400 protein-coding genes, 2 tRNA genes and 2 riboswitches (1 of these 404 cut by a window edge) are annotated in these 448279 nt (G+C 69.4%); of the genes, 211 read left to right on the top strand and 191 right to left on the bottom strand.

All coding sequences use genetic code 11. The features are described 5' to 3' along the window. A protein-coding gene (locus I7X39_RS02015) for a helix-turn-helix domain-containing protein (protein WP_198109271.1) crosses the window boundary here: on the bottom strand, positions 1-59 show its 5' end (the start). 514 nt of this gene lie to the left of the window's left edge; the window shows 59 of its 573 coding nt (coding positions 1-59); it begins with the start codon at positions 57-59; its stop codon lies beyond the left edge, outside the window. An 83-nt stretch (positions 60-142) separates the two neighbouring features. Here I7X39_RS02015 and kbl point away from each other — a divergent pair, with 83 nt between their 5' ends. The 3 genes from kbl to I7X39_RS02000 are packed head-to-tail and all read left to right on the top strand — an operon-like array spanning position 143 to position 3120. Continuing rightward, positions 143-1348, top strand: coding sequence for a glycine C-acetyltransferase (gene kbl, locus I7X39_RS02010; RefSeq protein WP_198109270.1), 1206 nt, complete (start codon positions 143-145; stop codon positions 1346-1348). A 3-nt stretch (positions 1349-1351) separates the two neighbouring features. Then, positions 1352-2293, top strand: a complete 942-nt coding sequence (locus I7X39_RS02005; protein ID WP_198109269.1) for an NAD-dependent epimerase/dehydratase family protein — start codon at positions 1352-1354, stop codon at positions 2291-2293. A 50-nt stretch (positions 2294-2343) separates the two neighbouring features. Beyond that, positions 2344-3120 carry a MipA/OmpV family protein gene (locus tag I7X39_RS02000; protein WP_198109268.1) on the top strand — a complete coding sequence of 259 codons (777 nt, stop codon included), beginning with the start codon at positions 2344-2346 and terminating at the stop codon, positions 3118-3120. On the opposite strand, the gene I7X39_RS01995 is transcribed toward I7X39_RS02000, so the two are convergent. Together I7X39_RS01995 and I7X39_RS01990 are read right to left on the bottom strand one after the other, a co-directional pair. Next, positions 3121-3924, bottom strand: coding sequence for an alpha/beta fold hydrolase (locus I7X39_RS01995; protein ID WP_198109267.1), 804 nt, complete (start codon positions 3922-3924; stop codon positions 3121-3123). Continuing rightward, positions 3924-5216 (bottom strand): O-acetylhomoserine aminocarboxypropyltransferase, encoded by a 1293-nt coding sequence (locus I7X39_RS01990; RefSeq protein ID WP_198109266.1) that lies wholly within the window; start codon positions 5214-5216, stop codon positions 3924-3926. Before I7X39_RS01990 ends, I7X39_RS01995 begins: the two co-directional genes overlap by 1 nt. A 91-nt stretch (positions 5217-5307) precedes the next feature. Here I7X39_RS01990 and I7X39_RS01985 point away from each other — a divergent pair, with 91 nt between their 5' ends. After that, complete coding sequence (locus I7X39_RS01985; protein WP_198109265.1) at positions 5308-5775, top strand: CBS domain-containing protein; 468 nt, start codon at positions 5308-5310, stop codon at positions 5773-5775. A 64-nt stretch (positions 5776-5839) separates the two neighbouring features. Here I7X39_RS01985 and I7X39_RS01980 read toward each other — a convergent pair whose 3' ends face one another. Further along, positions 5840-6580 carry a hypothetical protein gene (locus I7X39_RS01980; RefSeq protein WP_198109264.1) on the bottom strand — a complete coding sequence of 247 codons (741 nt, stop codon included), beginning with the start codon at positions 6578-6580 and terminating at the stop codon, positions 5840-5842. Between the two features lie 98 nt (positions 6581-6678). Between I7X39_RS01980 and aroC the strand changes: the two genes are divergently transcribed. From aroC to I7X39_RS01955, 5 genes are all read left to right on the top strand, one after another. Further along, complete coding sequence (aroC, locus tag I7X39_RS01975) at positions 6679-7779, top strand: chorismate synthase (RefSeq protein WP_198109263.1); 1101 nt, start codon at positions 6679-6681, stop codon at positions 7777-7779. A gap of 22 nt (positions 7780-7801) precedes the next feature. Continuing rightward, complete coding sequence (locus I7X39_RS01970; protein WP_198109262.1) at positions 7802-8869, top strand: aspartate-semialdehyde dehydrogenase; 1068 nt, start codon at positions 7802-7804, stop codon at positions 8867-8869. 159 nt (positions 8870-9028) lie between these two features. Continuing rightward, positions 9029-10216: an efflux RND transporter periplasmic adaptor subunit gene (locus I7X39_RS01965; RefSeq protein ID WP_198109261.1), complete on the top strand. Its 1188-nt coding sequence runs from the start codon at positions 9029-9031 to the stop codon at positions 10214-10216. 11 nt (positions 10217-10227) lie between these two features. Then, positions 10228-13455, top strand: coding sequence for an efflux RND transporter permease subunit (locus I7X39_RS01960; RefSeq protein ID WP_198109260.1), 3228 nt, complete (start codon positions 10228-10230; stop codon positions 13453-13455). Between the two features lie 75 nt (positions 13456-13530). Then, positions 13531-15387: a serine/threonine-protein kinase gene (locus I7X39_RS01955; RefSeq protein ID WP_198109259.1), complete on the top strand. Its 1857-nt coding sequence runs from the start codon at positions 13531-13533 to the stop codon at positions 15385-15387. A 36-nt stretch (positions 15388-15423) separates the two neighbouring features. Here the strand turns inward: I7X39_RS01955 and I7X39_RS01950 are convergent, their stop codons facing one another. The 6 genes from I7X39_RS01950 to gcvT form a co-directional block, all read right to left on the bottom strand. Next, positions 15424-16983, bottom strand: a complete 1560-nt coding sequence (locus I7X39_RS01950; protein WP_198109258.1) for a response regulator — start codon at positions 16981-16983, stop codon at positions 15424-15426. Between the two features lie 62 nt (positions 16984-17045). After that, the gene (locus tag I7X39_RS23565; protein WP_310739831.1) at positions 17046-19808 is read right to left on the bottom strand and encodes a reprolysin-like metallopeptidase; all 2763 of its coding nucleotides are present in this window, start codon (positions 19806-19808) and stop codon (positions 17046-17048) included. Positions 19809-19953: 145 nt separating this feature from the next. Continuing rightward, positions 19954-21342, bottom strand: a complete 1389-nt coding sequence (locus tag I7X39_RS01930) for an L-serine ammonia-lyase (RefSeq protein ID WP_198109257.1) — start codon at positions 21340-21342, stop codon at positions 19954-19956. Positions 21343-21347: 5 nt separating this feature from the next. After that, entirely contained in the window at positions 21348-24248 is a 2901-nt protein-coding gene (gene gcvP, locus I7X39_RS01925; protein ID WP_198109256.1) for an aminomethyl-transferring glycine dehydrogenase, read from the bottom strand. Positions 24249-24315: 67 nt separating this feature from the next. Further along, positions 24316-24690, bottom strand: coding sequence for a glycine cleavage system protein GcvH (gene gcvH, locus I7X39_RS01920; protein WP_198109255.1), 375 nt, complete (start codon positions 24688-24690; stop codon positions 24316-24318). 29 nt (positions 24691-24719) lie between these two features. Continuing rightward, complete coding sequence (gcvT, locus tag I7X39_RS01915; RefSeq protein ID WP_198109254.1) at positions 24720-25856, bottom strand: glycine cleavage system aminomethyltransferase GcvT; 1137 nt, start codon at positions 25854-25856, stop codon at positions 24720-24722. Positions 25857-25914: 58 nt separating this feature from the next. Next, positions 25915-26029, bottom strand: a riboswitch (glycine riboswitch). A gap of 15 nt (positions 26030-26044) precedes the next feature. Continuing rightward, a riboswitch (glycine riboswitch) is annotated at positions 26045-26145 on the bottom strand. Between the two features lie 30 nt (positions 26146-26175). Here gcvT and I7X39_RS01910 point away from each other — a divergent pair. Both I7X39_RS01910 and fdhF read left to right on the top strand, forming a co-directional pair. Then, positions 26176-26796, top strand: a complete 621-nt coding sequence (locus I7X39_RS01910) for a GNAT family N-acetyltransferase (protein WP_198109253.1) — start codon at positions 26176-26178, stop codon at positions 26794-26796. 73 nt (positions 26797-26869) lie between these two features. After that, positions 26870-29539: a formate dehydrogenase subunit alpha gene (fdhF, locus tag I7X39_RS01905; RefSeq protein ID WP_198109252.1), complete on the top strand. Its 2670-nt coding sequence runs from the start codon at positions 26870-26872 to the stop codon at positions 29537-29539. 174 nt (positions 29540-29713) lie between these two features. Here the strand turns inward: fdhF and I7X39_RS01900 are convergent, their stop codons facing one another. From I7X39_RS01900 to mltG, 7 genes are all read right to left on the bottom strand, one after another. After that, the gene (locus tag I7X39_RS01900; RefSeq protein WP_198109251.1) at positions 29714-29938 is read right to left on the bottom strand and encodes a hypothetical protein; all 225 of its coding nucleotides are present in this window, start codon (positions 29936-29938) and stop codon (positions 29714-29716) included. A 76-nt stretch (positions 29939-30014) separates the two neighbouring features. Continuing rightward, the gene (locus I7X39_RS01895; protein ID WP_198109250.1) at positions 30015-30680 is read right to left on the bottom strand and encodes an ankyrin repeat domain-containing protein; all 666 of its coding nucleotides are present in this window, start codon (positions 30678-30680) and stop codon (positions 30015-30017) included. Next, positions 30674-31468, bottom strand: coding sequence for a TatD family hydrolase (locus I7X39_RS01890; protein WP_198109249.1), 795 nt, complete (start codon positions 31466-31468; stop codon positions 30674-30676). The genes I7X39_RS01895 and I7X39_RS01890 overlap by 7 nt, the downstream gene beginning before the upstream one ends. Positions 31469-31498: 30 nt before the next feature. Further along, positions 31499-31888, bottom strand: a complete 390-nt coding sequence (locus I7X39_RS01885; protein WP_375140729.1) for a PilZ domain-containing protein — start codon at positions 31886-31888, stop codon at positions 31499-31501. A gap of 5 nt (positions 31889-31893) precedes the next feature. After that, positions 31894-32922 carry a DNA polymerase III subunit delta' gene (gene holB / locus I7X39_RS01880; RefSeq protein WP_198109248.1) on the bottom strand — a complete coding sequence of 343 codons (1029 nt, stop codon included), beginning with the start codon at positions 32920-32922 and terminating at the stop codon, positions 31894-31896. A 2-nt stretch (positions 32923-32924) separates the two neighbouring features. Then, positions 32925-33539, bottom strand: a complete 615-nt coding sequence (gene tmk, locus I7X39_RS01875; RefSeq protein ID WP_198109247.1) for a dTMP kinase — start codon at positions 33537-33539, stop codon at positions 32925-32927. Beyond that, positions 33536-34531, bottom strand: coding sequence for an endolytic transglycosylase MltG (gene mltG, locus I7X39_RS01870; RefSeq protein ID WP_198109246.1), 996 nt, complete (start codon positions 34529-34531; stop codon positions 33536-33538). The genes tmk and mltG overlap by 4 nt, the downstream gene beginning before the upstream one ends. Before the next feature lie 66 nt (positions 34532-34597). On the opposite strand from mltG, the gene ygfZ reads away from it, so the two are divergent. Further along, positions 34598-35467 carry a CAF17-like 4Fe-4S cluster assembly/insertion protein YgfZ gene (gene ygfZ, locus I7X39_RS01865; protein WP_198109245.1) on the top strand — a complete coding sequence of 290 codons (870 nt, stop codon included), beginning with the start codon at positions 34598-34600 and terminating at the stop codon, positions 35465-35467. Continuing rightward, positions 35464-35769, top strand: coding sequence for a DUF4936 family protein (locus I7X39_RS01860; RefSeq protein ID WP_198109244.1), 306 nt, complete (start codon positions 35464-35466; stop codon positions 35767-35769). The genes ygfZ and I7X39_RS01860 overlap by 4 nt, the downstream gene beginning before the upstream one ends. 5 nt (positions 35770-35774) lie before the next feature. Here the strand turns inward: I7X39_RS01860 and I7X39_RS01855 are convergent, their stop codons facing one another. The 9 genes from I7X39_RS01855 to I7X39_RS01815 all read right to left on the bottom strand — a co-directional run bounded on the left by I7X39_RS01855 (position 35775) and on the right by I7X39_RS01815 (position 51917). After that, positions 35775-36632: a GNAT family N-acetyltransferase gene (locus tag I7X39_RS01855; RefSeq protein WP_198109243.1), complete on the bottom strand. Its 858-nt coding sequence runs from the start codon at positions 36630-36632 to the stop codon at positions 35775-35777. Then, a complete protein-coding gene (locus tag I7X39_RS01850) occupies positions 36629-37543 on the bottom strand; it encodes an alpha/beta hydrolase (protein ID WP_198109407.1) in 915 nt (304 codons plus the stop codon). The genes I7X39_RS01855 and I7X39_RS01850 overlap by 4 nt, the downstream gene beginning before the upstream one ends. Positions 37544-37617: 74 nt before the next feature. Next, positions 37618-38517, bottom strand: coding sequence for a TIGR02285 family protein (locus tag I7X39_RS01845; RefSeq protein ID WP_198109242.1), 900 nt, complete (start codon positions 38515-38517; stop codon positions 37618-37620). 44 nt (positions 38518-38561) lie between these two features. Continuing rightward, a complete protein-coding gene (gene pbpC / locus I7X39_RS01840) occupies positions 38562-40808 on the bottom strand; it encodes a penicillin-binding protein 1C (protein WP_198109241.1) in 2247 nt (748 codons plus the stop codon). Positions 40809-40815: 7 nt separating this feature from the next. Continuing rightward, a complete protein-coding gene (locus tag I7X39_RS01835; protein WP_198109240.1) occupies positions 40816-42537 on the bottom strand; it encodes an MFS transporter in 1722 nt (573 codons plus the stop codon). Between the two features lie 138 nt (positions 42538-42675). Continuing rightward, positions 42676-47805, bottom strand: coding sequence for an alpha-2-macroglobulin family protein (locus I7X39_RS01830; RefSeq protein WP_198109239.1), 5130 nt, complete (start codon positions 47803-47805; stop codon positions 42676-42678). A 160-nt stretch (positions 47806-47965) separates the two neighbouring features. Then, positions 47966-49264, bottom strand: a complete 1299-nt coding sequence (aceA, locus tag I7X39_RS01825) for an isocitrate lyase (protein WP_375140726.1) — start codon at positions 49262-49264, stop codon at positions 47966-47968. A 236-nt stretch (positions 49265-49500) separates the two neighbouring features. After that, positions 49501-51318, bottom strand: a complete 1818-nt coding sequence (locus I7X39_RS23560) for a diguanylate cyclase domain-containing protein (RefSeq protein ID WP_198109238.1) — start codon at positions 51316-51318, stop codon at positions 49501-49503. Beyond that, entirely contained in the window at positions 51315-51917 is a 603-nt protein-coding gene (locus I7X39_RS01815; RefSeq protein ID WP_198109237.1) for a MarC family protein, read from the bottom strand. Before I7X39_RS01815 ends, I7X39_RS23560 begins: the two co-directional genes overlap by 4 nt. A gap of 113 nt (positions 51918-52030) precedes the next feature. Between I7X39_RS01815 and I7X39_RS01810 the strand changes: the two genes are divergently transcribed. Continuing rightward, a complete protein-coding gene (locus I7X39_RS01810) occupies positions 52031-52501 on the top strand; it encodes an Lrp/AsnC family transcriptional regulator (protein ID WP_198109236.1) in 471 nt (156 codons plus the stop codon). A 2-nt stretch (positions 52502-52503) separates the two neighbouring features. Continuing rightward, positions 52504-53586 (top strand): ABC transporter substrate-binding protein, encoded by a 1083-nt coding sequence (locus tag I7X39_RS01805; protein WP_198109235.1) that lies wholly within the window; start codon positions 52504-52506, stop codon positions 53584-53586. Positions 53587-53595: 9 nt separating this feature from the next. On the opposite strand, the gene xerD is transcribed toward I7X39_RS01805, so the two are convergent. Genes xerD through queG form a run of 3 tightly spaced genes read right to left on the bottom strand, consistent with a single transcriptional unit; the run spans position 53596 to position 56598 of the window. Continuing rightward, positions 53596-54483, bottom strand: a complete 888-nt coding sequence (gene xerD / locus I7X39_RS01800) for a site-specific tyrosine recombinase XerD (protein ID WP_198109234.1) — start codon at positions 54481-54483, stop codon at positions 53596-53598. Then, a complete protein-coding gene (locus I7X39_RS01795; RefSeq protein WP_198109233.1) occupies positions 54480-55448 on the bottom strand; it encodes a tripartite tricarboxylate transporter substrate binding protein BugE in 969 nt (322 codons plus the stop codon). Before I7X39_RS01795 ends, xerD begins: the two co-directional genes overlap by 4 nt. A gap of 28 nt (positions 55449-55476) precedes the next feature. Continuing rightward, the gene (queG, locus tag I7X39_RS01790) at positions 55477-56598 is read right to left on the bottom strand and encodes a tRNA epoxyqueuosine(34) reductase QueG (RefSeq protein ID WP_232351636.1); all 1122 of its coding nucleotides are present in this window, start codon (positions 56596-56598) and stop codon (positions 55477-55479) included. On the opposite strand from queG, the gene tsaE reads away from it, so the two are divergent. Continuing rightward, entirely contained in the window at positions 56597-57088 is a 492-nt protein-coding gene (gene tsaE, locus I7X39_RS01785) for a tRNA (adenosine(37)-N6)-threonylcarbamoyltransferase complex ATPase subunit type 1 TsaE (RefSeq protein WP_232351635.1), read from the top strand. The genes queG and tsaE overlap by 2 nt on opposite strands. Beyond that, the gene (locus I7X39_RS01780) at positions 57085-58458 is read left to right on the top strand and encodes an N-acetylmuramoyl-L-alanine amidase (RefSeq protein ID WP_198109231.1); all 1374 of its coding nucleotides are present in this window, start codon (positions 57085-57087) and stop codon (positions 58456-58458) included. The genes tsaE and I7X39_RS01780 overlap by 4 nt, the downstream gene beginning before the upstream one ends. Position 58459: 1 nt before the next feature. On the opposite strand, the gene I7X39_RS01775 is transcribed toward I7X39_RS01780, so the two are convergent. Then, the gene (locus I7X39_RS01775) at positions 58460-59110 is read right to left on the bottom strand and encodes a DedA family protein (RefSeq protein ID WP_198109230.1); all 651 of its coding nucleotides are present in this window, start codon (positions 59108-59110) and stop codon (positions 58460-58462) included. Between the two features lie 93 nt (positions 59111-59203). Between I7X39_RS01775 and mutL the strand changes: the two genes are divergently transcribed. The 3 genes from mutL (at position 59204) to miaA (ending at position 63856) form a co-directional block, all read left to right on the top strand. Then, complete coding sequence (mutL, locus tag I7X39_RS01770; RefSeq protein WP_198109229.1) at positions 59204-61078, top strand: DNA mismatch repair endonuclease MutL; 1875 nt, start codon at positions 59204-59206, stop codon at positions 61076-61078. A gap of 1060 nt (positions 61079-62138) precedes the next feature. Continuing rightward, positions 62139-62936 carry a pseudouridine synthase gene (locus I7X39_RS23555; RefSeq protein WP_310739829.1) on the top strand — a complete coding sequence of 266 codons (798 nt, stop codon included), beginning with the start codon at positions 62139-62141 and terminating at the stop codon, positions 62934-62936. Further along, positions 62930-63856: a tRNA (adenosine(37)-N6)-dimethylallyltransferase MiaA gene (gene miaA / locus I7X39_RS01760; protein WP_198109404.1), complete on the top strand. Its 927-nt coding sequence runs from the start codon at positions 62930-62932 to the stop codon at positions 63854-63856. Before I7X39_RS23555 ends, miaA begins: the two co-directional genes overlap by 7 nt. On the opposite strand, the gene I7X39_RS01755 is transcribed toward miaA, so the two are convergent. Then, the gene (locus I7X39_RS01755; RefSeq protein ID WP_198109227.1) at positions 63844-64677 is read right to left on the bottom strand and encodes a substrate-binding periplasmic protein; all 834 of its coding nucleotides are present in this window, start codon (positions 64675-64677) and stop codon (positions 63844-63846) included. The two genes, miaA and I7X39_RS01755, sit on opposite strands and share 13 nt — an antisense overlap. A 154-nt stretch (positions 64678-64831) precedes the next feature. Between I7X39_RS01755 and I7X39_RS01750 the strand changes: the two genes are divergently transcribed. The 7 genes from I7X39_RS01750 to I7X39_RS01720 are packed head-to-tail and all read left to right on the top strand — an operon-like array spanning position 64832 to position 70186. Continuing rightward, a complete protein-coding gene (locus I7X39_RS01750) occupies positions 64832-65698 on the top strand; it encodes an SPFH domain-containing protein (protein ID WP_198109226.1) in 867 nt (288 codons plus the stop codon). A gap of 6 nt (positions 65699-65704) precedes the next feature. Beyond that, positions 65705-65917 (top strand): type II toxin-antitoxin system antitoxin, encoded by a 213-nt coding sequence (locus I7X39_RS01745; RefSeq protein ID WP_198109225.1) that lies wholly within the window; start codon positions 65705-65707, stop codon positions 65915-65917. After that, on the top strand, positions 65914-66444 hold the full coding sequence (locus I7X39_RS01740) for a histidine phosphatase family protein (protein ID WP_198109224.1): 531 nt from the start codon (positions 65914-65916) through the stop codon (positions 66442-66444). The genes I7X39_RS01745 and I7X39_RS01740 overlap by 4 nt, the downstream gene beginning before the upstream one ends. 34 nt (positions 66445-66478) lie before the next feature. Next, complete coding sequence (locus I7X39_RS01735; protein ID WP_198109223.1) at positions 66479-68269, top strand: ABC transporter transmembrane domain-containing protein; 1791 nt, start codon at positions 66479-66481, stop codon at positions 68267-68269. A 37-nt stretch (positions 68270-68306) separates the two neighbouring features. After that, positions 68307-69113, top strand: a complete 807-nt coding sequence (locus tag I7X39_RS01730; RefSeq protein ID WP_198109222.1) for a thymidylate synthase — start codon at positions 68307-68309, stop codon at positions 69111-69113. Next, entirely contained in the window at positions 69110-69592 is a 483-nt protein-coding gene (locus I7X39_RS01725; RefSeq protein ID WP_198109221.1) for a dihydrofolate reductase, read from the top strand. Before I7X39_RS01730 ends, I7X39_RS01725 begins: the two co-directional genes overlap by 4 nt. Before the next feature lie 6 nt (positions 69593-69598). Continuing rightward, complete coding sequence (locus I7X39_RS01720) at positions 69599-70186, top strand: DUF4337 domain-containing protein (RefSeq protein WP_198109220.1); 588 nt, start codon at positions 69599-69601, stop codon at positions 70184-70186. Between the two features lie 24 nt (positions 70187-70210). On the opposite strand, the gene I7X39_RS01715 is transcribed toward I7X39_RS01720, so the two are convergent. Next, positions 70211-70420: a putative motility protein gene (locus I7X39_RS01715; protein ID WP_198109219.1), complete on the bottom strand. Its 210-nt coding sequence runs from the start codon at positions 70418-70420 to the stop codon at positions 70211-70213. Positions 70421-70523: 103 nt separating this feature from the next. Beyond that, positions 70524-71738 carry a 6-phosphofructokinase gene (locus tag I7X39_RS01710; protein ID WP_198109218.1) on the bottom strand — a complete coding sequence of 405 codons (1215 nt, stop codon included), beginning with the start codon at positions 71736-71738 and terminating at the stop codon, positions 70524-70526. Between the two features lie 100 nt (positions 71739-71838). Between I7X39_RS01710 and I7X39_RS01705 the strand changes: the two genes are divergently transcribed. Beyond that, positions 71839-72459, top strand: a complete 621-nt coding sequence (locus I7X39_RS01705) for a superoxide dismutase family protein (RefSeq protein WP_232351633.1) — start codon at positions 71839-71841, stop codon at positions 72457-72459. 10 nt (positions 72460-72469) lie between these two features. Here I7X39_RS01705 and I7X39_RS01700 read toward each other — a convergent pair whose 3' ends face one another. Continuing rightward, the gene (locus I7X39_RS01700) at positions 72470-73600 is read right to left on the bottom strand and encodes a hypothetical protein (RefSeq protein ID WP_198109217.1); all 1131 of its coding nucleotides are present in this window, start codon (positions 73598-73600) and stop codon (positions 72470-72472) included. A gap of 133 nt (positions 73601-73733) precedes the next feature. Between I7X39_RS01700 and I7X39_RS01695 the strand changes: the two genes are divergently transcribed. Both I7X39_RS01695 and I7X39_RS01690 read left to right on the top strand, forming a co-directional pair. After that, positions 73734-74501 (top strand): exodeoxyribonuclease III, encoded by a 768-nt coding sequence (locus I7X39_RS01695; RefSeq protein ID WP_198109216.1) that lies wholly within the window; start codon positions 73734-73736, stop codon positions 74499-74501. A gap of 1 nt (position 74502) precedes the next feature. Beyond that, complete coding sequence (locus I7X39_RS01690) at positions 74503-75051, top strand: PaaI family thioesterase (RefSeq protein ID WP_198109215.1); 549 nt, start codon at positions 74503-74505, stop codon at positions 75049-75051. Here I7X39_RS01690 and I7X39_RS01685 read toward each other — a convergent pair. From I7X39_RS01685 to I7X39_RS01670, 4 genes are read right to left on the bottom strand one after another with little or no spacing between them, the layout of a single operon-like run. Then, entirely contained in the window at positions 75041-76321 is a 1281-nt protein-coding gene (locus I7X39_RS01685) for an NAD(P)/FAD-dependent oxidoreductase (protein ID WP_198109214.1), read from the bottom strand. The two genes, I7X39_RS01690 and I7X39_RS01685, sit on opposite strands and share 11 nt — an antisense overlap. 7 nt (positions 76322-76328) lie before the next feature. Further along, positions 76329-76955, bottom strand: a complete 627-nt coding sequence (gene eda / locus I7X39_RS01680) for a bifunctional 4-hydroxy-2-oxoglutarate aldolase/2-dehydro-3-deoxy-phosphogluconate aldolase (RefSeq protein ID WP_198109213.1) — start codon at positions 76953-76955, stop codon at positions 76329-76331. A gap of 4 nt (positions 76956-76959) precedes the next feature. Then, on the bottom strand, positions 76960-78765 hold the full coding sequence (edd, locus tag I7X39_RS01675; protein ID WP_198109212.1) for a phosphogluconate dehydratase: 1806 nt from the start codon (positions 78763-78765) through the stop codon (positions 76960-76962). Positions 78766-78824: 59 nt separating this feature from the next. Next, entirely contained in the window at positions 78825-79454 is a 630-nt protein-coding gene (locus tag I7X39_RS01670) for a nucleotidyltransferase family protein (RefSeq protein WP_198109211.1), read from the bottom strand. 109 nt (positions 79455-79563) lie between these two features. Between I7X39_RS01670 and pdxH the strand changes: the two genes are divergently transcribed. After that, positions 79564-80202, top strand: a complete 639-nt coding sequence (pdxH, locus tag I7X39_RS01665; protein WP_198109210.1) for a pyridoxamine 5'-phosphate oxidase — start codon at positions 79564-79566, stop codon at positions 80200-80202. On the opposite strand, the gene I7X39_RS01660 is transcribed toward pdxH, so the two are convergent. Genes I7X39_RS01660 through msrA form a run of 5 tightly spaced genes read right to left on the bottom strand, consistent with a single transcriptional unit; the run spans position 80203 to position 83372 of the window. Continuing rightward, the gene (locus tag I7X39_RS01660) at positions 80203-80727 is read right to left on the bottom strand and encodes a DUF3299 domain-containing protein (protein ID WP_198109209.1); all 525 of its coding nucleotides are present in this window, start codon (positions 80725-80727) and stop codon (positions 80203-80205) included. Further along, the gene (locus I7X39_RS01655; protein WP_198109208.1) at positions 80717-80965 is read right to left on the bottom strand and encodes a hypothetical protein; all 249 of its coding nucleotides are present in this window, start codon (positions 80963-80965) and stop codon (positions 80717-80719) included. Before I7X39_RS01655 ends, I7X39_RS01660 begins: the two co-directional genes overlap by 11 nt. Positions 80966-80972: 7 nt before the next feature. Continuing rightward, the gene (locus I7X39_RS01650) at positions 80973-82181 is read right to left on the bottom strand and encodes an ABC transporter permease (protein ID WP_198109207.1); all 1209 of its coding nucleotides are present in this window, start codon (positions 82179-82181) and stop codon (positions 80973-80975) included. After that, positions 82175-82840, bottom strand: a complete 666-nt coding sequence (locus tag I7X39_RS01645; RefSeq protein WP_310739827.1) for an ABC transporter ATP-binding protein — start codon at positions 82838-82840, stop codon at positions 82175-82177. Before I7X39_RS01645 ends, I7X39_RS01650 begins: the two co-directional genes overlap by 7 nt. Continuing rightward, positions 82833-83372: a peptide-methionine (S)-S-oxide reductase MsrA gene (msrA, locus tag I7X39_RS01640; RefSeq protein WP_198109206.1), complete on the bottom strand. Its 540-nt coding sequence runs from the start codon at positions 83370-83372 to the stop codon at positions 82833-82835. The genes I7X39_RS01645 and msrA overlap by 8 nt, the downstream gene beginning before the upstream one ends. 98 nt (positions 83373-83470) lie before the next feature. Between msrA and I7X39_RS01635 the strand changes: the two genes are divergently transcribed. Next, positions 83471-84226, top strand: coding sequence for a YdcF family protein (locus I7X39_RS01635; protein ID WP_198109205.1), 756 nt, complete (start codon positions 83471-83473; stop codon positions 84224-84226). A gap of 178 nt (positions 84227-84404) precedes the next feature. On the opposite strand, the gene I7X39_RS01630 is transcribed toward I7X39_RS01635, so the two are convergent. Beyond that, the gene (locus I7X39_RS01630; RefSeq protein ID WP_198109204.1) at positions 84405-85979 is read right to left on the bottom strand and encodes a UbiD family decarboxylase; all 1575 of its coding nucleotides are present in this window, start codon (positions 85977-85979) and stop codon (positions 84405-84407) included. 196 nt (positions 85980-86175) lie between these two features. On the opposite strand from I7X39_RS01630, the gene I7X39_RS01625 reads away from it, so the two are divergent. The 17 genes from I7X39_RS01625 to tolA all read left to right on the top strand — a co-directional run bounded on the left by I7X39_RS01625 (position 86176) and on the right by tolA (position 99557). Further along, positions 86176-86982, top strand: a complete 807-nt coding sequence (locus I7X39_RS01625; RefSeq protein WP_232351632.1) for a lytic transglycosylase domain-containing protein — start codon at positions 86176-86178, stop codon at positions 86980-86982. Between the two features lie 205 nt (positions 86983-87187). Then, on the top strand, positions 87188-88432 hold the full coding sequence (gene glyA / locus I7X39_RS01620; protein WP_198109401.1) for a serine hydroxymethyltransferase: 1245 nt from the start codon (positions 87188-87190) through the stop codon (positions 88430-88432). A gap of 6 nt (positions 88433-88438) precedes the next feature. After that, the gene (gene nrdR / locus I7X39_RS01615; protein ID WP_198109202.1) at positions 88439-88882 is read left to right on the top strand and encodes a transcriptional regulator NrdR; all 444 of its coding nucleotides are present in this window, start codon (positions 88439-88441) and stop codon (positions 88880-88882) included. 85 nt (positions 88883-88967) lie between these two features. Next, positions 88968-89507 (top strand): GspH/FimT family pseudopilin, encoded by a 540-nt coding sequence (locus I7X39_RS01610; RefSeq protein ID WP_198109201.1) that lies wholly within the window; start codon positions 88968-88970, stop codon positions 89505-89507. 40 nt (positions 89508-89547) lie between these two features. Next, positions 89548-90081, top strand: coding sequence for a type IV pilin protein (locus tag I7X39_RS01605; protein WP_198109200.1), 534 nt, complete (start codon positions 89548-89550; stop codon positions 90079-90081). Positions 90082-90089: 8 nt separating this feature from the next. Next, positions 90090-90701 (top strand): prepilin-type N-terminal cleavage/methylation domain-containing protein, encoded by a 612-nt coding sequence (locus I7X39_RS01600; RefSeq protein WP_198109199.1) that lies wholly within the window; start codon positions 90090-90092, stop codon positions 90699-90701. Between the two features lie 9 nt (positions 90702-90710). Then, on the top strand, positions 90711-91406 hold the full coding sequence (locus tag I7X39_RS01595) for a PilW family protein (protein WP_198109198.1): 696 nt from the start codon (positions 90711-90713) through the stop codon (positions 91404-91406). Then, a complete protein-coding gene (locus tag I7X39_RS01590) occupies positions 91403-92683 on the top strand; it encodes a hypothetical protein (RefSeq protein ID WP_198109197.1) in 1281 nt (426 codons plus the stop codon). The genes I7X39_RS01595 and I7X39_RS01590 overlap by 4 nt, the downstream gene beginning before the upstream one ends. After that, positions 92680-93897: a prepilin-type N-terminal cleavage/methylation domain-containing protein gene (locus I7X39_RS01585; RefSeq protein WP_198109196.1), complete on the top strand. Its 1218-nt coding sequence runs from the start codon at positions 92680-92682 to the stop codon at positions 93895-93897. Before I7X39_RS01590 ends, I7X39_RS01585 begins: the two co-directional genes overlap by 4 nt. A 34-nt stretch (positions 93898-93931) precedes the next feature. Further along, positions 93932-95065: a bifunctional diaminohydroxyphosphoribosylaminopyrimidine deaminase/5-amino-6-(5-phosphoribosylamino)uracil reductase RibD gene (gene ribD / locus I7X39_RS01580; protein ID WP_310739826.1), complete on the top strand. Its 1134-nt coding sequence runs from the start codon at positions 93932-93934 to the stop codon at positions 95063-95065. A 34-nt stretch (positions 95066-95099) separates the two neighbouring features. Continuing rightward, entirely contained in the window at positions 95100-96212 is a 1113-nt protein-coding gene (gene ribBA / locus I7X39_RS01575; protein WP_198109195.1) for a bifunctional 3,4-dihydroxy-2-butanone-4-phosphate synthase/GTP cyclohydrolase II, read from the top strand. Further along, entirely contained in the window at positions 96199-96684 is a 486-nt protein-coding gene (ribH, locus tag I7X39_RS01570) for a 6,7-dimethyl-8-ribityllumazine synthase (RefSeq protein ID WP_198109194.1), read from the top strand. Before ribBA ends, ribH begins: the two co-directional genes overlap by 14 nt. Next, complete coding sequence (gene nusB / locus I7X39_RS01565; RefSeq protein ID WP_198109193.1) at positions 96681-97163, top strand: transcription antitermination factor NusB; 483 nt, start codon at positions 96681-96683, stop codon at positions 97161-97163. Before ribH ends, nusB begins: the two co-directional genes overlap by 4 nt. Next, on the top strand, positions 97160-97579 hold the full coding sequence (gene ybgC / locus I7X39_RS01560; protein ID WP_198109192.1) for a tol-pal system-associated acyl-CoA thioesterase: 420 nt from the start codon (positions 97160-97162) through the stop codon (positions 97577-97579). Before nusB ends, ybgC begins: the two co-directional genes overlap by 4 nt. 25 nt (positions 97580-97604) lie before the next feature. Next, a complete protein-coding gene (gene tolQ, locus I7X39_RS01555) occupies positions 97605-98291 on the top strand; it encodes a protein TolQ (RefSeq protein WP_198109191.1) in 687 nt (228 codons plus the stop codon). A 3-nt stretch (positions 98292-98294) separates the two neighbouring features. After that, positions 98295-98726: an ExbD/TolR family protein gene (locus I7X39_RS01550; protein WP_198109190.1), complete on the top strand. Its 432-nt coding sequence runs from the start codon at positions 98295-98297 to the stop codon at positions 98724-98726. Between the two features lie 3 nt (positions 98727-98729). Then, on the top strand, positions 98730-99557 hold the full coding sequence (gene tolA / locus I7X39_RS01545) for a cell envelope integrity protein TolA (RefSeq protein ID WP_198109189.1): 828 nt from the start codon (positions 98730-98732) through the stop codon (positions 99555-99557). On the opposite strand, the gene I7X39_RS01540 is transcribed toward tolA, so the two are convergent. The 4 genes from I7X39_RS01540 to I7X39_RS01525 are packed head-to-tail and all read right to left on the bottom strand — an operon-like array spanning position 99541 to position 101976. Continuing rightward, the gene (locus tag I7X39_RS01540) at positions 99541-100038 is read right to left on the bottom strand and encodes a DoxX family protein (protein WP_198109188.1); all 498 of its coding nucleotides are present in this window, start codon (positions 100036-100038) and stop codon (positions 99541-99543) included. The two genes, tolA and I7X39_RS01540, sit on opposite strands and share 17 nt — an antisense overlap. 52 nt (positions 100039-100090) lie before the next feature. Continuing rightward, the gene (locus I7X39_RS01535) at positions 100091-100849 is read right to left on the bottom strand and encodes an HvfC/BufC N-terminal domain-containing protein (RefSeq protein ID WP_198109187.1); all 759 of its coding nucleotides are present in this window, start codon (positions 100847-100849) and stop codon (positions 100091-100093) included. Then, the gene (locus I7X39_RS01530; protein ID WP_198109186.1) at positions 100846-101694 is read right to left on the bottom strand and encodes an MbnB/TglH/ChrH family RiPP precursor modification enzyme; all 849 of its coding nucleotides are present in this window, start codon (positions 101692-101694) and stop codon (positions 100846-100848) included. The genes I7X39_RS01535 and I7X39_RS01530 overlap by 4 nt, the downstream gene beginning before the upstream one ends. 3 nt (positions 101695-101697) lie before the next feature. Next, positions 101698-101976: a BufA1 family periplasmic bufferin-type metallophore gene (locus tag I7X39_RS01525; RefSeq protein WP_198109185.1), complete on the bottom strand. Its 279-nt coding sequence runs from the start codon at positions 101974-101976 to the stop codon at positions 101698-101700. Positions 101977-102088: 112 nt separating this feature from the next. On the opposite strand from I7X39_RS01525, the gene I7X39_RS01520 reads away from it, so the two are divergent. From I7X39_RS01520 to I7X39_RS01505, 4 genes are all read left to right on the top strand, one after another. Beyond that, positions 102089-102655 (top strand): sigma-70 family RNA polymerase sigma factor, encoded by a 567-nt coding sequence (locus I7X39_RS01520; RefSeq protein ID WP_198109184.1) that lies wholly within the window; start codon positions 102089-102091, stop codon positions 102653-102655. Beyond that, positions 102655-102858: an anti-sigma factor family protein gene (locus tag I7X39_RS01515; protein WP_198109183.1), complete on the top strand. Its 204-nt coding sequence runs from the start codon at positions 102655-102657 to the stop codon at positions 102856-102858. Before I7X39_RS01520 ends, I7X39_RS01515 begins: the two co-directional genes overlap by 1 nt. Before the next feature lie 164 nt (positions 102859-103022). Further along, positions 103023-104573, top strand: coding sequence for a methyl-accepting chemotaxis protein (locus tag I7X39_RS01510; protein ID WP_198109182.1), 1551 nt, complete (start codon positions 103023-103025; stop codon positions 104571-104573). Positions 104574-104600: 27 nt separating this feature from the next. Further along, complete coding sequence (locus I7X39_RS01505) at positions 104601-104918, top strand: energy transducer TonB (protein WP_198109181.1); 318 nt, start codon at positions 104601-104603, stop codon at positions 104916-104918. 5 nt (positions 104919-104923) lie between these two features. Here I7X39_RS01505 and I7X39_RS01500 read toward each other — a convergent pair whose 3' ends face one another. Genes I7X39_RS01500 through I7X39_RS01490 form a run of 3 tightly spaced genes read right to left on the bottom strand, consistent with a single transcriptional unit; the run spans position 104924 to position 111491 of the window. After that, positions 104924-106171: a 3-deoxy-D-manno-octulosonic acid transferase gene (locus I7X39_RS01500; protein WP_198109180.1), complete on the bottom strand. Its 1248-nt coding sequence runs from the start codon at positions 106169-106171 to the stop codon at positions 104924-104926. A 4-nt stretch (positions 106172-106175) separates the two neighbouring features. After that, a complete protein-coding gene (locus I7X39_RS01495; protein ID WP_198109179.1) occupies positions 106176-107564 on the bottom strand; it encodes a phosphomannomutase/phosphoglucomutase in 1389 nt (462 codons plus the stop codon). A 60-nt stretch (positions 107565-107624) separates the two neighbouring features. Beyond that, entirely contained in the window at positions 107625-111491 is a 3867-nt protein-coding gene (locus I7X39_RS01490; RefSeq protein WP_198109178.1) for a beta strand repeat-containing protein, read from the bottom strand. 126 nt (positions 111492-111617) lie between these two features. On the opposite strand from I7X39_RS01490, the gene I7X39_RS01485 reads away from it, so the two are divergent. Then, positions 111618-112739, top strand: coding sequence for a sensor histidine kinase (locus tag I7X39_RS01485; RefSeq protein WP_198109177.1), 1122 nt, complete (start codon positions 111618-111620; stop codon positions 112737-112739). Beyond that, positions 112736-113494, top strand: a complete 759-nt coding sequence (locus I7X39_RS01480) for a LytR/AlgR family response regulator transcription factor (RefSeq protein ID WP_198109176.1) — start codon at positions 112736-112738, stop codon at positions 113492-113494. The genes I7X39_RS01485 and I7X39_RS01480 overlap by 4 nt, the downstream gene beginning before the upstream one ends. On the opposite strand, the gene I7X39_RS01475 is transcribed toward I7X39_RS01480, so the two are convergent. Beyond that, positions 113481-113924 carry a TerB family tellurite resistance protein gene (locus I7X39_RS01475; protein WP_198109175.1) on the bottom strand — a complete coding sequence of 148 codons (444 nt, stop codon included), beginning with the start codon at positions 113922-113924 and terminating at the stop codon, positions 113481-113483. The genes I7X39_RS01480 and I7X39_RS01475 overlap by 14 nt on opposite strands. 14 nt (positions 113925-113938) lie before the next feature. Next, on the bottom strand, positions 113939-114307 hold the full coding sequence (locus I7X39_RS01470) for an HPF/RaiA family ribosome-associated protein (RefSeq protein WP_198109174.1): 369 nt from the start codon (positions 114305-114307) through the stop codon (positions 113939-113941). A 101-nt stretch (positions 114308-114408) separates the two neighbouring features. On the opposite strand from I7X39_RS01470, the gene I7X39_RS01465 reads away from it, so the two are divergent. Genes I7X39_RS01465 through I7X39_RS01450 form a run of 4 tightly spaced genes read left to right on the top strand, consistent with a single transcriptional unit; the run spans position 114409 to position 118145 of the window. Next, positions 114409-115296, top strand: a complete 888-nt coding sequence (locus I7X39_RS01465) for a LysR family transcriptional regulator (protein WP_198109173.1) — start codon at positions 114409-114411, stop codon at positions 115294-115296. A gap of 25 nt (positions 115297-115321) precedes the next feature. Next, positions 115322-116740, top strand: coding sequence for a DNA-3-methyladenine glycosylase 2 family protein (locus I7X39_RS23550; protein WP_198109172.1), 1419 nt, complete (start codon positions 115322-115324; stop codon positions 116738-116740). Beyond that, positions 116737-117273 carry a methylated-DNA--[protein]-cysteine S-methyltransferase gene (locus I7X39_RS01455; RefSeq protein ID WP_198109171.1) on the top strand — a complete coding sequence of 179 codons (537 nt, stop codon included), beginning with the start codon at positions 116737-116739 and terminating at the stop codon, positions 117271-117273. Before I7X39_RS23550 ends, I7X39_RS01455 begins: the two co-directional genes overlap by 4 nt. A gap of 2 nt (positions 117274-117275) precedes the next feature. Then, positions 117276-118145, top strand: coding sequence for a DMT family transporter (locus I7X39_RS01450; RefSeq protein ID WP_198109170.1), 870 nt, complete (start codon positions 117276-117278; stop codon positions 118143-118145). On the opposite strand, the gene I7X39_RS01445 is transcribed toward I7X39_RS01450, so the two are convergent. The 4 genes from I7X39_RS01445 to smc all read right to left on the bottom strand — a co-directional run bounded on the left by I7X39_RS01445 (position 118138) and on the right by smc (position 125380). Next, positions 118138-118584 carry an OsmC family protein gene (locus tag I7X39_RS01445; protein WP_198109169.1) on the bottom strand — a complete coding sequence of 149 codons (447 nt, stop codon included), beginning with the start codon at positions 118582-118584 and terminating at the stop codon, positions 118138-118140. The two genes, I7X39_RS01450 and I7X39_RS01445, sit on opposite strands and share 8 nt — an antisense overlap. After that, positions 118577-120634 (bottom strand): NAD-dependent DNA ligase LigA, encoded by a 2058-nt coding sequence (gene ligA, locus I7X39_RS01440; protein WP_198109168.1) that lies wholly within the window; start codon positions 120632-120634, stop codon positions 118577-118579. The genes I7X39_RS01445 and ligA overlap by 8 nt, the downstream gene beginning before the upstream one ends. 86 nt (positions 120635-120720) lie before the next feature. After that, positions 120721-121839 (bottom strand): cell division protein ZipA C-terminal FtsZ-binding domain-containing protein, encoded by a 1119-nt coding sequence (locus tag I7X39_RS01435; RefSeq protein WP_198109167.1) that lies wholly within the window; start codon positions 121837-121839, stop codon positions 120721-120723. A gap of 28 nt (positions 121840-121867) precedes the next feature. Further along, positions 121868-125380: a chromosome segregation protein SMC gene (smc, locus tag I7X39_RS01430; RefSeq protein ID WP_198109166.1), complete on the bottom strand. Its 3513-nt coding sequence runs from the start codon at positions 125378-125380 to the stop codon at positions 121868-121870. A 98-nt stretch (positions 125381-125478) separates the two neighbouring features. Here smc and queF point away from each other — a divergent pair, with 98 nt between their 5' ends. From queF to I7X39_RS01380, 10 genes are all read left to right on the top strand, one after another. Next, positions 125479-125961 carry a preQ(1) synthase gene (gene queF, locus I7X39_RS01425; RefSeq protein ID WP_198109165.1) on the top strand — a complete coding sequence of 161 codons (483 nt, stop codon included), beginning with the start codon at positions 125479-125481 and terminating at the stop codon, positions 125959-125961. A gap of 49 nt (positions 125962-126010) precedes the next feature. After that, on the top strand, positions 126011-126292 hold the full coding sequence (locus I7X39_RS01420) for a hypothetical protein (protein ID WP_198109164.1): 282 nt from the start codon (positions 126011-126013) through the stop codon (positions 126290-126292). Beyond that, complete coding sequence (dapC, locus tag I7X39_RS01415) at positions 126289-127494, top strand: succinyldiaminopimelate transaminase (RefSeq protein ID WP_198109163.1); 1206 nt, start codon at positions 126289-126291, stop codon at positions 127492-127494. The genes I7X39_RS01420 and dapC overlap by 4 nt, the downstream gene beginning before the upstream one ends. Further along, positions 127491-128321, top strand: coding sequence for a 2,3,4,5-tetrahydropyridine-2,6-dicarboxylate N-succinyltransferase (gene dapD / locus I7X39_RS01410; RefSeq protein WP_198109162.1), 831 nt, complete (start codon positions 127491-127493; stop codon positions 128319-128321). Before dapC ends, dapD begins: the two co-directional genes overlap by 4 nt. 130 nt (positions 128322-128451) lie before the next feature. After that, positions 128452-129612: a PilT/PilU family type 4a pilus ATPase gene (locus tag I7X39_RS01405; RefSeq protein WP_198109161.1), complete on the top strand. Its 1161-nt coding sequence runs from the start codon at positions 128452-128454 to the stop codon at positions 129610-129612. 25 nt (positions 129613-129637) lie between these two features. Next, on the top strand, positions 129638-130501 hold the full coding sequence (gene prmB / locus I7X39_RS01400; protein WP_198109160.1) for a 50S ribosomal protein L3 N(5)-glutamine methyltransferase: 864 nt from the start codon (positions 129638-129640) through the stop codon (positions 130499-130501). Positions 130502-130613: 112 nt separating this feature from the next. Beyond that, entirely contained in the window at positions 130614-131075 is a 462-nt protein-coding gene (locus I7X39_RS23780) for a hypothetical protein (RefSeq protein WP_375140723.1), read from the top strand. A 46-nt stretch (positions 131076-131121) separates the two neighbouring features. Next, complete coding sequence (locus tag I7X39_RS01390) at positions 131122-131259, top strand: hypothetical protein (RefSeq protein WP_198109158.1); 138 nt, start codon at positions 131122-131124, stop codon at positions 131257-131259. A 164-nt stretch (positions 131260-131423) separates the two neighbouring features. Then, complete coding sequence (locus I7X39_RS01385) at positions 131424-131843, top strand: hypothetical protein (protein WP_198109157.1); 420 nt, start codon at positions 131424-131426, stop codon at positions 131841-131843. Beyond that, positions 131825-132727, top strand: a complete 903-nt coding sequence (locus I7X39_RS01380; RefSeq protein WP_198109156.1) for a hypothetical protein — start codon at positions 131825-131827, stop codon at positions 132725-132727. The genes I7X39_RS01385 and I7X39_RS01380 overlap by 19 nt, the downstream gene beginning before the upstream one ends. 62 nt (positions 132728-132789) lie before the next feature. Here the strand turns inward: I7X39_RS01380 and I7X39_RS01375 are convergent, their stop codons facing one another. The 3 genes from I7X39_RS01375 to I7X39_RS23545 all read right to left on the bottom strand — a co-directional run bounded on the left by I7X39_RS01375 (position 132790) and on the right by I7X39_RS23545 (position 136891). Continuing rightward, the gene (locus tag I7X39_RS01375; protein WP_198109155.1) at positions 132790-134112 is read right to left on the bottom strand and encodes a DUF1501 domain-containing protein; all 1323 of its coding nucleotides are present in this window, start codon (positions 134110-134112) and stop codon (positions 132790-132792) included. Between the two features lie 10 nt (positions 134113-134122). Then, complete coding sequence (locus I7X39_RS01370) at positions 134123-135943, bottom strand: DUF1800 domain-containing protein (RefSeq protein ID WP_198109154.1); 1821 nt, start codon at positions 135941-135943, stop codon at positions 134123-134125. Positions 135944-136099: 156 nt separating this feature from the next. After that, the gene (locus I7X39_RS23545; RefSeq protein ID WP_198109153.1) at positions 136100-136891 is read right to left on the bottom strand and encodes a substrate-binding periplasmic protein; all 792 of its coding nucleotides are present in this window, start codon (positions 136889-136891) and stop codon (positions 136100-136102) included. A gap of 98 nt (positions 136892-136989) precedes the next feature. On the opposite strand from I7X39_RS23545, the gene I7X39_RS01360 reads away from it, so the two are divergent. From I7X39_RS01360 to I7X39_RS01340, 5 genes are all read left to right on the top strand, one after another. Next, positions 136990-138927 carry an ABC-F family ATP-binding cassette domain-containing protein gene (locus I7X39_RS01360; RefSeq protein WP_198109399.1) on the top strand — a complete coding sequence of 646 codons (1938 nt, stop codon included), beginning with the start codon at positions 136990-136992 and terminating at the stop codon, positions 138925-138927. 85 nt (positions 138928-139012) lie between these two features. Continuing rightward, on the top strand, positions 139013-139498 hold the full coding sequence (locus I7X39_RS01355) for a MarR family winged helix-turn-helix transcriptional regulator (RefSeq protein ID WP_198109152.1): 486 nt from the start codon (positions 139013-139015) through the stop codon (positions 139496-139498). 29 nt (positions 139499-139527) lie between these two features. Next, entirely contained in the window at positions 139528-139944 is a 417-nt protein-coding gene (locus I7X39_RS01350; protein ID WP_198109151.1) for an organic hydroperoxide resistance protein, read from the top strand. A 120-nt stretch (positions 139945-140064) separates the two neighbouring features. Then, entirely contained in the window at positions 140065-143337 is a 3273-nt protein-coding gene (locus tag I7X39_RS01345) for an amidohydrolase family protein (RefSeq protein WP_198109150.1), read from the top strand. Next, the gene (locus I7X39_RS01340; RefSeq protein WP_198109149.1) at positions 143321-145081 is read left to right on the top strand and encodes a S10 family peptidase; all 1761 of its coding nucleotides are present in this window, start codon (positions 143321-143323) and stop codon (positions 145079-145081) included. Before I7X39_RS01345 ends, I7X39_RS01340 begins: the two co-directional genes overlap by 17 nt. Here the strand turns inward: I7X39_RS01340 and glpK are convergent. Continuing rightward, positions 145065-146522 carry a glycerol kinase GlpK gene (gene glpK / locus I7X39_RS01335; protein ID WP_198109148.1) on the bottom strand — a complete coding sequence of 486 codons (1458 nt, stop codon included), beginning with the start codon at positions 146520-146522 and terminating at the stop codon, positions 145065-145067. The two genes, I7X39_RS01340 and glpK, sit on opposite strands and share 17 nt — an antisense overlap. Positions 146523-146532: 10 nt before the next feature. Then, entirely contained in the window at positions 146533-147543 is a 1011-nt protein-coding gene (gene galE / locus I7X39_RS01330; protein ID WP_198109147.1) for a UDP-glucose 4-epimerase GalE, read from the bottom strand. Positions 147544-147628: 85 nt separating this feature from the next. Between galE and I7X39_RS01325 the strand changes: the two genes are divergently transcribed. Genes I7X39_RS01325 through I7X39_RS01315 form a run of 3 tightly spaced genes read left to right on the top strand, consistent with a single transcriptional unit; the run spans position 147629 to position 149720 of the window. After that, on the top strand, positions 147629-148642 hold the full coding sequence (locus tag I7X39_RS01325; RefSeq protein ID WP_198109146.1) for a D-2-hydroxyacid dehydrogenase family protein: 1014 nt from the start codon (positions 147629-147631) through the stop codon (positions 148640-148642). Further along, positions 148639-149193: a chromate transporter gene (locus I7X39_RS01320; protein WP_198109145.1), complete on the top strand. Its 555-nt coding sequence runs from the start codon at positions 148639-148641 to the stop codon at positions 149191-149193. Before I7X39_RS01325 ends, I7X39_RS01320 begins: the two co-directional genes overlap by 4 nt. Next, positions 149190-149720, top strand: coding sequence for a chromate transporter (locus I7X39_RS01315; RefSeq protein WP_198109144.1), 531 nt, complete (start codon positions 149190-149192; stop codon positions 149718-149720). Before I7X39_RS01320 ends, I7X39_RS01315 begins: the two co-directional genes overlap by 4 nt. Before the next feature lie 12 nt (positions 149721-149732). On the opposite strand, the gene I7X39_RS01310 is transcribed toward I7X39_RS01315, so the two are convergent. The 4 genes from I7X39_RS01310 to I7X39_RS01295 are packed head-to-tail and all read right to left on the bottom strand — an operon-like array spanning position 149733 to position 154118. After that, entirely contained in the window at positions 149733-152009 is a 2277-nt protein-coding gene (locus I7X39_RS01310; RefSeq protein ID WP_198109143.1) for a penicillin acylase family protein, read from the bottom strand. Beyond that, positions 152006-152635 carry a uracil phosphoribosyltransferase gene (gene upp / locus I7X39_RS01305; protein ID WP_198109142.1) on the bottom strand — a complete coding sequence of 210 codons (630 nt, stop codon included), beginning with the start codon at positions 152633-152635 and terminating at the stop codon, positions 152006-152008. The genes I7X39_RS01310 and upp overlap by 4 nt, the downstream gene beginning before the upstream one ends. 4 nt (positions 152636-152639) lie before the next feature. Beyond that, positions 152640-153389 carry a 23S rRNA (guanosine(2251)-2'-O)-methyltransferase RlmB gene (gene rlmB / locus I7X39_RS01300; RefSeq protein WP_198109141.1) on the bottom strand — a complete coding sequence of 250 codons (750 nt, stop codon included), beginning with the start codon at positions 153387-153389 and terminating at the stop codon, positions 152640-152642. 9 nt (positions 153390-153398) lie between these two features. Next, entirely contained in the window at positions 153399-154118 is a 720-nt protein-coding gene (locus I7X39_RS01295) for an acetyltransferase domain-containing protein (RefSeq protein ID WP_232351629.1), read from the bottom strand. A gap of 50 nt (positions 154119-154168) precedes the next feature. Here I7X39_RS01295 and I7X39_RS01290 point away from each other — a divergent pair, with 50 nt between their 5' ends. The 5 genes from I7X39_RS01290 to I7X39_RS01270 all read left to right on the top strand — a co-directional run bounded on the left by I7X39_RS01290 (position 154169) and on the right by I7X39_RS01270 (position 161998). Next, the gene (locus I7X39_RS01290; protein WP_198109139.1) at positions 154169-156007 is read left to right on the top strand and encodes a M48 family metallopeptidase; all 1839 of its coding nucleotides are present in this window, start codon (positions 154169-154171) and stop codon (positions 156005-156007) included. A 275-nt stretch (positions 156008-156282) separates the two neighbouring features. Further along, complete coding sequence (locus I7X39_RS01285) at positions 156283-157065, top strand: DUF2189 domain-containing protein (RefSeq protein ID WP_198109138.1); 783 nt, start codon at positions 156283-156285, stop codon at positions 157063-157065. After that, the gene (locus tag I7X39_RS01280; protein WP_198109137.1) at positions 157065-157277 is read left to right on the top strand and encodes a DUF2788 domain-containing protein; all 213 of its coding nucleotides are present in this window, start codon (positions 157065-157067) and stop codon (positions 157275-157277) included. The genes I7X39_RS01285 and I7X39_RS01280 overlap by 1 nt, the downstream gene beginning before the upstream one ends. A gap of 58 nt (positions 157278-157335) precedes the next feature. After that, the gene (locus I7X39_RS01275) at positions 157336-158472 is read left to right on the top strand and encodes a S1C family serine protease (protein WP_198109136.1); all 1137 of its coding nucleotides are present in this window, start codon (positions 157336-157338) and stop codon (positions 158470-158472) included. 37 nt (positions 158473-158509) lie between these two features. After that, the gene (locus tag I7X39_RS01270) at positions 158510-161998 is read left to right on the top strand and encodes a PAS domain S-box protein (protein ID WP_232351655.1); all 3489 of its coding nucleotides are present in this window, start codon (positions 158510-158512) and stop codon (positions 161996-161998) included. A 178-nt stretch (positions 161999-162176) separates the two neighbouring features. Here I7X39_RS01270 and purL read toward each other — a convergent pair whose 3' ends face one another. Both purL and I7X39_RS01260 read right to left on the bottom strand, forming a co-directional pair. Further along, positions 162177-166166 carry a phosphoribosylformylglycinamidine synthase gene (gene purL / locus I7X39_RS01265; RefSeq protein WP_198109134.1) on the bottom strand — a complete coding sequence of 1330 codons (3990 nt, stop codon included), beginning with the start codon at positions 166164-166166 and terminating at the stop codon, positions 162177-162179. Positions 166167-166430: 264 nt separating this feature from the next. Next, positions 166431-166673, bottom strand: coding sequence for a hypothetical protein (locus I7X39_RS01260; protein ID WP_198109133.1), 243 nt, complete (start codon positions 166671-166673; stop codon positions 166431-166433). Positions 166674-166792: 119 nt separating this feature from the next. Here I7X39_RS01260 and I7X39_RS01255 point away from each other — a divergent pair, with 119 nt between their 5' ends. Beyond that, positions 166793-168688, top strand: a complete 1896-nt coding sequence (locus I7X39_RS01255) for a hypothetical protein (RefSeq protein ID WP_198109132.1) — start codon at positions 166793-166795, stop codon at positions 168686-168688. Here I7X39_RS01255 and I7X39_RS01250 read toward each other — a convergent pair whose 3' ends face one another. From I7X39_RS01250 to sdhC, 9 genes are all read right to left on the bottom strand, one after another. Further along, positions 168689-170014 (bottom strand): TRZ/ATZ family hydrolase, encoded by a 1326-nt coding sequence (locus I7X39_RS01250; RefSeq protein ID WP_198109131.1) that lies wholly within the window; start codon positions 170012-170014, stop codon positions 168689-168691. A 31-nt stretch (positions 170015-170045) separates the two neighbouring features. Further along, on the bottom strand, positions 170046-170999 hold the full coding sequence (locus I7X39_RS01245) for a nucleoside hydrolase (RefSeq protein ID WP_198109130.1): 954 nt from the start codon (positions 170997-170999) through the stop codon (positions 170046-170048). Continuing rightward, positions 170996-171904, bottom strand: coding sequence for a ribokinase (locus I7X39_RS01240; RefSeq protein WP_198109129.1), 909 nt, complete (start codon positions 171902-171904; stop codon positions 170996-170998). Before I7X39_RS01240 ends, I7X39_RS01245 begins: the two co-directional genes overlap by 4 nt. Before the next feature lie 73 nt (positions 171905-171977). After that, a complete protein-coding gene (gene gltA / locus I7X39_RS01235) occupies positions 171978-173288 on the bottom strand; it encodes a citrate synthase (protein ID WP_198109398.1) in 1311 nt (436 codons plus the stop codon). A 20-nt stretch (positions 173289-173308) separates the two neighbouring features. Continuing rightward, positions 173309-173590, bottom strand: a complete 282-nt coding sequence (locus I7X39_RS01230) for an FAD assembly factor SdhE (RefSeq protein WP_198109128.1) — start codon at positions 173588-173590, stop codon at positions 173309-173311. Between the two features lie 2 nt (positions 173591-173592). Further along, positions 173593-174300: a succinate dehydrogenase iron-sulfur subunit gene (locus tag I7X39_RS01225; protein ID WP_198109127.1), complete on the bottom strand. Its 708-nt coding sequence runs from the start codon at positions 174298-174300 to the stop codon at positions 173593-173595. Positions 174301-174315: 15 nt separating this feature from the next. Further along, complete coding sequence (gene sdhA, locus I7X39_RS01220; RefSeq protein ID WP_198109126.1) at positions 174316-176088, bottom strand: succinate dehydrogenase flavoprotein subunit; 1773 nt, start codon at positions 176086-176088, stop codon at positions 174316-174318. A gap of 3 nt (positions 176089-176091) precedes the next feature. Continuing rightward, positions 176092-176451, bottom strand: a complete 360-nt coding sequence (gene sdhD, locus I7X39_RS01215; protein WP_198109125.1) for a succinate dehydrogenase, hydrophobic membrane anchor protein — start codon at positions 176449-176451, stop codon at positions 176092-176094. 9 nt (positions 176452-176460) lie between these two features. Then, positions 176461-176886, bottom strand: a complete 426-nt coding sequence (gene sdhC / locus I7X39_RS01210; RefSeq protein ID WP_198109124.1) for a succinate dehydrogenase, cytochrome b556 subunit — start codon at positions 176884-176886, stop codon at positions 176461-176463. 197 nt (positions 176887-177083) lie between these two features. Here sdhC and I7X39_RS01205 point away from each other — a divergent pair, with 197 nt between their 5' ends. The 8 genes from I7X39_RS01205 (at position 177084) to I7X39_RS01170 (ending at position 183306) form a co-directional block, all read left to right on the top strand. Further along, a complete protein-coding gene (locus I7X39_RS01205; RefSeq protein ID WP_198109123.1) occupies positions 177084-178073 on the top strand; it encodes a malate dehydrogenase in 990 nt (329 codons plus the stop codon). A gap of 59 nt (positions 178074-178132) precedes the next feature. Continuing rightward, positions 178133-179116 (top strand): HpcH/HpaI aldolase/citrate lyase family protein, encoded by a 984-nt coding sequence (locus I7X39_RS01200; protein ID WP_198109122.1) that lies wholly within the window; start codon positions 178133-178135, stop codon positions 179114-179116. A gap of 17 nt (positions 179117-179133) precedes the next feature. Next, positions 179134-179631, top strand: a complete 498-nt coding sequence (locus I7X39_RS01195) for a hypothetical protein (protein ID WP_198109121.1) — start codon at positions 179134-179136, stop codon at positions 179629-179631. Between the two features lie 200 nt (positions 179632-179831). Further along, on the top strand, positions 179832-180044 hold the full coding sequence (rpsU, locus tag I7X39_RS01190) for a 30S ribosomal protein S21 (protein WP_198100531.1): 213 nt from the start codon (positions 179832-179834) through the stop codon (positions 180042-180044). Positions 180045-180150: 106 nt separating this feature from the next. Beyond that, the gene (locus tag I7X39_RS01185) at positions 180151-180597 is read left to right on the top strand and encodes a GatB/YqeY domain-containing protein (protein WP_198109120.1); all 447 of its coding nucleotides are present in this window, start codon (positions 180151-180153) and stop codon (positions 180595-180597) included. Positions 180598-180602: 5 nt separating this feature from the next. Beyond that, positions 180603-180947 (top strand): protein tyrosine phosphatase family protein, encoded by a 345-nt coding sequence (locus I7X39_RS01180; RefSeq protein WP_198109119.1) that lies wholly within the window; start codon positions 180603-180605, stop codon positions 180945-180947. A gap of 80 nt (positions 180948-181027) precedes the next feature. Then, positions 181028-181618, top strand: a complete 591-nt coding sequence (locus tag I7X39_RS01175) for a TRAP transporter small permease subunit (protein WP_198109118.1) — start codon at positions 181028-181030, stop codon at positions 181616-181618. Beyond that, positions 181615-183306, top strand: a complete 1692-nt coding sequence (locus tag I7X39_RS01170) for a TRAP transporter large permease (protein ID WP_198109117.1) — start codon at positions 181615-181617, stop codon at positions 183304-183306. The genes I7X39_RS01175 and I7X39_RS01170 overlap by 4 nt, the downstream gene beginning before the upstream one ends. Positions 183307-183376: 70 nt before the next feature. On the opposite strand, the gene I7X39_RS01165 is transcribed toward I7X39_RS01170, so the two are convergent. Beyond that, positions 183377-184462 carry a TRAP transporter substrate-binding protein gene (locus tag I7X39_RS01165; protein ID WP_198109116.1) on the bottom strand — a complete coding sequence of 362 codons (1086 nt, stop codon included), beginning with the start codon at positions 184460-184462 and terminating at the stop codon, positions 183377-183379. Positions 184463-184564: 102 nt separating this feature from the next. Continuing rightward, positions 184565-185926 carry a metalloprotease PmbA gene (gene pmbA / locus I7X39_RS01160; RefSeq protein ID WP_198109115.1) on the bottom strand — a complete coding sequence of 454 codons (1362 nt, stop codon included), beginning with the start codon at positions 185924-185926 and terminating at the stop codon, positions 184565-184567. 52 nt (positions 185927-185978) lie between these two features. Between pmbA and yjgA the strand changes: the two genes are divergently transcribed. Then, on the top strand, positions 185979-186551 hold the full coding sequence (gene yjgA, locus I7X39_RS01155; protein ID WP_198109114.1) for a ribosome biogenesis factor YjgA: 573 nt from the start codon (positions 185979-185981) through the stop codon (positions 186549-186551). Beyond that, the gene (gene mog / locus I7X39_RS01150) at positions 186551-187135 is read left to right on the top strand and encodes a molybdopterin adenylyltransferase (RefSeq protein WP_198109113.1); all 585 of its coding nucleotides are present in this window, start codon (positions 186551-186553) and stop codon (positions 187133-187135) included. The genes yjgA and mog overlap by 1 nt, the downstream gene beginning before the upstream one ends. Here mog and I7X39_RS01145 read toward each other — a convergent pair. From I7X39_RS01145 to I7X39_RS01135, 3 genes are all read right to left on the bottom strand, one after another. Then, positions 187132-187824: a GlyGly-CTERM sorting domain-containing protein gene (locus tag I7X39_RS01145; RefSeq protein ID WP_198109112.1), complete on the bottom strand. Its 693-nt coding sequence runs from the start codon at positions 187822-187824 to the stop codon at positions 187132-187134. The two genes, mog and I7X39_RS01145, sit on opposite strands and share 4 nt — an antisense overlap. Positions 187825-187985: 161 nt before the next feature. Next, entirely contained in the window at positions 187986-188750 is a 765-nt protein-coding gene (gene cysE, locus I7X39_RS01140) for a serine O-acetyltransferase (protein WP_198109111.1), read from the bottom strand. 75 nt (positions 188751-188825) lie between these two features. Beyond that, positions 188826-189566: an RNA methyltransferase gene (locus I7X39_RS01135; protein ID WP_310739825.1), complete on the bottom strand. Its 741-nt coding sequence runs from the start codon at positions 189564-189566 to the stop codon at positions 188826-188828. Between the two features lie 104 nt (positions 189567-189670). Here I7X39_RS01135 and I7X39_RS01130 point away from each other — a divergent pair, with 104 nt between their 5' ends. The 3 genes from I7X39_RS01130 (at position 189671) to mutS (ending at position 194265) form a co-directional block, all read left to right on the top strand. Beyond that, positions 189671-190603, top strand: coding sequence for an inositol monophosphatase family protein (locus I7X39_RS01130; protein ID WP_198109109.1), 933 nt, complete (start codon positions 189671-189673; stop codon positions 190601-190603). A gap of 291 nt (positions 190604-190894) precedes the next feature. Further along, positions 190895-191605: a PEP-CTERM sorting domain-containing protein gene (locus tag I7X39_RS01125; RefSeq protein WP_198109108.1), complete on the top strand. Its 711-nt coding sequence runs from the start codon at positions 190895-190897 to the stop codon at positions 191603-191605. Between the two features lie 110 nt (positions 191606-191715). Further along, positions 191716-194265 (top strand): DNA mismatch repair protein MutS, encoded by a 2550-nt coding sequence (gene mutS, locus I7X39_RS01120; RefSeq protein WP_198109107.1) that lies wholly within the window; start codon positions 191716-191718, stop codon positions 194263-194265. Position 194266: 1 nt separating this feature from the next. Here the strand turns inward: mutS and I7X39_RS01115 are convergent, their stop codons facing one another. Beyond that, positions 194267-194488 (bottom strand): DUF1161 domain-containing protein, encoded by a 222-nt coding sequence (locus I7X39_RS01115; RefSeq protein ID WP_198109106.1) that lies wholly within the window; start codon positions 194486-194488, stop codon positions 194267-194269. A gap of 71 nt (positions 194489-194559) precedes the next feature. Here I7X39_RS01115 and I7X39_RS01110 point away from each other — a divergent pair, with 71 nt between their 5' ends. The 9 genes from I7X39_RS01110 to I7X39_RS01070 all read left to right on the top strand — a co-directional run bounded on the left by I7X39_RS01110 (position 194560) and on the right by I7X39_RS01070 (position 202912). Continuing rightward, positions 194560-195378, top strand: coding sequence for an alpha/beta hydrolase (locus I7X39_RS01110; RefSeq protein ID WP_198109105.1), 819 nt, complete (start codon positions 194560-194562; stop codon positions 195376-195378). Positions 195379-195538: 160 nt separating this feature from the next. After that, on the top strand, positions 195539-197185 hold the full coding sequence (gene pyrG / locus I7X39_RS01105; RefSeq protein WP_198109104.1) for a CTP synthase: 1647 nt from the start codon (positions 195539-195541) through the stop codon (positions 197183-197185). Beyond that, positions 197182-198039 (top strand): 3-deoxy-8-phosphooctulonate synthase, encoded by an 858-nt coding sequence (gene kdsA, locus I7X39_RS01100; protein ID WP_198109103.1) that lies wholly within the window; start codon positions 197182-197184, stop codon positions 198037-198039. Before pyrG ends, kdsA begins: the two co-directional genes overlap by 4 nt. Then, positions 198039-198344, top strand: a complete 306-nt coding sequence (locus tag I7X39_RS01095; RefSeq protein ID WP_198109102.1) for a DUF1330 domain-containing protein — start codon at positions 198039-198041, stop codon at positions 198342-198344. The genes kdsA and I7X39_RS01095 overlap by 1 nt, the downstream gene beginning before the upstream one ends. A gap of 58 nt (positions 198345-198402) precedes the next feature. Next, positions 198403-199689: a phosphopyruvate hydratase gene (gene eno, locus I7X39_RS01090; RefSeq protein ID WP_198109101.1), complete on the top strand. Its 1287-nt coding sequence runs from the start codon at positions 198403-198405 to the stop codon at positions 199687-199689. 4 nt (positions 199690-199693) lie between these two features. Then, positions 199694-199999 carry a septum formation initiator family protein gene (locus I7X39_RS01085; RefSeq protein WP_198109100.1) on the top strand — a complete coding sequence of 102 codons (306 nt, stop codon included), beginning with the start codon at positions 199694-199696 and terminating at the stop codon, positions 199997-199999. Continuing rightward, entirely contained in the window at positions 199996-200610 is a 615-nt protein-coding gene (gene pnuC, locus I7X39_RS01080) for a nicotinamide riboside transporter PnuC (protein ID WP_310739823.1), read from the top strand. Before I7X39_RS01085 ends, pnuC begins: the two co-directional genes overlap by 4 nt. Continuing rightward, a complete protein-coding gene (locus tag I7X39_RS01075; RefSeq protein WP_198109099.1) occupies positions 200607-201185 on the top strand; it encodes an AAA family ATPase in 579 nt (192 codons plus the stop codon). Before pnuC ends, I7X39_RS01075 begins: the two co-directional genes overlap by 4 nt. Before the next feature lie 44 nt (positions 201186-201229). Then, positions 201230-202912 carry a bifunctional metallophosphatase/5'-nucleotidase gene (locus I7X39_RS01070; RefSeq protein WP_198109098.1) on the top strand — a complete coding sequence of 561 codons (1683 nt, stop codon included), beginning with the start codon at positions 201230-201232 and terminating at the stop codon, positions 202910-202912. 4 nt (positions 202913-202916) lie between these two features. On the opposite strand, the gene hslO is transcribed toward I7X39_RS01070, so the two are convergent. Beyond that, entirely contained in the window at positions 202917-203885 is a 969-nt protein-coding gene (gene hslO, locus I7X39_RS01065; protein WP_198109097.1) for an Hsp33 family molecular chaperone HslO, read from the bottom strand. A 106-nt stretch (positions 203886-203991) separates the two neighbouring features. Beyond that, positions 203992-204516, bottom strand: a complete 525-nt coding sequence (locus I7X39_RS01060) for a gamma carbonic anhydrase family protein (protein WP_198109096.1) — start codon at positions 204514-204516, stop codon at positions 203992-203994. Between the two features lie 56 nt (positions 204517-204572). On the opposite strand from I7X39_RS01060, the gene I7X39_RS01055 reads away from it, so the two are divergent. The 3 genes from I7X39_RS01055 to I7X39_RS01045 are packed head-to-tail and all read left to right on the top strand — an operon-like array spanning position 204573 to position 207144. Further along, positions 204573-205379, top strand: coding sequence for a ferritin-like domain-containing protein (locus I7X39_RS01055; RefSeq protein WP_198109095.1), 807 nt, complete (start codon positions 204573-204575; stop codon positions 205377-205379). Positions 205380-205387: 8 nt separating this feature from the next. Further along, positions 205388-206287, top strand: coding sequence for a DMT family transporter (locus tag I7X39_RS01050; protein WP_198109094.1), 900 nt, complete (start codon positions 205388-205390; stop codon positions 206285-206287). Next, positions 206284-207144: a DMT family transporter gene (locus tag I7X39_RS01045; RefSeq protein ID WP_259376406.1), complete on the top strand. Its 861-nt coding sequence runs from the start codon at positions 206284-206286 to the stop codon at positions 207142-207144. The genes I7X39_RS01050 and I7X39_RS01045 overlap by 4 nt, the downstream gene beginning before the upstream one ends. Here I7X39_RS01045 and I7X39_RS01040 read toward each other — a convergent pair. Genes I7X39_RS01040 through I7X39_RS01030 form a run of 3 tightly spaced genes read right to left on the bottom strand, consistent with a single transcriptional unit; the run spans position 207141 to position 210780 of the window. Continuing rightward, on the bottom strand, positions 207141-208439 hold the full coding sequence (locus tag I7X39_RS01040; RefSeq protein WP_198109093.1) for an NAD(P)/FAD-dependent oxidoreductase: 1299 nt from the start codon (positions 208437-208439) through the stop codon (positions 207141-207143). The genes I7X39_RS01045 and I7X39_RS01040 overlap by 4 nt on opposite strands. A 10-nt stretch (positions 208440-208449) precedes the next feature. Continuing rightward, a complete protein-coding gene (locus I7X39_RS01035; RefSeq protein ID WP_198109092.1) occupies positions 208450-209883 on the bottom strand; it encodes an aldehyde dehydrogenase family protein in 1434 nt (477 codons plus the stop codon). A gap of 3 nt (positions 209884-209886) precedes the next feature. Next, positions 209887-210780 carry a dihydrodipicolinate synthase family protein gene (locus tag I7X39_RS01030; RefSeq protein ID WP_198109091.1) on the bottom strand — a complete coding sequence of 298 codons (894 nt, stop codon included), beginning with the start codon at positions 210778-210780 and terminating at the stop codon, positions 209887-209889. Between the two features lie 144 nt (positions 210781-210924). Between I7X39_RS01030 and I7X39_RS01025 the strand changes: the two genes are divergently transcribed. Continuing rightward, positions 210925-211635 carry a GntR family transcriptional regulator gene (locus I7X39_RS01025; protein WP_198109090.1) on the top strand — a complete coding sequence of 237 codons (711 nt, stop codon included), beginning with the start codon at positions 210925-210927 and terminating at the stop codon, positions 211633-211635. Here I7X39_RS01025 and I7X39_RS01020 read toward each other — a convergent pair. From I7X39_RS01020 to I7X39_RS01005, 4 genes are all read right to left on the bottom strand, one after another. After that, positions 211592-214075, bottom strand: a complete 2484-nt coding sequence (locus I7X39_RS01020) for a cache domain-containing sensor histidine kinase (protein ID WP_198109089.1) — start codon at positions 214073-214075, stop codon at positions 211592-211594. The genes I7X39_RS01025 and I7X39_RS01020 overlap by 44 nt on opposite strands. Continuing rightward, positions 214072-214860, bottom strand: a complete 789-nt coding sequence (locus tag I7X39_RS01015) for a substrate-binding periplasmic protein (protein ID WP_310739820.1) — start codon at positions 214858-214860, stop codon at positions 214072-214074. The genes I7X39_RS01020 and I7X39_RS01015 overlap by 4 nt, the downstream gene beginning before the upstream one ends. Positions 214861-214979: 119 nt before the next feature. Next, entirely contained in the window at positions 214980-215717 is a 738-nt protein-coding gene (locus I7X39_RS01010) for an HD-GYP domain-containing protein (RefSeq protein ID WP_198109395.1), read from the bottom strand. Positions 215718-215761: 44 nt separating this feature from the next. Continuing rightward, on the bottom strand, positions 215762-216160 hold the full coding sequence (locus I7X39_RS01005; RefSeq protein WP_310739818.1) for a response regulator transcription factor: 399 nt from the start codon (positions 216158-216160) through the stop codon (positions 215762-215764). A 93-nt stretch (positions 216161-216253) separates the two neighbouring features. On the opposite strand from I7X39_RS01005, the gene I7X39_RS01000 reads away from it, so the two are divergent. From I7X39_RS01000 to I7X39_RS23540, 4 genes are all read left to right on the top strand, one after another. After that, entirely contained in the window at positions 216254-216931 is a 678-nt protein-coding gene (locus tag I7X39_RS01000) for a response regulator (RefSeq protein ID WP_310739817.1), read from the top strand. A 43-nt stretch (positions 216932-216974) separates the two neighbouring features. After that, positions 216975-217364: an Hpt domain-containing protein gene (locus I7X39_RS00995; protein ID WP_198109087.1), complete on the top strand. Its 390-nt coding sequence runs from the start codon at positions 216975-216977 to the stop codon at positions 217362-217364. Between the two features lie 110 nt (positions 217365-217474). Continuing rightward, the gene (locus I7X39_RS00990) at positions 217475-217939 is read left to right on the top strand and encodes a chemotaxis protein CheW (RefSeq protein ID WP_198109086.1); all 465 of its coding nucleotides are present in this window, start codon (positions 217475-217477) and stop codon (positions 217937-217939) included. A 16-nt stretch (positions 217940-217955) separates the two neighbouring features. Then, the gene (locus I7X39_RS23540) at positions 217956-219674 is read left to right on the top strand and encodes a methyl-accepting chemotaxis protein (protein ID WP_310739816.1); all 1719 of its coding nucleotides are present in this window, start codon (positions 217956-217958) and stop codon (positions 219672-219674) included. 58 nt (positions 219675-219732) lie between these two features. Here the strand turns inward: I7X39_RS23540 and I7X39_RS00980 are convergent, their stop codons facing one another. From I7X39_RS00980 to I7X39_RS00950, 7 genes are read right to left on the bottom strand one after another with little or no spacing between them, the layout of a single operon-like run. Next, a complete protein-coding gene (locus I7X39_RS00980) occupies positions 219733-220683 on the bottom strand; it encodes a 4-hydroxyproline epimerase (protein WP_198109085.1) in 951 nt (316 codons plus the stop codon). Beyond that, entirely contained in the window at positions 220680-221642 is a 963-nt protein-coding gene (locus I7X39_RS00975) for a DUF2145 domain-containing protein (RefSeq protein ID WP_198109084.1), read from the bottom strand. Before I7X39_RS00975 ends, I7X39_RS00980 begins: the two co-directional genes overlap by 4 nt. Continuing rightward, complete coding sequence (locus tag I7X39_RS00970; protein WP_198109083.1) at positions 221639-222076, bottom strand: hypothetical protein; 438 nt, start codon at positions 222074-222076, stop codon at positions 221639-221641. Before I7X39_RS00970 ends, I7X39_RS00975 begins: the two co-directional genes overlap by 4 nt. Before the next feature lie 41 nt (positions 222077-222117). Next, the gene (locus I7X39_RS00965) at positions 222118-222678 is read right to left on the bottom strand and encodes a DUF924 family protein (protein ID WP_198109082.1); all 561 of its coding nucleotides are present in this window, start codon (positions 222676-222678) and stop codon (positions 222118-222120) included. Further along, positions 222679-223002: a quaternary ammonium compound efflux SMR transporter SugE gene (gene sugE, locus I7X39_RS00960; RefSeq protein WP_198109081.1), complete on the bottom strand. Its 324-nt coding sequence runs from the start codon at positions 223000-223002 to the stop codon at positions 222679-222681. Positions 223003-223017: 15 nt separating this feature from the next. Beyond that, on the bottom strand, positions 223018-223575 hold the full coding sequence (locus I7X39_RS00955) for a hypothetical protein (RefSeq protein WP_198109080.1): 558 nt from the start codon (positions 223573-223575) through the stop codon (positions 223018-223020). 8 nt (positions 223576-223583) lie between these two features. Then, complete coding sequence (locus I7X39_RS00950) at positions 223584-224195, bottom strand: LysE family translocator (protein WP_198109079.1); 612 nt, start codon at positions 224193-224195, stop codon at positions 223584-223586. A gap of 82 nt (positions 224196-224277) precedes the next feature. On the opposite strand from I7X39_RS00950, the gene I7X39_RS00945 reads away from it, so the two are divergent. The 3 genes from I7X39_RS00945 to I7X39_RS00935 are packed head-to-tail and all read left to right on the top strand — an operon-like array spanning position 224278 to position 226599. Then, positions 224278-225105, top strand: coding sequence for a class I SAM-dependent methyltransferase (locus I7X39_RS00945; protein WP_198109078.1), 828 nt, complete (start codon positions 224278-224280; stop codon positions 225103-225105). Beyond that, positions 225102-225878, top strand: coding sequence for a thiamine pyrophosphate-binding protein (locus I7X39_RS23535; RefSeq protein ID WP_198109077.1), 777 nt, complete (start codon positions 225102-225104; stop codon positions 225876-225878). The genes I7X39_RS00945 and I7X39_RS23535 overlap by 4 nt, the downstream gene beginning before the upstream one ends. After that, positions 225871-226599, top strand: a complete 729-nt coding sequence (locus I7X39_RS00935; protein WP_198109076.1) for a hypothetical protein — start codon at positions 225871-225873, stop codon at positions 226597-226599. The genes I7X39_RS23535 and I7X39_RS00935 overlap by 8 nt, the downstream gene beginning before the upstream one ends. On the opposite strand, the gene I7X39_RS00930 is transcribed toward I7X39_RS00935, so the two are convergent. Then, positions 226587-227597, bottom strand: a complete 1011-nt coding sequence (locus tag I7X39_RS00930) for an NAD-dependent epimerase/dehydratase family protein (protein WP_198109075.1) — start codon at positions 227595-227597, stop codon at positions 226587-226589. The two genes, I7X39_RS00935 and I7X39_RS00930, sit on opposite strands and share 13 nt — an antisense overlap. A gap of 144 nt (positions 227598-227741) precedes the next feature. Here I7X39_RS00930 and I7X39_RS00925 point away from each other — a divergent pair, with 144 nt between their 5' ends. The 3 genes from I7X39_RS00925 to I7X39_RS00915 all read left to right on the top strand — a co-directional run bounded on the left by I7X39_RS00925 (position 227742) and on the right by I7X39_RS00915 (position 232939). Next, on the top strand, positions 227742-228662 hold the full coding sequence (locus I7X39_RS00925) for an AraC family transcriptional regulator (protein WP_198109074.1): 921 nt from the start codon (positions 227742-227744) through the stop codon (positions 228660-228662). Positions 228663-228800: 138 nt separating this feature from the next. Continuing rightward, positions 228801-231506: a TonB-dependent receptor plug domain-containing protein gene (locus tag I7X39_RS00920; protein ID WP_198109073.1), complete on the top strand. Its 2706-nt coding sequence runs from the start codon at positions 228801-228803 to the stop codon at positions 231504-231506. 584 nt (positions 231507-232090) lie between these two features. After that, positions 232091-232939: a zinc-binding metallopeptidase gene (locus I7X39_RS00915; protein ID WP_198109072.1), complete on the top strand. Its 849-nt coding sequence runs from the start codon at positions 232091-232093 to the stop codon at positions 232937-232939. Here the strand turns inward: I7X39_RS00915 and I7X39_RS00910 are convergent. Together I7X39_RS00910 and I7X39_RS00905 are read right to left on the bottom strand one after the other, a co-directional pair. Then, positions 232897-233652, bottom strand: a complete 756-nt coding sequence (locus I7X39_RS00910) for an SDR family oxidoreductase (protein ID WP_198109071.1) — start codon at positions 233650-233652, stop codon at positions 232897-232899. The genes I7X39_RS00915 and I7X39_RS00910 overlap by 43 nt on opposite strands. A gap of 18 nt (positions 233653-233670) precedes the next feature. Then, a complete protein-coding gene (locus I7X39_RS00905; protein WP_198109070.1) occupies positions 233671-234606 on the bottom strand; it encodes an asparaginase in 936 nt (311 codons plus the stop codon). Positions 234607-234685: 79 nt separating this feature from the next. On the opposite strand from I7X39_RS00905, the gene lexA reads away from it, so the two are divergent. From lexA to I7X39_RS00885, 4 genes are all read left to right on the top strand, one after another. Further along, positions 234686-235369 (top strand): transcriptional repressor LexA, encoded by a 684-nt coding sequence (lexA, locus tag I7X39_RS00900; RefSeq protein WP_310739815.1) that lies wholly within the window; start codon positions 234686-234688, stop codon positions 235367-235369. A 4-nt stretch (positions 235370-235373) separates the two neighbouring features. Beyond that, positions 235374-235664 (top strand): helix-hairpin-helix domain-containing protein, encoded by a 291-nt coding sequence (locus tag I7X39_RS00895; RefSeq protein WP_198109069.1) that lies wholly within the window; start codon positions 235374-235376, stop codon positions 235662-235664. Between the two features lie 66 nt (positions 235665-235730). Then, the gene (locus tag I7X39_RS00890; RefSeq protein WP_198109068.1) at positions 235731-236201 is read left to right on the top strand and encodes a nuclear transport factor 2 family protein; all 471 of its coding nucleotides are present in this window, start codon (positions 235731-235733) and stop codon (positions 236199-236201) included. Between the two features lie 165 nt (positions 236202-236366). Continuing rightward, positions 236367-236690 carry a hypothetical protein gene (locus I7X39_RS00885; RefSeq protein WP_198109067.1) on the top strand — a complete coding sequence of 108 codons (324 nt, stop codon included), beginning with the start codon at positions 236367-236369 and terminating at the stop codon, positions 236688-236690. Positions 236691-236758: 68 nt separating this feature from the next. Here the strand turns inward: I7X39_RS00885 and I7X39_RS00880 are convergent, their stop codons facing one another. Genes I7X39_RS00880 through I7X39_RS00865 form a run of 4 tightly spaced genes read right to left on the bottom strand, consistent with a single transcriptional unit; the run spans position 236759 to position 244728 of the window. Further along, entirely contained in the window at positions 236759-237838 is a 1080-nt protein-coding gene (locus I7X39_RS00880) for a response regulator (protein WP_198109066.1), read from the bottom strand. Then, complete coding sequence (locus tag I7X39_RS00875) at positions 237804-239405, bottom strand: GAF domain-containing protein (RefSeq protein WP_198109065.1); 1602 nt, start codon at positions 239403-239405, stop codon at positions 237804-237806. Before I7X39_RS00875 ends, I7X39_RS00880 begins: the two co-directional genes overlap by 35 nt. Then, positions 239402-243691 (bottom strand): response regulator, encoded by a 4290-nt coding sequence (locus tag I7X39_RS00870; protein ID WP_198109064.1) that lies wholly within the window; start codon positions 243689-243691, stop codon positions 239402-239404. Before I7X39_RS00870 ends, I7X39_RS00875 begins: the two co-directional genes overlap by 4 nt. Further along, positions 243682-244728: a GAF domain-containing protein gene (locus I7X39_RS00865; protein ID WP_198109063.1), complete on the bottom strand. Its 1047-nt coding sequence runs from the start codon at positions 244726-244728 to the stop codon at positions 243682-243684. The genes I7X39_RS00870 and I7X39_RS00865 overlap by 10 nt, the downstream gene beginning before the upstream one ends. A gap of 154 nt (positions 244729-244882) precedes the next feature. On the opposite strand from I7X39_RS00865, the gene acnA reads away from it, so the two are divergent. The 3 genes from acnA to I7X39_RS00850 all read left to right on the top strand — a co-directional run bounded on the left by acnA (position 244883) and on the right by I7X39_RS00850 (position 252587). Beyond that, entirely contained in the window at positions 244883-247603 is a 2721-nt protein-coding gene (gene acnA, locus I7X39_RS00860; protein ID WP_198109062.1) for an aconitate hydratase AcnA, read from the top strand. Positions 247604-247823: 220 nt separating this feature from the next. Next, positions 247824-249521 carry a sensor histidine kinase gene (locus tag I7X39_RS00855; RefSeq protein ID WP_198109061.1) on the top strand — a complete coding sequence of 566 codons (1698 nt, stop codon included), beginning with the start codon at positions 247824-247826 and terminating at the stop codon, positions 249519-249521. A gap of 90 nt (positions 249522-249611) precedes the next feature. Continuing rightward, on the top strand, positions 249612-252587 hold the full coding sequence (locus I7X39_RS00850; protein ID WP_198109060.1) for a bifunctional diguanylate cyclase/phosphodiesterase: 2976 nt from the start codon (positions 249612-249614) through the stop codon (positions 252585-252587). On the opposite strand, the gene I7X39_RS00845 is transcribed toward I7X39_RS00850, so the two are convergent. From I7X39_RS00845 to I7X39_RS00835, 3 genes are read right to left on the bottom strand one after another with little or no spacing between them, the layout of a single operon-like run. Beyond that, positions 252565-253497, bottom strand: coding sequence for a hypothetical protein (locus I7X39_RS00845; protein WP_198109059.1), 933 nt, complete (start codon positions 253495-253497; stop codon positions 252565-252567). The two genes, I7X39_RS00850 and I7X39_RS00845, sit on opposite strands and share 23 nt — an antisense overlap. Continuing rightward, entirely contained in the window at positions 253494-254192 is a 699-nt protein-coding gene (locus I7X39_RS00840) for a riboflavin synthase subunit alpha (RefSeq protein ID WP_198109058.1), read from the bottom strand. Before I7X39_RS00840 ends, I7X39_RS00845 begins: the two co-directional genes overlap by 4 nt. Next, positions 254192-254548 carry an arsenate reductase gene (locus I7X39_RS00835; protein WP_198109057.1) on the bottom strand — a complete coding sequence of 119 codons (357 nt, stop codon included), beginning with the start codon at positions 254546-254548 and terminating at the stop codon, positions 254192-254194. The genes I7X39_RS00840 and I7X39_RS00835 overlap by 1 nt, the downstream gene beginning before the upstream one ends. Before the next feature lie 23 nt (positions 254549-254571). Between I7X39_RS00835 and aat the strand changes: the two genes are divergently transcribed. From aat to I7X39_RS00800, 7 genes are all read left to right on the top strand, one after another. Continuing rightward, positions 254572-255312: a leucyl/phenylalanyl-tRNA--protein transferase gene (aat, locus tag I7X39_RS00830; RefSeq protein ID WP_198109056.1), complete on the top strand. Its 741-nt coding sequence runs from the start codon at positions 254572-254574 to the stop codon at positions 255310-255312. Then, the gene (locus I7X39_RS00825; RefSeq protein ID WP_198109055.1) at positions 255309-256025 is read left to right on the top strand and encodes an arginyltransferase; all 717 of its coding nucleotides are present in this window, start codon (positions 255309-255311) and stop codon (positions 256023-256025) included. Before aat ends, I7X39_RS00825 begins: the two co-directional genes overlap by 4 nt. A 117-nt stretch (positions 256026-256142) precedes the next feature. After that, entirely contained in the window at positions 256143-257153 is a 1011-nt protein-coding gene (locus I7X39_RS00820) for a sulfate ABC transporter substrate-binding protein (RefSeq protein ID WP_198109054.1), read from the top strand. A gap of 6 nt (positions 257154-257159) precedes the next feature. Continuing rightward, the gene (gene cysT, locus I7X39_RS00815; RefSeq protein ID WP_198109053.1) at positions 257160-257999 is read left to right on the top strand and encodes a sulfate ABC transporter permease subunit CysT; all 840 of its coding nucleotides are present in this window, start codon (positions 257160-257162) and stop codon (positions 257997-257999) included. Continuing rightward, the gene (gene cysW, locus I7X39_RS00810; RefSeq protein WP_198109052.1) at positions 257996-258895 is read left to right on the top strand and encodes a sulfate ABC transporter permease subunit CysW; all 900 of its coding nucleotides are present in this window, start codon (positions 257996-257998) and stop codon (positions 258893-258895) included. Before cysT ends, cysW begins: the two co-directional genes overlap by 4 nt. Further along, positions 258885-259916, top strand: a complete 1032-nt coding sequence (locus I7X39_RS00805) for a sulfate/molybdate ABC transporter ATP-binding protein (protein WP_198109051.1) — start codon at positions 258885-258887, stop codon at positions 259914-259916. The genes cysW and I7X39_RS00805 overlap by 11 nt, the downstream gene beginning before the upstream one ends. Before the next feature lie 73 nt (positions 259917-259989). Continuing rightward, positions 259990-261111, top strand: a complete 1122-nt coding sequence (locus I7X39_RS00800) for a hypothetical protein (protein ID WP_198109050.1) — start codon at positions 259990-259992, stop codon at positions 261109-261111. 3 nt (positions 261112-261114) lie between these two features. Here I7X39_RS00800 and I7X39_RS00795 read toward each other — a convergent pair whose 3' ends face one another. The 7 genes from I7X39_RS00795 to I7X39_RS00765 form a co-directional block, all read right to left on the bottom strand. After that, complete coding sequence (locus tag I7X39_RS00795) at positions 261115-262062, bottom strand: CysB family HTH-type transcriptional regulator (protein ID WP_198109049.1); 948 nt, start codon at positions 262060-262062, stop codon at positions 261115-261117. 149 nt (positions 262063-262211) lie between these two features. Next, positions 262212-262286 (bottom strand) — tRNA-Val (locus I7X39_RS00790). 23 nt (positions 262287-262309) lie between these two features. Beyond that, positions 262310-262384: transfer RNA gene (locus tag I7X39_RS00785), tRNA-Val, on the bottom strand. Positions 262385-262426: 42 nt separating this feature from the next. Beyond that, positions 262427-263155 (bottom strand): DNA polymerase III subunit epsilon, encoded by a 729-nt coding sequence (gene dnaQ / locus I7X39_RS00780; RefSeq protein ID WP_198109048.1) that lies wholly within the window; start codon positions 263153-263155, stop codon positions 262427-262429. Further along, the gene (lgt, locus tag I7X39_RS00775; RefSeq protein WP_198109047.1) at positions 263152-263952 is read right to left on the bottom strand and encodes a prolipoprotein diacylglyceryl transferase; all 801 of its coding nucleotides are present in this window, start codon (positions 263950-263952) and stop codon (positions 263152-263154) included. The genes dnaQ and lgt overlap by 4 nt, the downstream gene beginning before the upstream one ends. A 51-nt stretch (positions 263953-264003) precedes the next feature. Next, entirely contained in the window at positions 264004-264978 is a 975-nt protein-coding gene (locus I7X39_RS00770) for a tetratricopeptide repeat protein (protein WP_198109046.1), read from the bottom strand. Between the two features lie 80 nt (positions 264979-265058). Beyond that, on the bottom strand, positions 265059-265949 hold the full coding sequence (locus I7X39_RS00765; protein WP_198109045.1) for a LysR family transcriptional regulator: 891 nt from the start codon (positions 265947-265949) through the stop codon (positions 265059-265061). 89 nt (positions 265950-266038) lie between these two features. Here I7X39_RS00765 and ilvD point away from each other — a divergent pair, with 89 nt between their 5' ends. Then, positions 266039-267721 (top strand): dihydroxy-acid dehydratase, encoded by a 1683-nt coding sequence (ilvD, locus tag I7X39_RS00760; RefSeq protein ID WP_198109044.1) that lies wholly within the window; start codon positions 266039-266041, stop codon positions 267719-267721. 22 nt (positions 267722-267743) lie between these two features. On the opposite strand, the gene I7X39_RS00755 is transcribed toward ilvD, so the two are convergent. After that, positions 267744-267992, bottom strand: coding sequence for a TIGR04438 family Trp-rich protein (locus tag I7X39_RS00755; RefSeq protein WP_198109043.1), 249 nt, complete (start codon positions 267990-267992; stop codon positions 267744-267746). Positions 267993-268098: 106 nt separating this feature from the next. Here I7X39_RS00755 and I7X39_RS00750 point away from each other — a divergent pair, with 106 nt between their 5' ends. After that, positions 268099-268410, top strand: a complete 312-nt coding sequence (locus I7X39_RS00750; protein WP_198109042.1) for a c-type cytochrome — start codon at positions 268099-268101, stop codon at positions 268408-268410. A gap of 192 nt (positions 268411-268602) precedes the next feature. On the opposite strand, the gene acs is transcribed toward I7X39_RS00750, so the two are convergent. Continuing rightward, positions 268603-270546: an acetate--CoA ligase gene (gene acs / locus I7X39_RS00745; protein ID WP_198109041.1), complete on the bottom strand. Its 1944-nt coding sequence runs from the start codon at positions 270544-270546 to the stop codon at positions 268603-268605. A 133-nt stretch (positions 270547-270679) separates the two neighbouring features. On the opposite strand from acs, the gene I7X39_RS00740 reads away from it, so the two are divergent. From I7X39_RS00740 to I7X39_RS00730, 3 genes are all read left to right on the top strand, one after another. After that, complete coding sequence (locus I7X39_RS00740; RefSeq protein WP_198109040.1) at positions 270680-271282, top strand: TIGR00645 family protein; 603 nt, start codon at positions 270680-270682, stop codon at positions 271280-271282. 146 nt (positions 271283-271428) lie between these two features. Then, a complete protein-coding gene (locus I7X39_RS00735) occupies positions 271429-271737 on the top strand; it encodes a DUF485 domain-containing protein (RefSeq protein WP_198109039.1) in 309 nt (102 codons plus the stop codon). Continuing rightward, positions 271734-273452: a cation acetate symporter gene (locus I7X39_RS00730; protein ID WP_198109038.1), complete on the top strand. Its 1719-nt coding sequence runs from the start codon at positions 271734-271736 to the stop codon at positions 273450-273452. Before I7X39_RS00735 ends, I7X39_RS00730 begins: the two co-directional genes overlap by 4 nt. A 57-nt stretch (positions 273453-273509) precedes the next feature. Here I7X39_RS00730 and I7X39_RS00725 read toward each other — a convergent pair whose 3' ends face one another. Genes I7X39_RS00725 through I7X39_RS00710 form a run of 4 tightly spaced genes read right to left on the bottom strand, consistent with a single transcriptional unit; the run spans position 273510 to position 276881 of the window. Continuing rightward, a complete protein-coding gene (locus tag I7X39_RS00725) occupies positions 273510-275510 on the bottom strand; it encodes a S9 family peptidase (RefSeq protein ID WP_198109037.1) in 2001 nt (666 codons plus the stop codon). A gap of 36 nt (positions 275511-275546) precedes the next feature. Then, positions 275547-276185, bottom strand: coding sequence for a 2-hydroxychromene-2-carboxylate isomerase (locus I7X39_RS00720; protein WP_198109036.1), 639 nt, complete (start codon positions 276183-276185; stop codon positions 275547-275549). Beyond that, a complete protein-coding gene (locus I7X39_RS00715) occupies positions 276185-276379 on the bottom strand; it encodes a DUF1289 domain-containing protein (RefSeq protein WP_232351628.1) in 195 nt (64 codons plus the stop codon). The genes I7X39_RS00720 and I7X39_RS00715 overlap by 1 nt, the downstream gene beginning before the upstream one ends. 4 nt (positions 276380-276383) lie before the next feature. Next, entirely contained in the window at positions 276384-276881 is a 498-nt protein-coding gene (locus tag I7X39_RS00710) for a YbaK/EbsC family protein (protein ID WP_198109034.1), read from the bottom strand. A gap of 35 nt (positions 276882-276916) precedes the next feature. Here I7X39_RS00710 and I7X39_RS00705 point away from each other — a divergent pair, with 35 nt between their 5' ends. From I7X39_RS00705 to I7X39_RS00690, 4 genes are all read left to right on the top strand, one after another. Further along, entirely contained in the window at positions 276917-277390 is a 474-nt protein-coding gene (locus I7X39_RS00705; protein WP_198109033.1) for a protein-tyrosine phosphatase family protein, read from the top strand. Continuing rightward, entirely contained in the window at positions 277380-277985 is a 606-nt protein-coding gene (locus I7X39_RS00700; RefSeq protein ID WP_198109032.1) for a pseudouridine synthase, read from the top strand. The genes I7X39_RS00705 and I7X39_RS00700 overlap by 11 nt, the downstream gene beginning before the upstream one ends. A 145-nt stretch (positions 277986-278130) precedes the next feature. Beyond that, positions 278131-280959 carry a zinc-dependent metalloprotease gene (locus I7X39_RS00695; protein WP_198109031.1) on the top strand — a complete coding sequence of 943 codons (2829 nt, stop codon included), beginning with the start codon at positions 278131-278133 and terminating at the stop codon, positions 280957-280959. 11 nt (positions 280960-280970) lie between these two features. Further along, on the top strand, positions 280971-283718 hold the full coding sequence (locus tag I7X39_RS00690; RefSeq protein ID WP_232351627.1) for a zinc-dependent metalloprotease: 2748 nt from the start codon (positions 280971-280973) through the stop codon (positions 283716-283718). A 48-nt stretch (positions 283719-283766) separates the two neighbouring features. Here I7X39_RS00690 and I7X39_RS00685 read toward each other — a convergent pair whose 3' ends face one another. The 6 genes from I7X39_RS00685 to rpsP form a co-directional block, all read right to left on the bottom strand. After that, the gene (locus tag I7X39_RS00685; protein ID WP_198109029.1) at positions 283767-284756 is read right to left on the bottom strand and encodes a CobD/CbiB family protein; all 990 of its coding nucleotides are present in this window, start codon (positions 284754-284756) and stop codon (positions 283767-283769) included. Positions 284757-284780: 24 nt separating this feature from the next. After that, complete coding sequence (locus I7X39_RS00680) at positions 284781-285464, bottom strand: CoA pyrophosphatase (protein WP_232351626.1); 684 nt, start codon at positions 285462-285464, stop codon at positions 284781-284783. Between the two features lie 194 nt (positions 285465-285658). Next, on the bottom strand, positions 285659-286012 hold the full coding sequence (gene rplS, locus I7X39_RS00675; protein ID WP_198109027.1) for a 50S ribosomal protein L19: 354 nt from the start codon (positions 286010-286012) through the stop codon (positions 285659-285661). 100 nt (positions 286013-286112) lie between these two features. Continuing rightward, positions 286113-286886: a tRNA (guanosine(37)-N1)-methyltransferase TrmD gene (gene trmD / locus I7X39_RS00670; RefSeq protein ID WP_198109026.1), complete on the bottom strand. Its 774-nt coding sequence runs from the start codon at positions 286884-286886 to the stop codon at positions 286113-286115. Positions 286887-286894: 8 nt separating this feature from the next. Beyond that, complete coding sequence (gene rimM / locus I7X39_RS00665; RefSeq protein WP_198109025.1) at positions 286895-287461, bottom strand: ribosome maturation factor RimM; 567 nt, start codon at positions 287459-287461, stop codon at positions 286895-286897. A gap of 8 nt (positions 287462-287469) precedes the next feature. Beyond that, positions 287470-287736 carry a 30S ribosomal protein S16 gene (gene rpsP / locus I7X39_RS00660; RefSeq protein ID WP_198109024.1) on the bottom strand — a complete coding sequence of 89 codons (267 nt, stop codon included), beginning with the start codon at positions 287734-287736 and terminating at the stop codon, positions 287470-287472. Positions 287737-287943: 207 nt separating this feature from the next. Between rpsP and I7X39_RS00655 the strand changes: the two genes are divergently transcribed. Both I7X39_RS00655 and I7X39_RS00650 read left to right on the top strand, forming a co-directional pair. Next, positions 287944-288501: a GNAT family N-acetyltransferase gene (locus I7X39_RS00655; protein WP_310739813.1), complete on the top strand. Its 558-nt coding sequence runs from the start codon at positions 287944-287946 to the stop codon at positions 288499-288501. Continuing rightward, entirely contained in the window at positions 288498-288929 is a 432-nt protein-coding gene (locus I7X39_RS00650) for a TM2 domain-containing protein (RefSeq protein WP_232351625.1), read from the top strand. Before I7X39_RS00655 ends, I7X39_RS00650 begins: the two co-directional genes overlap by 4 nt. Here the strand turns inward: I7X39_RS00650 and folK are convergent. Genes folK through murJ form a run of 6 tightly spaced genes read right to left on the bottom strand, consistent with a single transcriptional unit; the run spans position 288904 to position 294895 of the window. Next, positions 288904-289410, bottom strand: coding sequence for a 2-amino-4-hydroxy-6-hydroxymethyldihydropteridine diphosphokinase (gene folK, locus I7X39_RS00645; protein WP_198109023.1), 507 nt, complete (start codon positions 289408-289410; stop codon positions 288904-288906). The two genes, I7X39_RS00650 and folK, sit on opposite strands and share 26 nt — an antisense overlap. After that, entirely contained in the window at positions 289407-290915 is a 1509-nt protein-coding gene (gene pcnB / locus I7X39_RS00640; RefSeq protein ID WP_198109022.1) for a polynucleotide adenylyltransferase PcnB, read from the bottom strand. Before pcnB ends, folK begins: the two co-directional genes overlap by 4 nt. Then, on the bottom strand, positions 290912-291580 hold the full coding sequence (locus I7X39_RS00635) for a histidinol-phosphatase (RefSeq protein WP_198109021.1): 669 nt from the start codon (positions 291578-291580) through the stop codon (positions 290912-290914). Before I7X39_RS00635 ends, pcnB begins: the two co-directional genes overlap by 4 nt. Further along, a complete protein-coding gene (locus I7X39_RS00630; RefSeq protein ID WP_198109020.1) occupies positions 291561-292232 on the bottom strand; it encodes an HdaA/DnaA family protein in 672 nt (223 codons plus the stop codon). Before I7X39_RS00630 ends, I7X39_RS00635 begins: the two co-directional genes overlap by 20 nt. Further along, positions 292229-293302 (bottom strand): AI-2E family transporter, encoded by a 1074-nt coding sequence (locus tag I7X39_RS00625; RefSeq protein WP_198109019.1) that lies wholly within the window; start codon positions 293300-293302, stop codon positions 292229-292231. Before I7X39_RS00625 ends, I7X39_RS00630 begins: the two co-directional genes overlap by 4 nt. A gap of 27 nt (positions 293303-293329) precedes the next feature. Further along, the gene (gene murJ / locus I7X39_RS00620; RefSeq protein ID WP_198109018.1) at positions 293330-294895 is read right to left on the bottom strand and encodes a murein biosynthesis integral membrane protein MurJ; all 1566 of its coding nucleotides are present in this window, start codon (positions 294893-294895) and stop codon (positions 293330-293332) included. Between the two features lie 148 nt (positions 294896-295043). Between murJ and rpsT the strand changes: the two genes are divergently transcribed. Then, positions 295044-295340 carry a 30S ribosomal protein S20 gene (gene rpsT, locus I7X39_RS00615; protein WP_198109389.1) on the top strand — a complete coding sequence of 99 codons (297 nt, stop codon included), beginning with the start codon at positions 295044-295046 and terminating at the stop codon, positions 295338-295340. Positions 295341-295410: 70 nt separating this feature from the next. Here rpsT and I7X39_RS00610 read toward each other — a convergent pair whose 3' ends face one another. Then, positions 295411-296250 (bottom strand): alpha/beta fold hydrolase, encoded by an 840-nt coding sequence (locus I7X39_RS00610; protein WP_198109017.1) that lies wholly within the window; start codon positions 296248-296250, stop codon positions 295411-295413. Between the two features lie 13 nt (positions 296251-296263). Further along, the gene (locus I7X39_RS00605) at positions 296264-296590 is read right to left on the bottom strand and encodes a DUF3579 domain-containing protein (protein ID WP_198109016.1); all 327 of its coding nucleotides are present in this window, start codon (positions 296588-296590) and stop codon (positions 296264-296266) included. A gap of 119 nt (positions 296591-296709) precedes the next feature. Between I7X39_RS00605 and I7X39_RS00600 the strand changes: the two genes are divergently transcribed. Both I7X39_RS00600 and argF read left to right on the top strand, forming a co-directional pair. After that, positions 296710-297903, top strand: a complete 1194-nt coding sequence (locus I7X39_RS00600) for an aspartate aminotransferase family protein (protein ID WP_198109015.1) — start codon at positions 296710-296712, stop codon at positions 297901-297903. After that, positions 297900-298856 carry an ornithine carbamoyltransferase gene (gene argF / locus I7X39_RS00595; protein WP_198109014.1) on the top strand — a complete coding sequence of 319 codons (957 nt, stop codon included), beginning with the start codon at positions 297900-297902 and terminating at the stop codon, positions 298854-298856. The genes I7X39_RS00600 and argF overlap by 4 nt, the downstream gene beginning before the upstream one ends. 33 nt (positions 298857-298889) lie before the next feature. Here the strand turns inward: argF and I7X39_RS00590 are convergent, their stop codons facing one another. From I7X39_RS00590 to I7X39_RS00580, 3 genes are all read right to left on the bottom strand, one after another. After that, positions 298890-299561: a cupredoxin domain-containing protein gene (locus tag I7X39_RS00590; RefSeq protein ID WP_198109013.1), complete on the bottom strand. Its 672-nt coding sequence runs from the start codon at positions 299559-299561 to the stop codon at positions 298890-298892. A gap of 29 nt (positions 299562-299590) precedes the next feature. Then, entirely contained in the window at positions 299591-300775 is a 1185-nt protein-coding gene (locus I7X39_RS00585; RefSeq protein WP_198109012.1) for a tetratricopeptide repeat protein, read from the bottom strand. Between the two features lie 71 nt (positions 300776-300846). Further along, positions 300847-303450 (bottom strand): alpha-1,6-glucosidase domain-containing protein, encoded by a 2604-nt coding sequence (locus tag I7X39_RS00580; RefSeq protein WP_232351624.1) that lies wholly within the window; start codon positions 303448-303450, stop codon positions 300847-300849. 217 nt (positions 303451-303667) lie between these two features. On the opposite strand from I7X39_RS00580, the gene I7X39_RS00575 reads away from it, so the two are divergent. From I7X39_RS00575 to yfiB, 8 genes are all read left to right on the top strand, one after another. After that, the gene (locus tag I7X39_RS00575) at positions 303668-305311 is read left to right on the top strand and encodes an alpha-amylase family glycosyl hydrolase (RefSeq protein WP_232351623.1); all 1644 of its coding nucleotides are present in this window, start codon (positions 303668-303670) and stop codon (positions 305309-305311) included. Further along, positions 305308-306948, top strand: a complete 1641-nt coding sequence (locus tag I7X39_RS00570) for an alpha-amylase family glycosyl hydrolase (RefSeq protein ID WP_198109009.1) — start codon at positions 305308-305310, stop codon at positions 306946-306948. The genes I7X39_RS00575 and I7X39_RS00570 overlap by 4 nt, the downstream gene beginning before the upstream one ends. 16 nt (positions 306949-306964) lie before the next feature. Next, a complete protein-coding gene (locus tag I7X39_RS00565) occupies positions 306965-307867 on the top strand; it encodes a DMT family transporter (RefSeq protein WP_198109008.1) in 903 nt (300 codons plus the stop codon). A 38-nt stretch (positions 307868-307905) separates the two neighbouring features. Continuing rightward, on the top strand, positions 307906-309477 hold the full coding sequence (locus I7X39_RS00560) for a sensor histidine kinase (RefSeq protein WP_198109007.1): 1572 nt from the start codon (positions 307906-307908) through the stop codon (positions 309475-309477). Positions 309478-309653: 176 nt separating this feature from the next. Further along, positions 309654-311195, top strand: coding sequence for a fumarate hydratase (locus I7X39_RS00555; protein ID WP_198109006.1), 1542 nt, complete (start codon positions 309654-309656; stop codon positions 311193-311195). 23 nt (positions 311196-311218) lie between these two features. Further along, a complete protein-coding gene (yfiR, locus tag I7X39_RS00550; protein WP_198109005.1) occupies positions 311219-311755 on the top strand; it encodes a regulatory sequestration protein YfiR in 537 nt (178 codons plus the stop codon). Then, the gene (gene dgcN, locus I7X39_RS00545; protein ID WP_198109004.1) at positions 311752-312990 is read left to right on the top strand and encodes a diguanylate cyclase DgcN/YfiN; all 1239 of its coding nucleotides are present in this window, start codon (positions 311752-311754) and stop codon (positions 312988-312990) included. Before yfiR ends, dgcN begins: the two co-directional genes overlap by 4 nt. Further along, the gene (yfiB, locus tag I7X39_RS00540) at positions 312974-313504 is read left to right on the top strand and encodes an outer membrane lipoprotein YfiB (RefSeq protein ID WP_198109003.1); all 531 of its coding nucleotides are present in this window, start codon (positions 312974-312976) and stop codon (positions 313502-313504) included. The genes dgcN and yfiB overlap by 17 nt, the downstream gene beginning before the upstream one ends. Before the next feature lie 4 nt (positions 313505-313508). Here yfiB and I7X39_RS00535 read toward each other — a convergent pair whose 3' ends face one another. From I7X39_RS00535 to I7X39_RS00520, 4 genes are all read right to left on the bottom strand, one after another. Beyond that, the gene (locus I7X39_RS00535; protein WP_198109002.1) at positions 313509-314339 is read right to left on the bottom strand and encodes a glutathione S-transferase family protein; all 831 of its coding nucleotides are present in this window, start codon (positions 314337-314339) and stop codon (positions 313509-313511) included. A gap of 16 nt (positions 314340-314355) precedes the next feature. Then, positions 314356-315210, bottom strand: coding sequence for a TIGR02285 family protein (locus I7X39_RS00530; protein ID WP_198109001.1), 855 nt, complete (start codon positions 315208-315210; stop codon positions 314356-314358). Between the two features lie 130 nt (positions 315211-315340). After that, entirely contained in the window at positions 315341-316570 is a 1230-nt protein-coding gene (locus tag I7X39_RS00525) for a mechanosensitive ion channel family protein (RefSeq protein WP_232351621.1), read from the bottom strand. Between the two features lie 10 nt (positions 316571-316580). Next, positions 316581-317522 carry a histone deacetylase family protein gene (locus I7X39_RS00520; RefSeq protein ID WP_232351620.1) on the bottom strand — a complete coding sequence of 314 codons (942 nt, stop codon included), beginning with the start codon at positions 317520-317522 and terminating at the stop codon, positions 316581-316583. Positions 317523-317543: 21 nt separating this feature from the next. Here I7X39_RS00520 and I7X39_RS00515 point away from each other — a divergent pair, with 21 nt between their 5' ends. The 5 genes from I7X39_RS00515 to I7X39_RS23470 are packed head-to-tail and all read left to right on the top strand — an operon-like array spanning position 317544 to position 322744. Further along, positions 317544-318476 carry an AAA family ATPase gene (locus tag I7X39_RS00515; protein ID WP_198109000.1) on the top strand — a complete coding sequence of 311 codons (933 nt, stop codon included), beginning with the start codon at positions 317544-317546 and terminating at the stop codon, positions 318474-318476. Next, complete coding sequence (locus I7X39_RS00510; protein WP_198108999.1) at positions 318473-319435, top strand: DUF58 domain-containing protein; 963 nt, start codon at positions 318473-318475, stop codon at positions 319433-319435. The genes I7X39_RS00515 and I7X39_RS00510 overlap by 4 nt, the downstream gene beginning before the upstream one ends. Positions 319436-319438: 3 nt before the next feature. Next, the gene (locus I7X39_RS00505) at positions 319439-321487 is read left to right on the top strand and encodes a transglutaminase TgpA family protein (protein WP_198108998.1); all 2049 of its coding nucleotides are present in this window, start codon (positions 319439-319441) and stop codon (positions 321485-321487) included. Positions 321488-321513: 26 nt separating this feature from the next. Continuing rightward, positions 321514-322608, top strand: a complete 1095-nt coding sequence (mltB, locus tag I7X39_RS00500) for a lytic murein transglycosylase B (protein WP_198108997.1) — start codon at positions 321514-321516, stop codon at positions 322606-322608. Position 322609: 1 nt separating this feature from the next. Further along, positions 322610-322744: a hypothetical protein gene (locus tag I7X39_RS23470; RefSeq protein ID WP_259376405.1), complete on the top strand. Its 135-nt coding sequence runs from the start codon at positions 322610-322612 to the stop codon at positions 322742-322744. Positions 322745-322835: 91 nt separating this feature from the next. Here I7X39_RS23470 and I7X39_RS00495 read toward each other — a convergent pair whose 3' ends face one another. Beyond that, on the bottom strand, positions 322836-323972 hold the full coding sequence (locus I7X39_RS00495; RefSeq protein WP_198108996.1) for a sugar-transfer associated ATP-grasp domain-containing protein: 1137 nt from the start codon (positions 323970-323972) through the stop codon (positions 322836-322838). A gap of 569 nt (positions 323973-324541) precedes the next feature. Between I7X39_RS00495 and I7X39_RS00490 the strand changes: the two genes are divergently transcribed. Continuing rightward, a complete protein-coding gene (locus tag I7X39_RS00490; RefSeq protein ID WP_198108995.1) occupies positions 324542-325387 on the top strand; it encodes an SMI1/KNR4 family protein in 846 nt (281 codons plus the stop codon). 31 nt (positions 325388-325418) lie between these two features. Here I7X39_RS00490 and I7X39_RS00485 read toward each other — a convergent pair whose 3' ends face one another. The 6 genes from I7X39_RS00485 to I7X39_RS00460 all read right to left on the bottom strand — a co-directional run bounded on the left by I7X39_RS00485 (position 325419) and on the right by I7X39_RS00460 (position 333208). Then, entirely contained in the window at positions 325419-327566 is a 2148-nt protein-coding gene (locus I7X39_RS00485; protein WP_198108994.1) for a peptidase domain-containing ABC transporter, read from the bottom strand. A 173-nt stretch (positions 327567-327739) separates the two neighbouring features. Continuing rightward, positions 327740-328555: a hypothetical protein gene (locus tag I7X39_RS00480; protein ID WP_198108993.1), complete on the bottom strand. Its 816-nt coding sequence runs from the start codon at positions 328553-328555 to the stop codon at positions 327740-327742. Between the two features lie 154 nt (positions 328556-328709). After that, complete coding sequence (locus I7X39_RS00475; protein ID WP_198108992.1) at positions 328710-328895, bottom strand: hypothetical protein; 186 nt, start codon at positions 328893-328895, stop codon at positions 328710-328712. Positions 328896-328976: 81 nt separating this feature from the next. Continuing rightward, the gene (locus I7X39_RS00470) at positions 328977-330263 is read right to left on the bottom strand and encodes an HlyD family secretion protein (protein WP_198108991.1); all 1287 of its coding nucleotides are present in this window, start codon (positions 330261-330263) and stop codon (positions 328977-328979) included. A 370-nt stretch (positions 330264-330633) separates the two neighbouring features. After that, entirely contained in the window at positions 330634-331860 is a 1227-nt protein-coding gene (locus I7X39_RS00465; RefSeq protein WP_198108990.1) for an MgtC/SapB family protein, read from the bottom strand. After that, on the bottom strand, positions 331853-333208 hold the full coding sequence (locus tag I7X39_RS00460) for an MBL fold metallo-hydrolase RNA specificity domain-containing protein (protein ID WP_198108989.1): 1356 nt from the start codon (positions 333206-333208) through the stop codon (positions 331853-331855). The genes I7X39_RS00465 and I7X39_RS00460 overlap by 8 nt, the downstream gene beginning before the upstream one ends. A 133-nt stretch (positions 333209-333341) precedes the next feature. On the opposite strand from I7X39_RS00460, the gene I7X39_RS00455 reads away from it, so the two are divergent. Genes I7X39_RS00455 through I7X39_RS00440 form a run of 4 tightly spaced genes read left to right on the top strand, consistent with a single transcriptional unit; the run spans position 333342 to position 340155 of the window. Beyond that, positions 333342-334331, top strand: a complete 990-nt coding sequence (locus I7X39_RS00455) for an ABC transporter substrate binding protein (RefSeq protein ID WP_198108988.1) — start codon at positions 333342-333344, stop codon at positions 334329-334331. After that, the gene (locus I7X39_RS00450) at positions 334328-336007 is read left to right on the top strand and encodes a sensor histidine kinase (RefSeq protein WP_198108987.1); all 1680 of its coding nucleotides are present in this window, start codon (positions 334328-334330) and stop codon (positions 336005-336007) included. Before I7X39_RS00455 ends, I7X39_RS00450 begins: the two co-directional genes overlap by 4 nt. Then, complete coding sequence (locus I7X39_RS00445) at positions 336007-338064, top strand: TonB-dependent receptor plug domain-containing protein (protein ID WP_198108986.1); 2058 nt, start codon at positions 336007-336009, stop codon at positions 338062-338064. Before I7X39_RS00450 ends, I7X39_RS00445 begins: the two co-directional genes overlap by 1 nt. Beyond that, positions 338065-340155, top strand: a complete 2091-nt coding sequence (locus I7X39_RS00440) for a TonB-dependent receptor plug domain-containing protein (RefSeq protein ID WP_198108985.1) — start codon at positions 338065-338067, stop codon at positions 340153-340155. Between the two features lie 12 nt (positions 340156-340167). Here I7X39_RS00440 and I7X39_RS00435 read toward each other — a convergent pair whose 3' ends face one another. Next, a complete protein-coding gene (locus I7X39_RS00435; RefSeq protein ID WP_198108984.1) occupies positions 340168-341268 on the bottom strand; it encodes a phosphotransferase in 1101 nt (366 codons plus the stop codon). A gap of 106 nt (positions 341269-341374) precedes the next feature. Between I7X39_RS00435 and I7X39_RS00430 the strand changes: the two genes are divergently transcribed. Both I7X39_RS00430 and I7X39_RS00425 read left to right on the top strand, forming a co-directional pair. After that, positions 341375-342757 (top strand): LuxR C-terminal-related transcriptional regulator, encoded by a 1383-nt coding sequence (locus I7X39_RS00430; protein WP_198108983.1) that lies wholly within the window; start codon positions 341375-341377, stop codon positions 342755-342757. A gap of 24 nt (positions 342758-342781) precedes the next feature. Beyond that, on the top strand, positions 342782-344857 hold the full coding sequence (locus tag I7X39_RS00425; protein ID WP_198108982.1) for a S9 family peptidase: 2076 nt from the start codon (positions 342782-342784) through the stop codon (positions 344855-344857). Here I7X39_RS00425 and I7X39_RS00420 read toward each other — a convergent pair. Together I7X39_RS00420 and I7X39_RS00415 are read right to left on the bottom strand one after the other, a co-directional pair. After that, on the bottom strand, positions 344806-347181 hold the full coding sequence (locus tag I7X39_RS00420; RefSeq protein WP_198108981.1) for a DNA internalization-related competence protein ComEC/Rec2: 2376 nt from the start codon (positions 347179-347181) through the stop codon (positions 344806-344808). The genes I7X39_RS00425 and I7X39_RS00420 overlap by 52 nt on opposite strands. Beyond that, on the bottom strand, positions 347178-347540 hold the full coding sequence (locus I7X39_RS00415; protein ID WP_198108980.1) for a winged helix-turn-helix transcriptional regulator: 363 nt from the start codon (positions 347538-347540) through the stop codon (positions 347178-347180). Before I7X39_RS00415 ends, I7X39_RS00420 begins: the two co-directional genes overlap by 4 nt. Positions 347541-347642: 102 nt before the next feature. Between I7X39_RS00415 and I7X39_RS00410 the strand changes: the two genes are divergently transcribed. The 4 genes from I7X39_RS00410 to I7X39_RS00395 are packed head-to-tail and all read left to right on the top strand — an operon-like array spanning position 347643 to position 350077. After that, complete coding sequence (locus tag I7X39_RS00410; protein WP_198108979.1) at positions 347643-348068, top strand: nuclear transport factor 2 family protein; 426 nt, start codon at positions 347643-347645, stop codon at positions 348066-348068. Then, positions 348065-349045, top strand: a complete 981-nt coding sequence (locus I7X39_RS00405) for an NADPH:quinone reductase (RefSeq protein WP_198108978.1) — start codon at positions 348065-348067, stop codon at positions 349043-349045. The genes I7X39_RS00410 and I7X39_RS00405 overlap by 4 nt, the downstream gene beginning before the upstream one ends. A 40-nt stretch (positions 349046-349085) precedes the next feature. Next, positions 349086-349556, top strand: a complete 471-nt coding sequence (locus I7X39_RS00400; protein WP_198108977.1) for a RidA family protein — start codon at positions 349086-349088, stop codon at positions 349554-349556. Continuing rightward, complete coding sequence (locus I7X39_RS00395) at positions 349556-350077, top strand: disulfide bond formation protein B (protein ID WP_198108976.1); 522 nt, start codon at positions 349556-349558, stop codon at positions 350075-350077. Before I7X39_RS00400 ends, I7X39_RS00395 begins: the two co-directional genes overlap by 1 nt. Here the strand turns inward: I7X39_RS00395 and soxR are convergent. Beyond that, positions 350058-350534, bottom strand: a complete 477-nt coding sequence (soxR, locus tag I7X39_RS00390; RefSeq protein WP_198108975.1) for a redox-sensitive transcriptional activator SoxR — start codon at positions 350532-350534, stop codon at positions 350058-350060. The genes I7X39_RS00395 and soxR overlap by 20 nt on opposite strands. Before the next feature lie 98 nt (positions 350535-350632). On the opposite strand from soxR, the gene I7X39_RS00385 reads away from it, so the two are divergent. Beyond that, a complete protein-coding gene (locus tag I7X39_RS00385) occupies positions 350633-351691 on the top strand; it encodes a questin oxidase family protein (protein ID WP_198108974.1) in 1059 nt (352 codons plus the stop codon). A 38-nt stretch (positions 351692-351729) separates the two neighbouring features. After that, entirely contained in the window at positions 351730-351924 is a 195-nt protein-coding gene (locus tag I7X39_RS00380; RefSeq protein WP_198108973.1) for a hypothetical protein, read from the top strand. Positions 351925-351927: 3 nt separating this feature from the next. On the opposite strand, the gene I7X39_RS00375 is transcribed toward I7X39_RS00380, so the two are convergent. From I7X39_RS00375 to I7X39_RS00335, 9 genes are all read right to left on the bottom strand, one after another. Continuing rightward, positions 351928-352692: an ABC transporter ATP-binding protein gene (locus tag I7X39_RS00375; RefSeq protein ID WP_198108972.1), complete on the bottom strand. Its 765-nt coding sequence runs from the start codon at positions 352690-352692 to the stop codon at positions 351928-351930. A gap of 95 nt (positions 352693-352787) precedes the next feature. After that, on the bottom strand, positions 352788-353897 hold the full coding sequence (locus tag I7X39_RS00370) for a succinylglutamate desuccinylase/aspartoacylase family protein (protein ID WP_198108971.1): 1110 nt from the start codon (positions 353895-353897) through the stop codon (positions 352788-352790). Between the two features lie 4 nt (positions 353898-353901). Continuing rightward, positions 353902-355200, bottom strand: coding sequence for a cyanophycinase (locus I7X39_RS00365; RefSeq protein WP_198108970.1), 1299 nt, complete (start codon positions 355198-355200; stop codon positions 353902-353904). Positions 355201-355289: 89 nt separating this feature from the next. Next, positions 355290-356066, bottom strand: a complete 777-nt coding sequence (locus I7X39_RS00360; protein ID WP_198108969.1) for a substrate-binding periplasmic protein — start codon at positions 356064-356066, stop codon at positions 355290-355292. Then, entirely contained in the window at positions 356063-357436 is a 1374-nt protein-coding gene (locus I7X39_RS00355; protein WP_198108968.1) for a cyanophycinase, read from the bottom strand. Before I7X39_RS00355 ends, I7X39_RS00360 begins: the two co-directional genes overlap by 4 nt. Positions 357437-357474: 38 nt before the next feature. Beyond that, positions 357475-358218, bottom strand: coding sequence for a substrate-binding periplasmic protein (locus I7X39_RS00350; protein WP_198108967.1), 744 nt, complete (start codon positions 358216-358218; stop codon positions 357475-357477). Between the two features lie 10 nt (positions 358219-358228). Next, entirely contained in the window at positions 358229-359329 is a 1101-nt protein-coding gene (locus I7X39_RS00345) for a PLP-dependent cysteine synthase family protein (RefSeq protein ID WP_198108966.1), read from the bottom strand. Then, positions 359329-359961, bottom strand: a complete 633-nt coding sequence (locus tag I7X39_RS00340) for a YceH family protein (RefSeq protein ID WP_198108965.1) — start codon at positions 359959-359961, stop codon at positions 359329-359331. The genes I7X39_RS00345 and I7X39_RS00340 overlap by 1 nt, the downstream gene beginning before the upstream one ends. Next, positions 359958-360740, bottom strand: a complete 783-nt coding sequence (locus I7X39_RS00335) for an SDR family oxidoreductase (RefSeq protein WP_198108964.1) — start codon at positions 360738-360740, stop codon at positions 359958-359960. Before I7X39_RS00335 ends, I7X39_RS00340 begins: the two co-directional genes overlap by 4 nt. Positions 360741-360905: 165 nt before the next feature. Between I7X39_RS00335 and I7X39_RS00330 the strand changes: the two genes are divergently transcribed. The 3 genes from I7X39_RS00330 to I7X39_RS00320 all read left to right on the top strand — a co-directional run bounded on the left by I7X39_RS00330 (position 360906) and on the right by I7X39_RS00320 (position 364286). Further along, the gene (locus tag I7X39_RS00330; protein ID WP_198108963.1) at positions 360906-362579 is read left to right on the top strand and encodes an electron transfer flavoprotein-ubiquinone oxidoreductase; all 1674 of its coding nucleotides are present in this window, start codon (positions 360906-360908) and stop codon (positions 362577-362579) included. 137 nt (positions 362580-362716) lie between these two features. Continuing rightward, the gene (locus I7X39_RS00325) at positions 362717-363766 is read left to right on the top strand and encodes a M35 family metalloendopeptidase (RefSeq protein ID WP_198108962.1); all 1050 of its coding nucleotides are present in this window, start codon (positions 362717-362719) and stop codon (positions 363764-363766) included. Positions 363767-363845: 79 nt separating this feature from the next. Then, positions 363846-364286, top strand: a complete 441-nt coding sequence (locus I7X39_RS00320) for a hypothetical protein (protein ID WP_198108961.1) — start codon at positions 363846-363848, stop codon at positions 364284-364286. Here I7X39_RS00320 and murB read toward each other — a convergent pair. After that, positions 364283-365317 carry a UDP-N-acetylmuramate dehydrogenase gene (gene murB, locus I7X39_RS00315; RefSeq protein WP_198108960.1) on the bottom strand — a complete coding sequence of 345 codons (1035 nt, stop codon included), beginning with the start codon at positions 365315-365317 and terminating at the stop codon, positions 364283-364285. The two genes, I7X39_RS00320 and murB, sit on opposite strands and share 4 nt — an antisense overlap. Positions 365318-365363: 46 nt before the next feature. On the opposite strand from murB, the gene I7X39_RS00310 reads away from it, so the two are divergent. From I7X39_RS00310 to I7X39_RS00275, 8 genes are all read left to right on the top strand, one after another. After that, a complete protein-coding gene (locus I7X39_RS00310; RefSeq protein WP_198108959.1) occupies positions 365364-365864 on the top strand; it encodes a YajQ family cyclic di-GMP-binding protein in 501 nt (166 codons plus the stop codon). A 5-nt stretch (positions 365865-365869) separates the two neighbouring features. Continuing rightward, a complete protein-coding gene (locus I7X39_RS00305; RefSeq protein WP_198108958.1) occupies positions 365870-366499 on the top strand; it encodes a retropepsin-like aspartic protease family protein in 630 nt (209 codons plus the stop codon). A 74-nt stretch (positions 366500-366573) separates the two neighbouring features. Continuing rightward, positions 366574-369363 carry an XrtA/PEP-CTERM system TPR-repeat protein PrsT gene (gene prsT / locus I7X39_RS00300; RefSeq protein WP_198108957.1) on the top strand — a complete coding sequence of 930 codons (2790 nt, stop codon included), beginning with the start codon at positions 366574-366576 and terminating at the stop codon, positions 369361-369363. Between the two features lie 164 nt (positions 369364-369527). Then, positions 369528-370316 (top strand): exosortase-dependent surface protein XDP1, encoded by a 789-nt coding sequence (gene xdp1, locus I7X39_RS00295; RefSeq protein ID WP_198108956.1) that lies wholly within the window; start codon positions 369528-369530, stop codon positions 370314-370316. A 92-nt stretch (positions 370317-370408) separates the two neighbouring features. After that, on the top strand, positions 370409-371410 hold the full coding sequence (locus tag I7X39_RS00290; RefSeq protein WP_198108955.1) for a bifunctional riboflavin kinase/FAD synthetase: 1002 nt from the start codon (positions 370409-370411) through the stop codon (positions 371408-371410). 88 nt (positions 371411-371498) lie between these two features. Beyond that, complete coding sequence (gene ileS, locus I7X39_RS00285) at positions 371499-374357, top strand: isoleucine--tRNA ligase (protein WP_198108954.1); 2859 nt, start codon at positions 371499-371501, stop codon at positions 374355-374357. Beyond that, positions 374357-374842: a signal peptidase II gene (gene lspA / locus I7X39_RS00280; RefSeq protein WP_198108953.1), complete on the top strand. Its 486-nt coding sequence runs from the start codon at positions 374357-374359 to the stop codon at positions 374840-374842. Before ileS ends, lspA begins: the two co-directional genes overlap by 1 nt. Before the next feature lie 21 nt (positions 374843-374863). Continuing rightward, complete coding sequence (locus tag I7X39_RS00275; protein WP_198108952.1) at positions 374864-376000, top strand: ATP-binding protein; 1137 nt, start codon at positions 374864-374866, stop codon at positions 375998-376000. A gap of 6 nt (positions 376001-376006) precedes the next feature. Here I7X39_RS00275 and I7X39_RS00270 read toward each other — a convergent pair whose 3' ends face one another. From I7X39_RS00270 to I7X39_RS00250, 5 genes are read right to left on the bottom strand one after another with little or no spacing between them, the layout of a single operon-like run. Then, positions 376007-377251: a cation:proton antiporter domain-containing protein gene (locus tag I7X39_RS00270; protein ID WP_198108951.1), complete on the bottom strand. Its 1245-nt coding sequence runs from the start codon at positions 377249-377251 to the stop codon at positions 376007-376009. Positions 377252-377301: 50 nt separating this feature from the next. Continuing rightward, complete coding sequence (malQ, locus tag I7X39_RS00265) at positions 377302-378813, bottom strand: 4-alpha-glucanotransferase (protein WP_198108950.1); 1512 nt, start codon at positions 378811-378813, stop codon at positions 377302-377304. Positions 378814-378837: 24 nt separating this feature from the next. Further along, positions 378838-380910, bottom strand: a complete 2073-nt coding sequence (gene glgX / locus I7X39_RS00260) for a glycogen debranching protein GlgX (protein ID WP_198108949.1) — start codon at positions 380908-380910, stop codon at positions 378838-378840. Further along, positions 380910-383057: a 1,4-alpha-glucan branching protein GlgB gene (gene glgB, locus I7X39_RS00255; protein ID WP_198108948.1), complete on the bottom strand. Its 2148-nt coding sequence runs from the start codon at positions 383055-383057 to the stop codon at positions 380910-380912. The genes glgX and glgB overlap by 1 nt, the downstream gene beginning before the upstream one ends. Then, positions 383057-385495 carry a glycogen/starch/alpha-glucan phosphorylase gene (locus tag I7X39_RS00250; protein ID WP_198108947.1) on the bottom strand — a complete coding sequence of 813 codons (2439 nt, stop codon included), beginning with the start codon at positions 385493-385495 and terminating at the stop codon, positions 383057-383059. Before I7X39_RS00250 ends, glgB begins: the two co-directional genes overlap by 1 nt. Positions 385496-385824: 329 nt before the next feature. On the opposite strand from I7X39_RS00250, the gene I7X39_RS00245 reads away from it, so the two are divergent. From I7X39_RS00245 to I7X39_RS00205, 9 genes are all read left to right on the top strand, one after another. After that, complete coding sequence (locus tag I7X39_RS00245) at positions 385825-386943, top strand: ABC transporter ATP-binding protein (RefSeq protein ID WP_198108946.1); 1119 nt, start codon at positions 385825-385827, stop codon at positions 386941-386943. Next, positions 386940-388115, top strand: a complete 1176-nt coding sequence (gene malE, locus I7X39_RS00240; RefSeq protein ID WP_198108945.1) for a maltose/maltodextrin ABC transporter substrate-binding protein MalE — start codon at positions 386940-386942, stop codon at positions 388113-388115. The genes I7X39_RS00245 and malE overlap by 4 nt, the downstream gene beginning before the upstream one ends. Then, positions 388112-389686 (top strand): maltose ABC transporter permease MalF, encoded by a 1575-nt coding sequence (gene malF / locus I7X39_RS00235; protein WP_198108944.1) that lies wholly within the window; start codon positions 388112-388114, stop codon positions 389684-389686. The genes malE and malF overlap by 4 nt, the downstream gene beginning before the upstream one ends. Next, positions 389686-390576, top strand: coding sequence for a maltose ABC transporter permease MalG (gene malG, locus I7X39_RS00230; RefSeq protein WP_198108943.1), 891 nt, complete (start codon positions 389686-389688; stop codon positions 390574-390576). Before malF ends, malG begins: the two co-directional genes overlap by 1 nt. Positions 390577-391133: 557 nt before the next feature. Then, positions 391134-392705, top strand: a complete 1572-nt coding sequence (locus tag I7X39_RS00225) for a glycoside hydrolase family 13 protein (protein ID WP_198108942.1) — start codon at positions 391134-391136, stop codon at positions 392703-392705. A 10-nt stretch (positions 392706-392715) separates the two neighbouring features. Then, on the top strand, positions 392716-395115 hold the full coding sequence (locus I7X39_RS00220) for an alpha-amylase family glycosyl hydrolase (protein WP_198108941.1): 2400 nt from the start codon (positions 392716-392718) through the stop codon (positions 395113-395115). Continuing rightward, the gene (locus tag I7X39_RS00215; RefSeq protein WP_198108940.1) at positions 395112-395978 is read left to right on the top strand and encodes an aldo/keto reductase; all 867 of its coding nucleotides are present in this window, start codon (positions 395112-395114) and stop codon (positions 395976-395978) included. Before I7X39_RS00220 ends, I7X39_RS00215 begins: the two co-directional genes overlap by 4 nt. A 61-nt stretch (positions 395979-396039) precedes the next feature. Next, positions 396040-396774 carry a substrate-binding periplasmic protein gene (locus tag I7X39_RS00210; protein WP_198108939.1) on the top strand — a complete coding sequence of 245 codons (735 nt, stop codon included), beginning with the start codon at positions 396040-396042 and terminating at the stop codon, positions 396772-396774. Positions 396775-396935: 161 nt separating this feature from the next. Further along, positions 396936-398030: a PEP-CTERM sorting domain-containing protein gene (locus I7X39_RS00205; protein WP_198108938.1), complete on the top strand. Its 1095-nt coding sequence runs from the start codon at positions 396936-396938 to the stop codon at positions 398028-398030. Positions 398031-398076: 46 nt separating this feature from the next. Here the strand turns inward: I7X39_RS00205 and I7X39_RS00200 are convergent, their stop codons facing one another. The 6 genes from I7X39_RS00200 to I7X39_RS00175 all read right to left on the bottom strand — a co-directional run bounded on the left by I7X39_RS00200 (position 398077) and on the right by I7X39_RS00175 (position 405024). Further along, on the bottom strand, positions 398077-398880 hold the full coding sequence (locus I7X39_RS00200; RefSeq protein ID WP_198108937.1) for a substrate-binding periplasmic protein: 804 nt from the start codon (positions 398878-398880) through the stop codon (positions 398077-398079). Positions 398881-399028: 148 nt separating this feature from the next. Further along, positions 399029-399400, bottom strand: a complete 372-nt coding sequence (locus tag I7X39_RS00195; protein WP_198108936.1) for a hypothetical protein — start codon at positions 399398-399400, stop codon at positions 399029-399031. Continuing rightward, positions 399397-400134, bottom strand: a complete 738-nt coding sequence (locus I7X39_RS00190) for a DUF6445 family protein (protein ID WP_198108935.1) — start codon at positions 400132-400134, stop codon at positions 399397-399399. The genes I7X39_RS00195 and I7X39_RS00190 overlap by 4 nt, the downstream gene beginning before the upstream one ends. A 13-nt stretch (positions 400135-400147) precedes the next feature. Continuing rightward, positions 400148-400624: a hypothetical protein gene (locus tag I7X39_RS00185; RefSeq protein ID WP_198108934.1), complete on the bottom strand. Its 477-nt coding sequence runs from the start codon at positions 400622-400624 to the stop codon at positions 400148-400150. Between the two features lie 24 nt (positions 400625-400648). Continuing rightward, positions 400649-402154 (bottom strand): tryptophan halogenase family protein, encoded by a 1506-nt coding sequence (locus I7X39_RS00180; RefSeq protein ID WP_310739807.1) that lies wholly within the window; start codon positions 402152-402154, stop codon positions 400649-400651. 74 nt (positions 402155-402228) lie between these two features. Next, positions 402229-405024: a TonB-dependent receptor gene (locus I7X39_RS00175; protein WP_198108933.1), complete on the bottom strand. Its 2796-nt coding sequence runs from the start codon at positions 405022-405024 to the stop codon at positions 402229-402231. A gap of 563 nt (positions 405025-405587) precedes the next feature. On the opposite strand from I7X39_RS00175, the gene I7X39_RS00170 reads away from it, so the two are divergent. From I7X39_RS00170 to I7X39_RS00160, 3 genes are all read left to right on the top strand, one after another. Next, positions 405588-406757, top strand: coding sequence for a branched-chain amino acid ABC transporter substrate-binding protein (locus I7X39_RS00170; RefSeq protein ID WP_198108932.1), 1170 nt, complete (start codon positions 405588-405590; stop codon positions 406755-406757). Positions 406758-406790: 33 nt separating this feature from the next. Continuing rightward, a complete protein-coding gene (locus I7X39_RS00165; protein ID WP_198108931.1) occupies positions 406791-407732 on the top strand; it encodes a porin in 942 nt (313 codons plus the stop codon). A gap of 143 nt (positions 407733-407875) precedes the next feature. Next, complete coding sequence (locus tag I7X39_RS00160; RefSeq protein WP_198108930.1) at positions 407876-408769, top strand: amino acid ABC transporter substrate-binding protein; 894 nt, start codon at positions 407876-407878, stop codon at positions 408767-408769. 129 nt (positions 408770-408898) lie between these two features. On the opposite strand, the gene I7X39_RS00155 is transcribed toward I7X39_RS00160, so the two are convergent. Together I7X39_RS00155 and exaC are read right to left on the bottom strand one after the other, a co-directional pair. Beyond that, complete coding sequence (locus I7X39_RS00155; RefSeq protein WP_198108929.1) at positions 408899-409282, bottom strand: VOC family protein; 384 nt, start codon at positions 409280-409282, stop codon at positions 408899-408901. A 72-nt stretch (positions 409283-409354) separates the two neighbouring features. Then, on the bottom strand, positions 409355-410875 hold the full coding sequence (gene exaC / locus I7X39_RS00150; protein WP_198108928.1) for an acetaldehyde dehydrogenase ExaC: 1521 nt from the start codon (positions 410873-410875) through the stop codon (positions 409355-409357). A 297-nt stretch (positions 410876-411172) separates the two neighbouring features. Here exaC and I7X39_RS00145 point away from each other — a divergent pair, with 297 nt between their 5' ends. Further along, positions 411173-413071 (top strand): sigma-54-dependent Fis family transcriptional regulator, encoded by a 1899-nt coding sequence (locus I7X39_RS00145; protein WP_198108927.1) that lies wholly within the window; start codon positions 411173-411175, stop codon positions 413069-413071. Between the two features lie 24 nt (positions 413072-413095). On the opposite strand, the gene I7X39_RS00140 is transcribed toward I7X39_RS00145, so the two are convergent. From I7X39_RS00140 to I7X39_RS00130, 3 genes are read right to left on the bottom strand one after another with little or no spacing between them, the layout of a single operon-like run. Next, a complete protein-coding gene (locus I7X39_RS00140) occupies positions 413096-413851 on the bottom strand; it encodes a DUF3667 domain-containing protein (protein WP_198108926.1) in 756 nt (251 codons plus the stop codon). Between the two features lie 20 nt (positions 413852-413871). Further along, the gene (locus I7X39_RS00135) at positions 413872-415725 is read right to left on the bottom strand and encodes an ABC transporter ATP-binding protein (RefSeq protein ID WP_198108925.1); all 1854 of its coding nucleotides are present in this window, start codon (positions 415723-415725) and stop codon (positions 413872-413874) included. Positions 415726-415764: 39 nt separating this feature from the next. Then, the gene (locus I7X39_RS00130; RefSeq protein WP_198108924.1) at positions 415765-417246 is read right to left on the bottom strand and encodes an ankyrin repeat domain-containing protein; all 1482 of its coding nucleotides are present in this window, start codon (positions 417244-417246) and stop codon (positions 415765-415767) included. 158 nt (positions 417247-417404) lie between these two features. Between I7X39_RS00130 and I7X39_RS00125 the strand changes: the two genes are divergently transcribed. The 4 genes from I7X39_RS00125 (at position 417405) to I7X39_RS00110 (ending at position 420376) form a co-directional block, all read left to right on the top strand. Continuing rightward, on the top strand, positions 417405-418553 hold the full coding sequence (locus I7X39_RS00125; protein ID WP_198108923.1) for a sensor histidine kinase: 1149 nt from the start codon (positions 417405-417407) through the stop codon (positions 418551-418553). Further along, a complete protein-coding gene (locus I7X39_RS00120) occupies positions 418550-419329 on the top strand; it encodes a LytR/AlgR family response regulator transcription factor (protein ID WP_198108922.1) in 780 nt (259 codons plus the stop codon). The genes I7X39_RS00125 and I7X39_RS00120 overlap by 4 nt, the downstream gene beginning before the upstream one ends. 140 nt (positions 419330-419469) lie before the next feature. Continuing rightward, positions 419470-419745 carry a hypothetical protein gene (locus tag I7X39_RS00115; RefSeq protein WP_198108921.1) on the top strand — a complete coding sequence of 92 codons (276 nt, stop codon included), beginning with the start codon at positions 419470-419472 and terminating at the stop codon, positions 419743-419745. A 22-nt stretch (positions 419746-419767) separates the two neighbouring features. Beyond that, entirely contained in the window at positions 419768-420376 is a 609-nt protein-coding gene (locus I7X39_RS00110) for a M23 family metallopeptidase (RefSeq protein WP_198108920.1), read from the top strand. A 30-nt stretch (positions 420377-420406) separates the two neighbouring features. Here I7X39_RS00110 and I7X39_RS00105 read toward each other — a convergent pair whose 3' ends face one another. Beyond that, on the bottom strand, positions 420407-422521 hold the full coding sequence (locus I7X39_RS00105; protein WP_198108919.1) for a caspase family protein: 2115 nt from the start codon (positions 422519-422521) through the stop codon (positions 420407-420409). A 90-nt stretch (positions 422522-422611) separates the two neighbouring features. After that, the gene (locus I7X39_RS00100; RefSeq protein WP_198108918.1) at positions 422612-423367 is read right to left on the bottom strand and encodes a porin family protein; all 756 of its coding nucleotides are present in this window, start codon (positions 423365-423367) and stop codon (positions 422612-422614) included. A 246-nt stretch (positions 423368-423613) separates the two neighbouring features. On the opposite strand from I7X39_RS00100, the gene I7X39_RS00095 reads away from it, so the two are divergent. Then, on the top strand, positions 423614-426595 hold the full coding sequence (locus tag I7X39_RS00095) for an RCC1 domain-containing protein (protein WP_198108917.1): 2982 nt from the start codon (positions 423614-423616) through the stop codon (positions 426593-426595). Positions 426596-426642: 47 nt separating this feature from the next. After that, positions 426643-429681 carry an RCC1 domain-containing protein gene (locus I7X39_RS00090; RefSeq protein ID WP_198108916.1) on the top strand — a complete coding sequence of 1013 codons (3039 nt, stop codon included), beginning with the start codon at positions 426643-426645 and terminating at the stop codon, positions 429679-429681. A gap of 3 nt (positions 429682-429684) precedes the next feature. Here the strand turns inward: I7X39_RS00090 and I7X39_RS00085 are convergent, their stop codons facing one another. The 3 genes from I7X39_RS00085 to I7X39_RS00075 are packed head-to-tail and all read right to left on the bottom strand — an operon-like array spanning position 429685 to position 433311. Further along, positions 429685-430074, bottom strand: coding sequence for a VOC family protein (locus I7X39_RS00085; RefSeq protein ID WP_198109385.1), 390 nt, complete (start codon positions 430072-430074; stop codon positions 429685-429687). Between the two features lie 5 nt (positions 430075-430079). Next, complete coding sequence (locus I7X39_RS00080; RefSeq protein ID WP_198108915.1) at positions 430080-431432, bottom strand: sigma-54-dependent transcriptional regulator; 1353 nt, start codon at positions 431430-431432, stop codon at positions 430080-430082. Further along, positions 431425-433311, bottom strand: a complete 1887-nt coding sequence (locus tag I7X39_RS00075; RefSeq protein WP_198108914.1) for a sensor histidine kinase — start codon at positions 433309-433311, stop codon at positions 431425-431427. The genes I7X39_RS00080 and I7X39_RS00075 overlap by 8 nt, the downstream gene beginning before the upstream one ends. Positions 433312-433502: 191 nt before the next feature. On the opposite strand from I7X39_RS00075, the gene I7X39_RS00070 reads away from it, so the two are divergent. From I7X39_RS00070 to I7X39_RS00050, 5 genes are read left to right on the top strand one after another with little or no spacing between them, the layout of a single operon-like run. Further along, positions 433503-434426: a branched-chain amino acid ABC transporter permease gene (locus tag I7X39_RS00070; protein ID WP_198108913.1), complete on the top strand. Its 924-nt coding sequence runs from the start codon at positions 433503-433505 to the stop codon at positions 434424-434426. 10 nt (positions 434427-434436) lie between these two features. After that, on the top strand, positions 434437-435564 hold the full coding sequence (locus tag I7X39_RS00065) for an ABC transporter permease subunit (RefSeq protein WP_198108912.1): 1128 nt from the start codon (positions 434437-434439) through the stop codon (positions 435562-435564). 9 nt (positions 435565-435573) lie between these two features. Next, positions 435574-436344 (top strand): ABC transporter ATP-binding protein, encoded by a 771-nt coding sequence (locus I7X39_RS00060; protein ID WP_198108911.1) that lies wholly within the window; start codon positions 435574-435576, stop codon positions 436342-436344. A 2-nt stretch (positions 436345-436346) separates the two neighbouring features. Continuing rightward, entirely contained in the window at positions 436347-437069 is a 723-nt protein-coding gene (locus tag I7X39_RS00055; protein WP_198108910.1) for an ABC transporter ATP-binding protein, read from the top strand. A gap of 50 nt (positions 437070-437119) precedes the next feature. Continuing rightward, a complete protein-coding gene (locus I7X39_RS00050) occupies positions 437120-438301 on the top strand; it encodes a branched-chain amino acid ABC transporter substrate-binding protein (RefSeq protein WP_198108909.1) in 1182 nt (393 codons plus the stop codon). 705 nt (positions 438302-439006) lie between these two features. On the opposite strand, the gene glk is transcribed toward I7X39_RS00050, so the two are convergent. Continuing rightward, on the bottom strand, positions 439007-440023 hold the full coding sequence (gene glk, locus I7X39_RS00045) for a glucokinase (protein ID WP_198108908.1): 1017 nt from the start codon (positions 440021-440023) through the stop codon (positions 439007-439009). A 253-nt stretch (positions 440024-440276) separates the two neighbouring features. Between glk and I7X39_RS00040 the strand changes: the two genes are divergently transcribed. Both I7X39_RS00040 and I7X39_RS00035 read left to right on the top strand, forming a co-directional pair. Then, positions 440277-442169: a glucokinase gene (locus tag I7X39_RS00040; RefSeq protein WP_198108907.1), complete on the top strand. Its 1893-nt coding sequence runs from the start codon at positions 440277-440279 to the stop codon at positions 442167-442169. Further along, the gene (locus I7X39_RS00035) at positions 442169-442972 is read left to right on the top strand and encodes a substrate-binding periplasmic protein (RefSeq protein ID WP_198108906.1); all 804 of its coding nucleotides are present in this window, start codon (positions 442169-442171) and stop codon (positions 442970-442972) included. The genes I7X39_RS00040 and I7X39_RS00035 overlap by 1 nt, the downstream gene beginning before the upstream one ends. Here the strand turns inward: I7X39_RS00035 and I7X39_RS00030 are convergent. Then, a complete protein-coding gene (locus I7X39_RS00030; RefSeq protein WP_198108905.1) occupies positions 442938-443804 on the bottom strand; it encodes a DUF2520 domain-containing protein in 867 nt (288 codons plus the stop codon). The two genes, I7X39_RS00035 and I7X39_RS00030, sit on opposite strands and share 35 nt — an antisense overlap. After that, positions 443804-444982 (bottom strand): acyl-CoA dehydrogenase, encoded by a 1179-nt coding sequence (locus tag I7X39_RS00025; RefSeq protein ID WP_198108904.1) that lies wholly within the window; start codon positions 444980-444982, stop codon positions 443804-443806. Before I7X39_RS00025 ends, I7X39_RS00030 begins: the two co-directional genes overlap by 1 nt. Before the next feature lie 119 nt (positions 444983-445101). On the opposite strand from I7X39_RS00025, the gene I7X39_RS00020 reads away from it, so the two are divergent. Continuing rightward, a complete protein-coding gene (locus tag I7X39_RS00020; RefSeq protein ID WP_310739805.1) occupies positions 445102-446010 on the top strand; it encodes a LysR family transcriptional regulator in 909 nt (302 codons plus the stop codon). 56 nt (positions 446011-446066) lie between these two features. Here the strand turns inward: I7X39_RS00020 and I7X39_RS00015 are convergent, their stop codons facing one another. The 3 genes from I7X39_RS00015 to I7X39_RS00005 form a co-directional block, all read right to left on the bottom strand. Continuing rightward, positions 446067-446489, bottom strand: coding sequence for a hypothetical protein (locus I7X39_RS00015; RefSeq protein WP_198108903.1), 423 nt, complete (start codon positions 446487-446489; stop codon positions 446067-446069). Positions 446490-446565: 76 nt separating this feature from the next. Continuing rightward, positions 446566-447279: a hypothetical protein gene (locus tag I7X39_RS00010; protein WP_198108902.1), complete on the bottom strand. Its 714-nt coding sequence runs from the start codon at positions 447277-447279 to the stop codon at positions 446566-446568. Between the two features lie 93 nt (positions 447280-447372). Continuing rightward, positions 447373-448014 carry a hypothetical protein gene (locus I7X39_RS00005; RefSeq protein WP_198108901.1) on the bottom strand — a complete coding sequence of 214 codons (642 nt, stop codon included), beginning with the start codon at positions 448012-448014 and terminating at the stop codon, positions 447373-447375. Positions 448015-448279: the final 265 nt, after the last annotated feature.

The raw sequence follows: 448279 nt of genomic DNA, 5'->3' as shown, positions 1-448279 counted from the left end.
CGCAGGGCCGCCAGGGCTTCCCCGACCTGGGGCGGTTGGGCAAGATCGGTGTCGCTCATCAGAATGTCCTTGCTTCATTGAACAGCTGTTCGATATAGTGAACGCCGTTCGATAAATCGCATTTTGCGCCAGGAGACTGAACATGGCCAGCAGCGCCGACTTCTACGCCCACATCCGCCAGGAACTGGCGGGCATCGAATCCGCCGGCCTGTTCAAGCGCGAACGCATCATTGCCACCCCGCAGGGCGCGGTGGTGCGCACCACCGACGGGCGCGAGCTCATCAACCTGTGCGCGAACAACTACCTGGGCCTGTCCAGCCACCCGAACGCCATCGCGGCAGCGCACAAGACGCTGGACACCCACGGCTTCGGGCTCTCGTCCGTGCGCTTCATCTGCGGCACCCAGGACATCCACAAGGAGCTGGAGCGCCGCATCGCCGCCTTCGTGGGCTGCGAGGACGCCATCCTCTATGCAGCGGCGTTTGACGCCAACGGCGGCCTGTTCGAGCCCCTGCTGGGCGAGCAGGACGCCGTCATTTCCGACGCGCTGAACCACGCGTCCATCATTGACGGCATCCGCCTGTGCAAGGCGGCGCGCTACCGCTACGCCAACAACGACCTGGCCGACCTGAAGAAGCAGTTGCAGGAAGCCCGCGCCAAGGGCGCCCGCCATGTGCTGGTGTTCACCGACGGCGTCTTCAGCATGGACGGCACGATCGCCCAGCTGAAGGGAATCCGCGCGCTTTGCGACCAGTACGGCGCGCTGCTCGGTATCGACGAATGCCACGCCAGCGGCTTCCTGGGCAAAACCGGCCGCGGCACGCCCGAGCACTGCGGCGTGTTCGGCCAGATCGACATCATCACCGGCACCTTCGGCAAGGCCCTGGGCGGCGCCAGCGGCGGCTTCACGGCCGCGCGCAAGGAAGTGGTGGAGCTGCTGCGCCAGCGCTCGCGCCCCTATCTGTTCAGCAACACGCTGGCACCCGCCATCGTCGGTGCCTCGCTGGCGGTGCTGGATCTGATCGAAGGCTCCACCGCGCTGCGCGACAAGCTGGAGGACAACACCCGCTTCTGGCGCGCCGGCCTGCAGGCCGCCGGCTTCGACATCAAGCCCGGCACCCACCCCATCGTGCCGGTGATGGTGTACGACGCCGTCAAGGCGCAGCAGCTCTCGGCGCGCCTGCTGGAGCTGGGGGTGTACGCCGTGGGCTTCTTCTTCCCGGTGGTGCCCAAGGAGCAGGCCCGCATCCGCACCCAGATGAGCGCGGCGCTGGACCGCCACCACCTCGAAAAGGCCCTGGCCGCCTTCACCCAGGCGGGCCGCGAACTCGGTCTGATCAAGAGCTGAACCATGACGACCAAGATCCTCCTCATCGGCGCGAATGGCCAGATCGGCACCGAGCTGGCCGCCGCCCTGGCCGAGCGCCACGGCAACGAGAACGTCATCACCAGCGACATCTCGCCCCAGGGTCGCCTGCCGCAGCTGCGCCACGAGATGCTGGACTGCACCGATGGGGCTGCCGTCACTGCCATCGTCGAGCGCCATCACATCACCCAGGTCTACCTGCTGGCCGCCGCGCTGTCGGCCACCGGCGAGAAGCACCCGCAATGGGCCTGGGATCTGAACATGAAGGGCCTGCTGAATGTGCTGGAGCTGGCGCGCACGCACAAGCTCGAGCGCGTGTTCTGGCCCAGCAGCATCGCCGCCTTCGGCCCCAGCACGCCGCAGGACCACACGCCGCAATCCTCGGTGATGGACCCGACGACGGTCTACGGCATCAGCAAGCAGGCCGGCGAGCGCTGGTGCGCCTGGTACCACCGCATGCATGGCGTGGACGTCCGCAGCCTGCGCTATCCGGGCCTGATCAGCTGGAAGACGCCGCCCGGCGGCGGCACCACCGACTACGCGGTGGACATCTTTCACCAGGCACTCAAGACCGGCCGCTACACCTGTTTCCTGCAGGCCGACCAGCGCCTGCCCATGATGTACATGCCCGATGCCATCCGCGCCACGCTGGAGCTGATGGAGGCGCCGGCAGCGGCCATCCAGGAGCGCGGCAGCTACAACCTGTCCGGCTGCAGCTTCACGCCGGACGAAATCGCCGCCGAAATCCGCAAGCACTTGCCGGGCTTCGAGATGGTGTGCGAGCCCGACTTCCGCCAGCAGATCGCCGCCAGCTGGCCGCGTTCCATCGACGACTCGGTGGCGCGCGCGCATTGGGGCTGGAAGGCCGAGTTCGGTCTGAGCGAAATGGTGGCCGACATGCTGGCCAATCTGCGCGGGCGGGTTTGAAGCGCAGCAGGTAGGCTTCGGCCATGCGCCGCTTCCTATCTGCCCTCCTGTTGCCCCTGCTTGCCAGCCCGGTGCTGGCGCAAGAAGTCGAGCTCTTCTCCGGAGCCAAGCTGTCGCTGATCGGCCTGCGGGTCGGCAATTCCCCGGTCTATCTGGGCCAGAAAGACCGGGGCTTCGACCTGCGCCCCGTGGTCGCCCTGCGCTGGGGGCGCGTGCGCATCAGCAACTCGGGCGGCAGCTCGCTGCTGAGCGAACGCGGCACCGGCGGGGCCAGCACCGACCTGCTGGACGACGAAGACTGGCGCCTGACCGTGGGCCTGCGCTTCGACCGCGGCCGCAATGTCAGCGGCATCGAGCGCCTGCGTGAGCTGCCCGACGTGCGCACCACGATCCGCGGGCGCGTGGGCCTGACCTGGCACCAGACCGACACGCGGGACTGGACCCTGGCCGTCAACCCCGACCTGCTCGGCCGGGGCGGGGGCCTGCTGCTGCAGCTCAGCATGAGCCAGCGTCTGCCGGAGTGGGAGCAGGCCTTGCCGATGGGCGGGCAATGGACGGCGCTGGTCAGCCTGGCCGCGGCTGACCGGCGCTACCAACGCAGCTACTTCGGCGTGCCCGCCGGTTTGACGACCTTCCAGGCCTACGAACCCGGGGCCGGCCTGCGCAGCCTCACCGTTGGCCTGACCTGGCAGCGCGAGTTCGGCCGCCACTGGGTCGGGTTCGGTGGCGGCAGCCTCAGCCACTTGCTGGGGCCGGCCGCCGATGCCCCCTTCATCGAGCGCAACCTCGACCTGGGACTCAACGCCGGCCTGGCTTACCGCTTCTGATCAGGGGCGCAGCGCGGCGGCCAGCGCCTCGCGCAGGCCTTCGGGGTCTTCCTGCATCAGGGCATGGCCGCAGGGCAGGCTCGCCGTGCGCGCCTTGAGCGCCTCCACCAGCGGCTGGGCCGCGCGCGCCGGCGTCATCTGGTCCAGCTTGCCCATCACCACGGTGCTGGGGCAGGCGACCTTGGCCGCGGCCGCCAGCGCTCCCGTGTAGCCGTTGCAGAGTTGGAAGTCCTGCAGGAACAGATTGCTCCCGGGCCAGCCTGCCTGCGTGCGTTCCATCAGCGCCTGGTTGGCGCCATGCAGCCAGGCGCCCGGGCCGGGGTAGGCCGGCTTGGCCGCGATGCCGCTGTGGCTGAAGGTATTGACCATGCGCATCGCCGCCACCGGCTCGGTGGCTGCGGTCTGCAGCAGCGCGTCGCTCACGGCCATCGGTGCCGCTGTGCCCAGCAGGGCCAGGTGCCAGGCGCGCTCGGGCGCCTGCGCGGCGGCCTCCAGCGCGATCAATGAGCCCATGCTGTGGCCCACCCAAGCGGCCTTGCTGACGCCGGCCGCATCCAGGCAGCCCAGGGCCCAGGCGCCGGCCTCGGCCATCGTGGCCAGCGGCGGCCCCTCGCTGCGGCCATGCGCGAGCAGGTCCAGCGCCAGCACGGCGAAGCCGCGGTGCGCAAAGCTGCGCGCCAGCAGGGTGAAGACCGAGTGGTCGTGCAACGCACCGTGCAGGAAGACGATGCAGGGCAGGGCGGGGTCGAAGGTCTTGCCGCCGGTGTAGGCGTAGACGCGGCGGTTCTGTACGGTCAGTTCCATCACTTGAACGCCGCTTTCAGGGCGGTCTTGAGGTCGGCGATCAGATCGGCCGGGTCTTCCAGGCCGATCGACAGGCGGATCGTGCCGGGGCCGATGCCCGCGGCCACGAGCGCGGCATCGTCCATGCGCGAATGCGTGGTGCTGGCCGGGTGGATGACGAGCGAGCGCGCATCGCCCACATTGGCCAGATGGCTGAAGAGCTTGAGGGATTCGATGAACTTCTGGCCTTGGGCGCGGCTGCCATCCAGCTCGAAGCTGAACACCGCACCGGCGCCACGCGGCATCAGCGTCTGCGCCCTGGCGTGGCTGGCGTGGTTGGGCAGGCCGGGGTAGCCCACGGCCTTGACCTGCTTCTGGGCGGCCAGGAACTCGGCCACCGCCTGGGCATTGGCCACATGCCGGGCCATGCGCAGCGGCAGGGTCTCCAGGCCTTGCAGCAACAGCCAGGCAGTGTGCGGGCTCATGCAAGCGCCGAAGTCGCGCAGGCCCTCGCGGCGCGCGCGCAGCAAGAAGGCGGCCACCGTCGATTCCTCGGCGAAGACCATGCCGTGGAAGCCGGCGTAGGGTTCCGTCAGCTCCGGGAACTTGCCCGACTTCAGCCAATCGAAGCGGCCGGAGTCGATGAGCACCCCGCCCACCACCGTGCCGTGGCCGCACAGGAATTTGGTGGCCGAGTGCATCACCAGGTCGGCGCCTTGCTCGATTGGGCGCTGCAGCCAGGGCGTGGCCAAGGTGGCGTCTACCAGCAGGGGCAGGCCGGCGGCGTGGGCCACCGCGCTGACGGCCGGGATGTCCAGCACCTCCATGCCCGGGTTGCCGAGCGACTCGCCCAGCAGCAGGCGCGTCTCGGGCCGGATGGCCGCCTTCCAGGCGTCCACATCACCGGGGGCCACGAAGCTGGTCTGGATGCCCAGGCGCGGCAGGGTGTAGGCGAGCAGGTTGTGCGAGCCGCCGTACAGCTGCGAGCTGGCGACGATGTGGCCGCCGGCGCCGCAGATCGTCACGATGGCCAACCACAGCGCGGCCTGGCCGCTGGCGGTGGCGATGGCACCCACACCGCCTTCGAGCGCGGCCATGCGCTCCTCGAACACGGCCGTGGTGGGGTTGGAGAGGCGCGAGTACACATGCCCGCTGCGCTCCAGATTGAACAGGCCGGCGGCATCGGCGCTGCTGTCGAACACGAAGCTGGTGCTCAGATGCAGCGGGGTGATGCGGGCGCCGGTGGCGGGGTCGGGGGCGGCCCCGGCGTGCAGGGCCAGGGTGTCGAAGCCAGGGTCTAGGGGTCCGGGCATGCCTTGTACTAGGGTGCGCCCCGGAGAGGGCGGGGCGGGCATTGTGTGCTATGTTGCCCGCAATCCCCCTCTGCTCTCCATGGAGAACACGATGAAGGTCACCGACATCCTCAAGGTCAAGGGCAGCACCCTTTTCACCGTTGCCCCCGATACCCCGCTGGCCGAGGCCGTGGCCACCATGGCGGAGCGCGACATCGGCTCGCTGGTGGTGATGGAGCTGGGCGATCTCGTGGGGATGCTGACCTTCCGCGAAGTCATCCAGGCCGTGGTGAAGAACGGCGGCACGGTGGGCAACAGCCAAGTCCGCTCGGTGATGGACGACCACCCGCTGACCTGCACGCCCGAGACCGAGATCGACGAGGTGCGCCGCATGATGCTGGGCCGCCATGCGCGCTACATGCCGGTGCTCAATGGCAAGACCCTGATGGGCGTGATCTCCTTCTACGACGTGGCCAAGGCCGTGGTCGATTCGCAGGACTTCGAGAACCGCATGCTCAAGGCCTACATCCGCGACTGGCCGGTGGGGCAGGAAGAAGAGTCCAGCGAACCGAAGCTCTGAGCAGAAAGACGAACCAGAAACACGAACGGCCCGCAAGGGCCGTTTTTTCTGCCTGCCGAGCTGCTCAGCGGGGACGAACCGCCTGCAGGCGCGCCAGCAGGGCGGCGTTCAGTTGCTTCGTGTGCGCATTCCAGCGCTTTTGCTGCAGGTCGAGCTCCTGCTGCCAGTGGGCTGCCTGCGGGTGCTGCCGTTGCCAAGCCCAGATCGTGCGCTCCGCCTTGGCTTCGAAGCTGCCAAAGCGGGCGACGGCCGCGTCCAACTCACGCAGGGCGTCGCCATGCTGCCCCTGCGCCGCCAATGCCCGTGCCCGTAACAGGCTGACTGCCTCGGCCCGGTAGCCAGGGGCACGCTCGGCGATCACGTCGAGGTGGGCCAGGCAGGAGCCGGCCTGGCCGCGAAGCAAGTCCACCTGGGCCGCCCCCCAGCGCACGTCGGCGTCGTTGGCGAACGGGCCTTGCAGGCATTGCTGGTAGCAGGTCGCGGCTTCGTCCAGCTGGCCGGCGGCCAATAGCGCAGCCGCCAGCCGCATCTGGTTTTGCGCTGTGGGCGTGGTGTCCAGGGCCTCGCGCGCCTCACGCACCTCGCGGCCTGGGTCGAGCGCTTGGCCGACGGCGCGCAGGGCCCGGCCCGCCTGTCGTTGCACCCGTGAATGCGGCAGCATGATGGCCAGCACGTACACCACCGAACCCAGCACGGGGAAGGAGAACAGGATGATCAACCAATACATCGGTTGACCGTTGCGCAAGGCATGCACCGCACAGTAAATGGCCAGCAGGAAATGCAGGCCCAAGCCGATGAATGGCATCCATCTCTCCCTGGAATCTTCTGAAGGGGCAGGATTCTCGGGCCGCAGAGGCCCGCTTCCTAGAATGAGGCTTCCATTGCAGGCAGGGGTTTTCATCGATGTCAGGCAGCACATTCGGGCGCTGGTTCGCCGTCACCAATTTCGGCGAGAGCCATGGCCCGGCGATCGGTTGCGTCATCGACGGCTGCCCACCCGGGATGGCGCTCAGCGAGGCCGACATCCAGCCCGATCTGGACCGCCGCAAACCGGGCACCAGCCGCCATGTGACGCAGCGCCAGGAAGGCGACCGGGTCGAGATCCTCTCCGGCGTCTACGAAGGCCTGACCACCGGCACGCCGATTGCGCTGCTGATCCGCAACGAGGACCAGCGCAGCAAGGACTACGGCAACCTGCTCGACACCTTCCGTCCCGGCCACGCCGACTACAGCTACTGGCGCAAATTCGGCCTGCGCGACCCGCGCGGCGGCGGCCGCAGCTCGGCCCGCCTGACCGCCCCGATGGTGGCGGCCGGCGCGGTGGCCAAGAAGTGGCTGCAGCAGGCTTATGGCACCACGGTGCGTGGCTGCATGGTGCAACTGGGCGAGATCGAGATCCCGATCGAGGACTGGGCGCAGACCGCGCACAACCCCTTCTTTGCCGCCGGCACGCGCGAGCTGGAGCGCCTGGAGGCCTACATGGACGCGCTGCGCAAGAGCGGCGACTCGGTGGGCGCCAAGCTGCGTGTGGAAGCCCAGGGGGTGCCGCCGGGCTGGGGCGCTCCGCTGTTCGACAAGCTCGACGCCCAGATCGCCTACGCCATGATGGGCATCAACGCCGTCAAGGGCGTGGAGATCGGTGACGGCTTCGGCGTCGTCGCCCAGCGCGGCAGCCAGCATGGCGACGAGATCCACCCCGACGGCTTCGCCAGCAACCATGCCGGCGGCGTGCTGGGCGGCATCTCCAGTGGGCAGGACCTGGTGGTGAACATCGCCATCAAGCCGACCAGCTCGATCCGGTTGGAGAAAGCCAGCATCGACCGCAGCGGCCAGCCCAACACGGTTGTCACCCACGGCCGCCACGACCCCTGCGTGGGCATCCGCGCCACGCCCATCGCCGAGGCCATGCTGGCCCTGGTGCTGATGGATGCGGCATTGCAGCAGCGGGCGCAAGGGGGCGATGTGGAGCTGCCCATCTCGCCGGTGCCGGCGCGGCGCGGCTGAACCTGTTCTCGGAGATTCCAGGATGACTGTTTCGCAACGCCACCCCGAAGGTTGGGCCGTCGGCATCGTCGGCGCCACGGGCGCGGTTGGGCTGCTGATGCGCCAGCTGCTGGCCGAGCGCAGTTTCCCGGTGCGCTCGCTGCGCCTGTTTGCTTCCGTACGCTCGGTGGGACGGCAGCTGGACTGGAAGGGCCAGCAGCTGCCGATCGAGGACGCCGCCACGGCCGATTTCCGCGGTCTGGATCTGGTGTTCTTCTCGGCCGGTGGCGACACCGCGCGCGAACTGGCGCCCCGGGTGGCGGCTGCAGGTGCGGTGGTGATCGACAACTCCTCGGCCTGGCGGGCCGACCCTGACGTTCCTCTGGTGGTGGCCGAGGTCAACCCGGACGATCTGCGCCGCCGGCCCAAGGGCCTGATCGCCAACCCCAACTGCACCACCATGGCGGCCATGCCGGTGCTCAAGCCCTTGCACGATGCCGCCGGCCTGAAGCGCCTCACCGCCAGCAGTTACCAGGCCGTCTCGGGTGCCGGCGTGGCGGGTGTGCAGGAGCTGGTGGAACAGATGCGGGCCGCGGCTGATCGGTTGGAAGCCCTGGTGTATGACGGGCGTGCCGTCGACTTCCCGCCGCCGCGCAAATGGGCGGTGCCGATCGCCTGCAACGTGGTGCCGCTGAACTACGTGCTGAAGGACGACGGCTTTACCGAGGAAGAGCTGAAGCTGCGCGACGAGACCCGGCGCATCCTGGGTCTGCCCCAGTTGCCGGTGGCGGGCACCTGCGTGCGCGTGCCGGTGCTGTGCGCGCACTCGCTCAGCCTGCATGCCGAGTTCGAACGGGCCATCGAGGCCGCCGAGGCCGAGGCCCTGCTGCGCCAGGCGCCGGGTGTGCGCCTGTGCGCCGTGCCCAATGCGCTGGACGCCACCGGCATCGACGAGGTGCTGGTGGGGCGGGTGCGGCGCGACCCCACGGTGCCGCATGGGCTGATCCTCTTCGTCAGTGGCGACAACCTGCGCAAGGGCGCCGCGCTGAACGCGGTGCAACTGGCCGAATGCCTGTGGCAACAGGCCGAAGCGGGCAGCGGAGCCGGCTGACACCCCCTGCTGAAGGTCATGCCGCGGCCGGGCCCAAGGCCCGTGTCGAACGACCGCTTTGCAGCTGACCCCCTCAAGGGTGCATTTCGTCGCTTTCTAAACGCACCCGCAGCCTTCGCTTCCTAGCATGGCCGCCGTTACTCAAAAACGGGGCCTGCCATGGAGCTGCACAAGACTTCTTCTCGATTCAACAAGCGCTGGTGGCTGGGCGGCGGCCTGAGCGCCCTGGCGCTGGCGGTCGCCGCCGGTGTGGCGGTGGGAGCCGATGGCGGCAGCAAACCTGAAGCCAAGGACAAGAAGGACGCCCCCAAGACCCTGCGCTTTACCGCCTCCGAGGTGGTACAGCCGCAGCGCCAGGCCCTGCGCGCGGTGGTTGAGTTCAGCGGCCCGCTGGTGGCGCCCAACACCGCCATCGTGCGCGCCAAGGGCGGCGGCACGCTCTTGAACCTGGCCGCGCCTGAGGGCAGCCGCGTCAAGGCCGGGCAGTCGCTCGGTACCCTGGACCTGGAAGACCTGCGCCAGCGCGTGAACGAGCGCCAGGCCGCCGTGGAAGCCTCGCGCGCCCAGGCTGCGCAGGCCGAGCGCACGCATCTGGCCAACGAGGGCCTGGCGCGCCAGAACTTCATTGCCCCGACGGCCCTGGATAGCAGCCGCGCCCAGCTTGACAGCGCCCGCGCCAACCTGGCCGCCGCACGCGCCCAGCTGGAGACCGTGCAGGTGGCGCTGCGCCAGGCCACGCTGACGGCGCCCATCAGCGGCTGGGTGGCCAAGCGCCACGCCGTGCCGGGGGAGAAGCTGCAGCTGGAGCAGGCCGTCGTCACCGTGGTGGACCTGAGCCAGCTGGAGCTGGCCGGCCTGGTGGGCACGCATGAGGTCTCGCGCCTCAAGCCCGGCATGGCCGCCACGCTGCGCATCGAGGGCCACACCGAGCCGGTGGCGGCCAAGATCGCCCGCATCAGCCCCGCGGCCGAACCCGGCACGCGCTCGATCGGCGTCACGCTCAGCCTGGCCAACCCGGGCGAGCAGCTGCGCGCCGGCCAGTACGCCGTCGCGTCCGTCACGCTGGACGACCCGGAACCCCGCCTGACGCTGCCGCAGACCGCCCTCATGGGCAGCAGCGGCCAGCAGGCGGTGTGGGTGATTGACGGGGGCGAACTCAAGCGCCGCCTGGTGACGGTGGGCCGCCAGGACGCCAAGGAGGGCCGAGTGGAGATCCTGTCCGGCGTGGATGCCAAGGCCCAGGTGCTGGCCGCGCGCTACGACAACCTGCGCGAAGGCACCAAGGCCGAGATTGATGCCGGCAAGGCCAAGGTGGCCGCCGCCGCGGCACCGGCCACGGCGCGCTGAAGGAGCCGGCCATGTGGATGACCCGCGTCTCGATCAACAACCCGGTCTTCGCCACCATGGTGATGGTGGCGCTGTGCGTGCTGGGCTTGTTTGCCTACAACCGCCTGGGCGTCGAGCAGATGCCCGAGATCTCGCTGCCCGGCGCCTGGATCGACACCCGCTACCCCGGCGCCAACCCCGAGGCCGTGGAGCGTGAAGTCGCCAAGCCGCTGGAAGAGGCGGTGAACACCATTGCCGGCGTCAAGCGCATCCAGTCGCGCAGCTTCGAAGGCCGCGCGCAGATGAGCGTCGAGTTCACGCTCGACACCAATATGGATCGCGCGATGCAGGACCTGCGCGACCGCGTGTCGCTGGCGCAGGCCGGCTTCCCGCGCGACGTGAAGGCGCCGCTGATCAACCGCTTCCAGGAAGGCAACCAGCCGGTGGTGGTGGCGGCCCTGCTGAGCAGTACCCGCAGTGCGCGTGAGCTCTCGCTGATTGCCGAGCAGACCGTGGCCAAGCGATTGCAGCGCGCCGAGGGCGTGGCGGTGATCGGGCTCTCGGGCCTGGCCAGCCGCGAAGTGCGCATCGACCTGGACCCGCAGCGCCTGCGCGCCTATGGCGTGACGGTGGCCGAGATCGCCCAGGGCCTGCGCGAGGCGAATGCCGACCAGGCCGTGGGCCTGATCTCGGACAGCCAGATCGAAAGCTCACTGCGCGTCGAAGGCCGCATCAAGGACCCGCGGGCCTTTGCCAACGTGGTGGTGGTCAAGCGTGGCAACCTGGCGCTGACGCTGAACGACCTGGGCACGCTCACCGAGCGTGAACGCGAGCCCGACAACCTCTCACGCATCAACGGCCAGCCCGCCGTCACCTTCAACATCTTCAAGCAGCAGGACGCCAACATCGTGCGCACCGGCGAGGCCGTGCAGCAGGCCCTCGCGGAACTGCGCAAGAACCTGCCGGGCGACATCGAGCTGCGCGAGATCTACTCGACCAGCGACTTCGTCAAGGGCTCGCTGGACGGCCTGAAGCACACCCTGATCGAGGGTGCGCTGCTGACCGTGGCCATCGTCTTCCTGTTCCTGCACAGCTGGCGCTCCACCGTCATCACCGGCCTGACCCTGCCGATTGCGGTGATCTCCAGCTTCATCGCTGTCTACGCCTTCGGCTTCACGCTGAACTTCATGACCATGATGGCGCTCAGCCTGGTCATCGGCCTGCTGATTGACGACGCCATCGTGGTGCGCGAGAACATCGTGCGCCATGTGGCGATGGGCAAGAGCCACCGCGACGCCGCCTTCGACGGCACCAACGAGATTGGCCTGGCCGTGCTGGCCACCACCTTCGCCATCTGCGCGGTGTTCGTGCCCGTGGCTTTCATGGGCGGGGTGATCGGCAAGTTCTTCTACCCCTTCGGCATCACCGTGGCGGTGGCGGTGCTGGTCAGCCTGTTCGTCAGCTTCACGCTCGACCCCATGCTGTCGGCCGTCTGGCACGACCCAGGTGCCGCCCCGATGCGCCGCTGGCGCGTGGTGGGCCCGCTGATCGGCAAGCTGCTGGACGGCAGCGACCGCGCGATGGACGTGCTGCACCGCGTGTATGAACGCAGCATCCGCTGGGCCCTGAGCGGCCGCCGCTACCGCGTGTTCGTGCCGCCGGTGCCGGTGTTCGCCCGCCCGTTCGACGCCGCTGGCCAGCGCGACAAGACCCAGCAGCGCCGCCTGCGCCTGGCCACGCTGACCGCCCGCGGCCTGGTGCTGTGGGGGGGCTTCCTGAGCTTCGTGGGCGCCATCGTGTTGGCCGGTTTCGTGGGCAGCGAGTTCGTGCCGGAGACCGACCAGGGCTTCACGCAGATCAATCTGCGCATGCCCACCGGCTCCAGCCTGGAGCGCACCAATGCCAAGGCGCTGCAGGTCGAGTCCATCGTGGCGGCCATGCCCGAGGTCAAAACCGTGTCGACCACGGTCGGTTCGAGCGGCGAAGGCTTCTCCACCGGCCGTGCCCAGGCCAGCCTGGCCATCGCCCTGAAGGACAAGAAGGAGCGCAAGCGCAGCCAGAAGGAATTCGAGGCGGCCGCGCGCAAGGCCATCGAGCAGGTGGCCGGCGTGGAGCTGAGCGTGGGCTTCGGCAAGCCCATCTATGTGGCCATCCTGGGCAATGACAGCGACCAGCTGGCCAAGATCGCCGAGGAGTTCGCCACCAAGCTGCGCAAGATCAAGGGCGCCGTGGATGTGGAAACCACCTCCAAGCCCGGTCTGCCCGCCTATGCGGTGAAGCTGAAGGACTCGGCCGCGCGCGAGCTGGGCCTGACCGCCCCGCAACTGGCCGCTGCGCTGCGCACCTTCGTGAATGGCGACGCTGCCACTTACTGGACCGCCCCCGACGGCGCCCAGGTGGAGGTGAACCTGCGCCTGCCCAAGGAGATGCGCGAGCGCATCGACCAGATGGCCAAGCTGCCGGTGGCCTATGCCAAGGACGGCTCGCCGATCGCGCTCGATCAGGTCGCCACCATCGAGCCGGTCTTCAACCCCGAGGTGATCCGCCGCCAGAACCTGCAGCGCCGCGAGGCCATCATTGCCGGCGTGGACGGCCGCTCGCTCGGTGAGGTCAGCGCGGAAGTCAACAAGCTCATCAAGGAAACCCAGCTGCCCCCCGGCTTCAGTTTCGATGTGGGAGGCCAGAGCCAGGAACAGGCCGAGGCCTTCAAGGGCCTGCTCTCGGCCATGGCGCTGGCGGCGATCTTCATCTACATCGTGCTGGCCAGCCAGTTCGGCAGCTTCATCCAGCCCATCGCCATCATGGCCAGCCTGCCGCTGGCGCTGATCGGCGTGATGCTGGCCCTGCTGCTGTGGCGTTCCACGCTGAACGTGTTCTCGATGATCGGCCTGGTGATGCTGATGGGCCTGGTGACGAAGAACGCCATCTTGCTGGTGGACCGCGCCAACCAAATGCGCAAGGCCGGTCTGTCGGTCACCGAAGCGCTGGTGGAAGCGGGCCTGACGCGCATGCGCCCGATCGTCATGACGACCATGGCCATGGTGTTCGGCATGCTGCCCCTGGCCCTCGCGCTGAATGACGGCGGCGAGATCCAGGCGCCCATGGGCCGGGCCATCATCGGCGGCGTCATCAGCTCCACGGTGCTGACCCTGGTGTTCGTGCCGGTGCTCTACAGCTACCTGGTGCGCAGCCGCAAGCCCAAGGTGCAAACCGAAGCCTTGCCGGTTTCCTTGGGTGCCGCCCCCGCTGACAAGGAATAAGTTCCAGCTTCTGCCCTTGTTTGCAGCGCCCGCCTCGGCGGGCGCTGCCGCGCTTGAGGTAAGGTGTCGGCCTCCATGAACGACGCTGGCGATTCCATCTTCGAGGACCCCAACGCCCTGCCGGCCGGCACCCGGTTCGGCGAGTTGGAGATCATCCGCACGCTCGGCGTCGGGGGCTTCGGCATCGTCTACCTGGCGCAGGACCACGCGCTGGAGCGTCGCGTCGCGGTCAAGGAATACATGCCGGCGCAGCTGGCGCAACGCGGCAATTCCGATCTGGTCTCGGTGCGCTCGGCGCAGCACCGCGAAACCTTCGAACTCGGCCTGCGTTCCTTCGTCAATGAAGCGCGCATGCTGGCGCGCTTTGATCACCCCTCGCTGCTCAAGGTCTACCGCTTCTGGGAGGCCAACGGCACCGCCTACATGGTGATGCCCTATCTGCAGGGCAAAACGCTCAAGCGCATCCGTGATGGTCTGGCCGATCCGCCCTCGGAGAGCTGGATCCTCAAGCAGGTGATGCCGCTGTTGGACGCACTGGCGCTCTTGCACGACGAGAAGGTCTACCACCGCGACATCTCGCCCGACAACATCCTGCTGCCCTCGGATGGCGGCGACCCCATCCTGCTGGATTTCGGGGCCGCACGCCGGGTGATCGGCGATCGCACGCAGACGTTCACGGCGATCTTCAAGCCCAGCTACGCGCCTATCGAGCAGTACGGTGAGACCACCCAGCTGCGCCAGGGCCCCTGGACCGACATCTACGCGCTGGGTGCGGTGCTGCACTTTCTGCTCACCGGCACACCGCCCCCGCTGGCGACGACGCGAGCCGTCATCGACGAGTTCGTCCCGCTGGCCAACCGCTCCGACTGGCCCGGTCATTCGCGCCATTTCCGCTCTGCCATCGACTGGGCGCTGGCGGTGCGCCCTGCCGACCGGCCCCGCACCGTGGACGAGCTGCGCAAGGCCTTGCTGGGCGAGCGCACCATGCCTCTGGTCAAGGCGAATGTGGCCCAGGGTTTGGACGGCGACGACTCGACCGTGGTGCTGGAACGGCCCAAGCCGCGCGCCAAACCCGACCCCGCGGTGCCGGGCGACGCCTTTGCGCCCACCCAACTGGTGGCGCCGCCGCGCCCCACGGTGGAGGCGGTGCCGGTGCCCAGCGACAAGGAACGCACCCAGCCGCTGGGGACCGAGCCGGGCTTCGAACCGACCCAGCCCCATTCCCTGGCAGACGCTGCCAGCCCCGCAGCGCCGAAGCCGCGCCAGCGCGCCGCCGCCAGCCCCCCCTCGCCGGCGCTCGAGGCGGCGGCCAGCGGGCCCGCTCGCGTTGCCGGGCGTCAGCGCCTGTGGCTGGGCCTGGCCTTGGGAGCCGCAGCCCTGATGCTCGGTGGTTTCTGGTGGCTGCTGCAAGGGCGGCAGGCGCCGTCAGGTCCGGAAGGTCTGGTGGTCAGCATCGAGCCCGCCGGGCGGGCGTCGGAAGCCGGCCTCGCGGCTTCGCAGGCCGCTTCCGCAGCGGCCGATCCGTCAATCCAGCCACCCGTGGTCGCGGCGGCTTCGGTGCCCGCAGAATCCGTGGCCACGCCGGCTTCCGTGCCAGCCTCGGCCAGTCCCGCGCGTCCGGTGCCGCCCCGGCCGGTGGCGGCGGCTTCCAAACCGAATGTCGTGAGCGCGGCCCCGCCGCCGCGGCCGGTGCGCCAGGAGTCCCCCTCGCCGGAGCCGGCCGCTGCGGCGCGAACCGAAGCCCCCGCGCCCAGCCTGCCCAGTCGTCCGGCCGGTCCGCAGGACCCGCGTGCCGCCTGTGGCGACCGCGTGCTGTTCGCGCTATGGCGCTGCATGGAGCAACGCTGCGAGGAGCCCGCCTTTGCCGAGCACCCCGAGTGCCGGCAGTTAGCCGAGCGGCGCGAGCGTCGGCGCGAGCAGCGCGGCCACTGAGCAGGGCAAGCCCGCGCTCAGCCGCCTTAGCGGACCTTAGCCCCGTTCCACGGTCTGCTGCGAGCGCAGCAGCACCACGGTCAGCAAGACCTCACCCTTGGCCTCGTCGGTGTCCACCACCACGCCGCCGCGCTGGGCCTCGGCCAGGCGCTTGGCGGCATAGGCGGAAGGGCCGATGGCGTCCGAGCGCTTGCCGAAGAACTGCAGGCGCTCCGTGGCCGTCAGGGCGGCCGGGTAGCGCAGCACCACCCGTAGCGGATCTTCCGCATGGACCTGCAGGCTGACCGCGGCCTGTGAGGGCGCGGCCTCGCAGGCCAACTGCAAGAGCTGCTGGAACAAGGTGTGGCAGAGCAGGGGGTCGCCGCTGGCCAGCAGGGTGCCGGGCCCGCGCTCGGGGCCGGGCACGTCCAGGCTGAGGCGCAGTTCCTTGTGCGCATAAGCCTCGCCGCTCAGGCGCAGCACGCGCTCCAGCACCCGCCGCAGGGGCACGCCCCGGGTGCGCAGCTGGAACTGGCCGGATTCAATGCGCAGCAGCTCGGTCGAAAGGTGCAGCGCGTCCAGCGCCGCCAGCAGCTGTTCCTCCACGGCCAGCAAGTCGTCCCGCGCACCATCCTCGGCGGCCACCAGCAGCGGTTGCAGCAGGCCCAGGGCGCTGGCCAGCGGGCTGCGCACATCCTGGCCGGCCACCAGGCTGGCGTCATCCTCCAGCTTGGCGCGCTCCAGCATCGCGTCCACCTCGGACTGCATCTGGCGACGCAACTCGACATAGCGCATGAAATTGCGGATGCGCAGCAGCAGCTGCTCGGGTTCGACCGGCTTGTTGACGAAGTCGATCGCGCCCAGTTCCATGGCGCGCCGGCGCACATCGTCAGCGTCCAGCGCGGTGACGAAGATGACGGGGATGTGCTCGCTGGCCGGGTGGGCGCGCAGGCGCTTGGCCACCTCGAACCCATCCATGCCCGGCATCATGATGTCCAGCAGCACCAGGTCCGGGGCCGATTCCGTCTGGCACAGCTGCAGCGCCCGCTCGCCATTGGCCGCCACTTTCACGCGGAAGTCATTGCGCAGCATCTCGGCCAGCAGCTGCAGGTTCTCCGGCACATCGTCCACTACCAGCACCGTGGAGCTGTGCGGCCCGCTGCGGCCCGGTGCCGCCTGGCCCAGGCCGGCTGCCTTGGGCCGTGCGGCCGCTGCCATGGCGCGGCGAATGCGGTCGGCCAGCGTGGCGGCGCTGTAGGGTTTGACGAGGATGTGGCTGGCGCCGGCGCTGACGGCGTGCTGCAGCACCGCCCGGTCGGTTTCACCGGTGATGAGCACGAAGGGCAGCTGGCGAAAGTTGTCGCTGGCGCGCAGGCGCTCCAGCAACTGCAGGCCGTCCATGCCGCGCAGCTGCCAGTCGCACAGCACGATGTCCACGCGTGCCTGGGCCAGCGCTGCCAGGGCCTGTTCGGCATTCGAGGCGTCCAGCAGCTGCTGCACCCCAAGCTGGCTGAGCAGCGCCCGAGAGACCCTGCGCATGGCCTCGGTCTCATGCACCAGCAACACATGGGTGGCGGCGAAGAGCCGGGCTTCCTGGGGGGAGAGCAGGGCGGTCATGCTTGGCAGCCTAGCTCACGCGTCCTGATTTGCCACCCCGGTGTTGCGGGCAGGAGCCGAATTCAGACCGGCAAGTAGGGCAGACCGTCCTGCGCCAGCCCGATCAGGTTGATGTTGAGGGCATTGAGCTCGAGATCGGTGGCCATTTGCGCCAGGCTGATGGCCGTGAACTCGCCGCGCTCCAGCGTACCCACCCAGTAGGCCAGCTCCTGGCTGTCGGGGGCGCGGCCGACGAGGTTGCGGAACAGCAGGTCCACTTCCGCGCTGCGGCTGTAGCCTGGCCCCAGTCGGGTATCGAGCGCCAGGCTCATCAGGTCGGGCAGGGCCATGCCGCCATCCAGCAGGCTCAGGCCGATGCCGGCGTACTGCGCGTTGGCCACTGCGGCCGGTCCGAACACCGAACCCAGGATGCGCGCCACCGTGCCGGCGTGGCCGTTCAGGTCGAAGGCGCGGGCCTGATCGGTGAACAGCAGGCGTTCGATGCCGTCCAGGCTGTCCTTGCCCTCGGTGCCGGACTTGGCCTGCACCTGGAACGCGCCCGGAGTGACGGTGTAGTCGGCCCGCGCACCGGTGTAGCGGGCTTTGTCGAGCCCGGCGCCGCCAATCAGGCGGTCGTCCCCGCCACCGCCCTGCAGCAGATCGTTCCCCGCCCCACCGTCCAGGCGGTCGGCAAAGGCGCTGCCGGTCAGGGTATCGGCGCCGCTGCCGCCAACTTGTACGCCCAGCACGGCGAGCGAGGGCGTCGAAGTCACCGTTTCGCTTGTGCCATGCCCGTCGGTGTAGCGCACCAGGGCCCGCAACTGCATGCCGACCAGGCTCTCGCCTAGGCTGAGGCTGCTGGATGTCGCACCGGTCACGGCGGTCCAGGTGCTGCCATTGCTGGAGCGCTGCCATTCGAAGCTGAACGTGCCGAGGCCATCGGCATCCTGCACGCTGGCCGTGGCGCTGAGGCTCTGGCCTTGCTCGGCCAGGCCCGCGAGCGTGACGCTGCCCACCGGCGCGTCGTTCACGTTTGCCACCACGCTGGCGCTGGACAGCACGGTCTCAGCGGTGCCGCGGGCATCGGTGTAGCTGGCCTGCAGGCGCAGCTGCTTGCCCACCTGGGCCTCTCCTGGGGTGTAGCTGGATCCGGTGGCCAGCTCGGTCCACTGCTGGCCATCGCTGGAGAGCTGCCAGCGCAGCGTGAACGGGCCTAGCCCGTCGGCGTCGGCCAACTGGCTGGCGTTGGCCTGCAGGGTTTCGCCCTGGCGCACGGTGCCGGTGATCAGCAGGCTGCCGGTCGGGGCGTCGTTGCTGTTCGCGATGGCCGCCGTCGGCAGGCTGGTGACGGCCTCGGCGGTGCCGCGGGCGTCGGTGTAGTCGATGCGGGCGCGCAGCAGGCGGCCGACCTGGGCTTCGGTGGGCGTGAAGCGGTCCGCCGTCGCGCCGGCAATGTCGGTCCAGGTCTGCCCGCCGTCGGCGGAGCTTTGCCAGCGCAGGTTCAGGGGACCGAGCCCGTCGGGGTCGCTCAGATCGTTCTGAGCGTTCAACACGGCGCCCTGTCGGGCGTCGCCGAAGATGGCGACCACGCCGCTGGGCGGGTCATTGACGTTGGCGACCGCCGCGCTGGCCGGGCCCGTCACCACTTCCGCGGTGCCGGCGGTATCGGTGTAGCGCACCACCACGCGCAGCCGTGCGCCCACCTGGGCCTCCTGAGGCGTGAAGCTGCTGGCGGTGGCGCCGGCGATGTCCACCCAATTGCTGCCCGATTCCATCTGCCAGGTGTAGGCCAGGCTGCCCAGGCCGTCGGCATCGGCAATCGTGGAGCTCGTGCTCAGGGCGACGCCCTGTGTCGGCGTGCCGGTGATGGTGATGGTGCCGGTGGGCGCGTTGTTGCTGCCGCCCGCCGAAAGCACGACAACCTGGTCGTTGAACTGCAGGCGCTCCACGCCGCCCAGCGTGTCCGTGCCATCCGGACCGCTGACCGTGGTGGTGGCGCCCACCGTGGTGATGGTGTAACCGGCCCGGTTGCCGCTGAAGCGGGCGGTGTCGGTTCCGCTGCCCCCGGTCAGCGCATCGTTGCCCAGGCTGCCTTCCAGCAGGTCGTCGCCGGCGCCGCCCGTCAGCGTGTCGGCCGCCGTGGTGCCCGTGATGTAGCGGCCGGCAGAACTGGAGCCCAGCGCCCCGCCCAGGCCGTCATTGCCGTACAGATAGCGCAGCGCGGCGATGTCATAAGGGTTGTAGTTGCTGTAGGGCCCGCCCACATCGGTGTACGACATGAGGGTGTTGGCGGTGTTGTCCTGAGCACCCGGCAGCACCACCGAACCCGAGAAGGGGTGCTTGAGTCCCATGGCGTGACCCAGCTCGTGCAGCAGCACCTCAAAACCTGAGGTGCCTGGCGACGGGGCGCTGGTGCCGGCGGCGTGGTTGGCGTTGTCGAGGTAAATCCAGGCGTCGGCGCGGTAGCTGACGATGGTGTTGCCGGAGATCGAGTAGCTGGAGTTCCAGCTGCACAGGCCGATGCTCTGGACTTCGGTGATGTCGGCCGCGCAGAAGTGCAGATCGGCCTGGTTCGCATCGGTGGTCAACGCGAAGGTGATGCCGGTGATCTGTGTCAGCACCGCCAGGGCGGACACTGCGGCGGCCTCCTGGGTCGCATTGAAGGCCGAGGTGGCGCCGCTGATGGAGCCGCCCGCGTTCGGATTGGCCGCGGCGAGCGAGAACGTGTAGTAGATCGTCGTCCGCGCGGGGGTGAGCCAGTTCCAGCCCGGGCCGCTGTCCAGCAGTGCATCGATATGCACCAGGCCCGAGGACGGCTGGGTGGTGACTTCGGTGAGGGTTGCCATGGGCGATCTCCAGCAGCGGTGGAGATCGATTGTGGGGGTGGGCGGGGCGGCTCGTCACGCCGCCAGCCGCCCTACCTCCCGCTTGGGGGATCGTCGGGGCGCGGGAGCGCGAGCTTATTCACACGCCCGGCCCGCGCCACCGGCTTCAGCACTCGACGATGTTGACCGCCAGGCCGCCCCGCGCCGTTTCCTTGTACTTGGTCATCATGTCCGCGCCGGTGTCGCGCATGGTCTTGATGACCTTGTCCAGGCTGACGAAGTGCGTGCCGTCACCCCGCAAAGCCATGCGCGCGGCATTGATGGCCTTGACCGAGGCGATGGCGTTGCGCTCGATGCAGGGGATCTGCACCAGGCCGCCCACCGGGTCGCAGGTCAGGCCGAGGTGGTGTTCCATGCCGATCTCGGCGGCGTTCTCCACCTGCTCGGGCGTGCCGCCCATCACCGCGCACAACGCACCGGCGGCCATCGAGCAGGCCACGCCCACTTCGCCCTGGCAACCCACCTCGGCGCCGCTGATGCTGGCGTTTTCCTTGTAGAGGATGCCGATGGCGGCGGCGGTGAGCAGGAAGTCGACCACACCCTGCTCGGTAGCGCCGTGCACGAAGCGCGAGTAGTAGTGCAGCACGGCGGGCACGATGCCGGCCGCGCCGTTGGTGGGCGCGGTGACGACGCGGCCGCCGGCGGCGTTCTCTTCGTTGACCGCCAGGGCGTAGAGGTTGACCCAGTCCATCACCTGCAGCGGGTCGCGCAACGCGGCTTCGGGGTTGGCCGTCAGCTGGGCATGCAGATCGGCCGCGCGGCGCTTGACCTTGAACCCGCCCGGCAGGATGCCCTCGGTACGGCAGCCACGGCTGACGCAGTCCTGCATCACCTCCCAGATCTTCAGCAGGCCGGCGCGGGTCTCCTCGTCGCTGCGCCAATGGCCCTCGTTGCGCCGCATGATCTCGGCGATCGAGAGGCCGTACTTCTTCGTCAAGGCCAGCAACTCGTCGCCGGTCTTGAAGGGGTAGGGCAGCACGGTCACATCGGGGGCGATGACCTTCTGCTTGCTGCCGTCGGCCGCCACTTCGTCGCTGACGATGAAACCGCCGCCCACCGAGTAGTAGACGCGGTTGGCGATCTCGGCGCCGGTGGCATCGAAGGCCAGGCAGCGCATGCCGTTGGCATGGAAGGGCAGGGACTCACGGCGCTTGAAAACCAGATCGGTTGCCTCGTTGAAGCCCAGCGCCTTCTGGCCGACCAGATTGAGCTGGCCGGCACGGATCGTGGCGAGGTACTCAGGGATGGCCTCGATGTCCACCGTGTCCGGCTCATGCCCGGCCAGTCCCAGGAGCACGGCCTTGTCCGAGCCGTGCCCCTTGCCGGTGGCGCCGAGCGAACCGTAGAGGATCACCTGCACCCGCGCGGTCGCCTCCAGCAGGCCCTCGGAGTGCAGGCGCAGCCCGAACAGGCGCGCCGCCCGCATCGGGCCCACGGTGTGGCTGCTCGAGGGGCCGATACCGATCTTGAACAGGTCGAAAACCGACACGGCCATGGCGCTTACTCCTGCTCGTCGGCGAAGGCCGACATGGGCACGCAGCTGCAGAACAGATTGCGGTCGCCGTAGACGTTGTCCACCCGGCCCACCGGCGCCCAGTACTTGGCGCGGCGCAGGCTGGGCACCGGGAAGGCGGCCACTTCGCGACCGTAGGCGTGGGTCCACTCGTTGGCGCCGCAGACCAGGGCCGTGTGCGGGGCGTTGACCAGCGGGTTGTCCTCGCGGCTCCACTCACCGGCCTCGACCATCTCGATTTCCTGGCGGATGGCCACCATGGCGTCGATGAAGCGATCCAGCTCGTAGCGCGACTCGCTCTCGGTGGGCTCCACCATCAGCGTGCCGGCCACCGGGAAGCTCAGCGTGGGGGCGTGGAAGCCGTAGTCGATCAGGCGCTTGGCCACGTCCTCAGCGCTGACGCCGCTGCTGTCCTTCAGCGGGCGCAGGTCCAGGATGCACTCGTGCGCCACGCCACCACCCTTGACGCCGGCGATGCCGCCGCTGAAGTGGATGTCGTAGTGCTCCGAGAGGCGCGCGGCGATGTAGTTGGCGCTCAGGATGGCGGTTTCGGTGGCCTTGGTCAGGCCGTCGGCGCCCATCATGCGGATGTACATCCAGCTGATCGGCAGCACGGCGGCATTGCCCAGCGGCGCGGCCGAGACGGCGCCGATATTCGTCTCCTTGCCCAAACCGGCCGTGCGGTGCGCCGGCAGGAAGGGCACCAGGTCTTCCACCACGCAGACGGGGCCGACGCCCGGGCCGCCGCCACCGTGCGGGATGCAGAAGGTCTTGTGCAGGTTCAGGTGCGAGACATCGCCACCGAACTGGCCCGGCGCGGCCACGCCGACCAGGGCGTTCATGTTGGCGCCGTCCACGTACACGCGGCCGCCATGTGCCTTCACCACCGCGCAGATCTCCTTCACATGGGTGTCGAACACGCCATAGGTGGAGGGGTAGGTGATCATGATGGCGGCCAGGTTGGCGGCGTGCTTCTCGCACTGCGCCTTCAGGTCGGCCAGGTCGATGTTGCCTTCCTTGTCGCACTTGGTCACGACCACGCTCATGCCCACCATCTGGGCCGAGGCCGGGTTGGTGCCGTGGGCGCTTTCCGGGATCAGGCAGATGTTGCGATGCGCCTCGCCGCGGCTTTCATGCCAGGCCTTGATGGCCAGCAGGCCAGCGTACTCGCCCTGCGAACCGGCATTGGGCTGCAGGCTGATGCCGGCATAGCCGGTGGCCTGGCAGAGCCAGCCGGTCAGCAGCTCGTTCAGCTCGGTGTAGCCGGTCAGCTGGTCCTGCGGGGCGAAGGGGTGGATGTGCGCGAACTCGGGCCAGGTGATCGGAATCATTTCCGAGGTGGCGTTGAGCTTCATCGTGCAACTGCCCAGCGGGATCATGGCGCGGTCCAGCGCCAGGTCTTTGTCGGAGAGGCTGCGGATGTAGCGCAGCATCTCGGTTTCGCTGTGGTGGGTGTTGAACACCGGGTGCGTCATGAACGCGCTGCTGCGGCGCAGGTGGGCGGGGATCAGGCTCTCCACGCCTTGCGCGTAGTCGGACACCTTCGGCAGCGCGGCACCAGCCGGTGCCAGCCAAGACCAGAGGGCCTCGACGTCGGCACGCGTCGTGGTTTCGTCCAAGGCGATACCGACATGCTGGGCACTGACCTTGCGCAGATTGGCGCCGGCCTGCACGGCGGCAGCCAGCACGGCCTCGGTGCGAGCGCCGGTCTCGACCAGGATCGTGTCGAAGGCGTGCGGGGTGACCACCTTCAGGCCCAGCTTCTGCAGACCAGCCGACAAGATGGCGGTGTAGCTGGCCACGCGCTCGGCAATGCGCTTCAGGCCTTGCGGACCGTGATAGACCGCGTACATCGAGGCCACGACGGCCGGCAGCACCTGCGCGGTGCAGATGTTCGAGGTGGCCTTCTCGCGGCGGATGTGCTGTTCGCGCGTCTGCAGCGCCAGGCGGTAAGCCGGGTGGCCCTGCGCGTCCTTCGACACACCGACCAGGCGGCCCGGCATCGAGCGCTTGAAGGCGTCCTTGCAGGCCAGGTAGGCGGCGTGCGGGCCGCCGCAGCCCATCGGCATGCCGAAGCGCTGGGTGTTGCCGACGACGATGTCGGCACCGAAGGCGCCCGGCTCCACCAGCAGCGTCAGGGCCAGCAGGTCGGCGCAGACGATGAAGGCGGCGTCCTTGGCATGGGCCTGGTCAGCAAAGGCCTTCAGGTCATGGATCAGGCCGGTGGTGCTGGGGTACTGGCAGACCACGGCGAAGTAGTCGCCCTGGTTCATCAGCTCGGGCGCCATGCCCACGTCCACCGTCAGGCCGATGGGTGCGCAGCGGGTGCGGATGACCTCGATGGTCTGCGGGTGCACGTCGCCCGCCACGATGAGGCGGTTGCTCTTGCTCTTGACCGAGCGCTTGGCCAGCGTCACGGCCTCGGCGGCGGAGGTGGCCTCGTCGAGCATCGAGCCGTTGGCGATGTCCATGCCGGTGAGGTCGCAGACCATGGTCTGGAAGTTCACCAGCGCTTCCATGCGGCCCTGCGAGATCTCGGCCTGGTAGGGCGTGTAGGCGGTGTACCAGGCGGGGTTCTCGAGGATGTTGCGCAGGATGACGCCCGGCGTGTGGGTGCCGTAGTAGCCCTGGCCGATGAAGCTCTTGAAGACCTTGTTCTTGGCGGCGATGCCCTTCAGCTCCGCCAGCGCCTGCTGCTCGGTGCAGGCGGCGGGCAGGTCCATGCCCTGGCCGCGGCGGATGCTGGCCGGCACCACCTTGTCGATCAGCGCGGCGCGCGAGGCCACGCCGATGGCGGCGCACATGGCGGCTTCGTCGGCGGCGTCGGGGCCGATGTGGCGGGCGTGGAACTCGGTGGCGTCTTCAAGCAGGTGCAGCGGCGTGGGCATGGTCAATCTCTTCGGCAGATGGAACTCGGCCCGCTCCCCGAGCGGGCCGAGAAGAGCAGGGCGGGGCTTAGCTGTTCTTCAGCAGTTCGTCGTAGGCGGTGCTGTCCATCATGGAATCCAGCTCGCCGGCATTGGCCATCTTGACCTTGAAGAACCAGCCCGCCCCCAGCGGGTCGCTGTTGGCCAGGGAGGGGTCGGCGCGCAGCGCCTCGTTGACCTCGACGATCTCGCCGGTGATCGGCATGTAGACGTCGGCCGCGGCCTTGACGGACTCGACCACGCCGGCGATCTCCTTGGGCGCGAAGCTCTTGCCCACTTCGGGCAGGTCCACGAACACCACGTCGCCCAGCGCGTCCTGCGCGTGGTGGGTGATGCCGACGGTGGCCGTGCCATCGCCGTGAACCTGGATCCATTCGTGGTCGGGGGTGTACTTGATCGTCATGGGAGCGCTCCTTGAAAAGTGGGAATGGATCAACCGCGGAAATAGCGATGGGGTGCGAAGGGCATGGCGGCCACCGTCATGGGCACGCGCTTGTCGCGCACCAGGGCGAACACTTCGGTGCCAACGGCAGCGTGGCTGCTCGCCACATAGCCCATGGCCACCAAGTGGCCCACCGTGGGGCCCAGCGTGCCGCTGGTGACAGTGCCGAGCTCGTTGCCCGCCGCATCCACCAGCTTCGCGCCTTCGCGCACCGGCATCTTCTCGTTCGACACCAGGCCCACGCGCTTGCGCGTGGCCGGCTTCGGGCTGGATTGGGTATTGGGCAGCTGCGGGTCGATCACCGCATAGCCCGGGTAGCCACCGGCGCGCGCGCCGCCACTGCGGCGCACCTTCTGGATCGCCCAGGTCAGCGCGGCCTCGGCCGGCGTGGTGGTGGTGCTGATGTCGTGGCCATAGAGGCACAGGCCGGCTTCCAGGCGCAGGGTGTCACGCGCGCCCAAGCCGATCGGCTTGACCTCGGGCTGATCCAGAAGCAGGCGGGCCACGGCCATGGCATCGCGCTCGTGGATGGAGATCTCGTAGCCGTCTTCGCCGGTGTAGCCGCTGCGCGTGATGAAGGCCTCGAAGCCCTCGATCTTGAAGAAGCCGCCGTCCATGAAGACCATCTTCTCGACGCCAGGGGCCAGGCGGGCCAGGGCGGTGACGGCCTGCGGGCCCTGAAGGGCCAGCAGCGCGCGCTCGGGGCACTCGATGACCTCGCAGCGGCCGCTCAGGTGCTTCTTCAGGTGCGCGGTGTCCTGCACCTTGCAGCCGGCATTCACCACCACGAACAGGTCGTCGGGGCGGCGGCAGACCATCAGATCGTCCAGGATGCCGCCGTTCTCATCGGTGAAGAGCGCGTAGCGCTGCTTGAAGACGGGCAGGTCGACGATGTCCACCGGCACCAGGGTCTCCAGCGCCGCGGCGGCGTGAGCACCCACCAGGCGCAGCTGACCCATATGAGAGACGTCGAACAGGCCGGCGGCGGTGCGCGTATGGCGGTGCTCGGCGAGGATGCCCTCGCGGTACTGCACCGGCATGTCGTAACCGCCGAAGGGCACCATCTTGGCGCCGAGTTCGACGTGCAGCGCGTGCAGCGGGGTCTTCAGAAGGGGAGTGGAGCTCATGGCGGATCCTTGGGACAAGTCTTCACGATGGCCGATTCCCGTGGAGGAATCAACCCGGCTTGCCCTTGCTGTCCGCTTTACCTGAGAGATTGGCGGAATGTTCCCCGCTTGCCCCTTCGGTGGGCGGCCCTTCGTCTGCAACGACCAGCGCGCCTCTCTCCAGCTCGGAACCCATGCGCCGCAGCGCCCGGGTTTACCCAGTCCTTTTGCCTGAGCGTTCGGCATCCTTGCAGACGCCTGCGCCTTCGGCGGCCCGCCAACGTCACGGGCTCTCTCCTGAGCGGCGCGGATTCTAGGGGTGCGGATCTAAGCTGTGCGTATGAACGAAACTTTTTCTCCGCCGGACTGGGTCGTCCGCACCAAATCGTTGGCGGGGCCCGGCTGGTTCGGCGTACCGATCGACGCTGCCGATGCCGACGAACTGCAGCGCTTTCTGGAAGCCAACCCGGACTACAGCCGGCTCGTGGCCGGACGCGACTGGCTGCCCGGTGAGGCCCTGAGCGAGCTGACGGAGCGGCCGCCGGCCGACTGGCCGCAGGGGCCCGTACACCAGCTGGCGGTGCTGGATGCCGAAAGCGGGGCCTGGCGCGGCTACCTGAACTGGGTTGAGGACCTGCTGGCCCCGGGGGTCTGGCACATCGGCCTCTTCCTCATCGACGCCCGTTCGCACGGAAGCGGGCTGGCCACCCAGGTGTTCGACGCCTGGGCCGCGCATGCCCAGGCGCACGGCGCGCGCTGGCTGCGCCTGGGCGTGGTGGTGGGCAATGCACGGGCCGAGGCGTTCTGGCGGCGCCAGGGCTACCAGGACGTGCGCTTGCGCGAAGGCATCCCGATGGGCCTGCTGAGCCAGCAGGTGCGCGTGATGGTGCGACCCCTGGGCAGCGCCGATCTGGCGAGCTACCTGCAAGCGGTGCCGCGAGACCGCCCCGACGCGCCTTGAGCGTGGGGCTTGACGCGCCACAAGGCGAACCCGCGCCAAGGCGCGATGCTTGCCAGGTTCAACAGGAGAGCGCATGCAGACGGTGACGATCCGGATTGATGGGCAGGCGGTGGAGGCCCGCGCGGGCGAGTCGGTGCTGGAGGTGCTGCAGCGTCTGGGCCATGCGCCGCCCGCGCTCTGTCACGACCCGCGCCTGCCGCCAGCGCCGCGTTGCCGCCTCTGCAGCGTCGAGGTCGAAGGACAGGACGATCCCGTCAACAGCTGTGCCCTGCCGGTGAGCGAAGGCCTGGTGGTGCGCAGCGACAGCCCCGCCTTGCAGGCCTACCGCCACCAATGGCTCGAAGCCCTGGGCGCGCATTGCCGCCCTGAGGACCTGGAGCGCCACCCGCAGAAGGCCTTGCACCAGGCGCTGCGCGCGCAGGGCATTGCGCCGAGCGGGCAGGGCAGCCGCGTGGATGACTCCCACCCGCTGATCCACGTCGACCTGGCGCGCTGCATCAGCTGCCAGCGCTGCGCGCGCGTCTGCCACGAACTGCAGGGGCAGGATGTCTGGCACCAGCTGGGCCGCGGCGAAGGGGTGCAGCTGGTACCGGATTCCGGCGGCAGCCTGGGGGCCAGCCATTGCGTGGCCTGCGGCGCCTGCGTGGACGCCTGCCCCACGGCGGCCCTGGTCGACGCCGGCGGCCTGCAGCCCGAGCGCGCCGAGCACTGGACGCGTAGCGTCTGCTCCTACTGCGGTGTGGGCTGCGAGCTGGAGCTGGGCACGGCAGATGAGCAAGTCGTGGGCGTGCGCCCGGTGCTGGATGCGCCCGTCAACAAGGGGCATCTGTGCGTCAAGGGCCGCTACGGCCAGGGCTTTGCGCAGTCCTCGCGCCGTGTGCTCACGCCCATGCTCCGGCGCGAAGACGGCTGGCAAGCCTGCTGCTGGGACGAGGCCTTGGACGAGGTGGCGCGCCGCCTGCTGGCGCTGCAGGCCGCGCACGGCGCCGACAGCCTGGGCGTGCTGGGCTCGGCCCGCGCCACGAACGAAGACAACTACCTCACCGCCAAGTTCGCCCGCCATGTGCTGGGCACGCACAACGTCGATTGCTGCGCCCGCGTCTGTCACGCGCCCTCGGCGGCCGCGCTCAAGACCCTGCTGGGTACCGGCGCCGCCACGAGTTCCTACGACGACATCGAGCGCACCCGCCTGTTCCTGGTGGCCGGTGCGAACCCGAACGAGAACCATCCGGTGGTGGGTGCGCGCATCCGGCAACAGCTGCGGCGCGGTGCGGCGCAGGCCATCGTCATCGACCCGCGCCGCACCGAACTGGCCGAGCTGGCCACCGTGCATCTGGCGCTGCGGCCGGGGACAAACCTGCCCTTGCTGCTGGCGATGGCCCAGGTGGTGCTGGCCGAGGGCCTGCACGATCGCGATTTCATTGCCCGGCGGGTGGATGAGCTGGAGGCTTTTGCCGTCTCGGTGCGTGAGTGGACGCCGGAGCGGGCCGCGGCGATCTGCGGCGTGGAGGCCGAGGCCATCCGCCAGGCCGCGCGGCTGTATGCCAACACGCGGCCGGCGCTGTGCTTCCATGGCCTGGGCATGACCGAGCAAGGCCAGGGTACCGAGGGCGTGATGGCGCTCATCAACCTGGCGCTGCTGTGCGGTCAGATCGGCCAGCCCGGTGCCGGCCTGAACCCCCTGCGGGGCCAGAACAATGTGCAGGGCTCGGCGCACATGGGTTGCGAACCGGGCTCGTTGGCTGGCGGCATCGCCATCGAGGCCGGACGCGCCAGGACCGAGCAGGTCTGGGGCCGCGCGCTGCCGCAGCGCCCTGGCCTGAACCTGATGCAGATGCTGGATGCCGCCGAAGCCGGGCGCGTGCGCGGCTTGCTGGTGCTGGGTTACGACTTGGCGCTCAGCCTGCCGGACAGTCAGCGCAGCTGGCAGGCGCTGAAGCGCCTGGACCTGCTGGTGGTGCAGGACCTCTACTTGAACGAGACCGCCGCTCGCTTTGCCGATGTGTTCCTGCCGGCCTGCAGCACGCTCGAAAAGGACGGCACTTTCATGAACGCCGAGCGGCGCGTGCAGCGCGTACGGGCGGCCTTGCGGCCGCGCGGCCAGTCGCTGCCGGATTGGCAGATCCTCGGCGCGCTGGCCGCACGCATGGGGCGCGGTGAGGGTATGCAGTTCGAGAGCGCTGAGGCGATATGGGACGAGGTGCGTCAGGTCTGGCCTGACGGTGCCGGCCTGAGCTACGCGCGCCTTGATCGGGGTGGTCTGCAATGGCCTTGCCGCGACGAAGACGATCCCGGCACTCGCGTGCTGCACGCGGAGCGTTTTGGTCACGGCGTGCGCACAAGCCTGCGGCCGCTTGACTACCGGCCGTCGCCCGAAGTCTGTGACGCCGATTACCCCTGGCTGCTCAGCACCGGTCGAAACCTCTACCAGTTCAACGCGGCCACCATGAGCGGCGCCAGTGCGCTGCAGGCGCTGCGACCCACCGACACGCTCGACCTCTGCGCCGCCGACGCCGAGCGCCTCGGCCTTCGCGAGGGCCAGCGTGTACGCGTGCGCAGCCGACGCGGCAGTGCCGAACTCCCGCTGCGCATCGACGCCCGGCTGCAGCCCGGGCAGCTCTTCGCGACGTTTCACGACCCGGCGGTGCTGCTGAACCGGCTCACCAGTTCGGAGCGGGACCGCTGGGTGCATGCGCCGGAATACAAGGTCTGTGCGGTGCAACTGGAGCGGGTGCCGGATTGATGGAGTGGCCTCGGTGCGGTCCCAGGCGCAGGGGCGACTTTCGGGTGGCTCCAGCGAGCATCTCGTCCAACGGTATCGGCGGTTCACATAATGCACATTGTCGGCGTTATGGGAAACAAAAAGACGGCCCCGCAGGGCCGTCAACTACGCAGGCAACTGGAGTCGAAACCTGCGTCAATGCGCCTCGTCGCTTGCCGCACCAGCCTGGGCATCCCAGTCTTCGTCGTCGTCCCACACGCTGGTACGGTGCACGGTGGGAATGAGCGGCTTGTCGAGGGGGCGGCATACGCGCCGGCGCAGACGCGCCAGGCGTTCGGAATGGGCGACAGCCTGGGCCACGCGATCCGGGTCGACCAGCAGCGTGAAGGCGTCGATGGGGCTGAAGTCGGTGTGCGCCATGGCAATCTCCAAAGTGATGGGTGCACTCTAGGGAGCTGCCGCAGCCGCGGCCAGTCACTGGCGGCCGAAGCCGCTGTCAGGGTTTTTCTGACACGCTTGTCGGGCGCAGGCCCATGCGCTGGGCGGCGTCACTGCGGCCGGCCTTGCGGGCAAAGTCCCAGGCGTCGAGGCCAAGGTCGTTGCGCAGCGTGGTGTCCGCCCCGCGCTTGAGCAGCACGTCGGCGCTGTCCAGGCTGCCGTAGCCAAAGGCCATCATCAGCGGCGTGCTGCCGTTCTCGCTGCGGGCGTTGATGTCGGCTCCCTGGTCCAGGAGCCAGGTGCTGACACCTTGATCCGGCCCGCTGCAGGCGTAGTGCAGCGCGCCCCAGGTCTTCTGCCCGCGCTTGGGCTCCACCGCCGCGCCGTGCCGCACCAGCAGCTGGGCCCAGGCCAGGCGGCCGCGCAGGGCCGCCAGCATCAGCGGGCGCTCGCCACTGGCGTTCTCGGCTTCGACATCGGTGCGCGGGTCGGCCAGCAGGCCATCCAGGGCCTGGCCGGACTCGTGCATCAGCGCCCAGTGCAAGGGGCGCTGGCCGTTGGGTGCCAGCACGTTCGGGTCCATGCCGCGCAGCAAGGCCTCCAGCACCGCACTGCGGCTGTCGAGCTCGATCATGCGAAAGAACTCACGCAGCGGGTCCGGCTGCTGGGCGCGAGCCGCCAACGGCGCCAGCGCCCCCAGCAGGGCCAGCCGGCGGTTCAGCATGCGACGGCCGGCTCCGGCAGGCGGAACAGGCGCTGGGTGTTGCGCGTGGTGAGGGCCGCCACCTCTTCCACCGGCACCCCCCAGATCTGCGCGAGTTGGGCGGCCACATGGGGCACGTAGGCCGGCTGATTGAGCTTGCCGCGGTACGGCACCGGCGCCAGATAGGGGCTGTCGGTCTCAATCAGCACGCGCTCGCGCGGCAAGGCCGCGGCCACAGCGCGCAGATCCTCGGCGTTCTTGAAGGTCAGGATGCCGCTGAAGGAAATGTGGAAACCCAAATCCACCGCAGCGGCGGCCACGGCCTGGTCTTCGGTGAAGCAATGGAAGACACCGCCCACGGTCTCGGCGCCCTCCTCCATCAGGATTGCCAGGGTGTCGGCCGCGCTGCTGCGCGTGTGCACGATCAGCGGCTTGCCGCAGGCCTTGGCCGCACGGATATGCACGCGAAAGCGCTCACGCTGCCATTCCATCTCGGCCATGCTGCGGCCGTTCAGGCGGTAGTAGTCCAGCCCGGTCTCGCCAATGGCCAGGACCTTTGGGTGATTGGCCTTGACCACAAGCTCTTCAACAGAAGGCTCATGCACATCTTCACTGTCAGGATGGACGCCCACGCTGGCCCAAACACATGCGTGTTGCTCGGCCATGAGCAATACATCCGGGAACTCTTCCATCGTGCAGCAAATGCTCAGCGCCTGTTGAACCTGGGCAGCACGCATCGCATCCAGCAAATCCGGAAGCTGCTCGCGCAATGAGCGCGAGTTGAGGTGGCAATGGGAATCAATAAACATGGCATGCCGCCCCGACCAGGGCCGCGGCGCTCAGAGCGTCTGGGTGGGCTTGGACGAGGAAATGCTGGTGCCCAGCAGTTCCTCGATCTTGTGCTTGACCTGGCGCGTCTTCTCGTCGTTCGGGAAGCGCACGCCCACACCCTGGGTGCGGCCACCGGCCGCATTGGGCGGGGTGATCCAGGCCACCTTGCCGGCCACCGGGTAGCGGGCCACATCGTCGGGCAGCGAAACCAGCAGGAACACGTCCTCGCCCAGCTTGTGCTCGCGCGTGCTGGGCACGAACAGGCCGCCGTCGGCGAACAGCGAGATGTAGGCGGCGTAGAGCGCGCCCTTCTCCTTGAACACGAGCTGGATCACACCGCCGCGACCGGGGGCGGAGGCGGCTTGGGCCAGGGCGGCGGCTTGGGGCTTGGCTGGGATGTCGCTCACAGCGTCGAGTGTAGTGCGGGCCTTTTGTCGGCAGCAGCGGGCCGACCATCGGATTTCAGGGCTCTTTGTGCCTGTGCTGCCAGGCTCTCCATCCACAGGCCCGGCACCAGGGGGTGCTCGCCCTTGGCGCGGGCCTCGCGCAGCTCGGTGGCCCAACGCTGCAGCCGTGCACTGGCGGTGGGCGGCGGCAGGTGCGCGGCGCTGAAGTAGAGCGGCTCCTGACCGTGGCTGCGGCGCAACTGGTCGTGCGCCAGCCGGCCCAGCAGATCAACCAACAGCGTCGGCCCCAGGGCCTCCCAGCCGCCGAGCTCGCCGCGCAGCATCAGCTGTGGCAGCTCGGCCAGCCGGTCCGCGCCCAGGCCAGCGCGGGCCCACTGCAAGGCCTGGCCGGGCCGGCCGCCGGCCAGGCGCAGCAGGGCCGCCGCATCAGCCTCGCCCAAGCCCTGCTCCCGCAGCCAGGCCAGCGCCAGCGCGGGCTCGGGCACGCTCAGGCTCAGGGTCTGGCAGCGCGAGCGGATGGTGGGCAGCAGCTCCTCGGGTGCGCCGCAGCTGAGCACGAAGCGCAGCACGCTGCCTGGTTCTTCCAGGGTCTTGAGCAGCGCGTTCGCGGCCACGGTGTTCATGGCCTCGGCAGGGTGAATGGCCAACACCTTGGCCTGCCCCCGGCCGCTGGTGGATTGGGTGAAGCTCTGCAGGCCGCGCACTTCGTCGATGCGGATTTCCTTGCTCGGCTTGGCCTTGCCCTCGCCCGGGGCTTCCTCGAAGCCCAGTTCGACGCGTAGGGCGGCCGGCATCAGCCAGCGCAGGTCCGGGTGGCTGCCCTGCTCCACCAGATGGCAAGACGGGCAATGCCCGCAGGCCGGCTGGCCGGCGGCCTGGGTTTCGCACAGCCAGGCCTTGGCCAGGGCGCGCGCCAGTTCCAGCTGGCCAAGACCCGCCGGGCCGCTGAGCAGCACCGCATGGGCACGCCCCAGGGCCAGGGCGCGCGCCAGCGCGGGTTGCAGAAAGATCGGCAGGCCGCTCATGCTCACCAGCCGCGGCGCTGCAAGGCGGCCGCCAGTTGTGCGGCCACGCCGTCCAGGCTCTGGCCCGCGTCGATGCGCTCGAACCGCTGGGGCTGCTCTTCGAAGCGGCGCGCGTAGGCAGCGCGCACACGTCCGAAAAACGCCAGGTCTTCGGCCTCGAAGCGGTCGGCGCTGCGCGCCGCGGCGCGGCGGCGCGCGGCCTCGGCCGGGTCCAGGTCGAACCACAGCGTGAGGTCGGGGGCGCGGCCGGCCACGGTCCATTGCTCCAGCGCCTGCAACTGTTCCCAGGCCACGCCGCGGCCACCGCCCTGGTAGGCGAAGCTGGCGTCGGCAAAGCGATCGCACAGCACCACCTGGCCGGCGGCCAGCGCGGGCTGGATGACCTGCAGCCAATGCTCGTGGCGCGCGGCGAACACCAGCAGGGCCTCGGTCAGCGGGGCCATGGGCTGGTTCAGCACCATCTCGCGCAGGGTCTCGGCCAGTGGCGTGCCGCCGGGCTCGCGGCTGCGGCAGACGATGGCACCAGCCGCGCGCAGGCGCGCCTCGGTGGCCTCCAGATGGGTGGACTTGCCGGCACCGTCGATGCCTTCGTAGCTGATGAAGAGGGGACGGGTCACGGCTTGCTGAGTTGGAAGCGCTGCACGGCGCGATTGTGGTCTTCGAGGGTGGCGCTGAACTCGGAACTGCCATCGCCGCGCGCCACGAAGTACAGGGCGCTGCTGCGCTCGGGCAGCACGGCGGCGCGCAGGGATTCGCGCCCCACCAGGGCGATCGGCGTGGGCGGCAGGCCGCGCCGGGTGTAGGTATTAAAGGGCGTGTCGGCCTGCAGATCGCGCTTGCGCAGATTGCCGTCGAAGGCCGCGCCCAGGCCGTAGATGACGGTTGGGTCGGTCTGCAGGGGCATGCCGATGCGCAGGCGGTTGTGGAACACGGCAGCAATGCGGGCCCGCTCGGCCGCCCGGCCGGTTTCTTTTTCGACGATGGAGGCCAGGATCAGCGCCTCCTCGGGCGTTTTCAGCACGCTGTCCTGCGGCCGCAGCGCCCAGGCCTTGAGGAGTTCGCGCTCCAGCGCGTGGTGGGCCTCGCGCAGCACGGTCAGGTCGCTGACGCCGCGGCCGTAGCGGTAGGTGTCGGGAAAGAAGCGGCCCTCGGCGGCCTGACCGGGGGCGCCCAGGCGGGCCATCAGCTCGGCGTCGCTGAGCGCGCCGAGGGTCTGGCGCAGCCCGGGGGCGCGGGCCAGCGCGCCGCGAAGCTCGCGCATCGTCCAGCCCGGAATCAGCGCCAGCGATTCCAACTGTTCCTCCCCGCGCACCATCTTCTGCAGCAGGCGCTCCGGGCTGTCGCCGCGCTCCAGCGCATAGCTGCCGGCGCGAATCAGGCGCGCCTGGCCGCTGAGCCGGAAACCCAGCCAGAGCAGGCGCTCGTCCGCCTGCACGCCGGCCGCCACCCAGGCCTGGGCCACCTGGCGCGGGCTGCTGCCGGCCTCGACGGTGAGCTCGACCGTGTCCTGGCTCAGCACCAGCGGCGCGCGCCACCAGTGCCAGGCCAGGGCGGCTGCGCCCAGGGCCAGCAACAGCGGCAGCAGGAGGAGAAGCAAGAGGCGTTTCATGGGGGCGCGGAGTTTGGCATGGCCGGCGCCAGCCTATGGGCTTGGGGCGCTTCTGATAATGCCGGCATGAGCACCCTCCCCCATGGCGCCTGCCGCCTCGAAGACTGGGGTCTGATCCGCGCCGAAGGCCCGGATGCAGGCGCCTTCCTGCATGGCCAGCTGACCCAATCAGTCAGCGATCTGCCCGCCGACCAGGCCCGCCTGGCCGGCTACTGCTCGGCCAAGGGCCGGCTGATGGCCAACTTCATCCTGCTGCGTGAAGGCCCCGAGGCCTTTGCGCTGCTGCTGCCGCGCGAGCTCGCCCCCACGCTGGCCAAGCGCCTGTCGATGTTCGTGCTGCGCGCCAAGGCCAAGCTGCGCGACGCCAGCGACGAAACCCCGCTGCTGGCCGTGCTGGGTGCGCAGGTGCCGGCGGACCTGCCTGTCTGGGGCCACCGGGCCGGCTTCGTGCGCCTGCCCGATGCCCTGGGCCAGACGCGCGCCCTGCATCTGGGCGAGCTGGACGGCGCTGCCCTGCCCCGCGCCGCCTGGGACTGGAGCGAGCTGCACGCCGGCCTGGCCTGGGTGCGCAGCGCCACCGCCGAGCACTTCGTGCCGCAGATGCTGAACTGGGAGCTGGTGGGCGGCGTGAACTTCCAAAAAGGCTGCTACCCCGGCCAGGAGGTGGTGGCGCGCAGCCAGTACCGCGGCACCGTGAAGCGCCGCACCCAGCTGCTGCTGGGCGCCAGCGCGGCGCCGGGCAGCGAGCTGTTTGCCGGGCCCGAGCGCGAGCAACCGGTGGGCGAGGTGGTGATGGGCGCCGCCTGGGAAGGCCAGGCCGGCGTGTTGGCCGAGGTGCAGCTGGCCGCCTGGGAGTCTGAGTCCGTGCTGCAGTTGGCCGATGGCCGCGCGCTGCAGCGCGCCGCCCTGCCCTATGCCGTGAAGGCCCCGGAATGAGCGCCGCGACCCCCCGCATGGCCAGCCCGGTGCGCCTGCACGTCTACTTCAAACTCGATCTGCAGGAGGCCGAGGCCTGGCGCGCGCGCTGGCGCGCCGCCGCCCGCCAGGCCGCCGAGGCCGTGCCCGGCGTGCACCTGGTATTGAGCGAGCGCCCGGAGGAGCGCATGACCTGGATGGAGAGCTACAGCGGCCAGAGCCCGCAGCAGATGGCAGACGCCGAGGCCATGGTGGCGCGGGCCATGGCCGAGCTGGCGCAGGAGCGCCACCGCGAGGTCTTTGTCGAGACCTTCCGCACCTGACCTGTTCAGATGGTCTTGAGCATCTCCTGGTGCTCGATGCCCGCCTCTTCAAACGGCAGCCCGCGCGGCGCAAAGCCGGCGCGGCGGTAGAAGCCCACGGCGCTGGCCTGGGCGTGCAGCAGCACCTGGCGGTAGCCCTGGCGGCGGGCGGCCTGCATCAAGGCTTCCAGCACCTGGGCGCCCACGCCGGTGCCGCGCGCGGCGGCCAGCACCGCCATGCGGCCGATCTTGGCCGTGCCCGGCACATGCTCCAGCAGGCGGCCGGTGCCCAGGGCCTGGCCCAGGCGGTTGTAGGCCACCGCGTGCGTGCAGGCGGGGTCGGCCTGGTCCCATTCCAGATCGGCCGGGATGCCCTGCTCGCGCACGAACACCGCCTGGCGGATCGGCTGGGCGTCCGCCCCCAGCTCGGCCCAGCTGCCGACCTGCACGGCCAGCATGGGCTCGCCCGCCTCGAAGGCCCGCAGCGCGGCGCGCAGGCCTTCGGGCACGGGCACGGGTTGCAGCGCCGTAGGCCCCTCGCGCCCCACCATCACATAGCGCAGCCGGGCCTTGAGCAGGCACTGGGCGCCGCGCAGCAGCTCGGCCTCGAAGCGCAGGCTGGTGCGGCCGGCCTCGACAAAGCGCAGCCGCCCCTGCAGCACCTCGTCGAAGCGGGCGGGCGCCAGGAAGTCGAGCTCGGTGCTGCGCAGCACCAGGTCGGCGCCCAGGCGCTCGAAGGCGCTGGGGTACGGCAGGCCCAGCATGCGCCAGTAGCCGCTGCTGGCGGTGTCCAGGTAGTTCAGGTAGTGGCCGTTGAAGACGATGCCCTGGGCATCGACCTCGCTCCAGCGCACGCGCAGGGTTTCGGAATGGCGGAAGCTCATCGGCGGTCTCCAAAGGCCTCGCGCAGGGCCCGGGCGGCCACGTCCTGGGCGCTCAGGGCCTCCGGGATCATGCGGCCCATCTTGATGAAATCGTGCGTGACGCCGCGGTACAGCTCCAGCTCCACCGCCACGCCGGCGGCACGCAGGGTGTCGGCGTAGGCCAGGCCTTCGTCCACCAGCGGGTCGGCCTCGGCCAGGATCACGCAGGCCGGCGCCAGGCCTTCGTGGTCCTCGGCATGCAGCGGGGCGAAGCGCCAGTCGTCCTTGTCGGCGTCCTCGATGTAGTGGGCGAAGAACCAGGCGATCGCTTCGGCGTCGAGCAGATAGCCCTTGGCAAAGCGCGCGTGGCTCTCGGTGTCGGCGCGGGCGCAGGTGCCGGGGGTGATCAGCAGCTGCAGGGCCAGGGGCAGGCCGGCGTCGCGCGCCATCAGCGCGCACACCGCCGCCAGCGTGCCGCCGGCGCTGTCGCCCCCCACTGCGATGCGGCTGCCGTCCAGCCCCAGCGTCTCGGCCAGGGCCGGCAGCCCGCGCAGCGCGGCGAAGCTGTCATCCACGGCGGCGGGGAAGCGGTGCTCGGGGGCCAGGCGGTAATCCAGCGCCAGCACGGCGCAGCCGGCACGCAGCGCGAACTGGCGGCACAGGCTGTCATGGGTTTCCAGGTCGCCGATGGTGAAGCCGCCGCCATGCAGGTACAGCAGCACCGGCAGGCGCGCCGCACTGGGCGCATAGAGCCGGGCCTTCAGCGCGCCCGCGGGGCCGGGCAGCTGCAGCTCCTCCACACGCGCCAGCGGCGCGCGCGGCAGGTCGAGGATCTCCGCCCCCATCCGGTACGCGATCCGCGCCTGTTGCGGGCTCATCGAGTGGTAGGCCGGTCGGTTGGCGCGGTGGATGCGGGCCAGCAGTTCGGCCATGCGCGGCGTCAGCATGGCGAGGTGGGATTCAGGTGCAAGAGCGGGGCCGCATTGTGCGGCCGCCCACTCGGCGCTCACTCGATCTGCGGGCCGCCCTGGGCGCGGGCGTCGTAGAAGGCTTCGAAGAGCGGCTGTTGCTCACTGCGCAGGGGTTCCGGCAGCCAACGGATGTAGGCCTCACGGTAGCTGCGCGAGGCGGCGGCCTGGCGGATCGCCTGGTCGATCGCCGTGATGGCCGCGAGCCCCCAGGGCGTGCGCGGGCAGGCCACATAGCCCAGGCTCCAATCACCCGCTTCCTGCAAGGGCAGCGCAGCCAGAGGCTCGCGCAGACGCCCCTGACGGCGCAGGTACTCGATGGTGTGGGCGAAGTCCAGCGTGTAGTCCACGCGCCCCGCCGCCACCAGCTCGGCCATCTGACCGATGCGTGAGGTGGAGTCGCGCGGCAGCGTCCGCGAGCCGGCCAGAAGCGGATCCAGTTGGGGACCATAGCTGCGGTCGACCTCCAGCCGACCGTGCAAATCGGGCCGCTCCAGCAGGGCCCTCAGCGAGGCACGACCGTCCGCGCCTACATACCGCTCGGCGCCTTTGGCCCGCACCACCAGCACCGGCGGCGCCACCCGCAGATGGGGCGTGAAATAAGCCAGCGCGCTGCGCTCGGACGTCTTCAGCGCGGCTGCGCTGCACAGCGCCCGACCTTCGGCCATGGCCCGCCACAGGCGGCGCGAATTGAGCGACTCGAAGCGGTGTTGGTAAGCGGGCAAGCGCGCGATCAGCTCTGCCATCACTCGATCGACTTGCCCCTCGCCCAAGTCGGCCGGCTGACTGGGCGGCTGGCCTTTGGCAAAGATGAAGAGCGGCGGCCAATCGGTCACGAACCAGCTCAACTCCGGCTGCGCATGCGCCACCACTGGCAGCCAGACGGCCCACACCAGCCGCAGCGCGCGCTTGAAAGTGGACGAGGGTCGGAAGCCCATGGTTGGCCTGGCAATCTGAAGAAGCAATGATGCCCGAAGCCCGCTCACCGCACCTCGATGCGCCGGTGCTCGAAGCGCCCCGCCTCGTCCACCACGCTGAGCCGGTGCCGCCCCGGCGTCAGCTCCAGCTGCACCGCGCTGCCCACCGGGCCGCGCGCCACAAGCCGGTCGTCCAGCAGCCAGTGCAGCGCCCCGCCCTGCCCCAGGGTGCGCAGGGCCAGATTCACCGTCGCCTGGCCGGGGGTGGGCCGCAGGCGGGCACCGTCGTCCAGGCCTTCGAGCTGCCAGGCGCGCGCCTGGGCGCGAGCGCAGGGGGGCGCGGGCGGGGGCTGCTGCTCGGCGCTGAGCCAGGGCGCCAGCGCCAGCGGCCAGCGCAGCCATACGCCGCACGGCAGTTCCTGGCGCAGCGGGCTGGGGTCCAGGCGGTCGGGCAAGGTGGGTGGGGCGCTGTGCTGCAGCAGGAAGGCGCTGCGGCGCTCCAGGCAATCGGCCGGCGCCGTGGCTCTGGCCAGGCCGCCCAGCGGCCAGCAGATGGCGGCTTGGCTGACCGTGGCGGGCGGCGCGGGGCGCGGGCCCTGATCCTCGGGCAGCACGGCCAGCAGCTCGTGCAGCAACGGTGCGGCAGTGTTGGCGCCGAAATGGCCGGGGTTGGGCGTGCCGTCGGGCCGGCCCACCCACACGCCCACGGTGAAGCGCTGCGTCACGCCCACGGCCCAGGCGTCGCGAAATCCGAAGCTGGTGCCCGTCTTCCAGGCCAGGCGGCGCGGCTGTTCCTGGAAGGGGCGGCCCGGCTGGCCGCCGGTTTCCAGGATCTCGCGCACGATGAAGGCCGCGCCCTCGCTCATCAGCCGGGTTTCACGCCGCGGGGCTTGCGGGTGCAGGCGTGGCTGGCCGGCCAGACCGCCGCGCGCCAGCGCCCGGTAGGCGCCCACCAATTCCTCCAGCGTGGTCCCGGCACCGCCCAGGATCAGGCTGAGGTTGGCCTGGGCCTGGCGGCTGGGCAGGCGCAGGCGCAGGCCGGCGCTGCGCAGGTGGCTGGCAAAGCGCTCGGGGCCCAGGCGTTCGAGCAGGTCCACGGCCGGCACGTTGAGCGAACGGCGCAGCGCCTCGGCGGCGCTCACCGGGCCGGCGAAATCGGCCTGGAAATTGCCCGGCGCATAGCCGCCGAAGCTCTGCGGCGCGTCCACCAGCAGGCTTTCGGAGTGGATCAGGCCGTCGTCCAGCGCCAGTGCGTACAGAAAGGGCTTGAGCGTGCTGCCGGGCGAACGCACGCCGCGCACCATGTCCACATGGGCGGCTCGGCTGGAGTCGCTGAAGTCGGCGCTGCCGGCATAGGCCAGTACCTCCAGGCTGTCGTTATCCAGCACCAGGGCAGCCATCGAGACCTTGGCGGGCAGGCCGGCCACGCGGGCGGCCAGCAGGCGTTCCACGCCGGTCTGCAGCTCGGGGTCCAGGGTGCTGAGCACGCGGCCGGCGCGGCGCTCGGCCAGCGGCGCTTGGCGGCGCAGTCGCTCGGCCGCCAGCGGGGCCAGCCAGCGTGCACGCAAGGGAGCGGCTGCCACTTGTTCCTGCTTGGCCTCGGTCACGGTCTGCGCGTCCCAGATGCTCTGCTCCTGCAAACGCGCCAGCACGCGGTCGCGGGCGGCCTGGGCGCTGGCCGCAGCGCGGTCCGGGCGCAGGCGGGTGGGTGCGCGCGGCAAGGCGGCCAGCAAGGCGGCTTCGGCGTGGCTCAGCGTGCGGCTGGGCCGGCCCAGGTAGAGGCGGCTGGCCATCTCCACGCCCTCGACGATGCCGCCCATCGGTGCATGGTTCAGATAGAGCGTCAGGATCTCGCGCTTGGACAGGCGCAGCTCCAGCTGCAGCGCGCGCAGGATCTGCAGCGCTTTGGTGCGCAGGCTGCGCGCGCCCAGCCGCGGCTCCAGGATGCGTGCCACCTGCATGGTGAGCGTGGAGCCCCCCGAGACGATGCGCCCGGCGCGCGCCCACTGCCAGCCTGCCCGCGCCAGCGCCCAGGGGTTGACGCCCGGGTGCCAGTGGAAGGACTGATCCTCGTAGCCCAGCAGAGCCTGCAGATAGAGCGGCGAAACCTCTTCCAGCTGCACCGGCTGGCGCCAGGCGCCATCGCGGCTGGGCCAGGCCCGCAGCGGGCTGGCGTCGCGCGCCAGCACCACCAGACCCTGGCTGGCCCCGCCCTGCTCCTTGGGCAGCGGGGGCGGGAACAGCAGGTCCAGCGCCAGCAGCAGGGCCAGCAGGGTGGCCAGCGCCAGCTCCCACCGGCGCGTGCGCGTCATGCCGGCTTCATGCCTGGGTCAGCTCGTCCCAGCGGTGGCGTGCCAGGCGCAGCAGCAGCAGGGCGGCCACCAGGGTCACGCCCAGAGTCAGGTAGCCCAGCAGGCTCTGCATGGTCTCGGTGCCCAGGCCGGTCCAGCGGCCCAGCGGGGCCGGGAAGTTGCGCGCGTAGATCAGCAGCAGGCCCAGCGCCACCCAGGGCGCGACGCGCAGCGCGGCCTCACGCGCCAGCAGCGCGCAGGCGGCCAGCAGCACCAGGGCCGCCGCCACGAAGCCCACGGTGAAGAAGGTGTTGACGATGCCCTTGGCAGCGCCCAGGTGGTTGCCGGCGAAGTGGAAGGCCCACCAGGCCAGGCAGATGGCGGTGAGGCCCCAGCAGACCCAGCGTGCGCGGCGCGCGGCCGAATCGGGCTCTTCTTCGCCGGCTTTCGGCGGGCGGATCCACAGCAGCACCACCAGGTTCAACAGGCCCACGGCGGCGTCGATATAGAGCGTCTTGGGGTAGCCCACGGCCTCGGCCGCGGCGCCCTGCCAGGTGGCGCTGTAGGCGATGGCCAGGTTCGCCAGCGCCATGTAGGCGGTGAACTGGGTGGCCGCCACCTTGGGGTTGGTGACGTCCATCATGATGGCCGAGCGGGTGCCGTACATCAGGCCCAGGAAGAAGTTGTAGACCAGCGTGGTGGCCCAGAGCGCGCTCACCAGCACCGCATCCACCGGCGCGCTGCCGGGCGCGCGCGGCATCACGTACCCCTGGCGCTCCAGCACATAGGCCATGTAGACGGCCGGCAGGCTCATCAGGCCCAGATAGACGAACAGGGTGCTGCGCCGGCCCAGCTTGTCGGACAGCCAACCGCCCGCCACCATGGCCACGGCGGAGATCAGATTGCTCCAGAACTCCAGCTGCGCCGTCTGGTTCTCGTCCAGGCCGAACTCCGCCGAGAGGCTGGAGCGCAGCGAAAGCCCCAGCGCCATGGCGCCGGCCGGCAAGAGCGAGAACCACACGCCCGCGAACGCGCCGCGCGTGCCCAGGAAGGACTTGAAGGCCTCCACCGAGAAGGCCTTCATCTCGCCGGCGGCCCGGGCCCAGCCGCGCGCCTGCTCACCGATCTGGCCCGCCGCCTGACCGGCGGCCTGCGCGACCGCTTCCTTCATCGGCCACACCACCAGGCCGGTGACGCTGAGGATGGCCAGCGCCACGAAGAAGTAGGTGGCCTGAAAACCGGTGTAGGGCACCAGGAAGAGCACGCCGCTGCCGCCGATGGCCTGGCCCACTGCCGCGCCCGCGAACATCAGGCCATTGGCCAGGCCGCGCTCGTCTTCCTGCAGGGTGTTGCAGGCCAACGCATCAATGGCGACGTCCTGCATGGCCGAAAAGGTGTTGTGCACCAGCAGGATGGCGGTGAACAGCCAGAGCTGATCGGGCAGCTTGACGCCCACCAGCACCGCCAGCGTGGCCGCCATCACCAGCTGGGTGCCCAGGATCCAGGCGCGCCGGTGGCCCCAGCGCTGCGAGCGGAACACGTCCACCAGCGGGCCGAACGCCCACTTGAAGGCCCAAGGCAGATAGAAGGAACCCACAAAGGCGCCGATCTCCGCCGGGCCCACCCCGAGCTTGCGCAGGTAATAGGCCACTGCCGTGGCTGCAAAGCCGAGCGGAATGCCCTCGGTGACATAGAGCGCAAAAAAGGCCGCGAGGCGGCCTTTGCGGGTGGCGAGCAGGTTGGGGAGCATTGGGCAGGTGCGGCAAGGGCCGCTCAAGTGCAGTCGCGCGGGGCGCGAAAGGCGCGATTTTCGGGCTGCGCCCGGGGCAGGCTGGGGCGGGCTTGCCCGGGGCTCCTTGCCCCGGCCCGGCCTTGCCCGCCCAGGGCATCAGCGCCGCAGGTCTTCGATCACCACCGTGCCGCCGCTGCGGCCCACGCCGCGCAGTTCGGGGCGGTACATGTCTTCGGCAAAGGGTGCCGGCACGGTGAAGCGGCCGGGGCTCACCACGCGCAGCAGGTAGTACACCGTCACCCAGTCCGGCCCCAGTTCGGCGGCGGCCACGTAGCGGTCGTCGCGGAATTCGCGGTGCTTGATGCGCTGATCCTGTGCGGCTTCCATCAACTGCTGGCCGTTGGCCACCATCGATTCGACGCCGCCCTGACTGAGGTTGAGGTTCTCGATCTCCAGCCCGGCGGGCACGTGGTCGACGATGAGCGCGTCCTTGATGGCCGTCTTGCTGCGCGCCTGCACGCGCACCAGCAGCATCTCGCCCACCTTCAGCGTGCGGCCGTTGTAGGCGCGGCCATCGGCCTCCAGCCACTCGCGCTTGAGCTCGATGACGTCGTCGCGGAAGGCCGGGGCCTGCTGCGGGAAACCGCTGCCTTCCAGCTCCACGAACAGCGGGTTGGTGCCGCTGTTGCTCAGGCTCACGCCCGCGGCGATCTGCGCGGGCTCGTAGCTGCGCATCTCGGTGCTGCGGCTCTCCAGTGCCTGGCTGGTTTCCCCGGCCTTGAGTAGCGCCGTCCAGGGGCCGTCGCGCTTCATGCCGCCGGCGGCGCGGGCGGCTTGCACCAAGGCGATCTTTTCCTGCGTGCTGCTCCAGCGGCGGCTGCCGAGCTGCTCGGCGGCGTCGAACAGCAGCTGCTCGCGCTGGACGTGATCCAGGCCGTGGCGGTGCAGCAGCGCATAAGCCATGGCGTAATCGCGCACCGAGCTGCCGTAGTCACCCAGCCATTCGCTGTACCAGTAGCCGGGCAGGTTGCGCGGCAGGATGCCGTAGGGGCGCTTCATGGCGTCGTCCAGCGCCTCCTTGGCGCGGCGCTCGTCGCCCATCAGCTTCAGGGCGATGGACAGATGCAGCAGCGGCAGCGGCGAGCGGGCGCGGTCGCGCACGCTGTCGTGCAGGTAGCGCAGGGTGGACAGAGGCGCCTTCTGCTCGCGCGCCAGCTGGTAGCCGATGTGCGCCAGCTCGGCAAAGCGGCGGTGGCTGTCGCGCACCAAGTCGTAGTCGCGCCAGTTGAAGTTGGCGGTGGCGCCCTTGGCGAGCGCGTCGAACTTCAGCTCCTTGGGCAGGCCGGGGAAGCGGTTCGGCGCCTGCGCCAGCTCACTCTGCATCCAGGCGATGGCGCGGGTTTGCAAGGCCTCGGGCACCTTGAAGCCAGCCGCCTTGGCGTCCTGCAGGAAACCCAGCACGTAGGCGCTGATGTAGCCCTCGTAGTACGAACCATTGCCCCAGAGCGTGAAGCCGCCATTGCTGGCCTGCATGCCGGCGATGCGGCCCAGCGCCCCTTCCACGAAGGCCTGGCGCTCGGCCAGCGTGCGCGGCTGCAGACCCCAGGCCTTGGCCGCGGCTTCGTCCACGAACAGATGCGGGTAGGCGGCGCTGGTGGTTTGCTCCAGGCAGCCGTAGGGGTAGTCCAGCAGGCCCTGCACCAGCTTGCCGATGTGCAGCGGCGGGTTGTCGCTGACGCTCATCGAGACCTGGCTGCTGGCGGGGTGGAAGCGTTGGATCAGGCTGGTATCCAGGCGCGTGCTCTCGCCCTGGGCCAGACGCAGGCGCCGGCCCTCGCGCTCCATGCTGTAGGGCGGCTGCACCTGCAGATAACTCTCGCGCTTGAGCTTGAGGCCGCTGGCGGTGCTGAGGTTCAGGGTGATCTTGGCCAGGCCATAGGGGCCGTTGGCCTCCACCGGGAAGCGCAGGATCTGGCGCTGCTTGTCCTTCAGCTGCAGCGGCGCGCTGCTGCCGGCCAGCTTCAGCGGCGCGGCGCCCTCCACCGCCACGTTCACGGTCTGGGGCTGGCCGCTGAGGTTGGTCACATCGAGCGCAATCTGGGCCTGGTCGCCCGGGGCGATGAAGCGCGGCGTGCTGAGCTCGGCCACGATGGGTGCAGCGCTCACCAGCTCGGCCTGCGCCTTGCCGTAGCGCTCGCCGCTGGCGGCCACGGCCATCAGGCGCAAGGTGCCGTTGAAGTCGGGGATGTCCAGCATCACCGTGGCCTCGCCCTTGGCGTCCAGGCTCACCGGGCCGCTGAACAGGTCCACCAGCTTGACCTTCTTGGGCATGGACTGGGTGTCGCGCACGGCGGCATCACCGCCCCATTTCAGGCTCGCCAGCTGGCCGTCCATCTTCTCGATCAGCTTGCCGTACAGGTCCAGCCACTCGGGCGCGAAGCGGTGCTTGCCGAAGAAGAAGTCAAAGGCGTCGGGCGTGGCGTAGCGGGTGATGTTGAGGATGCCCACGTCCACGGCGGAAACGGTGACCCAGGCGTCTTTCGAGCCCCCCTCGACCTTGATCTTGACCGCCACCTTGCGCTCGGGTTCGGTCTTGGCGGGCGCCTGCACGGCCACTTTGAACTTGCGCTCCTCGCGCGCCAGCGGCAGGTGCAGCAGGCCCACGGCGCGCGCCGGCGTCACGCGGTCGCCCTGGCTGCCGGGGCGGAAAGCGGTGACGGTGGCGTAGAGGTCGTGGCGCGCCCACTCGGGCTTGGTGTCGATGGGGATCTGCACCTCCGAGCCGCTGGCCGAGACGCTGATGCGCTTGGTCCACAGCAGCGCGTCGCCGCTTTGCACCGTCACCAGGGCCTCGCCATCGTGCGGGGGCTTGATCTTCAGCGTGGCGCTCTGGCCCGCCTGCAGCGGCGCCTTGACCCATTGCAGCTGCACGCGGTCCGGGCGGTTTCCCAGGCGTTCGGCTTCCTGGGCGCCCCAGCCGGCGTAGAAGCGGTAGCGCGCCGTCAGGCCCGTAGCCGGGTCCTGCAGCTCCAAGCGGTAACGGCCGTACTTCACCGGCAGCAGCAGCGGGGTGCGGGTGGCGGCCAGGTCCAGGCTCTGGCTTTGCACCAGCTCATCGGTCTCGATGAAGCCACTCTGCCAGCCGCGGTTCTCGTCAAAGCGCCAGTGGTACTGGCGGTCCTCGCGCAGCAGCTTGAGCTTCACGCCCTTGAGCGGCTGCGGCTTGCCCTGGGGGTCGACGCGGATCAGTTCGAAGCCGGCCTTGCTGTCCTCACCGGCCACCTCGCTGTCGAACAGCGGGCGGATGCCGATCAGCTGCGCGGCGGGCCAGACCTGGCGCTCGATGGAGCGCACCACCGGGCGGCCGCCGCTCTCCAGCAGGCTGAAGCTGCCCAGCACCTTCATCGGGCTCTTGGCCTCTGCCGGCACCGGCAGGGTGATCTGGGCCTTGCCTTCGTCGTCGAGCGCCTCGTCGCTGACCTGCTGGCGGCTCTTGCGGCCGTCGTCGGCAAAGTCACCGAAGTAAAAGCCCGGCCAGGCCTTGGGCAGGGCCTCGCGCTGGCGCTCGGAAGCGGCCTGCACGATCAGGCGGTTGCCGGCCGCCGGGGCGCCGTAGAGGTAGTCGCCCTGCACGGCGACCACGAAATCCTCGCCCGGGGCCAGCACCTCGGCCTCGTTCTTGAGCTCCAGCTTCATGCGCTCGGGTAGGAACTCTTCCACCTGGAAGCTCCAGCTGTGCATGGGCTCGGCGGCGGCCGGGTCCAGGCGCAGTTCCATCGTCCAGCGGCCGGTCTGGGCGTCGGCGCTGAGCTGCACCGCGTGCTGCAAGTAGCCGGGGCGCTTGGGGTCGGGCTGCCAGCTTTCCTGGCTCACCGTGCGGCCGTCCGGGCGCTTGAGCGTGGCGGCGAGGGGCTGCGGCGGCAGCAGCTTGCCGTCGGGGTCGCGCGCCAGCACCGAGAGCGTGAACTGCTCGCCAGGGCGGTAGAGGTCGCGCCCGGCGTAGGCAAACAGCTTGGCGTTGCGCGAGGCATGGCCGCCGATGTCGAACTCGCTCAGGTCCAGGCCGGTCTCGCCCAGGCGTAGCGCGCTCATCTCGTTGCCGCGGCGCGCCACGGCCAGCACGGCGTCGGCCGGCACGGCGGGGAAGCGGGCATGGCCGTCGCCATCCACCGTGGCGCTGGCGCGAACGCGGGCGTGCTGGTCGAGCAGCTCCACTCGCACATCGCCCAGCGCCTTGCCGCTCTTCAGCGAGGTGGCGAAGGCGCTCATGCCTGCGCCCTGGCGCTGCAGTTGCAGGCCGATGTCGCTGACGTAGAAATGGCTGACCTGGTACTGCTTGCCGAAGCGGCCGGGCTCGCTCATCACCGCGATGTAGACGCCAGGCTGCTGCAGTTCCTTGATGTGCTCCACCGGCAGGAAGCTGACGCGGCGGGCCTCGGGCTTCGCTTCAGTCTGGTAGCGAGCCAAGTGCACCGGCTCGGTGATGGCCTTGTACTGGTCGATCTGCCAGCCGGTGGCGCTGCCCTTCAGGCTGCTCTCACCGCCGCCGTACTCGCCGTCGTAGTACTCGCCCTCGCCCTCCCCTTCGCCACGGCTCTGGCCGCCGGCCACGCGTTCCAGGAAGCGCGGCAGGGCCTGCGGCAGCACGCGCAGGAACTGCACGTCCACCTCGGGCACGTTGATGGTGACGATGGGCAGGCCGCCGTTCTGGCCGGCCGGCAGCACCGTGCCGCGGCTGGCGAAGTAATAGGCCGGCGGGGTCGACTCGATGGCCAGTTCGCAAGTCTTGGCCGCGGCCACGGCCTTGGCGTCGATGGACTTCAGCGTGGCGGCCACCTCGATGCGGTAGCGGCGCTGCGGCTGGATGTTCGGGAAGTAGGCGAAGCGCGGGTTCTCGCCCAGCGTCCAGCTGCCCTGCACGATGCGGCCTTCCACGGCCTGACCCTGCGCCTGCACCGGTGCCTTGGCGGCCTGCGTGCCTTGTTCGGCGCCGTCTTGCCCCTGCGTGGGGCCGAGGTCGAGCACGCGTACATGCTTGTCGATCTCGCTCTTGGCATCGAGCGGCTGGGTGAAGCTCAGCGCCAGGGCGGGCCGCTCGTCGAAGGGGCGCACCGCGCATTCATGGGCAGCAAAGGGGGCATCGGGGGGCAGCTCCATGCTGCCGCCGCCCGTTTGGATCTGAGCGGCCGTGGAGCCGCGCGTTTCGAGGGCACGCAGCCCGAACACTGCGCCGGCCAAAGCCGCCACCACCACCAGACCGCCGATCAATTGCTTCTTGCCGTCCATATGCCCTCCGCTGACTCGGGCGGCATTGTGGGCGGCAAAAAAAGAGCGGCCCCGTCTGGGGCCGCTGGTTCAGGGGGCTTAGGCCGGACTCAGGCAGCCCTGAGGGCTGCCTGAGCCTGCCGAAGGCCAAGGACTCTGGCCTCGGCTGGAGCGGCTGTGCTCAGTGATGCGTGCCGTCCATGAACTGCTCGTCTTCCGTCGAGCCCTTCAGCGCCGCGGTCGAAGCGTTCGCCTCGATCGTGGTGGTGACGGCGTCGAAGTAGCCGGTGCCCACCTCGCGCTGGTGCTTCACGGCGGTGAAGCCCTTCTCGGCGGCGGCGAACTCGGCTTCCTGCAGCTCGACGAAGGCGCTCATCTGGTTGCGGGCGTAGCCGTAAGCCAGGTTGAACATCGAGTAGTTCAGGCTGTGGAAGCCGGCCAGGGTGATGAACTGGAACTTGTAGCCCATCGCACCCAGCTCGCGCTGGAACTTGGCGATGGTGGCGTCGTCCAGGTTCTTCTTCCAGTTGAAGGACGGCGAGCAGTTGTAGGCCAGCAGCTTGCCCGGGAACTTGGCGTGGATCGCGTCGGCAAAGGCCTTGGCAAAGGCCAGGTCGGGCTTGCCGGTTTCGCACCAGATCAGGTCGGCGTAGGGGGCGTAGGCCAGGCCGCGGCTGATGGCCTGGTCCAGGCCGTTCTTGGTGCGGTAGAAGCCTTCGACGGTGCGCTCGCCGGTGCAGAAGGGCTTGTCGTTGTCGTCGATGTCGCTGGTCACCAGGTCGCCGGCTTCGGCGTCCGTACGCGCCACCAGCAGGGTGGGCGTGCCCATCACGTCGGCTGCCAGGCGCGCCGCCACCAGCTTGGCCACGGCCTCGCGGGTGGGCACCAGCACCTTGCCGCCCATATGGCCGCACTTCTTGGCGCTGGCCAGCTGGTCTTCGAAGTGCACGCCGGCGGCGCCCGCTTCGATCATGGCCTTCATCAGCTCGAAGGCGTTCAGCACGCCGCCGAAGCCAGCCTCGGCATCGGCCACGATGGGGGCGAAGTAGTCGATGTCGTCCTTGCCCTCGGCCCATTGGATCTGGTCGGCACGGGCGAAGGTGGCGTTGATCTTCTTGACGACCTTGGGCACCGAGTCCACCGAGTACAGCGACTGGTCGGGGTACATCTCGCCATTGCTGTTGGCGTCACCCGCCACCTGCCAGCCCGAGAGGTAGATGGCCTTGAGGCCGGCCTTGACCTGCTGCATGGCCTGGTTGCCCGTCAGCGCGCCCAGGGCGTTGACGAAGGGCTCGCTGTTCACCAGGCCCCAGAGCTTTTCAGCGCCGCGCTTGGCCAGGGTGTGATCCACCTGCACGGAGCCACGCAGGCGCACCACGTCGGCGGCGGTGTAGCCGCGCTTGATGCCCGCCCAGCGGGGGTTCTCGGCCCAATCCTTTTCGAGGGCGGCGGCTTGTTGTTCGCGGGTCAGCTTGCTCATGTCAAAACTCCTGAAGGGGAAGGAAACGAAAGCGGGAACGGACTCAAGACTAGGGACTTCCGCTTTCGGGAGCTTGACAATTGGGGTGCTACCCCTAGGAAAAGTTTTCCTTCAAAAACAATGACTTAGTTCGTTCATTTCGCGATGTGGATATGTAAATTTCATAGCGAGAAATGTCAGCGAGCAATTTTCAATCGCCTTGCCGCATTGCGAAATGCAAATTTCTTATCCTGAAATCAGGCGCTGAGACAGACCCAGCGGTTCCGCCCGCCGGATTTGGCCGCCGCCAGGCTGTGCTCCGCGCGTTGCAGCAGCCCGGCCGGGCTGTCCACATCGTCCGGCCAGGCGATCGCCACCCCGATGCTGATGCTCACGGTGGAGGCCGGGGCGCCCGGGGCCTGCGGCCAGCCGCGCGAGCGCACACGCAGCAGCAGTTCCTCGGCCTCCTGAGCGGCCCCCTGGGGGTCGGTGCCGGGCAGCAGCAGCACGAAACGGTCGGCGCTCAGGCGAGCGGCCAGGTCGTCGGGCCGGCGCTGCATGCCTTCGAGCAGCTCGGCCAGGCCGCGCAGCAGGGTGTCGCCGGCCACCTGGCCATGGCGCTCGTTGTAGAGCTTGAAGGCGTCCACATCCAGCACCAGCAGAGCGAGCGCTTGCGACTGGCGCTGGGCGCGGCGCCAGGCCTTGTCCAGCTCCTCCTCGAAGCGGCCGCGGTTGGCGATCTGGGTCAGGCTGTCGAGCGCCAGCTGGCGCTGCAGTTCGGCCTGGGCCAGGGCCAGTTCGTCGCTGCGCGTGCTCACCTCCCCCTTGAGCGTGGACAGCGAACGCTGCACCTGCACGCCCATGTGGTTGAACAGCGCACCCAGGCGGCGCAGTTCGAGGATGGGCCCGTCCTCGGGCACCCGCACACCGCCCTGCCCCAACGCCAGGCCGCTGGCGGCCTGGCCCAGGGTGTCGAGCTCGCGCACCAGGCGTGTGAGCAGCGCGAACAGCAGCCCGATGGCCAGCAAGGCCAGGGCCAGCACCCAGATCAGCGCCCAGCGCGCCTGCGCGCGCCAGGAACCGAGCAAGGCGTCCTCTTCCAGCAGCACGCCCTGCAGCAGCTCCAAGCCGCCGGCGCCGCGCACCTCGCGCAGATTGAGCAGGTAGGGGCGCCCCTCGACCTGCAGCTTCACCGGGCGGTTGGTGGCCTCGGTGCGATTGCCCTGCCGGCCGATCCAGTCGGCCACGGCGCGCAGCCGCGGGTCGGCTTGCTGGGCCAGCTGGCGATGGTCGAGACGGATCGGGGTGTACTGGGCGTCGGCCTCGGTGGAGCTGGCGAGCAGCTGGCCGTCCTGCTCGGCCACGAAGGCCAGGCCCGAGCGCCCCGCGAAACGGGCGGCCAGGAAGCGCGACAGCTGCACCAAGCCGAGATCGGCCCCCGCCACGCCCAGCGGCCCCTTGCCCTGCGCATTGCGCAAAGGGGCCGAAAGGCCCAGCCCCAGCGAGGCGTAGCTGCGGTAGGCCACCACCGGGTACCAGCCCAGCTCGCCGCTCTGGGCGGCCCGCTGGTACCAGACCAGGCTGCGGCTGTCATAGGGGTCGCCGCGGTCTTCGAGCTCGGTGCGGCCGCTACCCTCGTCGAGCACGCGGTAGCGCGTCAGCGGGCCGCCGCGCTCGGCGGTGATGAGGCGCAGGCCGCCATCCACCGGGTGGCGCGAGGCGCTGATCAGGCCGCCGTCCGGCAGCCCGACGCTGATGAAGGTCAGGTGCGGCTGGTGGCGGATCTGGTTCAGCAGGCGTTGCTGCAACTGGGAGGGCGGCTCCAGCGGCAACAGGCCGAGGCGGAAGGCGCCGGCGTTTTCCTGCACCACATCGTGCGCCGAACGCAGCAGGCCCTGCAGATGCTGTTCGACGCCGCTGGCGATCTCCTCAACCAGGCGCTGCTCGACCGACTCGCTGCTCACGCGCGCCGCGCGCCAGCTCAGTGCGCCCACGCCCAGCGCCATGCCCAGCATCACCAGGATGGCCGGCACCAGCAGCAGCCAGCGCAAGGGGTAGGCACGGCGGGTGCTCACAAGCCCCCCACGAAGTACCGCTTCAGCCCCGCCAGGATCATTTCTACCGCGATGGCCGTCAGCACCAGGCCCATCAGCTTTTCCAGCGCGGTGACGACCGAGTCACCGAGCAGCTTGCGAATGCGTTCGGCCAGCAGCAGGGTGATGCCGCAGACGGCCATGGCCACGGCCAGCGCGCCGACCCACTGGCCGATCTTCTCGGGCTGGCGCGAGGCCAGCAGCAGCACGGTGGCCATGGCCGAGGGCCCGGCCAGCAGGGGCACGGCGAGCGGAAAGATCAAGGGCTCCCGGCCGGGCGCCACACCGTAGACCGATTCACCGTGACTGGAAAAGATCATGCGGATGGCCACCATCAACAGGATCACGCCTCCGGCCACTTCAAGTGAGCGCTCGCTCAGGTGCATGACGCGCAGGAAGCCTTCGCCGGTGTACATGAAGGCCAGCAGCACCAGGAAGGCGATGCCGACCTCGCGCACCGCCACGCGCGCCCTGCGTTCGCGCGGCACCTCGCGCATGATGGGAATGCAGATGGGCAGGCTGCCGAGCGGATCCAGCACAAGCAGCAGCAGGATCAGGGCCGAGACAAAGTTGTGGTCCATGGGGATGCGGCGCGGTTCCGGACCCGGTCATTCTGCGTGCGAAAAGTCCGCCGCCAGCGCGCAACGGGAAGGCTAGGATCGCGCAACAAACTTTCACTGCATCTCGGGGACAGATGGAAAGCGCAAAGCTAGACGCGATTGATTGCAAGATTCTCGAAGTGCTGCAACGGGATGGGCGGATTTCGAACGTCGATCTGGCGGCCGAAGTGCAGCTGTCGGCGCCTCAGTGCTTCCGGCGTGTGCGTGCACTCGAGGAGCGTGGCGTGGTGCGCGGCTACCGGGCGCTGGTGCAGCCCGCGGCGCTGGATCTGGGCGTGACCGCCTTCGTCAGCGTCAACATCGCCGCCGAGGCCTTCGAGCGCGTGCGCGACATCGAAGGCCTGTTGCGGGACCAGCCCGAGGTGCTGGAGATCCACACCGTCAGCGGTGACTGCGATTACCTGCTCAAGGTGGTGGCGCGCGACCTGCGCAGCCTGTCGCAGCTGCTGACCGACCGGCTGATGCAGATCAAGGGGGTGGCCGACGTGCGCTCGATGGTCTGCCTGGAAGAGGTCAAGGCGCCTGCCGCCCTGCCGGTGCGCTGAGCATGCAACGCCGCCAGCTGCTCACGGCCCTGGCGGCGGTCAGCGGCGTGGCCCAGGCCGCTCCGCTCTTGCGCATCGGCGCGTCGGCGGCCCTCACCGGTCCGGCAGCGGCCCTGGGGCGGCAGTACCACCTGGGCAGTCAGGCCGCGCTGCAGGCAGCCAACGAACAGGGTGGCATCCAGGGCCAGCCGCTGGTGCTGGACCTGCTGGACGACGGCTACGAGCCCGATCGCGCCGTGGCCAACACCGAAGCCCTGGTGGGCGATGAACGCGTGCTGGCTCTGCTTGGCTATGTGGGCACACCCACCAGCATGGCGGCGCTGCCTCTGGTCAAGCGCCACCAGCTGGCCTTCGTCGGCCCCTACACGGGGGCGGATGCGCTGTGGGAGCGGGCCAATCCGCAGGTTTTCATGGTGCGCGCCAGCTACCGCGACGAAGGCCGCGCGCTCGCCCACGCCATCCGTTCCGACGGCGCCCGGCGCGTCAACGTCTTCTACCAGGCCGATCTGTACGGCCGCGCCGGGCTTGAAGCGCTGCGCGACGCCGTCGCCGCAGCCGGCATTACGCTGGGCGCGGCCGCAACCGTGAAGCGCAACACCGTGGAGGTGGCCGACGCGGTGCACGAATTGACGGAGAACGCCGAGGCCATCTACATGGTCAGCACTTACGAGACCTGCGCGGCCTTCATCGAACAGGCGCGCAAGGCCGGCTACCGCGGGCGCTTTTACTCACTGTCCTTTGCCGGGCGCGAACCCCTGCGCAGCGCCCTGGGCGGCAGCCTGCAAGGCCTGGTGTTCGCCCAGGTGGTGCCCGACCCGGAAGACGCCCAGTTGCCCGTGGTGGCGCAGTACCAGCGCGCCCTGCGTGCCATGGGCGCAAATGCCTTCGACTCGATCAGCCTGGAAGGCTATCTGGCCACCCGCGTGCTGCTGGAGGCCTTGCGCCATGTGAAAGGGCCACCAACGCGCGCCCGGGTACTGCAGGCCCTGGCCGGGCTGGGCCGCCTGGATCTGGGCGGCTACGTGGTGCAGTACGGTGCCAGCGAGCGGCGCGGTTCGCGCCTGGTTCGCATCGTGCGGGATTAGGACTGACCGCTAGCCTCTTGGATGGTGCTGCGCCACCAGCGCCTTGAGCCGCTCACGCGCCACATGGGTGTAGATCTGCGTGGTGGAAAGATCCGCGTGGCCCAGCAGCAGCTGCACGGCGCGCAGGTCGGCGCCGTGGTTGAGCAGGTGGGTGGCGAAGGCATGGCGCAGGGTGTGCGGTGACAGCGGCACCTGCACGCCAGCCTGCGCGGCATAGCGCTTTATCAGCTTCCAGAACATCTGCCGGCTCATGGCCGCGCCCTGCACGGTGACGAACAGCGCCTCGCTGCGCCGGGCCCCCAGCAGGGGTGTGCGCGCTTCGGCCAGGTAGCGCTGGATGGCGGCGCGCGCCGGCTCACCGATGGGCACCAGGCGCTCCTTCTCGCCCTTGCCCCGCACCCGCACCAGGCCGTCGCGCAGGTTCAGGCCGACGCTGGGCAGCTCCACCAGCTCGCTCACGCGCAGGCCGCTGGCATAGAGCAGCTCCAGCATGGCGCGGTCGCGCAGGGCCAGCGGGCCGTCTTCGCCCGGCGCGGCCAGCAGCGCTTCCACCTGCGCCTCGCTCAGCACCTTGGGCACGCGCAGCGCCTGGCGGGCGGCGTTCAGGCGCAGGGTCGGGTCCTGCTGGATGCGGCCCTCCCGCAGGGCCCAGCGGTAGTAGCGCTTGAAGCTGGACAGGCGGCGGTTGGCGCTGCTCGCCTTGCTGCCGGCGTGGCGGGCCAGCGCATAGGCCTGCAAATCGCTCTCGCGGGCCTCGTCCAAGCGCTGGCCCTGCGCCGCCAGCCAGGCCGCCAGGCCGTGCAGATCGCGTGCGTAGGCCTCTCGGGTGCGCTCGCTCAGGCCTTCTTCCAGCCACAGCGCGCGCACGAAGGCCTCGATGCCTTCGGTGGCGCTCACCCTTCTAGTTTCAGCTTCTGCTGTTCGACCACCTTCTTATAGACCGCGAATTCGGCAGCGATCTGTTCGGCGAACTGCTCCGGCGTGTTCAACACCAGCAGCGAGCCGGTGTCCTCGATGCGCTTTTTCACATCCACCAGCTCGCAGGTGCGCTTGGCGGCGGCGTGCAGCTTGGCCACGAGCTCGCGCGGCAGGCCCTTGGGCGCATGCAGGCCGTAATAGGCCATGCGGTTCACCGGCTCCAGCTTCAGTTCGGCGAAGGTGGGGACATTGGGCAATTGCGCCAGCCGGGCGGGCGCCGCCACCACGATGGGCACCAGGCGGCCATCCTTGATGTGCGGCAGGGCCGAGGGCAGGTTGTCAAAAATGATGGGCACCTGGCCCGCCACCACGTCATTCAAGGCCGGGCCGGCGCCGCGGTAGGGGATGTGGACGATGAAGCTGCCGGTCAGGCTCTTGAACAGCTCGGTCTGTAAATGGCCGATGCCGCCGGTGCCCGAGCTGGCGTAGCTGTAGTGGCCGGGCTTCTTTTTGATCTCGGCCAGAAAGCCGGCGTAATCGCGAGCCGGGAAGCTCGGATGCACCGCGATCACGTTGGGCGTGGCGGCGATGTTGATGATGGGCGTGAAATCGGTGAGCGGCTGGTAGGCGATGCGCGGGTTGATGGCCGGGTTGGCCGCCGTGGTGGACACGGTGGCCATGCCGATGGTGTAGCCGTCGGGGGCGGCGCGCGCGATCTCGGTGGCGCCCACCACGCCGCCGCCGCCGGCCCGGTTGTCCACCACCAAGGTGGCGCCGAGCGCGGGTTGGATGCGTTCGGCCAGCACGCGGGCAATGATGTCGGTGGTGCCTCCGGGGGCAAAGGGCACGATCAGGCGCACCGGTTTGGCCGGGTAGGCCTGGGCCAGCAGCTGGGGCGACACGCCCAGGGCGGCGGCAAGGGTCAGCAGGTCTCGGCGTTGCATGCGGGGGCTCCGGAAGTTCGGGGCGATGCTAGGCCGCCGTGCCGGCGTGGCCACCTGGGGCTTGCGCGAGGGCCCATTCGATGTGCTCGGCCAGCTGGGCGTCGGCCGCCGGCAGCGCAGCCTGCAGGGCCGCGCGGAGGGCGGGATCGCCGCTGGCGCGCAGCGCGTTGCCCAGGGCCACGGCCAGGTTGCGGCGCCAGCGGCGGATGCCGATGCGGCGGATCGGCGAGCCCTCGGTGCGGCGCAGGAACTCGGCTTCGTCCCAGGCCCACAGCACGAGCAGGCTGGGCTGATTGAGCGCGTCCCGGCTGTCGAAATCCGGCAGGCTGCTGCGCTGGGCGAACTTGTTCCAGGGGCAGGCGAGCTGGCAGTCGTCGCAGCCATAGATCCGGTTGCCCATCGCCGGGCGCAGCTCGGGCGGAATCGGACCGTCCTGCTCGATCGTCAGGTAGGAGATGCAGCGGCGCGCGTCCAGGCGGTATGGCGCCACGATGGCGGCCGTCGGGCAGACGTCCAGGCAGGCCGTGCAGGCGCCGCAGTGGGCGCTTTCGGGTGGTGTGGGCGGCAGCGCCAGGTCGACGAGGATCTCGCCCAGAAAGAACGTGGAGCCGGCCGCGCGGCTCAGCGTCAGCGTGTGCTTGCCGCGCCAGCCCAGGCCCGAGCGGCTGGCCAGCTCCACTTCGAGCAGCGGCGCCGAATCGGTGAAGCAGCGGTGGCCGAAGGGGCCGATCTCGGCGGCGATCTGGTCGGCCAGCTTTTGCAGGCGCTGGCGCAGCACCTTGTGATAGTCCCGGCCGCGGGCATAGATCGACACCTGGGCCTGGGCGGGCCGGCGCAGGCCTTGCCACTCGATGGCGCGCCAGTCATCAGGCGTGCTGCTCGGCAGGTAATCCATGCGCGCGGTGATGACGCTGAGCGTGCCGGGCACCAGCTCGGCCGGGCGCGCACGCTTGAGCCCATGGGCGGCCATGTAGTCCATGTCGCCATGAAAACCGGCCTGCAACCAGGCCAGCAGGCCAGGCTCGGCCTCGTGCAAATCAATGGGGGCGACGCCGATTTGGGAGAATCCCAGCGCCCTGGCCCAGGCTTCGATCTTGGGCAGCAGCGCGGCGGTGTTCACAGCCGGCTGGCCGGGCCTCTCAATCTCCATGGCCGCGATTCTAGAAACGCCTTCCCTGCTGCATTGGCCCGACGAGGCCGCCACCCAGGCTGCCGCCGCGCGCCTGGCGCATTGCCCCGAACTTTTTCCGGCCCTGCTGCTGCTGGAGGGCGGCCTGGGTGCGGGCAAGACCACCCTGGTGCGGCACCTGCTGCGCGCGCTGGGTGTGCAGGGGCGCATCAAAAGCCCCAGCTACGCCGTGCTGGAGAGCTATGAACCGCCGGCGGGCGAGGTCCACCACTTCGACTTCTACCGCTTCAGCGACCCGCGCGAGTGGGAGGACGCCGGCTTTCGCGAGCTGCTGGCCGGCCCCGGCCTGAAGCTGGTGGAGTGGCCCGAACATGCAGCCGGCCTGCTGCCCCAGGCGGATTTGCGCCTGCAGATCGAGGGCGCGGACGATGGCAGCGAAGACATCCGCAGCGTGCAGGCCCAGGCCTTCACGCCCCGCGGCCGGGTGCTGCTGAAGGCCCTGGCCGGATGAGCACGCGCCGCCTCCTGCTGCTGCATGGCGCCTGCGCCTGGACCTGGCCACTGGCCGCGCGCGCGGCCACGGCCCCCGCCGCCGGCGCGGACGCCAACTTGCTGGCCGTGCGCCTGTGGCCGGCCGCGGCCTACACCCGCGTCACGCTCGAATCGGAGCGGCCGCTGGCGGCCCGGCATTTCGTCACCGAGGCGCCGGAGCGCCTGGTGATCGACATCGACGGCCTGAGCCTTTCGCTGCGGCTCAAAGAGCTAGTGGCCAAGCTGCAGGCCGACGACCCCTTCATCGCCAGCGTGCGCATCGGCCAGTACCAGCCGCGCGTGGTGCGTCTGGTGTTCGACCTGAAACAGGGCATCGCCCCGCAGGTCTTCACGCTCGCCCCGGTGGCCGCCTACCAGCACCGCCTGGTGCTGGACCTCTACCCCGCCCCGGGCGCTGCCGACCCCCTGCTGGCCCTGCTGCAGGAGCGCGAGAGCAATGCCAAGGCGGCCGCCGAGGACGTCAACGACGCGCTGGGTGAATGGATCCAGAAGCTGCCGCAGGACAAGGCCAGCAGTCCGGCGCCGGCACCGGCTCCCACTGCTTCAGCGCCGGTCGCACCGGCGCCTGCGCCAGCGGCCTCCGCCCCGCCACCGCCCAGCCCGCGCAAGCCGCGCGTGGAGCGCCTGGTCGTGGTGGCGCTCGACCCCGGCCATGGCGGCGAGGACCCCGGGGCCATCGGCCCCACCGGGCTGCGCGAGAAGGACGTGGTGCTGGCCGTGGCCAAGCAGCTGCGCGAGCGTCTGCTGCAGGAACCGAACGTGCGCGTGCTGATGACGCGCGATGCCGACTACTTCGTGCCCCTGCACGAACGCGTGCGCAAGGCGCGGCGCGTGGGCGCCGATATATTCGTCTCCATCCATGCCGACGCCTTCATCCGCCCACAGGCACGCGGGGCGTCGGTGTTCGCGCTGGCCGACAAGGCCGCCACCAGCGCCGCCGCACGCTGGCTGGCCGAGAAGGAGAACGCCGCCGACGCCGTGGGCGGCCTGAACCAGCTGGCCGTCAAGGACGAGACGGTGCTGCGCGTGATGGCCGACATGAGCACCACGGCGCAGATCAAGGACAGCCTCCAGCTGGGCTCCGAGGTGCTGGGGCAGATCGGCAAGGTGGGCCGCCTGCACAAGCCGCGGGTCGAGCAGGCCGGCTTTGCGGTGCTGAAGGCGCCCGATGTGCCCTCCATCCTGGTCGAGACCGCCTTCATCTCGAACCCCGAGGAAGAGGCCAAGCTACGCGACCCCGACTACCAGCGCGAGCTGGTGCAGGCCCTGGCCAAGGGCCTGCTGCGCTACCTGGGCAAACGCACCCCGGTGAGCCGTCGCAGCAGCTGAATCAGCCCGCCGCCTTCTGCTGGCGCTGCGCGCGCCAGCCGCCGACGATGGCAATCAGCCCCGGAATGATGATCAGCGCCCAGATCACCTTCTCCATGTGCTGCTTCACGAGCGGGATGTTGCCGAAGGCATAGCCCAGCAGCACCAGCCCGACGACCCAGATCGCCCCGCCCAGCACATTGAAGGCGGTGAACTTGCTGCGCGTCATCTCGGCCACTCCGGCCACGAAGGGCGCAAAGGTGCGGATGAAGGGCATGAAGCGGGCGATGACGATGGTGATGCCGCCATGGCGCTCGTAGAACTCGTGCGCGGCGTTGAAGGCCTTCTTGTTGAAGAAGCGGCTTTGCTCCCACTGGAACACCTTGGGCCCGAAATAGCGCCCGATTGTGTAGTTGCACTGGTCGCCCAGGATGGCCGCCACCAGCAGCACGGCAATCGCCAGCGGCAGGTTCATCGCCCCCACGCCGCACAGCGCGCCCACCACGAATAGGAGTGAGTCACCCGGCAGGAAGGGCATCACCACCAGGCCGGTCTCGACGAAGACGATGGCAAACAGCAACGCGTAGACCCACAGGCCGTAGCTCGCCACAAAGCTCTCGATGTGGCGGTCGACGTGCAGGATGAAGTCAATCAGCAGGGCAAGGATTTCCATGGCGCGCGATTTTGGCCGCCCGTGCGGGGCCGCCCTGGGATACTCGGGCCCTCGTCTGCGGGATCCCCGCTGCTCCACCCTCCCCCGCCCGCCATGACCGAAACCGCCCTGGCCACCGCCATGCCGGTACGCCGCCCCATCGCCGAACTGCCCGACGAACTGGTCAGCCAGATCGCCGCCGGCGAGGTGGTGGACCGCCCCGCCGCCGCCGTGCGCGAGCTGCTGGACAACGCCCTGGACGCCGGCGCCACGCAAGTGACGGTGCGCCTGCTGGGCGGCGGCATCCGCTGCATCACGGTGGAAGACGACGGCATGGGCATCCCGCCGGAGGAGCTGCCGCTGGCGCTGCGCCGCCATGCCACCAGCAAGATCCGCGACCTGCGCGAACTGGAGTGCGTGGGCAGCCTGGGTTTCCGGGGAGAGGCCCTGGCGGCCATTGCCTCGGTGTCCGATTTGTCCATCACCAGCCGCACGCCCGAGGCCGCCCACGCCACGCGCCTGGACGCCCGCTCGGGCGAGCTGCGCGCCGCGGCGCGCGGCCGCGGCACCACGATCGAGGTGCGCGAGCTCTTCTTCAACACCCCGGCGCGCCGCAAATTCCTCAAGACCGAAGCCACAGAGCAGGCGCATTGCCTGGAAGCCCTGCGCCGCCAAGCCCTGGCGTATCCCGAGGTCGGCTTTGCACTCTGGAGCGAGGGCAAGCTGGTGGAGCAATGGCGCCCGGCCCCCCGCCAGCAGCGCCTGGCCGACGTGCTGGGTGAGGACTTCGTGGCTGCCAGCCGCCCCTTCGAATGGGAAGTGCCGGCGCTGCGGATCCTCGGCCGCCTGGGCCTGCCCGAAGCGGCGCGGGCGCGCGCCGATCTGCAATACCTCTACGTCAACGGCCGCTTCGTGCGCGACCGCACGCTCGCCCACGCCCTGCGCTCGGCCTTCGACGACGTGCTGCACGGCCAGCGCCAGCCCAGCTACTGGGTGGCGATCGACATCAACCCCGAGCTGGTGGACGTGAACGTGCACCCCACCAAGAGCGAGGTGCGCTTTCGCGACAGCCGCGGCCTGCACCAGCAGCTGCGCCGGCTGGCGGTGGAGGCGCTGGCGCAGTCCCGCGCCGAAGAGCTGCCCGCAGCCGAGCCCGCAGCCACAGTGAGCTACAGCCTTGCGCCTGCCGCCAGCCCGCTGCGCGCCGCCGAGGCGCCCGCCTTCAGCAGCCCACCCCCGCTGGCGATGCCGCGCGAACAGACGGCCCTTTCGTGGTCCGCGCCGCGCAGCGAACCCGCGCCGCCCGAGCGCGACGCCTGGCTGGCCCGGCTGACGTCTCCCGTCGCGCCCGTCACATCCGTCGCGACCAGCGCGCCCACCGCGGCGGCACCCGCTCCGGTGCAGGACGAATGGCCGCTGGGCCGCGCCATCGCCCAGCTGCATGGCATTTACGTGCTGGCCGAGAACCGCCAGGGTCTGGTGCTGGTGGACATGCACGCCGCGCACGAGCGCGTGCTGTACGAACGTTTCAAGCAGGCGCTGGCGCGTCGCATGGACGCGCAACCGCTGCTGATCCCGCTCGCCTTCGCCGCCTCGGCCGAGGAGCTGGCGCTGGCCGAGGCCCATGCCGACACCCTGCTGCAGCTCGGCCTGGACCTGAGCCCGCTGGGCCGCCAGCAACTGGCCCTGCGCAGCCGCCCGGCCCTGCTGGACGGCGCCGACCTCGTGGCCCTGAGCCGCCAGGTGCTGGCCGACCTGGGCCAGCACGGCGGCAGCCAGGTGCTGGAGCGCGCCCAGCATGACCTGCTGGCCACCATGGCCTGCCACGCCGCCGTGCGCGCCAACCGCCAGCTCAGCCTGACCGAGATGAACGCGCTGCTGCGCGATATGGAGCGCACCGAGCGCGCCGACCAATGCAACCACGGGCGCCCCACCTGGCGCCAGCTCAGCCTGCGAGACCTGGACGCGCTCTTCCTGCGCGGCCGTTGAGGGCCACCCTATGACCGACGACGACAAGAAGAAATCCACCCTCAAGCTCAAGGGCGGCCCCGCGCCGCGCGGTGACCGTGCCCCCGTGCGTGGCATGAACACCCCCAAGAAGCGCCCGACGCTGGCCGAAGCCCAGGCCGAGCGCGAGCAGCGCGCCCGGGAGCGGCCACCGCGGCGCGAGGACGGCGGTGGGTTTGGCGGTCCGCGTACGGACCGCCCACGTGGTGAAGGCGGCCCCCGCGGGGACCGTCCGCCACGGCGTGAAGACGGGGGGGGTTTTGGGGATCGTCCGCCGCGCCGTGATGACCGCAGCTTCGGCGGTCCCCGAGGGGACCGTCCGCAACGCGAGGGCGGCCCGCGGGGTGATCGTCCGCCGCGTGAAGGTGGCTCCTTTGGTGACCGCCCGCCGCGCCGCGACGACCATGGCTTCGGCGGCCCGCGGGGCGATCGTCCGCCTCGTGAAGGTGGCTCCTTTGGTGACCGCCCGCCGCGCCGCGACGACCGTGGCTTCGGCGGCCCGCGGGGCGATCGTCCGCCTCGTGAAGGCAGCTCCTTCGGCGATCGCCCGCCGCGCCGCGATGACCGCGGCTTCAGCGGCCCGCGGGGCGATCGTTCGCCTCGCGAAGGTGGCTCTTTTGGTGACCGCCCGCCGCGCCGCGATGAGCGCGGCTTCGGTGGCCCGCGGGGCGACCGTCCCCCACGTGAAGGCGGCTCCTTCGGCGACCGTCCGCCGCGCCGCGATGACCGTGGCTTCGGCGGCCCGCGGGGCGATCGTCCGCCTCGCGAAGGCGGTTCTTTTGGTGACCGTCCGCCGCGCCGCGATGAGCGCGGCTTCGGCGGCCCGCGGGGCGACCGTCCCCCACGTGAAGGTGGCTCGTTTGGTGACCGTCCGCCGCGCCGCGATGACCGTGGTTTCGGTGGCCCGCGGGGCGACCGTCCGTCGCGTGAAGGCGGCACTTTTGGCGATCGCCCACCCCGCGAGGGCGGTTCCTGGGGCGACCGCCCACCGCGCCGCGATGACCGTCGCTTCGAAGGCCCGCGTGAGGACCGTCCGACCCGTGTGGCCCCGCCGCGCATCAACATCGAGGCCGAGGGCGAACGCCTCTCGAAGGTCATGGCCGACCGCGGCCTGGCCTCGCGCCGCGAGGCCGACGAGTGGATCGAAATGGGCTGGGTGCGCGTGGACGGCAAGCTGGCCGTGCTGGGCCAGCGCGTGGCACCCGAGGTGCAGATCGAGATCGACCCGGCCGCCCACAAGCAGCAGGCGCAGCGCGTCACCATCCTGCTCCACAAGCCCATCGGTCTGGTGTCCGGCCAGCCGGAGGACGGCTACGAGCCCGCGGTCAGCCTGATCCGCCCTGATACCCGCTGGGCCGAGGACCCGACCCAGGGCCACATTCACTTCAACCCCGCCCAGCTGCGCGGGCTGGCGCCGGCCGGCCGCCTGGACATCGACTCCACCGGCCTGCTCGTCTTCACCCAGGACGGCCGCGTGGCCAAGGCGCTGATCGGCGACGACAGCGAGGTCGAGAAGGAATACCTGGTGCGCGTGGCGCTGGCCGATGCCCTCGAGGCTGAGGCTGCCCCGATGCACAGCTTCCCGGAAAGTCAGCTGGCCTTGCTGAACCATGGCCTGGAGCTGGACGGCGTGCAGCTGCGCCCGGCCAAGGTCAGCTGGGCGAACGAAGACCAGCTGCGTTTCGTGCTGCGCGAGGGCCGCAAGCGCCAGATCCGTCGCATGTGCGAGCTGGTGGGCCTGAAGGTGCTGGGCCTGAAGCGCGTGCGCATGGGCCGCATCCCGCTTTCCGCCTTGCCGATGGGCCAGTGGCGCTACCTGGCACCTTGGGAAAAATTCTGAGCCCGCTGATCCTCGTCGGCCCCACCGGGGCCGGCAAGACGGCGGCCGCGCTGGCCCTGGCCGAGCGGCTGCCGCTAGAGATCATCAGCGTCGACTCGGCGCTGATCTACCGCGCCATGGACATCGGCAGCGCCAAGCCCACGGCGGCCGAACGCGCGGCGGTGCCGCACCATCTGATCGACATCCGCGACCCGCTGGAGAGCTACTCGGCCGCGCAGTTCGTGGCCGATGCCCAGCGCTGCGTGGCCGAGGTGCAGGCGCGCGGCCGCCTGCCGCTGCTGGTGGGCGGCACCATGCTCTACGTGAAGGCGCTGCGCGAGGGCCTCTCCGACATGCCGCCCAGCCGCCCCGAGCTGCGTGCCCAGCTAGACGCCGAGGCCGCCGCCCGCGGCTGGCCCGCGCTGCACGCCGAGCTGGCGGCGGGCGACCCGGTGACGGCCGCCCGCCTGCACCCCACCGACAGCCAGCGCATCCAGCGCGCCCTGGAGGTGCTGCGCGGCACCGGCCGCCCGCTCTCCGACTGGCATGCGCGCGCCGTGCGCAGCGCCGGGGTGGATTGGCCGCTGATCAGCATCGAAACCGAAGACCGTGCCTGGCTGCACCAGCGCCTGGATGCCCGCTTCGACGCCATGCTGGCGGCGGGCTTTCTGGACGAGATGCGCGCGCTGCGCGCGCGTGGCGACCTGCACCTGGAACTGCCCTCGATGCGTTGCGTGGGCTACCGCCAAGCCTGGGAAGCGCTGGATGAGGCCGACCCGCCCAACCTGAGAACGCTGCGCGAACGCGCCCAGGCGGCGACACGCCAGCTGGCCAAGCGCCAGATCACCTGGCTGCGCAGCATGCCCACGCGCATCCGGCTGGAGGCCAAGGACGCTCGCCCCGAGGCCTTGGCCACCCAGCTGCTCGACTACATCCAGTAGCGCTCGGGGATGAGCCGGTCCTCTTCGCTCAGCATCGGGTTCGGAATCTCCAGACGCTGGCGCTTGTCCAGCCGGGCCTCGGCCAGCACCTTCTGCACATAGGGGTGGGTTTCGAACAGGCGCTGGTAGGCGCCGCTGGCATGCAGGGCCTGCAGTCCGGTTTCGATCTGCCGCGCCAGCACCTCGTTCTGGCGGCGCACGAAGAAGACGTTGTCGCTGCGGTAGCTGAGCACCAGGCGGGGCTCCACCATCAGTTCGGGGAACTGCGTGGCGCGCGCGGCCAGTTCGGCCGGCGCTTCGTTGGCGCCGCGCGGGAAGTAGTCGATGCCGCCGCGCGCCAGCATGCGAAAGAGCGCGTCGTAGGTGTTCGTCAGCACCTTGAGCCCGGCGGCTTGGAGGATCTGCGTGTCCACCCAGCCCGTGCCCTGGCCGGCCGTGAAGGCAGCCAGGTGGTCGAGCTTGCGCACTAGGGCGAATTCGGCCTCGCGCTCGCGATGGATCAGAAAGATGCGCTGGCCGATCAGGCCTCGGTAAATGGGAATGCGCACCGGCCGCAGCACCTGCTCGATCTCCCGACCCAGGCTGCTCCAGATGAAATCGATGTGGCCGGCCTCCAGCTCCTTGATGGCACGGCTGCGCTCCATCACCTGTTCGGAGGCCTGCACATCCACCTCCAGCCCATGCAGGCCCAGAGCGGCGCGCAGCAGGGCGAGCGGGAAGTGGATACGCGGGTCGTCCGGCGTGGCGGAAAAGCGCGCGAAGCGCAGCTGGAGGGGCTCGGCGCGTGCGCTCAGGGGCAGCGCGGCAGCCAGGGCAAGCAAGGGTCGACGGCGCACAGGATGCAGGGGCGTGGGAAGGCGGTTGCGGGCGCACTCTACGTCCCGCCCGGCCGCGCACCGCCCCGAACAAACCAGTTGCATTCACCGCCATCCCGCCCTTAAAGTGATATCACTTTGATCTGAACTGGAGGCCCCCATGAAGGTGAGCAAGGAAACCCCGGCGCGCAGCGCGGACGGCTATGTGATGGGCGCCCTGGGCCTGGGCCTGCTGGTGGCGGGCGGCCTGCTGCTGGTGCGCGCGGGCCAACCCCTGCTGGGCCTGCCGCTGCTGCTGGCGGGCGGCCTGGTGCTGGCCGGCCTCTACATGTTGGCGCCGAACCAGGCGGCGGTGCTCACGCTGTTCGGGGCCTACATCGGTAGCGATCACCAGGCCGGCCTGCGCTGGGCCAATCCGCTGGCCCTGAAGCGCAAGCTCTCGCTGCGCGACCGCAACCTGAACGCCCCCACGCTCAAGGTCAACGACGCCCGCGGCAACCCGATCGAAATCTCCGCCGTGGTGGTCTGGCGGGTGCGCGATTCCGCCCAGGCCCTGTTCCAGGTGGACGACTACGAGGCCTACGTGCGCGTGCAGGCCGAAGCGGCCATCCGGCATCTCGCCGCCTGCTATGCCTATGACGAGGGCGAGGACCTGAGCGACGGCGCCATCACCCTGCGCGGCGGCCAGGACGCCGTGGCCCAGGCCCTGCGCAGCGAGCTGCAGGCGCGCTTTGACGACGCCGGCGTGGAGGTGCTGGACGCCAAGCTCAGCCACCTGGCCTACGCCCCCGAAATCGCCCAGGTGATGCTGCGCCGCCAGCAGGCCGAGGCCATCATCAGCGCACGCCAGAAGATCGTGCACGGGGCGGTGAGCATGGTGGAGGCGGCGCTGCAGGGCCTTTCCGAACGCAAGATCGTCGAGCTGGACGACGAGCGCAAGGCGGCGATGGTCAGCAACCTGCTGGTGGTGCTGTGCTCCGACAAGGACACTCAGCCGATCGTCAACACGGGCACGCTTTACAACTGAGGCTTGATGGCCAGCCCCGGCAAGAAGTCCTTCCCGCTGCGCGTCGACCCCGAGCTGTGGGCGGAGGTCGAGCGCCTGGCGGCGCAGGAGCTGCGCAGCGTCAATGCCCAGGCCGAGATGCTGCTGCGTGAGGCCCTGGCGCGCCGCGGGGTGAAGCTGGGCGCGCCGCGCGGGCGCGGAGCCCCGCCAGCCGGGCCCGAAACCCAAGAGGAACCATGAAAGCCCTGCTGCTTGCCCTGACCCTGCTGACCGCCGCTGGCGCGGCCCAGGCCCTGCCGGACCTGGTGCTGCTGGTGCGCCATGCCGAAAAGTCCAACGAACCGGGGCGCGACCCGGGGCTTTCCGAGGCAGGCGAGCGCCGTGCCGAAGCTTTGGCCGAAGCCATGGCGCACAGCGGCGTGCGTCATGTGTTGGTCAGCGCCGCCCGGCGCACCCAGGCCACGGCCGCCCCGTTGGCCCGCCGCTTGGGCCTGCAGGCCCAGGTGGTGGGCTTCGAAGGCGGCGTGGCGGGCCATGTGGCCGAGCTAACCCGTCAGCTGCGAGGTTTGCAGGGCACGGTGCTGGTGGTGGGTCACAGCAACACCTTGCCGGAACTGCTGCATGCGCTGGGTGGCCCGCGCTGGCCGATGCTGTGCGAGAGCAGCTACGGCCAGGCCTGGGTGCTCCGCCCTGGCACACCCGGTCAGGTGCTGCAGCTGCGCTACGGCGCACCTGACCCGGAGCGCGAAGGGCCCGACTGCCTGTGAGTTCCGCGGGCGGGCCGTGGCAGCATGCGCGCCCATGTCCGCCTCCACTTCCTCCGAGCGCCCGAAGGCGCAGAGCCCGCAGGCCTTGCGCGGCTTGCTGCCCTTTCTGCGCCCCTACCGCGGCCGCATCCTGCTAGCCGCCCTGGTGCTGGTCGGCGCCGCGCTGACGACGCTGTTCTTCCCCGTCGCCCTGGGCCGCCTGATCGACGCCGGTCTGCTGCCACGCGAACGCAGCGAGCAGTTGATCGCCCTGCGCGGGCATTTCGGGTTGCTGTTCGGGGTTGGCGTGGCACTGGGCCTGCAGTCGGCACTGCGCTACTACATGGTCACCTGGCTGGGCGAGCGCATCACGGCCGATCTGCGAGCCGCCGTGTACCGCCATGTCATTGGCCACAGCCCGGGCTTCTTCGAATCCACCCGCACCGGCGAGGTGTTGAGCCGCCTCACCACCGACACCACCCTGGTGCAGACCGTGGTGGGCTCCTCGCTCAGCATGGGCCTGCGCAATGCCTTGATGGCCGTGGGCGCGCTGGTGATGCTGGTCATCACCAACCCGGTGGTGATGGGCCAGGTGCTGGGCGTGCTGCTGCTGGTGCTGGCGCCCACGCTGATCTGGAGCCGGCGCGTGCGCACGCTCTCGCGCGACAGCCAGGACCGCGTGGCAGATGCCTCGGCCATCGCCGGCGAGGTGCTGAACGCGATCCCGGTGGTGCAGAGCTACGCCCAGGAGCCGCGCGAGGCGGCCCGCTTCGGCGCCGCCACCGAGGCCGCCTTCTCCACCGCACGCCGCCGCGCCAAGATGCGCGCCTTTCTGGTCGCCTTCGTCTTCATCGCCAATTTCGGCGCGCTGCTCTGGGGCCTGTACCAGGGCACCGAGGCGGTCATGGCGGGGCGCATCAGCGCGGGCCATCTGAGCCAGACCGTGGTCTACGTGCTGCTGCTGCTGGGCTCGGTGGCGGTGCTGTCCGAAGTCTGGGGCGATCTGCTGCGCGCGGCCGGTGCCACCGAGCGCCTGATGGAACTGCTGGCCAGCCGCTCGCCGGTACAGGCGCCATCGCAGCCCCTGGCGCTGCCGGCCCCGCGCGGTGGCGCGCGCTTGAGCATCCGCGGCCTGAATTTCCGCTACCCGAGCCGGCCCGACAGCCTGGCCCTGGCCGATCTGCAGCTGGAACTGGCGCCGGGCGAGACCGTGGCCCTGGTGGGCGCCAGCGGCGCGGGCAAGACCACGGTGTTCCAGCTGGTGCAGCGCTTCTACGAGCCCGAGTCCGGCCAGATCCTGCTGGACGGCCAGCCCATCGAGCGCCTGGACCTGCACGCGCTGCGCGAGCGCATCGGCCTGGTGCCGCAGGAAGCCACGATCTTCTCGACCGACGCGCTGGAGAACATCCGCTACGGCCGGCCGGAGGCCAGCGAGGCGGAGGTGATCGAAGCCGCACGCGCCGCCCAGGCGCATGAGTTCATCAGCGCCCTGCCTCAGGGCTACAAGACCTATCTGGGCGAGCGCGGCGTGCGTCTCTCGGGCGGGCAGAAGCAGCGCATCGCCATCGCCCGCGCCATCCTGAAGAACCCGCCGCTGCTGCTGCTGGATGAGGCCACCAGCGCGCTGGACGCCGAGAGCGAACGCTTGGTGCAGCAGGCGCTGGACGCCGCAATGGCCGGGCGCTCGACGCTGGTGATCGCGCACCGCCTGGCCACCGTGCAGCACGCCACCCGCATCGTGGTGCTGGAGCAGGGCCGGATCGTCGAAACCGGCACGCATGCCGAGCTGGTGGCGCGCGGTGGTGTCTACGCCCGCCTGGCTGCACTTCAGTTCGGACGCCACTGAGACAATCTGTGCCCCTGTCCCGCGCCTGATCACCCCGATGCGTCCCACCCGCTCCACCTTTGAAGACTTCATGCGCCATGTGCACGAGCAGGGCGTGCTCAAGGCCGACCGCACCGGCACCGGCACCCGCTCGGTGTTCGGCTACCAGATGCGCTTCCCGCTGCACGAGGGCTTCCCGCTCGTCACCACCAAGAAGGTGCACTGGAAGAGCATCGTGCTGGAGCTGCTGTGGTTCCTGCGCGGCGACAGCAATGTGAAGTGGCTGCAGGAGCGCGGCTGCACCATCTGGGACGAATGGGCGCGTCCGGACGGCGAGCTGGGCCCCGTCTACGGCGTGCAGTGGCGCAGCTGGCCCAAGCCGGACGGCGGCCACATCGACCAGATCAGCGAGCTGCTGCAGCAGATCAAGAGCAACCCGGACAGCCGCCGCCTGATCGTCAGCGCCTGGAACGTCGCCGACCTGCCGCAGATGGCCCTGATGCCCTGCCACGCGCTGTTCCAGTTCTACGTGGCCGAGGGCCGCCTGAGCTGCCAGCTCTACCAGCGCAGCGCCGACATCTTCCTGGGCGTGCCCTTCAACATCGCCAGCTACGCGCTGCTGACGCACATGATTGCGCAGCAGTGCGACCTGGACGTCGGCGACTTCATCTGGACCGGAGGCGATTGCCACCTGTATAGCAACCACACCGAACAAGTCGAGACCCAGCTGGCGCGCGCGCCCTACCCCTTCCCCACCCTGCGCATCAAGCGTCGCCCGGCCTCGCTGTTCGAGTACGAGCTGGACGACTTCGAGCTGGTGGACTACCAGCACCACCCGCTGATCAAGGCGCCGGTGGCGGTATGACGAAATTGGTGCTGGTGGCGGCCATGGGCCGCGGGCGCGAGCTGGGCGCGAACAACCAGCTGCTCTGGCAGCTGCCCGAGGACATGGCCCACTTCAAGGCCATCACCCTGGGCAAACCGGTGCTGATGGGCCGCAAGACCTGGGACTCGCTGCCACCGCGCTTTCGCCCCCTGCCGGGGCGCCGCAACCTGGTGCTGACGCGCGGGCCGGCGCTCGAGGGCGCTGAAACGGTGCGCTCGATCGACGAGGCGGTGGCGCTGTGCGCCGAAGCCCCCGAGCTCTGCGTCCTCGGCGGGGCCGAGGTCTATGCCCAGGCGCTGCCACTTGCCCATGCGCTGGCCCTGACCGAGGTCGATGCCCACTTTCCTGAGGCCGACTGCTGGTTCCCGCCCCTGCCCCGCCCTTTGCCGGACAGCCCCTGGCTGCAGTCGGCCACGGGCCTGGCCTACCGATTTCACAACCTCCCATTGAAGGACTGATCCCCCATGAGCGGACACGGTTTCCACGTCCACGGACCGCACGACCACGAAGTCGAGCACGCGGTGCATGCCAAGGCTCACGGCGCCGAAGGCCTGAAGGGACAGCTGGCGGTCATCACCGCGGTGCTGGCCACCATCGGCGCGCTGTTCAGCTACCAAGGTGGCGCCACCCAGGCCAATGCGGGCCTCTACAAGAACGACGCCGCCATCAAGAAGACCGAGGCCTCGAACCAGTGGGCCTACTACCAGAGCAAGAGCAGCAAGCAGAACCTCGCCGAGCTGGCGGTGGCCTTGCTGCCCGAGGGTGAACGGCGCGCCACCTACCAGGCGGAAATCCAGCGCTACAAGACGGAAAAGGACGAGATCAAGGCCAAGGCCGAAGGCCTGGAGCGGGAATCTGCGGCGTTCGAGAAGAAGAGCGACGCGCAGATGCACGAGCACCATCGCTGGGCCCAGGCCACCACGGCGCTGCAGGTGGCGATCGCACTGGCCGCCATCGCCCTGCTGACCGAACGCCGCTGGCTGGAATGGGGCACCGTGGCCCTGGGTGGTGTGGGGGTGGTGCTGGGCGGCCTGGCCTGGTTCCACATCTGAGCGCTGGTCGGCGGACCCAGGCGCTCAGGCGTAGGTATCGACCTGGGTGCCCAGGCTGCCCTGGGTAGCAAGTGGGGCCTGGGGCAGCGCTTCCAGCAACTGCGCGGCATTGGCCTCCTGCTGCTGCATCGCCTGTTTCAGGACGAGCAGGGCGGCGGCCCCTTGCACGGTGCCGGCCGGAATGGCCGTGGCGCTGGAAACGACCCCAGGGCTGAGCGAGGTGATGGACGACATGGCGGCTCCTGGTCTGGGGGGACTCCGCTCTTTTCGGCCGATCTGCCGCGGGCTTGAGCGAAATTTTCACGTGCCCCGCGAAAGCCCCGCCCGGCCCTGCCTTTCAGGCCTTCAGCACCTTCGCCACCGGATTGGGCCGCAGGCGGAAGGCGTCCGGCAGGCCTGAACCCAGCAGGGGGCGCAGATAGAGCCGGAAGGCGTCGGTCACATCGGTGCCGCTGGCGCTCAGGAACTCGTCTTCCATGGTGCGCGTCTTGCCCGCCACGGCTTCCAGCGGCAAAAGCTCGAAGTCGGCCGAATAGAACCCCGTGCGCCGGATGGCTACCGAGCCGTTCGAAGAGCCCCACATGGCGTACTGCACGGCTTTCTCGCCCACCTCGCGGGCCTCGCGCTGGTCCACGTCGGAGACGCAGCCCACGAAGCTGCGTTGCAGGTAGCCGAAGGTGTCGCCGCGCACGCGCTTGATTTTGAGCTTGGCCTTGATTTCCTCGCACAGCAGATCGGCCAGCGCGCCGCTGCCGCTGAGCTGCACATTGCCGTGCGCGTCGCGCTCCAGGTCCTTGGCCAGCTTGGCCAAGATGGGCGTGCCGCTGGCATCGTGGATGCCTTCGCTCACCGCCACGACGCAGCGGCCGTAGCGGTCCATCGTCGCTTTGACGTCCGCCAGGAAACGCTCGATCTCGAATACACGCTCGGGCACGTAGATCAGGTGCGGGCCGTCGTCCGGAAACTTTTTGCCCAGCGCCGCGGCGGCGGTCAGGAAGCCCGCGTGGCGGCCCATCACCACGCCGATGTAGACGCCCGGCAGGGCCGCGTTGTCGAGGTTGGCGCCGGCGAAGGCCTGGGCCACGAAGCGTGCCGCGCTGGGGAAGCCCGGCGTGTGGTCGTTCAGCACCAGGTCGTTGTCGATGGTCTTGGGGATGTGGATGCAGCGCAGCGGGTAGCCGGCCTTCTGCGCTTCCTCGGCCACGATGCGCACAGTGTCCGAGCTGTCATTGCCGCCGATGTTGAAGAAGTGCTCGATGCGGTGCGCCTGCAGCACCTTGAACATTTCCTGGCAGTAGGCGAGATCGGGCTTGTCGCGCGTGCTGCCCAGGGCGGCCGCGGGCGTGTTGGCCACCAGTTCGAGGTTGTGGCTGGTTTCCTGCGTCAGGTCGACGAAGTCTTCGTTGACGATGCCGCGCACGCCGTGGCGCGCGCCATAGACCCGCTGGATGCCCAGGTGCCGACGCGCTTCCAGCACCACCCCGACGAGGCTCTGGTTGATGACCGCGGTGGGGCCGCCACCTTGGGCGACGAGGATCTTTCCTGAGGACATGGTGCGCTCCGGCTGAGGGATGGCGGATGGTAGCCATGCGGTCTTGGCGAGCCGGGGGGCTTGGGCTATGGTCGCCCGCTTTCAACCCCCAGGGGACACCATGAACTTCCATCACAAGCTGGGCCTGGCCGCCCTGATCCTCGCCCTGCAAGCCTGCGCCACGCAGGAAAAACCCGACCCCCACGCAGGCCACACCGCGGCCGCGCCACAGGCGGCCAAGCAGGAGATGGGCGGCATGGGCGGCATGGGCGGCATGGGGCAAAAGATGCACGACATGAGCGGCATGGCCATGGCCAGCCTGAGCCCGGCCGCCGCCGGCGGTGCCACCGGCTTGGTGATGTTCCACGCCAAGGGCGAGGACCTGATGGTGCATGTCAAGGCCAGCGGCTTTGCGCCCGGCAGCATGCATGGCTTCCATGTGCATGACAAGGGCAACTGCGCCAGCCCGGACTTCAGCAGCGCCGGCGGCCACTTCAACCCGGGCGCTCACCCGCACGGCCCACAGGATGCGGCCCGCCACGCTGGCGACATGCCCAATCTGCAGGCCGATGCCCAGGGCAAGGTGGATCAGAAGTTCGTGCTGAAGGGCGCCAAGCTGCAGGGCGAAACGGGGCTGGTGGGCCGGGCCGTGATCGTCCACGCTGACGCGGACGACTTCAAGACCCAGCCGACCGGCAACTCAGGCGCCCGCATGGCCTGCGGCGTCATCGCCGCGCACTGAGCCTGCAGACTCAGATCGGCGCGCCGTTGACCGTGCCGGACTTCAGTTCGGTGGTCTGCGTCGTGCCGCTGCCGCTGCCCACGATGCGGGCCGGCAGCCCGCGCCCGACGATGTACCACGTGGTGGTGCTCACGTTGGGCGTGGCGGCATCCACCTGACGGTAGCGGCAGGTGTCCCAGCTGCGGCCCTGCACCTGAATGGTTTCGCGCGCCTCGAAGCTCACGGTCTCCGTCAGGCTCGAGTTGTTCACCATCGGCGGCGTGGTGACGCCCGCCACGGTGGTGGTGGTGGTGGTGGTGTAGCCGTTGGTGCGGGTGAGGGACTGGCCGGGCTGCAGCGTGAACTCGCTGTTCAGGAAGGGCGGCGTGTTGACCGTCTTCACATTCGTGGTGGAGTTGCCCACCACCGGCACCACCACCGAGGTCTCGCTTTCATTGCCCAGGTGGCGGATCAGGCCGTTGTCGGCGGCTTGGGCGTACTGCTTGAGCTTGATGGTGCTGCTTTGTGTGCCCGGGATGTTCAGGCTGTTGGTCTGCGTCAACGCCAGGCGCACCGCGCTCTGGCCCTCGAAACTGGTGGCAGCCTCCACCAGCGCATCGGTCTGGAACTCGCCGCTGCCATTGACGGCACCGCTCATCGTCAGGGCGTAGTTCAAGGTGTAGCGGTTGCCGATGGCCAGCGCCTGGCTGGCCGGCTGTGCACATGCATTCAGCGTGCCCGTGCCGCCACCGCCGGGCGAGCACAGCGAGGGGTAGACGCCACAGGCATCCGCCTGGATCTGGTTGGTCCAATCGCTGATCTTGCCGAAGGACTGCAGCTGGCCGCCGGTGAAATCACCCAGGCCGTAGATCTCGCCACTGGCCGTGACGCCCAGGTAATTGCCGGTCGAGTAGGCACGGATGGTGTAGTCCACCCCCAGGTAGTTAAAGGGCTGGCTGCTCGGGTTGCCAGGGAAGAGCGTGGGGAATTTGTACTGCGCCCAGTCCATCACCTCCTTGGCGCCCACGCTGGGCAGGGTGGCCAGCGCACGGCGCTGCGGGCCGGTGTCCGTTCGGGCCTGCGTCAGGCTGGGGGGTTCTTCGCCACCGCCACAGGCGGTCAGCAAGGCGGGCAAGACAAGGCTCAGGGCATGGCGGCGCATCGGTTCACTCCCCGGGAAGGCGGTTGACGGGCAGGTGGCGGAACGCGGCAAGATACCCGGGTGCCGCCGGGGCGTCACCCCCCGGTTTGGCTACCATCCGCGCCCCTCTCCTGCTCTGCTTCGCAGCCTCGCCGTGCAAATCGCCACCTGGAACGTCAATTCGCTCGCCGTGCGCCTGCCGCAGCTGCTGGACTGGCTGCAAGCCAACCCGGTGGACGCCCTGGTGCTGCAGGAAACCAAGCTCACGGACGACAAGTTCCCGCAGGCCGAGATCGAGGCCGCCGGCTACCAGGTCAGCTTCCACGGCCAGAAGACCTACAACGGCGTGGCCCTGCTGAGCCGCGGCCCGCAGGAGGCGGTCGTCAAGAACATCCCCGGATTCGCCGACGAGCAGGCGCGTGTCATCGCCGCCACCGTGGCGGGCGTGCGCGTCATCGGCGGCTATTTCCCCAACGGCCAGGCGCCCGGCAGCGAAAAGTTCGCCTACAAGATGGCCTGGCTGGACGCCCTGCAGGCCTGGCTGCGCCAGGAACTGGCCGCCCACCCGCAGCTGGTGCTGCTGGGCGACTACAACATCGCCCCTGAGGACCGGGATGTGTACGACCCGGTGGCCTGGGCCGGCCAGATCCACTGCACCGACGAAGAGCGCACGCACTTCCGCACGCTGCTCGGCCTGGGCCTGGTGGACGCCTTCCGGCTGTTCGAGCAGCCACCCAAGAGCTGGAGCTGGTGGGATTACCGCAACCTGGCCTTCCGCAAGAACCAGGGGCTGCGTATCGACCACATCCTGGTCTCCGCCGCGTTGCAGCCGCGGGTGAGCGCCTGCGTCATCGACAAGCTGCCGCGCAAGAACGAACGCCCGAGCGACCACGCGCCGGTCGTCGTCACCCTGAAAGATTGAGATGAGCGATTCCACCCTGCAAGACTGGCTGGCGGCCGAAGAGGCCGTGCGCCAGCGCCAGCGCGCCCATGCGCAACCCACCTTTGGCGAGCTGGTCAAGCCCGAAGAGGTCGCGGGCCTTTCCGGCCTGCAGATCATGCAGGGCATGGTCGAAGGCCGTTTCCCCGCGCCGCCCATCTCGCACACGCTGGACTTCATCCTCGTCGAGGTGGAAGAAGGCCGCGCCGTGTTCCAGGGCGAACCGCTCTGGCACCACTACAACCCGCTCGGCACCGTGCACGGCGGCTGGTTCGCCACCCTGCTCGACTCGGCCCTGGGCTGTGCCGTGCACAGCACCATGAAGCCGGGCGAGAGCTACACCACGCTGGAGATCAAGCTCAACCTGGTGCGGGCGCTGAAGGACAAGCAGCCGCAGCGTGTGCGCGCCATCGGCCGCGTGCGCCACCGCGGCCGCCAGATGGCCACGGCCGAGGCCGATTTGGTCGGCCCCGACGGCAAGCTCTACGCCCACGCCAGCACCAGCTGCCTGGTGTTCCCGGCTAACTTCTGAGCCAATCCCTGAACTCGGCCCAGCTGTACTGCGCCTGTGCCGCCAGCAGCCCGGCCGGGCCGTAGACCGGGCTCAACCCGTAGCGTTGCCAGAGCGCATCCAGGGGCTGCTTGCGGCTGATGGCTTCGGCCAGCAGTTCGCCGGCCACCGTGGTGGGCGCCACACCATGGCCGCCAAAACTCTGCGCGTACCAAAGGCCAGGCGCCAGCTCGCCCAACTGCGGCATCTGGTGGCGGGCATAGCTCATCAGGCCGCCCCAGGCATGGCTGATCTGCACACCATGGAGCTGCGGGTAGACCTTGAGCAGGTCCTGCCGTAGCAGCTCGGTAATGCGCGCGGGCTCCCGCTCCAGGATGGAGATGCGCCCGCCCCACAGCAGGCGGCCGCTTTCGAGCTTGCGGTAGTAGTCGAAGGCGAAGCGGTTGTCGTAGATGGCGGCGGTGCAGCGCACCGGCTGCAGGCTTTCGGGCAGCGGCTCGGTGCACATCACGTAGGTGGCGATGGGCAGCCGGGCGCGCGTCAGGCATGGCGCCACACCGCGCAGGTAACCGCCTCCGGCGAGCACCAGTTGCTGGGCGCGCACCCGCCCTCCCCCGTCGGTCTCCAGCTCCCAGCCCTGCGCCAGGCGGCGCAGCACGCGCACGCCGCTGCGCTCGAACACCTGGCCGCCATCCGCCGCAATCGCGGCCGCCAGGCCGCGCGCGTACTTCAGCGGGTGGAAGTGGAAGGCGTCGCGCTCCAGCAGCGCCGGTCCATAGCGCTCACTGTCCAACCACTGGCGCACCTGCGCGGCGTCAATCTCGTCCCAATGCACGCCGAACTGCTCGCGCAGCAGAGCTGCTTCGGCGCGCAGGCCGGCCAGGCTGGCGGGGGTCTTGAACCAATCCACCCACAGCGCGCCACCCTCCACGCGCTCGCACTCGATGCCCAGGGTCTCGATGCGGCGGCGGATCGTAGCGACGGCCTCGCGCGTCAGACCGTAGAGCGTGCGGGCCTTGGCGGCGCCCAGATCCCGCAAGAGCGCGGCGGGCCCGCGGCTGAAACCGCCGAACACGAAACCACCGTTGCGGCCCGAGGCGCCATGGCCGACGCCCTGCGCTTCCAGCAGCACCAAGTTCTTGATGCCGCGCTCCTGCAGCCCTCGCGCTGCGGCCAAGCCCGCAAAGCCGCCGCCCAGGATGGCCACTTCGCATTCCCGCGTTTGCCCGCCCAGAGACGGAAAAGCCAGCGACGGGGCGCTGGCTTCGTACCAGGTTTGACCAGAGATCATCCGGTCATCATGCCGCACGCAGCTGGCTGGCCTCCTGGGCAAGACGGGTGATGCCGGCCCAATCGCCGCGCGCCAGCAGCTCCTTCGGGCACAGCCAGGAGCCACCGCAGACCTTGACGTTGGGCAGCGCCAGGAACTGCGGCGCCGTCTCGGGTGTGATGCCGCCGGTGGGGCAGAAGGCCACGTCCGGGAACGGACCGGACAAACCCTTGAGCATGGCGATGCCGCCCACCGCCGTGGCTGGGAACAGCTTCAGAAAGTGATGCCCATGGTCGTTGGCCTGCATCACCTCGCTGGCGGTGGACACACCGGGCAGCAGCGGCAGATCCGCCGCACGGCAGGCGGCCGAGAGTTCGGGCGTGAAGCCGGGGCTGACGGCAAAGACCGCCCCAGCGTCCTTGGCGGCGCGCGCATCGGCTGCCGTGCGCAGCGTGCCGGCCCCCACCACGGCCTCGGGCACGGCGCGCGCCATGGCCTCGATGGCCTGCAGCGCCACGCTGCTGCGCAGGGTCACCTCCAGCACGCGCACGCCGCCAGCCACCAGGGCCTGGGCCAGCGGCACGGCGTGTTCGAGTTGCTCGACCACGATGACGGGAATGATGGGCCCGTAGGCGGGCAGCTTCAGCAAGTCCATGAAGTCAGATCCAGGTGATGGCGCCTTGTTCGGCGGCGGTGACGTTGCGGCGCATGCCGCCAAAGAGTTCACGGCCGAGGCCGTGGGCGTTGTCCTCGGCAGCAGCGGGGTCAAGCTGCGCGAGCTCGCGCGCCTCCCACTCGACTTCCGGCACCAAAGCCTGCAGCGCGCCGGCCACCGCATCCAGGCGCACCAGGTCGCCATCGCGCAGCTTGGCCAGCGGCCCGCCAGCCAGGGCTTCAGGGCTGACATGGATGGCAGCCGGCACCTTGCCGGAGGCCCCGCTCATGCGGCCATCCGTCACCAGCGCCACCTTGAAGCCCTTGCCCTGCAGCACGGCCAGCGGCGGCGTCAGTTTGTGCAGCTCCGGCATGCCGTTGGCGCGCGGGCCCTGGAAGCGCACCACCACGACGACGTCGCGCTCCAACTCGCCGGCCTTGAACGCCGCCTGCATGGCTTCCTGGCTGGCAAAGATGCGCGCCGGCGCTTCGATGACATGACGGTCCTCCGGAACGGCCGAGACCTTGATGACCGAGCGACCCAGATTGCCCTCCAGCAGCTTCAGGCCGCCGGTGGCGCTGAAGGGTTCGGCCACGCCGCGCACCACCGAGGGCTCGGGCGGCTGGGTCGGCAGTTCGCGCCAGACCAGCTGCGTCCCATCCAAACCGGGTTCGCGCGTGTGGGCGCGCAAGCCCTCCGCCGCCATGGCCGGCACGTCGAACATCAACCCGGCGTCCAGCAGCTCGCGCATCACGAAACCGGGGCCGCCCGCCGCCTGGAACTGGTTCACATCGGCGCTGCCGTTCGGGTACACCCGCGCCAGCAAGGGCACGACGGCGCTGAGTTCCGAGAAGTCGCTCCAGTCGATCAGGATGCCCGCGGCGCACGCCACGGCCACCCAGTGGATGAGGTGGTTGGTGCTGCCGCCGGTGGCCAGCAGGGCCGCCATGGCGTTGAGGATGCAGCGCTCGTCCACCAGTTCGCCAATCGGCTTGTCCAACCCGGCCAGCAGCAGGCGCACGGCCTCGTCCGTCAGGGCCTGGCGCAGGCCGGAATGCGGATGCACGAAGGCGCTGCCCGGCACATGCAGGCCCATGGCCTCCAGCAGCATCTGGTTGGAGTTGGCGGTGCCGTAGAAGGTGCAGGTGCCAGCACCATGGTAGGCGGCGTTCTCGGCCGCCAGCAGTTCGGCGCGGCCCACCTTGCCCTGGGCGTAGAGCTCGCGCACCTTGGCCTTGTCGCTGTTGCTCAGGCCCGAGGCCATCGGGCCGGCCGGCACGAAGAGCGTGGGCAGATGGCCGAAATGCAGCGCGCCGATCAACAGGCCCGGCACGATCTTGTCGCAGATGCCCAGCATCAGCGCGCCGTCAAACACATCGTGGCTCAGCGCGATGGCGGTGCCCATGGCGATGGTGTCGCGGCTGAACAGGCTCAGCTCCATGCCAGGCGTGCCCTGGGTGACGCCATCGCACATCGCCGGCACGCCGCCAGCCACCTGCACGGTGGCGCCCAGTCGGGCGGCAGCGGCGCGAATCTGCGCCGGGTAGCTCTCGTAGGGCTGATGCGCCGAGAGCATGTCGTTGTAGGCCGTCACCACCGCCAGATGGGGCGCGCGCTCGGCCACGATGCGCAGCTTGTCGGACGGCGGTAGCGCGGCCACCGCATGCGCCACGTTGGCACAGCCCAAGCGATCGGAACCCCGGGGGCGCTGGCGCAAGCGCCGCACCTGGGCCAAGTAGGCGCTGCGGGTGGGCGCCGAGCGCTCACGGACGCGCTGCAAAACGCGCTCTAGAACCGGGTGCAGGGACATGGCATGTAACTCATGGTACCGAAATTAGGTAACCATATTACATGCGCATGGCGCTCGGCTCAACGCGATAGGGGCATTGGGCGTGAGGTCAGCTCCGCAGCGTCGCCATGGCGCACGCGCTCCAGGTCTTCTTCCGTGTCCACGTCGATCAGCACGCCGGGGTCGTCCACATCCACGGGCTGCGCCGCATAGCGCGCCAGCAAGCGGCGTGCGCCCTCATCGCCTTGCAAGGCAATCAGCTCCGAGTACAGCTCCGCACCGAAACCGACCGGGTGGCCACGACGCCCCCGGTACTGGGCAAAGACCACCGGGTCTTGCATCAGCCGCGCAGCCACGGCGCGCAGGGTGGCCGGCTTCACAAGGGGCATGTCGCCGGGCAGGATCAACCAGCCCGGGGCGGCGGCAGCGGCGCTGACGCCGGCCGCAATGGACCGCCCCATGCCATCCCGCCCACCCCGCGGGCTGGGCAGCACCACCACATCGCGTGCCGCCACCTTGCTGCGGATGGCCGCGGCCAGGGGCTCGGTGCACACCACCAGCACACGCATCTGCGCGGCCAAAGCCGACTCCAGGGTGCAGCCCAGCACGGTGCTGTCCCCCAGCGTTTGCTCCAGTTTGTGGCCCGAGCCACCAAAACGTGACCCGCGACCCGCAGCCAGCACGATCACCACGGGTAGCCCGGTGTTCACACACGCTCTCCTTGGCTTCTTCCGCACTGGAAGGATGCGCCCTGCCCTGCACCGACCCAATGGGGCCTACCATTAAGTGTTTGCCGCCCCCCGGGGCGATACTGAGTGCATGAACTGGCTGGCAGACATGCGCAAGAGCTATGAGCGTGGCGCACTCGATGAAGAACACTCGGCGGAGCAACCGCTGAAGCAGTTTCAGCAGTGGTTCCAGGAGGCCTTGGACGACAAAGTGCTCGAACCCAATGCCATGACCCTCGCCACCGTCGGGCCCGAGGGGCGCCCGTCAACGCGGGTGGTGCTCGTCAAGGACTTCGACGAGCGCGGCCTAGTCTGGTACACGAATTACGAAAGCCGCAAGGGCCAGGAACTGGCCGCCCACCCCTTCGCCGCCCTGCAGTTCCACTGGGTGAGCCAGGAGCGCGTGGTGCGCATCGAAGGCCGGGTGGAGCGAGTGAGCGACGCCGAGAGCGATGCCTACTACCTCAGCCGGCCGCTCGACTCCCGTCTGGGAGCCTGGGCCAGCCCGCAGTCGCAGGTGATCAGTGGGCGGGCGGTGCTGGTGGCCAATGCCGCCAAGGTGGCCGCGCAGCATGGCCTCTCCCCCAAGCGCCCGCCGCATTGGGGCGGCTTTCGCCTGGTACCGGACCAATGGGAGTTCTGGGCCGGCCGGCCCAGTCGCCTGCACGACCGCCTGCGCTACCGCCTGCAACCCGACGGCAGCTGGCTGCGCGAGCGCCTCGCGCCCTGATCAGTTGACCGGCTGCGCCTCGACCACGCGGTAGAACAGCCCGTAGGGATCGTCCTTCAGCACGGCCAGCAGGCCTTCCACCACCACCGGCTCCAGCGTGTAGCGCACCGCCACGCTGCTGCGCACCTCAATCAGTCCCTCGGGGCCGGCCGGCACACAGAAGTTGCAGGTGGTGGGCACGCTGGAGAGCAGGAAGTGCTTCTGCTTGTCGCCGGGCTCCAGCGGCATCATGAAGCCTTGCACCCGCACCTTCTGCTGGTGGAGCGCCTGCACGGCGGCCGGGAAGGTCGGCACGACCTTCTTCTTCTCGATCTTGGTCGTCACGCCGCTCAGCAGGGACCAAGACAGCACGCCTTCCTTGTCCTCCAGCGGCTTGAAGGGGCTGCGTGGGTCGTGATAGCCGGGGCCTTGGCCGACAAAGGGCGCTGCCGCTGCGGCGTTGGTGCGCGGTTGCGCGCCCACCGCCAGGGAGGCTGCCGCAAGGGCAGCCAGCAGCAGGGAACGCAGAGGGGATTCAATGCTCATGTTTCAGGCCGCAGTACTTGCCGATTGCCAAGCCCTTGCAGGCGGTCTGCAGGGTCTTCAAACATTGAGCCTCGGGCTGGCCGGATTCCAGACAGCGCGCGGCCTCTTCGTGGGCCTTGGCCATCGCGCGGTGGCGCTCGATGTCCTTGCGTACATGCGCGTCCAAGGCGGGTTTCGATTGTGCCAAGACCGCACCGCCCGACAGGGCGATGAGCAGTAGCAGGAGAGGCGCTTTCATGACGGATTCAATGCGGAGTCTGGAGCAGTTGGGTGACGTCGGCGCGCAGCGCGCGCCAGGCAGGCAAGGCGGCGGCCAGCAAGGCCACCAGCAAGCCCAAGGGGAACAGGGCCCATTCCTGCGGGCTGAAAAAGTCCGGTGCCAGCGGAAACGCTTGCTGGGCGGACAGCCAATGCGCCAGCGCCGCCAGGCCCAGGTGGGCCAGGCCCAGGCCCACGCCAACCGAGAGCGTCACCAGCATGACGGCCTGCCAGCCCACCAGGGCGGCCAGCCGGCGCGCAGGGGCGCCCATCAGGCGCAGCAAGGCCAGATCACCCTGGCGCTCGCGCACCATGGCCAGCAGGGTGATGAAGACCGAGAGCAGCGCACTCAGCAAGAGCAGCAAGCCAAAGCCTTGCAGCACCTCGCGGCCGGCGCCCACCATGCGCAGCAAGCGCGCGGTCTCCAAGGCCGGCGCGGCCGCCTGCAGGCCCTCCTGCGCATTCACCCAGCGCGGCAGCAGGGCGGCGCCGAGGGGGCTGCGGTAGCGCACCAGCAGCAGCGTCACCTCGCGCTCGGCGGCCAGCGCGGCACGGTCGGAATCGTCCAGCGCGTGGTGCTCCTCGTGGACCTGCCAGACCGAGGCCAGATCGGTCAGCACGAGCCGATCCAACACCGAGCCGCTGCTCGCCAGCACGCCGACCACCTCGAATTGCTGATCGCCGTGCTCATGCCCGCCCTCGCCCAGGCCATGGTTGCCGGCAAAACGATCGCCCGGCTTCAGGCGCAGCGCGGCAGCCACCTCGGCGCCCAGCACGGCTTGCATCGGCGCCGTCCACATGCGGCCGCGCTGCAAGCGGGCGCCATACAGGTCGACATAGGCCGGCGTGGCGCCAACGATGCGCCAGCCCTTCAGGCTGTCGCCCAATGAGAGCGGCAAGACTTCGGCCACCAGCGGCTGTTGCTGCAACTGCTGCACGGTCTCCAGGGGGATGTTGCCAGTCGGCGTGTCGAGGTGAAAGACGCCGGACAGCATGATCTGCATCGGGCTGCCCTTGGCGCCGACGACGAGGTCGATGCCAGCCAGATCGCGGCGCACGCGCTGCTCCACCTGCTCGCCCACCAGCAGCACAAAGGCCACCGCGCCCCAGCCCAGCGCCAGCAGCAACAGGTTCAAGCCGGTGGCCAAGGGGCGCAGCCACAGCAGGCGCCAGGCCAGGCGCAGGCCGCTCAGCATGCAGGCTCCAGCTGCAGGGTCTTCAGGCCGGGCAGCGTGGCTAAGCCCTGCACCACGCGCGCGTCGTGGGTGGCCACCAGCAGGCTCACGCCCTGCTCCTGCGCCAGTTCGGACACCAGCTGCAGCAGCGCCGCCGTGGCGGCGTCATCCAGGCTGCTGCTCGGCTCATCCAGCAGCAGCAGGCGCGGCCCGCGGGCCAGCGCGCGCGCCAGCGCCACCCGCTGCATCTGCCCCACACTGAGCTGGCTGGGCAGGCGCTTCTGCAAGCCTTCCAGTCCCAGGCGCTCGCAAAGATGGCCCAGGCGCGCCGTTTCGGGCGGGCGTCCAACGGCCAGCCAGGGCAGTTCCAGGTTCTCGCGCACGCTCAAGCCTTCAATCAAATGCAGCCGCTGCGGCAGCACGCCCAGCACCTCGCCGCGCCAGGCATCGATGGCGGGGTTGCTGAGCGCTGACAAGGAGCGGCCCGCCAGCCAGACCTCGCCGGCACTGGCGCGGCGCAGGCCGGCCAGCAGGGCGATCAGGCTGCTCTTGCCGCTGCCCGAGGGGCCGCGCAGCAGCAGGTGCTCGCCGGCATGCAGCTCGCCGTCCGCAAATTGCAGCCCTTCGGCACGCTGCGGGTAACGCAGCGCCAGCCCGCTCCAACGCAACAGCTCAGTCACGCAGCAAGGCCTTGAACTGGCGCTGGAACTTTTCCACCTTGGGGCCGACGACGAAGCTGCAGTAGCCGGCCTCGGGATAGCGTTCGAAGTAGCGCTGGTGGTAGTCCTCGGCGGCGCAATAGCCGCGCTCGGGCTGAACCTCGGTGACGATGCGCCCGCCAAATTCGGCCTGCACCTCTTGCAGCAGCTGCAACACCTGCGCATGCTGCGCATCGCCGTGGGTGTAGATGCCCGAGCGGTACTGGGTGCCGACATCGGCCCCCTGCCTATTCAGGCTGGTGGGGTCGTGAATGGTCCAGAACACGGCCAGCAACTGGGCCAAGCTGATCTGTGCGGGGTCGAAACGCAGCCGCACCACTTCGGCATGGCCGCTGGCGCCGGAGCAGACTTGCTCGTAGTTCGGATTGGGCAGGTGGCCGTTGCTGTAGCCAGACTCCACCTCGAGCACCCCGCGGATGCGCAGGAACACGGCCTCCAGGCACCAGAAGCAGCCACCGGCCAGCGTGAGGGATTCCAGGCGAGGAGCTTGCATGGGCAGTGCGCGCGTCTTGGGGGGCGGGCAGGATAGCGGAGGCCCGCCTGTACGCCGGAACGCAGGGGCTTGCGGAGGCCAGCTGCGAAGATTCGTGCATGCGCTCCGTGCTCGCCGCCCTGCTCCTGCCGCCCACCGGATTTCTGCTGCTGCTGGCCGTGCTGGCGCTGATCCGGAGCCCGGCCCTGTGGCGGCGGGTCAGCCTGGCGCTGGCCTTTCTGCTGCTGTGGCTGGGCGGCAGCCTGGGCGTGGTGGCCCCGCTGGCGCATGCCTGGGCGCCAGCGGCTGCGCAACCCACCTTGGCGATGGTGCCCGCGCAGCGGCGTGAGCACACCCTGGTGCTGGTGCTCGGCGGTGGTGTGCGCAGGGGGGCCGGCCCGGCAGGTGAGTACGAACCGAACGCCGAAACCCTGGAGCGGCTGCACCGCGGCGTCTGGTGGGCGCGGCAGTTCGACTTGCCGCTGGCCTTCACAGGTGGCCGCAGCCCGAACCCGCAAGCGGACCAGCCGACCGAGGCGGCCGTGGTGCGCAGGGTGCTGGCGGCGCATTACGGCATGCTGCCCGCCTGGGCCGAGGATCGCTCCAGCAACACCGCCGAGAACGCGCGCTTCAGCGCCGAATTCCTGCACCAGCTGGGCGTTCGGCGCGTCGTGCTGGTGACCCATGCCCTGCACATGCCCAGGGCCATGCGGCACTTCCGAGCTGCTGCGCCGGGGGTTGAATTCATCCCCGCGCCGCTGAACCAGACGCCGCCGGCCACCTGGCGCGTGCTGGATTTCGTGCCCAGCCCGGAGGGCATCCGCCTGGGGCGCTACCTTGCCTACGAGTGGCTGGCCAACGCAACCGGACACTGAAAAGAGAAACCCCTCCCAGCCCGAGGGCCGGAAGGGGGCTGGTGGCATCGCACCACCGGTGGGGCTCCGCAGCCATTTGCTACAGGGCTCCTGGCGCGCAAAGATTGCGCCATTGCTAAGGCCTCCGTCGAGGCCTGACAACATTAGGCGATGGCCTGCCGCCTTCAAGGAGTAATTTCTAGGACTTTTCCTCTTGACCGCGGCCGCCAAACAGCTGGCTGTAAAGAGCGTCGGTCTTGCGCGTCACGTCGGCCGGCATGCGGATCACGCGACCCCACTCACGATCGGTCTCGCCCGGCCACTTATTGGTCGCATCCAGCCCGAGCTTGCCCCCCAGGCCGCTCACCGGCGAGGCGAAGTCCAGGTAGTCGATGGGGGTGTGATCCACCAGCACGGTGTCGCGCACCGGGTCCACGCGGGTGGTGATGGCCCACATCACATCCGCCCAGTCGCGCAGGTTCACGTCCTCGTCCAGCACCACGATGAACTTGGTGTACATGAACTGGCGCAGGTAGCTCCAGACGCCGAACATCAGCCGCTTGGCATGCCCCGCGTAGGCCTTGCGGATGGAGATCAGCGCCATGCGGTAGCTGCAGCCCTCAGGCGGCAGGTAGAAGTCGACGATCTCGGGAAACTGCTGCTGCAGCAGGGGCACGAAGACTTCATTGAGCGCCATGCCCAGCACGGCGGGCTCGTCGGGGGGCTTGCCGGTGTAGGTGGAGTGATAGAAGGCGCCGCTGCGCTGGGTCACACGGCTGACCTCGAACACCGGGAACCATTCCTGCTCGTTGTAGTAGCCGGTGTGGTCGCCGAACGGACCTTCGAGCGCATGCAAATAGCCGTCGCGCTCCATCAGCGGCACGCCCAGCTCGCTTTCACCCTTCCAGCCCGCCGGTGCGGGCGGGATGTGCCCCTCCAGCACCATTTCGGCATGCGCCGGCACCTGCAGCGGCCAGCCTGGCTCGCCCACCGAGCTGTCCGCCAATTCGGTGCGGCTGCCGCGCAGCAACCCGGCGAACTGGTACTCGGACAGGCTGTCGGGGACCGGAGTCACCGCTCCCAAGGTCGTAGCGGGGTCAGCTCCGAGGGCCACGGCAATCGGAAACGGCTGCCCCGGGTTCGCCAGCCGGAAAGCGCGGAAATCCAGCGCGCCGCCACGGTGCGCGAGCCAGCGCATGATCAATTGGCGACGGCCAATCAGCTGTTGCCGGTAGATGCCCAGGTTCTGGCGCCGGCGCGGCTGCGCCACGCCTTGCGGGCCGCGCGTGATGACCAGGCCCCAGGTCAGCAGCGGCCCGACGTCCTCCGGCCAGCAATGCTGGATCGGCCAGCGGGTCAGGTCGATCTCAGCGCCTGCCAGCACCTCTTGCTGGCATGGCGGGCGCGACACCTGCTGGGGGCGCATCTGCCAGACCGAACGGGCGAGATCGACCAGACGGCCCACATCCTTCAGACCCTTGGGCGGCTCGGGCTCACGCAGCCTGGCCAGCACATGGCCAATCTCGCGCAGGGCCTGGGCGTCCTCGGCGCCCATGGCCAGGGCCACGCGGCGCACCGTGCCGAACAGATTGGCCAGCACCGGCCGATCGCCCGGAACCGGGTGCTCGAACCACAGCGCCGGCCCGCCGGCGCGCAGCACCCGGTCGGAGAGCGCCGTCATTTCCAGCCGGGTGGCCACGGGTTCGCTCACCCGCCGGAGTTCACCCTGCGCTTCCAGCTGCGCCAGGAAGCCGCGTAGATCGGTGTATTTCATTCAAAAAGTAATAAGAGATATCAGTCATTGAGTTGACTGGTTATTAGTCAACTTTCACAATCCGCGCCGCTTTCGGGGGTAAACCCTGGATCCAAGGCGCCTCTGCCTCACCTAGTCAGTGTCACATGCACCCGGGTCGGGTCGAGAGCAGGGCAACCGCAAAGGGAATTTCATGGCAAACCGAGCAACTGAGTGGATGCAAGGGCTGGTCCGCGGACTCGGGCTGTTTGCGCAGGATGTCGCGCACGGCCTGCTGGTGGTGAGCCACAACACCCTGGCGCTGCTGGGCCTGGGGCTGGTGACGATCGCCGCCCTGTTCGCCACCCAGAACGACCTGCGCGTGGGGCTGGAAAAGCGTGCGCTGGCCTGGTTGGCCGAGCGGCACGAGGTGCGTGCCGAGGCCAATGGCGACACGCTGCAGGCTGTGGCCGAGCCCGACGCCGTTCAGCGCGTGACCGCCGCCGACCCGACCGAGTTGAGCAAGCAGCAGTCGGCACTCGCCCAACATTTGGCGCGCCGCTACAAAGTGGCGGTGGAGCCGGTTGCACGGCTGGTGCTGGAGGCCTGGCAGGCCGGCGAGCGTGCACGCATCGACCCCACGCTGGTCCTGGCCGTGATGGCCGTCGAATCCAGCTTCAACCCGTTTGCGCAGAGCCCGGTCGGGGCCCAGGGCCTGATGCAGGTCATGACCCGCATACACGACGACAAGTTCGAGGCCTTCGGTGGCCAGCGTGCGGCGTTCGATCCGGTGAGCAATCTGCGTGTGGGCGTGCAGGTCCTGAAGGAATGCATCCAGCGCGGCGGCTCGGTCGCCGAAGGCCTGCGCTACTACGTGGGTGCAGCCAATATGGACGATGACGGTGGATACGCGGTGCGCGTGCTCTTCGAACAGGAGCAGCTCAAGGCCGTGCTGGCCGGGCGCAACCCCGCTCTGGTCCAACAGCCTCGTCCGCCTGCACCACCGGCCCCGGCCTCTGCCGTGGCGCAAGTCGCCCACCTCTGAGCGCGTAGCGAGGCGCCGCTACACTCGCCGCGCCGCGTCACTGGCGATCAGGGGGCGAGCCCCCGAGGTGGACACCCACCGGGAAGCGCGGCCGGGCTTTCATGCTGCTTTTCAGCGGCGCCCGAACCGTGCCGTTCGCCTGGGCCACCCGCACCGCTCCGCGGTCTCGCGGGCCCTCCCCATCCGGAGCCACGCCATGCCCTCCATGCTCTCCCCCCTCGCCCTGCCCGAAGCCGATGCGGAACTCTGGGCCGCCATCCAGAAGGAAAACCAGCGCCAGGAAGACCACATCGAGCTGATTGCCAGCGAGAACTACACCTCTCGTGCCGTGATGCAGGCACAAGGCAGCCAGCTGACCAACAAGTACGCCGAGGGCTACCCCGGCAAGCGCTACTACGGTGGCTGCGAGTACGTCGACGTTGCTGAGCAGTTGGCCATCGACCGCCTCAAGCAGCTCTACGGCGCCAACTTCGCCAACGTGCAGCCGAACTCCGGCTCGCAGGCCAACCAGGCCGTTTTCTTTGCCTTGCTGCAGCCCGGCGACACCATCCTGGGCATGAGCCTGGCCGAGGGCGGCCACCTGACCCACGGCATGGCGCTGAACATGAGTGGCAAGTGGTTCAAGGTCGTCAGCTACGGTCTGGATGAGCAGGAAGCGATCGACTACGACGCCATGGAGCGCCTGGCCCATGAGCACAAGCCCAAGCTGATCATTGCCGGCGCCTCGGCCTACAGTCTGCGTATCGACTTCGAACGCTTCGCCAAGGTCGCCAAGGCCGTCGGCGCCTACCTGATGGTCGACATGGCCCACTACGCCGGTTTGATCGCCGCCGGCGAGTACCCGAACCCGGTGCCGCATGCCGATGTCGTCACCTCGACCACGCACAAGAGCCTGCGCGGCCCGCGCGGCGGCGTGGTGCTGTGCAACGACGAAGCCATCGCCAAGAAGATCAACAGCGCCGTCTTCCCCGGCCTGCAGGGCGGCCCGCTGATGCATGTCATTGCCGGCAAGGCGGTGGCCTTCAAGGAAGCGCTGACGCCTGAGTTCAAGGCCTACCAGCAGCAGGTGGTGAAGAACGCCAAGGTGCTGGCGGACACGCTGATTGAGCGCGGCCTGCGCATCGTCTCGGGCCGCACCGAGAGCCATGTGATGCTGGTCGATCTGCGCCCCAAGGGCCTGACCGGCAAGGAGGCCGAGGCCATCCTGGGCGACGCCCACATGACCTGCAACAAGAACGGCATCCCGAACGACCCGCAAAAGCCCATGGTTACCAGCGGCATCCGTCTGGGCACCCCGGCCATGACGACGCGCGGCTTCAAGGAAGAGCAGGTGCGCGCCACCGCCCACCTGATCGCCGACGTGCTCGACGCGCCGCACGACGAGGCCGTGCGCGCCCGGGTGCGTGCCCAGGTCGCCGAGCTGACCAAGGCCTTCCCGGTCTACGGCTAAGACCTCATGCGCTGCCCGTTCTGCGCCCACGCGGAAACCCAGGTCGTCGAGACACGCGAGTCCGACGAGGGGGACGTGGTGCGCAGACGGCGGCGCTGCCAAGGCTGCGAGAAGCGCTTCACCACCTACGAGCGCGCCGAGATCGCGCTGCCGATGGTGATCAAGAAGGACGGCTCGCGCGCCGACTTCGACCCCGCCAAGGTGCGCGCCTCCATGATGCTGGCGCTGCGCAAGCGCCCGGTCAGCACCGAGCAGGTGGAGTCGGCGATTGAGCGCATCCAGGAGCAGTTGCTGGCCGTTGGCAGCAAGGAGCTGGCTTCCACCAAGATCGGCGAGCTGGTGATGCGAGAACTCAAGCGCATCGACAAGGTGGCCTATGTGCGCTTTGCATCGGTGTATCGCAGCTTCGAGGACATCGACGAGTTCCGGCAACTGATCCGGGAGATCTGAGGCACGTCCCCCTTTTGGGGGTGCTGACGCGCCCCCCATGACTTCCTACATTGCGTGCACTTCTTCACGAAGCAGGGAGCGCAAGATGGAACGCAACTCGACCCGCCGACTGGGCTTCAGCCTATTCGAAACCCTGGTGACACTGGTGGTTCTGGCCGCCCTGGTCGCCCTCGTCGGCCCGGCCCTCAGCCAGATGGCGCACCGGCAGCGGCACCAGGCGCAGTTGCAGACCCTGCAGGCGGATCTACAGCAGGCGCGAAGCATGGCGCTCAGTGGTCTCGCGCCGGTTCGTCTGCGGCTTGAGCAGTTGCCGGACGGCAGCTGCTACGTGGTCCATCGCGGTCCGTCGGGCAGCTGCACTTGCACCGAAGGAGGCCAGGCGCAGTGCGAGCCGGCTGGCGAACTTCTCAAGACCCACTGGTTGCCTGCGTCCAGCCAACTCCGAATCGAAGGCAGCGTGCACCAACTGGTCTTCCACCCCCGGTTCGGCACCGCCAGCACGGCGGGTACCTTCGCCGTGCTCGGGCCGGACAACAGCAAGGCAGCGCTGATCGTCGCGATCACCGGGCGCATGCGCCGCTGCGCCTCGGCCAACAGTGGCTTCGGGTTGCCCGCCTGTGTGTAACAGCGCACGGCGCAACCCCCTCATCCCTGGGGAGCCGGCGATGGGCGGCCGTCGCAACAGGACAAGCGGCAGGGTGCCGGCGGGAAAAGTTCTCAGGCTCTGCAAGCATGTGGCCACCATGCCCACTTTGCGTCCAGCCCTGGGAGTTGGCGGCTTCACGCTGCTGGAGTTGGTCTTTGCCGTCGTGGTCGCGGGGCTGTTGGCCTTGGTGGCCATCCCCTCCTTCATGGATCAGCTTCGCAAGAGCCGCAGGGCCGACGCGCACGATCACTCGGCGCTGATCACCCTGGCCCAGGAGCGCTACCGGATCGGCCACAGCAGCTTTGCCAGCGCCATCGACCAGCTGGCTGCCGAAGGTGTCAGCGAGGTGTCGGCAGGTGGCTACTACGTGGCCAGCCTCGTTGAAGGCACGGGCGTGGGCTACACCCTCAGCCTCAAGCCTGCCGCAGGAAGCAAGCAGGCCGACGACCGGCAATGCGCAGAGTTCAAGATCGTCTTTCTGCGCGGCGGCCTCACCCGAACTGCGACGGACGCGGGTGGCGTCGATTCAAGCGCACGGTGCTGGCCCCAATGAGGACTGCCGTGAACCGCGCACTGATGGCCCTGGCTCAAGCGCCCACCACTCCGCGTGGCTTGAGCCTGATCGAGTTGCTGGTGGTGATCGCGGTTCTGGCCATCGTGCTGGCGGTGGCCGGGCCGAATTTTGCGGATTACATCTACCGCAAGCGAGTCGAAGGCGTTGCGGCGGAACTGGTCACCGACATCCAGTTGCTGCGTTCGCAGGCGCTGATGAAGCCCAGTGCCACCGTGCGTAACGAGATGGGCGTGGCCACGGCACTGAACGCCACCATCCGCATCGGCACCAGCAGCACGCAAACCTGCTACATGCTGTTCTGGGAAATTTCGAGCCATGGCTGCGCCTGCAATCGCCCGCCTGGCACGGCCTGCTTCAAGAAGTTCGCCGAGATCAAGACGGTGCACATGCCCAAGGCGAACACGATGGTCGTCACCACCACCACCGCGGACCGCTCGGGCCGCTTTCAGGCCGGCACTCCCACGTTCTCGCCGAATGGTTTCGCAGTCACCATCAGTGGCGACCGGAACGGCAGCTTGCGCGTCTCCGTCGACGGCTTGGGCCGCGTGTCCACCTGCACTCCGGACGGCGGCATTCCGAACTACGCGGTCTGCGTCTAGGAGAACCCCATGACAAGGCGTCTGCAGCAAGGCCTCAGTTTGGTGGAGATGATGGTCGGCATCACGGTCGGGCTCATCGTGGTAGCCGGGGCTTCGACGGTCGCCGTCAACCAGATCGCCGAACACAAGCGGGTGGTGTTGGAGACGCAGACGCAGCAGGAACTGCGGGCTGCCGGCGAAATCATGGTGCGGGAACTGCGCAAGGCGGGCTCCTGGGGCTCGCCGGAATTGGGCCTCTGGTCGGAGCGCACCATGGCACCACGCGTCAATCCCTATGCCGCCGTCACCGTCAGCGATGGTGGCAAGCGCATCGAGTTCGCGTACAGCAAGACCCTGGGGCTGGCGGCCGCCTATGGTGCCGACAGCGCCGTATCGCCCGCCGACGACGAGCGGCGTGGCTTCCGCCTCAACGGTGAACAGCTCGAGTTCAAGCTCGGGGCCGGCGGCTACCAGCCCCTGACCGACCCGGCGAGCCTGGTGATCACCCGCTTCGAAGCCAAGCTCAACACCACCAGCTCTCCACTGACGAGCCGCTGCTTCAAGCCCTGCGACCCTGCCAATTCGGATTGCCCTCCCACACTCACCGTGCGTGAGGTGCAGGTTGTCGTGGAAGCGCACGCGCGTCACGACAGCAAGGTGCAACGCAAGCTGGACTTCACGACGCGACTCGGTGCCGACCTGTTGAGCGGGAGTTGCCAAGCATGACGCCCCGCAAGACCCAGACAGGCGCGGCCACTCTGGTGGTTGTGATGGTGCTGTTCTTCGTGATGGCCCTGGTGGCTGCGTACGCGAATCGCAATCTGATCGTCGAGCAGCGCGTTGCCGTCAACTATCAAGAAGCCACCCTGGCCAATGAGGTGGCCATCAAGGGCGCAGACACCTTGCTCGCCCTGCTGAATGCTCCTAATGTGTCGGAGCAATGCCAGGTCAGCGCCGGCGGGGCCAACACCTTGCGCGAGCGCCTGGTCAGCTTTGACGACACCGGCCGGGTGATTCCCTATGTGGCAGACAACCGCTTGGGCAACGGGGTGACGGACGTGGTGATCTGCGACCAACCTACCGACGGCAGCTGGACCTGCCAATGCCCCCTGGACCGCAAGCCCTCCGGCTTGCCGGAAGCAAGCAACCGCAGCAGCTCTGCCCGCTTGCGCATCAGTGCAACCCTGCCTGGCCCAGGTCACCTCGAATTGACCTCGTTGGGTTGTGCGCAAGGCAGCCAGAACTGCCGCGAAAACCTCGGCACTGGCTCGACCGACGACACGGTAGGCTTTTTCGCGCAGATGAAACGCAAGGTGCGTCTGGTGTTGGTGAGTGCCGTCAAGATGCCGCCGACCAGTGCCCTGGTGGCCACAGGCGGGGTGGATCTCGGCGCGGGCATGGCGGCCGCGAATGACGACGCGACGGCCGGTGGCGTCGCTATCCAGCATGGCTTGCCAGCGACGGGTGCGCTCGATCAGGTGCGTGGGCCGGGCGGCAGCGGCAAGGACTTCGCCATGCTGATGAATCCGGCGCTCAACAGTCTCAGCCCCGAAGCCTTCTTCCAACGCAGCTTCGGCATGGGCATGGACGACTACCGGCAGCAGGCGGCGGTCGATCGCGTGGACTGCAGCGGTGACTGCGCACAGACGCTGCGCGAAAGAATCGGCGCCGGCGCCCAGGTGCTTTGGCATGACGGCGACATGAGCTTGGCCAGCGACGCCACGCTCGGCAGCAAGACCCGCCCGATCGTGTTGATCGTCAACGGCCAACTGCGCATTCAGGGCGCGCTGCGCATCCACGGCCTGGTGTTCGCGGCCGGAAACGCCGAGTGGCTGAGCGGCAGCATGGGCGCCTCGTGGCTCAATGGCGCCTTGCTGGTGGCAGGCAACTGGGCCTCCAGTGCAGGCGTGCAACTGCGCCATGACTCCCAGGTTCTCAATCGATTGAAGGTGGCGGCCGGCACCTTCGTGCGCGCGCCTGGTGGCGCCTGGAGCGAGCAATGACCTGTGACCCTTCCCCCGCTTCGCCCCGTCGTCAGCGCCGTCAGCGTGGCGCCACCCTGATCGAAGCCTTGGTGGCACTGCTCGTCATGGGCTTTGGCATGCTGGCCATTGCCGGTATCAATGCCAAGCTGCGACACAGCGGGGACTTCGCCAAGCAGCGTGGCGAAGCCAGCCAGTTGGCGCGCAGTGAGATGGAGCGTCTGCGGGGGTTCGTCGCCCTCACGCGGGATGCCTCGCATGCACCCACCGCCCTGGTCTTCGACGAGATCGTCGACGGCACCTGGGATGTACCGGGCACCAGCACCACCTACTCCGTCTCGCGTGCCGTCAGTGAGGCGCCCGCGGGGGCGCGGGTGGTTCGCGTCGCTGTGACTTGGCTGGACCGCCGCAGCACCGACAGCAACAACCCGAACAAGTTGCAGTACGAAATGCTGCTGCCCGCTGAGGACCCGAAGCTGGTGGCCAGTCTGTACGCCCCGCCCGAAAACCAGGTCAGCCAGCGGCGGCCGCTTGATCGCCACCCCGCCATCCCCTTGCGCGCGCGCAGTCTGGACACCACGGTCAGCGTGTTCAAGCCGATCGCCAACGGCACCGTGGCCTGGGTGTTCAACAACATCTCGGGCGTGCTCACCGGCGTCTGCACGGTCAGCGCCGCCAGCACCCACGCGTCGCTCACCCTGGCCGATGTAGCCAGTTGCGTGAGCAACCAGGGTTCCGGCTCCTACCTGCTGCGCGGCCAGGTGCGCTTCTCGCTCGGCAGCCCGCCCAACTCCGCCACCCCGAACGATGCCGTGCATGCCCTCGGCGTGGAGATCGTGCTTGACAGTGCGGTGCACATCGGCAGCCCCGAATGCGTGGCCGACAGCAGCGAGAACGTCGCAGTGGGCATCCAAGCCGTGGACTACTACTGCCGCATCCCGGCGCGCGAACCTTCCGCGGGTGATGCGGAGCTCTACTGGTCCGGCACGGCCAACCTGACCGGCCTGAGCCTCGCGGCGGGCGGTTACCGCGTGTGCCGTTACAGCGCCGACTATGACGGCAATGGCAGCATCGACAACGCCGAACACCCGGCGCGCTACGTCCGCTTGAATACCTCGCTGGCGCAGCAGAACTTCCTGGTCGTGCGCTTCGATGAGGCCTGTCCAGCCGGCCAGGCCGTGGACCTGGATGCGGGGGTGTTCACCAACACTGCGACGGCGGCTCACCAGCCCTGAACAAGCGACCCGGTGCGCTGGCTAGACTGGCGCGATGACTGAATCCAGCCCCTCCGCTGCCGTCAATTGGCTTGACCCGCAGCAGGCCATGGCGGCCGTGCTGGACCTTGCCGCACGGGCGATCGGGCTCAGTGATCCCAATCCCCGGGTGGGCTGCGCCATCGTGTCGCCCGCGGGCGAATTGCTCGGGCTGGGTCATACCCAGCAGGCCGGAGGACCGCACGCCGAGGTGATGGCGCTGCGCGACGCGCAAGCACGCGGGCAGGACGTGCAGGGCGCCACCGCGTACGTGAGCCTGGAACCCTGCTCTCACCATGGCCGCACCCCACCCTGCTGTGAGGCGCTGATCGGCAGCGGACTTGCCCGGGTGGTGGTCGCCCTGGAGGACCCCAACCCCCTGGTGGCCGGCCAGGGCCTGGCGCGTCTGCGGGCCGCGGGTCTGCAGGTGGAAGTCGGCCCCGGAGCCGCGCAAGCCGAGGCGCTCAACTGCGGATTCATGCAGCGCATGCGCACCAGCAGGCCCTATGTGCGGCTGAAGTGGGCCTCCAGCCTGGATGGCCGCACCGCCCACCCGGACGGCCGCAGCCAGTGGGTCACTGGGCCCGCAGCGCGCGCCGACGGACATGCCTGGCGCAAGCGCGCCGGTGCGGTGCTGACCGGCATTGGCACCGTACTGGCAGACGACCCTCGCCTGGATGTGCGTGAAGTCGCCACTGCCCGCCAGCCCCTGCGGGTGGTGCTGGATCGTCAGCTGCGTCTGCCTGCGCAAGCGCGCATATTGCAAGGCGAACCCATCCTGATCGCCCACGGCGCCGCCGCCAACGGCACGCGCCCCGATCTGCTGGACCGGGGCGTGGAACTGCTGGAACTGCCACTGAATGAACAGGGCCGGCTGGACTTGGCCGTGCTGCTCGATCGGCTTGGGCAGCGCCAGATCAATGAGCTGCATGTCGAAGCCGGTGCCCGGCTGAACGGAAGCTGGCTGGCCGAAGGCAAGGTGGACGAGCTGCTGGTGTACCTGGCGCCGCGCCTGCTGGGTCCGGGCCTGGGCTGCGCCGAGTTGCCCGGGCCCGTGCCACTGGACGACGCACAGCGCTGGCAATGGATCGATGCCTGCCCCGTCGGCAGCGATTTGCGCCTGCGGCTGCGACGCCCGGGTTCGCCCTAGGGCGCCCGCCACGCCCCCCTAGAATCCCGCCCCTATGCCAATGTCCCCCATCCCCGAGCTGGTGGCCGAGCTGGCGGCCGGCCGCATGGTCGTCCTGATCGACGACGAAGACCGCGAGAACGAGGGCGACCTGGTGCTGGCGGCGGATTGCGTCACGCCAGAAGCCATCAATTTCATGGCCAAGTTCGGCCGCGGCCTGATCTGCCTGACCCTGCCCCGCGAAACCTGCGAGCGTTTGCGCCTGCCGCCCATGGCGCAGCGCAATGGCACCCAGCACGGTACTGCCTTCACGGTCTCCATCGAAGCGGCCACCGGCGTCAGCACCGGCATCTCCGCCGCCGACCGCGCGCGCACCATCCAGGTGGCCGTGGCCCCGAATGCGCAGGCCGCGGACCTGGTGCAGCCCGGCCACGTCTTCCCGCTGCAGGCCCAGGAGGGCGGCGTGCTGATGCGCGCCGGCCACACCGAAGCAGGCTGCGACCTAGCCCGCATGGCCGGCCTGAGCCCCACCGCCGTCATCTGCGAAATCATGAATGACGACGGCACCATGGCCCGCTTGCCGGACTTGGAGCACTTCTGTGCCGAGCATGGGCTGAAGATCGGCACCATCGCCGACCTGATCGAGTACCGCAGCCGCCACGAAAGCCTGATCGAAGTGCTGGCGCAGCGACCGCTGAACACCCGCCATGGCCGCTTCGAAGCCACCCTGTACCGCGACCACAGCGGCGCCCAACACCTGAGCCTGCACCACGGCCAGTGGCAGGCGGGCGATGCCGTGCTGGTGCGCGTGCACGAACCCTTAAGCGTGCTCGACTTGCTGGAATGCGATGGCAGCCGCCACAGCTGGGCACTGGATAGCGCCCTGGCCACCCTGGCCGCCGCGCCGGCCGGCGTGGCCGTGCTGCTGAATGTCGATGCCGCCGATCTCCCCAGCCAGTTCGGCCTGCGTGCCGAGCCCAGTGCCGCCGCACGCAGCACGGCGGACTTGCGCATCTACGGCGTGGGCGCGCAAATCCTGCGCCATTTGGGCGTGCAGCGCATGCAGCTGCTCGGCAGCCCGCGCCGTATGCCCAGCATGACGGGCTACGGCCTTGAAGTCACCGGCTTTTTGCCCATGAATGCGGAGGCGGCTCATGCAGGGCGCTGATCAAGGCCAGGCCAAGGCCCTGGATGGCCGCGGCTTGCGTGTCGGCATCGTGCGGGCGCGTTTCAACGACGCCTTGACCCAGGCGCTGCAAGACGCCTGCGAACGCGAACTCGTCGCCCTGGGCGCCGAAGTGGTGGCCCGCCACACCGTGCCGGGCGCCCTGGAAGTGCCGCTGGCCCTGCAGGCCCTGGCGCGGCGCGGCGGCGTCGATGCGCTGGTGGCGCTGGGCTGCATCATCCGCGGCGAGACCTACCACTTCGAGCTGGTGGCCAACGAAAGCGGCGCCGGTGTCACCCGCGTCGGGCTGGACTCCGGCCTGCCGATCGCCAACGCCATCCTGACCGTCGAGAACGAGGCCCAGGCCTGGGCGCGCGTGGACAAGGGCCGCGATGCCGCCCAGGTGGCGGTTGAAATGGCGCGCCTGTGCGCCGAACTCGACACCCATTCCAACCGTTCCGGAGACCGTTTGTGAGCGCCGCCCCCAGCAAGACCCGTCAGGCCCGACGCCAATCGCGCCAAGTGGCCCTGCAAGGGCTCTACCAGTGGCTGCTGTCCGGCGAGGACGCCGGCAGCATCGACGCCCACCTGCGCGACCAAGGCGGCTACGCCAAGTGCGATCAGGCGCATCTGGACCTGCTGCTGCACGGCTGCATCCGCGAAGCCGGTGCCCTGGATGCCGTGCTGGCCCGCCATGTGGACCGCCCGACCAAGGACCTGTCGCCGGTCGAGCATGCCGCCCTGCTGATCGGCGCCTTCGAGCTGCAGCACTGCATGGACGTGCCCTACAAGGTGGTGATCAACGAAGCCGTGGAACTGGCCAAGGGCTTTGGTGGCACCGACGGCCACAAGTACGTCAACGGCGTGCTCGACCGCGTGGCGGCCCAGCTGCGTGCAGTGGAAGTCGAGGCGGCACGCGCCGGCCGCGCGAGCCAAAAAGCCAGCCGCCCGTGAGCCCCAGCTTCCGGCTGACGCAGCGCGTCTACTGGGAAGACACGGACGCCGGCGGGGTCGTCTACTACGCCAACTACCTGCGCTTCCTGGAGCGCGCGCGCACCGATTGGCTGCGCAGCCTGGGCCTGCAGCAGGAGCGCCTGCGCCACGAGGCCGGCTGGGTCTTCGTGGTGGCCCATGTGGACGCCCGCTACCTGAAGCCCGCGCGCCTGGACGACCTGCTCGACATCAGCGCCGGGATCCTGCAGCTGGAACGCGCCAGCGTGCTGTTCGGGCAGCAGGTACGGCGCGGGGAAGAACTGTTGCTCGACGCCAAGGTGCGCGCCGCCTGCGTCGATGCCCAGAGCTTCAAGCCGCGCCGCCTGCCGCCCGACCTGACCGAGCAACTCCAGGGCCTGCTCAGCAAGCCCGCCTGAACCCAAAGCCACTGCGCCAAGCCCCATGAACCAAGACCTTTCCATCTTTGCCCTGGTGGCCCAGGCCAGCCTGATCGTGCAGCTGGTCATGGCCGCATTGCTGATCGTCTCGGTGGCCAGCTGGAGCGTGATCTTCAGCAAACTCTTTGCGCTGGCCCGCGTGAAGAGTGCCAACGAGGCCTTCGAGCAGGAATTCTGGAGCGGCCGCAACCTCAATGAGCTCTACCAGGGCGCGCAGCAGAAACCCCAGGGGGCGCCACTGGAGCGCATCTTTGCCTCGGGCATGCGCGAGTTCCTCAAGCTGCGCGAGCGCCGGGTCACCGACCCCGGCGCCATGCTGGACGGTGCCCGCCGCGCCATGCGCGCCAGCTACCAGCGCGAGCTCGATGCGCTGGAGTCGCATCTGTCCTTCCTGGCCTCGGTCGGTTCGGTCTCGCCCTATGTGGGCCTGTTCGGCACGGTGTGGGGGATCATGCACGCCTTCGTCGGCCTCTCGAATCTGCAGCAGGTCACGCTGGCCACGGTGGCGCCCGGCATCGCCGAAGCCCTGGTGGCCACCGCCATCGGCCTGTTTGCCGCCATCCCGGCGGTGATCGCCTACAACCGCTTCGCGCGCCAGATCGACCGCAGCGCCATCACGCTGGAGACCTTCATCGAGGAGTTCTCCAACATCCTGCAGCGCAACGCCAGCACACCGGCGCAACAGGGGTAAGCGATGCCCGCCATGGCCCAGCGCGGCGGCGGCCGCCGCCGCACCATCAACGAGATCAACATGGTGCCCTTCATCGACGTGATGCTGGTGCTGCTGATCATCTTCATGGTCAGCGCACCGCTGATCACCACCGGGCTGATCGATGTGCCCAGCGTGGGCAAGAGCCGCGCCCAGCCCGAGCAGGTGCTGCAGGTGCTGATCGACGCCGAGGGCAAGCTCAAGTTCAAGCGCGACAAGGAAGAGCCCGAGCCGCTGGCACTCAGCGTGCTGGTGCAGCGCGTGAAATCCGCCCAGGGCGGCAACGCCAACATCCCCGTCGTCATTTCGGCAGACCGCAAGGTGCAGTACGAATCCGTGGTGCAGGTGATGGACAAGCTGCAATCCGCCGGTGTGCAACGCGTGGGCCTGGCCGTGAAGCCGGGCGCGACCCGCTAAGCCATGGCCACCGCGCTGGCGCAGCCGCTGCGGCCGCAGTCCAACGTCGGCCTCGGGCGCGGCGTGGGGCTGGCGCTGCTGGCGCATGCCGTGCTGCTGCTGGCGCTCAAGGCCGGGCTGGATTGGCGCAGCCACGACGAACCGGCCCTGGAGGCGGAACTCTGGTCCGCCGTCCCGGAAGCCGCCGCCCCCAAGGCGATGGAGCCCGAGCCCCCGCCGCCTGCACCCGCGCCGCGGCCCGCCCCCAAGCCGCAGGTGCAGGAGCCGGAACCCCAGCGCGACGCGCAGATCGCCATCGAGCGCGAGCGCAAGCTGCAGCAAAAGCTCCAGGAGCAGCGCGAGTTGGCCGAGCGCAAGAAGCAGGAGCGTCTGGCCGCCGAGAAGCTGCGGCAGGAGCAGGCCAAGGCCGACAAGCTCAAGGAAGAGCAGGAGAAGCGCGCCAAGGCCCAGGAAGAGGCGCGGCGCGAAGCCCAGCGCCAGGAGAACCTTCGCCGCATCCAGGGCCTGGCCGGCGCCAGCGGTGGCCCGCAGTCCACCGGCACGGCGCTGCAATCCAGCGGGCCCAGCGCCAACTACGCCGGCCGCATCAAGGCCCGGGTGCGCCCCAACATCGTGTTTGCCGAAACGGTGGCCGGCAACCCGCTTGCCGAGGTGGAGGTTCGCTGCGCACCCGATGGCCTGATCCTGGCCGCGCGTCTGCTCAAGAGCAGTGGCCACGCCGGCTGGGACCAGGCGGTGCTGCGCGCGGTTGAAAAGACCGAGCGCCTGCCGCGCGACACCGATGGCCGCGTGCCGGCCAGCATGGTGCTGGCCTTCAGGCCGAACGAGTGAGCGCGGCGGGCCAGTGGGCGTCGACACTCAGACGCCCGGGCCCCCAGACCAGCAGCAGCACGGCCAGGGCGCCCCAGAACTGGTGCTGGATCAGTGCGGCCGGCGCAATCTCCGCCAGGCTGAGCACCGCCATCAGATTGACCACGCTCAGGCCCGCGGCGGCGAAGCGCCCGCCCAAACCGAGCGCCAACAGCACCGGCAGCACCAGTTCGCCCGCCGTGCCGGCATAGGCCGCCAGCTCGGGCGGCAAGAACGGCACCTGGTATTCGTCCTGGAACAGGGCCAGGGTGCTGTCCCAATCGCGCAGCTTCGTCAGGCCGGACCAAAAGAAGGCCTTGGCCAGCAGCAGCCGCGCGCCCAGCAGCAGCAGAGATTGCAGCCAGGCCAGCGGCGTGCGCAGGCCCAGGGGCAGCCGGCTCGGTTGCAGGCCGGCATCGCTGGCCGCTTGCCAGAGCGCCAACAGGAAATTCTTCGCGGACATGGGTGTGTGCCTGGAGTGGGAATGGGCAGTGGTCGCGCCAGGCCACCAGACCTTACGGCCGCAGCCCCAAGAGCCAACCGGCCGCCAGCGCGGTATGCAGGGCCTGGCCGGGGTTGAAATCGGGGGCCGCTTCCAGCGCGGTCTCGATGGCCTCGCCAAGGGTCGCGCCGGCCTGAAGCCGCTCCAGCCACAGGCCCCAACCCGCTGGCAGCGTTGCCCAGCAGGGCCGCCAGCCCTGCCGCCACACCACCAGTTCCCCCTGCCCTGCCTCGGCACCGGGCATCTGCCAGGCGGGCGCCCCAACAGCCTCGGCACACGCCCAGGCGCCGGCGGGCAGCTGCAAGCGGTGCAGGTGCGCACTCAGCGTGAGCATGCCATCGCCTTGGGCCTGCAACTGCTCCAGCAGATCTGCCTGCGGGTGTTCATCGGCCTGCCAGCTCAGCGCATGCAGGGCCCAATCCAGCCTCGCCAGGGCCGGCAGCTCGGGCTCCACCTCGGGCAGTTCGGCCAGGAAGGCCGGCAGGGTTCCACCCCAACGCGCCAGATCACCCTCCTGAGGCGGTTGGCGCCGCGCGAAGGCCCAGGCCAAGCCGGCGAAGTCCTCGTCGCCCAACCAGGCCTGCACACGGGGGTAGGCGGCCGCCAGCACGCGCACGCTGAGCGCCTTGGCATGTTCACGGTAGGCCGCGAGCCCACGCGCCAGGCCATGGCTACCCAGGCCGCTCAGCCCGGCCGCTTCCAGCGCCCCGGCCGACGGGGGCTCAGGGCCCCAGATGGCCTGGACCAGGCGCGCCTGCGCGTCCACCGTCACGCCAACGCCCCTTCCCGGTCGGCCCGCTGTGCCTGCGCCAGCAAGGTGTCGAGTGGGGGCAGCTCGGTGTCCCACTCGATCAGGCAGGGCACCGGGCCGAGGCGGCGGCAGGTGTGGCGGTACAGGGCCCAGACCGCTTCGCTGACCGCGCTGCCATGGTCGTCGATGACCAGGCCGTCGATCGGCTGGCTGTGCCCGGCCAGATGGATTTCGGCCACGCTGCCGGGTCGGATCCGGTCCACCCAGTCCTGGCAGGCCAGCAGCGCGTGCGGCTCGCCCCGGTTCAGCGCGTTCACCATCAGGTTGTTCAGGTCCAGCAGCAGCGAACACCCGCTGCGCCGGGTCAGTTCGTTGAAGAACTCCGGTTCGGCCAGGCCCGGCTGCGCCCAGCCCAGATAGGCACTGAGGTTCTCCACCGCGATGGGGCGGCACAGCCGCTCCTGCACCTGCTGCACCGCCTGGCACAGGCGCTGCAGGCTCGCCTCGTCAAACGCGATCGGCAGCAGATCGGCCGCATGCTGGAAGCCGCCCAGGCCGGGTACCCGCGCGAAGCAGGCATGGTCGGAAACCCGCACGGGTTCGCAGGCCTCGACCAGGGCGGCCAGTTGATCGAGGTGATCCGGGTCCACACCCGCCACCGATCCCAGCCCCAGGCCCACCCCGTGAAGACTCAGCGGGTAGTGCTCGCGCGCCTGCAGCAGCAGGGCCCGCGCAGCGCCGCCGGCGCCGAAGTGGTTCTCGCTGTGCACCTCGATGAAGGGCAGCGGCGGCAGCCGCTGCAGCAATTCCTCGTGATGCGGGTGGCGCCAGCCGATGCCGCACTGGCGCTCAAGTGCACCCGCCATCGCTTACTTCTTCAACTTGGCCTTGGCCTCGTCCGCCGTCAGGCCCTTCATGGTCTTGCACTGGCCCTTGGGCACGTACTTCCATTCGTCCGGCGAGTTGTCGACCGTGGACTGTCCGGCGCAGGAATGGCTGCCGCTGAGGTTGGCGCAGTCGTTCTGCCCGGCCTTGGTGATGCCGAAGCACTTTTCCTTGGCCTTGTCCTGCGCCAGCACGGGCTGGCTCAGCGACAGACCCACGGCGGCACCGACGGCGGCCAGAACGAGACGTTGGCGGGAAATCATCATCAGACTCCTTGTTTGGGGATGGAGGTGGACCGCGACGGTCGCGGCCATCTTCGGTGAAGACGGACAGTGGTCGCAACGAGGGCCGCATCCTTACACTGCGCCCGCTCCGATGACCGCCCCGCCCCTGAACCCCCACGACCTGGAGGCCTTGCGCCCCCAGCTGCTGCGCTATGCCCAGCTGCAGTTGCGCAACCCGGCATGGGCGGAGGATGCGGTCTCCGAAACCCTGCTGGCCGCGCTGGAGCGTCCACAAGCCTTCGCCGGGCGCAGTCAGCTGCGCACCTGGCTGATCGGCATCCTCAAGCACAAGCTGGTCGATCAGATCCGCCGCAACTGCCGCGAAATATCCACCACGGCTGACGACGAGCGCTCGATCGAGGATGAGCTCTTCGCGGCTGACGGCCACTGGCGCGAACAGCCGGCCGACTGGGGAGACCCCGAGCACAGCCTGCACCAGGCCGAGTTCTTTCAGGTCCTGGAAGCCTGCGTGGACCACCTGCCCGGCCAACAAGGCCGCTTGTTCATGATGCGCGAGTGGCTGGAACTGGAGACCGACGAGATCTGTAAGGCGCTGGGCATCACGCCGACCAACCTCTGGGTCATGCTGCACCGTGCCCGCCTGCGCTTGCGCGAGTGCCTGCAGCTGAATTGGTTCCAGTCGCGGGAGGCCGGTTGATGAAATGGATGCTGAGCTGCCGCGAGACCTCAATGCGCCTGGTGCGTCAGGAGGCCGAGGCCCTGCCCTGGTGGTCGCGTGTGCAGGTGCGCCTGCACCTGCTGGCCTGCCAGGGCTGCCAGCGCTTCGCCGGACAAATGCGGCTGATGAGCCGGGCCAGTTCGGCCTGGCGCCGTTACAGCGAGCGGGACGAGGGGCCTTGAAGCCCCCTCCCCCCCCGACCAGCCCCCCCGAGCCAGCGAAGGCTGCCTGCGAATTCCATCACTGCCCCCGGTTTTCCTCGGGTGTTTCAGGGGCATTCCGTCAGGCCACGGCCGGTAGCATTCGGGTCTTTCCAAGCCAACCCCTAGTTTGAGGGACCCGGTCCATGAGTTTTTTGAACCAAATGCGCATCAGCTGGCGCCTTGCCCTGAGCTTCGGCCTGCTGATCCTTTTGCTGATCGTCATCGGGGGATACGGCGCCAACAGCGCCAGCCGGCTATCAAAGAGCTTGGATCGCACGGCCAACAGCAGCCTGGTAAAGATTGCTGCGGTGCAGAGCCTGGAAGCTCAGGTGAGCGTGCTGGCCCGCGCCAGCCGCGACCTGCTGCTGCTGGATGCGGCCAACCAGATCAAGCGCCAGCAGGCCGCCATCAACGCGGCCCTGGAAGAAAGCAACAAGCAGCTGGCCGCCCTGGAAGCCGCCGCCGACAGCGATGAGGAGCGCACGCTGCTCGCGCAGATGAAGGAGCGCAAGGACAAACTGGTGGCCGCCATCACGAAGTTCCGCGGCATCCAGAAGGACGGCAGCCCCGACGAGGCGCGTGAGAGTCTGATTGCCGACATCCGCCCGGCCCAGACGGCCTACCAGGAAAGCCTGAAAGGCATGGTGGACCTGCAGTTCAAGTCAGCCCACGATCTTGCCGAAGATGGCGCTAAGGTGGCCACCAACGCGACCTGGATGACGATGGGCCTGCTGCTGGTGGCGGTGCTGATCGGTGTGGGCGGCGGCTGGGCCATCGTCGGCACCATCATCCGCCCGGTGCGCGTGGCCCAGCAGGCGGCCGAAGCGATCCGCAGCGGCGACCTGACGCACGAGATCCGCACCGAGGGCCGTGACGAACTGGCCCAGATGCTGCACTCGATGCAGGAGATGCAGTCGGCCCTTTCGGGGGTGCTGGCCAGCGTCAACGCCGCGGCCAATGAGGTCTCCAGCAACGCCAGCGCCATCGCGACGAGCAACCACGACCTCTCCGAGCGCACCTCGCGTTCGGCCGGCAATCTGCAGACCACGGCCGCTTCGGTGGAAGAGATCGCCGCCAACCTCAGTGGCGCCAGCGAGCTGACTCGCAAGGCCGCCACCATCGCCACACAGGCGCGCGGTTCGGCCTCGGCCGGCGGCCAAGTAGTGGGCCAGGTGGTGGCCACGATGCAGGAAATCAGCGCCAGCTCGCGCCGCATCGGCGACATCATCGGCGTGATCGACGGCATCGCCTTCCAGACCAACATCCTCGCCCTGAACGCGGCGGTGGAAGCCGCGCGGGCCGGCGAGCACGGCCGCGGCTTCGCCGTGGTGGCTTCCGAAGTGCGCGCCCTGGCTTCGCGGGCGGCCGATGCTGCCAAGGAAATCAAGGTGCTGATCAGCGAATCCACCGTCAAGGTGGAGAACGGCACGACCCTGGTGAACAACGCCGGCGCCACCATCCGCGAGGTGGTGGACGAGGTCAACAACATGGGTCAGCTGATCGAGGAAATCTCGCTCTCCGCCCAGGAACAGGCGGGTGGCGTGAGCGTGGTGAACCAGGCCATGAACGAGCTGGATCGCAGCACCCAGCAGAATGCCGGCCTGGTCAGCGAGCTCAACCGCAGCACCGAGGCGCTGACCGACAGCTCCGCCCGCCTGCTGGAAGCTGTGGCCTACTTCCGCACGAACAACTGAAGAACTCGAAATCTCAAGGAGAAGCGCATGAATTGGTTCGTCCGCAGCACCGCCCTGGCTGTCCTGATGTCAGCCGGCCTGGCGATGGCCGCGCCGAAGGTCATCAAGAAGGTGCCGCCGGAGTTCCCCGCCGAGGCCGCGCGCAAGTCCATCAACGCGGGCTCGGTGCGTGCCAAGCTCACCATCGGGCCGGATGGTTCGGTGCTGGAAGTGGAGATTCTTGAGGCGGAACCCAAGCGCGTGTTTGACCGCGCCTCGATCGAAGCGCTGAAGGGCTGGAAGTTCGAAGGGACGGGTCAGAAGGAGACCCACGAGGTCAAGCTCGTGTACCGCAACGAGGAATAAGCGGCTCAGCCGAGCACGCGCTCGGCCATCCGCTCGGCGGCGCCCCGATGGGCAGCCGCGAACGCCAAGGCGGCCTTGCGCATCTGTTGCAAGGCCGCTTTGTCGTTCAGCAGTTGCATCGCCAGCGCCAGGGCAGCCCGGACATCGCTCACCTGTTGCGCGGCACCGGCTTGCAAGGCCAGCTCGGCCGCCTGCGCGAAATTGAAAGTGCTTGGCCCAAGGATCAACGGGCAACCGCAGGCCGCCGCCTCGATCAGGTTCTGGCCGCCGAAGGGCCCGAAGCTGCCGCCCAGCAGGGCCAGATCCGCCAGGCCGTAGTACAGCGGCATCTCGCGCATCGAGTCGCCCAGCCACAGCGGCTGGGCCAGGGCGGAGGCGTCGGGGCCGACGTCGCCCCAGAGCGATCGGCGCGCGGGGCGCCCCAGCAGCGTCGCCACCTCCTCGAAGCGCTGCGGGTGGCGCGGCACCACCAGCAGGCGCGGACGCGGCTCCGGCAGCGCCTGCCAGGCCTTCAGCAGTTCCGCCTCCTCGCCCTCGCGGGTGACGGCGGCGAGCAGAACCGGCGGGCCGGCCGGGCGCCAGGCCTGCCCGCGCTGCAGCAGGGCCAGATCGGGCTGCAGATCGAACTTCAGATTGCCCAATACCTCGACCTGGGCCACGCCCATCAGGCGCAGGCGCTCGGCATCAGGCTGGGTCTGCGCCAGGGCGCTGCGCAGGCGCCGCGCGGCCGCGCCCAGCAGGTTCGGGAAGCGCTGCCCCTGCCGCAGGCTCTTGGCACTCAGCCGCGCATTGACGAGGTGGATGGGCGGCGCCTGCGGGTCGGCCAGCAGGGTGGGCCAGACCTCGGTCTCCATCAGCAGGCCCAGGCACGGGCGCCAGTGGGCATAGAAGCGCCGCACCGCGCCCGGCGTGTCGAGGGGCAGCCAGCATTGGGCATCGCCCGCGCGCAACAGCGCCCGGCCCGCTTCCCGCCCGGTGGCGGTGGTGTGCGTCAGCAGCAGGCGCAGGCCGGGTTCGCGCCGGCGCAGCGCCTCGATGAGCGGCTGGGCGGCGCGCGTCTCGCCCAGCGACACCGCATGCAGCCAGACCCAGCCGCCCTGCCCTGCACCGCTGCCGCAGAAGCCCAGGCGCTCGGCCATCGCCGCGCGGTAGCCCGGCTCGACCCGGCCACGCCACCACCAGCGCGCCAGCAGCAGCGGAGCGGCCAGGCGCATCGCGCTGCCCCAGAGCCAGCGCGCGGCGCGCTCGCGCATCGGTTCAGTGTCCGGCTTGGAAGGTCGCGTCCGGCTTGACCTTGAGTAGTTCGCCCATGACCTCGGCCTGGATGCGATCCAACGCTTCCTGCGTGTGGCCCTCGAAGCGCAGCACCAGCACCGGCGTGGTGTTGGAGGCGCGGATCAGGCCGAAGCCATCCTTGTATTCGACGCGCAGGCCATCGATGGTGATGACCTCCTTGGCGTTCGGGAACTTCGCCACTTCGAGCAGGCGCGCCGTGATGGCGTGGTGCTCGCCCTCGGCGCAGGGCACGTTGAGCTCGGGCGTGTTGACCGAATCCGGCAGGCTGTTGAGCAGCTTGCTGGGGTCCTTCTCGCGGCTCAGGATCTCCAGCATGCGCGCGGCGGTGTACATGCCGTCGTCAAAGCCGTACCAGCGCTCGGCAAAGAAGATGTGGCCGCTGAGCTCGCCGGCGATCGGCGCACCGGTCTCCTTCAGCTTGGCCTTGGCCAGCGAGTGGCCGGTCTTCCACATCAGCGGGCGGCCGCCATGCTTCTTGATCCAGGGGGCCAGGCGCTGGGTGCACTTGACGTCGTAAATGATCTCGGCGCCCGGCACGCGGGTCAGCACGTCCTTGACCAGCAACATGTACTGGCGGTCCGGCATGATGACCTTGCCGTCCTTGGTGACGATGCCGAGGCGGTCGCCATCGCCGTCAAAGGCCAGGCCGAGCTCGGCGTCGCAGGCGTGGACGATCTTCTTCAGGTCTTCCAGGTTTTCGAGCTTGCTCGGGTCCGGGTGGTGGTTGGGGAAGTCGCCATCCACCTTGGAGTAGATGTCGATGACCTCGCAGCCGAGCGCGCGCAGGATGGCCGGGGCCGAAGCGCCGGGGATGCCGTTGCCGCTGTCCACCACCACCTTCATCGGGCGAGCGAGCTTGCAGTCGCTGACGATGCGCTGCAGGTACTCGGCCTGGATGTCCATCTGGCCGGCGCGTCCCTTGCCCTTGCTGTAGTCCTCGGCTTCGATGCGGCGGCGCAGGCCCTGGATCTCCTCGCCGTACACGGCATGGCCGGCCAGCACCATCTTGAAGCCGTTGTAGTCCTTGGGGTTGTGGCTGCCGGTGATCTGGATGCAGCTGTTGCAGCCATGCTGGCCGCGCGTGGCGGCCACGTAATAGGTCATCGGCGTGGTCACCATGCCGATGTCGACCACATCGACGCCAGCGGCGCGCAGGCCGCGCATCAGGGCCGCGGCCAGCTTGGGGCCCGAGACGCGGCCGTCACGCCCCACCACCACGGCCTTCTCCCCCTTGGCGCGCGCCTCGGTACCGAAGGCGCGACCGATGTGCTCGGCCACTTTCTCGTCGAGGTTCTTGCCGACGATGCCGCGGATGTCATAGGCCTTGAAGATGGATGCGTCGACTTGCATGGGCGTGCCTGGGGGTCAAAAGGGGCGGGATTGTAGGAAGTGCCGGTTACCTGCAGGTACTCAGGTCGAAGCCGTGAACAGATCGCCCAGCGTCGGCTCGACCGGACCGGTCAGCGTGCCCACCAGCACCACGCTGAGATCGTCCAGGCCTGCGGCCGCCCCGTTCTCGACGAAGTAGATGTGAACCGCCGTGTTGGCGGCGTCGCCGCGCGCGCCGGTGGGGTCGGCCGTAACGAAGACCACGCAGCGCGCCCCATCGGCCAGCACGAACTTGCCGGCCGCCGCGCTGGTGGCGAAGTCGGCGCTGGAGAGCAGGGCCTGGGCCTTGTTGAAGATGAACTCGGCCGTGGTGGCCACACCGGCCAGCGTGCCACCAGTGGCGCCGTTCAGCGCCGGGCTGGCGGCGGCAATCGCAGCACCGGCGAAGGCGCTGAAGTCCAGCTTGTCGGAGCCGACGGTGAAGTTCAGGATCGTGTCACGCCCGTTCGCCGCCGCATTGGACTCGAACACGAAGCGGTCCACGCCGCCGTTGCCGCCGTTGACGTTGACCCCGGCCGACAGCGCGAAGTTGCCGCCGTCCGGGCCGGCACCGCTGTTCAGCACGAAGGTCACCACATCGTTGGTATTGAAGCCCGCGAGGAAGCTCAGCAGCACGGTGTCGCTGCCACTGTCGTAGCTGGCGCCGGTCAGCGTGCCGTTGCCGGGGCCGGCATTGATGGCCGCCAGGTTGGCGTTGATCAGCCCGGCCATGGCCACGCCGATGGTGTCGGCGCTGGCGCCGTCCAGCACCGCGCCGTTGCCGTCGCCATAGCTGGTGTCCGCCACCGCCGCTTCGGTCAGTGTCAGGGCCGTGCCATCGATCGTCATGGCGATGGTGATACGATTGCCCGCCGCGGCCACCGCGTCCGGCGCGCCGCTGAGCGTGAACGCCCAGGTCTCGGCAAAGCTGCCGGTGCCACCGGGCAGGCCGCCGTCCAGGGTGTCGTTGCCACCGCCTCCGCGCAGCAGGTCGTCGCCACTGCCGCCGACGATCAGGTCGGCCGCGGCGCCGCCCCACACCGTGGCGCCCGGCCCCACCGTGCTGTCCACCACGGTGATGCTCATGCCGGTGTCCATCGGCGCCACCGTGCTGGCCTGGCCGGCGCTGCCGAACACCAGCCCGCCCAGGCTCAGCACCGAGCCGGCATAGCTGAACAGCGTGGTGCTGCCGGCCTTGAGGGCCCCGGCATCGAGGTCGAACACCAGGGCGGTGCCCTTGTCGGTCGAGCTGCGGGTCAGCACCACGGCCTCGAACAGGGACACGGCGCTGACGCTGGCCAGGCGGCCGAGCACCAGCTCATCGTCGCTGCCGGCCGTGCCCATGGCTTGCAGGCCGCTGGCGCTGAGGGCACTGAGATCAAGCACGTCGAAATCGACGCCGAAGCCCGGCGAGGCCCCATTCAGCGTGGCCAGGTTGACGGCACCGATTGCCCCGCCCACGGCGGCCGAGCCCAGGGCCTCGTTGGCCAGGCGCACGGTGTCATGGTCATTGCCGGCACCGTCCGTCAGCCGCGGGCTGCCCTGGGTCGCGCGGAAGATGTTGTCGATGGCATAAACATCGTCGCTGGCGCCGTTGTCGCGCAGGAACTCGAAGCCGCTGAATTCCAGCGCGCTGGTCTCGGGCCCGCTGGCCAGGCGGACGCTGGCGCCGTCCTGACCCGACAGGCTTTGCCCCAGGGTGAAGATCTTGGGGGCGGGCGAGCTGTTGAAGCTGATGGCGTCCTCGGCGTCCTGCGAGCCCACCAGCTTGAGCTGGCCGGCGGCCACCCCGTTGTCGGGCGTGTGCGAGCTCAGCACATGGGTGTTGCCGCTCAGCGGCGTCACGCCGTCGCCCGTGGTCGGCGTCACCGTCGCCACGGTGCGGCCGCTGCTGTTGCTGTCGTCCGCGAGGTTGCTGCTGGGCACCCAGGCGCTGATGGCCACATCCACCACGATGCTGCGTGTCAGCTCATTGAACTTCACCGTGTTGGTGCCGCCGCGCAGGATGCTGCTGCGGGCCTCGGGCGACTGGGCCGAGCTGAGCACCAGGGTCTCGTTGTGATCGCTGCCCTGCACCACGCTCCAGAGGGCATTGGCCTGGGTGATGCTGCCGCTCAGGCCGGCATCGCGGTACTCGAACAGGCTGCGCGCGTAGGGCTGGCCGCTGTTGAGGTCCGAGAGCTCCACCCGGTGGGTGGCGCGGTCCAGACTGGCGTCCACATCGGTGGCGGTGTTGAAGTTGCGGCTGAACTGGATGAGCCAGTCCTGGCCGGAGTTGGTGAGGTCGATGACGCCGGCACCGGCCGCCGCCACGACCTCTTCGACGTTCTTCAAGGTGTCCATGCGGTCGGTGGCGCCACCGAAGGCGTCATCGACACCGTTGTCGTTGACGAGCACGTACTGCGTGCCGGCCGCGGCCTCGTTCGTCACCAGCAGCACGATCTTGCCCGTCTCGGCGCTGTAGTCCACGCGGTCGGTCTGCGCCCCCAGGTCGAAGGTGTAGAGACTCTGGTTGCTGAGCTGCGGCAGGTTGCCGCGGTCGGCGCTCTGGTTCGTCAGCACCAGGGGGGCGCCGGCCACGGCACCGGAGGCCTTCAGCGCGGCCACGCTCATGCGCACGTCGTCCGTGCCGGCCTGGTTCAACAGGTCGTAGGTCAGGTAGGTATTGAGCGGGATCTCCCCCTCGGCCGGCGAGCCCGGCGGGTGGGCGTTGCTGTTGTTCATGTTGTCGGCGATCAGCACCAGATCGGGCGTGCCCACCGGCGGCGGTGTCAGGCTGGTGTCGTTGACGGCGACCTCGATCTGCCCCACCCCACCGCTGAGCACCAGGCGCAGCGTCTCGGCGCCCTCGGTCAGGGCATCGGCCGTGAGCGGAATCTGCACCACGCTGCGGCCCTGTGCGTCCAGCGTGAAGAAGCCCGAGAGCGGGGCGCCGCCGATGTCGGCACTGCTGATGCCTTGCAAGGTGTAGGCCACGGTGCTGCCAGCGCTCAGCTGGGTGGTGTTCAGCGTGATGTCGACGGTGCCGCCCTCGTTCACGCTGCTGAGGCTGGCCGACAGCGCATAGGTGGGCGCCGGCGGCGGGGTGAGGCTGGTGTCGTTCACCGTCACGCTCTTGCTGACCAGATTGCCGCCCACCGTCAGCACCAGGGTCTCCGTCCCTTCGGTGCTGGCATCGGCCACCAAGGCCAGCGTGAGCAGGGCGCGGCCATTGGCGTCCAGCGTGAGCGAGCCGGCCAACACGCCTCCCGCCACGTCGGCGGTGCTGACGCCGCTGATCGTGTAGGGCAGGCTGGTTCCGGCGGCCAGGCCCGTGGTCTGCAATTCGAAGCTGATGCCATTGCCCTCATTCACCTGCGCGCTGCTGGCCGTCAGCGCGTAGGTGGGGTCGGGTGCGGGCTGCAGCGGCGCCAGCAGTTGCGCGAAGCCCTTGCCGTCGTACACCGCCCCGGCGGGCGAGAGCGCGAAGCCGGCCGCCTTGTCCACCCGGCTGGCCAGTGCCGCCTTGACGGCGAGCAGGTCGGCGTCCGTGCCGCTGTACTCGTTGACCATGCGCACGATGTCGAGCGCAAAGTCGCCGCGCGAGGCGTAGTTGGGCATCAGCGGCTGGATGGCCGCCACCCAGCCGGCCCTGACGCCGGCCGTGGCCCCCGTGCCGAAGCTGAGCGTGTCGACCAGCAGGCTCGCGAAGCTGCTGTTGCTGGCGATGTTGGCGTAGGCCGTGAACGGCGACTGCGGTACCGGGTAGTTGAAGAGGAAGTTCGCCAGGCTGGCCGGCGTGGCTCCCGGCAGGCCCAGCTCGTAGCTGCCCCAGGCCACCAAGTCGGCCGTGGGCGCCGAGCGGAACAGCTGCGCAAAGAGCTGAATGACTTTGGCGGCGGAGGGGGTGAAGTTGTCGATGGCGGCCATGCGGATCTCCTGCGGTGACGGGCCATGATGCCGCAAGCCACCCCGCTCTTGCGTTGCAGCGCGCCGGCTGTCGATTCGTCGGCACCCCCGCCCCCGGCGTGGGTGGCCTGCCTAGACTGCCGCGCCATGAACACCCTCTTCTCCGCCTTGCAGCTCGCGCGCCAGGACTTCTTCAAGCTGCGCAAGCACCGTGCCGCGCCGGCCTGGGCCATGTGGCTGATGACCGGCCTGGTCTCGCTGGGCTGGGGGGTCGGGCTGCTCGCGCTGATCGCGGTGCTGGGCCGACGCTGGGACAACCTGGACTGGCTGCTGGCCCAGGCACCGCCCTTCTTCGCCAGCACCTTCATCGTCGGCGCCGTCTTCCATGTCGTCTTCACGCTGATCGAGCAGCGGGCCCCGCAAGGCTTTCTGGACTGGGTCAATGGCGAGCCCGGCCTGTGCGTGTCGCTGTTCTACGGCCTGGTGTCGATGTTCTGCGTGGGCCTGGGGCTGGGACTTAGCTATCTGCTGATCGGCCAGATACCCGGCATGGAAAAGGCGGTATGGACGCCGCAGCGCAGTTGGTGGTCCTTCGCTCTGGTGTCCATCTTCGCCAGCGTGCTCTGGGGCCTGTGGGCCTGGCAGCAATGGCATGAGGAGCAGCTGCGCCGCCAGGCCAAGGAAGCCGAGTTGCGCCTGCTGCAGGCGCAGATCGAGCCACACTACCTGTTCAACACCCTGGCCAATGTGCGCAGCCTGATCGACTTCGACCCGCCGGCCGCCGGTCAGTTGCTGGACGCCTTCACCGACCACCTGCGCGTGAGCCTGACCAGCATGCGCGCGGAGACAGTGCCGCTGGAGCGCGAGCTGGAGCTGGTGGGGCATTACCTGCGCCTCATGCAGCTGCGCATGGGGGATCGCATGTCCTTCCACATCGAGGCCGATCCCGAGCTGGGCGCCGTGGCCGTGCCGCCGCTGCTGCTGCAGCCGCTGGTCGAGAACGCCATCCACCACGGTTTGGAGTGCTGCATTGACGCCGGCATGATCGAGATCCGCGCCGAGCGGCGCGACGGCCTGCTGGTGCTGAGCGTGCGCGACAACGGCGTCGGCCTGGACGCACCCAAGAAGCGCAAGGGCGCCGGCGTGGCCACGCAGAACATCCGCGAGCGCCTGGCCAGCCGCTACGGCGAGCGCGCCCGCCTGGTGCTCCAATCCGCGCCGCCCCGTGGCACCCTGGCCACGCTTGAAATTCCCCTGCCCACGCCATGAGCCTCCGTGCCCTGATCGCCGACGACGAACCCCATTTGGCCCGCCACCTGCAGGCCCTGCTGCAGCAGGCCTGGCCCGAGCTCGAGATCGTGGCCAGCGCCCGCAACGGCCTGGAGGCCGCCCAGCAGATTGCCGAGCTGAATCCCGATCTCGCCTTTCTCGACATCCAGATGCCAGGGCTGACCGGCCTGGAGGTGGCCCAGGGCATCGAGGGCCCGACCCGCGTGGTCTTCGTCACCGCGTACGACGAGTACGCCGTGCAGGCCTTCGAGGCAGCGGCGCTTGACTACCTTCTCAAGCCGCTGCAACTGGAGCGCCTGCAGCGCTCGGTGGCGCGGCTGCGCGCTTCGCTGGGCAGCGATCAGGCCGCCAGCCAGGCCGATGGCCAGCTCGGCGCCGCCCTGCAGGCGCTCGCCCCCAAGGTTACGAACCCGCTGCGTTTCATCCGTGCCTCCAACGGGGAACTCACGCACCAGATCCCGGTCGCCGACATCCTCTACTTCCATGCCGACGACAAGTACACGGTGGTGCAGACGCCGCAAGGCGAGCACCTGATCCGCACGCCCATCAGCGAGCTGGTGGAGCAACTGGACCCGGAGTGCTTCTGGCAGGTCCACCGCTCCACCATCGTCAACCTGCAGCACCTCGCAGGCACGCGGCGCGACGACAACTCGCGCCTGTTCGTGCGCTTCCACGGGCATGGGCGCGAGCTGCCCGTGAGCCGGGCCTACGTGGCGCGCTTCAAGGCGATGTAGCCCGCACAGCGCGCGACCGCGCCAGCGGCGCACCGGGTAGCAGGATGGCCGGGCAGGCACCCCAGCGCTGCGCCGCCAGCGCCAGCAAGTGGCCTTCGCTGTCGGCCAGGTGGGCATCGGCCTCCGCCACCGCCACACACAGAGCCAGCACCTGCTGGCGCAACGTCGGGTCCTGCACCTCGTCCAACAGGCTCAGCAGCAGGTCTTCGCTCAGGCGGCCGTTCCAGCTGCCGGCGTGGGGCTGCATCAGGTCCTCGCACAGGGTGCGCAGGACTTCCAGCAGTTCGGCATCGCTGAGGCCCAGGCGCTGCGCCGCGGTGGTCTGGGCCAGGGCCTCGAACTCGCGCGGGCTGGCCACGCCGTCGCTGATCAGGGTCAGGGCCACCAGGCGCGCCGCGGCTTGGGGACTGTTCTTCGGGTAGTTGCGCATGTGGTTCTCCGGATTCAGGGTTGGGTGTCTGCAACCAGCAGCGCGCGCTGCGTCTGCCGGGCACGCGGGCGCACCCGCAGCCGTTCATGCAGCCGCTCGTGCAGGCGGCCGACTTGCCCGGCCAGCGCCTCGACCAGTTGGGCCAGCAGGCGCGGCCAATCAGCACCCCGCTCCGTGAGCACCAAGTGCTGGCCCTGGCGGCTGCGCAGCAGCAGCTGGCACTCCTTGTCGCAACCACCGCGCGGCCCGTTCAGGTCGCGCAGGCGGATTTGCACCGCAGCCACCCACCAGGCCAAGCGGCCGAGGCTGCGCCGTACGCGCTGCACTGCCAGCGCTGCCCATGGGCGCAGGTCTCGGCCCTGCGCCACCCATCGAATGTCCATCGCCACTCCTTGACCCCAGAACGCTGGGGCGCCGCCATGGTCGTCGCAGGGGTTCTTCCGTAAAAGCAGAATGTGGCTGAGGCTTACTTCGAAGGAACCTGATGAACTACCACCATCTGCACTACTTCTGGGTGGTGGCCAAGGAGGGCGGCATGGCCCGGGCGGCCGAGCGCCTGGGCGTGGCGATCCAGACCGTCTCGGCGCAGGTGCGTGAACTGGAGCGCGCGCTGGGCACCAGCCTGCTGCGCCCGCAGGGCCGCGGTCTGGCCCTCACGCCCGCGGGCCAGGAAGCCTTGCGTGTGGCCGATGAGATCTTCCAACTCGGCGCCCAACTCCCTCAGCGCGTGCAGGCCGCGCAGGAGGGACCGGCACTGCGCCTGGCGGTGGGCCTGGCCGATGGCCTGCCCAAGCTCTGGGTGCGGCATTTCCTCGATCCAGTGCTGGGCGAAGCCCATCTGCACCTGCGCTGCGTGGAGGGCCGGCCGGATGAACTGCTGGCCGACCTGGCCCTGCACAAGCTCGACCTGGTGCTGACGGACCGCGAACCAGCGCCGCAGCCCAATCTGCGCTTCTACGCCCACGCCGTGGAAACCGCGCCGCTGAGCTGGTTCGGCACGCCGGCGCTGGCCGCCGCGGCGCGTGCGGACTACCCCGCCCACCTGGCGGACCTGCCCGTGCTGCTGCCCACCGGCCACGCCGCCATCCGCCTGGGGTTGGAGCGTTGGTTCGAGCGCCACGGCCTGCGCCCGCGCATCGCCGGCGAGTTCCAGGACAGCGCCTTGCTCAAGACCTTTGGTGCCGCCGGACTCGGCGTTTTTGCTGCCGTCAGCAGCCTGGCCGGCGATTTGCGCGAGCGCTATGGCGTGGAGCCGATTGCCGTCATCGACGGCGTGCACGAGCAATTCGTGGCCCTGGCCGCCGAACGCAAGATCCAGCACCCCCTCTTGGCCCGGTTGCTGGGGACAGGTCCGAAAACAGCGCCTGAGTGAGCGTGGCGCGGCCAACAATGCCGCCATGCTGCTCGACCCCACCGCCTGCTACGCCGCCCTGACCGCCCGCGACCCGCGCTTTGACGGGCAGTGGTTCGTGGCCGTTTCCAGCACCGGCGTGTACTGCCGCCCGGTGTGCCGCGTGCGCACGCCCAAGGCGGCCAACTGCAGCTTCTACGAGCTGGCCGCCGCGGCGGAGGCCGCCGGTTACCGCCCCTGCCGCAAGTGCCGGCCCGAACTGGCGCCGCGCGCGTTCTCGGCCCTGGTGGCCAGCGAGCAACTGGCCCAGGCGGCGCGCGAACGCCTGGACGCCGGCTGGCTGCAGGGCCTGGCCGACCTGGCGGCGGAGCTGGGCGTGACGGACCGGCACCTGCGCCGCATCTTTCAGCAGCACTGGGGCGTGAGCCCGCTGCAGTACCAGCAGACGCAGCGCCTGCTGCTCGCCAAGGCCCTGCTGACCGACACCGATCTGCCCATTGCCGACGTAGCCCTGCGCGCCGGCTTTGGCAGTGCGCGCGCCTTTCATGCCGCCTGGGCCCAGCATTACCGCCTGGTGCCGGGGGATCTGCGCCGACAGGCCAAGCCCGGCAGCAGTGCACCGCGTGCGCGTTTGCAGCTCGGCTTGCGCCCACCGTTGGCCACCGGCCATCTGCTGCGCTTCCTGGCGCTGCGCGCGGTGCCCGCTGTCGAGCAGGTCGATGAGGCAGCCGGCACGATCACGCGCTGCTGGCCGCTGCCCGATGGCCGCTGGGGCCAGCTGCGTGCCCGGCTGGGCGAGCGCGCGGTGGAGCTGGAGCTGAGCCCGCTGCTGTGGCAACAGCCTGGCGCCGTGTTGGCGGGCGTGCGCAGCTGGCTGGACCTGGACGCCAACCCGGCCATCATCGACGCCCATCTGCAGGCCGCGGGCCTGCCCGTGCTGCCGGGACTGCGCCTGCCCGGCTGCCCGGACCGCTTCGAGCTCGGCCTGCGCGCCATCCTGGGCCAGCAGGTCACCGTGGCCGCCGCGCGCACCCTGGCCACCCGCCTGGTGGAACGCTTCGGGCAGCCGCTGCCAGCCGAAGAGCGCCTGGAGGGCGGCCCCACGCACCGCTTCCCGCGCCCCGTGGAGCTGGCCACCGTGCCGGCCGAGGACATCGCCGCGCTGGGCATGCCACTCAAACGCGCCCAGGCCCTGCAGGCGCTGGCGCGCGCCTGGCCGCAGCTGCGCTTTGCACGCCGCCAGGGCGAGCCCGCGCTGGCTGAGCGCGAGCTCACCGAGCTGCCCGGCATCGGCCCCTGGACGGCCGCCTACCTGCTGATGCGCGGCTGGCCGCACCCGGATCGCTTCCTGCCCGGCGACGTCATCCTGCGCCAGCAGCTCGAACGCTTGCCCGCGCTGCAGCCCGAGGCCTGTGCCCCCTACCGCAGCTACGCCGTGCTGCAACTCTGGAATGCCGCCCCATGAAGACGCCCTTCGTCGCCCAATGCCATTTGCCCACCCGCTGGGGCCCGATGCTGATGCGCCGCACCGATCGCGGGCTGGCCGGCCTGTGGAGCGACACCCAGGCCCACCACCCGGGCTGGCTGACCCTGCCCGATGAACCGCAGCACCCCTGGTTCCAGCAGGCGCTGCAGCTGCTGGAGGACTGGCCCACGCTGCGTGGCGACCCCGCGCTCCCGCCGCTGGATCCGCAGGGCACGGACTTCCAGCGCCAGGTCTGGGCCCTGCTGCTGCAGATCCCCCGCGGCGGCCACAGCAGCTACGGCGCACTGGCGTGCCAGCTGGGCGACCCGAACAAGAGCCGCGCCGTGGGCGCCGCCGTGGGGCGCAACCCGATCGGCGTGCTGGTGCCCTGCCACCGCGTGCTCGGCGCCGATGGCTCGCTGACCGGCTATGCCGGCGGCCTGGCCATGAAATGCGCGCTGCTGGATGCCGAGGGCGTGGACTACCGCCGCCCAAGCGCCCTGCCCGGCCAGCAGTCGCTGGAATTGGCTTGAGCATGCGGCTCAAGGACCTCGCCGAGCTGCTGCTGCTCGCGGCCATCTGGGGCGCCTCCTTCCTCTTCATGCGCCTGGCCGGGCCGGAATTCGGCGCCCTGAGCCTGGCCTTCGTGCGCGTGGCCGGCGCCGCGCTCTTTCTGCTGCCCCTGCTGGCCTGGCGTCAGGGCCTGGGCGTGTGGCGGGGGCACGCCCGCGCGCTACTGGCCGTGGGCTTTCTGAACTCCGCCCTGCCCTTCGCGCTGTACGCCTTCGCCGCGTTGCACCTGCCCGCGGGCCTGTCCAGCATCCTCAACGCCACCACGCCGATGTGGGGCGCGCTGGTGGCCTGGGTGTGGCTGGCCCAGGCGCCGGGTGCCTGGCGCAGCCTGGGTCTGCTGATCGGCTTTGCCGGTGTGGTGTGGCTGGCGGCCGAACGCACCGGGCTGAACCTGGACGCCAGCCTGGGCGCCGTGCTCGCCTGCCTGCTGGCCACGCTGAACTACGCGCTCGGCGCCGTGGCCACCAAGCGCTGGCTGCCGGGCGTGCCGCCGCTGGCGGTGGCGGCTGGCAGCCAGCTCGCCGCAGCGCTGTGGCTGCTGCCGTTCGGCCTGTGGGCCTGGCCAGCGCAGGGGCCCAGCCTCGCGGCCTGGGGCCACCTGGCCGCGCTGGCCCTGCTGTGCACCGGCGTGGCCTACATTCTTTACTTCCGCCTCATGGCCCGTGTGGGCCCGACCCAGGCCATCACCGTCACCTTCCTGATTCCGGTGTTCGCCGTGCTCTGGGGCGCGCTCTTCCTGGCCGAGGCCCTGACGCTGGGCATGCTGGGCGGTGGCCTGCTGGTGCTGGCCGGCACGGCGCTGGCCCTGGGCCTGTGGCCGCGGCCTACTTGAGCACCGCGCCGGTCGAATCGAGCACGCTCACCTGAACCGGGATGGCCGCTGAAACGGACTGCGTGACCGTGCAGTAGGCCTCGAAGCTGGCCAGCACGCGGTCCAGGTGCTGCAGCTGCGCGGCCGGCACGCCCAGGGTGAGCGTGGCCTGTAGCCCCAGCACGCGCAAGCGCCCCTCGGCATTGCGCCCCACCTCGGCGGCAACGCGGCAGCCAATCGGTTCCGGCGCCTGCTTGTATTTGCGCAGTGCGAACAACAGCGAGGCGCTGAGGCAATTGCCCACGGCCGAGGCCAGCAGCTGCACGGGCGAAGGGCCTTCGCCTGCACCGAGCGGCGCCGGCTCGTCCGCCTGCAAGGGCGGCAGGCCGTCGGCAAAGCGGATCTCGAAGCGGTAGTCCTGCAACTGCTGCAGTTGGACGGATTCGGCTGGCTCACTCATCAGGCTTCTCCTCACTGGGGGACTTCAACAGGGCTTGCAGGCCGGCCTCGTCCAGCACCGCCACGCCCAGTTCCTGGGCCTTGGCCAGCTTGCTGCCGGCGGCCTCACCGGCCACGACGTAATGGGTCTTCTTGGACACCGAACCGCTGACCTTGCCGCCGGCCGCCTCGATCAGCGCCTGGGCCTCGTCGCGGCTCAGCGTGGGCAGGGTGCCGGTCAGCACGAAGGTCTTGCCGGCCAGGGGCTGCGGGCTGCTGGCCGCGCCTTCGCCTTCCGGCCAGTGCACGCCGCAGGCGCGCAGCTGGTTCACGGCCTCGCGGTTCAGGGGCTGGGCAAAAAAGCTGTGGATGCTGTGCGCCACCACCGGGCCCACATCGGCCACCTGCAGCAGCGCAGCCTCGTCGGCGTCCATCAGCGCGTCCAGCCTGCCGAAGTGCCGCGCCAGTTCCTTGGCCGTGGCCTCACCCACATGGCGGATGCCCAGGCTGAACAGGAAGCGTGCCAGCGTGGTCTGCTTGCTGGCCTCCAGCCGCTCCACCAACTTGGCCGCGCTCTTCTCGCCCATGCGTTCCAGCGCAGCCAGCTGCACGAAGCCGAGCCGGTAGAGATCGGGCAAGGTGCGCACCAGGCCGGCATCCACCAGCTGGTCGACGATCTTGTCGCCCAGGCCTTCCACATCCATGGCGCGCCGGCCGGCAAAGTGCAGCAGGGCCTGTTTGCGCTGGGCCGGGCACACCAGGCCGCCGGTGCAGCGGTGCTCGATCGAACCTTTGTCGCGCTCTACGGCGCTGCCGCAGGCCGGGCAGGCCTTGGGCATGGCGAAGTTGGGCACGTAGGCCGCGCGGGCTTCGGGCATGCGGCCCACCACCTCGGGAATCACGTCGCCAGCCCGGCGCACGATCACGCGGTCGCCCACGCGCACGCCCTTGCGGCGCAGCTCGAAGAGGTTGTGCAGGGTCGCATTCGTCACCGTGGTGCCGCCCACGAACACCGGCTCCAGCCGCGCCACCGGCGTCAGCTTGCCGGTGCGGCCGACCTGCACGTCGATGCCATTGAGCCGCGTGGCCTGCTCCTGTGCCGGGTACTTGTGCGCCACCGCCCAGCGCGGCTCGCGCGTCTTGAAGCCCAGCTGCTGCTGCAGCGCGCGGCGGTTGACCTTGTAGACCACACCGTCGATGTCGAAGGGCAAGCCGTCGCGCAGCGCCGCCACGCGCTGGTGGAAGGCGACAAGGCCGGCCGCACCTTGGGCCACCACGCGCTCGGCGCAAACCGGCAGGCCCAGCTGCTGCAGCGCATCCAGCAAGCCCGCATGCGTGGCCGGCAGCTCCCAGCCCTGCACCTCGCCCAGGCCGTAGGCATAGAAGGACAGCGGGCGCTGCGCCGTGACGCCAGGGTCGAGCTGACGTACCGCACCGGCGGCAGTGTTGCGCGGGTTCACATAAGTTTTCTCGCCGCGCTCGCGCTGGCGCTCGTTCAGGCGCTCGAAGTCGTCGCGCCGCATGTAGACCTCGCCGCGCACCTCCAGCACCGGGGCTGTGCAGCCCTTCAGCCGCAGCGGAATCTGGCCGATGGTGCGGATGTTCTGCGTGACGTCCTCGCCGGTCTCGCCATCGCCGCGCGTGGCGGCCTGCACCAGCAGGCCCAGCTCGTAGCGAAGATTGATGGCCAGGCCGTCGAACTTCAGCTCGGCGGCGTACTCCACCTCAGGGTCGGCCAGGTCCAGCCCGAGTTCGCGGCGCACACGGGCGTCAAAGGCCTCGGCGCCGGCCGGCGTGGTGTCGGTCTCGGTCTCGATCGACAGCATGGGCACGGCGTGGCGCACGGGCTGCAGCTCGGGCAGCGGCGCGGCGCCCACACGCTGGGTCGGGCTGTCGGCCGTGCGCAGCTCGGGGTGCGCGCGCTCGATCGCCTGCAGTTCCTGGAACAGGCGGTCGTACTCGGCGTCGGGGATCTCGGGCGCATCCAGCACGTAGTACTGGTGGGCGTGGTGGTGCAGTTGCTCGCGTAGTGCGGCGGCGCGGCTGGAAAGGTCGGTCGCAGGGGTCGGCATGGCGCGGGATTCTCCGCGCGGATCACTCCGGTTCTCGTTCCCTGCGGGGGCAGTTTGTACGGGCGCGCAGCGAGCTGCGCTCGGGCTTAGCTGAACAGTCTCCGCGCCACCGCGCTACCCGCCGCCAGATCGCGCGAGGCCAGCACCTTGTACAGACGGCCCAGCTCCTCATGAATGGCGGCAAAGCCGTGCGGGCCGAGCGGCCGGCCGCCGCCGTCCACCACCTCGGCCTCCAGGTCGCGCGCCAGCAGGCGGGCGATTTCCTGCAGGGCCGCAAAGGGCTCCTGGGACTCGGGGGTCTGCGGCACGTCGAACAGCAGCGTGGCCTCACGCAGCGGCGGGGCCTCGCCTTCTTCGGCCAAGGCGGCCTGCGGGTCGTACTGCAGCACCAGCATGGGGGGCGCACCTTCCTCGGCACCGGGCAGCACCAGGCGGCCGGGCAAGGCGCCGGGCACCAAGCCGCGCTTGGCGGCGGCCTGCGTCAAGAAACCCAGGGTCCAGGCGGCGCCCTTGGCCTTCAGGCCCACGGCCAGCTGGGCGTCGTTGGCACTGGCGAACTGATCGAGCTCGCGGGCCCGTGCCACCGCTTCCAGCATGTCGGGGAAGTCGGCCATCGCGCCCACGCCGTCGGCAAAGGCCTGCACCTTCTGCACCCACTCGGAGTACTCGATCTCGCCCAGCGGGCCGGCGCGGTTCACCATCTGCAGCCCGGCCTGGAACTCGCCGTAGCGCTCACCGGCCACCGGCAGCTCCCATTCACCGGTCTCGGTGTTCAGGCCCTCGATGGCCAGCGGCTTGGTGCCGGCGCGGCGGCTGGCGGGCAGGTGCAGCAAGGCGGCATCGCCGCTCACGGGAGATTCGACGTGCAGCACGGCGATGACGTCGATCAGCGCATCCAAGCGCGGGCCGCTGCGGCGCTGGGTGCTCTGGGCCTTGCGCACCACCATGGGCAGGGTGTCGGCATGGGCATTGGCATGCGCCGCCGCAGCGTCGCCCTCATGCAGGACATCCAACACGGACTCCATGACACCGCCGTCGCCCCCGCGCTCACCCTGGCCGCCGAGGCCAGGCTCCTGTCGCGGCAGGCTGTCGGGCTCGGGGCGGCGCGGGCCAGCCTTGCGGCTGATCCACCAGCCTTGCACCAAGAGGGCCAGCAGCACGGCAGCGCCGGCCAGCATCAGGGCTTGGGTCAGAGTCAAGGTCATGGGGCGGGATTCTGGTTCAAGCCGGGTTTCAGGCTTCCGCCATGGTCAGGGCAGCTTCCATGTCCACCGCCACCACGCGGCTGACACCCTGCTCCTGCATGGTCACGCCGATCAGCTGCTCGGCCATTTCCATGGCGATCTTGTTGTGGCTGATGAAGAGGAACTGCGTGCCGCGGCTCATCTCGCTCACCAGTCGGGCATAGCGTTCGGTGTTGGCGTCGTCCAGCGGCGCGTCCACCTCGTCCAGCAGGCAGAAGGGAGCGGGGTTGAGCTGGAAGATGGCAAACACCAGGGCGATGGCGGTGAGGGCCTTTTCGCCGCCGCTGAGCAGGTGGATGGTGCTGTTCTTCTTGCCGGGCGGCTGCGCCAGCACCTGCACGCCGGCGTCCAGGATTTCGTCGCCCGTCATCACCAGCTTGGCCTGGCCGCCACCGAAGAGGCTGGGGAACATGCGGCCGAACTCGCTGTTGACGCGGTCGAAGGTGCCCTTGAGCAGGTCGCGGGTCTCGAGGTCGATGCGGCGGATGGCGTCTTCCAGGGTCTTGATGGCCGCCAGCAGGTCGGCCATCTGGGCGTCCAGGAAGGTCTTGCGTTCGCGTGCGCTGCCCAGCTCTTCCAGCGCGGCCAGGTTGACGGCGCCCAGCGCGGCGACTTCGCGCTGGATGCGGTCGATCTCGCCCTGCAGACCGGTCAGGCGCACGCCCTCGGTCTCGATGCCCTGGGCGAGCGCCTCCTGGTCCACGCCGGCGGCTTCGAGCTGCTCGCGGAACTGCGCGCCGCCGAGCTGGGCGGCCTGCTCTTCCAGCTGCAGCTCGGTGATGCGCGCGCGCAGCGGGTCGAGCGCGCGCTCGGTGGCCTGGCGTTCCTCGTCGGCCTTGCGCAGCTGGGCGCTGAGGTCGTCATAGGCGCTGCGGGCCTGGGCCAGCACGCCCTCAGCCGCCAGCTTGGCGTCCAGCGCGTCCTGCAGGCCGGCCTGGGCGGCACTGTCGTCCAGCTCGGCCAGCTCGATATCCAGGCGGGCCAGTTGGTCGTCGCCGCCCTTGGCTTCCTGCACGGCGGTGGCCTGGGCGCGCTGCAGCTCGGCCTGGCGGGCCAGCAAGGCGCGGGCGCCGAACTGCGCCTCCTGGGCGCGGCGCTCGGCCTGACGCAGGGCCTCGCGGGCGTCGTTCAGGCGGCGGTCCGACTGGATCACGGCCTCTTCCAGATCAGCGTGGCGCTGCTGCGCCTCGGCGAGCTGGATGTCCAGCTCCTCGAAGCGCGCCTCGCCCTGCGCACGGCGCTCCAGCAGGCCTTCCTCGGCGGCGTCCAGCTCGGCCAGCTCCTCACGCAAGCGGCTGGCTTGGGCGTGGGCGGCGTCGAAGGCCTGCGAGAGGCGCAGGCTCTCCACCTGCAGGCCATGGGCCTGGGCGCGCAGGGCTTCGGCGGCTCGGCGGGCCTCGGCCAGCTGGCCGGCCACGGCGGCGTGTGCCTGGTCGGCCCGGCCTTGGGCGGCGCGGGCGTCATCGGCGCGCAGCTCCTGCTCGCGCCGCTGCTGCTCCAGGGTCTCGATCTCCTGGGCGCGGGCCAGCAAGCCGGCCTGCTCGCTGTCCGCCGCGTAGAAGGCCACGGCCTGGCGCGAGACGGCGTGGCCGGCTTTCGTGACGATCAGCTCGCCATGGCCGAGCTGATCGCGCTGCGCCAGCGCGGTGGCCAGATCAGGCGCGGTGTACACGCCGTCCAGCCAGTCGGCCAACAGGGCTTGCAAGCCCGGCTGCTCGACGCGCAGCAGCGAGGTCAGCTCGGGCAGCGCGTGGTGGGTGGGCGGGGGCGAGGCCTCGGTGAGCGTGTAGAAGGCCATGCGCGTGGGCGGCGCGTCCTGCTCGAAGGCTCGCACCAGGTCCAGGCGCGAGACCTCGATGGCCGCCATGCGCTCGCGCATGCTGGCTTCCAGCGCGGTTTCCCAGCCGGGCTCGATGTGCAGGCGCTTCCACAGCGCCGTCAGGTTCGCCAGGCCCTGCTTCTCCAGCCAGGGGCCGAGCTTGCCCTGGCTCTGCACCTTGTCCTGCAGCGCGCGCAAAGCTTCGAGGCGGGCGCTGATCTGCGCGAGCTGCGCGGTCTGGGCCTGTGCATTGGCCTGCGCGGCGCGGCGCGCGGCTTCGAGCTCAGGCTCGCGCTCGCTCAGGTCCTCCACGCGGGCCTGGGCTTCTTCCCACTGCGCATCGGCCTCGGCCGAGCGTTCCTTCAGCGCGTCCACCGCCGCCGCATCGGGCAGGCTCAGCGTGGCCTTCTGCGCGTCCAGGCGTTCGCGGCGCTGGCGCAGCGAGCGGGCCTGCTCGTCCAGCGCGCGGCTCTCGGCGGCCAGCACCTGGATCTGCTGCTGCACCTGCACGGCCACCTGGCGCTGCTCTTTGGCCCGCGCCTGCGCGGCGCGCAAGGCGTCCTCCAGGTCCGGCAGCTGCGCCGCCATCTCTTCGGCGCGGGCGGCGGCCAGTTCCTTCTCCTCATCGCCGGCGGCCATCTGCTCGGCCAACTGCTCCAGCTCGGCGGCGGCCTGGGCGGCGCGCTCGTTCCACAGCGCCTGCTGGCCGCGGATCTCGTCGCGCCGGCTGCCGGCCCGGTTGCGTGCCTCCACCACGTAGCGGATGCGCTCTTCCAGGCGGCTGACGGCCAGCTGGGCTTCGGCAAAGCGGCCCTGCTCGGTGTGCAAGGTATCGCCGGCGGCAAAGTGCGCCTGGCGCACCTCCTCCAGGCGGGCCTCAATGGCGCGCAGGTCGGCAATGCGCGCTTCCAGCGCATTGACGGCCTCGCGCCCGGCGGCCTGGACCCGCTCGAACTCGCGTGCGGCGTCGCGGCTCTTCAGGAACCAGAGCTGATGCAGGCGGCGCTCACCCAGGCCCTGCAGCTCGCGGTATTTCGTCGCCACCTCGGCCTGGCGCTCCAGGCGTTCCAGGTTGCTGTCCAGCTCGCGCAGGATGTCTTCGACGCGGGTCAAGTTCTCGCGCGTGTCCTTGAGCCGGTTCTCGGTCTCGCGGCGGCGCTCCTTGTACTTGCTGACCCCGGCCGCCTCTTCCAGGAAGAGCCGCAACTCCTCGGGCTTGCTTTCGATGATGCGGCTGATAGTGCCCTGGCCAATGATGGCGTAGGCCCGCGGCCCCAGACCCGTGCCCAGGAAGACGTCCTGCACGTCCTTGCGGCGCACCACCTGGTTGTTGATGAAGTAGGAGCTGGTGCCGTCGCGCGTCAGCACGCGCTTCACCGCAATCTCGCTGAACTGGTTCCAGGCACCGCCAGCCCGCGCGAGCTGGTTGTCGAACACCAGCTCCACCGAGGCCCGGCTGGCGGGCTTGCGGGTGTTGCTGCCGTTGAAGATGACGTCCTGCATGGACTCGCCGCGCAGCTCGGAGGCCTTGCTTTCGCCCAGCACCCAGCGCACCGCGTCCATGATGTTGGACTTGCCGCAGCCATTGGGCCCGACGACGCCCACGCGCTGCCCCGGCAACTGGAACACCGTGTTGTCGGCGAAGGACTTGAAGCCCGAAAGCTTGATGGAGTTGAGCCGCATGGGGTGCGTCCAGGACGCGGGTTTTCTCTATGAAAACCGGGGCAAAAAAGGGCGCGGATGATAGCATCGCGCCCCCTCGCAAACCCGCATGCCACGCCATGGCCACCAGCAAGAAGAAGAGCCCGCCCGCTTCCCAGCGGCAAGCCCCGGTCAACCCGCCCTCGGTTCCGAGCAAGGAGCTGCAGGTCTTCCCGAACCCGGCCCCGCAGCGCGACTACCTGCTGCAGTTCCAGGTGCCCGAGTTCACCTGCCACTGCCCGCTGACCAAGCAGCCGGACTTCGCCCACTTCGTCATCGAGATGGTGGCCGACGAGTGGTGCGTCGAGCTCAAGAGCCTGAAGATGTACATGTGGAGCTACCGCGACGAGGGCGCCTTCCACGAAGCGGTGACGAACCAGATCCTGGACGACATCGTCAAGGCCACGAATCCGCGCTTCTGCCGCGTCAAGGCGCGCTGGTATGTGCGCGGCGGCATCTACACGAACGTGGTGGTCGAGCACCGCAAGAAGGGCTGGAAGCCGCAGGCTCCGGTGGAATTCGGCGGCGCCGAATTCCCGCGTGAAACCGGCATGCTGGGCTGAAGCGATGGACGCCGGTACGCCGCTGTGGCGCCAACACCTGGGTTCGCGCTTGAGCTTTGCCCTGCTGTTCGCTGTGCTTGCCGCTCTTGAGGGTTTCGCCGCCTTGGATGCCGCAAGCCTGAACCGGGTGCTCAGCATGGTGGGCTTCCTGGCACTGGGCGTGGGCGCCTTCCTGGTGCCCGCCCCGCTAAGCCAATCGATACGCGAGGGCATGCGGAGCTCCACCGGTCTGCGCATCGGCCCAGTCTGGCTGAACGTTGTCCTGACGCTTGGCGGATTGAGCTGTCTGTTGGCCGGTCTGTGGCTGCGCCACGCTGGCGCAAGCGCATGAACCCGCGCCTGGAGCTGCTGCAGGCCTACCCCTTTGAGCGCCTGCGCGCGCTGCAAGCGGGCATCACGCCCAACCCCGCCCTGCCCCCCATCAGCCTGGGCCTGGGCGAGCCGCGCCACCCGGCGCCCGCCGTGGTGCTGGAAGCCCTGCGCGAGAACCTGGCCGGGCTCTCCAACTACCCGGCCACGGCCGGCAACCCGGAGCTGCGCGCCGCCATCGCGGCCTGGATCCAGCGCCGCTATGGCCTGCAGCTGGACGCCGCCACGCAGGTGCTGCCCTGCAACGGCTCGCGCGAGGCCCTGTTTGCCATCGCCCAGACCGTGGTGGACGCCAGCCAGCCCGGCGCCACCGTGGTGGTGCCCAATCCTTTCTATCAAATCTACGAGGGCGCGGCCCTGCTGGCCGGCGCGCAGCTGGCCTTTGCGGACAGCGACCCGGCACGCAACTTCGGGGCCGACTGGGGCGCCATCCCCGACGACACCTGGGCGCGCACCCAGCTCGTCTACGTCTGCTCACCCGGCAACCCCAGCGGGGCGGTGATGCCGCTGCTTGAATGGCAACGCCTGTTCGAACTGTCCGACCGCCACGGCTTCGTCATCGCCGCCGACGAGTGCTACTCCGAGATCTATCTGGGCGACCAAGCGCCGCTGGGCGGGCTGGAAGCGGCCGCGAAGCTGGGCCGACACGACTACCGCCGCCTGATCAGCTTCACCAGCCTGTCCAAGCGCAGCTCGGTGCCGGGCTTGCGCAGCGGCTTCGTGGCCGGTGACGCCGCCCTCATCAAGGCCTTCACGCTCTACCGCACCTACCACGGCAGCGCCATGAGCCCGGTGGTGCAGGCCGCGTCCATCGCTGCCTGGAACGACGAGGCCCATGTGCTGGAAAACCGCGCCGCCTACCAGGCCAAGTTCGCCGCCGTGCTGCCGCTGCTGCAAGACGTGCTGGACGTGGCGGCACCCGACGCTGGCTTCTATCTGTGGGCCGGCGTGCCCAAGACCCTGTGCGGAGGCTGCGATATCGAGTTCGCGAAGGCGCTGCTCGGACAATGCAACGTCCAGGTGCTGCCCGGCAGCCTGCTGGCCCGTCCGAACCACGGACACAACCCCGGCCAGGGGCGCGTGCGCATGGCCCTCGTCGCTGAAGTCGAGGCCTGCGTGCAAGCCGCGCAGCGCATTCGCACCTTCATCGAAAGCCAGCCATGAGCAGTCTGCAAACCACCATCGAAGCCGCCTGGGAACAGCGCGCCGAGTTCAGCCCCACGAGCGCCCCCGCCGCGGTGCGCGAGGCCGTGAACCATGTGCTGGCCGAGCTGGACGCCGGCCGCCTGCGCGTGGCCAGCCGGGAAGGCGTGGGCCAATGGACCGTGCACCAGTGGATCAAGAAGGCGGTGCTGCTGAGCTTCCGCCTGAACGACAACCGCGTGATGGGCAACGCCGACGCCGGCCAGCTCGCCTTCTTCGACAAGGTGGAGCCCAAGTTCGCCGGCTGGAGCGAGGCCGATTTCCGCGCCAGCGGCGTGCGCGTGGTGCCGCCCGCGGTGGCGCGCCGGGGCAGCTTCGTGGCCAAGAACGTGGTGCTGATGCCCTCCTACGTCAACATCGGCGCCTACGTGGACGAGGGCGCCATGGTGGACACCTGGGCCACCGTGGGCAGCTGCGCGCAGATCGGCAAGAACGTGCACCTGAGCGGCGGCGTGGGCATTGGCGGCGTGCTGGAGCCCTTGCAGGCCAACCCCACCATCATTGAAGACAACTGCTTCATCGGCGCCCGCTCCGAGGTGGTGGAAGGCGTGATCGTCGAAGAGCACTCGGTGATCTCGATGGGCGTGTACATCGGCCAAAGCACACCGATCTACGACCGCGAGACCGGCGAAACCACTTACGGCCGTGTGCCGGCCGGCTCGGTCGTCATCAGCGGCAGCCTGCCGCGCGATGGCGGACGCTATAACCTGTACGCTGCCGTGATCGTCAAGAAGGTGGACGCGCAAACGCGCGCCAAGACCTCCATCAACGAATTGCTGCGCGCCTGAAGCCCCACCCCCGAAGCGCCTGCGGCGCCTCCCCCCCAAGGGGGCGCCGCCAGTGGCCCGGCAAAGCCGGTTCCACGGCGGCCCCGGGTCAATCGGCCTCCGGCTCGCAGACCTAGAAAGGAAAACTGCGATGTCGGGAAACATGGAGCGCATCCTGCGCCTGATGGCCGAAAAGGGAGCCTCGGACTGCTACCTCTCGGCCAATATGCCGGTGCTGATCAAGCTGAACGGCCAAGTCGTGCAGCTGTCGGACCAGGCCCTGTCCGTCAACCAGCCGCGCCAGCTGATTGCGGAGCTGCTGGACCAGAAGGCGCTGCAGGAGCTCGACGACCACGGCGAGCTCAACATGGCGATCTCGATCTCCAAGGTCGGCAGCTTCCGTTTGAGCGGCTTCCGCCAGCGGGGTTCCATCGCCGCGGTGTTCCGGCATATCTCGCACACCATCCCGGCGCTGGAAACGCTCAAGCTGCCCGAGATCCTCGGCAACCTGGTGCTGGAAAAGCGCGGCCTGGTGCTGATGGTGGGCGCCACCGGCACCGGCAAGAGCACGACGCTGGCCGCCATGCTGGAAAAGCGCAACCAGACCATCGCCGGGCACATCCTCACCATCGAGGACCCGATCGAGTACCTGTTCCAGAACAAGAAGTCGGTGGTGAACCAGCGCGAGATCGGGCGCGACACCGCCAGCCTGCAGATTGCGCTGAAGAACTGCCTGCGCCAGGCGCCCGACTGCATCCTGATCGGCGAGATCCGCGACCGCGAGACCATGACCGCGGCGATCTCGTACTCGCTGTCCGGCCATTTGGTGCTGGCCACACTGCACGGCAACAACAGCTACCACGCGCTGAACCGCATCTTGTCCTTCTACCCGCCGGAAAGCCGCCCCGCCCTGCTGGGCGACTTGGCGGCCGGCCTGAAGGCCATCATTTCGCAGCGCCTGGTGCGCGCCCAGAGTGGCGGGCGCGTGCCAGTGGTGGAAATCATGATGAACACCAAGCTCGTGTCCGAACTGATCGAGCAGGGCGACTTCAACGGCGTGAAGGAGGCGATGGAGAAGTCCATGGCCGAGGGCTCGCAGACCTACGAAGAGCATTTCGCCAAGCTGATCGAGAACGGCACCATCAGCCGCGAGGAAGGCCTGGCCTTCGCCGATTCGCCCACCAACCTGCTCTGGCGCCTGCAGAACACGCAGGAGCCCATCTCGCGCGCGCCGGCCAAGCAGGAAGACGCCCCGGCCGATACCGCCACCTTCACCGAAATCACGCTGGACGTGATGCCCGAAGAACACTGAGCGGCCTCACCGCCGCAAGCTCCCCTTGAAACTCATCGAGTGCATCGAAGCCGGCGCCGCGCGCCTGCAAGCCGCTGGCGTGGCCTTCGGCCAGGGCACCCTCAACGCCTTTGACGAAGCCGCCTGGCTCACGCTTTGGCGCCTGGGCCTGCCGCTGGACGCGCTGGACGACCATGCCGAGGATGCGCTGACGCCGGGCCAGCAGGCCGAGGTGGAGGCCCTGATCGGGCAGCGCATCGCCACCCGCCAGCCCGCCGCCTACCTCACCGGCGAGGCCTGGCTGCAGGGCGTGCCCTTCTTCATTGATCAGCGCTCGATCGTGCCGCGCAGCTTCATCGCCGAGCTGATCGCCGAGGGCAGCTTCGACGCCTGGCTGGGCGAGCACACGCAGCAGGTGCTGGACCTGTGCACGGGAAACGGCTCGCTGGCCGTGCTGGCGGCCATGGCCTGGCCGGACGTGCAGGTGACCGGCGCCGACCTGAGCGCCGACGCCCTGGCCGTGGCGGCGCGCAATGTCGAGCGCCATGGGCTGCAAGGCCGCGTCCGCGTGGTGCAGGGCGACGGCCTGGCCGCCGTGGCCGGCCAGCGCTTCGACCTGGTGCTGTGCAACCCACCGTACGTCAACGCCCAGTCCATGGCAGCCCTGCCCCCCGAGTTCCGCGCCGAACCCGAGCTGGCCCTGGCCGGCGGAAGCGACGGCATGGACTTCATCCGCCGCCTGCTGGCCGAACTGCCGGCCCATCTGAACGCGGGCGGCGTGCTGGTGCTGGAGATCGGGCACGAGCGGCCGTTCTTCGAGGCGGCGTTTCCCGAGTTGGAGCCAGTGTGGTTGGAGACCTCGGCGGGGCATGACATGGTGCTGCTGCTGACGCGGGAGCAGCTGGCCTAGCCGCCGCACCTTTCGCCCCGGCGGCACTCAAAGTGGGTTCGTTCCGACCGGCCCGTCGTACGCGGGCTCGCCAGTTGATCTTCCCCGGCCAGTTCGAACACATGTCCGCCGAATGGACCAAGCGCCCCGTTGGGGATGTGATCGCCATCGGCCGCGACACCGCCCCAGGCATACCGCAGTGCCCCGAGCTAACGCTGCTGCGCAACAAGCCGCACTGCCCGATCCGCAAACTTGCCTGCGTCGCACGGAAGACGCCGTGCTGCACGGACCGGCTGTGGCGCGCATCCTGCTGAACCTGCAATGGAAGGGCTGGCGGCCCGGCGCCATCTTGGCCCAGCACGGCTGGGCCGAGACTCTATACGCCAAGGCCGTCTTCCCCTCCGACCGGCGGGTTGGCCATTGCAAGTGCATGAGGGGCTGCACACGTAGATCGTGGGTGCAAATCCTATGGCTCACGACCCAAGGTTGTGAAGCTGGAGTTCAATCAATCGCAGAAGGCGGATGCAGAAACCCACGAAGAGTAGCCGCCCCAATTGAATTCGATTCACTGCGCGAATATATACCGACCGATTAAAACATGGTAGCCGCCGGCTCTGACGATGAATAATTCGCTCAGAGCCATGATTCTCTTGCGCACCAATGAAAATGACAAAATTAAGACCCTGATGACACCCATTGTTCTGCTCGACATTGCGAATAGCGCCTCGGCACGATATACGTATGGCCCCTGGGTTCCGGTCGCCAAGCGGGATTTTTGACTTTGGAGCAGACAATCGAGAATACTCAGTCTGGTCGCCTAGACAAGGGAGATTGGGTCTCGCTTGGAGGGTGCCAGACTTCGGGCTGGAGCACTGTTCTTTCAGGGATGTATTGGAATAGTTTCAGACAATCAATCGATCGTGTTGTGGTTGAAGGTCAGGCGGTGCGCAACGAGTACAAAGTTTGCGATAAAGGCGCATGTACCGGCATTCTCATAGGCATGAGTGCTGCAGTCGATCGACTGGCCGCCATCGGTTACGCCAACAGCGCAGCCATCGAATTGGCCGCAAAGCTTCCGGCGGCATCTCCAGGCAGTGAAGCCAGCCCCTGCAATTTCACCGGCCCCGATGCGGAGAAGTATGGCCAAATTACTGCAAATGATATGATCGAAGTCCGGATTGCCGACGGCAGGGCGGTGATGGCAAAACACGGAATGTACAATACTGGGAATTACTCCGTGAAGTGGTCTGACGGGACTGTGGATGAATTCTCTATTGCAGGGATGGGAAGTGCCCCGATCTATAAGCGCACCTCGGCGCAGGGCAATGGCATAGCGGGCTCGGCATGCAAAAAGCCCCAGTAATTTATTTCATCGCTGGCGCTCTGGCAGTGGCAGGCCTGGGGTGGCGCACGCTAGCAGGCAGTTCCGACCGCATTCAACCAGCTTCCGATCCAGTTCGAGAAAGCGTAACCGTCAGGCCGCGTACTGATGGAGCGTCGATTCCGAGTAGTACCGAAGTTTCAGCCGAGACCGCCCGAAAACCCTCAAATGCGAAGGAAATTGGAAGGCAACAACTCAAGGCAGATTTCTACTCCTCAAAGAATCTGCGAGTATTCGTTCATGAGGCGATGCGTCGACCGGCCCAGGGCGGGTATTACTACTCCACGCGAGCACTCCAACATTGCGAGTTCCTACCCACATTGGTTGAACTGACAAAGAGGGCACCAACTACTAACGCGCTGGCGAATGACAGACTTCGCACGGAGCTGGATCGCTGTGAAGGCGTGGTGGAGCAATTCGGAGGCATTCGAGGTCTGGCTAATAATATTGAGGCCAGGTCTGATCGGCAGCAAGATCCATTGCGAACACTTTCGCGGGAGCTGACGGAGAACAAATTTTCTGACCCAGAAATGGCGATCGGCGCTGCGCTATCGAGCGCAGAACCTGAGCTACTCAAGCAGGCGCTCGCAATTTACGGCAAACAAATCATCGAATCGAATGCTGGGTATCGAATTGAGTGGAATGAAAAATTAAAAAGCTTGGTCGGATTGGCTGCCGCACAGTTGGCGCGTGAAACATTGGGCGATCCGCTTTCAGAATGGACTGCGGCAACGTATTGTCTTCTCTCTGGGCAGTGCACGGCAAACCAGAATGAGATTGAGCAAGAATTAGCAAACACCAAAGACAGAGAAACTTTGGACTCGTTCAAAAAGTTGTTACGTGAATCATTGAGCAGATCAAAGTAGCGAGGTATCAGGCGACTCAAACGCACGAAGATCGACACCCAAAATCGCCTCTGCCCCACACGCTACTCCCACCCCTGCATCCGATCAAACGCCGCCCCATGCGGAAAGGTGGCGGCCAGCATGTCGGCATCGGCGCCAAACCATTGCGCCAGCTCGCGCCCGAGTTGCTCGGTCGCCGTGCTGGGAATCCACACGCCCTGCCCCGCATCGTCCGGCCCGCCCACCACCAGCTCGGGGAAGCGACCGAGCAGGCGCCCGCCTGGCGTGGGCCCGCCGAGCAGGAACTGGTGGTTGCCCCAGCCATGGTCGGTGCCGGCGCCGTTGCTGGGTAGATTGCGGCCGAAGTCGCTGGCGCTGAACAGAGCCACTTGGCGCGTCAGGCCCAGTTCAGTCAGCGCGGCGTGGAAGGCCGTCACCGCACCGTCGATCTCCCCGAACAACTCGTTCTGGCGCTGCAGTTGGTCGTCGCCGTGGGTGTCGAAGCCGCCGATGCTGGCGAAGAAGCTCTGGCGGCTCAGGCCCAGGGTGGTGCGCGCCTTGATCAAACGCGCCACCGTGCCGAGCTGGCGGCCCAGGCCAGTGTCAGGGAAGGGAGTCGTGAGCGTGCTGGCCTGCAGCGCGCTGGCCAGCACGCGCTGGTTCTCGATCGAACGCCCCAGCACCTGCAGCCAGGTCTGCTCAAACGGGTCCTGGCGCGCCTCGGCCAGCGTGGCGCTGACGGCCTGCGAGAGCGGGTCGCTGCCGCTCGGGTTGTAGAAGTCCAGGCCGAACTGGCCGTTCGATGAGACGCGGTAAGGCGTCAGGCCCTGGTCGCCGCCCTGCCAGAGGTTGCTGCCGGCCACGCTGATGGAGGCGTAGCCGCGGTTGCTGCTGCCGGCCGCCACCGTGCGCTCCAGCAGGCGCCCGCCCCAGCCATGGCGGCCAGGCGCCTCAACCATCGCGCTCTGCCAGCCGAGCTGCTGGTCGGAATGCGAGTAGAGGTTGTAGGGCAAGGGCACGCTGCGCGCCTGGAACTGGGCCTTGCTGGTGGGCACCAGCAGCGGGCCGATGTTGGCGACGAAGGCCGCTTCACCGCGGTTCACCAGGCCTTGCAGACCGGGCATGGCCGAGTGCAGGCCATAGCTCTGGCCGCTGGTGTTGCGGAACTGCAGCGGCAACAGGCTGGCCTGAGCCAAGGCCAGATTGGGCCGCGCGCGCTGGTAGCCGGCCCAGCGGGCATCGGTGGGCACCAGCAGGTTGTTGCCGTCGTTGCCGCCGAACAGGAAGAGGCAGACCAGGGCCTTGTAGTCGCCCGCCGGCGGGGCCGCCTGGGCCAGGGCCTGCAGCGCGGGCCAGGGGGTCAGGGCGGCGCTGGCGCCGAGTTGCAGCAGGTGGCGTCGCTTCATGGGCTACCCCTTAGTGCTGAGTGACGAAGTCGGGGGACATCGCCATCAAGGTCAATGCGGAGCGCACCCGCGCCTTGGGCTCCTTGGCCGGCAAGGCCTGCACCAGGGTCAGCAGGCGCTGGCGCGTGCTGGGGCTCATCTGCAGGGTGAAGAACAGCAGGTCCAGGCGGTCCACCAAAGCGGGCGGGTCGGCGGCCAGGGCTTCCAGCGGCGCCAGGTCCAGGCTCAGGCGGTGCTGCTCGGGCCAGCCATAGCCGCCGCCCTTGAACAGGTAGTAGAAGAAGTTCAGCGAACCGGCGGCGCTCGTCTCGGTGGTGATCTGGAACTCGGGCGCCACCATGGCCGATTGCGTCAGCGGCCCGGCCGGGCGGTAGGCGGGGGCGTAGAAGTTGAAGACCGAGGGCGCCAGCAGCGGGCTCTGGCCCAGGCCCTCGTCGGCGCTGTCCAGGTAGTGGATCCGGTTCAGGCCGCTGGGGCTCTTGGCATCCAGCGCCCGCAGCAGATGGGCGAAGCGCAGCACGGGCTCACGCAGCTTGCCGAAGCGGGCGTTGGGGGCGGTGCTGCGGGCTTCGTTGTCCAGCAGGACGGCGCGCAGTACCGCGCGCAGATTGCCGCGCTGCCCGCTGCCGTCATTCACGAACACCGCCGCCACGCGGCCCACGTAGGCCGCACTCGGGTTGCTGGTGACGAGGCGCTGGATCAGCTGCTTGCAAAAGAAGGGCGGCACATTGGGGTGGGCAAAGATGCAGTCGAGCGCGTCCTTCAGGTCCTGCTCGGCGCTCTGGCCGGCGGGCAGCACCTTGCCGTCCAGCAACGTCTTGGCGGCCGAGGAATGCCAGGCCGGCCAGGCCTTCATGGGCGCGCTCCACAGTGCATCGAGTTCGTCGTCGTGGTGGTGGAAGGCCTTGCTGTCGGCGGTGTTCAGGCCGCCATGGCCCCAACCGGTGAAGACCTTGGCAAAGCCGCGGATCTCGGCCTCGCCATAGGTGTTGATGGGCTGGCCCTGCGCGTCGGTCTTCAGGGTGCCGTCGGGGTTCAGCTGCACCAGGCCGATGGAGAACAGTTGCAGCACCTCGCGCGCGTAGTTTTCGTTCGGATGCGTGCCCTGAGCCGGATCTTCCTTCTCACTTTCCAGCATGTTCAGGTAGTAGCCCATGGCCGGGTGCAGGGTCACGGCCTCCAGCAGCTCGCGCCAGTTGCCGAAGGCGTGGCGGTTCAGCAGGTCCATGTAGCTACTCATGGCCGCGGGGCGGATGTCGGGGGCGATGTTGCTGATGACGAAGATCTGCAGCAGCGCCCAGCTCATGCGCGCACGCAGCGGGTCCTCACCCTGCAGCCATTGCTGCCACACGGCCTCGTAGCTCATCTCCTCGCTGAGCCTGGGGCGCTCGCCCGGCTTCTGATCGCGGCCGCGCTGCGTTTCCAGGTAAGCCAGGTGCGAAACCGTGGGCCGCGCGAACTGCTGGCTCAGCCAGGCCTCGAAGCCCTGGGCCGCCAGGGCATCTACCTCGGCGGCGCTGCGCGGCCCGAAGGCCGCCTGAGTCAGGAAGCGGGCGGCGTCGCGGCGTGTCGGCGGAATCGCCGGCGGCGCTGGAGGTGGTGCGGGTGGCGGCGAAGGCACCGGTGCGGGAGCCGGGGTCGGTGCCGGGGTGGGCCCGGGTGTCGGTGTAGGCGCGGGCGGCGTGCTCTCCGAGCCACCGCCGCCACACGCGCTCAGCAACGCGCCGGCGGCCAGCAGCGGGGCCAGGGGTGCGAGTTCGGCTTCCGGGCCGAGCCGGTCTGCCGGGGCTTCGGCCGTCTCAGCGGGCGGATGCGGGGTTTGAGTCTCCACGGCGCAACTCCGGCTTGGCGAAGCGGCCACTCTGCGCGCGCCGGGGCCGCGCAGGTGTCAGCGTGTGTGAATGCGGTGCGTCAAAGCGCTTCGGGCTGTAGCCCCGGCGAACCCAAGGGATCAGGCAGGAGCAGAGCGGGTGCGGCCCGTCTGCCATCAAGGCCGGTAGGGCACACCAGCTACATGACGCGCCCACAGCTCCCCAGCCACACCCTCGCGAATCAGCTGCGCCAGCGCCCGGTCGAGCTGCGGCAGCAGCGCCGCCGCAGCGCTCCCCTTGGCCGCCATCAGGTGCTTGGTGGGCCCGCGGGCCCAGCGGGCCGGGCTGGCCAGCAGCTGGGGGTGGCTCAGGATGTCCTGCCCGTTGACCTGCATGCCGGCCACCACCTCCAGCTCCTCGGGCACGTAGTCGCACCGGTCCAGCAGCAGCTTTTCGAACAGCTTGGGGTAGCGGTTCACGCCGGTGTCGAGTGCGCCAGCGGCCAGGCCGTAGTGGGCGTAGCTGGCACCGTTCAGGCCGCAGCCGCGCAGGCCCTGCAGGTCGGCCACCTGCTGGGGCCGCACCGGGCGGCTGGCGCGGGAGAAGACCATGGGCGTGAGCGTCATATAGGGCATGGAGAAGGCGTAGACCTGGGCCCTGGCGTCGCTGTAGTAGCCGCCGACGGCGAAATCGACCTGCCCACGTGCCACCGAGAGCAGGCAGCGCGCCCAGGGCTGGTCCGTCACGAAGCGCATCGGCTGGCCCGCACGGCGGAACACCTGGCTGAACAGCTCCATGGAGAAAGTGGGCTGCACCTCGGCGGCCGGCGGGGTGGCCGAGGCTGCAGAGCCCTGGGGAGCCGGCTTCGGGTCCACGCACACGGTGAGCGTGCGCTCCAGCGCCTGCGCCTGCGCCGCCCCGGCCGAGCCGAGCACGCAGGTCAGCACCAGGGTGGGAAGCCTTGCCATCGGGGCAGTCTAAGAGCCTGCTGGCGGGCCCCCGGTAGGATGTACCCCTCGCGCCGCCCTGCCCCGGGCGGCGTTTGGCTTTTTGCTTGAGCATTTTCGTGATCACCCTGCGCAACCTCACCCTCCGCCGCGGCACCAAGATCGTGCTGGACGACGCCACCGTCACCCTGCAACCCGGGGAGCGCATCGGTCTGGTGGGCGCCAACGGCGCCGGCAAGTCCAGCCTGTTCGCCCTGCTGGCCGGGCGCCTGCAGGCCGACCGCGGTGACGCCGAGATGCCACCCACCTGGCGGCTTTCCGAGGTGGCGCAGCACCTGCCCGAAACCGAGCAGGGTGCCACCGACTTCGTGCTCGACGGCGACCTGACGCTGCTGAAGGCGCGCGAGCAGCTCGCGGCGGCCGAGGCCGCGCATGACGGCCTGAAGATGGCAGAGGCGCACGCCGCGCTGCAAGACGCCGGCAGCTTCGACGCCCGGCCACGCGCGCAAAGTCTGCTGCTGGGCCTGGGCTTCAAGGTGGACCAGCTGGATGCGCCGGTGAACAGCTTCTCCGGCGGCTGGCGCATGCGCCTGCAGCTGGCGCGCACGCTGATCAACCCGGCCGAGCTGATGCTGCTGGACGAACCCACCAACCACCTGGACCTGGACGCGCTGGTGTGGCTGGAAGGCTGGCTTTCGCGCTACCCCGGCACCCTGCTGGTGATCAGCCACGACCGCGAGTTCCTGGACGCCATCACCCGCGTGACCCTGCATCTGGAGCACGCCAAGCTGACTCGCTGGGGCGGCAACTACACCACCTTCGAGACCCTGCGCGCCCAGGCCCAGGTGCTGCAGCAGGCCAGCTTCGAAAAGCAGCAGGACCGCATCAAGCATCTGCAGCACTTCATCGACCGCTTCAAGGCCAAGGCCAGCAAGGCCAAGCAGGCGCAGAGCCGCGTCAAGGCACTGGAGCGCATGGAAAAGCTCGCCCCGGTGCTGGCCGCGGCCGACTTCGCCTTCGAGTTCCGCGAGCCCGCCAACCTGCCCAACCCGATGCTGGCGCTTTCCGACCTGGCCTGCGGCTATGGCGACACCGCCATCGTGCGCAAGATCGACCGCACCGTGTTGGCCGGCCAGCGCATCGGCATCCTGGGGGCGAACGGCCAGGGCAAGTCCACCGTGGTGAAGACGATTGCCCGCACCATGCCGCCCTTGAGCGGCAGCATCACCGAGGGCAAGGGCCTGACGATCGGCTACTTCGCCCAGCAGGAGCTGGACGTGCTGCGCCCCGAGGAGGGGCCGCTGGCGCATATGGTGCGGTTGGCCAAGGAAGTCAGCCCGCAGGCGCGTGAGCAGGAGCTGCGCGATTTCCTCGGTCAGTTCCGCTTCACCGGCGACATGGTGAGCCAGGAAGTGGGCTCCTTGAGCGGAGGCGAGAAGGCGCGCCTGGTGCTGGCCATGCTGGTGTGGCAGCGCCCCAACCTGCTGCTGCTGGACGAACCGACGAACCATCTGGACCTGCAGACGCGCGAGGCACTCTCCATCGCGCTGAACGAGTTCGAGGGCACGGTGATGCTCGTCAGCCACGACCGCGCGCTGCTGCGCGAGGTTTGCGACGAGTTCTGGCTGGTGGCCGATGGCGCGCTCAAGCCCTTCGACGGCGACCTGGACGACTACCAGCGCTGGCTCAATGAGCGCGCCCGCGAGGAGGCCAAGGCCCTGCGCGCGGCCGCCGCGCCCGCACCCAGCGCGGACGACGCCCCCGCCGCCAGCCAGCGCGAGGACCGCAAGGCCGCCGCCCAGGCGCGCGCAAAGCTGGCGGACCAGACGCGCCCGCTGCGCAAGGAGATCGAGGCCATCGACAAGAAGCTGGTGCAACTGGGCCAGGAGCGCGAAGGCCTGGAAGCCGAGCTGGCCACTGGCGCGCTGGACCCCGGCGCCATCGCCAATTGCGGCCGGCGCCTGAAGGTGATTGCCGACGAGACCGATGCGCTGGAGCTGCGCTGGCTGGAACTGAGCGAGCAGATCGAGGCCGCCACGGCCGCCGCCGGTCTGTGAGTGTCTGAGCAAGACCGCACGGATCGTGCGGTCTTGTCCCGCACTTGAATTGCGCACAATTCAATTGCCAACTACAGTTCGCCCCATGCCAGCCAAGCACCGCGCCAAGCCCAGCCCCGCCGCCACCGAGTGGCTGCGCCTGGACCGCCAGCTCTGCTTCGCGCTCTACTCCGGCTCGCTGGCCATGACCAAGCTCTACAAGCCCCTGCTGGCGCCGCTGGGCCTGACCTACCCGCAGTACCTGGTGATGCTGTTGCTGTGGGAACAGGACGAGCAGGCCGTGAGCCAGCTGGGCGAGCGCCTGGCGCTGGATTCCGGCACCCTGACCCCACTGCTCAAGCGGCTGGAAGCCGCAGGCCTGCTGGTGCGCAGCCGCGATGCCGCCGACGAACGCCGCGTGCTGGTGCGCCTCACGCCGGCCGGCCGGGCGCTGCAAACCAAGGCGCTGGACATTCCCCATCAACTGGCCTGCGCCAGCGCCTGTTCGCTGGACGAATTGCAGGCTTTGACGCAACGCCTGCATCAGCTGCGCGAAAAGCTGCTGCAGGCACAGATCCCCACCGCCGCCTGAACCCGGCAATCACCCTCAAAGGAAACACCATGGCTCTCGACAAAGTCGTCTACACCGCCCACGCCACCACCACCGGCGGCCGCAATGGCAAGTCCAGCACCGGCCCGCTGGAGCTGACGCTGGCCAAGCCGGTCGAAATGGGTGGCAATGGCCAGGGCACCAACCCCGAGCAACTGTTCGCGGCCGGCTACTCGGCCTGCTTCATGGGCGCCATGGGCGCCGTGGCCGGCAAGCTGGGCCTGGCCGTGCCGGCCGACGCCAAGATCGACGCCGAAGTGGACTTTGGCCCGAAGGGCGCCGGCTACGGCATTGGCGTGCGCATGGCGATCAGCCTGCCCGGCCTGGAGCGTGAGGCCGCCGAAAAGCTGGTGGCCACGGCCCACCAGGTCTGCCCCTACAGCAATGCCACGCGCGGCAACATTGACGTGGTGCTGACCGTCGTCTGAGCGCCCACCGCACCCCTGCAAAGGCGCCTGCGGGCGCCTTTCTTCATGGGCGGCATGACGTTCGTAACCCGGCACTGTTCCTCTCACGCCCCTTGGGGTGAACGGCCTATGGTGCGGGGCATGTATCTGCCCCGTCTCCTTCCTCTCGCCCTCGCCCTCTTCAGCTGCGCCGCCACGGCGCAAGACGCCAAGCCCAAGGCCTGGAACGTCAACCAGCCGCCGGGCCAGTCCCGCAACGTCGCCATCGATGTGCGCAGCGGCACCTGGATGAGCGTGGACGTCAGCCCCGATGGCAAGCAGGTGCTGTTCGACCTGCTGGGTGATCTGTACGTGCTGCCGATTGAGGGCGGCCAGGCCCAGGCGCTGACGCATTCGGTGGCCTGGGAGATGCAGGCCCGCTTCTCGCCCGACGGGCAGAAGATCGCCTTCATCAGCGACGCCGGCGGCGGCGACAACGTCTGGGTGATGAACCGCGACGGCAGCGGCGCCCAGGCCATCAGCACCGAGGATTACCGGCTGCTGAACAACCCGACCTGGCACCCGAGCGGCCAGTACATCGCCGCGCGCAAGCACTTCACCGGCACACGCTCAGCGGGCTCGGGCGAGATCTGGCTCTACCACCTGGACGGTGGCAAGGGCGTGCAGCTCAACGAGAAGCCGAACTGGCAGAAGGACCTGGGCGAGCCCGCACTCTCGCCCGATGGCCGCTACCTCTACTACTCGATGGACGCCACGCCCGGCCGCGTGTTTGAGTACAACAAGGACTCGAACAAGGAGATCTTCCGCATCGTGCGGCAGGACCTGCAGGACGGCACGAGCGAGCCCCTGGTCAGCGGCCCGGGTGGCGCCATCCGGCCCACGCCCTCGCCCGACGGTCGCTACCTGGCCTTCGTGCGCCGCCAGCGCTTGGAGCAGGACCAGGGTCAGTCCATGCTCTTCCTCAAGGACCTGCACAGCGGCCGCGAGTGGCCGGTATGGGGCCCGCTGGAGCGCGATCTGCAGGAGTCCTGGTCCTACTACGGCGTCTACCCCGCCTTTGCCTGGATGCCGGGCAGCAAGGAGTTGGTGCTGTGGGCGCGCGGCAAGCTGTGGCGGGTGGACCCGTTCAAGAGCGCGGCACGCGAGATCCCCTTCCAGGTGAAGGACACGCGTGAGATCCGCGAGTCCATCCGCTACGCCCAGGAGGTGGCCCCGCCCGAGTTCGATGTGCGCCAGCTGCGCTGGGTGCAGACCGCACCGGACGGCAAGCGCGTCGTCTACTCGGCGCTCGGGCACCTTTACCTGAAGGAGCTGCCGAACGGCATGCCGCGCCGCCTGACCCAGCAGAACGAGCATTTCGAACTGTTCCCGAGCTTCTCGCGCGACGGCCAGTCCATCGTCTACACCACCTGGAACGACGAGAAGCTCGGCCAGGTGCGCGTGCGCCACCTGGCCAGCGGGCGCGAAACGGTCGTCACCCAGGCGCCCGGCAAGTACCTGCACCCACGCCTTTCGCCTGATGGCCGCTCGGTCGTCTACCAGAAGGCCAAGGGCGGCTACCTCACCACGCCCTGGCAGGGCCTGGGCCAGGGCCTCTTCATGAGCCGGGTGGACGGCAGCGAGCTGCAGCAGCTCAGCAAGACCGGCCACAGCCCGCAATGGGGCGCGGACAGCAAGGCGGTGTTCTTCACGCGCTCGGGCGCCGTCAGCGAGGTGGACAGCGAGCACAAGCTGGTGCGCCTGGACCTGGCCACTCGCGAGGAAACTCCCATCGCCAAGGGCGAGTTCGCCTCCGAATTCACGGTCTCGCCCGATGGCCGCTGGCTGGGCTTCATCGAGCGCTTCCATACCTACATCACGCCCTTGCCGCAGACCGGCAAGCTGCTGACGGTGGGCTCCAAGATGGAGGCCCTGCCCGTCAAGCGCCTGGACGTGAACGCCGGTGAATCCCTGCACTGGTCGGGCGACAGCGCCACCCTGCACTACGCGCTGGGTGATGAGCTCTTCAGCGTGCCGCGCGCCGCCGCCTACGGCGCCGATTTCAAGCGCAGCGAGCAGGGGCTCAAGATCGGCTTCCGCCAGGCGGCCGATGCGCCGACCGGCCGCATCGCCTTCCGCGGCGCGCGCATCGTGACGATGCGGGGCGACGAGGTCATCGAGGACGGCGTGCTCGTCACCGAAGGCAAGCGCATCCTGGCCGTGGGCAAGGCGGCTGAGGTCAGCATTCCGGCCGGCACGCAGGTGATCGAGGTGCAGGGCAAGACGCTGATCCCCGGCCTGATCGACACCCACTGGCACGGCGCCATGGCGGAGAGCCAATTCATTCCGCAGCAGAGCTGGGTCAACTACGCCACGCTGGCCTTTGGCGTCACCACCCTGCACGACCCCAGCAACCGCACCTCAGACATCCTGACCGTCAGCGAAATGCAGCGTGTCGGCCAGCTGGTGGGGCCGCGCATCTTCAGTACCGGCACCATCCTGTACGGCGCCAAAGCGGATGTGACGGCTGTCATCAACAACTACGACGACGCCCTCACCCACCTCAAGCGCCTGAAGGCCGCCGGCGCCTTCAGTGTGAAGAGCTACAACCAGCCACGCCGCGAACAGCGCCAGCAGATCCTGGAAGCGGCACGCCAGACGAACATGATGGTGGTGCCAGAGGGCGCCTCGCTGTTCCAGCTCAATATGAACCAGCTGGTGGACGGCCACACCACGGTGGAGCATGCGCTGCCCGTGGCCGAGGTGTACGAGGACGTCAAGCAGCTGTGGTCCCAGACCGCCGTGGGCTACAACCCGACGCTCAATGTGGCCTATGGCGGCCTGGACGGCGAGCACTACTGGTACGCGCACACCGAGGTGTGGCGCCACCCCATCCTGAGCCGCTTCGTGCCGCGCTCGGTGCTGGAGCCGCGCAGCGTGCGCCGCCTCACCGCGCCCGAACAGGACTTCAATGTGCTGCGCGTGGCCCGCACCGCCACCGAGCTGCAGCGCGCCGGCGTGCGCACCAGCATCGGCGCGCACGGCCAGCGCGAGGGCCTGGGTGCGCACTGGGAGATGTGGATGCTGGGCCTGGGCGGCATGACCCCGCTGGAAGCCCTGCGCAGCGCCACGCTGAACCCGGCGCAGACACTCGGCCTGGACAAGGACATCGGTTCGCTGGAACCCGGCAAGCTGGCCGATGTGGTGGTGCTGGACGGCGATGTGCTCAAGGACATCCGCCAGAGCGACCGCATCGCCCAGGTGATGCTGGGCGGGCGCCTGTACGAGCTGCCCACCATGAACGAAATCGGCCACCGACCCAAGCCGCGCAAGCCCTTCTTCTTCGAGGGCCTGAGCGGCGAGCAGGGTCAGGTACCGGTGCACGAGGACGCACTTGACGATTCGATGGGGGTCGGCCATGTCTGTAAGCACTGAGACTCGTCTGAACCGGGCCGCCAGCGCGGCGGCCCTGGCCCTGCTGCTGCAAGCCTGCGGCGGAGGCGGCGGAGGGGGTGCGCCAACTCCCCCGCCACCGCCGCAGACGCTGCCGGGTCTGGACGATCCGAATGTCTACTCCGCGAACGCCAATGCCTCGCTGCCCGGCGCCACCGAGGCCGCGGCGGTCACCCAGCACAGCCTCAGCCTGGGTGGCCAGACCCTGAACTACCAGGCCACGGCCGGCCACCTGATCGCGCGCGAGATCGGCGCGGCGCAACGGCCGCAAGCAGCGGTGTTCTACGTCGCCTACACCTTGCCCGGCGCGAACGCGGCCACCCGGCCGGTCACCTTCTTCTACAACGGCGGCCCGGGCTCGGCCTCGGTCTGGCTGCAGTTGGGTTCCTTTGGCCCCAAGCGCCTGGTCAGCGGCGTACCCGAAACCACCGCCGCCCGCCCCTTCCCCCTGGTGGACAACGCCGACAGCCTGCTGGCACAGAGCGATCTGGTGTTCGTCAACGCGGTGGGCAGCGGCCGCTCGCAGGCCATCGCCCCGTTCACCAACCGCAGCTTCTGGGGCGTGAACGAGGACGCCAGCCTGTTCCGCGACTTCATTCGCCGTTATGTCGAGGTCAACGGCCGCCAGGCCTCACCCAAGTTCCTGTACGGCGAGAGCTATGGCGGGCCGCGCACCGCGGTGCTGGCGCGGCGACTGCAGGAGGCCAATCTGCCCATGGACGGGCTGGTGCTGCAAAGCCCGGCCATGGACTACAACAGCAATTGCGCCATCTTCGAGTTGCCGCGCGTCTCCTGCGCCGGCTACCTGCCCAGCTACGCCGCCGTGGGGGCCTGGCACCGGTTGAGCCAACAGGTGCCAACGGACCTCGACGCCTGGACCATCCAGGCGCGCCAGTTCGCCGCCCAGAGCTACGAACCGGCCGCGCAAGCCTTCCTGACCGGCGGCAGCACCACCCCGGCACTGTGGCCGCAGCTGGCCAACCTGACCGGCCTGGGCGCCAACCACTGGCAGGCGCAGTTCAACCTACCGCCGACCTACTACCGCGAGAACCTGCTGCCCGGCCAGCTGATCGGCCGCTACGACGGCCGCATGCTGGCCCCGGTGGGCAGCGCCCTGGCCGCCGAGGGCGACCCCTCCAGCACCTGGATCGGCAGCAGCTTCGCCAGCGCCATCAACACCCACCTGAGCAACGATCTGCAGTACCGCAATGGCTCGACCTATGTGCTGCTCAGCAATGCCATCCAGGTCTGGAACTTCAGCTACGGCGGCCGCGACTTGCCGGACACCATCCCCGACCTGGCCTGGACCCTGCAGCAGAACCCGCGTCTGCGCGTGCTTGCCATCAGCGGCTATCACGACCTGGCCACACCGTTCTACCGAACCGAGCAGGACCTGGCGCGCCTGAACAGCAACCGCGTGCAGGTGCGCAACTACCCCGGCGGCCACATGAGCTTCCTGGACGACGCCACCCGGGTGCGCCAGAAGGCCGATCTGGTGAGCTTCTACGCCGAAGTGCTGGCCGCGCGCGGTGCGGCGGCCGGCAGCGGGCCGCAGCGCCAGGCCTCCGCCGCCGCGCCGCAGCGCCCCTACCCGGACCAGGCCGGTGCCCTGCCCCTGCCGGGCTTCAAGCGGGCCACGCCGGAGCCGGAGTTCCAGGCGCCGATGCGAGATCCGTGGGTGCCACCGCGCGCCAACCTCACAGCCCCGGTCAAAGCACCCGATTGACAGCCGCGTGCCAGGCCGCCATGCGCTCGGCGGCCTGCGCCCGCGCCATCTGCGGCTCGAAGCGTCGCCCCGCACTCGAAGCCGGTGCGAGCGTCACCCCAGCCTGCGCCGCAGCCAAGGCCGCTGCGCCGTAAGCGGTGCTTTCCACCACCGCCGGCCGCCACACTGGCACGCCCAGCAGATCGGCCTGCCATTGCATTAAGAGGTCGTTGGCGCTGGCGCCGCCGTCCACGCGCAGCTCGCTCAAGGCGATGCCGGCAGCGCTGGCGTCCTTCACCATCGCCTCCAGCACGTCGGCGCTCTGGAAGGCGATCGATTCAAGGGCCGCTCGTGCGATCTGCGCCTGGCCGCTGCCGCGTGTCAGGCCCAGGATGGCGCCGCGCGCCTCGGCGTTCCAGTACGGCGCACCCAGGCCGGTGAAGGCGGGCACGACGATGACGCCGCCGCTGTCGGGCACCGAACGGGCCAGGGTCTCGACCTCGGCGCTGCTCGCGAACATCTTCAGGCCGTCGCGCAGCCACTGCACCACGGCACCGCCCATGAAGACGCTGCCCTCCAACGCGAACTGGGGCTGCGCGCCGGTCTGGGCCGCACGCGTGGTCAGCAGGCCGTGCTCGGACGGCAGCGCGCGCTCGCCGGTGTGCATGAGCAGGAAGCAGCCGGTGCCATAGGTGTTCTTGGCCTGACCCGGCTGGGTGCAGCCCTGGCCGAAGAGCGCGGCCTGCTGGTCGCCGGCCACGCCGCCAATAGCGATGGAGCCCCCCAGCAAGCTGGTGTGGCCGTAGTCGGCGGCGGAGGGGCGGATTTCGGGCAGCAAGGCCCGCGGGATGCCAAAGAGGCGCAGCAGCTCCTCGTCCCAGGCGCCGCTGTGCAGGTTCATCAGCAGGGTGCGGCTGGCGTTCGTCACATCGGTGGCGTGCACGCGGCCTTCGGTCAGGCGCCAGAGCAGCCAGCTGTCGACGGTGCCAACGGCCAGCTCGCCGCGCTCGGCACGCGCGCGCCAGTCGGGGTGCTGCTGCAACCACCAGGCGATCTTGGTGGCGCTGAAGTAGGGGTCGAGCGTCAGGCCGGTGTGCTGGCGCACGAAGTCCAGGTGCCCGGCCTCGCGCAGGGCCTGGCAGGCGGCGGCGGTACGGCGGTCCTGCCAGACGATGGCGCGCGTCAGGGCCTTGCCGCTGGCGCGCTCCCACAGCACCACGGTCTCGCGCTGGTTGGTCAGGCCGATGGCCGCCACATCGGCCGGGCGCCGGCCGGCCAGGGCCTGGCGGGCGGTGTCCAGCTGGGTGGCCCAGATGGCCTCGGGATCGTGCTCGACCCAGCCGGGCTGTGGGAAGTGCTGCTCGAAGGGCTGCTGGGCCTGCGCCTGGATCCGGCCCTGCAGGTCAAAGAGCAGCGCGCGTGAACTGGTAGTGCCTTGGTCAAGCGCCAGCACATGGGTCATGACGAACTCCTCAATAGCCGTTGGGGTTCATGGATTGCCAGCGCCAGGCGTCGGCGCACATCTGTTCCAGGGTGTGCGTGGCCTGCCAGCCCAGCTCGGCCTGGGCCTTGGCGGGGTCGGCCCAGCTTTGCGCGGCGTCGCCCGGGCGACGTGGGGCGACGTGGTGGGCGATCGGCTTGCCGGCAGCGGCCTCGAAGGCGCGCAGCACCTCCAGCACCGAGTGGCCCCGGCCGGTGCCGAGGTTGAAGGTGTGCATGCCCGCCTTGCCATGCACATGGCGCAGCGCGGCCAGGTGGCCGGCGGCCAGGTCCATCACATGGATGTAATCGCGCACGCCGGTGCCGTCGACGGTGGGGTAATCGTTGCCGAACACGGCCAGCGATTCGCGCCGGCCCACGGCTACCTGGGCGATGAAGGGCATCAGGTTGTTGGGGATGCCCTGCGGGTCCTCGCCCATGCGGCCGCTGGGGTGGGCGCCCACGGGGTTGAAGTAGCGCAGCGCACACAGGCTCATGCCACTGCCCGGCGCGGCGGCCAGGTCGGTGAGGATCTGCTCGACCATCAGCTTGCTGCGGCCGTAGGGGTTGGTGGTGCCGGTGGGGGCGTCCTCGCGCAGCGGCATGGTCTCGGCCATGCCGTAGACGGTGGCCGAGCTGCTGAACACCAGGGTGCCCACGCCTTCGTCGCGCATCGCGGCCAGCAGGCTCAAGCTGCCCTGGACGTTGTTGTCGAAGTATTCGAGCGGCTTCTCCACCGACTCCCCCACCGCCTTCAGGCCGGCGAAATGCATCACCGCCTCGATGCCGACATCGCGCAGCACGCGGCGCAGCAAGGCGCCGTCGCGCACGTCCCCTTCCACCAGCGCCGGCTTGCGGCCGCACAGCTCCGCCACGCGCTCAAGGGCCACCGGCGAGCTGTTACTGAAGTTGTCCAGCACCACCGGCTGGTGGCCGGCCTCGATCAGCTGCAGGGTGGTGATGGAGCCGATGAAACCGGCGCCGCCGGTGACGAGCACGCGCATGAAGGACTTCCTTCTCGTTCTGGGGATTGCGATTGTGCGAGCGGCCGATTCCGCGCCGATGCGGGGCGCACAATCCCGCCCCGCCATGAACGTGATCATCCTTGACGATTACCAGGACGCCGTGCGCAAGCTGCACTGCGCCACCAAGCTTGAGGTCGAGGGCATCCAGGCCAAGGTGTTCACGAACACCGTCAAGGGCATCGGCCAGCTGGCCGTGCGCCTGCGCGACGCCGATGTGCTGGTGCTCATCCGCGAACGCACCGCCTTCCCCCGCCAGCTGCTGGAAAAGCTGCCCCGGCTCAAGCTGATCGCCCAGACCGGCCGGGTGGGCTCGCACATCGACGTCGAGGCCTGCACCCGCCTCGGCATTGCCGTGGCCGAGGGCGTGGGCTCGCCCCATGCGCCGGCGGAGCTGACCTGGGCGCTCATCATGGCCGCCATGCGGCGCCTGCCGCAGTACATCGGCAACCTCAAGCACGGCGCCTGGCAGCAAAGCGGCCTGAAGTCGGCCTCGATGCCGCCCAACTTCGGCATCGGCCTGCTGCTGCAGGGCAAAACCCTGGGCATCTGGGGCTACGGCAAGATCGGCCAGCTGCTGGCCGGCTACGGCAAGGCCTTTGGCATGCAGGTGCTGGTGTGGGGCAGCGAAGCCTCGCGGCTGAAGGCCATGGCCGATGGCTACCAGGCGGCCGAAAGCCGTGAGGCCTTCTTCGCCGGCTGCGACGTGCTGAGCCTGCACCTGCGCCTGAACGAGGCCACGCGCGGCCTGGTGACGCTGGAAGACTTTGGGCTGATGAAGCCCAGTGCGTTGTTCGTCAACACCTCGCGCGCCGAGTTGGTGGCCGAGAACGCGCTGGTGGCGGCGCTGAACCGGGGCCGCCCCGGCATGGCGGCGGTGGATGTGTTCGAGAGCGAGCCCATCCTGCAAGGCCACCCGCTGCTGCGCCTGGAGAACGCCGTCTGCACCCCGCACATCGGCTATGTGGAGCAGGCCAGCTACGAGCTGTACTTCGGCGCCGCGTTCGACAACGTCGTCGCCTTCCTGCGCGGGCAGCCGCAGAACCTGGTGAACCCGGACGCGCTGAAGGTCAGCCGGTGAACGCACCGCGCTCGCCCTGGCACTTGGCCTGGGTGTGCAACCGCCTGGCCCTGCAGGGCTTCGGCGGCATCCTGGCGGTGGCCCAGCATGAATTCGTCGAGCGCGAGCGCTGGCTGAGCGATGCCGAGTTCCTGGAGCTGATGGCCGCCGCCCAGGTCCTGCCCGGCCCCAACGTCATCAACCTGGCCATCATGCTCGGCCAGCGCCACTTCGGCTGGCGCGGCGTGTTGGCGGTGCTGGGCGGCATGCTGCTGGTGCCGGGCCTGCTGGTGATCGCGCTGGCGGCGCTGGCCAGCCAGCAACTGCACCGCCCCGAGGTACAGGGGGCGTTGCGCGGCATGGGCCTGGTGGCTGCCGGCCTGTTGCTGGGCGCGAGCTGGAAGCTGGCGCTGCCGCTGCGCCGCTCCCCCCTGGGGCCCTGGGCCGTGGCGGCGCTCGCTGCAGCCGGCCTGCTGCTCAGCGCCTGGCTGCGCTGGCCGCTGGTGGCGGTGGTGCTGCTGGTGGGCGGGCTGGGCATGGCCTGGGCGGCGCACCAGGCGCGGCGCCCATGAGCTGGGGCGAGCTGGCGGCCGTGGCCGGGCAGTTCGCCCTGCTCTCGCTGCTGTCGATCGGCGGCGTCAACGCCATCCTGGCCGACTCCCAGCGCATCCTGGTGCTGCAGCGCGGTTGGCTGGACGAAGCCGGCTTCGCGCAGGCCGTGGCTCTGGGCCAGGCGGCGCCAGGCCCGAACATCATGGTGGTGGGGGTGCTGGGCTGGATGGCCGCCGGGCCGGCCGGCCTGCTGGCCTGCCTGGGCGGGGTGTTGCTGCCCTCCACCCTGCTGGTGTGGCGCTACGCGCGTTGGGCCGAGGCCAACCGCCAGCACCCGCTGCTGCAGGCCTTCCAGCGCGGCTGCGCGCCGCTGGTGCTGGGGCTTTCGCTATCCGGCGCCTGGGTGCTGGTACAGCCCTACACGCAGGCCGGCTGGCCCGCCTGGGCGCTGGTCGCCGGGGTGGCGCTGGGCAGCGCGCGCAGCAAGCTGCCGCCGCTGGCCTGGTTGGGGCTCGGCGCCGCGGGCGGGGTGTTCGGGCTCTGGTGACTTAGCGGCGCTTCAGGGCCGCAGCTGCAGGCGGTGCAGCGGCGCACCCGGCAGCAGCGGCCCGAAACGCCCGGCCGCCCAGTCGGCGTGGTCGCTCAGGTAGAAGGGCGAGAGCGGGTGGCCGCTGGGCCCGCCGGGCATGGCGAACAGGCCGCGTGCTTCCTCGCCCGGCGCCACCACCAGGCGTTCGCTGGCGCCAAAGCTGCGCGCCTGGGCCCGTGGGGTCAGGGTGTCGCCCACCATCGGCTGGGGCGGTGCGTCCAAGTGGCGGCCCAGCCAGGCCGGCAGCGCGGCGCTCAAGGGGTGGCGCACGCGGATGCTTTCCGTCTCGCCCCAGCGCGCATCGGCCAGCCGGCCGTGGCGCTGCTGCAAGCGCTCCATCTCCGCATCCACCAGCGCCAGCAGCTCCGGCAAGCCGCTGCGCCAGGCCGCGGGCTGTTCCTCGTAGAGGCGCAGCACGGGTTCATCCCAGCGCGGGTTCAGGGCGGCCAGGCTGAAGTCCTTGGCATCGCCACCCGCTTGGGGCAACGACGGGGCCAGCGCCTGATTGAAGGCCTCCAGCGCGGCCGTGCGCAGGCCGCGCACCAGGGTGTAGGCCACGGCATCGGGGCGGGCCTGCAGGGGCGCGTCGATCAGGCGCCGGTACTCGGCGCGCGCCGAATCGGGTGCAGCGGCGTCCAGGCGGCGCAGCAGCAGCGCCTGCCAGCGCTGCAGCATGGGGGCCTGGTCGTCCAGCGCGATGGCGGCCAGGGCCGCTTCGTCGGGGTGGTCGAGTGCGCGCAGGCGCTCGCGCACGCGGGCGGCGCGGCCCGGAGCGCCGTAGCCGCCATCCCCCAGGCGCTCGAAGCCGGCTCCGCCCAGATGGCGGTGGTTGGCGCTCCAGAGCCGGCCATCCGCCGGGTCCTGCAGCTGCGGGTGAGGCCCCTCGCCCAGCAGCGGGCCGGCCGGCGTCCAGGCCAGGTGGCCCTGACGGTCCACCAGCAGCTGGTTCTGCGTCGGCATGCCCAGCCGCGGGGCCAAGGCCAGGGCGGTCGGCACATCGGCGGCGTCTTCCAGCGCCAGCAGCTGCAGATTGACGGCGTCGGGCCGGTAGGCCTGCCAGCGCCGCACATGGGGGCGGCCATCCAGGCGCTCCACCGGCCCCCAGGGCGAGCTCTCCAGCTCCAGCGCTTGCGGTGCACTGCCGGCCACGGTCAGGGTGTGGGTCTGGCGCTGCAGCGGCGCCTCGCGGCCGTCCGGCCCGCGCCAGCGTCCGTCGCCCGCGGGCTCCAGGGGCAGCAGCTCGAAGGAGCGCACATAGCTGTTGGTGAAACCCCAGGCGATCTGGCCCGTGCTGCCCACCACCAGTGCGGGCATGCCCGGCAGCGTCACTCCCACCCAGCGGCGCTCGCGGCCATCGGCGCCGCGCCAATGCAGGGCCATGCGGTACCAGGTGTTGGGCAGCCCCAGGCTCAGATGCATGTCATTGGCCAACAGGCCGGGCTGACCGGGGCGGCGTGCGCCCCCCACGGCCCAGGCGTTGGAGCCGACCTGGCCGGCCTCCCCTGCCATCTGTTGGCGCGGCGCAGCGCCCTGCCCCCAGCCAGGCGGTGGCGCCGGAATCGGGCCGCGCTGCGCAAAGGCCACGCCGTCCAGCGGGGCGTCCAGCTCGGGGATGCCGGGCGCGAGCAGGAAGTCAGCCAGCGGCGCGCCAAGGCGCTCGCGCAGCGCCATGCGCCCCCGCAGCTGGCCCAGCTGGTCGGCCTGCAGATTCAGGTACATCGCGTAGACCGCGAGCAGGCTGTCCACCGGCTGCCAGGGGGCCGGCGCCTGGCGCAGCAGCCAGTACTCGGGCGGGCGCGCGCCGAGCGATTGCAGCCCCCGGTTCACCCCCGCCGCATAGGCCTGCAGAAGGCCCTGTTCCGCGGGCGAGAGCGCCGCGTAGGCCTGCTCGGCCCGCGCCCGAAAGCCGTGGCCGCGCGTGGCCCGGTCGATCTTCAGGCCGGGCGCGCCCACCAGGGCGGCCATTTCGCCGGCGGCGGCACGGCGCAGGGTGTCCATCTGGAAGAAGCGGTCCTGCCCATGGGCCACGCCGATGCCGTAGGCAGCATCGCTCCGGTTCGCCGCATGCACGCTGGCGGTACCGCGCGCATCGCGCTGCAGCTCCACCGGTGCCGCCAGGCCCGGCGCCGGCAGCTCACCCTGCAGCGGCGGCAGGCTGGCGCGCAGCAGCAGCCAGATGGCCAGCAGCGCGGCCAGCAGCAACAGGGCCAGCGCGGCCAGGCCGCGTGCCAGCCAGCGCCGCGTCATTCCTTGGTGCCGAAGATCTTGTCGCCCGCGTCGCCCAGGCCCGGGATGATGTAGCCCTGCTCATTGAGGTGGCTGTCGATCGCCGCCGTCCAGCAGCGCACCTCGGGGTGGGCCTTGTGCATCGCCGCCACGCCTTCCGGCGCGGCCACCAGCACCAGGGCGCGGATGTCCTTGCAGCCGCGCGCCTTCAGCAGGTCGATGGTGGCGATCATGGAGCCGGCCGTGGCCAGCATGGGGTCGATGATGAGCGCGGTGCGCTCGTCCAGCTGGCCGACGAAACGCTCGAAGTAATTCACCGGCTTGAGCGTTTCATGATCCCGCGCGAGGCCGACGACCGAGACCTTGGCGTTGGGCAGGATGTCGAGCACGCCGTCCAGCATCCCCAGGCCGGCGCGCAGGATGGGCACCACGGTGACCTTGCGGCCGGCGATCTGGTCGACCTCGGTCGGGCCGCTCCAGCACTCCAGGGTCACTTTCTCGGTCGGGAAATCGGCAGTGGCCTCATAGGCCAGCAGACGCGCCACTTCCTGGGTCAGCTCGCGGAACTTCTTGGTCGAGATGTCGGCCTCGCGCAGCAGACCGACCTTGTGTTTGACGAGCGGGTGGGTGACGGCGATCACGGGCATGGCTTCAACCTCTCTGGCGCAGGGATTCGTACAGGCAGATGCCGGCCGCGACCGACACGTTCAGCGATTCGACCGCGCCACGCATGGGAATGCTGACCAGGCGGTCGCAGGTCTTGGCGGTGAGCTGGCGCAGGCCCTTGCCCTCGGCGCCCAGCACCCAGGCCAGCGGGCCGGCCAGCGGCGCCGCGTAGATGGAGGACTCGGCCTGGTCGGAGGTGCCGACGCAGACGATGTCGCGCTCCTTCAGCTCGCCCAGCGTGCGGGCTAGGTTCGTCACCATCAAGTAGGGCACCGATTCGGCCGCGCCGCTGGCCACCTTCGCCACCGTGGCGTTCAGGCCCACGGCATGGTCGCGCGGGGCAATCACCGCATGCGCGCCCGCACCATCGGCCACGCGCAGGCAGGCGCCCAGGTTGTGCGGGTCGGTCACGCCGTCCAGCACCAGCAGCAGCGGCTGCTCACCACGCGCCTGCACCTCGTCGAGCAGGTCGTCGAGCGAGTGCTGCTGTTTCAGTGCCTCCACCTTGGCCACCACGCCCTGGTGGCGGTCGGTGCGGGCCAGGCGGTCCAGCTGCAGGGGCTCGGTCTCGGCCACCTTGATGCCGGCCTCGGCGGCACGCGCCAGCAGGCCCTTCATGCGGGCATCGCGGCGGCTGGCGTCGAACAGGATCAGCTCGATGCTGGCCGGGGCGATCTTCAATCGCGTGCTGAGGGCGTGAAAGCCGAACAGCACGCTGCGGGGTTTTTCGGTCATGGGGGGATGCTACGGGCCGGCGGCCCGGGTGGCATGGATGAAAGCCAGCACGACGCCGATCAGGACGGGCTGGTGCAGCAGATAAAAGCTCAGCGGCCATTGCCCCAGGCGCACCAATCCCAGCGGCGCGCTGCCCTGCAGCCAGTGGCGCAGGCCCGCACTGCGCGCCGCCGCCAGGCCCAGCAGCAGCGGGGCCAGCCAAGGCAGCAGGGGCACATAGTCTTCGGTGATGGGCTTGCGCGTCACCAGGCCCAGCCAGTTGGTCCAGCGGCTGTCAAACAGCGGGTGCTGCAGCCATGCGGGGGCCAGGGCACAGGCCAGGGCCAGGGCCAGCAGGGCCGCGGTGTGCAGGCGCGCAGCCCCCCAGCGCGCCAACGGCAGCATCAGCGCGAAGGCGTGCAGCACACCGAAGCTGATCCAGGAACGCGGAAACATCAGGGCCGAGCCGGCGCTCACCAGGGCCGCCGCGGCAGCAATCTGCGCCCAGCGGCGCCAGAAACGCGCGGCCGGCTGGCCGGCCTGCAGGGCCAGGCCCTGCCCCAGGCCGGCCCAGAACAGAAAGCCCGACAGGATGGCGGTGCGCTGGGTGGTCCACAGCGCGTCTGTGTAGAAATTGGCGTCCAACAGGCGGAAATGCGCCAAATCGAAACAGAAATGGAAGGCGGCCATCCATAGCATCCAGCCGGCGCGCAGGGCGTCGAGTCGTGCAAAGCGGGGGGTGCTGGCCATGGGGGGCGGCATTGTGCCCCTGTACATTGCGCTGCCCAAAGGGGGACCCCGTGGAACTGGCCGACTTTCAACACCTGGTACGCGTCAGCGAGCAGGACTGCGCTGCCGATGCCAAACGCTACCGACGCGCCGTGGCCTGGTTTTCCAGCCTGGGCTATTTGTGGGTACTGGGCTGCGCGCTGCTCGGCCTGGCCCTGCTGTACTGGAGCTGGCAGCGCTACAGCAGCGGGCATGGCCGCTGGAACCTGATCTTTCTGGTGCTGGCGGGCGGGAGCCTGCTGCTCACCAGCGTGCAGGCGCTGTGGCTTCGCCTGCAGCCGCCGCCGGGCGAACCCATCACGCCCGAGCAGGCGCCCGAGCTGTTCGAAGGCCTGGAACGCATCCGCAAGGCCATCAAGGGCCCGCGCATCCACCGCGTGCTTGTGAATGCCGAGTTCAACGCCTGCATCGTGCAGATCCCGCGCTGGGGCCTGCTGGGCCGGCCCGAGAACCACCTGGTCATCGGGCTGCCTCTGCTGTATGCGCTGGAGCGGCGGCGCGCCCTGGCCGTGCTGGCACATGAATACGGCCACCTGCGCGGCGGCCACGGCAGCTTCAGCGCCTGGATCTACCGCACCCGCATGGCCTGGCAGCGCCTGGCCGAGCGCCTGGAGCACGACGACGGCCTGGTGGCCGCCGCCAGCCGGCGCTTCTTCGCCTGGTATGCGCCGCGCTTCGTGGCCAAGAGCTTTGCGCTCGCGCGCCAGGACGAATACGAGGCCGACAAAGTGGCGCAGAAGCTGCTGGGCGCCGAGGTGATGGAGGCGGCGCTCAAGGAGATCGAGATCAAGGGCGCCTGGCTGGCCTCCGAGTTCTGGCCCTGGCACTGGCGCCGCGCGCAGCGCCACGAGCAGCCCAAGGGGCCGATGCATGCGCTCAAGCGCAAATTGCACGAAGCGCCGGAGCCGCGCTTCGCACAATCCGCCCTGGAGCAGGCCTGGCGCCGCCTGGCCCAGGTGGACGACACCCACCCGGCGCTGCGCGAGCGCATCGAGGCCCTGCAGCCGCAGGCGCTGCGCACCCTGCCGAACTGGTCGCGCGATTCCGCGCTCAAGCTGCTGACCCGCGAAACCGCCGAGCAGCTGGCCGAGCGCTTCGATGCCCAGTGGCAGCACGACAACGCGGCCGACTGGAAGCTCTACCGCCAGGACCTGCTGCGCTGGGCCGCACGGCGCGACGCCCTGCTGCAGCAGCCCGACCGCAGCCCCGATGAGCAGGTGGAGTTGGCGCGCCTGAGCCTCCGCCTGGACCCTGAGACCGATGTGCGCGGCCCCTATTTCGCCGCCCTGGCCGCCGCACCCGATCACGCCGAGGCCCTGCGCGGCCTGGCCCTGGCCCTGCAGGACAGCGACCGCGAGCAAAGCCTGGCGATCGACCAGCATCTGTACGAAACCGGCCCGGCGCAGCGCTGGTGGGCGGCGCGCCATGCGGTAGGGCTGCTGGAACACCCGGTGGACGACGTCGAGACCCTGAAGCGCTGGCGTCAGCGCCTGGCCGAGGCCAGCGCGGTGGAAGACGAGGCCTGGCGCGACCTGATGGAGAGCGACTGGCTGCAGCACAGCCGCCCACCGGACCTGAGCGAGTTCGAGACCGAGGACCTGGTGCACGCGCTGCGCCGCGAGACCGCCATCGCCGGCGCCTGGATCTGCTGCAAGACCGTCAAGGCCTTCCCCTGGCGGCGCTGCTACTTGCTGGTGCTGGACCTGCCGCATTGCGATGCCGCCGAGGCCCAGCAGCTGAGCCAGCAGTTGGTGCGCCACCTGCCCTTGCCCGGCCCCTGCCTGATCGGCGCGGTGCAGTTCGGGATCGATCCCCACCAGGCGCCGCTGCAGGCGTTGAAGATCCGCTAGGGCCTGTTAACACTGCGGGGAGCCAGCGCGTTGCCATCCAAAATGGGCGCCAACGAGGCGCGAAACGAGGCCGGGGCGGTTCCCCCGGCGAGGCTTCGCAACGATGTGGGCGCCCTTTTTGGTGGCAACCCGCAGGGAAAGGGCCTGGCCGGCCGGCTTCCGTCGTTGCCCGGCTCGCCCAGGCGGCCAGCCTGGGCGTTCGCCGTGCGCCTAGGCTGCCAGCCGGCCACGCCCTTTCGCGCGGCTTCCCGCAGTGTTAACAGGCCCTGTCCGCCATGAGCCCCGCCCTCGTTGAATCGCTTGAGATCCGGCTGCGCCCGGTGCAGGCCGGCCAGATCGCCGGCTGGCTGCGCCGCGGCTGGCAGGACTTCTGCGCCTGCCCCCTGGCCGGCCTGCTGCATGGCGCCGCCATGGCGGCCTTTGGCCTGGCCCTGCTGGCGCTGGCGGGCAACCGCTTCTGGCTGCTGGCCGGCGCCTTCAGCGGCTTCCTGCTGGTGGCGCCGGTGGCGGCCACGGGCCTTTACGCCATCAGCCGGGCGCGCGCGCGCGGCCAGCCGGCGGGGCTGGCCGTGGCGCTGCGCATGTGGATCCCCAACAAGCCGGTGCTGATCGGCTTCGGCCTGCTGCTGGCGCTGGCCGGCACCGGCTGGGTGCTGACCTCGGCCGCGCTGATCACCGCCTTCGCTCCTGGCCCGGTGGACAGCCCGAGAGACTTCCTGCAGTTGGTGGTGCTGGCCCGCGAAGGCCATCTGTTCGAGCTCTGGATGGCGCTGGGCGCGCTGCTGGCCGCGCCGGTGTATGCCAGTTCGGTGGTCTCCATCCCCCTGCTGCTCGACCGCCGCGTGGGCCTTTGGAGCGCCGTGCTCACCAGCTGGCGCGTGGTGCTGGCCGCTCCCGGCGTGCTGGGTCTGTGGGCGGCACTGCTGGTGCTGCTGAGCCTGTTGGCCATGCTGCCCCTGCTGCTGGGCCTGCTGGTGCTGGCCCCCTGGCTGGCACATGCCAGCTGGCATGCCTACACCGAGCTGGTGGACGCCAGCGCCTTGGCCGAGAGACGCTGATGGGCGGCTACACCGAGGCGGAAATCGCCCAGTTCGGCCTCACCTTCGGGGTGAGCGCCTTCATGCTCTACATGGTCTTCATCATTGCCCAGCTGGCGCGTGAGTCGAAGGCTGGCAAGTTCGGCACCTTCGTGCTCTTCCTGGCCCTGGGCTTCGGCCTGCTGGGCTTTGCCATCAAGGGCGTCATCAAATGGATCCTGGGTGGCGAGTGACTTGAGTTCGCCGCCATCAGCCCCACCTCACGCATCCCCTTTCCTGACCCGCCCTCGCATGACCGCGCCCACCCGCCCCCTGCGCCGCGCCCTCTTCCCTGCCCTGCTCTCCCTGACCCTGCTGGGCGGCATCGCCGCCAGCGGCCTGATTCCCGGGTTGGCGCTGGGGCGGGCCGACGTGCAGCCGCGCGCCGTCACGCCGCGCGGCCCGCTGGAGGCGGACGAACTCGGCAACATCCGCGTCTTCAAGACGATTTCGCCCTCGGTGGTGCACATCACCACCACCGCGGTGCAGCGCGACTTCTTTGCCCGCCCGGTTGGCGAGGTGCCGCGTGGCACGGGCTCGGGCTTTGTCTGGGACGAGCAGGGCCATGTGGTGACGAATTTCCACGTCATCCAGGGCGCGGAAGGCGTCAAGGTCACGCTGGCCGACCAGACCGAGCTGCCGGCCAAGTTCGTTGGCGCCTTCCCGGATCGCGACCTGGCCGTGTTGAAGGTCGATCTGCCCGCCAACAAGCACCCGCCCATTCCGATCGGCAGCAGCCGCGAGCTGGTGGTGGGGCAAAAGGTCTATGCCATCGGCAACCCCTTCGGCCTGGACTTCACTCTCACCACCGGCATCGTCTCGGCGCTGAACCGCGAGATCGAGTCGGTGACGCGCCGCGCCATTCGCGGCGCCATCCAGACGGACGCGGCCATCAACCCCGGCAATTCCGGCGGTCCGTTGCTCGACTCCGCCGGGCGGCTGATCGGCGTCAACACCGCCATTTATTCGCCCAGCGGCGCCAGCGCCGGCATCGGCTTCGCCATTCCGGTGGACGAGGTGAACCGCATCGTGCCGCGCCTGATCCGCGACGGCCGCTTCGTGCGGCCGGTGCTCGGCATCACGCCGCTGGACGAGCGCTGGACCCAGGCCCTGCAGCGCCGCATGGGCCTGCCCAAGGGCGTGGCCCTCGTGGGCGTGGCACCCGGCGGGCCGGCTGCACGCGCCGGCCTGCGGCCCTTCACGCAGAACCGCCAGGGGGCCATCGAGCCGGGCGACGTCATCACCGCGGTCAACGACGCCGCCGTGGACGACTTCGACGACCTGCTGACCGAACTGGAAAAGCGCCAGGCCGGCGACACCGTGCGCCTGACGGTGTGGCGCGAGGGCCGCAACCGCAGCTTGAGCGTGGTCGTGCGCGCCGGCGATTGAGGCCGGCACAGGAAGGCCCTGTGCTAGCGTGAAGCGCATGCCCGGCCCCACGCGCGCACCGCTGAAACACTGGCTGTTCCACTGGCCCAGCCTGCTGACCTGCCTGCTGTGCGTGGGCGTGGTGCTGGCCACGGCCGATCTGCGCGCCACGGACCGCATCGAGGCGCAGCGCCGCGAGGTGCAGCGCCTGCTGAGCGAGGCGCAGGCCCGGCTGGATCTGGTGGTGGAGTCCACCTTCAGCCCGGCGGCCGGCTTGGTGGTGCTGATCCGCGTGGATGGCGACCTCAGCGCCGAACGCTTCGGCCGCCATGTCGAGGCCCTGCAGGCCGAGCGGCCGCAGGTCCGCAATGTGGTGGCCGCACCGGACGATGTGGTGCGCCTGGTGCACCCGCTGCGCGGCAATGAAAAGGCCTTGGGGCTGGACTACCGCACCGTGCCGGCGCAGTGGGCCCAGATCGAGGCCGCGCGCAGCGCCCACCGCAGCCTGATCTACGCGCCGGTGAAGCTGGTGCAGGGCGGCTTGGGCGTCATCCAGCGCAACCCGGTCTTCGTCAACACGCCGGAGGGCGAGCAGTACTGGGGCTCGGTCTCGCTGGTGGCCGATCTGCAGCGCTTCATGGCCCTGGCCCAGCTGCCCGAGCGAGAGCTGCAGCTGGGCCTGTTCCAGCAGCGCCCCGATGGCAGCGCGGGTGAGGCGATCTGGGGCGATGCCCGCTTGCCAACCCAGGACACGGCGCACGTGCCCCTGCGCCTGCCGGGCGCGCAGTGGTTGCTGCTGGGTCGCCCGCCGCAGGGCTGGCGGACCGGACGCGACTGGGGCGACCCCGCGGTGCTGGGGGTGGCGGCCGGTGGCCTGCTGGTCTGCGGGCTGAGCTTTGCCCTCGGCCAGCGCCGCCGCCTGCTGCAGCTGCGCAATGCCGAGCTGGCGCGTGAGATCGAGCAGCGCCGCCAGGCCCATGAGGAAGCCGAGGCTGCACGGGCCCGCTACGAGGGCTTGGTGGCCATGGCCTCGGACTGGCTGTGGGAGCAGGACGCGCAGTTCCGCCTGACCTACCTCTCCAAGAGCGATGCCAGCGTGCTGGGCTCGCTGAACACCCTGCTAGGCCTGCGCCGCTGGGAAGCCCCGAACCTGCTGCCCGGGCCGGACTGGGCGGCCCACCGCGCGCAGTTGGAACGGCACGAGGCCTTCCGGGACTTCGAGTACAGCCTGCTCGGGCCGGACCGGCAGGTCATCCACGTCAGCGTGTCGGGGGCACCGGTGTTCGACGAACAGGGCCAGTTCTGCGGCTACCGCGGCACTGGACGGGACCTGACGGCGATCCGCGCGGCCGAGCTGGAACTGCGGCGCTCCAGCGAGGAGCTGGGCGAGGCCCACGACCGCCTGCAGGCCCTGTTCGACGCGGCGCTTGAGGTGGCCATCATCGCCACCGATGCCGACGACCGCATCACCGTCTTCAACCGCGGCGCCGAACGCATGCTGGGCTGGCGCGCCGACGAGGTGCTGGGCAGCTCGCCCCACCGCTTCCACGACCCGGCCGAGATCGAGCAGCGCGCGCGCGAGCTCAGCGCGCGCTTCGGGCGGCCGGTGGCAAGCGAGGAAGTCTTCGTGCTGCCGGCGCGCGGCACCGGCAGTGAGACGCGGCTGTGGACCTTCCGCACCCGCAGCGGCCAGGCGCTGACGGTCTCGCTCACCGTCTCCGAGGTGCGCGACCGCGCCGGCAGCCTGCTCGGGCATCTGGGCATCGCGCTCGACCAGAGCGCCCAGCTCGCCGCCCAGCGCGCCGAGCGCGAGGTGGCGCAGCGCCTGCAGGCCCTGCTCGACTCGGCCATCGAGGTCGGCATCATCACCGTCGATCTGCAGGGCCATGTCACCCTCTTCAGCCGCGGTGCCGAGCGCCTGCTGGGCTGCAACGCCGCCGAGGCCCTGGGCCTGCAGGCACGCGAGTTCCACGCACGCGACGAGATCGAGCAGGAGGCCCAGCGCCTGAGCGCCGAGCAGGGCCGGCTGGTGCAGCGCCACGAGGTGTTTGAACGCCAGGCCGCCGGCCTGGACGGCGGGCACCGCCGCATCTGGACCTATGTGCGCCGCGACAACGGCCAGCACCTGCGCGTCTCGCACACCTTCACGCGCCTGCACGACCTGCAGGGCCAGCACATCGGCTACCTGGCCGTGGTGCTGGACATCAGCGAGCAGCTGCGCGCCCAGGATGCCCTGGCCGCCAGCAACCGGCGCCTGCAGGCCGTGCTCGATTCGGCCATGGATGTCGGCATCCTCGTGGTGGCGCTGGACGGGCGGGTGGAGCTTTTCAATCGCGGCGCCGAACAGCTGTTCGGCTACAGCGCCGCGGAGGTGATCGGCCGCAACGCCCTGATGTTCCACGACGCCCAGGAACTGCAGCGCCGCGCCGACACCCTGAGTCAGGAGCTCGGCCGGCCGGTGCACAAGCACGAGCTCTTCACGCTCAATCTGGATGCCGACGGCCACAGCAGCCTGAGCCACTGGGTCTATTTGCGCAAGAACGGCGAGCGCGTGCAGGGGGCGCTGCGCTTCAACGAGATGCGCGATGCCGATGGCCACCCGCTGGCCTACCTGGCCATCTGCCTGGACGTGAGCGAGCAGGCGCGCGCGCAGGCCCAGCTGGAGCAGCTGAACGCCGAGCTGGAGGCACGCGTGCAGGCCCGCACCGCAGAACTGCGCAGCGCCATGCAGACCCTGCAGCAGGCCCAAGACGAGCTGCTGCGCGCCGAGAAGATGGCCGCCCTGGGCTCCCTGGTGGCCGGCGTGGCGCACGAGCTCAACACCCCGATCGGCAACTGCCTGACAGCCGCCTCCACGCTGGAGGAACGCAGCCGCGATGTGCATCGCGCCTTCGAGGCCAACAGCCTGCGCAAGTCTGCCCTCGCCTCCTTCCTGGCCGAAGCGCATGGCGCCAGCGAGCTGCTGCTGCGCGGCCTGCGCAACGCCGCCGACCTGGTCTCGCACTTCAAGCAGGTGTCGGTGGACCAGACCAGCGAGCAGCGGCGCCGCTTTCCGCTTGCCACGCTGGTGGAGGACGTGCTCTCGGTGCTGCGGCCCAAGCTCAAGCATTCGCAGATCGGCCTGCACACCCGCATCGAGCTGGCGCAGGACCTGGACGGCTACCCCGGCGCGCTCGGTCAGCTGCTGACCAATCTGGTGCTGAATGCCCAGGTCCACGCCTTCGATGGCGTGGCCAGCCCGCAGATCTGGATCGAGGCGCGTGCGCTGGAAGACGGCGAGCACCTGGAGTTGCAGGTCAGCGACAACGGCGTGGGCATGAACGAGGAGGTGCGCCGGCGCGCCTTCGACCCCTTCTTCACCACCAAGATGGGCCAGGGCGGCACCGGCCTGGGCCTGAACATCGTCTACAACATCGCCACCGGCGTGCTGGGTGGGCAGGTGGAGCTGCGCTCCGCCCCGGGCCAGGGCACGAGCTTCATCTTCAAGCTGCCCCTGGTGGCCCCGCACGCCCGCGAAACCGCCGATGCCCTACGAGCGACCGGTTAAAGACGGGTGTCTTTCAGGGTGCCACCGCGGAACCGGCTTTGCCGGGCGGCAGGCGGCGCCCCCTGGAGGGCTGAGGCTGGACACGGGCAGCCCTGAGGGCTGAGCGTGCCTGCCGAAGGCCAAGGTCTCAGGCCTTGGCTGGCCCGTAGGGCGGCCGCCAGGCCGCTTCGGGGGGGACCTATGCACACCAGCGCCGCGCGTTCTGGAACATGCGGATCCACGGCGAGTGCGCCGCCAGATCCGCCTCGCCGCGCCAGCTCATCTGCGCATTGCGGAACACGCGCTCAGGGTGCGGCATCATGGCCGTGAAGCGGCCGTCCGGCGTGGTGACGGCCGTGAGCCCGCCCGCGCTGCCATTCGGGTTCAGCGGGTAGGCCTCGGTCGGCTGGCCGGCGCCGTCGACGAAGCGCATGGCGCGCTGCAGACTGGCGGCGTCGCCCTGCATGCTGAAGTCGGCCCGGCCTTCGCCATGGGCCACCACGATGGGGGCACGGCTGCCGGCCATGCCGGTGAAGAAGATCGAGGGCGAGTCCAGCACCTCGACCATCGTCAGGCGCGCCTCGTACTGCTCGGAGGCATTGCGCACGAACTTCGGCCAGGCCTGTGCGCCTGGGATCATCGCGGCCAGCGCAGCCAGCATCTGGCAGCCGTTGCACACGCCCAGCGCGAAAGTGTCCGGGCGGGCGAAGAAGGCCTCGAACTGGGCCTTCAGGCCGTCATCGAAGAGGATGGAGCGAGCCCAGCCCTCGCCGGCGCCCAGGGTGTCGCCGTAGGAGAAGCCACCGCAGGCCACGAAGCCGCGGAAGTCCTTCAGCGCCTGGCGACCGGACTGCAGATCGCTCATGTGCACGTCCACGGTCTCGAAGCCGGCCAGGTGCATCGCATAGGCCATCTCGACATGCGAGTTCACCCCCTGCTCGCGCAGGATGGCCACGCGCGGCTTGCTGGCGGCCTTGAAGGCGGCGGCCACGTCCTGCGCGGGGTCGAAGTTCAGATGGCGGTGCAGGCCGGGCGCCTGCGGATCGGTGGCGAGCGTGTATTCGGCGTCGGCGCAGGCGGGGTTGTCGCGCAGGCGGGCAATGCCATGGCTGACCTTCTCCCACTCCTGCAGGGCCTCGGCCAGGTTGAGCTTGAGCACGCACTGCGCGTCGCGCCAGACCGAGATCGCGCCATCCGTGCTGGGCTTGCCCACCACATGGCTGTGCGCGGATAGGCCGTGCTGGCGCAAGATGGCGAACACGGCATCGCGCTGCGCGGCGCTGACCTGGATCAGCGCGCCCAGTTCCTCGTTGAAAAGGGCCCGCAGGGTCTGCTCGTGGCGGCGGCCGCTGACCTGGGCCGCCCAGTTCTTGGCGTCGCCCATCTCGGCCCTGCTGTCGTCCACGCCGGTACTCTCGGTCACCAGCATGTCGATGTTCAGTGCCAGACCAAGCCGACTGGCAAAGGCCATCTCGCAGGCAGTGGCCCACAGGCCGCCGTCGCTCTTGTCGTGATAGGCCAGCACCAGGTTCTGTGCCCGCAGGGCGTTGATGGCGTTGACCAGGTTCACCAGCAACTCGGGCGAATCCAGATCGGGCACGGCGCCGCCGAACTGCTGCTGCGTCTGCGCCAGGATCGAGCCGCCCATGCGGCCCTGGCCCCGCCCCAGATCGACGGCGATCAGCACCGAATCCCCCTCGCGGGCCAGCTCCGGCGTCAGCGTGCCGGCCACCGTGGGGAGGCTGGCGAAGGCCGTGATGATGAGCGAGACCGGGGCGGTGACCTGCTGGCCGTCCCCGCCCTCGTTCCATTTGGTGCGCATGGACAGCGAGTCCTTGCCCACCGGAATGCCCACGCCCAGCGCCGGGCACAGCTCCATGCCCACGGCCTTGACGGTGTCAAACAGGGCCGCATCCTCGCCGGCCTCGCCGCAGGCGGCCATCCAGTTCGCGCTCAGCTTCACATGCCGAAGCTCGATGGGCGCCGCCAGCAAATTGGTGATGGCCTCGGCCACCGCCATGCGGCCGGAGGCCGGGCCGTCCACCGCGGCCAGCGGGGTGCGCTCACCCATCGCCATGGCCTCGCCGGCCAGGCCTTGGTAGTCCGCCAGGGTGACGGCGCAGTCCGCCACCGGCACCTGCCAGGGGCCGACCATCTGGTCGCGGTGCGTCAGGCCGCCCACGGTGCGGTCGCCGATGGTGATCAGGAAGCGCTTGCTGGCCACGCTGGGGTGGCGCAGCACGGCGCGTGCGGCCGGCTCCAGTTCGATGCCGTCGGCCACGAAGCGGCCGGCGTCGCGCGCCACACGGGCCACGTCGCGCGTCATCTTGGGCGGCTTGCCGAGCAGCACGTCCATCGGCATGTCGATGGGGGTGGCCTGCGGGTGCAGGGGGTCGTCCAGACGCAGCTGCTTCTCGTCGGTCACGCGGCCCACCACCGCAAACGGGCAGCGCTCGCGCTCGGCGAAGGCCTGGAACAGGGGCAGCGACTCCGGCGCAATCGCCATCACGTAGCGCTCCTGGCTCTCGTTGCACCAGATCTCCTTGGGCGCCAGGCCGCTCTCTTCCAGCGGCACGGCGCGCAGGTCAAAGCGGGCGCCCTTGCCGGCGTCATTCACCAATTCGGGGAAGGCGTTCGAAATGCCGCCGGCACCGACGTCGTGGATGGCGAGGATGGGGTTGTCCACGCCCAGCTGCCAGCAGCGGTTGATCACCTCCTGCGCGCGGCGCTGGATCTCGGGGTTGCCGCGCTGCACCGAATCGAAGTCCAGCTCGGCGCTGTTGACGCCGGCCGCCATCGAACTGGCGGCTCCGCCGCCCATGCCAATGCGCATGCCCGGGCCACCCAGCTGGATCAGCAGGGTGCCGGCGGGGAACTCGATCTTCTTGGTCAGGTCGGCGCGGATGGCACCGATGCCGCCGGCAATCATGATGGGTTTGTGATAGCCGCGCTGCACGCCGGCCACGGCCTGTTCGTAGGCGCGGAAATAACCCAGCAGGTTCGGACGGCCGAACTCGTTGTTGAAGGCGGCGCCACCGATCGGGCCCTCGATCATGATCTGCAGCGGGCTGGCGATGTGCGCCGGCTTGCTTTCCGGCGTTTCCCAGGCTTCGCTCAGGCCGGGCAGGCGCAGGTGGCTGACGGTGAAGCCCGTCAGGCCCGCCTTGGGCCGCGCCCCACGGCCGGTGGCGCCTTCGTCGCGGATCTCGCCGCCCGCACCGGTGGCCGCGCCCGAGAAGGGCGAGATGGCGGTCGGGTGGTTGTGCGTCTCCACCTTCATCAGCACCTGGGCCTGCTCGGTGCGGGCGCGGTACACGCCGTCCTCGCCGGGCACCCAGCGCTCGATGGTCGAACCCTCCATCACCGCCGCGTTGTCGGCATAGGCGATGACGGTGCGCTGCGGGTTCAGCTTCTCGGTGTTGCGGATCATGCCGAACAGCGAATGCGACTGGGGTTCGCCGTCGACGATGAACTGGGCGTTGAAGATCTTGTGCCGGCAATGCTCGCTATTGGCCTGCGCAAACATCATCAGCTCGACATCGCTGGGGTTGCGCTTGAGCTTGCGCGCAAAGGCGTCCAGCAGGTAGTCCACCTCGTCATCCGACAGCGCCAGGCCCCAATCCCGGTTGGCGGCTTCCAGCGCCGCACGGCCCTGGCCCAGTACGTCCACGCGCTCGAGCGCCTGGGCGTCCTTCTCGTCGAACAGATGGCGGGTGCCTTCCAGGTCCACCAGAACCGACTCGGTCATGCGGTCGTGCAGCAGGCCCGCGGCCAGCTGCCATTCGGCCTCGTTCAGGGGCTTGGCGCTGCCCAGCAAGGGCTTGTCCAGGGTCAGCAGGTACTCGGTCACGCGCTCCACGCGCAGGATCGGGAAGCCGCAGTTGTGCGCGATGTCGGTCGCCTTGGAAGCCCAGGGGCTCACCGTACCCAGTCGGGGCGTCACCAGAACCTTCGCCACCGCGCCATTCGGCGCGGGCGCGGCCGCTTCGCCGTAGCGCAGCAGCGCCGCCAGGCGCTCTGTCTGCGCCGCATCCAGGGCCTGGGCCGTGGCCACCCAATGCCAGTAGCGCGCCTGCACCGCCTTCACGCGCGGCAATACCGCCTGCAACTTGCCCAGAAGGGCCTGAGCCCGAAACGCCGACAAGGCGTTGCCGCCTTCGAAACCGTGCAGATGGTGGTGAGAAGCCATGGGGTGCGCGATAAAAAAGCGAGCCGCGCGAGTGGCGCGGCTGAGCTGGAAGGGGGATGCGGGATTCTACGGGGGCGGTTTACATCTGGGGACGGGCCCCGCCGCCGCGAAGCCTACGATGCCGCCCTGCTCCGCATTTCCGACCGTGCCCCCGGCACGGCCATGGTTCGATGTCCCGCCTTCCCTCCGACTGCCCTCGCCCCCCTGAAATCGACCGCCGCAGCCTGCTGCTTGGCACCGCGGCCGGACTGATGGGAGCGGCGGTCACGCCCGCATGCGGGGGCGGCGGATCGGCCCCGGCACCCACTCCGGCACCCACTCCGGCACCCACTCCGGCACCCACTCCGGCGCCCACTCCGGCACCCACTCCGGCACCCACTCCGGCACCCACTCCGGCACCCACTCCGGCACCCACTCCGGCACCCACTCCGGCACCCACTCCGGCACCCACTCCGGCGCCCAGTCCGGCGCCCAGTCCGGCACCCACTCCGGCGCCCAGTCCGGCACCCACTCCGGCGCCCGGCTCGGTCGTGGCCCGGCTCTGGGTCGAAAACCGGGGCAATGCCGGGGCGCGTTATTTCAGCGCTGGCCAGGCCTTTCGGCCCGGCGCCATCCCCGTCGGCCAAGTGCCTGCCAGCAACTTGACGCAGTTCCAGGCCGCCGTGCTGAACCGCTGGCCCGATGGCAGCGTGCGCTTTGCGCTGTTGGCGGGACGCCTGGAGATGGCCGCAGGGCAAAGCCAAATCATTGAACTGGTGGCCCGTGCGCCCGCAGCCGAAGGCAGCGCCGTCGGTGACAGCGCTCTGAGCACCCTGGACCTGCGCATGCGCTTCGAGGGCCAGGGCGAGGTGGCCTGGGACGCCCTGCACGGCCGCACCGCCACGCGGAGTGCCGCGGATGGCCAGTGGTCCGCCGGCCGCGTGCGCGAACTGGCCCGCGGCCCCTGGATGTCGGCCTGGCTCTACCGTGCAACCCTGCCAGGCTCCGACCAGCTCAGCGCCTGGATCGAGGTTCGCCTGATGGCCGATGGCGAATGGGAGCTGCTGCCCTGGCTGGAGAACAGCTGGTTCGACCGGCCCGGTGCGACCTCGTTCGCAGGGCGCCTGAGCCTGCAGTTGATGGGGCAGGAGCGCTTTGGCCAGACCGTCGAGCTGCCCCATCACTGCCGCGTGCCGCTGCTGAGCGGCAATCAGCCCTACCGCCGCCAGCCGAATGCCTGGGCAGCGGTGCGCCACGACACCGAGGCCCTGCAGCGCACCGGTCTGGTACCCAGCTACCACCCCGGTAGCAGCGCGAGCCTGTTGGACCGCCAGGTGCGCAGCTATGCCCCGATGAGCCAGCTCGGCTACCCCACCGCCATGGGCACCGCGGGCTATCACCCGTCGATCGGCTTGTTGCCCGAATGGGATGTGAGCTACCTCGTCAGCCAAGGCGATGCGCGCGCCTGGGATGCCGTGATGGCGCATGCCCTGGGCAGCGGACGCTACCCCTTGGTTCAACGGGACTCCGTCACGCTGCAGCCCCCCAGACCCGCGCAGTACCCGAACCTGGTGCTGCGCGGCGGCGCCGGCATCACGGGCACGGGCAGCAGCAGCACCGGCGCGTTCACACCGGCCGTCAGCGGCGTGGCTGCCCCCACATGGACCAGTACCCACCACCCTTCGCTGGGCTACCTGGCCTACCTGCTCAGCGGCTGGCACTTTTTCGGCGAGGCCACACAGTTCGCGGCGGCGGTTCACCACTTCAAGCAGACCGACACCACACGCCAGGGCGCGCAAGGCCTGCTGCTCAGCGAAGCCGGTGCCAACACCACGCGGGGCGCCGCCTGGGCCTTGCGCACCCTGCTGCAGGCCTTCCTGGTGAGCCCCGACGGCGATGCCCAGCGCGAGGCGTGGCTGGGCGTGCTGGAGGCCAATATTCAGGCCATGCACCAGCGCTATGTGGCGCGGCCCAGCCACCCGCAAGGCTTCTGCAAGCCCTACAGCGACTACACGAGCGGCGACAGCAAGTACATGCACGCGGCCTGGATGGAGGACTTCCTGACTGCCGCCTGGGGATACGTCAAGGCTGCGCGCCTGCCCCTGAGCCCCACCAGCCAGCAGCAGCTCGACGCCTTCTTTGCCTGGAAGGCGCGCAGCATCGTCGGGCGCTTCGGGGCGCCGGGGGATGCCAACGCGTTCCACTATGCCGACGCCGCGCAGTACACGCTGGCCATTGCGCCGTCCGACACCCTGAATTACGAAGACGGCAGCGGCCCGTGGTACGCCCATTGGGGCCAGATCTACCAGGCCACACTGGGCAAGGCCAATGTGGCCCAAAGCGGCGACAGCCTGCGCGGCGCCTACTTCCCGGACCCGACCAGCTACTGGGGCAATCTGCAGCCCGCGCTCGCCTATGCCGTGGAGCATGGCGTGGTCGGGGCGGCCGAGGCCCGTCAACGCATGACGACCGACCCGGCCTGGCCGCAGTTCATGGCCGCCCTGGCCAACGCCCCGGCCTGGGGCGTGCGGCCGGTCGGCTGATCAGGCGCCCTGCCCGGCTTTCATCTGGGCGACGGTGTCCTCGACCTGCGCGATCACCGCGCCCAGCTCGAAGCGGGTGAGCCGGCGCTCCTGCAGCACCCGCTCGCCCTGCACCCACACATCGCTGACGTGCTCGCGCGCGGCTACGTAGACCAACTGGGCATCGGGGTGGTAGACCGGCCGGCATTCGGGCGCCGAGAGGTCCACCGCGATCACATCGGCCAGCTTGCCGACTTCCAGTGAGCCCAGATCGTGCGCCCGGCCCAGGGCCTTGGCGCCGCCCAGCGTGGCCATCTCCAGGGCGCGGCGGGCGTTCAGCACGGTGGGCTGGCCGGTCGAACCCTTGGCCAGCAGCGCAGCCTGGCGGATCTCCTCGAACATGTCCTGGCGGTTGTTGCTGGCCGCACCGTCGGTGCCCAGCGCCACATTCACACCGGCACGGTCCAGATCGGCAATGCGCGCGATGCCCGAGGCCAGCTTGAGGTTGGAGCTGGCGTTGTGGGCGATGTGCACGCCGCGCTGGGCACACAGCTCGATCTCGGCGTCGTTCAGGTGGACCATGTGCACGGCGATCATGCGTTCGTTCAGCAGGCCCAGGCGGTCCAGGCGCTCCATGGGGCGAACGCCGAATTGCTTGAGTCCCCCGTCGACTTCGTCGGCCGTCTCATGGATGTGGCAGTGGATCTGCATGTCGTGCTGCTCGGCCATGTCGCGCAGCTTGACGAAGGTCTCGTCGCTCACCGTGTAGGGCGCGTGCGGGCTGCTGGTGAACTGCAGCAGCTTCTCGCCCTTGAACTTCTGGTAGGCCTCCAAGCCCTTGGCGATGTAGTCGTCCGGGCCACTGGCGTAACCGGTCGGGAAGTCGATCACATTGATGGAGACGGCGCAGCGGATGCCGGCCTGCAGCGCCGCCTCCGCCATGGCCTCGGGGAAGAAGTACATGTCGTTCAGCGTGGTCACGCCACCGCGCAGGGCTTCGGCGGCGCTGAAAAGCGAGCCCAGGCGCGTCCAGGCGTGGCTGACCCAGCGCTTCTCCAGCGGCCAGATGTGATGGTTCAGCCAGTCCATCAGGCCCAGGTCATCGGCCACGCCGCGCAGCAGGCTCATGGCGCTGTGCGTGTGGCTGTTGATCAGGCCAGGCATCAGCACATGCTCGGGCAGATCCACCCGGGCCGCATCGGCATGCGCGGCCAGCAGGGCCTCGCGCGCGCCGACGGCGGCGATGCGCTCGCCCTCGATCAGCAGCGCCTGGCCTTCCAGCACGCCTTCGCCAGGCTTCATGCTCAACAACCAGCGGGGCAGCAGCAGGGTCTTGTTCTTGCTCATCCTTCGTCTCCTTCTTGGAATGGGTCAGTCTTCAGTGGCGGGCCCAGGCTTGCAGGCACAGCTCGGTCAGGGCCTGTGCGTCGGCATCCACGGCGGCGGCGTGCGCGGGCAGTGCGTCCCACTCGGCCTGGCCCCGCGCCAGGCCCTGCCAGTCCTGCACGGTCTGGCCATGGGCGAGACCGCCCTCCACCACCCGCATGGGGCCGTGGCGCCAGCTGAAGGCCTCGGGTATCAACAGGGCCGCCACGGCAATTGCGTCATGCGCCACCAGGGCGGCCAGGCCGTCGCGGGTCTGGTAGTAGCCGGCGTAGGGCTGCGCCGCCTGCCACAGCAGCTCGGCCGCCGCCCCGGCCTGGCGCAGGGGTTCGAGTTCCGGCAGGGCAATGCGCACGCGCTGGGTCGCATCGAGGCCGATGACGCGCAGAGCGCGCCAGGGCGCCGCCAGAACCTCCGCGGCGGCGCGCGCATCGTTGTGGATGTTGGCCTCGGCGCAGGGCGTGACGTTGCCGGTGTAGCCATGACAACCGAAGGCCGCACCCATCACCGTGAGGCTGGCCACCCGGCCCGCCAGCGCCGGGTCCTGGCGCAGGGCCAGCGCCACATTGCTCAGGGGGCCCACGGCCAGCAGGTGCAGATCCGCATGCGCCCGGCTGGCCGCCAGCAGGGCCTCGGCCGCGTGCTGGGCCTGCGCCAGCGCGCGCGCCGGCGGCAGGCGTTCGGCCAGGCCGCTCATGCCATCGTCTCCATGCACCGCGGCGGCGTAGCGGGCCTGGCCCTGCAGCGGCTGGGCGGCGCCGGCGTGCACCGGAATGTCGTGGCGGGCGAACAGGCTGAGCAGGCGCAGCGCATTGCGGGTGGTCTGCTGCACGCTGGCATTGCCGAACACCGTGGACAGCCCCACCAGCTCGAACTCGGGGCGCGCCAGGATCAGGCCCAGGGCCAGCGCGTCGTCCACGCCGGGGTCGGTGTCCAGCCAGACCTTCATGCGCCCTCCTCCAGCCAGGCCTGCAGCTCGGCACGCCGCGGCATCGCGTCCTGCACGCCGGTGCGGGCCACCGCCCAGGCGGCGGCGGCCTGGGCGAAGCGCAGCGCGTCGGGCAGGGCCTGGCCCTCGCTGAGGGCAGTGACCAGGGCGCCGACCAGGGTGTCGCCGGCGCCGACGGTGTCAACGGCCCGGACGGCGCGCGCCGGCATGCTCAGCGTCTGCTGCGCATCAGCCCAGACACAGCCGGCGGCCCCCAATGAAATGAGCACGGCGGTAGGGCCCAGAGCCCGCAGCGCCGCCGCGGCGGCGACCGGGTCTTCGCGGCGCCCCAGCAGAGCCGCCGCCTCGCCCTCGTTCACCACCAGCACATCACACAAGGGCAGCAGTTCGCGGCCCTCTTCGCGGAAAGGGGCGGCGTTCAGCAGCGTGCGCACGCCGGCGTCGCGGGCCCGGCTGAAGGCACGGCGCAGCGCGTGGATCGGCAGCTCCTGCTGGGCCACCAGCCAGCGCAGGCCGGCCAGCGGCAGGTGCTCGACCAGGTCCGCACCCACCATCGCGTTGGAACCCGCCACGGTGACGATCTGGTTCTCGCCGTCCTCGGCGCCCACCACGATCAGCGCAACACCCGGGGTCTCGTCCACCGGCTGCTGCACCGCCTGCACATCCACCCCTTCAGCGCGCAGCTGCTCCAGCAGCACGGCGCCCTGCTCGCGCAGGCCGATGCGCGCCGCCAGCGCCACCCGCGCCCCCAGGCGCGCGGCGGCCACCGCCTGATTGGCGCCCTTGCCGCCCAGGCAGCTGGAAAAGCGCTGGCCGCGCAGGGTCTCGCCAGGATGGGGTAGGCGGGGCGCGTGCACGATCAGGTCGCGATTGACACTGCCAAGGATCAGGATGTGGGCATGCATGGTGCTGCGCATTGTGTGGTGCGCGCCAAAGAAAAACGCCCCCGCAGGGGCGTTGTGACGGGCTCAGCCGGGATCAGCGTTGGCCGATGGGCTTGACGTCGCGCGACTTGGCGCCGACGAAGAGCTGACGCGGACGGCCGATCTTGTATTCGGGGTCGCCGATCATCTCGTTCAGCTGTGCAATCCAGCCGACCGTGCGGGCCAGCGCAAAGATCGCCGTGAACAGCGGCACCGGAATGCCGATGGCGCGCTGCACGATGCCCGAGTAGAAGTCGACGTTCGGGTAGAGCTTGCGGGCGACGAAGTATTCGTCTTCCAGCGCGATCTTCTCGAGTTCCATCGCCAGCTTGAACAGCGGGTCGTCCTGCAGGCCGAGTTCGCCCAGCACCTCGTGGCAGGTTTCGCGCATCAGCTTGGCGCGCGGGTCGTAGTTCTTGTAGACGCGGTGGCCGAAGCCCATCAGCTTGACGCCGCTGTTCTTGTCCTTGACCTGCTTGATGAACTCGCCGATCTTGGCCACGCCGCCGTTTTGCTGGATGTCGCCCAGCATGTTCAGGCAGGCCTCGTTGGCGCCGCCGTGCGCCGGGCCCCACAGACAGGCCACGCCGGCCGCGATGGCCGCGAACGGGTTGGTGCCCGACGAACCGCACAGGCGCACGGTCGAGGTCGAGGCGTTCTGCTCGTGGTCGGCGTGCAGCGTGAAGATGCGGTCCATCGCGCGCACCAGCACATCGTTCGGCTTGTACTCCTCGCAAGGCGTGGCAAACATCATGCGCATGAAGTTGCCGGCGTACGAGAGATCGTTCTTCGGGTAGATGTAGGGCTGACCGATCGTGTACTTGTAGGCCATGGCCACGAGCGTGGGCATCTTGGCGATCAGGCGGATCGCCGCGATCTCGCGGTGCTCGGGGTTATTGATGTCGGTGCTGTCGTGATAGAAGGCCGACAGCGCCCCCACCAGGCCGGTCATCACCGCCATCGGGTGGGCGTCGCGGCGGAAGCCGCGCAGGAAGAACTGCATCTGCTCGTTGACCATCGTGTGGTGCATCACACGGTGGTTGAACTCCTCCTTCTGGGCGGCGTTGGGCAGCTCGCCGTACAGCAGCAGGTAGCAGGTTTCCAGGTAGTCGCAGTTCACCGCCAGCTGCTCGATCGGGTAGCCGCGATACAGCAGCTCGCCCTTGTCGCCATCGATGTAGGTGATGGTCGAGTTGCAGGAGGCCGTGCTCAGGAAGCCCGGGTCATAGGTGAACTTGCCGGTCTGGGCGTACAGCTTGCGGATGTCGATCACATCCGGGCCGATCGAACCCTTGTAGATCGGCAGCTCCATGGTGGGGCTGCCATCGCTGAAGGCCAGCGTGGCCTTGACGTCGGAGGGGGTCATCATCGTGGGGCTCCTGGGGTTTACGAGAGATTCTGCGATTCGGGTGGCTGGCGCAGCAATGCCAGCAAGGCATGAACTTCAGCCTGATCCAGCTCCCCTTCGGGCTCGCGACGCGCCAGCAGCAGATCGAGCAGGTCGTTGTCGCTCAGATCCATCAGCTGGTTCAGCGCCTCACCCTGCGCCACGGTCAGACCCGAACCGTGACGCTTGAAGAAGCGCTCGATGAAGAGATCGTTCTCCAGCAGGCCGCGGCGGCAGCGCCAGTGCAGCTTCGAGAGCGCGCGTTCATCGAGCAGTTCCATCTTTACACCGCGCGGCGGACCATCAGTTCTTTGATCTTGCCGATTGCCTTCGTGGGATTGAGACCCTTGGGGCAGACATCGACGCAGTTCATGATGCTGTGGCAGCGGAACAGACGGTACGGGTCTTCGAGATTGTCCAGACGCGCAGCGGTGTCCTGGTCGCGGCTGTCGGCAATGAAGCGGTAGGCCTGCAGCAGGCCGGCCGGGCCGACGAACTTGTCCGGATTCCACCAGAAGCTCGGGCAGCTGGTGGAGCAGCTGGCGCACAAGATGCACTCGTACAGGCCGTCGAGCTCCTCGCGCTCCTGCGGCGACTGCAGACGCTCCTTGTCAGGCGGCGGCGTGTCGTTGACGAGATAAGGTTTGATCGAGTGGTACTGCTTGAAGAACTGCGTCATGTCGACGATCAGGTCGCGCACCACCGGCAGGCCGGGCAGGGGCTTGAGCGTGATCGTCTTGGGCAGCTGACGCATGTTCGTCAGGCAGGCCAGGCCGTTCTTGCCATTGATGTTCATCGCGTCCGAACCGCACACGCCTTCGCGGCAGCTGCGGCGGAACGAGAGCGTCGGATCGACCGACTTGAGCTTCACCAGGGCGTCCAGCAGCATGCGCTCGCTGCCATCGAGCTCGATCTCGATGGTCTGCATGCGCGGCTTGGCGTCCTGGTCCGGGTCGTAGCGGTAGATGTTGAAGATGCGCTTGTCGCTCATGTTCTTCTTTCGGCCTTAGAAGGTGCGAACCTTCGGGGGAACGCTCTCGACGGTCAGCGGCTGCAGCTTGACCGGCTTGTAGTCCAGACGCGAGCCCTCGCTGTACCAGAGCGAGTGCTTCATCCAGTTGGCGTCGTCGCGATTCGGGTAGTCGTTGTGCGCGTGGGCGCCACGGCTTTCCGGGCGGGCCGCGGCCGAGACGATGGTGGCCTGGGCCGCCTCGATCAGGTTCTCGACTTCCAGGGCCTCGACACGGGCGGTGTTGAAGACCTTGCTCTTGTCCTTCAGGCCGATCGACTTCACGCGTTCACGGATCTGAGCGATCTGCTTGACGCCTTCGTCCAGCATGGCCTGGGTACGGAACACGCCGGCGTGCTTCTGCATCGAGGCGCGCAGATCGTTGGCGACATCCTGCGCGTACTCGCCACCGGTGGCGGAGTCCAGGCGCGCCAGACGCGCCAGGGTGCGGTCGGCCGCATCCTTGGGCAGGGGCTTGTGCTCGCGGTTCTTCAGGTTGTAGTCGACGATGTGCTTGCCGGCCGCGCGGCCGAACACCACCAGGTCGAGCAGCGAGTTCGTGCCCAGGCGGTTGGCGCCGTGCACGCTGACGCAGGAGCACTCGCCCACCGCGTACAGGCCATTGATGACCTCGTTGGGGTTGCCGTTCTTCGGCACCACCACCTGACCGTGGATGTTGGTGGGGATGCCACCCATCTGGTAGTGGATGGTCGGCACCACCGGGATCGGTTCCTTGGTGATGTCGACGTTGGCGAAGTTGTGGCCGATCTCGAACACCGAAGGCAGGCGCTTGAGGATGGTCTCCTTGCCCAGGTGGGTCATGTCCAGCAGCACGTAGTCCTTGTTCGGACCGCAGCCGCGACCTTCCTTGATCTCCTGGTCCATCGAGCGCGAAACGAAGTCGCGCGGCGCCAGGTCCTTCAGCGTCGGCGCATAGCGCTCCATGAAGCGCTCGCCATTGGAGTTGCGCAGGATCGCGCCCTCGCCACGGCAGCCCTCGGTCAGCAGGACGCCCGCGCCGGCCACGCCGGTCGGGTGGAACTGCCAGAACTCCATGTCTTCCAGCGGAATGCCGGCGCGCGCCGCCATGCCCAGGCCGTCACCGGTGTTGATGAATGCGTTGGTCGAGGCCTGGTAGATGCGACCGGCGCCGCCGGTGGCCATCAGCACGGTCTTGGCTTCCAGGATGTAGACCTCGCCGGTCTCCATCTCGAGTGCGGTCACGCCCACGCAATCGCCGTCGGCGTCGCGGATCAGGTCCAGCGCCATCCATTCGACAAAGAACTGCGTGCGCGCCTTGACGTTCTGCTGGTACAGGGTGTGCAACAGCGCGTGGCCGGTGCGGTCGGCGGCCGCGCAGGCACGCTGCACCGGCTTCTCGCCGTAGTTCGCGGTGTGGCCACCGAAGGGACGCTGGTAGATCGTGCCGTCCGGGTTGCGGTCGAAAGGCATGCCGAAGTGCTCGAGCTCGTACACGACCTTCGGCGCCTCGCGGCACATGAACTCGATGGCGTCCTGGTCACCCAGCCAATCCGAGCCCTTGACGGTATCGAAGAAGTGGTAATGCCAGTTGTCCTCGCTCATATTGCCCAGCGAGGCGCCGATGCCGCCCTGGGCGGCCACGGTGTGGGAGCGGGTCGGGAAGACCTTGGAGAGCACGGCCACGTTCAGGCCAGCCAGCGCCAGCTGCAGCGAGGCGCGCATGCCGGAGCCGCCGGCGCCGACGATCACGACGTCGAACTTCCGACGAGCCAGGTTTTGGGTTTGCATCGCTTACAGCCTCCAGAGCACTTGAAGCGCCCAGCCGGTGCAGCCCACCAGCCAGACCAGGGTGAACACATGCAGCGTCAGGCGGATGCCGACCGGCTTCACATAGTCCATCCAGATGTCACGCACACCGACCCACGCGTGGTAGGCCAGCGAAAGAATCACCGTGAAGGTCAGCACCTTCATCCATTGGGCGGCAAAGATGCCGGCCCAGCGGTCGTAGCCGATGGCGCCGGGCAGCAGCATCTGCACCAGCACCACGACCGTGAACAACGCCATCAGCGCGCCGGTGATGCGCTGCGCGAGCCAGTCGCGCAGACCGTAACGGGCGCCCGTGACCAGGCGCTTGTTGCCATAGGTAGACATGGGAACTCCTCAGTACAGGCCAAACAGCTTGGCACCCAGCGCCGCCGTCAGCAGCAGGCTCAGGCCCAGCACCAGCAAGGCGCTGGAGCGACCCTGCTCCTTGCTGACGCTATGCGTCGCATCCATCCACAGATGGCGCAGGCCGGCGCAGAAGTGGTGCAGATAGCCCCAGATCAGCCCCAGGCAGACCAGCTTGATGAACCAGCCCGGCACCGCGCCGATTCCCGCCACGAAGGCGTTCGTGAACTCCTCGTAGCTGATCTCGCTGGTGAGGCTCTTGTCGAAGAACCAGACCAGCAGGGGCAGCAGGATGAAGAGCAGCAAGCCACTGATGCGATGCAGGATCGAGACAAAGCCGGCCGGCGGCAGCCGGTAGCTGGTCAAGTCCGTGAAGACATTGAGGTTGGTGTATTGAGGGCGTGTTTTGGTGTTCATTGATTCGCCTTGGTGCGTCGGGTTGACGTAATCGGCTGTAAACAACGGCCGGCGATTCTAGGCACCCTCCCTGGCGCCACCCTGACGTGGGCTCTTGATGTGCGACAGAAACACTCGCAGAAATCCGGGGGAACCCTGCCCTAAACTCCCGCGCCATTTCCATCCCGTTTTCTCAACTCTCCCTTCGGAGCCTCCCCATGAGCAAGAAGCCCGTTCGCGTCGCCGTCACCGGCGCCGCCGGCCAGATTGGTTACGCCCTGCTGTTCCGTATCGCCTCGGGCGAAATGCTGGGCAAGGACCAGCCGGTGATCCTGCAGTTGCTGGAGATCCCGGACGAGAAGGCCCAGAACGCGCTCAAGGGCGTGATGATGGAACTGGAAGACTGCGCCTTCCCGCTGCTGGCCGGCATGGAAGCCCATTCCGACCCGATGACCGCCTTCAAGGACACCGACTACGCGCTTCTGGTTGGCGCCCGCCCGCGCGGCCCCGGCATGGAGCGCGCCGATCTGCTGGCTGCCAATGCCCAGATCTTCACCGCCCAGGGCAAGGCCCTGAACGCCGTGGCCAGCCGCAACGTCAAGGTGCTGGTGGTGGGCAACCCGGCCAACACCAATGCCTACATCGCCATGAAGTCGGCTCCGGACCTGCCGGCCAAGAACTTCACCGCCATGCTGCGTCTGGATCACAACCGCGCCGCCAGCCAGATCGCCGCCAAGACCGGCAAGGCCGTGGGCTCGATCAAGAAGCTCACCGTGTGGGGCAACCACTCGCCCACCATGTACGCGGACTACCGCTTCGCCACCATTGACGGCGCTGCGGTCAAGGACCTGATCAACGACCAGGTCTGGAACAAGGACGTGTTCCTGCCCACCGTCGGCAAGCGCGGCGCGGCCATCATTGCCGCGCGCGGCCTCTCCAGCGCCGCCTCGGCCGCCAATGCCGCCATCGACCACATGCGCGATTGGGCGCTGGGCACGAATGGCGAATGGGTCACCATGGGCATCCCCTCGGCCGGCGACTACGAGATCCCCGAAGGCGTGATGTACGGCTTCCCCGTCACCTGCGCCAACGGCGAGTACCAGGTCGTCAAGGGCCTTGAAGTCGATGCCTTCAGCCGCGAGTGCATGACCAAGACCCTGAACGAGCTGCTGGAAGAGAAGGCCGCCATCGAGCACCTGCTCAAATAAGCCAGCCTGACTCGACCCGGGGCCGGTTTCGACCGGCCCTTTTGCTTTTCACCCCTGCCATGCACCCACGCCTCGCCCTCTTTGCCGGTGAAACCCAGCCCCTGAGCCTGCCGGTGGTGGACCACTATTGCGGCATCGAGAAGCTGATGCGCAAGAGCCTGGCCTTGCAGGCCGCGCGCGGTCCGGTGTTCGACGTCACGCTGGACTGCGAGGACGGCGCCGTGGTGGGCGCCGAGACCGAGCATGTGCAGTTGGTGGCCGAGCTGCTGGCCAGCCCGGAGAACCGCCATGGCCGCGTGGGCGTGCGTGTACACCCGGTGGATCACCCGGCCTTCGAGCTGGAGCTGCAGGCCTTGGCCGCCGCTCCGGTGGCACCGGCCTACCTGATGCTGCCCAAGATCGAGTCGCACGCTCAACTGGTACGCGGCGCAGCGGCGGTTCGGGCTGCGTGGGGAACGCGGTCGGCGCCGCCGCTGCAGGCACTGATCGAAACCCACGGCGGCCTGCGCGAGGTCGAGGCCATCGCCGCCCATCCGGCGCTGCAGTCCCTCTCATTCGGCCTGATGGATTTCGTCTCCGCCCACCACGGCGCCATTCCGCGCGAGGCGCTGACGCTGGACGGGCAGTTCGACCACCCCTTGGTGCGGCAAGCCAAGCTGGCCATTGCCGCGGCCTGTCACGGCCATGGCATCGTGCCCTCGCATTGCGTCGTCACCGAACTGCGCTCGCGCTCGCGCCTGCAGGAAGCGGCGCGGCGCGCCGCGCGCGAGTTCGGCTACACGCGCATGTGGAGCATCCACCCCGATCAGATCGAGCCCATCCTGGAGGCCTTCGCCCCCAGTACAGCCGAGGTGGACGAGGCCATCGAGATCCTCGACGCCGCCCAGGCCGCGGGATGGGGCCCGATTCGGCACCGCGACCAGTTGCACGACCGCGCCAGCTACCGGCTTTTCTGGAGCCTGCTGGAGCGCGCCCAGCGCACTGGCCAGGACCTGCCAGCGGAGGTGCGCCTGCGTTACTTCGGCGCGACAATCGCAGCCTGACTCCGCGGAAACCTCCGATGCGCACGCTTCTGCTTGCGGCCTCTTGCTCGGCCATCTGCCTGGCCTTTGCGCCCGCCCACGCAAACCCCACGCCACCCAAGCCGATCAAGAAGGTCAGCAAGGCCAAGCCCGCGTTGCCCGTGGAGCCGCCCGAGCCGGAAACCCTGGACGACGAGCGCATGGCAGTGGTGCCACGCGTGCTCGTGGGTGACTCGCAGTGCGAGTTCGGCCGCAGCGTTCGGGTCGCCCCCCACCCCAGCCTGGCCGGCCGCTTCATGCTGACCCTGGGCAAGCAGCAGCACATCCTGACGCCGCAACCCACCAGCACCGGCGTCATTCGCCTGGAAAACGCCAAGGCGGGCCTGGTCTGGCTGCAGGTGCCGATCAAGTCGATGCTGATGAATGCCAAGCTGGGTCAGCGCCTGGCGGACAACTGCCTGCACACCGCGCAGACCGCCGAACTGGAAGCCATGAAAGCCGCCGAGCTGGCGCAACCCGAGAGCGCCGCACAGTAAGTCGAAAAGATTCGTATATACTCGCGCGCTTTGCTAGCAAACCCCGCGTCGATTTGTCGGCACAAGGTATGCAAAGGGCAGCCGGTACTCAGGTCCGGACCCCGGAGCACCGGTGAAACAGTTCGCAAGACAGTTCGCCAACTAGCCAGCCCTGCACACCCGCCACGAACACCGAGCGAAACCGAAGGAAGCTTCCCCACATGACCACCATCCGCGTCAAAGAAAACGAGCCGTTCGACGTTGCCCTGCGTCGCTTCAAGCGCACCATCGAAAAGCTCGGTCTGCTGACCGACCTGCGCGCCCGTGAATTCTTTGAGAAACCCACGGCCGAGCGCAAGCGCAAGAAGGCTGCCGCCGTCAAGCGCCACTACAAGCGCGTGCGCAGCATGCAGCTGCCCAAGCGCATGTACTGATCGGCAACGATCACCGGCCCGGGCTCGCTTCGACGCCCTGCCCTGACGGCCCGCGCCACCTGGTGTCGCGGGCCGTTTTGTTTTCACCCCCGCCGCATTACCGACGATGAGCCTCAAAGACCGCATCACCGAAGACATGAAAACCGCCATGCGCGCCAAGGACACCGAGCGCCTGGGCACCATCCGCATGCTGCTGGCCGCCGTCAAGCAAAAGGAAGTGGATGAACGCGTGGTGGTGGACGACACCGCCCTGGTAGCCATCGTCGACAAGCTGATCAAGCAGCGCAAGGACGCCATGGAACAGTTCCGTGGCGCCGGCCGTGAGGATCTAGCCAGCAAGGAAGAGGCCGAAGTGGCGGTGCTGCAGGTTTACCTGCCCGAGCGCCTCTCCGCCGAAGCCCTGCTCGCGGAAGTCAAGGCCATCGTGGCGGAGCTGGGCGCCAGCGGCCCGGCCGACATGGGCAAGGTGATGGGCGCCGTCAAGGCCCGTCTGGCCGGCAAGGCGGACATGAGCCAGGCCTCCGCCGCCGTCAAGCAGGCCCTGGCGGGTTGAAGGCCATGAGCATCCAGATCCGCCAGATTGCCGCCGACGTCTGCGTGGCACCGCAGCTTGCCCCCGAGCACATGGGCGAACTCGCCGGTATGGGCTTCCGCAGCGTCGTCAACAACCGCCCTGATTTCGAGCATGGCCCGGATCAACCCGCCCAGGCCGACATCGAGACGGCCGCCCGGGCCGCCGGGCTGGAGTACCGCTACCTCCCGGTGTCGGGCGGCTTCCAGACGCCGGAGCAGGTGGCGGCCATGGCCGAACTGCTGAAGGATCTGCCGCGCCCCTTGCTGATGTTCTGCCGCTCGGGCGCGCGCTCCGCCAACCTGTACGCCCAGGCTTGCCAGCTCGGTTGAACGCGGGCAATCCCTAGTGGGGTCGCGGCCGTCGCCGCGGCCCCGCTCCGTACAGTCGGGCCCCTCTCAGTGGGGTTCGCATGAATGGATTGCTGAAGTTCTCGCAGGGCGTCGACGCCCTGAATGCCTGGGTGGGGCGTTGGCTGTCCTGGCTGGTGCTGCTGATGGTGCTGATCAGCGCGGGCAACGCCATCGTGCGCAAGGTGTTCAGCAACAGCTCGAACGCCTTTCTCGAGATCCAGTGGTATCTATTCGCCGCCATCTTCCTGCTGGCCTCGGCCTACACCCTGCTGCGCAACGAGCACGTCAAGATTGACGTGGTGCTGGGCCGCTTCCCGCGCCGCACGCAGGTGAAGGTCGAAATCTTCGGCTTGCTGGTGTTCCTGCTGCCCTTCGTGGTCTATGTGAGCGCACTGTCCTGGCCTGAAGTTCACAAGGCCTTCGTGTCGGGCGAGGTGAGCGAGAACGCCGGCGGCCTGATCCGCTGGCCGGTGTATGCGCTGCTGCCAGTGGGCATGGCGCTGCTGGGCCTGCAGGGGCTTTCCGAAGTGGTCAAGCGGCTGGCCTTCCTCGCCGGCCGTGCCCCTGACCCGAGCGCACGCCAGCAGGCCAAGACCGCCGAAGAGGAACTGGCCGAGGCGATTCGCAAGCAAAGTGGGAGCGCCGCATGAACGAGTTCATCGTCGCCAACCTCGCGCCCATCATGTTCGGTGGGCTGATCCTGTTCCTGCTGATGGGCTTTTCGGTCGCCTTCTCGCTGGCGGCCTGCGGTCTGTTCTTCGGCTACCTGGGCGTGGCCCTGGGCGTGCCCGGCCTGGAGCAGCTGATGCATGCGCTGCCGCTGCGCATCTTCGGCATCATGAAGAACGAGACCCTGCTGGCGATCCCCTTCTTCACCTTCATGGGGCTGATCCTGGAACGCTCCGGCATGGCGGAGGACCTGCTCGACACGATCGGCCAGCTGTTCGGACCGGTACGCGGCGGTCTGGCCTTTGCAGTGATCCTGGTGGGAGCCATGCTGGCGGCCACGACCGGCGTGGTTGCGGCATCGGTGATCTCGATGGGCCTGATCTCGCTGCCCATCATGCTGCGCTACGGCTACGACCGTCGGATTGCCTCGGGCGTGATCGCCGCCTCGGGCACGCTGGCGCAGATCATCCCGCCCTCGCTGGTGCTGATCATCTTGGCCGACCAGCTCGGGCGCTCGGTCGGCGATCTGTACAAGGGCGCCTTCATCCCGGGCTTCGTGCTCACGGCGCTCTATGTCGGCTTCGTGCTGCTCGTCACACTGTGGCGGCCGGCCTGGGCGCCCGCCCTGCCCCTGAGCGCCCGCACCATTCGCGAGGACAGCGGCGCCAGCGGCCTGCGTTCGCTGGGCGTGCTGGTGCTGCTCACGGTGGCGCTGGCCGTGCTGTTTGCGAAGCAGCGCCCGGCCGAAGCTCCGCTGGACGAGACCATCGTGCTGTCCATGTGCGTGGGCGTCGCGGTGGCGTTCTCGCTCGCCGTGCTGAACCGGCTGTTCAAGCTCGGGCTGCTGTCGCGCATGGCCGAGCGGGTGACCTTCGTGCTGATCCCGCCGCTGGCGCTGATCTTCCTGGTGCTGGGTACGATCTTCCTCGGTATCGCCACGCCGACGGAAGGTGGCGCCATGGGCGCCGTGGGCGCCCTGGTGATGGCCCTGGCGCGCCGCCGCCTGCAGCTGCCACTGCTCAAGCAGGCCATGGACACGACCATGAAGCTCAGCTGCTTCGTGGTCTTCATCCTGATCGGCTCGACCGTCTTCAGCCTGGCCTTCCAGGGCGTGGACGGCCCGCGCTGGGTGGAACACCTGCTGACCTCGCTGCCGGGCGGCCAGCTGGGCTTCCTGATCGTGGTGAACGTGCTGGTATTCGTGCTGGCCTTCTTCCTGGACTTCTTTGAGCTCAGCTTCATCGTCGTGCCCCTGCTGGGCCCGGTGGCCGAAAAGCTGGGCATCGACTTGGTCTGGTTCGGCGTGCTGCTGGCGGTCAATATGCAGACCTCTTTCATGCACCCGCCCTTCGGCTTTGCGCTGTTCTACCTGCGCAGCGTGGCGCCGACCGAGGACTACAAGGATCGCGTGACCGGGCAGACGGTGGCCAAGGTCAGCACCGGCCAGATCTACTGGGGTGCCGTGCCCTTTGTGCTGATCCAGATCGTGATGGTGGCGCTCATCATTGCCTTCCCGGGTCTCGTCACCCGCGACAAGACTACCAACGTCAAGGACGTGGACACCGAGCAGATCTACAAGGACATGGAGCCGGCCACACCCACGTTCGCACCGCCGCCGATCGAGGAGGACAGTGGCGCCTCGGCGCCGGCCAGCGCGGCCTCCGAATGAGACGAGGCGCCACGCTGCAACGACAAGGGGCCTCGCGGGGCCCCTTGTCACATTTGCTGCCGGTGCGGCCTCAGAGCTTGTTGACCTTGCTCTGCATGTAGTTGTCGAAGAAGGCTTCGGTGTAGCGGAACCAGCGGTTGCTTTCCTTGCGGAAGGCCGCGTAGTCGCTGTAGACCTTCTTCCAGTTCGGGTTTTTGGCCATCAGCTCGCTGTACAGGCCCATCGACTCCTGGAACGCCAGATCCATCACCGGCACCGGCATCTGCACCAGCTTGGTCTTGTTGGCCAGCAGCTGCGTCAGCGCGGCCGGGTTGCGGGCGTCGTACTTGGCCTGCATCTCGGTGTGCGCATAGGCGGCCGCGGCTTCCACGATGGCCTTGTACTCGGCCGAGAGACCATTGAAAGCCTTGGTGTTGATGTAGAGGTCCAGCTGCGGGCCACCCTCCCACCAGCCCGGGTAGTGATAGAAGGGCGCCACCTTGAAAAAGCCGAGCTTCAGGTCGTCGTAGGGGCCGACCCACTCGGCCGCGTCGATGGTGCCTTTTTCCAGTGCCTGGTAGATCTCGCCGCCCGGAATGTTCTGCGGCACGCCGCCCATGCGCTCCAGCACACGGCCGGCAAAGCCGCCGATGCGCATCTTCAGGCCCTTGACGTCGGCGACCGTCTTGATTTCCTTGCGATACCAGCCGCCCATCTGCGCGCCGGTATTGCCCATCGGGAAATGGACGATGTTGTAGTTGGCGTAGAACTCGCGCATCAGTTTCAGCCCGTTGCCCTCGTACTGCCAGGCCGTCATCTGGCGGCTGTTCAGTCCGAAGGGGATGGCACAGCCGATGGCAAAGGTCTCGTCCTTGCCGAAGAAGTAATAGGGCGCCGTGTGCGCCATCTCCACGGTGGCGTTCTGCACGCCATCCACCACGCCGAAAGCGGGCATCAGCTCGCCGCCGGCATGCACGGAAATCTGGAACTTGCCGCCCGACATCTCGCCCACCTTCTTGGCAAAGACTTCGGCGGCGCCATAGATGGTGTCCAGCGCCTTGGGGAAGCTGGACGCGAGGCGCCAGCGCAGCACGGTTTGGGCTTGCACAGCCGGGGCCACGCCCGCGGCCAGGATGCCGGCCAGACCTGCCTGGCCGACAAAGGAACGACGCTCCATCGATTGCTCTCCTTGAATGAGGGAAAACCTGAGACCCGCGGAGTCTAGGAAGTCGCCTCTAAATTCCCTCTGCGGGCAAACCCGGCGCGAGCCTTCGATGAATCAGGAGCCCGCCAGCTTCATGCGCGAGACCAGCACGGAGCCCACGGTCTTCGTGCCGAGCGTGTAGCGGTCGGTACCGATCGCCACGATGTCCTGGAACATCTGGCGCAGATTGCCGGCGATCGTCACCTCCTGCACCGGGAAGGCGATCTCGCCGTTCTCCACCCAGTAGCCGCTGGCGCCGCGCGAGTAATCGCCCGTCACGTAGTTGACGCCCTGCCCCATCAGCTCGGTGACGAACAGGCCCCGCTGCATGCGTCGGATCAGGGTCGGCAGATCATCCCCGGCGGCCGTGCAGCGGCTCTTCATCACCAGGTTGTGCGAACCACCGGCATGGCCGGTGGTCTTGAGCCCCAGCTTGCGCGCCGAGTAGCTAGACAGGAAGTAGCCCTGCAGCACCCCGCCTTGCACCACGCTGCGTGCCTGCGTGCGCACGCCTTCGTCATCGAAGGCCGAGCTGCCCTTGCCGCGCGGAAGCAGCGGGTCCTCGTCGATGTCGATGTGCGAGCCCAGCACCGGCTGGCCCAGGCTGTCCACCAGAAAGCTGGCCTTGCGGTAGAGCGCGCCGCCGCTGGTTGCCTGCACCAGGGCCCCCAGCAAGCCGGCTGCCACGGTGTTCTCGAACAGCACCGGCACCTCGGCCGTGGCGACCTTGCGCGCCTTCAGGCGTGAGAGCGCACGCTCGGCCGCATAGCGCCCGACGGACTCGGGCGCCGCCAGGTCGGCGGCACTGCGCTCCGAGCTGTACCAGGCATCGCGCTGCATGTCGGCGCCACGGCCGGCGATAGGGGCAACGGAGATCGAATGACGGCTGCTGGCGTAGCCGCCGCGAAAGCCGCGGCTGTTGCCGGCGAAGAAGTGCGACTGCTGGGCCGACACGGCCGCGCCTTCGCTGTTGCTGATGCGCCGGTCGGTGGCCAAGGCGGCGGCTTCGCAGCGCAGCGCCAGCTCGCAGGCCTGGCTGGCATCGAGGGCCCAGGGATGGAACAGGTCCAGATCGGGCGCGGGTTCGAGCAGCAGATCCTCCGCATCGGGCAGGCCGGCGGCCGGATCCTCGGCGGTGAAGCGGGCGATGTCGTAGGCGGCCTGCACGGTGTCGGCCAGGGCCTTGTCGGAAAAGTCCGAGGTGCTGGCATGGCCGCGGCGCTGGCCCAGGAAGACGGTGACCCCGAGCGATTTGTCGCGGTTGCGCTCGACGTTCTCCAGCTTGCCCAGGCGCGCCGAGACCGACAGGCCCGCGCCCTCGCTGACCTCGGCCGCCGCGTCGCTGGCGCCGCGTTCGCGCGCCAGTTGCAGGGTGCGCTCCACGAGGTCCTGGAACTCGTCACGCGAATGGGCAAAGCCTTGGGCTGGGGTGCTCATGGATGGGGCCGGCACAGGGCCAGGAAACAGGGGCGCTCATTATGATGAGGCGATGTCCTTCAATGACCGCCCCAAGCGCCCTCGCCCGGGCCCGCTCTCGCACCTGCAGCACGACGCCGACAGCGATGAGTACGGCCCCAGCCGCACCCAGCTCAAGCGCGAGTCCGATGCGCTGCAAAAGCTTGGCGAAGACCTGCTGACCCTGCCCGACAGCCGGCTGAACGCGCTCGAAATGCCCGAAACCCTGCGCTTCGCCCTGCGCGACGCCAAGAAGATCACCGCCCACGGCGCCAAGCGCCGCCAGCTGCAGTACATCGGCAAGCTGATGCGGGGTGTCGAGGCCGAGCCGCTGCACGAAGCCGTGGCGGCCTTCCGGCTGGGGCACGCGCAGGACCAGTTGCGCCTGCACAAGCTGGAGCATGTGCGCACCCAGCTGATCGACAGCGATGAGGCCCTGCAGACCTACATTGAGCAGCACCCGGGCGTGGATGTGCAGCAGCTGCGCAGCCTGGTGCGTTCGGCGCGCAAGGATGCATCCGCCAACCCCGAGGCCCGCAGCGGCCGGGGCTTCCGCGAGCTGTTCCAGTTCCTGAAGGAGCAGCCCGAGGCCGAGGACGAGGCCTGATGGAGAGCGTCCGCATCGGCATCGTTTCCTGCTCCGACCGAGCCAGCACCGGCGTCTATGAGGACAAGGGCCTGCCGGCACTGCGCGAATGGCTGGGCAAGGCGCTGCGCAACCCCATCGAGTTCGAGCCGCGCCTGATCCCCGACGAGCGCGCCACCATCGCCGAAACCTTGCGCGAACTGGTGGACCAGACCGGCTGCCACCTGGTGCTGACCACCGGTGGTACCGGCCCGGCCCCGCGCGACGTGACCCCGGATGCGACGCTGGACGTGGCCGAGCGCGTCATGCCCGGTTTTGGCGAGCAGATGCGCCAGATATCGCTGCGCTTCGTGCCCACGGCCATCCTGTCGCGTCAGGTGGGCGTGATTCGCGGGCGCTGCCTGATCCTGAACCTGCCCGGCCAACCCAAGGCCATCGCCGAAACACTGGAAGGACTGCGCGGCGCCGATGGCGGCCTGGAACTGCCCGGCATCTTCGCCGCCGTGCCCTATTGCATCGATCTGATCGGCGGACCCTACCTGGAAACCGACCCGGCCGTCTGCAAGGCCTTCCGGCCGAAAAGCGCCCAGCGCAACCCTGCTTAACTCCGCGTGCGGCGCCGGGCGCCGATGGCGGCCAGGCCCAGCAGGGCCAGCCAGCCCGTTGGCGCCTCGGGCACCTGCTGGGCCGGCTGGAACACGAAGTTGTCACCCACCCAATTGCCGGACAGGCTGCCGCGCTCATGGCGATCGATGCGGTAGCCGGTGATGCCGCTCAGGGAGAGAAAGACCGAGGTGTCCATGCGGCGCAGCAGCTCGGGCTGGCCGTCCACGTCATCCGGCAGGGCCAGGCTGACGGAGGCCAGCACGTCCAGGCCATGCAGCGCGTGAACGGTGACCTCGTCGGCCCCGCCGCCGTAGCCGTAGTACTCGTTCTGGCCGAACCAGGCCTCGGTGAGCACCTGGTCGGTGCTGATGAACAGGTGGTCGTTGGTGAACTCGCCGCCGAACTGCGCCGCGACATTGGTGACGAAGTAATGGCCCGACTGCGGCAGGCCGAACAGGGGGCCATCCGGCGGCGCCACGCGGTAGGCATCGCCCACCACGCTGAAGCGCTCGTCCCAGATCACATTCCGATAGCTCAGGCTGGCGCCGTTGGCGTAGTACAGACCGGTCGCCCCCGTCACCGCCGGCAGGCTCGGCAGGTCGTCAAAGCTGGCCAGCACGGGCGCGGCCTGCACGCCAAGGCGACCGACGCCCAACAGGGCGGCGACGAGGAGGGAATGGATCTTCATGCGGGCGCTCCTTGCTGTGGGGGTGTTCCACGATGGGCCAGGCACGCATCCTCGGGCCAGGGCCGCGCGGGTGGGACGCCTGTTTGTAAGCAGAGGCAACACCCAACGGCCCCGCCACCCGGCTGCGGGGTGGGTAGAACCCTGAGCGGGGCTCGGTCGCCCTACTTCACCAGCCGGCTGAGCTGCTCGGCGTCGAAACACTCGTCCTTGAGCGCGTCCGAGGGCACGCAGTTCTTCTTGCCGCTTTCGCTCAGTTCCTTGATGGCGGCCCAGAGCAGCGCGATCTGGTGCTCGTGCCCGGCGGCGTTGTCGATCAGACCCTTCATGGCCTGCGACACCGGGTCGTCGCCCTGCGTCACCGCATAGGCGCTGAAACCCATCTTGCTGGCCGCAGCCTCCCGCTGCGGGTCCTTGGCCTCGATGATGCGGGCCGGGTTGCCCACCGCCGTGGCGCCCGGCGGCACCGGCTTGGTGACCACCGCCCCGGAGCCGATGCGCGCGCCCGCTCCCACCGTGAAGCCGCCAAGCACGCAGGCGTTGGCCCCCACCACCACCCCGCGCTCCAGCGTGGGGTGGCGCTTGGCCCCCTTGATGAGCGTGGTGCCCCCCAGCGTCACCCCCTGGTAGATGGTGACTTCGTCGTGCACCTCGGCCATCTCGCCGATGACGATGCCCATGCCGTGGTCGATGAAGACGCGCCGACCGAACTGGGCGCCGGGATGGATCTCGATGCCGGTCAGCCAGCGGCTCAGGTGCGAAACAAAGCGGCCCAGCGTCTTGAAGCCATGCGTCCACAGCCAGTGCGCGCGACGGTGCAGGATCAGCGCGTGCAGGCCCGGGTAACACCAGAACACTTCCCAGGCCGTGCGGGCGGCGGGGTCGCGTTCCAGGATGCAGGCGATGTCTTCGCGCAGACGGGCAAACATGGGCAAATCCTTCTTGGGGGCGGCGAGTGTAGGCAGGCGAGAGGCGCTTGCCTTCGGCTCAGGGCAAGGCCAGCGTCAACAAGGGGACTTGTCTTGCGCCGCCGCCTTCTGCATCGCCCTTGCGATACCGCGCAGGATGTGCAGCTCCTCGGACTGCAGCCCGGCGCGGTTGACGAGCTGGTTCAGGCGCGGCATCAGCTTCTTCGGGGCCGCCGGGTCCAGAAAGCCGATGTCCACCAGCGCCTGCTGCCAATGAGTCAGCAGGCCCTGTACCGCCTGTGCATCGGCCAGCTCGGGCGGCTTGGTTCGGGCCTGCACCGGGAAGCCGCCCAGGGCCTGGCGCCATTCGTAGGCCAGTAGCTGCACGGCCTGCGCGAGGTTGAGGGAGCCGTAGTCGGGATGCGTGGGGATGGAGACCAGGGCATGGCAGCGGTACACGTCCTCATTGCTCATGCCAAAGCGCTCGCTGCCGAACACCAGACCGAGGCTGGGTCGCGGCGCCCGGGCAGCCAAGCCCTCGAACAGCGGCCGAGGGGCGCTGCAGGGCGGACCGAAGTCGCGCGGTGTCATGGCAGTGCCCACCAGGAACTGCACGCCGTCCAGGGCCTCGGCCAGGCTGTCGACCACGCGTGCGCGCTCCAGCACCTCGGTGGCGCCGCTGGCAAAGGCCAGGGTCTCCTCCTGCTGCAGCACATCGGCAAAGCGCGGCCGAACCAGCACCAGATCGTCAAAGCCCATCACCTTCATCGCGCGCGCCGTGGCCCCGACATTGCCGGGGTGACTGGTGTTCATCAGGATGAAGCGTGTGGAATGCACGACGGCGCGCCCCGCAGGACTCAGTAGAATCCCGTGATTATCCCGGCTGCTGCCGGGCGTTCTTTTTTATCGCCAGCCCACCCAACTTCCAGGAAGACGACCGCATGTCATCTGCTGCTTTGCATCCCATGCTGAACGTGGCCATCAAGGCCGCCCGCGCCGCCGGTGCCATCATCAATCGCGCCTCGCTGGACCTGGACATCATCAAGGTGGGCGCCAAGGCGTACAACGACTTCGTCACCGAAGTCGACCACGCGGCCGAGGCCGTGATCATCAAAACCCTGCTGGAAGCCTATCCCCAGCACGCCATCCTGGCCGAGGAATCGGGCAAGGAGCATGGCAACCAGAAGTCCGATTACCAGTGGATCATCGACCCGCTGGACGGCACCACCAACTTCATCCACGGCCTGCCGATCTACGCGGTGTCGATCGCGCTGGCCCATCGCGGCCAGGTGCAGCAGGCGGTCGTCTATGACCCGACCCGCAACGACCTCTTCCACGCCAGCAAGGGCCGCGGCGCCTACCTGAATGACCGCCGCCTGCGCGTCTCGCGCCGCACGCGCCTGTCCGACGCCCTGGTGGGCACCGGTTTTCCCTTCCGCCGCGGCGACAACTTCAAGCGCTACCTCAAGCTCTTTGAGGATGTGATGCAGCAGACTGCCGGCGTGCGCCGGCCCGGTGCGGCCTCGCTGGACCTCTGCTACGTGGCCGCCGGCTACTACGACGCCTTCTTCGAGACCGGTCTGTCGCCCTGGGACGTGGCGGCAGGCTCGCTGATCATCACCGAGGCGGGTGGCCTGGTGGGCAACTTCACCGGCGAGAGCGACTTCCTGCACCAACGCGAGGTGCTGGCCGGCACGCCCAAGATCTACGCCCAGTTGGTGCCCCTGCTGCAGCCCTACAGCCGTGTCATCAATACCGAAGAAACCGGCGAAGCACCAGAAGCCGCGCCCGCCCCGGCGCCGGCGGCGGCCCAGCCCAAGTCGCGCCGCATCACCAGCACGCGCAGTGCCGGCGCCGAAGACGCGCCCTTCTAAGCCCCCGGCTCCCCCAGCCCCGGCGCCCCGCCCCGCGGGGCGTCGGCATTTGGGGCCCTGCAACAAACGCAACACAGCGGCCGCCCGGCTGCAACCCGGCCGAAACAGCCCACCGCGATGCTGACTGCACCCCAACCCAAGGGGCTCAGGAGCACGCGATGAAACACCGTCTGTCGATCAACCCCTTGTGGCTGCTGGCCGCCTTGCTGGTTGGCCTTGTCGGACTGATCAGCCCGCTGCACCGCACCCGCACGGCGCGCGCCTGAGCCCAATCCCCTCAAGGAGCCTTCGATGACCCCCCGCATCCCCCGCCTCGCCCTGCTGCTGCTCGCCAGCCTCTCCATCCACGCCGTCGCAGCCCCGGTGTATGAACAGGCGCCGGTGGCGGGCCCCAATGTCGGTGCCGTCTGGACCAGCCACTTCAACAGCAGCAACAGCGGCTGGCAAGCCCAGGACGACTTCTCGCTCGGGGCCAACGCCGCCATCAGCCGCGTCACCTGGCGCGGGATCTACCTGACCAATGAAGCACCCTGCTGCGGCAATGGCGCACCGAACACCAACTCCTGGACAGTGGAGTTCCGACAGGACGATGGCGGCACCCCGGGTGCGCTGGCCTTCAGCAAGACCTATGCGGACAGTGCGGTCCACCGCAGCAACGCGACCGACGGCGTCTTCGCCGGCAACCCGGTCGATGTGTACGACTTCGACCTCGCCCTGGGCAGTGCGTTTGCCGCCGAAGCCGGCATCAACTACTGGTTCTCGGTGCGCTCGAACGCGGATGGGTTCTCGCCGTTCTTCGGCTGGACCATGGCCGGTCCTTATGAAGCGGGAGACGTCACGTTCCAGAACAGTTATGCCAATGGGGTCGTGACCGGCACCTTCGCCGCGCGTGGCGGTGACCGCGCGTTTGCGCTCTACGACGTCCCCGAACCCACCGCCCTCGCACTCGCCGGCGTGGGTCTGATTGCGGCGGGTTCGCGCCGCAAGCGCAGCGCCAGCTGATTCCCAGCCGTGCGGGGGCAGGGTCGGGATAATCCGGCCCCCTCGCGCGCCCGCCCCCGATCACCTTGTCCTCTGCGCCCCTCGCCCCGCTCGAAACGCACACCCCCTTGATGCAGCAATATTTGCGCATCAAGGCCGACCACGCGGACCTGCTGGTGTTCTTCCGCATGGGGGACTTCTACGAGGTCTTCTACGACGACGCCCGCAAGGCCAATGCGCTGCTGGACATCACGCTGACCGTGCGCGGCAGCAGCGGCGGCGAGCCGGTGGTGATGGCTGGAGTGCCCGTGGCCGCGCTGGAAAACTACCTGGCCAAGCTGCTGAAGCTGGGCGAATCGGTCGCCATTGCCGAGCAAGTGGGCGAGGTGGGCGCCAGCAAGGGCCCGGTCGAGCGCAAGGTGGTGCGCATCGTCACCCCGGGCACGGTGACGGACGCCGAGCTGCTGGCCGACAAGCAGGACGCCCCACTCCTTGCACTGCATGCCGCCGCGGGCCGCTTTGGCTTGGCCTGGGTCACGCTCGCACAGGGCGAGATCGGCCTGCTGGAATGCAGCCACACCGAGCTACCCGGCTGGCTGGCGCGCCTGAACCCGGCCGAGATCCTGCTGGCGCGCGACCACTCCGCCCCCGGCCAGCCCGAGGCCCTGAGCGTGGTGCGCGCGCCCACCACCGCCCGTCCGCCCTGGCAATTCGATAGCGCCCTGGGCCAGCGCAAGCTGTGCGAACAACTCGGCGTGGCCAGTCTGCAGGGCCTGAACGCCCAGGATCTGCCGGTGGCCCAGGCCGCCGGCGGGGCGCTCTTGGCCTACCTCGAGCACACGCAGGGCCGCGCGCTGGCGCATGTGAAGCGGCTGGCCGTGCTGCGCGCCAGCGAGCTGATCGACCTGCCGCCCGCCACCCAGCGCAATCTTGAGCTGACGCAGACCCTGCGCGGCGAAGAGGCCCCCACCCTGCTCTCCCTGCTGGACAGCTGCCGCACCGGCATGGGCAGCCGCGCGCTGCGCCACTGGCTGCTGACGCCGGCGCGCGAGCGTTCCCTGGCGCAGGCGCGCCAGGCGGCCATTGCCACGCTGCTGGAGCTGGGCTTCGAGCCCCTGCGCGAGGCGCTGCGACGCGTGTCCGATGTCGAGCGCAGCACCAGCCGCATTGCGCTGCGCCAGGTGCGCCCACGCGAGCTGGCCGGCCTGCGCGAAACTTTGCTGCTGCTGCCCGAACTGGCCGCCGCCGTGCCGCCCGGTGCTGCGCTGCTGAACCAGCTGCGCCAGGACCTGGCCGCGCCGCCCCAGGTGGCCGAGCTGCTGCGCGCCGCGCTGGCGGAACAGCCGGCGGTGTGGCTGCGGGATGGTGGCGTCATCGCCAGCGGCTTCGATGCCGAACTGGACGAGCTGCGTGCCATCAACGCCAACTGCGACGCCTTCCTGCTCGACCTGGAGCTGCGCGAGCGCGAGCGCACCGGCATCCCGAACCTGCGCGTGCAATTCAACAAGGTGCACGGCTTCTACATCGAGGTCACCCATGGCCAGAAGGACAAGGTGCCGGACAACTACCAGCGCCGCCAGACCCTGAAAAACGCCGAGCGCTTCATCACGCCTGAGCTCAAGGCCTTCGAGGACAAGGCACTCTCCGCCAGCGAACGTGCCCTGGCGCGCGAGAAGTTCCTGTTCGAGCGCCTGCTCGATGACCTGGGCGGCTTCGTGCAGGCCCTGGCCACGGTGGCGCGCGCCCTGGCCAGCCTGGACGTGCTGGCCGCGCTGGCCGAGCGCGCCGCCACGCTGAACTGGTGCGCGCCCGAGTTTGTGGGCTACCCCTGCATCGACATCCAGGCCGGCCGCCACCCGGTGGTGGAAGCGCGCCTGGCCGAAACCAGGGGCATCGCTTTCCAGCCCAACGACTGCCGGCTCGACGCCAAGCGCCGCCTGCTGGTCATCACCGGCCCGAACATGGGCGGCAAGAGCACCTTCATGCGCCAGGTAGCGCTGATTGCGCTGCTGGCCTCGATGGGCTCCTACGTGCCGGCGCAGGCCTGCCGGCTCGGGCCGCTGGACGCCATCCACACCCGCATCGGCGCGGCGGACGACCTGGCCAACGCCCAGTCCACCTTCATGCTGGAAATGACGGAGGCCGCGGCCATCCTGCACGCCGCCACCGAACAGAGCCTGGTGCTGATGGACGAGATCGGCCGCGGCACCTCGACCTTCGATGGCCTGGCACTGGCCGGAGCCATTGCCACGCACCTGCACGACAAGAACCGCTCGCTCACCCTGTTCGCCACGCATTACTTCGAGCTGACCGAGCTGCCGGCGCAGAAGAGCGAGGCCCACAACCTGCATGTCTCGGCCGTGGAGGCCGGCGACGACATCGCCTTCCTGCACGAGCTGCAACCCGGCCCAGCCAGCCGCAGCTACGGCGTGCAAGTGGCGCGCCTGGCCGGCATGCCCGCGCCGGTGTTGCGCCAGGCACGCGCCAGCCTGGAGGCGCTGGAGGCCCAGAAAGCCGGCACCCAGGCCCAGGTGGACCTGTTCGCGGCGCCGCCAGCCGTACCTCAGGCCGAAGAGCCGCCGGCGCTGAAGGCGCTGCGCGGCCTGGACCTGGACAGCTGCAGTCCGCGCGAGGCGCTGGAGCAGCTGTACCGCATCAAGTCCCTGCTGGGCAGGGAATGAATCAGCCGCGCTTGTAGACGACCTTCTTGCTGCCGCCCTCGCAGCTGCCAACCACCGTCTGGTCGGCTACCTGGTCGGTGGCCACGATGTCCAGCGTGTAGCCCTTGACACCCTTGGCATCCAGCTTGGCGGCGATCTCGGTCTTCAGCTCTTCGCAGGCCTTGGGGGCGGCCTGGGCGGCGCCGGCCAGCAGGGCGAGGGTGGCGATCAGAACGGTCTTCATGGAGAACTCTCCCTAGGTTTGGTGGAGGAGGCCCGCATTCTGTGCCGGAGTGCGGCGGCACACTGCGCGCCATGTCCACCCTGGTCTTCTCCCACGCCAACAGCTACCCCGCTGGTTGCTACCGACTGATCTTTGACGCCTGGCGCGCGGCCGGCCATCAGGTCCATGCCCTCGAAAAATACGGGCACGACCCACAGCACCCGGTGAGCAGCAACTGGCCGCATCTGGTCAGCCAGCTGCTGCGCTATGTGGACGAGGTGGTGCAGCCGCGTGAGCCGGTCTATCTGGTCGGCCATTCGCTGGGCGGACTCCTGAGCCTGATGGCAGCCGCACGCCGCCCGCAGCAGGTGCGCGGCGTGCTGATGCTGGACTCGCCCTACATCCGCGGCTGGCGGGCGGGCTTCGTGGCCTTCGGCAAACTCAGCGGTCGCATCCACAGACAGCCACCTGCCAGCATCGCGCAGGAGCGCCGCCAGCACTGGCCCGACCGCGCCACGCTGGAAGCGCACTTCCGCTCCAAGGCCCTGTTCCAGGCCTGGGACCTACGCGTGCTGCAGGACTACCTGGATTGCGGCTTCGAGCCCGACCCAGAGCGCGGCGGTCTGCGCCTGGCGTTCCGCCGCGAAGTGGAAGCCGCCGTGTACGCCACCCTGCCCCATGCGCTCACGCGCGCCACCCGCGGCCTGTGCGTACCGCGCGCCTTCATCGCCGGCACGCACAGCCGCGAGATGCGCATGGGCGGCATCGAGGCCACTCGCCGCTTCGTCGGGCCGCTGTACCGCGAGATCGAGGGCTCGCACCTGTTCCCCTTCGAGCACCCGGAGGCCACGGCGGCACTCGCGCTGCAACTGCTGAAGGAGCTGGCGGAGCGACCCCAAACGGCCGGTTGAACCCGCACCCGCCTCGGCCTTGTTCCATCCCGCAGGCCGGTTCCACACTGGCCGGGTAAACCCGCGCCGATATACTTCGCCTTTCCTCTTGAGCGTTCTCGGCCTGATGGCCCCCCGCAGTGATGCCAAGGGGGTGCGGCGCGTGGGAACGCGGCGCGACATGACCAAATACGTATTCGTCACCGGCGGTGTGGTGTCCTCCCTGGGCAAGGGTGTGGCCGCCGCCTCTCTCGCGGCCTTGCTGGAGAGCCGCGGCCTCAAGGTCACGCTGATCAAGCTGGACCCCTACATCAACGTGGATCCGGGCACGATGAGCCCGTTCCAGCACGGCGAGGTCTTCGTCACCGACGATGGCGCCGAGACCGACCTGGACCTGGGCCACTACGAGCGCTTCATCACCACGCGCATGAAGCGCGCCAACAACTTCACCACCGGGCAGATCTACAAGTCCGTGCTGGAGAAGGAACGCCGCGGCGATTACCTCGGCAAGACGGTGCAGGTGATCCCGCACATCACCAACGAGATCCAGGACTTCGTCAAGCGCGGCGCCGGCGCGGGCACCGATGACGCGGTGGACGTGGCCATCGTCGAGATCGGCGGCACGGTGGGCGACATCGAGTCCCTGCCCTTCCTCGAAGCCGCACGCCAGATGAGCCTGCGCATGGGCACGACGAACACCGCCTTCGTGCACCTGACCTATGTGCCCTGGATCGCCGCCGCCGGCGAGCTGAAGACCAAGCCGACCCAGCACACGGTGCAGAAGCTGCGCGAGATCGGCATCCAGCCCGATGCGCTGCTCTGCCGCGCCGACCGCCGCATCCCTGAGGACGAGCGCGAAAAGATCTCGCTGTTCACGAATGTGCCCGAATACGGCGTGATCAGCATGTGGGACGTGAACACCATCTACAAGGTGCCGCGCGTGCTGCACGAGCAGGGGCTGGACCAGCTGATCTGCACCAAGCTGCAGCTCAGCACCCGCAGCACCGACCTGACGCGCTGGGACACCCTGGTGCGCGAGGTCGAGCACCCGCAGCACGAGGTGCGCATCGCCATGTGCGGCAAGTACACCGACCTGTCCGACTCCTACAAGTCGCTCAACGAAGCGCTGCGCCACGCCGGCATCCACAACCACGCCCGCGTCAACATCGAGTACGTCGATTCGGAAGCGCTGGAGACGGGCGACATCGACCAGCTCGCCCAGTTCGACGCCATCCTCGTGCCCGGCGGTTTCGGCAAGCGCGGCGTGGAAGGCAAGATCCGCGCCGCCCAGTACGCCCGCGAGCACAAGATCCCCTACCTCGGCATCTGCCTCGGGATGCAGGTGGCCACCATCGAGTACGCCCGTCACATGGCCGGACTGGAAGGCGCCAACTCCACCGAGTTCGACCCCGAGGCCAAGCACAAGGTCATTGCCCTGATCGACGAGTGGCAGGATGCCGACGGCTCCATCCAGAAGCGCGACGCCAGCTCGGACCTGGGCGGCACCATGCGCCTGGGCGCGCAGAGTTCCGACGTCAAACCCGGCACCATCGCCCATGGCATCTATGGCGACGTGGTGACCGAGCGCCACCGCCACCGCTACGAAGCCAACGAGCACTACCTCGACAAGCTGCAGCAGGCCGGCCTGGTGATCTCCGCCATCACCCAGCGCGAGAAGCTGACCGAGATCGTCGAGCTGCCGCGCGACCAGCACCCCTGGTTCGTCGGCGTGCAGTTCCACCCCGAGTTCAAGAGCACGCCCTGGGACGGCCACCCGCTGTTCATCAGCTACATCAAGGCTGCGCTCCAGCACAAGGAAGCCAAATGAAGCTGTGTGGGTTCGAGGTCGGCGTCGACAAGCCCTTTTTCCTGATCGCCGGCACCTGCTCGATTGAGAGCCAGCAGCTCTCGCTGGACGTGGCTGGCCTTCTGAAGGAAGCCTGCACGGCCCTGGGCATCCCCCTCATCTACAAGGGCTCCTTCGACAAGGCCAACCGTTCCTCGGGCAGCTCCCGGCGCGGCGTCGGGATCGAGGCTGGCCTGAAGGTCCTGGACGAGGTGCGCCGCCAGACCGGCCTGCCGGTGCTGACCGACGTGCACGACAACAGCCAGATCGCCGAGGTGGCCAGCGTGGTGGACGTGCTGCAGACCCCGGCCTTCCTGTGCCGCCAGACGGACTTCATCCGCGCCGTGGCCCAGAGTGGCAAACCGGTGAACATCAAGAAGGGCCAGTTCCTTGCGCCCTGGGACATGAAGAACGTCATCGACAAGGCTCGCGCGGCAGCGCGAGAAGCGGGGCTTTCCGAAGACCGCTTCCTCGCTTGTGAGCGCGGCGTCAGCTTCGGCTACAACAACCTGGTGGCCGATATGACCAGCCTGGCCGAGATGCGCAACTCCGGCGCGCCGGTGGTGTTCGACGTCACCCACTCGGTGCAGAAGCCGGGCGGCCAGGGCACGAGCAGCGGCGGCGCCCGCGAGATGGTGCCGGTGCTGGCCCGCGCCGGCGTGGGCGTGGGCGTGGCGGGCCTCTTCATGGAAACCCACCCGAACCCGGCCGAGGCCTTCAGCGACGGCCCGAACGCCGTGCCGCTCAAGCACATGCGCACCCTGCTGGAGCAATTGGTGGCCATCGACCGGGTGGTCAAGACCCAGCCCTATCTCGAGAACGACTTCTCCTGCTGATGAGCCAACCCGCCTACCTGATCGTCGCCAGCAAGATCCGCGACCCCGAAGCCTTCAAGGCCTACATGGCCGCCGCCCCCGCCGCAATTGCCGCGGCTGGCGGTGAATACCTGGTGCGCGGCGGCGCGATCGACGTGCTGGAGGGCGACTGGCGCCCCGCGCGCCTGACCGTCATCCGCTTCCCGAGCATGATCGAGGCGCGCGCCTGGTACGAAGGCCCGGGCTACCAAACCGCGCGCGCGCTGCGCCAGGGCGCAACCGAGTATTTCGATATGACGCTGGTTGAAGGCTACCTGCCGGCCTGAATACGGCGGGTTACCAACCTAGAGTCCTCCCCGATTTCTTCTTCATTCAAGGAACGCCATGAGCGCCATTGTTGACATCGTCGGCCGCGAGATCCTCGACAGCCGCGGCAATCCCACCGTCGAATGCGACGTCCTGCTGGAGTCCGGCACCCTGGGCCGTGCGGCCGTGCCGAGCGGTGCCAGCACCGGCAGCCGCGAAGCCATCGAGCTGCGTGACGGCGACAAGAGCCGCTACCTGGGCAAGGGAGTGCTGAAGGCGGTGGAGTTCATCAACACCGAGATCAGCGAGGCCGTGATGGGCCTCGACGCCTCCGAGCAGGCCTTCCTGGACAAGACCCTGATCGACCTGGACGGCACCGAGAACAAGAGCCGCCTGGGTGCCAACGCCATGCTGGCCGTCTCCATGGCCGTGGCGCGCGCCGCCGCCGAAGAGTCCGGCCTGCCGCTCTACCGCTACTTCGGCGGCATGGGCGCCACCCAACTGCCGGTGCCGATGATGAACGTCGTCAACGGTGGTGCGCACGCCAACAACAACCTGGACCTGCAAGAGCTGATGATCGTCCCCGTGGGCGCGAGCAGCTTCCGCGAGGCCCTGCGCTGGGGCGCCGAGACCTTCCACGCGCTCAAGAAGATCCTGCACGACAAGCACATGAGCACCGCCGTGGGCGACGAGGGCGGCTTTGCCCCCAACGTCGAGAACCACGAGGCCGCGATCCAGATGATCCTGCAGGCCATCGAGATGGCCGGCTACACCCCGGGCACGCAGATCGCCCTGGCGCTGGACTGCGCCGCCAGCGAGTTCTATGCCGACGGCGTCTACACCCTGGAAGGCGAAGGCGGCATCAAGCTCAGCGCCGCGCAGTGGACCGACATGCTCGCCACCTGGGTGGACAAGTACCCCATCATCAGCATCGAAGACGGCATGGCCGAGGGTGACTGGGACGGCTGGAAGCTGCTCACCGAGCGCCTGGGCCAGAAGGTGCAGATCGTCGGCGACGACCTCTTCGTCACCAACACCAAGATTCTGAAGGAAGGCATCGAGAAGGGCATCGCCAACTCGATTCTCATCAAGATCAACCAGATCGGCACCCTCACCGAAACCTTCGCCGCCATCGAGATGGCCAAGCGGGCCGGCTACACCGCCGTCATCAGCCACCGCTCGGGCGAGACCGAGGACAGCACGATTGCCGACATCGCCGTCGGCACCAATGCCGGCCAGATCAAGACCGGCTCGCTGTCGCGCTCGGACCGCATGGCCAAGTACAACCAGTTGCTGCGCATCGAAGAAGACCTGGGCGATGTGGCGGTCTACCCTGGTCGCGCCGCCTTCTACAACCTGAAGTAAGCCCTTGCGCTTCATTGCCGTGCTGCTGGCTGCGGGCCTGCTCTGGGTGCAGGCCCAGACCTGGTTCGGCCAGCGCTCGGCTGCGCGGGTCACCGAACTGCAGCAGCAACTGCAGGATCAGGAAGCCGCCAACACCAAGGCGCGCGAGGCGCAGACGCGGGCACGCGCCGAACTGAAGGACCTGCGCGAAGGCCTGGAGATGGTGGAAGAGAAGGCCCGTCTGGAGCTCGGCATGGTCAAGCCCGACGAGATCTTCGTGAAGCTGGATGGCCAGCCGTCCCCGCCGGCCTCCGCCCCTTCGCGCCCGTGAAGGACTGGTTGCTGGCGGCCGCCTTCACGGCCTGGGGGAGCCCCTTCACCTGGCTGGAGATCCTGGCCTTTGCCCTCTCCGTGGCCATGGTGCTGGGCAATATGCGGCAGTGGCTGGCGGCTTGGCCGCTGGCCGCCGCGGCCTCGCTGCTCTACGCCCTGCTGTTCTGGGAGGGCAAGCTGTACGGCGAAGCCGCCCTGCAGCTCTTCTTCGTGGGCATGGCGGCCTGGGGCTTTGCGCAGTGGTGGCGCGGGCGCTCTCAAAGTGCGCTCACCGTGCGTCGCATGCCGCTGCAGGCCTGGGGCTGGAGCCTGGGCGCCATCGCCCTGGGCTGGCCGCTGCTGGGCTGGTGGCTGAGCCGCCACACCGACTCCCCCCTGCCCTATTGGGACGCGCTGCCCACCGTCGCCTCCGTGGTGGCCACCGTGCAACTGGGGCGCAAGTTCATCGAGAACTGGGGCTTCTGGGTGGCCGTCAACGCCGTCTCGGTGGTGCTGTTCGCGCTCAAGGCCTATTGGCTGACGGTGCTGCTCTACGCCGCTTTCATTCCGCTGGCCCTATGGGGCTGGCGCGAGTGGGCGCATGCCGAGCGGGGCGTGCGCGCCGCATGAAGACACCCTGCAAGGTGGCCCTGCTGGGCGCGGAATGCACCGGCAAGAGCAGCCTGACCACGCTGCTGGGCCTGCGCCTGGCCGACCTGGATGTGGCCACGGTGGGCGAATACCTGCGCGAATGGTGCCTGGCCAGCGGGCGCACGCCACGGCGCGAAGAGCAGGCGCCCATTGCGGCGGAGCAGTCGCGCCGAATTGCGGCAGCCGCCCAGAACCACCGTCTCGTCGTGGCGGACACCACCGCGTTGATGACGGCGCTGTACTCGATCCACTACTTCGAGGACGCCACCGCCCTGCCCGATGCGGTGCGCGCGCAGCAGGCCTTCGACCTGACCCTGTTGTGCTGCCCAGAAGGCATCCCCTGGCAGGCCGATGGCTGGCTGCGCGAATCGCCGGCCGTGCGCCGCCAGGCGCACGAAGCCCTGGTGGCCCTGCTGCAGGCCCAGGGCCTGCCCTTCACCGTGCTGAGTGGCCCGCTGGATGAGCGCGCCGCCTTGGCCGAGATGCTGATCCGATCCCTGCCCACGCTGCGCCGCCCCCACCCGGCCTGGGCGGCTGAGCGCGCGCGCGGCTGATGGCCGCGCACCGACAATTGCCCCCCGTACCGTCCAAGCCCACCATGCGCCTTCTCACCCGCCCACTGGCCCTGGCCGCCGCCCTGTGTCTGGCCGCCTGCAGCAGCATCGCGCCGCCACACCCCACCGCGCCGGCCGGCCCGGTGAAGGTCCAGGTGCTGGCCATCAACGATTTCCACGGCAATCTGCTGCCACCCGCGCCCTTCCGCATGCCCGACCCGGCCAACCCCGGCCAGCAGGTGCAGGTGCCGGTGGGGGGCTCGGAAGCCCTGGCCACGGCGGTGAAGCAACTGCGCAAGGACAAGGCCAACCACATCTTCGTGGCGGCGGGCGACCTGATCGGTGGCACGCCCCTGCTCTCGGCACTGTTCTTCGATGAACCGACGCTGGAATCGCTGACCACCATGGGCCTGCATGTGTCGGCCGTGGGCAATCACGAGTTCGACCGCGGGGCGGACGAATTGCTGCGCCGCATCCGCGGCGGCTGTGCGCCCAAGGAGGGCTGCCGCGGTCCGCAGCCCTACAAGGGTGTCGGCTTCAAGTACCTGGCCGCCAGCACGGTGGACAGCCGCACCGGCCAGACCCTGCTGCCGGCGTACCACGTGCAGCAGTTCGAAGGCGTGCCAGTGGGCTTCATCGGGCTCACGCTCAAGGGCACGCCCGGGCTGGTGATGCCCGAGGCCGTAGCCGGCCTGCGCTTTGACGACGAGGCCGAGACCATCAACCGCTTGGTGCCCGAACTGCAAGCGCAAGGCGTGCAGGCCATCGTGGTGCTGATCCACGAGGGCGGCTACCCCAGCGGCGGCCACAACGAATGCCCGGGCATCAGCGGGCCCATCGTCGACATCGTCAAGCGCATGCACCCGGCGGTGGACGTGGTCGTCACCGGCCACACGCACCGCGCCTACAACTGCCGCCTGGACGGCAAGCTCGTCACCAGCGGCGACAAGTTCGGCTCCATGGTCACCGAAATCGAACTGAGCCTGGACCGCGGCAGCCGCGATGTGCTGGAAGCCAAGGCGCTCAACCATCTGGTGCGCCTGGACCAGTACGGCAAGGACCCCGAGCAGACCCAGCTGCTGGCGGCCTACCAAGAGAAGGCGCGCCCGCTGATTGAGCGCGCCGTCGGCCGCCTGTCCAAGGAGGTGCCGCATGGCAAGGTGGACGAAGCCGGCAACTGGCCGATGGGCTACATCGTGGCCGACGCGCACCTCGCCGCCACCCGTTCACCCGAGCACGGCGGCGCGCTGTTTGCCCTGACCAACACCGGCGGCGTACGCGCCGGCCTGAGCTTCAAGGATGGCGGCCGCCTCAATTTCGGCGACCTCTTCACCGCCCAGCCCTTCAACAACCAGCTCGTCACGCTGACCCTGAGTGGCGCCGAGCTGCTGGAACTGCTGGAGCAGCAGTGGCGGGAAGACGGCCAGTACTACCCGCTGCAGCCCTCGCAGGGCTTCAGCTACCGCTGGGACGCCCAACGCCCACGCGGCCAGCGCGTGGTGCCGGGCTCGGTGCTGGTGCAGGGCGAGCCGCTCAACCCCGCACGCGACTACCGCTTCACCGTCAACAGCTTCATCGCCTCGGGCGGCGATGGCTACCCGGCGTTGAAGAAGGGCCGCGACTCGCGCCTGGGCGTGCAGGACATCGACGCGCTGGAAGCCTATGTGCGCAGCCTGCCGATGCTGCAGCCGCCGGCGACGATGGACCGCATCCAGCGCCTCAACTGAAGCCCTACTGCACCGAACCCTGCGGCGGCGCCACGCTGCCCGCCGCCTGGAAGAGCTGGGCGCAATCCACCGCGTCAAAGCGGTAGGGCGCGCCGCAGAAGTTGCAGGCCACCTCGACGTCTGGGCGCTCGGCCAGGATGGACTCGATCTCCTCGCGGCCCAGGCCCACCAGCATGCGGCCCACACGCTCGCGCGAGCAGGTGCAGGCGAAGCGCGGCGTGGCAGGCTCGAAGCGGCGCAGCGGCTCCTCCCAGAACAGGCGGTGCAGCAGCTCGTCCATCGGCAGGCGCAGCAGCTCCTCGGGCTGGAGCGTGGCCACCTTCATGGCGATGCGCGGAAAGGCGTCCAGCAGCTCGGCCGCCTGTTCCGCACCCACCCGGCCTTCCAGATTGGCCTCGCCCTCCAGCGGCATGCGCTGGATCAGCATGCCGGCCGCGCTGTGTGCGTCGGCCGCCAGCACGATCTTGGTGTCCAACTGCTCGGAGAGCTTCATGTACTGCTCCACCGCCTGGGCCAGGCGCGAGAAGCGTGCCGCATGCTCGTCGTTCAGCGGCACCACGCCCTGGTAGGGGTGCACGCCGGGCGGGCGGTCGTCCGCATCCAGGGTGATGGCGCAGCGCCCGCCGCCATGCACGTTCAGCAGGTCGGCCAGATCGAACTGCCCTTTTGAATCCAACCGTGGCACCGCCCCCGTGACGTTGGCCGTGGCGCGGTAGCTCAGGTCGGTACGCGCTTCGGCCACCGCCAGCTTGACCGGGCCATCGCCCGACATCTGCATCACCAAGGCGCCCTGGAATTTCAGATTGCCCTGCAGCAGCAGGGCGCAGGCGCTCATCTCGCCCAGCAGCGCCATCACGGCGTCCGGCAGCGGCTCCTGGCGGCGCGACTGCAGCTCCTGCCAGGAATCGGTCAGGCGCACCACCACACCGCGCACCGGCAGCCCCTCAAACATGAACTTCTGAAACTCGCTCATGCCAGCCCCTCGCCCGGCGAGTACGCCAGCCGATCCCCCAAGGGGATGGCCGTCCGGCTTGGGGCGGCCCGGCGCTCGGCCGGCCGCGCTTCGATATTCATCTCGCTCATTCCATCTTTTCCAGTTCAGCGCCGTAACGGGCGCCATTGCGCGCGTAATGCGCGGCGGATTGCAGCAGGCGCGCGCTTTCCTCCTCGGTCAGCTCGCGCAGCAGCTTGGCCGGGCTGCCGACGATCAGGCTGCGCGGCGGGAAGGCCTTGCCTTCCGTCACCAGGGCGCCCGCGCCCACCAGGCTGCCGGCGCCGATGCGCGCGCCGTTCAGGATGACCGCCTGGATGCCCACCAGGCAGCCCTTCTCCACATGACAGCCATGCACCATGGCCTGGTGGCCGATGGTGACGTCGTCCTCGATCACGAGCGGAAAGCCGGTGTCGGCATGCAGCACGGCGTTGTCCTGCACGTTCACGCGATCGCCCAGCGTGAGCTGGTCGGAATCGCCTCGCGCCACGGCGCCGAACCAGACCGAGCATTGCTCACCCAGGCGGACGCGCCCCACCACGGTGGCGCTGGGTGCCACCCAACAGCTGGCGGGAACCTCGGGCTCATGCTCACCCAGGCGGTAAATGCTCATGCTTGTCGCCTCACTGCGAAGGGATTGGGGAAAACGCGAAAGGATAATCGCGACCCATGATTGTCGAGCTCCGCCACCAGGCGCTGAGCCTGCTCGGCGAGCCCGACCCAAAGACCAAGCAAGACGGCGTACGCGCGCTGTGGCGCGATTGGCAGGCCGGTGCCGTGCCGCTGGACCCGCAGGCCACGCCCCAAACCAACGCCCCCCTGCCCGGTCGGCCGGCGCAGCCGCGCCTGGTCGAGCACCTGGCAGTGCGCAGCCGCAGCCCGCACACACCCGAAGGCCGGGCCGCGCTGCTGCACGCCATCGCGCACATCGAGTTCAACGCCATCAACCTGGCGCTGGACGCCGTGCAGCGCTTTGCCGGCCTGCCGCCCGCCTTCTATGCCGACTGGCTGCAGGTGGCGGCCGAAGAGGCTCTGCACTTCGAGCTGCTGTGCGAGCACCTGGGCACGCTGGGCCACCGCTATGGCGACTTCGACGCCCACGACGGCCTGTGGACCATGTGCGAGCGCACCGCGCACGATTTCCGCGCCCGCATGGCCCTGGTGCCGCGCACGCTGGAGGCGCGCGGTCTGGACGCCACCCCGCCGCTGCAGAAGAAGCTGGCCGCCGCGGGGGACCCACGCGCGGTCGAGATCCTCGACGTGATCCTGCGCGACGAAGTCGGCCATGTCGCCATCGGCAACCGCTGGTACCGCTGGGCCTGCGAACACGAGGGCGTGGACCCGGAAACGGACTTCCCCGCCCTGTGCGCCCAGTACCAGGCGCCGCGCCCGCGCAAACCCCTGAACCTGGGCGCTCGCGCCCTGGCCGGCTTCACGCCCGAAGAGTTGGCCGCTCTTGAATTGACTGCTCTATGACCCGTGGAATGACTCGTCTCCAAGCCGACCTGCTGCTCACCGTCGTGGCCATCATCTGGGGCTCGGCCTTCGTGTTTCAGGCCCAGGGCATGGCGGCACTCGGCCCGATGGCCTTCACCGGCGTGCGCTTCCTGCTGGGCGCCCTGGTGGTGCTGCCGCTGGCGCTGTGGGAACAACCGCGCCGCAAGGCCGCGTCGCGGGCCAAACCGATGACGCCGGCGGTGCTGGTTCTGGGCGCCCTGATGCTCACCGGCGCGGGCTTCCAACAGATCGGCATCCAGACCACCACCGTCACCAACGCCGGCTTCCTGACCGCGCTCTACGTGCCCCTGGTGCCTTTGCTGGCCGCCCTGGTGCTGAAGGAATCGCCGCACTGGAGCGTGTGGCCCTGCGCCCTGGCCTGCGTGGCCGGCGCCTTCCTGCTCAGCGGCGCGCACACCCTGAGCTTCAACACCGGCGACCTGTGGGTGCTGGCCTCCACCCTGCCCTGGGCCGCCCATGTGCTGTGGGTGGGCCGCCTGGCGGACCGTTTCGATGCCCCCTTCAGCGTGGCCTGCGGCCAGTTCGCGGTGGTGGGCGTGCTGGCGCTGGCCTATGCCGCAATGGCCGAGCCCTTCACGCTGGCCCAGGTGCTCCAGGTCTGGCCGGCGGTGGCCTTCACAGGCATCTGCAGCGTCGGCCTGGCCTTCACCGCCCAGGTGGTGGCGCAGCGCCACGCCCAGGCCAGCGATGCGGCCATCATCCTCAGCAGCGAAACCCTGTTCGCCGCGCTGTTCGGCTACTGGCTGCTGGACGAGCGCCTCAGCACCCAGGGCCTGCTGGGCTGCGGCCTGATCCTGTTCGCGCTGCTGGCGGTGCAGTTGCTGCCGCTGCTGCACCCATCCTTCAAACGCAGTCACGCCGCTTGATTCCGGCCTGGGTCTTCCTCGCCACCAGCATGGCGCTGGTGGGCAGCTATGTGGGTCTCTCGAAGGCCCTGGTGGCCGTGTTTCCGGTCTTCCTGCTGGCCGGGCTGCGCTTCGGCATCGCGGCCGTCGCCATGGCCGGCTGGCTGCGCCGGCCGGCGGATGAAACGCCGCTGGATCGCGCCGACAAAGGCTGGCTGTTCCTCGGCAGCTTTTTGGGCAATTTCGGTTTCTCGATCTGCATGCTGCTGGGCGTGCAGGCCACCTCGGCGCTGTCGGCCGGCGTGGTGATGGCCCTGATTCCGGCCGCCGTGGCGCTGCTGAGCGCGCTGTGGCTGCACGAACGTGTGAGCCCGCGCATCCTGCTGGCGATCGTCTGCGCGGGCGCCGGCATCGCGCTGTTGGCATGGGCACGCGGTGGCGAAGGCGGTGGTTCCCTGCTCGGCCACCTGCTGCTGCTCGGCGCGGTGTTCTGCGAGGCCGCCTACGTGGTGGTGGGCAAGCGCCTGGGCACCAAGCTCGGTCCGCGCCGCATCTCGGCCCTCATCAACCTCTGGGGCCTGGCCCTGATGGCGCCGCTGGCGCTCTGGCAGGGCTGGGGATTCGAATGGAGCAGCGTGCGCGTTCAGGACGCCGCTTTGCTGGTCTTTTACGCGCTGGCCGCCAGCGTGGTGTCGGTGTGGCTGTGGATGCGCGGCCTGCAGGGCTACCCGGCGAACAAGGCTGGAGTATTTGCAGTGTTGATTCCGGTGGCGAGCGCGGGGGTGGGCATCCTGTTCCTGGGCGAACACGCGGGCCTGATCCACCTCGCAGCCTTGGGCCTGGCCTTGCTGGGCATCGTGCTCGCCACGCGCCGCTAGAGAAACCGCCCCGGCCGGAACGCCGCCAGATCTGCCAGCCCCGGCTTGCGCTCCAGCGCCCAGTCCGCCGCCAGCTTGGCCGTCGCCGCTGCCTGCGTCAGCCCCAGATGGCCATGGCCGAAGGCGTAGAACACGCGGGCGTCGGCGGGGGCCGGGCCGATGACGGGGAGTGAGTCGGGCATGGAGGGGCGGCAGCCCATCCATTGCGTGCCGCCCTCGGTGCGCAGCTCGGGCAGGAAGCGTTTGGCCTTGGCCAGCAGCGCATCGGCACGGGCGAAGTTGGGCGGGGCCTGCAGGCCGGCGAACTCGACGGCGCCACCCACGCGCACCCCGCCGGCAATCGGCGTCACCACGAAGCCGTGGTTGGGGAAGGTGAGCTGGCGGCGCAGGTTGAAGGCGCCGGGCGGCAGCGTGGTGTTGTAGCCGCGTTCGGTTTCGAGCGGGTAGCGCTCGCCCAGGGTCTCGGCGAGCTGGTGCGACCAGGCGCCGGCGCAGACCAGCAGGCGCTGCGCCAGCAGCGGCGGGCCCTGCTCCAGCTCCACCAGCAGGCCGCGCGCATCGGGGTGCAGGCGCAGCGCATGGGCGCGCGCCAGCACGCCGCCGCGGGCGATGAAGGCCTGGGCCAGCGCATGGCTCAGGCGCAGCGGGTCGTCCACGGTGTGCCAGTGGGGCACGAAGCAGCCGTACTGGAACTGCTTGTCCACGCCGGGCTGCAGGTCGGCAATCGCGTCCGCGCCCTGCAGCAGCTCGTAGCCCACGCCCAGGGCCATGCGCTGGGCCCAGCCGGGCGCCGCGGCGCGCCACTGCGCCTCGCTTTCGTACAGATGCAGGTTGCCGCCCTTGCGCAGCTGCTTCTCGGCACCCGCCAGGGCCAGCAGGGCCGGCCATTCGGCGGCCGAAAGGGCCAGCAGCGCCGCTTGCGAACGCGCGCTCAGCGCCACCTGCTTGTGCGTGCTGGCGCGCCAGAACTTCCACAGCCAGGGCAGCATGGCCGGCGCGTAGCTGGGGCGCAGGCTCAGTGGCCCGAGCGGGTCGAGCAGCCAGCGCGGTGCCTGGCGCAGGATGCCGGGCGAGGCCAGCGGCAGCACGTCCGAATAGGCCAGTGCGCCGGCATTGCCCCGGCTGGCCCCGGCGGCCACGCCGCTGCGGTCCAGCACCGTCACCTGCAGGCCGGCCGACTGCAGGCGCAGCGCGCAGGCCAGGCCGACGATGCCGGCGCCCAGCACCAGGGTCTGCACCGAGCGCGCGGCCTCGGCCTGCAGCGGCGGCAGGAAGTCCAGGTCGCGCGCGTTCATGCCAGCACTTTCACGCGCATTGGTAGGCGGTCTTGACCGTCGTGTAGAACTCCGCCGCCGCCGCACCCTGCTCGCGCGGGCCAAAGCTGCTGCCCTTGCGGCCGCCAAAGGGCACGTGATAGTCCACGCCCGCGGTGGGCAGGTTGACCATCACCATGCCGGCCTGGGCGTGGCGCTTGAAGTGCTGGGCGTGCTTGAGCGAGGTGGTGCAGATGCCGGCGGCCAAGCCGAACTCGGTGTCGTTGGCCAGGGCCAGGCCGGCCTCGTAGTCCTTCACCACCGCCAGCGTGGCCACCGGGCCGAAGACCTCGACGCGGTCGGCGCGCGTGCCGGGGCGTGTCACCTCCAGCAGCGCGGGCTGCAGGAAGTGGCCCTGCGTGGCGCGCGCCACGCGCTGGCCGCCGCAAATGAGCCTGGCGCCGTCCTGGCGCGCCAGTTCCAGCTCGCGCTCCACGGATTCGAGTTGCACGCCATCCACCACCGGGCCGATCTGCGTGCCGGCCTCCAGCGCATGTCCCACCACCAGCTTTTCGGTGGCGGCGCGCAGCGCGGCGGCAAAGCGCTCGGCGATGCCAGCCGTGACGATGATCCGGCTCGACGCCGTGCAGCGCTGGCCGGTGGAATAGAAGGCGCCCTGGATGGCGCAGTTCACGGCCTGGTCCAGATCGGCGTCGTCCAGCACCAGCAGCGGGTTCTTGCCGCCCATCTCCAGCTGCAGCTTCTTCAGCCGCAGCCCGCAGTCCGCCGCCAGGCGCCGGCCCACGCCTTCCGAGCCGGTGAAGCTGATCGCCGCCACCTCGGGCCGCTCCACCAGGATGGGCCCGACCACCGAACCGCGCGCCAGCACGAGGTTGAACACGCCCTCGGGCAGGCCGCTGCGGTGCAGGATGTCGGCCAGCGCCCAGGCGCTGCCCGGCACGCGTTCGGCGGGTTTCAGCACCACTGCGTTGCCGAAGGCCAGCGCGGGGGCCACCTTCCAGGCCGGGATGGCGATCGGGAAGTTCCAGGGCGTGATCAGGCCCACCACGCCGAGCGGCTCGCGCCGCACCTCGACGCCCACGCCGGGGCGCACGGAATCCAGCACCTGGCCGCCCTGGCGCAGCGCCTCGCCGGCGAAGAACTTGAAGATCTGGCCGGCGCGGCCCACCTCGCCGATGGCCTCGGGCAGGGTCTTGCCCTCCTCGCGCGCCAGCAGCCGGCCCAGTTCCTCGCGGCGGGCCAGGATTTCGCTGCCCACGCGGTCCAGCACATCAAAGCGTTGCTGCGGGCCGCTCAGGCCCCAGGCCGGCGCGGCCGCCGCGGCGGCGTTCACGGCGGCATGCACGGCCTCGGCGTCGGCCTCATAGGCGGTGCCCACCGGATCGTCCAGATCCGAGGGGTTCTCATTCACGGTGGCGCGGCCGCCTTCCCACCAGCGGCCGCCGATCAGGCTGCGGAACTGCATCGTTCAGACTTTCGGCAGGGCCGGGCGGGTTTCCAGCGCCTTGCGAACCACGGCCTCCACCTGGGCGCGGCGCTCACCCGCCAGCGGCAGGCGCGGGGCGCGGCAGCGGTCATTCGAGCCAATGGCCAGCGCCTCAACCAGCTTGATGTTCTGCACCAGGTAGGTGGAGACGTCCAGATCCAGCAGCGGGCGAAACCAGCGGTAGATGCTGCGCGCTTCGTCGATGCGGCCGGCCTTGACCAGGCGGTAGATCGCCACCGTCTCGGCCGGGAAGGCCACCACCAGGCCGGCCACCCAGCCATGCGCGCCGGCGCACAGGGCCTCGAAGGCCAGGTTGTCCACGCCGGTCAGCACGTCGTAGCGGTCGCCCAAGCGGGTCAGGATCTCGGTGCAGCGGCGGATGTCGTCGCTGCTTTCCTTCACCGCCACGAAGCGCTGGTCGTCGGCCAGCTCTTCCAGCAGGTCGGTCGTCACGTCGACGCGGTAGGCGATGCGGTTCGAGTAAATCATCACCGGCAGGTCGGCGGCAGCGGCAATGGCGCGCAGGTTGGCGGCGGTCTCGCGGGCGTCGGTGTGATAGATGGTGCTGGGCACCACCATCAGGCCGTCGGCGCCAGCCTTGGCAGCGGCCTCGGCCAGCTGGCAGGCCTCGCGGGTGCCGGCCTCGGCCACGGTCAGCAGCGCGGGCTTGGGCCCCGTCACTTCCTTGGTGAGCTTGAGCACCTGGAGGCGCTCCTCGTGGCTCAGCATCGGGCCCTCGCCCAGCGAGCCGCAGGCGATCAAGCCGTCGCAGCCGGCCTCCATCTGCAGCTGGAAGCAGCGCTGCATCTCGGCGGCGTCGAGCCGGCCTTCAGGGGTGAACTTGGTGGTGACTGCTGGGATGACGCCTTGCCACATGGTCGGACTCCGGTTGGCGCAGGATGCGCGGGTTGATGGCCGAAGCATATTGCATATTGGATCCAATGTTCAAGCAAAGGATCCGCATCCCTACGCGCGGCCACAATCAGGGCTTCGCCGCATCATGCCTCTTGCGCGCCACCCATGGCCCTGCCTCAGCTGACCCCGACCACGATCGCCCCGTCTGCCACCGATCAGGTGTACGAGGCCCTGCACCGCGCCATCATCAGCGGCCAGCTGAAGGACGGCGAACCGCTGCGGCAGGAGGAGCTGGCGCGCCAGTTCCAGACCAGCCGCATCCCGGTGCGCGAAGCCCTGACCCGCCTGGAACAGCACGGCCTGGTGCAGATCAAGCGCTACCACGGCTACACCGTCAGCGGCTTGAGCCAGGCCGAGGTGGTGGAGATCTGCAATTTCCGCGCCCTGTTGGAAGGCGAATTGATCTTGCACGCGGTGCCACGCCTCTCCGGCCCGGTGCTGGCCGAGGCCAAGAAGCGCTGCCAGGCCTTCGCCAAGGAAAGCGACGCGGTGCGCTGGGGCGCGCTGAACCGCGACTTCCACTGCGCCCTCTATGAGCAAGCCGAGCTGCCCTACCACCTGCAGGCCGTGGTGGCCGCGCTGGACAAGACCGAGCGCTACCTGGTGGATCAGTTGCAGCTGACCGATGGACGCGCACAGGCGCGCGCCGAGCACCTGGCGATCCTGGAGGCCTGCGTGGCGGGCGACGCCAAGACCGCCGCCAAGCTCACGCGCCAGCACATCCTGGGCGCGTGCGAGCGCTTCGTGGCCTTCATGCAGGCCAGCGCTCAGGCTACGGCGCCGGGCAAACCGCGTCGACGTCCAGCGGCAGCCTGATTTCGAACACCGAGCCGCCGCCCGCCCGGTTGCGGGCATGGATGGAGCCCGCGTGGGCGGCCATGATCTCGCGGGCGATGGCCAGGCCCAGCCCAGTGCCGCCGGCGCCCGTGCGCGTGCGGCTGGACTGCACAAAGGGTTCAAAGATGCGCTCCAGTTCGGCCTCGGGAATGCCCGGGCCGCGGTCGGCCACGCACAGGCGCAGCGTTCCGGCTTCGCACTGCGCGTCCAGCTCCACGCAGGAGTCGGGCGGCGCCAGGCGCAGCGCGTTGGCCAGCACATTGCGCAGCACCTGCAGCAGGCGCTCCGGGTCGCCCTCCACGCGCAGGGCTTGTGCCGGCGCCAGCCAGCGCACGTGCACCGCGCGGCGCTGGGCCAGGGGTTCCAGCTCGCGCAGTGCAGCGTCCACCAGCTTGCGCAGGTCCACCGCGCAGCGTGGCCCCAGCACCTCGCCGCGCTCGGCCTTGGCCAGGTCGAGCAGGTCGCACACCAGCCTGAGCATGCGCTGACCGGCATCCTGGATGGCTTCGAACATCTGCCCCAGGCGCCCCTGGTCTCCGGCGCGGGCGCTGCCCAGTTCAGAAAAGCCCAGGATGGATTGCAGCGGCGTGCGCAGCTCGTGGGTGATGTTGGCCACGAAGGCCGTGCGCGCGCGCAGGGTCTGCTCCGCGGCATCGCGTGCCTGGGCAATGGCGCGTTCGGCCTCACGGAACTCGGTCACGTCGAGCAAGACCGCCATGATCAGCGGCTCCTCGCCCCCGGCCGCGGGTACCAGCAGCTTGTTGATCACCACATCGCGCAAAGAGCCGTCGGCGCGCTGAACCTGCATCTCATACCGCACGGGCTGCCCCGTCCGCAGCAGCTCCTGGTCCTTCTGCTGATGCAGCTCACGTTGCTCGGCTGGTGCGGCGCTGCACACCGCCTGGCCCACAACCGCCGCTGCCGGACGGCCGGTGAACTGCTCCCAGGCGCGGTTCACCACCCGGTAGCGCCGCGCCTGGTCGTACACAGACTTCGGCAGCGGGCTCACCTCCATCAGCTGCCGGCTGAACTCCAGCTGCGCCTGCAGGCGCTGCTGCATGTGGGTCCGTTCGGTCACATCCACCGCGCTGCCGGCCATGCCGATGAAATGCCCATCGCGCCACAGGGCCTGCAGATGCGCCTCGAACAGCCGTTCCTGGCCGGCGGCGTCGCGGCGGCTGAGCCCCAGGCCTTTGATGGGGGCCACGGGTGGCGCAGCGAAGTAGGCCTGCAGGCGCTGCTTGCTGCTGTCGTCGAAGTAGTCCCAGATGCTGGGGCTGCGCCGTCCGCCTTTCGGACCCTCGATCCGCCACTCACCCAGGTGCTGGTTCGCCAAGGTGACGTGGCCGGCCGCATCGGTGCGGAACACCAGTTCCTGCAAGCTGCGCAGGGTCTGGTCCAGCTCCTGTTCGCGCGCCAGGGCGCGGGCCTGGGCGGCATCGCGCTCGCGCTGGGCGCGCAGGCTGTCTTGCAGGCTGCGCACGGCACCGCGCGTGGTCCACGCCAGAAAAAGCAGGGCCAGCCCGCCGGCGCCCATCAACCACCGGGCGGTGTCGGCCCATTGCGCGTGCACGGCCTCCTTGTCGGACTCCACCCACACCATCAGGGGCCAATTGCGCAGCAGGCGAAATGCCGCGATCTGATCGCCCTCCCGCACACCCGGTCCCGTCCAACTGCCCTGCTCGCGTGCCGGCAGGTCGCGCTGGAAAGGCACCGATTGCAGCAGGCTGTCGCCCAGGCGGCGCCCGGCGTCGCGCGGGGCCGCCAGCAGCCGTCCATCCAAGCCGACCACCAGGGCACTGGTGCGTTCATCGCGCACGCTGGCGTGCTGCATGGCAGTGAGCGAGGCCAGCTGCACGAGCGCCACCAGGTAGTGCGGGCCCGCATCGCCGGCCGGCACGCTGCGCACCAAGGGCATGAAGCCCAGCTCTGGCATCCCGGCACTGGCCGAGCTGAACAAGTCGCGCCCGGGCTGAAAGGCCAGCAAGGCCGTCACACCCGGCGCTGGCAAAGGCCCCAGGCGTGCCAGGTTGACGTGCCGCCCCGCGTCGCGCGGCTGCGCGCTGGCCCGCACCTGGCCCTGCGCATCCACCAGCAGCAAGCCCCGCAGGAAGGGCAGATGGCGCTCGGTCTGCAAGAGCAGGGGCGGCAGGCTCTGGAAATCCGCCCCGCCCGCCGCGCCGGCCCGAACCCAATCCTCCAGCCCATCCAAGGCCAGGGCGACGCCGTCGATCTGGCGCCCCAGCGCATCGGCAAACAGGGCGCTCATCAACTCGTTGCGCGCAAGCTCGCGATCCGTGTGCTCCTGCCGCTCGTAGACCCACAGCAGGGCCAGGCCCAGCACCACGGAGATGCTCAGCACCACGCCGGCCACCACGAGTCCGACCGAGCGAGCACTGGCGCTCTGAGGGCTCGTCATGGCAATTGGGCAATCGGCAGCAGCCGGTGCCGCTGCGCCGCGGCACGCAGGCGTCCGTCGCGCTGGATGCGCGCCACGAACCCATCCAGCTCGGACCACCAGACGGCGTCGTGCGGATGCACGGCGTAGCCGTAAGGCATCACCTGGAAGGGCTGGGGCGGGCTGATGAGCACCGCCCAATCCGCGTTGTCCAACAAGCGGCGGCTGTAGGGGTAATCGGTCATGAACACGTCAATGCGCCCGCTCTCCAGCTCGCGCTCGCGCGTGTGCGGGGCCTGCACCCGCACCAGGCGCGCCTGCTGCAGTCGCGCGGCCATCACCGGCTCCATGAAGGTTCCGGCCTGCACGCCCACCACCACACCGGGGCGGTCGATGTCCTCCCAGCGTGCCACCACACGGCTGCCGCGCAAGGTGACGGCATAGATGTCGCTCTGGAGGTAGGCCCGCGTGAAGCGCAGTTGCTCCTGCCGGGCCGGCAGCATGGCGACCGCGAACATGGCGACATCGCAGCGCCGGCCGAGCACATCGCGCACCAGCGTGGCAAAGGAGGAATCGACGTACTCCACCGCCACCCCGAGGTCCCGCCCCAGCTCGCGTGACAGGTCAATGTCCAAGCCCTCCCAGGCCTGCGTGCGGGGGTGACGCAGGCTGATGCCGTAGTACTCCGGCCACACGCACACCCGCACACTGCCGCGGCTGCGCACGGTCTCCAGCGTTCCCGCCGTGGCAGGGCCGGCCCCCCCCAGCGCCAGCACGGCAGCCGCCAGCGCCAATCTCGCAGCCACTCCCGCAGCCACGCCCGCAGCACCCCCCAACACCCTCCACCACGTGGCCCGCAGCGGCGCCGCATCGCACCCGGCGCCCGCGCGCCAGCGCACGGCCACCCGGCCCAGAGCCGGCCCACTCATACCAACGCCCCGGCCACCAGCTTGAATTCGGCCAGACTCGGGCCCTGGGCCGAGAGGGCCTCGAAGCCCCAGCCCTCCCGGTCCACCTGCGCGCGCAGCGCGTCAAAGCGGGGCAAGTCACTCAGGAAGGCGCGCACCACGCGCGGATCGAACGCCCTGCCGCTTTGCGCGTGCAGCATGCGCGCGGCCTCCTCGACCCCGAGGGCCGGGCGGTAGCAACGGTCCATCGTCAGAGCGTCGAAAAAGTCCACCACCGCGACGATGCGACCACAGAGCGGGATCTCCTCGGCCCGCAGGCCATCGGGGTAGCCGCTGCCGTCCCAGCGCTCGTGGTGCGACAGCGCCACCTCCGCGGCAAGCTGGAACAAAGGGATGCGGGAGCGCCCCAGGATCTCAGCGCCGATGCGGGCATGCCCGTTCATCACGACACGCTCCTCGGCCGTCAGCGGGCCGGGCTTCTTCAAGACCTGATCGGGCACGCCGATCTTGCCGATGTCGTGCATGGGCGCCGCCTGACGCAGCAGCAACGCCCAGCTCTCGGGCTCGCCCAGCCGCAGGGCCAGGGCGCTGGCCAGGAAGCCGATGCGCACGATGTGCACCCCGGTGTCGTCGTCGCGGAACTCGGCCGCACGGGAGAGCCGCAGCAAGGCATCGTGGTGCGCGCGGGTCACCTCTTCCAGGGCTTCATTGCGCTCGCGGTACATGCGCCCGAAATCGGCCACCAAGCGCTCCATCTGGGCGGCGGCGGCGTCGCTGAAGGCATCCACGACGGGATCGCTCACGCCCAGGCCCCCTGCTTGCGGGCGGCGGCGGGCGGCGTGGGGCGCTTGCACAGGGTCTCCAGCAGCTGCAGCGGGCTGAAGGGCTTGACGAGGTAGTCGTTCGCGCCGGCCGCCAAGCCCGCCATCTGGTCGTCCAAGCCGTCCAGGGCCGAGAGCATCACGATGCGCACCGCATCGTTGCGCGGGTCGGCCCGCAGGCTGCGGCACAGGTCCAGGCCGTTGCGCGCGCCCGGCATCATCACGTCCAACAAGATCAGCTCCGGCCGGAAGTCGCGCAGCACCGCCTCGGCTTCCTCCACATGACTGGCCTCGCGGATCTCGCAGGGCTCGTACTCCAGGGTCATGCGCACCAGGCGCCGGATGTCCGCGTGATCTTCAACAAGCAGGATCTTCATCAGGGCAGCTCCGGGTAGAATTCGCGACGTTTCGCAAAGGTATCAGTTTTTTGATATTTTTGAGATGAAGCAGTCACCACGCCTGGGTCGAACGTGAATTCCGCACCCCTCCTTCCCGATCGCGACGACGAATGCACCACGGCCGAGGTCGCGCGTCGCCTTGGCTTGGCGGTGCGCTCGGTGCAACTGATGGTGGACCGCGGCGAGCTGCAAGCCTGGAAGACGCCGGGGGGACACCGGCGGGTCTCGCGGCGCTCGGTGGAAGACTGGCTGGCGCGGCGCATGGCGGGCACGCCGGCACTCGCACCCTCAACCCCCGCCGATGCCGCAGGGCCTTCCGCCCTCCCCGCTGCCGCACGGGCGGCTGCCGCCGGGCGCGCGCCGCGCGTGCTGCTGATCGAAGACTCACGCCACTACCAGAACCTGATCCGCCTGCTGATGGAGCAGCAGTTCCCCCACGCCGAGTTCCACGCCGCCGACGACGGTTATGCCGGTCTGGCGCTGGCCGGGCGGTTGGAACCCGATGTGCTGCTGGTCGACATCCTGCTGCCCGGCATGGATGGCGCCATGCTCATCGCCAGCCTGCGCAAGCTGCCCTTCTTCACTCACAGCCACGTGGTGGTGGTGACCTCGCTGGATGAAGAGGAGCGCCGGCCCTTCCAGCACGCGCTGCAGGGGGTGCCCGTCATCCACAAGGCGCGCCTGATGGTCGAGCTGCCCCCGCTGCTGGAGCCGTTGCTGCAAGCGTCCGGCGCAGCGCTGGCGTCCTGAGCGTCGGGCGGCGCGCGTCAGTCCCACCCCAGCTGCGCGCGGCATGAGCCCTGCCCCCCCACCGGCCCCTACACCTGCCCCCCCATCGGCAGCCGCGATCGCGCACGAGCAGGCGGTGGCGGATGCCTACTTTCGCGGCAACCTCGTCTTCTTCCGCCGCTTCCGCCAGGACTGTCTGCAGCAGTTTGTGATCGACCTGGCCGAGGGCGAGCGTAGTGCCCAGCAGGAGCAGCTGGATGGCCTCATGCATCTCGGGCACAGCCTCAAAACGGTGCTGCGCCTGATTGGTGACGAGCCCTTGGCCGACTGGGCGCGGCAGCTGGAACTGAGTGCCCGCGCCGCGGATGCGGCGGCGAGCCGCCGTGCCTGGGCGGCGCTGGCAGCCGGCCTGCAGCAAGTGCTGGCCTCCCACCCGCAGGAGCCCGGCGCCTGAACGCAGGGCGTGCGGTTTGCCACACCGCGCGCATTGGCTTCAATTTGCCAATTGCCAAAACTATCATTTCGAGCAAATATGCGGATCACAGTCCTTTGTGAGCCGCACGCATGTTTTCGTCCGCCGTCCCTGAGACCGACACCCTGCCCGACGACCCGCGCCGGGTGCTGACTTTTTCCTTGGCCGGGGCCGACTACGCCCTGGACCTGCGCTGGGTGCGCGAGATCCGCACCCCCGAAACGCCCACGCCGCTGCCCGGCCAGCCCCCGGCCGTGCTGGGCGTGACCAATCTGCGGGGTGACATGGTGCCGCTGCTGTGTCTTCGCACCCAGTTGCAGCAAGCCGCCCCCACGCAGGGCAGCGGCGCCGTGGTGGTGGTGCAGTTGCCGCGCGGCCTGCTGGGCTTGCTGGTCGACGCCGTGCAGGACGTGCGCGAGCTGGACGCCGGCGACCTGCGCCCACCACCGTTCCCCCAGGGCCGTGCCGCGCACCTGCTGGGCCTGTACCAGACCGGACGCCAACCGCTGCAGTTGCTGGACCCGATGGCCCTGGCCAGCGACGCCGCCCTGCACTGAACCACCGGAGAGCACCATGCACGCGATGAAGGTTTCCACCCGTTTGACCCTGCTGCTCGGCCTGCTGTGCGCCCTGATGGTGGCGCTGACCAGCGCCGGCATGTGGGGTGTCTGGCGCACCGACGCCACGCTGCACACCGTGTACGCCGACCGGCTGGTGCCCATGGAACAGCTTGGGGACATGCAGCACCGGGAGCTGCTGCGCCAGAAGGCCCTGCAACGCACCGTTGCCGGCGAGCTCGGCCTGGCCGAGACCCTGGGCGAACTGCAGCGCGAGCAGCTCCGGCTGGCCGCTCTCTGGAAGGCTTACTTGGCGACCTACCTCACGCCCGAAGAACAGGCGCTGGTGCGTGAACTGCAAACGGCCCTGGGCCCCTACAGCGCAGCCATGGACGGCGTGGTGCAGGCCTTGCAGGCCAACCAGCCCGATGCCGCGCGCGAACGGCTGCGGCAAGCCACAGGGCCGCTGTTTGCACCGGTGGACGAGAAGTTCGAAGCCCTGATGGAACTGCAGACCCGGGTGGCAAAGGCCGAATACGGCAGCGCCGTGGCCCGCTTCGAATCACTGAGCTTCTGGGGCAGCCTGGCCCTCGTTGTCGGGCTGGCATTCAGCGTCGGCGCGGGTACCTGGGTCGTGCGCAGCCTCACGCGTCAGCTCGGGGGCGAGCCGGCCCAGGCCGCCGAGGTGGCCCGCGCCGTGGCCGCCGGAGATCTTTGCGTGGACATCCCGCTGCGGAACGGGGACCGCGACAGCATGATGGCCGCCCTGGTGCAGATGCGCGACGCACTGCGCCAAGCCGTGCAGGCCGTGCGCGATGACGCCGACAGCGTGGCCACCGCCTCCTTCCAGATCGCCGCCGGCAACCAGGACCTGAGCCAGCGCACCGAGGAACAGGCCTCGGCCCTGCAACAGACCGCCGCCTCGATGGAAGAGCTGGGCAGCACCGTGCAGCACAACGCCGACAACGCCGCCTTGGCCCGCCAGCGCAGCGAGCGCGCCACCGAGGTGGTCCATGCGGGAGGTGGCGCCGTCCAGCAGCTGGTGGAGGACATGCACGGCATCCAGCACAGTGCCCAGCGCATCGCCGAGATCCTCAGCGTGATCGACGGCATCGCCTTCCAGACCAACATCCTGGCCTTGAACGCCGCCGTGGAAGCTGCACGGGCCGGTGACCAGGGCCGCGGCTTTGCCGTGGTGGCCAGTGAGGTGCGCAGCCTCGCCCAGCGCTCTGCCAGCGCCGCCAAGGAAGTGCGCGGCCTGATTGCCGACAGCACCGGGCGCGCCGAAGCCGGCGTGCGCCGCGCCGAGGAGGCCGGCCACACCATGGCCGAGGTGGTGCGCACCATTGAAGAGGTGCGCACATTGATCAGCGAGATCAGCAACGCCAGCCACCAGCAGAGCGAGGGCGTGCGGCAGATCGGCGAAGCCGTCAGCCAGATGGACCAGGTGACGCAACAGAACGCGGCCCTGGTGGAACAAAGCTCGGCCGCGGCGGAGAGCCTGAGCTCACGCGCCCAGGGCCTGCTGGCGGCGGTGCAGCGGTTCAAGCTGCCAAGCCTGCGGACCGAAGCGAGCTCGGGCTCGCCCCGCTCCGCCACCGCCGCCGCCAACCCCGAGCGCCGCAGCCCACAGCGCGCCACCAATGTGGTGCGCCCCGCGTTCGGCCTGCGCGCCGCCAGCCCCCAGCCCGCCGGGGCCCGCACGGGCACCGACGACGAGTGGACGAGCTTTTAGGCGCCTTGGGGCGCCGTCAGGAGCCTTTTGGAGCCTTTAGGCGCCCCCTCTCCGCCACTCAGGGCTGGGTGGCGAAGCCCCAGGCCATTGCGTCGTCCGGGTCGATCAGCAGCTGCGCGTCCAGCGTCAGGTGGGCGCGGCCGCGGATGAAGGGGTGAACCGCCCCGCCCTCCCCGGCCTGGTAATGCGCACGGAACACCGAACCGATGACGGACTCCTGCCGCCACTCCAGGCCGGGTGCCAGGTCGCCATCGGCGGCCAGGCAGGCCAGCTTGGCGCTGGTGCCGGTGCCGCAGGGCGAGCGGTCGTAGGCGGCGCCCGGGCAGAGCACGAAATTGCGGCCGTGGTTGGCGGGGTCGGCGGCCGGGCCGAGCAGTTCGATGTGGTCGATCTCGGCGCCATCCGCCCCGGTGATGCCCGCGCGCTCCAGCGCCGCGCGCACGCGCAGCGCGTACTGGGTCAGCGCAGCGGTGTGGCGCGGCAGCAGGGCCTGGCCGTGGTCGCTGCAGAGGAAGAACCAGTTGCCGCCCCAGGCCACGTCGCCGTGCACGGTCTGGCCGTCGTCCAGTTGCACCGCAATCTGGCGAGCCAGGCGGTAGGCGGGCACATTGGCCACGGTCACCGAACCGTCCTCGTGCAAAGTGGCCTGCACGGTGCCGACCGGCGTGTCCAGGCTCACGGTGCCGGGGCCGATGTGCCCCAGGTGCGCCAGCGTGGCCACCACGCCGATGGTGCCGTGCCCGCACATGCCGAGATACCCCACGTTGTTGAAGAAGATCACCCCCCAGTTGCCACCGGGCTGCTGCGGCGGGCACAGCCAGGCGCCCACCAACACCTCGGAGCCGCGCGGCTCCAGGATCAGGGCGCGGCGCCAGGCCTCGTGCTCGCTGCGCAGCCGGGCGAGGCGCTCGGCCATGGGGCCCGTGCCCAGGTCCGGCCCGCCGGACACCAGCACCCGGGTCGGCTCGCCGCCAGTGTGGGAATCGATGATGCGGGCGACTGCGGTCATGGGGGCTCCTGCGCTTGAGTGTTCGGTGAGACGGGCGTTATTGGATCCAATATACCGTTTGGCGGCAGCTCATCCAAGGCCAGGGCCGTGAAACCCGGGGCGGGGCGGCAGTCCTCGGGCAGCTGTTGGGCCCAACCCTCCCCCTTCAGCGCCTGGCCGCGCCGGTGGCACCACTCGACGCGCTGCAAGCCCGGCTGCCGCTGGTGCAGCCAGGTCTCCAGGTGCTGAGGCAAGGTGGTGCGGTGCCAGCCGGCGCGGCCGTCTTCCGGCGCGTGGCCGGCCAGGCTGACCCAGGGCACGAAGGCCATGGCCAGGAACCACAACGGGTTGCGCAGGGGCAGCGCGGCGGGGGCATAGCCCTGGACACGCAGCCAGGCCTGGGCCTCGGCGCGGCCCGCCAGGGGTTCAGGCGCCCAGGCCTGGGCCAGCAGCTCGGCCAGCCACTGGTTGCAGTTCTGGGCCTGCAGATCAAAGGGCTGGGCATTGGCCTGGTAGCGCGGCGCCAGCACGGCCAGCGCGGCCTCGCGCACCAAGGCGCGCTGTGCCAGGCGCGCGCCCGCCTCGCCTGCCAGCGGCAGCACGGCCACGAAGCCCTGGTCGGGGTCGTCGGTGCCCATCAGGAAGGCGGCCAGGCCTTGGTCGAACACGCGCGGCACGCCTTCGTCGCAGGCCAGGTAGAGCTGGCGCACCGCCCAGCGGCCTTGCGGGTGCTCACGCAGGGCCAGGGCGGCGTGGCTGTAGCGCAGGCCGAAGCGGCGCAGATTGGTGCCCGAGCGGGCCACCAGCGCGGCCTGCACGCCGCGGCGGTCGAGATCGGCGCGGATGTGGTCGCTCAGCTGCAGCAGGCGGTCGTGCTGGGCGGCGCTGAGTTCGGCACCGTTGTTGCACAGCTGCGGCCAGGAGCCGGCCTGCGCGCCGCCGCATAGCAGCAGCGCCGCCAGGGCCCCGCCCCGGCTCACAGCTTGTGCGTGGCCAGGTCGCGCGGGTCGCGCAGCGCCAGGAAGAAGGGCTCGGCCGCGCCTTCGCGCGCCACCGCCAGGCCGTAGCTACGCGGGCTCAGGCGCAGCTGCGCGCCGGCCTGCAGTTGCTCGGCGGCCACCAGCGTGGCCGGCAGCTCCAGCCACAGGGTCTGCTGCGCATCCAGCGGGGCTTGGCCCTGCAGGCTCAGGCGCACCCGCCCCGGGCGCTCAGGTGCAGGCGCCAAGGCCAGCACCTGATAGGGCCCGGCCTGCACCTGCGTCTCGCCGCTGGAGCTCTCGCTGCTCTTGCCGATTGAATCCGACAGGCTGCCGACCGACTTGGACGCCGAGCTGGCGACCGAGGAGGTGAAGCTGTCGGCCAGGGCCGGGGTCAACACAAGGGCGGCCCACAGGGGCAGGGAACGCTTCAGCATGGCAGTCACGGGAATCGCAGAACGGCCGAACGGTACACCCTTCAGAACCGAGAACCGGGCTGTTGCAGGAAGGCCAGCTCTTCGGGCGTGGAGGGCCGGCCCAGCACCTCGTTGCGGTGCGGGTAGCGGCCGAAGCGTCGCACGATCTCGGCGTGCCGGCGCTCGAAGTCCAGCGCATCCGGCGGGCCGTGGCGGGCGAACAGGGCTTCAGCCTCGGCATGGATGGCGACGGATTCGCTGTGCATATAGGGCATCAGCAGAAAGCGGCGCGGTTCGGGCGCCAGGGCCTCGGCCGCCCCGGCGGCCACGGCCTCCTGGGCCAGCACCAGGGCCATGGCGTCCTGCGCGAAGGCGCGCGCCTGGCCGCGGTACAGATTGCGCGAGAACTGGTCCAGCACCAGGATCTCCGCCAGCCGCCCGGCCGGCTTGGCGCGCCAGGCCCAAAGCTCGCCGGCACTGGCCCGCTCGTGCAGGGCGCCGAAGCGGCAGGCAATCACGGCGTCAAAGCCAGCGTCCACCTTCCACCACTGCGCGGGCTGGCATTCCTCAAACCAGAAGCGCAGCACGGCGGCGGCTTCGTCGGGCAGATGCGTCAGATCCATTCAAGCGTCTCCACTGGCCAGCTTCAGGCCGACGATGCCGGCCACGATCAGCCCCAGGCTGATCAGCCGCCCCGGCGTGGCGGGTTCATTGAACAGGTAGATGCCCAGGATGGCCGTGCCCACCGCGCCCACGCCCACCCACACCGCGTAGGCCGTACCCACCGGCAGGCCGCGCATGGCCAGGCCCAGCAGGCCCACGCTCAGGCCCATCGCCACCAAGGTGATGGCGGTGGGCCAGGGGCGCGTGAAGCCCTCGGTGTACTTCAGGCCGATGGCCCACACCACCTCCAGCAGGCCAGCCAGGAACAGAAGCAACCACTGCATGCGTGCCAAGCCTCCTCAAAGTGCCAGGTTGTCCGGCGTCAGCACGGTGCGCTTGACGTGCACGCCGATGATGGCGACCACCTCATCCGGCTGCGCCGGGCGCAGCAGCTGTTCGGATTCGACGGTGACCTTGGTGACGAGCGAGTCGTCTTCCAGCAGGCAGAACATCGGCGAGGGATCGGGCTCGCTCGGCAACTCGACGCGGCCTTCGAGCGAGCCATGCGGCACACGCAGGCCATCGAGCAAGGTCTTGAGGCGGTTGTCGAGGTCGCCGCCGTCGGTGATCAGGGCCCCGCGCGCCTGGCGGCGGAACAGCAGCACCGAGACCTCGGCATAGAGCTTGAGCCGCTGCGTCACCAGGGGTGCGAACAGCAACCCGCCCTTTTCGACCACCACCGACACCGCCCCCGGCCGCGCCGGGTGCGCCAGCAGGCTGGGTGCCGCCTCGCGCAGCGGCGAGGACTGCCAGAGCCGCTCCAGCTGCGGGTGCAGGGCGCGGCGGATGGCCCATTTGTGCGCCGACTTGGCCCCCTGCCCGTGCAACGGGCCTTCGTAGATGAGGCGGAATTCCATCGCGGCTCTTAACCGCGCAGCGGCAGGGCGATGCCGATCGCCATGAAGGCCCCGCCGCACGCCTGGTTGAAGCGCCGCCCCACCCGCTTCAGCCAGGGGCGCAGGCGCTGCGCCAGGCTGGCGAGCAGGAACTCGGTGACGATCTCCACCACCGCGAAGGTGCCGGCCATCAGGGCGAATTGCAGCGCCAGGCTGCGTGCGGGGTCGATGAACTGCGGCAGGAAGGCGGCGAAGAACAGCAGGGCCTTGGGGTTGGTCAGCGCCGAGAGCAGGCCCTGGCGGAACATTGCCAACCCGCTCAAAGGGCGGGCGTCGCCGCCCAGTTCCAGCTCGATGGGCGGTGAGCGCCACACCTGGACGCCCAGGAACACCAGGTAGGCGCCGCCGGCCCACTTCAGCACCGTGAGCGCCTGGGCCGAGGCCTGCAGCAGCGCGCCGATGCCGAACATCGACAGCGCGATCAGCACCACGAAGCCCAGGGCCCCGCCCAGGATGGTGTTGAGCGCACGTCGGCGCCCATGCAGCGCGCCATGGGTCAACGCCAGCAGGCCGTTGGGGCCGGGCGAGGCCGACAGGCCGATGGACGCCAGGAGGTAGAGCAGCCAGGTGGTGGGTTCCATGGGCCGACGATAGCCGCTGTCAGACCCCAGCGAGCCCCGAGCCAGGCCCTACCATCCCGGCCCCACCACCGAACGCTTCCTGATGCGCACCCTGAGCGAACTGCAGGCCGACTGGGAAGCCGGCCGCCTGGACGAAGCCGGCTTCGTGGCCCAGGCCCATGACTTGCACCGGCTGCTGGCCGCCCTGGTGCCGCCGCTGGTGAAGAGCGAGGTGCACCAGATCCTGATCGACGGCGAGGGCCTGCGCTTCGTGATGGGCGACGAGGCCGTGGCCCTGTGGTGCCCTCCCGACGACCCGCGCGCCGCGCCGCTGGAGGCGCTGAACTTCGGCGCCTACCAGGCCGACGAGAGCCGCGTCATCAACCGGCTGGCCGAAGGCGCCCGCTGCGCGGTGGAGGTGGGCGCCGGCCTGGGCTACCACGCGCTGCGCCTGGCGCAGCGCGAGCCCCTGGTCATCGTGCATGCGTTCGAACCGGATGCCGCGCGCTTCGAGCTGCTGTGGCGCAACCTGGCGCTGAACGCGCTGGCCGAGCGCGTGCGCTGCCACAACCTGGCGCTGGTGGCCGATGCGACCCAGACCGGACCCAGCCAGACCCTGGACGCCTGGGCGCGCGCGGGCGGCCAGCGGCCGGATTTCATCCGCTGCGCCGCACCGGCTGCGCTGGCGGTGTTCCAGGGCGCCCAGGCGCTGCTGGCCGAGCAGCGCCCGCGCGTGTTCACCCGCCTGCCCGAGCCGCAGGTGCACGCGCTGTTCGCCGCCCAGGGCTATGCCGGCTGGGCGCTGGGCGAGTACGGCCCGCGGCGCATGGAAGCGGAAGAAGACGGCGCTGGCTGCCGCTTCGCGGTCTTCCTGCACCCCGAGGCGCACGCCGAAGCCATCGAGGCCCTCGAAACCGAGGAGGCGCAGTGAGGGCCAGCGAGTTCGCCCGCCGCATTCGCCAGCACAGCGTGCGCCTGGCGCACCAACTGCAGGCGCCGGGCATCGGCTCGGCGCTTTCCATCGCTGATCTGCTGGCCGTGCTCTACGCCCCGGAGGGCGGCTGGCTGCGGCTCGACCCGGCACGGCCGCGCGACCCCTCGCGCGACCGCTTCCTGCTCTCCAAGGCGCACGCCGGCCTGGCGCTGCAAGCCGCGCTGGCCGAGCGCGGCTTCTTCCCGGTGCAGGAACTCGGCCGGCGCGCACAGCCACCGGGGCTGGAGTGCCCACCCTGCGGGCCCGCCCTGGCGCTGCCGCTCGCGGTGGGCAAGGCGCTGGCCGCCAAGCGCAGCGGCGCCTACTGGCGCACCGTGGTGCTGTGCGGCGACGGCGAGTGGCAGTGCGGTGCTGCCTGGGAGGCCCTGCTCTGCGCCGCCCAGCACAGCCTTGAGGGGCTGACGATCGTGATCGATGCCAACGGCCTGCAGGGCCTGGGGCCCTTGGATGGCGCCGTGCGCCTGGACCCGCTGGACGCCAAGCTGCGCAGCTTTGGCGTGGCGGTGCTGGAGGTGGATGGCCACCACCCGGCCCGCCTGCGCGCGGCACTGGACCACGCCCACCCCAACCAACCGCTGGTGCTGATCGCCCGCACCACCAAGGGCAAGGGCGTGAGTTTCATGGAAGACAGCGTGAGCTGGCACCACCGCGCGCCCAACGCCGAGCAGCTGGCGCAGGCATTGGCCGAACTGGAGGGCGGCGATGCGTAAGAGCTGGATGCACCTGCTGAACCAGGTGGCCACGCAGCGCCCCGAGCTGCTGCTGCTCACCGGCGACCAGGGCTATGGCCTGGTCGAATCCTTCGAGATGGCGCACCCCACGCGCTTCATCAGCCTGGGCCTGGCCGATCAGGCCCTGGCCGGCGTGGCCGCCGGCCTGGCCAGCGAGGGCCAGCGCGTGGTGCTGCACGCCGGCCGCCAGGGCGCGCGCCTGCTCCCCGCCTTGCGCGAGCTGCTGCCCGGGCAGTCCGTCATCGTGGTGGAGACCGACAGCAACGAGCCCCTGCCGCACCAGCTGCCCGGTTGGCTGCTGGCCACACCGGCCTGTCCGCAGGAACTGTTGGCCAGCCTGCGCCAGCTGCTGGCGCGTGGCGAACCCAGCTGGCTGCGCCTCGGCCCCGATGGCACCCAGCCCCTGCGCGGCGCCTCACCCACGGTGCAGCTGGGCCAGTGGGTGCCGCTGCGCGCTGAAGCCGCGCCGGCGCGCACGGCGCTGCTGGGCAGCGGCACCGGCCTGGCGCGCACCCGTCCGCTCGCGCCCCAGGCCACGCATTTCAGCTTGCCGCTCTGGGGCGAGCCCGCCGCCCCCTTCCAGGCCGAACAGATCGCCCGCTTCGATGAGCTGTTCGTCACCCGCGAGGACGGCCTGGCCGACTGGATGCTGCGCGTGGCGGCCGACGCCGGCCTGGGCGGGCGCGTTCACCCGGTCTGAGCTTTCAGCGTCTCCAGGGTCTCGCGCAGACTCTGCTCGAAGGGCACCCGCGGCGCCCAGCCGAGCTGCTGGCGCGCCCGCTGGCTGCTGAAGTTGAAGATCCGCCCGCTGACGCTGGTGGCAATCACCTCCGGTGTGGCAATGCGCGGGCAGCCGAGCAGATGGTGGTTGAGCCGGTCCACCCACGGCAGCAGCGGCGCGGCCAAGCGCGGCAGTTCCATCAGCGGCGCCTTGATGCGCGCGTCGACGCGGCCCAGCGCACGCACCAGCTCGGCAAAGCTGGGCGCGGGCTCGTAGGCCACGATGAAGCGGCCGCCGGCGCCGCGCTCGGCCGCCAGGCGATGCGCCGTCGCCACATCGCGTGCATCGACGAAACCGAAATTGCCCTGCGGCGCACCGAGCCGGAAGGCGCCCTTGCGGCAGGCCTGGATCAGGTCGATGGTGGGCGTGGATTGCGCAAAGCCGGGGCCGATGATGCCGGCCGGCAGGATGGTGGCGAGCTGCAGGCCGAGCTCCTGCGCCAGCCGCCAGGCCAGCTGCTCGGATTCGCACTTGGCGCGGAAGTAGGGCACGCGCAGGTCGGGGTTCCAGTCGGCCTCGGTGACCGGCGCGGCGCCGGGTTCGGTCAGCGGCAGGGTGACGACGGACGAGGTCATCACCACCCGCTTCACCCCGGCTTCGGCCGCTGCGCGCAGCACCGTCTCCGTGCCCCTGAGCGCGGTGTCCAGCATCTCGGCCTCGCGCCCGCGCTGGGTGATCGAGTAGACCGCCGCCACATGGAAGAGTTGGTCCACGCCCTGCAGGGCGGCGCGCATGGCGGCGGGCTCGCGCACATCGGCCTGGCACAGCTCCACCGCGCCCAGGGCCCGCAGCGGCGCGGTCTTGGCGCCATCGGCCAGCGCGCGCACGCTGGCGCGCACGCGGTGCCCATGCGCCAGCAGTTCGTCCACCAGGTTGATGCCGAGGTGGCCGTTGCCACCGGTGACGAGTGCATGCATGGGGCCTCCCAGGGCTGCCAGTGGCGCCAAGTCTGCGCACCGGCCCGGCCGCGCGCAAGCTGGCATCCCCCATGCCGGCACGGAGCGCGCGTTGGCTGCTGACGAAAGCCGCCGCGCCAGGGCGGCGCCACACTGGCGGCCTGCATGCCCGCCATCGACAGCACCCAAGCCCTGCAGCAATGGTTCCAGCGCAGCGGCGTGCGCGCGCCGCTGGCGGCCTGCATGGGGCCGCTGCCGCAGACGGGCGCATCGATCGCGCGCTGGGCGCGCGCCGAGCCGGACCCGCGCATCCAGGCGGTGCAACCGCACCCGGACAGCTACCGCATCGCGTTGATGCTGAAACCCCTGGAATCGCAGATCTGGGTGGGTGAGCGCGCGGTGTGGGGCGGGGTGATCGGCGCGCACCGCTTCCGCATCTGCCCGCCCGGCACGCCCAGCCGCTGGCGCCAGCTGAGCGGCTGCGACATCGTCAACCTCTTCATCCCCGTGAGCACCGTGCAGGCCCTGGCCGAGCATGGCGGCCTGCCGGCCGGCCCGCAGCTGGCCGCCACCCTGTTCGCGCCCGACCGCCTGGTGCTGGACCTGGTGGGCAAGATGCTCGACGCCCCGACCCTGGCCGGCACCTTGGCGCCGCAGTATTGCGACGGCCTGGTGAACGCCCTGCTCTGCTACCTGCTGGAGCGCTATGGCAAGACCGAAAGCGGCGGCGCCACGCCGGCCGGCCTGGGCGGCAGCCGGCTGCGCGCACTGCTGGCCTTTCTGGAAGCCGAGCTGGCGCGCGAGATCCCGATTGCCGAGATGGCGCGGCACTGCGGCATGAGCGAATCGCATTTCTCGCGCGCCTTCCACGCCGCCATGGGCCTGCCGCCGCACCAGTACCTGCTGAAGCTGCGCCTGGAGCGCGCCAGCCAGGCGCTGCGCGAGGGCGATGCGCCGGTCACGCAGATCGCGCTGGACCTGGGTTTCAGCAGCCCCAGCCATTTCGCGCGCTGCTTTGCGGCGCGCTATGGGCTGCCGCCGGCGCGCTACCGGCGTGAACAGGGGCGCGGAGAGGCGCCGCACTGATCGGGGTCTTCCCGCAGCGGGCTGCGGCCGCAGCAGCTTTGTATCGGTCGGGCAGGAATGGGCGCGCAGGGCGGCGGGGGGCTGCGAAGAATCGCGCCGCCTGATCACCCGCCCACCACCCCCTCCTTCTGCCGGCCCATGCCCAACCCCCTGCCCCGTCTTCATCCCCTGGCCCTGGCGCTGTGCTGCGCGCTGCCCTGCCTGGCCCAGGAATCTCCCAGCACGCTGGAACGCGTGGAAGTCACCGGCTCGCGCATCAAGCGCCTGGAAGCCGAAACCGCCTCGGCCGTGCAGGTGCTGAGCCGCCAGGACATCGTGCGCTCGGGCGCGCTCAACCTCAGCGATCTGCTGCGCAACCTGCCGGCCGGCAATGTCGGCGGCATTGCCACCGATGGCCCGGTGGATTCGACCTTCGGCAGCGCCGGCATCTCGCTGCGCGGCCTGGGCGTGGGCTCCACCCTGGTGCTGGTGAATGGCCGGCGTGTGGCGCCCTTTGGCTTCGGCACCGCCTCCTTCGTCGACACGAACTCGATCCCGGTGGACGCGATCGAGCGCATCGAAACCCTGCTGGACGGCGCCTCCGCCATCTATGGCGCCGACGCCATCGGCGGCGTCGTCAACATCATCCTGCGCAAAGGTTTCGAAGGCCTGGTGGCCACGGCCGGCGCGGGCCAGAGCTCGCGCAGCGACGGCCGCTCGGCCTCGCTGAGCCTGAGCTGGGGTCAGGGCAATCTGGCCAGCCAGGGCTACAACCTCTTCGTCACCGCTGCCCACCGCGAGCAGGACCCGGTGCGCGCCGCCGACCGCTGGCGCACCCAGAACGCCGACTTCCGCCGCTTCAACCTGGCGGATCGGCGCTCCAGCTTCTACCGCAATGTCTACAAGCTCACGCCCACGTCCGGCACCTACAACACCGACCCCGCCAACTTCATCGGCCCGCTGACCGGCCTGGACCAGCCCTGCACCCCGGTGAGCGGCAGCACGCCCGCGCTGAACGGCCGCTGCGTGAACGACAACACCCAGGCCGTGAACCTGGTGGCGGGCTGGGATAGCGACAGCCTGTACAGCGCCGGCGTGCTGGCCCTGCCCGGCGGCCTGGAGGCCTTTGCAGACGCCGCGCTCACCCGCACCACCTACAACACCCGCAGCTTCAGCTACGCCACCGATTCCTACGGCTACTACACCTACGACCTGGTGGACAAGCTGGGCCAGTACGGCAACGCCCCCGGCGCGCAGATCACCTACCTGATCCTGCCCGTGGGCCACCGCCAGAACCCGCTGCCCAATGCCGAGGTGGGTGTGCGCTACCTCTTCAACGATGTGCCCGCCGCCATGGGCAGCGACACCCTGAACCAGCGCTACACCCTGGGCCTGCGCGGCAGCACGGTCGGCTGGGACTGGGAGAGCGCGCTGATGCTCTCGCGCGCCCGCACCGAGAGCTCGGTGCAGGGCTTCTTGCAGGACAAGGTGCTGCTGGAAGAGGTGCTGGACGCCAACGGCAAGGTACGCCCCGGCTTCACGCTCGGCAACGCCGCCGCCAACCCGCCCGAGCTGATGGCGCGGCTGTACCCGCGCATGCTCAACATCGGCCGCACCGCCACCGATTCCTTCGATGTGCGCGCCAGCCGCGAGCTGCTGCAGCTGCCCGGCGGCGCGCTGGCCGTGGCCCTGGGTGCCGAGTACCGCCGCGAGAAGGTGGATTCGGTGCCCGACCGCCTGTTCTCCGAGGGCGCCATCTCGCTCTGGAACATCCAGGGCGCCAGCGGCAGCCGCAAAGTGAGCGCCGCCTACGCCGAGGCCATTGCCCCGCTGCGCAAAGGCCTGGAACTCTCGGCCGCCACGCGCTGGGACGAGAACAGCGACTTCGGCCGCTCCAGCACGCCCAAGCTCGGCCTGAAGTGGCAACCGCTGCAGCAAGTGCTGCTGCGCGGCACCTGGGCCGAGGGCTTCCGCGCCCCCACCCTGCCCGAGCAGCACATGGGCGTGCAGACCTACTACATCAAGGTGCGCGACCCCAAGCGCTGCCCGCAGTTCGACACCGCCAACCCCGACTGCGACCGCTATGTGGTGGGCGTCTACGGCAATGCCGGCGACCTGCGCGCCGAGACCTCGCGCAGCCGCTCGCTCGGCCTGGTGCTCCAGCCCACGCGCAACATCAGCCTGGCGCTGGACGCCTATGAGATCAAGCGCCAGGGCGAAGTGGCCTCGATGAGCACCAGCTACCTGCTCGACCACGAGGCCGAGTTCCCGGGCAAGGTGGTGCGCGGCGCGGCCTCGGGCCAGATCGACAAGATCTACCTGACCGCCACCAACCTGGCCATGACCGAAGTGCGCGGCCTGGACGCCGAGGCCCGCTTCCAGTTCATGCTGCCGGATAGCCTGGGGCGCATGAATCTGCAGTTCACGCACAACCGGCTCTCCCGCTACGCCCAGGCCAATGCGCCGGATTCGCCGCTGGAAGACACCGTCGGCTATTACCTGCGCCCCAAGGAACGCAACCGCTTCGGCCTGGCCTGGGACCGCGGCGTGTGGCAGTTCAGCCTGAACTGGAACCACACCGGGGCCTACCAGCTGGCGTCCGATTCGAGCGTGAACTGCAGCTACGCCAGCCAGGCCACGCCGCGGCCGGACTACTGCCGCGTCAAGTCCTGGCTGACGGCGGATGCCTATCTGGGCTGGCGTGGAGTGAAGGACCTGGAGGTCGGGCTTTCGGTGCGCAATGTGGACGACGCCGAGGCGCCGTTTGATGCGGACCGGATTGCGTATCTGCAGGGCTTCAACCCGGCGTATCACAACCAGTTGGGGCGGTACTTTCAGTTGTCTGTGAAGTACAAGTTCTGGTGATCGGCTTGTTCTTCTGAGTAGGAGCCCGCAGGGGCTTCACCCCAGCACCCGACCCCCTTTTCTTTGCTGCGCCAAAGAAAAGGGGGGAAAAGAAAGGCGCTGAATACACGCAGCCGACCTAGGGTCGGCCGCGACTGCACGGCTGGTTCACATGGCTCCCACAGCCCTCCTGGGACTGCGAAAACCTGCCCGCTAAGCTGGCCGGAGTACCGGCCGACTAGACCACCGCAAACCATCGCGGGCTCTCTGCGATGAATGGAGCCCCAACGAGCCTTTTGGCTTGGTTTGGCGCTGGTTGGGGCTCAGTTCTTCGTCGCTCGGAGGCCATGGTCCTGGCTGCCCGGGACGACCGGTACCCCGGGCGCCTTCGTCGTCCTGACCGGCGCAGTCAGATGAGGGCTCGTGTCAGTGTGAGCCCAAGCACCGCCATCACAGTTCGCCCCTAGGGCGACTGTGTTCTTGAGCGCCTTTCTTTGCCCCGCGTTTCTTTGGCAAGACAAAGAAATGCGGGTCGGGGTTCGGGGGTGAAGCCCCCGAGGGCTTTCACGATCAGCCTTCACCCATACAACAAGACACTCCAAACCATGAAAGCACTGCTCGCCCTCACCCCGCTGCTCCTCGCCGCCTGCGCCGCGCCAACCCCGCCCATCCCCAACGACAGCCTGGCCGCCGAATGCCCGCATGAAGTCCAGTACGCCCCGTTCGGCACCGAGTCCGACACCCTCGCCGACCTGAAAAAGCGAGCCGAACAACGCCTCCAAGCCATCGGCCTGCAAGCCCAGTGGCAGGCGCCCGAAGGCCAGCCCTTCACCGACAGCGATGAAGACCGCGAGCGCCTGCGCAGCCTGCTGGCCATCGTCATCCCCGCCTACGAGCGCTACCGCCCCGCCCTGCTGCGCCACATCGGCCTCAAGCGCCTGGAGTTCGTCAAGAACCTCAGCGTGGCCGGCCAGCTGCGCCGCGCCATGCCGGCCGCCGAACGCGACAGCGTGGTGTATGCCGATGTCGGCGGCCCGCCCGCCTGCCCGGCCGGTATCGAGCTGCGCGCCCACCACGAGCTCTACCACTTCATCGACCACCGCCTGTTCGGCCACTACTACCCGCGCGATCCGGCCTGGCAGGCCCTGAATCCGGCCGGCGCGCCGTACGGCGCCGGTGGCGCCACGGCCTATGGCAAGAATTTCCAGAACCTGGGCCACCCGCAGGCCGGCTTCGTCAGCCGCTACGCGCTCTACGGCCCGGAGGAAGACAAGGCCGAGCTGTTCGGCTGGCTGCTGACACCGGGCTACCGCGAGCGCGTGCTGGCCTGGAGCGCGCAAGACGCAGCGTTGGACGCCAAACGTCGCTTCATGGAAGCGCTGCTGCAGCGCTTGGAGCAAGAACCCCTGCCTCAGACCCCACCGGTCACGTCCAGCACCGAGCCGGTGACGTAAGAGGCCGCATCCGAGGCCAGCCAGAGGATCGCCTCGGCCACCTCCTGCGGCTGGCCGCCGCGCTTCATCGGCACGCGCGGCGCCAGGCGCTCCACGCGGCCGGGCTCGCCGCCCAGGGCGTGGATGCCGGTGTGGATGAAGCCCGGGCGCACCGCGTTGACGCGGATGCCCTCCTCCGCCACCTCGGCGGCCAGGCCCTTCGTGAGCGTGTCGATGGCGCCCTTGCTGCAGGCGTAGTCGATGTACTCGCCGGGCGAGCCGCTGCGCGCCGCGACCGACGAGAGGTTGACGATCACCCCACCGCTGCCGCCGCGCCGCGTGGACATGCGCCGCACCGCCTCGCGGCAGCACAACAGGGTGCCGATCACATTCGTCTGCAGCACCGACCGCATGCGCTCGACCGACTGGTCCTCCAGCCGCGCCTGCGTCATCAGGATGCCGGCGTTGTTCACCAGCACCGTGGGCGGGCCGAAGGCCAGCTGGCAGGCGTCGAACAGGGCCAGCACCTCGGGCTCCTGGCCCACATCGACCGGCACCGTCAGGCATTCGCCACCTTCGGCGCGGATCGCTTCCGCCAGCTGCGCGGCACCCGCCGCATCGTGGTGATACGTCGCCACCACGGCGTAGCCGGCGCGCGCGAAGCGCTGCGCGGTGTGCGCGCCGATGCCCTTGCTCGCACCGGTGACGATGACCACGGGCCGGCTGCTTTGCATGGCGCGCTCCTCGGGCTGCTACTTCATCAAGAGCTGCAGCAGCAACTCCACGCGCGCCTGCGGCGCACTCAGCGCGCCGGCACTTGGCAGCTCGCCGCCAATCACCGGCCCGGCCGCGCAGCGCGTGCTGCGCAGCACCGCCACGCCCTGCTCCTGCGCCTCGCGCAAGGCGGCTTCCAATGGGTTCGCCAGGGTGCCATTGCCCGTGCCCGCCACCACCAGGCCCAGGCGCCGGCCCTCGCGCCGCGCCAGTTCCGTCAACAGGGGCACCTGGGCGCCATCCACACCCGCCGCGTTCCACAGCAGCTCCACGCGCGGCCAGGCGGCGGGCTCCAGCGGCAGGCGCTCGGCCCCCAGGCCATCGCCCGCCGGCCAGGGCGCCAGCGCGCGCAGGCTGCCGCTTTCCACCAGCGCCACCGGCCCACCATCGGGCGAGGCAAAGGCCTGCACCTGGTAGCTGTGCACCTTGCGCACCCGGTCCGCCCGGTGCACCGCGCCGCCAAACACCACCAGCACGCCCTGCACACCGGGCGTGCGCGCCACGTTCACGGCGTCCAGCAGGTTCTGCGGGCCATCGGCACTCAGGGCCGTGGCCGGGCGCATGGCGGCGGTGAAGACCACCGGCTTGGCGGGCTTGAGCACCCGGTGCAGCAGGTAAGCCGTCTCTTCCAGCGTGTCCGTGCCATGGGTGATGACGACGCCCTGCACCGCCGGGTCGTCCAGCAGCGCCTGCACGCGCCGCGCCAGCCGCGCCCAGGTGCCGAAGTCCATGTCCTTGCTGTCCAGCTGGGCCAGTTGCTCGAAGGCCAGCGGCACCCCCTGCAGGGCCGGCACGGCCGCCACCAGCTGGTCGATGCCCACCGCGCCGGCGCGGTAGCCCACATGGTCGGTGCTGCTGGCCGCGCTGCCGGCAATCGTGCCTCCGGTGCCGACGATGAAGACCTGGCTTGGCATTCCTTGAACTCCTGGATAAAAATGCAGGGGCTGGATACCCATCCAGCCATCCCAATCCAGCCATTGTGAGCGAGGCCCCGTGAGCAACACCAAGATCGCCCTGACCCCCCGCCAGCAGGAAATCTACGACCTGGTGCGTCGCTCCATCGAGCGCACCGGTGCGCCGCCCACCCGGGCCGAAATTGCGCAAACCCTGGGTTTCAAATCGCCGAACGCCGCCGAGGAACATCTGCAAGCGCTGGCGCGCAAGGGCGTCATCGAACTCGTCAGCGGCACCTCACGCGGCATCCGGCTCAAGAGCAGTGAGCTGCGCAGCCTGCGCCGCGGCAAGCCGGCCCCGGAAGGCCAGCTCAGCCTGCCCATCCCCGGCCTGGCGCAGCTGATGCTCCCCCTGGTGGGCCGCGTGGCCGCCGGCCACCCCATCCTGGCGCAGGAGCATGTGGAAGCCCAGATGGCCGTCAGCCCCGAGCTGTTCCGCCAGACGCCCGACTACCTGCTGCGCGTCAAGGGCCTGAGCATGCGCGACGCCGGCATCCTCGACGGCGACCTACTGGCCGTGCGCAAGGCCAGCGAGGCCCGCAACGGCCAGATCGTCGTCGCCCGCATCGGCGATGAGGTCACGGTGAAGCGCTGGAAACAGGACGCCGACGGCCTCTGGCTGCTGCCCGAGAACCCCGATTTCCAACCCATCCGCGTGAACCCCGAAGAGCCCTTCGCGCTCGAAGGCCTGGCGGTGGGCCTGCTTCGCGGCGATTTGCACTGAAGCCATGGCCACCAAGGCCGCCAGCGCCGCCGAGTGCGAGCGCTTCGAGCAGATCCCCAACATCGGCAAGGCCATGGCGGAAGACTTCCGCCAGCTCGGCTTCGTGCACCCGCGCGAGCTGGCCGGCCAGGATCCGCTGGCGCACTACCAGCGCATGTGCCGCCTGAGCGGCCAGCGCCAGGACCCGTGCGTGCTGGACACCTACATGGCGGCGGTGGAATTCATGCAAGGCGGGCCGGCCAAGGCCTGGTGGGCCTTCACGGCGGAGCGCAAGCGGCGGTTTCCGGACCTCTGAGGCACCGGGCCGCCCCCCTGGAAGCACGCAGGCGCCCCTTGGCACCCGCAGCCCACAATCGCCGCCATGAGCCAAGCCACCCTCGAAGCCCTGTACGCCGCCTTCAACCGCCTGGACGCCGATGCCATGGCGGCCTGCTATGCCGAAGACGCCGAGTTTGACGACGAAGCCTTCAGCCTGCGCGGCAAGCGCGAGGTCGCCGGCATGTGGGCCATGCTCTGCAGCGCCGTCAAGGCGCAGGGCGCCAAGGACTGGGAGCTGCGCGTCGGCCCCATAGGCCCGAACACCGCGCACTGGGAGCCGATCTACCGCTTCTCGGCCACCGGCCGCATGGTGCACAACAAGATCGACAGCCAGTTCGAGTTCAACGCCCAGGGCCTGATCCGCAAGCAGCGCGACCGCTTCGACTTCTGGGCCTGGTCACGCCAGGCACTGGGCGCGCCGGGACTGTTGCTGGGGTGGAGCGGCTTCTTGCGGCAGAAGGTGCGCAAACAGGCGCGGGGGAATCTGGAGCGGTTCCTCAAAAAGAGCGGTTGAAGGAAACCGAACCGGCGGCAATTCAAGCCTGCCACCGTCGCGCCTGGAATGGCTCTGAGCAACGCGAGAAGCTATTCCAGGCGCGGCCGCCAGGGGCGCTCGCAGCCCAGCCAGACCACCGTCGCGCATTGCTCCACCTACAGCCCGCCCGATGGGCAGTTCCTCATGATCCCGCGCACCGCCATTCGCTTCTACCTCTTGGCCCTCTGTGGAAGCGCTGTCCTCACCGCCGGCCTGGCTTGGTACAGACACATCGCCACTGCCCGTGAACTGGTGGATCTGGCCACCCTGGTCGCAATCGGCCTGGCGTTCGTGGCTTTTCCGCTGTTGGGCCCAGGAAAGTACTCGGAGTCCTACCGACTTGAAGAGGATCCTTCGGGCACCGAATCACCCCACACGCTGAGCAACCGAGCCCGCGGTGCGCTGGCCTTGGCGGCCGCAGGTTCTTGGCTCGGCCTGACGATTGCCTTCGACTTGTCCACGCGCTGATCTGGAACATCATGCCGAAGCGTCCGGACTAGTGCTCCCGCGACCTGGCCTCCGCGCCGTCGATCCACTCAATCCCGATACCGCCCCGCAATCCCCACAAACTCCGCCTCGATCGCCTCGAAGGCCTCCACCACCGCCGGGTCGAAGTGGCTGCCACTGCCGCCGCGGATGATGGCTTTTGCCTCGGCGTGGCTGAAGGCGGGTTTGTAGACGCGCTCGCTGATGAGGGCGTCGTACACGTCGGCCAGCGCCATCAGCCGCGCGCTCAGAGGGATGGCTTCACCCTTCAGGCCTTCGGGGTAGCCGCTGCCGTCCCACTTCTCCTGGTGGCTGTAGGCGATCTCCTTGGCCACCGACAGGAAGGGGACGGCGCGGCCGAGCTGGCGTTCGGCGGCCTCGATGGCCGCGCGGCCCAGGCGCGGGTGCTGCTTCATCACCTCGAACTCGGCCGGGTCGTAGGGCGCAGGCTTGAGCAGGATCTGGTCGGGAATGCCGACCTTGCCGATGTCGTGCAGGGGCGCGGACTTGTAGAGCAGCTCGATGGCGGCATCGCTGAGCTGGGGCGCGAAGCGCGGGTCCTGGCGCAGGTGCAGGGCGAGCGCGCGCACGTAGTGCTGGGTGCGGCGGATGTGGTTGCCGGTGTCGTTGTCGCGCGTCTCGGCCAGGCTGGCCATGGCCAGGATGGTGACGTCCTGGATGGCAGCAAGTTCAGCGCCGCGGCGCGCCACCTCAGCCTCCAGGTACTCGGCCTTGTCGCGCAGGAAATCCTGGCTCTGCTTGAGCAGCAAGTGCGTGCGCACACGCGCCAGCACGATGGGCGGGCTGATGGGCTTGGTGATGTAGTCCACCGCGCCGAGCGAAAAGCCGAGGGTCTCGTCGGCCACCTCGCTTTTGGCGGTGAGGAAGATCACCGGCAGCTCGCGCGCCTGGGGCATGGCCTTGAGGCGGCGGCAGACCTCGTAGCCGTCGAGGTCCGGCATCATGACGTCGAGCAGGATCAGGTCGGGCGGGTCGTCTTGCACGATGCGCAAGGCCTTCTCGCCATGGTTGGCGACCTTGACGCGGTATTCGTCGCGCAAGAGCGCGCTCATCAGGCTGAGGTTGTCCGGGGTGTCATCGACCACGAGCACGGTGGGCTTGGGCAGCATCCGGTCCTCCCTCGGTTGATTGCGACTCGGCTGGGTGGGGCGTCTGATTCAGCGCGGCTTCCAGGTTCAGGGCCAGCACGGGCAGCAGGGCTTCCAGCGTGCTGCGCTGCTCCAGCAGGGTCTGCTGCAGGCTGGCGAGTTCGAGCACGGCCACCAGGGTGTCACTGCGCAGCACGGGCAGCAGCACCAGGGCCTGGGCCGGGCCTTCGGCCAGGCCGGTGCGCACGCGCCAGAAGCCTTCGGGCGGGCGATCGAGCCAGAGCGGGGCGCGGTCGCGCGCGCAGGCGCCCACCAGGCCGCTGCCCAGTTCAATGGTCTGGGGCGCGCCGCTGGCCCCGTATTCAGCCAGCAGGCGCAGGGGCGCGCCGCCGGCGTAGAGCGTGGCCTGGTGCACGGGCATCAGGGTGGCCAGGCCGTCGAAGAAGCGCTGCGCCAGCGTGGGCACGTCGCGCGTCAGCTGCAGGCTGGCCCCCAGTGCGGCCACGCGGGTCTGCCACTCGGCCTGCTCGGCCATGCGGGCGGCCGTGGCGGCCTGTTCTTCCACCACGCGGCGGCGTGCCCGTTCGTGAGCGGCGGCGCGCCACAGCGCGGCCAGCAGCAGGGCCGTGAGCGCCGCGCCCAGCACGCCGGCGGCCAGCATGGCGGGCCAGGGCAGGCCGGCGCTGCGCAGCAGCAGCACCTGCCAGTCGCCGTCCACATCGTTCCATTGCACCGGCGCCTGGCCCCGCAGCATGGGGCGGCCATCGACCCACACACGCTCGCCCTGGGCCAGGAAGCCGAGCTCGGGCACCTCGCGCCCGCCCTCGAACAGGCGGCCGTACTGGCCGCTGCGCGCCAAGGCCTGCAGGCGCTCCTGGCGCGGCCCACCGGGCCTGAGCGCGAACAGCCAGTCGGCCCGGCTGGCCGAATAGACGACGCCCTGCGGTGAAAGCAGCAGCGCTTCATCGGCGCTGACGGCGAGCGCGCGGTCGATCTGCCCCATCAGCAGGCGCAGCACCAGCACGCCGCGCACCTCGCCGTGGTTGCCCTGTTCGGCGTAGATGGGCGCGGCCAGCATGATGAAGCGCTCGGCGCCGCTGGCAGAGACGGCGGCATAGATGTTCTCGACGCGCTCGCGCGCCATCTGCACATAGGGCTGCTGGCGCAAATCCTGCCCCAGCAGCGAGCGCACGCCGTTGTCCCATTGGCCGACGACGCGGCCCTCGTCGTTGACGACGAAGGCGCCATCGGCCTCCACCCCGCGCGCCAGGGTTTCGAGCACCTCGCGCAGGCGTTCGCTGGCCAGGCCGCGCAGGACCTCGCGCGAGCGCGCCGCCTCCTGCACGGTGACATCCAGCTGGCCGGCGATGAGCACCGCGCCCATCGCCCGGCCGCCCAGGGTGCGCGCCTGCAGCGCATCGGCCTCGCGCTGGGTCTGCACCGCCAGCTGCGCCACAGCCTTGCGCGCCTCCCATTCCCAGGCCAGCGCGGCCGCCAGCAGGCCCACCAGCAGCGCGGCCAGCACCACGCCCACGCGCAGCCAGGCCCGGTGCGACTGCAGCAGATCGGCAGCGCCGCGCCGGCTCATGCCTCGCCCTCCCCGGCGCCGGCCGCTTCCAGCCACTGCGTCAGCAGTTGCAGGGCGCGGTCGAAGTCATAGCCCTGCAACGCGCCCTCCAGCGCGGCGGCTTGCTCACCCAGCAGACCGCGCAGGCCGGCGGCGTGCTCGGCCCAGAACTGCTGCGCCTCGGCATCGTCGTCGGCCACCAGGGCCTGCAGCTGGTGCAGCAGCGGCAGCGCCTGCTCGTGCGCCAGGGCCGCACTTTCCTGCGCCGCCGCGGCTGGCAGGGCCTGCGCCAGCGCGGCGCACACCGCGGCCAGTGCGGCCTGGGCCTGCGTTAGCGTGGCCGCGTCGGGCGTGTGGCCGGCCTGCAGCTGCTGCTCCAGGCTGCGGCAGCTCTCGGCCAGCGCCGGGGCGCCGATGGTGGCGGCCAGGCCGCGCAGCGTGTGGGCCATGCGCTCGGCCTCGCCCAGCGCGCCCTGCTGCACCGCGGCCTGCAGGCGTTCGAGCGTGTCGGCCTGGCCGCGCAGGAACTTGCCGAGCAGCTCGCGCAGATGCGACTCGCTGCCGCGCACGCGATCGCGCATGCCGTCCAGGTCCAGCCCGGGCACCTGCAGGCGCTCGCCCGCCGGCGCCGCGGCAAGCGCGCGCGGCCGCAAGGCGGCCGGCGCCCAGCGCTGCAGGGTTTGCAGCAGGTGCTCGGGGTCGATGGGCTTGCCCACATGGTCGTTCATGCCGGCGGCCAGGCAGTGGGCGCGGTCCTGGGCCATGGCATTGGCCGTCATGGCGATGACGGGCAGGGCCTGCCACTCGGGGTGGGCGCGGATGCGCCGCGTGGCCTCCAGGCCGTCCATCACCGGCATCTGCATGTCCATCAGCACCAGATCGGGCAGCGGGCCCCGTGCCAGGCTGGCCAGCGCCTGCGCACCATCGGCCGCCAGCTCCACGCGCACGCCCAGCTCCTCCAGCAGGCCGCGCGCCACGTCCTGGTTGAGCTCGTTGTCCTCCACCAGCAGCACGCGCAGGCCGCGCAGCAGGGGCGCGGCCGTGGCGGCGCGACGCTGCGGGGTGGCGCGCCAGCGGCCGTCGCCGGCCAGGGCCTGCATCAGGGCATCGAACAGCTCGCTGGCGTTGACGGGCTTGTGCAGCACGGCGCTCAGACCGGCCTGCTCGGTGGCGCCGCCCAGCTCACCCTGGCCATGGGCGGTGACGAGGATGCAGCGCGGCGCGCCGGGGAGCTCGCGCAGGCGCCGTGCGGCGGCCACGCCGTCCAGCCCGGGCATGCGCCAGTCGAGAAGGGCCACGTCAAAGGGCTCGCCGCGCCCCTGCGCCGCCGCCACCGCGTGCAGCGCGGCCTCGCCGTCCTCCACCAGGCCGACGCGGAAGTGCATGGATTCGAGCAGCTCCTGCAGCACCTGGCGTGCCTGGGCGTTGTCGTCCGCCACCAGCACGCGCCGGCCGCGCAGATCGGGCTCGGGCTGCAGCAGGGGCAGGTTCTGGCTGCCGCGCGCCAGCCGGGCGGTGAACCAGAATGTGGAGCCCTGGCCGGGCTGGCTTTCCACGCCCACCTCACCGCCCATCAGCTCGGCCAGCTTCTTGCAGATGGCCAGCCCCAGCCCGGTGCCGCCGTAGCGCCGCGTGGTGGAAGCATCAGCCTGGCTGAAGCTCTGGAACAGGCGCGCGATCTGCTCGGGGCTCAGGCCCACCCCGGTGTCGCGCACGGCGAAGCGCAGGTGCACGGCGCCGCCCTCGTCCGGCAGGCGGCGCAGGTCGATCTCGACCTCGCCCTTCTCGGTGAACTTGATGGCGTTGTTGGCGTAGTTGATGAGCACCTGGCCCAGGCGCAGCGGGTCGCCGCGCAGGGCGCGCGGCACGTCGGGGGCGACGCGGAAGATCAGCTCCAGCCCCTTGGCCTGGGCCTTCTCGGCCACCAGATTGGCCAGGTTGTCGAGCACTTCATCGAGGTTGAACTCGATGGCCTCGATGTCCAGGCGCCCGGCCTCGACCTTCGAGAAGTCCAGGATGTCGTTGATGATGCCCAGCAGGTGCTGGGCGGATTGCTGGATCTTGCCGATGTACTCCTGCTGGCGCGGGTCCAGCTGGGTGCGCAGGGCCAGATGCGCCATGCCGATGATGGCGTTCATGGGCGTGCGGATCTCGTGGCTCATATTGGCCAGGAAGTCGCTCTTGGTGCGCGTGGCCTGCTCGGCCAGTTCCTTGGCCTGGCGCAGCGCATCGGCGCTGGCGCGCTCGGCGCTGATGTCGTCCAGCGTCCAGACGCTGCCGCGCTCGGGGCGCGCGGGGTCGATGGCGCGGCCGCTGAGTCGGCACCAGAAGCGCGAGCCATCCAGGCGCAGCAGTTCTTCCTCGATGCGCACGGTTTCGCCCCGCCACATGCCGGCGTGCTGGGCGCCGATGCGCTCGTAGGTGGCGTCGTCGCGGTACCAGAAGCGGGTGGGCTGGCCTTCGAGCGCACCGGGCGGCTGGCCGAACAGCAGTTCGAGCTGGCGGTTGCACTTCTGCACCACGCGCTCGCGCACCAGTGCGATGCCGCTGCCCACGGCCTCGAAGATCGCCTGCTGCTCGTCCAGCATCTGGCTCACCAGCGCCTCGGTGCGGCGGCGCTCGCTGATGTCCTCAACGATCCAGATCGTCTGGTCGCCCAGGCCCTGCAGCTCGCGCACCGCCACCTTGGCCCAGAACAGGCTGCCATCGGCGCGGCGCAGCTGCCATTCGCGCTGCGCCGGCAGCTCGGCCGCCAGGTCGTTGGCAATGGTGGTGCTGAAGCGCACCTGCTCCTTGGCGGAGGCAAAGAGGCGCACCACGCCGGCGGTGCGCAGGGTCTCCAGGCTGCTGCCGATGAGGGCCAGCAGGTGCGCGTTGGCACGCTCCACATGGCCCTCGACGACATGCAGGATGCCCAGCGGCGCGTTGTCGAACAACGCGTTCTGCGTGGCCAGCAGGCCGGCAATGGCCTCGCGCTGCTGCGCCAACTCGCCCGTCTGCGTGCCCAGCAGGCTGGCCTGCTCCTGCAGGCGCTCGGCCTGGGCCTGGCTGGCTTCGAGCAGGCGCTCGGTCTTGCGGCGGCGTTCCAGCATTTCCATGCTGGCCGCCAGCTGCGGCATCAGGGCATCCAGCAGGCCCTGCTCGCGCGGCTGCAGGGCGGCGAAGCGCGCCAGCTCGATGACGGCCAGCACGCGCGGCCCGGCCAGCACCGGCAGGGCCAGGATCAGCGTGGGCGCGGCCTGGCCCAGGCTGGACTGCACGCTCACGTAGTCGGCCGCCACCTCGGTGAGCTGCAGCGGGCCGCGCTCCAACGCGCATTGGCCCACCAGGCCCTCGCCATAGCGCACGCACTGGTGCAGGGCCTTGCGGCAGGCCAGCGCGAAGTGCGCGAGCAGGCGCAGCTGGCGCTCGTCTTCATGGTGGATGTAGAAGACCGCGTGGCCCAGGTGCAGCAAGGCGCCCAGCTGGGTCATCACGCGGCGGGCCAGCTCGGTGAAATCGGCCGCGCCCTGCAACTCGGCGGCCAGGCGCGCCTGCTCGCTCTTGATCCACTGCTGGTCGGCGAGGTTGGCCGCCATGTCCCGGTAGGCGGCCAGCGAACGCGCCAGCTCGCCCAGCTCACCGGGCTGGTCCTGGCCCTCCAGGGTGCCCTCCAGCTGCCCGGCCAGCATGGCGCGCACCTGCTCATTCAGGCGCTGCAAGGGCCGCAGCACCAGGCGGCGCTGCACCCCGAACACCCAGAACAAGGCCAGCACCGCGCTGCCCAGCAGCATCAGCAGCAGGCCCAGCTCCACGCGCCCGCGCAGGCCCTGCCAGCGGTCGCGCTCGGCCTGCAGGCGCTGCTCCAGGCGGGTGCTCAGCGCCGCCAGGTCCTGCTGCAGTGCGGCCAGCGCGGCAGCCTCGTCACCCCCCTGGCCCTGGCGCAGGGCCAGGAACTGGCGCTCCTGCAGGCCCTCGGCCTGTTCACGCAGCTGCTCCAGCAGCGCCAGCTCGGCCGGCTCCAGGCCGGCGGCCTGCAGCAGGCCCAGCGCCTGTTCGCGGCGGCGGTGCACATGGGCCTCGGCGTCGAACTGGCGCAGCGCGTCGGCCTGGGCGGGTGCGCCCTGCCCCAGGGCCCGCAGCGCGGCCTGCATGCGCGCCAGTCCCTCCAGCCAGCGCTGCTGGCCCTGCGCCACGCCGGCCAGCTGCTGCTGGGCCTGCTCGGCGCGCTGGCCGCTCCACCAGGCCAGGCTCAGCCCCAAAGCCTGCAGACTCAGCAGCAGGGCCAGGCCGGCCGTGGTCCAGCGGTGCAGGCGGCCTAGACGCATCGGTAGACGGCGAGCAGGCTGCGCCGGCCCTCGTGATGGGACCAGCGGGCGTCAATCAGCACCTGCAGGCGGCGCCCGTCCTGGCGCAGCAGCTGCGCCGCAAAGCCGCGCAGCTCGGGCTGTTCGGCCGCCTTGTGCAGGAAATCGTTCAGCTGCTCCACATCGGCCCAGGTGGAGCGCAGATGGCCGGGCAGCGGCTGTTGCGGCTCCAGGCCGATGAGCTGCGCGAACGCGCGGTTGGCGTAGTGCAGCGCCCCGGCGGCGTCCTGCGCGGTGAACGCGCTCGGGGCATCGAGCAGCCATTGGTCCTTCTGGTCCTCGCCGCCCACCAGGCCGCGCTGGGCGCGCGCCTGCAGCGCCAGGCTGAGCGCGATCAGGGGTTCCAGGTCGGCCAGCAGCTGGTGATCGCCCTCAGTCCACTCGCGCGTGGAAGCCAGCTCCAACACGGCATGCACCCGGCCGCCCTGGCGCACGGGCTGCAGCACCAGGGTGCGTGCTGGCATGCCGCCCAGGCCGGACTGGATGCGCAGCCCGCCCGCCTCCTGCGCCCCCAGCACCAAGGGCTCGCCGCGGCGCGCGCAATCGCTCATCAGCCCCAGGCTGGACGCGCTGGCGGCCTGCAGATCGGCCCCCGCACCGGCCCAGCGCGCCAGCGCTTGCAGCTGCTGCTGCTCGGCGTCCCAGCGCGCCACCAGGCCCGCGCCCAGGCCCAGGATGGGTGCCAGGCCTGCCAGCAGGCGCTCGCCCAGGCCCTGCGGCGAATCGGCCTGCTGCATATGGGCCGCGATCTCCTGCGCTTGCTGGCGGCGCAGGGCCTGCGCCTCATGCTGGCCCAGCCGGGCCTGCGCCTGGGCCAATGCATCACTCAGGCTGCGCGCCCGCCGGGCGCTGCGCAGGCCCCAGGCCACTGCCAGCAGCAGGGCCAGGCCAAACAGCAGGGGCGCGGCCCAGGCTGCGGCCGCGCCGACTGCCGCGGGCTGCGCCCAGGCGGACGATGAAGCAACAAGCGCAACATGCAACACGAAGGGCAGGCGCATCCTCGCGAAGGCTGGGGGTGGGTCGGGCCACTATATGCAGCGCCCTGAGGGCCAAACCTCGCGTTTTCACCACAGCCTCTAGGCGCTGTCAGCTGGGCGTTGGGATAAACGCGGTATCGTCTCGGCCGCCGTTTTTTCCCTAGGACAACACCCCATGGCCAAGCCCACCCGCGCGCCCTCGCACCCCTTCGCCAAGACCCAGGCCAGCTTCAAGACCGCTTCCGGCAAGGAAGGTCAGCTGTTCAGCCTGCCCAAGCTGGCCAAGCAGTTCCCGAACGTGAGCCGCATGCCCGTTTCGATGCGCATCGTGCTGGAGTCGGTGCTGCGCAACTGCGACGGCAAGAAGGTGACCAAGGAGCACGTCGAGCAGCTCGCCAACTGGAAGCCGACCGCCGAGCGCAGCGATGAGATCCCCTTCGTCGTCGCCCGCGTGGTGCTGCAGGACTTCACCGGCGTGCCCCTGCTGGCCGACCTGGCCGCGATGCGCAACGTCGCCGCCAAGATGGGCAAGAACCCCAAGGCCATCGAGCCGCTGGTGCCAGTGGACCTGGTCGTCGACCACAGCGTCATGATCGACCACTTCGGCAACAAGAAGGCGCTGGACCTGAACATGAAGCTGGAGTTCGAGCGCAACCGCGAGCGCTACGAATTCATGAAGTGGGGCATGCAGGCCTTCGACACCTTCGGCGTCGTGCCCCCGGGCTTCGGCATCGTGCACCAGGTGAACCTGGAGTACCTGGCGCGCGGCGTGCACAAGACCAAGGCCGGCGTGTACTACCCGGATAGCCTGGTCGGCACCGACAGCCACACCACCATGATCAACGGCATTGGCGTGGTCGGCTGGGGCGTGGGCGGCATCGAGGCCGAGGCCGGCATGCTGGGCCAGCCGGTCTACTTCCTGACCCCCGACGTCGTGGGCTTCGAGCTGACCGGGCAGCTTCGCGAAGGCGTGACCGCCACCGACCTGGTGCTGACCGTCACCGAGATCCTGCGCAAGCACAAGGTGGTGGGCAAGTTCGTCGAGTTCTTCGGCGAAGGCACCCGCACCCTGGCCCTGCCGGACCGCGCCACCATCGCCAATATGGCCCCCGAGTACGGCGCCACCATGGGCTTCTTCCCGGTCGACGAGAAGACCGTCGAGTACTTCAAGGGCACCGGCCGCAGCAAGGCCGAGATCGAAGCCTTCGAGGCCTACTGGAAGGCGCAGAAGATGTTCGGCGTGCCCAAGGCCGGCGAGATCGACTACACCAGCGTCGTCAAGCTGGACCTGAGCACCGTGGCCCCGAGCCTGGCCGGCCCCAAGCGCCCGCAGGACCGCATCGAGATCACCCATCTGAGCTCGAAGTTCGGCGAGCTGTTCAGCAAGCCCACCGCCGAGAACGGCTTCAACCAGCCGGCCGAGAAGCTGGCCCAGACCTTCAAGGCCGACAACGGCATCGACGTGAAGAACGGCGACGTGCTGATCGCCGCCATCACCAGCTGCACCAACACCAGCAATCCGGGCGTGCTGCTGGCCGCCGGCCTGCTGGCCAAGAAGGCCGTCGAAGCCGGCCTGAAGGTGGCCCCGCACATCAAGACCTCGCTGGCCCCGGGCTCGCGCATCGTCACCGAGTACCTGGAAAAGGCCGGCCTGTTGCCCTACCTGGAAAAGCTCGGCTTCAACGTCGCCGCCTACGGCTGCACGACCTGCATCGGCAACGCCGGCGACCTGACGCCGGAGCTGAACAAGGTCATCCAGGACAACGACCTGGTCTGCGCGGCCGTGCTCTCGGGCAACCGCAACTTCGAGGCCCGCATCCACCCGAACCTGAAGGCCAACTTCCTGGCCAGCCCGCCGCTGGTGGTGGCCTACGCCATTGCCGGCAACGTCACCAAGGACCTGATGACCCAGCCCGTGGGCAAGGGCAAGGGCGGCAAGGACGTCTTCCTGGGAGACATCTGGCCGACCAGCGACGAGGTCTACAAGCTGATGAAGCACGCCATGAACGCCAAGGCGTTCAAGGAGAACTACGACAAGGTCAAGAACAAGCCCGGCAAGCTGTGGGATGCCATCAAGGGCGTCAAGGGCCAGGTCTACAACTGGCCCAAGAGCACCTACATCGCCCAGCCGCCCTTCTTCGGCGACTTCGAGATGGAGCCCAAGGCCGTGACGACCGGCGTGCAAGGCGCCAAGGTGATGGCGCTGTTCGGTGACTCCATCACCACCGACCACATCAGCCCGGCCGGCTCGTTCAAGGAAACCACGCCCGCGGGCAAGTTCCTGATCGAGAACGGCGTGCAGAAGGCCGACTTCAACAGCTACGGCGCGCGCCGCGGCAACCACGACGTGATGATGCGCGGCACCTTCGCCAACGTGCGCGTCAAGAACCTGATGCTGCCGGCCAAGGCCGATGGCAGCCGCGAAGAGGGTGGCTACACGCTGAAGAACGGCGAGAAGAAGGCCATCTACGACGCCGCCATGGAGTACATCGCCGAAGGCACGCCCACCGTGATCTTCGCCGGCGAGGAGTACGGCACGGGTTCGAGCCGCGACTGGGCCGCCAAGGGCACCCAGCTGCTGGGCATCAAGGCCGTGGTGGCCAAGAGCTTCGAGCGCATCCACCGCTCCAACCTGATCGGCATGGGCGTGCTGCCCCTGCAGTTCAAGGGCAGCGACAGCTGGGAGAGCCTGGGCCTGAAGGGTGACGAGACCATCGACATCGAGCTGGCCAAGGAGATCAAGCCCCAGGGCGACGCCAAGATGGTGATCACCCGCGCCGACGGCAGCAAGAAGGAAGTCAGCCTGAAGCTGCGCATCGACACCGCCATCGAGGTGGATTACTACTTCCACGGCGGCATCCTGCCTTTCGTGCTCCGTCAGCTCCTCGCTGCCTGAGCACTGCAGGCAGGGCCTGCCGGAACAGGACCGCCGCGCTGACCGCGCGGCGGGGTTTTCCGTCTGCTGCTGGCCGCCTGATCGGTCTCGCAAGCATCCAAAAGGCGCCTTCGGGCGCCTTTTTTCTTGTTCCGGCGTGGCATCTGACCGCCCACCCGGCCCGCACTGGGGTTTCGCTGGCTTGTGAGGCCCCAGGGGCAGGGTCACACTCGGCCGGCCCATGTCAGCCCCCGAAACCCTGCCACCCCCCGCCTGCCCGGACTCCGGCCCCCAGGAGCAGGCGCGCATGCTGCAGACCCTGTGCGACCACTTCCCCGGTGGCGTGACGGTGATGGATCACGAGCTGCGCCTGCGCCTGTGGAACCGCCGCTTCCTGGAAATGATGGAGCTGCCGCCCGAGCTGTTCGCGCAGTCCATCAGCCTGCCGCAGCTCTGGCACTTCAACATCGCGCGCGGCGAGTTCGGCCCGGTGCAGGACCCGGACGCGCTGGTGGCCGGCTTCGTCGAGCGCGCGCTGCGCTTCGAACCGCACGCCTTCACCCGCGTGCGGCCGAACGGCCGGGTGATCGAGATCCGCGGCGAACCCATCGCCGAGGGCGGTTTTGTGACCACCTGGGTGGACGTGACCGAGCACCACCGGCTGGAAACCGAGCTGCACCGCCACGACGCCCTGGTCACGCAGATCGTCAACCACCTGCCGCAGGGCATCAGCCTGTTCGACGAGCAGCTGGTGCTGCAGCTGTGGAACCAGGCCTTCATCGAGGTGCTGGAGTTCCCGCCCGAGGCCGTCTTCCGCGGCGCGCGCTTCGAAGACCTGCTGGGCCTGATGGCCCGGCGCGGCGACTACGGCCCCGGCGACCCGACCGAGCAGGTGGCGCAACGCCTGGCGCTGGCGCGCCAGTTCCAGGCGCACCGCTTCGAGCGCACACGCCCCAATGGCCGCACGCATCTGGTGGAGGGCCGGCCGATCCAGCTCGATGGCCGCCTGGCCGGCTTCGTCACCACCTACACCGACATCACGACACAGAAGACCACCGAGCAGGCACTGCGCCGCGCCAACGACCAGCTGGCCGCCGGCATGGCCGAACGCAGCGCGGCGCTGGACACCGCACAGTCCCACCTCTCGCAGGCGATCGACCAGCTGGCGCAGTCGGAAAAGCTGGCGGCGCTGGGCCAGCTGGTGGCTGGCGTGGCGCACGAGCTCAACACCCCGATCGGCAACAGCGTGATGGCGGCCTCCACCTTCCTGGACCGCGTGGCCCAGTTCGAGGCCGAGGCGCGCAGCGGCCTGCGCCGCTCGGTGCTGGACGAGTTCCTGAACTTCTCGCGCGAGGCCGCGCGCCTGGTGCAGGACAACCTGGCCCGCGCGGCCGAACTGATCGACGCCTTCAAGCAGGTGGCGGTGGACCAGACCTCGATGCGCCGGCGCGAGTTCCTGCTCGATGAAACCGTGCGCAAGGTCTGCGCCACCATGGCCCATACGCTGCGGCGCGGTCAGCACCGCTTCGAGATCGCCATCCCGCAGGGCATCACGCTCAACAGCCACCCCGGTGCGCTGGAGCAGATCCTCACCAACCTGATCAGCAACAGCCTGGTGCACGGCTTCGAGGGCCGCGCCCAGGGCTGCATCCGCATCGAAGCGCACGGCGAGCGCGAGGAGGTCGGCCTGAGCTACCAGGACGACGGCGTGGGCCTCTCGCCCGAGGCGGTACGGCGCATCTTCGAGCCCTTCTTCACCACCAAGCTGGGCCAGGGCGGCACCGGCCTGGGCCTGCACATCTCGCACACCCTGGCCACCACGGTGCTGGGCGGGCAGATCACGGCGCACAGCCAGCCCGGCCAGGGCGCACGCTTCGAGCTGCGCCTGCCGCGCGTGGCGCCGCTGCAGGGTGAGGGCGCAAGCCCCGCCAACGAGTGACATTGTTCGCGCCGCGCCCCCGGACCACGGGCCCGGGCGCCACCAGAATGTCGCCCTTCGCGCCCTTGCGCGTCAGGAGCTTCTGAAGGCATGCCCGCCCTCGATCTGCCCGACCTGCTGCGCCGCCCCCTGGGCCAGGCAGCGAGCGACCCGTTGCGCCTGCTGCTGCGCTGGCTGCTGGTGGGCCTGGCCTACTTCGGCGCGGGCTATCTGGCGCTGGGCAATCCTTACCTGGGCCAGCATGTCGCGCTGATCTGGCCGCCCACCGGCATCGCCCTGGCGGCCCTGTTGCGCTGGGGCCCGCTGCAGGCGGTGGCGATCTTTGCCGCCTCGGCGGCGGTAAACAGCACCGTGAACCCGCAACCCGAGCTGGTGCTGGGCATTGCGCTGGGCAATACCCTCGGGCCCTGGATGGCGGCGCGCAGCCTGCAGCGCCTGGGTATCCACGAACCCCTGGCCTCGGCGCGCGACCTGCTGCTGTTCCTGCTGGTGGGCTGCCTGGGCGGCTCGCTCATCAGCGCGGTGAATGGCGCGACCCAGCTGATGCTGCACCACCAGCTGGACGGCCACAGCGCCCTGGGCGCCGGCCTGGTGTGGTGGCTGGGCGATGCGCTGGGCGTGATGGTGGTGGCGCCCGTGCTCTTGGCCTTTGCCAAGCCCGCCAGCGCGCGCGGCGCGCAGCCCGTCTCCACGCTGCGCAGCCTGCCGCTGGCGCTGCTGTGCGTGGGTGGCAGCGCCTTCCTGCTGCTCTCCCCGCTGACGCGCGGCTGGCCGCACACCCTGCTGTTTGCGCCCCTGCTGCTGCATGTCTGGCTGGCCCTGCGCGCCAGCCAGCGCCTGCTTTCGCTGAGCCTGTTCGTCACCGCCTGGCTGGCCGTGCTGGCAGCCGCCCAGGGCAGCCCCATGCTGGTAGGGCTGGACAACCCGGCCACGACGCTGCAGACCTGCCTGTTCATCATCGGGCTCTACATCACCAGCTGGTTCGTGAGCGTGCGCACGGCCGAGATGCGCCGCCAGGATCTGCGCTGGCGCCTGGCCATCGAGGGCAGCCAGACCGGCACCTGGGGGCTGGAATGGGTGAACGGCCAACCGCGCCTGGACGCGCAATGGCTCAGCGACGGCCTTCGCCCGCACTGGAGCGGCGCGGGCCTGCGCCAGCGCTGGCTGGAGCAGATCCACCCCGACGACCGCGAGCCCACCTGGGCCGCGCTCAAGGCCCATCTGCGGGGCGAGGCCGAGGGCTTCCGTGCCGAGTTCCGCCTCGGCAAGCCCGAAGGCGGCTGGACCTGGACCCTGGCCCAAGGCCGGCTGGTCGAGCGCGACGCCGACGGCCGGCCCCTGCGCCTGCTGGGCACGCTGACCGACATCGGCCCGCTCAAGCAGGGCGAGGCCGAGCAGCGCCTGGCCGCCTCGGTGTTCGAAGTCAGCCACGAGGCCATCGTCATCGCCGCGCCCGAGGGCGGCATCCTGCGCGTCAACCCCGCCTTCGAGCACAGCACCGGCCTGCGCGAGGCCGAGCTGCTGGGCCAGGCACTGGAAGGCCTGGAGGCCGCACCGGCGGGCACGCGCGTCGATTGGTCCGGCCGCTGGGAGGCAGTGCAGCGCCAGGGCTATTGGAAGGGCGAAGTCTGGGTGCGGCGCCAGGGCGAGGCGCCCTACCCCGCCCGCATGACCCTGCTGGCCGTGCGCGGCGCGGCCGAGCAGGTGCTGAACCTGGTGGCCCTGCTGGAGGACATCACGCTGGAGCAGCAGGCCGCCGCGCAGATCCGCCGCCTGGCCTACTTCGACCCGCTGACCGAGCTGCCCAACCGCACCCAGCTGCAGGAACGCGCCGAAGCCCTGCTGGCCGAGGCGCGCCGCGGCCAGGGCCAGTTTGGCCTGATGTTCCTGGACCTGGACCACTTCAAGCACATCAACGACTCGCTCGGCCACGCCATGGGCGACCGCGTGCTGCAGGGCGTGGCCCAGCGCCTGCGTGCGCTGGTGCGGGCCGACGAATTGGTGGGCCGCCTGGGCGGCGACGAGTTCCTGGTGCTGCTGCGCACCAATGAAGCCGGCGCCCTGGCCGCCCTGGTGCAGCGCGTGCAGACCGCGCTGGCCGAACGCCTGCAGGTGGACAACGCCCAGTTCACGCTCACGGCCAGCATCGGCATCGCCCTCTTCCCCAGCGATGGCAGCAGCTACCCCGAGCTGCTGAAGGCGGCCGACACCGCGCTCTACCGCAGCAAGGAAGGCGGACGCAACCAGCTGAGCTTCTTCACGCCCGAGATGGACCAGGCCGTGCAGGAGCGCGCGCTGCTGGACCACGAGATGCGCCTGGGGCTGCCGGCCGGCCAGTTCGAGCTGCACTACCAGCCGCTGATGCGCATGCCCGACGGCCAGATTCGCGGCGTGGAGGCGCTGATGCGCTGGCGCCACCCGCATCTGGGCAACGTCTCGCCCGCCAAGTTCATTCCGGTGGCCGAGCAGACCGGCTTCATTGCCGCGCTGGGCGATTGGGGCTTGGAGCAGGCCATGCGCCAGGCCAAGGCCTGGGCGGACCAGGGCATCGAAGGCCTGCGCGTGGCCGTGAACGTCTCGGCCCGGCAACTGATGAAGCAGGCCTTGCACGAGCGCGTGCGCGAGCTGCTGGCCCAGACCGGCCTGGACCCGAGCCTGCTGGAGCTGGAACTGACCGAGAGCCTGCTGGCCGAGAACGTCGAGCAGGTCAATGCCAGCCTGTCCGCCATCCACGCGCTGGGTGTGCGCCTGGCGGTGGACGACTTCGGCACCGGCTACTCCAGCCTCGCCTACCTGAAGCGCTTCCCGATCGGCAAGCTCAAGATCGACCAGAGCTTTGTGCGCGACCTCATCAGCGACCCCGACGACCGCGCCATCGCCGCCGCCGTCATCCAGATGGGCCACAGCCTGGGCCTGCGCGTCAACGCCGAAGGCGTGGAGAGCGAGGACCAGCTGGCCCAGCTGCGCGCCATGGGCGTGGACGAGGTGCAGGGCTATCTGGTGGGCCGGCCGCTGCCGGCCGCCGAGCTCACGCCCCGCCTGCTCAGCGATCGCGCAGGCGCTTGAGGCGCTGCCGCGCCTGAGTGCCGAGCCGGTCCCCCAGGCGCTGGGCCTGCTGCAGGCCGCGCTGCGCCAGCTCGCGCAGCTCCTCCTTGCCGGGCGCGCGCTCGCGCACGGCCTGCAGGCCTTGGCGGGCCAGCTCGCTCACCTCCTGGGCGCCGATGCGCGCCGCCTGCCCCAGGCCCTGCCCGGCCTGGCTGAGCGCCGCACCCAGGCTGCCCGCCGGCGGCGCCCGCAGCACCTGTTCGACATGGGCCAGCGCCAGCTCCTGCATCTCCGTGGGCGTGGGGCCCAGCAGTTCGCGCTGGAAGCGCAGCAGCTCCTTGGCCATGGCCTCGGGTTGGCAGTCGGGGTTGCCGTGCAGCAGCTGCGCCAAGGCCTGCGCCAGGTCGCGGATCTGCACCTGCTGCAGTTGCGGCTCCAGCAGGGCCAGGCCCTGCGCCACGAAGGCGGGCTCGTAGCCCCAGCCCTCCACCAGCCAGTCGCTCAGGCGCTGGCGCGTGTCGGTATCCAGCTGGCGGTCCAGCGCGGCCAGCTTCAGGCTCAGCGGGGCCACCAGGTCGAACAGCATCAGGCCCAGCAGGTCCAGCGGAGTCTGGATGCAGTTGGGGATCACCGTCACGCGCTCGGCCTGCTGACCGGCCAGGTGGCGGTGCAGCCCGTACCAGGCGCCGCCGCTGGCCAGCGCGCCCAGCATCACCCAGCCGATCGGGCTGGCACCCACGGCGGCTGCCAGCGCGCCCTTGGTGAGCGCCGCACCGGTGCCGGCCGCACCCAGGACGTCCCACCACTGGCGCAAGGACCTGGTGGTGCGCAGCTCGGCATAGGCGTCTTCGCCGATGGCCAGCCGGGCCTTGAAGCGCAGCGGGTCACGGATCACCGTGGCCACGCCGGGGAGGACACGGAGCTCGTTCATTTCAGCAGCCCGGCCTCCCAGGCGATGCCGCGCTCGCGCGCCAGCTCTTCCAGCAGTGGCAGCAGGGGCCCGAGCTTCTCGGCCACCGCCTCGCGCACCGTGTCCACCACCACCTGGGTGCTGCGGTCGATCTCGATGTGCAGCGCATCGCCCACCTGCTTGGCGCCGAAGGTGGTCATGCGCAGGGTTTCGGGGATCAGCCAGACCTCGAACCAGCCCGAGCCATCGGCCGCGCGGTGGCATTCGGCCACGGTGAGGCTGCAGCCGTTGACGCCGACATAGCCCTTGGCGAACACGTAGCGCATCCAGGGCGCCGGCAGGGTCACGCGCAGCACATGGTTGTTCTCGGGCCGGCGCAGCTCGGTGATGTGACCGCTGATGTCCACATGGCCGGAGAGCGGATGGCCGCCCACTTCGGCGCCTTCCTTGGCGGCGCGCTCCACATTCAGCTGCGAACCGACTCCCAAGTTGCCCAGCGTCGTCAGGCTCAGGGTTTGGGCCATGACATCGAAGCAGGCCTGATCAGGTGCCGGGCGTTCGGTCACGCTCAGGCATACGCCGTCGCAGGCCACCGAGGCGCCGATCGCCAGTTCGGCATCGAAGCCGGACGGCAGCTGCAGGGTGAGCGTGTGCAGGCCGGGCTTGACTTCGATGGCGAGCACCGTGGCCACGCCTTGGACGATGCCGGTGAACATCAGCGCCCCCCGCCTGCCAGAGCCTCGAACTGCTCGGGCTTGAAGCCGACGCTCAGGCGGCCATCGCCCCAGTCCACCACCGGGCGCTTGATCAGGCTGGGCTGGGTGGCCATCAGAGCCAGGGCGCCAGCCTCGTCCACCGCCAGGGCCTGAGTGGCTTCATCGAGCTTGCGCCAGGTGGTGCCGGCGCGGTTCAGCAGCTTCTCCCAGCCCAGCTGGGCCGCCCAGGCCTTGAGCTGAGGCACGGTGGGCGGGGTCTTCTTGAAGTCGACGAATTCGTGCGGGCGACCGGCCTGGTCCAGCCAGGCGCGGGCCTTCTTGACCGTGTCGCAATTGGGAATGCCGTAGAGCTGCATGGGGGAGCCGAGAGAATGAGGCGGTGATTCTCCGTCTGCACCCCCATTCCCTGCAGTTCCCTGACCCGCACCAGGCCCTTGGGCCCGACAGCGACGCGCCCGGCCTGCTGGCCGTGGGGGGCGATTTGCGCCCGGAGCGCCTGGTCGAGGCCTATCGCCACGGCATCTTTCCCTGGTTCGGGCCGGGCCAGCCCATCCTGTGGTGGTGCCTGTCGCCGCGCATGGTGCTCAAGACGGCCGACTTCAAGCTCCACCCCTCGCTGCGCAAGACCCTGAGGCGCTTCCTGCGCACGCCGGGCTGCGAAGTCCGCGTCAACCACGCCCCCGAGGCCGTGATCCACGCCTGCGCCAGCACGCCGCGCGAGGGCCAGAGCGGCACCTGGATCGTGCCCGAGATGCAGCAGGCCTATGCCGAACTGGCCCGGCGGGGCATCGTGCAGTCGGTCGAGACCTGGGTCGACGGGCAGCTGGTGGGTGGGCTGTACGGCCTGCGCCTGGGGCGCATGTTCTTCGGCGAATCGATGTTCGCCCACCGGCCGGATGCCTCCAAGCTGGCCCTGTGCCAGCTGGTGGCCCTGTGCCGGCGCGATGGCATCAGCTGGATCGACTGCCAGCAGAACACCCGCCACCTGGCCAGCCTGGGCGCAGCCGAGGTTCCGCTGAACGGCTTTCTGGCGCACCTGAGCGCGACCGTGGACCAGCCGGCGCTGCCACCCTGGACCTATGATTCCGAGGCCTGGACCCACCTGTTTGAGCGGCCGTGACGCAACTCAAGGACTTGCCCTTCACCCAAGTGCAGTTCTATGCCACTGCACCCTATGCCTGCAGCTATCTTGAAAACAAGATGGCGCGCTCGCAGGTGGCCACGCCCAGTCATCTGATCCACGCCGACGCCTACTCCCAGCTCGTCACCCAGGGCTTCCGGCGCTCCGGCCTGTTCACCTACCGCCCGCAGTGCGAGCAATGCCAGGCCTGCGTGCCGCTGCGCATTCCGGTGGCCAGCTTCCAGCCCAGCCGCAGCCAGCGCCGCGCCTGGAAGCAGCACCGCAATCTGCAGGCGCGCGTGATGCGCCTGGGCTATAGCGGCGAGCATTACGAGCTCTACCTGCGCTACCAGGCCGCGCGCCACAGCGGCGGCGGCATGGACCACGACAGCGTCGACCAGTACTCGCAGTTCCTGCTGCAAAGCCGGGTGAACTCCCGCCTGATCGAGTTCCGCGAACAGGGCGCGTTGAAGATGGTGTCCATCCTGGACATGCTGACCGACGGCCTTTCGGCCGTGTACACCTTCTACGAGCCCGAGCCGGATACCAGCTACGGCACCTACAACGTGCTCTGGCAGATCGAGCAGGCGCGGCAGCTCAAGCTGCCCAACCTCTACCTGGGCTACTGGATCGAGGCCAGCCCCAAGATGGCCTACAAGTCGCGCTTCCAGCCCCACGAGGTGCTGCGCAACGGCAGCTGGCAGCGCGGCTAAGGCCACGCCCGCCTGCGGGCCCGTGCGGCCGGCGCATCAGCTGCTGCGAATTCCTTCGTTCCCCGCAAGCGCCTTCGCTTTCACAGTGGCGGTCAGTTCATCACTGCCCACCACACCATGCCCGCCTCCCTGCCCCGCCGCCTGCTCACCCTGGCCGCCGCCACCCTGCTGACCTCCGCCGCCTGGGCCAAGGACATCACCCTGCTCAACGTCAGCTACGACCCGACCCGTGAGCTGTACGTCGAGTTCAACAAGGCCTTCGCCGTCCACTACAAGGCCAAGACGGGCGATGTCGTCACCGTCAAACAGAGCCACGGCGGCTCGGGCAAGCAGGCCCGCTCCGTCATCGACGGTCTGGACGCCGATGTCGTGACGCTCGCCCTGGCCTATGACGTGGACGAACTGGCCGCCAAGGCCAAGCTGATCCCGGCCGACTGGCAGAAGCGCCTGAAACACAACAGCTCCCCCTACACCAGCACCTACCTCTTCCTGGTGCGCAAGGGCAACCCCAAAGGGATCAAGAACTGGGACGACCTGGTCAAGCCCGGCGTCTCGGTCATCACTGCCAACCCCAAGACCTCGGGCGGCGCGCGCTGGGGCTACTTGGCCGCCTATGGCTTTGCCTTGAAGCAACCCGGCGGTAACGAAGCCAGGGCCAAGGACTTCGTGACCAAGCTGTTCCAGAACGTGCCGGTGCTGGACAGCGGCGCACGCGGCTCCACGGTGACGTTTGCAGAGCGCGGCATCGGCGACGTGCTGCTGGCCTGGGAGAACGAGGCCCATCTGGCCTTGAAGGAATTCGGCACCGACAAGTTCGACATCGTCTACCCGCCCATCAGCATCCTGGCCGAGCCGCCCGTGGCCGTGGTGGACAAGAACGTCGACAAGAAGGGCACCCGCGCCGCCGCCCAGGCCTACCTGGAGCACTTGTACTCGCCGGAGGGCCAGGAGATCGTGGCCAAGCACTTTTATCGCCCGATCGACCCCAAGGTGGCGGCGGCCTACGCCAAGCACTTCCCGAAGATCAACCTCTTCACCATCGATGAGGTGTTCGGCGGCTGGACGAAAGCCCAGAAGGAGCACTTCAATGACGGCGGGGTGTTTGACCAGATCTACACCCGGCGCTGAGCGGCGATGCTGTTCACGCGCACTCTGCTCAAGCGCCACACCGTGCTGCCGGGCTTTGACCTGGCGCTGGGCCTGAGCATCCTCTACCTCAGCCTGATCGTGCTGGTGCCGCTCTCGGCGGCCTTCCTCAAAACCTTCACGCTCACCTGGCCGCAGTTCGTCGAGGCCGTCAGCACGCCGCGCGTGCTCGCCTCCTACCGGCTGACCTTCGGGGCCTCCTTCATGGCCGCGCTGCTGAACGTGGTGTTCGGGATGATCGTGGCCTGGGTGCTGGTGCGCTACCGTTTTCCGGGCCAGCGCCTGGTGGACGCGCTGGTGGATCTGCCCTTCGCCCTGCCCACCGCGGTGGCCGGCATTGCGCTCACCGCCATCTGGGCCCAGAACGGCAGCCTGGGGCAATACCTGCCCTTCAAGGTCAGCTACACGCCGCTGGGGGTGTGGGTGGCGCTGGTCTTCATCGGCCTGCCCTTTGTGGTGCGCACGGTGCAACCGGTGCTGGAAGACCTGAGCCGCGAACTGGAAGAAGCTGCCGCCACCCTCGGGGCCAGCCGCTGGCAGACAGTGCGCTTGGTGGTGCTGCCCATCCTGATGCCGGCCCTGCTGACCGGCTTTGCGCTGGCTTTCGCCCGCGCGCTGGGCGAGTACGGCTCCGTCATCTTCATCGCCGGCAACATGCCCCTGGTCAGCGAGATCACGCCCCTGCTCATCATCACCAAGCTGGAGCAGTACGACTACGCCGGCGCCACCGCCATCGCCGTGGTGATGCTGGTGGCGAGCTTCGCGATGCTGCTCACCATCAACCTGCTGCAGGCCTGGGCGCGCCGCCGCCAAGGAGGCATTGCATGAACACCGTCGCCCTGCCTGCACCGAGCCAGACATCTGCCGCCGCAAACCCGCGGCGGCTGCGCGAAGCCACCACCGAAGCCCCCTGGGTGCGCCGCACGCTGATCAGCCTGGCGCTGGCCTTCATGACCCTATTCCTCTTCGTGCCCCTGGGCACGGTGTTCTTCGAGGCCTTCAAGAAGGGCTGGGATGTCTATGTGGCGGCCCTGGTGGACCCGGACGCGCTCTCGGCCATCCAGCTCACCCTGCTGGCCGCCGCCATCAGCGTGCCGCTGAACCTGGTGTTCGGCATCGCGGCGGCCTGGTCGATCGCCAAGTTCGAGTTCCGCGGCAAGAACATCCTGCTCACGCTCATCGACCTGCCCTTCTCGGTCAGCCCGGTGATCGCCGGCCTGATCTATGTGCTGGTGTTCGGCCTGCAGGGCTGGTTTGGCGAGTGGCTGCGCGACCACAACCTGAAGGTCATCTTTGCGCTGCCCGGCATCGTGCTGGCGACCGTCTTCGTGACCTTCCCCTTCGTAGCGCGGGAGCTGATTCCGCTGATGCAGGCGCAGGGGATCGAGCAGGAGGAAGCCGCGCGCGTGCTGGGGGCCAGTGGCTGGCAGATCTTCCGCCGCGTCACCCTGCCGAACGTGAAGTGGGCGCTGTTGTACGGCGTCATCTTGTGCAACGCCCGCGCGATGGGCGAGTTCGGCGCGGTGTCGGTGGTCAGCGGCCATATCCGCGGCCAGACCAACACGATGCCTCTGCACATCGAGATTGTTTACAACGAGTACCAGTTCGCCGCCGCCTTTGCCGTGGCCTCGCTGCTGGCCGCGCTGGCCTTGGTGACCCTGGTGCTGAAGTACCTGGTGGAGCAACGCGTGAAGAAGGAATTGAGGTCCGTCCATGAGCATTGAAGTCCGCAATCTGCAGAAGGCCTTTGGCCTCACCGTCGTCTGCGACCACCTCAACCTGGACATTCCCTCGGGCGAGCTGGTGGCCCTGCTGGGGCCCTCGGGTTCGGGCAAGACGACGCTGCTGCGCATCCTGGCCGGGCTTGAGATGCCGGACGCCGGCTCGGTGCACTTCAACGGTGAAGACACCACGGGCACGGACGTGCGCGAGCGCCATGTGGGCTTCGTATTCCAGCACTACGCGCTGTTCAACCACATGACGATCTTCGAGAACGTCGCCTTCGGTCTGCGCGTCAAGCCCAAGGACCAGCGCCCCAAGGAAGCCGAGATCAAATCCAAGGTCATGCAGCTCCTGAAGCTGGTGCAGCTGGACTGGCTGGCCGAGCGCTACCCGCACCAGCTCAGCGGCGGGCAGCGCCAGCGCATCGCCCTGGCCCGCGCGCTGGCGGTGGAGCCCAAGGTGCTGCTGCTTGACGAACCCTTCGGCGCGCTGGACGCCAAGGTGCGCAAGGAGCTGCGCCGCTGGCTGCGCCGCCTGCACGATGAAGTGCATGTGACCTCGGTGTTCGTCACCCACGATCAGGAAGAGGCGATGGAAGTGGCCGACCGCATCGTCGTGATGAACGAGGGCCGCATCGAGCAGGTGGGCACGCCGGACGAGGTCTACGACCACCCGGCCTCGCCCTTCGTGCTGCAGTTTCTGGGTGATGTGAACCTGTTCCACGGCCGCAGCGTGCATGCGTCGGGCGAGGTGGTGTACGTGCGCCCGCACGAGCTGGAGATCCTGGCCGAGCCGGCTGAGGGGGCCTGGCCGGCCACGCTCTCCCAGACGCTCACCGTAGGGGCGCAGACGCGCATCGAGTTCCAGCGCGAAAGTGACGGCATGAGCGAAGGCGGCTACCTGGACGTGGAACTGCCGCGCGCCGAGTTCAGCGCCCTGCGCGAGCGGCTGACGCTGACGCGGGGCAGCAAGGTCTGGCTGCGGGCGCGGCGCATCACCCGGTTTGAGGGGCACGCCGCCTGACGGGTGAGCGGTTGGCACAGCGGCCGCAACAATCGCCGGCCGCCCTTCGGGGCACTGCCTGCCTCGGAGGCCCATGAATATTCTGCTGCGCGTCCTGGCCCTGTGCCTGCTGCTGATCGGCGCTGCCGCCCACGCCACCGAGGCGGCGCCCGAGCAGGCGCGGCAGGAGCTGATCGACCAGCTGGAGCGCGACGGCTATCTGAGCCCCACCCAGGCCCAGGAAGTGCGGCAGAAGTACCTGGGGCCGCAGGCCAGCCAGGCCCGCAGCAGCAACGAACCCGGCCTCGTGCAGCGCTTCGTCACCCTGGCGAATTTCTTCAAGCTGCTCGCCGTCATCCTGCTGCTGATCTGGGCGCGCGGCATGCTCAGGCGCTTTGCGGCCGGGCTCTGGTACGTGGTGGCCCTGCTGCCCAAGGAGGTCTACCAGGCCAGTTTCCTGCTGCTGGGCCTGGTGTTGACGATCCGGCCGGACTCGATCTGGCCCAGCCAGGCTTTCTACCTGGCCCTGTTCGGCGCCTTCGGCAACCTGATGGTGCTCGGCTGGATCATCGAGAGCCACGCCGCCCTGCGCGAGGCGCTGCAGCGCTGGTTCGGCACCGGCCTGCTGGCCACCGCGCTGTCGTCCACGCTGGCCCTGCTGTACTTCGGCGCGCTGGCGCTGGCCTACGAATCACAGGTGTTCGGCTTCTTCGCCGCGGTCAGCCTCTCCTCGATGCTGTGCTTTGGCATGAGCTACAGCCCCGGCCTGCTGACCCTGCACGTGCGCGACAAGGCGCTGGCGGCGGTGGTGCTCGGCCACCTGCTGGTGCTGCTGGCCTACAGCGCCGCCCGTCTCAGCGGCCACTGGCCCCCGGTGGCCCGGGTGTTCGACACCGGCCTGCAGTACTACTGCACCATCGCCATGGGCACGGGCTTCCTGATCGGCGCCTCGCCCTTCCGCTTCATGCCGCGCCGGCTCAGCTACCTGGCGCTGTTCCTGCTGGTGCTGGGGGCCGCGCTGGCGGCCTACCACCTGGCCGACTTCAAGGTCATCGGCAGCATCCTCTCGGTCTTCGGCGTGCTGCTGGCGCTGGAGTGGCTGGGTCATCTGTGCTGGCGCAGCGGCTTCCTGCGCGGCAGCTTCATCATGGGCATCACGCTCTTCGCGGCCTCGCTGGCCGCCGAGCGCTTCGCCGGCTTCCTGGTCTGGGGCTGAGGCTCAGCCCTCGGGGTCTTCAGCCGGCTTGGCCGCCAGGGCGCTGGCCACCACCTCGCGCGTCAGCGTAGGGGCAAAGGTCTGGATGAACTCCAGCACGAAGCTGCGTAGCACCGCACCGCGCTTGATCGCGACGCGCGTGGTGTTGAGGGCGAACAGATGGCGCGCGTCCAAGGCCACCAGATGGTCGTCGCGCGCCTCATCAAAGGCGACCGAGGCCACGATGCCCACCCCAATGCCCAGGTCCACATAGGTCTTGATGACGTCGGCATCCATGGCGGAGAGCACCACGTCGATGTCCAGCCCGGCGCGCTCGAAGGCCTCGTCGATGTGGCGGCGACCGGTGTAGCCAGGCTCGTAGGTGACCAGCGGGAACTGCGCCAGCTGCTCCAGCGTCAGCGGTTGCTGCAAGTGGGCCAGTTCGTGGCCGCGCGGCACGACGACGACGTGGCTCCAGCGGTAGCAGGGCAGGGTCACCAGATCGGGGTAGTCCGCCAGCGCCTCGGTGGCGATGCCGAGGTCGGCCGCGCCGCTGGCTACGAGCTCGGCAATTTGCCGCGGCGAGCCCTGCTGCAGATGCAGCGAGACGCGCGGGTGGCTGGCGCGGAAGTCGCGCACCGCGCCGGGCAGCACATAGCGGGCCTGGGTGTGGGTCGCCGCAACCGTCAGCATGCCGCTGTCGGACTGCACGAAATCCGCCGCCACGCGGCGCAGGTTCTCGGCCTCCTGCAGCAGGCGCTCGATGATGGGCAGGGCCAGCTCTCCGGTGGCGGTCAGACCCAGGAAACGCCGGCCCGCGCGCACGAACAGCTCGGCGGCCAGCTCGTCCTCCAGTTCCTTGATCTGGCGGCTCACGCCGGGCTGCGAGGTGTGCAAGGCCTCGGCCACCTGGGTCAGGTTGAAGCCTTGGCGGACCGTCTCGCGGACGGAGCGCAGTTGCTGGAAGTTCATGGGAGCCACGGAGTTGCGCTGAGCCGCGCAGTGTGCGCAAGCCGCTTGCGCAGGCCAACGAAGTTTCCCGGCATTGCTTATGCAGCACAGGAATGAAGCGCAGCAAACAAAAACGCGACCGCTGGAAGACCAGGGGTCGCGTTTTGTTTTGGTGGGCGGTGCAGGGTTCGAACCTGCGACCCCTGCCGTGTGAAGGCAGTGCTCTACCGCTGAGCTAACCGCCCGGTTGCGGGATTCAGCCTGATTTTGGTGGGCGGTGCAGGGTTCGAACCTGCGACCCCTGCCGTGTGAAGGCAGTGCTCTACCGCTGAGCTAACCGCCCGGTTTTCAGCGGCTGAATCGCTGTGCCCGGGAAAGCTCGCCATTATGCCACGGCTTTTGCGGCTTCCTGCAAGCTCCGCCAAATCGTCTTGCCACCGCTTTCCTTGTCCAGGCCGACCAGCAACTTGTCATGCGCCTGGCGCTCGGCTTCCGTGGCGCTCAGCACCGGCAGATTCAGGCTGGCGAAGTCAAACGCTTCCAGCTGCTCGTCCTCGCCCTGGCTGTTGGACTGCTGCTCGTCGCCCAGCAGGCTGTGCTGGCCGCGCGTGAGGCGCACGTACACCTCGGCCAGCAGTTCGGCATCCAGCAAGGCGCCGTGGTAGGTGCGGCCGCTGTTGTCCACTTCGAGGCGGCGGCACAGGGCATCGAGCGAATTGGCCTTGCCGGGAAAGAGCTCCTTGGCCAGCTGCCAGGTGTCCAGCACGCTGGCCACTCGCTCCATCACGGGCGGGCGGCCACAGCGGCGCAGCTCGGCATTCATGAAGCCGATGTCGAACGCGGCGTTGTGGATCACCAGCTGGGCGCCGGCCAGGAAGTCCATCACCTCGTCGGCCTTGTCGGCGAACAGGGGCTTGTCGGCCAGAAAGGCGGCCGACAGGCCGTGAACCTTGAAGGCCTCCTCGGGCATGTCGCGCTGCGGGTTCAGGTAGACATGCAGATGCCGGCCGGTGAGCTGGCGGTTGACCATCTCCACGCAGCCGATCTCGACGACGCGGTCGCCGCCCTCGGCTTCCAGGCCGGTGGTTTCGGTGTCGAAGAAGATCTGTCTCATGCCTTGTTCCCCTTGCGTGCGCTCCACAGCATCAAGGCCACGCCCCCCAGCACCATGGGCACACACAACCACTGGCCCTGGCTGAGCTGCAGCCAGCGCAGGCCCAGAAAGTCATCGGGCTCGCGGAAGTACTCGGCCACGAAGCGCAGGCAGCCGTAGCCGACCAGGAAGAGGCCGCTCAGCGCCCCCAGGGGCCGCGGCTTGCGCGCATAGAACCACAGGATGACGAAAAGCAGCAGGCCCTCGCCGAGCGCCTGGTAGATCTGCGAGGGGTGGCGGGGCAGGCGGTCGGGGGCCTGCGGAAAGACCATCGCCCAGGGCACGTCTGCCGCAGCCACCCGGCCCCACAGCTCGCCGTTGACAAAGTTGCCCAGCAGGCGCACTGCGGCAATGCCGGTGGGCACGCAGGGCGCCACCAGGTCGGTCACCTGCAGAAAGGGCCGCTGACGCGAGCGCGCATACAGGGCCAGCGCCACGATGACCCCGAGCAGCCCGCCGTGGAAGGACATGCCGCCCTGCCAGACCATCAGCGCCTCGAGCGGGTGCGCAAGGTAGTAGGCCGGCTTGTAGAACAGCACATAGCCCAGGCGCCCGCCCAGCACGACGCCCAGCACGCCGAAGAACAGCAGGTCGTCGACATCGCGCGCCTGCCAGCCCGCCTGCGGCGCGGCGGCCATGCGGCGGCGCACCAGGTAGAAGAACAGCGCAAAGGCGAGCAGGTAGCTCAGGCCATACCAGTGGATGGCCAGGGGCCCCAGGCGCAGGGCCACGGGATCAAACTGCGGATGGACCCACATGGGCGGCAGGGAGAGAGGAAAGAGGGCCGGCAGTGTAGTCAGCCGGCCCTTTCAGTTCTCCAGCGCACGCAGGTGCTTGCGGGCGTCTTCCAGCGCGTTGGGCGCGGCGTGGCGGTCGTTCAGGAAGCGACGCAGATGCTCGCGCGCGGCCTCCTTGCGGCCCAGTTCCTCCAGCGCAAGCCCGATGCGATGGTCCAGCGGCAAGGCCTCCGCGCCCAGCAAGGTGCGCGCGCGGATGTAGTGCTTGATGGCCTCTTCGTGCTCGCCGGCATCGGCCGCCACACGGCCCAGCAGGTAGACCGGCTGGGCCAGCCCGGGCAGCTGGCTGGCCAGGGCTTCGAAGCGGGCGCGGGCACGGGCGTGGTCGTTGGCCTTCATCCATTGGCGCGAGAGCGTGGTCCAGGCCTGCAGCACATCGTTCTGGAAGCTCAGCGAATCGCCCATCTGGATGGCCGCCAGCTCGCGCTCGGCTTCTTCCCAGCGCTTGTCACGCGAGGCCAAACGGGCGCGCAGCAGGCGCGCCTGCTCGGGGTGGCGCTCCCGGATCTCACGCTCCAGGGCCTCGGCCCGATCGCGCCCGCCGCCCACCAGGCCGGGCACCAACAGGTAGAGCTGCTGCAGATGGCTGCGTGCCTCGAAGAGCGCGGGGTCCAGTGCCACCGCCTTCTCAAACGCACCGCGGATGCGCCCCAGCAGCCCCAGGCCCCGCAGCCAACCGCCGCGCAAGGCCTCCACGCCCAGCACCACCCCCTGGGCCACCTGGCAAGGGGCGGACTGCGGGTGCAGCTGCACGCATTGCTCGGCGGCCTGACCGGCCCGGGCCAACGCCGCGGCGTCGTTGGGCAAGGCCTGGGCCAAGGCCTGCCCGACCCAGCCGTCGGGGCCGCTGCGGCTGCGCGATTCGCGCAGCAGCTCGTCATCCTTGCCCTGGTCGAACAGGCGCTGCAGCGCCGCATCCTGGAACAGGGCCGCGGCAGCGGGCAGGCTGGAGCAGGTCAGCACAAGGGTGAGGAGCAGGGTCCGCATGGCGCGAGGAGTGACAGAGGCAGGCGAAAACGGAGGCGCAGGGGTCCGGGGTTGACTGGGGTTGCCCAGGACGGCGCGCATCATCGCCGCAGCGGCAGATGATCGATGAAGCGCTGCACCACCGGCGCGGCGGGTTCCTGCCAGATCAGCCAGGTCTCGCAGGTCGGCGCACCGCGCGGGGCCGGGCGGTACACCACGCCGTCGCGCTGTAGGGCCTGCAGCGAAGCCGGCACCCAGGCCAGGCCGAAATCCGCCGACACGAGATGGATCAGCGTGGCCATCTGCACCGCCCGCTGCACGGGCTGCACCTGCACGCCCTGGGCGCGGTAGAAGTCGAGCACGGCGTCGTGCAGCGCCGGGGCGATCTCGCGCGGGAACAGCACCAGGGGCTGGGCGAGCAGCTCGGCCAGCGCCGGGCGCTCGCCCAGCCGTTCGCGCATGGCGCTGGGCAGGGCCAGCACGAAGGGTTCGCTGGCCACCCGCTGGTGGGCCAGGCCCAGCGGCGGCGCGCCCGCGGGCTGCAGCACCAGGCCGACGTCCATCTGGCCGGCCTGCAGGGCCTGCAGCTGCAGGTCCAGCGTGGCCTCGCGCAGCACCAGTTCCACACCGGGGTGGGCATCGCGAAAGCTGCGCAGCCACTGCGGCAAGGGGCCAAAGCCGGCAGGCGAGACCAGGCCCACGCGCAGCCGCCCCTGCAGCCCGCTGGCCGCCGCACGCGCCAGCTGTGGCAGCGCCTCGGCCTGGCGCAGCCAATCTGCCAAGGGCTCGCGCAAGGCCTGGCCGGCGGCGGTCAGGCGCACGCGGCGGCTGCTGCGCTCCAGCAAGGCCACGCCGCAGCGCGCCTCCAGCGCCTGCAGCGTCTTGGACACCTGGGGCTGGCGCCAGCCCAGGCGCTCGGCGGCGCGGCCGAAGTGCAGCTCCTCGGCCAACACCAGGAAGAGGCGCGCGGTCTGCGGGTCGATTGATTCCATTTTGGAATTATTGACGCGCAATAAGCAGTCTTGATCGAATGGATTCGGGTTGGAATACTGCCCTCCCCTTTCTTGCACCGGACCGCACCATGACCGCCGCCAACCGCCGCTCCAAGAACATCACCGAAGGCGTGGCCCGCGCGCCCAACCGCTCCATGTACTACGGCATGGGCTACCAGGAGGGCGACTTCGGCAAGCCCATGATCGGCGTGGCCAATGGCCACTCGACCATCACGCCCTGCAACTCCGGCCTGCAGAAGCTGGCCGATGCCGCCGTGATCGGCCTCAAGGAAGCCGGCGCCAACCCGCAGGTGTTCGGCACACCCACCATCAGCGACGGCATGGCCATGGGCACCGAGGGCATGAAGTACTCGCTCGTCTCCAGAGAGGTGATTGCCGATTGCGTGGAAACCTGCGTGGGCGGCCAATGGATGGACGGCGTGCTGGTGATCGGCGGCTGCGACAAGAACATGCCCGGCGGCCTGATGGGCATGCTGCGCGCCAACGTGCCCTCGCTCTACATCTACGGCGGCACCATCCTGCCCGGCAAGTACAAGGGCCAGGACCTGAACATCGTCTCGGTCTTCGAGGCGGTCGGCCAGTTCAGCGCCGGCAAGATGAGCGAAGAGGACTTCTGCCAGATCGAGAAGCGCGCCATCCCCGGCAGCGGCTCCTGCGGCGGCATGTACACCGCCAACACCATGAGCTCGTCCTTCGAGGCGCTGGGCATCAGCCTGCCCTACTCCTCCACCATGGCCAACGTCGAGGACGAGGTGGTGGAGAACGTCAAACGAGCCGCGGCCATCCTGGTCGAGGCCGTCAAGGCCGACCTGAAGCCCAAGGACATCGTCACCAAGCAGGCGATCGAGAACGCCGTGGCCGTCATCATGGCCACGGGCGGCTCCACCAACGCCGTGCTGCACTACCTGGCAATTGCCCACGCGGCCGGCGTCGAATGGACGATCGACGACTTCGAGCGTGTGCGCCGCCGCACACCCGTTCTCTGCGATCTCAAGCCCAGCGGCAAGTACCTGGCCATCGACCTGCACCGCGCCGGAGGCATCCCGGCCGTGATGAAGGAGCTGCTGAAGCATGGCCTGCTGCACGGTGACTGCATCACCATCACCGGCAAGACGGTGGCCGAGAACCTGGCCGAGGTGCCGGACCTGCGCGCCGACCAGGACGTGATTCGCCCGGTCAGCCAGCCGATCTACTCCGAGGGCCATCTGGCCATCCTGAAGGGCAATCTCTCGCCAGAGGGCTGCGTCGCCAAGATCACCGGCCTGAAGAACCCCGTCATCACCGGCCCGGCGCGGGTGTTCGACGACGAGCAATCGGCGCTGGCCGCCATCATGGCCGGCAAGATCCAGGCGGGTGACGTGATGGTGCTCCGGTACCTCGGCCCCAAGGGCGGCCCCGGCATGCCGGAGATGCTGGCCCCGACCGGCGCGCTGATCGGCCAGGGTCTGGGCGAATCGGTCGGCCTCATCACCGACGGCCGCTTCAGCGGCGGCACCTGGGGCATGGTGGTCGGCCACGTGGCGCCCGAGGCCTACGAGGGCGGCACCATCGCCCTGGTGCAGGAAGGCGACTCGATCACCATCGACGCCCACCAACTGCTGCTGCAGCTGAACGTGCCGGCCGAAGAGATCGCGCGCCGCAAGGCGACCTGGGTGCGCCCGGCGCCGCGCTACACGCGCGGGGTGCTGGCCAAGTTCGCCTTCAACGCCAGCTCGGCCAGCAGCGGCGCGGTGTTGGACAAGTTCGAGTAAGCGCCAGCCAGGCTTGCGCCGCTCACTTCTTGCGCTTGCGGGGGTCCGCCTGACCGATGGCCTCCAGGGCGCGCTGGCGGCGCTCTTCCTTCTTCTCATCCATGCGCTGCATGGCCTTGCGCTGCGTGTAGCCGGAGCTGTCGGCCCAAACCCACCAGATGGCGGCACCCACCAGCGGAGAGAGCACCCAGAGCCAGGACCAGCCCGCCACCGGCGATACATCCGCAAACTTGAGCAGAATCAACAACACGCCCACGATCACCAGCCACATGGCAAACCTCGCTGTTCAGTCCGCCATCACTGTAGTCTCGAACGGCCCGCTTGCCCGCACAATCCTGGCCACTCCCCTCCTCCCTCCCCCTGACAAGGACCTCTCGATGAAGACGATCTTGCGTTCCGTTCTGCTGGCCGCCGCCGGCATGATGACCGCCAACGCCGCCATGGCCGATCTGGCACTGGCGCAGAAGAAGAACTGCATGGCCTGCCACGCCGTGGACAAGAAGGTGGTGGGCCCCTCCTACAAGGACGTGGCCGCCAAGTACGCCAAGGACAAGAAGGCTGCCGACATGCTGGCCGAGAAGATCATCAAGGGCGGCAAGGGCGCCTGGGGTGAGGTGCCGATGCCGCCGAACCAGGTCACCGCCGACGAAGCCAAGAAGCTGGCCACCTGGATCCTGACGACCAAGTGAAGCGGACGCCGACGCGTCCATGAAAAACGGGCCCCGCGGGGCCCGTTTGCTTTGGCGCTGGCGCCTCAGTTGGCCTTGGCCAATTGATCCAGGATTGCGGGATTCTGGTGCCCGCTCACATCGCTGCGCGATATGAGCGGACCCCAAATCCCTCCGGCATGCTGGCGCATGCTGCCCTGCGGGCGCCCTGGATCAATTGGCCTTGGCCAATTGATCCAGGATTGCGGGATTTTCCAGGGTCGAGGTGTCCTGCGTAACTGCCTCACCCTTGGCCAGCGAGCGCAGCAGGCGCCGCATGATCTTGCCGCTGCGGGTCTTGGGCAGGTTGTCGCCGAACCGGATTTCCTTGGGCTTGGCGATCGGGCCGATCTCCTTGGCCACCCAGTTGCGCAGTTCGTTGGCGATGGCCTTGGCCTCATCGCCCGTGGGGCGGCTGCGCTTGAGCACCACGAAGGCACAGATGGCTTCGCCGGTCAGGTCGTCGGGGCGACCCACCACGGCGGCCTCGGCCACCAGCTCGGTGTGCGACACCAGCGCCGACTCGATCTCCATCGTGCCCATGCGGTGGCCGCTGACGTTGAGCACGTCGTCAATGCGGCCCGTGATGGTGAAGTAGCCCGTGTCGGCCGCGCGGCTGGCGCCGTCGCCCGCCAGGTAGTAGCCCTTGAGCTCCTCGGGGAAGTAGCTCTTCTTGTAGCGCTCCGGGTCGCCCCAGATGGTGCGGATCATGCTGGGCCAGGGCTTCTTGACGACCAGGATGCCGCCCTGCCCGTTCGGCACATCGTGCCCGGTCTCGTCCACGATGGCGGCCTGGATGCCCGGGAAGGGCAAGGTGCAGGAGCCGGGCAGTTGCGGCGTCACACCGGGCAGCGGCGTGATCATGTGGCCGCCGGTCTCGGTCTGCCACCAGGTGTCCATGATGGGGCAGCGGCTGCCCCCCACGTTTTCGTAGTACCAGAGCCAGGCAGCCGGGTTGATGGGCTCCCCCACGCTGCCCAGGATGCGCAGGCTGCTGAGGTCGTAGTTCTTGGGATGCACCGCCGGCGTGGTTTCGGCCGCCTTGATGAGCGAGCGGATGGCCGTCGGCGCCGTGTAGAACACCGTCACCTTGTGCTTCTGGATCATCTGCCAGAAGCGACCGGCATCCGGGTAGGTGGGCACGCCCTCGAACACCAGCTCGGTGCCACCCAGGGCCAGCGGGCCGTAGGCGATGTAGCTGTGGCCGGTGACCCAGCCGATGTCGGCCGTGCACCAGAACACATCGCTGTCCTGCAGGTCGAAGGTCCAGCTGGTGGTCAGCGCCGCATGCAGCAGGTAGCCGCCACTGCTGTGCTGCACGCCCTTGGGCTTGCCGGTGGAGCCGGAGGTGTAGAGCAGGAACAGCGGGTGCTCGGCATCGACCCACTCGGGCTCGCAGGTCTCGGGCTGCTGCTCGGTCAGCTCGTGCAGCCAGTGGTCGCGGTGCGCGGTCCAGTTGATGGCGCCGCCGGTGCGCTTGTAGACGATCACGTCCTTCAACGTCGGGCAAGCGCCGTCGGCCAGCGCGTCGTCGACGATGGCCTTCAGCGGCAGGGCCTTGCCGCCGCGCAACTGCTCATCGGCGGTGATCAGGGCCACGGCGCCGGCGTCCTGGATGCGGTCGCGCAGGCTCTGCGCGGAGAAGCCGCCAAACACCACCGAGTGCGTGGCGCCGATGCGCGCGCATGCCTGCATGGCGGCGACGCCCTCCACCGACATCGGCATGTAGATGACGACGCGGTCGCCCTTCTTCACGCCCTTGGCCTTGAGCGCATTGGCCAGCCGGCAGGTCAGCGCGAGCAGCTGGCTGTAGCTGGTGTTGCGCACCTGGCCGTCATCGGTCTCGAAGATGATGGCCGTGCGGTCGCCGCGGCCGGCTTCCACATGCCGGTCCAGGCAGTTGTAGGAGACGTTCAGCAGCCCATCCTCGAACCACTTGAAGAACGGGGCCTGGCTGTCGTCCAGGCTCTTCGTGAAGGGTTGCTTCCAGCTGATGTACTCGCGGCCCAGGCGGGCCCAGTAGCCGGCGTAATCGCGCTCGGCCTCGTCGCACAGCGCCTGGTAGGCGGCCATGCCTTGGATGCGGGCCTGGGTGAGGGGCGGGAACAGCGTGCTCATGGGTCTCTCCGATGGAAGCGAAACAGGGTTGACACGAATGGTGCGCATCCTCGCTGACGATGTGCTTACCTCGATTCGCGCCTGCACTAGGGTCGATCCCTAGAATCGCGCGCCTTTCCGCCCACTGCAAGCCATGTCCAACCTGCGCCCTTTGCCCAATCTGATCTTCGCCAGCCGCTGGCTGCAACTGCCGCTCTATCTCGGCCTGATCCTGGCTCAGGCGGTCTACGTCTTTCACTTCTGGGTCGAACTGGTGCACCTGATCGAGGCGGCCTTTGGCAGCCAGGACGCACTGAACACCCTGGTCTCCAGCATCGGTTACGTCACGATCGATCCAGTGACCAAACAGGCCTTGGCGCCCAAGCTGAACGAAACCGTCATCATGCTGGTGGTGCTGGGCCTGATCGACGTGGTGATGATCAGCAACCTGCTCATCATGGTGATCGTGGGCGGCTACGAAACCTTCGTCTCGCGCATGAACCTGGAAGGCCACCCGGACCAGCCCGAATGGCTGAGCCATGTGAACGCTTCGGTGCTGAAGGTCAAGCTGGCCACGGCCATCATCGGCATCTCGTCCATCCACCTGCTCAAGACCTTCATCAACGCGCAGAGCTACTCGACGCATGTGGTGATGTGGCAGACCATCATCCACGCGGTGTTCCTGATCTCGGCCCTGGCCATTGCCTACACCGACCGGCTGCTGCACCCCGCCCCCAGCGCATCGGACGCTCACTAAGGGAAAGTCCCCCCAAGACCGCGCCGCCCCTATGGGCGGCGCTTGTTTTTGGGCCGCTTGAAAGATTCGCGCAAGCTAGGCGTCAGAGCTCGGTCAGCCCATCTCCAAAGAATCCGCGGCATTCCCACCGCCATTAGGAGACTGCCATGGGCGATTCGGTTGTCGAGAAGGTCAAGAACCACCCCAAGTACCTGGAGCTCAAGCGCAAGCGCAATGCCCTGGGGGCCCTGCTGACGGTGCTGATGCTGGCCGTGTACTACGGCTACGTGTCGCTGATCGCATTCAACAAGGCCTTTCTGGCCCAGCCCCTGAGCACCGGGGTGACGTCGCTGGGCGTGCCGATCGGCATGGCGGTGATCGTGTTCACCGTGGTCATCACCGGCATCTACGTGCGCCGCGCGAACCGCGAGTTCGACGCGCTGACCCAAGCCATCCTGAAGGACGCCAAGTCATGAACGCCAAGCTCCTTGTGCTGCTCAGCAGCCTGATCGGTGGCGCCGCCCTCGCGGCCGGCGCCGACCTCGGCCAAACCGCCAAGCAAGCCACCAACTGGACCGCGATCTCCATGTTCGCGCTCTTCGTGGTGGGCACGCTGTGGATCACCAAGTGGGCGGCCGCACGCACCCGCTCGGCGGCCGATTTCTACACCGCCGGCGGCGGCATCACCGGCTTCCAGAACGGCCTGGCGATCGCGGGTGACTACATGTCGGCCGCGTCCTTCCTGGGCATCTCGGCGGCCGTGATGGCCAGCGGCTACGACGGCCTGATCTACTCGATCGGCTTCCTCGTCGGCTGGCCCGTCATCACCTTCCTGATGGCCGAACGCCTGCGCAACCTGGGCAAATTCACCTTTGCCGACGTGGCCGGCTACCGCTTCAAGCAGACCCCGATCCGCGCCTTCGCGGCCAGCGGCACGCTCGTCGTCGTGGCCTTCTACCTGATCGCCCAGATGGTTGGCGCGGGCGCGCTGATCAAGCTGCTGTTCGGCCTGGAGTACTGGGTCGCCGTGGTGCTGGTGGGCGCGCTGATGATGGTCTACGTGCTGTTCGGCGGCATGACGGCCACCACCTGGGTGCAGATCATCAAGGCCGTGCTGCTGCTCAGCGGCGTGACCTTCATGGCGTTCATGGTGATGGCGCAGTATGGCTTCAGCCCCGAGGCCCTGTTCGCCAAGGCCGTGCAGGTCAAGACCGACATCGCCGCCCAAGGTGGCAAGGACGCCGAGGCGGCGGCCAGCGCCGGCCTGTCCATCATGGGCCCGGGTGGCTTCATCAAGGACCCGATCTCGGCCATCAGCTTCGGCATGGCGCTGATGTTCGGTACCGCCGGTCTGCCCCACATCCTGATGCGTTTCTTCACCGTGCCGGACGCCAAGGAAGCCCGCAAGTCGGTGCTGTGGGCCACCACCTGGATCGGCTACTTCTACATCCTGATCTTCATCATCGGCTTCGGCGCCATCACCCTGGTGCTCACCAACCCGGAGATGGCCGACACGGCCAAGGGCGTGATCAAGGGCGGCGCGGGCACGGCCAATATGGCGGCGGTGCTGGTGGCCAAGACGGTGGGCGGCAATGTGTTCTACGGCTTCATCTCGGCCGTGGCATTCGCCACCATCCTGGCCGTGGTGGCCGGCCTGACGCTCTCGGGCGCCTCGGCCGTCAGCCACGACCTCTACGCCACCGTGCTGAAGAAGGGCAAGGCCGACTCCGCCGCCGAGCTGAAGGTCTCGCGCGTCACCACCCTGGCCCTGGGCCTCGTGGCGGTGGTGCTGGGCATCGCCTTCGAGAAGCAGAACATCGCCTTCATGGTGAGCCTGGCCTTCGCCATCGCCGCCAGCGCCAACTTCCCGGTGCTCTTCATGAGCGTGCTGTGGAAGGACTGCACCACCAAGGGTGCGGTGACGGGCGGCTTCGTCGGCCTGATCAGCTCGGTGGCGCTGACCGTGGTGTCGCCCTCGGTCTGGGAAGCCACGCTCGGCAACCCCAAGGGTTCGGCGCTGTTCCCCTACACCTCGCCGGCGCTGTTCTCGATGACGGCCGCCTTCCTGGTGATCTGGCTGGTCTCGCTGCTGGACCGCTCCAGCCAGGCCGCCAAGGAACGCGCCGCCTTCGACGCCCAGCAGGTGCGCTCGGAAACCGGCCTGGGTGCCGCTGGAGCCTCCGGCCACTGAACGGCTACACCTGAATGAAAAGGGCCGGTCATCGACCGGCCCTTTTTCATGGCGCACTCACTTCGTATGGCGCTCGATCCAGGCAAAGAACTCCTGGTACCAGAGCTTGGAATTGCGCGGCTTCAGGATCCAGTGGTTCTCGTCCGGGAACCACACCAGGCGGGCCGGCACGCCGCGCGCCTTCAAGGTGTTGTAGTAGGCCAGGCCCTGGGCATCGGGCACGCGGTAGTCCAGTTGGCCGTGGATGACGAGCGTGGGCGTCTGGCAGTGCTGGGCAAAGGCGTGCGGGCTCTGGGCCGCCACCTTGGCGGGGTCGTCCCAGTAGGCGGCGCCCAGCTCGCGCGGGAACCAGGTGTAGCCGTCGGTGGCGAACATGGCCTGCCAGTCGTAGCAGCCGGCGTGGCACACATAGGCACGGTAGCGGCCTGGCGCCACACCCTGCCCGGTGTGGCCGTTCATCCAGGCCACCATGTAGCCGCCGTAGCTGCCGCCGGTGGCGGTGATGCGCTTCTTGTCCACCCAGCGCTGCTGCAGCAGCCAGTCGGTGCCGGCCTCCACGTCCTGCAGCTCCAGCTCGCCCCAGCGGTGGGTGATGCTGTCCTTGAACGCGAAGCCGAAGCTGGAGGAGCCGTGGTAATTCACGCAGGCCACGACCTGGCCCTGATTGGCAAAGACCTGGTGGTTCCAGCGCCAGTGCCAGCTGTCGCCAAAGGCGGTGTGCGGGCCGCCATGGATGACGTGCATCGCCGGCCACTTCTTCTTGCGGTCAAAGCCCGGCGGGTAGACCAGCCACATCTGCACCGCATCGCCCTGGGCACCCTGCAGCCAGACCTCCTCGTGCGCGCCGAAGGCGTGCTGGGCCAGCTGGGCGTCGTTGAGCTGCTCGATGCGCACCGGGCCGTCCGCCCCCAGCACCGAGAGTCGGGGCGGGAACTGCACGGCGTCGTGCAGCACCACCACGGCATCGGCCTGGGCATCGAAGGCGGCCAGATGGCCGCCCTCGAACAGCAGGGCCGGCTCGGCGCGCGTCTGCAAATCGAACTCGCACAGGTGGCGGCGGCCTTGGTCCTCGGCGGCGAAACGGATCGCCAGATCGTCGGCGCGCCAGCGCAGCGGGGCTTCGACTTCGCGGTCGAAGTCGGCGCTCAGCACCGCCCATTGGCCCTGGGTGTCCAGCACCGCCAGCTGGGCCGGCGCGGTGTGCCGCTTGCCCTGCTGGGCGGCCACGAAAGCCAGGTGCTGGCCCCCGTGGCTGTAGGCGGGCGCGTCAAAGCTCCACTCGGCCTCCTGCAAGAGCACACGGACGGCACCGGTCTTGATCTCCAGCTCGGCCAAGGCAAAGCAGTTGTCGGGGCGCTTCTCCGCCGCTGGGTCAAAGGCAAAGGCGATGCGGCGGCCGTCAGGCGAGACGGCAAAGCTGTTCACGCCCGGCTCGCGCCAGTCCAGCGACACCCCGCTGCCCTGCATCAGGTTGCGCACCTTGCCGGTCTTCAGCTCGATGGCATGCAGCTGCGGCTGGCGGCCCATGGGGATGTGGTGATCCCAGTGGCGGTACAGGGCCTCGTCGGTCACATAGGCGCTCTCCTTGCGGGCCTTGAAGTCCTTCAGCGCCTTGGCCTGCGCCTCCATGCCCTTGAGCTCGGGCCAGACCCAGGAGATGAAGATGATGCTGCGGCTGTCCGGCGCCCAGCGGAAGGCCTCGACGCCGGTGGGCACGCTGCCCAGGCGCTGCGCCTCGCCACCATCGGGGGCAATCAGGTAGAGCTGCGGCTCCTCGTCCTTCACACCACCCTGCTCGCGCTTGGCGGTGAAGGCGATCCAGCGCCCGTCCGGGCTCCAGCGGGGCTGGCCGTCCTTGTCGCCGGCCTCGGTCAGGCGGCGGGGCTCGCCGCCCAGGGTGGAGAACAGGTAGAGGCTGCTGCGCGCCTGGTTCTGTTCCATGTCGTGGCGGGTGACGCTGGCCACGGCCTGGGCGCCGTCGGGGCTGAGGCTGGGCTCACCGATGCGGGCCAGGGCCCAGAGGGCATCGACATCAAAGGGCTTGAGGGTGCGCGGCATGACTGGGCTGCGAAGGCTGTGAAGCCGCGCAGTGTGTCAGCTGCGCTGAATGCCTGCCGGTCGTTGGCCCGCATCTTCCCAAGCGCCCGACTGGAACCAGGGGTCACCATCCAGTGCCGCCACCAGCATGGGCAGGGCGTCCTGCCCCCAGAACAACTTGCCCTGCCACGCGATGGTCGGCACGCCGAACACGCCGGCGGCCAGGGCCGCGTCGGTGGCCTCGCGCAGGCGGCGCTTGGCGGCTTCCTCATCGGCGCGGCGCTGCGGCGCCAGGGTCTCGGCCAGGGCCTGCAGCCGGGCGGGCTCATTGGCGTCCGCGCCCTGCCCTTGCCAGACATGGTTCAGCAGCTGCTCCACCACCCAGCGCGAAGGGGTCGAGCCCTCATCGCAGCAGGCCCAGGCCAGGCGCAGCAGGGCCAGGGGGTTGAAGGGGTGCTGAGCCGGCAGGCTCAGGCCCTGTTCGCGGCCCAGCCAGAGCACCTGGCGGTAGGTCCAGGCGCGCTTGCTCTCGATCTCGGCCGGGCCTTTTTGACCATTCGCCTTGAGCAGGGCGCCGAACAGCACGGGCACGTAGTCGACCACATGGTTGTGGCCCCGCAGCGCCTCGGGCAGGTTCCAGAACGCCAGCGCGGCATAGGGCGAGATCGGGTCGAAGTAGAAGCGCAACGCGTGCATCAGAGGCCCTCGGGCAGCGCCACGGGCTTGAGCCCCAACGCCGCGCGGCGCGCGGGCAGCTGCTGCCAGATCTCGCGCTTGCGCGCCTCGCTGGCCTGGCCCCAGCCGGCGATCTCATCAATACGGCGCGCGCAGCCCAGGCAAAAGCGGCCGGCGGCGTCCATCTTGCAGACGTTGATGCACGGGGAAGGCAAGGACTCAGGATTCATCGGTGAAGGGGTGCACGGTGGCTGCGGCCAGTTGCTGCAGTTGATCGGGGGGCAGGCCGAAGACGGTACGTGGGTGGCCGGCCGCCGCCCAGACGGTGGCGAAGCGCCACAGGCTCGGGTCCATCAGCACGCGCGGGGCGCTCGCGGCCTCGGCCGGGGCAAAGCCCAGCGGCGCCACGCCGCCGATGGCAAAACCGGTGTGGCGGCGCACGAAGTCGGCATCGGCGCGGCCGGGCGGGCCCAGCTCGGGCGGCAGGCGCTCGGCCTGCACGCGGCGGTCGCCCGCGGTGATGCAGAGCACCGCGGCATCGCCACAGCGCAGGATGACGGACTTGGCAATCGCGCCCAGCGGCACGCCCAGTTGTTCGGCCGCCTGGGCGGCGGTGTGTGCGCCGTCGGCAAGCCATTGCGGCCGCACGCTGGCGCCACCGACGGCCAGGGCCTGCTGCACGCGCTCGACGGCGGGGTGGGAAGGTTCGCTGCTCATGCGCCGGATTGGAGCATTGCGGAACAATCCCCTGCATGCCGATGCGCTCCCTGCCCCTGCCCGCCCACGTCCCCGGCCGCCTCTGGCTGCACTCCATGCCCGGCCGGCTGGAACCCTGGGCCCAGTTCGAAGCCCTGGCCACGGAAGCAGGCCTGACCCGCATCGTCTGCCTGACGCCCTGGGACGAGGTGGAGCGCCTGGCCCCGGCCTATGCCGTGGCCCTGGGCCACCGCACACCCTGGCATTGGCAGCACCTGGAGATGCAGGACTTCGGCCTGCACGCCGATGCGCAGCGCTTCCGGCTGGGGGTGCTGGAGATTGCCGACGCGCTGCGCCAGGGTGAATCGGTGCTGCTGCACTGCGCCGCGGGCATCGGCCGCACCGGCACCACCGCCGCCTGCGTGCTCAAGCTGCTGGGGCTGGACGCTGCCGCCGCCCTGCAGCAGGTGCGCGCCGCCGGCTCCAACCCGCAATCGGCGCTGCAGTCCGGTTTGCTGGATGTCTTTTGAACTGGTCTACCGCGACGACGAGCTGATCGTCATCGACAAACCGGCCGGCCTGCTGAGCGTGCCCGGCCGCGGCGCGGACAAGCAGGACTGCGCCTGGAGCCGCGTGCAGGCGCAGTTCCCCGAGGCCCTGGTGGTGCACCGCCTGGACATGGCCACCTCCGGCCTGCTGCTGTTCGCACGCGGGCCAGCCGCACAGCGCGAGTGGTCGATGCGCTTTGCCGCGCGTCAGGTTGAGAAGCGCTACGTCGCCCAGGTGTGGGGCGAGCTGGCCAGCCCCGCGTGGCAACGCATCGACCTGCCCCTGCTGGCCGACTGGCCGAACCGCCCGCTGCAGAAGGTCGACCTGGCGCAGGGCAAGCCCAGCCAGACCGACTGGCGCAGCGCCCCCGGCCCCTGCCCCAGCGGGCAAAGCCGCCTGGAGCTGCGCCCGGTGACGGGCCGCGCCCACCAGCTGCGCGTGCACCTGCTGGCGCTGGGCCACCCCATCGTGGGCGACGCCTTGTACGACCCCGCGCGGCCGGCGCCACGCCTGCTGCTGCACGCAGAGCGACTGGCGGCGGAAGGGCTGGACCTGCACGCCCCCGCGCCCTTCTGAGCCCTGCGCGGCGGCCGCCAGGGCCCGCGCAGTGACCTTGGGCACAGAGGACGAATCCGGGGGCGCAGCCGACCCCTGGCTTTCCATAATCGCCGCCACTTCAGCACTCTGACCCGGCGCGCCGTCGGGACTGCAGATGAACCCCATGGCTCGCCTCCGGGCCGGCAGTTCCGCCGGCTCTCCCCTCCGCCTTTCCCTGCTCGCACTGGCTGCCGGCCTGGCCCTGAGCGGCTGTGCCACGCCGGCTGACCCGGCCGGCCAGGCCAAGCCCGCTGCGGCGCCCGCCGCGGCTGCCAAGCCCGCAGCAGCTGCCTCGGCCAGCGCGGGCGCAGCGCCGGCAGCACCCGCTGCCCCGGCAGCGCGCCCACCAGGGCAGCCCCAACCCTTTGCCGCCGTCATCAAAGACGCGCAGCGCTTCGAGGGCCTGTTCACCGTGTACCAAAAGGACGACAAGGTCTGGATCGAGCTCGCGCCCGAGGACCTGAACAAGTCCTTCCTGTTCTCGCCCAAGTTCTCGCGCGGCATCGGTGAAAAGATGCTCTACGGCGGCCTGATGACCGGCACCTGGGGCCCGCAGCTCGGCAATGCGCAGCTGGCGCAGTTCCGCCGCGTGCACAACCAGGTGCAGCTGGTGGCGCTGAACACCGAGTTCACCGCCAAGACGGGCACGCCGAACGCCCGCGGCATCGAGCGCAGCTACTCGCCCAGCCTGCTGGGCAGCGTGGCGGTGGCCTCGCAGCCGCACCCGGAGCGCAAGTCCATCCTCATCGAGGCCAACAACCTCTTTCTGGCCGATACCCTGGGCCTGGGTGTGGCGCTGAACCGGGCCTTCCGGCAGAACTACGCGCTGGACCGGGGCAACACCAGCTTCGTCTCGGTCCGCGCCAGTTCCGAGGGCGTGTTCATCGACACCCAGCAGCACTTCGCCACCGCCACCCTGGCGGCGGCCCAGCCGCCCACGCCCGGGGCGCCGCCCTCCCCCCTGCCGCAACCCAGCACCCCGCGCGCCGTGCCCGACGCCCGCAGCCTCTTCATGGGCGTGCACTACACGCTGATGAAGCTGCCCGAGGCCCCCATGCAGGCGCGCAGCACCGATGCCCGGCTCGGCCACTTCCGCACCCTGCGCTTTGATTTCAGCGACGACCTGGCCCGCACGCCGGCCCAGCGCCTGCTGCAGCGCTGGCGCCTGGAGAAAAAGGACCCGGCGGCCGCGGTGTCGGAACCGGTCAAGCCCATCACCTTCTGGATCGACCGCAATGTGCCGCACGAGTACCGCGAGGCCATGACGGCCGGGGTGCTGGAGTGGAACAAGGCCTTCGAGCGCGCCGGCTTCAAAAACGCCGTGGTGGTGAAGGTGCAAGGCGAGCAGGACAGCTTCGACACCCTGGACGGCAACGTCGCCTCGCTGCGCTGGATGAACAACATCGAGCCCAGCTTCGGCGCCATCGGCCCCAGCCATGTGGACCCGCGCAGCGGCGAGATCCTGGATGCCGACATCGGCTTCGAGGGCCTTTCGTCGCGCAATCTGCGCGCCCTGCGCGCCCAGGTGCTCCCGAACACCAGTCCGGCCGAATGGGGCGAGCTGCTGCAGGCGCGTGATGCGCAGCGCGAAGGCCTGCTCGGCACCCCCCCCGCCGCACACACCCACACCGAGGCCTGCCAGTACGGCGCTCATGCCACCGAGCAGCTGGGCCTGGCACTGGACGTGCTGGCCAGCCGCGGCGAGCTGGACCCGGACGGCCCCGAGGCCCGCGCCTTCGTGATGGAGTACGTCAAGGACGTGACCATGCACGAGGTGGGCCACACCCTGGGCCTGCGCCACAACTTCCGCTCCTCGCAGGTCTATACCGACGCCCAGCTCTCCAAGCTCGACTTCACCACCGCCACCGGCCTGGCCGGCTCGGTGATGGAGTACGCGCCCATCAACCTGCCTGCCCCCGGGCAGCCGCGCGGCACCTACTTCCAAAGCACGCTCGGACCCTACGACTACTGGGTCATCGAATACGCCTACAAGCCCCTCCCGAGGGAGCACGAAGCCGCCGAGCTGCAGAAGATTGCCGCGCGCAGCGCCGAGCCCCAGCTGGCCTACGGCACCGATGAAGACAACTTCCTGGGCATCGACCCCGACAGCCTGCACTTCGATCTGGGCAAGGACCCGGTGGCCTTTGCCAGGAAGCGCATCGAGATCGCGCGCGACCTGATCGCCAAGCAGGAAACCCGCAGCCTCAAGCCCAGCGAGGACTACGCGGTGCTGCGCCGTGCCGTGAGCTACGGCGTGCGCGACGTCGCCCGCGCCGCCGGCGTGCTGGCCCGCCAGATTGGCGGCCTGCGCACCCTGCGCGACTTCCCCGGCAGCGGGCGCGACCCGATGCAGCCGGTGGAGGCCAAGCGCCAGCGCGAGGCACTCGACCTGATCGGCAAGGGCCTGCTGGCTGCCGACGCCTTCACGCTGTCCCCCGCGCTGCAGCGCCGCCTTGCACCGGACTACCTGGAGCGCGGCGACGCCTTGAGCAGCGGCATGCCGGTGAGCACCGACTTCAGCCTCAGCGGCATGGTGCTGGACCTGCAACGCGCCTTGCTCGCCCAGCTCATGAGCGACGGCGTGGCCGCCCGCATCCTCGACAGCGAGGGCAAGTTCGAGAAGAGGGCCGAGGCCTTCCGGCTCTCGGAGCTCTACCAGCGCCTGAGCCAGGACGTGTGGAGCGAGCTGGGCGCCGGCAGCGACATCCCGCTGGCGCGCCGTGAGCTGCAACGCGAACACGCCAACCGCCTGGCCAGCACCTTGCTGCGCCCCGCCGCCGGCTCGCGGGCCGATGCGCGCAGCCTGGTCCGCGCCGAGGCCCGCGCCCTGCTCACCCGCGTGAAGGCCAGCCCGCGTGCCGCCCTCAGCGCCGAAGCCCGCGCCCACCTCGACGACGTGGCCGAAACCCTGGAACTCGCCCTGCAGGCCAAGCTGCAGCGCACCGGTCTGTGATGGAGATTCCCATGAAGAAGCACACCCTTTCCGCCTTCTCGCTCGCGGTCCTGAGCCTGGCGCTGACGACCGCCGCCTCCGCGCAGACCCCGCCCGCCAACGCGGCACCCGGCGCACCCAGCGCCCCCGCCGCAGCCCCGGCCGGCGCAGGGGCGCCGCAGCCCTTTGCTGCGCTCACCAAGGACGCCAAGCGCATCGACGGCCTGCTCACGCTCTGGCAGAAGGACGACAAGGTCTGGATCGAGCTCGCGCCCTCCGACCTGAACAAGCCGATGCTGCTCTCTCCCAAGATCAGCCGCGGCATCGGCGAAAACAGCCTGTTTGCCGGCCTGATGGCCTCGCGCTGGGGCAGCGGCGTGGGCAAGCAGCAGCTGGTCCACTTCCGCCGCGTGCACAACCAGGTGCAGCTGGTGGCGCAGAACACCCTGGTGCGGGCCGACGCCGGCACGCCCAATGCCCGCGCGGTAGAGGCCAGCTACTCGCCCAGCCTGCTGGGCAGCGTGCCGGTGGTCTCGCAGCCGCACCCCGAACGCAAGTCGGTGCTGATCGAGGCCAACAGCATCTTCCTGAACGACCTTCAGGGCCTGGGCATGAACCTGGGCCGCATCTACCGCCAGAACTACGCGCTGGACCGTGGCAACTCCAGCATCGTGGCCGCACGCGCCCATGCCGAGGGCGTGATGCTGGAAGTGAGCCAGCACTTCGCCGCCGCCACCCTGGCCGCGCCCCAGCCCACGCCGCCGGGCATGCCCACCGGCCCGCAGCCCAGCACCCCGGGCACGCTGCCGGACGCGCGCAGCCTCTTCATGGGCATCCACTACACGCTGATGAAGCTGCCCGACACCCCTGCGGCGGTGCGCAAGGCCGACCCGCGCGTGGGCTACTTCCAGACCTCGGTGGACGACTTCAGCAACGACCTGGCGCGCACGCCGCGCCAGCGCATGGTCAACCGCTGGCGCCTGGAGAAGAAGGACCCTTCGGCCGCGCTGTCCGAGCCGGTCAAGCCCATCACCTTCTGGGTGGACAAGAACGTGCCGCTGGAATACCGCGACACCCTGATCGAGGGCATCCTGGAGTGGAACAAGGCCTTCGAGCGCATCGGCTTCAAGAACGCCGTGGTGGCCAAGATCCAGCCCGATGACGCGAACTTCGACACCCTGGACGGCAACGTCGCCTCAGTGCGCTGGATGGTCAACATCGACCCCAGCTTCGGCGCTATCGGCCCCAGCCATGTGGACCCGCGCACCGGCGAGATCCTCGACGCCGACATCGCCTTTGAAGGTCTGTCCTCGCGCAACCAGCGCTGGTTCCGCTCGGCCACCCTGCAGGGTGTGGCCGACTGGGCCCAACTGCTGCAGGCACACGACGCCCTGCGCGAAGGCCTGGTGGGTGCCCCGCAAGACGCGGCCGTCCATGTGCATGGCGAGGCCTGCGAGCACGCCGACCGGGCGATGGAACAGCTGCACTACGGCCTGGAGGTGCTGGCCTCGCGCGGCGACATCCAGCCCGACGGCCCCGAGGCCAAGCAGTTCGTGCTGAACGTGCTGCGCGGCGTGGCCATGCACGAGGTGGGCCACACCCTGGGCCTGCGCCACAACTTCCGCTCCTCGCGTGCCTACACCTGGGCGCAGATCAACGACCCCGCCTTCACCGCCGCCAACGGCATCTCCGGCTCGGTGATGGAGTACCCCGGCACCCACCTGCCCGCCCCGGGCCAGCCCCTGCTGGCCCACCACGGGCGCGTGCGGCCCGCCCTGGGCCCGTACGATTACTGGGCCATCGAGTACGGCTACAAGCCGCTGAGCAAAGACGAAGAGGCGGAAGGCCTGCAGCGCATTGCCGCCCGCAGTGCCGAGAAGTGGCTGGCCTATGGCACCGACGAGGACTTCGCGCTGGGCATCGACCCCGAGACCCTCTCTGACGACCTGGGTGACGACCCGGTCGCCTTCGCCCGCACGCGGGTGGAGATCGCCCGCGACATGATCGCCAAGCAGGAGAAGCGCCAGCTCAAGCCCACTGAGGACTACGCCGTGCTGCGCCGCACGCTGAACTTCGTGGCCGGTGATCTGGGGCGCGCGGCCGGCGTGCTGGTGCGCCAGATCGGCGGCGTGAAGACCCTGCGCGACTTCCCGGGCTCCGGCCGCGACCCGCTGCAACCCAACCCCGCGCCGGTGCAGCGCGAGGCCCTGGACGTGCTGGGCAAGCACTTCTTCTCCGCCGGGGCCTACGCCCTGAGCCCGGCGCTGGAGCGCCGCCTGGCGCCGGACTTCGAGGAACGCACCGATGCAGTCTTCGCCGGCACCCGCGTGCCGGCCACCGAGTACTCCTTCTCCGGCCAGATGGTGGACCTGCAGAAGGCCATGCTGGCCCAGCTGCTGAGCGACGGCGTGGCGGGGCGCATCTTGGACAGCGAGGCCAAGCTAGCCAAGGGCGAGGCCTTCCGCCTCTCGGAGCTCTACCGCCGCCTGGGCCAGGACATCTGGAGCGAGCTGACGGCCGGCACGGACATCTCGCGCGGGCGCCGCGAGCTGCAGCGCGAGCACGCCAACCGCCTGGCCGCCGCCCTGCTGCGCCCCAGCCCCACGGCACGCGCCGACACGCGCAGCCTGCTGCGCGCCGAGGCCAAGACCCTGCTGGCCCGCGTGCAGGCCGGTGCGGGCAAGCCGGCACTCTCGGTCGAGGCACGCGCCCATCTGCAGGACGTGGCCGAAACCCTGGACCTGGCCCTGCAGGCCAAGCTGCAGCGCAGCGCGGTCTGAGTTCCCGCCAAGAAGGCAAACGGCCCTGCGTTGCAGGGCCGTTTTGTTTCAGCCGATCAGATTGCTCAGCGTCAGCAGCGCCAGCAGCAGCATCCAGAGCACCACCGAACGCCAGACCAGGCGCACGACGGACTGCAGGTGGCTGCTTTGCGGCGGTTCACCGGGGGTGGAGCCATCGGCTGCGGTGGCATCCTGTGCGGCGCCGGCGGCGAAGGTCTTGCTGCGGTCCGGCGTCACGCCCGGCGCGGCCGCGCCGCCCAGCTGCACGCCCACCGCACCGGCCGCAGCTGCCAGGATGATCCCCTCGTTCGGGTGCAGCCACAGCCCGGCGTCGCGGCGCCAGCCGTTCACCGCTTCTTCGAAATTGCCCACGATGGCAAAGCCCGTCGCGGTCAGGCGCGCCGGCAGGTGGTCGATCCACTCAAAGCACTGGCGCGAACGCTCGCGCAGGCCCTCGTGGGTATGGGTGTCGAGCGCCTGGTTGCGGAAGGCCCAGTAGCGGCTGGCGAACTCGGCCAGGCGGTACAGCACCGCGCCGGCCGGGCCCAGGCCCAGGGCCGAACACAGCACGAACCAGAAGAAGACGCCGAACACATGGCGGTGCGCGGCCAGCAGCGAGTGCTCGATCACATGGCGCAGCAGCTCCGCGCGCGGCAGCTCGCTCGCATCCAGGTGCTGCCACTGCGCCAGCAGGTTGCGCGCCTCCTGCTCGTCGCCGCGCTCCAGCGCCAGGCGGATGTCGGTGAAGTAGTGGCTGAACTGGCGGAAGCCCAGCGTCAGGTACAGCACCACCACATCGAAACCCAAGGCCAGGAAGAGCGAGTAGTGGCGCAGCAGCAGGTAGACGCCCAGCACCAGCAGGCTGGGGGCCAGCACGGTCACCAGCCACACCACCCAGGCGTGGTGCTCGCGCCCCGCATCGAAATTGCGCCCGCTCCAACGCGCCCAGCCGATCACCCCTTGGTGCACCGCATTCCCATGCGGCAGGGGCTTCAGCTGCTCACACAACAAGGCCAGCAGCACTGCAAAAAAGCTCATGGCGCGGCATGTTAGCCGCGCCCTTCAGCGCCCCTGCCGAAGCTGGTGGTAGAGGTTGCGCAGCATGGCCGCCGTGGCGCCCCAGATGAAGTACTCGCGCCCCTCGTGCCACCAGGGCATGGAGAGGAATTCGCGGTCGACTCCGGGCAGGCGCACACGGTGGCGCTGGTGCCGCGCCGGATCCATCAGGAAGCCCAGCGGCACCTCGAAGGCCTCCGCCACCTCGCCTTCGTCCAGGCGCAGCACGAAGTCCGGGCGCAGCAGGGCCACGCAGGGCTGCACCTCGTAGGCCGTCACGGTCTGGTAGCGCGGCAACTGGCCGATCGGCTCGACCCACTCGGCGGCCAGGCCAATCTCCTCCTCGGCCTCGCGCAGGGCCGTGGCCCAGGCGTCAGCGTCGCTTTCCTCCACCCGGCCACCGGGAAAGCTGATCTGGCCCGCGTGGTCGCGCAGATGCTCGGTGCGGCGCGTCAGCAGCACCTGCACGCCGCTCTCGCGCATCACCAGGGGCACCAGCACGGCAGCGGCCCGCGGCTCCCGGCCGGCAAAGCGGCCACCGTCCCCGGGTCGCTCGGGCGGGCTCAACGGTACCTCGGCAAAGTGCTGACGCAGCGCCGCCGGCTGCAACCAGTCCGGTGGCAGCACCGGCAGGTGTTCATCCACCTGACTGACCGGTACCTCACGCGGATCAAAACCTGCCCCACTCATGGCCCGCAGCATAGGGCGCAGCCACCAGGGCCGTAGTTCCGGAAAGGCTGCCGGCAGGCTGCCTTTCCGGGAGCGAGACCAAAGGCCTCGCACAAACGACAAAGCCGCCCGGAGGCGGCTTTGCTTCAAGGGCTGATCCACGCGGGACCGGCACTGCTGGATCAGGCCAGCTTTTGGCTGCGCCGAAAACTCGCTTAAGCGAGTTTTTCCTTGATACGAGCGCTCTTGCCCGAACGGCTGCGCAGGTAGTACAGCTTGGCGCGGCGCACATCACCACGGCGCTTGACTTCGATCGAGGCGATCAGCGGGCTGTACAGCTGGAACGTGCGCTCGACACCTTCGCCGCTGGACATCTTGCGGACGATGAAGCTGCTGTTCAGGCCGCGATTGCGCTTGGCAATCACCACGCCTTCGTAAGCCTGCACACGCTTGCGGGTGCCTTCCACCACATTCACGCTGACGATCACGGTGTCGCCGGGCATGAACGAGGGGATCGTCTTGTTCAGACGGGCGATTTCTTCTTGCTCAAGGGTTTGGATCAGGTCCACAGGGTTCTCCTAAGGATCGTGCGGGGACGCTTGTTGTTCGTGGGCGCCAAGTTCAAGACGCGCACCTCTGTCCCGCAGAGGATCGACGAAAAGCCGGCGATTATAGACAGGTTTTTCCGTCCGGCCCGGGGGCACCGGCCGACCAGGCGCTCAGCAGGGCCTCGTCCTTGCGGCTCAGACGGCCATCGGCCCGCGCGGCGGCAATCAAATCGGGCCGGCGCGTCAGCGTCAGCCACAGCGAGCGCTCGCGCCGCCAGGCACGAATTTGCTCGTGGTGGCCGCTGAGCAGCACCGGCGGCACGGCGTCGGCGCCCAGCTGCTCGGGGCGGCTGTAGTGCGGGCAGTCCAGCAGGCCGTCGGAAAAGCTGTCCTGCTCATGCGAGGCGGCATCACCCAGCACGCCGGGCTGCAGACGCGTCACGGCATCCAGCAAGGCCAGCGCCGGCAACTCGCCGCCCGAGAGCACGAAGTCACCCAGGCTCAGCTCCAGATCGACATGGCGGTCGATGAAGCGCTGGTCGATGCCCTCGTAGCGCCCACACACCAGCACCGCGCCCTGTCCGTGAGCGAGTTCCTGCACGAGGGCCTGATCCATGCGCCGGCCGGCCGGGCTGAAGTGGATCACCGGGCCCGGCTGCGCGCGCGCACTCTGCGCCGCTGCCAGCGCGCGCTCCAGCGGCTCCACCAGCATCACCATGCCGGGGCCGCCGCCGTAGCAGCGGTCGTCCACGCGCCGGTAGTTATCCTCGGTGTAGTCGCGCGGGTTCCAGCACTGCACCTGCACCTGACCCGAGGCATAGGCCCGGCGGGTGATGCCCTGCGTCAGAAAGGGCGCCACCAACTCCGGGAACAGGGTCAGCAGGTCAAAGCGCATGGCCTGGTTCAGGCCTCGGATTCCCAGTCGGGCGACCAGTCCACCTTGATCTGCTTGGCAGCCAGATCGACGTCCAGCACATAGGCGCCGACGAAGGGGATCAGGCGCTCCTGCTTGGGGCTGGGCTGCTCGATCCCAGGAGGCGCGATGCGGAACACGCAATGTGGGCCGGTATCGATCAGATCAATCACCTTCCCCAGATCCTGGCCCTGGGTATTGACGACCTGCAGGCCGATCAGATCGATCCAGTAGTACTCGCCATCCGGCGTCTTCGGGAACACAGCGCGCGGCACGCTGAGCAGGCCACCGCGCAGGCGCTCGGCCTCGTCACGGCCGTCCACTCCCTCAACCTGGGCCACCAAGCCCTCGCCGTGGTCGCGCAGCGCCAGCACCTTCAGGGCCTGCCGCGTCGGCAGGCCGGGGCGCTCCAGGTGCAGCCACCAGGTCGTGCTGGCCGCCAAGGCGGACGCATCAAAGGAAAAGGGCTGGACCTTGATCCAGCCCTTCACGCCGAAGGCACCGAGGATGCGGCCGACTTCGACCGCGTCCTCAGGCCAAGCTTGCGCTTGGTCCACGCCTCAGCTTAGGCAGCGGCCGGGGCCACAGCGGCCTTCTGGGCCTGCTTGACCAGACGCTCGACCACGGGCGACAGCTGGGCGCCAACGCCGGCCCAGTAGCTCACGCGGTCCAGGGCCAGACGCAGGGTCTCGGCCTGGCCCGAGGCCACCGGGTTGTAGAAGCCGACGCGCTCGATGAAGCGGCCGTCACGGCGCTCCTGCTTGGGGGCGACGACGATGTTGTAGAACGGGCGCTTCTTGGAGCCACCGCGAGCAAGACGGATCACGACCATGGGAATTCCTTCGGTTCAATCAGTTGTAGGTTCCACCGCTCCGAGGGACACGTCAGGGGCGTTTGAACCGGACGGCGGGCAGCTGCTCAGCAGCCACTCCACCAAGTGTTCGCACTGTAGATACGCCACCCGTTCCCAGGTGACCAGCGCGAAAAGCCTGCGATTATAAACTTTTGCGTTCAGTCAACCAGCCCTGAGGAAGCCAGCGTGGCCCCTGCCCTGTCCGGCCTGTCCGGCCTGTCCGGTGTGTGCGTGAGATCCAGCACGGAAGCGGATCTCGAAACCATCACCGCCATCTATGCCCATGCCGTGCTGCACGGCACCGGCACCTTCGAACTTGAGCCCCCCGAGGCTTCGGAAATGGCGCGCCGCCGTGCCGAGGTGCTGGAGCGCGGCCTGCCCTTCCTGGTGGCCGAACAGCAGGGGCGCATTCTCGGCTATGCCTACGGCAACTACTTTCGGCCGCGGCTGGCCTACCGCTATTGCATCGAGGACTCGATCTACCTGGCGCCCGAGGCCCAGGGCCAGGGCGTCGGCCGCCTGCTGCTGGCCGAGCTGATCGCGCGCTGCACCCAGGCGGGTGCGCGGCAAATGCTGGCGGTGATCGGCGACAGCGCCAACGCCGGCTCGATCGGCCTGCACCGCGCGCTGGGCTTTGCCGACGCCGGCATCCTCAAGGCCTCCGGCTGGAAGTTCGGCCGCTGGCTGGACGTGGTGCTGATGCAGCGCGAACTGGGCCCGGGCGCCGGGAGTCCGGCGCCATGAGCATCAAGCACAAGGGGGTGGCCGCCTGGCTGGCCTTGCTGCTGGGCAGCCTGGGTGTGCATCGCGCCTATCTTTATGGCCTGCGGGACCGCTGGCTGTGGCTGCATCCTCTGCCCACGCTGATCGGTTTGGCGGGCCTGAATCGCTTCCAGTCCATCGGCCAGCACGACGCCATGGCCGCCTGGACCCTGCCCCTGCTGGGGCTGATGCTGGCGCAGGGCGCGCTCTGCGCCATCGTCTACGGCCTGTGCAGCGACGAGCGCTGGAACGCCCGCCACAACCCTGAACAGCCGGCCGCACCGACTCGCTGGCTGCCGGTGCTGGCCGCCGTGGCGGCCCTGCTGCTGGGCGGCACGGCGCTGATGGCCACCATCGCCTTCAGCGCCCAGCGCTACTTCGAGCTCAGCGCGGAGGCTGCTGGCGGGTGAGCGGCTCGAAGGCGCCCAGGCACTCGATGCCCTGCCCGGCCACGGCCGGCAGGTAGGCCTGCAGGGCGCCCAGCCCGGGCAGCGCCAGCTCGGGCGCCAGCTCCAGCAGCGGCAGCAGCACGAAGGCGCGCTCGTGCAGACGGGGGTGCGGCAGCTGCAGGCGCGTACCCATGCGCTGCTCGCTGCCCAAGGCCAGCAAGTCCAGGTCCAGCGTGCGGGGAGCGTTTCGGTAAGGGCGCTCCCGCCCCTGCTGCTGCTCAAGCGCCAGCAGGCGCTCCAGCAGCGCCTCCGGCGGCTCGGGGGTGTCGAGCGCCACCACGGCGTTGAAGAAGTCCGGCCCCTGGGCCTCGAAGGGTGCGCTGCGGTAGAGAGACGACACGCGCGCAGGCCCCAGCTGCTGCAGCGCCTGCCAGGCCCAGCCCAGGGTGGCGGGCGCGTCGCCCAGATTGGCGCCCAGGCCGATGAAAGCCGTGCCGCTCACTCCGCGGCGGCGGGCGCGTCGCCGTCGCTGCGCGCGCCCGGCTTGCGGCGCCGGCGGCGACGCTTCTTGGCGGGGGCGTCGATCAGCGGCTCGGGGCTTTCGGCATCCGGCTTGGCGGCGCGCGGGTTGCGACGCTCCTGCTGGCGCGCATCCTCGATCAGCGCGCGGCGCTCCTCCTCGTCGCCCAGCGCGAAGTCCTCCCACCAGTCGGCCAGCGCGGCATCGGCATCGCCCACATCGGCGCGCAGGCGCAGGAAGTCGAAGCCGGCGCGGTAGCGCGGCTGCTCCACCAGGCTGTAGGGGCCGGAGCCGCCGCGGCGCTCGAAGCGCGGCTGCATCAGCCAGATCTCGCGCATGTCGGCGGCCAGCTTGCCGCGACCGGAGATGTCGCCCACGCGGGCATCGAACACCTGATCGATGGCCTGCTGCAGGGCCGGCACCGGCGGCTCGCCCGCGGTGCGCAGGGCCTGCCAGCGCTGCTTGACCTCGTGCCACAGCAGACAGGCCAGCAGGAAGCTCGGCGCCACGCTGCGGCCGTCGGCCACGCGGGCATCGGTGTCCTGCAGGGCCTGGCGCACGAACTCACCACGCGGCCCCTCGGGCAGGCTGCCATCGGGGTTCAGCACCGCATCCAGGATGGGGAACACGCCGCGGCCCAGGCCCTGCAGGCGCAGCTGCTCCAGGCTGGCCAAGCCATGGCCGGTCTGCAGCAGCTTGACCATCTCGTCGAACAGGCGCGAGGCCGGCACATTGGGCAGCAGGGCGGCCATGGCGCGCAGCGGGGCCTTCGAGGCCGGCTCCACCGTGAAGCCCAGCTTGGCAGCGAAGCGGATGGCGCGCAGGATGCGCACCGGGTCTTCGCGGTAGCGCGTCTCCGGGTCACCAATCATGCGCAGCTGCTGGGCGCGCAGGTCTTTGAGGCCGCCGTGGTAGTCCACCAGCAGCTCGGTCTGCGGCTGGTAGTACATGGCATTGACGGTGAAATCGCGCCGCGCGGCATCCTCGACCTGGGGGCCCCAGACGTTGTCGCGCAGCACCCGGCCCTCGGCGTCCACCACATGGGACTTGCCCGCCAGTTCGTGCTTGCTGCTCTTCTCGTTGCCGCTGACACGTTCGGCACTGGCCTCGGCCAGCAGGGCACGGAAGGTCGAGACCTCGATGACCTCATGCTCACGGCCACGGCCGTAGACCACGTGGACGATGCGAAAGCGCCGGCCGATGATGAAGGCACGGCGGAACAGCTGCTTGACCTGCTCCGGCGTGGCATTGGTGGCCACGTCGAAGTCCTTGGGCCGGCGACCCAGCAGCAGGTCGCGCACCGCGCCGCCCACCACATAGGCCTCGAAGCCGGCCTCGGTCAGGGTCTGGACGACCTTGACGGCGCGCTCGTCGAGCAGGTTGCGGTCGATGCCGTGTTCGGCCACCGGCACCTCCACCCGCTTGCCCAGCGGCGTGGTCTTGGTGTCGTTCTTGCCGAACAGCTTGTTGATGAACTTCTTGATCATTCGAATAGCTTCAAAACAGGCCAGCCGCGCTCGCGCGCCAGAGCCTCCAGCGTGGCGCTGGGGTTGGTGGCCACCGGGTGGCTCACGGCCTCCAGCAGGGGCAGGTCATTGGTCGAGTCGCTGTAGCAGGTGGTCACGGCGAAGTCCTCGAAGCGGCGCCCTAGACCCGCCAGCCATTGCTGCACCCGGGTGATCTTGCCGCCCTGGAACGAGGGCACGCCGGCCACCGCGCCGGTGTAGCGGCCCTGGGCATCACGGGCCAGTTCGACCCCGATCAGATGCTTCAAGCCGAACGCCTGCGCAATCGGTTCGGTGACAAATACATTGGTGGCCGTGACCAGGGCCATCAGGTCGCCGGCCGCACGGTGGCGCTCGACCAGCGAGCGGGCATTGTCGTGCATGGCCGGCTCCAGCACCTCGGCCATGAAGCGCGCACGCAGGGCCAGGGCCTCCTCCAGCGGGCGGTGGCGCCAGCCCCCGGTGGTGAACTCGATGTACTCATTCAGGTTCAGCCGGCCCTCGCAGTAGTCGCGGTAGAAGCCGTCATTGCGGGCGCGCCAGCGCTCGCCATCCACCCAGCCCTGCTCGGCCAGGAACTCGCCGAAGGCATGGTCGGAATCGATCGGCAGCAGCGTGCCGTCCAGGTCAAACAGGGTCAGGTTCATTCAGCATCTGCCGCAGCAGCGGCACGGTGGGAGCGCGCTTGAGGCGCAGCGCGTACTGATCCAGGCGGTCCAGCAGCGGAATCAGGTGGGCGGGGTCGCGGGCGAAGCGCAGCAGCAGGTAGTCCAGCAGCTCGGCCGGCAGTTGCAGGCCGCGGCGCAGGCCGTCCTGCAGCAGCAACTCGCGCAGCGCACCTTCGTCGAGCGGCTGCAGCGCGAAGCTCGGGCCCCAGCCCAGACGGGTGCGCAGGTCTTCGCGCAGCGGCAGGTCCACCGCCGGGGCGCGGCTGGTGGCCACCACGGTGGCGCCCTGCCCCACCGCCTCGATGAAAAGCGCGAAGGCCTGGTGCTGCTGGGTCTCATCCAGCCGGTCGACGTCGTCGATCAGCACCAGACGCACCGTCGGCGCCAGCTCCCAGCGCCCACGCGCTTCGGCATCGAATGCGGCCACGGCCTGCCCCTGCTCGCGCCATTGGCGCGCCAGGCCATGCAGCAGATGGGTCTTGCCGCTACCCGCGCCGCCCCAGATCAGTGTGGGCGGCTCGCCCGGGCCCAGGCCTTGCAGATGCGCCAGCAGCTCGGCATTGGCGCCCACCACGAAGCGCGCCAGGCGCTGATCGGGCTCGGGGCCGAGGTCCAGCGGCAGCTGCTTCATCCGCGGTACAGGCCGCTGGCCAGGTAGCTCTGGTGGGCCCGCTTCAAGGCCACCAGCCCCACGGCGCTGAGCGGCAGGGCCACCAGGATGCCGACGAAGCCCAGCAAATGCCCGAAGGCCAGCAGCACGAAGATCACCATCAGCGGCGAGAGGCCGATGCGCTCCCCGACCAGGCGCGGCGTGAGCACAAAGCTCTCCAGCAGCTGGCCGATGCCGAACACCGCGGCCACCGCGAGCAGCCCGTACCAACTGGCGAACTGCAGGGCGGCCGCCAGCACCGTCAGCACCAGACCCAGGCCGAAACCCACATAGGGCACGAAGACCGCCAGACCGGTGAACACGCCGAGTGGCAAGGCCAGATCGAAGCCGGCGATCGCCAGCGCCACCGTGTAGTACAGCGCCAGCGCGCCCATCACCAGCAGCTGGCCCCGCAGGTAGTGGCCCAGCATCTCGTCGGCCTCGCCCATGAAGGAAGCGGCGGACTCCCGCGCACGTGGCGGCACCAGCGCCCAGACGCGCTCGCGCAGCTGCGGCCAATCCAGCAGCAGATAAAAGAGCACCACCGGTATCAGCACCAGATTCCCGATCAGCGCCAGCAGCAGCGAGCCGCCGATGCGCACCGAACCCAGCAACGCGCCGGCGATGTCGTCCGCGTTGGCGCCCAGGTGCTTGATGACGAACTCCTTGATCGCTGCCACATCCAGGCTGGCCGACAGCCCCCAGCGCTGCAGCAGCGGCGCCAGCTGCTCGTTGAGACGCGCCGCCAGCGCGGGAATCTGCGCCTTCAGCAGCGGCAGCTCCTTGGAAAGGATGGGCACGATCAGCAGCACCACCGCCAGCAGCAGCAGGATCACCACCACCTCGACCAGCACCACCGCGAGCACCCGCGGCATGCGCTTGGCCAAGCGATCGACCAGCGGATCCAGCGCATAGGCCAGCACCGCTGCCGCCACGAAGGGCGAGAGCACCGGCGCGAGCAGCCAGAGCAGCAGGATCAGCAAGGCCCCCAGGCCCAGCCAGGCCAGCACACGGCGCTGCGCTGGGGACAGCTTGAGGGGCAAGGTGCTCATCGGCGCTCCTGAAAAAGGCCGCGGATTCTAGGAAGCGCGCCGCGCCATCAACTCACGAAGATTGAGGCGCAGCATCCAGAGCAGCCCGAAGTACAGCAGGCCGGCCCCTGCCAGGCTGCCCGCCATCCAGCCGACGCGCAACCACTTGCTCATGCCGATCCAATCCAGCTGCCAGGCCAGCGCCCCCAGCAGAAGGCCCATGCCGGCCGTGGCCAGCAGCAGGCGCAGGCCAAAGCCGAGCCAACCCGGCGCGGGCTGGTAGGCGCCGGCGCGGCGCAGTCCGATCAGCAGCCAAACGGCGTTGAGGAGCGCGCCCAGACCGATGGACAGGGCCAGACCCGAGGCGCCCAGGATCGGCACCCAGACCGCATTCATCAACTGGGTGAACACCAGCACGACCACGGCAATGCGCACCGGCGTGCGGGTGTCCTGGCGGGCAAAGAAACCCGGCGCCAGGATCTTGATGGCCAGCAGGCCCAGCAGGCCGATGCCATAGCCCTGCACCGCGTGGGCGGTCTGCGCCACGTCGGCGGCGCTGAACTTGTCACCGTAGTGATAGAGCACTGCCACCAGGGGCTCGGCAAACAATCCCATGGCCAGCGCGCAGGGCAGACCCAGCAGCAGCACCAGGCGCAGACCCCAGTCGATCAGGCCCGAGAACTCCGCGCCTTGCCCATTGGTCTTGGCGGCGGACAGCAAGGGCGTCAACACCACGCCCAAGGCCACGCCAGCCAGCGCGATCGGGAACTCCATCAGGCGATCGGCCAAGCTGACCCAGGTGGCGGCGCCCGGTCCGATATGGGTGGCGATCTGCGTGTTGATGATCAGCGAGAGCTGGGCCACGCCCACGCCCAGCAGGGCCGGCGCCATCAAAGCCAGGATCTTGCGCACGCCGGCATGCACCCAGGCGGCGCGCAGGCCCGCGGGACGCAGGGCGATGCGCGGCAGCATGCCCAGGCGCTTCAGCGCCGGCAGCTGAACCCCCAGCTGCAGCAGGCCGCCCACCATCACCCCCACCGCCATGGCATAAATGCCGGGCCAGCCGCGCGCCTCCAGAGGGCCCGCCAGACCCCAGCCACAGGCGATCACCGCCACATTGAGCAGCACCGGGGTGAAGGCCGGCAGCGCAAAGCGCTTCCAGGTGTTGAGGATGCCGGCCGAAAGCGCCACCAGCGACATGCAGCCGATGTAGGGAAACATCCAGCGCGTCATGTCGATCGCGGCTAGACGGGCCTCGCCCTTCAAGCCACCGCCCATCAGCCAGACCAGCAGCGGCGCCCCCAGCACGCCCAGCACACAGACCCCCAGCAGGGCCCAGACCAACACGGTGGCCGTCGCGTCCACCAGCCGATGGGTCGCCTCGTCGCCCTGGGCGGCGCGCTCGGCCGCCAGGGCCGGTACGAAGGCCTGGGAGAAGGCCCCTTCCGCGAACAGGCGCCGCAGCATGTTCGGAATGCGGAAGGCCACGAGGAAGGCATCCGTCAGCGCATTGGCTCCGAACAGGATGGACACCATCTGCTCGCGCATCAGGCCGGTGATGCGGGAAACCAGGGTCAAGGCCGAAACGGAGCCGGCGGCGCGCAACAAATTCATTGAGGAGGCGGAAATCCGCGCGAAAAGTTTCAAATCCACCCGATGGGGCCGCGGATTATGTCTGGGCGACATGGAAAACCTGGCCTTGCCCAGAGTTCTTGCTATACTCGCGTGCTTTGCACCCTACGGATCAACCGGAAATACAGCAATGGCAACTTCGTCCAAAGCCAAGAAAAAGACCGTCCGCCTGGCCTCTGGCCGCAAGCGCGCCCGCCAGGACGTCAAGCGCAATGCCGAGAACACCGCGCTGCGCTCGCACTTCCGCACCGTCATCAAGAACGTTCAGAAGGCTGTGGTCGCCGGCGACAAGCCCAAGGCTGCCGAGCTGTTCAAGCTGGCCCAGAACGTGATCGACTCGATCGCTGACAAGGGCATCTTCCACAAGAACAAGGCTGCCCGTCACAAGAGCCGCCTGTCGGCCAAGATCAAGGCGCTCGGCGCCTGACCACACGGTCCCGACCGGGTGCAAGCAAAAAGCCCGCCTCTGGCGGGCTTTTTTGTTTTCAGCGCTCTCCTCAGCTGGCCTGCCCCACCGGCTGCAGCCATTCCGTCAGCGAGCGCGCCACCCAGTCCGGGTCGTCCAGCAGCAAATCGTGCCCAGCCTCCGGGTGGACGCGCAGTGCCGCCCCCCAGGCGCGGCTGATGGCCTGGGAAATGCGCCAGTCAAACCATTGATCGGCACGCCCCGCGAGCAGCAGCACGCGGCCATGCGGCCGACGCCGGCTGGCCTCATAACGCCACACCGCCAGGCCCTGCGCCCAGACATTGCGCAGCTTGACGGGGTGCTCATCGCGCAGGCGGCGCCACTCGCTGTCCAGACCGATGACGTCGGCACGCAAGTTCGTCGTGCTGGCAAAGAGGCGCTCGTCCAGCGCCCAGGGGGAGCGGCGCCCCATCAGCAAGGCCGCCAGCGTCGGCCACAGGCTCGGGCGCACCGCGCGCAGCAGCGGCGTGAACGGACGCAGCACCGGACTGACCAGCACCAGCGCCGCCAGATCCTGCGGATGGCGGCGCGCCCACTCGGTGGCCAGCGCCGCACCCACCGAGCTCGTCACCAGCCCGATTGGCCCCTCCAGGTTCTGCACCCGCTCACGCAAGCCGTCCACCAGTTCACCCACCTGCGAGGGACTGCGCTCCTGCCAGCGCCGGCCGGTACCCGGCAGGTCCAGCAGGCGGAGCTGGCTCGCAGGCTCCAGCCGCCGCAATTGCTGCAGCAGCATTTGCGGCGCCTCGGGCCAGCGTGCGCACTCGCGCCCGACGCCACCCAGCAGCACCCAGTTGCGCGGCAACGCGGGCGACAAGCGATCGAACCGGCTGTCCGGCGCTTCCTGGGGTACGGACAAGCTCTCGGCCATGGCAGGGGGGGGGTCAGATGGTGCTGTCGCGATCTTCCGGCAACAAACAGGCGTCCACCACATTCAGGCCGTTGTCGCGCGCGAAGCTGAGCACGAATTCCCAGGCCTTGGGCTCCACGTCCTTCAGGGCCTCATTGACGATGACGCACTTGATGCCGTTGATGACGCGCGGCACGCAATAGGGCGAGTAGCGGATGTGCGAACCCAGCGCCGCGCGGCTGCCGGGCGGCCGGAAGCAGGACATGACCCCGGCCAGACGCTCCGCCCAATCACTGGGTCGGAAAGTTCGGCCATCCAGGGTGATGCCCTGGATGAAGATTTCGCGGGGTTTGGCGCTCATGGGGCGTACTGCTGCGCGGTCGCACAAAGGGCGGGATTGTGCCTTCCCGCATCTTGTTGCTGCGGTGCAGCACCCCATAATCGGCGCCCCTCTTTTGCTTTCCCTCACAGGAGTTGCCCATGTCCGCCGCGCCGTCCCCCGTCATGCCGACCTACGGTCGCCTGCCCATCGCCCTGTCGCATGGGCTGGGCTGCCGAGTGTGGGACACCGAGGGCCGGGAGTACCTGGATGCACTCGCGGGCATCGCCGTGAACACCTTGGGCCATGGCCACCCGCGCCTGGTGCCGGCGCTGCAGGATCAGGTCGCCAAGCTGATTCACACCAGCAATTACTACCAGGCGCCGCTGCAGGAAAAGCTGGCCGCCAAGCTGGTGGAGTTGTCGGGCCTGACCAACGTGTTCTTCTGCAACTCCGGCTTGGAGGCCAACGAAGGCGCGTTGAAGATCGCGCGCAAGTTCGGCCACCAGCGCGGCTTCGACAACCCCGAAACCATGGTGTTCGAGGGCGCCTTCCATGGCCGCTCGCTGGCCACGCTGTCGGCCACGGCCAATCCCAAGATCCAGGAGGGCTTCGCACCGCTGGTGCCGGGTTTCGTGCGCGCGCCGCTGAATGATCTCGCCAAGGTCGAAGCACTGCTGGATGCGCATCCGCAGATCAGCGCCATCTTCCTGGAAACCATCCAGGGCGAAGGCGGCATCAATCCCGCCCGCATCGAGTTCCTGCAAGGCCTGCGCCGCCTGTGCGATACCCGCAACCTGCTGCTGATGCTGGACGAAGTGCAGTGCGGCATCGGCCGCACCGGCAAGTGGTTCGCGCACCAGTGGGCCGGCATCCAGCCCGATGTGATGCCCCTGGCCAAGGGCCTGGGCTCGGGCGTGCCGGTCGGCGCCATCGTCTGCGGCCCGCGCGCGGCCGGCGTGCTGACGGCCGGCAACCATGGCACCACCTTCGGCGGCAACCCGCTGGCCATGCGCGCTGGCGTCGAGACCCTGGCCATCATGGAAGCCGATGGCCTGTGCGCGCACGCTGGCGCCATGGGTGAGCGTCTGCAGGCCGCCCTCAAGGAAGGCCTCGCAGGCGTGGCCGGCGTGAAGGAGATCCGCGGCCAGGGCCTGATGCTGGGCATCGAACTGGAGCGCCCCTGCGGCGTGCTGCTCACGCGAGCACTGGAAAGCCGTCTGCTGATCTCGGTGACGGCCGAGCGCGTGGTGCGCCTGCTGCCCCCGCTGATCGCCAGCGCCGCCGAGGTGGACGACATCGCCGGCCGCCTGATTCCGCTGATCAAGACCTTCTGCGCGGAGGCGCCGCAATGATCAAGACCGCCCTGCGCCACTACCTGCAGTTCAAGGACCTGACGGCCGAGGACTACGGTTACCTTTTCCAGCGCGCCGCCATCATCAAGCGCCGATTCAAGAACTACGAGAAGTACCAGCCCCTGCAGGACCGCACGCTGGCTCTGATCTTCGAGAAGGCCAGCACGCGCACACGCGTGAGCTTCGAGGCGGGCATGTACCAGATGGGCGGTTCGGTGGTGCACCTGACCACCGGCGACAGCCAGCTCGGCCGCTCCGAACCCATCGAGGACAGCGCGCGCGTCATCAGCCGCATGGTCGACCTGGTGATGATTCGCACCTTCGAGCAGAGCAAGATCGAGCGCTTTGCCGCGCATTCGCGCGTGCCGGTCATCAACGGCTTGACCAATGAGTACCACCCCTGCCAGATCATGGCCGACCTGTTCACCCTGCTGGAAGCGCGCGGCATGGACGCGCGCGGCAATGTGGACATGGAGGCCCTGAAGGGCCGCGTGGTGGCCTGGGTGGGCGATGGCAACAACATGGCCAACACCTGGCTGCAGGCGGCCGAGCTGCTCGGTTTCACCGTGCACGTCAGCACGCCCAGCGGCTATGAGGTCAACCGCGAGGTGGCCGGCATCAGCCGCGCCGACTGCTACAAGGTCTTCGACGATCCGCTCGAAGCCTGTCGTGGCGCCGATCTGGTCACCACCGACGTCTGGACCAGCATGGGCTACGAGGCCGAGAACGAGGCCCGCCGGACCGCGTTCGCGCGCTGGTGCGTCTCCGCCGAGATGATGGCCGCGGCCAAGCCCGATGCGCTCTTCATGCACTGCCTGCCGGCGCACCGCGGCGAGGAAGTGGCGGCCGAGGTCATTGACGGACCGCAGTCCGTGGTCTGGGACGAAGCCGAGAATCGCATGCACGTGCAGAAGGCACTCATGGAGTGGCTTTTGATCGGGCGTATCGGCTGATACAACAAGGGCGCCTCAGGCGCCCTTGTGGTTTCAATAGTCGTAAGGACTCTTCTCCGCCGCCTTGGCGCGCTTCGGCTGCACCTGGGTCGCCACCTTGATGGAAGCCATGCCGTCGGCGACGGTGAGCGTTTGCGGCGGCGTCTCGACCAGTTCATCGCCGTGCCAGACGCGCAGCCGCGCCGGCCCCGCCGGCAGCTGGCTCAGCTGGGCCTTGCCGGCTTCGTCGCTGACGGCCGCCCAGGGTGAGTCGGTGATGTAGAGGTGGCCGCGCATCGAGCCGTGCAGATGACAGCCCAGCAACTGCGGCCCCGTCTGCGTGTAGCTGCGCTGGTGCGATGAGGGCGCTTGCCCGGCCTTCTGACCCGCCAGCCGGAAGGCGTAGCCCTGCGTCGGATCCAGATACACGCCACCCGGGCCGGCCAAGCCACCGCGCACATGGTGGTCCCAGCGGTCCAGATTGGAGAAGGTCACCTTGGTGCCGACCTGGGCCACGCTGACCGCAGGCACGAATTTCATCTTTTCCTGGCTGATCGTGATCTCGGCCTTGGCCGGCGGACGCGCGCCCGGCGCCGAGCTTTCCAGCACAACCACGGCATCCTTCAAGGGCTTGCCCTCGCGGTCCAGTACCCACACTTGAAGATCCGCAGCCGTGGCCGAAAGGGCCAGGGCCAGCAGGGGGGTGCTCAGCAATGCTTTCAACATGGGGCCTCCTGTGCGAGGCCCGCATGATGTCATTCCCCGCCGCGCAGCGTGGGCTGGGGCCGTGGTCGCCGCAACACTTCGAGCTTGTACGCATAGCGCTGGCGGCTCTCCAGCGTCAGCGCCTGGTCGTGCGCTTCCTTCATGTGCTTGGCCGAGAGCTCGCGCTCGCCCAGCTCGTAGTAGGTGCGTGCCAGCCAGAAATGCAGCTCGTGAAAATGCGGCACTTGGCTGAGCTCGCGCTCGAAGAACCGCCGTGCCGTCAGCCAGTCGCCACGCTTGGTGGCCGCCAGGCCGCGCTCGTAATCCGCAAAGGGGGTGCGGGGCTGCAGGCGCTGCAGCTCCGCCTCCGCGGCCTGCGCCTCGGCCTGGCGCTCCTGGGCCTTGAGCACCAGCACCAGGTTGGAGAGCGCCTGCACATTGCGCGGGTCGTGCCGCATCACGAAGCGCAGGCTGCGTTCGGCCAGCTCGTTCACACCCAGGCGCCGGTACAGCACGGCCAGGGTGTTGTAGGCGTTCAGATAACCCGGATCGGCGCGGATGGCGCCCTTGAGCAGGTGGTAAGCGTTGTCGTGGTCGCCCAGCTCCATGCGCTCAACGGCGCGGTTGTTCATGAACATCGCGACGATGGTGTCCTCGCTCAGGCTCTGCGCGCGCACCCTGGCGTCCTCGTCGACGGGAACGAAGTCGATCACCATGGTGCCGCCGCTTGAGTGACTGCTACCGATCTCCCGCACGCCCGGCGCCAGGGTCAGGTTCACATGGCCGCTGAGCAGCACGAAGTTGCTGCTGCGGCTCCAGACCTCATCGATCTGCACCGACTGATAGCCCACCCTGATGTCAAGCTCATGCGCAAAGGCGGCGGTCATCACCACCAGGGAGAGGCAGTTGCCCGCCCGTGCCTCAAAGGCTTCGGCCGCGCTGCGGGTCACGCTGGCGTCGTAGTCGAGCTGCAGATAGCCGTGGTCGCGCAGGGCCAGAAAGAGGCCGCGGCGCGGGCCGTTCAGGCGCAGGGAGCTGGCCATGTCACGCTGCAGAAAGCTGTGCATGGCCGGGCTGAGCTCGAAGACCTGCGCGCGGTCGGTGCGCAGCGTGGCAGGCCGGAAACGCGCGTCATCGAACAGCGCGATCTCAGGCGCCTGCGGGACCGTGGTGCAAGCGGCCAGCAGCAACAAGGGCAGCTGGCGGCGTGCCAGGGGCCGGGTAGTCAAGGACATCGGGCCAGCATAGGCCGCCCCCTTCGCCTTGCCGAGTGGCGGAAGGCATCGGCACCGGCTGGCACAAACCCTCAGCGCACAAAGGCGACGGCGCTGCGCGGCGGCACGCGCAAGCGGCCGGCGGGTGCCCGGCTCGCTTCGAGTGCGACACGGCGGTCGCCCGCTTCGGGCCGGCGGTGCACCGGATGGGGGCGCCATCCTGAGTCATCGGCAAGCTCGGCGGCGTCCACCCCGGCATTGAAGACCAGGCGCAGGCCTGCAAAGCGCGCACCGGGCCAGTCTCGACCGTCCAGATCGACCACGATCAGCCGGCCCTCCTGCCCCGCCGGTACGGCGGGGAAGCGCAGTCGCCGCTGCAGCTCGGTGGCGCTGCCGATGCGGAACAGGCTGGAGCTGGCGCGGATGCGCAGCAGATCGAGGAACTGGTCGCGCGCCTGCCGGATGTCGGCCGGCGTGGGCTTGGCGCTGGGGTCGCGCAGCAGGGGCGCCAGGGCCTCCCAGTCGGCGCCGTTGTCCGGCTTGGGTGGCAGGCCGGCAGCAAAGCCGTTGTCCTGCAGGCTGTAGTCCAGGCGGTTGAACCAGTCGCCGCTGTCGTAGCTGTTGCGGTCCAGGGATTTGGAGCGCAGCAGCTCCTGGCCGGCATGCACATACGCCACGCCCTGGCTCCACAGCGCCAGCGCGCTAGCGAGGGTCTGCACCTGCACGCGCTCGGCCATCGGCGTGCCGAGGGGCAACTTCAGCACATGGGCATCGAACAGGGTGTGGTTGTCGTGGTTCTCCACATAGGCCACGGCCTCGCCGGGTTGGCCGGCGTAGCCCGCCGGCTGGCCGCCGTAGTCGATCTCGGCGCCGCGGCGCAACACCCCTGCCGCATCGGGCACCTGCAGGTCCTGGAGCGTGCCGCCCAGGCCCAGGCGCAGCAGGCTGGCCGCTCGCCGCGCCGCCTCGTCGTCCAGACCATGCACCCAGCCGCGGCTGCGCATGATCTCGGCCACGGCGCCGAAGCTGCCGCCGCGGGCGGCGTCGCGGGCGCGGTCGCTGAAGGTGCCGATGCCGTCACCGGCCAGGCTGAGCTGGCTGGCCTGCACGAAGCGCGCGCCATTCGCCACCTCGCCGAAGTTCCAGCCCTCGCCAATGAACTGGATCTCGCGCCCCAGTTCGCGGCGCAGGCGCTGCCGCAGAGCCAGCATCTCGGCGCGCGGCTGGTGGCCCATCAGGTCGAAGCGGAAGGAGTCGAGCCGGTAGGCGCGCGCCCACAGCAGCACCGAGTCGCTCATCAGCTTGGCCATCATGCGGTGCTCGGTGGCGGTGTTGTCGCAGCAGGTGCTGCGCTCCACCTCGCCCACGGCATTCAGGCGCTGGTAGTAGCCAGGCACGATGCGATCGAGCACCGATTTCGGGTGCGGCCCGGTGGCCGCGGTGTGGTTGTAAACCATGTCCATGCCCACGCGCAGGCCCGCGCGCTGCAAGGCCAGCACCATGGCGCGGAACTCGCGCACCCGCACGGCCGGGTCCATGGCATCGCTGGCAAAGCTGCCCTCCGGGGCGTTGAAGTGGAAGGGGTCGTAGCCCCAGTTGAAGCAGTCCTGGGCACTGACGGCCATCACCGCGCCCTGCTGCGCGGGGCTGTCGGGCGCAGCGGCCGGCACCACGGGCTGCACGCAGCCCTGCTCGGGCACGGTGGCCAGATCGAACACCGGCAGCAGGTGCACATCCGTTACCCCGGCCCGCGCCAGCTGGCGCAGATGCTGCATGCCGTGGCTGCGCGGGTGGGTGAAGCCGAGGTAGCGGCCGCGCTCAGCCAGGGGCACTCGGGCGTCCTGGAGCGAGAAGTCGCGCACATGCAGCTCATAGATCACCAGCTCATGGAGGGCCTTGGCCGGGCGCGGCTGGTGCTGCGCCGCCGCCCAGCCGGGCGGCTGGGTGGCAGGGTCGTCCAGGTCCAGCACGGCGGAGCGTGCCGAGTCCGCCGTCAGGCTGACGCTGTAGGGGTCGGTGACGCGCTGGCGGACCCATCCCTGCCCCGGCACCCAGACTTCGACCAGATAGCGGTAGGTCCAGCCGCGCCCCAGGCGCTCGGGCAGCTGCCACTGCCAGCTTCCGGACTCGGGCTCCCACTGCGCCTCCAGGCGCCGTGCGGCCGCCGCCTGGGCACCGGGATAGAGGCACACCTCGACCCGGCGCGCACTCGGCGCCCAGAGCCGGCCAGCGGTGGCATGCGCGCTCAAGCTCACACCGTAACTGCGTGCGCTGGCGACTGGGAACAGGGCATCGATGGCCAGCGGGGTCTGTACGCGGCTGCGCGCCAGCTCCTGCCCCTGGGCATCGCGCAGCACCAGCTGCAGCTCGCCGCGCAGCAATTCGCGCGCGCGCTCGGGGCCCCAGCCCGTCGGCAGGCGCAGGGCCTGCCCGGCGCCCAGGTGGCGGGTGCGGGCCTGCAGCTCGGCGGGCCAGGCCTCGGCATCCCGCTGCAGCTCCAGCACGGCCTGGCCCTGGTGTTGCAGCTCGAAGCGGGCCGCCCCGCCGGTGCCTGGCCACCACAGGCGCTGGGCGTCGAGCCAGTGCGCCCTGGCATCTCCAGCCGGCCGCGCGGCCACCTCCTGCGTGTGTGCCCACGGCGCCGAGTCTTCGCAGGCCTGCAAGTCAGGCTGCGCCAGCGCGGCGACGCTGGCCATCAGCCACAGGCCTCCAACGATCTCATTCACTCTCATGACTGCCCCAGCGTATGTATTTGCACTACATCTTGCCACTGAGTAATGTCCGCGCACCCTTGGCAATTGCCCGCTTGCCTTCTAGCAGCCGATCGGGATACTGCCATCCATCAATGTAGTTTTGCTACTTATGAGACCAACCAACACCCCGCGGCGGCGCGCATATCGAACCCTGCCAGCCATGCTGGCCCTGCTCCACCTGCTGGCCGCCTGCGGGGGCGGCGGAGGCAGCAGCACGCCCCCTCCAGCCCCACCACCAGCCCCCCCACCCGCTCCAGCGCCCAGCCCTGCCCCGGCCCCACCGCCCCTGCCGCAGGCCCCCGACCTGGGCGAGGTCACCGCCACCGACCCCGGCAGTCCCCTGCCCACCGCCTGGACCCAAGGGGGCTTCATGCAGGTGTTCGTGCGCAGTTACCAGGACAGCGATGGCGACGGCATCGGCGACCTGCGCGGCCTGATCAGCCGGCTCGACTACCTGAAGGAACTCGGCATCAGCGGCCTGTGGCTGATGCCGATTGCGCGCAGCCAGGATGGCGACCATGGCTATGCCGTCACGAATTACCGCGACATCGAAGCCGCCTATGGCAGCCTCGCCGACCTGGACGAGCTGCTGCGCCAGGCGCACGCGCGCGGCATCGGCGTGGTGCTGGATTACGTGCTGAACCACAGCGCCGCGCAGCACCCGCTGTTCCTGCAGGCGCGCACAGACCCAGCCGCCGGCGCGCGCAACTGGTACCTCTGGCAAAACCCCGCGCCCAGCGGCTGGCAAGTGTTCGGCGCCAACCCCTGGCGCCTGACCGCCAACGGCGCCTACTACGCCCCGTTCTGGGACCAGATGCCCGACTGGAACCTGCGCAACCCCGAGGTGCTGGGCTTCCACCGCAACAACCTGCGCTTCTGGCTGAACCGCGGCGTGGACGGCTTCCGCTTCGACGCCGTGGGCTTGCTGGTGGAAAACGGCCTCAGCGCCTGGGAGAACCAGCCGGAGAACCATGCGCTGATGCGCGACATCGCCGCCCTGGTGGGCGGCTACCAGCGCCGCTTCATGGTCTGCGAAGCGCCCGCCGCGCCGCGCGCCTTTGCCGAATCCTGCGGGCGCGCCTTTGCCTTCGACCTGAGCACCGACCTGATGCGCGCCGTCAGCCAGTCCGACCCCACCGCCGTGGCACGCATCGCTGCCTACCCCAGCGGCACGCAGGTCGCCTCCTTCCTCTCCAACCACGACGAGTTCGCCGGCCAGCGCGCCTACGACCAACTGGGCGGCCAGTTGCCGGCCCTCAAGCTCGCCGCCAGCAGCCATCTGCTGCGCGAGGGCACGCCCTTCATCTACTACGGCGAAGAAGTCGGCATGGCGGGCGGCGCCGGGCTGAGCGGGGACCCGCGCCTGCGCAGCCCGATGAGCTGGAGCGCCGACCCGGTGGCGGCCGGCTTCTCCACCCGCAGCCCCTACCGCGCACTGGCGGCCAACGCCGGCACGCACAACGTGGCGCTGCAGCAGACCGATCCGGCCTCCCTGCTCAACCACTACAAGGCGCTGCTGGCCTTGCGCCGCAGCGAAAACGCCCTGCTGCTGGGGCGCCAGGAACAGACCCAGGCCCAGGGCGCGGCACTGGGCTACTGGCGCGTACAGGGCAACGAGCGCGTGCTGGTGCTGTTGAACTTCGGGCGCAGCAGCGTCAACCCCAGCTGGAGCGGGGCGCGCGCCGGCGCCACACTGCGCAGCCTATGGCCCGCCGGCGGGGCCGATCTGCAGGCCGATGCCAATGGCCGCATCAGCCCCAGCCTGCCACCCCAAAGCCTGCAGGTCCTGAAGGAGCAACCATGAACCCGCGCCTGAGCTTCTCCGCCCTGGCCCTGCTGGCCGCCTGCGCACAGGCGCCACAGCGGCCTACCGCGCCGCCCCGGGCGGTGGATCTCAGTGCCGTGGCCCCGCAGCCGCGCCCCAACGGCCTGGCCACCGACTGGCACCAGGGCGCCTTCATGGAAATCTTCGTGCGCGCCTACCAGGACAGCGACGGCGATGGCGTGGGCGATTTGCGCGGCCTCATCAGCCGGCTGGACTACCTGAAGGAGCTTGGGGTGACCGGCCTGTGGCTGATGCCGGTGACGGCCAGCGCCGACCACGACCACGGCTACGCGACCACCGACTTCCGCGCCATCGAGCGCGACTACGGCACGCTCGAAGACTTCGACGAGCTGCTGCGCCAGGCCCATGCGCGCGGCATCGGCGTCATCATCGATTACGTCGTCAACCACAGCTCGCACGAGCACCCGCTGTTCCAGGCCGCACGGGCCGACCCGCAAAGTCCGCAACGCGACTGGTTCGTCTGGAGCGAGGAGGCGCCGCAGGGCTGGGACATCTGGGGCAAGAACCCCTGGTACTGGGCGGCCGCCAAGCCCTGGGCGTGGCAGGGCGAACTGAAGGACCTGCCCAAGCCCCCGCCAGACGCCAAGGGGCACTACTTCGGCACCTTCGGCCCGCACATGCCGGACTTCAACCTGAAGAGGGCCGAGGTCTTCAACTGGCATCTGAGCAATCTGCGCTTCTGGCTCAACCGCGGCCTCGACGGCTTCCGCCTCGACGCCGTGCCGCATCTGGTGGAGAACAACGCCAAGGACTGGAACGACCAGCCCGAGAGCCGCCGCCTGACCAAGCGCCTGTTCGACGCCATCAGCGCCTACCCGGGCCGCTACACGGTATGCGAGGCCACCGCCGAACCCCAGGCCTACAGCCGGCCGGAGGTGTGCGGCTCGGCCTTCGCCTTCGGGCTGGAGCGCGCCATCCTGCAGGCCGTGCAGGGCAAGACCGAGGCCGTGGGCGAGATCGGCCGCTTCTTCCAGACCCGCCCGCACCGCATGGCCACCATGCTGGCCAACCACGACATCTTTGCCGGCGCGCGCATCTGGGATCAGTTGCAGGGCGACGAGGCGCGCTACAAGCTCGCCGCGGCCAGCTACCTGCTGCAGCCCGGCATCCCCTTCATCTATTACGGCGAGGAAATCGGCCTGGCCGGCGTGACCCAGTTGCCCGGCGACGGCCCGATCCGCGGCCCGATGAGCTGGGACGGCAGCGCCAACGCCGGCTTCACGCGCGCCACCGCGCCCTTCCGCCCCACCGCCCCCAATGCGGCGACCCAGAACGCCGCGGCCCAGCGCGCGGACCCGAACTCGCTCTTCCACCACTACCGCGGCCTGCTGGCCCTGCGCCAGCAGCAGCGCGCGCTGCGCTCGGGCAGCTACGAGGGCGTGCAGGTGGAAGGGTCGGTGCTCAGCTACCTGCGGCGCAGCGGCGGTGAGACCCTGCTGGTGGCGCTGAACTACAGCGCCCAGCCGCAGAGCCTGAACCGGCCCGAGCGCGACGCCCGTGCCGTGCGCGTCTGGCCCGAGGCCGCGCCCAGCCTGCCGGCCGGCGTGCTGCCGGCCTGGGGCGCGCAGGTCTGGCTGCTGGATTCCGGCGAATGAGGGCACAGTGCGGGCCATGACGGCCCCGCACGCCCTGACTCCCCGCCTGGCCCTGCTGCTCAGCCTGCCGCCCCTGCTGTGGGCCGGCAACGCCGTGGTGGGCAAGCTGCTGGTGCCGGCCGTGCCCCCGGCCCTGCTCAATCTGCTGCGGTGGTCATTGGCCCTGGCCCTGCTGCTGCCGCTGACCCAGCAGCTGTGGCGCGAACGCGGCCTGCTGACGCAGCACTGGCGCTGGCTGGCCGGTACCGGCTTGCTCGGCATGGGGCTCTACAACGCCCTGCTCTACCGCGCCCTGCACAGCTCGGACCCGCTGAACGTGACCCTGATCGCCGCCAGCCTGCCGCTGTCCATGCTGCTGGTGGGGTTGCTGGCCTTCGGCGTGCGGCCCACGCTGCGCCAGGGCCTGGGCGCCCTACTCTCGCTGCTGGGCGTGGCGGTGGTCATTAGCCAGGGCGAGTGGCAGCGCCTGCGCCAGGTCGCCTTCGTGCAGGGCGACGTGCTGATGCTGCTGGCCAATCTGGCCTGGGCGCTCTATTCCTGGCTACTGGCCCGGGCGCCCAAGGGGCTGGCGCATTGGAACTGGGCTGATCTGCTGGCGGCGCAGGCGCTGTTCGGGCTGGTCTTCGCCGGCCTGGGCAGCCTGGCCGAACAGGCGGCCGGCGCGCCCACGGTGCAGTGGAGTGGCACCCTGCTGCTGGGCCTGCTCTACATCGCCGTGGGCCCCAGCCTGATCGCCTACCGCTGCTGGGGCCTGGGCGTACGCGAAGCCGGCCCGGCCCTGACCGGCTTCTTCATCAACCTGACCCCGCTGTTTGCCGCACTGCTCAGCGCGGCCTTGATCGGCAGCATGCCGCGCGCCTTTCACGCCCTGGCGTTTGCCCTGATCGCTGCGGGTATCCTGGTGTCGTCGCGACGATGAATACTGGCAACATCGCGCGCAGCCACCTGTCAAGCCGCATGCCCTTTTCCAATTCACTCCGCTGGGCCGTGATCCTGACCCTCCTGCTGGGTCTGCTGGCGCCCAGCGCGCTCGTGCTGTTCTACGACTTCCAGGTCACGCGCCGTACGGTGATGGAAGACCTGAAGCGCGACCTGGAGCGCAGCACCCAGGTGCTTTCGCTCTCGCTGGCCGAGCCGATCTGGCAGGTCTCGCCCGACCTCGCCACACCGATGGTCGAGGCGCAGTTCGACGACCCGCGCTTCATCGCCGTCATCGTCACCGAGGCCAACAACACCAAGGCCTTCGTGCAGCGGGACCGCCCCAACCCGCAGCCCGAACTGGCCCGCACGCTGACCAAGCCGATCGACCGCGAGGGCCGCCAGATCGGCCAGCTGAGCGTAACGATGAGCGCGGCGCCCTTGCTGGAGCGCGCCCAGCGCGAGCTCTACGAAGCCGCCGGCCGCACCCTGCTGGTGGCCGCCCTCTCGATGGCCATGATCCTGTGGCTGCTGCGCCGACGCGTGCTGGGCCCGATGGAGCGCCTGTCCAAGGCCGCCTTCGAGCTCGGTTCGGGCCAGATGGGCACGCCGGTGACGGTGGAGGGCAATGATGAGATCGCCCGCGTCGGCCAGGCCATGGAGCGCATGCGCCTGGCTCTGATCGAGGCCTTCGACCGACTGCGCCAGCATGCCAACACGCTGGAAGACCAGGTCTCGCAGCGCACCGCCGAGCTGACCAAGACCAACCAGGAACTGACCCGCGCCATGCTGCAGCTGAAGACGGCGCAGAAGGAGCTGGTCGAGTCGGAAAAACTTGCCTCACTGGGCCGCCTGGTAGCCGGTGTGGCGCACGAGCTGAACACGCCGCTGGGCAATGCCATGACGGTGGTGACCTCGCTCGAAGACCGCTGGGGCGAGCTGGATTCGGCCATGAAGTCCGGCCAGCCGCTGCGCCGCAGCCAGCTCGAGAACCTGGTGGCCGACACACGCCGCGGCCAGGACATCCTGCAGCGCAACGTCCGCAAGGCCGCCGAGCTGGTGCGCGACTTCAAGCAGGTCGCCATCGACCAGACCCAGGACGCCCGGCGCGAGTTCGACCTCGCCGGCATGGTCAAGGACGTGCTGGTGATGGTCGAGCCCAGCTTCAAGCACACCCCCTTCGTCATCCACACCGAGCTGGAGGACGGGCTGAAGATGAACAGCTTCCCCGGCTCGCTGGGCCAGGTGCTCACGAATCTGCTCATCAATGCCCGCGTGCACGGCCTGCACGACCGCCCCGAAGGCCAGGTGCAGGTGACCTGCGTGCACGCCACGGACAACCCGGACTGGGTGGAGCTGACCGTGCGCGACGACGGCTGGGGCATGGACGAAAACACGCGCAAGCGCATCTTCGACCCCTTCTTCACCACCAAGCTGGGCCGGGGCGGCACCGGTCTGGGCATGCACATCGTGCACAACATCGTCACCCAGCTGCTGGGCGGCTTCATCGACGTGGTGAGCGAGCCTAACCAGGGCGCGCTGATGCGCCTGCGCCTGCCCAAGGCGGCGCCCGAACGCAGCGAGCACGAGGAAGCCGGCGCGGGGGTATAGGCCATCCCCCGAAGCGCCCCCCGGGCGCTTCTGCCCCAGCCGGCTTCGCGGCAGCCGCTTGATGGAGCTGGCTTGATGAAAGTGAACCTCTGAACAAGGGGTTACAGGGGAAGGGGCGAAGGGTGCCACCTAAACTCTCGGGGTTACCCCAGTCATGCCCCGCCAGGAGCCCTCGCATGCCCACCGTGATCCGCCGCGACGACCTGATCGAGACCGTCGCCGCCGCCCTGCAGTACATCAGCTACTACCACCCGGCCGACTACATCGCCCACCTCGCGCGCGCCTACGAGCGCGAGGCCTCGCCGGCCGCCAAGGACGCGATCGCGCAGATCCTGACCAACAGCCGCCTGTGCGCCGAAGGGCGCCGTCCGATCTGCCAGGACACCGGCATCGTCAACGTCTTCCTGGAAATCGGCATGGACTGCCGCTTTGAGGGCTTTGACGATGGCATCGAGGCCGCCGTCAACGAGGGCGTGCGCAAGGGCTATCTGAACCCCGACAACAAGCTGCGCGCCTCGGTGCTGGACGACCCCATCTTTGCCCGCAAGAACACCAAGGACAACACGCCCGCCGTGGTGCACATGACCCTGGTGCCGGGCGACAAGCTCAGCATCGACGTCGCCGCCAAGGGCGGCGGCAGCGAGAACAAGAGCAAGTTCAAGATGATGAACCCCAGCGACGACCTGGTCGACTGGGTGCTCAAGACCGTGCCCGAGATGGGTGCGGGCTGGTGCCCGCCAGGCATGCTGGGCATCGGCGTGGGCGGCACCGCCGAGAAGGCCATGCTGCTGGCCAAGCAGAGCCTGATGGAGCCGATCGACATGTTCGAGCTGCTGGCCCGCGGCCCGCAGAACAAGCTCGAAGAGCTGCGCATCGAGCTGTACGAGAAGGTCAACGCGCTGGGTATCGGGGCGCAGGGCCTGGGCGGCCTGACGACGGTGCTGGACATCAAGATCGCCACCTACCCCACGCACGCGGCCAGCAAGCCGGTGGCGATGATCCCGAACTGCGCCGCCACCCGCCACGCGCACGTGACCATGGACGGCAGCGGCCCGGCCTTCATCGACGCGCCGAGCCTGGACCTCTGGCCCGACGTGCACTGGGCGCCCGACTACAACAAGAGCCGCAAGGTCAATCTGGACACCCTGACGCCCGCCGAAGTGGCGAGCTGGAAACCCGGCGAGACCCTGCTGCTGAACGGCAAGATGCTGACCGGCCGCGACGCCGCGCACAAGCGCATCCAGGACATGCTGGCCAAGGGCGAGAGCCTGCCGGTCGACTTCACCAACCGCGTCATCTACTACGTCGGCCCGGTCGATCCGGTGCGCGACGAGGTGGTCGGCCCGGCCGGCCCCACCACCGCCACGCGCATGGACAAGTTCACCGAGATGATGCTGGCCAAGACCGGCCTGATCGGCATGGTGGGCAAGGCCGAGCGCGGCCCGGCCGGCATCGAGGCCATCAAGAAGCACAAGAGCGCCTACCTGATGGCCGTGGGCGGGGCCGCCTACCTGGTGGCCAAGGCGATCAAGCAGGCCAAGGTGGTGGGCTTTGCCGACCTGGGCATGGAAGCCATCTACGAGTTCGAGGTGCAGGACATGCCGGTCACCGTGGCCGTGGATGCCACGGGTGAATCCGTCCACAACACCGCGCCGGCGCTGTGGAAGGAACGCATCGCCAAGGGCGAGTTCGCCGGCATTCCCATCGCCAGCGCCTGAGGAGTCGCTCCCGTCGGTTGCTGATGCGGCGCGTCACGCTCCTGCTGGGCCTGCAGGTCAGCTTGCTGCTGGCCCCGCTGGCCCTGTGCCCTGCCCGGGCCGCCGAGGCCGGCGCGCCCGAGCGGCCCGGCGTGGCCGCGCTTGCCCTCGGCTTGCTGGAGTTCACCCGCTGGCCCCGTCCGCCGGGCCTGCTGTGCGTCAGCGCGGGGGGGCCGCAGGCCAAGGCCCTGGCCGCCGCCTTGCCCGAGCACCCGCTGGGCGGCCGCCTGAGCCTGCGCGAGGTGGCGGTGGACGCCGAGCTGCCGGCCGGCTGCGACGCCATGCTCTTCGAAGGCTGGACCGATGAGCGCCAGGCCCAGGCCCTGCGTGAGTACGCCGAACGCCCCTTGCTGACCCTGGGCCTCGGGGCCGGCTTCTGCACTCTGGGTGGCGCCGTTTGCTTCGGCGAAGGGCGCGGCCAGCCCGCCTTCGAAATCAACACCGACGCGCTGGCGCGCAGCGGCCTGCGCGTCAACCCGCGCGTGCTGCTGCTGACGCGGGCGCGCAAGGCGGCTTCGTGAGGCGCACGCTCGAACAGACCCTGCACCGCGGCCTGCGCAGCGCCGCGCTGTGGACCGCCTTGTGTGTGGGCGGCCTGGGGGCGCTGGGCTCGCTGGCGGTGCTGCAGGCGCAGGCCAAGCGCCATCTCGATCTGCTGGCCCGCACCGTGGCCTACAGCGTCGAGGCGGCCGTGACCTTCCGCGATGCCGAAGCGGCACGCGAGGCCATGCAGGCGGTGCTGAACCGTGAGGAGCTGGCTGCCATCCGCATTGAGCTGGGCGATGGGCGGGTGTTCGCTGCGGTCGAGCGCGCGAGCGGGTGGTCCAGCAGCCTGGAGGCCGGTCTGGCGCAGTGGCTGCCCCTGCAGGCCCAGGCCCCCGTGCTGCCCGAAGACCCGGGCCGCGGCCGCGTGCACGTGCAGACGAGCGCCGCCCCCCTGCTCTGGCTGTTGGCCGCCTACCTGGGCGTGGCCCTGGCCACCGTGGCCGGCACGGCCGGCCTGGTGCTGGCGTTGGCGCGGCGGGTCGAGCGTCAGATCACCACGCCGCTGGACACCATGCGGCGGCTGACCCGCAGCATCCGCGCCGACCGCGCCTTCGATCGCCGCGCCCCTGGCGCCGACATCGAGGAGTTCCACGCGCTCGCCGAGGACTTCAACGCCCTGCTGGGCATGGTGCAGGCGCACGAGGCGGCGCTGCTGCGCCAGCAGGAGCTGCTCGCCCAGCACAACCAGCTGCTGCGCCGCGAGGCCTTCAGCGACACCCTGACCGGCCTGGCCAACCGCGCCCGCTTCCGCCAGGAGGTGGCCGGCGCGCTGGAACGCGCCGCCGGAGAGCACGAACTGGCCGTGCTGTTCATCGATGCCGATGGCCTCAAGCGCGTCAACGACCTGCACGGCCATGCGATCGGCGACCGCCTGCTGCAGGAAGTGGCGGCGCGCCTGCGCGGTGCGCTGCGCGACAGCGACTGCGTGGCCCGCCTGGGCGGCGACGAGTACGCGGTGCTGTTGGAACCGCTGCTGCAACGCGAGCACCTGCCGCTGCTGGTGGCCAAGATCCAGGCCGCCATGCAGGCGCCCCTGCCGGTGGACGCGCAGCTCAGCCTGCAACCCAGCGTCAGCGTCGGCTGGGCCATCTACCCCAGTGAGGGCACCGATGTCGACGCCCTGCTGGCGCGCGCCGACGAAGCCATGTATGCCAACAAGCGGGCCCGCCGGGCCTCGCCCAGGGAATTGACCGATGAAGCCACGGCCTGAATTGCGCCTGCGCACCCTCCGCCCGCTGGGCGCCGCCCTGCTGCTGGCTCTGGGCGCCTGCAGCACCCCGCTGCCGACCGAGCCCACCGGCGCCGGCCTGCCGCTCGCGCCGGTCGAGGTCTACGAGCCGCTGCGCCAACTCGGCTTCCAGCGCACCGAGGAAGGCTGGCTGCTGGACCTGGGCGCGCAATCGCAGTTCGAGTTCGGCTCCGACAGCCTGGGCTCCGAGGCCATGATCAAGCTGCACCGTATCGGCCGCGCGCTGGTGCGCCTGGAGTTCGCCCACTGCCGCATCGAGGGCCATGCCGACGAGATCGGCTCCGAAGCCTTCAACCAGCAGCTATCGGAGCGACGCGCCCACGCCGTGGCGCGGGTGCTGCTGGCGGCCGGGTTGCCGCCCGAGCGCCTGCAGGTGCAGGGCTTCGGCAAGCGCCGCCCCATTGCCAGCAACCAGACCGACGCCGGCCGTGCCCAGAACCGGCGCGTGGTGCTGATCGTGCCCGCCGCGGGCTAGGGCCTCAGGCCGGCAGGCCCAGCTCGGCGTCCGTGGGCGCAGGGCCCCATTTGTCTCGGGGCGGCCAGGGGCGGCTGCGCCAATCGGGCTCGAAGACGAAAGACGAGCGCTCACGGCCGGGAAGCAGCGCGCCATTGCCGGCACCGCGGGCGTAGTCGTGATAGAGCTTCACGATCTCCTCCTCGCTGACCTGCTGGGCGGCGGGATGAGCCCGGCAGGCGTCCTGCCAGCGGCGCACGCGTGCATAGCCAGGCTCCGCCGGCAGCTCGAAACCCTCGTAGTAGCTCAGGAACCAGAAGCGCTGCAGCAAGGGCGTGAAGACGGTCTCGGCCCAGCCGAAGGAATCGAACAGCCAAAGGCCGTCCGGGTTGTGCTGGCGCAGCGCCTCGTCCAGGCGCGCATAGACCGCCAACAGCGCCAGGCGCAGCTCCTCGCGTCGCGCCGGCTCCTGGTTCATCATGTAGCGGTAGCCGGCATCGCCCAGGCGCCCTTCCTCGCACACCAGCAGGTTCTCCAGCGCATGCGCGCGCGCATCCTGCCGTGCCACCGGCGGCTCGGGCAGCGCCATCTCCAGGTAGCGCAGGATCACCAGGCTTTCACGCAGCACGGTGCCGTCTTCCAGGCGCATCAGCGGCAGCGTGCTGCGCCCGCCGCTGAGCGCCAACAGCTCGGCTGAGCGCGGGCGCGTGATGTCCACGCGCTCGAAGCGCACCGCATCGGGCCGCCCCTTGAGCTGCAGCAGGATCTCCAGCCGCTGCGAGAACGGGCAGACGGGGATGTGAAAGACGGTGGCATTCAGGCCGCCGGACCGGGCCGCCCGAGCTGACCCAGACACTGCCCCCGACGCTGCGCTACTCGACATCACGCTGCAGCGCACGTTCACGGTAGAAGCGCTCGATGCGCGCACCGTGGGCCTGGCGGACATCCGCCGGCAGCCAGCGCAGGAAGGCGCGTCGGCTCTCCGGGCGCACGGCCAGGCGGCGAATGGCGCCGTCCACGGCCTCGATCACGCCCTTGCCCCAGGCGGAGCGTGTGCAGGCCACGTAGGCGGGTGGCGGGTCGCGCTCTTCGAACAGATCGAAAAACGCCAGCTCCGGCGCCGGGCTCAGGCGCTCCACGTAGTACTGCAGCGCCATCGGGTACTCGACCAGGTAGTCCATGCGCCCGGCCTCCAGCATGCGCAGCACCTGGGCGGAACTGGGCAGGGGCTGGCGCGAGACCTTTGCCGCCTCCAGCATCGGATCCAGGTGCGCGCCATAGCTGCGCCCCATCTCGAACACGCCGCGCAGATCCTTGCGCTGCAGCAGCTCCTTCAGAACCTGCTCTCCTTCGAGCCCCGGCGTGCCGGCCCGCGTCACCAGCACCTGGGGCACACCGACGGTCACGGCCGAAAAATAGGCGAAGCCCAGGCGCTCGGGCGTCTTGAAGGCATCGACATAGCAGATCGGCTCACCGGCTTGCATCAGCCGCCACATCTTCGGGCGCGACAGGTGCTCCAACCGGTGATGAAAGCCCGGCAGCTCCTCGGCCAGGTAGGCGATCAGCAGATCGTTCACACCCTCACCCAGCTCCACCGGACGGGCCGGCTTGGGCACGCTGCCCGGCAGATGGAAGGGCGGGCCATCGGCCACCGCCCAGGCGATGGTTTCCGCATGGGCCGTTGAACCGAACAACAGGAGCAGGATCAGCAGGTACCGGCGCAGCACAGGAGGAGTCCCAAAACCATGGCGCATCCCACCACAAGCGGCCGAGCAGCGGGCTCCGGGTTTGTGCGAGCCAGGCCCCTCTGGTCCGCTGATTGCTGCGTGCACCTCGCGGCCCTGTTGAAACCGACGCTCAGCGCTGGTGCACCACGCGCTGCGGGAAGGGAATCTCGACGCCCAGCTCCCGCAGCAGGCGCAGCAGCGCCAGATTGACGTCGCTGCGCACGCTGCCGCTGCCGTTTTGCGGGTCGCCGATCCAGAACACCACTTGCAGGTCCAGGCCGTCGGCACCGAAGTTGCTGAGCTGCACGGCCGGCGGCGGGTCGGCGAGCACGCGGGGCACGTCCTGCACGGCGGCCTGCAGCAGCGGCAGCAAGCGATCCACGTCCGAGTCGTAGCCGACGCTCAGCTGCGTGGTCAACGCCACCTTGGGATCGGCCAGCGAGCTGTTCTCGACGCGCTGCGTGATCAAGAGCTCGTTGGGCACCACCGACTCGCGGCCATTGAGCGCGCGCACGATGGTGTAGCGGGTCTTGATGTCGGTGATGCGGCCCTCGAAACCGTCGACCTTGACCATGTCGCCGATGCGCAGCGAGCGCTCGGCCAGGATGACGAAGCCGCTGACGTAGTTGCTGGCCAGCTTCTGCAAGCCGAAGCCCAGGCCCACGCCGAGCGCGCCGCCCAGCACGCCCAACGCGGTGAGGTCGATGCCGGCGCTGGACAGCGCGATCAGCAGGCCGACGAAGAGCAGCCCCGCCTTGACCAGGTTGGCGATGATCTTGCGCGCGCTCAGGTCCTCGGTGGCGGCCTTGAGCAGGCGCGCCTCGATGACGGCCGACAGCCACAGCGTGCCCACCAGCACGAAGGCGACCGAGACGGCGGCCTCCAGCAGGCTGCGCAGGCTGACCGTGCTGCCGCCGAGCTTCCAGCTGATGGCTTCCAGCTCTTCCATCGCCGCCGGCCACAGGCCGGTGATCCAGAGGATGGAGCCGCCCCAGGCCAACCAGCTGACCCAGCGCTCGCCCACATGCACCCAGCGCGAACTCGGGAAGGCCGCGCGCAGGATGCGCACCACCACGCGAATCACCAGCAGGCTGATCAGCACCGGCAGGGCCAGCTTCAGCAGCACGGGCTTGGCACCCATCAAGGGCCACAGCTTGTTCAGCGCGTAGGCGCCGCCCAGGGCCAGCACCGGGAAGAGCGCGCCATCAAAGCCATGCTGGCCCACCAGCACCTGGGAGCTTTCACGGTAGCGCCGCGCCAGCAGCCACACCAGCAGGCCCACGGTCGCCAGCAGCAGGGCCAGGGCCAAGGCCTCCAGCCCCACGCCACGGTGGTCCAGCTGGTTCATCCAATCATTCATACGGTCTCGTTCAAATCGACACGCCGCCGGCCTGCACCAGCACGCGCAAATGGGCACACACGCTGCGGGCCAGCGCATGCAGGTGGTAGCCGCCCTCCAGGCAGGACACGATGCGGCCCTGTGCATGGCGCGCCGCCACATCCACCAGCTGCTCGGTGATCCAGGCGTAGTCCACCTCGGTCAGGCGCAGCAGGCCCAGGGGGTCGAGCTGGTGGGCGTCGAAGCCGGCCGAGATGAAGAGCATCTCGGGCTTGTAGCGCTCCAGCGCCGGTAGCCAGTGGGCGCGGATGGCCTCGCGGATCTCCTGCGAGCCCGTGTGCGCTGGGAAGGGCAGGTTCAGCATGTTGCCGCCCTTGGGCGGCACGCCGCTGAAGGGATAGAGCGGGTGCTCGAACAGGCCGACCATCAGCACGCCGGGGTCGTCGGCCAGCACGTCCTCGGTGCCGTTGCCGTGGTGCACGTCGAAGTCGATCACCGCCACGCGCTTCAGGCCGTGGCGGCGCAGCGCGGCGCGCACCGCCACCGCGAGGTTCGCGAAGAAGCAAAAGCCCATGGCGCGCGCGCGCATGGCGTGGTGGCCGGGCGGGCGCACGGCGCAAAAGGCGTTGCGCACCTGCCCGCTGATGACCTGCTCGGTGGCCTGCAACGCCGCGCCGGCGGCGTGCAAGGCCGCCGTGAGCGTATGCGGGTTGGCCGCAGTGTCAGGGTCCAGTTGCACCACCTGGGTGACGGCCTCCAGGCGTTCGCGCAGCCGGGTCAGGTACTGCGGGTCGTGCGCCAGGGCCAGTTCGTCCCAGCTGGCGGCGCGGGCCTGCTGCACCGCCAGGTAATGGATCAAGCCGGTGGCTTCCAGCGCCTCGGCAATGGCCTCCAGGCGCTCTGGGCATTCCGGGTGCCCTGAACCCATCTGGTGCAGAAGGAAGGACGGATGGGTGAAGAACGCGGTGCTCAAGACTTTGCTAAGGTGCGGGCGATGCACTCACCCTCATTGGATACGGCCCTGCTGCAGCAGGTGCAAAACCAGATTAGCACGGTGATCAAGGGCAAGCCGACCCAGGTGGCCGACTGCCTGGCCTGCCTGGTGGCGGGGGGGCACCTCTTGATCGAAGACCTGCCCGGCGTGGGCAAGACCACGCTGGCGCAGGCACTCTCGCTGACCCTGGGCCTGCGCTTCGCGCGCGTGCAGTTCACCGCCGACCTGCTGCCCTCGGATCTGCTGGGCGTCAACGTGTTCGACCGCAGTGCCGGCCAGTTCAGCTTCAAGCCCGGCCCGGTGTTCGCCCAGGTGCTGCTGGCGGATGAAATCAACCGCGCCGGCCCCAAGACGCAGAGCGCGCTGCTGGAGGCGATGGAGGAGCGCCAGGTCACCATCGAAGGCCAGAGCCACGCCCTGCCCTCGCCCTTCTTCGTCATTGCCACGCAGAACCCAAGCGAGCAGCTGGGCACCTACCCGCTGCCCGAGTCGCAGCTGGACCGCTTCCTGATGACGATCCGCCTGGGCTACCCCGACCGCACGGCCGAACGCGAGCTGCTGAGCGGGCGCGACAGCCGCGAGCAGCTGGCCGAGCTGCAGGCCGTGATGAGCCCCACCCAGCTGCAGGCCGCCCAAGCGCTGGCGCGTGGGCTGCATGTCAGCCCGGCGCTGCTGGACTACCTGCAATCCTTGCTGGACGCGACGCGCAGCGGGCAGTGGTTCGTGGAGGGGCTCTCGCCCCGCGCCGGCCTGGCCTGGCTGCGTGCCGCGCGCGCCAAGGCCCTGCTGGCGGGGCGCGCCCATGTCTCGCCCGAGGATCTGCAATCGGTGGCCGTGCAGGTGCTGGCGCACCGGTTGAAGGCGCGCGCGGGCTCGGGCCGCGGCAGCGCGGAGCAGGTGCGCGCCCTGATCGAGGCGGTACCGCTGCCGTGAATTGGATCCAGCAGCGCTGGCGAGCCTGGTGGAGCGCCCGCCACCCGCCCCGCGACGACCAGCTGCTGACCCAGCGCAACCTCTACATCGTGCCCACCAAGGTCGGCGCGGCCTTTTTGCTGACGCAGGCGGTGCTGCTGGTGGCCTCCATCAACGACCAGCTGAGCCTGGGCTACGCACTGACCTTTCTGCTCTGCGGCGCCGGGCTGGCCTCGATGCACACCACGCACGCGAACCTGCGCGGCCTGCGTCTGGCCCTGCAGCCGCCCGAACCCGGCCATGCCGACCAGGACCTGCCGCTGGCGGTCCGCTTGCACAACCCGGACCGTGCGCGCTTTGGCGTGGGCCTGCGTCTGGCCGAGGCCGAGAACGCCACCCTGGCCTGGGTGGATGTGCCGGCGGAAGGACACGCCGAACTGCGCCTGGCCTGGCGCGCGCCGGCCCGCGGCCTGCACGAGCTGCCGCTGCTGCGCATCGAAACCCGCTTCCCGCTCGGCCTCTTCGTGGCCTGGAGCTACTGGCGCCCGGCCAGCAAGCAGTGGGTCTACCCGGCCGCGGAAACCCCTTGCCCGCCCCTGCCGACCGGCAGCGCCATCGAAGGCCCGCCGCAGGCCGGCAGCGGCCAGGGCGATGAAGACTTTCACCAGCTGCGCGGCTGGCGCGATGGCGACCGCCTGCGCGACGTGCTGTGGAAACGAGAGGCCCAGGCCAGCGATCCGAATGCCCCGCTCTGGGTGGTGGAACGCGGCGCCGCGCTGCGCGGCAGCCAGCGTTGGCTGGAAGCTGCGCAGACGCAAGGGCTGGAAACCGAGAAGCGCTGGCAACGCCTGACCGCCTGGGTGCTGGCGGCCGATTCGCACGGCCAGGACTGGGGCCTGCGCCTGCCCGGCTACGAGCTGCCGCCCGGCCAAGGCGCCGAGCAGCGCCGCCAGGCACTGGAACGCCTGGCCCTGGCCTAGACCATGCAAAAGCTCAGCCGCGACACCCGCGACACGCTCTTCCTCGTGTGCGTAGTGGCCCTGACCGTGGCACCGCACATGCTGCGCATCCCCCTTTGGGCCGGTGCCAGCCTGTTGCTGCTGCTGGGCTGGCGCGTCTGGCTGGCCTGGGGCGCGCGGCCGCTGCCGAACCGCTGGCTGTTGATGCTGATCCTGGCGGCGGCCTGTGGGGCTGCCAAGGTCAGCCATGGGGTACTGGTGGGCCGGGATGCGGGCCTAACCCTGGTGACCCTGCTGATGGCCTTGAAGCTGCTGGAGATGCACAAGCGGCGCGACGCCTTCGTGGTCTTCTTCCTCGGCTTCTTTCTGGTGCTGACGCAGTTCCTGCACTCGCAGGCCCTGTGGGTGGCGCTGTGGACGGTGGCCACGGTCTGGGGCCTGCTGACCAGCCTGGTGCTGGCACAGATGCCGCTGGGCCAGCCGCATCTGAAGATCGCCGCGCGCGAGGCCGCGCGCACCACGCTGTACGGCCTGCCGGTGATGGTGCTGCTGTTCCTGCTGTTCCCGCGCATGGCGCCGCTCTGGGGTGTGCCATCGGCTTCGGCAGGCACCGGGCTGTCGAACGAAATGGAGTTTGGCCAAGTGGCCACCCTGGCCAGCGACGACTCCGTGGCCTTGCGCCTGCGCCCACTCGACGGCCAGACCCTGCCGCCTCCGCAGTGGCTCTATTTCCGCGGCCCGGTGCTGACGGACTTCGACGGCCTGAGCTGGCGGGCCCGCCCGCCGGGCACTGTTTTGCCGCCGGGCGAAGCCTGGCAGCGTGGCCTCGGCCCCGCCCTGCGCTACGAAATGCTGGTGGAGCCCCAGCGCGTCTCCCTGCTGCCGGTGCTGGAGTACGACGCCGGCCAGCCGGGCGAGCTGTGGCAGCTGCCCAGCCTGCTGCTGCGCCGCAGCGCGGAGCTGAGCTGGATCGCCAACCGGCCCATCACCGAGCGCCTGCGCCTGCAGCACGAGGCCCAGCTCAGCAGCAGCCGCCTCGGCCCGTTTGAGGAGCATCCCAGCCTGCGCCCGGCGCGCCGCCTGCCACCCGGGCTGAACCCCCGCCTGACGGCCTGGGCGCGCGAACTGGCCCAGGGTCGCAGCACCGACGAGTTGCTGGCGGCACTGCTCACGCACATCCGCCGCGAGCCCTTCCGCTACACCCTGACCCCGGGCGTCTACGGCGAGGCCAGCCCGCACCTGATCGACGAGTTCTGGTTCGACCGCCGCGCCGGCTTTTGCGAGCACTACGCCGCCGCCACCGTGGTGGCCCTGCGCGCGGCCGGCGTGCCGGCCCGGCTGGTGACGGGCTACCAGGGCATGGACCCAGAGTTGCAAGATGGCTGGGCGGTGGTGCGCAACAGCCATGCCCATGCCTGGATCGAGTACTGGCAGCCGCAGATCGGTTGGCGGCGCGCCGACCCCACCGCCGCCGTGGCTCCGGAGCGCGTGGAGCGCAGCCAGCGCCTGAGCCCGCCGCCGGGCGCCCTGCGGGGCGCGCTGGACGCCATCGACCCCACCCTGTGGGCACGCATGCGCCGCATCGGCGAGGCGCTGGACCTGCAGTGGCAGCAATGGGTGCTGGGCTATGCGCGCGACCAGCAGTTCGACCTGCTGCGCCGCCTCGGCTTCGAGGAGGCCGACTGGACGGCGCTGGGCCACGCCGTGGCCATTGCCATCGGCAGCCTGGCGCTGGGCGCCCTGGCCTGGATGCGCTGGCGCGCCCACGAGCACAACCCCTGGGTGCGCCTGCACCAGCGCACGCTGCGGGCGCTGCAGCGCGCGGGGCTGACGCAGGCCCAGCCCCACCAGGCGCCGCTGCGCTGGGCCGCCCTGGCCGGCCAGCATTGGGGCGCGCGCGCCGCCGCCCTGCAGGCCCAACTGGCCCAGCTGGAGCAGCGCCGCTACGGCCCGCAGGCCGAGCTCAGCCCCTGGCAGGCGCTGCGCTGGCGCCAGACCTGGTGGCGGGGCCTGCAGCGCAGCCTGCCCAGGGGCCTGGGCGACACTGCGCCCCCTTCCTCGCCGTCTTCCTGATCGTTTTCGTGTTCCCTGCCCTGCCCATGGCGCTGGCCCTTGCCGGCGCGCTGTTGCTCAGCCCCGCCCTGGCGGCACCCAAGAAAAAAGCCGCCCCTGCCCGAACTCCGGCCCCGCTCTCCGTTGCCGCCCAACCCGCCCATGGCATGAAGCCGGGCCGCTACGCCGAGCGCAGCGACGTGCGCGAATGGCTGCAAATGCAAGTGCGCCCGGGTGCCCCGCTGGCCGGCTGGAACGAGGCCGAGCTGCTGGCCCTGCTGGGCCAAGCCCAGTACCAGCCGCGCGCCGCGCAGTTCATCCTCCCCGCGCCCCCCGGCCAGGCCAAGGACTGGGCCGCCTACCGCGACCGCTTCGTGGAGCCGCGTCGCCTGCAAGCCGGCCTGCGTTTCTGGGAGCAGAACGCCGAAGCGCTGGCGCGTGCCGAGAAGGACTACGGCGTGCCCGCCGAGGTGGTGATGGGCATCCTGGGCGTGGAGACCTTCTACGGCCAGATCATGGGCAACTTCCGGGTGCTCGACGCCCTGGCCACCCTGGCCTTCGACTTCCCTGGCGGCCGCAGCGACCGCACGCCCTTCTTCCGCGAGCAGCTGGTCGAGTTCCTGCTGCTGGCCCGCCAGGAGGGGCGCGAGCCCTTCAGCTTCAAGGGCAGCTTTGCTGGCGCCATGGGCTACGGCCAGTTCATGCCCAGCAGCTGGCGCAGCTACGCGGTGGATTTCGACGGCGATGGCCACATCGATCTGGTGGGCAACCCGGCCGACGCGATCGGCTCGGTGGCACATTTCCTGGCCCGCCACGGCTGGCAGGCCGGACAGGCCACGCATGTCTACACCGACCCCCCGGCCGACGCCACCGAGCGCGCGCGCCTGCTGGCACCGGACATCGACCCGACCTGGGGCGCCGCCACGCTGGAAGCCGCCGGCCTGACTCAAGCCTTGCCCCACCCTGGCCCCTGGGCCCTGGTGCAACTGGAGAACGGCGGCGTGGCGCCCCCCACCTTTGTGCTGGGCAGCCGCAACTTCTATGTGCTGACGCGCTACAACCGCTCGGCCTATTACGCCCTGGCGGTCATCACCCTGGGCGAGCGCCTGGGGCAGCTGCGCAAGGCCGGTCAGACGCCCTGAGATGCCGACCGCCCTGGCGCAGAGCGATCACCCGCTCTTCGCCTCGGCGCTGACGCCCGCCGCGCCCGGGACGCAACTGGCGCTGGCCAGCAGCAGTGCTGGCGCGCATCTGCACTTCTTCAGCGGCCACGCCTGACGGCCGAACTGCTGCGCTTCGAGGGCTTTTCCAGCTGAGGCCACGCCCCAGTACGCGCCGACGCGCTGCCTAGCGCACACCGCCATGCTCGTCAGCGCGGCCCCGCGGCCACCGCGGCCCGCCGCCGCGCCTGAGCCTGCTCCAGTTCGGCCAGCATGCCGCGCAGGCGCGCATCCATCAGGCCCCGGCCCGAAATGGCCTGCGGGACGGCCAGCTCGGATTCGGTGTTGAGCTCGATCAGCACCGGCCCCTCGGGGCACAGCGCCACGTCCCAGTTCTGCAAGCGCAGACCCGGGAAATGGGCACTGGCGCGATGCACCAAGTCCAGCGCAGCAGTCCAGTCGGGCAGCTGAAAACCCACCAAGGGCTGGCCGGTGTCCGGATGACGGTCCACTCGGCCGCCCGGCCCGAGCCGCGCTATGGCGCGTTCGATGCGCCCACTGCGCACATCCACCGCGCCCAGGCAGTTGCCCAGGTCGCCATGCGAAAAGTTGTCGAGCATGTTCTTGCCGGTGGCGATTTTCCAGAACGCCGTATGCACCTGCGGCCCCGAAGGCGTCACCAGGCAGATACAGCGCACGCTGCACACCGCCTTCGAGCCGGTCAGCGCCACGATGGACGGATGCGCCTGGACCGGACGCTGGAACAGCATGCCCCCGTAAGGCGGAAATTCGAACGCCTTCAGGAACTCCTCCAGGGCGAGCGTTCGGTCATCCAGCAGTCGCAAGGAAGGCCCATCGCGGCCCGCCACGCCCGTCACGCCCCGCCCGTAGCCGGCGGAAATGGGCTTCACGTAGAAGGGATAGACATCACCGTCCAGCCAGCGTCTCACGTCGTCCAGGCTGCGCAGCACGGTCTCATTGCCGATCCGGCGCCCCTCGGCAGTGAAGGTGGCCAGGGGCTGCGGCATGGGTAGGCCCAGGTGCTGCAGGATCAGGTAATTGACGAGCTTGTCATTGGCCAGCACACGCGAACGTGAGTCATTCAACGTCTGGTCCAGCAGCACGCTTTGGCGCCAGCCGATGAACTGCCGCAACTCATCCGGACCAAGTTCGGGCGACCAGAGTCCGTAGGCAAAGTACTCCGACACACCGATGGGACTGGCGCGCAGGCGGCAGGCCAAGAGTTCGCGCAACTGACGCACCAAGGGCTTGCCACCCTGTGCCCGGACTTGCCGCATGGCTGACAGCGGATTCATAAGCCCCCCTTGTGTTGCCAGCGCCCACAAGTGTCACCGCTGCTTACAAATTTCGCCTCATTTGACTGGTGGGCCCCGATTCGGGGGGGGGGGGCGCGACACCCCGTGACGGGTCAGCGCGCACGAGTCGCATGGCAGCGAAAGCCATCCACCGGTACCTCAACCACCTGGACCTGACCGCAGGCGGCCGCGGCGCGCTCCGCCATCACCGCGACACGGTCAGCATCGGAAGGCGGGCTGGCACAAGCGCCCAACGCCAGGATACGAATCAGCCTTGGAAGTGCGCTCCATACGGTGGGCTCCAGAGCAATCAGGGGCGGCATCCTGGCGGCGCAGGAAGCCGCCGTGGCCCGAGCCAACTTCACCACACCTTGGGCTTGCCCGCGCCGGCAGCAGGCGCTGTTTCTGGCCCCCGCTCAGCCCATGGCCTAGGTCGCCCACCAGAGTTTGGTAGCCCACCGGCTGCTTGCTGATGCCCTCGTGAAGCGGCAATTACTGGGCCGAAACAGCTGCTCACCCAAGCGAGCAAAGCCTTGCAGCCTTGCCGGTCCTCGGCTGCCTACAGTGCCGCGCTCCAATAAGCGGTTCAGGGAGAGCCCATGGTCAGCCCACTCTACAAGCGCTTCGGCCAGGTCCTGGCGGCGCAGTTCCCCGGCGCGGCACAAGGCACCTTGCGGCCTGGGGCCAGCGAGGCCGCCATCGCCGAAGCCGAGCGCGCCATCGGCCTCTGCTTCCCTGCCGCGGTGCGGGAGGCTTACCGGCACTTCGACGGCGTCTGCACGCCCCAGCAGCGGCACTTCGATTTGCAGGCTCCCATTCCACCGCTATTCCCCGGCCAAGCGGATTGGCTGCCGCTGGAGGCGCTGGTCAGCCAGTGGCAGCTGCTGCGCGAGGTGGAGGCCGGCCTGCGGGCCAAGGGCTGTCTGAGCGAACTGAGCCTGGAGGACCGGCACCCGCCGCGCCCCGTGGTGGCAGCCAGCTTCGAAGCCGAGCGCCTGCCCATCGCGGCCAACATCTGCGGCTGCACGATCGAGGTGGACCTGATGCCCGGCCGGACCGGCCAGATGGGCCAGTTGCTCTACCAGGACCCGCAGGATGAGCCCAGGCTGTTTTGCAGCGGTCTGGAGGACTACTTCGAACGCCTGCTGGCAGCCCTGGAGTCCGGCCGCCTGGTGGCGCGCGAAGGCGGCTGGCACGACGCCGACAGCGGCGCTCCGAGCTGGAGTCTGCGCTACGCGCTGGGCCTGGGGCCGCGCGAGCGCAGTGCCGCCGAGCTGGTGGCCGAGCACCGCGCGGCAACGCAGGCCGCAACCCAGGCCGAGCCAGTGCCCCATCGCCTGTCGGGCTGGACCCCATGGACCGTGGCGCCCGCATCGCCTGCGGAGCCTCCGCGCACGCGCGACGGCTTTCGGCGCCACCAACGGCCGTCGCGCAGCAGGCGCTGAGCCTCGAACGCTCGAACGACGCGCCGGCTGCTCAAGCCGCGGGTTGCAGGGGCGGAACGGGCGCCACCCCTGCCGTGTCAGGAGCCAGGGGGCTGAGCGCGCGCGCCAGTTCCATCACCTGGCCTTCCCTGACCTGCACCACCCTCTGCGCGCCGGCAATCGTCTCGGGCCGGTGGGCAATGATCAAGCGCGTCAGGTTCATCTGCGCGAGCGTGGCCGTCACGGCGCGCTCGTTGCCCAGGTCCAGATGGCTGGTGGCCTCGTCCAGCGCCAGCACCTTGGGCTGCTTGTAGAGCGCCCGTGCCAGCAGAAGGCGCTGCTTCTGCCCCCCGCTCAGCCCTTGGCCCAGGTCGCCCACCAGGGTCTGGTAGCCCATCGGCATCTTGCTGATGTCCTCATGCAGCTGCGCCAGTTGCGCGCAGGCCTGCACGCGCTCCAGGTTGGGCGCCACATCGAAGAAGGCGATGTTGTCGGCCAAGCTGCCGGTCAGCAGCACGTCCTCCTGCATCACGGTGCCGATCTGCCGGCGCACGTTCTGCAGGCCCAGCTGCTGGATGCGCTGGCCGCCGTACAGCACCTCGCCCTCGGTGGGCTGCAGCAGTCCCAGGGCGATCTTCAGCAAAGTGGTTTTGCCCGCACCACTGGGGCCGGTAACGGCGACCGATTCGCCCGCCTCGACCTTGAAATTCGCGTCCTTCAACACCCAGGGCTCGCCCTCGGCGTATCGGAAGCTGATGCTCTTCAGTTCGATGCTGGGCCGCAGATGCGCGAGATCGTGCTCGGATGCGTCGTCCTTCTCGGGCGGCTCCAGCACGATGTCGGCCAGGCGCTCGGAGTGCAGGCCCAGCATCTTCAGCTCGACCGCGTAGTCGATCAGCTTGGACACCCGGCCGGTGAACTGGCCCTTGTAGGCGATGAAGGCGAACAGCATGCCGATCGTGAAGCTCGGCGCCCCCGCCATCTGCCCGGCCAGGATCAGCTTGCCGCCGACCCAGAACACCAGCAGGTTTTCCAGGCCGAAGATGAAGGTGTTGGCGGTGGAAAAGGCGATACCCATCCTGGCCGTGCGCACATCGCGGTTCTGCACGTCCACGATCAAGTTCTGCCAGCGCGCACGGCGCTCCTGCTCGCGGCCGAACAGCTTCAGCGGCGTGATGGCGCGCAGGGTTTCGAGGAAATGCGTGCTCTCGCGCGCGGCGATCACCAGGCGCTCGGCGGCGGCGTCGCGAAAGGGGCGGTACATGGCCCAGCGCAAGACCGCGTAGGCAGCGACGGCGCCGAGCACGATGGCGCACAGCGACGGCGCATAGATCGTCATCATCAGCAGCGCGGCCACGGCCATCAGGCCGTCGAGCACAGCCTCGACCACGGCGGTGGTCAGGGTTCTCTGGATGGCGTTGACGGCGCCGAAGCGCGAGGTGATATCGCCCAGATGGCGCTTCTCGAAAAAGCTGGTCGGCAGTTTGATCAGGTGGGCGAACACATTGCCCAACCATTGCAGGCTAAGCGTCTGGCCCAGCACCATCACCATCCAGGAGCGGGCGAGGGCCAACAAGGTTTGGATGAGCAAGAGCAGGCCAAAGCCCAGCACGATGACGGTCAGCAGCTCGCCGTCGCCCGAGGCCAACACGTCGTCGACGATCAACTGGCTCATCAAGGGCGCGACGATGGCGAACAGTTCCAGCACCACGGCGACAGCAAAGATCTGCAGCAGCGAGCGCTTCAGTCCCATCACCTTGCCCGTCAACGCTTGCAAACTGACACGCGGTGCCGGCGCTTCAGGCTTGAAGTCGGCGTTCGGGATCAGCTCCAGGGCGACTCCGGTGAAGTGGCGGCCAATCTCGGTTGTCGTCAGACTCCGCTCACCGACTGCCGGGTCGAGGATGACAGCGCCCCTGCGCGTGACCTTCTTGAGCACCACGAAGTGGTTCAGGTCCCAGTGGAGGATGCAAGGGGTGGCGAGTTGCTTCAGTTCGTCCAGATCAAGGCGCAGCGGGCGGCTGGAAAAGCCCAGGGCGGCGGCGTGCTGGATCAGTTGGCGCAGGTTGGCGCCCTTCAGACTGGTGGGAAAGCGACGGCGCAGGTCGGAGAGGTCCACATGCTGCCCGTACACGCTGACGACCATCAAGAGCGCTGCGAGCCCGCATTCGGCAGACTCACACTGAAGGATTGGCTTCATTTATTGCCATCAGGCCTCGCAATATTATCTACAGGAACCTCAAAACAAATTCAATAGGAAATTCTCATACGACAATAACTTCCGAAATTTCACCAAAGAATTCCATGCACATAAGCACCGGGAAAGCTCCTGAATCGCATCAGATAAAGAGCAAGCGAAAATTCACTTTTACCTCATTCGATAAGATCAATTTGCAAGGCGTCAGCCCGCCCAAAGTAACCCGACTTCCATTTTTCAATATATTCAATCGACGCATATTGCTCCGGCGCAACAACGCCCCTTATTCCCAGCCTGGACATCGCATCAATTGAAAGCGTCCAAACTTTTCCCATAGCATCCAACTTCCCAACAATCGGCAAGCTCTTATCCACTCCAATCAGTTCGTAAAATTTTCGCTCCTGCGCCTGCTGAACCTTTATGTTTATGTATTTTTCCTGGCTGCGCTTCAAATAATCAGAATCCCCTTCAAGCCCCACCCCAACATCAATCCGCTCAGACACAGCCTCAAATTCATCAACAAATTCGACGAAATTCCTTTGAAATGCACCACCATGCCACACCAGCAGCGCGTCCGCCGCAATAAACTTCTGACGCCCAGCAGGGAAAATATAATTTGCACAAGCCGATGCGCATATCCCACTCACTTTTACATTGATCCCCGCCTCCCGAATCCAGCGAGCCAGAACAATTGCAGGAAGAAGTTCGCCGCCCGGCGACGTGATCTCAATGGAGCGAACTCCTTCAAGCCTGTCCTTCGCACCAATTTCTGCAACGAGGCGCTGCGTGATCTCTCCGATTATTCGCAGGCGTTCTCCTTCACGAAGAACTTCGGCGGCAATGAGCGGCCTACTTCCAAGCATACAAATCAGAGCAACAGCAGCCGACCTCAATACGCCAGAAGTCACCCGACGAAGTAAGTTGCTTATTTTTCGCACAAATATGAAATCCGTTAATAACCGACCCGTCGCCAGCACACGATAAAAACCCAAGCGATCAACCAGAAATTATTAAAGCTCGGGCGGCTCCGAATGATTGACCCGCCCGAACAAGGCCTGAATTTCGCAGCGCTATGCCGCAATTCAAGAATGGCTCAGTTGCAACTGCGGCTCACTTCTTGTATACCTTGCGATGCCATTGCGCTACTTAGCGAGGTTGCGGCGGCGCAGGAGCGGGCACGAGAATGCATCGAACTTTCCCGTTATCAGTCCATCCACAATCCCAACCCTCAAGATAGACAGACTTGTCGCCTTTTCCATCATAAGAACCCATGCCAGGGTTGTCGCCACCAACAATCCCCAGAAAATCTTTACTGTTCAGTTCTTTCACCATCACTCCTAATTCGTCCAGAGAAAAGCCGCGCCTGGACATCGCGGACTAAAAATTCCAGCCAGAAGCAAAGTAGCCCAAGATTCAGACCCTTCCCTTTGCCCACACAGCCAGCACCGGCTCCAGCACCCACTCCCAAATGGCTCGCGCCTCTTGCCTCACTTGCGACTCCAGTGCCGTCCCCACCTTCAAAGGCTGCAATTCACCTTGGACCTGGATGTGCTGCCGTGCCAGGCTCACCTGAATCCGGTACAGCGGCTCCACCGCCTGCACCGACTGCATCAGGGCCTGTGACCGACCACTCGGCAAATCCTGCGGATTGACAGGGCTGCGGCTCACCGCAACCACCTCGCCGCGCTGCATGCCAAACTTTTGGTACGGATACGCCGCATAACGCAACCACACCGGTTGCCCTAGCTCGACAAACCCAGCCATGCGACTGGGCGCATACAAGTGGGCGACCAGATTGGCTTCGCTGGTAGCACCCGCCGGCAACAGCGTGGCCAGCGTCCGCTCCGCCGTCGCGGCCTGCCCGGCCACCGCAATCAGCGTGGCCACCCGCCCAGCGCGTGGAGCCGTCAAGGTCCAAGCCGAGCGGGCACCGAGATCGCTGCCTTCCTGAGTCAGCTCTGCCAGCTGGCGCTGCAATTGCGAGCGTTCTGATTCAAGCTGCGTGCGTGCCAGAGCCAATTCGGCCTGGATACCCACCTGCTCGCGCTGCGCCGCCTCCAGGGCACGACGCGCATTGCGCTCGCGCAGCCCCAGATCCAGCAGCTCTTCTTGCTTCTGCTGCGCCTGCAATTGCGACATGAAGCCCTTGGCGGCCAACTCCTCGAAGTTCCTGGCGGACTTGTCAGCCAGTGCCACGCGCTGCTGCACCGCCTCCAGCTCGCCGCGCAGACTGCCCTCGTCGGATTTCAGGCTACGCAGCCGGTCGCTCAGCGCTGCGCTGCGCTGCTGGGTTCGCTGCTCCAGCAACCGTAATTCGGTTTCCAGACTCTGGCGCTGCTGGGCAACGGCAGCAGCCTGCAACTGTCCCAATTCACCCGCAGCCAACTGCCGCTCTGCGCGCAGGCGGATCAACGGCTGACCGGCCTGCACCTCGTCACCCTCCTTGACCAGCACCTCGCTGACCGTCCCGCCCTGTGGGCTGCTGATGTCCATCACCCCACCTTCCGGCATCAGCACACCGGGCAAAGTGACCTTGCGGGTGTACTCGCCCCAGACGGCAAAGGCGACCAAGGCAGCGGCGCAGGCCACAGCAAGAACGGTGACGAGAGCGAAGCCCGGCGGGCGGGCAATGCGAATGCTGCCAAGCCACTGCGCCTGCTGGGCGTTCATCACTTCGGGACGGAACAAAGAGGCGGACATCGCGGGAAGCTGAGGAGACGGTGCCGGTCTGCTAGCCAAAAAGGGCTTTGCACCTTGCGTGGCGTCATTCGATCCACGGGGCCGCTGTTACAAAACCCCCTCGAGGCCCGGATTGCGAACCCCCGCCCTTCCGGCTAGCCAATCAGGGTTATGCCGGATGCGTCAGCCCCTCCGCCGGGAACGGCACAAGGCCGACCCAGCAGCGCTCAAAGCGTCCTCAAAAGCCTTCTTAGGCAGCGAAGCCGAACCCCAAAAGACAGTCTTTTGGCAGGTGTTTTGGGCGCAAGCCTGAGTGAACTGCGGGGTCAAGCCGGAACAAAGTCACACGCAGGCAGGCCGGCAGGTAACCGCTTGTAGGCCCTTGCTGCGCCTAGAACCTGCTCAAACCCCAAGCCACCCCCACCGCCACCACCCAACTCCCCACCAAGGCCGCCGCCACCCTTCTGGCGTACACCCAGCCCCCAGCCACCCAGGCCACCACCATGCGCGTCAGGCTGTTGGTTCCGATGGCCAGCAGCACGCCCTGCAGCAGCAGCGGGGCTTGGATCTGCCCGGCGGCGTGCAGGGCCGCCAGGGAGGCCACGGGGGCATGGGCATCGGCCAGGGCGCTGATGCCCACGCCGGCCAACAGCCCGCTGGCGCCGAAGGCGGCGCGGGCCTGGGTGACGGCCCAGGCCACGCCGGCCAGGAAGACGGCCACCAGCAGGGCTTCGCGCGGGCGCAGGGCACTGCCCTTTTCCTGCACGGCAGACAGGTGCTGGCCGTTGCGGCCCAGCAGGGCCAGGGCGGCGGCGCTGGCGGCGCCCAGCAGCACCGGCAGGGCCACGGTGGGCAGGGCGGCGGGGGCCAGCGCGGTCACCATCACCAGGGCCTGCAGCCAGGTGGCCACGGTGGACATGGCGCCGCCGCGTGCCAGGGCGCCGGCGTGGCCGGCGTCGGCGCGCGCGCGGCTGCCCAGCGAGGCGATGGTGGCGGTGCTGGAAACAAAGCCCGAGAACAGCGCCGAGATCAGCAGGCCGGCATCGGCGCCCATGCGGCGCATCGCCACTTGGCCGGCGGCCTGCAGGGCCATGATGAGCAGCACCAGGGCCGCCAGCGGCCGCGCGCTGATGCCGCCCAGCCAGGGCAGCGGGCCGGCGGGGATGAGTGGCAGGGCGATGAGCGTGAGCGCGGCCAGCAGCAGGCCGTCATGCAGCTCCTGTTCGCTCAGGCCCAGGGTGGCGAAGCGGTGCAGGCGCTCGCGCGCGGCCAGCAGCAGCGCCAGGCCGGCGGCGCAGGCGGCGCCCAGCGCGGGCTGGCTCACAGCTTGCACGCCGATCAGGAAGGTGGCGAACAGGGCCAGCTCGGTGGTCATGCCGCGGTCGCGCCCGGGGTTGCGCCAGTAGGCCAATGCGGCCAGCACGGCGATGAAGAGCGCTCCCACGGCCAGCAGCTCGGGGCGGTGCTGGGCCAGGGCACCGGTCAGGCCGGCGACGGCAAAGCTGCGCAGGCCGGCGTCACCGCCGCGCTCTTCCTTGCGGCGCTCGCGCTCCAGGCCAATCAGCAGGCCGCCGCCCACGGCCACGCCCAGGCCGATCAGGGCTTGCGGCTCAAACATCGATGCGTGCGCCCTGCTCGGGCACGGTGACGCGCCAGTCCAGCTCGTCCTGAATGCGCATGCGCAAGGCGTCGGCCGCCTCGGGTTCGCCGTGCACGACGAAAGTTCGCTCGGGCGGTTGGTGGAACTGGCGCAGCCAGGCCAGCAGGCCGTCGGCATCGGCATGGCCCGAGAAGCCTTCGAGATGGGTGACCTCGGCCTTCACGGCGACGTACTCGCCGAACATCTTGACCGAGGCCGCCCCCGCCACCAGCTGCGCGCCACGCGTGCCCGCCACCTGGAAACCGGGGAAGACGATGTGGTGGCGCGGGTTGGGCAGCATGTTCTTGAGGTGGCCGAGCACGCGCCCGCCGGTGGCCATGCCGCTGGCGGAAATGATGACCTTGGGCCAGCGCGAGCGCATCAGCGCGAGCGACTCCTGCGGCGTCTCGATCAAGGTGACGCCGTCGGTCAGGTTGGCAACCTCGCGCGGCGGCACGCGCAGCAGGCGGCCATGGCGCTGGTAGAGCGTGGTGGCGGTGCGGGCCATCGGGCTGTCCAGCACGATGGGCAGGTCCTCCGGAACTTCGCCGGACTGGCGCAGGCGCTGCAACACCAGCAGCAGGGCCTGGGCGCGGCCCACGGCAAAGCTGGGCAGCAGCACCGAGCCGCCGCGGCGCACCACGGTGCGGATGATCTCGCCCAGCCGAGCCTGCACGTCCTGCAGCGGGTGCAGGCGATTGCCGTAGGTGCTCTCGATCAGCAGCACATCCGCCTCCAGCTGGGGCTGCGGGGGCGGCATCAGCAGGTCGTCGCCGCGGCCCAGATCGCCCGAGAACACCAGGCTGGCACCCCCGGCCTGCAGGCGCACGCTGCTGGCGCCCAGCAGGTGGCCGGCGGGCTTGAGCTCCACCTGCACGCCACCCACCTTGGCGGTGCGCCCCGGTGCCAGCGGCTTGAGCAATTGCAGCGCCTTGCGCGCCTGCTGCACCGTGTAGAGCGGCTTGGCCGGGCGGTGGCGGCTCCAGCCGCCGCGGTTGGCGCGGCGGGCGTCTTCTTCCTGCAGGTGCGCGCTGTCCAGCAGCAGCACCTCGGCCAGTGCGCAGGTGGCGGGGCTGGCAATCACCGGGCCGCGAAAGCCCTGCTGCATCAGCACCGGCAGCCAGCCGCTGTGGTCCAGATGGGCGTGGCTGAGCACCACGGCGTCGATCGAATCCGCCGGCAGCGGCAGCGGTGCCCAGTTGCGTTCGCGGTAGGTCTTGAAACCCTGGAACAAACCGCAGTCGAGCAGGATGCGCCGGCCGGCCAGGTCGACCGCGTGACGGGAACCGGTGACGGTGTCGGCGGCGCCGAGAAAGTGCAGCTGCATGATGAACCCGGTGGTGAACGGCAGGACGCGATGCTGGCACGGCCCGAGCCCCCTGTGCGGGCCCTGAGGCTTGATGCGCATCAAGCCGCCGCGGCGCCAAGCCGGCCCGACGGAGGCGTTAGGCTGCCGCCCTGTGCCGAATTCCGCCCCTCCGCCCTCCTCTGGACTGCGCCGCCGCGACGGACTGCTGCGCGCCGCCCTGCTGCTGGGCACGGCGGGCACGGGGGCGGCCTGGGCGGCCGAAGCGCCGGTGGCGGTGGCGGTGGTTTATCCGGACATCGGCGAGCCCTTTCGTTCGGTGTTCAGCAAGATCGTCGAGGGCATTGACGAACGCCTGGCCGTGCGCAGCGACAAGCTGCTGGTGCCGGTTCAGTCCGACGCCAATGCCCAAACCGGCCTGACGGCCGAGCTGCAGCGGCGCCGCCCGCGCGTGGTGGTAGCGCTGGGCCGCGCCGGCCTGCGCGTAGCGCTGGCGCTGGAGGCCGGCGTCGAGATCGTGGGCGGCGGCATCATCAGCCCGGCCGAGGGCGACCAGCGCGCCACCAGCCTGCACAGCCTGACGCCCGACCCGCAGCTGCTGCTGCAGCGCCTGCGCGCGCTGCTGCCGGGGGTGCGCCGCGTCACCGTGGTCTACAGCGGCCGCCACAGCGGCTGGTTGATGCGCCCGGCGCAGGATGCCGCACGCGCCCTCGGGCTGGAGCTGCGCGCATTGGAAGTGGACGACCTGAAGCAGGCGCTGCGTGCCTACCAGGACTTCTTTGCCCAGGCGGGCGCGCAGGACGCCCTGTGGCTGCCGCAAGACCCGGCCACCGTGGACGAGGCCACCGTGCTGCCCCTGGTGCTGCAGGAATGCTGGGACCGCAACGTTGCCCTTTTCTCCAGCAACCTGGCCCATGTGCGGCGCGGCGCGCTGTTCTCGCTCTTCCCCAACAACCTGGAGCTGGGCCGCAGCCTGGGCCAGACCGCCACTGCCCTGCTGGCCCGCAGCGCCAGCGCGCCGCGCGGCCTGCGCGCGCTGCGCGAGGTGCAGGCCGCGCTGAACACCCGCACCGCCAGCCATCTGGGGCTGGACCTCAACCCGCAGCTGCAACGCGGCTTCGACCTGCTGCTGCCCGAACGATGAACCCGTTGCTGCAGCCCCTGGCGCGCCTGCGCCGCTCCACCTTCCGCCGCCAGCTGACGGTGGCGGTGGGCGTGGGCGTGGTGCTGATCGCCGCGCTCTCGGCCCTGCTGAGCTCCTGGCAGGGTTCGCTGCGCGTGCGCGAGAACCTGCGCCAGCAGGGCCTGAGCCTGGCCATCGGCCTGGCCCAGCAGAGCCAGCTGGCGCTGCTGACACAAAGCCCCGACAACGCCGCCGCGCCGATCGAGCGCGCCTTCTATTACCCGGACATGCTGCGCTTCGAGCTGCTGCTGGGCAGTGGCGAGCTGCTCGCCGCGCGCGGCGAGGCGCCGGCGCTGGCCGCCTCGCGCCCGCTCAACCTGCCCGAAGGCGCCTACATGGAAGCCGAGAGCGACGAAGCCTGGAGCTTTGTAGCTCCGGTGCGCACCCAAGCGGGCGAGGCCAGCCCCTTTGAGGCCGAGGCGGCGCGCTCCGAGCTGCTGGGCCAGGTGCGCATCACGCTCAGCAAGCAGGCGCTCACCCAGTTGACGCGCCATCTGGTGCTGGTGAACTTTGCCGTGGCCCTGGCCTGCGCCCTGCTGCTGCTGTGGATGCTGCGCCGCCTCACGCTGCGACTGACCGAGCCGCTGGGCGAACTGGCCGAGGTGATGGCCCAGGCCGGCACCACCGGGCCGGGCCTGCGCGCCCGCCCGCACGGCCCGCGCGACTTGCAGCGCATGGCCCAGGTCTTCAACCGCATGATGGCCACGCTGGAGCAGCGCGAGGCCGAGCTGCAGACCAAGAACGAGGAATTGGCCCGCCACGCCGCCACGCTGGAGCAGCGCGTCACCGACCGCACCCTCTCACTGACACGCACCAATGCCGAGCTGCAGCAGGCCCTGGACACCCTGCAGGAAGCGCAGAAGCAGCTGGTGGAGAGCGACAAGCTGGCCTCGTTGGGCAGCCTGGTGGCCGGGGTGGCGCACGAGCTCAACACCCCGCTGGGCAACGCCCTGATCGCCGCCACCGCGCTGGAGGCCGAGCAGCGCCAGCTGCGCACGCGCTTCGAGGCCGGGCAGCTGCGCAAATCCGAGCTGCAGGGCGGGCTGGACCATGGCGTGGAGTCGTCCGAGCTCGTGCACCGCAATGTGCAGCGCGCCGCCGACATCATTCGCGGCTTCAAGCAGCTGGCCATCGACCAGACCACCGAGATGCGCCGCAAGTTCAAGGCCGACGAAGTGCTGCGCGAGATCCTGGGCAGCCTGGGCCCGATGTTCAAGGCCTCGCCCTACCGCATCGAAACCGAGCTGGACCCCGGCCTGGAGATGGACAGCTACCCCGGCCCGCTCGGCCAGGTCATCACCAACATCGCCCAGAACGCGCGGCTGCACGGCTTCGACGGCCGCCCGAGCGGCGTGCTGCAGGTGCAATGCCACGCCTGGGGCGAGGACCATGTGCAGATCGTCTGCTCCGACGACGGCCACGGCATGGACGAGGAGGTGCGCCTGCGCGTCTTCGAGGCCTTCTTCACCACCAAGTTCGGCCAGGGCGGCTCGGGCCTGGGCATGCAGATCGTGCACACCCTGGTCAACGGCTTGCTCGGTGGGCGAGTCAGCGTGGATAGTGCGCCGGGGGCCGGCACCCGGGTCATCCTGACCCTGCCGCGCGTGGCGCCGCAACGCAGCGGCAAGGAGGCGTGATGCGAGTCTGGATCTGTTGTGCGGCGCTGCTCGGCACGGCCGCCGCGGCGCAGGAAGACGAGCTGGCCCTGGCCTATGGCGACAGCGCCACCGTCAGCATCGCCACCGGCGCGCCGCAAAGCCTGCGCCGGGCGCCGGCGGTGGCCATGGTCATCACGGCCGAGCAGATCCGCGCGATGGGCGCCAAGGATCTGGACGAGGTGCTGGAGCGCGTGCCCGGCCTGCACGTGGCGCGCGGCCCCGGTGCTTACCCGCCGCTGTACCAGGTGCGCGGCGTGCACAGCCAGTTCAACCCGCAGACCCTGATGCTGCAGAACGGCGTGCCGCTGACCACGCTGCTGGTGGGCAACCGCGGCAATGGTTGGGGCGGACTGCCGGTGGCGCATATCGCCCGCATCGAGGTGATGCTCAGCCCCGGTTCGGCGCTCTATGGTGCCGATGCCTACTCGGGCGTCATCAACGTCATCACCAAAAGTGCCGCCGAGGTGAAGAACGGCGAGGCCGGCGTGCGTGCCGGCTCCTTTGGCGCGCGCGAGGCCTGGGCGCAGCACACGCTCGGCCTGGGCCCCGTGCAGGGCCTCTGGCACCTGCAATGGGCACGCGAGGACGGCCACCGCCGCACCATCGAGGCCGATGCCCAGAGCTTCAATGACCGCAGCTTCGGCTCCGCCGCTTCGCTCGCACCCGGCCCAGTGAACCTGGCACGCGAGGCGCTCGACGCCCACCTGGATCTGGCCTGGGCGAAGTGGCACGCGCGCCTCAACTACAAGCAGCGCGAGCTCGGCACGGGCGTGGGCGTGTCGCAGGCGCTCGACCCCTTCAGCCTTTACTACACGCGGCGCTGGCTGGGCGACCTGAGCTGGCAGTCCGACTTCGGCAACTGGAGCGCCGGCTCGCAGCTCAGCTACCTGCATTACCAGCAGCGCTACAAGCAGCCGCTGATGATCTTTCCCCCGGGCGTGCGCTTCCCCACCGGCGTGTTCCCGAACGGCATGCAGGGTGCACCCGAGACCTGGGAAAACCAGTGGCGCTGGCAGGGCCATCTGCAGTGGAATGGCTTCAGCGGCCACCGCCTGCGCCTGGGGCTGGGCGCCGAGGATCTGGACCTCTACCGCACCCGCGAGCGCAAGAACTTCCTGTTCGCCGCCAACGGCCTGCCCATCCCGCTGCCCGAGGTCATCGACCAGAGCGAGACGGCCCCCTTCCTGCGCCCGCAGCGCCGCCGCGTGGTCTATGCCTATGCCCAGGACGACTGGCAGCTGGCGCGCGACTGGACCCTGACGGCGGGCCTGCGCGTCGACCGCTTTTCCGACTTCGGCAGCACCACCAACCCGCGCCTGGCCCTGGTGTGGGATGCCGCCCAGGACCTGACCTTGAAGCTGCTCCACGGCCGCGCCTTCCGCGCACCGGCTTTCAACGAGCAGTACTCGATCAGCAACCCGGTGGCGCGCGGCAACCCGGACATCCGGCCCGAGCGTCTGCGCTCCACCGAGCTGGCTCTGGTCTGGCAGCTGCAGCTGGAACTGCAGCTGCGCGCCAGCCTGTACCAGCAAAAGCTCAGCGACATCATTCGCTCCACGCCCAACGCCGTGGCCGGCACCGGCACCACCTTCAACAACACCGGCGACCAGCGCGGCCACGGCGGCGAGCTGAGCCTCGTCTGGCAACCCCGGCGCGGCCTGAGCCTGGAGGCCCATGCCAGCCTGCAGCGCAGCCGCGACCTGCCGACGGCGACCGCCGTGGGCTACGCGCCCGAACAGCGGCTCTATCTGGTGGCTGATTGGCAGGCCGGCGCCGACTGGCGCCTGGGCGCGCAGCTCAACGACGTGCGCCGCCGCCTGCGCGCCGCCGGTGACACCCGCCCCGCCATCCCCGACTACCGCACGCTCGACCTGAGCCTGCGCTGGAGCCCACCGCAGCCCTGGAGCCTGGGCCTGGTGCTGCGCAACCTGACCAACGCCGATGTGCGCGAGCCCAGCCTGGCGCCCGGCCGCATCGTCAATGACTTGCCGCAGGCGCCGCGCAGCGTCTCGCTGGAAGGCAGCTGGAGGTTTTGAATGGCACGCCGCCGAACGCTGAGCTGCGCCCTCGCCGCCCTGCTGGCGGGCGCCCCCGCACTGGCCGCCGATGACGAGGAACTGGCCCTGGCCTACGGCGACAGCGCCACCGTCAGCATCGCCACCGGCAACAAGCAAAGCTTGCGCCGCGCGCCGGCCGTGGCCACGGTGTTCACGGCCGAGGACATCCGTGCCAGCGGCGCCACCGACCTGACCGAGCTGCTGCAGCGCGTGCCGGGCCTGCATGTCTCGCGCACCTACTACATCAACGAACCGCGCTTCCAGCTGCGCGGCGTGCAGAGTGAGTTCAGCCAGCAGGTGCTGATCCTGATCGACGGCGTGCGGCGCCAGAGCATCCTGCTCGGCAGCCCGGAGGAGCTGTGGGTCTCGATGCCGCTGGACCAGGTGGCGCGGGTGGAGGTGATCCGCGGCCCCGGCTCGGCGCTCTATGGCGCGGACGCGCTGGCCGGCGTCGTCGCCATCACCACCTGGCGCGCCGGTGAGCAGCCCGGCACCCAGCTCGGCTTGCAGGCCGGCGCCTTCGACACCCAAGCCGCCAGCCTGCGCCACAGCGGCCGCAGCGGCGATTGGTCCTGGCTGGCCTGGCTGCGCGCCGGCCGCACCGACGGTCAGGCCGAGACCATCCACGCCGACGCCCAGACCGCGCTGGACGGCGTGTTCGGCACCCAGGCCTCGCGCGCGCCCGGCGCCATGAGCACGCGCCACCGCGACCTCGACCTGCAGCTGCGCCTGGGCTGGCAGGACTGGCAGGCCCAGGCCAGTCTGAAGCGCCGGCACGGCATCGGTTCCGGCCCGGGACTGGCCCAGGCCCTGTCCGACCGCGACTGGGCCGACACCGACTTCGCCGTGCTGGCCCTGGATTGGCAGCGCAGCGGCTGGCTGCCCGATTGGGACGCGCAGCTGCACGCCAGCGTCACCCACACCACGGTCGATTCGCTCTACCAGCTCTTCCCCCCCGGGGCCTTCGGCGGCCTCTACCCCGAAGGCATGCTGGGCGGCCCGGGCCGCAACAGCCGCGTGCACGATCTGGAGGGCAGCCTGCTCTACGCCGGCTGGGCCCAGCACCGCCTGCGCCTGCTGGCCGGCTGGCGCCGCAGCGACCTGTACGCCACCCGCGAAGTGAAGAACTTCAACTTCCAAGTGCTGCCCGGCGTGGGCAGCTTCCCGGTGCCGTTGGGGAGCCTGGTGGATGTCTCGACCAGCGGCCCCTATGTGACGCCGCAGCAGCGCGACCTGCACTACCTGGCCCTGCAGGACGAATGGCGCTTGGCGCAAGACTGGACCCTGACCGCCGGCCTGCGCCACGACCGCTATTCGGACTTCGGCCACACCACCAACCCGCGCCTGGCCCTGGTGTGGGACGCCCGCCATGACCTCACCGTCAAGGCCCTGCACGGCCGCGCTTTCCGCGCCCCCAGCTTTGCCGAGCTGCACAACATCAACAACCCCGTGAACCTGGGCAACCCGGACGCCCAGCCGGAACGCATGGCCACCACCGAGCTGGCGGCCGACTGGCAGGCCCACCGCAGCCTGCAACTGCGCCTGAACCTGTTCCGCTACCGCATGCACGACATCCTGCGCCTGGTGCCGCATGCCGACCCGAGCTCCGGCGCCACCACGCAGAACCTCGGCACCCAGGACGGCCACGGCTTCGAAGCCGAGGCGCGCTGGCAGCCCGGCCCGGGCTGGCGCGTGGATGCCAGTTGGTCGCAGCAGATCAGCCGCGATCGCCTGACCGGCCTGCGCTCGGCCGATGCCCCGCGCCGCATGGCCAAGCTGGCGCTGGAGGCACGGCTGAATGGCGACTGGGCCTGCAGCCTGCAGGCCCGCCACATCGCCGGCCGCGCCCGTGCCGCCGGCGACGCGCGCCCCGCCCTGGCCGACTACACCCTGGTCGACCTGGGCCTGCACTGGCGCCGCAGCGCGCTGCAGGGCTGGCAGGCCAGCCTGCTGCTCAACAACCTGGCCGACGCCGACGCGCGTGAACCCAGCCCGGCGCCGGGCAGCATCCCCTACGACCTGCCGCTGCCGCGCCGCCACGCGCTGCTGGAGCTGGGCTACCGGTTCTAGAGAACATCGAGCTCAGGTTCGGGCTTGCCCCTGGCCAAGCTGAAACCGCTCGGCCTCGGCCCGCAGAGCCCGCAAATGCGCCTGCAGGGCCGCCGGGCTCAGCGCCTGCTCGCCCCAGAACAGCGCCCCGCGCAGCGCCGCCGGGTGCGCCTGCGCCGTGGCCAGCAGCCAGTCGGCACGCGCCAAGGTGGTGGGGGTGCAGCTCTGGCCGCGCAGGTCGTCGTCCAGGTCCAGGCGGTGCGAGCGCCAGGCCTCGGCCAGGTAGAGCGCCTCGGCCTCGCCCCGCAGGGCCACGCGCCAACGCGCACAGATGGCATCCAGCCAGTCCAGCACCGCCGCGCTGGCGCCGCGCGCCGCCACCGCGGCACGCATGCGCTCATAAGCCGGCAGCGCCGCCTCCTTGGCGCGCCGGAAGGCGGCGAGCGCAGCGGGCTGGCCCTGGCTCTGCTCCAGCTGCAGCAGGCAGGCGCTGTAGCAGCGCGTCTCGAAGCGCTCGGCGGGGTGGAACAGCGGCTGATCGTCACCACGGCCGGCGCTGTTGAACTGGCGCAGCGGGTCGAAGCGGTAGCAGTAGCCGAAGTCGAACAGGCGCAGCTGGCGGCCGTCGTCGAGCAGGTTGCCGGCGCACAGATCCCACTCGAACAGCCCTTCGAGCCAAAGCGCGCAGGCCGCCTCGAAGAGCTGGCCGAGCGTGCGCGCGTCCCACTCACGCACCGCACCGCCCGCGATCCAGGGCGAGACGATCAGGCCGGCGCGGTAGTCGGCATAAACGGTGTCCACCAGCGCGCCCCAGCGTCCGGGGTCACGGCGCTTCAGCGCCTCGATGTCGGCGCGGCGCTGCACCTCGTTCAGGAAGCTGGTCTGGCCATCGACGTTGCGCACCCGCGCTTGCGGCCGCGCGCGCTTGACGCACCAGAGGCGGCCAGCGGCCTCGACGCATTCGATCGTGGCGCTCAGGCCGGAATCGATGTGCTGCCGCACCTGCAGGCCCTGGCCAGCGCGCAGCGCCGGCCAGGGCCAGGGCAGCGCGGCGGGGTCGCCCACGCGCAGATCGGCGCCGCTGGCGGCAAAGGCCAGCTGGGCGGCCTGGCGTTGTTCGTCAAGAAGGGTCACGGCGAAATCGGAAAGTCGGGCACGGGAGAATTCTGAAAACTTCGGCCCCTGCGCGCGTCCACCCTCGGGGTTGAATCGCGCCCAGCACTTTCCACCCCACTCCATCTTGCCCACCCTGGACACCTCCGCCTGGGCCCGCCTGTGGCAAGCCGGCCGCGCCGCCTTGGGCGACGCGCTGCGCGCGGGCGCGCCGCTCGGGCTGGCACCGCCCGATCAGCAGGCCCTGCAGCGCCTGTGGCTGCTGGAAGCCGAACGCCTGCCGCACGAGGCCGAGCGCCTGGGCCGCAGCGCCCCGCTGGACGACGCCGCGCTGCAGCACCTGGTGGAGGCGCGCTGCGCCCAGATGTACGACGTGCCGGCCGACGCCCTGCGCCATGCCCAGCAGGCCCTCGACACCCTTCAGGCGCGCGACCCCCAGCACCCGCTGTGCCTGCACGCGCGCTTCGCGCTTGGCTTCGCCTGGCTCGAATGCGGCCACCCCGCACGCGCCCTGCCCCTGGTGCAGCAGCTGCTGCGTGAAGCCCATCGCGACCACCTGCCCCTGCTGCAACTCGACGCCCTGCACCTGCTGGCGCGCTGCGCTGACGAGCTGGGCCAGCCCGAACCCCGCGCCGCGGCCCTGGCGCACGCCCAGGCCCTGGTGGCGCAATGCCCCGAGGTCGCCGGCCTGCCCGCCTGGGACTCGCTGCAGCGCCTGGCCTGGCGCCTGGCGTTGAGCCAGGGCCCGCAGCCCGCCCCGCCCGGCCAGGGCTTTGCCAGCCAGGCCCTGGCGGCCCTGCGCACCCTGGTGGATGGCCCCCGCGAGGGCCTGAGCACCCAGCTGCTGGCCCTGCGCCAGACCGCCCTGCTGCGCTACCTGCCGCGCAAATGGCGGCTGGAGCTGGCCTGGCTGGAAAGCAGCCAGGGCCGGGGTTTGCCGCCCTGGGAACCCGCCGACGACCTCTACGGCCTGCAGGCCCAGGTACTGGCCGCCGGCCACCGCCTGCGGCAGGGCCAGGCCCTGCCGGAGCTGCAGGCGCTGCGCAGCACCCTGGCCGCACGCCAGCTGCAAAGGCTGGAACAACGCCTGGCCCTGGTGCAGGCCCTGGCCACGGCCGATGCGGATTCCCTGCAAGCGTGGCTGCAGCACCCGGCCGCCGAGGTGCTGGACCTGTTCTGGCTGGCCGGCCCGGCCCTGCCCTTGCTGCGCAGCTTGCAGCGCCTGCCCGCCACCCCGCCCGCCCTGCTGGCCGGCCTGCAGCCCCTCATCGAGCGCCTGCTCGGCCCGCAAGCACCGCCCGCCCGCCGCCCGCCGCCGGCGGACCTGACGGCGCGTGAATGGCAGGTGCTGCAGCTCATCGGCCAGCAGCTCAGCAACGAGCAGATCGCCCACCAGCTGCATCTGTCCCTGGCCACCGTCAAGACCCATATCAACCGCCTGTACGCCAAGCTGGCCCTGGGCAGCCGCGACCAGGCCGTGCTGCGTGCCCGCCAGCTGCAGAGTTCCTGACAACAACACAGAGAGGACCCTCCCATGTTCCGCACCCTTGCGGCTGGCGCCCTGGCGCTGGCCTGCGCGCTGCCATCCCTGGCCGGCACGCCCGAGCCCCCGGCCGCCGAGCTCTTCTTCAAACCCCCGGCGGTGCGCGAGCAGCGCCTCTCGCCCAGCGGGCGCCGGCTGGCCATCAGCACCGAGGTGCGCGGCCGCGTCGGCCTGTTTGTCATCGACTTGCAGGCCACCGACTTCCAACCCAGCCGCGCCGCGCTGTTTCAGGACGCCGACATCCGCGAGTTCAACTGGGTGGACGATGAGCGCTTGATCTTTAGCGTCGTCGATCTGCAGGCCGGCCTGGGCGAGGACTACCGCGTGGCGCCGGGCCTGTTCGCGGCGCGCTTCGATGGCAAGGAGCTGCGCACCCTGGTGGAGCGCCATGGCCGCGGCTTCGTCACCACCGCCGAGCGCGTGAACACCTTGCCCTGGAACCACCAGCTGCTGCTGGTGCCGGCCGCCGCCGAGGATGCCGCCGGCGCGCGGGCCGACGAGGTGGTGGTGGGTGAGCTGGACTTTGACGGCAAGGACCTGCGCAGCGTGACGCCGCGCTGGCTCAACACCCGCACCGGCCGCGTGCGCGACATGGACCTGATCGGCACCCCGCCCGGCGTGCTGCAGTGGTGGTTCACCCCGCAGGGCCAGCCGCGCGCGGCGCTGAGCCGGCACCAGGGCAAGGACCGGCTGCACTGGTTCCATGCGCCGAAGGAGGGCGAACCCGGCCGCTGGCAGCAGTTGGTGGAGGCGCCGATCTACAAACTGCCCTACCACCCGGCCTGGGTGGGCCAGGGCCAGCAGCTCTACGTGACGCACCAGGGCGGGCCGGCCGGTGAGACGCAGGTGGCGGCGTTCGATTTCACGCGCCTGGCACCCGCCAAGACCCTGGTCGATGCCCCGGGCTTCGACTTCCGGGGCGAGCTGCTGGGTGACGCCCAGGGCGCGCGTCTGCTGGGCATCCGTATCGACACCGATGCCGAGCAGACGATCTGGCTGGACCCGGCCCGCAAGGCCCTGCAAGTCCTGGCCGACGAAGCCCTGCCGGGGCGGAGCAATCGCATCAGCTGCCGCCGCTGCGGCGCCGACGACGCGGTGATGGTGGTGCATTCCTGGTCCGACCGGCAGCCCGGCCAGCTGCTGCTCTGGCGCAAGGCCGCACCCGCCGGTGCGCGCTGGCAGCTCATCAGCAGCCAGCAGCCCGGCATCGAGCCCAAGCAGATGGCCACGCTGGACCTGGTGCGCATCAAGGCCCGCGACGGCCGTAATCTGCCGGTCTGGCTGACCAAGCCGGCCGATGTTCAACCCGGCCAGCCGCGCCCGGCCCTGCTGCTGGTGCATGGCGGGCCCTGGGTGCGCCACGGCCATTGGCGTTGGGACCCGATGGCCCAGTTCCTGGCTTCACGGGGCTACCTGGTCATCGAGCCCGAGTTCCGCGGCAGCGACGGCTACGGCGCCGCGCACCTGCAGGCCGGCAACAAGCAATGGGGGCAGGCCATGCAGGACGATGTGGCCGACGCCCTGCTCTGGGCCCAGAAGCAGGGCCTGGCCAGCGACCAGGCCTGCATCCTGGGCGGCAGCTATGGCGGCTACAGCACCCTCATGGGTCTGATCCGCCACCCCGAGCTGTACCGCTGCGGCTCGGCCTGGGTGGCGGTGGCCGATCTGATGCTCTATCTGGAAGGCGGCTGGTTCGTCAGCGACGACATCAGTGAGGTGGGCCGCCGCCACGGCCTGCCCGAGCGCGTGGGCCATGCCGAGCGCGACCGCGCCATGCTGCTGGCGCACTCTCCGGTGGAGCAGGCGCACCGAATCCGCGCGCCGCTGCAGCTGATCTGGGGCAGCCACGACCGGCGCGTGCCGATCGAGCACGGCCAGCGCCTGCGCAGCGCCATGAAGAAGGCCGGCCACGAGCCCGAGTGGGTGGTCTACGAGGGCGAGGCCCATGGCTGGCGCAAGCTGGAGAACCGGGTGGACATGGCGCTCAAGATCGAGGCCTTTCTGGCCCGGCACCTTCAGTCGGGTTCGTCGTCCAGCGCACCAGCCGGTGCCGCCGTCAGCCAGTAGCGGCGCCGCTGCAGCCGCCAGCAAGCCTGCGATCCGGGCGGCTGGCTGCTGAGCCACTGCCAGGCGCCGCACTCCGCACTGGTCAGCAGCGGCACCCCGGCCACGGCCAGGCGTTCGCGCACCGGCGCGGCCGGGTGGCCGTGGCGGTTCATGAAGCCGGCCTGGGCAAAGGCCAGCTGCGGCTGCACGGCGGCCAGGAACTCCGCGCTGCTGCTGCTCTTGCTGCCATGGTGGGGCAGCAGCAGCACGGTGGCGCGCAGCGGCGCCGCGCGCTGCAGCAGCTCGCGCTCCTGGGCGGCCTCGATGTCGGCCGTCAGCAGCAGGGCCTGGCCGGCGGCGTCCTGCACGCGCAGCACGCAGGACCGCGCGTTGTCGCGCGCCGCGGCCTCGCCCGGCCCGCCGGGGTGCAGCCACTCGAAGCGCACGCCCTCCCACTCCCAGGCCAGGCCGGCGCGGCAGGGCTGCACCGGCTGCAGCGCATGCTGCGGCGGCAGCGAGCCCCAGCGCGCGGCCACCGGCAGGCTGGCCAGCACGCTCGCACCGCCGCCGCTGTGGTCGGCGTCGTCGTGGCTGATGACGAGCGCGTCCAGGTGGTTCACGCCGGCGGCGCGCAGCAGGGGCAGCACCACCCGCGCGCCGGCGTCGCTGTCGCCGCCCCAGCGTGGGCCGGCGTCGAACAGCAGCGCGTGGCCGGCGGTCTGCACCCAGGCGGCGCTGCCCTGGCCGACGTCGATGACCGTGAGCGCGAAGCGGCCGGGCGCGGGCCGCGCCGGCGTCCACAAGAGCAGCGGCAGCAGCAGCGCCAGCCCCAGGGCGCGCACGGCGCGCGGCAGGCGCAGCAGGGCTAGCGCCACGCCCAGCAGGGCCAGGGCCTCGATGAACCAGGGCGCCTGCGCCGCCCACCACACCGCGCCGGGCAAGCGCTGGGCCAGTTCCAGCCCGGCGAACAGGGCCTGCACGCCCCAGGTGCCCAGCTGCCACAGCGGCGCCAGCAGCAAGCCTCCCAGGGCCAGCGGCACCAGCACGGAAGTCACCAGGGGCACGGCCACCAGATTGGTGAGCAGGCCGACCAGCGAGACCTGCCCGAAGAAGATCAGAGTGAGCGGCGCCAGGCCGGCGCTGGCCAACAGCTGCACGCGCAGGCCCTGCCAGGCCAGCTGCGGCAGGCGCCGCCAGCCCGCGGCGGCCTCGTCCTCGGCGGGGGCCGCCTGCATCAGCAGGGCCACGGCGGCAAAGCTGAGCCAGAAGCCCGGCGTCACCAGCGCCCAGGGGTCGGCCAGGCCCACCACCGCGCCGGCCAGGCTCAGCGCCAGCGCCCAGGGCCAGATGCGCGCGCTGCTTTGCAGCAGCACCAGCACGGCCAGCAGGCCCACGGTGCGCTGCGCCGGCACGCCCCAGCCCGCCAGCAGCGCATAGCCCAGCGCCGCCGCCAGGCCCAGCCAGCGCGCCGCGGCCGGTGCGGGCCAGCGTGTGCACAGCCAGGCGCTGCGCCGCCACAGCCCATGCACCCCGGCGGCCGCCAGCCAGGCGAACCAGGTGATATGCAACCCCGATACGGCAAAGAGGTGAACTACGCCGGTGTCGCGCAGCAGGGCCCAGTCGCCGGCGGCGATACCGCCTTGGTCGCCAATGGCCAAGCCAGCCAGCACGGCACGGGCGCGCGGCTCGCTCACACGCGCCTGGATGGCCGCGCGGATGCGCTCGCGGGCGGCGGCCAGGTTCCAGGCACTCGCCGCTGCCAGGCGTTCGCCGGCCCGCACTGAGCCCTGCGCGCGCACGCCGCGCTCCAGCAACCACAGTTCGGTGTCCGGCAGGCCGGGGTTCTGCAGGGCGTGCACCGGCTTGAGGCGCAGCTGCAGACGCCAGCGCTCACCCGCCCGCGGCGCCTGCTCGCGCCCCGCGCCAGGGAACCAGCTCACCGAGACCTGCTCGGGCACGCCATCGGGCCGCTCCAGCAGCCGCAGCGGCAGGCGCCAGCCGCCCACGCCGCCGTAGCCGGCCAGGGCCTGCGGCAGCCCATCCACCTCGGCCTCCACCCAGACCGGCTGGCCAATGTGCGCGGGGGCCAACCCATCTGCGAGGCGCCAGCAGGCGCGCTGCTGCGCCCACAAGAGCCCCAGCAGCACGCCCAGCACCAGCAGCAGGGGCGTGCGGCCAGGGCGGCTCCACCTCACCCAAACGCCCAGGCCGAGCGCCGCGGCCAGCAAACCGGCCTGCTCAGCCGGCAGCAACAGGCGCGGCAGGAACTGCAGACCCGCCAGCCCACCCAGCAGGCCCAGCAGCAGGGCCAGCGCGGCGCCGGGCTGCCAGGCCGGAGCTTTCAAGGCTGACGCAGGGCGGCCACCTGCTGGCGGTGCCGCTCACCCCAGTCGCGCAGCGCCAGCAGGGGTTCGCGCAGGCTGCGGCCGAACTCGGTGAGCGAGTACTCGACCCGCGGCGGCACCTCCGGGTAGGCCTCGCGGTGCAGCACGCCGTCGGCCTCCAGCTCGCGCAGCTGCTGCGTCAGCACGCGCTGGCTGACACCGGGCAGGTAGCGCTGGATCTCGCTGAAGCGGCGCGTGCCGCCGAGCAGGTAGAACAGGATCACCGCCTTCCAGCGCCCGCCCATGACTTCCAGCGCGGTGGAGACCGCGCAGGACTTCCAGGCCAGGTCGGTGGGCGGGGCGGCAGGGGGCTTGGGCATGGTGACTTGCAGGGAACCTAGGCACAAAAAACTGCGTACTTCACAGCAAGGGCGGCGCGTGGGAGGCTCGCACCCCTCGTCACTTCCATCGCTTCCGACGCCATGAAACGCCGCCAGATGCTAGCCGCCAGCCCCCTGCTGGCAAGCGCCTCCACCGCCTTTGCCGACCCGGCCCATGCCCCACTCGTCGCCACCGCGCTCGACTACATCGAGGGCTGGTACTCCGGCGACGCCGCCCGCATGGAGCGCGCGCTGCATCCCGACCTGGCCAAGCGGGTGCTCAAGCGCCTGCCCGATGGGCGTCGCCGCGTCGAGCACATCGGCGCGCTCGGCCTGGTGCAGGCCACGCGCAGCCGCGCCGGCCAGCAGCCCGAGGCGGCGCGCCGCGAGGTCAAGGTGCTGGATGTCTTCCGCGGCGCGGCCAGCCTGCGCGTGGATGCCGAGCAATGGATCGACTACCTGCAGCTGAGCGAAACCGAGCCGGGGCGCTGGCAGATCGTCAACGTGCTCTGGGAGCCGCGCCAATGAAGGCCATGCGCTACACCCGACCCGGCCCGGCGCGCGAGGTGCTGGAGCCCTGCAAGCTGCCGTTGCCCGAACCCGGCCCGGGCGAGCTGCGCATCCGCGTGCGCGCCTCGGGCGTCAACCCGTCGGACGTGAAGTCGCGCGCACGCCGGGCCCTGCCGGGCGGTTTCATCGTGCCCCACAGCGATGGCGCCGGCGTGGTGGACGCCACCGGACCCGGGGTGCCGGGCCTGCGCGCCGGCCAGCGAGTCTGGTTCTGCAATGCGCAGTGGCAGCGCGAGCTGGGCAGCGCGGCCGAGTTCGTGGTGCTGCCCGAAGCCCTGGTGCACCCCTTGCCAGAGGCCGTTGACTTCGAAGTCGGCGCCTGCCTGGGCATTCCGGCGCTGACGGCCTGGGAGGCCGTGCACGGCGGCCCCACGCCCCTGGCCGGCCACACCGTGCTGGTGCAGGGCGGCGCGGGCGCGGTGGGCCAGGCGGCGATCCAGCTGGCGCGCGCCGCCGGGGCGCGGGTGCTGAGCACGGTCAGCAGCCCGGCCAAGGCCGAGCTGGCCCGCTGGGCCGGCGCCGACGCGGTGCTCGACTACCGCCACGAGGACCTGGCCGAACGCGTGCGCGCGCTCACCGCCGGGCGCGGTGTGGACCGCATCATCGAAATCAATCTGGCCGCCAACGCCCCCCAGTACCCGGCCCTGCTGGCGCGCGGGGGCGAGGTCTGCGTGGTGGGTTCGGACGACTGGCAGCGCCCGCTGCCCCTGGCCGACTACCTGGTGCATGGCCTGAGCCTGCGCTTCTTCATTGTCTACGAGCTGGAAGCGGCGCGGCGCCGGCGCGCGATGGGCGAGATCCATGCCGCGTTGGAGAGCGGCGCGCTGCGCCACCTGCCACCGCAGCGCTTCAGACTGGACCAGATCGCTACTGCTCACGAGGCCGTGGAACAGGGCCTGGGCAGTGGCCAGGTCGTGCTGAGTCTGGCGGATTAGGATGCCGGCCGCTTCCTGTTTCCCCGTTCGAGGACCTGCCATGCCCGCCCAAGCCATCGCCGATCGCCTTGCCGAACTCGGCATCACCCTGCCCCCGGTCGCCATCCCCGCCGCCGCTTATGTGCCCTTCGTGCGCAGCGGCAACATGGTCTTCCTCTCCGGCCACATCGCCAAGAAGGACGGCAAGGCCTGGGCCGGTCAGCTGGGCAAGGACATGGACACCGCCACCGGTCAGCTGGCCGCGCGCGCGGTGGCCATCGACCTGATGGGCACGCTGCAGGCCGCCTGCGGCGGCAACCTCGGCCGCGTCAAGCGCATCGTCAAGCTGATGAGCCTGGTGAATTCGACGCCCGACTACACCGAGCACCACCTGGTCACCAACGGCTGCTCGGAGCTCATCGGCCAGATCTTCGGCCCCGAGATCGGTGCCCACGCCCGCGCCGCTTATGGCGTGGCGCAGCTGCCCATGGGCGCCTGCGTCGAAATCGACATGATCGCGGAGCTGGCCTGATGGCCGCTGTGCGCTGGCTGAACCACCACCCGCGCCTGCTCGTCCTGCTCGGCCTGGCCTGCCTGGCCGCGGTGGGCGGCGCGCTGGTGGCGCAGCATGTCTACGGCGTCAAGCCCTGCCCCTGGTGCATCCTGCAGCGCGCCCTCTTCATCGTCATCTCGGCCGTTTGCCTGCTGGGCGGCGGCCTGGCCCTGCTGCTGCGCAGCCCGGTGCGCGAACTGGCGGTGCGGCTGGTGGCGGTGCCGCTGGTGCTGCTCTCGGTTTCCGGCCTGGTGGCGGCCACCTACCAGCATGAGGTGGCGGCGCAGTCCGAGAGCTGCGCCATGGGCGCGGCGGACCGCATCATCCAGTTCTTCGATCTGGAAGAGCGCTTTCCGGCGGTGTTCATGATCACCGCCAACTGCAACGAAGCCGGCGCCTACCGCCTGCTCGGTCTGCCCTACGAGATCTGGAGCGGACTGCTGTTCGCGCTCTGCCTGGCGATCGGCCTGGCCTGGATGCTCAAGCGCCCGACGAAGTGACGGGCGCGTCGCCGAGCAGGTAGCGCGCCCCCTGCCCCTTGGACGCCGCCCCGTCTTCGGGGTTGTAGAGCTTGCAGGCCTTGAGCGACAGGCAGCCGCAGCCGATGCAGCCGGTCAGCTTGTCATGCAGGCGCTGCAGCTCGGCGATGCGCGCCTCGATCAGCGGCAGCCAGGCGCGCGAGAGCTTTTCCCAATCGGCCTTGGTGGGCGTGCGGCCCTCCGGCAGGCTGGCCAGGGCGGCGCGGATCTCGGGCAGCGTCAGCCCCATCAGCTGTGCGGCGCGGATGAAGGCCAGCCGGCGCAGCACATGGCGCGGGTATTGGCGCCGCCCGCCGGCACTGCGCCCACCGCTGATCAGGCCCTGCTGCTCGTAGTAGCGCAAGGCGCTCGCCGCCAGGCCGGCGCGCTGCGCCATCTCGCCAATCGCCAGCCAGCTGGCGCCCTCACCGTCTTGCATGCTGCACTCCTTGTGTGGCTGCACTGGCATTTTGCGCTTGACTTGAAGTTCACTTGAGCTTGCAGAGTGCACGCCGTCAACAGCCACTTGCACACACCATGCCGCTCAACGCCCCGCACCCCCTGCACCCGCTGCTCAGCGCCGGCCGCGCCGCCTGGCATCCGCTCTACCAGGGTCGTCTGGTCTCGCACCTGCCGATGGCCCAGCATGCGCTCTGGGCCATGGGGGCGCCGGTCGAACGCTTGCAGGCCTTCAGCGAAGCCCAGGTTCGCGAACTCGAGCCCCTGGTGCTGCCCTGGCCCGCGCCGGCCCTGCTGCCCGATTGGCGCGCACTGCGCGGCCGCGCCGAAGCCCTGCCCGCCCTGGTGGCGCATTTCGATGCCGAACTGAGCCGGCAGCCCGCCGAGACCCTGCTGCAGGCCACGCTGCCCGAACTGCTGGACGGCGGCGCCTCGATGGCCTTCCACCTGCTGATCCGCACCGCCCACGCCTGGCAGAGCGGCCACGGCGGCGAACTCGCACTCGCCCTGGGCCTGTGGGCCAGCCAGCACGTGCCCTTGTGGCGCCAGCCGCTGCCGACGCCCGATCTGATGCTGCAGGATTGGCTCGCCGCCATCCGCGCCCTGCCCGCCCCCACGACGCCGCCTGCCGGGTTGATCGACGCCCGCATGCAGGCCTGGGCCGCCACACCAGGCTTTGCCCAGCTTGCCGCCCGCCTGCAATTGCAGGCCCCGGCCGATGGCCTGCGCCAGCTGGCCGAGTGGCTGGCCCGCGCCTATGCGGCGAGTGGCAACTTCACCCTGCTGCATGGGGTGACGGGCAGCCGCGCCCTGCGCGTTCTGCTGCCCTATGTGGCCCGCCCGAAAGAGGTGGTGCGGCGCTTCGCCATCGATGCCGCCGCCGCCCTGCTGGCCAGCCGCTGGACGGGTGAGCCGGCCGCACCCGAAACCGAGTCCGCTGAGTCGACTGATTGGCCGCTCTACTTCGAAGCCGCCGCCACCCAGGACGACGAGCATGTGATCAAGCTCGTGCATGCCTGCGCCGAGTGGGCGCTGCCGGCGCCGGCGGCCGGCCGGCTGCCCATGCCGCCGCAGCAGCCCAGCGTGTGGGCCCAGGCCGCACGGCGCGCCCTGCAGGCCCAGCTCAGCCCTGCATGACGTCCCGCACACCCGCCACCCCGGCGTAGGCTGCGGCCATGCTCAAGTTCCTGCTCTGGCTGCTGCTCTTCGTGCTCTGCTGGCCGCTAGCCCTGCTGGCGCTGGTGCTCTGGCCCATCGTCTGGCTGCTCAGCCTGCCCTTCCGGCTGATTGGCCTGAGCGTGGAAGCCCTGTTCGCCGCCCTGCGCGCCCTGCTCTTCCTGCCGGCGCGGCTGCTGGGCGGGAAGTCCTGAGACTTACTTCAGACCGCCGCTGAGGAAGGCCTTCAGGCGCTCGCTCGTCGGATTGACGAGGATGTCCTTGGGGTGGCCTTCCTCGATCACCTTGCCCTGGTGCAGGAACAGGGTGTGGTTGCTGACTTCGCGCGCAAAGCCCATCTCGTGCGTCACCACGATCATGGTGCGGCCCTCAGCGGCCAGGTCCTTCATCACCTTCAGCACTTCGCCCACCAGCTCGGGGTCCAAGGCCGAGGTGGGTTCGTCGAACAGCATCAGCTCGGGCTCAACGGCCAGCGCGCGGGCAATCGCCACGCGCTGTTGCTCGCCGCCCGAAAGCTGCGCCGGGTAAACGTCCTTGCGGTGCGACACGCCCACGCGGGCCAGCAGGCTTTCCGCCTTGGCGATGGCCTGGTCCTTGGGTTGGCCGAGCACATGCACCGGCGCCTCGATGACGTTTTCCAGCACGGTGCGGTGCGCCCAGAGGTTGAAGTTCTGGAACACCATGGCCAGGCGGGCGCGCCAGCGCTGCAGCTGCTTGGCGTCCTTGGCCTTGAGGCTGCCGTCGCGGTCGGGCACCAGCTGCAGTTCCTCCGTGCCCAGCTTCAGCTTGCCCTGGTGGGGCTGCTCGAGCAGGTTGATGCAGCGCAGGAAGGTGCTCTTGCCCGAGCCGCTGGAGCCGATCAGGGTGATCACATCGCCCGGCTTGGCGGCCAGCGAGACGCCTTTGAGGACCTCGCGGTCGCCGTACTTCTTGTGCAGGTCTTCGACGGTCAGGCTTTGCATAAATGAATCCAATAGAGTCGCGGGCGAAGGGCCGTTCCCGAGGCCGCGAGCACCGCCTTGGGGGGTGGCGACCAAAGGGAGACTGGGGGCATTGTTCAGGCTGAAAGCAATTTGCCGGTGCGGGTGGCCTCGGTGCCGGCCACGCGGGCGATGGACTGCCCGGCCTGCACCCAGCGCTGCTGCTCGCGTGCGTAATGCAGCCCGTCCACCGGGCTGCGCAAGGGCGTGGATTCTCCGCTCACAGGCTCGATGAGCTCGGCGATCAAGTCGCCCACCCGCAACTCGGCGCCCAGCTCGGCGTGATAGACGAGCACGCCGGCATGCGGCGTGCTGATGGGCATGGAGCCGGCCAGCGGGCGCAGCGAGCAATCCCAGGGCGCCGGCGCAGCCATGCCGCTGATGAAACCCTGCAGGCCGAGGAACTGCAGCAGGCCCTCGGCATCCTGCGCCGCCAGTTCGTGGCGCACGTCGCAGACACCGCGGTGCTCCACCGTGGCCGCATAGCAGCCCAGCGCCACGGGGTGGCGGTCCGCCAGCGCCTGCTGCAGGCGCAGCCAAGGGCCGGAGCAGGCCTCGTCGAAGGGAGCGTCGCCGCTCTCGTTGGCCAGCAGGGCCAGGCGCGCCTGCAGGCATTGGCCCAGCTGGGCGGTCTGTTCGGCCTGCTGCGGGGTGCTGTAGAGGTGCATCACGCCCTCGTTGTCGCAATGCAGGTCCAGCACCACCTCGGCACCCAGCGCCAGGCCGAGCAGGATCTGACGCAGCGATTGCAGCTCGGTCTGCGGGCGGCGCTCGGCCAGGGCCTGCTGCATGGCCTGGCGCAACAGCGCGGTGTTGGCCTGGGCATCGGCCCCCAGGCGGCCGGCGGTGCGCTGCAGCGCCTCGTCGACGAGATCGGGGTAATGGCGGTTGAAGTTGTGACCGCTGTCCAGCTCGAAGCGGCCCTGGTGCCGACCCCAGATCTGCTGGGCCAGGCCGAGCGGGTTGCAGGCGGGCAGCAGCACGATCTCACCCTGCAGCCGGCCCTGCTGCTCCAGCTCGGCCAGGCGGCGGCGCAGGTGCTGGGCCACCAGCATGGCGGGCACTTCGTCGGCGTGCAGGCTGGCCTGCAGCAGCGCACGGCGCGGGCCCTGACCGTAGTGGAAGGAGGTGACGGCGCGACGGGTGCCGCTGGCGCTGCCGTGCAGCGGGTGTTCTTGGAGGCGCATCGGTTCAGGTCTTCAGGTGCCGGTAGAGCGGCGACTGCAGGCGCACGGGGGTCACGTCCAGATAGACGCGCTGCACCGAGTAGTCGTCGCCGCCCCAGGCGCCGGTGTTGTGGCCCAGGGTGTCGGGGCCCTTGTAGAGGCGGAATTCAAAGCCCAGCGTGGGGTCGGGATCGTGGCCGCCGTCGTCCGAGACGGCCTTGCGCTCCAGCAGGGCACGACCATTGAAGGCCAGGCCCTTGGCTTCCTGCTCGGGACTGTCCAGCAGCAGGGCCATGGCATGCACGATGGCGTTGTCGCCCAGGATGTCCGGGAAAAAGGGCACGCGGGTCACGCTGGGCTTGAAGTCGGCGGCGCGCGGGTCGATGCGGCCAGCCAGCTTGTCCGGGTGGGGGGTGGTGGTATTGGTGTGCAGGTCGTGGCGGTCGCCACGGTCCAGGTAGGTGAGCGCCGCGCCGCGCAGATTGAAGTGCGGCCGGCCGAGTGCGTGGCTGGCGGCGCTGAGGTCCACCAGCAGCGCCCCGCGCGCGCCGAGGATCTCGATTTCCCCGCCGCGGATCAGCGCCGCGCTGTCCTCCTCCACCCCGAGGCCGAAGCGATAGCCCTTGGCGTACATCGCCGGCAGCAGGCGGGCAATGCGTCCGCGCTTCAGGAAGTGCTGGTCGATGAAGAGGTGCGACCCGGCAAAGCCCAGGCCGCGGTCGAGTTCGTGGCCGTCACGCAGCCGGCCCTTGAGCACGGCCAGCACGTCTTGGGCGTCGCGGAACATCCATTCGCTCATCACCGCCGCGCCGGCGCTGGTGCCGGCCACCAGGCCGCCGCGCGCTTGCAAGGCCCGCAGGGCCTGCAGCAAGGGGCTCGGCTGGCCACCGGGCTGCAGGCTGGCGGTGATCAGCTCCTGCGCCCCGCCCGAGAAGAACACGCCCTGCATGCCCTCCATGCGCTGCAGCAGGGCCGGGTCATCACGCACAGCGGCCAGATCCACGCCGCGCAGCTTGGGCGCCAGCGGGATGAATTCGGCCTGGGCGCCGTAGCGCTTCAGGGTGTTGACGATGCGCTCGCCGGTGCGTTGCGGGTTTTCCGATGCCGTGGCGAACACCGCGATGCGCGCGCCCGGGCCACCCGCCTCTTGCACCAGGCGGTTCCACACGGTCGCGTGGTCCAGGCGCAGCGCGCCGCCAATGGCCAGCACGGGGCCGGGCTGGGTGGCCACTTGGAGGGGCGAACTGGCGGATGTGGCCGTGGGGGCAACGGCTCCCAGGCTGAGGGGAACGGACATCAGCTGTCGGCGCGAAAGCAGGCTCATGGGCGGTGGAAGTGGAGCGCAGGTGACGGGGCCCGCCAAGCGGGCTGACCCGGTGGTGCAGCCGCCGGCATCATGCCCGTCTCGGCGCCTCAGGCGCCGAGGTAGCGCGCCTCCAGGCGCTTCCAGCTGTCGCCGCGCGCCAGCAGGCGCAGGCCACGGTTCATGGCTTCGAGCGCTTGCTCATGCCCCGGGCGGGCGCGCGAAAAGCCCATCTGCGTGCGCCGACCGGAGTCGTGCACCAGGGGCTGCTGTTCCAACTCGGTCTGCAGGCCCAGCTCCCGGATCGTCCAGGTGATCGGCAGGTCCGTGCCCACGGCCAGCTGCACCCGCTGGGCCACCAGCATGCGCAGCAGCGTGGGCAGGTCCTTGGCGCGCTCCAGGCGGCTGCCCAGCGCCGCCGCCAGCGGCTCGGGAAAGGCGTGGCCCGCCACCACACCGATGCGGTAGCCGGCCAACTCTTCCAGGCGCTGGACCTTCAGGCCCGCGGCGCGCCGGGCGAAGAAGTAGTGCCGCACGCTGGCGCCATAGGTTTCGCTGAAGGACATATAGCGCGCACGCTCTTCGGTGATGTGGACGGAGGTGGTGAAGTCCGCCTCGCCCAGCTCCAGCATCTGCAGCGCGCGCCGCCACGGCACCTGCAGCACCTCCACCTCGTAGGGGCTGCCGGCCGCACGCAGGGCGGCTCGGGCGTAGTCCACGTCGATGCCCGGGCCCAGGGCACTGCCTTCCGGCAGCGTGTAGGGCGGCAGCACATGGCTGACCAGCACCAGGCGCCGCGCCTGGGCCTGCACCGGTGCCGGGGCCAGCCAGGGCGCCAGACCCAAGGCGCCGCCCCAGCCCAGCATGCTGCGGCGCAGCCGCGTCATCCGGCGTTGCGGCGGGCGGCCTGCGCCCCCTTCAGGCGTTCGGGCACGGGCGCCGCGCCCTTGCGGCTCAGCGCCTTCTGGGCCGGCCAGGGCTGGTAGAGCGGCACCTGCATGCGCACGGGCATCACGTCCAGGCCCACGCGCATCACGGTGTAGTCCTCGCCGCCCATGGCGCCGGTGTAGTAGCCCAGGGTCTCGGGCAGCACGTAGAGCCGGAATTCGAACCCCAGCTCTTCGGGCTTGGGCGCATCCGCGCGCGCGGCGCGCACGGGCTTGGGCGGCGGCAGGCCGCGCAGCTCGCTGCCATTGAAGGCCAGGCCGCGCAGCTCCCGCTCGCGCCCGTCCACCAGATGCACCATGGCGCGCACGATGACGTTGTCGCCCAGGATGTCGGGGTAGAAGGGTTCCTGGTCGAAATAGGGCTTGAAGTCCGGCGCATTGGGGTCGATGCGCTGCTCGGCCAGCTTCGGTGCCGAGGGCGTGGTGACGCCGGTGGCCAGGTCGTGGCGATCCCCGCGGTCCAGGAAGCTCAGGCGCGCGCCGCGCAGATTGAAGGGGCCGAGCCTCTCGTCCCGTTCGGCCCGGCTCAGGTCCACCAGCAGCGCGCCGCGCGCACCCACCACCTCGATCTGGCTGCCCCAGATCAGCGCGGCGCTGTCCTCCTCGATGCCAAGACCCCAGCGGTAGCCCTTGGCATGCATCATCGGCAGCAGGCGGCCGATGCGGCCGCGGCGCAGGAAATGCTGGTCGATGAACAGCTCCTGCCCCACGAAGCCCAGGCCGCGGTCGATCTCCTGGCCCTCGCGCAGCTGGCCCTTGAGCACGGCCAGGGTGTTGGGGGCGTCGCGGAACATCCAGGCGCTCATCACCGCCGCACCGGCGCTGGTGCCGGCCACCACACCGCCGCGCTGGTGCACCTTGCGGATGGCCTGCAGCATCAGACTGGGCTGCCCGTCGGGTTGCAGGGTGTCGACGATCAGGGCCTGCGCACCGCCGGTGAAGAACACGGCGTCCATGGTGGCCACGCGCTCGGCCAGGCGCGGGTCATCGCGGAGGCTCTTCCAGTCCACGCCTTTGAGGCGCGGTGCCACTGGAATGATCTCGGGCACGGCGCCGTAATGTTCGAGCGTGCGCTTCAAGCGCTGGGCGCTGCGGTCGGGGTTGCCGGCCGCGGTGGCAAAGATGGCGATGCGCGCGCCCTTGCCGCCGGCCTCCTGGATGAAGCGGGTCCAGACCGCCTGGTTGTCAAAGCGCACCGAGCCCCCGAGCGCCATCACCAGACCCTGGCGCGGCAGCTCGGCCGCCTGCACGCACACCATCACACCCAGCGTCAGCCAGGCCACCAGCCAGAATCTCAGTCGCATCCGCATCGCTTACTCCCAGGCCAGGAGCATAGCCATTGCGGATTTCACGGGGGCAGGTAGCGCGCTTCCAGGCGTGCAAGAGTCCCGTCTTTCACCAGCGCCCGCAGCCCCTCGTTCAGGGTGTTCAGCAGCCGGCCGTCGCCATGGCGCTTGCGGCTGAGCGCCATGTAGGTGGGGCTGCCGCTGCTGTAGCTGAAGGGCTGGCGCTCCAACTGGGCTTCAAGCCCCAGGCGCCGGATGGTCCACAAACCGGCCAGGTGATTGACGACGATGAGGTCCGAGCGGCCCGCGTTCAGCATGCGCACGGTGACCTCCAGATCGCGCCCCTCCACCAGACCACGCCCCACCGCCTGCTTGATGGCGGGCGGGTAAAAAAAGCCCGCCGAGTAGCCCAGACTGACCTGTGCGAGGTCCTCGAGGCGTTCAACGCGCAGGCCGCTCCCACGCCGGCTGTAAAAGTGATAGCGCACCGTGCTGCGGTAGCCCTCGCTGAAGAGCAAGAAGCGCTCGCGCTCACCACTGAGGCTGATGGTGGTGGTGAGGTCGGCTTCGCCAGCCTCCAGCATCTGCAAGGCGCGCCGCCAGGGCACCAGCGCCAGCCGGACCGAGTAGCCGGCGCGCGCCAGGGCGGCACGGGCAATGTCCACATCCAGCCCCTCGCCGATTGGGTCCCTCGCTTCCAGCACGAAGGGTGGGTAGGGTGCGTTGACGAGCAGCAACTCCTCTTGCTGCGCCTGGGCCGAGGCGGCCCAAAGCGGTGCGCTGCCCAACAGGGTGCGGCGCCGCATCCCCCGACTCCTAGGCAAGGACCCCGGCCATGCGCCAGGATTCCGCCAGGCCTGGCGGCAGGCTTCCCCCGGCCAGCCAGGCGGCCAGCGCGGCCGTTTCCGCCTCGCAGGCCAGGCCTGCGGCGGCGCGCCAGCCCGCGTCGAAGTAGGTGTCGCGGTAGCGCTCGCCGCTGTCACACAGCAAGGTCACGATGGAGCCGCGGTGGCCCAGCATGCTGCGCGCACAGGCCAGCGCCGCCAGCAAGTTGGTGCCGGTGGAGGGCCCTACCGGCCGGCCGAGCCAGTCGCTGAGCACCCGCGTGGCCGCCACGGACCAGACGTCGGGCAGCTTGACCATGGCGTCCATCACGTCCGGCAAGAACGAGGCCTCAACCCGGGGCCGGCCGATACCTTCGATGCGCGAGCCGCACTCCAGGCTCAGGCCGGCGTCGCGGCAGAGGTAATGGTCGAAGAAGACCGAGCGCTCGGCATCTGCCCCGCACACGCGCGTGGCGTGGCGCCCGTAACGCACGAAGCGACCCAGCGTGGCCAGCGTGCCGCCCGTGCCGGCACTGCACACCAGCCAATCCGGCACCGGGTGGCGCTCGCGCTCCATCTGCTTGAAGATGGATTCGGCGATGTTGTTGTTGCCGCGCCAGTCGGTGGCCCGCTCGGCGTAGGTGAACTGGTCCATGTAATGGCCGCCCCCCTCCTGCGCGAGGCGCCTGGCCTCGGCATACACCTGGGTCGGATCGGTCACCAAGTGGCAGCGGCCGCCCTGGAACTCGATGGCGCGGCGCTTGGCTTCGCTCACCGTGGCCGGCATGACCGCCACGAAGGGCAGGCCGAGCAGGCGCGCAAAGTAGGCCTCGCTCACGGCCGTGGAGCCGCTGGAGCTTTCCACCACCGGCGCGCCCTCACGCAGCCAGCCGTTGCACAGCGCGTACAGGAAGAGCGAGCGCGCCAGCCGGTGCTTGAGGCTGCCGCTGGGGTGGATGGACTCGTCCTTCAGGTAGAAGTCGATGCCCGGAAACGCGGGCAGCTCGAGCGGGATCAGGTGGGTGTCGGCGCTGCGCTGGAAATCGGCCTCGATCTTGCGAACGCATTCGGCCGTCCAGGCGCGCGCACCCATCATTGCAGCCCCAACTCGTGCATCAGGCGCGCCACCTGCTGCTTGAGCAGGTCCACCTCGGCGCGCAGGGCCTGCAGCTCCGCATCACGCGCGGGCATCGAGGCCGGCGCGGCGGCAGGCGCAAAGGCCGACATTTCCACCGGCCCGCACAACAACTGCGCCCAGCGGGACTCGCGCGCGCCCGGCGCACGCGGCAGCTTCACCGCCAGCGGCGGTTCGCGCGCCGCCAGCTCGTCCAGAAAACCTTCCACGGAGGAAATGTCGGCAAAGCGGTGCAGGCGCTCGGCGTTCAGGCGCAGTTCGGCCGCCGTCTGCGGGCCGCGCAGCATCAGCACGGTCAGCAAAGCCTCGGCCTGACCGGGCACGCCGTAAACACGCTTGAGGTTGTGCTCGAAGCGCGTGACGCGATTGCCGCTGACCTCGAAGACCAGGCTCTGCTCCTTGAGGCTGTTCAGGGCCTCCAGCACCTCGGGCTCGCTCAGGTTCATCACCGGCTCGCGAGCGGTCTTCTGGTTGCAACCCAGGGTCAGGGCGTTGAGCGAGAGCGGATAGCTGTCCGGCACGGTGTGCTGCTTTTCCACCAGCACCGCCAACACACGCGCCTCGACGGGCGTCAGGTCACGCACGCTCACACGCCAAACCCATCGTCGGCCTGCACGATCGCCCCGTTGATGAAGCGACTCTCATTGGCGCACAGCATCAGCAGCGTCGTGTCCAGGTCCTGCGGCTGGCCCACGCGCTTGCGCGGCAGCATCTCGATCAGCTGCTTGCCGTGCGCGGTCTCCCAGTGGTGGTGGTTCATCTCGGTGTCGATGTAGCCCGGGCAGATGGCATTCACATTGATGCCGTACTTGCCGAACTCCAGCGCCATGGCGCGCGTCATGTGCACCACGCCGGCCTTGCTCATGGCGTAGATGCCGATCTGGCTGAGCACGCGCAGGCCGGCCATGGAGGCGATGTTGACGATGCGCCCGCCCGTGAAGCTGCCCGGCGCCGCACCCTTGGCGCGCGCCAGCATGCGCTTGGCCACCTCCTGGGCGACGAAGAAGGCGCCGCGCAGATTGGTGTTCATCACGTAGTCCCAGTCCTGCTCGCTCACATCGACGATGCGCTGGCTGGTGGAGACGCCAGAGTTGTTGACCAGGATGTCGAGCGTGCCCATCTCGGTCTCGGCATGGGCCACGGCGGCCTTGATGGAGCTCAGATCCGTCACGTCCAGCGTCACCACATGGGCGTCACCACCCTCGGCCTCGATCTCGGCGCGCAGGCTCTTGAGCCGCTCCACCCGGCGACCGGCCAGCACCACGGCCGCGCCAGCCTTGGACAGGGTGCGGGCGAACTGCGCGCCCAGGCCGCTGGAGGCGCCGGTGACCAGGGCCACGCGGCCCGAAAGATCGATCGAATAGCTCATGGTTCTTGTCCTGTGGAAAGCCCTGCGGCAGGGCCGTCCGGGGACGTTAGCACGGGGCTTTCCCGCAGTGCTTCTGGGGCCTGGCCTCTAAGAAAAAAGCACGACCGTTCGTTTTATTCTCGTTCTCCCTAGAATCCGCCGCCTCTGAGAACCCCCCGCACCGCCATGACCAACGACGAGATCCTTGCCCAATTCGGTCCCCGTGAATCGATGGAGTACGACGTCGTGGTCGTCGGCGGCGGCCCGGCCGGCCTGGCCACGGCGATCCGGCTCAAGCAGATCAACCCCGACATCTCGGTGGTGGTGCTGGAAAAGGGCTCCGAAGCCGGCGCCCACATCCTCAGCGGCGCCGTGATGGACCCGCGCGCCATCACCGAGCTGTTTCCGAACTGGAAGGAACTCGGCGCCCCGCTGAACCAGGCCGTCAGCGGCGACGACATCCTGTTCCTGAGCGAAAGCGGCCACACCCGCACGCCCGACTGGCTGGTGCCGCGTAACTTCCACAACCACGGCTGCTACGTGGTCAGCCTCTCCAACGTCACCAAGTGGCTGGCCCAGCAGGCCGAAGGCCTGGGCGTGGAGATCTTTGCCGGCTTCGCCGCGGCCGAGGTGGTGTATGACGACCAGGGCCGCGTCAAGGGCGTGGCCACCGGCAACATGGGCATCGGCAAGGAAGGCGAACCCACCGACGCCTTCCAGCTCGGTATGGAGCTACACGGCAAGTACACGATCTTTGCCGAGGGCGCACGCGGCCATCTGGGCAAGCAGTTGCTGGCCAAGTACAAGCTGACCGAAGGCAAGGACGTGCAGACCTTCGCCATCGGCATCAAGGAGCTGTGGGAGATCCCGGCCGAGAAGGCCCAGCCCGGCAAGGTGGTGCACACCGCCGGCTGGCCGATGGTGGACGACACCTTCGGCGGCGGCTTCCTCTACCACCTGGAAGACAACAAGGTCACCCTGGGCTTCGTGATCGGCCTGGATTACCAGAACCCGCACATGAGCCCCTTCGAGGAAATGCAGCGGTGGAAGACCCACCCGGCCATCCGCGCGCACATCGAAGGCGGCAAGCGCATCGGCTACGGCGCGCGCGCCATCAACAACGGCACGCCCCAGGCCCTGCCCAAGACCGTGTTCCCGGGCGGCGCCCTGGTGGGCTGCGACGCCGGCTACCTGAACGCCGCGCGCATCAAGGGCAGCCATGCCGCCATCAAGAGCGGCATGCTGGCCGCCGAGGCCGCCGCCGCCGCCCTGGCCGCCGGCCGCGCCCAGGACGAGCTGAGCGAGTACCCCGCCGCCTTCGAGAAGAGCTGGCTGAACGAGGAACTGCAGCAGACCCGCAACTTCAAGCTCTGGTTCAAGAAGGGCAAGACGGTGGGCCAGCTGATGACCGGCATCGAGCAGTGGCTGCTGCCCAAGATCGGCGTGACCAGCCCGCCCTGGACCCTGCACAACCACAAGGCCGACCACGAGGCCCTGCGCCCCGCGGCCGAGTGCGCGCCGATTGCCTACCCCAAGCCGGACGGCAAGCTCAGCTTCGATCGCCTCTCCTCGGTGTTCATCTCGAACACCAACCACGAGGAAAACCAGCCGGCCCACCTGACGCTGAAGAACGCCAGCGTGCCCGTGGCCACCAACCTGGCCAAGTACGGCGGGCCCGAGAGCCGCTACTGCCCGGCCGGCGTGTACGAGTTCGTCAAGGCCGAGGACAGCGGCGCCCGCCTGCAGATCAATGCCCAGAACTGCGTGCACTGCAAGACCTGCGACATCAAGGACCCGACGCAGAACATCGTCTGGATCACCCCCGAGGGGGGCGGCGGGCCGAACTACGTCGGCATGTAAGCACAAGGCCCGAGAGGGTCTTCCCACCCCGGACTTGCGCGGGATCTAGGGAGAGTCCGCAGCCGTCTTGCTGTGGCACGAAGTTTCAATTCGTGTCTCATCAAGACAAGGCGCCGCAGCAGCGCGCAGGAACTCCCATGACGAACTGGAAACTCGTGAGCGGTGGCCTGGTGGCCGCCCTGGTCTCTTCAGGCGCCCTCGCCGCGCCGGGCCAGTGCGTGGACGTGCGCCTGAACAGTGCCACCCCGGTGCTGCGCGGCGACGTGGACGTGAAGCTTGATGTGGCCGTCACCAACACCTGCCGTCACCCGGTGCAGCTGCTGAGCTGGCAGCTGCCCAGCGACGACATCGACGGCCCGCTGTTCCAGATCGAACGCGACGGGCAGCGTGTGAGCTACCACGGCGCCATCATCAAGCGGGCCAAGCCAGAAGCCGGCGACCATCTCAAGCTTGAAGCCGGCGCCACGCTGAACTACAGCGTCGAGCTCACCGGCACGTACGACCTCAGCGTCAACGGCCGCTACGCCATCCGCTACGCCGCCAAGGGCCATGCCAACTCGCCGGCCCAGGCGCTCAAGTCCGAGCCCCTGTACCTGTGGCTGGAAGGTCGCAGCGGCAAGGTCACGGCCAGCAGCGGCCCGCTGCCCAGCCTGGTACAGCCGGCCGCGGCCGGTCTGAGCTACACCGGCCGCTGCTCGTCCTCGCAGATCAGCAGCCTGCAGCAGGCCGTCACCGCCGCCACGAACTACGCCTCGGAATCGGCCAGCTACCTGGGCGGCAGCGGCTCGGCCACGGCGCGCTACACGACCTGGTTCGGCGCCTACAGCAGCGGCAACTGGGCCACCGCGCGTGATCATTTCGTCAAGGCCCGCGACGCCTTCCAGACCCAGGCCCTGACCCTGGACTGCAGCTGCAAGAAGAAGGGCACCTTCGCCTACGTCTACCCGAACCAGCCCTACAAGATCTACGTCTGCGGCGCGTTCTGGAGCGCCCCGATGACGGGCACCGACTCCAAGGGCGGCACCCTGGTGCACGAGATGATGCACTTCACCGTCATTGCGGGCACCGACGACTGGGCCTACGGCCAGTCGGCCGCCACGCAACTGGCGATCACCGACCCCATCAAGGCGCTGAACAACTCGGACAACCACGAGTACTTCGCCGAGAACACGCCGCGTCAGAACTGATCGGTTCCGCCCCATGCGCAGCGCCTGCCCGTGTCGGATCACGCGCAGGCGCTGCCTGTTTCTGGCAGGCTGCGTGGCGATGCCAGCGCTCGCCTTACCCAGCTTGAACTGCGAACTGAGTTGGTCCCGCCCGGGCCAGCGCCTGCGCGTGCACTTGCACAACCCCGGCCCGCAGGCGATCTGGCTGCTGAACTGGGGCACGCCGTTCGAGCCCGGCTGGTGGGCACGCTGGTTGCAGATCGAGCACGAGGGCCGCCCCCTGCCCTACCAGGGCGCGCAACTCAAGCGCGGCGAGCCCGAAGCCACGGACTACTTCCTGCTGGGCGCCGGCGCGCGCCGCCAGGTGGTGGTGCATCTAGCGCCAGCCTGGGACCTCACTGCCCCCGGCCGCTACCGCCTCGTCCCGGCCTGGCAATGGCTGGACGCATTCGCGCAAGGCGCGGCACGCCCACCACGCGCGCGCGAGCAGCACCGCGCCTTGCCCCAGGCCGTCAACAGCCTGGACTGGGTGCGCCCTTAGATCACCACCGGTTCGGGCTCCAGCCGGATGCCGAACCGCGCGAACACCGAGGCCTGGATGGCCTGGGCCAGGGTCAGCACCTCGCCGCCGCGCGCCTCGCCGCGGTTCACCAGCACCAGGGCCTGCTTCTCGTAGACGCCAGCGCCGCCGACCGACTTGCCCTTCCAGCCGCAGGCATCGATCAGCCAGCCGGCCGCCAGCTTGAAGCGCCCGTCCGGCAGCGGGTAGTGCACCAGATGAGGGTCGCGGGCGATGACCTCGCGGCACACCGCCTCACTGACGATGGGGTTCTTGAAAAAGCTGCCGGCATTGCCGATCACCGCCGGGTCGGGCAGCTTGGCGCGGCGGATCGCACAGACCCAGTTCGACACCTGTTCGGGCGTCGGCTCCTTCACCCCGGCCTGCTCGGCGGCGCGTTGCAGATCCAGGTACTCCAGCTCCGGCTGCCAGGCCTTGGGCAGGCGGAAGCGCACGCGCAGGATCACGCTGCGCCCGGCCAGATGCTGTTTGAAGACCGAGTCGCGGTAGCCGAAATGGCAGGCCTCGCGCCCGAGCGTCACGACGCGGCCGCTCATCAGGTCCAGGGTGTCCAGGCACTCGAAGCGGTCCTTGACCTCGACCCCATAGGCACCGATGTTCTGCACCGGCGCCGCGCCCACCGTGCCCGGGATCAGCGAGAGGTTCTCCAGCCCGGGCGCGCCCTGCTCCAGCGTCCAGCGCACGAACTCATGCCAGCGCTCGCCCGCGCCGGCTTCGACGACCCAGTCGGCGCCGGCGTCGAAGATCCGCCGGCCCGGCACCTCGACCTTCAGCACCAGCGGCTGCAGGTCCTTGGTCAGCACCAGATTGCTGCCGCCGCCGAGGATGAACTTGCTGGCACGGCCCCAGTCGGGGTGGTTGACGACCCAGTGCAGGTCGGCGTCCGAGCCGATGCGTACCAGCCGGCGCGCCTTCGCGGGCAGGCCGAAGCTGTTGTACGGACGAAGATCGACGTCGCACTCGATCTGGGGGGCGGGGGAAGGGGTTGGCATCGCCGAGAATTGTCCCTGCTCCCCTTCTACGAATCGAATTCGCACCATGCCTTCTTTTGACGCCGTCCTCGAACCCAATCTGGTTGAAATCCGCAATGGCGTGGACAACGCCGCCAAGGAAGTCAACACGCGCTTCGACTTCAAGGGCACCGGCGCCCAGGTGGAACAGAAGGGCAAGGAAAAGGACGCCATCATCGAGCTGACCGCCGACTCCGACTTCCAGCTCGAACAGCTGGAGGCGGTGCTGATCGACAAGATGACCAAGCGCAAGGTCGAGCTGACCTACTTCGAGCGCGACGGCAAGATCGAGAAGTTGGGCGGCGACAAGGTACGCAAGACCTGGAAGGTGCGTGCCGGCATCCCGTCCGACCTCGCCAAGAAGATCGTCGCCAAGATCAAGGACAGCAAGCTCAAGGTACAGGCCGCCATCCAGGGCGATGCCGTGCGCATCACCGGCAAGGACAAGGACGTGCTGCAGACCTGCATCGCCCTGCTGCGCAAAGAGATCGACGACACGCCGCTGAGCTTCAACAACTTCCGCGACTGAACGCCATGCGTGCCGCCCTGCTGCTCAGCCTGCTGCTTGCCACCGGCGCAGCGGCGGCACCCAGCGTCAGTCTGAACGGCAGCCTCGGCAAGTCTGCCGCGCTGCTGGTCATCCAGGGCCAGGTCAAGACGGTGCGCCTGGGTCAGACCGTCGAAGGCGTGAAGCTGATCGAGGTCGGCGACGACCAGGCGGTGGTGGAAGTGGAAGGGCAGCGCCTGCAGCTGCGCCTGGGCTCCGCACCGGTGGCCCAGCGCGCCGCCTCGGCGCAGAAGCGCATCGTGCTGTCGGCCGTTGAGGGCGGGCACTTCGTCACCCAGGGGAGCATCAACGGGCACTCCGTGCGCTTCCTGGTCGACACCGGCGCCACCGCCGTGGCCATCGGCATCGACGACGCCAAGCGCATGGGCCTGCGCTACCAGAACGGACAGCGCATCCAGGCCCACACCGCCAACGGTGTCACCCAGGCTTATGTGGTGACGCTGGACAGCGTGCGCATCGGCGAGGTCGAGGTCGGCGGCGTCGAGGCCATGGTGCTGATGACCTCCATGCCGGTGGCCCTGCTCGGCAACAGTTTCCTGAGCCGCTTCCAGATGAAGCGCGAGAACGACATCCTGACGCTCGAACGCCGCTTCTGAGCGAGCCCTTGCGCACCTCATGGCCTTCTTAAGATGGCCTTCCCTGCCCCGCCGCCCTGCCCATGCCCCACCCCATGTTGCGCCCCCTGCTGGCCGCGCTCCTGCTTGCCACCGTCTCGCTACCCGCCGCAGCCCAGGCCTCGCAGGCCGGACGCTATTTCGAGGACGCGCTGAAGCGCTTCGAGGCGAAGGACCTCGATGGCGCGACCATCCAGCTCAAGAACGCGCTGCAGCAAGATCGCAACCACCTGCCCGCGCAGTTGCTGATGGGCAAGGTGGCACTGGCCAATAGCGACCCCCAGCGCGCTGAGGTCGCACTTGGCGAAGCCCTGCGCCTCGGCGCCAACCGCAATGAAGTTGTGGTGCCACTGGCCCAGGCGATGCTGCAGCTTGGCCGGCACCAGCTCATGCTGGAGGACCCGCGCACCCAACCCACCGGCCTGAGCGATGCCAACCAGGGGCGGCTACTTCTAGTGCGGGCCGCAGCACACACGGACCTGGGCGAGGATGCCTTGGCCATCTCCAGTATTGAGAAGGCGCGCGCGCTGCTCGGGCCCACGGTCGAGGGCTGGCTGGCCGAGGCGGGCCTGCGCATGCGGCAACGCCAATACGACCAGGCGGAGCGGGCCGTGGAGCGAGCGTTGGCGCTCGCACCGAACGACCTCGATGCCCTGCACCAGAAGGCGGCACTGGCCCATGTGCAGGGTCAGTTCGACACCGCATTGGCGCTATACGAACGCGTCCTCAAGCTGGCTCCCCAACAGCTGGAAGCACGCGTGGCGCGGGCGGGCTTGCTGCTGGACCTGCAGCGCTTCGAGGGCCTCCAGACCGAAGTCAATGCGCTGCAGCAGGCCTTCCCCAAAGACCCCCGGGTTGCTTATCTCCGCGCGCAGATGGCCGACCAGCGCGGCGAGCGCGCCGAGTCGCTGGCCGCGCTGCGCAGCGTCACGGAACTGGTGGACCCAGTGCCCTTCGACGTCATCCGCTTTCGCCCCCAAGTGCTGATGCTCAATGGACTTGCGCATTTCGCTCTGGGCGAACTGGCCAAGGCAAAGCCTTACCTGGAGGGTCTGCATCGCCAGAACCCACGCAGCCCGACGGTCAAGCTTCAGGCCCAGATCCTGTTCGAGGAAGGGCAGGTCGAGAACGGGATCGTGCTGCTTGAACAGTACCTCCGACTGCAACCGCAGGATTCCCAGGCACTCGCCCTGCTGGCATCCGGCCACACCGCGCAGGGCCGTCATGCCAAGGCGATCAGCTTGATGGAAGAGGCGCTGCGAACGAGAGAGAACGATGAGTTGCGCGGCGTGCTGGGGCTTTCGCTGCTGCGCACCGGCCAGGCCCGCCAGGCGCAGGGCGTGCTGGAGGCCACGGTCAAGCGCAATCCACGTCAGGTGCAGGCCGGCATCTCCCTGGCCATGCTGTATCTGCGGACGCAGCAATATGCGCAGGCCGAGAAGCTGGTGCAGGGTCTGCTCGGACCGCGCAGCCTGCGGCCCACGCACCTGCATCTGCTGGGCATGGCCCGGGCCGGCAAAGGGGATGCGAAGGGTGCCTCCGAAGCCTTCACGGAAGCACTCAAGCTGGATCCGAGCCTGGTCCCGGTCCAGATCAGCCTGGCCAGACTGGAGGCCCAGCAAGGACAGCTGCAGCCGGCGCTGCAACGACTGCGCAATCTGCATGAGCGCGACAACAAGAACGTCGACGTCATGCTCGAGCTGGCCGGCATTCAATTGCGCGCCAACAATGCAAGCGAAGCGGAGCGCTGGCTGGAGCGTGCGGTCGCCGCAGCGCCGCAGAAGGAATGGCGGCCGGATGTCGCGCTGGTCGAACTCAGACTGCAGCGCGGTCTGCGCGATGAAGCCCTGACTGCCGCCAACGCCCTGATGTCCAAGGCGCCGGAGGAACTGGCGGCGCTTGTGGTGCTGGCCAAGGTTCAGATGGCGCGCCAGGAACTTGCGACGGCCCGAAGCGTGCTGGTGAGAGCGGCGAGACGCGCCGGTTTTGACGCCAACGCGCTGGCCGAAATTGGCGGGCTGCAATTGCAGGTTGGCGATGCAGAAGGGGCCCGCTACAGCCTCGAGAAAGCCCTGCAAACCCAGCCTGGTCACGTGTTGGCACAGGGCCTGCAGGCATCAGCGCTGCTGCGACTGGGCCGTCTGCCAGAAGCGCAGCGACTGGCCGAGAAGGTGCTGGCGGCCGCCCCCAAGGCCGCAACCAGTCACCTGCTGATGGCTGACTTGGCCATGGCGGAGCGTCAACCGGACCGTGCGCTCGTGCATCTGCGTCGTGCCCACGAAGTTCAGCCCAGCACCGCGACTGCCATTCGGCTGTTGGACCTACTGAGCTCGAAGGACGCCGCAGCCGCGACTCGTTTCGCCGAAGACTGGCTACGCCGACAGCCCAGCGACGCCCACATGCTCCGGGCGCTCGCTAGTTTGCATGCGCGTCGCCAGCAATTTGAGGCTGCCCGCCCCGTATTTGAGTCTCTCCTGCGCCTTCGCCCGCAGGATGTGGCGGCCCATAACGATCTCGCGAACGTGCTGTTGAAACTCGGCAAGCTTGACGCCGCAGCCCAGACCGCAGAACGTGCGCGCCGGCTCGCCCCGCAGAGTGTCGAAGTCATCGACACGCAGGCCTGGATTCACTTCCACCGCAACGAAACCGAGCAGGCGCTGACCCTGTTGCGCGACGCCCGCCTGCGCGCGCCTGACAACAGCGAGATTCGCTACCACCTGGCGGCCGTCCTGGCCAAGCGTGGGCAGAAAGCGGAGGCGCGTCAGGAACTGGATGCAGCGCTGCAAGCGCCTGGCAGTCTGGAGAGCGCGAAAGAGGCCCAAGCCTTGCGCGCCGCACTCAACTAGGGGGATGCCGCAGGTGTCGCAGAAATTTACAGTGCGAGCCATCGTTCCAATGGAACTCCCCCTGTAAGACGGCAATGCGCTGTCCGCAGGGAGAAAAACAAACACTGGCACGAAATTCGCTTAATTGAGGCGAACGCTGCTCAAGGTCGAAAACGGAGAACTCAATGAAGAAGTCGAAGCTCATCTCTCAACTGGCACTGGCCACTGCCATGTCAGCCGCGAGCTTGGCTCCTCAGACTGCCTCGGCGCTGACGACCTGGGGCAACGGTGGCTGCGTCTGGTCGGGCGACATGGCTGGCAACCTGTGCACGATCGGTACCGGTAATGCCAAGGTCAATGTCACCGCCTACGGCACCACCGACCTCGCGCCCGTTCAAGGCTGGGAAACGGCCACCTTGATGAATTACAGCGGCGGCTTTGGAGTCAAGAACCGCGGCACAAATGACCCGGGCGAGGGCACCAACCCTGAGCACGCCATCGACAACAACGGCAACAACGGCACGGCCGGCGGGTTCATCACCGACGCCCTGCTGTTCTCCTTTGAGCAAAGCACGATCCTGCGCAATCTGACGATTGGCTGGAAGAGCGGCGATGCCGACATTTCGGTGTTGCGCTACACGGGCCAACTGCCTCCGGTGCTGACGGACAAAACCCCCAGCGGGCTGCTGAGCTCGGGCTGGCAACTGGTGGGTCAGTACGGCAACGTGACAACCAACACCAACCAGGCCATCAATGCCAGCGGCGGAGCTTCGAGCTGGTGGTTGGTCACCGCTTACAACAGTGCCTTCCAGAACAAGGGCTGGACGATGGGCGATGACTATTTCAAGCTGCTGTCGGTTGCCGGCGACCAGCCGCCGCCGCAGAGCCAAACGCCCGAACCCGCCTCGCTGGCCTTGGTCGGCTTGGCGGCACTGAGCCTGGGCTACGCCCGTCGCCGCCGCCTGCCGCGCTGAGCAGTCCCGAATCCACATCAAATCGCCCGGCGTGCCGGGCGATTTTCATTCAGGTTCAGGCACCTGCCAGGCGACGACCATAATCCCGCGCCATGCAGGTCTTTCGCGGGTTCCACCACCCCTCCATCGCGCCGGCGTGCTCGCTCACGATCGGCAACTTCGACGGCGTGCACCGCGGCCATCAGGCCATGCTGGCCTTGCTGCGCAATGAAGCCCAGCACCGTGGAGTACCAAGTTGCGTGCTCAGCTTCGAGCCCCATCCGCGCGATCACTTTGCCCGTCTGGCCGGCAAGCCCGAACTGGCGCCAGCCCGCATCGCCACTCTGAGGGACAAGCTGTCCGAACTGGACCGCTGCGGCATTGATCAGGTCGTGATCCTGCGCTTCGACGCGCAGCTCGCCGCGCTGTCGCCGCGTGATTTCGTCGAGCAGGTGCTGGCCCAGGGCTTGGGCGCCCGCTACGTCTTGGTGGGCGACGACTTCCGATTTGGCGCCAAGCGCCAAGGCGACTACGCCACGCTGGATGCCCTTGGCAGCCAGTTCGGCTTCGACGTGGCGCGCATGATGAGCTACGAGGTGCATGGCTTGCGCGTCAGCTCCTCGGCCGTGCGCGACGCCCTGGCCGCGGGCGACCTGCAGCGGGCACAGGCCCTGCTCGGTCGCCCCTACTCCGTTTCCGGCCACGTCCTGCACGGCGCCAAGCTGGGGCGTCAGCTGGGCCCGGGTTTCCGCACCCTGAACCTGCGCTTCCAGCACCCCAGACCGGCGGCCCAGGGCATCTTCGTGGTGCAGACCCATGGACTGGGCCCCGAACCCCTGCCCGGCGTGGCCAGCCTGGGCTACCGGCCCACGGTGGACGACAGCGGCCGCATGCTGCTGGAGGTGCATTGCCTGGACTGGCCCGAACACCTGGGGCTGGAGGGGGGCTACGGTAGACTCGCCCGCGTGGAACTGCTGCACAAATTGCGTGACGAGGCCCGTTTTGAAGGGCTGGAAGCCCTGACGGCCGCCATCGCGGCCGATGTGGCCGCCGCACGTGCCTGGTTCGACGGCCACGCCGCCGAACGCCGCCAGACCACGCGCGACCGAATTTGATCGGCCGCGGCCCCTCGGTCCCGTACCAGGCCGCCCTGCCCTCCTGCCGATCCACCCCTGCTTCTGCGGCCGCCGCCGCACACCCGCCATGAGTACGCCTGACTACCGCAGCACCCTGAACCTGCCCGATACCCCCTTCCCAATGCGCGGCGACCTGCCCAAGCGCGAGCCGGGCTGGATCCAGGGCTGGCAGGAAGGCGAGCTCTACCAGGCCCTGCGTGCCGCCCGCTCCGGAGCGCCGAAGTTCGTGCTGCACGATGGCCCGCCCTACGCGAACGGCGCCATCCACATTGGCCATGCCGTCAACAAGGTGCTCAAGGACATGGTGGTCAAGAGCCGCCAGCTGATGGGCTTTGACGCCGCCTACGTGCCGGGTTGGGACTGCCATGGCCTGCCGATCGAGAACGCGATCGAGAAGGCGCATGGCCGCCACCTGAGCCGCGATGACATGCAGGCCAAGAGCCGCGCCTACGCGACCGAGCAGATCGCCCTGCAGCGCCAGGGCTTCGAGCGCCTGGGCGTGCTGGGCGACTGGCAGCACCGCTACGCCACCATGGACCCGAAGAACGAGGCCGGCCAGATCCGCGCGTTCAAGAAGGTCATCGAGCGCGGCTTCGTCTACCGCGGCCTCAAGCCCGTCTACTGGTGCTTCGACTGCGGCTCCTCGCTGGCCGAGTTCGAGATCGAGTACGCGGACAAGAAGAGCCAGACCCTGGACGTCGCCTTCCCCACCGCCGAGCCGGCCAAGCTGGGCGCCGCCTTCGGGCTCGAAAGCCCCGTCGAGGCCAGCGCGGTGATCTGGACCACCACCGCCTGGACGCTGCCGGCCAACCAGGCGCTGAACCTCAACCCCAAGCTGCGCTACGCCCTGGTGAAGACCCCGAAGGGCCACTACATCGTGGCCCAGGCGCGCGTGGAAGACTGCCTCAAGCGCTGGGCGCTCGAAGGGGAAGTCGTCGCCACCTGCGTGGGCGAAGCCCTGGCCGGCCTGCACTTCCACCACCCACTGGCCAGCACCGATGCCGGCTACGCCCGCACCGCCCCGGTCTACCTGGCGGACTACGCCACCGACGAGGACGGCACTGGCATCGTGCACAGCGCGCCGGCCTATGGCCTGGACGACTTCTTCTCCTGCATGAACCATGGCCTGCGCCATGACCAGATCCTGAACCCGGTGCAGGGCGATGGCCGCTACGCCGAGGACCTGCCGCTGTTCGGTGGCCAGAACATCTGGAAGGCCTGCCCCGTCATCATCGACACCCTGCAGGCCGCCGACCGCCTGCTGGCCACGCAGACCATCACGCACAGCTATCCGCATTGCTGGCGCCACAAGACGCCGGTGATCTACCGCGCCGCCTCGCAGTGGTTCATCCGCATGGATGCCGCGCACAAGGGCACCGAAGGCGTGTTCGCCAAGGAACAGCCGACGCAGACCCTGCGCGAGCTCGCGCTGGCCGCCATCGACGCCACCGCCTTCTACCCCGAGAACGGCCGCGCCCGCCTGCGCGACATGATCGCCAACCGGCCGGACTGGTGCATCAGCCGCCAGCGCGCCTGGGGCGTGCCCCTGCCCTTCCTGATCCACAAGGACAGCGGCGACCTGCACCCCGACACCATGGCCCTGCTGGACCGCGCGGCCGACATCGTCGAGGCCGGCGGCGTCGAGGCCTGGAGCCGGCTGACGCCGGAAGACCTGATCGGTGCCGACGGCGCGAACTACGCCAAGAGCAGCGACATCCTCGAGGTCTGGTTCGACTCCGGTTCCACCTTCGAGCATGTGCTCAAGGGCAGCCACGCCGGCCTGGCCCATGAAACCGGCCCCGAGGCCGACATCTACCTCGAAGGCCACGACCAGCACCGCGGCTGGTTCCATTCGGCCCTGCTGCTGGGCTGCGCTCTGCACGGCCGCGCGCCCTACAAGGCGTTGCTGACCCATGGCTTCACGGTGGACGGCCAGGGCAAGAAGATGAGCAAGTCGCTCGGCAACACCCTGGCGCCGCAGCTGGTGGCCGAGAAGATGGGCGCCGAAATCATCCGCCTCTGGGTGGCGGCCACCGACTACTCGGGTGACTTGGCGATCGACGACAAGATCCTCGCGCGCGTGGTCGACAGCTATCGCCGCGTACGCAATACCTTGCGCTTCCTGCTGGCCAACGTCAGCGACTTCGACCCCACGGTCGACGCCGTGCCGGCCGGACAGCTGTTCGAGGCCGATCGCTACGCGCTCGCCCGCGCCGCCCAGCTGCAGACCGAGATCCTGGCGCACTACCAAGCCTACGAATTCCACCCGGTGGTGGCCAAGCTGCAGGTCTACTGCTCCGAAGACCTCGGTGCCTTCTACCTGGACGTGCTGAAGGACCGGCTCTACACCACCGCGCCCAAGAGCCTGGCGCGCCGCTCAGCGCAGACGGCGCTGTGGCAGATCACCCACGCCATGCTGCGCTGGATGGCGCCCTTCCTGAGCTTCACGGCCGAAGAGGCCTGGCCGCTGTTTGCCAAGGCCGGCCAGCCCGGCGTCGGCGGTGCGGGGCGCAGCCTGTTCGAAGAGCAGTTCTGGGCCTTTGACGCACCGGACGAGGCGCTGATCGCGAAGTGGAACCGCATCCTGGCGGTGCGCGCCGAGGTCAACAAAGCGCTGGAGGCGGTGCGCAGCGCCGGCGGTATCGGCGCTTCGCTGCAGGCCGAGGTGAAGCTCAGCGCCGAAGGGGTCGATCTGGCCGCGCTGCGCTCCCTGGGCGAGGACCTGAAGTTCGTGCTGATCGTCTCCAAGGTCGAACTCGTCGAGGGCACGGCGCTGGCCGTCGAAGTCACGCCCAGCAGCGCGGCCAAGTGCGAGCGCTGCTGGCACTACCGTGACGATGTCGGCCGCAACCCCGCGCACCCGGCGCTCTGCGGCCGCTGCGACGACAACCTGCACGGCGCGGGCGAAGCGCGGGTCCACGCCTGATGGCGGCCCCCGCTCCGAACTGGTGGCGCTGGCTGCTGCTGGCGGCCATCGTCATCGTGCTGGATCAGTTCACCAAGGTGCTGATCCTGGGGGCCTTCCAGCTGCACGAGGGCAAGCAGGTCACGAGCTTCTTCAACCTCGTACGGGCGCACAACACCGGGGCGGCCTTCAGCTTCCTGGCCGGTGCCGGGGGCTGGCAGCGCTGGTTCTTCACGGGTCTGGCGGTGGCGGCGGCGGTCTTCATCACCGTGATGCTGCGCCGCCACGGTGGCCAGACCCTGTTCGCCAGCGCGCTCGCCTTGATCCTGGGTGGCGCCGTGGGCAACGGCATCGACCGCCTGTGGCATGGCTATGTCGTGGACTTCCTGCAGTTCCACTGGGCGGGCTGGGCCTTCCCGAGCTTCAATCTGGCCGACAGCGCCATCACCCTGGGTGCGGCGCTGCTGATCCTGGACGAGTTGCGACGGGTGCGCGCCAGCCGCTGAGCCAGCGTGTAAAAAGCGTCCATGCCCAGCTTGCCCCCCCTCTGGAACCAGGCCCCCGGCCTGCTGGCCGTGGTGGACGCGCGCAGCGGCAGCGTGGTCGAGGCCAACGCCCTGGCCGAGGCGGTGCTGGCGGGTTTGAGCGGCTGGACGCAAGTCAGCGCCCTGGCCCGTCTGCTGGGCGACGCCCCACGCGCCGCCGAAGCCCTGGGCCAGCTGCAAGCCAACCAGACCTGGCGCCACCTGGCCCTGCTGCACGAACCGCGCGGGCCGCGCTGGTACCAGCTGGAGCTGCGCCCTCTGGAGGGCGCGCAGGCCAAGGGCCCTCAAGGCTTGCTGAGCGGGCAGGACGTGCACGAGCTCATCGAGCAGCGCATCGAGCTCGAGCGCCAGCTGAACCAAGCCCAGGCGCGCGCCCAGGCCCAGACCGATCTGGCCGCGCATCTGGCGCACGAGATGCGCACGCCCTTGGCCGGCGTCATCAGCCTGACCGAGCTGGTGTTGGGCAGCGAGCTGAACGAGCGCCAGCGCAAGCTGCTGGACCTCTCGCTGCAATCCGGCCGCGGCCTGCTGGAGCTGCTGAACCACAGCCTCGACCTGGCCAAGCTGGATGCCGGCGGCATCAGCCTGGAGCAGGCGCCTTTCGCCCTGCACGACTGCCTGAAAGACGCCCTGCAGCCCCTGCTGCCCCAGGCCCATGCCAAGGGCCTGAAGCTGGCCGCGCGCGTGCAGCCCGGCGTGCCGCACCAGTTGCTGGGCGATGCCTTGCGCCTGCGCCAGGTCATCGTCAACCTGGTGGGCAATGCCATCAAGTTCACCGCCAAGGGCGAGGTGCGGGTGGACATCCAGCGCGCCGACTGGCCCGAGCTGATGGTGGCCCCCGGCGCCGCGCTGCGCTTGGCCGTGGCCGTGACGGACACCGGCCCGGGCATGACGCCGGCTCAGCAGGAGGCCCTGTTCAAGCCCTATGCGCAGGCCGATGTGTCGATCGCCCGGCGCTTTGGTGGCACCGGCCTGGGCCTGTCGATCGCCCAGCGCCTGGTGGGCCTGATGGGCGGGCGCATCGAGGTGGAAAGCAGCCCCGGCGTGGGCAGCTGCTTCCGCTTCGAAATCGAGATTCAGCGCGCGCCAGCCGGCGCGGCAGCGGCCGAGTTGACCTGATTCCTCTCAAACCGCCAGCTGCACCCTCATCTGCCGGTGCCCGTAGGCCCGGTTGAACAGCGGCGTGGCCATCAGCGTGGTGACGATGGCCATCATCACCATCACCGTGAACAGCGTGGGCGTGATGAGGCCGGCCTGCAGGCCGATGTTGAGGATGATGAGCTCCATCAGTCCGCGGGCGTTCATCAGGCTGCCCACGGCGGCCGCTTCCGAGCGGTCCATGCCCTGCCAGCGCGCCACCGCGTAACAGGCGCCGCCCTTGCCCAGCACCGCGCACAGCAGCACCACCGTGGCCAGGCCCCAGAGTTCCGGGCTGCTGAGCAGGTTGATCTGGGTGTTCAGGCCGGAGTAGGTGAAGAAGGTCGGCAGCAGCAAGGCGGTGGTCAACGGCATCAGCTGGCGCTGCAGGCTCTCGGTGACCGCACCGCGCGGCATCGCCAGGCCGAGCAGGAAGGCGCCGAACACGGCGTAAATGCCGATCATGTCGGTGCACCAGGCCGCCAGCATCAGCAGGGCCAGGATCAGCACCAACTGGGTGCTGTTGAGGTCACCCTCCACCTTGCCGATGAGGCGCGGCAGCAGCAGGCGCAGCGGCCCCAGCACCACCAGCGCGAACACGATGGAGCCGCCAATGGCCAGCACGGCGATCGAGGCCTGGCCCTTGAAGCTGGCCAGCACCACCGCCAGCACGCACCAGGCTGCCGCGTCGTCCACCGCGCCGGCTGCCAGCGTGAGCGCGCCCAGCGGCGTGCCGGTCAGGCCGCGCTCGTGAATGATGCGCGCCAGCATCGGAAACGCCGTGATGGACATGGCCGCGCCCAGGAAGAGCATGGCCTGGAAGGGTTCGGTGGCGGCGGGGAAGAGGTCTTCGCGGGCGGCCAGGAACCAGGCCAGACCGGCGCCCAAGGCAAACGGCGCGGCGATACCCGCCACCGACACCGCGGCGGCCTTGCCCACCCGGCCTTTGATGAGCCCGTGGTCGAACTCGCAGCCGACCAGGAACATGTACAGCGCCAGCGCAATCTGCGCCAGCGCGAACAGGATCGGCTTGCTCTCGGGCGGGAAGAGCGTGGCGCTCAAGCCCGGGGCCAGCATGCCCAGCAGCGAAGGCCCGAGCAGCACCCCGGCAATCATTTCGCTCACCACCGGCGACTGCCCGAGCTTGACGAACACCCAACTGAGCAGCTTGCAGCTCAGCAGGATGACGGTGAGCTGCATGAACAGCAACACGGACAGATCAAACGGCGTCATGGCGGTATCCAGGGATGCAAGCCGCCATTGTCAGCGGCTTGAAAGCGTTTTCAAGCTGGGAGTTTCAGCAGGCTGAAGGGGCCACGGCCGCTGGCGGCGGAGATCAGGCCCAGCACCCGCCCCGGCTCGGCGCCGACCATATCCCAAGTGAAGCGCCAGCCCCAGTTGCCGCCCAGGGTCCCCGGCGTGTTCATGCGGTGGGCGCTGTCCAGCCCCAGGATGTCCTGCAGCGGGAACACCGCCAGGTTGGAGACCGAATTGGCCGCTGCGCGAATCATCGCCCAGTGCACATCGTGGGCGCCACAGGCCAGGTAGCTGGCGGCGTACTCGCGCTCGCGCGGGCGGGCGGCGTTCCACCAGCCCTTCACCGTGTCGTTGTCGTGCGTGCCGGTGTAGACGATGGTTTCGCGCGCGTAGTTGTGCGGCAGAAACTCGTGGTCGCCCTCGGCACCGAAGCCGAACTGCAGGATCTTCATGCCCGGGAAGCCGCAGCCGTCGCGCAGGTCGATCACATCGGGCGTGATCAGGCCCAGGTCCTCGGCCACGATGGGCAGCGGGCCCAGCTCCTTGGCGATGGCGTCGAACAGGGCCTTGCCCGGGCCGGGCACCCACTGCCCTTCCTGGGCGGTAGGGCAGCTGGCCGGGATCTCGTAGTAGCCGGCAAAGCCGCGGAAGTGGTCAATGCGGAACACATCGGCCTGGGCCAGGGCGCGCCGCACGCGCGCCGTCCACCAGGCGAAGCCGTCCTTGGCCATGCGGTCCCAGCGGTACAGCGGGTTGCCCCAGCGCTGGCCGTCGGCGCTCATGGCGTCGGGCGGCACGCCGGCCACCACGGTGGGCTGAAAGGCCTCGTCCAGGTAGTAGAACTCGGGCGCGGCCCAGCAGTCGGCGCTGTGGTGGGCGATGAAGATCGGCAGGTCGCCCATGATGGCGATGCCCTTGGCATTGGCGTAGGCCTTGACGGCGGCAAGCTGCACGTCGAACTGCCACTGCACGAAGCACCAGAAGGCGATCTCGTCGGCGTGCTCCTTGCGCGCCTTGGTCAGCGCCGCCTTTTTGCGGCTGCGCAGCTCGGGCGCCCAGTCCCACCAGCATTTGCCGCCATGGGCGGATTCGAGTGCCATGAAGAGGCTGTAGTCGTCCAGCCAGCTGGCCTGCGACTGCGCCCAGGCGGCGTACTGCTGGCGCTGCGCCTCGGTGGCCTTGGTGAAAAAGCCGGCCGCCGCGGCGCGCAACTGCTGCATGCGCCAGGGCACGACCTGGCCAAAGTTCACCTGATGCGCATGGAACTGCGGCGGCTGGGGCTGCGGCAGCCAACCGGCCTCCACCAGGGGCTCCAGCGCCACCATCAGCGGGCTGCCGGCGAAGGCGGACACCGACTGGTAGGGCGAATCGCCCGGGCCGATGGGCGTGGTGGGCAGCAGCTGCCAGACCCGCTGGCCGGCGGATTCGAGCCAGTCGACGAAGTGCAGGGCCGAGGGGCCGAGATCGCCGATGCCGTGAGGGCCGGGGAGTGAGGTGATGTGCAGCAGCACGCCGCTGGCGCGTTGGTTCAAGTTCATGTCAGCGTTCCTAAACGGATCGGTTCAATTCTTGGCGTCGATGCCCCGCAGCAGCACCAGGGAGTGCCCGGCAACGTCCACAGCGCCGCCACTGGCGCGCGAGCACGCGCTGGAGTCAAGCAGCAGCTCCCAGCCTCCCGCCGGCAACACAAAGCGCCGCGACTCCCCTTCCGGGTTGAAGCACAGCAGCAGCCGCTCACAAGGCATCGGCCCGGCATGCAGGGCGCAGGCAAACGCGCCCTCCCCGCCCACCTGCCAATCGCTGGCCTGCATTTCGCCGCCATCGGCGCGCAGCCAGTGCACATGGGCCTGGCCCGCGCCCGGGCCGCTGAACCAGCGCGTGTGGCGCAGCAGGGGCAGTTCGGCGCGCAGCGCGAAGCAGCGGCCCACGAAGTCGATCAGCTCCGCGTCGGCGCCCGGCCAGTCCAGCCAGGTGGTCGGGTTGTCCTGGCAGTAGGCGTTGTTGTTGCCGCCCTGGGTGTTGCCCAGCTCGTCGCCGGCATTGAGCATCGGCGTGCCCTGCGAAAAGGCCAGCGTGGCCAGCAGGGCGCGCTGCAGGCGGCGGCGCGTTTCGGTCACGGCCGCGTCGTCGGTCGGCCCTTCCACGCCCAGGTTGGCGCAGAGCTCGTTGTCGCGCCCGTCGCGGTTGTCCTCGCCATTGGCGTGGTTGTGCTTGCGGCTGTAGCTGAGCAGGTCGCGCAGCGTGAAGCCGTCGTGGCAGCTGACGAAGTTGACGCTGGCGGTGGGCCGGCGCCCGCCGTGGTGAAAGACATCGCTGGAGGCGGCAAAGCGGCGCGCGAATTCGCCGCGGCTCACGCCGGTGTTGAGCCAATAGCCCCGCGCGGCGTCGCGGTACTTGTCGTTCCACTCCAGGAAGCGGCCCGGGAAGTGGCCCACCTGGTAGCCGTTCGGCCCGGCGTCCCAGGGCTCGGCAATCAGGTGCACGGCGCCCAGCACCGGGTCCTGGCGCAGCGCGGTAAAGAAGGCCGCCTGCGGGTCATAGCCCCCCTGCTTCGTGCGGCCCAGCACCGGGGCCAGGTCAAAGCGGAAGCCATCGACGCCGTATTCCTGGACCCAGCAGCGCAGCGAATCCAGCACCAGCTGGGCCACGCGCGGGTGGGCGCAGTTCAGGGTGTTGCCGCAGCCGGTCCAGTTTTCGCAACGAGAGGGGTCGTCGGGCTGCAGGTGGTAGTAGGCGCGGTTGTCCAGGCCACGGAAGTGCAGCGTGGGGCCGAACTCGTTGCCTTCGGGCGTGTGGTTGTAGACCACATCGAGCAGCACCTCGATGCCCGCGGCATGCAGGGCCTGCACCATGGCGCGGAACTCGGCGCGGATGTCGGCCGGGTCCTTGGCGTGCGCCCAGCGCGGGTCGGGGCAGAAGAAACCGAGCGAGTTGTAGCCCCAGTAATTGGGCAGGCCCTTGTCGGCCAGATGCGGTTCGTCGATGGCGTAGTGGATGGGCAGCAGCTCGACGGCGTTGACGCCCAGGCGCTTCAGGTGCGCGATGGCCGCGGGGTGGGCCAGCCCGGCGTAGGTGCCGCGCAGGGCCTCGGGCACCGCCTGCAGCTGGCGCGTGAAGCCCTTGACGTGGACTTCGTAGATCACCAGATCGGCGGTGGCGTGGTGCGGGGCGTTGGCGCGCGGGTCGGGGCCGGGCAGCGCGGCGGCCACGCGGGCCTTCAGCGCATGCAGGGCGTTGTCGCGCGCGTCGAAGCTGCGCGGGCCTTCCGGGTCGCCCAACACATAGCCATGGTGCTCGGCGCGCCAGCCGAAGCGGCCGACGATCTCGCGCGCCTGCGGGTCCAGCAGCAGCTTGTGCGGATTGAAGCGGTGGCCGCGCTCGGGCTCGTAGGGCCCGTGGGCGCGCAGGCCGTAGACCAGCCCTGCCCTGGCTCCAGGCAGGAAGCCGTGCCAGATGCCGTCCTCGGGGCCATGCAGCGGGTAGCGGCGCAGCTCGCGCTGGCCCTCGGCATCGAACAGGCAGACCTCGATGGCGGTGGCGTGCTCGGAGAACACCGCGAAGTTCACGCCGCCATCGCGCGTCGCGCTGCCCAGGGGGGCCACGCGGCCGGGTTGGAGCTGGTCGGGCAGGCGCATCAGCAGGGTGAGAGAAAAAGAGTGGCCAGCGGGGGCAGCGTCAGCGCCAGGCTGTGGCTGCGGCCATGGGCGGGGATGGGCTCGACAGTCAGCGGGCCGCTGCCATCGCCGAGGTTGCTGCCGCCGTAATGTTCGCTGTCGGTGTTGAGCCGCTCGCGCCAGGCGGCGCCCGGGCAACCGATGCGGTAGCCCTCGCGCGGCACGGGGGTGAGGTTGCACACCACCATCATCATGCGGCCCTGGCCATCGTGGCGCAGCCAGGCCAGCACGGAGTTGTCGGCGTCGTCCGCCACCAGCCACTCGAAGCCGGCAGATTCGCAGTCGAGGCGGTGCAGCGCCGGCTCGGCGCGGTACAGCGCATTCAGGTCCTGCACGAGGCGGCGCACGCCGGCGTGCGCGGGCTCCTGGGCTTGAGACCAGGGCAGGCCAGCCTCCAGGTTCCACTCGCCGCGCGTTCCCCATTCCTGGCCCATGAAGAGCAACTTCTTGCCGGGGTGGCCCCACATGAAGCCGTAATAGGCGCGCAGGTTGGCGAACTGTTGCCAGTCATCACCCGGCATCTTGTCCAGCAGCGAGCCCTTGCCGTGCACCACCTCGTCGTGGCTGAGCGGCAGCATGAAGTTCTCGCTGAAGGCGTAGACGAGGCCGAAGCTCATCTGGCCATGGTTCCAGCGCCGGTGCACCGGGTCCTGGTGCATGTAGCGCAGGGTGTCGTTCATCCAGCCCATGTTCCACTTGAAGTGGAAGCCCAGGCCGCCCTCATAGGTGGGCCGGCTGACGCCAGGAAAAGCGGTGCTCTCCTCCGCCACGGTGATGCCGCCGGCCAGGCTGACCTGCTCGTTCACATGCTTGAGCAGGCTGATGGCTTCGAGGTTCTCGCGCCCACCCTCATGGTTGGGCACCCACTCGCCATAGGGGCGCGAGTAGTCGCGGTAGAGCATCGAGGCCACCGCATCCACGCGCAGGCCATCCACGCCGAAGTGCTCCACCCAGTAGAGCGCGCTGCTGGTCAGGAAGGCGCGCACCTCGGCACGGCCGAAGTTGTAGATCAGGGTGTTCCAGTCGCGGTGGAAGCCCTCTTTCGGGTCGGCGTACTCGAACAGCGCCGTGCCGTCGAAGCGCGCCAGGCCATGGGCGTCCATGGGGAAGTGCGCGGGCACCCAGTCCAGCAGCAGACCCAGGCCCGCGGCATGGCAGGCCTGCACGAAGCGCGCGAAGCCCTCGGGCGGGCCGAAGCGCGCCGTGGGGGCGAAGAGACCGAGGGTCTGGTAGCCCCAGGAGCCGTCGAAGGGGTGCTCGCTGATGGGCAACAGCTCCAGATGCGTGAAGCCCAGGCCCTGCACGTAGGGGATCAGCGTGGCAGCCAGTTCATCCCAGGTGGGAAAGCGCCCGCTGGGCGCCTGCCAGCTGGCGGGGTGCACCTCGTAGACCGAGATCGGGGCGTCGCGCCGGTTGGCCGCGGCGCGCTCGGGTGGCAAGGCGCGTGGCGCCGGCAGGCCCTGCACCTTGGAGGCGGTAGCCGGGCGCAGCTCGGCGGCAAAGGCGTAGGGGTCGGCCTTGAGCGGCAGCAACACGCCCTCATGGGTGCGCAGCTCGAACTTGTACAGATCGCCGCGCTGCAGGCCGGGGATGAAGAGCTCCCACACGCCCGCGGCGTGGCGCAGGCGCATGGGATGGCGGCGGCCATCCCAGCCATTGAAGGGGCCGACGACCGACACCCGCTGCGCGTTTGGCGCCCAGACGGCAAAGCGCACGCCCGCCACGCCTTGCAGCGTGAGCGGGTGCGCGCCCAGCAGCTCATGCGCGCGCGGCTCATTGCCGTCGCGCAGCCGCTCCAGATCGGCATCGCTGAGCAGCGCACCGAAGGCGTAGGGGTCGGCCTGGGTGGATTCGCTGCCGTCAAACCAGCGCACCTGGAGCAGGTAGTCCGCCCCGGGGTGGGCCGGAAGCGCGGCCTCGAACAGATCGCTGCCCTCGCGCCGGGGCAACTCCAGCACCGCGCCCGGCAGCCGCACCTGCACCTGCAGCGCACCGGGCAGGAAGGCGCGCAGCCACACTGCGCCCGCTTCCGCGTGCGGGCCCAGCACGGCGAAGGGGTCGCCATGGCGGCCCTGCTGCAGGGCCTCGAGCGCGGCGGCGGAAAGCATCAGGCCAAGGAATCGACCGACCAGACGCGCTCGACGTACTCGGCAATCGTGCGGTCCGAAGAGAACCAGCCCATGCCGGCCACGTTCTTCAGCGCCCGCTCGGCCCAGGCCGCACGGTCGCGGAAGGCTTCGTCCACCCGGCCTTGAGTGGCCACATAGTCGGCAAAGTCGGCCATCAGCAGGTAGTTGTCCACCTGCAGCAGCTTGTCGACGATGGCGCGGTAGCGCTGGGTGTCGCCGTTGGCAAAGCTGCCGTCGCCCAGGGCGTCGATGACGGCCTTGAGCTGGCGGTTCTCTTCCACGTACAGGCGCGGGTCGTAGCCCAGGGCCTTGATCTTCTCGACGGCCTCGGTGCGCAGGCCGAAGACGAACATCTCATCCACGCCCATGTGCTGGGCCATCTCGATGTTGGCGCCGTCCCAGGTGCCGATGGTGCAGGCGCCATTCAGGGCGAACTTCATGTTGCCGGTGCCACTGGCCTCGGTGCCGGCGGTGGAGATCTGCTCGGAGAGGTCCGCAGCCGGGATGATGGTCTCGGCCAGGCTGACGCCGTAGTTGGGCAGGAAGGCGAGCTTGAGTTTGTCGCCCACGCGCGGGTCGCTGTTCACCACGCGGGCCACGTCATGCGCCAGCTGGATGATGAGCTTGGCCATGTGATAGGCCGAGGCGGCCTTGCCGGCGATCACGACCGTGCGCGGCACCCAATCCGCTTGAGGATTGGCCACGATGGCCTGGTAGCGCGCGATGACGTGCAGGATGTTGAGCAGCTGGCGCTTGTATTCGTGGATGCGCTTGATCTGCACATCGAAGAGGCTGGTCGGGTTGACGACCAGACCGAGCTCCTGGCGGATGCGCGCTGCGAGCTTGTCCTTGTTGGCCTGCTTGACGGCCAGGAAGGCCTTTTGCAGCTTGGCCTGACCGGCCTTCTTCTTCAGCTTGGCCAGCTCGCCCAGGTCGGTGCGCCAGCCCTCGCCCAGGGTCTCGTCCAGCAGGGCCGAGAAGCCGGGGTTGGCCTGCATCAGCCAGCGGCGCGGCGTCACGCCGTTGGTGACGTTGTGGAAGCGCTGCGGGAAGAGGCGGGCGTAGTCGGCAAAGATGGTCTGCACGCACAGGTCCGAGTGCAGCTGGGCCACGCCGTTGACGCGGTGCGAGGCCACCACGGCCAGCGCGGCCATGCGCACGCGGCGCTCGCCGCCGCCATGCTCGGGGCCCTCGTCGATCAGCGAGACGCGGCGCAGCAGCGCGGTGTCTCCGGGGAGTTGCGCCTTCACGCCATCCAGGAAGCGCTGGTTGATCTCGTAAATGATTTCCAGATGGCGCGGCAGCAGCGCTTCGAACATGCGCAGCGGCCAGGTTTCCAGCGCCTCGGGCATCAGGGTGTGGTTGGTGTAGCTCACCGCCTGGCGGGTGATCGCCCAGGCCTCGTCCCAGCTCAGGCCATGCTCGTCCAGCAGCAGGCGCATCAGCTCGGCGGGCGCCAGGGCCGGGTGGGTGTCGTTCAGGTGGATGGCGTTGGCGCGGCCCAGGCCCTGCAGGCTGCCGAACTCGCGCAAGTGGCGCGCGATCAGATCCTGCAGCGAAGCGCTGACCAGGAAGGCCTCCTGCTTCAGGCGCAGTTCGCGGCCGGCGTCGGTGCTGTCGTCCGGGTAGAGCACCCAGTTCAGCGCCTCGGCCGCCACGCGGTGGCGGTTCGCGCCCTCGTAGTCACCGCGGCAGAAGGCCTCGAAGTCGATCGGCTTGACCGAGCTGGCCTGCCACTGGCGCAGGGTGGAGACGCGCTCGCTGTGGTGCGCGGGCACGATGAAGTCAAAAGCCTGCGCCACCACCTCCTCGCCCCCCACCCAGCGGCGCTGGCCGCCTTCGACCACCACGCGGCCGCCGAAGCGCACCGTGTAGCGGCACTCGGGGCGCGGCTGCTCCCAGGGCGTACCCAGGCGCAGCCAATCGTCCGGGCGCTCCACCTGGCGGCCCTCGGTGATGCCCTGGGCAAACATGCCGAACTGGTAGCGCAGGCCGTAGCCGAAGCTGGGCAGGCCCAGTTCGGCAAAAGAATCCAGGAAACAGGCGGCCAGGCGGCCCAGTCCGCCATTGCCCAGCGCGGCGTCGGGCTCGCGCTCCAGCACGTCGGCCAGTTGCAGGCCCAGCGGCGCCAGGGCTTCGGCCAGGGTGTCCGTCAGGCCCAGGGCGGCGAGCGCGTTGTGCAGCGCGCGGCCCATCAGGAATTCCATCGAGAGGTAGTGCACGCGGCGCGTCTTGGCTTTGGCGCCGCGCTTGGCGTCCTGCGCCTGGGTCTTGGCCCAGCGCTCGGCCAACACACTGCGACAGGCCGTGGCGGCGGCGCGCAGCGCGCTGTCGCGGTCCAAGGGAGCCTGGGCCAGTTCGGCGGCCAGGGCGGACTTGAAGGCCGATTGCAGGCGGGTGCGCTGGGTGGTGGACATAGGGGCCGTCGTCACGTGCATGGGGTTCAACCGCGTGAAGGCCCCTATCGCTTGCAGCGGGGCCGTGGGCAAGATCACCGCGGCGCGCGCACCCTGCACTCAGGACGCAGCAAGCCGCGGCGGCGTGGACTCAGTATCGCCGAGTCGTCGCGCCGCGTGTAGTTTGACTACATCGGGATAACCCGGATTTTGCCAGCATCTCTCACAGAGTCTGTATGGATGCAGCGCGGAGACTACGGGTTGCCAATGTTGTGAAACTACATTTGCCTCGGTATATTGGCCCCACCAACAAGCGGCGCACCCCCGTACCAGCGCCCACGGAGACCACGATGGCGGATGTGCAGTTCAAAGGAGTGACCAAGGCCTACGGCGACGTGCGCATCCTGCATGGCATTGACCTGGAGATCCGTGACGGCGAATTCATGGTCTTCGTCGGCCCCTCGGGCTGCGGCAAGAGCACCCTGCTGCGCACCATCGCCGGCCTGGAAGACATCACCGGCGGCGAGTTGCGCATCGGCGGCCGGCTGGTGAATGACGTGCCGCCCGCCGAGCGCGGCATCGCCATGGTGTTCCAGAGCTATGCGCTGTACCCGCATATGAACCTGTACGACAACATGGCGTTCGGGTTGAAGCTGGCCAAGGTACCCAAGGACGAGATCGAGCGCTCGGTGCGGCACGCGGCCAAGATCCTGCACATCGACCACCTGCTGGACCGCAAGCCCAAGGACCTATCCGGCGGCCAGCGCCAGCGCGTCGCCATCGGCCGCGCCATCGTGCGCAAACCCGAGGTGTTCCTGTTCGACGAACCGCTCTCGAACCTGGACGCGGCGCTGCGCGTGCGCATGCGCTACGAGTTCGCCAAGCTGCATGAGGACCTGAAGACCACCATGGTCTACGTGACGCACGACCAGGTCGAGGCCATGACCCTGGCCGACCGCATCGTGGTGCTGAGCGCCGGCAAGATCGAGCAGGTGGGCAGCCCGTTGGAGCTGTACGAGCACCCCTGCAATCTGTTCGTGGCCGGCTTCATCGGCAGCCCGAAGATGAACTTCATCGAGGCCGAGCTGGTGAGCGGCAACGACCTGCGCGCCATGGTGCGTCTCGCCAGCGGCGCCCTCATCGAAGCGCATGTGGACGCCAGCCGCGCCAAGCCCGGCGACAAGGTCTGCTTGGGCGTGCGCCCCGAGCACTTCACGCTGCAGCCCAGCGAATCGAACATGCTCTCGGCCACGGTGACCTTCGTGGAGTCGCTCGGCGGCGCCACCTTCGCCTACTGCGCCTACCCGGGCGTGGAAGACGCGCTGACCTGCGAGTTCGACGGCCGCTCGCGCATCCGCAGTGGGCAAGAGTTGAAGCTGCACCTGCCGGCCGACGCCGCCTACCTGTTCGACGCCCAGGGCCAGGCCTTCCCCCGCCTGGGCGCCCGCCACGAGCAGGCGGCCGCATGAAGCGCCTCTTGCTTGCGGCCGCACTGGCCGCCGCCCTGCCCGCGGTGCAAGCCGAACCGCTCAAGCTGCTGGTGTGGATCAATGGCGACAAGGGCTACAACGGCCTGCAGCGCGTAGGGGATGCCTTCACCAAGCTCAGCGGCGTCAAGGTAGACGTGCAGCACCCCGAAGGTGCGCCCGAAAAGTTCCAGCAGGCGGTTGGAGCGGGCAAAGGCCCAGACATCTTCTGCTGGCCGCACGACCGCGTGGGCGAGTGGGCCAAGGCCGGCCTGATCGTGCCGCTGCGCCCGGCCAAGAGCATCCGTGAAGAAATCGAACCCAGCGCCTGGGAGGCCTTTCGCTACAACGGCAAGCTCTGGGGCTACCCCATCGCCATCGAGGCCAATGGCCTGATCTACAACAAGGACCTGGTGGCGGTGCCGCCGGCCAGCTTCGACGAAGTCATCGAGCTGGATGCCAAGCTCGCCAAGCAGGGCAAGAAAGCCATCCTGTGGGACTTCAACAAGAGCTTCTTCAGCTGGCCCATGCTGGCCGGTGCGGGCGGTTTCGTGTTCGGCAAGAACCCCAAGGGTGACTTCGACGCCAGCCAGGTGGGCGTCAACACCCCCGGCGCCGTGAAGGGGGCCGAGATGCTGGACCGCCTCATCAAGACCGGCGTGATGCCCAAGGGCGCGCGCTATGCCGAGATGGAAGCGGGCTTCGCGCGCGGCAGCGTGGCCATGATGGTCAGCGGCCCGTGGGCCTGGGACAACGCGCGCCGCGCCAAGATCAATTTCGGCGTCGCGCCCATCCCCGCCGTGGTGCCCGGCCAGCCCAGCCAGAGCTTCGTGGGCGTGCTGGGCTGCATGGTCAGCGCCAGCTCCAAGCTCGAAGACGTGGCGCGCGAGTTCCTGGAAAACCACTTGCTGCGCCCCGAGCAGCTCAAGGTCATCAACGCCGACGTGCCCCTGGGCGTGCCGGCCAACAAGGCCTTCTACGCCGAACTGGCGGCCGACCCCGCCATCCGCGCCACCATGGAAAACGCCCGCACCGGCCGCCCCGTGCCCAACATCCCCGAGGTGGGCCGCTTCTGGACCGCGATGGACGCGGCGCTGGAGGCCATCACGAACGGCCTTCAATCCCCCAAAGATGCGCTGGACGGCGCCGCTGCCCGCATGAAGGTGGTCCGATGAACAGCGCCGCCACCCTGCCCCGCCCCGCCACCGGCCTGCCCGCCTGGGCCCGCTGGTTGCTCACCGGCGCCGCCGCGCTGGCTTCGCTCTACCTGGTGTTCAGCGTCGTCGCCACCGGTCAGTACCTGCTGGGCCTGGGCCTGCTGACCCTGTTCGCCAGCGCCTTCGTCATCTACGGCACCAACGTCAGCTTCGCCTACCGCTACCTGTTCCCGGGCGTGGCCGGCATGCTGCTGTTCGTGGCCTTTCCGCTGCTGTACACGGCGCAGCTGGGCTTCACGAACTACTCCAGCAGCAACCTGCTGACCGAGGAGCGCTCGCGCGACTACCTGCTCAAGCAGACCGCGCACGACGAAGACCAGGCCCTGATCAGCGAGCTGCACGCCGATGGCCAGGAGTTCCGTCTGGTGCTGCGCCGCACGGTGGACGGCGCGCCGGCCTACGTGTCCGGCCCGCTGGCCCTGCGCACGGCCAAGCTGCCGCCCGTCATCACGATGAAGACCCCCGCCGAGGCCAGCTTTGCGGTCGCCCAGGCACTCGGCCTGAAGGACGTGCTGGAACACCGCGCGGTGCTGCGCCAACTGGCCCTGCAGCTGCCCGATGCCCCCACCGCAGGCGGCCCGCTGCTGCACTACGTGGGCGTGCGCGCCTTCGCGCCGCGGCAACCGGTGTGGACGGCCAACCCGGACGGCTCCGTCACCGAAACCGCCACCGGCACCCGCTACGCCCCGAACCGCGACACCGGCTTCTTCGAGAACGCCGCCGGTGAGCGCCTGCAGCCCGGCTTCAAGGTGGCGGTGGGCTGGAAGAACTACGCCCGCCTCTTTGGTGACACCGACTTCCGCGGCCCCTTCGTGTCCATCTTCATCTGGACCGTGGTGTTCGCCCTGCTCACCGTGGTCTTCACCACCGCCGTGGGCATGGGCCTGGCCGTGCTGCTGAACTGGGAGGGGCTGCGCTACCGCACCACCTACCGCACCCTGCTCTTCCTGCCTTATGCGGTGCCGGGCTTCATTTCCATCCTGGTGTTCAAGGGCCTGTTCAACCAGAACTTCGGCGAGATCAACGCCATCCTCGACGCCCTCTTCGGCATCAAGCCGGCCTGGTTTGCCGACCCCTTCCTGGCCAAGTCGATGATCCTGATCGTCAACACCTGGCTGGGCTACCCCTACATCATGCTGATCTGCGCCGGCCTGCTGAAGGCCATCCCCGCCGATCTGTATGAGGCCAGCGCGCTGGCCGGCGCCGGGCCGCTGACGAACTTCTTCAAGATCACAGCGCCGCAGATCGTCAAGCCGCTGATGCCCTTGCTGGTGAGCGCCTTCGCGTTCAACTTCAACAACTTCGTGCTGATCGCGCTGCTGACCGACGGGCGACCGGACTTCCTCAACACCAAGATCCCAGCCGGGCAGACCGACATCCTGGTCTCCTACACCTACCGCATCGCCTTCCGCGATTCGGGCCAGGACTTCGGCCTTGCTGCGGCGATCTCGACGCTGATCTTTGTGCTGGTAGCCGTGCTGTCGATCATCAATTTGCGGCTCACCCGCGCCAACCAGGGAGCGAAGTGATGGCCATCGTCCAAAGCAAGAACCAGAAATGGCGCACCTTCGCCGCCCACGCCTTTCTGTGGGTGCTGATCGCCGTCACGCTCTTCCCGCTGCTGGCCGTGGTGAGCATCTCGCTGCGCCCCGGCAACTTCGCCACCGGCAGCTTGATCCCCACCGAGATCAGCCTGGAGCACTGGAAGCTGGCGCTCGGCATTTCCTTCCAGGGCCCGGACGGCGCCCTGGTGCAGCCCCCCTTCCCGGTGCTGCGCTGGCTGTGGAACTCGATCAAGGTGGCGACGATTTCGGCCGCGCTGATCGTGATGATCTCCACCACCGCCGCCTACGCTTTCGCGCGCCTGAAGTTCCCCTTCAAGCAAGGCCTGCTGTCCAGCATGCTGCTGCTGCAGATGTTCCCGGTGGTGCTGGCCCTGGTGGCGATCTTCGCGATCTTCGAGACCATCGGCGCCTACATCCCTTGGCTGGGCGTGGAAACCCATGCGGGCCTGATCGTGGCCTACCTGGGCGGCGTGGCCACCCACATCTGGACCATCAAGGGCTACTTCGAGACCATCCCGGTGGAGATCGAGGAGAACGCCAAGGTGGACGGTGCCACGCATTGGCAGGCCTTCCGCCATGTGCTGCTGCCGATGGCCGTGCCCATCCTGGTGGTGGTGTTCGTGCTGGCCTTCATCGGCACCATCATTGACTACCCGGTGGCTTCGGTGCTGCTGCGCGAGGAATCGAACCTCACGCTGGCGGTGGGCTCGAAGTACTACCTGAACGATCAGCGCTTCTTGTGGGGTGATTTCGCGGCGGCGGCGGTGTTGTCGGGATTGCCGATCACGCTCGTGTTTTTGATGGCGCAGCGGTGGATCGTTTCTGGTTTGACGGCGGGTGGCGTGAAGGGGTGATTGCGTGCATTCGATGCAGCCCGCAGGGGTCTTCAACCCCTGCACCCCGACCCGCATTTCTTTGTCTTGCCAAAGAAACGCGGGGCAAAGAAAGGCGCTGAATGCACGCAGCCGGCTTCGGGCCGGCCGCGACTGCACGGCTGGCTCACATGGCTCCCACACCCCTTCTGGGACTGCCAAAACCCGGGCACTAAGCTGGCCGGAGTACCGGCCGACTAGACCACCGCAAGCCATCTCGGGCTCTCTGCGATGAATGGACCCCCAACGAGTGGTTTGGCTTGGCTGGGCGCTGATTGGGGCTCTGTTCTTCGTCGCTCGGAGGCCATGGTCCTCGCTGCCCGGGACGACCGGCACTCCGGGCGCCTTCGTCGTCCTGACCGTCGAAGTCATATGAGGGCTCGCGTCAGTGTGAGTCCAAGCACCGCCATCACAGTTCGCCCCTAGGGCGACTGTGCGCATTCAGCGCCTTTCTTTGGTCACTTTCTTTGGCGCAGCAAAGAAAGTGACCCGCCAGCCGGGGCGGAATCCCGGCGGGGTCTTTCGGAGTGAACGAGACCATGAAGACGATCCTGGCCGCCCTAGCTTTCGCATGTTCAAGCGGTGCCATCGGCGCCCCCGCCAACAAGTTCGACGCCGAACTCAAAGGCCGCTTCGACGCCCGCGAGAAAGACTGGCGCAACGGCGCCATCGTCTACCAGGTGCTGCCGGACCGCTTCGCCCCACCCGCCAACCTGGACGCCAAGCGCCCCCTCTACCCCGCGCCCAAGATCCTGCGCCGTTGGGACGAGACCCCCAAGCGCGGCCAGTACCTGCCTGAGGCCAAGCTCTGGAGCCATGAGATCGAGTTCTGGGGCGGCGACCTGCAAAGCCTCACGGCCAAGCTGGACCATGTGCAGCAGCTCGGCGCGGATGTGCTCTACCTGAACCCCATCCACCTTGCGTACACGAACCACAAGTACGACGCCTTCGACTACCAGGCCGTCTCACCCGAGTTCGGCACGCGCGCGGATGTGAAGGCGCTGGCGCAGAACCTGCACGCGCGCGGCATGAAGCTGGTGCTGGACGGCGTGTTCAACCACATGGGCCGCAACGCCCCGAAGTTCAAGGACGCCGAGGCCAACCCGAAGAGCCCCTGGCGCGACTGGTTCTACTTCGGGCCGCAGTACCAGAGCGGCACGCGCATCTGGTGGCTGGCCGAGAACCTGCCCGAGCTGAACCTGGAGCTCCCCGCCGTGCAGGACCATGTGTTCCGCGCCAAGGACTCCGTGGTGCGCAGCTACCTGCGCGAAGGGGTAGACGGCTGGCGCCTGGACGTGGCAGTGGACATGGGCTTCGAGTTCCTGCTCGGGCTCACGCAAGCCGCGCACGCCGAGAAGCCCGGCTCCCTGGTGGTGGGCGAGATCGCCAACTACCCGAAGGAATGGTTCCCGGCGGTGGACGGCGTCATGAACTTCACGCTGCGCGAGATCCTGCTGCGCCTGGCCGATGGCCGCCTGGCGCCCGCCCTGGCCCAGCGCATGGTGGACCGCATGGTGGCGGAGAGCGGTGTCGACAACCTGCTCAAGAGCTGGCTGATGCTCGACAACCACGACACCCCGCGCCTGGCCACCGCCCTGCCCGACCCCGCCCGGCGACGCCTCGCGCAGCTGCTGCAGTTCACCCTGCCCGGCGCGCCCCATCTGTACTACGGCAGCGAGCTCGGCATGAGCGGCGGCGACGACCCCGAGATGCGCGCCCCGATGCGCTGGGACCAGGTGCGCGACGACAACCCGGATTACGCCTGGACCAAGAAGCTCATCGCCCTGCGCAAGGCGCAGCGTGCACTGCGCGTGGGCGACTACCGCCCCGTCACCGCCGAGCGCCTCTTCGCCTTCGAGCGCCACACCGACCGCGCGCGCGACACCGTGATCGTGGTCGCCAACCCGGCCAAGGAAACGGTGACCGAGACCGTGATGCTGGGCAACTCCAAGCTGATGAACATCTGGATGTTGGTGGACCCCTTGACGGGGCAGAAGACCCAGATCAGCAACGGCCTGCTGCACCTCACGCTGGCGCCGCACGAGGTGCGAGTCCTCATCCCCGAGCTGAGCCCCGGCGGCGGTTACAGCGCCTACAAACGAGTGCAGTGAGCCAACATCGATGCGAGTCCTCTTCATCCTGCTGCTCAGCAGCCTGCTTGGCATGAACGCCCACGCCGACTGCCGCCCCGCCCCCAAGCCCGCGCCCGAACTGTTCCTGCGCGGCAGCATGAACAACTGGGCCGCGCTGGAGGACTACCAGTTCCGCTGGCATTGCGACGCCTGGGTGCTGAACCTGCAGCTCAACAACCGGCACGAGTTCAAGATTGCCGACGCCGACTGGAGTCCCGCCAGCATCGTGGCGGCCAATGCCCAGGGCGCACCGGCCACCGTGGCCCAGGGCGGCCACGCGAACCTGGTGCGGCAGTTCGAGGGCGAGCACACGCTGAGCCTGCGCTTTGACGCCGAAGGCCGACCGCAGCTGCAGCTGGGCCCGAAGACGGCGCCGGACGTGGTGCTGGCGCCCATCACCGACCCCGTGGCCCTGAGCCTGCGCTTCGACTCGCGCCAGCTCGCGCACAAGTCCCCCTTCGGCGCCCAGCCCCTGGGCAGCACGCTGCGCTTCGCCGTCACGGCCGAGGTGCCGGGGCTGCGGGCGGTGCACCTGGTGGTGGAGCGCCGCCACCTGGAGGGCAACCAGGAACGCCTGCACTACGAGCCGCTGGCGCGCGTGGCCCTGCAGCCCAAGCCGCACGGTGAGGGCAGCCGCTTCGAGGGCGAGTACCGCTTCGCCGACATCGGCGTCTACGGGTACTGGTTCGAGGTTGAGACGAGCCAAGGTCGCTACGCGCTGCAGAACAACAAGGACAGCGTCTACTGGACGCGCGAGCGCGGCAGCATGGGCCCGGGCGTGGTGGAGCGCCTGCCTGAGAACCTGGCCAAGGTGCGCCGCTACCGCCAGACCATCCACTTGAAGGACCTGCGCGTGCCCGACTGGGCAGCCGACGTCGTCTACTACTACGTCTTCCCTGAGCGCTTCCGCAACGGCAACAAGGCCAACGACCCGCAGCCCGGCCGCCAGCGCTACCAGACCCATGACATCGAGCGCCACGCGCGCTGGCTGGAGCGGCCCCATCGCCCCGGTGAGGCGGGTGACGCGGTGCACAACAACGACTTCTTCGGCGGCGACCTCGCCGGCGTCATCGAGAAGCTCGACGACATCCGGGCCCTGGGCGCCAACACGATCTACATGACCCCGGTGTTCCAGGCAGCCAGCAACCACAAGTACGACACCGGCGATTACCACCGCATCGACCCCGGCTTCGGTACCAATGCCGACTTCGAGCGCCTGGCGCGCGAGGCCAAGAAGCGCGGCCTGCGCGTGATCCTGGACACCTCGCTGAACCATGTGGGCTCGGACTCGCCCTACTTCGACCGCTTTGGCAACTTCGGCGGCAAGACAGGTGCATTTGCCGGCGGCAAGCCCAACCCGCAGAGCCCCTACTACGACTGGTTCCTGTTCGACACCAGCAAGACCGACCCGAACGACCAGTACCAGGGCTGGGTGGGCGTGAAGGACCTGCCCGAGCTCAACAAGGCCAGCGAGGCCTGGCGCCGCTTTGCCTACCGCGATGCCGACTCGGTGACGCGCCGCTGGCTGAAGGCCGGCTCCAGTGGCTGGCGCATGGACGTGGCGCCCTGGGTGCCGGACGACTTCTGGCGCGAGTGGTCGGCCACCGTCAAGCAGACGAAGCCGGACGCCTTGACCGTGGCCGAGACCTGGTTCGACGCCAGCAAGTACTTCCTCGGCGACCAGTTCGACTCGACGATGAACTACATCTTCCGCAACGCCGTGCTCGACTACGCGGCCGGCGGCAAGGCGCGGCAGATCATCCCCAGCCTGGAGCTGACGCGCGAGGCCTACCCCGCGCCCATGCTGCACGCCAACATGAACCTGCTCTCCACCCATGACCAGGCGCGCGCGCTGCACCACTTCGGCATCCACGGCAACCCGCACACCGACGCCGCCGAGGACCCGGTCAAGCTGGCCGAAGCGAAGCAGCGCCTGAAGCTCGCGCTGCTGTTCCAGGTCGGCTTCCCCGGCGCCCCCACCGTCTACTACGGTGACGAGGTGGGCGCAGGCGGTGGCGACGACCCCTACAACCGCGCCCCCTACCCCTGGGCGGACGAAGGCGGCCAGCCCGACCTGACGCTGCGCGCCGAGTTCCAGCGTCTGCTGGCCCTGCGCCACCAGCACGCCGTGCTGCGCCGCGGCACGCTCGAGGCGCCGCTGCTGCTGACGGATGAAGTGCTCGTGCTGCGCCGCACGCTGGGCAGCACCCAGGCCCTGGTGGCCATGAACAACGCCCGCGAGCCGCGCGAGATCACGCTGCAACTGCCCGCCGGCTCGCCCTGGCAAGACCTGCTGGACCCCAGTCTCAAGCCCCGCAGCGCGCCCGACGGCACGCTGACCCTGACCCTGCCGCCGCTGTTCGGCCGCCTGCTGCTCTCCATCCCATGACCCCGACTCCCTTCGGCCAGACCGGCCTCGCCGTCACCCCGCTGGGCTTCGGCGCCATGCATTTCGACGGCCTTGAAGACGAGGCCGAAGTCGGCCGCCTGCTCAACGGCGTGCTGGACCTTGGCATCAACCTGATCGACACCGCACGCGGCTATGGCCGCAGCGAGGAGCGCATCGGCCGCCATCTGGCCGGCCGACGCCAGGCGTTCGTGCTGAGCACCAAGTTCGGCTATGGCGTCGAGGGTGTGTCGGACTGGACCTATGAGTGCATCGTGCAAGGAGTCGAGCGCGCCTTGAAGCTGCTGCGCACCGACTGGATTGACATCGGCCACCTGCACAGCTGCCCGCTGGACGTGCTGCAGCGCGGCGAGGTGACGCAGGCCCTGCACGACTGCGTACGGGCCGGCAAGCTGCGCGTGGCCGCCTACTCGGGCGAGAACGCCGAACTCGCACACGCCCTGGCCGATGCCCGCTTTGGCAGCGTGCAGTGCAGCCTCAGCCTGGTGGACCGGGCCAACGCCGCGCAGCTGCCCACGGCCAAGGGCGTGCTCGTCAAGCGGGCCCTGGCCGGCCTGGCCTGGGCCAAGCCCCAGCGCCCGGACGACTTCTGCGAAGGCAGCTACTTTGACCGCTGGCAGGCCCTGGCCCTGCCCGACTTCGGCCTGCCCTGGCCCGAGCTGGCGCTGCGCTTCGCCGCCTTCCAGCCCGGCGTGAGCAGCCTGCTGCTGGGTACCAAGAGCCTGGGCAATCTTCGCAGCGCACAGGCGGCACTGGCAGCCGGCCCCTTGCCGGCCGACTTGCAGCAATCCCTGCAGCAGCGCTGGCAGGCGGCGGGTGGGAGCCACTGGCCGGGCTTGGTGTAAGACCCCCCAGCCCGCCGGCCTGCGGCGGCCAGAATGGGTGCCTGCCATTGCCGCACGCACCATGCCGGACCGTCGCCACCTGCTGCTCGGACTCTCTGCCCTGCCCTTCGCGCTGAGGGCCGACCCCGCGCCGCTGCAGGTCGTCACCGGCGACCTGCCGCCCTTCGCCATCGAAGGCCAGGGCGACCGGCCGGGCTTCCTGGTGGAGCTGACCGAAGCACTGATGGCCCAGGCCGGCTGGCCGGTGAAGGTGCAGTTTTTCCCCTGGGCGCGCGCCATGCAGATGGCTTTGGCCCAGCCACGCACCCTGATCCTGCCGCTGACGCGCACCCCCGAGCGCGAGCCGCAGTACCAGTGGCTGGTGAAGCTGCATGTGCAGCACTTCGCCTTCATCACCCGGGCCGGCGAGCCCCGGGTGGACACGGTGGAGCAGGCGCGCAGCCGCAAGCTGGTGGTGCTGCGCGGCTCGCCCAATCTGGCCCAGCTGCGCCGCCATGGCTTTGCCGACGAGCGGGTGGCCCAGGCCGCCAGCGTGGACGACATGCTGCGCATGCTCGAACACGGCATGGCCGACGCCATCTACGGCGGCGACCTCGTCAATCTCTACAACGCCCGCCTCAGCGGCCGCGACCCCGCCGGCCTGCAGGTCGGCCTGACGCTGGAATCCGGCGAAGTCTGGCTGGCCGCCAGCAGTGGCGTCAGCGAGGACGAGCGTCAACGCCTGCTGCAGGCGCACGCCACGTTGCAGCGCAACGGAGCCCAGGACCGGATCTGGGCCCGCTACGGGGTGCGCTGACCCCGGCAAGTACCGTTCATCGGCCAAAAACGACCGCCAATGTCGGAATTTGTTACATGGCCGTAACACACCATCAGACGATGCCTTTCGAATCAGGCACTTGGGCGCACAGGCATGTTTTGTGCTGCAACAAGTTGTAGCTCAATTCAGGGGAGTCTGATATGCGTGCATCCTTCCTGACTGCCAGCCTGCTGTTGGGCGCGAGCCTCACCGGCACGGCGGCGCCGCTGAATCTGGCCGGCGCCAACTACGTGAACTACGGCAATGCCACGGTGTACTCGGCACCGATCAATCAGTACCTCTACAACCTGGCCAATGGCGGCAATGTCAAGCCGGGCGACAACCCCTTCAACATTGGATCGACCCCGGGCGCCATCAAGGACCAGCTGGTGATCTATACCGGCGCCGGCGGCGTGGACGTGACGACCAATGCGGCGGGCTTTGACGACGCCTACCAGCCGCCCAATGGCAAGACGGATCCGTACGCCAGCATTGGCGAAGACATCGGCGTCATCAACCCGGGCAACAAGGCGGGCATCGCCAACAACAGCAACCGCACCTGGGACGCCAACCTCAATGACCTGAAGGGCTTCCTGAACGGCGGCGGTGCTGCCTTCATGTTCAACAACAACGATACGAACAAGGACCAGTCGCTGGCCATCTGGGCCCGCATCTGGATCACCGAGGCGGATGGCGATGTCTACAACGGTCGCTACCTGTACGTCGATAACCGCGACATCACCGACGACCCGACCTACCCGGCCAAGTTTTACGGCCAACCGCCGGCGCCCAACCAGGCTGCGGCTGACGCCTACAACCCCGGCGCATACACCCCTGGCGTGTACGCTGGCGGCCGGACCGACTACATCATGGCCGGCGGCAAGACCTGCCTGGACAACTTTGGCGTGCCCAAGGTCTGCGCCAACGGCGACACCAAGTTCGACCACAACCTGGGCGCCGACCATGTGGCCTACATCGCCACCTTTTCGACGCTGGACAGCTACCTGAACAGCTTGTTCAGTCTGGACAGCACCGCCCTCAGCGGCTACACGCTGCACGTGGATGTGCGGCTGGGCTGCGCCGCCGCCTGGGCCGGCAACTGCGACCAGGTGCAGATCGACAACGGCTACGAGCAGCTGTTCCTGGTGTCCCTGAACAACCCGCCGCCCCCGGGCGTGCCGGAGCCCAGCAGCCTGGCCTTGATGGGTCTTGGGTTGCTGGGTCTGGGTTACACCGTGCGCCGCCGCCGCGCCTGAGCGCAGCGCGCCGCAAACAGAACCGGGCCCTTGCGGCCCGGTTTTTTTACTTCTGCGAGGCCCCTTCGGCCTGCCAGCGCTTCACTGCGCGCGCCACGAACTCCGGCATCAGGCGCTCGCGCTGCAGCTTGTACATGGCACGCGTGAGCGCGCCGCGCAGTTCCGGGCTGTTGCATTCCGAGCGCTGCGAAAGGGTGACGTAGAGCTGTTCCTGCGCCACCGCCGGCATCAGCGTGCGGAAGCCCTGCACCGCCATGCGTGCCAGATAGGCATCGGCCGGGCTGTCTTCATAGAGCAGGTAGTCGCCACGCCCCAGCTCGACCATGCGGATCGCCTGCTCCAGGCTGGCCACCTTGGTCACGCGCAGCTTCTCGGCCGCGAAGCGGTCGAACTGTTCACCGAAGCTGTTGTTGATGACGGTGATGCCCTGGTGGGGGATCAGATCGTCCCAGCGCTTGAAGTTCAGCTTCTTGTCCCCGCGCACCATCACCACCGAGCGTGTCTCGCGGAACGGCGGGTACACATAGTCCATGTACTCGGTGCGCTGCAGGGTGAAGAAGGCGCCCGCCAGCAGGTCCAGGCGGCCGGCACGGGCCTCTTCCTGCACCCGGCTCCAGGGGCCGACGAAGCGCACCTCGATGGGGATGCCGATTTCCTTGGACAGCCAAGCCATCAGCTCGGCATTGGCGCCGACCAGCACCTCTTCGTTGGCCGGGTCGCGCCACAGATAGGGCGGGTACTGCGGGTTGCCGGAGGCGCGCAGTTGCTTGCAGCTCGAAGCCGAGGCTGCGGGCATTCCGCCCAGCCCCACGCACAGCGCCAACAAGGTCCCACCAATCCAACTCCGCATGCGTTCACTCTCAGGGTCTGGCCCTCACCTGAATGCAGCCGCTTGTTGTGGCGCCGCCCGGAGGCGGCCCGTCGTCTGGCGCGACGGCGACTTGCACGGCGGATTGTGTGCCCGACCCCAAGCGCCCTCGGCTGATGGTTCACCCCAATCAGTGCCGCAGCATGAAGGCCATTCGCACGGTTTGCGCCCCCGAGTTCGTCCAGGACCAGCAGTGGCGCACCGCCTGCTGGGGGTTGAAGGCTCCTTGCAGGCCGCGCGTGCGCTGCCGCCGCTCGGCGTAGATGGGCCGTTTGCCGATGCGGTGGAACAGCGCAAAGCTGAGGTTGCCATCGGCATGGAAGGTCCAGTGCACCTGCTGGGTCTTTTCCAGCGGCGTGCAGGCCTCCACGGTGTGGCCCGGCGCCAGGGTCTGCTCGGCCTCGAAGCGGCGCGCCTCGCCCCACTCGATCTCGACGGTGCGGGTCGGTCCCTGGGCCAGGGCCAGGGCCGGCAGCAGGAGCAGGAAGGCGGCAGGTTTCATGCAAGGGCGCGGGTGCAGGCGTAGAAGCCGTTCAGGGTCAGCCGCCCCTGTCCGGCATCCTCGCTCAACAGGTCCGGCCGCTCGATGACCGCCGAGTGGAACACAGCACCGTCGTAGAAGACGAGGCGGTTCCAGGCCGCTTCGACCTCGGCGGTGCACTCAAAGTAGGCATTGCCCTCACCCATGTAGCCGGGGGCGATGCCATACCGGGCCTGAAAGTCCGGGCCGTCGAGTTCCTGGGCGTCCGCCAGCAGCCGCTCCAGCTCCGCGGCGCTGCAGCGCGGGCGGAAGAAGCGGGTGCCGCCCAGCCGGGGGTCGGGGAACAGGTAGAGCACCGAGGCGGCGAACAGCACCCGACCCGGGTCGGCGGCCACACGGTCGCGGTGGCACAGCCATTGGCAGGGCCGCAATGCCTGCGGCGGCTGCGTCACCAGGCTGAAGCGCGCGTAGCGCTCCACGGTGCGGCGCCCGCCCAAGGCGCTCCGCACCTTCTGCATGAAGAGCCCGTCCAGGCTCTCGGTCAGCGCCGGCGGCGCCAGCATCAGCTGGCCGGGGTAGGCGTTGTCTTCGGCGGGTTCGAAGACATGGTCGTCCACCCAGTTCACCAGCGCCCCGGGCTCGGCCAGGGCATCGTCGATGACCAGGGCCTGCTGGCCGTCGCCGATCGGCACCCGCCGCACCTGGGCCTGCGGGTTGAAGAAGCTGCCCGAGGCCGGGCGTGGCAGGGGCAGCATGGGGCGAATGCCGTCAGCAGTCGCTGATGGCGACCTGCTGGCCCTTCTGTTGCTGCTGCTGGCAACGCGCCGAGTTGCGGGTCTGCTCGCGCTTGGCCTCTTCCTTCAGGCGGCGCTGTTCGGCTTCCTTGGCAGCCACGACCTTGGTGGCGTGGTCCAGGTCCTTCTGCAGATCGGGCGCCTTGGCTGGCCGCTCCAGGGTCGCCACGTCATCAGCGCCGGGCTTCAGGAAGGTATAGAAGCCGGTCTTGGCGCCGCTGGGCCAGACAGCCGTGACTTCGGGCGTCTTGATGGTGCTGGCGCCAGCCTCCAGCTTGTAGCTGCGGGTCTGCGGTGCCATGCCGATGGGCTGGCCCGCCTCGAACAGGCTGGCGCCCTCGGGCTTGGTCTCGTAGGTCAGCGTGGCGGTGTCCTTCGGGGCCGGTGTGGCACAACCCGCCAGTAACAGGGCCAGGGCGGACAGGCTCAGCGGCAGCTTCCAGCGATTCATCTTTTCCCCTCCTTGGGCGTCGGTTCAGAGCTTGGGGGCCGCGCAGTGCTCGGCAATGAAGGACGCATGCGTCGGCATCACGTCCACACAGTGCTGGATCACGTCGGCCACGCCATCAAGGTACTCCTGGATCTCCGGCTCAGGCAAAAGATCAGTCAGCGGGTGGTAGCTCTGCGCTTCGACGCGCTGCCCGTGCAGCACCTGCAGCCAGCTGATCGGGCGGAACAGCTCGTCGCCTTCCTGATAGAGCCGGCCGCTGCTGCGGAACAGCTCCATGCGCTGGCTCAGCGACTCCGGCACGTCCATGGTGCGGCAGTAGTTCCAGAACGGCGAATCGGTGCGCTCGGTGGCCTTGTAGTGCAGGATGATGAAGTCGCGCACCCAGTTGAACTCCTGCTCCATGGTGCGGTTGTAGCGGTCGCGTTCGGCGTCGCTGAAGCCCGCGGCCGGGAAATAGGTCAGCAGGTGGGCGATGCCCATCTGGATGAGGTGGATGCTGGTGGATTCCAGCGGCTCCAGGAAACCGCTGGAGAGGCCGATCGACACCACGTTCTTGTTCCAGGTCTGGCGGCGCCGGCCGGTCAGGAACTTGATCGGGCGCGGCTCGGCCAGCGGGGCGCCGTCCAGGTTGCTGAGCAGCACCGCGGCCGCCTCGTCGTCGCTGATGAACTTGCTGCAGTACACATGGCCATTGCCCACGCGGTGCTGCAGCGGAATGCGCCACTGCCAGCCGGCCTGGCGGGCGGTGGCGCGGGTGTAGGGGGTGAGCTCGGCGCTGGAGAGGCAGGGCACGGCCAAGGCGCGGTCGCAGGGCAGCCAGTGTGACCAATCCTCGTAGCCGGTCTTCAGCGCCCCCTCAATCAGCAGCGCGCGGAAGCCCGAGCAGTCGATGAAGAGCTCGCCCTCCACCAGCTGACCGTTGTGCAACTGCACCCCCGTGACATGGCCATCGCCCGGGCGCTGCTGCACCTCGACGATCTTGCCCTCGATGCGCTCGACGCCACGCTCCTCGGCATAGCCGCGCAGGAACTTGGCATACAGCGAGGCGTCGAAATGAAAGGCATGCGCGATCTGCCCGAGCGGCGAGTTGGGCATGTCGGCACGCGCCCGCATGAATTTGTTGGCGTGGCAGGCGGCGGTGTTGATGGAATAGGCCGCCAGTTCCTTGGCCTTGCCGGCCTGCCACTGCTTGAGCCAGTAGTGGTGGAAGTCCACCGTCCAGTTGAACTGGCCGATGACGCCGAAGCCGTGGATGTAGCGATCACCCAGCCGGCCCCAGTTGACGAACTCGATGCCGAGCTTGAACGAGGCCTGGGTCTTGCGCATGAACTCGTCCTCGTCGAGTTCGAGCATGCGGTTGAACAGGCTGATCATCGGGATCGTGGCCTCGCCCACGCCGACGGTGCCGATCTCGTCCGACTCCACCAGCCGGATGCGGTACTTGCCGCGCAGCACCTTGGACAGGGCCGCGGCCGTCATCCAGCCGGCCGTGCCGCCGCCCACGATGACGATGTCCTTGAGAGCTTCCACGTTTCGTCTCCTCCAATGAACAGGCCCCCCACCCGAAGGCAGGGGGCCTGAAGTGGCTTACCGAGTGCTCAGGCTCAGAGCTTGTAGCTCAACTTGAGGATCAGGTCCGCACCGGTCTTGTTCTCGTTCTCGACCGAGCCATCGGCACGCAGCTGGCGGTACACCGGCTTGTTGAGGTTGTTGCCCTCGACGCGGATGGCCAGACCCTTGGCGGGGCCGTCCTGGAACTCGTAGCCGACCTGGGCAGAGACCCAGCTGGAGCCGTCGATCAGGCGCGGCGTCGGGTAGCCACCGATGGCGTCGTTGGCCACCGAGCCGACGTAGTCGGAACGGTAGTTCTTGGCCACGAAGGCGCTGAAGCCCCAGCGTTCGAAGTACAGCGTGATCTTGGCGTTCTTCTTGGACAGACCCGGCAGCTGCATGGTGCCGCCGGTGGGCACCTGCTGGTTCGGGTTCAGGCCCAGCAGGTTGGGCAGCTTGACCGAGCTGCTCGTGTCCGAATAGCTGAAGTTCGCGCCGAAGCCGTCGAGCCAGGAGCTGATCATGGAGAACGGGGCCGAGGCCGCGATCTCGAAGCCGCTCAGGCGGCCGCCATCACCGTTCACCGTGCTGGTGAAGATGCCGGTGTAAGAGCCGCTCAGCGGGCGCTGCAGGTTCAGGGCCTGGGCTTCGCGGGTGAAGTCGTACGACAGGTTGGTGCTGGTGGTGATGTAGCTGTCGAGCTTCTTGTAGAACACCGCGGCACTCATGTAGGCCTTGGTGCCGAAGTACTTCTCGTAGGACAGGTCCAGCGCCCAGGCCTTGAAGGGCTTGAGGTGCGGGTTGCCGGCCGAGCCGATGAAGCGGCCGTAGGTCGGATCGGTACAGACGCCGCCCTGGGTGGCGCCGCACTCCTTGTCCTCGGAGATGGCGGCCGAGTTGCGCAGGTCGGTCAGCGTGGCGCGAGCGATCTGCTGGCCAGCGGCCAGGCGCAGCACATTGCCCGAACCCAGGTCACCCGAGAGGTTCAGCGAGGGCAGCACGTCGGTGTACTTGGTGCCGTCCTTCGAGAGGCCGATGGCCGGGTTGGTCAGCACCACGCCCGAGCCGATGTTGGCGCGGTAGCCCGTGGACGACTGGTCGGTGTTAACGATCTGCAAGCCGACATTGCCGCGCACCGGGATCGAAGCCAGCTCGGTATCGAGATCGGCCTTGACGAAGGCCGTCGTGACCTTCTCTTCGATGCCCCAGGTCTTGGACAGGATGTCGTCGTTGAACTTGCGGATGATGCGCGCGCCTTCCCACAGGGTCTCGCGCGGATCGAAGGTCAGCATGTCGAAGCCGGTGCCACCGATATTGGCTTCCACATAGGAGCCCGAGGGGTAGGCGAAGGGCTGGCCGCCATTGCCGGCCACCGAGGCGATCACGCCTTCGTCGGTGATGCGGTCCTTGGTGCGCTTGTTCAGCGCCAGGCCGAACTGCACGTTGTTGAACAGGCCTTCCATGCTGTGGTCGAGGTCGACACGCAGGCCCTTGACCTTGTCCTTGATGGTCGGGCCCTTGGAGTAACCCGCCTGCGGCAGGCCGTTCACGCCGCTCCAGCCGCTCTGGTCACGGATGAAGACCGAGGAGGGGTTGGTGTACTCGGCCTTGCGTCCCAGGGTGAACTGGGGGGCACCGCCGCCGCTGCGGTCGAAGGTCAGCGTGTCGGCCGCCAGGATGCCGCCATAGGCCTCGATATTGCGCTCGATGCGCTCGGCGCTGTTGTGGTTCAGGTCCACGGTCGCGGCCCAGTCGGGGGCGAACATGAACTTGCTCTTCCAGCCGATCGACTTCAGCGTGTCGTCCTGGAAGATCGACTCGTGGCGGTTGATCAGGCCGTTGGGGCTGGCGCCCAGCTGGAAGGTGCCCTTGATGGCCTCGCCGCCCTGCACGGTGGCGTTGGTGATCGGGCCGCTCAGGCCGCCCTGGATGCGGGCTTCCTTGGCGAAGTTGTCGATCTTGGCGTAGAAGACGTCGAGCTGGGTGTGGAACTCCTTGCTCGGCTTGTACGAGAGGATGGCGGCCACGCCGGTGCGCTCGTCTTCCACGCGGCGGTTCTTGAAGTCCACGCCATTGCCCCAGTCGGGGACCTTCACGCCGGTGGCGGTGCCGCCGCCAGCCAGGGTGGCGTCCACGGTGCCGGTACCCCAGCCGCCGCGGGTCTGCTGGAAGGCGGTGCCGTCGGCGCGCACGAAGCCCAGCGCCACGCCAATCTTGCGGTCGGCGAACTGGTCGATGTAGCTCAGGCTGTAGCGGTTGCCGGTGCCCTTGGGCACTTGCAGGCCGCGGCCGGATTCGGTCTTCTCGGCCGCGCCGGCGATCACGCGGTTCTTGAAGGCCAGCGGGTCGATCAGGCGGTTGTCGATGGTGCCGGCCAGACCGGCGGTCAGCAGCGCGGCGTCGCCGGTCTTGTAGACGGTGGCGCCGGCAATCAGCTCGGCCGGGTAGACGCTCAGGTCAGCGGCGCGGCTGTCGCCGGTGCTGGTCTGCTCGCGGCCGTTCAGCAGGTAGCCGTTGAAGTCCGGGCCCAGGCCGCGGATGCTGATGGTGGAAGCCTTGCCGTCGCGGGTGCGCTGGGTGGTCACGCCAGGCAGTCGGGCCAGGGCTTCGGCGATGGTCGTGTCCGGCAGCTTGCCGATGTCTTCGGCCGAGATGGCTTCGACGATGCTGTCCTTGTTCTTCTTGACCGAGATCGCGTCTTCGATGCCCTTGCGGATACCGGTGACGACCACGGTGTCCAGCTTCTGGGCCTCTTGCGCCTGAACGCCTCCGGCCATCAGGGCCACCAGGCAACCTGCCGTGATCGCGTTGACCTTGAACAGGTCACGCCCGCCGCTCGAACTCTTCATGCTTCGCACTCCTAGGCTGTGGGGGGATCGGCGCGTCGTGGTCAAGCCCACCTTGCCATCGCGCACCATTCGGGTCGGAACGAAACAAATTCTGTACTAAAACTAGATTACAGACCATCCCGAAGCGAGGCCTTCCGCTCGGGTGGAACCCTTGGTGCCGTGGCCATTTCGGCACATTTAACGGGTCTTTACTCAGCTCGTTAACCCTATGCTCGACGCGAAGTCGCCAGAAAAGTCATCGGGCATGTAGCCAAACTACATGTAGCAAAGCTTCAAACACCACGACAGGTGCACCGGAAGTCGAATTCCGGACCGGTGGGCAGACGCCGCCCGGCCCAGGTGCGAATTTCGGCACAGGCAGGGGCCAAGGGCCGTGTTGCCCCTCACACGCCAGCTCTGGTTGACCCTCTTCGGGTGTTTCCCAGGTTGAGCCCGAAGACGACGCGTAAGTTCTTGTTGCAAAAGGGAAATACAAGCGGAAACAGAAGCTGGCACGAACGCTGCTCAATGGGCCCCAGTCGCGCTGTACGGCGACACCCCATCCAACCGAGGAGCTCTATCCCATGCAACACACCTCCCACGGCGCGTCGCGTCGCCTGTCGCTCAACGCCGTCGGCCTCGCCCTGCTGGCCCTGCCCTTCAGCTACGCCGCGCAGGCGCAGGAAGCCGTCAAGATCGGCCACATCGGCCCCACCAGCGGCGCCATCGCCCACCTGGGCAAGGACAACGAGCTGGGCGCCCGCATGGCCATCGACGAGCTGAACGCCAAGGGCGTGCAGATCGGCGGCAAGCCCGTCAAGCTGGTGCTGCTGGCCGAAGACGACGGCGGCGACCCCAAGCAGGGCACCTCGGCCGCGCAGAAGCTGGTGGACAACAAGGTCAATGGCGTGGTGGGCCACCTGAACAGCGGCACCTCCATCCCGGCCTCCAAGATCTACAGCGATGCCGGCATCCCGCAGATCAGCCCCTCGGCCACCAACCCCAAGTACACGCGCCAGGGCTTCAAGACCACCTTCCGCGTGGTGGCCGATGACGTGCACCTGGGTGGCACGTTGGGCCGCTACGCCGTGCAGCAGCTCAAGGGCAAGAGCATCGCCGTCATCGACGACCGCACCGCCTACGGCCAGGGTGTGGGCGACGAGTTCGAGAAGGGCGTCAAGGCCGCCGGCGGCAAGATCGTCGGCCGCGAATTCACGAACGACAAGGCGACCGACTTCAGCGCCATCCTGACCACGCTGAAGGCCAAGAACCCCGACGTGGTGTTCTTCGGCGGCATGGACGCCGTGGCCGGCCCGATGCTGCGCCAGATGAAGCAGCTGGGCATCAAGGCCAAGATGATTGGCGGCGATGGCATCTGTTCGGCCCAGCTGCCCAAGCTGGCCGCCGGCACCATGGGTGATGCCGAGGTGTACTGCGCCGAGGCCGGTGGCGTGGAAGGCGAGGCCAAGACCGCGATGGTTGACTTCAACAACCGCTTCCGCGCCAAGTTCAACACCGAGGTGCAGGTCTACGCACCGTACGTGTACGACTCGGTGAACGTGATGGTGGCCGCGATGGTCAAGGCCGGTAGCGCCGACCCCGCCAAGTACCTGCCCGTGCTCGCCAAGACCGAGGGCTACAAGGGTGTCACCGGCACCATCAGCTTCGACAACAAGGGCGACATCAAGAACGGCGCCCTGACCCTCTACACCTACAACGGTGGCAAGCGCGATGCGCTGGCCGTCATTCGCTAAGCCTTCCTTTCAACCACCAGAACTCCAAGCACCATGCAGAACAAGATCCGCTTTACCGCCCTGGCCGCCTTCGCCCTGCTGGCCGGCGCCGCCCAGGCCCAGTCCTCGGTCACCGTCTATGGCCGCATCAACCTCAGCGTCGAGAACCAGAAGGCTGGCGATGCCTCGGCCAAGAACGTGCTGCAGAACAACAGCTCGCGCTGGGGCCTGAAGGGCAGCGAAGACATGGGCGGCGGCCTGAAGGCCGGCTTCCAACTGGAGAGCGGCCTCTCCGCCGACACCGGCGCCGCCGCCGCCACCTACTGGGGCCGCCAGGCCGAAGTGAACCTGAGCGGCAGCTTCGGCACCCTGCGTCTGGGCCAGATGACCAGCGAGGCCTACTACGCCACCGCCGACTACATCAGCAACCACAACCACGACACCGGCACCTCCTCGGACGCGCTCTACGCCTACGTGGGCCGCAACAGCAACAAGATCGCCTACCGCCTGCCCTCGATGGCGCAGGGCATGAGCCTGGAGCTGGCCACCTCGCTGAAGGAAGGCGGCGCCAACAACAGCTACGACGTGGCCTGGAACTACACCGTGGGCGGCCTGCAACTGGGCGCCGGTTACGAGAAGAACGGCGACGCCACCCAAGCCGCCTTCCGTGCCTTCTACATGGCCGGCAATCTGGGCTTAGGCGGCTACCTGCAGCGCGACGACGACGCCTGGAGCGTCAAGGGCAGCCGCACCAACGTGCGCCTGGTGGGCATGGTTGTGGCGGGCGCCAACGAGTTCCACTTGAATGTGGGCCGCGCCGGCAAGGTGGGCAGCGTGAACGACAGCGATGCCACCCAGTACACCCTGGGCATCAACCACAACCTGAGCAAGCGCACCAAGCTGTACGCCTTCTTCACCAAGGTGGACGACGGCAAGGCCGGCATCTACGGCGGCGACTTCCGCTCCGTGGCGGGCGGCCTGCGTCACAACTTCTAAGCCTCTAAGCACACAGCCTCGAGCGCAGCAGGGAGGGCGGAGCGCAGGCGGCTGCCGCGGGGACGGCTGCCTGCGCTCCGACGCTGACAATCACGGCCCCGGCTTCACGCCGGGGCCGCATCACTTTTGGGGAAGCTGACGAGATGGTCCTTCGCGCGCTGCTGCTCTGCCTGGCCATGGGCTCTGCCCTGGCGCAGGCGCCCTCCCCCACGCTGGCCAAGCTGCGCCACTCCGGCGTCATCACCCTGGGCTACCGCACGGCCTCGGTGCCCTTCTCCTACCTGGGCGCGCAGCTGCAACCCATCGGCTTCACGATGGACATCTGCTACCGCGTCATCGACCACCTGCGCCGCCAGCCCGGCCTGGCCGATCTGGAGGTGCGGCTGATGGCCGTGACCAGCGGCACGCGCCTGCCCCTGGTGGCCAACCGCACGGTGGACATCGAGTGCGGCATCACCACCAACACGGCCGAGCGGGCCCGCAACGTCGGCTTCTCGCTCACCTATTTCGTGGCCGAAAGCCGCCTGCTCTCCAAGCGCAGCCGGCCCATCCCGGACGTGGACGCCCTGCGCGGCTTGGCCGTGGCCAGCACCATCGGCACCACCAGCATCCAGCTGCTCCAGGACCTGAACCGCGAGCGCAACCTGAACATGCGCATCCTGGCCGGCCTGGACGACGTGGACAGCATCCGCCTGCTGGACAGCGACCAGGCCGTGGCCTTCGCGATGGACGACGTGCTGCTGCGCGGCCTGCTGGCCAGCGCCCGCAAGCCCGAGGCCTACAGCGTCTCGGAGCTGGCGCTCTCCGTCGAGCCCTATGGCCTGCCCCTGCCGCCGGGCGACCCCGAGTTCAAGAAGCTGGTGGACGAAGCCCTGCGCCAGCTCTTCCGCAGCGGCGAGATCCACCAGCTCTACAAGCGCTGGTTCCAGAGCCCGGTGCCGCCGCAGAACGTCAACCTGAACCTGCCGATGCCGGCTTCGATGGCCCGGGTATTGAAGGAACCGACGGATTCGCCGGACCCGGAGAAATACCGCTAAGCGCCTGCACGGGCTTTTGTCCGCCGGGGGTCGGGGCGCCGGGCTTGGGCCGGCCCCGGCTGCCGCGGGGGTTGCCCACGATGGAGCGCGCCGGCGCCTCGGTGCGCTGCAGGCTGGCCAACCCACTTCTCACGCCACTTCATACGTCGTGATCTCGAACGGGTTGCCGTCCGGATCGGCGAAGTAGACGGAGATCGACTCGCGGTGGTCCACCACCTTCAGCTGCTGGCCCAGCACCTCGGCCAAGTGGGCGCGCCAGGCCGCGAAGCCGGCCGCATCCACGCGCAGCGCCAGCGTGGCGGGGTGCGGCTGCACCGGGCGCTCGAACAGCGCCAGGTGCAGCACGCCAGCCGGGTCGCTCAGGGTCAGCGGCCCGCCGTCGGCCGCCCAATGGGCCAGCTCGGGCAGGCGGCGCAGGCCCAGGGCCTGGGCGTACCAAGCCTCGGCGGCGGTGCGGTCGCGTACATGAACATGGACGTGGTCGATGGCTTGAAGCGCAGGCGGGCGGCTCATGGAAATCCCAGCAAGGAGTGAAGAGGCCGCCAGCCTGCAAGTTCAAGCCCACTTCAAGTCAAGAGCGCCCGCTCAGAAAAAGCCCAGCGCATTCGCGCTGTAGCTCACCAGCAGGTTCTTGGTCTGCTGGTAATGCTCCAGCATGGCCTTGTGCGTCTCGCGGCCGATGCCGCTCTCCTTGTAGCCGCCGAAGGCCGCGTGCGCCGGGTAGGCGTGGTAGCAGTTCGTCCACACCCGGCCGGCCTGGATGGCACGGCCCATGCGGTAGGCACGGCTGCCGTCGCGCGTCCACACGCCGGCGCCCAGGCCGTAGGGCGTGTCGTTGGCGATCCGCAGGGCCTCGGCCTCGTCCTTGAAGGTCGTCACCGCCAGCACCGGGCCGAAGATTTCCTCGCGGAACACGCGCATCTGGTTGTGGCCCAGGAAGAGCGTGGGCTGCACGTAGTAGCCCTCGGCCAGCTCGCCCCCCAGCTGGGCACGCGCGCCGCCCGCCAGCACCTTGGCGCCTTCCTGCTTGCCCACCTCCAGGTAGCTGAGGATCTTGTCCAGCTGCAGGGCCGAGGCCTGGGCGCCCATCATGGTGTCGGTGTCCAGCGGGTTGCCCTGCTTGATGGCGGCCACGCGCTTCAGGGCCCGCTCCATGAAGCGCTCATACATCGAGGCCTGGATCAGCGCGCGGCTCGGGCAGGTGCAGACCTCGCCCTGGTTGAAAGCGAACAGCACCAGGCCTTCGATGGCCTTGTCAAACAAGGCGTCGTCCTGGGCGGCGATGTCGTCGAAGAAGATGTTGGGGCTCTTGCCGCCCAGCTCCAGCGTCACCGGAATCAGATTGGCCGCGGCGGCCTGGGCGATGTGGCGGCCAGTGGCCGTGCTGCCGGTGAAGGCCAGCTTGGCGATGCGACGGCTGGCCGCCAGGGCCTGGCCGGCCTCGCGGCCCAGGCCGTTCACCACGTTCAGCACGCCGGGCGGCAGCAGGTCGGCAATCAGTCCCGTCAGCAGCAGGATGCTGACCGGCGTGCTCTCGGCCGGCTTGAGCACCACGCAGTTGCCGGCCGCCAGCGCGGGCGCCAGCTTCCAGGCCGCCATCAGGATGGGGAAGTTCCAGGGAATGATCTGGCCCACCACGCCGAGCGGCTCGTGGAAGTGGTAGGCGATGGTGTCCTTGTCGATCTCGCTCAAGGCGCCCTCCTGCGCACGCAGGCAGCCGGCGAAGTAGCGGAAGTGGTCGGCCGCGAGCGGCAGGTCGGCATTCAGGGTTTCGCGGATGGGCTTGCCGTTGTCCACGGTCTCCGCATAGGCCAGGCGCTCCAGATTGGCCTCGATGCGGTCGGCGATCTGCAGCAGCACCTGCGCGCGCTGCGCCGGCGGCGTGGCGCCCCAGGCGGGTGCGGCGCGGTGCGCGGCGTCCAGGGCGCGTTCGATGTCGATCTCGCCCGAGCGGGCCACCTGGGTGTAGACCTTGCCGCTGATGGGCGTGATGACGTCCAGCGTGCGGCCGTCGGCCGCCGGCTGCCAGCGGCCGTCGATGAAGTTGTCGTAGCGCGGGGCGAAGTCGTGCGGGGCACCGGCGGCGCCGGGTTGGGCATACAGCATGGCGGGTCTCCTGAGGCGGCGAATCGGGTGAAGGGGTCCGGACGGCGGCCGCGATCTGCCCGCCCGGTTGGGGCTGCCTTTGCACGGCGCGTGCCAGCGCTGCCTTCGGCGCAAAAGGCCGGAAACCGGCCCGGAATGCGCAAGCCCCGCGTCAGGCGGCGGGGCTGCAATGCCCGCAGCTGTCGCAGGCGCTGGCACAGCGTCCCAATCTGGGACAGCCCACCCCGCACCGCGGCTCAAACCCTGGGCGGCGCGCCGGGCTCAGCCTAGGCTCGCGCCGCCACGATCGGAGACCCCATGGCTGCTCTCGACGCCGGACCACCGGCCCAGCACCTGGCGCTGGCCCGCCGCCAGCTGGAACAGGACGGCCAGCTGGGCGAGGGCCTGCTGCACCCCCTGCTGGCACAGAGCTGGCGGCGCAGCCGCGCCTTCGGCCTGGAGCCCCTGGGCGCCGCGCCCGCCGCCGCCCCGCATGCCAGCGCCGCGCAGCTGGCACGCGCCCGCGCGGCCAGTGGCGACCTGCTGGCCCAGGCCCGGCCGGTGCTGGAGTTCGTGCAACAGCAGGTGCAGGGCAGCAGCAGCCTGGTGATCCTGGCCGATGCCCAGGGCACCCTGCTCGAAGCCCTGGGCGACGACGGCTTTGCCGACCGCGCCGCCCGCGTGGCCCTGCGCCCGGGGGCGAGCTGGCACGAGCAATGGCGCGGCACCAATGCCATCGGCACCGCGCTGGCCGAGGGCCAGGCCGTGCTGGTGCGCGGCGGCGAACACTACCTGCCGCGCAACGGCTTCCTGAGCTGCGCCGCCGCGCCCATCCACGCCCCCGACGGCCGCCTGCTGGGCGTGCTGGACATCTCTGGCGAGCGCCGCCGCTGGCACCCGCACACCCTGGGCCTGGCACGCGCCGCCGCGCGCATGGTCGAGCAGCGCCTGTTCGCCACCCGCTGCAGCGCGCCCTGGCTGCTGGCCCTGCACGAACAAGCGGAAGGCCTGGGCTCGGTCGCCGAAGGCCGGCTGGCGCTGGACGAGGACGGCCTGCTGGCCGCCGCCGACCGCAGCGCCTGCGCCGCCCTCGGCCTGGCCGCCCCGGCGCCACTGCCCCTGGCCGAGCTGCTGGAGCTGGGCCCCGACACCCTGGCCGAGATGGCCCGCGACGGCCGCCCGCGCCGGCTGCGCCACCACCAGGGCCGCTGGCTGTGGCTGCAGGTGCAGCGCGCGCCGCGCCTGGCCGCGCGCGCCAGCCCTGCCCTGCCCCCGGCGGCCCCCGCCACCCCGCAAGATGCGCTGGCCGCACTGGACAGCGGCGACCCCACGATGCACGCCCTGATCCAGCGCGCGCGCCGCCTGCTGGACCGCGGCATCCCCCTGCTGCTGCAGGGTGAAACCGGCACCGGCAAGGAATGGCTGGCCCAGGCCCTGCACGCCAGCAGCGCGCGCCGCCACAAGCCCTTCGTGGCGCTGAACTGCGCGGCGCTGCCCGAGGGCCTGATCGAGGCCGAGCTGTTCGGCTACCAGGCCGGCGCCTTCACCGGCGCGGCGCCGCGCGGCGCGCCCGGGCGCATCCGCGAGGCCCAGGGCGGCACCCTGTTCCTGGACGAAGTGGGCGACATGCCCCTGGCCCTGCAGGCCCGCCTGCTGCGCGTGCTGCAGGACCAGCGCGTGCAGCCCCTGGGCGGCGGCAGCGCGCAGGCGGTGGACTTCCAGCTGCTGTGCGCCAGCCACCGCCAGCTGCCCGACGAGGTGCAGGCCGGGCGCTTCCGCGCCGATCTGTACTACCGCATCGCCGGCCAGACCCTGGCCCTGCCGCCGCTGCGCCAGCGCAGCGATTTCGACGCCCTGGCCGCACGCATGCTGCGCGAGCTGGCCGGTGCAGACGCCCCGCAGTTGGCCCCCGAGGTGGCCGACGCCCTGCGCCGCCGCCCCTGGCCCGGCAATCTGCGCGAGCTGCACCATGTGCTGCGCGGCGCCTGGGCGCTGCTGGAGCCGGGCGAGCGGGAGATCGGCTGGGCGCATCTGGGGGCCGAGTTCACATCCTCCATCCAGCCCGTCGCGCAAGCGATGACTGCGGCGCTGAGCTTGCGCGCTGTCAGCGACCAAGCGCTCCGGCAAGCCTTGGAGGACTGCGGCGGGAACCGAACCGAAGCCGCCAGGCGCCTGGGTATCAGCCGTAGCTCGTTGTACCGACGCCTGGCAGCGTGATCCTGCTGCCGGGCGGACCGCGGATCAGCGCATCGCCAGCACGCCCCCCAGCACGCCCACGCCGCCGGCGAGCAGGCACATCAACAGCATCGAGCCCCCGCCGCGCAGGCCAGTGCCCTTCTGCTGAGCAAAGACCTGGGCCACGGCCCAGCCCTGGTAGGCCAGGGTGATGAAGGCCACGGCCAGCCAGGCCATCCCCATCCAGCGCTGCGCCCCGGCCCAGCCGCTCCAGTGCAGCGCCAACAGCAGGGGATAGAGCGGCAGGATCATCAGCAAGGTGCTCACCGCATTCGTGAACGCCATGATCACCATGTGCTCCGCCACATTGCGGCCCTGCTGCCGATAGAACAGCCAGTTCAAGCCCCCCATCAAGGGCACGCTGAGCAGCAGCAGGACCGAATACCAGCGCGTCGTCCACCCCAGCATGCCGGTGATGTGTCCGCGGGCGCGAGAGTCGTCAAACAGAGGCTCCAGGATGCTGAGCAGGAAGGGCTGGTTGTAAAGCGCCGCATAGGCACCAGCCATCAGCACCAGCAGGCTCAACGGGTTGAAGAAGCGCACCCGCTGGCCGTCCAGGTAGGCGTTGATGGTGACGCCCGGGCGGCGCAACAGGCCGGCCAGCGTGGCCAGGATGCCGCGCTCCACATGGAAGACGGCATGCGGCACATCGTGCAGCAGGCCGGCCAGGGTGAAGCGATGCACTTTGGCGGACTGCCCGCATTGCCCGCAAAAGGGGCTGGGCAAGGGGGCCTGGCAGTTCAGGCAATGGCGGCTGTTCATGGCCGCCATTGTGCGGACGCTCAATCGGCCTCCAGACCCAGGAATCCCCCGCTCTGGTGCGCCCACAGCCGCGCGTAGATGCCCCCGTGCTCCAGCAGCTCGGCATGCGTGCCGGTCTCGACCACGTGGCCCTGTTCCATCACGATCAAGCGATCCATCGCGGCGATGGTGGAGAGGCGATGCGCAATGGCCACCACGGTCTTGCCCTCCATCAGCTGGTAGAGCGACTCCTGAATTGCAGCCTCGACCTCGCTGTCCAACGCGCTGGTGGCTTCGTCCAGCAGCAGGATGGGCGCGTCCTTCAGCATCACGCGGGCGATGGCGATGCGCTGGCGCTGGCCGCCGCTGAGCTTGACGCCGCGCTCGCCCACATGGGCGTCGAAGCCGGTGCGGCCCTTGGGGTCACTGAGCTGGGCGATGAACTCGCTGGCATGCGCGCGTTCGGCGGCGCAGCGAAGGTCTTCCTCGCTGGCATCGGGGCGGCCGTAGAGGATGTTCTCGCGCACCGAGCGGTGCAGCAGCGAGGTGTCCTGCGTGACCATGCCGATGGCGCGGCGCAGCGAGTCCTGCGTCACGCCGGCGATGTCCTGGCCGTCGATGCGGATCACCCCGCCGCCCTCCGGCAGGTCGTAGAGGCGCAGCAGCAGGTTCACCAGAGTGCTCTTGCCCGCGCCGCTGCGGCCCACCAGGCCGATCTTTTCGCCGGGGCGGATGACGAGGTCCAGACCGTCGATGACCGGCCGGGCCTGGCCATAGCCGAAGCGCAGCTGCTCGAAGCGGATCTCGCCCCGCGGCACCTGCAGCTCGGTGGCGTTCGGGGCGTCCACCACCGCCGCCGGCTTGGAGAGGGTCTTGAGCCCGTCCTGCACGGTGCCGATGTGCTCGAACAGGCTGGCCATCTCCCACATCACCCAGTGCGAGATGCCGTTCAGGCGCATCGCCATCGCCGTGGCCGCGGCCACCGCGCCCACGCCGATCAGGCTGGTGCCCCAGAGCCACAGCGCCAGCAGCGCGGTGCTGCCCACCAGCAGGGCCGAGAGCAAGGTGTTGACGACCTCGAAGGCCGTCACCAGGCGCATCTGGCCGTAGGCGGTGAGCATGAACTCCTGCATCGCCTCCTTCGCATAGGCGGCCTCGCGGCGGCCATGGGCAAACAGCTTGACGGTGGCGATGTTGGTGTAGGCGTCCGTCACCCGGCCGGTCATCAGGCTGCGCGCATCGGCCTGGGCCTGGGCGATCTTGCCCAGCCGCGGCACGAAGAAACGCAAGCAGCCGAGGTAGAGCAGCAGCCAGCTGGCGAAGGGCAGCATCAGCCAGGCGTCGAAGCTGGCGACGATGCCGACCAGGGTGCCGAAGTAGACGAGGACGTAGACCAGGATGTCGACCACGATCAGCCAGGTGTCGCGTACCGCCAGCGCGGTCTGCATCACCTTGGTGGCAATGCGGCCGGCGAACTCGTCGCCGAAGAAGGCCAGGCTCTGCTCCAGCATGCGGCGGTGGAAGATCCAGCGCAATCGCATCGGGAAGTTGCCGAACACGCCCTGGTACTTGGTGAGCGCCTGGCCGGCCGCCAGCAGCACGGAAGCGCCCAGCACCGCACCCAGAAGCCAGAGCACCGGCTGCGGCTGGTTCCAAAGGGTCTCGGGCTTCTGCGTGCCCAGCCAGTCCACCAGACGGGCCATCAGGCTGAACAACAGGGCCTCGGCGGCGGCGATGCCGGCTGTCATCAGGGTGACGCCAAGCAAGTGCGGCCGCACCCCTTCGGCGCAGCGCCACAGGAAGGCGAAGAAGGCGGCCGGCGGCTGCATGGGTGTGGCCGCGGGGTAAGGGTCGACAAGGCGCTCGAAGCGCGCGGCAAGGCGGTTCAACAACATGGCCGCGAGTGTCGGCCCAGTTGGGTGGTGATGCGCCGGCTACGGCGCCTTGAGCGCCGCCTGCAGCACGGCCTGCACGGCCGGGAACTGGCGGCGCTGCGCGATGGCCAGGGCGTTGTCGCCGCTGTCGCGGCCGGCCTGGGCCGGGTCCGCCCCATGGGCCAGCAGCAGCGCCACCAGCTCGGTGTGGCCAAAGAAGGTGGCCCAGTTCAGCGCATGGTCCTGGTTGCGGTCCAGCTGGTTGATGGGAGCGCCATGGGCCAGCAGCAGGCCGGCCATGGCGGTGCGGCCGTCGCGCGTGGCCTCCATCAGCGGCGTGCTGCGGTAGCGGTTGTCGCCTGCGGCATCCACCCGGGCGCCGGCGGCCAGAAGGGCCTGGGCCAGCTCCAGCTCGCCCCAAGCGGCGGCCAAGGCCAGCGGGCCGTGGCCGGCCGGGTTGGGGCCGTCGGGCTGCGCACCGGCGGCCAACAGGCGGCGCAGTTCGGAGACGTCGCCTTCCAGCACGGCCAGGCTGAGGCGCAGCGTGGGGGTGGCCCCGGCCGCGCCGGCCTCAGTCACCATTCGGCGCAAGGCCAGGCGCATGAAGAGGCGGTTGCGCTGCTCCAGCGCCACATCGAGGGCGTCGTAGCCGTCTTCGGCCGGCTGGCGCGGCGCGGCGCCTTGGGCCAGCAGCAGACTTGTCAGCGCGCCCTGCTCGTGGTCCACGAAGGCGGCCAGGTGCAGGGGCGTGAAGCCCTTGGCATTGCCGCGGCGGACCTCGGCGCCCGCCTCGATCAGCGCCCGCGCCAGCTCCACCTGCAGGCCGCGCGCGGCCTGGTTCAGCGCCCCCGCCACGTCATGGCCGGGCTGGCCGCCGACGCGCGGGTCGGCGCCATGCCGCAGCAGGCTCTGCAGCAGTGGCAGCGGGCCGATGCGCGCCGCCAGGGCGAGCGGGGCGAAGCCGCTCGGGTTGGGTTGGTTGGGGTCATGCCCGGCGCGCAGCAGGGCGTCCAGCCGGCCCAGGTCCTGCGCGGCCACCGCGCGCAGCAGGGGCAGCGAGCCGGCTTCGGCCCCGGCGCGCTGCTCCCAGATCTCCAGCAGGGCCTGCACGGTCGCCAGCTGGCCGCGTTCCAGCGCCCAGTCGAGCGGCTGATAGCCGTTGGGCGACTTCAGCCCCAGCTGCGCGCCGGCCAGGGCCAGGGTGCGCACCATGGCCACGTCGCCACGCGCGCTGGCCAGCGCCAGGGCGCTGCTGCCGCGCGCCGTGCGCGCGTCCACCGCGGCGCCCTGCTGCAGCAGCCATTGCGTGGTGCGCGCCGCGCCCGCCTGCACGGCCAGGATCAAGGGGCTGGCACCGTCCGCGCCCTGTAGCCAGACCGGGTCCGGCGGCTCGCCCACTTGGGTGCGCAGGGCCTCCAGCGCGTCGCGTTCGATCAGCGGGCGCCAGGGCGGCGGCTCGGCGCGCAGCGGCTCGCTGGCGAGCAGCGGCCCCAGGCAAAGCAGGGTCGCGACCAGGCGCCGCAAGGGGTGCTTCCAACGCATCGGGGCCTCGGGCTGGGGCTGAACAAGGCCACACGATAGGGGCCGTGGCCCGGCACCGGCCCAGGCTTGGGACGAACCGGGCAGTCCGTGCCACCAAAGGCGCCGGGGCGGCTCCCATAATTTCCCACCCCTGCCCTTCGGCCCGCGCTCGGCCCGCCATGCCCACTCCCGCCACTTCGCTGCCGCGCGGCTCAGTCCCCCCCGCGCCTGGGCCCTGGATCGCCCTGGGTCAGCGCGTGCCTGCGGGGCTGCGGCCGGCGCTGGCCGCCGTGGCGATCTGGACCCTGATCCTGACCGCCATGTGCGTGGCCATCTACAGCGATGTGCAGCGCCAGGGCCAGACGGTCGACTTCACGCGCCTGTGGCTGCGCAATCTGCCGATCTACCTGCCGCTGATGGCGCTCAGCCTGTTCCTGCACTGGTTGTTCGCCCGCCATGGCCCGGCGCTGGCGCACCCGCCGCGGGCGCTGGGGGTGTTCCTGCTGTTGGCCCTGCTCTTCATGCCGCCCTACATGGTCTACCAGGAGCTTGCCGAGGCCTGGTGGCATGGCAAGCCGCCCGGGCCGCTGTGGGAGCTGCTGACCCGCCAGCCCGCCTACAGCTGGTGGATGGACACGGTGCTGCTGGGCGGCGCCTACACCGTGCAAATGGCGCTGAGCGGCTGGCAGCGCAGCCGCCAGCGCGAGCAGCAGCTGCAGCAGACCGAGCACGAGCTGCTGGGCCTGCGCCTGAGCCTGCTGCAGGGCCAGCTGGAACCGCATTTCCTTTTCAACTGCCTGAACAGCGTCTCGGCGCTGGTGCGCGGCCAGCAGCCCGAGGCGGCGCTGAGCGCGCTGGCCCGACTGGCCGATCTGCTGCGCTATGCGCTGCGCGCCAGCCGCAGCGACTGGGTCTCGGTGGCCGACGAACTCGACTTCGTGCGCGACTACCTGGAACTGCAGCGCCTGCGCTTTGGCGCCGCGCTGCAGCTGAGCTGGGAGATCGAGGAGCACGACTGGAGCAGCCTGGCCCTGCCGCCGCTGCTGCTGCAGCCGCTGGTGGAAAACGCCATCCACCACGGGCTGGAGGCGCAGGGCGGCAGCGGCCAGCTGCACATCGCGCTGCGCTTGCTGCCGCAGGAGCGCCTGCAGCTGCAGCTGCGCAATTCCCTGCCCGCGCAGGGCAGCGACCGCAGCGGCCATGGCCTGGGCCTGGCCAGCACGCGCGAGCGCCTCACGCTGCTGTACGGCGCGCAGGCCGGCCTGCAAACCGAGCGCAGCGCCGACGAATTCCGCCTCACCCTCAGCGTGCCGCCGCACACTCTATGACGCCCTGGAACGCGCTGATCGTGGATGACGAGGCGCTGGCGCGCAGCAATCTGCAGCTGGCGCTGGAAGCCCACCCCGGCTGGGCCTGCGTGGGCAGCTGCCACAACACCGTGGCCGCCCGCGTGGCGCTGCAGCAGCAGGCGGTGGATCTGATCCTGCTGGACATCAAGATGCCGGGCCAGAACGGCCTGGCCTGGGCGGCCGAGCTGTGCGCGCTGCCGCAGCCGCCGCTGGTGGTCTTCGTCACCGCCTACGACCAGCACGCGCTCAGCGCCTTCGATGTCTACGCGCTCGACTACCTGCTCAAGCCCTTCGATGGCGCACGCTTCGCCAGCATGCTCAAGCGCGCCGAAGAGGTGCTGAACCTGAAGCAGACCGCCGCCTGCGCCAGCGCCATGGGAGCCTACTTCGCCGAACGCCAGGCCCTAGAGGCCGGCCAGCCCGTGCCGCCGCTGCGCAGCCTGACAGTGCGCTCCGTCGGCGTGGTCGAGCGCATCTCGGTGGCCGACATCGAATGGGTGGGCGGCGCCGGCAATTACGTGCGCCTGCAGCTGCCGCAGCGCGTGGTGCTGCACCGCGCCACCCTGGCCGGCATGGAAGAGCGCCTGCCGCCGGCCGAGTTCCTGCGCGTGCACCGCACCGCCCTGGTGCGCCGCAACGCGGTGGCGGCGCTGAAGGCGAGCGGGCCCGGGGCCTACAGTCTGCAGCTGAAGTCCGGCGCCGAAGTGCCGGTCAGCGACCGCCATCTGGACGCGGTGCGGGCACTGTTCGGATAAGGCCTTCGTCCCCGCCAGCCCTGCGTTCACCCCGCCAGGCCGGGCTTGCACCCAGGGATGGGCCGGCTGGTCACCGCGCCCTGGGTGCGGATGCGTCGGGCAGGCAGGCTGCGAAGCCCCAGCCTCCCACGGACCCCGCAATGACGCTTCAAACCCTTCTGAAAGCCTTGGCCCTTAGCGCCGGCGCCCTGGCACTGCCGCAGGCCCTGGCGGTGGACCTCATCAACAAGGACAGCCGCCGCTACGAGATCGAGATCGAGGAAGGCGCCAGCACGCAGCGCAGCTCGATCGGTGCCAGCACCTCCCAAGGCGGCGTGTGCGGCAAATGCCGCATCGTCGTGGTGGGAGTAGGCGCGCTCGATGTCGAAGGTTCCGTCACCCTGGTGATCGAAGATGGCCGTCTGCGCATCCAGTAAGGCCGGCAGGGCCTGCTGTGCCTTGCTGGCACTGCTGCTCCTGGGCGGCTGCGGCGGTGGCACGAACAGTGGTTCCGGCGAGGCCAAGCCGGGCAATCAGGCCGCCGCCGGCTGCCCGGCCCAGTACCCCGACCCCGCGCACTCGCTCTACGTGTTGCCCTGGGCTGCGGGAAAGACCGTGCGCACCGGCCTGGCCAACTGCTCCAGTTCCTTCCACTCGGCCGGCCGGCCGGACCAGTTCGCCTTTGACTTCGACTTCGATGAGGGCAGCCCCTTCGTCGCCGCGCGCGGCGGCCGCGTCAAGACCGTGGTCAACACCGAGCCCAGCAGCGGAGGCGGCGGCAGCACCGGCAACTACGTTGTCATCGAACATGGGGACGGCACCTCGGGCCTGTACCTGCACAGCCCGCGCGGCGGCATCGTGGTGCAGGAGGGTGAAACGGTGGCCCAGGGCCAGGTCCTTGGCGTGACCGGGCGCTCCGGCTATGCCGGCTACCCGCATCTGCACTTCATGGTGGTGCAGGGCGAGGCGATCTACCCCTATGTCGGCGTGCCGGTCTCCTTCCGCAATGCGGACCCACCCGACCGCGTACTGCGCAGCTACCAGAGCTACCGTGCGCTCGCTTACTGAGCGGCAACGCGCACCCGGCGCGCGGCCTCTTTACAAGGCCGGCGCCACCACCGCCGCCTTCTTCACGGCCGCGGCCATGGCGTCCTTCAGCTGCTTCTCGGCCGTTTCCATGCGCAGCCGGTAGGTGTCCAGCTCGGACTGCTGGCTCTGGTGGCGCGCCACCTGGCGGCGCAGTTCCTCCAGTTCCTGCTGCGCGCCCTGGCTGGCGCGCAGCTTGTCGGCGATCTGCGCGTTCTGGGCCTGCAGCTGGTCGCGTTCCTCGCGCAGCCGGGCCAGGCTGGCCGCGGCAGGGGCGTCCTTGCCCACCTGCTGCAACTGGGCTTCCAGCTCGCGGATGCGCGCCTGCTGCCGCTCGGACAGCGCGCGGTCGCGCGCCAGCTCGACCTGCCGGCTCTCGTACTGCTGCAGGCGGGTGCGCGTCTGCTGCAGCTCCTTCTCGCGTTCGGCCAGCACCTGGGCCGACTGGGCCAGGCGGTCGCGCTCCTGCTGCAACTGGTTCAGCGCCGATTGCGAGAGCTTCTTCTCCTGCGTGCCGGCTTGGATGTCTTCCTGCAGCCGGGCCATGCGGGCCTGCACCGCGGCCAGCTCCTGCTCGCGCGCCGCCAGGTCCTGCTTCAGCCCTTGAATGGCCTGCTGCTGCTCGCCAGCCAGGCGCTGGATCTGCGCCTTTTCCTGCACCAGCGCCTGGTAAGCGCGCTCCGAGTTTTCCAACCGGCTCTTGTAGGCGTTGAGCTCGGACTGCGTCTGCGCAAAGCGGGCCAGGCGTTTGCGCAGTTCCTCCAGCTCGGACTGCGCCACGCGCGCCGCGCGCAGCTCCTGCGTCACGGCGGCGTTCTTGGCCAGCAGCTCGTCGCGTTCGGCCTTGAGGCGGTTCACATCCGCCGCGGAGCGCTGGGCCTGGCCGGCCTGAGCCAGCTGCTCCTCCAGCTCGCGGATGCGCTCCAGCTGGCCGGCCACCACCTGCTGCTGCTTGGTGGTTTCGGCCTGGGCCGCCTCCAGCTGCTGCAGCTGGGCCCGGGCCTGCTGCAGCTCGCGGTCGCGCTGCGCCAGCAGGCGGGCCGAGCCGGCCAGCGCCTCACGCTCGGCTTCCAGCTGCGCCAGCGCCTGCTGGGACATCTGCTTGTTCATCGAACTGACGCGCATGTCCTCCTGCAGCGTGGCCATGCGCTGCTTCAGGGTCTGCACCTCCTGCTCGCGGGCCTCGAAGTCGGTGCGCATGGCGGCAATGGCGGCGCGCTGCTGCTCGGTGAGCTGCTGCATCTGCTCCTTCTCGCGCACCAGGGCCTGGTACTGCGCCGTGCTGACGCGCGTGCCGCAGCCCACGAAGCAGAACTCGCCGGTAAAGGAGAAGTTGATCCACGGCACCTGGGGCGCGCCGAAGGGGGTGGATTCGGTGCGCACACCGTCGATGACGCGCTTGAACATCTCCTCGATGTTCAGGCCCGGGCTGTCCAGATGCTTGAGCAGGTGGGCAGTGAAGAGGCCGTTGCGGCCAAAGCCGTCGTAGGCCACCCGCCCAGGCGCCGTGGGGTAGATGACGATGCTGCCGGCCGGGGCATTGGGCAGCGCCAGGCCGCCGCCCGCCCCGGAGGCCGAGCGGCTCTGCGCAAAGGGGTTCTCGCGGCAGGCATCGAGGATCAAGATGGACAGGCGCACGCCGGAGGCACGCAGCTCGTCGAACAGGAAGGAGAGCCGGAAGGTCTCGTCCGGCACATAGGACTCGCTGCTGACCTCGGCCTCGGTGGGCACCAGGTAGTTCTCGCCCCCCACCTCGATGCCATGGCCGGCGTAATAGAACAGCGCGGTGTCGTTGGGCTGCAGGCGCTTGACGAAGGCCGCCACCGCCCGGCGCATGGCGCGTGGGTCGGGCAGGTTCTCCTGGCAGTCGACATCGAAGCGCAGGCCCCGCAGCTTGTCGCAGATGGCACGGCTGTCGTTGACCGGGTTCTTCAGCGCCGAAAGGTGCTTGTACTGGGCATTGCCGATCACCAGCGCCGTGCGCCGCCCCACCTCGGGCGCCAGGCCCGTGCCCCCTGCCGGTGCGGCCGCGGCCACCTGCACCGCGCGTTCGTCCGGTGCAGCCGCCGCCACGGGCAGCATCGCCACCCAGGCACAACCCAGTCCGCCCCAAAGCCAAGCCTTCACCGCTGCACCCCGTCTCCGCCCTCCGGCCCTGCGCTGGATTGAAGCGCTTGCGCTGAGGGCGCGCAAGCGCCGAGCCGGCTCGGGCCCACCTCAGAACGACAGGCTCAAACCCAGGGCCAGGCCCTCGGTGGTGTCGCGCAGCTCGGTGGAGCGGTTGGTGGTGGGGCTGAGGGCGATGCGAAAGCCCTGGGTGGCCAGCACCTGGCTGCGGTAGCCCAGGGTCAGGGTCATGGCCTTGGCCGCCGCCACGCCCTCGAAGGAATAGGCCAGGCCGGCCTCGCCCAGCCAGTAGTCGGCATCGAACTTGGCGCGGCCGCTGGCATCCGCCACCGGGAAGCGCCCCTTCACGCGGCCGTAGCCGACATTGCCGTACAGGCTGAAGCCGCGCGTCAGCGGGGCCGAGCCGAGCACGCCCAGGATCGGACCGCTGTACTTGAACTCGGTACCACCGCTGAACTCCTGCTTGACGCTCTTGTGGCCCAGCGAGAGCGCCAACGTGGGCAGCAGGTAGTAGCCGGCATGGAAGTCGGTTTCCTCGCGCTTGGCAGAAAAGGGGCCCTCATTGCCGTCGAAGCCGTAGCGGGTCTTGACGAAACGGCTGGCCGACAGCAGCCAATCGCCCTGGCGCAGGGAAACCGAAGGGATCAGTGCCGCCTTGTCCTGGCTGCTGAAGTTCTCGGAGGCGCCGGGGATGTAGGCGTTGCCCACCGCCGTGGGTGGGTAGACGTCCCAGGTGCTCCAGGTGTTGGACCAGGCCCGCAGGCCCACCGTCAGCGTCGTCGCATCGTCGGCCCAGGCCGCAGGGCCCAAGACAACCGCCAAAAGAAGTGCGCACTTGGTCTTCATGGAGTCCCCTGCTGCAGTGAGATGGCCGAGGCAGGGTAGCCGCAGCCTCCGGCTTCGCCAAGCGGGGCAAGCGCCAGCGCGTCCAAGCCGCCACAGCGCCCGGGCCTCGATTTGCAGGCTTTCGATCGACGCCGCCGCGGCCTAGAGTCGGCGCTGCGCCTCGGTCTTTGCAAGGGGTTCCCGATGTCAGTCGAACGCAGACTCTCGACCTGGACTGGTGAGCCCCCTGCCGGATGGACGGGGCTGATGGCAGCCGCGTTGAGCACGCTGCTGGCTGCCCTGCCCTGCGAGGCCGCGCCGCCCGCCGGTGCGGCCGCCTGGTACAGCAGCGCCACCGTGGACGAAGGCGGCGTGCTGCGCGTCTGGGGCCGCCAGGTGGTGGCGGGCGCGCTGGCCCCCCAGCGCGTGCAGCTGCCGGTGGCGGTGGCCAAGGTCTTTGGCGGCGGCAGCCAGGGCTTCGCCATCGATGTCCAGGGCACGCTCTGGGCCTGGGGCAACAACAGCCTGGGTCAACTCGGCGACGGCAGCGTGGTGCCGCGCGCCAATCCGGTGCGGGTGGGTACCGGCTTCAGCCTGGTGTCCACGGGCGTCAACCACAGCCTGGGGCTCAAGGCCGATGGTTCGCTGTGGGCCTGGGGCAGCGGACTCTTTGGCCTGATCGGCGACGGCGCTCTCACCGATCGGCGCAGGCCGGTGCAGGTGGGCTCAGGCTATGTGGCGGCCGCCGCAGGCTTCACCCACAACCTGGCCATCCAGGCGAATGGCAGCGTGTGGAGCTGGGGCCGCAACCAGTCCGGCCAGCTCGGCATGGGTAGCACCAGCACGGTCAGCGTGAACCTGCCCACGGCCATCGGGCTCACCGCCCAAGCGGTGGCGGCCGGCAGCGAGCACAGCCTGGCGCTGCAGGCCGACGGCAGCCTCTGGGCCTGGGGCGACAACTACTACGGCCAGTTGGGCGATGGCAGTCGGGCCGACGCCAGCACACCACGCCGCATCGGCAGCGGTTATGCGGCCATCGCCGCCACCGGCTACACCAGCCTGGGCCTGAAAACCGACGGCACGCTCTGGATCTGGGGCTATCGCAGCACCGAAGACGGGCGCGGCGGCATCCAAGCCACACCGACGCAGATCCTCAGCGGCGTCAGCACCATGAGCGCAGGCTTCTATCACGGGCTGGCGCTGCGCTCCGACGGGCAGCTGTATACCTGGGGCGACAACCGCTTCGGCCAACTCGGCGATGGCAGCACCAGCACTCGCTTCAACCCCATTGCCATCAGTACCGGCTGGGCGGCGCTGGCGGCGGGGTCGCTGTTCAATGTCGGTCTCAGGAGCGATGGATCGGTCTGGGCCTGGGGCGACGACTACGAGGGCCAGCTGGGCAATGGACCGCCCGAAAGCAAGACCACGCCGACCGTGCTGGACAGCGGCTTTCGCAGCATCGCCATGGGGCTCGGCCACAACCTTGCGCTGAAGCCCGACGGCACGCTTTGGTCCTGGGGCCAGGGCAATGCACCGCTCGGCCTGGGGGTGGTCGGGCACCAGCGTCTGCCGCGCCAGGTCGGCAGCGGCTTTGCCAGCGTGGCGGCCGGCAATGCCCACAGCCTGGCACTCAAGACCGACGGCAAGCTCTGGACTTGGGGCAGCAATGTGGAAGGTCAGCTCGGCCACAACAGCGAGGTCGTGTGGACCCCGCGCCAACTCGGCAGCGCGGTCTGGACGGCCATCGCCGCCGGTCATTCGCACAGCCTGGGCCTGCAGCCCGACACCAGCCTGTGGGCCTGGGGCGCCAACGACGCCGGACAGCTCGGCCTGGGCGACCGCAACCCGCGCGCCGAACCCGTGCGCGTGGGCACAGGCTTCAGCACCATACTGGCCGGCACCCGTTTCAGCATGGCGCTCAAGATCGATGGCAGCCTCTGGGCCTGGGGCGCGAACGGCTCCGGCCAACTGGGCGTGGGCGATTTCACTGACGCCAGCAGCCCCCAGCGTGTGGGCGGCGGCTACGTGAAGGTGGCGGCGGGTCAGAACCATGTCGCCGCCCTCCAGGCCGATGGCTCCCTGTGGATGTGGGGCGACGGCCGGTTCAACCAGCTGGGCGATGGCGCGCGCCGCAACCGCGCCACACCGGCCAAGCTGGGTGATGGCTTCGTCGACGTGTTCAGCGGCCCCACCGCCGATCACACCCTGGCGCTGCGGCGCGACGGCAGCTTGTGGATCTGGGGCCTCAACACCACCGGGCAGTTGGGCGACGGCACCATCGCCGCCAGCGCGCGCCCGCTGAGCGTCGTGAACGAGCAGGCCACCGGCCTGCTGCGCCTGGCCGCCCCGAGCGGCGGCGCCGGCCCCGAGCTGCTGGCCTATCTGCTGAAGCTGCAAACCCAGGGCTATGACCTCAAGGCCAGCCTGACCGATTTGCGCGCCGCCGGCCTGTTGGGCGATGTGTATTTCAGCGTGCTCGCGCCGGCCAACTCGCCGCTGACCGGCTGCACCAGCAACTGCAGCCCGGGTGCCGCGACGCCCTCCCGCGGGCCGCAGCGCGGGCCGCTCACGGCCTTCCGCAGCGCGCGCCCGCTGGCCGAGGGCGCCGCCCCCGCCACGGTGGCTGGCGTGATCTCCCGCGGCGGCTTCAAGCAGACCAGCGGCAGCGGCGGCGCGCAGGCCGAGGTGGCCTACAACGGCGACCTCGGCCGCGCCAACGAGCTCGCCGTCATCAGCGGCCTCAGCAACCCGCTGGCCGACAGCAGCGCCGTCATCTGCATGGGCGTCACCATCCCCGAGCTTTCGGCCAAGGGCCAGGTGCTGATGCGCCCCATCGCCACCGGCGCTGGCGTGCAGGGCGTGGTGCAGTGCCCACCGGTGCAGACGGCCGCCACGCTGGCGCGCTTCCGTGCGCAGAGCAGCGGCCCGATCACCGCCCGCACCATCGTGGCCGAGGTGACCCCGCTGGACGAGGAGCGCGGCCAGCTGCGCCAGGTGTTCTCCTGGGCCGTCACGCCCGATGGCCGCCAGTACATGCAGACCGCCCCGAACGTCTGGGAAGCCATGACCGAACCCATGCGCGCGGTCGCCACCGTCACCCTGCCGAGCACGGGCAACTACCTGCTCGACGTCACGCGCGCGCTCAATCTCAGCGGCCTGGAAGGCACCTTGGTCTTCATCGGCGTGGGCAGCAGCTGGGCGGAGGTGCGCGACCTGAACAAGGCCGGCCAGCACACCACGGTGCAATAGCTCCGCGGGCGCTACGCTCACGCCATCGCACCGCAGCGGGAGCCCGCATGAACCCATCGGACGGCAAGCGCACCGCTTGGTTGGCGTGGATGGCCTTGCTGGCAAGCGCACTGCCCGGCGCCGCCGCGGCGGCCGATGGCGCGCCGATGGTCTCGGTGCGCGGGCCGCACAGCCTGGCGCTGAGCGCCGATGGCAAGGTGCTGGCCTGGGGTTCGGACCAGAACGGCCAACTCGGTAGCGGCACCCGGCCCTACGAGCCGCGCCCCGGCCTCGTCGTCGGCCTCGGCAACATCGCCGCCATCGCCTCGGGCGGCTACTTCTCGCTGGCCCTGGGGCGCGAAGGCACGGTCTGGACCTGGGGCAGCAACTACGCCGGCCAGCTGGGCGACGGCAGCCGCCCCGACCGCGCCACCCCGGGCCGCGTGCCCGGCCTGACCCAGGTGGTGGAACTCTGCGCGGGGCCGGAGTACGCCCTGGCGCGCCGGGCTGATGGCAGCGTCTGGGGCTGGGGCTCCAACTACAACCTCACGCTCGGTGAAGGCGAGCGCCCCGAGAACGCCACCGCCGCTCCGGTGGCGGGCCTGCAGGGCGTCACACAGCTCGCCTGCGGCGACCGCCATGCGCTGGCGCTGAAGGCCGATGGCACCGTGCTGGCCTGGGGGCGCAATGAGTTCGGCGCACTGGGCCTGGGCCACACGAGCGACCGCGCCAGCCCCACGCCCCTGCCCGGCCTCAGCAATGTGCGCGCGCTTGCCGCGGCCCAGGAGCTCAGCTACGCGGTGCGAGCCGATGGCACGGTGTGGGAATGGGGCGCCGGCAATCCCTATGCCAGCCCGCGCCCACCGGCGCGCCTGAGCCCGGTGCAGGTGCCGGGCATCAGCGGCGCCGCCAAGGTGGCGGCCGGCTCGGTCTACGCGGTGGCGATTGGCACGGACCCGACACGCTGGTGGCAATGGGTGCCGGGCACCAGCGCGCAGGCGCAGGCCGCGGTGGGCACGCTCAGCGGCGCCGCCCGCGGCTACGGCCAGGGCTTCCTGCTCAAGAGCGACGGCACGGCGCTCGGCTTCGGCGCCCTCAACGGCAATGGCTTCGGCAGTCTGGGCGACGGCACCACCACCTACCGCGAGGAACCCGCCCCGGTGGTCGACATCGCCGGACTCGTGCAGGTGGCCTCGGGCACCTGGTATGGCCTGGCCCTGGGCGCCAATGGCCGCGTCTTCAGCTGGGGGCTGGATGCCTCGGGGCAGCTCGGGCGCGGGCGCTTCCTGCACCGCTCCGTGCCGGCCCAGGTGGCCGGGCTGCCGGTCATCAGCCAGGTCTCGGCCGGCTGGGACCACAGCATGGCGCTGGACGGCGCCGGCCGGCTCTGGGCCTGGGGCGGCAATGGCTACGCCCAGCTCGGCAATGCCAGCTGGGCCGACATCGGCCAGCCCGAGCAGCTGAGCGGCATCGCCGACGTGCGCAGCGTGTTCGCGGGCGACTTCTACACCCTGGCCCTGAAGAAGGACGGCAGCCTGTGGGGCTGGGGCAGCGGCCTGCCGGTGCCCACCACCGGCAACCCCGCCGAGCCGGCCCAGCTGCTCGGCGCCGGCCAGGGCGGCCTGGCCCTGGCGGCCGGCGACGCCCATGTGCTGCTGCTGCGCTCGGATGGCAGCGTGGCCGCGATGGGCGACAACAGCGCCGGCCAGCTGGGCGACGGCACGCTGGACGCGCGCAGCGCCCCGGTGGCCGTTGCGGGCCTGAGCGGCGTGGTGGCGCTGGCCGCGCGCGGCCGCAGCAGCTGGGCGCTGAAGGGCGACGGCAGCGTCTGGGCCTGGGGCGACAACGAACGCGGCCAGCTCGGCGACGGCAGCCAGACCCGCCGCCTGCGGCCCGTGCCGGTGCCCGGCCTGAGCCAGGTGGTGGAACTGACGATTGGCCTGCAGCACGCGGTGGCGCGGCGCGCGGACGGCAGCCTGCTGGGCTGGTTCTGGGGCTACAACCTGTTTGGCGAACTCGGCTCCGCCCAGGACCAGCTGGGCAGCACCCCGCGCCTGCTGCGCGGCGCCAGCAGCGTGGCAGGTATGGCCGCCGGCGACGCGGTGAGCGCCTTCGTGCGGCAGGACGGCCTGGTGCTGATGGGCGGCTCCAACAGCCACGGCCAGCTGGGCGACGGCAGCCTGGCCAACGCCATGCGCCCCGGCTTCGTTCTGGACGAGCGCGCCACCGGCTGGCTCAACCTCAAGCGCGCCAGCGGCTCGCAACCCTCCAGCGACCCCACGCTGGTGCTGCTGCGCGCCATCCGCAACGCCCAGGGCCTGAGCGCCCTGCTGACCGACCCGCGCGCCGTGGGCGTGGCCGGCGAGGTCTACTTCAGCGCCCTGCTGCCCCGCGCTGCGCCAGGGGCCTCCCCCTCTCGGCACGCCGCCGCCGCACGCTCCGGCCCGCCGCGCCGCCGGGCCGATGCTGCGGCACCCGGCATGGCCCCGGTGGTGTTCACGCGCGGCGGCATCAAGCAAAGCGGCCCCAGCACCCCCGCCCAGCCCAGCCTGGCCGGACCGCTCACCACCGGCTCGCAACTACCCGTGTACGGGACGGAAGTGGCGGACCCGCTGGTGGCCAGCAACGCCATCATCTGTGTGGGCGTCACCATTCCTGAGCTCTCGGCCAAGGGCCAGGTGCTGATGCGCCCCATCGCCACCGGCGACCAGCTCAGCGGCGTCACCCAATGCCCCACCGTGCAGACCGCCGCCACGCTGCAGCGCTACACCGGCACGGCTTCGGGCCCGCTCACCGCCCGCACCCTCACCGCCAGCGTCGACCCGCTCGATGAAGACCGTGGCCAGCTGCGCCAGCTCTACTCCTGGGCCGTCACCCCCGATGGCCGGCAGTACATGCAGACCCCCGCCGGCTGGGTGCCGATGACCGAACCCATGCAGCCCGTGCAGAGCCTCACCGTGCCCCCAAGCGGTCGCGTGAGCCTGAGCGTCACCAATGCGCTGGACCTCTCCGGCCTGGTGGGCACCCTGGTCTACATCGGCCTGGGGGCCAGCTGGGAAGAGGTGCGCGGGCTCAACAAGGCGGGGCACTACTACACGGTGGAGTAGCGCCTACCCTTCGGGTTCTTCGAACTGCAGCTCCACGCCGTTGCCCAGCGGGTCGCGCAGGAAGAGCTGGACGATGCCGGTGCCCGGCACGCCCGAGCGCCGCACGGCGATGCCGCGCGCGGCCAGGCGCTGCTCGCAGGCCGCCAGCCCGCGGCAGCGAAAGGCCACATGGTCGAAGCTGCCGCTGACGTTCGCCTCACGCGGCTCGCCGGGCCGCGCCTCGCTCAGGTGCAGCACATCCTGCGCGCCGGCATAGAGCCAGAAGCCGCGGCTCGCAAAAGGCGGCCGTGGCCCCAGCTGCAAGCCGACGACCTCGACATAGAAGTCGCGCAGCTGCTCCAACACGGACCATTCGGCGCGCAGGTTGTAGTGGGCGAAGCCGAGGTTTTCCATCGCCTTCAATTGCCCCCGCTGCGAAAGCGCTCCAGCGCAATGCCATGCCGGTGCAGCTTGTCGTACAGCGTTTTCTTGGGCACACCCAGGGTCTCGATGACGCGCTGCACATTGCCGCCCTGGCGCGTCAGCGCCTGTTCGATCAAGGCCTTCTCCACCAGCTCCACCTGCTGGGCCAGAGAGAGTGCTCCGTTCTCGGGCGCGCCGGGGATGACGACCTCGCTGCCGCCCTCCAGCACATAGCGGTCGGCGGCGTTGCGGATCTCGCGCACATTGCCCGGCCAGTCGTGCCCCATCAGTTCGCGCAGCTTGGCCGGGTGCAGCTCGGGGCGTTCGCAGCCGTAGCGCTCGGCGGCCTGCACCATGAAGTGCTCGAACAGCAGCGGGATGTCCTCGCGGCGCTGGCGCAGCGGCGGCAGCTCCAGCACGGCCACGTTGAGGCGGTAGTACAGGTCGGCGCGGAACTTGCCCTCGTCGCTCAGGGCCAGCAGGTCGGACTTGGTGGCGGCCACCACGCGCACATCCAGCTTCACTTCCTCGTTCGAACCCAGGCGCTCCAGCTTGCGCTCCTGCAGCACGCGCAGCAGCTTGATCTGCAGCGTGATCGGCATGGTCTCGATCTCATCCAGCAGCAGGGTGCCGCCATTGGCGTGCTCCAGCTTGCCGATGCGCCGCTTGGCGGCCGAGGTGAAGGCGCCGCTCTCGTGGCCGAGCAGCTCGCTCTCGAACAGGGTCTCCGGCAGGCCGCCGCAGTTGATGGCGACGAAGTGGCGGTCGCGGCGCTTGCTGTGGTCGTGCAGGCAGCGCGCCACCAGCTCCTTGCCGGTGCCGGTCTCGCCCAGGATCATCACGTCGGCATTGGTGTTGGCCAGGCGCAGGATGCGCGCCCGCACCTGCTCCATGGCCGGGCTGCGGCCCAGCAGCACGGCCTCGATGCCGCTCTTGGCCTGCAGCTGCTCGCGCAGATCGTCCACCGCGGCGCGCAGCAGGCGCTTTTCGATGGCGCGCTGCACCGTGTCGACGAAGCGCTCGGGCGAGAACGGCTTCTCGATGAAGTCGTAGGCGCCGATGCGCATCGCGCGCACCGCCATCGCCACGTCGCCATGCCCCGTCACCAGCACCACCGGCAGGGTCGCGTCCAGCAGCAGCAGGCGCTCCAGCAGGGCCACGCCGTCCATGCCGGGCAGGCGCACATCGCTCACCACCACCGAGGGCTGGCCGGGCACGAAGGCGGCCAGCAGGGCCTCGGCCGACTCGAAGGCGCGCACGTTCAGCCCGGCCAACTCCAGGGTCTGCACCAGGCTCTCGCGCACCTGGGGGTCGTCCTCCACATAGAGAACCTCGAAGCCTTCAAACATGGTTCTTTTCCTCCGCCGCGGCGGGCGCGGCTTCCAAATCAAAACGGAACTCGGTGCCTTCGGGGCTGGAGCTGGCCTGCAAGTTGCCGCCGAACTCGCGCACGATCTGCGCCGAGATCACCAGGCCCAGGCCCAGGCCCTGCCCGGCCGGCTTGGTGGTGAAGAAGGGCTCGAACAGGCGCTCCTGCGCCTCGGGGCTCAGGCCCGGGCCGGTGTCGCGCACGGCCACGTGGATGCGCGTGTCCTCGGCCCAGGCTCGCACCTGCAGCCGGCGCTCGGCGCGGTTCTGCAGGGCGTCCATGGCGTCGATGGCATTGCCCATCAGGTTGACCAGCACCTGCTCCAGCCGCGTGCCGTCGCAGCGCACGTTCAGGCGCTCGGAAATCTGCAGCTGCAGCTCCACGCCGGCCTCGCGGATGCGGTGCTCCAGCAGCAGCTGGGCATTGCCTACCGCATGGGCCAGGCGCACCACCTCGCCCTGGCCGCTGGCGCGGCGCGCAAAGCTCTTGAGCTGGCTGGTGATGCGCGCCATGCGCTCCACCGCGCCTTCGATGTTGCCGAGGTTGCGGCGCGCGTCGTCCAGGCGGCCGGCGTCCATCAGGCGCACGGTGTTGCCCGAAAGCGCGCGCAGGGCGGTGAGCGGCTGGTTCACCTCGTGGGCGATGCCGGCCGAGAGCTGGCCCAGCACGGCCATCTTGCCGGCCTGCACCAGTTCGTCCTCGGCGCGCACGCGCTGCTCGAACTCGCGCTTGAGCTCGGCATTGGCGGCGCGCAGCTCGGCGGTGCGGTCCCACACCTGCTGCTCCAGCTCGTCGCGGGCGCGCTGCAGCTCGTTGCGGGCGCGCAGCAGCTGGGCCACCGCCCGGCGCCGGTACAGATAGTAGGTGGCCAGCAGGCCGATCAGCCCCCCCAGGGCCGCTCCACCCCAGGCCGCGCGGCCGGCCTCGCGCTGCACCTCGGAAGGGTCGGAGAGCGTCATCAGGCGCAGGCCCAGGGCCATCACCGGGCGGTCCTGCGCCAGCCAGTGCTGGCCAGGGCGCTCGTCCTCGGGCGGCTGCAGGCGCAGCAGCTGGCCGCCGCGCACCGCGCCCTCGCGCTCGGCCCAGCGCAGGGTCTGCAGCGCCTTGGCGGGGTAATGCAGGGTGTCCTCGGGCGCCAGGCGCGGCCAGGTGGCGCGGTCCAGCCCCTGCACCAGGCGCAGGTACTTCCACTGCGGCACCGAGCTCATGATGAGTACGTCGTTGGCATCCAGCACCAGCAGCTTTTCGCTGCGCGAGCGCACGCCCAGGTCCACCCAGGTGGCCTCCAGCGGCGCCAGATTGATGCGCACCACCACCTGGCCCAGGGTCTTGCCGCCGCGCTGCACGGTGCTGGCGTGGAAGAAGTCGGTGGTGCCGCTGCCATCGCCGGCGGCAAAGAAGCCGGGGCGGCCGGCGCGCAGGGCGGCGGCAATGCGCTCCAGGCGCTCGCGCTCCAGCACCTCCAGCGGCAGCGCGGCACTGCCCAGGCGCCAGTGGCCGTCGGCATCCACCAGATAGATCAGCAGCGAGCCGGCACGCGCATTGATCTGCGCCAGCCGGCGCTGCGCGCGCTGCAGCAGCTCCGGGTGGTCGCTCTGGAAGGCGGCCATCACCTCGTCGTTCAGGCTTACCAGCGCGGGCAGCTGCGCCAGCCGGCCCAGCTCGCCCTCCAGCGTGCCGGCGTACAGCTCCAGGCGCTCCACGGCCAGCTCGGCCAGGCGCTCCAGGCCGGCGCGCTCGCTCAGGCGATAACTCAGGGAAAACCCAAGTGCCGCCAGTGCCAGCGTGGCCGCGGTGGCCAGTGCCACCACATTGGCCAGCAGCAGACGGGAGAAGGGACGCAGGGTGCCGTGGCTCATCTAGGGTTATTACGCAGGCGGTGGTTCACACGGTCCGGAGGGGTCGAGTGTGGCTTCCCGCACCGCTGGCGGCAACGCCGCGACGCGCCTCCCATGGAGAGAAGGGCTGTGAGCGGAGGTTTCGGGTTGGCACGCAATCTGCAATGCAGAAGCACATCACATGCCCGGTGGCGGGTGGAAGCCTTGAAACCATGGAAGTCTTTATCCAACAACTGATCAATGGCCTGGTGCTGGGGAGCATGTACGCGCTCGTCGCCCTGGGCTACACGATGGTCTACGGCATCATCAACCTCATCAATTTCGCCCACGGCGAGATCCTGATGATTGGTGCGCTGACGAGCTGGACCGTCATCGGCGCGCTGGCCGGCTCGGGCCTGCCCGGCTGGGCCCTGATGATCGTGGCCCTGTGCTGCGCCATCGTGGTCTGCTGCGCTGTCAACTTCACGATCGAGAAGATCGCCTACCGGCCGCTGCGCAGCGCGCCGCGCCTGGCGCCCCTGATCACCGCCATGGGCATGAGCCTGCTGCTGCAAACGCTCGCCATGGTGATCTGGAAGCCGAACCCCAAGCCCTTCCCGCTGCTGCTGCCCACCGAGCCCTTCAATCTGGGCGGCCCGGTGATCTCGGTGACCCAGGTGCTGATCCTGGCCACCACCGGCATCCTGCTGGCCGCCCTGATGTGGCTGGTGAACAAGACCAAGCTGGGCCGCGCCATGCGCGCCACGGCCGAGAACCCCAAGGTCGCCTCGCTGATGGGCGTCAAGCCCGACTTCGTGATCTCGGCCACCTTCGTCATCGGTGCCGCGCTGGCCGCCGTGGCCGGCCTGATGTGGGCCGCCAACTACGGCACCGCGCAGCACACCATGGGCTTCATGCCCGGCCTGAAGGCCTTCACGGCCGCGGTGCTGGGTGGCATCGGCAATCTGGCCGGGGCGATGGTGGGCGGCATCCTGCTCGGCCTCATTGAAGCCATCGGCGCGGGCTACCTGGGTGAACTGACCGGCGGCGTGCTGGGCAGCCACTACGCCGACATCTTTGCCTTCGTGGCCCTGATCCTCGTCCTCACGCTGCGCCCCTCCGGCCTGCTGGGCGAACGTGTCGCCGACCGTGCTTGAGGTCTCCAACATGAACAAGAAACTTGCCGTCTTTCTCTCCAGCGCCGTCGCGCTGCTGGTGCTGCCGCTGATCGCGCAGCAATTCGGTTCCGGCCCGGTGCGCATCCTCGACACCGCCCTGCTCTACGTGATGCTGGCCCTGGGCCTGAACATCGTGGTGGGCTATGCCGGCCTGCTGGACCTGGGCTATGTGGCCTTCTACGCGGTGGGCGCCTACATGTTCGCCCTGCTCTCCAGCCCGCATCTGGCCGAGAACTTCCCCGCCATCGCGGCGATGTTCCCGAACGGCCTGCACATGCCGCTCTATGTGGTGATCCCGCTCGGCGCCGGCCTGGCCGCGCTGGCCGGGGTGGTGCTTGGCGCGCCCACGCTGAAGCTGCGCGGTGACTACCTGGCCATCGTGACCCTGGGCTTCGGCGAAATCATCCGCGTCTTCATGAACAACCTGGAGCACCCGGTCAACCTGACCAACGGGCCCCGGGGCATCGGCCAGATCGACTCGATCTCGGTGTTCGGCGTCGCGCTCTCGCAGAAGACCTCGCTGTTCGGCATCGAGCTGCCCGGCGTGACCCTTCACTACTACCTGTTCCTGGCGCTCGTCGTGGCTTCGGTGCTGATCTGCTGGCGCCTGGAGAACTCGCGCATCGGCCGCGCCTGGATGGCCATCCGCGAAGACGAGATCGCCGCCAAGGCCATGGGCATCAACACCCGCAACCTCAAGCTCTTGGCCTTCGGCATGGGCGCCACCTTCGGCGGCGTGGCCGGCTCGATGTTCGCGGGCTTCCAGGGCTTCGTGAGCCCCGAGTCCTTCAGCCTGCAGGAGTCGGTGCTGATCGTCGCCATGGTGGTGCTGGGTGGCATGGGCCATCTGCCCGGCGTGGTGCTGGGCGCCCTGCTGCTGGCCGCCCTGCCCGAGGTGCTGCGCTATGTGGCCGGTGACATCCAGACCCTGACGGACGGCCGCATCGACGCCGCCATCCTGCGCCAGGCCCTGGTGGCCCTGGCCATGATCGTCATCATGCTGATGCGCCCGCGCGGCCTGTGGCCCGCACCCGAGCATGGCAAGCCGGCGCCCAAGAGCGCCGAGCCGGGCAAGGCCACCGAGGCCAACGCCGCCATCGCCACCGCCACCCGCTAAGGACTCTCCATGAACAGCAACACCATCCTCAAGGTGCAGGGTGCGAGCAAGCGCTTCGGCGGCGTGCAGGCCCTGTCGGACGTCGGCATCACCATCGAGAAAGGCCAGGTGGTCGGCCTGATCGGCCCCAACGGCGCCGGCAAGACCACCTTCTTCAACGTCATCACCGGCCTCTACGTGCCCGACACCGGCAGCTTCGAGCTCGGCGGCACGGCCTACAAGCCGGCCGCGGTGCACCTGGTGGCCAAGGCCGGCATCGCCCGCACCTTCCAGAACATCCGCCTCTTCCCCGAGATGACGGCGGTCGAGAACGTCATGGTGGGACGCCATGTGCGCACGCACAGCGGCCTGCTCGGCGCCGTGTTCCGCACGCCCGCCTTCAAGGCCGAGGAGAAGGCCATCGAGGCGCGTGCCCGCGAGCTGCTGGATTACGTGGGCATCGGCCGCCATGCCGACTTCCGCGCCCGCACGCTGAGCTATGGCGACCAGCGCCGTCTGGAAATCGCCCGCGCCCTGGCCACCGACCCCCAGCTCATTGCCCTGGACGAGCCGGCCGCCGGCATGAACCAGACCGAGAAGGTGGTGCTGCGCGAGCTGATCGACCGCATCCGCAAGGACGGCCGCACCATCCTCTTGATCGAGCACGACGTGAAGCTGGTGATGGGCCTGTGCGACCGCGTCACCGTGCTGGACTACGGCAAGCCCATCGCCGAGGGTACGCCCGCCGAAGTCCAACGCAATCCCAAAGTCATCGAGGCCTATCTGGGCGCGGGGCACTGAACATGAGCAAGACGCAAACCCTCCTCCAAGTCGAAAAGCTCAAGGTCGCCTACGGCGGCATCCAGGCCGTCAAGGGCGTGAGCTTTGAAGTGCGCGAAGGCGAGCTGGTCTCGCTGATCGGGGCCAACGGCGCCGGCAAGACGACGACGCTCAAGGCCGTCACCGGCCTGCAGTCGATCGCCGATGGCGACGTCAAGTACCTGGGCCGCAGCATCCGTGGCCAGGGCCCCTGGGAACTGGCCAAGCAGGGCCTGGTGATGGTGCCCGAGGGCCGCGGCACCTTCACGCGCATGACCATCGTCGAGAACCTGCAGATGGGCGCCTATACCCGCAATGACAAGGACGGCATTGCCGCCGACATGGAGCGCGTGTTCGCCTTCTTCCCGCGCCTGCTGGAGCGGCGCGACCAGCTGGCCGGCACCATGTCCGGCGGCGAGCAGCAGATGCTGGCCATGGGCCGCGCGCTGATGGCCCGCCCCAAGGTGCTGCTGCTGGACGAGCCCTCGATGGGCCTCTCGCCCATCATGGTGGACAAGATCTTCGAGGTCGTGAACGAGATTCACAGCCAAGGTGTAACTGTTTTGCTCGTGGAGCAGAACGCCAGTCGCGCCTTGCAACTGGCCAACCGCGGCTACGTGATGGAATCCGGCCTCGTCAGCATGACCGGCTCCGGCCAGGACCTGCTGACCGACCCCAAGGTCCGCGCCGCCTATCTGGGCGAGTAAGACCCCAGACCCCCGCGAACCCCAAGAGCCCATCCAACCGAGGACACGTCATGCCGCAAACGACCCCCACCCAAACCTCCAACACGCGCCGCAACCTGCTGGTGGGCGCCGGCCTGCTCGGCCTGGCCGGCGTGGGGGCGTACCTCATGATGCCGGGCTCGGCCAAGAGCATCCGCATCGGCGTGGGCCAGCCCCTCAGCGGCCCGCTGGCCGCCCTGGGCAAGGACATGCTGCAGGGCGCGCAGCTGGCGGCCGAGCAGATCAACAAGGCCGGCGGCGTGAAGGTGGGCGACAAGCGCATCCCGATCGAGATCTTCAGCGCCGACGACAAGGCCGATGCCAAGGCCGGTGAGGCCGCCGCGCAGCAGCTCGTCAGCCAGCAGGTGCTGGCCGCCATCGCCCACCTGAACTCGGGCGTGAGCATTGCCGCTGCGCCCATCTACGCCAAGGCCGGCGTGGTGCAGCTGGCCATCTCCACCAAGCCGCAGTACACCCAGCTGGGCCTGCCCACCACGCTGCGCCTGGTGGCCAACGACGACATGCAGGCCCTCGCGCTGGCCCAGTTCGCGCGCGAAAAGCTCGGCGCCAAGCGCATCGTCACGCTGCACGACGGCACGCCCTACGGCAAGGGCCTGATCGACGCGGTGGCCAACTCGCTGATCCGCTCGGGCACCGGCGCCATCGCCCAGCAGGTGGTGGACGACAAGACCACCGACTTCAAGGCCGCGGTGGCCGCCTTCGTGCAGGCCAAGCCCGACCTGCTGATCACCACGGTGGCCGACTTCCAGGTCGAGGCCCTGATCCAGCAGCTCAGCGCCGCCGGCCTGCCCGACCTGCCCGTGCTGGGCAGCGACACCATCAAGACCCCGCGCCTGCAAAGCGCCGAGCTCGGCAACCGCGCGCTCTACGCCAGCACGCCCATCGTGGCGGCCCAGGAGTTCCTGGGCGGCAAGGAGTTCCTGGCCGCCTACCGTGAGCGCTTTGGTGGCGAGCCCTACTACGCCGCCCACTACGCCTTCGACGCCGTGCACCTGGTGGCCGACGCCCTCAGCCGCAATGGCAACCTGGACCGCACCAAGCTGCTGGAGCGCCTCAAGACCTTCGAAGGCAATGCGCCCGTCACCAGCATGATGCGCATGAACGAGGACGGCGAGCAGCGCAGCGGGGCGGTGGGCATCTATCAGATGCGCAAAGGCCAGTGGGAATTGACCGTGCGTTCTGGCCGTTGGTAAGGAGTTGCGCGCTGGCCTGCTGCAAGCGGCTGCTCGCTCACGCTCTTGCGCATTGTTGCGAGCCGGTTGAGCAGGCTTGAGAGAGCCCGCCGGGATGTCGTCCCGGCAGCCGACCTACTTTCTTGCTCGTGCAAGAAAGTAGGCAAAGAACACGCGCCCGCTCCGCTGTCCCCGGCCTGCGGCCGGGGATTCCCTGCGCTGCTCGCGTCTTGGGGCTGCAGGGCGGAACGCACTGCGTTCGCTTCGCTCTCTCCGTTTGAACGGCCGCCCTGAGCCAGAAGTGGATGCGCGCTGCGCGCGCGCCCCAAGCCGCTGTGCTGCTCGGCAGCTACGAAGGGCGAGCAGCCAACAGCCGAACAGCCGGGAAACGGCGCCATGGCTGAAGTCCGGGCTGTTCGATATTCGGCTGTTGGCTGCTGCCCCTATGCAGGTGCCGAGCAGCACAGCAATGCTGGGCGGTGTGCGGCACGCACGCCCACCCAACTGACTCGGCCCAACTGTCTGAGCGGAGTGCGCGAAGCGAACGCAGCGAGTTTTGGGCCGGCCCAGCATTTCGCGCAGCGCAGGGGACCCGGCCGCAGGCCGGGCGCCGGAATCGGGGCCGTGTTCTTTGCTTCCTTTCTTGCACGAGCAAGAAAGGAAGTCGCCTGCCGGGGCGAAATCCCGGCGGGCTCTCTCGAACACCACCATGCCAGTGGCGCTGAACTACGTTTGGCTAAGGGCTTGGGCGGCGCCGTCCAGCGCGGCCAGCGTGTCGGTGATGAGCGGCGTCGGAATTGCCGCCATGTATTCCCGATAGCGCCCCTTGGCCTCGAAACGCTCGCGGAAAGCCGAGCGCTCGAAGCGCGCGCCCAGGCGGGGCACGATGCCGCCGCCGATGAAGAGGCCGCCACGGGCGCCGAAGGTCAGCGCCACGGAGCCGGCGAAGCTGCCCAGCATGGCGCAGAAGGTCTCGATGGTGCGCACTGCCACGGCATCGTCGTCGGCCAGGGCGCGTTCCAGGATCCAGGGGGCGTCGACATCGGCCACGGCGCGTTGGCCTTGCACCTCGGCCACGCAGTGATACAGCAGCGGCAGGCCGATGCCGGAGAGGAAGCGCTCGGCCGACACATGGGCATGCGTGCGGCGTGCCACGCGCAGCAGGTCGGCCTCGAAGTCATCGGCCGCGGCCAGGGTGGCGTGGCCGCCCTCACCGGCCAGCGCCAGCCAGCCCTTGCCACCCGCCGCGTTGGGCAGCAGGCCGCCCACGCCCAGGCCGGTGCCGGGGCCCACCACGGCCACCGGCAAGTCCCAGCGCGGCGCACCGCCTCCCAGGGGCTGCCACTGGCCGGCGCGCAGGCGCGGCAGCGAAAGGGCCAGGGCTTCGAAATCGTTCAACACGCACAGGCGCTCCAGCCCCAGCGCGGCACTCAGCTCGGCTTGCGAAAAGCTCCAGCCGCTGTTCGTGAATCGCACCTGGTCGCCCGTCACCGGTGTGGCCAAGGCCAGCGCGGCACTGCGGGGCTGGCTGGATGCGCCGCCCGGCAGCGCGCCCAGGCTCAAACCGGCCAGATAGGCGCGCGCGGCGTCGAGCAGGCTGGGGTACTCGGCCACCGCCAGGGTGCGGATGTGCTGCGGCGCCTGATCGGCCGCGGCCACCCAGGCAAAACGCGCGTTGCTGCCGCCCACATCGGCCAGCAGCCAAGGGAAGGGGGCGGACGGGAGGGCCGGGTTTGAAGACATGGATTGGCTTGGAAGGGCCGCTACAAAGTCAGCACGGTAGCAAAACTACATTGCCTCGGCAATGCGCGACGACCCTCAAGGGCGAAATTCCCTGCAAACACCATCCATCGGCACCATCTCAGTGCATCAAGCCCTGACGAATGTATGTAGTTTGCCTACAGTCTGACCCGGTCAAACCCTTCCGGCCAGGGCCGCTGGCAGCTTCCATAATCGGCCGGTTTTTGCGTCCGCCGTTCCCTGGATTCCTTCGCGCATGAGCTTCGACAGTCCCCGTCTGCTGGCCGACATCGGCGGCACCTACGCCCGCTTTGCGCTGGAAACCGAACCCGGTCAGTTCGAGCAGATGGTTTCGCTGCGTTGCGCCGACCACGCCGACTTCCACGCCGCCGTGCGCAGCTACCTGGATGGCCTGCCGCCCGGCACCGGCGAGATCGCCCACGCGGCCGTCGCCATCGCCAACCCGGTGGAAGGCGACCGGGTGCGCATGACGAACTACCACTGGCAGTTCTCCATCGAGGAAATGCGCCAGCGCCTGGGTTTCGACACCCTGGTGGTGGTGAACGACTTCACCGCCCTGGCCATGGCCCTGCCGCGCCTGCGCCGCGAAGACAAGCACCAGATCGGCGGCGGCCAGGCGGTGCCCAACAGCGTGGTCGGCCTGCTGGGTTCGGGCACCGGCCTCGGTGTCTCCGGCCTGATCCCCAGCGGCGACGGCTGGATCGCCCTGGGCACCGAGGGCGGCCACACCAGCTTCTCGCCGCGCGACGAGCGCGAAATCGCCATCCTGCGCCACGCCTGGCGCGAGCACGCGCATGTCTCCTTCGAGCGCCTGTGCTCGGGCACCGGCATGGCCCTGATCTACCGCGCGCTGGCCGAACTGCATGGCCAGGCCGCCCCGCCGCGCCAAGCGCCCGAAATCACCCAAGCCGCGCTGGAAGAGAACGACCCGCTGTGCCTGGAGACCCTGGAGGTCTTCTGCGCGCTGCTGGGCACCGCGGCCGGCAACCTGGCCGTCACGCTCGGCGCCACCGGCGGCATCTTCGTGGGCGGCGGCATCGTGCCGCGCCTGGGCAGCTACTTCGAGCGCTCGCCCTTCCGCCGCCGCTTCGAGGAACGCGGCCGCTTCAGCGACTACGTGGCCGCCATCCCCACCTACGTCATCACCGCCGAGGAAGCCACCTTCAAGGGCGCCTCGGCCATCCTGGAAGCGCAGCTCAAGAAGCTGCACGGCAGCGCCGACACCATCCTGGCCCAGGTGCGCCGCGCCAAGCCCCAGCTCACCCCGGCCGAGCAGCGCGTGGCCGAGCAGGTGCTGGCACGCCCGCGCGCCCTGCTCTCTGATCCGATCGCCGAGATCGCCAAGGCCGCCGGCGTCAGCCAGCCCACCGTCATCCGCTTCTGCCGCAGCCTGGGCTGCGAGGGCCTTTCCGATTTCAAGCTGCGCCTGGCCTCCAGCCTCACCGGCACCGTGCCCGTCACCCACACCCAGGTGACGGAGGACGACAGCATGGTCGAGCTCGGCTCCAAGGTGCTGGGCAACACCGCCAGCGCCATCCTGCAGGTGCGCAGCCAGATCAACCGCGAGACGATTGACCGCGCCACCGACCTGCTGGTGCAGGCCAAGCGCATCGAATGCTTCGCCAGCGGCCACTACAGCGTCGTGGCGGCGGACGCCCAGTTCAAGTTCCTGCGCTTCGGCGTGCCCGCCAGCAGCCACACCGAACCGCGCCTGCAGCACCTGGCCGCGCGCGTGCTCGGCCCGGGCGATGTGGCCCTGCTCATCAGCGCCGCCGGCCGCCTGCCCGAGCTGCTGGACGTGGCCGAGCAGGCGCGCCTGCGCGGCGCCAAGGTCATCGCCATCACCGCCAACCAGAGCCCGCTGGCCCGCAAGGCCGATGTGGCCCTGCTGGTGGACCACGCCGAAGACCCCAGCACCCAGCTGCCCATGGTGGGCCGCATCCTGCACCTGCTGGTCATCGACATCCTGGCCGTGGGCCTGGCCATGCGCCGCGGCGGCGCCCCCGAGGCCCTGGCCACGCTGGACGAACCCGCCGCCCCGCCCACCCGCGCCGCGCGCGCCACCGCCCCCGGCGTGAGCCTGGCCACGCCCCTGGCCTCGCTCACCACGCACAGCCGCGGCAGCTGATGGCCTCGCTGCTGCGGCGCGCGCTGCTGCTGGGCCCGCTCACCGCAGCACTCGGCTCGGCCGCCGCCGAACCCCGCCTGCTGCGCGTCTGCGCCAACGCCGCCCTGGGCGCGCCCGAGGGCGATGCCACGCCCTATCTGCTGATGCGGCGCGTGCAGGAACTGCTGCCGCAGCTGCGCTTCCAGTTCAGCCCCCTGCCCTGGGCGCGCTGCCTGCAGGAAGCCGGCCAGGGCCGCTTCGACGCCGTGCTCTCCGCCAGCCACACGCCCGAGCGCGCGCTGCACCTGCGCTACCCGCTCAGCCCCCAGGGCGAGCCCGACGAACACAAGCGCCTGTTCCAGATCGGCTACGCCCTGCTGCGCCGCAAGGGCAGCGGCGTGCAATGGGACGGCCAGCTCTTCAGCGGCACCGGGCCGCGTGCGGGTGAAGGCCTGGGCGCCGAACGCGGCTACTCGGTGGTGCAGTTCGCGCGCGAGCGCGGCGCCCATGTGGAAGAGCGCAACACCGTCACCGCCCTGCTGGAAAGCCTGCGCCTGCAGCGCGTGCAGGGTGCGCTGCTGAACCAGGAACACGCCGCCCAGCTGCTGTCAGAAGCGCAGTGGGCGCGCGACTTCGAACTCGGCGGCCCTGCCCTGGCCACGCGGCCCTACTTCCTGCCCTTCAACGCCACGCTGGCCGAACGCGAGCCGGCCCTGGTGCAAACAGTGTGGGACGCAATCGAGAAGGTGCGCCGCAGCCCCGCCTTCGCGCAGGAGTTCTCGCTCGGACTCAGCTCGGGCCAGCGGCGCGATCTAAAGCCCTGATCAAGGGCTCCAGCGCGTCGGGCGCGAGCCGCTGCGCCGCCAGCGGCAGCAGGGCCTGCATCAGGCCGCGGTAGAGCTCGGCATCCCGCCCCTGCAGGGCCTGCAGATGCGCCGCCAGCACCGCCACATCGCCCCGCGCCATGGGGCCCGAGAGCGCCCCCGCCAGCCCACGCGCCTGCGCTGCGCGCAGCGTGCCCTGCGCCAGCGGCGCCAGCGCCTCCCAGGCCTGTTCGGGCGTGCAGCCCAGCGCCTGGGCCGCCTGGCGGGCGGCCAGGTCCAGCGGTGCCAGCAGGCTTGACGCCGCGGCATTCGCCGCCGCGTGGTAGCGGGCGCGCTGCCCGGCTTGCAGGTGCAGGGGCTGCGCGCTCAAGGTGCCGGCCAACGCATCGAGCGCTTCACGCCAGGGGGCATCGGCCTCGATGCCGATGCGGATGCCTGCAAAGGCCTGCAGCGCCGCTTCAGGGCTCGGCAGCGGGTCGGCCATCAGCTGCAGCGGGTGAAAGCCCGCCACCGCCGCGCCGGCGGCGCGGGCGGCTGCCAACGCGCTCAGTTCGGTGGCGCCGCTGCAATGCAACGCCAGCTGGCCGGCACGCCAGGGCAAGGCGGCGCACAGGGGCTCGATGGCGGCATCGCGCACGCACAGGAACACCCAATCGGCGGCGGCCACCGCCTCGGCGGGGCTGAGCACGGGCAGGCCCAGCGCCATGGCCAGGGGCCGCGCCTTCTCGGCATCCCGCGCCCCCAGCGCCTGCACCGGCTGGCCCAGGGCCGCCAGCGCCAGGCCCAGATGCGCCGCGGTGCGTCCGGCACCGATCAGCGCAATCCGCGACATCAGAACGCCGCGATGCCTGTTTGCGCGCGGCCCAGGATGAGGGCGTGGATGTCATGCGTGCCCTCGTAGGTGTTCACCACCTCCAGGTTCACCAGGTGGCGGGCGATGCCGAACTCGTCGCTGATGCCATTGCCACCCAGCATGTCGCGCGCCATGCGGGCGATGTCCAGCGCCTTGCCGCAGCTGTTGCGCTTCATGATGGAAGTGATCTCCACGGCCGCCGTGCCCTCGTCCTTCATGCGGCCCAGGCGCAGGCAGCCTTGCAAGCCCAGGGTGATCTCGGTCTGCATGTCCGCCAATTTTTTTTGCACCAGCTGGTTCGCCGCCAGGGGCTTGCCGAACTGCTTGCGGTCCAGCGTGTACTGGCGCGCGGTGTGCCAGCAGGCCTCGGCCGCACCCAGCGCGCCCCAGGCAATGCCGTAGCGCGCGCTGTTCAGGCAGGTGAAGGGGCCCTTGAGGCCGCGCACCTCGGGGAAGGCGTTTTCCTCGGGGCAGAACACCGATTCCATGACGATCTCGCCGGTGATGCTGGCGCGCAGGCCCACCTTGCCGTGGATGGCCGGGGCGCTGAGGCCCTTCCAACCCTTTTCCAGCACGAAGCCGCGGATCTGGCCGCCGTCGTCCTTGGCCCAGACCACGAACACATCGGCGATCGGGCTGTTGGTGATCCACATCTTCGAGCCCGTCAGCTCGTAGCCGCCGTCCACCTTGCGGGCGCGCGTCACCATCGAGCCCGGGTCCGAGCCGTGGTTGGGCTCGGTCAGGCCGAAGCAGCCGATCCACTCCCCGGTGGCGAGCTTGGGCAGGTACTTGCGCTTCGTGGCCTCATTGCCGAATTCAAAGATCGGCACCATCACCAGCGAGGACTGCACGCTCATCATCGAGCGGTAGCCGGAGTCGATGCGCTCCAACTCGCGCGCCACCAGGCCGTAGCAGACGTAGTTCAGGCCGGCGCCGCCGTACTCGGTGGGGATGGTGGGGCCCAGCAGGCCCAGCTCGCCCATCTCGCGAAAGATCGCCGCGTCCGTCTTCTCGTGGCGGAAGGCCTCCAGCACGCGCGGCGCCAGGCGCTCCTGGCAGTAGGCCGCCGCGGCGTCGCGCACCATGCGCTCGTCGTCGGTGAGCTGGCTGTTCAGCAGCAGCGGGTCGTCCCAGTGAAAGCTTGCCTTGGTGGCCATGGTGGGTTCCTTGAATGGGGTGGCGCCTGAAGTGGGGGCGGGCGCAAAGGCTGCCAGTATTGCCGCCCGCCACGATTCGTGTCCAATTCAGAAAACCACTGCACCGATAGGTCGCGCAAATGAACACCCCCACCCGCGCGCTGGAGTTCCGCCACCTGCGCTGCTTCGCCGCCCTGGCCGAGGAGCTGCACTTCGGCCGCGCCGCGCAGCGCCTGGCCATCTCGCAGCCGCCGCTCTCGGTCGCCATCCAGCAGCTCGAAGCCCTGGTGGGCGCTCGCCTCTTTGAGCGCGACAGCAAAGGCGTGCGCCTGACCCCCGCCGGCACCGCCTTCCGCACGAGCGCTTTAGGCCTGCTGGAGCGCGCCGAGGCCGCCTGTGCCTTGGCGCGCGAGGTGCAGGCCGGCGAACGCGGCCGTTTGCGCTTGGGCTTTGTGGGCTCCACCCTGCAGCACGGCCTGGCCGACTGGCTGCAGGCCTTTGCCAAGGCCCACCCGCGCGTGGAAGTGGTGGTGGTGGAGCTGAACTCGCAGGACCAGATCGAGGCCCTGCTGAAGGAAGAGCTGGACCTCGGCCTGGTGCACACCGACCGCCTGCCCCCCGCGCTGGACTGCCAGCCGCTCTACCGCGAACCCTTCATGGCCTGCCTGCCCGCCAGCCACCCCGGCGCCCGCCGCCGCCAGGTCTCGCTGGAGAGCCTGGCCGACCAGCCCTTCATCCTCTTTTCCCGCAAGGGCTCGCCGGACTACCACGCCCGCATCGTCGAGATCTGCCGCCAGCACGGCTTCTACCCGCGCCTGCAGCACGAGGGGCGGCATTGGCTCTCGGTCGTCTCCCTGGTCGCCCAGGGCCTGGGCGTGTCCATCGTGCCGGCGGCCTTTGCCCGGGCGGGGATTCAGGGGGCGGTGTTCAAGCCGCTGACCGAGGAGTTGGAGCCTTCGGCGGTGTTTGCGGCTTGGCGGCGGGAGGGGGATGGGGCGTTGCGGGAGAGGTTCTTGGCGGTGCGGTCAGGTATTGCAGTTAAAACTTGAATTCATACCCATTGGACTGACGCGCAGGTGATGGATCCACCAGTTACAAGATTCCATCAACAAGGGTTAAAGCCCTGCTCCTCGCACCATTCTCGCAACGCATTGTCAATCGCGTGGCTTTCACACTGATACCACGCCTCCAACTGACCAGTTCGCGCCAGCATGGATTTTAAAACCGCATAGGCCTTGCGGCGTCGAAAGCATTCTTGGGTCGCCTGGAGCAAATTGGACACATACTCTTGCGCGAACCGAATGGCGAGGGACCGCCCCAAACGAAAATCATGTTTGTGCGGTACGGAGACATACAGACTTCCGTCGTCAATGTCTTCAGGAAACTCCTCTTCCACACCCTCGCCAGCCCAATAATTCTTCCCTGTCTCTTTGCAAACATAGGCATCGCAATCGAGTGCAGCGGCGTCAGCGGCGCTGACCCACTCCATGGCGTCGCGCAACTCGTTGAGATTGACATTAGTGCGCATGATGACCATCCGAGATCAACGTTGAAGCTGTGCCGCGAGCGGAAGCTTGCCGACGCGAGGCGGCTCGAGCGACTGGCTAGCCATCAGCACCCCGACTACCGATAGAAGAAAGAGCTTTTAGCATTACGCCTTGCATAAATTTCGTGGCCTCGACGAGCGTCATGGGCTTTGTCGGTGGGATTTTGTTACCGGCGGAATGCCGTGCGTCTAGGCCAGCAACAGACGGGCAATTTGCCGAGCGCATGAAGCGCTCGCGCTGATTGCCCGAGCAAAGGTCAAGGTTGCTCACCGTATTACCGAGGCCTTCTTCAATCTCATCAAGTATGCGATACAGACGAGGCCAAGTTCTGGCCTCGTCAGCCCACAGGATCATTGCAATTGTGAGCGCCTTGTTCTGCATCGAGGCGGTCGCTAGCGCTTGCGCCTGGGTAGGACCGGTCGCTCCGTCCAGATTGGCTCGAACTTTCGAAAAGATTGTCAGTTCAGCAACCATGCCAGATGCAAAAGCATCACGCCTTCCATCGGAATGCTCCCTGTACGTTCCGGCAAGAATAGGAGTCTTGTAGTGGCCGAAAAGAAGCTTCATCGCCCCTGCAAAAATTTCTAGCCGAGCCAGAGCCAGCGCGCGAACTTCTGCGTGGTCTGCTGCCACCTCTAGCGCGGAGCCAACAATGTAGTACCGCTCGCCCTCCAGCACGACATACATATCCCCGTCTGGGAAGAATGCAGGCAGATCCTCAAGGTGGAACTTGTCGCCCGTAATCTCCACGAGCCAGCGCGGCTGATTCATTTGATGGCTAACGCTCGCGGTAAGCCGCGCAGTAGTGCGAAGCACGGAGGGCCCCCACAAGCGGGGCTTGTGGGCGTTGGCTTGACCAACCAGTTAGGCATCATTCGCTGCCTTTGAATGAGGTGGCGCGACCTCGATCAAGATTGCGTAGTGGCCGGTAGCGTTCTTGTTCTTGGATGGGATGATCTTGGTGGCGCGACACACTCTGCGAACCCGATACTTGGTTCCACTTGGCGTGACTTGGTATCTTGGGGTGATTGCAGAACCATCAATATTCGTGAAGTCCTCTGGCCTCTCATTGATTGAGGCATAGATAAGGAACGCCCGAACTGCTGGGCTCTTCGATCTGCGTTCGCCTAAGTAATCAATGTCTTGCCAAATCAAGTCTTTTCTCGATCTGCTGTGCTTGACTTCAATAACTGCCTCAACATCACCTGTGGCGTAGGAGGTTCCTCGATCCATCCGAGCTTTCTTTGCGATTGCGAGATCTGCTCTTTCGCGGGAGTCATTAGCCACACCGGATGCCAGGAATTCAGGAATGTGCCGATAGAAAACTTCAGCCTCCAGGTGACGATCAGGAAGTCTGTGCGTAAACACAAGCCGCATCAATTCCCACGCGATGGCGCCCTCGCTGATGTTTGCAGCAAGACCGAGCGTGTGCTGGGAACCCAGCCAGAAGCACAGTCCTTGAAGTGCTGGGGATGCCCAATCTGGTATCGCGACGATTTTGCCCATGATGCCTAACGTGGAGCTAACCGGCCTGCGCGCTTTTCGCAGGTCCGGTTGAGCGGAAAGTTATGTTCCTATTGCCTTGAAACCTGATGCCTTGAGGGGCATCAGGGTCAGGCCTTTAGCTTGAATGGATTCAAGCTAAAGGCCTCGTATCTTTCCCCTGCCGAATCCATCACTGCCGATGGCACGATGAACCAGGCCGGTCGAGGTGATGTCGATAAGGCTTTGGGCCAAGCGCAAGGCGATGAGCCAAGCGCCCAAGCCCGTG

It is taken from the genome of Inhella proteolytica (assembly GCF_016093275.1).
Classification (GTDB): Bacteria; Pseudomonadota; Gammaproteobacteria; order Burkholderiales; family Burkholderiaceae_C; genus Inhella; species Inhella proteolytica.
This window is presented reverse-complemented; position numbering and strand designations above follow the sequence as displayed.

Excerpts from the sequence above, each read along its gene's own strand:
- kbl (WP_198109270.1), top strand. The coding sequence starts at position 143 with ATGGCCAGCAGCGCCGACTTCTACGCCCACATCCGCCAGGAACTGGCG.
- I7X39_RS02005 (WP_198109269.1), top strand. The coding sequence starts at position 1,352 with ATGACGACCAAGATCCTCCTCATCGGCGCGAATGGCCAGATCGGCACC.
- I7X39_RS01995 (WP_198109267.1), bottom strand. The coding sequence starts at position 3,924 with ATGGAACTGACCGTACAGAACCGCCGCGTCTACGCCTACACCGGCGGC.
- I7X39_RS01990 (WP_198109266.1), bottom strand. The coding sequence starts at position 5,216 with ATGCCCGGACCCCTAGACCCTGGCTTCGACACCCTGGCCCTGCACGCC.
- I7X39_RS01985 (WP_198109265.1), top strand. The coding sequence starts at position 5,308 with ATGAAGGTCACCGACATCCTCAAGGTCAAGGGCAGCACCCTTTTCACC.
- I7X39_RS01980 (WP_198109264.1), bottom strand. The coding sequence starts at position 6,580 with ATGCCATTCATCGGCTTGGGCCTGCATTTCCTGCTGGCCATTTACTGT.
- aroC (WP_198109263.1), top strand. The coding sequence starts at position 6,679 with ATGTCAGGCAGCACATTCGGGCGCTGGTTCGCCGTCACCAATTTCGGC.
- I7X39_RS01970 (WP_198109262.1), top strand. The coding sequence starts at position 7,802 with ATGACTGTTTCGCAACGCCACCCCGAAGGTTGGGCCGTCGGCATCGTC.
- I7X39_RS01965 (WP_198109261.1), top strand. The coding sequence starts at position 9,029 with ATGGAGCTGCACAAGACTTCTTCTCGATTCAACAAGCGCTGGTGGCTG.
- I7X39_RS01960 (WP_198109260.1), top strand. The coding sequence starts at position 10,228 with ATGTGGATGACCCGCGTCTCGATCAACAACCCGGTCTTCGCCACCATG.
- I7X39_RS01955 (WP_198109259.1), top strand. The coding sequence starts at position 13,531 with ATGAACGACGCTGGCGATTCCATCTTCGAGGACCCCAACGCCCTGCCG.
- I7X39_RS01950 (WP_198109258.1), bottom strand. The coding sequence starts at position 16,983 with ATGACCGCCCTGCTCTCCCCCCAGGAAGCCCGGCTCTTCGCCGCCACC.
- I7X39_RS23565 (WP_310739831.1), bottom strand. The coding sequence starts at position 19,808 with ATGGCAACCCTCACCGAAGTCACCACCCAGCCGTCCTCGGGCCTGGTG.
- I7X39_RS01930 (WP_198109257.1), bottom strand. The coding sequence starts at position 21,342 with ATGGCCGTGTCGGTTTTCGACCTGTTCAAGATCGGTATCGGCCCCTCG.
- gcvP (WP_198109256.1), bottom strand. The coding sequence starts at position 24,248 with ATGCCCACGCCGCTGCACCTGCTTGAAGACGCCACCGAGTTCCACGCC.
- gcvH (WP_198109255.1), bottom strand. The coding sequence starts at position 24,690 with ATGACGATCAAGTACACCCCCGACCACGAATGGATCCAGGTTCACGGC.
- gcvT (WP_198109254.1), bottom strand. The coding sequence starts at position 25,856 with ATGAGCTCCACTCCCCTTCTGAAGACCCCGCTGCACGCGCTGCACGTC.
- I7X39_RS01910 (WP_198109253.1), top strand. The coding sequence starts at position 26,176 with ATGAACGAAACTTTTTCTCCGCCGGACTGGGTCGTCCGCACCAAATCG.
- fdhF (WP_198109252.1), top strand. The coding sequence starts at position 26,870 with ATGCAGACGGTGACGATCCGGATTGATGGGCAGGCGGTGGAGGCCCGC.
- I7X39_RS01900 (WP_198109251.1), bottom strand. The coding sequence starts at position 29,938 with ATGGCGCACACCGACTTCAGCCCCATCGACGCCTTCACGCTGCTGGTC.
- I7X39_RS01895 (WP_198109250.1), bottom strand. The coding sequence starts at position 30,680 with ATGCTGAACCGCCGGCTGGCCCTGCTGGGGGCGCTGGCGCCGTTGGCG.
- I7X39_RS01890 (WP_198109249.1), bottom strand. The coding sequence starts at position 31,468 with ATGTTTATTGATTCCCATTGCCACCTCAACTCGCGCTCATTGCGCGAG.
- holB (WP_198109248.1), bottom strand. The coding sequence starts at position 32,922 with ATGAGCGGCCTGCCGATCTTTCTGCAACCCGCGCTGGCGCGCGCCCTG.
- mltG (WP_198109246.1), bottom strand. The coding sequence starts at position 34,531 with ATGAAACGCCTCTTGCTTCTCCTCCTGCTGCCGCTGTTGCTGGCCCTG.
- ygfZ (WP_198109245.1), top strand. The coding sequence starts at position 34,598 with ATGAGCACCCTCCCCCATGGCGCCTGCCGCCTCGAAGACTGGGGTCTG.
- I7X39_RS01860 (WP_198109244.1), top strand. The coding sequence starts at position 35,464 with ATGAGCGCCGCGACCCCCCGCATGGCCAGCCCGGTGCGCCTGCACGTC.
- I7X39_RS01855 (WP_198109243.1), bottom strand. The coding sequence starts at position 36,632 with ATGAGCTTCCGCCATTCCGAAACCCTGCGCGTGCGCTGGAGCGAGGTC.
- I7X39_RS01850 (WP_198109407.1), bottom strand. The coding sequence starts at position 37,543 with ATGGCCGAACTGCTGGCCCGCATCCACCGCGCCAACCGACCGGCCTAC.
- I7X39_RS01845 (WP_198109242.1), bottom strand. The coding sequence starts at position 38,517 with ATGGGCTTCCGACCCTCGTCCACTTTCAAGCGCGCGCTGCGGCTGGTG.
- pbpC (WP_198109241.1), bottom strand. The coding sequence starts at position 40,808 with ATGACGCGCACGCGCCGGTGGGAGCTGGCGCTGGCCACCCTGCTGGCC.
- I7X39_RS01835 (WP_198109240.1), bottom strand. The coding sequence starts at position 42,537 with ATGCTCCCCAACCTGCTCGCCACCCGCAAAGGCCGCCTCGCGGCCTTT.
- I7X39_RS01830 (WP_198109239.1), bottom strand. The coding sequence starts at position 47,805 with ATGGACGGCAAGAAGCAATTGATCGGCGGTCTGGTGGTGGTGGCGGCT.
- aceA (WP_375140726.1), bottom strand. The coding sequence starts at position 49,264 with ATGAGCAAGCTGACCCGCGAACAACAAGCCGCCGCCCTCGAAAAGGAT.
- I7X39_RS01815 (WP_198109237.1), bottom strand. The coding sequence starts at position 51,917 with ATGGACCACAACTTTGTCTCGGCCCTGATCCTGCTGCTGCTTGTGCTG.
- I7X39_RS01810 (WP_198109236.1), top strand. The coding sequence starts at position 52,031 with ATGGAAAGCGCAAAGCTAGACGCGATTGATTGCAAGATTCTCGAAGTG.
- I7X39_RS01805 (WP_198109235.1), top strand. The coding sequence starts at position 52,504 with ATGCAACGCCGCCAGCTGCTCACGGCCCTGGCGGCGGTCAGCGGCGTG.
- I7X39_RS01795 (WP_198109233.1), bottom strand. The coding sequence starts at position 55,448 with ATGCAACGCCGAGACCTGCTGACCCTTGCCGCCGCCCTGGGCGTGTCG.
- tsaE (WP_232351635.1), top strand. The coding sequence starts at position 56,597 with ATGGCCGCGATTCTAGAAACGCCTTCCCTGCTGCATTGGCCCGACGAG.
- queG (WP_232351636.1), bottom strand. The coding sequence starts at position 56,598 with ATGGAGATTGAGAGGCCCGGCCAGCCGGCTGTGAACACCGCCGCGCTG.
- I7X39_RS01780 (WP_198109231.1), top strand. The coding sequence starts at position 57,085 with ATGAGCACGCGCCGCCTCCTGCTGCTGCATGGCGCCTGCGCCTGGACC.
- I7X39_RS01775 (WP_198109230.1), bottom strand. The coding sequence starts at position 59,110 with ATGGAAATCCTTGCCCTGCTGATTGACTTCATCCTGCACGTCGACCGC.
- mutL (WP_198109229.1), top strand. The coding sequence starts at position 59,204 with ATGACCGAAACCGCCCTGGCCACCGCCATGCCGGTACGCCGCCCCATC.
- I7X39_RS01750 (WP_198109226.1), top strand. The coding sequence starts at position 64,832 with ATGAAGGTGAGCAAGGAAACCCCGGCGCGCAGCGCGGACGGCTATGTG.
- I7X39_RS01745 (WP_198109225.1), top strand. The coding sequence starts at position 65,705 with ATGGCCAGCCCCGGCAAGAAGTCCTTCCCGCTGCGCGTCGACCCCGAG.
- I7X39_RS01740 (WP_198109224.1), top strand. The coding sequence starts at position 65,914 with ATGAAAGCCCTGCTGCTTGCCCTGACCCTGCTGACCGCCGCTGGCGCG.
- I7X39_RS01735 (WP_198109223.1), top strand. The coding sequence starts at position 66,479 with ATGTCCGCCTCCACTTCCTCCGAGCGCCCGAAGGCGCAGAGCCCGCAG.
- I7X39_RS01730 (WP_198109222.1), top strand. The coding sequence starts at position 68,307 with ATGCGTCCCACCCGCTCCACCTTTGAAGACTTCATGCGCCATGTGCAC.
- I7X39_RS01725 (WP_198109221.1), top strand. The coding sequence starts at position 69,110 with ATGACGAAATTGGTGCTGGTGGCGGCCATGGGCCGCGGGCGCGAGCTG.
- I7X39_RS01720 (WP_198109220.1), top strand. The coding sequence starts at position 69,599 with ATGAGCGGACACGGTTTCCACGTCCACGGACCGCACGACCACGAAGTC.
- I7X39_RS01715 (WP_198109219.1), bottom strand. The coding sequence starts at position 70,420 with ATGTCGTCCATCACCTCGCTCAGCCCTGGGGTCGTTTCCAGCGCCACG.
- I7X39_RS01710 (WP_198109218.1), bottom strand. The coding sequence starts at position 71,738 with ATGTCCTCAGGAAAGATCCTCGTCGCCCAAGGTGGCGGCCCCACCGCG.
- I7X39_RS01705 (WP_232351633.1), top strand. The coding sequence starts at position 71,839 with ATGAACTTCCATCACAAGCTGGGCCTGGCCGCCCTGATCCTCGCCCTG.
- I7X39_RS01700 (WP_198109217.1), bottom strand. The coding sequence starts at position 73,600 with ATGCGCCGCCATGCCCTGAGCCTTGTCTTGCCCGCCTTGCTGACCGCC.
- I7X39_RS01690 (WP_198109215.1), top strand. The coding sequence starts at position 74,503 with ATGAGCGATTCCACCCTGCAAGACTGGCTGGCGGCCGAAGAGGCCGTG.
- I7X39_RS01685 (WP_198109214.1), bottom strand. The coding sequence starts at position 76,321 with ATGATCTCTGGTCAAACCTGGTACGAAGCCAGCGCCCCGTCGCTGGCT.
- eda (WP_198109213.1), bottom strand. The coding sequence starts at position 76,955 with ATGGACTTGCTGAAGCTGCCCGCCTACGGGCCCATCATTCCCGTCATC.
- edd (WP_198109212.1), bottom strand. The coding sequence starts at position 78,765 with ATGTCCCTGCACCCGGTTCTAGAGCGCGTTTTGCAGCGCGTCCGTGAG.
- pdxH (WP_198109210.1), top strand. The coding sequence starts at position 79,564 with ATGAACTGGCTGGCAGACATGCGCAAGAGCTATGAGCGTGGCGCACTC.
- I7X39_RS01660 (WP_198109209.1), bottom strand. The coding sequence starts at position 80,727 with ATGAGCATTGAATCCCCTCTGCGTTCCCTGCTGCTGGCTGCCCTTGCG.
- I7X39_RS01655 (WP_198109208.1), bottom strand. The coding sequence starts at position 80,965 with ATGAAAGCGCCTCTCCTGCTACTGCTCATCGCCCTGTCGGGCGGTGCG.
- I7X39_RS01650 (WP_198109207.1), bottom strand. The coding sequence starts at position 82,181 with ATGCTGAGCGGCCTGCGCCTGGCCTGGCGCCTGCTGTGGCTGCGCCCC.
- msrA (WP_198109206.1), bottom strand. The coding sequence starts at position 83,372 with ATGCAAGCTCCTCGCCTGGAATCCCTCACGCTGGCCGGTGGCTGCTTC.
- I7X39_RS01635 (WP_198109205.1), top strand. The coding sequence starts at position 83,471 with ATGCGCTCCGTGCTCGCCGCCCTGCTCCTGCCGCCCACCGGATTTCTG.
- I7X39_RS01630 (WP_198109204.1), bottom strand. The coding sequence starts at position 85,979 with ATGAAATACACCGATCTACGCGGCTTCCTGGCGCAGCTGGAAGCGCAG.
- I7X39_RS01625 (WP_232351632.1), top strand. The coding sequence starts at position 86,176 with ATGCAAGGGCTGGTCCGCGGACTCGGGCTGTTTGCGCAGGATGTCGCG.
- glyA (WP_198109401.1), top strand. The coding sequence starts at position 87,188 with ATGCTCTCCCCCCTCGCCCTGCCCGAAGCCGATGCGGAACTCTGGGCC.
- nrdR (WP_198109202.1), top strand. The coding sequence starts at position 88,439 with ATGCGCTGCCCGTTCTGCGCCCACGCGGAAACCCAGGTCGTCGAGACA.
- I7X39_RS01610 (WP_198109201.1), top strand. The coding sequence starts at position 88,968 with ATGGAACGCAACTCGACCCGCCGACTGGGCTTCAGCCTATTCGAAACC.
- I7X39_RS01605 (WP_198109200.1), top strand. The coding sequence starts at position 89,548 with ATGGGCGGCCGTCGCAACAGGACAAGCGGCAGGGTGCCGGCGGGAAAA.
- I7X39_RS01595 (WP_198109198.1), top strand. The coding sequence starts at position 90,711 with ATGACAAGGCGTCTGCAGCAAGGCCTCAGTTTGGTGGAGATGATGGTC.
- I7X39_RS01590 (WP_198109197.1), top strand. The coding sequence starts at position 91,403 with ATGACGCCCCGCAAGACCCAGACAGGCGCGGCCACTCTGGTGGTTGTG.
- I7X39_RS01585 (WP_198109196.1), top strand. The coding sequence starts at position 92,680 with ATGACCTGTGACCCTTCCCCCGCTTCGCCCCGTCGTCAGCGCCGTCAG.
- ribD (WP_310739826.1), top strand. The coding sequence starts at position 93,932 with ATGACTGAATCCAGCCCCTCCGCTGCCGTCAATTGGCTTGACCCGCAG.
- ribBA (WP_198109195.1), top strand. The coding sequence starts at position 95,100 with ATGCCAATGTCCCCCATCCCCGAGCTGGTGGCCGAGCTGGCGGCCGGC.
- ribH (WP_198109194.1), top strand. The coding sequence starts at position 96,199 with ATGCAGGGCGCTGATCAAGGCCAGGCCAAGGCCCTGGATGGCCGCGGC.
- tolQ (WP_198109191.1), top strand. The coding sequence starts at position 97,605 with ATGAACCAAGACCTTTCCATCTTTGCCCTGGTGGCCCAGGCCAGCCTG.
- I7X39_RS01550 (WP_198109190.1), top strand. The coding sequence starts at position 98,295 with ATGCCCGCCATGGCCCAGCGCGGCGGCGGCCGCCGCCGCACCATCAAC.
- tolA (WP_198109189.1), top strand. The coding sequence starts at position 98,730 with ATGGCCACCGCGCTGGCGCAGCCGCTGCGGCCGCAGTCCAACGTCGGC.
- I7X39_RS01540 (WP_198109188.1), bottom strand. The coding sequence starts at position 100,038 with ATGTCCGCGAAGAATTTCCTGTTGGCGCTCTGGCAAGCGGCCAGCGAT.
- I7X39_RS01530 (WP_198109186.1), bottom strand. The coding sequence starts at position 101,694 with ATGGCGGGTGCACTTGAGCGCCAGTGCGGCATCGGCTGGCGCCACCCG.
- I7X39_RS01525 (WP_198109185.1), bottom strand. The coding sequence starts at position 101,976 with ATGATTTCCCGCCAACGTCTCGTTCTGGCCGCCGTCGGTGCCGCCGTG.
- I7X39_RS01520 (WP_198109184.1), top strand. The coding sequence starts at position 102,089 with ATGACCGCCCCGCCCCTGAACCCCCACGACCTGGAGGCCTTGCGCCCC.
- I7X39_RS01515 (WP_198109183.1), top strand. The coding sequence starts at position 102,655 with ATGAAATGGATGCTGAGCTGCCGCGAGACCTCAATGCGCCTGGTGCGT.
- I7X39_RS01510 (WP_198109182.1), top strand. The coding sequence starts at position 103,023 with ATGAGTTTTTTGAACCAAATGCGCATCAGCTGGCGCCTTGCCCTGAGC.
- I7X39_RS01505 (WP_198109181.1), top strand. The coding sequence starts at position 104,601 with ATGAATTGGTTCGTCCGCAGCACCGCCCTGGCTGTCCTGATGTCAGCC.
- I7X39_RS01500 (WP_198109180.1), bottom strand. The coding sequence starts at position 106,171 with ATGCGCGAGCGCGCCGCGCGCTGGCTCTGGGGCAGCGCGATGCGCCTG.
- I7X39_RS01495 (WP_198109179.1), bottom strand. The coding sequence starts at position 107,564 with ATGCAAGTCGACGCATCCATCTTCAAGGCCTATGACATCCGCGGCATC.
- I7X39_RS01490 (WP_198109178.1), bottom strand. The coding sequence starts at position 111,491 with ATGGCCGCCATCGACAACTTCACCCCCTCCGCCGCCAAAGTCATTCAG.
- I7X39_RS01485 (WP_198109177.1), top strand. The coding sequence starts at position 111,618 with ATGAACACCCTCTTCTCCGCCTTGCAGCTCGCGCGCCAGGACTTCTTC.
- I7X39_RS01480 (WP_198109176.1), top strand. The coding sequence starts at position 112,736 with ATGAGCCTCCGTGCCCTGATCGCCGACGACGAACCCCATTTGGCCCGC.
- I7X39_RS01475 (WP_198109175.1), bottom strand. The coding sequence starts at position 113,924 with ATGCGCAACTACCCGAAGAACAGTCCCCAAGCCGCGGCGCGCCTGGTG.
- I7X39_RS01470 (WP_198109174.1), bottom strand. The coding sequence starts at position 114,307 with ATGGACATTCGATGGGTGGCGCAGGGCCGAGACCTGCGCCCATGGGCA.
- I7X39_RS01465 (WP_198109173.1), top strand. The coding sequence starts at position 114,409 with ATGAACTACCACCATCTGCACTACTTCTGGGTGGTGGCCAAGGAGGGC.
- I7X39_RS23550 (WP_198109172.1), top strand. The coding sequence starts at position 115,322 with ATGCTGCTCGACCCCACCGCCTGCTACGCCGCCCTGACCGCCCGCGAC.
- I7X39_RS01455 (WP_198109171.1), top strand. The coding sequence starts at position 116,737 with ATGAAGACGCCCTTCGTCGCCCAATGCCATTTGCCCACCCGCTGGGGC.
- I7X39_RS01450 (WP_198109170.1), top strand. The coding sequence starts at position 117,276 with ATGCGGCTCAAGGACCTCGCCGAGCTGCTGCTGCTCGCGGCCATCTGG.
- I7X39_RS01445 (WP_198109169.1), bottom strand. The coding sequence starts at position 118,584 with ATGAGTGAGCCAGCCGAATCCGTCCAACTGCAGCAGTTGCAGGACTAC.
- ligA (WP_198109168.1), bottom strand. The coding sequence starts at position 120,634 with ATGCCGACCCCTGCGACCGACCTTTCCAGCCGCGCCGCCGCACTACGC.
- I7X39_RS01435 (WP_198109167.1), bottom strand. The coding sequence starts at position 121,839 with ATGACCTTGACTCTGACCCAAGCCCTGATGCTGGCCGGCGCTGCCGTG.
- smc (WP_198109166.1), bottom strand. The coding sequence starts at position 125,380 with ATGCGGCTCAACTCCATCAAGCTTTCGGGCTTCAAGTCCTTCGCCGAC.
- queF (WP_198109165.1), top strand. The coding sequence starts at position 125,479 with ATGGCCACCAGCAAGAAGAAGAGCCCGCCCGCTTCCCAGCGGCAAGCC.
- dapC (WP_198109163.1), top strand. The coding sequence starts at position 126,289 with ATGAACCCGCGCCTGGAGCTGCTGCAGGCCTACCCCTTTGAGCGCCTG.
- dapD (WP_198109162.1), top strand. The coding sequence starts at position 127,491 with ATGAGCAGTCTGCAAACCACCATCGAAGCCGCCTGGGAACAGCGCGCC.
- I7X39_RS01405 (WP_198109161.1), top strand. The coding sequence starts at position 128,452 with ATGTCGGGAAACATGGAGCGCATCCTGCGCCTGATGGCCGAAAAGGGA.
- I7X39_RS23780 (WP_375140723.1), top strand. The coding sequence starts at position 130,614 with ATGGACCAAGCGCCCCGTTGGGGATGTGATCGCCATCGGCCGCGACAC.
- I7X39_RS01390 (WP_198109158.1), top strand. The coding sequence starts at position 131,122 with ATGATTCTCTTGCGCACCAATGAAAATGACAAAATTAAGACCCTGATG.
- I7X39_RS01380 (WP_198109156.1), top strand. The coding sequence starts at position 131,825 with ATGCAAAAAGCCCCAGTAATTTATTTCATCGCTGGCGCTCTGGCAGTG.
- I7X39_RS01375 (WP_198109155.1), bottom strand. The coding sequence starts at position 134,112 with ATGAAGCGACGCCACCTGCTGCAACTCGGCGCCAGCGCCGCCCTGACC.
- I7X39_RS23545 (WP_198109153.1), bottom strand. The coding sequence starts at position 136,891 with ATGGCAAGGCTTCCCACCCTGGTGCTGACCTGCGTGCTCGGCTCGGCC.
- I7X39_RS01355 (WP_198109152.1), top strand. The coding sequence starts at position 139,013 with ATGCCAGCCAAGCACCGCGCCAAGCCCAGCCCCGCCGCCACCGAGTGG.
- I7X39_RS01350 (WP_198109151.1), top strand. The coding sequence starts at position 139,528 with ATGGCTCTCGACAAAGTCGTCTACACCGCCCACGCCACCACCACCGGC.
- I7X39_RS01345 (WP_198109150.1), top strand. The coding sequence starts at position 140,065 with ATGTATCTGCCCCGTCTCCTTCCTCTCGCCCTCGCCCTCTTCAGCTGC.
- I7X39_RS01340 (WP_198109149.1), top strand. The coding sequence starts at position 143,321 with ATGTCTGTAAGCACTGAGACTCGTCTGAACCGGGCCGCCAGCGCGGCG.
- glpK (WP_198109148.1), bottom strand. The coding sequence starts at position 146,522 with ATGACCCATGTGCTGGCGCTTGACCAAGGCACTACCAGTTCACGCGCG.
- galE (WP_198109147.1), bottom strand. The coding sequence starts at position 147,543 with ATGCGCGTGCTCGTCACCGGCGGCGCCGGTTTCATCGGCTCCATCACC.
- I7X39_RS01325 (WP_198109146.1), top strand. The coding sequence starts at position 147,629 with ATGAACGTGATCATCCTTGACGATTACCAGGACGCCGTGCGCAAGCTG.
- I7X39_RS01315 (WP_198109144.1), top strand. The coding sequence starts at position 149,190 with ATGAGCTGGGGCGAGCTGGCGGCCGTGGCCGGGCAGTTCGCCCTGCTC.
- I7X39_RS01310 (WP_198109143.1), bottom strand. The coding sequence starts at position 152,009 with ATGACGCGGCGCTGGCTGGCACGCGGCCTGGCCGCGCTGGCCCTGTTG.
- upp (WP_198109142.1), bottom strand. The coding sequence starts at position 152,635 with ATGCCCGTGATCGCCGTCACCCACCCGCTCGTCAAACACAAGGTCGGT.
- rlmB (WP_198109141.1), bottom strand. The coding sequence starts at position 153,389 with ATGACCGAAAAACCCCGCAGCGTGCTGTTCGGCTTTCACGCCCTCAGC.
- I7X39_RS01295 (WP_232351629.1), bottom strand. The coding sequence starts at position 154,118 with ATGGCCAGCACCCCCCGCTTTGCACGACTCGACGCCCTGCGCGCCGGC.
- I7X39_RS01285 (WP_198109138.1), top strand. The coding sequence starts at position 156,283 with ATGAGCCCCGCCCTCGTTGAATCGCTTGAGATCCGGCTGCGCCCGGTG.
- I7X39_RS01280 (WP_198109137.1), top strand. The coding sequence starts at position 157,065 with ATGGGCGGCTACACCGAGGCGGAAATCGCCCAGTTCGGCCTCACCTTC.
- I7X39_RS01275 (WP_198109136.1), top strand. The coding sequence starts at position 157,336 with ATGACCGCGCCCACCCGCCCCCTGCGCCGCGCCCTCTTCCCTGCCCTG.
- I7X39_RS01270 (WP_232351655.1), top strand. The coding sequence starts at position 158,510 with ATGCCCGGCCCCACGCGCGCACCGCTGAAACACTGGCTGTTCCACTGG.
- purL (WP_198109134.1), bottom strand. The coding sequence starts at position 166,166 with ATGGCTTCTCACCACCATCTGCACGGTTTCGAAGGCGGCAACGCCTTG.
- I7X39_RS01250 (WP_198109131.1), bottom strand. The coding sequence starts at position 170,014 with ATGAGCAAGAACAAGACCCTGCTGCTGCCCCGCTGGTTGTTGAGCATG.
- I7X39_RS01245 (WP_198109130.1), bottom strand. The coding sequence starts at position 170,999 with ATGAAGGTCTGGCTGGACACCGACCCCGGCGTGGACGACGCGCTGGCC.
- I7X39_RS01240 (WP_198109129.1), bottom strand. The coding sequence starts at position 171,904 with ATGCATGCCCACATCCTGATCCTTGGCAGTGTCAATCGCGACCTGATC.
- gltA (WP_198109398.1), bottom strand. The coding sequence starts at position 173,288 with ATGACCCCCTCCGACGTCAAGGCCACGCTGGCCTTCAGCGATGGCAGC.
- I7X39_RS01230 (WP_198109128.1), bottom strand. The coding sequence starts at position 173,590 with ATGGAACTGCTCGATGAACGCGCGCTCTCGAAGCTGCACTGGCGCTGC.
- I7X39_RS01225 (WP_198109127.1), bottom strand. The coding sequence starts at position 174,300 with ATGAGCGACAAGCGCATCTTCAACATCTACCGCTACGACCCGGACCAG.
- sdhA (WP_198109126.1), bottom strand. The coding sequence starts at position 176,088 with ATGCAAACCCAAAACCTGGCTCGTCGGAAGTTCGACGTCGTGATCGTC.
- sdhD (WP_198109125.1), bottom strand. The coding sequence starts at position 176,451 with ATGTCTACCTATGGCAACAAGCGCCTGGTCACGGGCGCCCGTTACGGT.
- sdhC (WP_198109124.1), bottom strand. The coding sequence starts at position 176,886 with ATGAACACCAAAACACGCCCTCAATACACCAACCTCAATGTCTTCACG.
- I7X39_RS01205 (WP_198109123.1), top strand. The coding sequence starts at position 177,084 with ATGAGCAAGAAGCCCGTTCGCGTCGCCGTCACCGGCGCCGCCGGCCAG.
- I7X39_RS01200 (WP_198109122.1), top strand. The coding sequence starts at position 178,133 with ATGCACCCACGCCTCGCCCTCTTTGCCGGTGAAACCCAGCCCCTGAGC.
- I7X39_RS01195 (WP_198109121.1), top strand. The coding sequence starts at position 179,134 with ATGCGCACGCTTCTGCTTGCGGCCTCTTGCTCGGCCATCTGCCTGGCC.
- rpsU (WP_198100531.1), top strand. The coding sequence starts at position 179,832 with ATGACCACCATCCGCGTCAAAGAAAACGAGCCGTTCGACGTTGCCCTG.
- I7X39_RS01185 (WP_198109120.1), top strand. The coding sequence starts at position 180,151 with ATGAGCCTCAAAGACCGCATCACCGAAGACATGAAAACCGCCATGCGC.
- I7X39_RS01180 (WP_198109119.1), top strand. The coding sequence starts at position 180,603 with ATGAGCATCCAGATCCGCCAGATTGCCGCCGACGTCTGCGTGGCACCG.
- I7X39_RS01175 (WP_198109118.1), top strand. The coding sequence starts at position 181,028 with ATGAATGGATTGCTGAAGTTCTCGCAGGGCGTCGACGCCCTGAATGCC.
- I7X39_RS01170 (WP_198109117.1), top strand. The coding sequence starts at position 181,615 with ATGAACGAGTTCATCGTCGCCAACCTCGCGCCCATCATGTTCGGTGGG.
- I7X39_RS01165 (WP_198109116.1), bottom strand. The coding sequence starts at position 184,462 with ATGGAGCGTCGTTCCTTTGTCGGCCAGGCAGGTCTGGCCGGCATCCTG.
- pmbA (WP_198109115.1), bottom strand. The coding sequence starts at position 185,926 with ATGAGCACCCCAGCCCAAGGCTTTGCCCATTCGCGTGACGAGTTCCAG.
- yjgA (WP_198109114.1), top strand. The coding sequence starts at position 185,979 with ATGTCCTTCAATGACCGCCCCAAGCGCCCTCGCCCGGGCCCGCTCTCG.
- mog (WP_198109113.1), top strand. The coding sequence starts at position 186,551 with ATGGAGAGCGTCCGCATCGGCATCGTTTCCTGCTCCGACCGAGCCAGC.
- I7X39_RS01145 (WP_198109112.1), bottom strand. The coding sequence starts at position 187,824 with ATGAAGATCCATTCCCTCCTCGTCGCCGCCCTGTTGGGCGTCGGTCGC.
- cysE (WP_198109111.1), bottom strand. The coding sequence starts at position 188,750 with ATGTTTGCCCGTCTGCGCGAAGACATCGCCTGCATCCTGGAACGCGAC.
- I7X39_RS01130 (WP_198109109.1), top strand. The coding sequence starts at position 189,671 with ATGTCATCTGCTGCTTTGCATCCCATGCTGAACGTGGCCATCAAGGCC.
- I7X39_RS01125 (WP_198109108.1), top strand. The coding sequence starts at position 190,895 with ATGACCCCCCGCATCCCCCGCCTCGCCCTGCTGCTGCTCGCCAGCCTC.
- mutS (WP_198109107.1), top strand. The coding sequence starts at position 191,716 with ATGCAGCAATATTTGCGCATCAAGGCCGACCACGCGGACCTGCTGGTG.
- I7X39_RS01115 (WP_198109106.1), bottom strand. The coding sequence starts at position 194,488 with ATGAAGACCGTTCTGATCGCCACCCTCGCCCTGCTGGCCGGCGCCGCC.
- I7X39_RS01110 (WP_198109105.1), top strand. The coding sequence starts at position 194,560 with ATGTCCACCCTGGTCTTCTCCCACGCCAACAGCTACCCCGCTGGTTGC.
- pyrG (WP_198109104.1), top strand. The coding sequence starts at position 195,539 with ATGACCAAATACGTATTCGTCACCGGCGGTGTGGTGTCCTCCCTGGGC.
- kdsA (WP_198109103.1), top strand. The coding sequence starts at position 197,182 with ATGAAGCTGTGTGGGTTCGAGGTCGGCGTCGACAAGCCCTTTTTCCTG.
- I7X39_RS01095 (WP_198109102.1), top strand. The coding sequence starts at position 198,039 with ATGAGCCAACCCGCCTACCTGATCGTCGCCAGCAAGATCCGCGACCCC.
- eno (WP_198109101.1), top strand. The coding sequence starts at position 198,403 with ATGAGCGCCATTGTTGACATCGTCGGCCGCGAGATCCTCGACAGCCGC.
- I7X39_RS01075 (WP_198109099.1), top strand. The coding sequence starts at position 200,607 with ATGAAGACACCCTGCAAGGTGGCCCTGCTGGGCGCGGAATGCACCGGC.
- I7X39_RS01070 (WP_198109098.1), top strand. The coding sequence starts at position 201,230 with ATGCGCCTTCTCACCCGCCCACTGGCCCTGGCCGCCGCCCTGTGTCTG.
- hslO (WP_198109097.1), bottom strand. The coding sequence starts at position 203,885 with ATGAGCGAGTTTCAGAAGTTCATGTTTGAGGGGCTGCCGGTGCGCGGT.
- I7X39_RS01060 (WP_198109096.1), bottom strand. The coding sequence starts at position 204,516 with ATGAGCATTTACCGCCTGGGTGAGCATGAGCCCGAGGTTCCCGCCAGC.
- I7X39_RS01055 (WP_198109095.1), top strand. The coding sequence starts at position 204,573 with ATGATTGTCGAGCTCCGCCACCAGGCGCTGAGCCTGCTCGGCGAGCCC.
- I7X39_RS01050 (WP_198109094.1), top strand. The coding sequence starts at position 205,388 with ATGACTCGTCTCCAAGCCGACCTGCTGCTCACCGTCGTGGCCATCATC.
- I7X39_RS01040 (WP_198109093.1), bottom strand. The coding sequence starts at position 208,439 with ATGAACGCGCGCGACCTGGACTTCCTGCCGCCGCTGCAGGCCGAGGCC.
- I7X39_RS01035 (WP_198109092.1), bottom strand. The coding sequence starts at position 209,883 with ATGCAGTTCCGCAGCCTGATCGGCGGCCGCTGGTGGGAAGGCGGCCGC.
- I7X39_RS01030 (WP_198109091.1), bottom strand. The coding sequence starts at position 210,780 with ATGTGGCAAGGCGTCATCCCAGCAGTCACCACCAAGTTCACCCCTGAA.
- I7X39_RS01025 (WP_198109090.1), top strand. The coding sequence starts at position 210,925 with ATGGCCCTGCCTCAGCTGACCCCGACCACGATCGCCCCGTCTGCCACC.
- I7X39_RS01020 (WP_198109089.1), bottom strand. The coding sequence starts at position 214,075 with ATGACGAGCCCTCAGAGCGCCAGTGCTCGCTCGGTCGGACTCGTGGTG.
- I7X39_RS01010 (WP_198109395.1), bottom strand. The coding sequence starts at position 215,717 with ATGGAGCGCTTGGTGGCCGATTTCGGGCGCATGTACCGCGAGCGCAAT.
- I7X39_RS01005 (WP_310739818.1), bottom strand. The coding sequence starts at position 216,160 with ATGAAGATCCTGCTTGTTGAAGATCACGCGGACATCCGGCGCCTGGTG.
- I7X39_RS00995 (WP_198109087.1), top strand. The coding sequence starts at position 216,975 with ATGAGCCCTGCCCCCCCACCGGCCCCTACACCTGCCCCCCCATCGGCA.
- I7X39_RS00990 (WP_198109086.1), top strand. The coding sequence starts at position 217,475 with ATGTTTTCGTCCGCCGTCCCTGAGACCGACACCCTGCCCGACGACCCG.
- I7X39_RS23540 (WP_310739816.1), top strand. The coding sequence starts at position 217,956 with ATGCACGCGATGAAGGTTTCCACCCGTTTGACCCTGCTGCTCGGCCTG.
- I7X39_RS00980 (WP_198109085.1), bottom strand. The coding sequence starts at position 220,683 with ATGACCGCAGTCGCCCGCATCATCGATTCCCACACTGGCGGCGAGCCG.
- I7X39_RS00970 (WP_198109083.1), bottom strand. The coding sequence starts at position 222,076 with ATGCTGAAGCGTTCCCTGCCCCTGTGGGCCGCCCTTGTGTTGACCCCG.
- I7X39_RS00965 (WP_198109082.1), bottom strand. The coding sequence starts at position 222,678 with ATGGATCTGACGCATCTGCCCGACGAAGCCGCCGCCGTGCTGCGCTTC.
- sugE (WP_198109081.1), bottom strand. The coding sequence starts at position 223,002 with ATGCAGTGGTTGCTTCTGTTCCTGGCTGGCCTGCTGGAGGTGGTGTGG.
- I7X39_RS00955 (WP_198109080.1), bottom strand. The coding sequence starts at position 223,575 with ATGGAATTCCGCCTCATCTACGAAGGCCCGTTGCACGGGCAGGGGGCC.
- I7X39_RS00950 (WP_198109079.1), bottom strand. The coding sequence starts at position 224,195 with ATGGAACCCACCACCTGGCTGCTCTACCTCCTGGCGTCCATCGGCCTG.
- I7X39_RS00945 (WP_198109078.1), top strand. The coding sequence starts at position 224,278 with ATGCGCACCCTGAGCGAACTGCAGGCCGACTGGGAAGCCGGCCGCCTG.
- I7X39_RS00935 (WP_198109076.1), top strand. The coding sequence starts at position 225,871 with ATGCGTAAGAGCTGGATGCACCTGCTGAACCAGGTGGCCACGCAGCGC.
- I7X39_RS00930 (WP_198109075.1), bottom strand. The coding sequence starts at position 227,597 with ATGCATGCACTCGTCACCGGTGGCAACGGCCACCTCGGCATCAACCTG.
- I7X39_RS00925 (WP_198109074.1), top strand. The coding sequence starts at position 227,742 with ATGCCCGCCATCGACAGCACCCAAGCCCTGCAGCAATGGTTCCAGCGC.
- I7X39_RS00920 (WP_198109073.1), top strand. The coding sequence starts at position 228,801 with ATGCCCAACCCCCTGCCCCGTCTTCATCCCCTGGCCCTGGCGCTGTGC.
- I7X39_RS00915 (WP_198109072.1), top strand. The coding sequence starts at position 232,091 with ATGAAAGCACTGCTCGCCCTCACCCCGCTGCTCCTCGCCGCCTGCGCC.
- I7X39_RS00910 (WP_198109071.1), bottom strand. The coding sequence starts at position 233,652 with ATGCAAAGCAGCCGGCCCGTGGTCATCGTCACCGGTGCGAGCAAGGGC.
- I7X39_RS00905 (WP_198109070.1), bottom strand. The coding sequence starts at position 234,606 with ATGCCAAGCCAGGTCTTCATCGTCGGCACCGGAGGCACGATTGCCGGC.
- I7X39_RS00895 (WP_198109069.1), top strand. The coding sequence starts at position 235,374 with ATGGCCACCAAGGCCGCCAGCGCCGCCGAGTGCGAGCGCTTCGAGCAG.
- I7X39_RS00890 (WP_198109068.1), top strand. The coding sequence starts at position 235,731 with ATGAGCCAAGCCACCCTCGAAGCCCTGTACGCCGCCTTCAACCGCCTG.
- I7X39_RS00885 (WP_198109067.1), top strand. The coding sequence starts at position 236,367 with ATGATCCCGCGCACCGCCATTCGCTTCTACCTCTTGGCCCTCTGTGGA.
- I7X39_RS00880 (WP_198109066.1), bottom strand. The coding sequence starts at position 237,838 with ATGCTGCCCAAGCCCACCGTGCTCGTGGTCGATGACACCCCGGACAAC.
- I7X39_RS00875 (WP_198109065.1), bottom strand. The coding sequence starts at position 239,405 with ATGAGCCGGCGCGGCGCTGCCGATCTGCTGCAGTCGCACCGGGCCTGG.
- I7X39_RS00870 (WP_198109064.1), bottom strand. The coding sequence starts at position 243,691 with ATGCGTCTAGGCCGCCTGCACCGCTGGACCACGGCCGGCCTGGCCCTG.
- I7X39_RS00865 (WP_198109063.1), bottom strand. The coding sequence starts at position 244,728 with ATGCGCCTGCCCTTCGTGTTGCATGTTGCGCTTGTTGCTTCATCGTCC.
- acnA (WP_198109062.1), top strand. The coding sequence starts at position 244,883 with ATGGCCAAGCCCACCCGCGCGCCCTCGCACCCCTTCGCCAAGACCCAG.
- I7X39_RS00855 (WP_198109061.1), top strand. The coding sequence starts at position 247,824 with ATGTCAGCCCCCGAAACCCTGCCACCCCCCGCCTGCCCGGACTCCGGC.
- I7X39_RS00850 (WP_198109060.1), top strand. The coding sequence starts at position 249,612 with ATGCCCGCCCTCGATCTGCCCGACCTGCTGCGCCGCCCCCTGGGCCAG.
- I7X39_RS00845 (WP_198109059.1), bottom strand. The coding sequence starts at position 253,497 with ATGAACGAGCTCCGTGTCCTCCCCGGCGTGGCCACGGTGATCCGTGAC.
- I7X39_RS00840 (WP_198109058.1), bottom strand. The coding sequence starts at position 254,192 with ATGTTCACCGGCATCGTCCAAGGCGTGGCCACGGTGCTCGCCATCGAA.
- I7X39_RS00835 (WP_198109057.1), bottom strand. The coding sequence starts at position 254,548 with ATGCAGCTCTACGGCATTCCCAATTGCGACACGGTCAAGAAGGCCCGC.
- I7X39_RS00820 (WP_198109054.1), top strand. The coding sequence starts at position 256,143 with ATGCCCGCCTCCCTGCCCCGCCGCCTGCTCACCCTGGCCGCCGCCACC.
- cysT (WP_198109053.1), top strand. The coding sequence starts at position 257,160 with ATGCTGTTCACGCGCACTCTGCTCAAGCGCCACACCGTGCTGCCGGGC.
- cysW (WP_198109052.1), top strand. The coding sequence starts at position 257,996 with ATGAACACCGTCGCCCTGCCTGCACCGAGCCAGACATCTGCCGCCGCA.
- I7X39_RS00805 (WP_198109051.1), top strand. The coding sequence starts at position 258,885 with ATGAGCATTGAAGTCCGCAATCTGCAGAAGGCCTTTGGCCTCACCGTC.
- I7X39_RS00800 (WP_198109050.1), top strand. The coding sequence starts at position 259,990 with ATGAATATTCTGCTGCGCGTCCTGGCCCTGTGCCTGCTGCTGATCGGC.
- I7X39_RS00795 (WP_198109049.1), bottom strand. The coding sequence starts at position 262,062 with ATGAACTTCCAGCAACTGCGCTCCGTCCGCGAGACGGTCCGCCAAGGC.
- dnaQ (WP_198109048.1), bottom strand. The coding sequence starts at position 263,155 with ATGAGACAGATCTTCTTCGACACCGAAACCACCGGCCTGGAAGCCGAG.
- lgt (WP_198109047.1), bottom strand. The coding sequence starts at position 263,952 with ATGTGGGTCCATCCGCAGTTTGATCCCGTGGCCCTGCGCCTGGGGCCC.
- I7X39_RS00770 (WP_198109046.1), bottom strand. The coding sequence starts at position 264,978 with ATGCGGACCCTGCTCCTCACCCTTGTGCTGACCTGCTCCAGCCTGCCC.
- I7X39_RS00765 (WP_198109045.1), bottom strand. The coding sequence starts at position 265,949 with ATGGAATCAATCGACCCGCAGACCGCGCGCCTCTTCCTGGTGTTGGCC.
- ilvD (WP_198109044.1), top strand. The coding sequence starts at position 266,039 with ATGACCGCCGCCAACCGCCGCTCCAAGAACATCACCGAAGGCGTGGCC.
- I7X39_RS00755 (WP_198109043.1), bottom strand. The coding sequence starts at position 267,992 with ATGTGGCTGGTGATCGTGGGCGTGTTGTTGATTCTGCTCAAGTTTGCG.
- I7X39_RS00750 (WP_198109042.1), top strand. The coding sequence starts at position 268,099 with ATGAAGACGATCTTGCGTTCCGTTCTGCTGGCCGCCGCCGGCATGATG.
- acs (WP_198109041.1), bottom strand. The coding sequence starts at position 270,546 with ATGAGCACGCTGTTCCCGCCCCTCACCCAGGCCCGCATCCAAGGCATG.
- I7X39_RS00740 (WP_198109040.1), top strand. The coding sequence starts at position 270,680 with ATGTCCAACCTGCGCCCTTTGCCCAATCTGATCTTCGCCAGCCGCTGG.
- I7X39_RS00735 (WP_198109039.1), top strand. The coding sequence starts at position 271,429 with ATGGGCGATTCGGTTGTCGAGAAGGTCAAGAACCACCCCAAGTACCTG.
- I7X39_RS00730 (WP_198109038.1), top strand. The coding sequence starts at position 271,734 with ATGAACGCCAAGCTCCTTGTGCTGCTCAGCAGCCTGATCGGTGGCGCC.
- I7X39_RS00725 (WP_198109037.1), bottom strand. The coding sequence starts at position 275,510 with ATGCCGCGCACCCTCAAGCCCTTTGATGTCGATGCCCTCTGGGCCCTG.
- I7X39_RS00720 (WP_198109036.1), bottom strand. The coding sequence starts at position 276,185 with ATGCACGCGTTGCGCTTCTACTTCGACCCGATCTCGCCCTATGCCGCG.
- I7X39_RS00710 (WP_198109034.1), bottom strand. The coding sequence starts at position 276,881 with ATGAGCAGCGAACCTTCCCACCCCGCCGTCGAGCGCGTGCAGCAGGCC.
- I7X39_RS00705 (WP_198109033.1), top strand. The coding sequence starts at position 276,917 with ATGCCGATGCGCTCCCTGCCCCTGCCCGCCCACGTCCCCGGCCGCCTC.
- I7X39_RS00700 (WP_198109032.1), top strand. The coding sequence starts at position 277,380 with ATGTCTTTTGAACTGGTCTACCGCGACGACGAGCTGATCGTCATCGAC.
- I7X39_RS00695 (WP_198109031.1), top strand. The coding sequence starts at position 278,131 with ATGGCTCGCCTCCGGGCCGGCAGTTCCGCCGGCTCTCCCCTCCGCCTT.
- I7X39_RS00690 (WP_232351627.1), top strand. The coding sequence starts at position 280,971 with ATGAAGAAGCACACCCTTTCCGCCTTCTCGCTCGCGGTCCTGAGCCTG.
- I7X39_RS00685 (WP_198109029.1), bottom strand. The coding sequence starts at position 284,756 with ATGAGCTTTTTTGCAGTGCTGCTGGCCTTGTTGTGTGAGCAGCTGAAG.
- I7X39_RS00680 (WP_232351626.1), bottom strand. The coding sequence starts at position 285,464 with ATGAGTGGGGCAGGTTTTGATCCGCGTGAGGTACCGGTCAGTCAGGTG.
- trmD (WP_198109026.1), bottom strand. The coding sequence starts at position 286,886 with ATGCGCTTTGACCTGCTGACCCTGTTCCCGGAGTTGGTGGCGCCCTTT.
- rpsP (WP_198109024.1), bottom strand. The coding sequence starts at position 287,736 with ATGGTCGTGATCCGTCTTGCTCGCGGTGGCTCCAAGAAGCGCCCGTTC.
- I7X39_RS00650 (WP_232351625.1), top strand. The coding sequence starts at position 288,498 with ATGAGCATCAAGCACAAGGGGGTGGCCGCCTGGCTGGCCTTGCTGCTG.
- pcnB (WP_198109022.1), bottom strand. The coding sequence starts at position 290,915 with ATGATCAAGAAGTTCATCAACAAGCTGTTCGGCAAGAACGACACCAAG.
- I7X39_RS00635 (WP_198109021.1), bottom strand. The coding sequence starts at position 291,580 with ATGAACCTGACCCTGTTTGACCTGGACGGCACGCTGCTGCCGATCGAT.
- I7X39_RS00630 (WP_198109020.1), bottom strand. The coding sequence starts at position 292,232 with ATGAAGCAGCTGCCGCTGGACCTCGGCCCCGAGCCCGATCAGCGCCTG.
- I7X39_RS00625 (WP_198109019.1), bottom strand. The coding sequence starts at position 293,302 with ATGAGCACCTTGCCCCTCAAGCTGTCCCCAGCGCAGCGCCGTGTGCTG.
- murJ (WP_198109018.1), bottom strand. The coding sequence starts at position 294,895 with ATGAATTTGTTGCGCGCCGCCGGCTCCGTTTCGGCCTTGACCCTGGTT.
- rpsT (WP_198109389.1), top strand. The coding sequence starts at position 295,044 with ATGGCAACTTCGTCCAAAGCCAAGAAAAAGACCGTCCGCCTGGCCTCT.
- I7X39_RS00610 (WP_198109017.1), bottom strand. The coding sequence starts at position 296,250 with ATGGCCGAGAGCTTGTCCGTACCCCAGGAAGCGCCGGACAGCCGGTTC.
- I7X39_RS00605 (WP_198109016.1), bottom strand. The coding sequence starts at position 296,590 with ATGAGCGCCAAACCCCGCGAAATCTTCATCCAGGGCATCACCCTGGAT.
- I7X39_RS00600 (WP_198109015.1), top strand. The coding sequence starts at position 296,710 with ATGTCCGCCGCGCCGTCCCCCGTCATGCCGACCTACGGTCGCCTGCCC.
- argF (WP_198109014.1), top strand. The coding sequence starts at position 297,900 with ATGATCAAGACCGCCCTGCGCCACTACCTGCAGTTCAAGGACCTGACG.
- I7X39_RS00590 (WP_198109013.1), bottom strand. The coding sequence starts at position 299,561 with ATGTTGAAAGCATTGCTGAGCACCCCCCTGCTGGCCCTGGCCCTTTCG.
- I7X39_RS00585 (WP_198109012.1), bottom strand. The coding sequence starts at position 300,775 with ATGTCCTTGACTACCCGGCCCCTGGCACGCCGCCAGCTGCCCTTGTTG.
- I7X39_RS00580 (WP_232351624.1), bottom strand. The coding sequence starts at position 303,450 with ATGGCCAGCGTCGCCGCGCTGGCGCAGCCTGACTTGCAGGCCTGCGAA.
- I7X39_RS00575 (WP_232351623.1), top strand. The coding sequence starts at position 303,668 with ATGCTGGCCCTGCTCCACCTGCTGGCCGCCTGCGGGGGCGGCGGAGGC.
- I7X39_RS00570 (WP_198109009.1), top strand. The coding sequence starts at position 305,308 with ATGAACCCGCGCCTGAGCTTCTCCGCCCTGGCCCTGCTGGCCGCCTGC.
- I7X39_RS00565 (WP_198109008.1), top strand. The coding sequence starts at position 306,965 with ATGACGGCCCCGCACGCCCTGACTCCCCGCCTGGCCCTGCTGCTCAGC.
- I7X39_RS00560 (WP_198109007.1), top strand. The coding sequence starts at position 307,906 with ATGCCCTTTTCCAATTCACTCCGCTGGGCCGTGATCCTGACCCTCCTG.
- I7X39_RS00555 (WP_198109006.1), top strand. The coding sequence starts at position 309,654 with ATGCCCACCGTGATCCGCCGCGACGACCTGATCGAGACCGTCGCCGCC.
- yfiR (WP_198109005.1), top strand. The coding sequence starts at position 311,219 with ATGCGGCGCGTCACGCTCCTGCTGGGCCTGCAGGTCAGCTTGCTGCTG.
- yfiB (WP_198109003.1), top strand. The coding sequence starts at position 312,974 with ATGAAGCCACGGCCTGAATTGCGCCTGCGCACCCTCCGCCCGCTGGGC.
- I7X39_RS00525 (WP_232351621.1), bottom strand. The coding sequence starts at position 316,570 with ATGAATGATTGGATGAACCAGCTGGACCACCGTGGCGTGGGGCTGGAG.
- I7X39_RS00515 (WP_198109000.1), top strand. The coding sequence starts at position 317,544 with ATGCACTCACCCTCATTGGATACGGCCCTGCTGCAGCAGGTGCAAAAC.
- I7X39_RS00505 (WP_198108998.1), top strand. The coding sequence starts at position 319,439 with ATGCAAAAGCTCAGCCGCGACACCCGCGACACGCTCTTCCTCGTGTGC.
- mltB (WP_198108997.1), top strand. The coding sequence starts at position 321,514 with ATGGCGCTGGCCCTTGCCGGCGCGCTGTTGCTCAGCCCCGCCCTGGCG.
- I7X39_RS23470 (WP_259376405.1), top strand. The coding sequence starts at position 322,610 with ATGCCGACCGCCCTGGCGCAGAGCGATCACCCGCTCTTCGCCTCGGCG.
- I7X39_RS00490 (WP_198108995.1), top strand. The coding sequence starts at position 324,542 with ATGGTCAGCCCACTCTACAAGCGCTTCGGCCAGGTCCTGGCGGCGCAG.
- I7X39_RS00485 (WP_198108994.1), bottom strand. The coding sequence starts at position 327,566 with ATGAAGCCAATCCTTCAGTGTGAGTCTGCCGAATGCGGGCTCGCAGCG.
- I7X39_RS00475 (WP_198108992.1), bottom strand. The coding sequence starts at position 328,895 with ATGGTGAAAGAACTGAACAGTAAAGATTTTCTGGGGATTGTTGGTGGC.
- I7X39_RS00470 (WP_198108991.1), bottom strand. The coding sequence starts at position 330,263 with ATGTCCGCCTCTTTGTTCCGTCCCGAAGTGATGAACGCCCAGCAGGCG.
- I7X39_RS00465 (WP_198108990.1), bottom strand. The coding sequence starts at position 331,860 with ATGTTTGAGCCGCAAGCCCTGATCGGCCTGGGCGTGGCCGTGGGCGGC.
- I7X39_RS00460 (WP_198108989.1), bottom strand. The coding sequence starts at position 333,208 with ATGCAGCTGCACTTTCTCGGCGCCGCCGACACCGTCACCGGTTCCCGT.
- I7X39_RS00450 (WP_198108987.1), top strand. The coding sequence starts at position 334,328 with ATGAACCCGTTGCTGCAGCCCCTGGCGCGCCTGCGCCGCTCCACCTTC.
- I7X39_RS00445 (WP_198108986.1), top strand. The coding sequence starts at position 336,007 with ATGCGAGTCTGGATCTGTTGTGCGGCGCTGCTCGGCACGGCCGCCGCG.
- I7X39_RS00440 (WP_198108985.1), top strand. The coding sequence starts at position 338,065 with ATGGCACGCCGCCGAACGCTGAGCTGCGCCCTCGCCGCCCTGCTGGCG.
- I7X39_RS00425 (WP_198108982.1), top strand. The coding sequence starts at position 342,782 with ATGTTCCGCACCCTTGCGGCTGGCGCCCTGGCGCTGGCCTGCGCGCTG.
- I7X39_RS00415 (WP_198108980.1), bottom strand. The coding sequence starts at position 347,540 with ATGCCCAAGCCCCCTGCCGCCCCGCCCACCGACCTGGCCTGGAAGTCC.
- I7X39_RS00410 (WP_198108979.1), top strand. The coding sequence starts at position 347,643 with ATGAAACGCCGCCAGATGCTAGCCGCCAGCCCCCTGCTGGCAAGCGCC.
- I7X39_RS00405 (WP_198108978.1), top strand. The coding sequence starts at position 348,065 with ATGAAGGCCATGCGCTACACCCGACCCGGCCCGGCGCGCGAGGTGCTG.
- I7X39_RS00400 (WP_198108977.1), top strand. The coding sequence starts at position 349,086 with ATGCCCGCCCAAGCCATCGCCGATCGCCTTGCCGAACTCGGCATCACC.
- I7X39_RS00395 (WP_198108976.1), top strand. The coding sequence starts at position 349,556 with ATGGCCGCTGTGCGCTGGCTGAACCACCACCCGCGCCTGCTCGTCCTG.
- soxR (WP_198108975.1), bottom strand. The coding sequence starts at position 350,534 with ATGCAAGACGGTGAGGGCGCCAGCTGGCTGGCGATTGGCGAGATGGCG.
- I7X39_RS00385 (WP_198108974.1), top strand. The coding sequence starts at position 350,633 with ATGCCGCTCAACGCCCCGCACCCCCTGCACCCGCTGCTCAGCGCCGGC.
- I7X39_RS00380 (WP_198108973.1), top strand. The coding sequence starts at position 351,730 with ATGCTCAAGTTCCTGCTCTGGCTGCTGCTCTTCGTGCTCTGCTGGCCG.
- I7X39_RS00375 (WP_198108972.1), bottom strand. The coding sequence starts at position 352,692 with ATGCAAAGCCTGACCGTCGAAGACCTGCACAAGAAGTACGGCGACCGC.
- I7X39_RS00370 (WP_198108971.1), bottom strand. The coding sequence starts at position 353,897 with ATGCGCCTCCAAGAACACCCGCTGCACGGCAGCGCCAGCGGCACCCGT.
- I7X39_RS00365 (WP_198108970.1), bottom strand. The coding sequence starts at position 355,200 with ATGAGCCTGCTTTCGCGCCGACAGCTGATGTCCGTTCCCCTCAGCCTG.
- I7X39_RS00360 (WP_198108969.1), bottom strand. The coding sequence starts at position 356,066 with ATGACGCGGCTGCGCCGCAGCATGCTGGGCTGGGGCGGCGCCTTGGGT.
- I7X39_RS00355 (WP_198108968.1), bottom strand. The coding sequence starts at position 357,436 with ATGCGGATGCGACTGAGATTCTGGCTGGTGGCCTGGCTGACGCTGGGT.
- I7X39_RS00350 (WP_198108967.1), bottom strand. The coding sequence starts at position 358,218 with ATGCGGCGCCGCACCCTGTTGGGCAGCGCACCGCTTTGGGCCGCCTCG.
- I7X39_RS00345 (WP_198108966.1), bottom strand. The coding sequence starts at position 359,329 with ATGGGTGCGCGCGCCTGGACGGCCGAATGCGTTCGCAAGATCGAGGCC.
- I7X39_RS00335 (WP_198108964.1), bottom strand. The coding sequence starts at position 360,740 with ATGAGCTATTCGATCGATCTTTCGGGCCGCGTGGCCCTGGTCACCGGC.
- I7X39_RS00330 (WP_198108963.1), top strand. The coding sequence starts at position 360,906 with ATGACCAACGACGAGATCCTTGCCCAATTCGGTCCCCGTGAATCGATG.
- I7X39_RS00325 (WP_198108962.1), top strand. The coding sequence starts at position 362,717 with ATGACGAACTGGAAACTCGTGAGCGGTGGCCTGGTGGCCGCCCTGGTC.
- I7X39_RS00320 (WP_198108961.1), top strand. The coding sequence starts at position 363,846 with ATGCCAGCGCTCGCCTTACCCAGCTTGAACTGCGAACTGAGTTGGTCC.
- murB (WP_198108960.1), bottom strand. The coding sequence starts at position 365,317 with ATGCCAACCCCTTCCCCCGCCCCCCAGATCGAGTGCGACGTCGATCTT.
- I7X39_RS00310 (WP_198108959.1), top strand. The coding sequence starts at position 365,364 with ATGCCTTCTTTTGACGCCGTCCTCGAACCCAATCTGGTTGAAATCCGC.
- I7X39_RS00305 (WP_198108958.1), top strand. The coding sequence starts at position 365,870 with ATGCGTGCCGCCCTGCTGCTCAGCCTGCTGCTTGCCACCGGCGCAGCG.
- prsT (WP_198108957.1), top strand. The coding sequence starts at position 366,574 with ATGTTGCGCCCCCTGCTGGCCGCGCTCCTGCTTGCCACCGTCTCGCTA.
- xdp1 (WP_198108956.1), top strand. The coding sequence starts at position 369,528 with ATGAAGAAGTCGAAGCTCATCTCTCAACTGGCACTGGCCACTGCCATG.
- I7X39_RS00290 (WP_198108955.1), top strand. The coding sequence starts at position 370,409 with ATGCAGGTCTTTCGCGGGTTCCACCACCCCTCCATCGCGCCGGCGTGC.
- ileS (WP_198108954.1), top strand. The coding sequence starts at position 371,499 with ATGAGTACGCCTGACTACCGCAGCACCCTGAACCTGCCCGATACCCCC.
- lspA (WP_198108953.1), top strand. The coding sequence starts at position 374,357 with ATGGCGGCCCCCGCTCCGAACTGGTGGCGCTGGCTGCTGCTGGCGGCC.
- I7X39_RS00275 (WP_198108952.1), top strand. The coding sequence starts at position 374,864 with ATGCCCAGCTTGCCCCCCCTCTGGAACCAGGCCCCCGGCCTGCTGGCC.
- I7X39_RS00270 (WP_198108951.1), bottom strand. The coding sequence starts at position 377,251 with ATGACGCCGTTTGATCTGTCCGTGTTGCTGTTCATGCAGCTCACCGTC.
- malQ (WP_198108950.1), bottom strand. The coding sequence starts at position 378,813 with ATGAACTTGAACCAACGCGCCAGCGGCGTGCTGCTGCACATCACCTCA.
- glgX (WP_198108949.1), bottom strand. The coding sequence starts at position 380,910 with ATGCGCCTGCCCGACCAGCTCCAACCCGGCCGCGTGGCCCCCCTGGGC.
- glgB (WP_198108948.1), bottom strand. The coding sequence starts at position 383,057 with ATGCTTTCCGCCGCCGCGCTCGAGGCCCTGCAGCAGGGCCGCCATGGC.
- I7X39_RS00250 (WP_198108947.1), bottom strand. The coding sequence starts at position 385,495 with ATGTCCACCACCCAGCGCACCCGCCTGCAATCGGCCTTCAAGTCCGCC.
- I7X39_RS00245 (WP_198108946.1), top strand. The coding sequence starts at position 385,825 with ATGGCGGATGTGCAGTTCAAAGGAGTGACCAAGGCCTACGGCGACGTG.
- malE (WP_198108945.1), top strand. The coding sequence starts at position 386,940 with ATGAAGCGCCTCTTGCTTGCGGCCGCACTGGCCGCCGCCCTGCCCGCG.
- malF (WP_198108944.1), top strand. The coding sequence starts at position 388,112 with ATGAACAGCGCCGCCACCCTGCCCCGCCCCGCCACCGGCCTGCCCGCC.
- malG (WP_198108943.1), top strand. The coding sequence starts at position 389,686 with ATGGCCATCGTCCAAAGCAAGAACCAGAAATGGCGCACCTTCGCCGCC.
- I7X39_RS00225 (WP_198108942.1), top strand. The coding sequence starts at position 391,134 with ATGAAGACGATCCTGGCCGCCCTAGCTTTCGCATGTTCAAGCGGTGCC.
- I7X39_RS00220 (WP_198108941.1), top strand. The coding sequence starts at position 392,716 with ATGCGAGTCCTCTTCATCCTGCTGCTCAGCAGCCTGCTTGGCATGAAC.
- I7X39_RS00215 (WP_198108940.1), top strand. The coding sequence starts at position 395,112 with ATGACCCCGACTCCCTTCGGCCAGACCGGCCTCGCCGTCACCCCGCTG.
- I7X39_RS00210 (WP_198108939.1), top strand. The coding sequence starts at position 396,040 with ATGCCGGACCGTCGCCACCTGCTGCTCGGACTCTCTGCCCTGCCCTTC.
- I7X39_RS00205 (WP_198108938.1), top strand. The coding sequence starts at position 396,936 with ATGCGTGCATCCTTCCTGACTGCCAGCCTGCTGTTGGGCGCGAGCCTC.
- I7X39_RS00200 (WP_198108937.1), bottom strand. The coding sequence starts at position 398,880 with ATGCGGAGTTGGATTGGTGGGACCTTGTTGGCGCTGTGCGTGGGGCTG.
- I7X39_RS00195 (WP_198108936.1), bottom strand. The coding sequence starts at position 399,400 with ATGAAACCTGCCGCCTTCCTGCTCCTGCTGCCGGCCCTGGCCCTGGCC.
- I7X39_RS00190 (WP_198108935.1), bottom strand. The coding sequence starts at position 400,134 with ATGCTGCCCCTGCCACGCCCGGCCTCGGGCAGCTTCTTCAACCCGCAG.
- I7X39_RS00185 (WP_198108934.1), bottom strand. The coding sequence starts at position 400,624 with ATGAATCGCTGGAAGCTGCCGCTGAGCCTGTCCGCCCTGGCCCTGTTA.
- I7X39_RS00175 (WP_198108933.1), bottom strand. The coding sequence starts at position 405,024 with ATGAAGAGTTCGAGCGGCGGGCGTGACCTGTTCAAGGTCAACGCGATC.
- I7X39_RS00170 (WP_198108932.1), top strand. The coding sequence starts at position 405,588 with ATGCAACACACCTCCCACGGCGCGTCGCGTCGCCTGTCGCTCAACGCC.
- I7X39_RS00165 (WP_198108931.1), top strand. The coding sequence starts at position 406,791 with ATGCAGAACAAGATCCGCTTTACCGCCCTGGCCGCCTTCGCCCTGCTG.
- I7X39_RS00160 (WP_198108930.1), top strand. The coding sequence starts at position 407,876 with ATGGTCCTTCGCGCGCTGCTGCTCTGCCTGGCCATGGGCTCTGCCCTG.
- I7X39_RS00155 (WP_198108929.1), bottom strand. The coding sequence starts at position 409,282 with ATGAGCCGCCCGCCTGCGCTTCAAGCCATCGACCACGTCCATGTTCAT.
- exaC (WP_198108928.1), bottom strand. The coding sequence starts at position 410,875 with ATGCTGTATGCCCAACCCGGCGCCGCCGGTGCCCCGCACGACTTCGCC.
- I7X39_RS00145 (WP_198108927.1), top strand. The coding sequence starts at position 411,173 with ATGGCTGCTCTCGACGCCGGACCACCGGCCCAGCACCTGGCGCTGGCC.
- I7X39_RS00140 (WP_198108926.1), bottom strand. The coding sequence starts at position 413,851 with ATGAACAGCCGCCATTGCCTGAACTGCCAGGCCCCCTTGCCCAGCCCC.
- I7X39_RS00135 (WP_198108925.1), bottom strand. The coding sequence starts at position 415,725 with ATGTTGTTGAACCGCCTTGCCGCGCGCTTCGAGCGCCTTGTCGACCCT.
- I7X39_RS00130 (WP_198108924.1), bottom strand. The coding sequence starts at position 417,246 with ATGCGTTGGAAGCACCCCTTGCGGCGCCTGGTCGCGACCCTGCTTTGC.
- I7X39_RS00125 (WP_198108923.1), top strand. The coding sequence starts at position 417,405 with ATGCCCACTCCCGCCACTTCGCTGCCGCGCGGCTCAGTCCCCCCCGCG.
- I7X39_RS00120 (WP_198108922.1), top strand. The coding sequence starts at position 418,550 with ATGACGCCCTGGAACGCGCTGATCGTGGATGACGAGGCGCTGGCGCGC.
- I7X39_RS00115 (WP_198108921.1), top strand. The coding sequence starts at position 419,470 with ATGACGCTTCAAACCCTTCTGAAAGCCTTGGCCCTTAGCGCCGGCGCC.
- I7X39_RS00100 (WP_198108918.1), bottom strand. The coding sequence starts at position 423,367 with ATGAAGACCAAGTGCGCACTTCTTTTGGCGGTTGTCTTGGGCCCTGCG.
- I7X39_RS00095 (WP_198108917.1), top strand. The coding sequence starts at position 423,614 with ATGGCAGCCGCGTTGAGCACGCTGCTGGCTGCCCTGCCCTGCGAGGCC.
- I7X39_RS00090 (WP_198108916.1), top strand. The coding sequence starts at position 426,643 with ATGAACCCATCGGACGGCAAGCGCACCGCTTGGTTGGCGTGGATGGCC.
- I7X39_RS00085 (WP_198109385.1), bottom strand. The coding sequence starts at position 430,074 with ATGGAAAACCTCGGCTTCGCCCACTACAACCTGCGCGCCGAATGGTCC.
- I7X39_RS00080 (WP_198108915.1), bottom strand. The coding sequence starts at position 431,432 with ATGTTTGAAGGCTTCGAGGTTCTCTATGTGGAGGACGACCCCCAGGTG.
- I7X39_RS00075 (WP_198108914.1), bottom strand. The coding sequence starts at position 433,311 with ATGAGCCACGGCACCCTGCGTCCCTTCTCCCGTCTGCTGCTGGCCAAT.
- I7X39_RS00070 (WP_198108913.1), top strand. The coding sequence starts at position 433,503 with ATGGAAGTCTTTATCCAACAACTGATCAATGGCCTGGTGCTGGGGAGC.
- I7X39_RS00065 (WP_198108912.1), top strand. The coding sequence starts at position 434,437 with ATGAACAAGAAACTTGCCGTCTTTCTCTCCAGCGCCGTCGCGCTGCTG.
- I7X39_RS00060 (WP_198108911.1), top strand. The coding sequence starts at position 435,574 with ATGAACAGCAACACCATCCTCAAGGTGCAGGGTGCGAGCAAGCGCTTC.
- I7X39_RS00055 (WP_198108910.1), top strand. The coding sequence starts at position 436,347 with ATGAGCAAGACGCAAACCCTCCTCCAAGTCGAAAAGCTCAAGGTCGCC.
- I7X39_RS00050 (WP_198108909.1), top strand. The coding sequence starts at position 437,120 with ATGCCGCAAACGACCCCCACCCAAACCTCCAACACGCGCCGCAACCTG.
- glk (WP_198108908.1), bottom strand. The coding sequence starts at position 440,023 with ATGTCTTCAAACCCGGCCCTCCCGTCCGCCCCCTTCCCTTGGCTGCTG.
- I7X39_RS00040 (WP_198108907.1), top strand. The coding sequence starts at position 440,277 with ATGAGCTTCGACAGTCCCCGTCTGCTGGCCGACATCGGCGGCACCTAC.
- I7X39_RS00035 (WP_198108906.1), top strand. The coding sequence starts at position 442,169 with ATGGCCTCGCTGCTGCGGCGCGCGCTGCTGCTGGGCCCGCTCACCGCA.
- I7X39_RS00030 (WP_198108905.1), bottom strand. The coding sequence starts at position 443,804 with ATGTCGCGGATTGCGCTGATCGGTGCCGGACGCACCGCGGCGCATCTG.
- I7X39_RS00025 (WP_198108904.1), bottom strand. The coding sequence starts at position 444,982 with ATGGCCACCAAGGCAAGCTTTCACTGGGACGACCCGCTGCTGCTGAAC.
- I7X39_RS00020 (WP_310739805.1), top strand. The coding sequence starts at position 445,102 with ATGAACACCCCCACCCGCGCGCTGGAGTTCCGCCACCTGCGCTGCTTC.
- I7X39_RS00015 (WP_198108903.1), bottom strand. The coding sequence starts at position 446,489 with ATGCGCACTAATGTCAATCTCAACGAGTTGCGCGACGCCATGGAGTGG.
- I7X39_RS00010 (WP_198108902.1), bottom strand. The coding sequence starts at position 447,279 with ATGAATCAGCCGCGCTGGCTCGTGGAGATTACGGGCGACAAGTTCCAC.
- I7X39_RS00005 (WP_198108901.1), bottom strand. The coding sequence starts at position 448,014 with ATGGGCAAAATCGTCGCGATACCAGATTGGGCATCCCCAGCACTTCAA.